The organism is Paenibacillus konkukensis, assembly GCF_023523925.1.
Taxonomy (GTDB): domain Bacteria; phylum Bacillota; class Bacilli; order Paenibacillales; family NBRC-103111; genus Paenibacillus_S; species Paenibacillus_S doosanensis.
In genome coordinates, this window is the sequence record NZ_CP027059.1 from 3,603,357 (window position 1) to 4,064,729 (window position 461,373).

Genomic DNA, 461,373 nt, shown 5'->3' on the forward strand with positions numbered 1-461,373 from the left:
AGGCGGTAAAAGATGCCTTTGCCCGCGTATTTGACGAAGGCAAGCAGGTACTGCAGTACGGCTTGACCGAGGGCTTTACCCCGCTTCGCGAGGATATCGCCAAACACCTGGAACGCAAAAATATCCGCGTCGGTATCGACGAAATGCTGCTTACAACCGGTTCCCAGCAAGCGATCGATCTGCTCACACGCGTCTATATCGACCCGGGCGACATTATTCTCGTGGAGCGGCCAACCTATCTGGCGGCGATTCAAATTTTCCAATCCCGCAAAGCGAACATCATTTCCGTAGACTGCGATGACGAGGGCATGATTTTATCCGATCTGGAAGCCAAAATCAAGCGGCATAACCCGAAGATGATCTATGTCATTCCGACCTTCTCCAACCCGTCGGGCAAAGTATGGAGCCTGGAGCGGCGCCAAGGGACGCTGGAGCTGTGCAAGCGCAGCAATGTGCTTATCCTCGAGGACGATCCTTACGGCGAGCTGCGTTTCGGCGGAGGAGAAGCGATGCCGTCGCTCTTCTCGCTGGACGAGCATCCGGGCGGCTGCGTCGTCTATACGAGCACCTTCTCCAAAATCGTCGCACCCGCATTGCGCACGGGCTGGATCATCGGAGACCCGCAGCTCATCGTGCATATGACACGCGCCAAGCAAGCGGCCGATCTGCACTCCAGTTCGATGGATCAGCAGGCGCTGCATCAGCTGTTCCTGCACTTCGATCTTTACGGTCATATTGATCTGGTTCGCAGAGAATACGAAGGCCGGATGCGGCAGATGGTCGAGCTGCTGAAGCAGCAGGATTGGCCGGATACCCGCTGGATTGAGCCTAAGGGCGGCATGTTCATCTGGCTGGAGATGCCGGAGCGCATCAATACTGAAGAGCTGCTGAAGCTGGCTGTACAAGAAGGCGTCGCTTTCGTGCCCGGCGTCAGCTTCTTCGCAACAGAGCCGCAGTATAATACGATGCGGCTCAATTTCACTCATACCGACAGCCAACAAATGATTGAGGGCATCGAACGTTTGAATCGGGCTATTCGCAAAGTGCTGTAGCTTTTAGGAGACCGCGTCGTTCACGGAAATCCCCGAGTATAGGAAAAGAGCAGCCTCCAGACGGAGACTGCTCTTTTTTTTGCTGGTATGGTTACAAGAACGAGATCTCATGGCCGTCGTCTTCGCTCTGTTAGATCCAAGCTCTGGAGACGATTACCAACAAAATGAACAGAACCAGAATAACGCCCGTGCTAGTAAACACGCCGCCACAACTGCAGCCAACTCCTCCTAATCCGTATCCCATAGATCTCATCCTCCCTTCTTAAAGGATATGATGTATGGTATGTGGTTAGGGATCGTAACGAGTGGGCTCTCCAAGGAATAGGGCGTTTCCCCAGATCTTCCATTAGCCGATACCCTATTGGCCGAACCTCGATAGATGACCCGCCCTAGCCGCCTCGCCTCTCACCCGATGCGCACGAAAAACGCCTCTCCGCCATGCTCGAAGGCATGGTCAGGGAGGCGTTCCTCTTGCCGCAGCGGTTAGATCAGCATTACGCTGCCGCGGCAGATTCGCGCGGGGAACCTGCCCATCTGAGGCAGGCGGTTACCGCATCGATATTACTTCTTGATCCAGTGCATCATTTCACGCAACTGGGAACCTACTTGCTCAAGCGGATGCTCGGATTCCAGACGGCGAGTCGCGGTCAAGAAAGCGCGGCCGGATTGGTTTTCCAAGATAAAGTCGCGAGCGAATTTACCTTGTTGGATATCGGAAAGCACTTCTTTCATCGCTTTCTTCGTTTCTTCCGTAATGATGCGAGGACCTGTTACATAGTCGCCGTATTCAGCCGTGTTGGAGATGGAATGTCTCATCGTAGCCAATCCGCCTTCATACATCAGGTCAACGATCAATTTCAGCTCGTGCAAGCACTCGAAGTAAGCCATTTCCGGAGCGTAGCCGGCTTCAACCAAAGTTTCGAAGCCTGCTTTAACCAATGCGGATGCGCCGCCGCAAAGAACGGCTTGCTCGCCGAACAAGTCGGTTTCGGTTTCTTCGCGGAAGGACGTTTCGATAACGCCTGCGCGTGTGCAGCCGATCCCTTTAGCATAAGCCAAGCCGATTTCTTGCGCTTTGCCAGTCGCATTTTGGTGAATCGCGATCAGACCAGGCACGCCGAAGCCTTCTACGTATACGCGGCGAACCATGTGGCCCGGGGATTTAGGAGCTACCAGCAAAACGTCTTTGTCTGCGGACGGGTTGATTTGACCGAAATGAACGTTGAAACCGTGGGAGAACATGATCGTTGCGCCTTGTTTCAGGTTCGGTTCGATTTCGTTATGGTATACGCTGGCTTGCGTTTCATCCGGCATAAGGATTTGTACCACATCAGCCAATTTTGTAGCTTCTGCAACGGAGAATACTTCGAAACCGTCGTTTTTCGCTTGCTCAAAGGATTTACCTTGGCGAAGACCGACGATTACTTTCAGACCGCTGTCACGCAAGTTTTGCGCTTGTGCGTGGCCTTGGCTTCCGTAACCGATGATTGCGATTGTTTTTCCTCTTAATACGTTGAGATCAGCATCTTTTTCATAAAAAGTAGTAACTGCCATGGATAATAGCTCCTCCTTTAATTTAAAAACCCTGTGAGTGGGCGATGCAGCGGACGGCCGGGCTGACGCGATATCGGCGAGCTCGGGGGACCGCCGGCAGCTATCTTGCTTCGCGATCCGTTCCATCCCCCACTCACAGAGTAGTTTTAACCGATTAATATTCATTCATGTAAAGCAATAAAGTGCGAAACTATTTCACTGAACCCCGAATCATTGCGGTAACGCCGGTTCTCGACAGCTCGCGGATGCCGTAAGGCTTCAGCAGCTCGACCATCGCGTCGATTTTCTCGGAATCGCCGACAACCTGCACGATCAGCGAGGAAGGCCCGATGTCCACGATCGCGGCGCGGAACGTCTCGACAACGCCGAGAATCTCAGGACGCGCGCTTGGCTCGGCGCTCACTTTGATCAGGGCCAGCTCGCGCGCCACCATCGGGTTGGAGCTGAGGTCGACGACCTTAATGACGTCGATCAGCTTGTACAGCTGCTTGGATACTTGCTCCAGCGTTTTCTCGTCGCCCGTCGTGACGATGACCATCCGGGACAAGCCCGATTCCTCGGACTCGCCGACCGTAATGCTCTCGATATTGAAGCCCCTGCGTCCGAACAAGCCGGATACGCGCTGCAGAACGCCGGGCTGATTATTCACTAATACGGAAATGGTATGTTTGTAAGTCATTCCGAATCCCCCATTATCATTTCATCTACCGTCGAGCCTTGTGTAACCATCGGATACACATTCTCTCCTTTGCGAACCACGAATTCGACGAGTACCGGACCTGGGGTGTCCAGCGCTTCCTGCCATGCGCGGCGGGCTTCCTCCTTGTTCGTCGCTCTGAGGCCCTTGACGCCGTAGGCTTCCGCCAATTTCACAAAATCCGGGCTGCCGGCCAGGTCGATATGGCTGTAACGGTTGTCATAGATGATTTCCTGCCATTGACGCACCATGCCCAGCACCTGGTTATTGATGACGGCAATTTTTACAGGAATGTTGTTAATGGCGCAGATCGCAAGCTCCTGCGAACACATCTGCATGCCGCCGTCTCCGTTGATCGATACGACCAAGCGGTCCGGATGCGCCACCTGCGCTCCGATCGCGGACGGGAAGCCGAAGCCCATCGTGCCGAGCCCGCCGGAGGTGATAAACGAACGCGGATGGTTGAATTTGTAATACTGCGCCGCCCACATCTGATGCTGGCCTACGTCCGTCGATACGATCGCTTCGCCTTTCGTCGTTTCATGGATCATTTCAATGACGTATTGCGGCTTCAACTCGGTCTCGGAATCTTTATAGCGAAGCGGATGATTCCGCTTGTTCTCTTGAACGAGCTTGATCCATTCTTCGGATTGAGCCGGTTTCGCTTTTTGCAGCGCCTGCTGCAGCACCGCTTTGACATCGCCGACGCAAGGAATCGTCGCTTCGATAATTTTGCCGATTTCGGCCGGATCGACATCGATGTGTACGATCTTCTTCGCTTTCGGCGCGAAGCCGTCGACCTTCATCGTCACCCGATCGTCGAAACGGGCGCCGATGCTGATCAGCAAATCGCAGCTTTGCAGCGCTTTGTTAGCCGTGTAGGCGCCGTGCATCCCCGGCATGCCGATCCACAGTTCATGCGCGCTCGGGAATCCGCCCAGACCGAGAAGCGTCGTCGTAACCGGGATGCGCGTCTTTTCTGCAAAAGCCAGCAGCTCGTCGGCTGCGTTCGAGTATACGACGCCGCCCCCGGCCAGAATGAGCGGGCGCTCCGATTCGGCGATAGCTTCGAGCATCCGGTCCACCTGCAGCTTGTTCGGCTGAACGGTCGGATTGTAGCCGCGAATTTCGACTTTCTCCGGATAGTAATAAGGCGCTTTGTCGTTCGATACGTCCTTCGGAATATCGATTAATACCGGTCCTTTGCGTCCGGTCGAAGCGATATGGAACGCCTCCTTGATGATGCGCGGCAAGTCGTTTACGTCGCGAACCAGATAGCTGTGCTTCGTAATCGGCATCGTAATTCCCGTAATGTCCGCTTCTTGGAACGCATCGGTTCCGATCACCGATGTCGCTACGTTCCCTGTGATGACAACGAGAGGCACCGAGTCCATATAAGCCGTGGCAATACCCGTTACTAAGTTGGTCGCTCCAGGTCCGGAAGTCGCGATACAGACGCCAACCTTCCCTGTGGAACGCGCGTAGCCGTCCGCCGCATGGATAGCTCCTTGCTCGTGACGAGTCAGGAGATGCTTGAAATCCGGATTGCCGTGCATCGCATCGTAAATATATAAAACCGCTCCGCCCGGATAACCGAAGACGCAATCCACATCCTCCAGCAACAAGCTGCGCAGAAGCATTTCCGACCCTGTGATAATATCCGGCTGCAGCAGTTCATTATGCAATTGTTCTTTTGACTTTTGTGTGGTTTGTACGATCATGATTTGTCCTCCTCTCGAAAAATGGGAACTACGTTAAATAACCAAAAAACCCCTTTCGCCCCAAACGCAACCAAATGCGTCTGAAGGGACGAAAGGGGTCTAATCCTCCGTGGTACCACCCAGAATTTGTCATCTGCCTCACGGCAAATAACCTTAGCAGGTAAGATGCAGCATATGCAAAATTACCTTCAGCACGGTAACGTGTGCTATTCCGATTCCCCCTACTAGCTACATCCGTCATTGCGACGTACTTTTCAGGAAAACAGCTCCGAGGTGAGCTCGTACATAAGGGATTAAGGCATCGGTTGCAGCTTATCCTTTGCTCTCTGAACATAAGAGCCCTTATAACTTCGTCCTCATCATTGCCGTTATCAGCAAGTTGTACTTTTCAATAATTATATGCCGAATTGGGGGAAGAGTCAAGCGTAATTCAATGGGCAATACTGCCACTCATTTCGATTTACTTAATTTTTTTTATCTATGATATAATGTTGCTCGGAGAATCTCCAATGCCTTTCTCCCTCATCTCAACGTAAAGGAAATCACAGTATGAAGGCATTACAAAAAGGCATATCCTGGTTCATGTTTTTTTTAGTTTTCGCGGTAGAATTCGCCCTGGGGTATTATATGGCGATCTGCCTTGGATTCATCCATTCCGATGCGCTGAGCCGGGTAGCTAATGCTTTTTTCGTTCTATACAGCCGTCAGCCGCATCTGGGTGCAATCGGGTTCATCTGGAATCCACTCCCCAGCTTTTTGGAGGTTATCGTACTTACCTTATATCCTATATTCAAAACTCTGGCCACCCATGGCTTGGCGGGTGTTATTGTAAGCAGCTTCTTTGCCGGACTTTCCGCAAAACTGATTTACGATGCCGGCACCCACTTCAAATTATCGACTTTTCTAAAAATTGTCCTTGTTTTGTTATATTGCTTCAATCCTTTTATTTTACTGTTCGGTGCTGATGGTATGAGCGACATTCCGTTCATTTACTTTATCATGTACGCCACCGTACATTTCACGATCTGGCTTCGGGAATACGGCCCTGGGAGCTTGATTAAGTGTGCTTTCGCTCTTGCGCTCGCTTTTTGGGTTCGTTACGAAGCCGCTATGGTGGGTGGGGCTATAGCCGTATGTATCCTGCTGATTATGTGGAACAAACGAAGCAACGATCAGCTCACCTTCAAAGAGCGGTACTTTAAAACCGAGGCCAGCTCCATCATTGCCTTAACCCCCCTTGCCTTTTCGGGAATACTGTGGGTCTTCTTCAATTATATCATCATGGGCAATCCGTTATATTTTTTAAATTCGGAATATTCCAATACCGCTCAGTCTCAAACATTGGCAGAAACCAGTGCCCAAATCCAAAACGTTCGGTCAAGTTTATTTACGATAATGTATTATATCGGCAAAAAAATGGCTTGGTTCTCCGCGCCTTACTTAACGCTGATAATTATTCACCTTATTAACGGGAAGCTGTTTAGTAAAGATACGATTAGAGCGACAGCGTTGTTTCTGTGTATTCCCAGCTTGCAGGTGCTGCTGCTTTTCAAAGGCTCCTCCATGGTGTTCTTCCGATATTTTATGTATATCTTCCCTCTCATGGTGGCCTTGATGCCTTATACTTTATTTAGAGCTGCTTGGAAAAAACTATCCGCCTTGCTCTGTATCGCCAGCTTAATAGTTACTGGAGTCATGCTCAGCTATGCCTTATCCAAACCTAATTTAGCTGGAGATGAGTATAACGTGCTGCTCGGTTTCCAGCGACAAGGTTATTATTATCAAAGACAAGTGGATGACAGAGCTATCTCCGCTTGGATCGACGAGCATCTACCCAATAATTCCATCATTACCGATTCCAGCTCGTCCTATGGCTTTATACTGAGCAGCAGCAATCCGAAAAAATATATAATAAACAGCGACAACGCATTATTCAACGCTTTCCTGGACAATCCGTCGCCGGATACAGCCGAATATGCTCTTGTTCCCAATAATTTGCTGAGCAATAATTTGCCGAGCAAGCTAAACGACAAATACTTCAAGTTGTATAATGAAGGTATGCCTTGGGCAGAGTTGTACCATGATTTTAACAATGAATGGCGCCTCTATAAGATCATAAAGCCTCAAAATGTGGAATCTAGCCAGCAAAAAAATTTTCATGATCAGCAATAATTTTCAATGATAGAAAGGTCGGTTACAGATGAGGGTAGGAATCATCGGTTTTGGAAAAATGGGTATGCTTCATGGCGCCTTGCTGCATTCTATAGAGAACGTCGAGCTAGTCGCGATTACGGATACGTCAAAATTTGTGTTAAACGGTTTTAAATCCTTATTTCCGAATATTCGGGTATTTACTTCTTACGAAAAAATGATCGACTCCTGCGACCTCCATGCCGTCATTATCGCCACGCCTTCGTTTAATCACGTTTCTATTGCCAAGTACGCACTGGAGCGCGGGCTGGATCTCTTTATCGAGAAACCTTTAAGCAATACGCTGAAGGACTGCAAGGAATTGCTTCAATTGGCGCAAAACCGCAATGCCGTTGTAATGATAGGCTTCTGCATGAGATACAACCCGATGTTTGCGAAGGGTAAAGAGATTGTTGACTCCAGAATAGTAGGGGATATCATCAAGGCGGATGCTTATATATATTGTTCTGACGTCCTGTCTCAGCAAAGCGGCTGGAGATTCGATCCCGCAATATCCGGCGGAGGCGTCCTGATTGATTTTGCAGTCCATATGGTTGACCTGCTGTATCATTATTTCGGCAATGCCTCTGCTGTAAGCGGCAATATCTCCAGCGTATACTCTAGACAAGTAGAGGATGAAACTACCGCAGAGCTTTACTTTCAGAGCGGGTTACAAGCGACTTTGCACGCTTCATGGAGCAAGCCCGAATACCGAAAGCCGTTTTACAAAATCGAAATTGCTGGATCGTTGGGTTCATTATCGATAACGGATCAGGATATTCAGTTAAACGTTGGCGGAATAGAGAAAATCTATTATCCTGAGCATTACGAAGGATATTATATCGATATAGGCGGCCCCCATTTTTCCAAACAGATGGAGTCGTTCGTCAAGAGCGTTCAAACCAGACAGGAACCTAAAGCTAACTTAACGGCAGGATTGCACACTCAGAATATTATTAATGCGATATATACTTCCGCAGCCACAGGTAAGAGACAAGCTGTAAGTGAGGACGATACACTATGACAATCGACATTGATTCCATTATACTCGGCGATAATCAGTTTTTCGGCGTAAACCATATGTCACATGAACGGGGAAATGTGACTCAAGAGCATTTTAAGAATATTGAGGAAATTAAAAAGGTTCTCTTCTATGCCATCGACAACGGCGTGTCCGGAATCATGTTCTCTACGCACCCCGCTATTTATCAAATTACCGATATGATTCGGGCGGATCACGCTTTACGGGACCACTTCAATATTTATGTCAACGTCCCTTATGTTACAAAATACATCAGCATGATTAATACAATGGGACTCTTCGGCACAATTCAAAAAATGCTTGAAGGTAAATCGTATTTGGATAAAGCCGGTTATGTATTAAAAAGCTTAATGAATGTAGGCACCAAGAATTACTTGCAAATAGCCAACCGGTTAATTGACGCAGAGCTCAACCCGTTCTATGATTTGAAAGTAAAATCGATTTTTCTGCACAACGCGCTGACTGATCTTGCTTTAGGCTATAAAATGGAGAATGTCATTACAAGTTATGACAGTTATATCAAAAAGCAATACGGGGCTATTCCAGCGTACGGTACGTTGAATTACCCCCGTTTCAGTCAATTTCTAAACGATGCAGGCATTTCCCAGTCACTCGTCATGACCGCCGTGAACAAGAAAGGCTTCCTCATGAATCCTGGCCGCGAAGCCGTCGAAGCGGAAATAACGAAAGGCTCCCACACCGTTCTGGCTATGGCTACGTTGGCCTCCGGAAGCATCTCTCCCGAAGAAGCCTATGATTATGTGTTTTCCTTGGGACACATCAAGCATGTCGTCGTAGGGCTCTCTTCCAAACATCATGCCGATGAAACCTTCCGAATTTTGAGAAGATATTTACGATAGAGGAGCGAATTACTTTGTTTCTTAAGATGCTTCTATTAGTGGCAGCTTCATGCTCGCTCAATGCGACTGGCAATACGCTGTGGAAATTGGAATTTTCAAAAAAACCGTTAGACTTCTCTTCATTCTCAACCTTATTGAGCACTTTTTGGTCATGGAAGATTCTTCTGGGGATGCTTTCCTATTTCTGCTCCATGCTGTTGTTCTTTTATTTGCTGTCTAAGTTCAAACTGTCCTTAATCATTCCCTTAACTTCATTAACATACATTTTGAACCTAGGGGCAGCTTTCTTCCTATTCAAGGAGAAAATCTCCATGCTGCAATTGCTGGGAACCCTTATTATTATCGCAGGAATTTTGGTGCTCATGCGCGCCAATCCTGTTGAAAGTTAAAAAATGCACCGCTCCATTTGGCAGGGACTCCTCCATCTCCCGTACCATATGTGACGGTGCATTTTTTCATTATGAAACACTATGCCGATCCATCTGACTTTCAGCTTGGCCGGATGGTATCGTATAACTTGTACGTTCATTAACCAAATAATTGGGACGACGCTTAAGCTCGTTAAAGATTTGAGCCATATAGACTCCTAAGAGTCCTATGCTAAACATCAACACGCTACCTATAAATAACAATAGGATGATTACTGTCGTAAAACCGTCCAGTGCGTCTCCTAAAAGCTTTAATACCAAAGAATAAATCCCAAGCACAACACTGACAATGAAAGTGACGACCCGAGAACGGTCACTATTTGCAGGGGAGCCGAAGAGAAAGCCGTCAAAGCGGTGACCGATAATCGAAACAATCGAAATACGGACCAACGCGTCCCGCCGCCCTTTCGTTCCGGAACAACAAAAGGAATTTGCGCCGTCGGGTATCCCATCCACTGAATTAAACCTCTAAAGAAACGGTTTTTTTCATTTAAGTTCAGGTAAGCTCGAACCACTTTGGCATCAAGCAATTTGAAATCACAACGGTCCTTCAGATCAATGCCGGACAGTTTGCCGAACAGCTGGTAAAATAAGCTGGCCATCCGTTTATAAGAGCGAGTCTCCACTCCACGATCGATTTTCACAGCCTCCACGACGTCAATCCCGCTCTGCCAAAGTTTGACCATGCTCTCTACCAATTCAGGAGGATGCTGCAGATCGCAATCCATAACAACAATCGCATCTGCAGCGTTTGCTTGGACCAGACCGGCTTCAATAGCCCCTTCCTTGCCAAAGTTCCGCGTAAGGCTTATGAGTTCACACCCGTAGGTATGACGGCAAAAGTCCCGAACAAGACTAGGAGTCAAGTCCCTGGAACCATCGTCCACGCATATAAACGCGAAGGATACCTTCAATGTTTTTTCATAGGAACGCAGCATTTGCGTTATTTGAGTCAGATTCTCTATAATACCGATCTCTTCATTATACATTGGAATGACAACGGCTACCGATTTGAGTTTGGTTAATGGTTTATTATCCATGCAGGCTACCCTCGCTATCAGACGTGAACATCGTTGTTATTAGAAGCTGGAGGCTGTTTAGTAAGACCATGGGTTGTTTTTTCCCAATAAAATGGTTTGGTTATTAATTGCCAGGCTGCCTTCACAGCAGCCAAACTCATGAGAAACCAGTAAACTGGCGTTAGCAATGCAGATCTTACAAGAGAATAGGAAAAGACACGTTGATTCTTATATTCCAGATCCCGGATAATCCAATACATACCTGCCACATTACTGTACACGAACAAAAAGTTGCCTATAAAAAACTCAGCCGCCGCCAAATAATAAATAAATCCCGGGAAAAACTGCGGTATCCAGGCCGCCTTCCAGCCGTACCAAAGCACGATCATAAACCAGAAGACCGGATTTAAAAGCGGCAGCATCGGCGTCGCCAGCACCATCACCTGAAAGCCCATAAACCCTTTAAAGCCCAGCTCCTTATACAATCTGAACGGATTGCGCATATGGACGAGCCAGGTTTGCATATAGCCTTTAATCCAGCGGGAGCGTTGGCGAATCCAGTTCCCGACGCGGCTGTTGGCTTCTTCCCAAGTACGCGAATCGACAATCGCGGTCGAATATCCCGCTTTGTAGAGCCGAATCCCGAGATCGGCGTCCTCGGTCACGTTGTACGGGTCCCAGGCGTTAATTTCCTTGAGCGCCGACATTTTGAAGTGATTGGACGTGCCGCCGAGCGGAATCGGAATATCGAGCTGCATGACGCCCGGCAGCAGCAGTTCGAACCACATGCTGTATTCATGCGTGAACCAGCGCGTCAGCAAGTTCTGCTCGCTGTTGAAGTAATTCAGCTTCGCTTGAATGCATACGCAGTGATCCGGGCTTCTTAAGAATGCCGCGTGCACCTTCTTGAGCTGGTCCGGGTCCGGACGGTCCTCGGCGTCATAGATGACGACATATTCGCCCCGGGCGCGAATGAGCCCGTAGTTACAAGCCTTCGGCTTGGTCTTCGGCAAGCTGTGCGGCACGACGATCGTCGTGTAATACGCCGGCAGATTCATGCTCTGGAGAATTTCCTGAGCTTCGATGTCATCCTGTTCGATCAAGAGCCTCACGTCCAGCTTGGCCTTAGGGTAGTCGATTTGTTCGATATTATCCAGCAAATGCGGAATGACCTGGCTTTCCTTATACATGGGAACCAGAATCGTATAGACCGGCAGCTTCCGCTCGTCGATCGCGTCGATCTCTTCCTTCGTAAACCGGATCTGCGCGAAGTCGCGGGTGCCATACATAACGATCAGAAACTTGAACAATGTCATCAAAAAGTAGAAAAGCTGAACCGCTACGTTAGCTACGATCAGCGTATGAAACCAGTCCAAGCCTAAGCTGACCAGCAGCAGGAAAAGCATAATTCCCACCACGCCGAGCTGAGGCCTTGTGAACGTAATGTGAGCCGAGTTCTGCGGCTGCTCGACCACCAGCTTCTGCGTACTTTCGTGCAGCAGCTCGGACTGGTAAACTTCCTTCCAGAAAAACTCCATTTCCTCCCGCGTCGCCAGCACCTGTTCGATCGGCAGGCCGAGCAAGCTTTCGATGGAGCGAATGGCCTCCTCTTTCAGCGGGCTGCCGACGGCAACCAAATACCGGTTCAGGTCCCTGTTGATGACAACGGCATCGTACTGCCTTGCCATATACTCCGGAAGCTTGTTTTCTTCTTCGAACGAGTATTCGGAGCCGATGCGTCCCAGATTGTTTTGCGTCGCGATATGGCGGTACAGCTTCTCCGGCTCGATAAACCGCAGCGACATGAGAATATCTCCGAGCAGCCCGCCGCTCTTGTTTTGAAACTCCAGCGCTTTCTGCAGCTGCTCCTGCGAAATCGCACCGGTTTCGACCAGCATTTCGCCAAGGCGGCCCTTCTGCGCTTGACGGTTCATAATGGCCCCGATGCGAGCCCGGTCCGTAAACCCCATTTCGGCTATAATATCGCCGAGCCGACCGCCGTACTTGCGCTGCCGCTCCATGGCTTCCTGGAGCTGCTCCTCGCTGACGAGCCCTTCGTTCACCAGAAGATCGCCGAGCCGCGGCTGCATTTGGGGCTTCTGCTCCAGCGGCGGATCGTCCAGCATCGGAACGAAGCCGTCGCGGTCCATGATTTCCAGCTTATGCGCAATCAGTTGATCGACAAGCCGGTCTTTATGCTCCAGCTCACGCTTTAGCTGTTTTACCGTCTCTGCCAGCTGTTCCAGCTGCTGCTGCTGCTCGCGCTGTTCGCGCTGCACAAATTGCTTGTAATCCCGGCAGCGTTTCTCTAGCGCCTCAATCTCCCGGTCGGTCGACTTTTTGCGGAGCCCGGACCATGAAGTTCCGAACGGTCTTACCGGCTTTCGTTTTGCGTTATCCATCGCTTTAAGCTCGTCTCCAGTTGATCCAGCTCAGCCAAGTTTTTGCGAAGGTCCTCGATTTCACTCAGCAGCTCCGCTTGCGCCAGTTGAAACGATTCCTTCCCTTCCTGCTGCTGTTGATTCAGGAGCAGCATTTCCGTTTCCAGCAAAGAAACATATCGCCGCACTTTTTTGGCATTATAACCAAGCAGCGCTTTTCTCTCTCTCACGGCAGCTCACCCTCTTGTAAGTCATATTTCTGTCATTCTCACGATTTCGATTAGCTCCGCAGGCGCCAGCGCTCTCAAGCGGGCACGATCGCCATGTTCGAGCGTGATCTGCATGCCGGGCGAAGAAGCAGCTTCTTCGCCGTTGACGGTTAAACCAAGCAAGCCCTGCAGTACGGTCAAGGAGATCGTTTTCCGCCCTTTATCCGCTTCCGCGAGCGCCTCAACCTCCATTTGCTCCCCGGTTTCAAGTCGAAGCTTGCTTGTCGTTACGACACTTCCGTCGGCAAAAGCGGATTGATCCAGCAGCTGCCGCTGCACCCGGACGGATTCGCCCCGTTTAGGCTGCTTCCCCTCCATCATTTGATGCCATGCATGCTTTAACTGCGCGCTCTCTTCTTTATGTGCAACCAGAATTCCTTCGTCGCTCGCGGCCACCACCACATCCGATAACCCGAGGACGAGAATCGGCATCTTCAGTTCATTGACGATATGAACATTGCGGCAGCCGTCCGCAATAAAGCCTTCCCCCGTCACAGGCCCGCTCATCTCTTCGGTCAAAGTAGACCAGGTTCCGAGGTCTTTCCACGGCCCGTCATACATCACTCCGGCCAGGCTTCGTTCCTTCTCCAACACGGCATAATCGAAGCTTCGGCATTCCAGGCCGTCGTATTGAGACAATAGCCGCTCATAAGACGAAGGCAAACCAAGCTCGTTTAATTTATCCAGCAAAAACCCCACACGAAAGCAAAAGACCCCGCAATTCCACAGACCGCCGAGTTCTATGTACCGCGCCGCACGGTCCGCCGAAGGCTTTTCGTAAAATTGCCGCACGGTAAAAACGTCCCCTTCACAGCGGTCAGGGATCAAGTACCCGTATTTCTCCGATGGAAACGCCGGCCGCACTCCCATTAAAGCCACTTGGGCGCCGGTCCGCTCCAACGCAGCCGGCAGCTTGTCCAGAGCATCGTAGAACGAATCCGTCACCTGCCCGTCTACCGGCATTACGGCCACATATTCGTCCCGCGGCACGCCCCGTACAGAGTGCAAGTAACTCACCGACAACGCGATGGCCGGAAACGTGTCCCGCTTGGACGGCTCCAGCACCAGCTCGGCCTCTTCCCCCAACTGCTCTCTCAGCAAATGACACTGACCGGCCGAAGCGGCTATGACAGCCGAGCGGCGCATCCCCCGCCGTTCCAGCTGCTTCCACACCCTTTGCAGCATGGAGACCGGTCTTGCCCGTTCATCTTTAAAAAGGGGCAGAAATTGCTTGGAACGCTGCTCATTGGATAGCGGCCATAACCTTACCCCCGAGCCGCCGGACAATAGTATCATTTTCAATATCCATCACCCTATCCTTAAGCAGAGTACATTAGGTACATAATAGAAAGCATTGTAAAACGAGGCATGTGCGGCGAAGGTCCTGTTTGATCTCAATGCGAAAGTAAAAAAATGCGAATTTTGGTAAAAATAAGCACAAAGTCCCATGTGCATTGTGTAATTGTATGATACCATAAAATTTTTGTAAAATAATTAAGAAAATATTAGCTGTTGGTTAAGAAGTCAGAACAAATCCCCCAAAAGCCATCCATGCCGCTACGCGGCACCACAGACAATGGAAATGGGGTACCAAGAGTAATTTCCAGGGTAGTGACGTGATGCTCTGAAGCTTATTCCGTCCGCATCCAGCTTCGGCTGGATCGGCGTCTAACCAATCCGCCGGGATCGTTCTATGGTTAGACATTACTTTCGGGGAACCCCCGGATATCCACAGGAAATTGCTGCGCATCATTTCCTAAACAATAAAAAAAGATCACCTACCGCCGAATTCACATTCAGGGTACGTGATCTTTATTGTTTTAGTTACGCATTTACTTTTTGTTTGGCTGCTGTAGCCAGGTCGTTGAACGCGTTGATGTCGTTTACGGCCAGATCGGCGAGGATCTTACGGTTTACTTCAATGCCGGACAATTTCAAGCCGTGCATGAATTTGCTGTAGGACAAGCCGTTCATGCGAGCCGCTGCGTTGATACGAGTGATCCACAATTTGCGGAAATCGCGTTTCTTTTGACGGCGGTCACGGTATGCGTACAACAAGGACTTCATCACTTGCGCATTTGCTGTTTTAAATAAACGGTGTTTGGAACCGAAGTAGCCTTTAGCCAATTTCAAAATCTTTTTATGACGACGACGAGTTACGAACCCGCCCTTTACTCTTGCCATGATTCATTACCTCCAAAGTTTAAGTAGAATAATGTGCTTATGAGAATTAACCTTTGATGTTAGCCAGTTGCTGTTTCAAGCGTCTTACGTCGCCCGCAGCCATAACCGGATTCGAAGCCAGCACGCGCTTTTGACGAGCGGATTTGCCGGACAACAAGTGGTTTCTGTAAGCTTTGTATCTTTTCACTTTGCCGGTACCTGTAATCTTGAAACGGCCTTTCAAGCTGCTATGTGTTTTCATTTTTGGCATGACGTGTAGTCCTCCTTATAAATTATGCTTGCTGTTTCGGCGATAAAATCATGATCATGCTGCGGCCTTCCAGCTTCGGTCTGCGCTCAACGATGCACAGCTCCTCCACTTCCGTGGCCATCCGCTCAAGCACCTTTTGTCCGATGCTCGCATGGGCGATCTCACGACCGCGGAAACGCACACTGAGTTTCACCTTGTCGCCGTCATTCAAAAACTTCACGACGTTGCGCTGCTTCGTTTGGAAGTCGTGCTCATCGATCGTGGCGCTCAGGCGAACTTCTTTAATTTCGATGACTTTTTGGTTTTTACGGGCTTCTTTTTCTTTCTTCTGCATTTCATAGCGGTATTTCCCGTAATCCATAATCCGGCACACCGGCGGCTTCGCCGTTGGGGCAACATTGACCAAGTCCAAGCTTGCGTCCGCAGCGATTTGCAGCGCTTCGCGGATCGGCTTAATGCCGAGCTGTTCTCCATCTGCACCGATCAGACGAACTTCCTTCGCCCGAATCTCATCGTTAATTAAATGTTCTGTACTAATAACCTGCCACCTCCAAAATGGATTGTGAGAATGTGTGTGAAACACGTCGGGTACGACGCCTTCCAAGAGCGACCGCTTGGGCGGAAGTTTTATCGCTAATAGGAACCCGGCCGGCCGCGGTTGCAACTCAAGCCGACTTTGAAGCTCCTATGCGCTAAAATAAGAAAGACGCGGGCACAAGCGCCCACGTCCGGTAAAGTTTCAAGTGATTGAATTCCATTCCCTATTCACTCTAGCTTATAACCAGCCAACCCAAGGTCGGTCAGGTGAGAAGCGGACGCTTCTTCTTTTGCACCAAAGTATCATACCATAATGCGAACCGATAAGTCAACTGCCGGCCTATATCGACCGCGAGAATCAGCTAACCTGCTTGCTTTGCACGTCCTCCAGACGAATAACCCGCGTATGCTCAGTGTGGCTCCACTGCTTGTTATTTTGCGTGAAGAACGCATAGACGGTAATCGGCCACCAGGATAGCATGAATACCGGGAAGGTAATCAGGTAAAGCCAAGTTTTCCAAGATGCCTTCTCGATGATGAGCGCCAGCGGAAACTGAATGTAGCTCAAGATCCCGACGACCATGAACAAGTTCGGCGCGTAATCGAACAAAGAGCGCAAGGAATGCATGCCCGGCATCATCATATCGATCCACAAAGCGAGCGTAACGACGGAACCGATCAGCACGACGTACACGTTCAGCGCGTAGACGGCGGTGTCGATCTTCGCCCAGCTTCCTTCCTTCAGCCCTTTCAGAAACAGCGGGAAGAAGTAACGGCGCGCCACGTCGAAATGGCCTTGCATCCATCTCAGACGCTGTCTTGCCGAAGCTTTGAAGGTGAGCGGCTTCTCGTCGTACACCTTGGCATCGTAATTGAACGTAGGATTAATTCCGCGCTGCACGCAGCGCATTGTAAACTCCAAATCCTCGACGAGGCTCGTCGCGCCCCAGCCGATCTCCTTCAGCAGACCGGTTTCAAAGCACATGCCCGTTCCGCCCAGGAAGTTGGCCAAGCCGAGGTTTTCGCGGGGCAGCTGCCACAGACGGTTGCAATACCAATAAGTGACCGCATAAGCCGCGGTAATCCAGGAGTCGTTCGGATTCTTCGTATCCAGATAAGCTTGGATGACCTTGGAGCCGTTGCACAAATCGTTGTTCATATGCTTCAAATAATCCGGGTTGACCAGATTGTCCGCGTCGAACATGACGACCGCATCGTAGCTGCGGGGCATCTTCCAAAGCTCCTTCAGCATCCACTCGATCGCATAACCTTTCCCTCTCAACTTAGGATTGTTGCGCTCGCAGGCGTATACTCCCATGCTGCGGGAAATTTGCGCGGTTTGGTCCGAGCAATTATCGCAAATCACGAAAATATCGTACATTTCTTTCGGATAATCCAGGTTTTTCAAATTGTCGATCAGCGCTCCGACGACTTGCTCTTCGTTATGGGCCGCAACCAGTATGGCAAACGATTTTTGCGGCGCATGCTGCGCTTTGTCCTTGCGGCGGAACCAGCCGAAGCATGTCAAAAACAGCTGATATCCTCCTACGAGGGCCAAGACAATCTGAATCGCCAGTAAAACATTGTCCAGCATCATAAATCCCCCTTTTGTATGTACCCCAAAGTCTTCTATCTCTCTCTACTCTATAGTTATCAACTTCGATGGTCTCTTTTGGATTTGTGTGGGTAGCCGAATATGATTTTCCTCTCTTTACCCCGTTTTGTCAAAAGCTGCTGTAAGCCCCTTTAAGTCAGATCTCTGAAATATACGGTGAAAATCAGGGCAATTGGGGCAAAGCTCTTTGCCAACCAACCGTTTACGACTTATTTTCATCGATTATCAGCGTTTTTATATTTTTCATTGCGTTGTATGGCGAACGCACTCATTCTCTACGACGCGTCCTGATTGCACAGCACCTCCCTACCGTAATGTACGGTCTCTCTAAGAGACGAAATCTCACGACTGCTCCATGCTGTATAACGGCCGTTTACCGGCCGCCGGGAACGGTATCCCCCACTATGATACAACAATTCCACAGTGTGTACAAATTCGGAAGAATCTGCCGATTGCCATGCGAATCCGCTGCTGCCGCAGGACTTTCCCGGTTTCTCGCGTTCCGCCCTCACCGCTCGGGCCCTTAAGAAAGAGCGTTCCCGAAACTCGTCGAATGCGGCGAATACCCGCTCGCGCTGCTGCAATTCCCTGCTAGCTTCCTATACGGCTCCTCCCATGAAAACAGGGCGAAATACCCATCGGGCTTCGCCGCAATTCCTCTTCATTCGGGCCGGGTCGACAGCGGTCTTTCGTTAATGCCTTAAGCCGATCGGCGCAGAGGCCGGGTCAGGGATAGCTGCCGGGGATTCCGGATATAATAAAAGGAAATTATATGAAAAAGCCTCTGTCCGAGCCGATCAAAGATGAGCGAACGCGTCCTGTGGTGCAGCAGATTTAGTATTCATTTGATATTCCATTAACAATTGCGGATTACAATATGTATATGCGTTACAAGGACAGCTTATCCCATTTTTCTTGAAGGAGGCCTACGTTCATGAGCCGGGTTTTCTCATGGCTGCAGCAGCGCGAGCGACGCGTGTTTTATTGGATGAACCGCCGGCTCCGGCATTCCGCGCTGAACGTTTTGTTTCATGCCGCAACCCATCTAGGCGGTGCCGCGTTTACGATCGCCGCCGCTCTTTCCTTAAGCTTGTTCGGTTCGGGCAGCCTGCAGTGGATCGGCCTGCATTGCTGCGCAACGCTTGCGCTCAGTCACATTCCGGTAGCCGTTATGAAACGGGTCTACCCGCGGCTTCGCCCTTATCTTGATCTTCCCGGCATTCATACATGCAAAAATCCGCTGACCGATCATTCTTTCCCGTCGGGCCATACGACGGCCTGCTTCGCCATTGCGCTTCCTATTGCTTACGCGCTGCCGTGGCTTAGTCCTATTTTACTTCCTGTTGCATTCTTTGTTGGCTTGTCGCGTATATATTTAGGACTGCACTATCCATCCGACTGCTTGGCGGGCCTGTTCATCGCCGCAGCCGCGGCTTGGGCCACCGCTCCTTTTATCGGCTGACAGCCTTGCGGTCCGGTTTGATCCGGGGATAGCGGCGGCAATGCGTTATTTGTTGGAAAATCCATTGTCACAAGGTATGGTGAAGCGCTATGCGTAAAAAAAGGGTCTTGCTATTATCCGAAGGCTTCGGAGCCGGACATACTCAAGCCGCTCACGCCCTTTCCCGAGGCCTTCGCATGCTGTCGCCCGATATCCAGACGCGAGTTTTGGAGCTCGGCTCTTTTCTCCATCCAACGCTGGCTCCCTGGATTTTTACCGCTTACCGCAAGACCGTTACATCGCAGCCCAAGCTGTACGGAATGATGTACCGATACAAACATAAGAAATCTTTAAACCGCTTCACCCGGCTCGCGCTGCACCGGATTTTCTATGCTCATGCGGCCGAAGTCATCGCGCAGCTGCGTCCCGATACGGTCGTCTGCACACACCCGTTCCCAAGTGCCGTCATCTCCCGGCTGAAGCGAACCGGTCTGAACGTCCCTTTGTGCACCGTCATTACCGATTATGATGCTCACGGTACCTGGGTTAGTCCGGAAGTGAACAAATATCTGGTATCGACTCCCGATGTGAAGCGGCAGCTGCTCGCACGCGGCGTCGCGGCCGACAGTGTGGAGGTGACGGGAATCCCCGTCCACCCCAACTTCTGGGAGCCGCATAACCGCGAGGAGCTGCGGACGCGCTTCCGGCTGAAGGCAATGCCAACCGTGCTGATAATGGGGGGCGGCTGGGGGCTTATGGACAGCGAGCCGTTTCTGCAGCATTTTACGCGTTGGCGGGATCGCATTCAACTGATCCTCTGCCTCGGGAACAACGAGAAGGCGCTGCAGGCGCTGTCCGAAGACGAGCGCTTCCGGCACGAAAACATTCGGCTGCTGGGGTTCACCAAAGAAGTCGACAAATGGATGGACGTGTCGGATCTGCTCATTACCAAGCCCGGCGGAATGACTTGTACGGAAGCGCTGGCCAAAGGGATTCCCATGCTGTTCTACAAGCCTATTCCGGGGCAGGAGGAAGAAAATCTGCAGTATTTCACCGAACACGGATTCGGCGAGCAGATCCGATCGGAGGAAACGATCGAATATTGGTTCAAGCTGCTGATCAGCCGTTATCCCGATATGCAAAAACGCCGCATTCGCTTAAATCCGCAAACGAGCGGCTACAATCCGATGAACTCGATCCACGCGATTATGGATATTTTGCAGCGCTCCAGAGGGTTCATCGAGTCTTCCAAACCGGCAAGCATCGAGCTGCAGACCAGCTTGGAGCTGCAAAGCAAATAAGCAAGCCGGGCCGGCTGTAGGCCTGGCTTGCTTTGCTGCAAGCTTCCACATTATGTTTAATCTTCCGGAGTCTCTTTTTTAAGCTCTTCGCTGTCGCGCTTCTCCTGCAGCTCCAGTTGATGCAGATGCGTGTTCAGCGCATTCTGCCCGATCACGACTTCGACGCGGTAAATGTTCATTCCCTTTTCGTGAAACTTCGTTTCATATTCCGTCATGACCAGATCGGTGCGGGGACCGTCAGCATGAAGATCGAGCGAAATATTGCGCATTCGAAGACCCATATCGGCAAAAGAATTCAACGAGAATTCAAAGAGCGATCTGGAATCCGTCTTAAAGTGGATTTGCCCGTCATCGTTCAAAATATCGATATATTTGCGAACGAAGCCGAAATGAGTCAGCCGGCGGCGCGCATGGCGTTTCTTGGGCCACGGATCGCTGAAGTTCAAATAAACGCGTTCGAGCTCGTTGGAGTCGAAAATCTCTTCAATTTTTTCAATATTAAACAAGGCAAGCTTCAAATTGTCCAGGGAGCCGCCGTTTTCCTCGCGGGAGTGCTGCGCTTTCTCCGCCGCTCTGCGCATCAGTTCATCATACATATCCACGCCTATGTAGTTAATATCGGGATTCAAGGAGCTAAGCTGGCTAATAAAGCGTCCTTTCCCCATACCAAGTTCGACATGAATCGGCCTGTCATTGCCGAACAATTCCTTCCATTTGCCTTTATAAGCAGCTGGATTTAATATGATAAGATCCGGCTGTGCCTCTAATGCTTCCCTGATACCTTTCCGGCCACGTAAACGCATAGTCATCCTCCAAAACAACTGCATGATCGTTATAGTTCAGTGACGATTATACTCTGAATCGCTCCTAAAGAAAAGGTCGGCCCGGGCAATAATCTGCCTGCAAGCCGACTTTTTCCGACATCATGACAAGTTGTTACACTTCAATCAGCCGGCCATTCAAGCTTTGCGAGCTCCGGCTGCCAAATGCGGCTGCTGCAAACCCGATTAACGCTCGTCGACTTCGCGGCGGTTATTGCTGCGCAATCCGGCAAGACCGATCAGACCGAGCAAGCCCAGCCAGCCCCAGCCGGAGCCGGTTCTTGTCGTCGTATCGGCATTGGCGCGATAACTGTACGTATCGTAGTTACCGCCGTAGCCGTACGGTTTGTACGTATTATTATCATACGTATTGCCGTACGTATTCATCCGGTTCAGCAGGTTGTTGCCGTAATTGCGTGTCGTCGTATCGGTTGTTGTCGTTCCGTTGGTTCCGTAAGTGGAAGTCGTCCCGGTTGTTCCGGTTGTTCCGGTTGTTCCGGTTGTACCCGTTGTTCCGGTCCCGGTGGAAGTCATGCCTGTCGTGTTGGTAGTATCGACATTATAAGTGCCGTAGTTACCTGCAGTTTGCGTTGTCGTACCGGTGCCGTACGTCCCCGTACCGGTTGTGCCGTAAGTTCCCGTGCCAGTCGTGCCGTAGGAGGAAGAAGTTGTCGTTCCGGATTCGGCAAATGCTTGTGCGCCGCCAAATCCCAACGAAGCCGTCAAAGCCAGAGCCAACACGGTTTTGCTAAACTTGTTCATGGTTTAGTGATCTCCCTTCGCTGCTTGTAATGTTGGTGCACTTATAGCATGGTCGTCGGCGACGTCAAATATCCTTCGCTTCGAATAGGAGCTTTTGTCAAGGAAAAATTCGCAAAGGGCCGGTTTTTACGTTAAAATAAAGGTGGGGAAACCGCGGGCCAAGCCGCTTTCACCCATTCATTCTTGAATTCGGCGGTAAATAATTGAAGCTAAAAAGGAGTCTTATATAGATGAAGCAAGTCGAACATGCTCCTATGCCGTCCTCATGGGGAGATAAACGTTTTCATACATGGAATGCAGAAATGCGCCGCCAATTCGGCACCAAGGTTTTCAAGGTCATGCTGGACGCCGGATTTACTTGCCCGAACCGCGACGGATCGATAGCGGCCGGAGGCTGTACGTTCTGCAGCGCCCGCGGCTCGGGCGATTTCGCGGGCAGCCGCCGCGACGATCTGGTAACCCAATTCAATACGATCCGCGATCTGCAGCATAAGAAATGGCCCGATGCGAAATATATCGGTTATTTCCAGGCTTACACCAATACGTACGCTCCCGTCGAGGAATTGAGGGAATATTATGAAGTCATTTTGCAGCAGCCCGGCGTGGTCGGCCTATCCATCGCTACGCGCCCGGATTGCTTGCCCGACGATGTCGTCGAATATTTGGACGAATTGAACGAAAGAACGTATTTATGGGTGGAAATGGGATTGCAGACGATCCACGAATCGACGTCGCAATTGATCAACCGGGCTCACGATACCCAATGCTATCTGGATGCGGTGGCCAAGCTTCGCAAGCATAACATTAGAACCTGCGCCCATATTATTTACGGTTTGCCTGGGGAAACGCATGAGATGATGCTGGAAACCGGCCGCGCCGTCTCCAAGATGGACGTGCAGGGAATTAAAATTCATCTGCTTCACCTGATGCGCAAAACGCCTATGGTCAAGCAGTATGAAGCCGGTCTGCTGCAGTTTCTGGAAAAGGACGAGTACGTCAAGCTCGTGGTCGACACGCTGGAAACACTGCCTCCCGAGATGATCGTCCATCGTTTGACCGGGGACGCTCCGAGGGATCTGCTCATCGGTCCTATGTGGAGTCTAAAAAAATGGGAAGTCCTGAACGCTTTCGATCAGGAGCTCCGGCTGCGCGATACGTGGCAAGGGAAGAAGTGGAGTCCGGCCTAACCCGAACCGGAAGGAGTGAACCTTCTATGAAAAAGAGGAGAAGAACGTCATCCTGGATGGCGGCGCTGCTCGCGCTGGCCATGCTCTCGGGCTGCGGCGAGGAATCGCCGCCGCAAAACAGCCCTGCGCCCGCGACGCCCGAGGCGGGCGGGCTGCTCACACCGCCGCAGGCGGGCGCGGACACGGACGCGGAGGCGAAGCCGTCCGATACCGGGACCGCCCCTGGCGGTGGAGACGCCGCCGGCGCGCCGGCGGCGAGCGAGCCCGCGGCGGCGCCGGGGAGCGCCGAGGCGAAGGGCGGCGTCTCAGCGGCTTCGGCCGCGCCGCAAGCGGAATCGGCGGGCGAGGCGAATACGCCCGCGCCGACAGCGACGCCGAAGCCGACGCCATCGCCGGCGCCGCAGAAGCAGCTGCCTGCGTCGACGCTGCCGCAACCGTCGGCGCCCGCGAAGGCGCCGGAGCCGACCGCACCTGCGGCGCCCGCGAAGCCGCAGACGGGCATGCAGGAGCCGGCGAAGGCGCCGGAAGACCCCGCCAAGGCAAGCGGCGGGGACAAGCCTTCGTCGCCGGCTCCAGCCGTGCAAGACCCTTTCACGCCGCCCAAGTTCGGCGGCGGTTAATCACTAGCTGTTAGCAACGGAGGCAATCATTGTATGGGTTTCTTATCCATTTTAAGCTTCGCTCATAAACTGATTCAGGAACGTGTCGCCCCGGGAGAAACCGTCGTAGACGCTACGGCGGGCAACGGGGTGGACACGGTTTTTTTAGCTAAATGTGTAGGAGCTGCCGGCAGCGTGCATGTCTTCGATATTCAGGAGCACGCTCTGGAGCAGACAAGGCGAAGACTGGCCAAAGAGCTGACCGGCCCCGCTCCCGTTCATTTTCATCTGTGCAGCCATGCGATGCTGAAAACACAGCTGCCGGAATCGGCGCACGGACAAGTCGGCGCTGTCATGTTTAATCTCGGGTATTTGCCAGGAGCGGACGAATCCACCATAACGACGCCGGAATCGACGCTCCCCGCTCTCGACTCGGCGCTGGAGCTGTTGCGGCAAGGCGGCATTTTGACTATCGCATTGTATACGGGACACGAAGGCGGAGAGCATGAAGCTGCGGCAGTCCAGCTCTGGGCGCAGCAGCTGCCGCAGCAGCAATTTCAGGCGCTTGAATATCGGTTTATTAACCGGGACAATCACCCGCCTTATTTGATAGCGGTAGAAAAAAAACGGCTGCATTGATATAATGACCTAATTAAACTGGCCGGACAAGCGTATCCGCGGCGCATTCGTACTGGCGAAGCGCTTGCCGGCAAAATGAATAACAGGAAGGCAGGAACAACGCTTGAAACCGTATCCTTTATTATTTCAACCGGAAATGAAAGAACGCGTCTGGGGAGGCCGGGCGCTGGAGCAGTTCGGACTTGAGCTTCCTGACGGCCCGATCGGGGAAGGCTGGATGATCGGCGATCACCCTAACGGCACGACCAAAGTCGCAAATGGAGAATGGGCCGGTCTCGGGCTCGATCAAATTCGGGAGCAATACGGCCGCGAAATTTTCGGCAGCAAAGGCTTCTCCGAGAAGAACGGCCGCTTTCCGCTGCTGATCAAGCTGCTCGATTGTCAGGACGATCTGTCCGTTCAAGTACATCCGAACGACCACTATGAGCGGCTGCCTGAAGGCGAGCTCGGCAAGACGGAGATGTGGTACGTGCTGGACGCCAAGCCGGGCGCCAAAATCATCTATGGATTGAATGAAGGCGTTACGCGCGAGCAGCTCGCCGAGGCGATCGCTCAAAACCGCGTATTGGACTGCCTGCGCGAAATTTCGGTCGAGCCGGGAGATTCCTTCTATATCCCGGCAGGAACGGTGCACGCCTTGGGAGCCGGCATCCTCGTAGCCGAAATTCAGCAAAACTCCGACAGTACGTACCGTCTGTACGACTATAACCGGATGGGACTTGACGGCAAGCCGCGAGAGCTGCATATCGAAGACTCCCTGAATGTCATTGCCTATGAAGGCTCCGGCGCGACGTATATGAAAACCGATCTGGCGGCCGCTAATCAATGGCTGGCTTTGGCCGAATCGCCGTTCTTCATTACCGAGAAAGGTCAAGTCGATCGGCCGTGGAAGCTGCATACGAACGGAGACAGCTTCGTCATTCATATTATTTGCGACGGTACGGGCGAGCTGTCCTGGGCGGACGGCACGATCGCCGTCAAGCGCGGAGAATGCTATCTCATTCCCGCCAATCTGGGGCAATATACGCTGTCCGGCTCGATGACCGTGCTGCGCAGCTATTTGCCTTAAGCCGAGCGAGCCCGTACGCCGGTGAACATCTGAAGTCAGCCGTTCCTTTATTAAAGGAGCGGCTGTTTTTTTATGAACATTCGCAAACTAACAGAAAAAGCCCGCTTCCTCCGCCAAAAACCGGCGAAAGGAGACGAGCCTGATATAACTTTAGCCCCATTTGGTACGACCATCCTGAGCCTAACGGGCCATAGGCGCTGCGGCCTCCGTCGTATAATATTGCGGCTTTCCCGAAGCATCCGGCGGAAAATACATAATGAGAAGCTGTTCTTCCCCGATCATTTCCCCTGTGGCCAAATATTGATCGAGACGGAACGGAAGCCGTTCTATCATCACATGCTTGTGCAAATCCTTCTCACCGATGCGGAGCCGCGCAAAGCCTTCGGAAACCAGCTCCGGACGCTCCGCCAGCTGGCGGAAATAAGCGTTCTGCTCCGCCTTGTCCAACTTGTACTCCCACCATATTTTGCGCGGCTTGTATTTGTGACCAAGGAAATAATCCAGCTTCATCAAGCCCTCGATCCTCTCCATCCCCTCGGTTCCGCGATGTATAAGGAACGAATGCAATCGGGTGAACAGATCTTCAAGCTGATGCCCAATCTTCTGCCACCCCCGCGACTCCCAATAATCGCCGAATTCCTGAAAGAAGTCGAACGCCGAAACGAATTGCTCGCGTATCAAATACGAGACGGTATGATCCATCCGGTGTGCGTTCCAGTATTTCTCCAGCACGTCCTCGACCCGCTTAATTCGGACCAGATCGGAAAATGGCAATATATTGTTGCCCAATATCTCATAAGGCGCGTGATCCATATACAGGTAGCCGTATTTTTCCGCATCGGCTCTCATCCCGGTGCCCCGCAGCATTTTGAGAAAGCCGAGCTGCAATTCCTCGGGTCCCAGCTCGAACACATCGTTGAACGTTTTGCGGAACGACCCGTAATCTTCCTCGGGCAAGCCGGCGATCAAATCAAGATGCTGATCGATCTTGCCGCTCTCCTTCACCTTGGTTACGGTACGGGTCAGCTTGGCGAAGTTTTGCCTCCGTTTGACGAGATTATTCGTCATATCATTGGTCGACTGCACGCCGATCTCGAAGCGGAAGATGCCCGGCGGCGCATGCTCCGCTAAGTAATCGAGCACTTCCGGACGCATGATGTCGGCCGTAATTTCGAATTGAAATACGCAGCCCCGGTGGTTATTGATCAGAAATTCGAATATTTCCATCGCGTAATCGCGCTTAATATTGAAGGTTCTGTCTACAAACTTAATCAGCTTCGCACCCGAATCGATTAAATAGGTCAGATCACTTTTGGTCCGTTCCATATCGAAATAGCGGACTCCGACTTCAATCGAAGACAAGCAAAACTGGCAGCTGAACGGGCATCCCCGGCTCGTCTCGAAGTAAACGACGCGGTTCGCCAGACTCGGCACATCCTCGGCAAAGCGGTGCGGCGAAGGAATATCGTCCATCTTCAGCTTCGGACGCGGAGGATTGATAATGACTTTTCCTCCCTTGCGGTAAGCGGCGCCGAATACGCTGTACAGCTTGGCGTCGCCGGTAATTTCCGTCAGCAGGTGGTGGAAGGTCTCTTCCCCTTCTCCCATCACGATAAAATCGACCTCGGGCAGCCGATTCATCCAATACTCGGTATCGTAGGAGACTTCGGGACCTCCGAGCACGACGAGCAGCTGCGGATTAATTTTTTTCAGCATGCTGACGACCGTGATTGTCTCTTCGATGTTCCAGATATAACAGGAAAATCCGACGACATCGGGCCGTTTTTGGTACAAATCGGAGACGATGTTCATCACCGGGTCCTTGATCGTATATTCCGCGATATCGATATCGAAATCTTTTTCGCTGAACGCTTTCAAATAACGGAGCGCCAAAGAAGTATGAATATACTTGGCATTCAGTGTGGACAGCACAACTTTCATTACGAAACCCTCATTTGCTTAGCTTTTATAACTTTATTTTACACGTAAACCGATTTGAACACAAAAAAAAGAAAATGGAACGGTGCGAAATATCCATTCCATTTTCCCGCTATGACCATGTTGATTGCTGTTCCATCTGATCCGCATCCGCTATAAGCGCTCCCGGCACCCATTCATCATGCCGCGTATCCGACCACATATTGGCGAGCGAGGTCAGCTGTTCTTCCACTTGAGCTTTTTGCGAAATGAGCTGTTCTCTGTCCCCTGCCGATTGCCGAATCGTTCTTTGCAGCTGCTGGCGCTGCTCCAGCCGTTTGGCCAATTCATATAAAATCATTATTCTCTTCCTCTCTGTCGTTTCGTTCTTATCCTTATCGTACCGCCCAAACATTAAGACAAGATTAGCGGAACATAAACGGACCGTTAAAAAAAGGTTACAATTTTGTTATCCACTCCTCATTCTTCCCTTATGCGTTGAAATATATGTAAAAGGATGGCGTCTTATGCAAAAAAATAGAGCATCCGCCGGCGGACACTCCTTGTTGTCGAAATAATGCTTGATTCCATCGAACGAGCCTGTCTTCCCTCGCAATACAAACCCTCGCTTGCCGGGGATTCATTTCTTTCCTATGCCCGCTCATGATATAGTAATAGCAGAATAAGAACCAAGGAATCGGAGCGAAGCCTGTTCATGAATAACCGGAATGGAAAACCCTTTAACACTGCCAAGAAGCCTTACCCTGGAAAAAACACCTCGGCCGGACGCCCTGTACACGCCGCCGGAAGCGGCGAAGACGTCAAATCCGGAGACCGGATTATTGTTACGATCAAGCGGATCGGCATTAACGGAGAAGGCGTTGGATATTACAAAAAAAAGGCGGTCTTTGTCGATGGCGCCCTTCCCGGCGAAGTTGTCAAAGCCCATGTGCTGAAGACAGAAACCAGCTATATGACCGCCAAACTGATCGAAATCGAAAAGCGGTCTCCCGACCGGCAAAAGCCGCCCTGTTCTCTGTTCGAGGAATGCGGGGGCTGCCAGCTTCAGCATATGACGTATCCCGCGCAGCTTCGCGCGAAGGAAGAGCTTGTCCGCGAAGCGTTTCAGCGTTACGCGCGGATCACAGAGCTGCCCTTGCGCCCGATCATCGGCATGGAAAACCCGTGGGGCTACCGCAATAAAGCGCAGCTGCAGGCCGGTTGGCAGCGCGAGCAATTCGTTACGGGCCTGTACGCGTCCGGCAGCCGCCGTCTGGTCGATATTTCCGGCTGTCCGATTCAGCACCCCGCTTTAAATGAAGTCACGAATAAGGTGAAGGCGATTCTCACCGAGCTGAACATTATGCCGTACCAGGAACGAACGCGCAAAGGCACCGTCCGCACGATTGTGACGCGCGTCGGCAAGCAGTCCGGTCAAGTGCAGCTGACGCTGATTACCGCGACCCCTTGGCTGCCGAGCCAAAGCAAGCTGATCGAACGAATCCGCAAACAGCTGCCGATGGTCGCGACGATCGCCCATAACGTGAACGATACGGATACGCCGCTTGTCTTCGGTGACGAAACCCGGATCTTATGGGGCGACGAGCGGCTGGACGAGCAGCTCGGCGAGCTGCGGTTCTCGCTATCGCCGCGCGCCTTCTTCCAGCTTAATCCGGAGCAGACGGTCAAGCTCTACGACGCCGTACGGGAAGCCGCGGCGCTTAGCGGCAAGGAGCTCGTCGTCGACGCCTACTGCGGCACCGGGACGATCGGGCTCTGGCTGGCGCCCCAAGCCAGAGAAGTGCGCGGCATCGAGCTCATCCCCGAGGCGGTGGAGGATGCTCGCCGCAATGCGCGTTTGAGCGGAGCGAACAATGCGGAGTTTATCGTCGGGCATGCGGAGAAGCTGCTGCCCGAATGGGTGAACCGCGGCGTCCGCCCCGACGTGATCGTCGTCGACCCGCCGCGCACCGGCTGCGACCGCGCGCTGCTCGGCGCAATCGCAGCCGCCAGGCCCGCACGACTCGTCTATGTGTCGTGCAATCCGTCCACCCTGGCCAAGGATTGCCAGGTGCTGCTCCAAAGCGGCTTCCGGCTGGAATGGATTCAGCCGGTGGATATGTTTCCGCAAACGTCACATGTGGAGTGCTGCACGCTGTTAGTGCGGGAAGACAATTAAATCGGAGATGTATTGGCGGAAAAAGTAAAGAGGGACTGAACGTCCCTCTTTTGACATCAAAAAGCGTTTATATACTGAACATCAACCGCTTGGTTGGGAGAATAAGCAGTGATGAAATGAAAAATGGAGGTAGTATGAATACACGAGCCCGAATTCAAACAGTCTTTTTATATGGTGCTTTCCTATGTTACCTACTTTTTTCATTTAAATTATTGCTCTTATCAAGAGTTTCACTTGCGGATTTGCTAGATAGTCATAACGCTGTAGATAGGTCAATCAATCTCATTCCCTTCCATAGTATAAAGGAATATATATTTGGCAGCTCTGTCACTATAAAAAATTTCGCCTTTGCCAACGTGGGCGGCAATATAATTATCTTTATCCCTCTTGGCACCTATGTGTCATTATTCAAAAACAATAAAAGAGTATTAACCAATCTGTTATTTATTTTCCTAGTGAGTTTGTTGATCGAAATCATTCAGGGGATTTTAGGCATTGGAGCATCAGACATTGATGACATAATTTTAAATGGTTTGGGTGGATTAATTGGTATTTTAGGGTATAAGTTTTTATTATTTGTATTACGAAATGAGAAAAAAGTAAGTACTGCAATCACAATACTGTCTGCTATCGGATTACCTGTTATATTATATTTATTATTTACTCAAGTTTCGCAGCTCAAATTTGGCATTAAAGCCTTGATGTAGCTGGGTAAACCTGAAATCCATTGCTGGACTTGACTTAAAATGGCCGACTTCCCCTGTTTGGTCTTCGTTTGAGTAAGCTCAATGAAAAAGCTGACGATTTGTTGTAACGCGGCTTTCAAATCCAGATCACGGACTTCATCCGAAAACAGAAAAAACAACCCGCCCAAAGAACGTTGATCCTGATGCTCGCGTCGCTCCCATTCCATCACCAGGTAACGAGTGAAAACAAGGGTGGTGTGGCTGATCAACATGTCAAAAGAGCGACCCTGGAACTCGGTTCCCAGCTTCAAATAAGATTTGGTGAACTTGAAGAAAGTTTCAATGCTCCAGCGGATGCCATAAATACGGACAATTTCGGCATCTGCGAGTTCGATATCTGTGCTCAAAATAGTGAGCCATTCTCTACGGCAATTCCGGTTTTGGACGAAAACTAACTTGATAGGCAACCCACAATCGGTTCGGGTAAGAACCGATCCCAAGATCTCCGTTTTGGAGGATCGTGAAAGCTTCACATAGAGTTCTTTCAGAGTCATTCGCTTGTCGTCTAATCGGTAGCGCTGCTTCATGTCTTTGATCATCCCAATGACGTGCAAGCCTTTAGCCATCAAGCTGCGTAGCAAGGGAGCTTGGGTGAACCAGCTATCCATCAAGACGAAATCGGCTGCAAAGCCAGCCTGAATCGCACGGTCCAGCATAGCTACGACCGCATCGGGCTTGCGAGAAAACGCCTCAAGACGCCGCTTGTAGCCTTGCGTACGTTTGGACAACGATTCCTTCATTTCGCAGAAACGGTTGGCTATTTTAGCTGAACTGAGCATGACAAAATCGATGGGAGCAAAACTAAAACCATCCGACCAGCCGAGAGTCAGCATGTTGTACCCGCGTACGAAACGACCTGTCGTGTGGTCATGAACCCGTGCCAACAGTTCAGCCTTTTTACAACGATTCCGCTTCAGGACGGAGTCGTCAACGATGAACGCACGAACTCGTGAAGAGGAAGTAAGGGATTCAAAGTGTTCAATGATTTTCAGGCTAAAGCTATGAAAGAACCGTCTCCAAGCAAAACCGGGATGATTCAAAAAACGATAGACAACATCTTTACCCGGCAGTGAAGAACGGTTGCTTTGGAGTAAACGGGACCAACTTCGTTGCTGGAAAATTAACGTAAAGATAAGCTGGAAGACAGTAAAAGCCGGAAAGCCAAACGATTTACGAATGCCAGCTTGACGGAGAAAGTGTCCTACTTTCAAAGTGGAAAACAGGGCAGAAAAACGTTCTTCACCCTTTTCAGACTGGGAGTTGTGGTGTAACATAAGGTTACGCACCCTTCGGTTTGGAATGGTTATCTGGACAATTTCCATTTTACCAAACATGAAGGGTGTTTTTCTGTCAAGCTTGCTAATTTTTCAAAAGATTTTCAGTAGCAGCAGTATCTAAGCGTGTTTTTCAAGGTGCGAAACTTGAGTTATTTATGGTGAGATTGCACCTCTAAATATTTTTAACGCATAGGCAAGAAGTTCCCCTCAAACTTTACTTTCTCGGGAAATGGCTTGCCCGAGTGCCCAGTCCCAAGGCTCGTTCTTCTTGGCGATACAGATTGATATGTGTATATAATGCTTTGCTTAGCCAACTACCAGAAATGTTTTTAAAATGCATTCACTTTTAAATATATGCGTACTTTTTGTTTAAAAAAAATCAATTCATTACGGAATTATTTCACAATAAACGTATACACTTATTATTACATGGGTACATTTTTTTGCAAAAAGGAGGTGTTGTTTTGCCTAACATGGAAGATATAGATTCTCATTATATAAAACAAGTGTTGTTGAATGCATTCAACCAAGCTGGTCTACGCGAAGAAGATTTTTTCAACCTGGTTCGTCGGAATCCCAATATCAATAAGCTTGACGATCTTATAGCAGCTATTACAGCTGAAGACAAAAGTAAAAAAAATGAGACGATAATCTATCCGGATGTCATAGAGGTTTTTAAAAAATATAATGGGATTGTCACTGCAACCATTCTTAAAAAAAATCATATTAATTACTATCAGCTCAACAAGCTTGAGGAAATGGGTATGATTATCAAACTTAAACGCGGGCTTTACGCTCTTAAAGATATACGTTACATTATTGACGAAATAGTGGAAGCAGCTCTTTTTGTACCTAAAGGCGTCCTTTGCCTATATTCAGCCCTTGCCCATCATGAACTAACTACCTACACTCCAAGTGAATACAATTTTGCAATATCCCGAAAAGAGCGAAAACCTTCACTGCCAGATTACCCACCCATACGGCTATTTTCTTATGATGATGACACCTTTGATATGGGAATTGAAACGATTGATAAGGAAGGGCATGTTATAAGAATATACGATCTGGAGCGAACCATTTGTGATATAGTAAAATATAGAAATAAACTTGACGCAAATGTCGTTAAGGAGAGCTTGAATAATTACTCGTCCAGCAGGAAAAGGAATTATGCCAAGCTGCTTAAATATGCAGGTAAGATGAGAGTAAAGTCTATCCTAACTAATTATCTCGAGGTGCTATAATTGGTCACAAATGTTGCTGCCTCAGTCATCCATAGACTAAAAAACGTTGCTAGAGAGAATAACAAAGCGTTCAACACCATCTCCATCCTTTATTTTCAAGAACGCTTCTTAAAACGCTTATCGATGTCTAATTATAAGGATAATTTCGTCCTCAAGGGTGGATTGTACTTATATTCCGTAACACAATTCAAATCCAGACCAACAAGAGATATGGATTTCTCAGGTTATAAAATCAATAAAGATGCCGCTGTATTGGTCAATATCGTTAGTGCAATATGCCAGTTGCTACCTGATGATGTTGAGGATGGAGTTGTTTTCCACACGGATCGAATCGTTTCTGAAATCATTAAAGAAGATGCAGATTATGAAGGCGTACGGATCAAGATACCTTGCTCACTTGGCCCTATGAGGGAAACATTACAACTCGATATTGGTTTTGGTGATGTGATAGTACCTAGCCCGCAAACCATAGACTTCCCCGTTCTTTTACCTAACATGGTGAGGCCAGAAATATTGGTATACACGAATGATTCTGTTATTGCAGAAAAGCTCGAAGCGATGATATCGCTTTCCGTAGTGAACAGTCGAATGAAAGACTTTTTTGATATCTACACTTTGGCTCGTACCAGCCCGTTTGAAGGGCTTCGCTTGTACGAAGCTGTATCTGCGACATTTAGACAAAGGAACACGCATATTGAAAGAGATCATGTCGTTTTCACAGATGAGTTTTATAAGGATAGACGCAGAATTGTTATGTGGGATGCATTTATTAGGAATTTACAACCGGATTATTCGCCAACTTTCCAAGAAGTTATGGAACTCATTCATACCTTTCTCAAACCGATTTACGATCATGTGCTGGATGAAAATGAGTATTTTGGCAACTGGGATCATCACTCTTTAAGTTGGAATAATCGCCAAACTGCTGCAGCCAGCAAAGGGTGAAGAACTCCCCATTCGATCTGATTCAAGGGAGGACAGCCAATCTTGCGCCCCCAAGGAATTGCAGAACCAGCCGCTCTTCCCAAAGAAGTGCGGCTGGTTTTCCGTCAATCGTATCATAACATTTCATTGATTTAAGTAACCGCTAAGAAAGCCTCTCAGATCTCCCCGCCTTGAGCAGGAACTTATAAGTAATCACCCAATATCTCTGCATGCAAGCCGCGGTTCCCGGTAAAAATCGAGTCACCTTCAAATGTTCGTACGGGACTGCCTCCCATAGACGTTGTCACGGCCTTCACTTCATCCAGGATGACCAGACCAGCCGCTTAATCCCACGGAGAAAGGCGTAAGCAAATAAAACCGTCAAGCCGGCCGCAGGCAACGGCAGCCATTTCCAGAGCGGCCGATCCAATAATTCTCGTGCCCCGTAAATCCCGAATTAAAGAGTGGAACTTCGTGTAATCGCAATATTCGTTCGGAATGAGCCAGAGGCTGTTGATCCCGATCAGCGAATGCTTGACTGACGTATCCTCAAGCGGCTTCAGCTCAGCATCGTTTAAATAAGCGCCTTGTCCCTTAAGGGCATGGAACAGCTCGTCTTTGATCGGATCGTAGATTACGCCTATGACAGGCTGCCCTTTTTCATAGACGGCTACCGACACCGCGAAATTTTCCTTTTGGTGAACGAAGCTTGTCGTTCCATCGATAGGGTCGATTAATCACACGATCTCGTCAGCGGGATGATACGGCGATTCGGCTAACATGCCTTCTTCGCCGATGATGCGGTGATGAGGATACGTTTCTTTTATGTTGCGGATAAAAAATTGTTCGATTTCCCGATCTTTCTCCGTCACCAGATCGGCTTCCGACGTTTTATAATCCACATGCAGCTGCTGTCCCAGGCTGTCGCGCAAATTCCTGCCCGCTTCGAGCGCCCATTCCTTGGCGCTTTCGTACACTGCCTTAAAGTGATCCATACTGAAGCCCCCCGTTTAAAAATACTTATCGATTTCGATCTTCTCAAGGCTGCTGTACACGACATCGGCGCAGGTCAAATTTCGTTCCTCTCCTATTCCGACAGCCAGCATTCCGGCTGATTTGGCCGCTTCCAGCCCCGCCGCGGAATCTTCAAACACGATGCATACGTTATAAGGCAGGTTGAGTCCGTCCGCTCCAAGCATAAATACTTCGGGGTCAGGCTTGGCCTTCGATACGCTGTTGCCGTCGATTACGACGTCAAAATAGGAGGAAATTCCGGTCCGATCCAGGATCATCGGCGCATTTTTGCTTGCTGAGCCAAGAGCAATTTTAATCCCCATCTGTTTCAATTCGCGCAGCAGCTCCAGGGCCCCTGCGAGCAGCTGCGAAGGGTCCATTTTGCTAATATAAGCGGTATACCTCGCATTTTTCTCGGTGGCCATCTCTTCTTTCTCGGACACAGTGAAGCGGTCTTTCATTTGCCCTACTTCCAGCAAAATATCCAGGGAATCCATCCTCGATACGCCCTTAAGTCTTTCGTTGTGCTCCTCCGTAAAGGTAAAGCCCAATTGATCGGCCAGCTCTTTCCATGCCAAGTAGTGATATTTGGCCGTATCGACCAAAACACCGTCCAAATCAAAGATCGCACATTGATATTTCATCCTTTATTGCCTCCATTACTTCAATTCAACCAGAAGCCGGTCCTTCAACAAGCGGTTCTCGCCGTAAATATAAATTTCTTTTTCCGCGCCCTGCAGCAAGATCACCTCAAACGCTTCCCGCTTGACATTGACTTGAATAAGACTATTTTCATAACGCATTTTAAAATCGTAGCTTTCCCAGGCTTCAGGCAATACCGGTGCAAGGAATAGCCCCTTCTCCTTCACGCGCAAGCCGCCGAATCCGTAGACGATCGACATGAAAGTACCGCCCAGATTGGCCGCGTGTATGCCGTCCTTAGTATTTTTATTCGTATTGAAAAGGTCCAGCTTGGACGATTCTCCGAAATATTCGTACGCCTTGTCGCGAAGCCCCAGTTTGGAGGCCATGATGCTGAAAATGCAAGTAGAAAGCGAAGAATCGTGAGTCGTCACTTTCTCGTAGTAATCGAAGGAATTGCGGATCGTGCTCAGCTCCTGAGCATCCTCCAGTATAAAATGCGCGAGCACCGTATCCGGCTGCTTGCACACCTGATACCGGGGCAGCCTCGCCGCAAATGCCTAAGAGCGGGAATTGACTCAAAGAATGCTATTGACAGGTATTATTTGGAAGTGATATGCTGATCCAAATTCAAATACGTTAAGCGCAATGATTGGGAGTACTAAGGAAACCTATTGTTCAGAGAACTGTCGTTTCGGTGCGAGACAGCCAATAGCTTCCCCAACTCACCCATGAGCGGTAAGGCTGAATCCAGTAGGCCTTAACGGTTAACCTCCGTAATCAGGTTCTAAGACGGTTCGTTTCTGTACTGAAGACGACGAATCAAGAAGAGTGGTACCGCGAAGGAAAACCTATCGCCTCTTTGCAGGCAATAGGCTTTTTTTATTTCATTTTGGACAAAAAATTATACTAAGGCAGGTGTTATCGGATGGAAAACGTAATCGATTACTACTCCCGTTTTGACGAGTGGGGCCGGCTGGATAGGGAACCGCTGGAGTTCATCATTAACTGGCATTACATGAAACAATACTTACCTCCCCATGGTCATGTACTGGATAATGGAGCAGGACCGGGCAAATATTCAATGGAATTGGCGAAACTGGGATTTCACGTGACTCTTTCTGATTTAACGCCTAGACTGGTTGAAATGGCCAAGGAAAAAGCAGCCGAACTAGGCTTGGCGGAACGCTTTAACGGCTTTCATACATTAAATGCTGTGCGTTTGGAGGGATTGCCCGCCGAGGCGTTCGATGCTTCTTTGATGCTGGGCCCTCTTTACCACTTGCAAAAAGAAGAAGAACGGATCAATGCAGTAAAAGAATTGTTCCGCGTTACCAAAAAGGGAGGTATTATTTTTGCCTCCTTCCAAAGCAGGATGAGAATGACCGTTACTTCTCTGCAATACCCGCGGCATTGGAAGCCCCATGACACTATGGATTCGATTAAAGCATTCCGCGATACTGGGGTTTTTAACCATGTAGATCAGGGGCGGTTTACAGGAGCCTATTACTTCAATATCCATGATATTAAGCCTTTTATGGAATGTAACGGATTTGAAACGGTGGATTTGATCGGTTCTTCTAGCATCGGCGGGTTGATAAGTCATGAACAGAGGCAGTATTGGGAAGAAAAAGGTGAATCTCAGCAGATGACGAGCTTGCTTATTGAACTCGCTAAGGACCCTTCCGTCTTGGGGATATCCTCTCACTTGTTGTATATCGGCAGAAGGATATAAAGGCTGTACAAATCATACTCAACGATTTTAGGAGGAACGTAGCGATGAGCGATCTTCTGCAAGTAAGAGTAACCGGGGTATTGGTTGAAAACAACAGCATTTTATTGGTCAAACAGAACGTATCGTCCGACCGCAAATGGTCCTTGCCAGGAGGAAGAGTAGAACAAGGCGAGACGCTCGAAGAAGCGATTGTAAGAGAAATCGAAGAAGAAACGGGGCTTGCCGTTTCAGTGTCCAAATTATTGTACCTATGCGACAAACCCGATGCTTCGCCTTCACTACTGCATATAACCTTCTTACTCGAAAGAACAGGCGGGGAACTGCGCCTCCCCTCGAACGAATTCGACCGTAACCCTATAAGCGATGTAGCTATGGTTCCGATTCATGACCTTGTAGCCTACGGATTTTCCGAGACATTCATGACGATAGTCCAGAACGGCTTTCCTGAGTTGGGAAGCTACAAAGGCTTAAAGAGCAGCATCGGCTTGTAACCTCGGTGGTGAAATCATCGGGACAGCTTGAAGAAATACCGTCCGTCTGTCCCCCGCCGCGTATAAATAGATGAGAAAAAAGCAGCCCATCCTTGGTCGAGGATAGGCTGCTGCTTCATTTACGATTATTCTTCCCCGCTTCCCTGTCTTCCCGCATAATGAGGCTCGCCCGGATCGAGATCGATGACGACGCGCCGCGGGGCAGCCAGAGCATATTGATGCTCGCAGCGCCAGCGCATATCCTCGGTAAAGCCGATCGTCTCCCCATCGCTGATCACATCGCCTTGGTTAAACAAGTAATACCCGATATCCGTCAAAACCCCGGCCACTTCGTTCGGTGCAAGGTCGTAGAAATGGCACTGAACGTCCGGAATGCCGAGAGCGGCTAGCCCGATCGTATCCATCAAGCCTTCATGGCGGTCGCTTCCCGTTCCTTTTACATTGTAGAAGCGAACGTTCATGGCTCCATACAAGCCGGCTCCCTGTTCAATAGCGGCTAGGTATGCCCCGGGCTCGACCAGCTTATCGCTTTCACGGAAATAGAGCGCATCGCACGGAGCGGTCTCCAATATGGCCCGCAGCGCGCCGGTAAACAGCTCCAGCCTCGATTTCGGCTCGAGTCCGGATGCCATCATATCGATGAGCAGCAGCGAGTGGCGGCATTCCTGCAGCGTCTGCTCCGCTTCCCCCCAATGCCATGCTTGCTGAATGGCCGTCGCATATTCCGAAACCGGGCGATGCTCCATATCCGTCAAGCTGGTTTGGGCGGGCATGTCCCCTTCCTGGTAATGGACATTGTAGTTTAGATGAAAGAAATGCAGCAAATCCTTGCCCGCTTCTTCATTCGCTTCCCATACGGCGAGCTTCGCTTCAGACTCCTGTCTCCCCGGCTGCTCCAGTTTGCCTGTGTAACGTTCCATGTTCGCATACAGCAGCTCCCGATCCAGCCGAGGCCGCTCCTTATATTTCAGTTCAACCGAATAAACCCTTGCAAACCCGAACTCTTTTTCCTCGTCAAGCAGTTCCTGCGTATCCAGCGCTCTCTCCTCCATTCATGCGTTTTCTTTTGTCAGCTTGAATATAACGAACAATAGGTACGGTCAAAACGTCCGGCCAGCAAGTCCTCCTTGCGGATAAAAAAATGAAGCACGCCGGCGTCCCACCAGCAAAACCCGATCTCGTTATCCGACTCGACTTCAAGAAGCATTAAAGTATCCTCGATTTCCCGCTTCGCTCGGCGCTCGTCGCCGCCCAGCTGAGCGGTGATTCGCTCAAGCGCCCGCGCTTTGCTGTAATCGTAATGCTGGCCTGTCAGCAGCATGAGGGCCGCTTGATATTCGCTGTCGTCATGCTGTCCGTCCGGATAACCGAATAACCGGGCGACATCCCCGCTTCGGCTTTCCGTAATCGCCCAGCCCAGCTCTTCGTAATCCCCGTAATCCGCCGTTTCGCTTTCGACCTGCTCGTAATCGACATAAGCGTAATTGGGCGGCTCCAGCGTAGCTCTCGGCTCTACCCAGTACCCGGAGTAAGTCTCCTCAAGCGCAGTCGTCTCCGGAGAGCGGCGGCAGGCAGCCGAAGCCAGCTCTTCTTCCGCGGAAAAGAGCACGCGATGCTCAATGTCATATGCCGGCTCGTCCACGCCCACGAAAAAATACAGCATCCCGCTTGCCGGCAGCAGCGAGGCTTCATCGGCCTTGGCGAGCTCCTGCAAATTCAGCTGCGCTATAAAAGTCATCGGTACGCCGTCTTTGGTCAGCGGCCACTCCGCCTCGGGAGGAAGATCGGGATCTCCCCCGATCCTTGAAGCGCATAGCTGCGCCTCGCCGGCCCGTCCGGCTTTGGAGCAGCGGATTCCTTGCCGCGTGTGCTCCAGCAAGTACGGCAAAGCATGCTCGAATTGATGCTCCCGGATCAGCTGCTCCAAGCGATGACGTTGATGTTCGTTCAAATTCATCCTGCTCCCCCTAACGGCTATGAAAGTTTTCCACATATCGGACAATACGTTTATCATACTATGCGCTTTCGCGGCGCTTCCATAGTATCATGTGCCTATAGCTTTTATAGGATAAATATACTAATTCAGCTCAAAATAGTAAGGAATGTCACTAAAGCGCCCGGTTGTACCGGAATTAACGGCAGTAAGAAATTGAGGCTCTGCCACCGAATACCGAGCATCGTTTACCCAACGTTGAACGCTGTTGAAATAGGTCGATTTTACATATTGGCGATTTCGTTATACTATATTTAGGGATAAAAATGCGGGCGGAGCCGTTGGCTCATTTTTGCAAGACATTGGGATATACTAACTTTCATGATGATGTAACCCGTCACTCCTATGAGGATGGGGCTTTTACCTGCTCAGAAAGGATGAGAAAATTTTGGACAAGCATCTGAGCGCAAAAGATCAGAAAATGCTGTTGAATGCTTTGGGAAAATTGAAAGAAACACAGGAAATCGCGGAAGCCAAGGAAGAAGAAAAGCGCTGGAGCCCCATTGAGGTTCCGCTTCGTTTGGCCGACCATCTGGCGACGCTGACCAAGGCGGATCTTACCGCCATTCGGGTCAATCTGGACATTAAAGGCGCCAGCTCGCTGAAGAAACAGGATTTGTGCGACAAGCTGTCCGAGCAGATTCCGGCTCTGCTGCCAAATCCGCTTGCCGCATGGGACGAGACGCGTCATCAAGTGATGCAGTATCTTGCCGCCAATGATGGCCGCGCTTACCTGCCGCTTGGAACGAAACAGCTTCAATATTTCAAGGAACGGGGTCTTATTTTCACGGGAACCTGGAACGGAGAAAAGACGCTGGTCATGCCGCAGGAAGTGCTGGAGGCGTATCGCGCGCTCGAGCTTTCCTCTTACCGGGAGGCCAGCCGCAGAAATACGGAATGGATCAAGCTGACTCAGGGTCTGCTGTTTTACTACGGTACGCTGGATCTCGGCAGCTTGGAGAAGCTGCTTGAGGAGCATACCGGAGAGTTGCCGCGGCTGAAGGAATATTTGGACGTTATTTTCGATTCGATCTCATTTTATGAAGAAATTAAGCAAGGAGCCGAGGGCTTCTCCAATATTCGCGTCTTCGATCCGGCCAAGGTGAAGGAAGAGCATGCTCTTCGCAGCGAGGTGCCCTTCCGTCCGTTCACCAAAGACGAGCTGATCGCCGCAGGTGAGCCCAACTTTGTCGATGCCAATCCCAGCTATCAAGCGTTCGTAGAACTAATCGACCGCTGTTACTCGATGTCGCGGGAGGAAGCCGCGCACTTGATCGACGAATGCGTCTATGCAATCCGGATCGGCCAAACGCCGAACCAGCTGTTTAACTTTTTGCAGCACCAGCTGGAAATAAAGGACCTGGAAATGGTCAAAGCGATTATGGACCATATCGTCAGACTGCACAATCACACGAGACAATGGGCGCTTAAAGGGTATTATCCGACGGAGCTGTCCGCCCAGCAGAGAGTTCCCGCAGCGAGCGGCCCGGCCGGCAAAGCGGATGTGATCAGCTTCGCAACCCGCAAAAAAGTCGGCCGCAACGATCCTTGTCCGTGCGGCAGCGGCAAAAAATACAAAAAATGCTGCGGAAGCTAGCCGCATGCTTATTTATCCTCTCGGCTCGAAAACCCGTCATTCGGCGGGTTTTCGCCTTTTATCCCCCGAATGCTTCAATTCGAACTCATCCAGCTTCCTGCCGTCGATATCATAGGCTCGGTACGTCAGCGTATCGCCTTGAATGCGGATGCCGGCGAACATTTGCCTTTCATTCTGAAAATGAACCTGATGATAGAAGCGGTCCTCCTTTTTCTTATTCAATTTGGGCCCGGCCGTATTCGGCACGACATAGACCGTCCCTTCGCCCGGCTGAACAATGGCGTCGCCCTTCAATGGGTAAGAACGGGAATATTCATGATTATGTCCCTGCAGCACGAGATCGACCCCGAATTCGTCAAAAACAGGCACCCAGCGCTTCACAATCGCTTCATCCTGATTGCCGCCGTAAGGACCGCGGTGCAAAGCGACGATAAGCCATTCCTTGTTAGTACCCCGCAAATCGGCGCGCAGCCATTCGGCCTGCGCCTTCACATTCGACTCCGTGTTCATGACGGCGATATGAACAGGCCCGTAATCGAACGAATACGTCGTGCCTGGAATCGAGCCTTCGGCGCCGTTGTCCGGCACGTTAAAATGCTGCACGAACGCATCCGCATTCTTATCGATTTCATCATGATTGCCCGTTACCGGCATCAACGGGATACGGCCAAGCCATGCTTGCGCCTTGCCGAAGAAGGCATCCCATGCCCCCGCATCCTCGGGCTGCTCCGTCAAATCCCCGTTATGGACGATAAAACGGGCATCGCCAAATAATTCGAACGCTTTGTCCAGCGTCTGTCCCCAAACGGCGAAATCTTCCTCCGTCTCTCCCTGTGAGTCGGCCACATCGAGGAATGTCACTTCATCGGCATCGGCCGGCGCCGTCCGGAACACAGCCGGGTCGCTCCAGCCTCCCGATTCTCCGCTGCCCACGCGATACGTATATTCCGTATCCGGTTCGAGTCCGGTGATATTCGCTTTGTGCACGCCTTGCTTCTCTCCGCTCCCGTTTCGGACCGTGTCCGTCGTGCCTTTAACCGCAGTAACATCTTTGCCCTCAAAAGTAACATCGGCCTTGCCGCCCTTCACCCATTGGACGACGGACGCAGCCTGACTGTCCTTGGTTTGCCAAGTGATCGCGCGGCTCGTTGCCGCATCGGTTTTGAACGTTGTGACGATCGCTTTCGGCTCCAGCGGAGAACCGGCCGCCGCTCCCTGGCTTCCTCCTCTCGCTTTCCACAGCTCCAACCCTCCGAACACGGCTACGCATACGATCAGCAGCCCCCACAGCAGGCAGCTTTTTTTATCCGGCATATCTCGTACCTCCTTGCCCTCCATCCTGCCCTTTTCCGTTGTTAACCAGCTTAGCCATTCGGCTTGTAAAAGTCAAAATTCAGCGGGCGGCTCGTCCGCTTACGGCGCTTGCAAACTTTCAGCGCTCATTCAGTGTCCGCTAAGGGAACGTTTAGGTACGTATTGTAAAGTAATTGTAAAGATCGATCAAGCAACAAGAAAGCGAGGTGCTCCCTATGATACCGAATTTAAAATTCAGACATGAGTTGAAATATTACGTTAATTATCACCAATACAATGTGCTGCGGCTGCGGTTCAGACATCTGCTGAAGCAGGACAAACATAGCGGTGAAACCGGCGAATACCATATTCGCAGCTTGTATTTCGACGATATCGACAACAAAGCGCTCCACGAGAAGCTAGGCGGCGTCCGGGACCGCGAGAAATACCGGATACGGATTTACAATTTTTCCGACAAAATCATTCACATGGAGAAGAAGATCAAATTCAACGATTACATCTCCAAGCTGAAGGAGCCTCTGACCCGGGAAATGGCCGATGCGATTGTGGCGGGCCGTTACGAGCCGCTGAACATTCCGGAGAAGCCTCTCCTGCACGAAGTGTACCGGGAAATGAAACAGAAGCTGCTGCGTCCCAAAGTGATCGTCGATTATGTACGGGAAGCGTACGTCGCCGAGTCGGGCAATGTCAGACTCACCTTCGACAAGCAGCTCAAGACGGGGCTTCATTCCGTCGATCTGTTTAATCCCGAGCTCGCGACGGTCAACGCCTTCGATCAGCCGATCATCGTATTCGAGGTCAAGTATGACGAATATTTGCCCGAGTACATTCGCACCGCGATCCAAAATGAAGGCTTGATCCGGCAGTCCAATTCCAAATACGTCATCTGCCGTAAATTTTTAAAATCCAACTCCTGGGAGGATCAATAATATGGATCAATCCACTGCAAATGCAACCGCTACTACGTTTTCCGACATTATTAAAAAATCGGTGCTCAGCAATTTTACGTCCGATATCAGCACAGCCAAAATTTTGCTCACCCTGGCCATCGCCTTTTTGATCGGATTGTTCATCTATACGCTGTATAAGCGCGTGTTCAGCGGGGTGCTGTACTCCAAAAGCTTCAACGTTTCCTTAATCGGGATGACGCTCATTACCGCGCTCGTCATTATCGCCATTAATTCCAATCTCGTGTTATCGCTCGGGATGGTCGGCGCGCTCAGTATCGTCCGTTTCCGGACTCCGATTAAAGACCCTACCGATTTGATCTTCCTGTTCTGGGCGGCCGTAGCCGGCATCGTAACGGGAGCCGGATTTTACTCCTTGGCCGTTATCGGGTCCGTCGTCGTCGGTTTGGTACTGTTTATTTTCATCAAGCAAGCTTCTTTCGAAACGCCGTATCTTCTTGTCGTCAACTGCGATTCCGATGAATCGGAGAAGGCGATCCACGAGAAGCTTGGCAGCTTGGTCAAACGGTTTAATGTGAAGCAAAAAACGATTACGAGCGACAACATCGAAATGACGGTCGAAGTCCGACTGAACGAGAACGAGCCGCGATTCGTCAACGAAATTAAAGCATTGGACGGCGTGCGCAATGCCGTGCTGATCAGCTATAGCGGCGATTACGTATCCCAGTAACAGGTGGTGGCGAAGATGAAATTGAAACCGAAATCGAGATGGCCCCTTATAGCCTGCCTGTGCGCAGCTTTGCTGACCGCCGGGATCTCCGGCTCAATCGTCGCCCAAACTTCCGGGAGCTCGGCCAGCAAGGCCGGCTCCTCCAGCGCTTCGGCGCAGACGGCTGCTCTGGACAGCGAAGTTTTTCCCAAGGACAAGGTCGTCGATGTCAAAATAACAATCAACGAGGACGACTTCCAAAATATGCTGGATAATGCGTCCGCGGAAGAAATGAAGACGGCTTCCGTCGATTATAACGGCGAGCATTTCGATAATGTCGGCATACGGACCAAAGGCAATCTTACCTTAAGAAGCGTAGTCAATATGGACGATTCCGACCGCTACAGCTTCAAGCTCTCTTTCGATGAATATGTGTCCAGCCAAACGCTCCGCGGCATCAGCAAAATTAACCTGAACAACAATTACAGCGACGCGTCGTATATGAGGGAGTTTCTGACCTATGAGCTCGCCGAGGAAATGGGCCTGCCTACGCCTAAATATTCATTTGTCAATGTGTATGTGAACGGCAAGCTGTGGGGATTTTATTTGGCCGTAGAGCAAATCGGCGACGCTTATCTCGAACGCAATTTCGGCAATTCGTACGGAGCGCTGTACAAAGGGGAAAACGGCAACGGCAGCGATCTGAAGTGGATCGACGACAGCCTCTCTTCCTACTCCGGTCTCGTACAGAAGTCCAAGTCTTCGAATAAAAAAGTGCTGATCGATATGCTCGACGAGCTGAATAACGGCACCGATTACGCCAAAGTGCTCAATGTCGAGGAAGCTTTGAAATATATTGCGCTCAATGTCGTGACGGTGAATACGGACAGCTACTTGGGCGGGAATAAACAAAATTATTATTTGTACGAAAACAACGGCATCTTCTCCGTGCTGCCTTGGGACTATAATATGGCCTTCGGCGGATTAGGCAGATCCTCTCTTCTGATCGACGAACCGACGCAGGGAGCGGTGGCCGAACGGCCGCTGATCGCCAAACTGCTCGGTGTCGACGAGTATAAGCAGATGTATCACGATATCATCCAAAAGGCCGTACAAGGCTATCTCGCCCCGGATACGTTCAAAGCGAGAGTTCAGCAGGTCGATGCGATGATCTCCGCCTACGTCAAGCAGGACCCAAGCTCCTTCTACACTTATGAACAGTACGAGAGCGGTGTTGAGCAATTGATTTCAACCAATACGAGTCAAGTGGACAATATATCGCAGCAGCTTGCCGGAACGATCGCCTCTTCGAACGACGGCAACGGCAGCGGCGGAGGCTTCGGGGGCGGAGGACCGGGCGGCCAAGGCGGTATGAACGGTCAGATGCCGGAAGGCGCGGGCTTCCCGGCCGAAGGCGGCAAAGGCAATACCGTTGCGGCCATGGCCTTCAACGGGCCGGACAACGCCCAGGGAGGCCAGCAGGGCCCCCAAGCCCAAGGCAATGCTCAGGGCAATCAAGAGAGCCCTCAAGCCCAAGGCAACGCTCAGGGCAATCAGCAGCAGGGGCAGGGCAACGGCCAAGGCTGGCAAAACCGTCAAGGCGGACCGGGCGGCGGTCAAGGAGGCGGAGGCTTCGGCGGACCGCCAGGAGGTCAAGGACCCGGCCAAGGGCCGAACAGCGCCGCTACGCAAGGCAATACGAGCGAGGCTGTCGCTACAGGCGTTTCGATCATCGTGCTCGGTCTGGCCTGCTTGTTCGTCACGCTGTATAAGCGCAAACGCATCTGAGAAACGAATGGTCACCCGCTCCACTTGCCGATAAACAGGAACAAATCCCCCAAAAGTGACGTGATGCTCTGAAGCTTATTCCGTCCGCATCCAGCCTAGGCTGGATCGGCGTCTAACCCTTCCTCCGGGATCGTTCTATGGTAGACTTTCCTTTCGGGGGAGACCCCCGATATCCACAGGATATTGCTGCGCATCATTTCCTAAACAGCAAAAAAAGCTTATCCTTAGCCGCTCAAGGCTTTGGATAAGCTTTTTTTTTACTCCATTTCAGCGCAGCAAAGAAGCGGCGCTTTCCCGTTTACCAGAAACCGCCGTAAAAGCCGCCGCCGTACGGGCCAAAACCGCCATAGCCGTAACCGCCGTATGGATACCCGCCGTATAAGCCTGCATATGGAGCCGTTCCGATAGCAAGCAGGTCGAACAGCACCAACGGAGCCAAAGCCGACGTTTTTACTTGCTTGCCCTTTTGCGGAGCCAGAATCAACTTGTTGCCGCTAATACGGACAAGCTTGCCGCTGACTTGGGTGCCGTCTTTCTTAAGGGCATAAACGGTTTTGCCGATTAACTTCTGAACATCCTGTTTGCGAACCGCTTTTTGCACGTATGTCCACCTCCATCAATCTCCCTAATGCCTTTGGCATTACGCAATATTGTACGGAGATGAACGAAGGATTGCTTGTTCGGATGCCCCTATTCTCTTAAAGATAGGATAGCGGCCCGGGGGCTTGCGCTTGCGCGTTCTACTTGCGCAGACGCCCGAGTTCCGTCGTAATGGCTTCAATCTCGCTGATGCTGAAATTAGCCTTGCCGGACACCATTTCATAAATATCTCTCAAATCCTCGTACTGCTCATCATTCATCGCCGTTGCCTTCAATGCGGCTCCCGAAGCCATACGAAGCTTCTTTTTTATTTCCTCAATCATAAAATCGGCATTCTCCAACGTATTCGCCGTCAAATCCATTCGCTTTCTCATCCTTTCTACTGCCCGGGCTAGTGCAGCATATACTGATCTAACCCATTGTACCATGTTTTGTAGAGACGCGCGCGCTGTCGTATAATACCAGCATGAAAGATACTTAATCGAAAAGGAGGCGCTTGCATGATTCACACACTTACATTGCAAACGAACCGGCGCGACGAAATGACCGATATAACCGGTCTGATAGGAGAGCTCGTGAAGGAACAACAAACCGAGGAAGGGATGGCGGTCATTTATTGTCCGCATACTACCGCAGGCATTGCCATTAATGAAAACGCCGATCCCGACGTCAAACGCGACGTGCTGATGCGATTAGATGAAGTATATCCGTGGGAGCATCCCAAGTACAGACATGCCGAGGGAAACACAGCCGCGCATTTGAAGGTTATGACCGTGGGCACCTCGCAAACGGTGTTCATTGAGAACGGCCGGCTTGTGCTGGGCCGCTGGCAGGGCATCTACTTCTGCGAATTCGACGGTCCCCGCCGGCGCACGGTGCTGGTCAAACTGTTGCGTGGGTAAGCTGAGGCGCCGGCTGCAGAGCTTGGCATAAGTATTTGACATGCTGGTCGGCCAGCTTCTTCACATCTTCATAAGATTGACGATAGCGGATATTATAAGAAATAAAGCCGTGCATGGACATGAACAAGCTCCAAGGAATGCTGTACATTTTGTGTTCATTGCCCGGCTGTCTGGCGATAACCGCCCGGACGACCGTAGCGAACAGTTCAAGACATTGCGCCTGCTCGGTTCTTGCATAAATTTGCAAATCCGAGTCGTTGATCATAAACATAATCTCATAATGATAAGGGTTCTCCAGACCGAACCGGATAAATTCGAGCATCAGCTTCTCCAGTTGGCCGATGTCGCCCATACGTGTACGGGTGAGCATCTCCTTCTGTCGTTGTAGAAGCATATGGAAATCCTGGTTGACGAGCGCATAGAAAAGTTCGGCTTTTTCTTTAAAATGATAGTATAACGCGCCGTGACTGTACCCCATCGCTTTGGCGATGCTGCGCATCGTTAAAGCATGATACCCGTGTTCGGCGAAAAGCTGCCTCGCTTCCTCCAGTATCCGTTCGCGGCTCAGCTCCTGCGCCACTGCTTTTCTGGCCAACGCGATTCAACTCGCTTTCCTATTTAAATATCTTTCTTACTTCAATAGTTTATCACTTTATTGCTGCAAAGCAAGAGAAAATATGAATTTAATCTTATTGGAATAATATGACAATGGATTTATTTTGTCAGACCGCCCTGGCGACATATATTAGCGCAAAAAAATAGCCATGCCTTTTAAAAGGATGGCGAAAAACGCTGAATGCGCATGCGAAAGCATCTTCCGATCGCTCTTGTCCCCGGATTTCTTGAATGGTTAACCCGTGATACGGTTGAAATCCGCGGACAAAGGCGAACGCTTACGCTGTTCCCGCTTTCTATCGACTATTCGGCCACTTGTTCACCACGCTTCTACTAAAAGCTTGGCTGCTTCGTATGTTCGATATACCGGGACTCTCCGGGAAGGATGACGGCCTGCCCCTGAGTTATATCCGTCATCCAGGCGATGAACCGCTCCGCTTCTCCGTCCAGCGGCAGACAAGTCAGCGTCACCTTATCGGTGAACATCGTCTCTCCCATCAGCATCTCTCGGCCCCGCAGTTCGTTCTCCACTTTGCCGTGCCAGGTGTAATCGATCTCGATAAACACTTCCCGGTGCAGCACCTGGAACACCGGCTCCGCAGCCGCCAATCCGGCTACGGCTCCGTCCGTATAAGCCCGGATCAAGCCCCCGGCCCCGAGCATAATGCCGCCGAAATACCGGGTGACGACAACCGCTACATTTTTAAGCCCCTGGTTTTTGATAACCTCCAGAATCGGTTTGCCGGCCGTACCGCTCGGTTCCCCGTCATCGGATTGCTTCTGAATTTCGTCCCGCTCCCCGATCATATAAGCGGAACAATTGTGGGTAGCCGACCAATGCTCCTTCTTGATGCTCTCGATAAACTGAACCGCTTCCTCTTCGGTAGCTACGGGCCGCGCGTGTCCGATAAACCGCGATTTCTTGATCACAATTTCCGCGACGCCGAATTGCTTCACCGTCTTGTATTGAGCCAGCATGAGCATCCTCCCTTCTGTCCGATTTAGGAAAAAAAGCGGTTCACCCTTAGCGGGTGAACCGCTTTTTCGATCATGCTTATTTCTCCAGTCTTGCTTCCAGCTCCGCTTTTTCTTTCTCGTAGCCCGGCTTGCCGAGCAAAGCGAACATGTTTTTCTTGTAAGCCTCGACGCCCGGCTGGTCGAACGGATTTACGCCCAGCAGGTAACCGCTGATGCCGCATGCTTTTTCAAAGAAATATACCATATACCCGAACGTATAAGCGCTTGTATCCGGCAGTGTCACGATCAGATTAGGCACCCCGCCGTCCGTATGAGCGAGCATCGTGCCTTCGAACGCCTTCTTGTTCACGAAGTCCATCGTCTTGCCGCTCAAGAAGTTCAGCCCGTCCAAATCGTCGGCATCCGTGCCGATCGTAATATGCTCGGCGACCTCCGCCACTTGAATGACCGTTTCGAACAAAGTGCGGTTGCCTTCCTGAATGAACTGGCCCATCGAGTGAAGATCGGTGGAGAAATCGACGGAAGCCGGGTAAATGCCTTTGTTGTCTTTGCCTTCGCTCTCTCCGAACAGCTGTTTCCACCATTCCGAAACGAAATGCAAAGACGGCTCGTAATTGACGAGGATTTCCGTCGTTTTGCCTTTGCGGTACAGAGCGTTGCGGACAGCCGCATATTGGTAGCTCGGATTTTCGGCCAGATTCGGGCTGGAGAACGCCTCTCTGGCATCCGCAGCGCCGCGCATCATCGCTTCGATATCGATGCCGGCCGTAGCGATCGGCAGCAGCCCTACCGCCGTAAGCACGGAATAACGGCCGCCTACGTCGTCCGGAATGACGAAGGTCTCGTAGCCTTCTTCTGTCGCCAGCTTCTTCAGAGCGCCTCTGGCTTGGTCGGTCGTCGCATAAATCCGTTTGCGAGCTTCTTCCTTGCCGTATTTTTTCTCCAGCAGCTCGCGGAAAATACGGAAGGCGATCGCCGGCTCCGTCGTTGTCCCCGATTTGGAGATCACATTGACGGAAATGTCCTTGCCTTCCAGCAGCTGCAGCAAATGCGTCACATACGTCGAGCTGATGTTATTGCCGACGAAGTAAACTTCCGGCGTCTTGCGCTTGCCCTTAGGCAGCAAATTGTAGAAGGAATGGGACAGCATCTCGATCGCTGCGCGCGCTCCCAGGTAAGATCCGCCGATCCCGATAACGACCAAAGCGTCGGAATCCGACTGAATCTTCTTAGCCGCTTGTCCGATGCGCTCGAACTCGGCTTTATCGTAATCGACCGGCAGGTCGATCCATCCCAAATAATCGGAACCTGCGCCGGTTTTATTATGTAATTGCTCATGAGCAAGCCGAATCGGCTCGGCAAGATAGTCAACCTCGTGCTGTTGAATGAAAGATAGTGCTTTACTATAATCAAACGATAATTTTGCGCTCATTTTTCATCCTCCTTAGGGTATTTGAACTTTACGAAACTAGAATACTTTACTTCACAGCATAAAAGCAAGTACGTCATTCACACCGTTTTGGCAAAATGCTACAATAAGACAGAGGTGATTGGATGAAAAAGGTAGGATTTATCGGATTAGGGACCATGGGCAAACCTATGGCCGCCAATCTGTTGAACCAAGGATACGATGTCGTTTTATATAATCGAAGCGTGGAAAAAGCCGCCGAGTTGGTTAAGCTGGGCGCCCGGACGGCAGCAACCCCCATGGAGGCGGCCGAAGGAGCCGACGTCGTCATGACGATGCTGAGTAACGATGCCGTCGTCCTGGAGGCCGTGCTCGGCGAGTATGGCGTCATTCACGGGCTGCGCGCAGGGAAAACCGTCATCGATTGCAGCACGGTATCCCCGGACACCAGCAAACGAATCCATCACGAGCTGCTCGGCCGCGCCGTCGATTTCCTCGACGCTCCCGTTACAGGCAGCAAGCCTGCGGCGGAGAGCGGCACACTTGTGTTTATGGTCGGCGGCGAACAGGCTGCCCTGGAGCGCGAACGCGACATCTTCGAGGCTCTCGGCAGCAAAATCGTCTACATGGGCCCCTCCGGCTCGGGCTCTTACGCCAAGCTCGCCAACAATACGATCGTCGGCATTAATGCGCTGGGCTTGATCGAAGGCTTGTCCATCGCCGCCAAAGCGGGACTCGACGCCGAGCAATTTCTGCAAATCGTGCTGGCGGGCAGCGCGAACAGCAAGCAGGCGGAGCTTAGAGGCGGCCAACTGATCAACCGCGACTTCAGCAGTCAATTCTCGCTGCAGCTGATGTTGAAGGATTTGCTTCTCGCCGGCGACGTAACGAACCGGCTCCAAATGCCTTCTCCGATGCTCAAAGCGGCGGCCGGGCTATTCCAGATGGGACTCGGCAAAGGTCTGGGGGAAGCCGATCTGTGCGCCGTAGCGCAGTGCTATGAGGAATGGATGCATATGCCCATCGGCAAATCCGCCAGCGTCGAGGAGCGCCGTAGGACGGCCCGTCTGCAGCTTCGCGTTCCGATCCATCTCTCCGTGCATCAATGGGAGCAGGAAGGCGCCTTCACAGGCCAGACGATCCCCGGCACGCTGTACGATTTGTCCGGGAACGGACTTCAGCTCATATCCGAATTCCCGCTTGCCGAAGATATGTTCGTCGTCATTCACTTCGCTCAGGAGGCTAAGCTGCCGCCGATTACCGGCAGAGTCATCCGGATCGAAAGCGACAACAGCGGTTCGTTCCGTTACGGCTGCCTGCTGTCGGGTCTGGCTCCCTACGACCGTCTGCAGCTGGAGAACTATATCGCCAGCCATCAACAAGATCAAACCGGCTAGAAGGCGGTGAAACACGCCGACGGAGCATGCGGGACATCGTCTTTCGTTCGTCGTTGTCCCGTAGCCCCTGTAACCTAAAGCTGCCGGTCACTTAAGTCAAATACCCTGCCAAGAAGCATGAATGTGCTTGCCCGGCAGGGTATTTTTCCATCGTTCTTCGTCTGTTTTCTAAGTATCAGGCTCGGATTACTCTGCAATGTAGGAGCAGCAGTAGTCGGTAGGTGTTTTCACCTGCAGCTTGAACTTCGATTTCGCGGGAACGGTAAATTCGCCTGTGCCGTTAATATGAATCCACTCGCTGGAATCGGGAAGCAGCACGTCCAGCTCTCCAGCCTGGATTTCCATAATTTCCTTCGCATCCGTTCCGAATTCATATTCTCCCGGAAGCATAACGCCCAGCGTTTTCTTGGTGCCGTCCGCGAAAATGACGGTGCGGCTGGTTACTTTGCCGTCGAAATAAAAGTTCGCTTTTTTCAATACGGTTACTTGCTCGAATTGGGACATCGCGCTCTGTTCTCCTTTGGAATAGAGGCCGAACCGTCAAGCGGCCCGGCCTTCTTAAGATCATTTATTTCAGCAGCTGCTTCACGCGGGCAACTACATTTTCTACCGTAAAGCCGTACTCTTTAATGACAACCGGACCCGGAGCGGATGCGCCGAAGCGATCGATGCCGAGCACGCTGCCTTGTTCGCCGACATAACGTTCCCAGCCGAAGGAATGACCCATTTCCACGGCAAGACGCGCTTTAACGTCAGGGAGGATAACGGAATCTTTGTACTCCTGCGATTGTTTGTCGAACAGCTCCCAGCTAGGCATGCTGATGACGCGAACTTGCACGCCTTCTTCCGCCAATTGCTTTTGCGCCGCAACCGCCAGCTGTACTTCCGTACCAGTCGCGATGATTTGCGCCTGCGCTTTGCCGCTTGGAGCATCGGACAGAACATAAGCGCCGCGCGCGAGGCTTGCTTTCGCCTGCTCTGTGCCTTCCAGCTTAGGAGCCGCTTGACGCGAGAAGATCAAGGCGACAGGGCCTTTTTTGTTCTCCGCCGCATAGCGCCAAGCCGCAGCCGTTTCGTCGCCGTCCGCAGGACGGATGACCGTTACGCCCGGAATGACTCGCAGGGCGGCCAATTGCTCGATCGGCTCATGCGTAGGACCGTCTTCGCCGACGCCGATGCTGTCGTGCGTAAAGACATAGATCGCAGGCACGCCCATGATCGAAGCCAGACGAATCGCCGGACGCAAGTAGTCGGAGAAGACGAAGAACGTGCCGCCGAATACTTTCAGACCGCCGTGCAGCAGCATCCCGTTGACGGCAGCGCCCATACCGAATTCGCGCACGCCGAAATAGATGTTTTGACCGCTGTAATCTTTGGCCGTCATCACGCCGAGATCCTTCATATGCGTCATCGTGGAGGACTCGAGGTCAGCCGAGCCGCCTACGAGCGAAGGCACGTTTTTGGCAATGGCGTTCAGCACGATGCCGGATGCCGTACGGGTTCCTTTTTCCGCAGGGGCCGCTTCCGGAATGTCTTTATCCCAGCCTTCGGGCAAATCGCCGTTAACGGCCGTTTCGAACTGCTTCGCAAGCTCGGGATATGCCTTCGCATACTCGGCGAACATTTGCTGCCAAGCCGCGTTAGCCTCGATGCCTTTTTGCTTCACAGCAGCGAAGTGAGCGCGCACTTCTTCAGGCACATAGAAATGCTGATCTTCAGGCCAGCCGTAAGCTTTCTTGGTCAAAGCCACTTCGTCCGTGCCGAGCGGAGATCCGTGAGGACCGGCATGTCCGCCTTTGCCCGCTTTGTTCGGGCTGCCGAAGCCGATAATCGTCTTCACTTCGATCAGCGTCGGACGATCGTCGTTCTTCGCTTCGGCAATCGCGCTCTCGATCGCGTTCAGATCGTTGCCGTCCTCAACGCGCAGCACTTGCCAGCCGTAGCCTTCGAACCGGCGAACAGCCGACTCGGAGAAGGACAGGTTGAGCTCGCCGTCCAGGGAAATGTCGTTGGAATCGTACAATACGACCAGCTTGCCGAGCTTCATGTGGCCCGCCAGCGATGCCGCCTCGGAGGAAATTCCCTCCATCAGGTCGCCGTCGCCGCAAATCACGTACGTATAGTGGTCGATAACGTTAAATTGATCTTTATTGTAAACGGAAGCCAAATGCGCTTCCGCCATAGCCATACCGACGCCCATACCGAAGCCTTGTCCCAGAGGACCTGTCGTAGCGTCTACGCCGGCCGTATGGCCCACTTCCGGATGGCCCGGCGTTTTGCTTCCCCACATACGGAATTGCTTGAGCTCCTCCATAGGAAGATCGTATCCGCTCAAGTGAAGCAGGCTGTACAGCAGCATCGAGCCGTGGCCTGCGGAAAGCACGAAGCGGTCGCGGTTAATCCAAGTCGGATTATCCGGATTATGGTTCATCGTTTTGGCGAACAGCTCGTAACCCATCGGCGCAGCGCCCATAGGCATACCCGGATGACCCGATTTCGCCTTCTCGATGGCATCAATGGACAAAGTGCGAATCGTGTCGATGGACAATTGCTCGATCGCTTTATTCAATACTGTCATGAAAAACCCTCCTATAATGTTAGTGAAGCTGCATCTCCCGCCCACGCGGCCTAAAGCCTATAAAATGCGGGAATAAACGGCGTTGTTAACGTGTGCATAACCATTGGCACATAAACTCACTTGCACCATTTTACCATTGTCCGTTTCAGTTTGCCAACCTAAACCTAACGGAAGATTAAAAAAAACGTTTGGAAATGACAAGCAGCCTCGAAGGAATTTCCCGCGTTTTGGCGAATATGTAGTATTTGTCGATCACCGAATCCTGTTCATTTGGAGTGGTAAGAGCCGATTATGAATCATCTGTTGTTAGAGCTGGCCAACATGCGTCAAACGTATCGGAAAATGCTGAATCTATACTGGATCACGATTGTCCTTACCGTTGCACTGGAATATTGCATTCATCAAATGGAAGGCAAGCCGGGGGAAGCCGGACTGCTCGGCACTCTGCTTCTGCAAGCCGTAGGCTTGGCCGCGATAACGGGGATAACGGAGATGCTGTACCGCTATCGCAAAGTTCAAAGCGACGACCTGATGATTATTACGGGCATCCTCTACGCCTCATCCATTATCTACGTCAATCCGACCATCGGCATCGTACCTGCAATATACATCTTTCCCATCCTAACCTCCGTTCTTTCGTTCAACAAGAAACGCATTCTGGCCGCTTTTTCACTTACCTTGGTCTGCTTTGCCGTCATGTATGCGGTCACTCCCGAGCTTCGCGCGTCGATGCAGCCGATTCATGTGATCGGCACGCTGTTTCTGTACGTCGGTACGACGATCATCTCGCTCAATATATCCGTCAGCGGCATCGAGCTGCTCAACAATCTGCGAATCGCCACCGAAGCGAAGCAGGAGCTGCTGGTCAAAAACGTCATCATGGACAAGCTCTCCAAGATGGACGCCCTTACGGATTTATACAATCACAAGACGTTTCACGAATATTTGGAAAAACTCGTCGAGCAGCACGAGCGCAATCACCTGGCTCTACAGCTGGCCATTTTGGACATCGACAACTTCAAAAAAATTAACGACACCTACGGCCACTGGGTAGGCGACATCGTCCTCCAGCGGGTAGCGAACATCATCAAAGAAACGGTGACCCCGAACGATTTTGTCGTCCGCTACGGAGGGGAGGAGTTCGCCGTTATTTTTACGGAAAAAACGATCGAGCAAGCGCTCCGCATCACCGAACAAATCCGCCAAAAGCTGTCGGTTACGATCCATCCCGAGCTCGATTCGCAAGCCGTCACGATCAGCATCGGCCTGCACGAGTATGTGAGAGGCGAAGGCAAAGAAGCGCTGTTCAAAGGAGCCGACGCTTCGCTCTATTCGGCCAAACGAACCGGCAAAAACAAGACCGTCGTGCAAAGCCGACGCGGCAACGACCCCAAGGGAGTCTAACCCTTGCATCTGAACCTGCCTAAGACCGGAATCCTTAGCCCTTCAGGAATTCGGTCTGTTTCGGCATGCCCGCCCGGGTTCCGCCGCATATAAAAAAACGGACCCGTACGCGGGCTTGTCCGCCCGGCTTCCGTACGAATCCGTTTCTTATTTTCTACATGTCGGATTAGCTAAATACGACCGTTTTGTTGCCGTGCACGATGACGCGGTCTTCCACATGCCACGCCACGGCGCGCGCCAGCACCGTACGTTCGATATGGCGGCCGATCCGCTTCAGATCGTCGACATTGTCGCGGTGGCTGACTCGCTGCACGTCCTGCTCGATAATCGGTCCGCCGTCCAGCTCTTCCGTAACGTAGTGCGCGGTGGCGCCGATGATTTTCACGCCGCGGTTATACGCCTGAGCGTAAGGCTTGCCGCCGACGAACGCCGGAAGGAACGAGTGGTGAATATTGATGATCCGGTTCGGGAAATGCTCGATAAATTTCGGCGTAATAATCTGCATATAACGGGCCAATACGACCGCGTCGACCTTCCCGAGCACAAGCTCAAGCTGCCGGCGCTCCGCTTCCGCCTTCGTCTCCGCCGTTACCGGAATAAGATGGTACGGAATGTCGAACGATTCGACCAAAGCTCGCATATCGTTGTGATTGCTGATCACCATCGCGATGTCCGCTTCAAGATCTCCCGCCTGCCACTGCCACAGCAGCTCCAGCAGAGCATGGTCTTCCTTCGAGACGAAAATCGCCAGACGCTTCTTGCGGCTCGCCCGGTTGATGCTCCATTTCATTTGGAACTGCTCGGCCACGACGGAGAAATCCGCCTTCAACTGCTCGCGGCGATCGTCCAGATTTTCGAGGTCGAACTCAATACGTATAAAGAACAAGCCGCCTTCCGGGTCCATCGTATATTGGTCGGATTGGACGATATTGGCTCCATGCTCGTATAGAAAACGGGAAACCGCGGCGACGATGCCCGGCTGATCCGGACAAGAAACAAGCATTCTTGCACGGTTTTTCAAATTGTCCCGCTGGTTTTTAGGCATTACGTTCGGTGTCATAACGCTAACTACTCCTTCATCGATTCAAAATCATTGCCGCTGGACTACAGTTGGAACACTTTTTGGCCTGCCAGCCAGGCCGTCAAACGGTGGTTAATTTGCTCTTCGGACAGCTCCGTGAATACCCGGTGCTCCGCGACCATATCGTACAGCCGTTCCATCGGCTCGCGGCCGTCTTCTTTGCGCTTCTTGGCATCGCTCTTCAGCATCTCCCACGTTTGCAGCACATAATCGCGGTGGTTGACGTCCTGCTTGCCGAAGAAATGCGCCAGTCGCTCGACGTCCTCCATGAAGTTGGAGCCGAATCGCTGCTCTACCGTTCCGCTGAGCAGGGCGATCTCCGCCTCGTACATCGGACGCTGCAGCTTGTCCTCCTTGCCGATCCATGGAGTTTCCAATATGAGCGGAAGATGCGCCAGCTTCTCGTGATGCACGACATTATTCATCGCTTCGAAGCCGATCCATCCTGCGCCTACCGGGGCATGGCGGTCTTTGCTCGCTCCCTTCGGATTTTTGCTGTCGTTCAAGTGAACGACGGCGATCCGGTCCAAGCCGACGATGTTATCGAAATGCTCCAGCACGCCGTCCAGATCATTGATAATATCATACCCGGCGTCATGAACGTGACAGGTATCGAAGCAGACGGATAAACGCCCGTTATCCTCCACCTTATCGATAATCGCCGCCAGCTCTTCGAAGCTGCGTCCCATCTCCGTGCCTTTGCCCGCCATCGTCTCCAAAGCGATATTCACGTTCGTGTCCTTCACGCCGGACAATACTTCGTTAAGTCCTTGGGAAATTCTTGCCAAGCCATACTCGGCGTCCTTTTCCGTATAAGCGCCCGGATGAAGCACGATCTGCTTCACGCCCAAATAGTCGGTGCGGCGAATCTCTTCTTGCAAAAAGCGGACGGCTAACTCATACGTGTCGTCTTTATAGGAACCGAGATTTATAATGTACGGAGCATGAACGATGATTTCGCCAATGCCGTGCTGCTCCATCAACGCTCTGCCTTCCTCGATGAATTGCGATTCTATCGGCTTGCGGCGCGTATTTTGCGGCGCCCCCGTGTATATCATAAATGTAGAAGACCCGTAAGATACTGCTTCTTCCGCAGCGTTCAACAGCCCTTTATCCGAAAACGATACGTGAGAACCGATTTTGACCATCGTATTCCTCATCTCCTTTTTTTCGCACTCTCTCTATTCTACTAGGATTCCCCCTTGTCCACAAGGTGACTTTTGCTTTTGGAACTCTCCAAAGTAAGGTATAATAAGGATGAGGTGACAATAATCATGAATTCCTGGTTTATGTGGTTTATCTTGTTTTGGGTGTTTGTGCTCATTTCCTTCATGTCGATCGGCGGCTACTTTATGTTCCGCAAATTTTTCAAGGTGCTGCCCATGGCGGACGGCAAAAGCAAGCTCGATTGGCAAAACTATTATGTCGAATCCTCCCGTCATCTATGGACCGACGAGGCCAAGGCGTTTCTCGACGTGCTGGTCGATCCCGTGCCTGCGCCGTTCCGCGATATCGCCCGTCATTCCATAGCGGCCAAGATCGGTCAAGTCGCGCTGGAGAGCAAGGCCGACAGCATTACCGAGCAGCACTGCATCGAAGGATATATTTTGGCCACACCCAAAAGAGATTATAAAAGCCTGATTTCGTATTTGGACAAAAAGCAGATCGACTACAGCGCGTTCAAGCATTTGCTCCAATAATCGGCTTTCCGAACGGCATCGGCCAAAACATACAGGGCTTCCGCGATATCCGATCGCCGGAAGCCCTTTGTCATGCGTTTATTTTTTCTTCCCCGGTTTGGAGGTGTCCGGCTTGTCGACGCTAAGCTTAACCGTAAGCGTCGCCGTCGTCCCTCCGACTCTCATCGGATTCGGATTGCGCTGCAGCGTGCGGAAGCCTACCAGCTTGATCCCGTCCAGTTCTATCGTCTTGGGCAGCTCCTCCTGCTTTAAGAAAGCGATCTTCCCGTCCAGAATCAAATACAGATCGACCTTGTCCTGCGATTGCAGATCGACGGTTAAGTACCGGTTCTCCTTGGGCAGCACCGCCGCTTCGATTTCCCCGTTCTGCAGATTTTTCGTTAAAACTCCTTTATCATCGAAATAATCCGTCACATTAACGATCGAATCGTTGGACCAGCTGCCGGATATATCGCCTCCCGTATCCTGCCAGTCCGGATAGTAGGAGGACGTATCGGGATTGTAAACGCCCGAAGATCCGGAACCGCCGCCGCCGCTCCCCGCTGAACCTCCGGAGCTGCCGGCCCCCGTTTGATCCAGCTGAATCGTCGTATAATCTCCGAGCCAGTAATTTTTGCTCAAATAATTGTAGATACGGTTTAAAATCGTCACCGCCTCCGCGCGTGTCACCTTGTCCAAAGGCCGGAAATAACCGAGCTCGTTCGCCGTCATAATGCCCGATGCCTGAAGGCTGGCGAGGCTGCTCGCCTGCGCGTTGGAGAAAGCATCCGTGCCGAAGGAGCAGTCGCTTTTGCCCGTGCCCAGAAACAAGACCGGCAGCACTTCCCCCGCCAACGTCGCTGCGGAGCCCGCCGCGTCGTAACGGCCGTCCGTTTTGGCGGCGTCCTCATATTGATTTTTATTGCCGTACATTGTATACGGAATATCTTTGAAGTCCGACACCACCGAACAGATATCGTTCGGACTCATCCGCCGGTCGATCAGCCGCGTATCGAAAAACGAATACAGCATGTCGGCCAGCTGCAGCCGCGTGAGCTGCATATCCGGACGGAACGTCAGCTGCCCCATATTGGACAGGCCGTACACGCCCCAATTGAACGAGTGGCTGTATATTTCCGATATCGGCTTATAGGCCCAATGCTCCGGCGACACGTCGGCGAAGCCGTCGATTTTTTGCAGCCCCGTCGCATATAAGTTAGGTCGGTATTTGTCGAACAAACGATAGATCATTGCAGTCCATTCGGCTTTGCTGATCGTTTGATTCGGGCGGAACGTTCCGTCCGGATATCCGGTCAGCACTTGCTTTTGCGCCATCAAGTAAATGGAACCGACCGCCCAGCTGTTTTTTTGCGGATCGACATCGCTGAATTCTGCGTCGGCCCGGGCCGGCAGCGCGGGCAATGCAAGCCCTATCATAACCAGCCACATCAGCCATACGCCCTTGATGCGTCGTGTTTTATTCTTCACCGGCATCCCCTCCCATCCACTATATTATATCGGATTCCGCCGGACGATTTGTTAATTCATTCCTTATTTTTTCCTGCCCGCAATGAGGAAGACCGCTGTAAAAATAAGCGCCATCAGCACGGCGCCGATCGCGTCGACCCCTACGTCGATGGCATGACCGGTACGTCCGGCGACAAACGATTGATGCCATTCGTCCGAGGCGGCGTACAGCACCGAGAATACCGTACCGGCGAGGACCGCCGTCACTCTGCCTGCGGGCTTAGCGAGCAGCGTCATGACGCTTAAGAAGCACAGCACCAAATACTCCGTCACATGTCCGCCCTTGCGAATGAAAAACTCGATAAAATCGTACGGCTGGGTCGATGTTACCAATCCGTGATCGTAATAAAATTCGATATGCGGCAGCCATTTCATCAGCAGGTCGTAAGGAAGCCACTCCGCCAGCAGCGGCCGGATATCCTGCTCCGAATAGGTTTGAGCCGATTTTACAAAGATAAGCACGAGCCATGCGCAGGTCAGCGCGAGCCACAACAGAAACTTCCATTTTTTTCGCCGCATCGTAACAAACCGCCTCCATGGGGCATATTAACAAGACGGACGCCGTTCTCCGGCTGCCGCCGCCCGGATTTTTTTGATTATGCAACTCGGAACGGAGACCCTTCGTCCATCCTTTTATAGCGACCGCTGACGATGTTCCGACTCCTTATCGGCTTTCCGGTCACTTTTCCTTCCATCAGTTCAAACAACAAAAAAATCCCTTGTGTCCAAGGGATTGTAGGTTCGTTGGATAAATGCGGTTGAGAGGACTCGAACCTCCACGGGCGTAAGCCCACCACCCCCTCAAGATGGCGTGTCTGCCATTCCACCACAACCGCAAGCTAATATATAATGAGGGAAAAAAACATGAGCCATGAAGGACTCGAACCTTCGACACCCTGATTAAAAGTCAGGTGCTCTACCAACTGAGCTAATGGCTCTTATCAGAGCATGAATTCCGATGAGCCATTCGGTCCCGAAACACATAAATGGTGACCCGTAGGGGATTCGAACCCCTGTTACCTCCGTGAAAGGGAGGTGTCTTAACCCCTTGACCAACGGGCCTTGCCGTACAATTTTCCGTCGTCCTTTTTGACGACAAGTGTTATTATAGCCGAATGCTTTTCGATTGACAAGCCCTTTTTTCAAAAAAATTTTAGCGTTCCCTTTGATGAAACTATGGTATATTGTGACCAATGAGGTGAACCGTCCCAATGATCGTACGAAATCTCGAAACCAATCAAGTGACGGAGCAAGAAATTCGGCTGCCTTCCGCTCAGGAGATCGTCTGGATTCATCTGCTCCGCCCGACTCCATCCGAGGTGCAGCAGGTTGTCGGCGACCTGTTCGGCTGTCATCCCCTGGTCGTGGAGGACTGCACCAAGCTCAACCAGAGGCCCAAGATGGACCGTTACAAGGATCATATTTTCCTCACCTTTTTTGCCGTTGTGGACAAAAAGCTGACGCACGTGGAAATAGGCATCGTGATCGGCGCCAATTTTCTCATTACGATCACCAAGCAGCCGCTCGGCTTCATAGACGATCTGCGGCGGGAACTGCTGGCCGTAACGGAACGAACGGAGCATCCCGGACTTATGCTGCACCGTCTGCTGGACCATTGCGTCGACGGATATACGGATGTGACCGACCATATCGAGGATCTGGTCGATCAGCTCGAGCGCCGCGTATTCCATAATCCGTATCTTCACGTGTCCAAGGATGTGTTTCAGCACAAACGGGCCATTCATAAACTGAGGCGCATTATCGCCGAGGAAAAAACGATCATCGGATCGATTACCCATCACACGTTTCCGTATACGAGAGCTGAAACGGACGTTTATTTCATCGACGTCTACGACCATCTCTCGCGGGTTGTCGATTCGCTGGATACGTTCAGAGAATCGTTCAGCGGTCTGCTCGAGCTCCAAATGAATATGAAGTCGGACCGGATGAACGAGATCATGAAGACTTTAACGATTATCAGTTCCATCTTTCTCCCGCTGACCTTTGTCGTGGGCTTGTACGGCATGAATTTCAAAGACATTCCCGAGCTGAACTGGAGCTTCGGATATGCATACGTCTGGGTCGTGTTAATTGCCGTGAGCGTCGTCATGTGGCTTATTTTTAAGTGGAAAAAATGGATCTAGGTGAATTTATGCAAACATTTCTTTACCTTCTGTTCGGTTACCTGGACGTTATGGCTATTCTGGCCCTGATGTTCAAAACGTTCCGGTGGCCGTTCTGGGAGTTCGGAGCCAAGCTTTCTCTCATCGCCGTGACGTTATCGGTGGCGTCCTATCTGATTCGGATGGTGTGGGATATTCCCAGCTACGACTTGGCCGTTCAGTTTATTTTGTATGTCGTTTTGCTGCGGTATTTGATCAAGGTCAGCCTGTTTCACGCTGTCGATGTGACGGCCGTCGGCTGCCTGGCCTTTAACGTGATTCAATTTATCGTCTATTTCTCGCTGCTGGCGGCGGGCATTGTCTCGGCCGAGGAAGCGCAGCAGCCCGCGGGAACGGGAATCTTCATCATCCAGGTTTCCTGTGAATTATGCTCCTTCGGCATTGCCTACCTGCTGTACCGGTTTCATTACGGGTTTTCGTTCCTGATGAAGCCGCCGCTCGACCTATATATGAGCCGTAAAAGCAGCGGAGGCCAACTGGCCAAAACCGTGATCAATACGATTGGCATCCTGGCTATTTCCAGCTCGGTGTACTGGCTGCTAAATTATCAGGAGTATTTGCTGATTTTATTGATGGTGATCCTCGGAGCGCTAGCCATTCTCGTTTATTTGTACTATAAAAAAGATCTTCAGGATTAGAGGCATGGTGGAAAACGCCCGCTGCGCATGCGAAAGCATCCTCCGATCGCTCCCGTGAAACGGGTGAAATCCGGGAACAAAGGCGAACGCTTCGCTTCTCCAGATGGCTCTCGCTTGATTCGTCGCTTTTTCACCGGGCTTCTAAGCAGCCTGCAGGCCTATCCAGTAGCAGGCGCCGCCGGAAGCGGCCGCGAGCGGTTTCCGGGAACAGCAAAAAACCGCCTTACGGCGGTTTCTTCGTCTACGGAGAGAGAGGGATTCGAACCCTCGCACCACTTACGCAGTCTAACCCCTTAGCAGAGGGTCCCCTTATAGCCACTTGGGTATCTCTCCAAAGTAGTGGCTCCCCGAACAGGACTCGAACCTGTGACAACTCGATTAACAGTCGAGTGCTCTACCAACTGAGCTATCAGGGAATAACAATTTTTAATTTATCATGAATGTTTTTGAATGTCAAGAGTATACAGTTTCAGCTTCCCACGGCATTTGCCGCATGCATATTTGTTCGGGTCGAGCTTTCTTTTACGCAAATATTCCATCCGGCAGTTCGTACATATCAGCTTGTACCGGTAAGGCTCTTTGCGCTTGACCGTCGGCAGCGACCGGCAAAACCGCGTGCCTCCGACCTGCTTCAGCAGCGTTTTGAAATCGGCGTCGCGATGCTGGTACCCCCGGTTCATGAGATGCAGATGATAATGGCACAGCTCGTGCTTAATAATTTTCTCGACATCCTCTGCGCCGAACTGCTCCAGTTGATGCCAGCTGATTTCGATATCATGCGTCTTCGTAAAATAACGCCCTCCCGTCGAGGTTAATCTGCGGTTGAAACGAGCCTTGTGCAAAAACGGACGCCCGAACGAGGTTATCGATATTTGTTCCACCCAATGCTGCAGCTGACGGTCATCCACGGCTTCTCTTCCCTTCGAATCTTTCGTTTTTGTTACTTGAATTGTAACCGCATCATAGGCTAAACTGTCAAGTATACAGGAACGGATGAGAGGAGTAACATGACATGTCCAAAATGAAATACGGCGTACTGCAGCTCGGCGAGCACATTGAATTTGTCGAGCTGCCTGCAACCCATCTCTATCAATTGACCGCCCTTAATCAACGTCTGCACAAAGAACTGGACAAGCTGACCGCCTCCAACGTGCCGTCTCTTCCCAAGGTGATCGCCGAATGCGATAACCTGGAAATCGTCCATCCGCAGTACAAGCTCCATCACGGACTAGAGTACATCAATCAGTTGGAGCAGGCCTTCTCCGCCATTAACGAGAAAGCTTATCCGCTCGTTTCGCTGCTTACGGAAATCCGCGCTCTGCAGGCGCAGCTGGAGCAGTGGTACGAGGAAGAGGAAGAACTGTCTAACTAGGACCTGCACCCATTCGCCCACCCAGCCATATGCTGTATTATGAGACCTTTGATGTAGCCTTTCAAGGAGCAGCGTCCCAGGGTTTGTTAGAACATGAAGCTCCGCTGAAGAGCGGCTCCCTGGATCAACCCCGCTTCGCAGGCACGGCAGGTTTAACAGCATAATGGCAGGAGGGAAGGGGCTGATCGGTTTGCCACAATGGCTTTGCAATCAACTAATGCGAGCGTTCCATAATAAAAACCGCAGACAAATCCGGTTGCTCAACGATTGCTGGTTTTTCTACCGTACGCGCAGAACCGATACGGAGGAATCCTCGTCGTCGCAGCTTTAACATGACCAATAGAGCCTCTAGCGCAGCCCGAGCTGCGTTAGAGGCTCTATTTTCGTCACTCTATTTAATTGAACGCCTATGCGGCATGGAGGGGAGAGCTCGGCTGACGCCGGCTCACGGCTTTTTCATCGTCAGGCTGACGCGGCCCTTCTTGAGATCGACGCTCAGCACCCATACCGTCACCGTATCGCCAACGGAGACAACGTCCATCGGATGCTTCACGTAGGAATCGCTCAGCTGGGAAATATGCACGAGCCCGTCGTTTTTGATCCCGATATCGACGAATGCGCCGAAGTCGATTACGTTGCGCACCGTCCCCTGCAGCTCCATGCCCGGGACCAAATCCTCGATCTGCAGCACGTCCGTGCGGAAGATCGGCGCCGGCAGCTCGTCGCGCGGGTCGCGTCCCGGACGCTGCAGGCTGTCCAGAATATCGCGCAGCGTCGGCACGCCGACGCCCAGCTTCACAGCCAGCTCCGCGGGCTCCAGATGCTGCAGCATCTCCTTCAGCTGCTGCGTGCCGAGCTGCGACAGCTCCAGCTTCAGCTCGCGGAACAGCTTGTCCACCACGTCGTAGGACTCCGGATGGATCGGCGTGTTGTCGAGCGGGTTCTTGCCGTCGCTGATGCGCAGAAATCCGGCGCATTGCTCGTACGCTTTCGCGCCGAGCCGCGGCACCTTCTGCAGCTGCGTACGGCTTACGAATTTGCCGTTATCCTCGCGGAACTTGACGATATTTTTCGCCAGCGTGCTGTTAATGCCGGATACATAAGAGAGCAGCGACGGCGAAGCGGTGTTGACGTCGACGCCCACATGGTTGACCGCGGATTCCACCACAAAGGTCAGACTCTCGTCGAGCCGCTTCTGCGTCACATCATGCTGGTATTGGCCTACGCCGATCGCTTTGGGCTCAATCTTGACGAGCTCCGCCAGCGGGTCCTGAATCCTGCGCGCAATCGAGATAGCGCTGCGCTCCGCAACGTCCAGGTCGGGAAATTCGGATTGCGCCAGCTTGGAAGCCGAGTAGACGCTCGCTCCCGCTTCATTGACGATCAAATACTGCAGCTTCCGCTGTTTGATCTCGCCGATCAAATCGGCTACGAACTGCTCCGTCTCCCGCGAGGCGGTGCCGTTGCCGATAACGATCAGCTCGACGCCGTAGGTTTCGATCAGCTTGCGAAACTTGGCCTTCGCTTCCGCTACTTTATTGTTGGGCGGCGTCGGATAGGTTACGGCGATCTCCAGCATTTTGCCCGTTTCGTCCACGACCGCGAGCTTACAGCCTGTCCGGTACGCCGGATCGACGCCCAGCACGACCTTCCCTTTGACAGGGGCTTGCAGCAGCAGATTGCGCAGGTTTTCGGCGAACACTTCGATCGCCTTCTCTTCCGCCTTCTCCGTCATCTCGCCGCGCACCTCGCGCTCAATCGACGGGGCCAGCAGCCGCTTGTACGCATCCTCGATCACCGCTATCAGCGTATTCTTCGTCACCGAAGCCCCCTTGATCATCTGGCGGCCGATATATTCGTGGATACGATCGTTCTGAACATCGAGCGCCACCTTCAGCACATCCTCGCGCTCGCCGCGATTAATCGCAAGAATCCGGTGCGGAGGCAGCTTGCGAACAGGCTCCTGATAGCTGTAATACATTTCGTAAACCGACTCCTGCTCCGCATCCTTCGCTTCAGTCCGCACAATGCCTTGATCGTATGTATATTTACGCACCCACGCCCTGATTTTGGCGTCGTCGGCGATTTGTTCCGCGATAATATCCATAGCCCCTTGAACCGCTTCCTCTGCGGTCTTGACGGCCTTCTCCTCGCTTACGTAGCGCCCTGCTTCGGCATGTAAGTCGCCTTGTCTCGGCTGAGAGAGTATCCACTCGGCCAGCGGCTCGAGTCCCTTCTCCTTCGCTACGCTCGCGCGCGTCTTCCGCTTCTGGCGGTACGGGCGGTACAGATCTTCCAGCTCCTGCAGCTTGACCGATTGCTCGATCCCCGCTTTCAGCTCCGACGTCAGCTTGCCCTGCTCGTCAATCAGCCGGAGCACCTCCAGCTTCCTCGATTCCAGATTCCGCAAGTACGTCAGACGCTCCTCAATATCCCGCAGCTGATTTTCATCCAGCTCGCCGGTCATCTCTTTACGATATCGCGCGATGAAAGGGATCGTATTGCCCTCGTCCAGCAGCCCGACGGTAGTGCGCACCTTGCCCGCCGCGAGCTGCAGCTCTCCGGCGATCTGCTTCAAAATCCGCTCTTGGATCGCGGCCTTCGCCTCTTCGGTCAACTCGGTCCCCGTTTTCTTATCTTCCAGTTGAAGCACTTCTTCTTTCGACATCGACATGAATAGTTGTCCTCCTCCGCTTTAAGAAACCCTAGTCCCCCGCAAAGGGAGTCATGCTCGTATGCAGCCTCCGCTTGCGCCTTCGCTTAAGATCGATCATCCTGCCAGCCTCCCCCGTATTTAGAGGCGATTCGCCGCCATGCAGCTGCCGGCCGTTCTTAAGTCCCCATACAGATACTTCCATTATAATGCACAAACCGGACTACGCCAAAAATAACGGCCGGAACGAGCCTCATCCATAACGGCCGCGCTGCGGAACCTTGCTCCCCTCAAGCTGAGTTCATCACAAGATGAGCGGGCCTTGAACCAATCCCCAAAAGTGATGTGCTCCTCTAAAGGGTGGGTGCCCTTCGGTCGATAGAGGCTTCCACTCGCTAATTGTAACCCTCTGCAATACCCGCAGGAAATGGCAGCCTCATTTTCCAAGCAAAATAAAAACGAGGAACCTTAAGCTCGGTCCCTCGCTTCAATCCGCGAATGCTTTAAAACTCAATCAAACCCACGCTTACTTGCAATGCGTCGTCGACCTTACGCATCGTCTCCTCGTCCAGGTGAGTGATTTTGTCGGTCAGACGCTGTTTATCAATGGTGCGAATTTGCTCCAGCAATATGACAGAATCTCTGTCAAAGCCGTGGGATTCCGCATCAATTTCCACATGCGTGGGCAGCTTAGCCTTTTGAATTTGAGCGGTAATCGCCGCCACGATAACCGTAGGACTGAAGCGATTGCCAATATCATTTTGAATAATGAGTACGGGCCGAATTCCACCCTGCTCCGAACCTACGACCGGTGAAAGATCTGCAAAAAACACATCGCCTCTTTTGACAATCAATAGTTACACCCCGCTTACTAAACGGTCCAGTGTGTTATCCGCTTCTTCCTCCGCCTGAAATGCCTCCGAGGCCATGTGTAAATTAATTTTCGCCATTTCCATATAGCCGCGCTGCATGGATTCCCTCAGGTGACGTTTCTTCCGTTCCACCAAGTACAGCTTCATCGCCTGGCGAATGAATTCGCTGCGATTGGAGTTTTCCTTCTCCACGATGCCGTCCACTTCCTGCAGCAAATAGTCCGGCAAGCTGATCATAATTCGTTTCGTGTTCTGCGCGTTGGACACCAAGCATGCACCCCCAAAAACATACAAGCAATATTACCATTATGGCGAATATACAGCAAAATTATACAAGATGAGTATATGCAGCAGGTATAGCAATTATGTTATACCTCTTCTTATTATCGTCAATGATCTAACCGCCCGCCGTCCGCTTAAGAACGCTCGGGCCTTTCTCCGTCATATATGCAATCAGGCCGCATCCCCTTGCTATCAGAATCTCAAGTCCTTAAGAATCCACAGAAGTATGTACAGTACATATTCGCGGTTCAACCCGAAAATCCTCCGCACTATTCGCAAAAAGATGACTGGAAAATTCCCCCTTGCCGTCCTTACCCGCGGGCGTTCCAGCCCTGCCGCATCAAAGGATTGACCGTAGAGACGACGGCCCCGTCCCGTATATATACGCGGGGAACGCGATGAGATATCATGCATGTAATCTCATAATTAACCGTACCGAGCCATGCCGCATGATCCTCCGCCGTAATGCGCTCTTCGCCTTGTTTTCCCAAAATGACGACTTCTTCGCCGTTATGAATATCGTCAAGCCCGGTAACGTTCATCATGCATTGATCCATGCAGATTCGCCCGACGATCGGCTTCTTATGCCCCTTGACCAGCGCATAGGCTTTGCCTGTCAGCATTCGCGAGAAACCGTCCGCATACCCGATCGGCAGGGTAGCTATCGTTTCCTCACCCGCCGTATGGTAGACCGTACCGTAGCTGATACCGGCTCCCTCGGGTAATTGCTTCACCATAACGACGCCCGTTTTGATGCTCAGCACGGGTTCCAGCTCGATCGCCTGACGGTTTACCTCGTCAGACGGGTACAAGCCGTACATACTGATGCCGAGACGAACCATGTTGTAGGTCAAATCCGGAGAATCGATTGCCGCCGCACTGTTGCCTGCATGCACATAATCGAACGCGACGCCTTGAGCGGCAAAATGCTGTACAATCCGGTCGAAACGCCGGTACTGCTCCAGCGTATACGACTTATCCTCTTCATCCGCGCAGGCATAATGAGTGAACAGTCCCTCGACATGAAGGCCCGGAATGTGCAGCGCCCGCTCAATAAAGGCAATCGCCTCCGTCTCCGTGGTCAGACCGAGACGGTTCATCCCCGAGTCGATCTTCACATGAACATGAAGCGGCTTCTCCCGCGCCTGCAGACGCTCAAACGCATCCAATACCTCATTGCTGTACACATTGATCGTAATGTCGTGCTCCCAGGCCATCTCCAGCCCCTCCGGCGGCGTATAACCCAGCACCAGAATCGGAGCCGTAATTCCCGCCTGCCTTAGCTCCAGTCCCTCATCCAAAAAAGCAACCGCAATGTATTCCACACCGCAGCGCAGCGCTTCGCGGCTCACCTCCACCGCTCCGTGCCCGTAAGCATCCGCTTTGACCACTGCCATCATTTTCACGTGGGCGGGCAGCACCTTCCGAAATCTCTGCAGATTGCCGCGCAATGCATCCAGAGAAATCTCCACCCGCGTAGGCCGGTAAAACGAATCCATCAAGTCCACCTTCTTCTGCCAAAATCAAGGGAAGCTCCCTGAAACAGGGAACTTCCCCCTCGACAATCCTCGTGTCTTTTAATAAACCTATGTTAATCGGTTTCTCCCCCGGGTGTCAATGAACAATATCTTGAACATCCGGGCGTCAGGATGCCGTCAGTTTTTGGCAGTACCGCCTACGGAAATCATGCTAATCTCCGGATTTTCCTGTCAAGTTACGGGAAAACGCACTCCTTCAGACGCAGCTCGTAATCGGATCGCACGCTCTCCGAAAGCCGACTAGGTGGAATTATTAAATAGTTATTCCAACAATTACTTGCCGCTCTGATCCTGGATAGACTGCGCCACCTTGATCATTTCCGTCTGGGTCAAATCGGCCGTGGATAGTCTAAACTCGACGCCATCGTACGTCCAGGTCAATGTTTTCTTCTCGTCGCCGGTTACAACCGCCAATGTGTAGCCCAAGTCCACAATATCTCCCGGAAGCGCCGACATCGTCTGCGAGTCAGGCCGCGATTCCACGAGCGTGAAATTGAACTGTCCGGAATAGCGCAGCATAACCGCTTTCTCCTCACCCAGCTTGATCTCGCTCATATCCTGCTTCTTCACGCCGCTCGGCAAATACCCGGGCTCAATGACACCGAATTGCTGCTCCGTTTTCTGCTTGCCTGCGTCCCCGGCAGCTCCGGCCGCCGTTCCGGTGGCTCCAGCTCCTGTTGTCCCGCTTGCTCCAGCGGTTCCGGAAGCCGTTCCGGCCTTGGTGCCTGTCGTCCCGCTACCGTTAGCCGTTCCAGAGCCCGTCTGGGCGCCGTTGGCGCTGCCTGCTGCGCTTCCCGTCGTTACTGTCGCCGGAGTCTTAGAAGAGCCTGCTGCGGCCTCCTTCGAGCCGCTCGCGCCTTTGCCCGCATCAGCGGCCGCTCCGTTGTCCGCGCTGCCTACAGGGGCCGTTGCCGCCGCCGTCGGCATATTCGTAACATTCCAGCTTGTCATATTCCGCTGCATGTCGAAGGAATCCTTATCGAATTTTTTGCCAAATTCAAATTGATTAAAGTCCACGATCACCATCACATTCGCATTCGAATCGGATACCTCCACATGCTGCGGCGCATAGCTCTTTTTATCCAGCCAAATCTTCTGCCGCGCAAGCGAGCCGTTCTGGTAATTGGCCAATACATCGAAGATGTAAGCTTTGTCATCCGAAGTGAAATGACGATCATTATCCATCAGAATACTTTGGACAAGCGATTGGTACAAATACACCTGGCCTTGATTTTCCGGCCAATCGCTTTGGAAACGGAAACTTTTGTTCAGATGCGGTGTCAGCACGAATACCCCGTCATCATTGCGCAATACGATCTGAGTGATGTCCTTCTTCGCATTCGTCAGCGAAATCCGATAGTAGTGGGGGTTCTGATACCATACCTCCACTTGATACTCCTGCGGTTCCTGCCCGGTATGCAGCACCATTCGTCCGCTGCCCTGATAGCTCTGCAGCTTGTTCACCATCGAATCCAAATCCTTTACCACCGAGCCTGAATCCTTTTTGCCGCAGCCCGCCAATACCAGACTGAAACTCAACACCAAGGCAATCACCCAAGTGAATCGCCGCATTCAAATCCCCTCCACCGCTAGAGTAAAATCAACTGATAACATGTCTATGTGGGGACTTGGACAATTATGCAGACAAGGTTGGAGCAGGAAATAAAAACTCCTATAACCGGATGGTTATAGGAGTTGGTGGTAGGTGCTGATTCAAAACTGAATATAAATGGAAATTAGGGCAGTTCGCTAAACGCTTGGTCAAGCCACACATATCGTTTCTGCAGCCAGTCCTTCAAATATTGAACCTCGGAGTCGTAAGTTGTACGTTCTTCCCATCCGCTCGCATTCGGCCATACATAAGTGCCGAGAATCGGCCATCTGGAGAAATTCGTCTGCTCCGAAGCTTGCAGCTGAGTGCTTGTTTGGTCAATCCGATTGAACAAATCCGGTATTTGTTTCTGCTTCATTTGCTCCCAACGCGCTCTTACTTTCTGTACAAAAGCCGGATCTTCGAAAAACCTCGAAATCCACACGGCGTTTTTAATATAGAAGCCTGTCGGGTCATCGTTGCCGTTATAATCAATATTTCCCGCTCCAATATCAAAGTCCCATACCGGCCCCATGCTGATCTTTCCGTTTTTATCCTTATAAAGGTATACGCTGGTTCCAAATGCGGCATCCACATTTTTATAAAGCTCGTTGACCATATACCAGTCTATGATCGAGTCTACATCGAAATAGTTACTGTATCCCGTCTCCGGATCGGTAAAATGATCGCTGTACAAGGCATTTTCCGCTTCTTGAAAATAATTCGTAATATACTTGAGCTGTTCCTGGTTCAGCTTGCTGGATTTCGGATCTTTAATGTTGAACACGTCGAAGCCCGCTATTTTATCCGTGTTGAAATATATATCGTCCGGATCTAAACGGTCCAACCAGTCTTTTTCTATTAAATATCCACCAGTAATCGCGTCCCCGGACTTATCCTTCGAGCTCATCTTATTAATCGGAACGCGGTCCGGAGCAATTTTAATTTTTTCCCCCAACAAGTAATTGCCAAGATATTCGCCATCCAGGAATAGCTCCACATACCGCATCCGAGGACTGTAAGCCATATTCAAATCCCGCGCCAGCTCATACGCCGTGTAATTGCGCATCAGCGACTTATCCGCGTAATTAGCGATGAGAACGAAATCATCGTCTGCCGGCATATCCAGCAGCGGGGTAGACTTGTCCATCGAAATGGCGTAAGATTTCTTCGGCATCCCCCAGGAGCTGTTTCCTCTGCCCTTAATTTGAATATCTCCATTATACAGCCCTGTTCCATACGAATAGACACTGCCGTCGATTAACTGCATCGTTCCTTTGCTTTTCACTTCTTTTTGGATAGGCTCGCGATTGTATGTGCTGATGACCACCGTCGCTAAGCCTGTCTCCACCTTATGAACGTTCAGGCGATAAGTCCGCGAATCGTACGCATCCGTTTCAACGGTCAAATTTTGACTAGCTTCCAGATGAACCGCTTGACCGCTAGTAATCACTGAATCTCCCAGTTTCATGCCGCTTCCGGTAAACGCAACTTCCAGCTTCACCTTATCCATATCGGTAGAGCTGGGGACATAAACGGTTACTTCGTTGGCGTTATCATGAATTTCCCCTTTGAAGCCGTCAGCCGTTAAAGCATTTAAGCTTTTGTCCTGCCTTGCCTTGATCACCACTGGAAATGCTTTTGTATCCTGAGTGCTTCCTTTACGCAAAGTAGCCGTTAATGTGACCGCTGCATCCGGTTGTCCGGTATCCGGTCTCATAATTTTTCCATAGACGGTACCCGTTACCGTGCTGCCGATCTGCAGAACATTCTCGTTGTCCGACTGCCAAGTAATCGGAGTGCTGTTGGCTCCTAAATTCGGTAAGTCGATTTTATCCGCAATCAGAGCGGAAGTATCCCCCAACGTCAAAAGCTGCTTGGCCAGAGCGACGCTCTCCGCATCCGCATCGGCTGCATTTGTTCTTTTGCCGCCGCCACCTCCACCGCCAAATACAGGCGTTGTCGGGCTCTGAGTATTTGCCGTAACGGGACTGTTGGCTATAGTCGCAGTTATTCCTGCGGCTACTTTCACTTGATCAGGCCATTTGGCCAAAGATACGTCATTATAATTAATCGTCGCCTCTTGAATGTCGCCATCGCCGACGATCTCAACCGCAGCATTAGCGATCAAGCTGTTAATGGTCGCTCCGGCCTCGATTTGAAGCTTCGACTTCAAAGGCGCCGCATCATTGGCAATTTCCAAGCTTGCGATCATTCCCTGCTTTACATTTATGCTAGCTTGAGAGGATATACGAACATTAGAAAATTGACCCTGCAGAATGACAGGTTGATCCGCGTTGGAAGGCGTCACGTTCACATTCCCCCAACTGCCTGAAGAACCCTCCGCCTGCTCCAATATCGCTCCAGAACGAAGCTCAACGTACCTCATCGCCGTCTGGCCATCGGTGCTAATTCTAATCTTCCCGTCCGATTTGGCAACGACAACGTTCCCCGCGAACGTCGAATCTTTGATCGTAACCGTATGCTCCCCGCCGCCTTTGATAAAGGTAGCCCCCTGAACATGGACATGATCCAGCGTAACATTGCCTTGCCCTATTCCTTCCGTTAAGTACAAATTGCCGGATATCGTTACATTCTGCAGCGTGACTCCTCCGGTATTCACGATCACATTCCCGTCGTAAGGGCCGTTGTATGCCTGCTCATGATTCAAAACAGCCCCCGAGAGGTGGTCGAGCATCGTTAATGTCTCCGCTAAAGTCACATTGTTTTTAGGCTTAATCGTTTGATCGGGATATCCTGTAATCACCCCTTTGGCGATTAGCGACTGCACGTAAGACTTAGCATAGTCGGAAATGTCCGACACATCGATAAAGTTGCTTTTGGGGACGTCTATGGGGCCGGAGCTTTCCTGGGTAGTAAAAACCCTGCAAAGAATCGTCGCCGCATCCTGCCGGCTTATATACGCTTCAGCTCGTGCTTCCAACTCTCCCTTAGCATTCTCCACGCCCTCGATGTAGCCCGCCGCGGCGGCCTTAGCCACCTCTTCTTTATACCATGCGTCTTCGGGAACGTCGACAAACATCTGTTCTTTGGTCTCCGTATAATGGAACACCCTGTTCACTAATGCAATAAACTGCCCTCGGGTAATGTCCTCATCAGGATTATTGAACCTTTCTTCATACGGCTCGAGCAGCCCTCCGTCGGTCCATTTCTGAAACACTGCAGCTGACCAGTGCTCCTTTTCGTCAGCATGAGCAGGTACCGTATTCATGTTCAAACCAAACGGCATCATCAATGCAACGCATAAAACCATGTTGACTAGTCTAAGAAGTTTCATTTCTCCTCCAATGATTGTGTTATGTATATTACAGCATACGACAAATTATAGCATAATTTGTGGTTTTTGTGTGGTTTTAGACCTATATCTAAGGTATGAATATAGGTCTCATCTGTTTGAAACTGGTGGTGAACATGAGCAAAAACCCCCAAAATCCTAAGATTAAGGGGGGGGGGGTAAAAGGAACTATTTAATAGCTGTTTCTTCCGATTTTAGCCGCGGCATCAAGTTAGCTTGAATCATTAAATCCGACATGTCCAGACGCTTGCGGGCTTCTTCGGCATTTGCCGAGCACGCGCTATTCGGTTGCAGCTGATCTGTACTTAGATCATAGCATTGCCCGTCCTGAATAGAACCGCTTAGCGTAAGGAAATAATGAGACTGGTCAGCGTAAGAACCGTTCCGGAACACAACTAATCTGGACGGATCATTCTCGAACAAATCATTCCCCATAAAAAGATGGTTCTCTTCAGAAATACCAAGCAAGTGCAATATACTCGGCGTCAAGTCCAAATGTCCGGCAACGGTACTGCTAGTTGCATTTTTAGTGTAGCCCGGAATATGAATAATCAGCGGTACCTTATCCAATTTGGATGCATCGATCGGTTCCGTTCCGGTTTGTACAACCGTTGAAATGTCCTTGATGTCAATGGCGCTATCGTGATCACCATAGATAGCCAGTACCGTATTATCGTACAGCCCTTTACTTTTCAGCTCATCTATAAATGCTCCGATAGCCATATCCGTATAATGGGCGGTATTCAAATACCTGTCCAGCATGCTCCCTTCTTTCTCATCAAACACCTTATACTGGGCTGGTAACGCATCATAAGGGTGATGATTGGAAAGCGTAATTAAGAACGAGAAAAACGGCTGCTGGAGCGTTGCAATTTTTTGAACAGATTGGCTCAAAAAGTCCTTATCTGACAACCCCCATCCTATGTTCTCTCCAGGAGCGAAATCAGAGCCAAACATACTTGTATCAATGCCTAGATGCTGGTGCATCGTTTTACGATTCCAGAACTGACCATCGTATGCATGAGCAGAAAATGTTGTATAGCCGTTATCCTTCAAAGCATAAGGCAATGAATCATAGTTTTGCTGAGGATAAGAGAAATATACAGATCCTTCATTCAAAGGATACAAAGATGTCAAGGATGTAAATTCTCCATCTGACGTTCTGCCCTGATTCGTTTGATCAAAATAATTTTCGTAATACATGCTGTCTTTAATGAGCTTATTAAGGTTAGGAGTTACCTCCTGCCCATTGACTTTAAGACCAATTACAAACTGCTGGAGCGCTTCAACCTGCAGAACGATGACATTCTTTCCTTTAGCGACTCCGTAATCGGCATTTTTATCATTGGTATAATGGCCTTTAAACCACTCGCTCATCGCGGCCAATTGGTCCGTAGTTACTTTTGGTTTATTAAAGCTAGCGCTAACAAACTTATAGGCATCGAATAGGTGATAATTCATCACGCCTACACTTTCGACAATCTTGCTATTGCTGAATCTTTGAACGAATATGCCCGGATTTTCTTTACTAATGGTTTTAATGTTTAAAAACAATAATGCCGTACAGGCGACAAACAACGCTCCCGTCAAAGCCTTTTTATTTATTGATTTTCCAACCATTCTCAATTCAGGGAAATAAATTTTTTGTGGCAAGAGCAGTAAAACTACTCCTATGATTAGGTCTGCCAAAACATATAACTGATTGTAGTGCAGCAGCTGCATAATACTTCCTTTGACGGATGCAGCCTGGCCCATATACAAAAGGACAGGAATCGAAAGCACGTTATCAAAGTATTCCAAATAAACTAAATCACCTAAAATGGTTAGCGATATGATTAAATTAATAACAGAAACAATCGCCACACGACGTTTTCGATGCTTCATTAAATTGAATAGAAGGCCTATTAATAAAGCAAATAAAAACGAAACCTTTTTGGCATCGGGTGTTAAAACGATGTGAGTCAGGTCTGAGAAATAAAGCATTTTGATATAGACAGCGATAGTAAACCAAATCAAATCAAACTTTGCCCACAGCATTTTTGGAATCTTTCTAATATAGGTAGGAACTTTTATAATCTTCTTTCGATCCAAAATATAGGCTAATACAGCTGCAAAAACCACAATCAGTATAATGACTGTCATAAATAAAGAATAGCTGACTACATTTAATTTGTATGTGACACTGTTGTTTGGATTTTTTTCCGAAAACCAAGTCACATTTTCTTGAACCATATCCCATTGAATTTGGTATGAGCCTGGTTGTTCTGGGGCTTGTACCTTAGCTGTTACATCTACACTCTCTCCAGGCTCAACATCCTGCGGAAGATTACTTCGTAGACCGTCGTGAAGAACCATGTTCCCTTGATCATCTAGCAAGTGATAAGATAAATGAATTTGCTTATCATCTGACCATGTAGTATTACCGGTATTTTTGAGATGAACTTTCACCTCTTTTGTGCTGTTGTCAAATAAATTACCGATATTCCCCCCAGATATCTCTACTCCATACGTTGGTTCTGCCGCTAAAACTGGGAGGGAATGAAGAAACAATAATGAGACTGTACATAGCGTAAGAAAGAAACTAATTACCTTTTTCACATCTACTCTCCTTAATTATTCTAGTCTTTTAACAATATCTTAACAGAAAGAATGGTATGAGCAACACTCATACTTTCATCCATAAAATGAAGATTGTGAGGGGGTGAATTACTTTTTGGAAATTTTCTGAATTCTAAAGAAATGTATCACTTAAATGTTACTTTTCTTTTACAAAGAATTAAATCCACTATTTTAAGCCTTTCCCCACTTAAGCTTTACAATTTAAAGAAGGAATATCTCCCACTATAAATTAACCTGAATTTCGAAAGCGCATAAGAATGCGGTGGCGATCATCCAGGAGCGGATCAACAACTGTGAATAAGTGGGAGTGGGACCAGCGAAATTTTGAAACCAATATCCACATGGGGATAACTCCCCCCTCCCCAGAAAAGGGGCATTGTTGTTTTCCATGTGAAATGTTGGAAGCCGTCACTCCAATTGAACCACTTTGGCTTCGATTCGTTTCCATGCATGACGACCGTCGAAATCCTTGATCAGCTTGAGCACGACCGCGCGACTATGCCGAACAAGCGTCGCCGCGCAATGAAAGAACTCCAGTCGGAATCTTGCAATCGTATAACCCTGATGCATCGGTTCGCAACAATCGCGCTTAAAGCGTTCGAACAAATTGTAGGCCAGCAACTTGATCAGCAGATCGACTTCATTCGCTTCAAAATCACTGGTCGCGATCCGGTCCATGGAAAAACCGTCTTTCGCCTCTTTGATGTAATTTTCCATGCAGCAACGCTGGTTGTAAAAGCGCCATAGGTCAATTGGTTCCCACTCCAGGTTGGTTACAATCGCTTCATACTGCCAGTCCTCGTCGAATACGATGCGGCCTTGACCGTCTTCGCAGACTTGCGTCTTACGAATGACCGCTACGCGACGGGGCTTTTTCCAGGACGTAGCTTTGTAAATCAAAGTGATGCCCTCGATGATCCAGTCCTCGTCGACATAGCGCGTCCAGTAGCGACAAGCCGCCACGTCGCTTGCGAGGCGTTTGGTCCATTTCATTTTGCCGACGTAACCGATCTTGCGGCCTTCCCACAGTTGGTAGAAATCCTCGCCGCCAAAGCCTTTGTCGAACCGGGCGTACGCCACTTGGCGCTCGCCGAGCAGTGCGAAGGTTTGCTGCAAAAAGTCGATTGCGTCGGTTGAAGAATGCGTGTTGCCGGGGCGAAGCCTCGCATTCAGATTCAAGTGGGTTTGCCCTTCAAAAGCCAGCAACGGATGGTAGCTGTTTCGTCCGGGCTTATGCGGATTGGTGCCTTTGGCCGCGCCGGCCTGCTCCCCGTATACCGTCTCCACCGAGGAGTCCAGATCAAGGATTGGCTTGGACGGCAAGCAGAGATGAATGATTTCCATATTCAGCTTGCGCAGTTCCGTCGGGAGCTGCGGGCAGGATCTGCCCAGACGCGCGAGCTCCTTGTACAGCAAACTGTGATGCGGCAGACGGCCTCCCAGAAAACGACAAAGCAACACATCGTGCTGTAACTTGCGGAAATGAAAAATACGCCCGCAGCCCAGCATCCAGCCAACCATTAGATAGAGCAGGATGCGATGAACAGGAAAAATGGCGTTGTGCGCTTTGCCGCCGGAAAGGCGCTGCATGGCCTCGGCGAGCTTGATTTTTTCGAGATAGGCCAAAAAGATTTTGACGCCGCCGAAACTCGTGGCGTTCTGCAGCGAAAATTCGCTCTTGATTTTGCTGACCGGTGTGGTAGACTTCACCTAAAAGGTGCTCCTCTCTTTGGGTGATGTTGTCCTGGACAAACACCATTCTACCAAAGATTTGGAGCCCTTTTTATGTTTTTAATGCGCAGTACTTTCGAAATTCAGGATTAATATTTTCTTTCATTTGCTCCCGTTTTCTTAGGATTTTAACATCGACTATCATAAGAGATGGAAATGCCATGATTGTATGACATTTTTTTCTGAAGGGGCCGGCGGCGGGAATAGAGCTTGGAACTCTTTTTCCAATCTGTGGATGCTTTCATATGATCGCACCGTGGATATCCACACCATTCCCTCGACGGTTTACCCTCCCATGTCACACTGGGTCTAAGCCCTCACATTCCTTCGTTCTACCTCTCAAGGGGTGGAGCCGCTTCTTGCTCCTTTACGGGGTCGTTGCCCTTATGGATGATGATCTGCGGCTGCTCCGTGCTTCAGTTGTCGTTGTTAAAGCCTTAGCGTTAAATGAAGCAAATGGCTTGAAGTTATTTTAAGCAGCCATCTGAAGCTGGGACTGGCGTACCGGCCCTAAAACAGCAGTTGCATTGTAACGAATACGTTTTGTCCCCAAAGTATGAAGTACGCGAATGAGCTTTCCACACAGGGCTACGATAGATTGTTTCTTTTTAAGTGGATTGTGATTACGTTTCGTGTAATAGTGATGTAGCGCTTTAAACTCAGCGTTTTTAGCTACCATCGGAAGTGCAGCCCGGAATAACAGCACTCGAAGCCTTGACCGTCCACGTTTGGTAATTGTGGACTTGCCTTTCTTCTTGCCAGAGTTGTTCTCCTTCAGATTAAACCCTGCAAGCCGTATGATCTGCTGTCCATGTTCATACCCTTGTAAATCACCAACTTCGGCTAGAAATCCAGCCAGTGTGACGATGCCAATTCCAGGGACGGTTACCATTTCTTCTGTTCCTGGGACTTGCCCCAGCAATTGTTCCACTTCTGTCATAATCGCTTCGATTTGACGGCTTAACAGCTCATATTGCTCAAGCAATGCCTTCAACTCGATCTTAGCTGCCGTTAGCCCCCCTTTTAGACCAACAGAGGTTTGAGCGGCTTGAACCAGCTTCTCTGCTCGTTTCATGTCAACGGCCCGCTTTACGTCCTGTTTCCACCGTTTCAGAATTTCAAATGCGCCCAGTGCTACGACCTCTTGGGGCGTTGGAAATTCGGCAAGCGCGATGAGAGAAGCCTTTCCTTCCCAATCTTTGAATACCTGCTCAAATTCGGGAAAGAAACGATCCAGCCAATTTTGTAACCTGCCCGAAGCCCAACATGACCTTCTCTCGGAGATTCATGAGGATACGCAAATCTGCATAGACTCCCTTCGGAAGATGGGGATGCGTGTACTTGCCGTTTCGAACAAGATCCGCGATGACTTTAGCATCCTTGTAGTCGTTTTTCGTCGGTTAATTGTCCTCAAGCTCTTTACTGTTAACGTGATGAGGATTGACGATGACGAGTTTAATCCCCTCGTTCTCCAGGAACTCCGCCAGTGTAAACCAGTAGTGTCCGGTCGGTTCGATGGCGAAGATGACGTCCGTCTTAGCATGTTGCCGTTTAAGCTCCTTCATCCACGAAACTAGTTTTAACAGCCCTGCTTGATCATTGTTAAACACACAATCTTTGCCGAGTTCGAGGCCTCGAAAGTCGACTCCTCGTGCAACGTGCGTTTCCTTGGCTATGTCGGCACCGACAACAAGGGTAGATTCGGTAATTTGTTCAATACGTTGATTTGTTTTCTGTTTTTGCTTATACTTCATAGTGAGCGTCCTCCTTTTAATTAGGGCTTGCTGAACGAAACTTTACAGAGCAAATTTAATGTAGCCGATACGATTCAGCATAATGTTGAACATGAAGACGAAAAGAAGCCGCAAGCGGCGCTCTAGGTTCATCACGAGGAACTGCAGGGCGATGACGGCCCCGCTCGTTTGCTCGAGTCGCGCCCGGATTCGATTCAACCCATATTTTCGTTTTCCTTCGCCAAACTTGCCTTCGATCGCATTGCGCTCGCCTGCATCCAGCTTGGCGATTCGTTTCATCTCCGCCGTGTCCGCCTGCTTCGAAGGTCGGCCGAGCGGAGGTCCGCTGAGCCGTACGCCGCGCTCCTTACAGTACGCGCGGTTCTCCCGGTTTCGGTAGATCTGATCGGCCATCACTTCTTTCGGGTACACGCCGAACCGAGCTTTGTACGTCTCTACCGATTCGATCAAGGTGACGCCTTCATTGAAGTTGTCCCATTGGCGGCGTTCCAAGAAGGCGAACCCCTGCACCATGCTGACGGACACCTTCGCCCCGAATTCGACTTTCGCTTTTGCTTTCCCGCGAACGATCGGACGAATATGCGGTTGATGAATGCTGACGATGCGATCTTCCACATGATGGACTCGCTTCGTATACATCAGTCGTTGCTGTCGATACAACTCCTGAATGACAAGCAGCTGCTTGTATTGCCGTCTGCTCAGCGCTGTGAGCGACGTGATCTTCGCTAATTCTTCAATGATGCGAAGGTCGCGTTTGATGAAGGCGAGTTGCTTACCGATCCCACGGCGCAGCGCCCGATAGCCGATTCGGCGCTGCTTGGCGAGTGCGAGATACGAGCGGCGCGCTTTTTCCCGATACGTGCGCGGTTTCGGACGTTGTCCCACATGCGGGGCATGTAACACGTCGATGATTGTCTCCAGCTTGTCGCGGGCCTCGTTCAGTAGCGTGATATCCGTCGGGTACGCGATGTCGGCGGGCGCACAGGTCGCATCAAGCAGCAGCGTTCCTTGGTTAGGGTCCGCCTTCGAGCGTTTGCACTTTCCGCCTCGACCGCCGGAAGCCGAGGGCTTCATGTCGTCGTCATCATCTTGCTGTTCTGCCTTCACAGCTTCTACAGCGATCCATTCGTTCACTTCCGCGATCACTTTTTCGCCGAGGCGCTTACGGAAATGAGTCATCAGCGAATGATGAAACGGCGGCCGATCCTGATAGCCCGCCAAGCCGAGGAAGTATTGGAGATACGGGTTCTCGATGATCGTCTCGACCGTCTCTCGATCGGACTGTTGCAGTCTTTCCTGGATGATCAAGGCACCCAGCGCCATCCGAACCGAAATCGCCTTTTGGCCGCGGAACGATTTCTTGAATGACATTGCATACTTGTGCTCCACCTGCGCCCACGGGATCATCTGTGCGAGCTTGATCCAGCGATTATCCGGATTTAGACGGCCACCGAATGGCAAGAAAAACTCGCTCGGCAGCAACAACTGGTTTTCCTCATGGGCGTACGGTTGGTACATGATCGTCATCCTCCATGTGCACGGTTTTTCATCGTTTTGAAACGATTTCCTTGCATATGAATTCGACGAAATGCGCATCAAACCCTTGTCGTTACTGGATTTTTTGGTCGTTCAGCAAGCCCTAATTAGGGCATGAATGTGATCGCATTCCAGACCCAGCATACAGGAGGCGCTTTTTCATTTCAAACCTCAAATTATTTCATTACAGGAATGGCTCCTCAATTCTAAGAATAGAGGCTATCACACTGATCAAACTGAAGAATAGGATAGGTAGCCGGACAGAACGTTCAAGAATTAGAGACAATGATCCCGTTACACAAACTGTTCGTCCCCTACTTGTTGAAGCATGTTTGATCTGGTTAAGACATGGATCTCGAATGACAAGCGAAGCTATGAGCGACAAGAAGGATTGGGGCTACCGGTATGAATTAAAAGGAGAGGATGACGATGAACCCTATAATTGGCCTGGACGTGTCAAAAGGTGAAAACCATGACCAAGCCTTCTTTGATAAAAACAAGCCGTTCAACAAAACATTTCGATTTACTCATACAACGGAGGGGTTGCTTACTCTTTTGGATGTACTGAAATCGTTAGAAGTGGAAAGTGGTCTTCGTCCTGCAATTATTCAAGAGGCTACTGTTCATTACCATCTTTCCGCTAGTGGAATTAGCTGAGAACACAATGATAGGCTTTACCTACTGAAATCCATTAACTTCACAGCGGACAAAAAAATCCCACCTTAGAAGGTCAAAACAGACTCAGCGGATGCCTTTCATTTAGGTGACTTATAACTATCGAGAAGAGCTTGAAATCCATATTAAAAGAGGCAGGGCACTCCTTGATTTAAGGAATCTAACTCGTCAACATGAGTCACTCACTTCAATGTACGTTCAAACAAAGTTGCATCCAAGCTATTTTGGATCAAGTTTTTCCTGAGTACGTTAGTATCTTTGGTGATCTGTATGCGGGTGTGTCTCTGCGGCTTCTTCAAGAATATCCGACTCCTCAAAAAGTAAAGGAAACTGAGTTAGAAAAGCTGGCGAAGACAATCGAAACACTAGCGACTCATTCAAGATCGGCAACTTGGGACCGGAACAAAGCAACCAAACTCATAGCAGCGGCGCAGGTATGTCCTATATCGCAAACCTCATTTAAGAGTCACACTATCAGTCTGTAAGTGCTACTTAGCTTACTTCTTCAATACCAAGAACATTTGGCATAAGTTAAAGAGCAGATCAGGCCTGTTGATTTAACCAGAATATGTAACTTAAAGGGATCCGCAGCGGAGATTCACCATACGATCTATGCGAATCGACCATTCGACCGGCAATTCGCCTAAAAGCAGCAACCGAGCAAAGCGGACAAAAGAGAGAATAGCATGACGAGGAAACGCTAGTTTTGCTCCATCAAAAAGCCATTTGAGCAGCACAAAGACGATTAGTGCGGAGAACAACTGACCATAGATGGCATTTTCGGTCGTACCAAATAGGGTTGGAACGTTTACGTGTTGTTTGATCCAACGAAAGAATACTTCTATTTGCCAGCGAGCTTTATAGATCAGGGCGATTTGTTCAGCGGTGACACCCAGTAAATCGGTGACAATGCGAATCTCTCTTCCTTCAAAATCACGAAAAATGACGACACGATGACGCTGCTTTGAACGGCACTGTGGTGTTCCCAGTTGGCAAGTGAAATCCCGAACAATCTGAGAATCTGCAGCAACTGCCGCCGCAATGCATAAGGTTTTTCGAAATGAACATTGTCGCGAAGCCGAATGACAAAGGATTGCCCGTCTTGTTTGTAGCGATCCAATCGCTCCAGTTTGCCGTAAGCACGGTCCATGACCATAATAAAGTCCTGAGTTCTCCAACGTTTCACATACGGGCCCATCGTGTCTTGCGCCAATCGTTTCGGTGACGCCAAGTGGCTGTCCGTTTTGTGCCCGCAAAGCAACGTGCAGTTTAACCGCGGCCCGTTCTCCGTGGTAGGGAGCCCATGGCAAACGGCTTTTCCCAACCGTCATGGTCGCCGAGTCAATCAGTAGCAGTTCTTTAGGAAAAGCTAACTTTCGTCTCGTTTCCCGATTACATTTGCGGACAAGGAGCTGAAACAGTTCTTTAAATACAGCAAACGGCACGCGCTGGTTTCCTTTGGCTAAGTTTCTACAACATAAAGGAATGAAAGTGGTCGTGGTTAACCCGCTTCATGTGAACAAAAGTAAAGAATTAGAGGACAACTCACAAATAAAGAACGATTATAAAGTTGCCAAAGTGATCGCTGAACTGGAAGTACAGCAAATCTGAAATTACCAATGAATGCTTATGACGATCTTCGGATTCTGATGAACCTTCGAGAGAATATCATGATAAACCTTGGACAAATTAAACGCCGCCTACTGAACTGGCTAGATCACTTCTTTCAGGAGTTTACAAATAGTATTTAATACTTGGAGAACAAGCTCCCCTGTTTATGCTGAACGAACTCCCAACACTAAGTAAAGTAGTAGTGTTAGGCGCTGACGCTATTACACATCGCTAGAAGGCAGACCGCCAAACCCATTTTTTGCACAAACGAGCAGTGAAATGTTGGAAGTGGTACAAGAGTTAAACGAGCTCTGACAGAGGCGAAAATTGAGTTAAGACGCTTCTTGGACAGTACGGGATGCTCATTAAGCAACTTGAGGACATTATGATGGTGGTGAAGCGTGTGTTAACTTGGATTCCTAAAACAAAGGAAAGTTGAAGATCCTAGGTGGTTATCTTGACGATCGTCGGTTTCCTAACCAAAGTCGAGGATTTCCATGGTACCAGCCATGGCCGGCTGATTATTCGGTTTGCTGGTTTTATTTTAATAGAGAACAGTTCCTGCAAGAAAAAGAAAAAAAACGATTACCAAGCACGGCAGAACTAGATTATGGGGATCGTTATTTTCGAAAAGTAATGCCAATGGTGGAGATAAACACCAAGTTTAAAATGTTGCATCAGAAATCCCCAAAACGCAGCCATAACCCCCTGAGGAATCAGCAATGCAATGTAGTACTAGCCACAGCAGCTTTGTTTACAATGTGTCAATCTTATTCTACTTTAAAGTGGTTCGTCTCCGGGAAAAAAACGATATACATTTTTTTGCAGTGGTGGTTTTTGCCACTCCTTAATAATGGGGACTATCTTATTTGGTAGCGTCCTAAATTAGGATAAGGAACAGATAACCCCTTTTTATTGAATAGTATGTTTATGCTTAATCATTTTTGTCTGGTTTGTTTTTCAAAGAAATTCCACTTAACATTCGTTCCCATGCGTCATCATCCCCCTGCCACCTATCTGATGGGGACGGTATTTCAACAACACAGACATCTTCGATTCCCCAATTACATTCAATAATTTTATGATCAATTGTATAATTCACAGCAAGAATTTTAAACTTTGCTTTAGTATGAATCTTAAGAATCATTCTTAACATCCAAAGTTCATCAATAGAATAGGCCTGAGTTCTCACAAATAATATAGTTTCCGCTTCTTTCAATATATCAAAAAAACGCTGGATTCTACGATCAAGTTTCTCTTTAAAATTTTCATATGATTTCTCAAAACCTATTTCTTTTGAAAAATCATGGACAGAAAGCATGTCATTCAATGTATCATGCATTTTAAGCTTTCCCTCATGCTCGCCCTCGTATTTGAGAGAACCCTTGTCCATAATACATATAAATTTATCCAAAAGTGCCAGATTAAGTTTATGTAATGAATTGGTAACAAGCCAATCAATTGGACCTGAGATCGTTCTAAGGCCGTTTCTTTGCAATTGATATGTTGTTTGACATGCAGCTCCTAGACTTATTACATAATCATACTTTCCCTTTAAATCATCGAGTTTCATTTTAAACCTCCAGGTGGAAAAATATTAATATACACGATACTTAATAATTACTTTAGCAAAACAATTCAATTTTCTTTTTTTATTTGAATCAGTTCAGACATAAAGTCTTTAAATAACAAAGTAAAAATGATGCAATTTAAATATACTATCCACATAACCTTCGACGGTTCAACCCCGGTATAATTAACGGCAAGTAAGTTAAAAAATACAGCTAAAGTCATAAGTAGTACTTCTTTGACAAATTTTTTTTCTAAAATAAGCAGAAATAATAAGAAGACTAGTGCTGGTATGCTGTAACGCTCATGTATCTCTGTGGGTAGCATAAAAAAAGAGAAATTTAGCAAAACACTTAATTTCAATAAAATTATCAAGTCTATTTTCCTACTAAAAAGTATGTAAATACAAACTAATATTGCTACCATCGCTAGTAGGCAAAAACCTAGCAGTTTAATAGTAACTCCAGACATAATTTCGATATTATCACTGGTATCTGGGTTAGTTCCGACTAAATAGAACCAAATATTGAAAGCATTCATTGATACATTCGGATAGAAACCAACAGCAGAGAAGTAAGCATTTTTAACCATCTTAATAAATGTACCTTCTAGTGTAAAAAATATAAATACTATGATACAAGGAAATAAAAATCCAACTATAAATTTAATTGCATGCTTGTAATCTTTTTCCACAAGGAAGCCTTTCCGCAACAAAAATACTAAAATAATTGGGAAGATTACTATCGATTGAAACTTAGTTGCAAGAGCTAAGGAATAAATTATGCCTGCTGCCATAGGGGCATCTACGATCAATAAAATAGTTAAAACCATCAATAGACTATGCAAAATATCAACTTGTCCCCATACGGCGCTGTCAAATATCAAGGCAGGATTCAAGGCAAAAAATATAAATACAAACCAATTAACTGTGTGCTTTTGATACTTATGTACTAATAAGAATACTATGATGCTAATTATATCAAATAATATCATAGGTAATTTGACAATCCCTCCCCCACTAACAGGCACTATATAGAGTAAATCCAATATTTTTTTATACCAATACAAAATAAACACAAACATTGGGGGATAATTTAATTCATTGTCATTTAAATAAGCCGCTCTAATCCCTAAATTCTCAGTTAATTGCATCCATCTAATCCAAAACCCCTGATCATTAACGAATCCTTCAAGATTAATAGCAAAAATAATCCTTATTATTATAGAAAGATATATAACTCCTAAAATAAACAAAGCACTTTGACTCAAATTCTTATTCGTATTCAACAATAAATTTGTCTTCATAAAATAATCTCCAATTTATATTATCAATGGGAAACCATGACTCCAAAAAACCATAAAAAAACCCTGCAATAACAAAAAAACCATTTTCAAATTGTTTTCGACAAAAGGCTTTCTTGAATACAAAGATAAAATAAGATAGATAGGAAAAATCACCAATGTATATCTGGCCATACTATCTAATCCAGTGCAGAGGGGAATAAATATAGAATAAAAACCCAATAAGATGTATGAAAAATTGATTTTTCTTATAGAGATTATTAATAAAATTACTGAGAATAACGTTGCACTAGAAAGAATAAAATGATAAGGATCCTTTGCAAAAAAGCCATAAAATAAGTAATTAAGAGGGTTCGCAAAACTTCTCGCCCAAGCACTTTGTATATGAACAAATGCTAAGAAGTCTCTAGTTAAATAATAATTGTACAGGCCCCATAAGATAGTACCTACAGGAATAAAGAGTAGAAAGATGACATTGTATGATATGTTAATAATTTTGTAATCTTTTGATCTTAAATATTCAAATAGCATTGGGAAGATTATAAATACGCCAATATTCCTTGTTAAAGCCAAAAGTAACCCAAAAATTCCGACTAGAAACCACTTCTGTTTTTTGGCATAATAAAAACAAAGTAGCGTTATAGAAAGGTACAATGATTCGGTCAATAAAGCAGACAATAGAAAGCTGGTAGGAAAATAAATTAGAAGCTTTACAGAGCTATATGCGATATTATTTCCGTAATTTTCATTAACAATTATCTTATATAAAAGTGCTAGTGATACTATAGCAGAAAAATTAGAAATTAAAAGTCCAGAAATAAAATAGTCGTTGATAATTAAATTAACTAATTTAATAAGTAGTGGGTAGAAGGGGAAAAAGGCATAGTTATCTTGATGATTAGCATAAGGATTAAAGGAAGGGTCGAATTTATACCAATTTTGGGCTATTTTTAAATACCAAGCCGAATCCCATTGCCCCCACAAAGCTATAAAGTTACTGTTATCTGTTAGCTTCTTGAATTCATGAATGGATTTTAAATAGTAATTGGATACAACGCCAATGAATGTAAGGAAAATTCTTGATGTTATGAAGATTAAAATTAATTTAATTATTACGATATTGTTATTTATAGTGTTTCGAATATAGATCATTCTACTTCTCCTGAAATCTTATTTCTTTAAAGTTAACGCCTAATCTTCTAATGTCGTTACTTCCAGATAACTTTTTTGGAGATTCCGCGTAAGCATATTTAAAAATAAAGGTATTTTTTTCCAGTGCCAGATTAGAAGGAATTTCTAACGAGTATTCCCTATATTGTCCATTTATCAACTCTATCTCCCCTATTTTTCTATCATTCATCGTTATTTCAACCTTTTGTATTTTACCTTTAATAGGAAATGGTTGCATAGTAAATATCATTTCATATTTTTGATTTTTCTTCAATGGAAAAACAATTTTTGATTTCATTCCATCAGTCCATCTCCATGAATTATTCTCTGGGAAAGAGAAACCATAAAGTATATATTGATTATATTTCTCATCACCAAATTCTATTTTATTTATTGGAACATTAGGAATAGCATCAATTTGCTTTTTTGATAATGTTGAAACTAAAAAAACCGTGCAGATAAATGCAATTAGGTAGATCAAAACTATAACTGAAATCCTGAAAGTATTTTTGGATAACACTATATCACCTATTGAAAGTAAATTTTTTATTGGCTACAAAACCAATCAATGTATAAATTACATTTGTTAATAAGATTGAAAAGTTTATTTCGTAGCTTTCGTTATATTTCAACAGATACCCTTTAAAAAACTCAAAAGATAACTTTGCAAATAATTTACCACAGTAATATGAAATGCAAAAAGATCCTATAAAAACAATTAAAAATTTCGCAAAAGAACGTAGGCTATCATCTTTACTTTCAAAAGTAAATCGTTTATTAAGAATAAAACTATTAATTAAACCAATTACATATCCAAATATATTAGAAATTAAGATATTGACATGAAATACATTTACCAAGATAAATACGACACACAAAGTAAGCAATGTATTAATCATACCGACTAGTACATATCTTGTAAATTGACTATTTAAGTGTAACTTTTTCATATTCATACGTAGCACTAAACTCATCTTCCTGTTGATTATTCAAAACATAAAGCGGCCGATTTCTTGTTTCATCGTAGATTCTACCAATATATTCACCAATTATTCCAAGTATAAACAGCTGCATTCCTCCTAAAAATAGTATGACTATCATCAATGAAGACCATCCTGGAATTGTTACATTTAATAATTTCAAAACAATTGAATAAGCTATCCCAAAAAAACCTATTGCAGCAGAGCTCAAACCTAGGAAGCCAGCTATTTTTAAAGGTACGAACGAAAAGGAAGTTATAGCATCTATTGAAAATTTAATCATCTTTTTAAGAGGGTACTTGGTTTCTCCTGCAAATCTCTCTGCTCTATCGTATTCAATACCAATTTGTTTAAAACCTACCCATGACACTAGTCCTCTGATAAATCTATGCTTTTCCTTAAGCTGTTTAAGTACATGAACCACTTTTTTATCCATCAATCTAAAATCGCCAGTATTTAAAGGTATATCAATATCGACCACTTTTTTTAATGTTTTATAAAATAAAGAAGCTGTGGCTTTTTTAAACCATGTTTCTCCCTTTCTACTTTTTCTTACTGCATATACAACATCGAATCCTCGCTTCCATTTATCAATAAAATCAATAATCATCTCTGGTGGGTCCTGTAAATCTGCATCAATAAGAATTACAGCATCACCGTTAGAAAAATCAATCCCGGCTGATACTGCAATCTGATGTCCAAAATTTCTAGAAAGCTCCACAACCTTAACATTATTATTTTGGGATTGTATTGCTCTCAGAATTTCTAATGTCTTATCTTTCGATCCGTCATTTATAAAAATTAATTCATTTCTATATTCATTTGATATACTGTTCATTACTTTATTTAGCCTAAAAAAAGTTTCTGCAATAACTTCTTCTTCATTGTAACAAGGAATAACGACCGAAATTAGATTACTAGGCACTTTTAACACCTCTTATATGAATTCTAATTAAAAACTTTAATTTGATTAACAATATCAACTAAATACAATTCAAATTCCTTACTTAAATCTTTTCTTTTCAAAGCAAATTGTATAGTTGCTTTAAGATATTCTAGTTTATCACCTACATCAAAGCGTTCACCTAAAAATGGATAAGCAATTACAGTCTCTAATTTGGATAATTGGTTTAATGCGTCTGTAAGTTGTATTTCTGCTCCGTTACCGGGTTCTAATCTCTCAAGCAATGGAAATATTTCAGGAGTAAGTATATATCTTCCCATAACTGCTAAATTTGACGGGAAGATATCTTTTGGTTTCTCTACCATTCCTTCTATTTCTATAAACTTATCCCCAAACTTAATCTTTGGATCAATCACTCCATATTTATGCAAATTTATAGTATCTATTTCTTTTACTCCAATAACTGATTTCCCAGTCTGACTATATACATTCATAAGCTGTTTAATACAGGGGGTCTCGCTTGTAATGATATCATCACCTAAAAGAACCGCGAAAGGCTCGTCCCTAATAAATTTTCTTGCACATAGTACTGCATGTCCTAAACCAAGCGGCTCCTTTTGACGTATATAATGGATATTCGCCAGATTTGAAATGTCCTGAACACTCTTCAGCAATTCATCGTTTCCTTTCTGACTTAATGCAAACTCTAACTCAACAGATCTGTCAAAATGATCCTCTATAGCCCTTTTATTTCTTCCACTTATAATTAAGATATCTTCAATCCCAGAATTTACAGCCTCTTCAACAATATATTGAATAGTTGGTTTATCTACAATAGGAAGCATCTCTTTAGGCTGAGCCTTTGTTGCAGGTAAAAATCTAGTACCTAATCCACCAGCTGGGATAATTGCTTTTTTAATCTTCATTATATCACCAACCATCTAATAAGAATTTAGTTTATTAACAATGGGTATTTCTAATCTAAAGCTAACATTTTTCTCAGTTCCCTACTCAATTCCATTGCTACAGATTCCCAGGTATAACTTTTAACTACCTTTTCTCTTCCTGATTCCCCAAGGCATTTCGAAAAACTGGTATCAGTTAATATTTTATTTATGTTTAAACTTAGATTATCCTTAGTAGAAATAATCCCGTCGACATTATCCTGAACCAATTCAACAAACGCAGCACATTTTTCATTAACAATAACCGGTTTTCCCTGCATCCAAGCTTCAAGGATAACAATTCCAAAACTCTCACTTTCACTCATTGTTACCAAACAAGAGCAATGCTTAAGTGCCGAGATAACTACCGGTCTTTCTAACTCATTAAAATAAAATGCTTCATCTGGATGTATTGGTTCAAAATCTTCATCTCTTCCTATTAATACCAAGTTGCATTTCTTTTCATTTTTATTCACTTTTTTAACAGCCTCAATAACCCATTTGTAGTTCTTAGCACCTGTTTTTCTTCCAAGCACGAGTACATATGGTAGTTTTGAAGCATATAGAGTAAAAAAGCTTGAATCGTTATCTACTACATACTCTGGTGGATTAACTGCACCACCTGGCAAAGATAATGTATTATTAGCATTTATTTTATTGTAAAACCACTGAATTGCTTTATTTGGAAATGCGACTATTTTATCAGCTTGCCTTAAAATATCATAATAAGATTTCCAATGGTAAAATTCATCTTCCATATGAAAATGAGGAATTACAACATAAGGCTTAGTAAATTTTTTAGCATATTGCGCCGCTACAACTGAGGTATTAAATGGAATACTGTGCCCAACGATTACGTCATATTGATGTGCATTATTTTCAAGCCATTTTTCTAATTCACTAGACACAGGACCCCTAGTTCTTTGAAATAAAGCCTCTAATTTCCCTTCGCGTCCTTCTGCAATTTTTATCAAACTCTCAATATACCGCTCAGGATAATAGCTCTTCATGAATTCTTTATAATCTTCAATCAGAGGTAACTCTTTGATCGTCGATTCATCCATATATTCTATGGTTTTAAGAATAAATCCAAACGTTCTAGGGTCAGCCCCATCTGTATGTGTATCTGTCTCAATACTAATCACATCTCGATTAAATGGTCCTTCTAATAATATTTCAAAGTTGCCATAAATGGTTTTATTAAAGATATTTGAATTGCTATTCAGAATAACACTAATTTTTTTCCTTTTTGGACTAATACCTTTCAATATGAGTTTCTCTGCCTCATTAATAAAAATCAAGGCTTTCCCAGATGACCAAACAGAATATTTATCATTGTCCTTTTCTGGGTAATACCAACCACCCAGTAACATATTTTTATCATACTTATCTAAGTGGTCTAGAGATATAGTAAGAGACTCCTCCATCCAAGAATTATATAACATTCTGCTATTTTCAATCAGCATATTGTCTGAAAGTTTATCAGATTGAAAATAATGCAATATAGTATCTTGAAAAAGCCCGATGTTCTTCTCATTCTTTAAGTTTGATCCGTCAATAGCAAAATGGTATTTGTTATATAAATCTTTTAAGTTAACTGAAGCGATGTCAATGGAAAAATCACCAATTGTATCTAACTGCTCAACTAAGTTTAGCATATATGCTTCGGCTCCACCAAGAGGTGGATTTGTAAAGCGATACGTAACAATAAGCATTTTTTTCTTTTGACTATTACCTCTAAAAATTTCTTGCTTTATAATCCCGTCTAATTTGGAGGCTAAAATTCCCCAATCTAGCTCACTTGTCACATAATTAAATGCATTTGTTGCAAGTTTACTTTTTAATTCTAAATCATCTATTAATTTACTAATTTGTTTTTTGGTCTCAAATAAATCACAAATTAATGCTTCTTTTTCATGCTGTATTGAAAATCCACGAGCTCCAAATTTTGTGGTTACAACAGGAAGTTTATGAGAAAAGTATTCGGCAATTTTCAGATTTGAACCCGAACCACTAGCCATTGGATTTATTGCAATATCGGATATTTTCAGCAGTGCATTTTTATAGTCTTCATCTAGCTTACCAAACAATAGAACATTATCAGGAGCAATATCAGTAATTGCATCACATACAGATCCTATTATAATAAAATAGCAATTTGCTAATTCATTTGCTAACTGGTTCACAATAAAATTTGCTGCATCTACATTTGGCTGATGAGAGCTACCGATAAATAAAACAATAGGGTGAGAACCAAAAATTCTTTTCACCTTTATTAAGTCTAAATTTTCACTACTGTGTGCAATTTCCACTCCATTTTGTATAGTATATACTTTTTTACTTGAGGATATTAAACTATTTAGTCCTTCATGATCATTATCAGAAACGCTAATAACAAATTTACTTAATTGCATAGCTTTAGTTTCAGCAATTGTCACTTTATTAATTAAGAATTCATATTTAGGGTGACCCTTTAGTAATTTCATTTTTAAATCAGTTTCAAAATTATGGCTTTCATAAACCACTGGTTTTTCAATATTTATATTTAAAGCATCTACCATATATGGATGAGAGAGAATAATTAAATCAGAAATATGTGCACAGTTATGAGTAATATTCGTTAAAAACTCATTTTTTGAAACCATATAAGAAGTAACAATATCCGTAGCACTTATCCAGTGCTGCTTATTAATCGAAATTTCTTCATCAATATGTTTGCTGGTTTTTGGAACTGATATTTCAATAAAACTTTTATTTATATTCGTCAATTTAATTTTATCTGAACCATTAAGACAAAGTAGAATTACTTTATTATTATTAGACAAATGTGAGTACAATTGATTAATTCGTACTTCCCCACCTGAAACTGGCGAAGAACATTCAAAATCATTAAGTACAAAAATGATCTTCTTATCAGCAATAGCTTGTAATTTATTTATTTTTGAATTAATATTTACTGCAATACTTTCCCATGAAAAGTGCGAGTTGATGAAGTCCCTTCCCTTCTTAGAGATAGACTCCATTAATATTTCATCATCCAACAATTCAATAATTTTAGCTGCAAAATCAGTCTTACTTGCTAAAAGAAAATGATCGCGATTTACCAAATTAATTCCACGAACACCACAATCCGTTGATATGAGTGGAATACCTGCTGATAGATACTCTAATGTTTTGAGATTAGTCCCTGCTCCTGAAAACATGGGGTTTATTGCAACATCTGTATTAACAAATACATCTTCCTTTGTCTTCTCATCTATTCGACCTAATAATTTAATGTTGTTTCCAAATTTTTTATTCTTAAATGGGTCGCAGCAGTTACCTGCTATAATAAATTCGATATTGGGACATTTTGGGGCTATATTATTAATAATAAATTCAGTTGCTTCTATATTCGGAGGGTGGGCACTTCCAATAAATAATGCTTTTTTCACATTTTTGTTTTTCTCTCTCAAAAGCCGCTTTAATAAACCATCTACCTCCCACTCCTTCGGATTAATTCCATTTGGAGCTAAATGAATTTTTTCAGCACTTGCACCAAACTCCCTAATGAAACTTATCTTCTCTTCTTCGGAAGTAGTAAATACTATCTCTGATCCAAGAACGAGTCTGCGTTCTAATGAATTTATATAGTTTAAAAATTTTGGGGCATTTGGTCCCTTCCAGATTTGTTTTACCAAAAAGGATTCATAATTATGACTGTTGTATATTCTTGGTTTATTATCAACACCAAAAAATAGATCATATTCTAGCATATACGGGAAGTCATGAATAATTATATCCGACTGTTGATATAATTTATTGTAGTATTCATGATATTTATTTGGTGTTTTTGAACTCAAAGCACAAACAAGTGCAGAAATTTCCTGTCCTATCTCTTCCTTATCGATTTCCATATGAAGTTGGTTATGAATATCTTCTTTTGGAATCCTATATTCTCTAAAAGATTCAGAAAAATTAATGCATTCAAGTTTATGGTCACAATAGGTGGGCGATAATAAAGTAATATTATGTTCCTTGCTAAGATGGTAATATATATTAAAATATCTTAATTCACCGCCACTAGTTGGCGGTTGAAATGCAGGAAAAAAATTCATGACTAAAATATTCATTTTTTTTCACTCCAAATTTATGCTTTATACGCTATAATGGAAAAGTCTTGTTCCATATTAAACTTATAAATTATTTCATCAACATATTTTTGCCCAGTATATTCTGGTTCTTCACGCTTATGAAGTCGTACTATTTTAGGTTTAATATATCCCCTCTGTTCAACCAAAAATTTAACCGTATCTGGAACAAGAGGATTTATATGCGTAGGGTCACCCCTAAATGTAAACGCACCTACCCAAATACTTTCAGGATTAGGTGTTTCAAAGATAATCATTCCACCAGGTTTTAAAACTCGAAGCGCTTCATCAAATAATGTTATTAATTTATTTAGCGGTAAGTGCTCAATAATATGAAAACCAGTTATAACAGAAGTGCTCCCTTTCTTTTGAGATCGCAAATACTCTATTGCATCACACAAATTAGCATTAAGCCCCAATTCAACACAGCTATCCACCATGACCTTATTCATATCTACGCCTATTGCTTTGAAATCGTTATTTTCTAATAACTCAAGCCATTCACCACGTCCACAACCTATGTCTATTACGGAGTTATCTCCTGTTCTTTCTCTTACCTTATCTACATAAGGTAAGTAAACTTCTAATCTTACCTTTATATCTTCTCTAGTTCCTCTAAATTGATCTTCAAAACTTACATACATAGCATCACTAAAATGTGCTTCATTATCAACTAAGGTTTTCATCTGTGCCTCATCCAATGGAGCTGGCAACCTTTTTCTAGTTTCCTCCAAAAAGAAATTGAGTCTTCTTTGCAATTCAATAATATTTAATTTATGATCCTTTATTTGTTTATTTATAGAATTAATAATTAGGTAGTTTTCATTGATTCTTTCGATAGAAGACTGAATTTCTTTGATTTCCTCAAAAGTTGAAATTTTAAAATCATTAATATCTTGTTGCAATTTTTCATTTTCAAACACTAATTTGGTGTATTTTTCACTCACTTTTTCATTAGTAGATTCTATATCTATAAATTTAGTCCTAAAACCCTCAATATCCCCCAAGTAATTCTTAATTTCATTTAGTTGTTTTAATTCCTCATTCATTTCGTCAATCTGATGCATTTTTTGTGTTATTTCATCAATATCATATCGATTGCCGTTTAATTGGCTAGTATCAACTTGAAAATTTGCAATTGAATTATTAATTTTAATGAAATACTGTTCAATTTCTTGAGTTAGTGTATCTAGCACTTTTGTTTGTTCTGTATAACGACAGTTCATAAACATTTCATACTGATTTATATTTTTGATTATTTTTGGAAGTTTAATTACACTCACTATCAACCTCAAAAAATAACCCAAAATTGGAATTTTATAAAAGCTATTAAATAAAAAAGGTAAGGTAAGCCCCTTAACTTTAATATTGTTTCTTCTAGCTTCTTTTGAAAACTTTATTCTTCCTAGAATTTCAATTTTATTCAATGTCCCCGATCTTAATTGTCCTAAATAATATTCCATGCCTTGGGGTTCTGGGTTTCTTTTCAATAATCCTCTATACACATTTCTAACAAAATCCTCATCATGATAATTTAGAAAATCAGAAAGATGATACTCATCTTTTGGTTGCAAAAAATTAACATTATTAAACTTCGGAAGATTTATATTCCATTCTGATATATCAAAAAGCTCCTCAGTCTTATTTAAGCTTTTATTAATCGCACGCAATACTTCAGTTACTTCTATTTTAGGTAACATGAAAATGTCTCCTTACAATATTATTTAAGGACTTTATTATATATATCGAATGTTTGAAATGCTGTTAAGCTCCATGAAAATTTACCTGCTTGTTGTAAACTTTGTTCAGAAAGTCTAGTACGCAAGTTAGCATCCTGCGATAACATAGCAATTGCTCCTGCTATTGATAGTGTATCAAATGGATTTACAAGTAAAGCGGCAGCTCCAGCAACTTCAGGCATTGAAGATAAATTTGAAGTGATTACTGGCAACCCCGATTGCATAGCTTCTAGAATCGGCAGACCAAAACCTTCATACAATGAAACATATATAAAAACATCTGCTATATTATAAATCAACGGTAAATCATTCTCTTCAACATATCCAGCAATAATTACTTGATCTAACAAATTCAATTCATTTATTTTCTGAAGAATTTTTTCAAATTCAATCCCTTTACTTCCAACTAATACAAGCTTCTGATCGAATTCAAAATCTTTCCTAGCTAAATCAAAAGCCTCAATTAACCGTAATATATTTTTTCGTGGTTCAATTGTCCCTACGTATAAGAAAAAAGAGTCTGGTAATTTATATTTGCTCTTAATTTTCGAAAGCTCTTCTTTCGAATTTCTTTGAAAAAAACGTCCTGATGCAGCTAGTGGAGTACATGCTATCTTTTCAGGATTATAATTAAAGTGGTCTATTATCTCTTGTCTAACACTTTGTGAAACGGTTATAACAAAATCAGAATTGTATAGTGAATGGATTGCCCATTTTTTATGGTGTTTTACTATTTCTTTAGGCATTAGTTCTGGGTATTTAATGAATGCGAGATCATGAAAAGTTACTATTTTTTTAGCACTTAATGTTGGCCAAACATGGAAGTTAACTCCATGAAAAATATCAAAATTACTAGCAGCATATTCCACTTTCAATAAATTATAAATTCTGGAGTGTACGTTCATACTTCTCAGTTTATCATAGGGTAATAATATTTTACTAATATCGCCTAGATCAGTGGGAATGGAATGAGATGGCCTCACTCCATTTATCGCTAGATTTAATTTTATTTGCTTGTACATAGCCAAGTGTTGTACTAAATTTAATGTATAATATCCTATTCCTGTTTTTCGAGAAACTAATGGAGATGCATCCATTATTATTTTCATTGTATTATCCATTCATGCTTCAATTTACAAATACCAACATCATGAACATTCGATTTAACTTGGAAACTATACTTACCCACTTGATAATCATAAGCTGTACCATCTAATTTGTGAACTGCTATATCTATTAAGTAAGAACCTTCAATTAAATTCAAACTATCGATATCGATATATACTGTTCCCTTAGATGAAAGCTTCTCGACCTTTATATTGTCTATTTCAGTATTTGTTCCATAGCATTTAATGCCGTCAATTGTATTAATCGCTATACCAAATACAACATCTTCATTATTTTTATGCATAAGATAATTGATTTTGAAACGCACTTTCTCTCCTGAAGTAAAATAATAGATTTCCTGCGCTTTATCGTTGTATAGTTTTAAATTAGTTAATTCAATCTCCCTATTTCCCCATCTATTTTTTTCTTCTTCATTCGAAAGTTGAACTTCATCATTTTCTATTTCTGATTCATCGTTTTGTTGTTGCTTTTGATTATTTAAGCGAATTCCATCCTCTTCTGCCATAAAATCCAAATATTCATTAATAACAACCTTAGAGTTTCCTGATTTAACTATTTTCCCTTTATTTAACCAAATCACCTCATCGCATAATATCTCCATTGTATGATTATCATGGGATACAATCACAATAGTTTTGCCTTGTCGTTTCAACTCTTTGAGTTTATTAATGCATTTTTTTTGAAAGGAGGTATCTCCAACCGAAAGAACCTCATCTATAAGCAAAATATCAGGATTTACATTGATAGCAACAGAAAAGGCTAGTCTCATATACATACCTGAAGAATAACTTCGTAGAGGGTTATTTATGAACTCTTCTAATTCAGAGAATTCTATGATTGACTGCAATTTTTGGTCAATTTCTTTTTTCGTTAAGCCAAGAATCGAAGCATTCATGTAGATATTTTCCATTCCAGTAAAATCAGTATGAAATCCCGCACCTAACTCCAATAGACTGGAAACTCGACCTTGAATTTTTATTGAACCATTTGTAGGATACATAATTCGGGTCATAAGTTTAAGCAGTGTGCTTTTTCCAGAACCATTTTTACCAATTAATCCAACAGTTTTTCCAGCTTCTATTTGACAACTTACGTCTTTTAAAGCCCAAAATTCCTCTGATTTCTCTTTTCCACGATATATCAATTTTTCTTTTAGCGTTACATTTTTTTCCTTTTTCAACACGAATTTTTTGGTAACATTTTTCACATCGATCAGTACCATATTCATTACCTCTTTTATATTTCTTCTGCAAAACTTTTTTGAAGTTTGTTAAATATTGCCCAACCAATAACTAATACAATTAAGGAATAAAGAAGATAAAGAAATAAATGAGAAAAGTCAGGCATCACACCGTAATAAAAAATGTTTCTATAAGCTTGGATTATTTCAGTCATTGGATTTAATAAAAAATAGAACTGGAACTCTTTGGGAACCATACTAATAGGAAAAATAATAGGAGTTATATAAAAAGCTGCTTGTAGTACAATTGCAATAATATGTTCCAAGTCTCTAAAATAAACATTCATTGCGCTGACTATTAAACTTATTCCAAGAACAAGCAAGGTTTGGACAAATAAAATAAGAGGAAATGCAACCAGAGATATATTAATGTGGATCCCTGTTAGCAACAGAGATGGAATTAATATCACCAAACCAAAAAAATAATTAATGACACCTGCTATTATTACTGATAAAGGAAGTATCTCTCTTGGGAAATATATTTTTTTAACCAAATTACTATTTCTTAAAATAATACCAGAACAGCTTTGTATGCATGACGAAAAAAAAGTCCAAGGTAAAATAGCACAAAATAAAAACATAGGATAGTTCTCAATATTCTGTCTCATGATAAATGAGAATACAACAGAATAAATTGCAAGGAGTAATAGCGGATTTAGGAATGTCCATAAAAATCCCATTACAGATCCTTTGTATCTAGTTCGTAAATCTGTAAGTACTAAACTCTTTAGCATTTGTCTGTAACTATAAAGCTCACTAATTCTCCTAATCATTTAATTAATCTCCTTACAGTTGCTATTCAAATAATTTAAAGATATTTATCCAATTTGTGCTCTCTTAACTCTTTAATTATCGATTTAATCTCCTGAGCCCGATCTTTCGCGCAGATTAAAGTAACATCTTCTGTATCAATAATAATCAAATTCTCAATGCCTAGCGTTGCAATCAACTTCCCATTGCTCTCAATAATAGAATCTTTCGTATCAATACTTAAAATATTGCCCTTAATAACATTACCATTACTATCTTTATCATTAATTCTTTCGAGCGCTGTCCAGCTGCCTACATCATCCCATCCAAAAATACATGGAATGACAAAAATCTTCTCCGCCTTTTCCATAATTCCATAGTCGATAGATTGATCGGGCATTTTAGGAAATTCAGACCTAATAACCTGGTTTATATTATTAGACTTAAAAGCGACCTTCATTGTTTCAAGTAAATCATTCATTTCAGGCATAAATTTTTTAATATAACGCCTAATAGTATTAATCTTCCAAATAAAAATACCGCTGTTCCAATAATAGTTTCCTGCCGCAAGGTACTCTTTCGCTTTTTCCAAGTTAGGTTTTTCAACAAATTGGTTAACCTGGAAAACATTCATATCATTAATATTCAAGCGATTTTGAGTACTCTCAATATAACCATAACCTGTTTCGGGGTAATTCGGAGTAATTCCAAGAGTAACAAGAGAGTCTGAATCATGCTCGCAAACCATTGCCGCGGTATTGAGTATATTAACAAAACGTTCCTCATTTTCTACAATGTGATCAGAAGGTAACACAATCATTGTGCTGTCGGGAAATTTTTCTTCTATAATAATTGAGGCTACCCCAACACAGGGTGCAGTATTTCTTCCTATAGGCTCAATAATAATGTTATCCAAAGGTAAATTTGGAATTTGAGCATGAATTAACTCAGCATATAATTCGTTGGTTACTACAAAAATCTGTTCGATAGAGATAAGTTTTTCTAATCTTGATACTGTTTGTTGTATCATAGATTTGTTACCTGATATATTCAGGAATTGTTTGGGTAAGTTTGTTCGACTTTTAGGCCAAAACCGTTCTCCTTTTCCTCCTGCCATGATCACAGCTGTAAGTGTCATATGGTTTCCTCCAAATATCGACAAAGATTTCTAATGTTTTATACTAATTGAGTTAATCTTATTCATTATAACTGATTAAATAAAAACAAAGCAATGAAAAGTGCCAATTTATTACATCCTTTCCGGTTACTTTTTATCCAAATTCCAACAATTTCTAATGCACTATTTTTCAAATGCTATACTGGTAATATATATTCTTGCTTTTTCTGCAAGTTTCGCAATACAATTGATTCAAAAGAAAATAATAATGGAGGGTTTGTAAGGTGAGTTATCCATTTGCCACCAAAACATCCAATAATATGCTTCCGACATTAGAATTAAATAGAAAACTTGAAAATAGAAAAAATATGGCTTTAATTATGGCTTTCTGCTTTATGATCATCGAAATTGCTTCATTTACAACTCTTTATTTCATTTTATATGAATACCGAATTTCACAGGAATTTGGTGAATCAATCAATTTATTCACCACTAATTTCCCAAGATTTATGAATTACATTATATTTTTCGCTATTTCGTCATTGCTTTATTTATTTTTTATTTTTAGATACAAGATTTATCACTTTCGTTCAAATTCGGGTTTAGCAGATGAATTGTTTAAAATGGCCAAATCTTATTCTTTTGCAGTTATAATAACCATTGGCATTAGTTTTTTAATGAAATACACTGATTTTTCGCGATTAGTCGTAATTGCATACTGGTTTTCTGCTATTGTTTTGTCCGCAGTACTGCGAATATTAAAAAGGTTACTGTACTTCAGATTAGCTAATAATGATCTTGTTTGTAAAAATGTCATTATTGTAGGAGCCGGAAAAGTTGGAAAGTCGTTAATGGATGAGCTTACACATAATAAATCGTTTGGTTATAAAGTAGTCGGCTTTGTGGATGACCATGATAAAGATGATTTTCTTGATATTCAAAATTTAGGTCAAACTTCCGAGTTAAACTTATTACTTCAGAAATATATTGTAGATGAAATCATTATTACTATTCCTTCTGAAAGAGAATTGGTAAATCAGATTATTAAAGATTTCAGAAAGCTTGATATCAAAATTAAAATTATACCGGATCTATTTAACTTAGTAATGAGCACAGTTCAAATAGGTAACATTAATGCATTACCCGTTGTAACATTAGTAAAAACACCTATGCGAGGACTTGGCCTTATAGCAAAAAGAATTTTTGATATTCTCACTGCTTCGGTATTACTGTTAATGATTAGCCCAGTTTTTCTTATTACGTCACTTGCTATTAAATTAGATTCTGAGGGAAGTATTTTCTATAAACAAACCCGCCTTGGAAAAAATGGCAAGCAGTTTGGTATGCTGAAATTTAGGTCAATGATTACTAATGCAGAAGCTATGCTAAAAAGTCTGGAAAATCAAAATGAAATGGATAATATTGTTTTCAAAATGAAGGATGATCCTCGCGTTACAAAGGTTGGTCGTTTTATTCGTAAATATTCTATAGATGAACTACCACAGCTCATAAATGTTATTAAGGGTGATATGAGTCTTGTCGGCCCTCGTCCTCCTCTTCCAAAAGAAGTTCAATGCTATGGCGACTGGGAATGGAGGAGACTAGAAGTATTACCAGGAATAACAGGACTTTGGCAGGTTAGCGGACGCAGTGACCTTTCCTTCAATCAATGGATGAATCTTGACGTTTATTACATCGAGAATTGGAGCTTAGGGCTTGATCTAAAAATTCTAATTAAAACTATTCCAGTAGTACTAAAAGGAGAAGGAGCGTATTAATTTGCATGTATATTTAGATGCCCAGCCTTTGCTGGGCGCGCGTTCCGGCGTTTCCAATTATGTTCGTAATCTGTATGAGAATTTATTGGACTTACATCTGGATGTAGATTTATTTTTTAATCGAATTGCAAAAAATATTCATGTTAACGAACTACCCTTAAAAGTTCATCAAGAAAAAATATCCCTTACCAATAGTCGTTACCCTTACAAAGTAATTCGAAGGCTTATGAAACCAAATTTTTTATATGAATATCCTTTTGATTTTTATAATCAGACATTCGAAACAATTTTTCATGGGACTAATTTCACTCATACTCCAATTAAAGGAAATAAAACAGTTATTACTATTCATGATTTAGCCTATATGATCTATCCTGAAACAACCAGTGAAAAAATATACAAACATCATACAAAATGGGTCCCTTATAGCGCCGAGCGTGCAACAAAAATTATCGCTGTATCTCAACATACAAAAAAGGATATTATGCGGTTACTTGGAATATCCGAGGATAAAATCGAAGTCATTCATCTAGCTGCAGATCCTTGCTACAAACCTCTCGATAAGGAATTCGTTCAAGCCGCAGTAAACAAATATAACTTACCAGAAAATTATATACTATTTGTCGGTACACTTGAGCCTAGGAAGAACCTCATGGGTCTTCTCAAGGCTTTTCAATATTTATTGCAAAATTACGAATGCGATCATCACCTTGTCATTGTTGGAGCCAAAGGTTGGAAATACACTCCTCTCTTTGATTTTCTCCAAAGTAACCGCTTGGAATCCAAAGTTATATTTACTGGATTTATTGAGGATGAGGATCTCGCGGCTATTTATAATGGCGCCAAAATTTTTGTTATGCCTTCTATTTATGAAGGCTTTGGGATTCCCATCATAGAGGCAATGAATTGTGGGGTACCCGTGATTGCTTCTAACGTCTCTTCTATACCTGAAATTGTAGATAAACATGGGATATTATTACCTCCAGATGAACATGAACTATGGGCTACAGAAATCTATGGATTACTAAATAATGAATCCAAGCATGCCTATTATAAACAGCTTTCAATGGAAAGAGCCTCTCATTTCAGCTGGAGGAAGACTGCTTTGGAAACCAAATTGGTATATGATAAAATATTGAACATGTGATGAGAAAGGAGCCCTTGCATGAAAATCGCACTTGTTCATGATTATCTGAACCAATATGGGGGAGCGGAGCGTGTTCTGGAATGTTTCATGGACATGTTCCCCGATGCTCCCGTCTACACGATTATTTCCGATTTGGACCGTATGCCTCGCAGATTCAAGCAGGCCAATATTATAAATTCATTTGTACAGAATGTCCCTTTTTCCAAAAAACATTATAAAAAAATGTTAAGCCTTCTTCCTCACGCCGTGGAAAGCTTCGACTTGCGCGGCTATGATGTGATTTTAAGCAGCTCAAGCGCGTTTGCTAAAGGCATTATAACAAACCCTTCGCAGATTCATATTTGTTACTGCCATACTCCCATGAGATATGTATGGGACTTGTATCATCAATATTTAGCCGAGATCCATAATCCAATTTATAAAAACGTACTCCCTTTTATTTTGCACAAAATACGCAACTGGGACTATGTAAATTCGCAGCGAGTGGATTATTATATCGCGAATTCCGAAAATGTTTCCCGGAGAATTAGAAAATATTATAATCTTCCAAGTGAGGTCATTCACCCTCCGGTTGCCTTTGATCGTTTTGGCGCGCCGACGGAAAGCGGAGATTATTTTTTAATCGTTTCAAGGTTGATTCCTTATAAAAGGATTGATCTCGTTATAGAGGCCTTTAATCGGCTCCAACTGCCGCTTGTTATCATCGGCGACGGGTACGATCGCAGCAGGCTGCAAAAGCTTGCCGGGCCGACGGTTCAGCTCCTGGGCTATCAATCCGATGAAGTCATCTCGCAATATTATGCCGGCTGCAAAGCTTTCATTTTAGCTGGAGAGGAGGACTTTGGCATCACGCCTCTCGAAGCACAAGCCAATGGGAAACCTGTCATAGCCTATGGTAAAGGCGGTGCGCTTGAAACTGTAGCCGAAGGGACAAGCGGCGTGTTTTTCCGCGAGCCTTCTGCAGATAGCTTAATTCAGTCGCTGAAGCACTTCAACACCTTGAGCTTTGATTCGCAAATTATTCGGCAGCATGCAGATCAGTTTAACGAGACAAGGTTTAAAAACCAAATTTCATCATTTATCGACAATGCAATTAAACAGAAGGAGCAGCCTCATGTATAAGAAAAATAAGCAAATAGTGAGTGAAGAGAAAACATCCATTTTATTTTGGATATTGACGGCCTTTGTCGTTCTTTTTATGTTCTGGGCCCCGTTTCAAAAAGGTTTATTTAACGGAAATACTTTTGACTTTGAACGTCCGATTTACAGTTCGTTGGTATGGGGCTTCATCATCATGTTTCTTGCCTCTTTGTACTTGCTTTTTAACTGGAAACTGCAGGACCACCGCGACTGGCTTAGCTTATTCGTTTGGCTTTTACCCTTTACGTATTTATTAGCGAGAATTCACGAAGCTTCCCGTTATTATTCCACGAATATGCTGTATATACAGATGCTTTATTCGATCTTTTTCATTCTCGGACTGTATCTATGCAGGAGCTCTCTTGGAAACCGAATCATTACATACTGCATTATGGTTTCAGGTTATGTAGTTGTTTGGTTCGGGATGATAAATTGGCTTGGTTATAAATCGCTTTCCGCTTCATTGGTGCAATGGTTCGCCATTATACAGAACAATGAATATAAAGATGCCGTTATGATGGCGGATAATCAGCTGCGTCTAACTTCCATTTTCCAGTACGCAAACTCTTATGCCGCTTATCTGATCGCCCTACTGCTTGCCGCGGCCTATCTGATTGTAAAAACACGTAAGCCTGCATCGATACTAATACACGCTTTCATGCTGGTTCCTATGCTAGTTTCGCTGCTGCTCACGCTTTCGAGGGGCGGACTTGTCATATTGCCCGTTGTTCTTTTATTGGTACTGCCGTTTATGAAAATTACAAAGCAAATATTTGTTTTCATTCATTTTGGCATTGCCGGATTAATCTCGATGCTTATTTTAAACAAAATTACTTTGGTCGGAGAGCAGTTTTATCTTCACCAGGATCTGTCCACAGCATCGACGGGACTTTGGATCTTACTCGGTTCCTCCGTCGGCTGTGCAGTAATCATCTGGCTGCTTCAGCGATTTGTTTATCCCATTTTGGAAAATTATTTTGAAGCTAAAATTAAAAACCGGTTCGCCAATATTTTGCTGCCTGCCGCTGCATTAATTGTCGGTTGTCTAGGTATATTTATTGTCTTTGGCAATACGGGCGCTTTGAATCTATTTCCCGACTATATTAAGCAGCGTATCGAAAATATCAACTTTGAACAACACAGTGTACTGGAGAGAGGCACTTTTTATAAAGACTCCATCAAGCTGCTCAACGATTATCCTCTGACAGGTGCCGGAGGCGGCGCTTGGGCAGCCCTATATGAGAAATATCAAAACAACCCTTATGTAAGCAGACAAGCACATAATTTCTTTATTCAATATCTAGTAGAAACGGGCATAATCGGAATCCTGATTCTTCTTGCTTTCTTAATCTATATTTTTTACTTGTATATACATCGTCAATTGAAAGCTCCGCAAAGCAACGAGAACCACCATGTATTTTTTATTTTTACAATAGCGTTGCTTGTTCACAGTATCATTGACTTCGATTTGAGCTTTGTATTTCTTGGAGTTCTTGTCTTCTTATGCTTGGGAGCCATGATCTCCCATATTGATACGAGCGCAACGGCCAAGTTCATCAAACCAAACGCTTTGCCTTATATTAACAAGGGCGTACCGGCGGTTTTACTGGTATTATCAATAGTAATGTTCTTTATTTCGACTCAAAACCTTAATGCAAATAGCTTGTTCAGCTCAGCGGTTGCTAATGCTTCGGGCAACAAGCCCATTAACGAAGTATTCAATACCGTGGATAAAGCTTTAAAAATACATCCTAATCAGCCCGATTACTCCATCTATAAAATTAATATTTTAATGCAAGGCTATCAACAAACGAAAGACGAACAGTACTACACTTTGTTAATGGACCAAATTAACCAGTTGAAACAAACGGAGCCTCATAACCGCTATCTCATCGATCAAGAGCTTCAGGCCTATCTTTTAAAGGATCAATTAACGCAAGCGCACGATTTAGCGAGATCCCAAATTAGCAATTTTCCGTGGGATATTACTTTGTATGAAAAAGTCATTTCCTATGATTTAGGTCTTAGCGAACAGGCTAGAGCTCAGCACAACGAAGCATTGATGACCCAATATTGGAACGATGCCTTCGACATTCACAACATGGTTCTTGCCAAAATGAAAGATCTTGAAAGCTTGCCGAAAGCCCAGGTACAAGGACGAGAGTTTGATGTCACCAAAACGATGGCGTTCAATTTGGGACAAATCGAATATATTCGCGGTCAATACGCTTCCGCCACTGAATATTTGAAGATGTATGTAAACGATCAGTTCAATGATGAAATGGAGCAGGACATTGCAAGATGGTATCTCGCCTCGCTTCAAAAACAAAATAAAAACGATCAAGCGCTGTACGATAAGTTAATTGCCAAACATCCTGATGAAAAGGATGAAATTAACAAGCTGGCAAACGCAACTTTTTCCGTTAAATAACGTTCTATTATTTGGGAAACATTTTTTTCTTCAAGATGCTACCAAAATTAGCGAACAGATGTTAGAATAGGCTCTATGTGTTTGAATAACAAAGGCTGTGCCTTATGTTATAGAAGCCCCCATGGAAAGGAGGTGAAAAGAGATAATGGCGAATAGAAATAACCTAAATGGATCAAACAGAGAAAGAAATAGGAGGAGAAACCTGGTGTTGAATCGCAATTTTGTTAAGAAGACTTCTGCAATGCTATCTTTAATGCTTGTTATCGCTATGATGGTTCCTGTACTGGCTTTCGCCGCAACCGGTTTTTCTAATTTGACTTATAAATACGGTTCGGTTTCCGGCAGCGTTTATTCCGATGTTTATCTGGACGCAAGTAAAAATGATGCCGTATATGTGAATGTGTATAGCCCTGGCACTAATGGTCAATTTTTGGGAACTGCACAAGCTGTTTACAATAATGTATATGACCCTGCCAAGGATGGTTCTACACAATCGGAAGCTTGGATGTAGGTAATACTTACACTTCCTTGACAGTAAATACGACGGTTTACAAAGACGGCGTTGTGTCCGTTAACGATTCCGTGTACTCTACTGTTAGCAACACCACACCGACCAACAATAACCGTGGTGGTGGCGGCGGTGGCGGTGGCGGCGGAATTTCCACTGGTAACGGAACGATCTCCGTTAGCAGCGACGGTTCCGTAGACGCATCTACACTGTCCAGTGCTTTGTCTAACAATGACACTGTTACGTTGAATCTCTCCGGAGATATTGCTCTTCTTCCTGCTTCTGCTTTGGTAGACGCAGTAAAAGCCGGCAAAACGATCGTGCTTGTTAACAGCAATGGTACTTTGACTCTTCCGCTTTCCGTATTGAAACTGGATGATCTTGCAACAACTCTCGGAATTAAAGTAGAGGACATGAAGATCAAAGTATCCATCGCGAAAGTAACCGGCGCAACAGCCGATGATCTTAAAGCAGCTGCAACAGCATTGGGCGCTACTCAAGTGGCTAACGCTGTAGACTTCGACGTCGTAGCAGTAGATAACGGCAGCAAAACAGCAGCAGTTGACTTCGGTAACACTTATGTATCTCGTTCCATCAACGTTTCGAAAGCTGTTGATTCCAGTAAGGCAACGGGTGTTCTGTTCAATGACACTACGAAAAAGCTGAGCTTCGTTCCATCCACCTTCTCCACTGAGGATGATCAAACGATCGCAACGCTGAAACGTAACGGAAGCAGCATCTATACGGTTGTTGAAAACAGCAAAAGCTTTGCTGACGTAGCTTCCCACTGGTCCAAAACAGACGTTGAGCTTCTGGCTAACAAATTGGTTGTCGACGGTGTAACTGACACTCAATTCCAACCAGACCGCAACATCACCCGCGCTGAGTTTGCAGCTTTGGTTGTTCGTGCTCTTGGCTTGACTCCACAAACTGGAGCTGGCAAGTTCAAAGACGTAAGCTCCGATGCTTGGTATGCAAGCACTGTAGCAACAGCATCTTACGCTGGTATCATCGATGGTTATGAAGACAACACATTCCGTCCTGACGCGCAAATCACTCGTGAAGAATTGGCGGCTATGGTTGTTCGTGCCATGAACTATGTTGATATCGCGACGAATGTATCCGATCCTCAAAGCGTTTTGAGCAAGTACAAAGACGCTGATCAAATTGTATGGGCTCAAAAAGAAATCGCTGCTGCGATCAACGCTGGTTTGATTAACGGTATGACTGATGATACTATCGGTTCCGCAAGCCAAGCTACTCGCGCACAATCGGCTACTATGCTGAAACGTTTCTTGAGCACAGCTCGCTTCATCAACTAATTACGGAAAAGACCTGATACTTCGGTATCGGGTCTTTTTTTGTTCTCCTTTCCGGACAAACAGTGGCCGGAGGACGTTTTCGCGTAACAGCCGTCTTTTTCATCAGACTATTATCTGACGAACGCGTTTTAAAGGTGCTAAACGCCTGTATAAGCCTCTATTTGTAAAATACATACAACGGACAAGGATATCTATTAATGAAGCTACAGACAAGCTCTTGCGCTTGTCACAGCGCGATTGCTGCACGGGGCGTCACAGTATCGACTGCTGCTTGATTCCCAAGCCTTCATCCATTCTCATCATGTAAGCTTCAAGCGGAAGCAGTCTGTAGAAGCGCGGTCGCGGCCGCCTTTGTCCCCTCGATTCGACCAACCTTCACGGGCCAGCAGTTCAATAAATCGGGGAAAGGCAGCGGTCGGAAGGCATTTTTGCTTGTGCAGTCAGCGTTTTTCCCGAATAACAAAAAAGGCTTCTCACAAGTTCGAAATCGAACCTATGAGAAACCTTTTTGATTTATTCATAACGATGGTTCTTCCGCAGAAGAACCACGGATGCTACGGGCTGTTCTGCCCGTATTTCCGCCTTGATCGCGTTTGGCTCAACTGGTAATCCAATCGGCCGCTTCATCGCGGTCGTTCCTCCTCGAATGGCTTCGATGAGGTTTTGATTACATCATTCCACCCATACCGCCCATGCCGCCCATATCAGGCATAGCTGGTTTGTCTTTCTCCGGTTTGTCGGCGATAACCGCTTCGGTAGTCAAGAACATAGCCGCAACGGAAGCTGCGTTTTGCAGAGCGGAACGAGTTACTTTAGCAGGGTCAACGATACCGGATTCGAACATATTCACCCATTCGCCGGTAGCTGCGTTGTAGCCGATGCCTACTGCTTCTTTCTTCAGACGCTCAACGATAACGGAGCCTTCTTGGCCAGCGTTAGCTGAGATCGTGCGTACAGGCTCTTCCAGAGCGCGCAGGACGATGTTTACGCCGGTTTGCTCGTCGCCGGACGATTGTACAGCTGCAACCGCGCTGTATACGTTAACCAGAGCCGTACCACCGCCGGATACGATGCCTTCTTCTACTGCAGCGCGAGTAGCGTTCAGAGCGTCTTCGATGCGAAGCTTGCGCTCTTTCAACTCGGTTTCGGTGGCTGCGCCGACTTTGATTACCGCTACGCCGCCGGCCAATTTAGCCAGACGCTCTTGCAGCTTCTCTTTGTCGAAGTCGGAAGTCGTTTCTTCCAGTTGAGCGCGGATTTGGGAAATGCGAGCGCCGATGTCTTTTTTGTCGCCAGCGCCGTCCACGATAATCGTGTTTTCTTTCGTTACGCGAACTTGACGAGCCGTACCCAGTTGGTCCGGACGAGTGGATTTCAGATCCAAGCCAAGATCTTCCGTGATTACTTGTCCGCCAGTCAAGGCAGCGATATCTTGCAGCATGGCTTTGCGGCGGTCGCCGAAGCCAGGAGCTTTTACCGCTACGCAAGTGAACGTGCCGCGCAGTCTGTTCATGATCAAGGTAGCCAATGCTTCGCCCTCTACGTCTTCGGCGATAAGCAGAAGCGGTTTGCCTTGTTGTACGATTTTCTCAAGCACAGGCAGGATCTCTTGGATGTTGGAGATTTTTTTGTCTGTGATCAAGATGTATGGGTTTTCCAATACAGCTTCCATTTTATCCGTATCGGTGATCATGTAAGGAGAGATGTAGCCGCGGTCGAATTGCATACCTTCAACCACTTCCAGCTCCGTAGCGAAGCCTTTGGACTCTTCAACGGTGATAACGCCGTCTTTGCCCACTTTTTCCATAGCTTCGGCGATCAGTTCGCCTACTTCTTCGTCAGCAGCGGAGATAGCCGCAACTTGCGCGATGGATTGTTTGCCTTCGATTGCTTTGGAGATGTTTTTCAATTCTTCTACAGCCGCTTTAACCGCTTTGTCGATCCCTTTGCGGATTACCATAGGGTTAGCGCCTGCCGTTACGTTTTTCAAGCCTTCGCGGATCATCGCTTGAGCCAGAACGGTTGCAGTTGTTGTACCGTCGCCGGCAACATCGTTCGTTTTGGTCGCTACTTCTTTAACGAGCTGAGCGCCCATGTTCTCGAACGCGTCTTCCAATTCGATTTCTTTGGCAATGGTCACGCCGTCGTTAGTGATCAGCGGGCTGCCGAACTTTTTCTCCAAAACGACGTTGCGGCCTTTTGGACCCAAAGTGACTTTAACGGCATTTGCCAGCGCGTCAACACCACGAAGCATTGCGCGGCGAGCGTCTTCACTGAATTTAATTTCTTTTGCCATGAGTGATACCCTCCCGAAAAATATTGATTTTTATTTTAAGTCGTACCATTATTTGCATCATAAGTAGAAGCTGTTTCGCTCATAAAGCTGCAGCTGTTAGGCTAACTTAAGTAAGAACGCTCTAAATTAGGCAAGAACGGCAAGAATGTCGCTTTCCCGCATAATCAGAAGCTCGCGGCCATCGTACTTCACTTCAGTGCCAGCGTATTTGGAGAAAATAATGCGGTCGCCTTCTTTCACTTCAAGCGGAATACGCTCTCCGTCTTTCAGAGTGCCGCTGCCAACTGCTACGATTTTGCCTTCTTGCGGCTTCTCTTTGGCAGTGTCCGGCAACACGATACCGCTTGCTGTGGTTTCCTCCTTAGCAATGGCTTCAATGACTACGCGATCACCCAACGGTTTGATCATGAGAAAATAGCCTCCTTTAGATTATGGTTGTTCATTTTTCCGTTAGCACTCGAATTGACTAAGTGCTAACAACACTTATTATGATAATCAGTTTGCGTGAATTTTGCAAGTGGTTTTACCGATTTTTCACACCCCATTCATTGTATCCAGACGAAAATAATTTATACGAGCCGTCAACGGAAGAAAAAAGCCTGCCCCAAGCCGTGCCGAAACGGTGGAGCAGACTTTATTTGGCGCCGTATTCCTCTTCCCACGCCCGGTCTTTGAGCAGCTGCTTGCGGTAGACGAGCCCCGACAAAAACACGCTGAACTCGTACAGTATGATCATCGGAACCGACACGACGATAGCAGAAACCGCATCGGGAGGCGTGATCATCGCGGCGATAATAACGAGAATCAAATACGCGTAGCGGCGAATCTTGTGCAGTCTCTTCGGGTTCAGGATGCGAAGCTGCGTTAAAAACATAATGACGATCGGCAGCTCGAACAGCAGAGAAATCGGAATGAGAATATTGAACATAAACGAAAAATATTGCGAAGCCCCGTACGTCTCTTCGAGCCCGAGCTTTGCCGTAATACCAGACGTAAACAAAAAGGCCATTTTAAATACAACGAAATAAGCAAATGCCAAGCCTATCAGGAACAATAAGAAAGCAAAGGGCACGAATTTCAAAGACGCCCGCTGCTCCTCCTCCCGCAAACCTGGCTTTAAAAAAGCCCACAGATGATATAAAGCGACAGGGATCGTAATAATGAGTCCGGTCACCAAAGCGAAGCTCATATACATGCGAATCGCATCCCACGGTGAAAAGACATGCCACGGAATATCCTTCGCAGGAGATACGCTTTTCAAATACATAATGAGCGGTTGTGCCACGATGATGCCGATGACCATTCCAAGAATAAGAACGACCAGCACCCATATAATGCGCTTGCGCAGCTCGCCGAGGTGCTCGACCAGTGACATCCCTTCATCGAGATCCATATCTATTCACCTTTCCTGGTTGTAAAATGGAATGACGGCCGTTAATCGGGCAATCTGCGGGTATCAGACGCAGCCGGCTTCTCTTGCTGGGCAGCGGCAGCCGGCGCATCGGACGATGAGCTGGCAGGCGCCGTAGAACCCGTTGAAGACGAGGACGGGGTCACGTCCTTGCGCGAGGGCTGCGGCTGCGAATCCGTCTCTTGAAGGTCGCCCATCAAATCGTTGGCCGTTTTCTTGAATTCACGCATCGTTTTGCCCAGAGCTCTCCCCAGCTCCGGCAGCTTGTTCGGCCCGAACAAAACCAAAGCGACGATAGCGATAAGCAGCAAGTGAGAAATACTCAACTGCCGGACCTCCTTTATATATCATGCTTTAAATGGGTGGTGATTTCGTCGTGGCCTGCGGTCGATAGAGGTTTCACTCGCTGTTGCAGCCGGATTCTCTCATTTTTAACCCCTCACGCGGGGAAAGTCCGTCTACTAAGGCGACCGCTTACGCTGTTCCAGCTCTCTACCGACTCTCCGCCCACTTTTTCACCAGGCTTTTAAACAATCCCGCGGATCGCGGGCAAACAAACGGCAGCAGCTTGCGGCCGCACTAGCAGCCAAGCAAGCCGCCGTAGCCCATCTCGGTAATATCCTCGCGCACGATCGTCTCCCCAGCGCAAATGCGCGGCAGCAGCACGTCGAACGATGTATAAGGATCATGCATGACGCATCCGGGCAGCCCCATAATCGGCACCTCGCCCAAATATCCCATCAGCAGCATCGATCCCGGAAGCATCGGCGTGCCGTAGCTGACGATCGTCGCCCCCGCTTGTTTGATCGCTCCAGGCGTACGGTCGTCCGGGTCCACCGACATGCCGCCGGTCACAAGAATCAAATCCGCCTTCCGCTCGTCCAAGAAATAGCGGATTTCGCGCACGATAGCATCGCTCTCGTCAGGCGCAAGACGCTGCTCGATCACCTCGGAGCCGAGCGCGGCCACCTTCTCTTTCACGACGGAGCCGAATTTATCCTGTATGCGGCCTTTGTACACTTCGCTTCCGGTTGTAATTAATCCTACGCGAAGCGGACGAAACGGTTTCACTTCGACGAGCGGCATCGTTATCCTCTGCTCCACCATGCGGATCTTCTCATCCTCAATAATGAGCGGAACGACCCGGGTGCCGATCAGTGCCTGTCCGGGACGGACAACCGTATTCGTCTTGATCGTGGACATCACGATTTGATCGATGGCATTCACCGCGTCGACCAGCGGCTTGCGAACCGAGGCTAGTCCGTGTATGGTTGACCTAAGCGTTATTTTTCCTTCATGAGGCGCGCCCAGCTCCACATTCGATCCTGCCGCGGCATGAGCCATCCGCAGCGCCGCTTCGTCTTCATGCAGCCATCCCCGCTCCAGAGCCATGACGTAAATATGCTCCTTGCCGATGCTGAGCAGCGCAGGGATATCGCTTTCTTCGATGACATGTCCTTTTTTAAACAACCGGCCTTTGAACTGCCCCGGAATAATCTGCGTCAAATCATGCGCCAGCCGCATCCCGACGGCTTCCTCCACCTTCACCTCGCGAAGCATGGCATCAGGCTTCATATCCGTGATCTCCTTCACGCTCGGTCAATATCCCCAACGCATGAGGCAGCTGATCCATAATGGCGGCCAGATTTTCCGATACGCCCTTCGGACTGCCCGGAAGATTAATAATCAGCGTTCTGCCGCGAATGCCCGATACGGCTCGGGAGAGCATCGCTCGGGGCGTCTTTTGCATCGAGATCATCCGCATCGCTTCGGCAAAGCCGGGTGCCAGGCGGTCGATGACTCCCAGAGTAGCTTCCGGCGTCACATCGCGGGGGCAAGTCCGGTTCCGCCCGTCGTCAGTATGAGATCGACCTTGAAATAATCGGTCATTTCGATCAGCGCAGCCATAATCTCGTCCTTCTCGTCGGGAACGACACGGTACTCGATGATTTCCCCGTTGATCTCCTCTTCGATCAGCTCCCGAATCACTTGGGCGCTCGTATCCTCTCGCTCTCCCCGGGATCCTCGGTCGCTTGCCGTTAAAATCGCCACTTTCCAACGCATAAGCTTACTCCTCTCCATGGGCTTATTGTACCGTAAAGTGATTACTTACCGGTATCGTTTCTATAGAAATCTCCGCTTTTCCCCCCGGTTTTTCTGACGAGATGCGTAGGGCCGATCTCCATTGCTTTCTCGGCCGCCTTGCACATGTCGTAGACGGTCAGCGCGGCTGCGGATACGGCCGTTAGCGCCTCCATCTCGACACCGGTCTGACCTTTTGTTTTCACTGTCGCTTCAATATAAAGCTCATTGCGCCCGTTATCGGAGAAGCGCACGTCGACGCCGGTGAGCGACAGCGGATGGCACATCGGAATCCAGTCCGATGTTTTTTTGGCGGCCATGATCGCGGCCACTTGAGCGACCGCCAGCACATCCCCTTTGCCGATCCGTCCTTCCTTGATCAGAGCGAGCGTCGAAGGCTGCATGGCGACCGTCGTCCGCGCCGTCGCGCTGCGGCTTGTCTCCTGCTTCTCCGAAATGTCGACCATCCGCGCCCGGCCTTCTTCATTAAAATGCGTGAATGGATTGGAATCCGTCATCCGTTCTTCAAGCCTCCTGTTTGAGCCGCGCGAATCGTTCTCGCTTCCGTAATCAGCTCGTCCAGCCGGAAATCGAACAAGCCCATGGGAACTTCCTTGATCATTTGCAGATCGAAGGCGGCCGCGATAATATAAGGCTTGTCCCATCCGGCACGGACATACTGCTGCATGAACCGGTCGTAGAAGCCTCCTCCGTAGCCGAGCCTGCCGAGCTGCGTATCAAACGCCAGACCCGGAACGAGAATAACATCGATCTCCCTGACTTGGCGAAACTCCGGGGCGCCGGCCTTAGGCTCCGGAATGTTCCATGCGCCCTTCTCCAGATCATCGTAGGAGCTGATTTCGAACAGCTTAAGCTGCTTCGGATCATGCTGCACCTTCGGAACCAGAACGCGGTAGTTCTTAGCCCAGCATGCTTCCGTTACTGCGCTCACATCGACCTCGGACTTCACCGGAACATACGTAAATAAAGTCGGCCGATGCCCCGGCTTGGCGCAGGAATCCAAAATTTCGCCGATCCGCTTGTTTAAAGCTTCATTAATTTGTTGTGATTTTACGCTGTGCTGGGACGGGGAGAGTGCGTTTCTCTCGGCCTCCGCCTTCCGCCGCAGCTCAATTTTCCATTCTTTGATATTCATGTAACGGCCTCTCTTTGATGGGGTCGGAAACGTGAAGGAATTGCTCCGTAACGAAAAACATTATTTTCATTCAGTTTACAACAATTATCCGGTAAAAAAAAGCAAGGAAGGCATTTGTTCGCACTTCTTTTTCATTTTACTCCCATTTCACTCTATCCGCTTCGTCATGACATAGGGAAAACCGCCTCCGGACATTAGCGTTTCCGGCTTGGCGGGCCAAGCTTTCCCGGCATGGATCATACGGAATCGATACCCGAACCGGTCCCGATGCATGATAATGTTTAAAATAGTATTCCTTATATGGTCTAATGGATGCGTTCCGTTCAAGCATATTAATCGAGCAGCCGCGAGAACGAAATCTGATGAAGCACCGGAATATGATCGGACGCCTGCGTAGGCTCCGTCCAGGCGAAGCCGTCGCAGCTGTCGGCAAAGCTTGTGAAAATATGATCAATCTCTCCACCGTGCATAACCGTCGCTTGCGGACGATTCAGAGACACTTTATGCAGCCGCCTGTTCAGTTCCTTCATTAAAGGATCGTTATCCGGCATATTCAGATCGCCCATCAAAATAATCGGCGTACGGATGCTCTGCAATACGCGCAGCAGCTGCGGCATCTGCCTCGCCCTGTCCGATCCCGACACGCCCAAATGAGTCGTCACTATCGTGACGGACTCTTCCGGTCTCCCGCTCCCCGGTTGCCCTGCACCCCGCACTTTCATTTCCGCCGTCAGCACGACCCTCGGCTCCTTGTCGCCAGGCAGCGGGTAGGTCCGGACATGAGAGAGCGGATACCGGCTGAGCAGAGCGATTCCGTATTGTGAGACCCCTCTGCGCATAGCGGGTGCGAACGCATAAGCAAGCCCCAGCGATCGGGCCAACGATCGGGCCTGATCCTGCATGCCGCTGCGCCACTGGAACCGGTCTACCTCCTGAAGAGCGATTAGATCGGCTTTCCCCTGCTCGATTTGGCTTCGGATGGCGGCTAGCTGAACCTTTCCGTCCAAGCCTTTAGCATGACGAATATTAAAGGTCATAAAACATATCGAATCCGGTATGCCCACAGCCTGTTCCTTAGCGGATACCGCTATCGTATCGGGACGCAGATCAGCGGCCGATACCGCGAATATCAACAGCGCCAAAACAAGCAGCAATCCGCGTCCCGCCCGCTTCGGCAGCGCCGGTCCGGCTCCTTGGTTCAACTGAGGCTGCATACCCTCACCCGCTCTCCCTAAAAATATGTAACCTCCGATAACTTCGTAGAGGATTCCACTATACTTCCGAGCATACGATAACCCTTTTTGATTTGTATACTAGGAAACGGATGGCAAATTTCGCTCAGTTCACTTTCAGCTAACATTAATCTCCAGTTAAGCTAAGCTTCATAGCTTTTTCATATATTGGGCTTATACTCTTTAAGTGTAAGGCCATTTCATAATGAAGGTGGAGGAACGAATGAAGACGATCGGTAAAAAAATACTTACAGGTACGATTGCCGCAGGGTTTTTAATCGGCGGCGGATTGACCGCATTGCTTACCCAAGCTCAAGCACAAGATACTGACAGTTCCACTGTCCAGAACAATACAGATACCAATGGTACCAAACATAAAGCCGACTTTGGAAAAAAAGGCTTCGAGGGCCGCGGCGCCTTCGGAGGCGGATTCGGATTCGGCGGCACTAATGTCATCAAAGAGACGGCAACCATTCTCGGCGTGGAGCAAAGCGTCGTGACCGATGAATTGAAGCAGGGCAAGTCCCTCGCGGAAATCGCTCAAGATAAAGCCGGCCTTAGCGAAGACGACTACTTAAGCAAGCTGACCGCGGCGGAGACGACAGCTATTGATGACGCCGTCACTTCAGGCAAGCTGAAACAAGAGCAAGCAGATAAGCAGAAAGCGAATTTGGCCGACCGCCTGAAGAAAGAAGTGGAACGGAAAGGCACAGCTAAAGAAACCGGAGATAAGCCAAAATTCGGCGGTAACTTCGGCGGCGGCATGGTCATGAGAGGCGGAGATCTCTTGAAACAGGCGGCAACCGTGCTAGGCGTAGAACAAAGCGTCATCACGGACGAGCTGAAGCAGGGCAAATCGCTCGCCCAGATCGCCCAAGATAAAGCCGGCCTCAGCGAAGACGACTTCCTGAGCAAATTGACCGCGGCGGAAACGGCCGACATTGATGCGGCTGTCGCTTCGGGCAAACTGACGCAAGAGCAAGCGGATAAGCAAAAAGCGAACTTGGCCGATCGTCTGAAAAAAGAAGTGGAGAACACTATGAAATTCGGCCAGTTTTCCGGAAAAGGCAAACAGCAGCATTTCGGATCGCTGGCTGATCCCGACAAGTTAGCGCAAATCATCGGGGTTACTAAAGAAGAGCTGACCGCCGACCTGCAAGCAGGCAAATCGCTCGCGGAAATCGCCGAAGCCAAAGGCATTAGCGAAGATCAGCTGATCAGCGGCTTGAAAGACAGCTTGACGGATACTTTGAAAACCTTCGTCGAAAGCAAAAGACAGCATAAAGAGAAAGCCTCCGGCTCCGCCTCTTCCGATGCTGCGGCTTCCGGCAGCGAACAATAAAATCCGGCCGGCATCACTCAAGGATAGCGGCAGAGGAATTGTCCCGCCCGCCAATCACCGCCGAGCTATAAGCTGAAAAAGAGCTGATCGTCACGTCAGCTCTTCTTGCGGCGCTTACAGATGAAAGAAGGAACGAATTACGGAAGGATGGAGTCATACGTGAAATACAAACAGCTATTAGGCGCATGTGCGGTCATCGCGGTCTTGTTAAGCGGTTGCGGCACGCAGTCGGACGGCAAGGCGGCCGCTTCGGCCAACGCGGCGGGCGCAACCGCTTCGGCGTCGCAGAATAAAGATCAGGCGCAGGATCAAAAGCAAGGCCAGCAGGACAAGCAGCAGAGAGGCGCGATGACCGAGGGGCAGCGCGAAATGATGATGACATTCTCCTCGCTCATCCGTATGGATAAAGCCGACGGGCTTGCCATTACTAAGGAGCAGGCCGAGCAAATGCTGCCTGTCGTGCAGGACAGCATCTCCAAAGGAGAGGTCAGCGCCGACACTAAAACGAAGCTGACGGAGAAACTGACCGCCGAGCAAAAGAAATTTCTCGACGATCAGGCGGCGAACGCTTCTCAGGTGCGGCCGGGCGGCAATAAGGGCGACAATGCCAATAAGCCGGAGCTGACGGATGAGCAGAAGCAAAAAATGGAAGAAGCGCGGCAAAAACGCGAGCAGCAAAAGACGGACGCAAGCGGCGCTTCGGGGGCGAATGCCGATTCCGGCGCGAACGCAAATGGAGGCGATCAATACGGTAAGGACAAGCAGCCGCGTAACGGCGGCGGCTTCAATCCGGGCGGCGGGAAAAATATCGGGGACCAGCTGGTCGAGCTGCTGCAATCCAAAACGAAATAAAACGACGCCGTACACGGCAATTGGACTCGCCTTCATGGAAAGGCGAGTTTTTTTGCATTCACCGTTAGAACTCGCCGCGTGCTTCCGCCATCTCCAACTACGGCGAAAGGGCCCGGCTGCAGCGCAGCGGGCCCTTTTGTCCATCCTTTAAATATAGTTAGCTTACGATAACATAAACAGTCGTTTTCTTCTTGCCGTACGTTATCGTCACCGTAGCCTTGCCTTTGCCCGTCGCCTTGATGATGCCGTCCTTGACGTCGGCGACACGGATATTGCTCGAAGTCCACAGTGCCGGAATCGTTACATCCTCTTCCGTCAAATCCTCATAGGTAGCAGTCGCTTTAACCTCTCCCGTCGATCCGGCCTTCAGTTCCAAAATGACGTTGTCGGTCTTCAAATATTTCAGCTTGTCAATTTCGACCGGAATCGCGAGGCTCTTGCCTCCGAACGAGGCGGTGATCGTCGCGTTGCCTGCCGATACGCCGGTCACCAGACCGTCGGTGACATCGGCAATTTTGTAGTTGCTCGATTTCCACTGAGCGCTCGTTGTAACCTCTTTTTTCGTGCCGTCGGCAAGCGTCGCCGTCAAGACAAGCTGCGCCGTAGAACCGCTCTTCGTCGAAACAAACCGTTTGTCCACGTCCAAAGCGGAGATAACGCCGATCTCGACCGAGATGGAAATCGTCTTGCCGCCGTATTTCGCCGTCACCGTCGCTTTGCCGCGAGCAACAGGCGTCAGAGCCCCTTTGTCTACGGTCACCAGAGCCGGATTGCTTGAGGTCCATTCCGCATCCGCGGTAACATCCTTGGCGATGCCGTCGGAATCGGTCGCGCTCAGCGTAATCGTACGGATATCGCCCAAGTCAAAGCTGACGGACGCGGGGCTGGCCGTTAGCTTGTCGGCCATATCCACCTTCACGGTGAAGGTGACCGACTTGGTTTCGAACGATGCGGTGATCGATACTTCGCCGGAGGCGAGCGCCGTAATAACGCCCTCGTCAACCGTCGCTATCTTCTCGCTGGAGCTCACCCAAGTCGCATCCTGCAGCACGTCCTTCGTCGTGCCGTCCGTATAAGTAGCCGTCAGGTCGAGCTTCTGCGTCGCTCCCTTATTCATGGAAATGCTCGTCAGGCTTTTGGTCGTCAAACTCTTCAATACGCCTACGGACACTTGCACCGTCGCCGATCTCGTGCCGTATTTGGCCGTAATCGTAGCAGCTCCTGTGCCTACTCCGCTAATCAACCCTTTGCGAACCTCGGCGATCGCCGGAGCGCTGGAAGACCATTCCGCTTTTTCCGTAATGTCTTCGGTCTTGCCGTCGCTGTAAATCGCGCTCAATGTAATCTGCTCGTAGCTTCCCGTCTGGAAACTGACGGTTTTCTTGCTCGGCTTGATGATCGTCGGAATATCCACCGACACTTGAATCGTAACGCTTTTCTCACCGTAGGTGGCCGTAACCGTCGCTTCGCCGGCCTTGTAGGCCGTAACCTTGCCGTTAAGCACATAGGCGATAGCTTCGTTATCGACCGACCATTTGGCTTGGGTCGTCACATCCTCGCGCGTACCGTCCGCATAAGTGGCCCATAGCGTAATCGTATCGCTGCCTCCGGTTTGCAGATCGACGGCGTCCTTCTCGGGCTCCAATCTTCTAGGCACATCGACGTCGACGATGACGCTGGCCGTTTTCTCGCCGTATTTGGCGGTAACCGTCACTTCGCCGGAAGCGTTGGCGAACAGCTTGCCCTTCACGACGCTGACGATCGAATCGTCGCTGGAGCTCCACTCGGCGCGATCGGTAATCTCCTCCGGATTGCCCTCGGCGTAGCTGGCCATCAGCTTCAGCTGCTCGGTGCCGTTTTTCTTCATCAGTACGGTCTCCGTACCGAGATCCAGCTTAATGGCGTTGTCCACTTCGACTTTAATCGTCGTCTTCTTGGTGCCGTAAGCCGCAGTAATCGTAGCCTGTCCCGGACCGTAGCCGGTAATCTTCCCTTTGATCACATCCGCAATATCCGGATTGTCCGACTCCCACTCCGCACGGTCCGATACATCCTCGGAGCTGCCGTCCGGGTAAGTCGCGAACAGCTTGATCGTTTCGGAATCGTTCAATAAGAGCGACAGTTTCGATTTCTCGGGATCGACCCGTTTGACGATTTCGATATTGACGGGAATCGACACCGTTTGGCTGTTGTAGGATGCAGAGACGATCGCCGTCCCCGAGCTTTGTCCCGTAACCAAACCGTTCACGACGGTAGCTACCTGGCCGTTGTCGATGTTCCATTCGGCTTTGGTCGTTACATCTTCCGTCGTTCCGTCGTCATAATAAGCGGTGAGAGTCACCTGCTCGGAATTTCCTTTGCGCAAATCGATCGTTTGCTTATCTTTGATGAGCGAGCGAACATGCTTGCTTACAGTCACGTTCACGATGACGGTTTTCCCCAGGTAAGTCGCCGTAATGACGGCTTTGCCTTCCTTCTTCGCCGTTACCGCTCCCGCATAAACCGAAGCTACGTCGGACGCTCCCGAGTTCCAGTCCGTCTTGACGGTAACATTCTCGGTCGTTCCGGTATCGTACACAGCCGTTGCCGTTAGCGATGCGGTCCCTCCGACCTCCAGCGTGAGCTCGTTTTTATTCAGCACCAGACTGGAAATTTCCGCCGCCATCGCGCTCATTGCGCCGAAGCCGCTTGAAACGATAGTCAAAACAAGCAGCCATACCATAAGCTTTGTTGCCCGCAAACCCATTGTTCCATCTCCCTAAATCTTTTTTTGTTGCTCCTCCGAATGTGGGCGGTTCAACTCAGAACCATACTTATCTTATATCGACAAATTCCCGCAAAAAGTTTAGGTTTTCAACCTGAAAATACGCTGAAAACGGAACATTTTCTACGGGGTTTCGGGCCTCGCCGGCAGCCCGGAACCTGCAGCGGAGTCAAGCCATGTGGATAACTTCGCCTGTGGATATGTGCATACCCTCATGCCGATCTGTACACAATCTGCGTTTTTGGTTTGTTAATTTGTGTATAAATCTGTGTATAATTCAATGGTCATCGTTTTTTTCCGGATTTCGAAGCTGAAAAACAGCCCGGAACATGATACACTGAAGGGTATGAAAACATTGCGGTTTTTTGAAAAAACGCGCAACTTATGTTTAGGGGGCTTATCATGCTGCTGCAAGTATCGGGAATAACCAAAAGCTACGGAATCAACACCGTGCTTTCGAATATATCGCTGCAAATCGAAGCAAAGGAGCGGATCGGCCTCGTCGGCGTCAACGGCGCGGGCAAATCGACGCTGCTGCAGATTATCGCCGGGGAGATGTCTTACGATTCCGGGGATATTTTCAAAGCCAAAGAAACGAAGATCGGCTATTTGAAGCAAAATAGCGGGCTCCAGTCGGACAAATCGATCTGGGAGGAAATGCGCAGCGTCTTCGCCCATCTGGATGAGGCGGAACAGGAGCTGCGCAAGCTGGAGTCGATGATGTCCGCCCCCGAGGTGCTGGCGGACGAGAAGCTGACCGAAGATACGATGAAGCGTTACGCTTCCTTATCGGAATGGTTCAAGGAACGGGGCGGCTACGAGGCGGAGGCCCGCATCCGCGGCATCCTGCACGGCATGGGCTTCGGCGGCTTTGCTCCGGAGACGCTGGTAAACACGCTGAGCGGAGGGCAAAAAACGCGTCTCGCCTTGGCCAAAATGCTGCTGCAGGCGCCGGACCTGCTGCTCCTCGACGAGCCGACCAACCATCTGGACATTCAAACGCTGACTTGGCTTGAAGGCTATTTGCGTTCGTATTCCGGTTCCATTCTCGTCGTCTCGCATGACCGGTATTTTCTCGATGCGCTCGTTACGGCCATTTACGAAATCGAGCGGACGACCTCGAAGCGTTACACCGGCAACTACACCCGTTATGTCGAAACCAAGCAGGCCGAATATGAGATTCAGTTGAAGCAGTTCGAAAAGCAGCAGGAAGAAATCGCCAAGATGGAGGAATTCGTGCAGCGCAATCTGGTGCGCGCTTCCACGACCAAGCGGGCGCAAAGCCGCCGCAAAGCGCTGGAGAAAATGGATCGTCTGGACAAGCCGCTCGGCGAATTGAAACGGGCTCACTTCGCCTTCGAGGTGGAGCAGACGTCAGGCAAGGAAGTGCTGCAGGTCAGCGATGTCTCCGTCTCTTATGACGGCCGGCAGCCGCTGCTGCGCGACGTGTCGTTCCAACTGCGCCGCGGCGATACCGCCGCCTTGATCGGCCCGAACGGAATCGGCAAAACGACCCTGCTGAAGACGCTCATCGGCGCGCAGCAGCCTGACAATGGCGACGTTCGCTGGGGAACCAACGTCCGTATCGGTTATTACGACCAGGAGCAAAAAGGGCTGAACCCGAACAACACGATTTTGGACGAGGTGTGGAATGCGTTCCCGAATCTGGAAGAGGCGCGCATACGCACCGTGCTCGGCAGCTTTTTGTTCAGCGGCGAGGATGTGTTCAAAAAAATCGCCGCGCTCAGCGGCGGCGAAAAAGCCCGCGTCTCGCTGGCCAAGCTGATGCTGGAGAAAGCCAACGTGCTGATTCTCGACGAGCCTACCAACCATCTGGATTTGTTCAGCAAGGAGGTACTGGAATCGGCGCTGATCGACTATGAAGGTACGCTGCTCTTCATTTCCCATGACCGCTATTTCCTGAACAAAATGGCCGAATCGATGCTCGAATTAAGCCGTGACGGCGTGACCTCCTATTTGGGCAACTATGACGACTATGTGGAAAAAAAGCAGGAGCTTGCCGAGATCGAGCAGCAGCGGCTCGCCGCCGAAGCGGCAAAAAGCAAAGGCGGCGCAAACGCGGGCAAATCGTCCGCCGCACCCCAGCCGGCCGCCGAGAATAACTATGAGGCCAACAAACAGGCCAAGCGGGAGGAACGCTCCAAGCAGCGCAAGCTGGAACAGCTCGAGCAGGAGATCGCCAAGCTGGAGGAGGAAATCTCCGCGCTGGAGACCGAGCTCGCCAGTCCGGAAGTGTATAACGATTATGTCCGTGTCCAACAAACGAATGAAGCGATCGAAGATCGCAAGAACCGGCTTGCCGGCTGCTATGAGCAGTGGGAACAGCTGGCGGAATAAACCGAAGGCGCCTGAGCGAATCAGGCGCCTTCTAATTTGAGCAGCAGGAGCGGCACGCTGCCGTATACAATCATCGTCGCCGCGGCGACGATGCCGGAATCGTTGAGCAGGAGCGCCGCGATCGCTCCGATGGCGTTGGCTGCGCACCCGTGCATCAGGTACGGGTAAGCCCGCTGCCAGCGGCGTACGCGGCCGCGGGGCCGCAGCACCAGCACGGCCATGACGGCCAGGCTGGTGAGCAGCACCTTGCTCCAGGCCGAGACCGCGAGCAGGTGCGCATTCATCTGCAGCTTGCGCAGGATGATCGCGCCGATCACGTCGAGCCGCCCCTGGAGCAGCGTCTCGAAGGCGCGGCCGATATGGCTCTGCCGATCGGCCGCGCCGCCTGTGGCTGCCCCGGCGTTCAGCAGCCACAGGCCCGCGAGCGCTGCGCCGAGCAGCAGCGCAAGCGCCGGCGCGGCGCGCAGCCAGCGCCGCCCGCCCGCAAGGCGCGTGCCGAGCGCGCCGAAGCCGGCCGCGGCGGACAGCGCTCCGCCCGCGTTGGTGCCGAGCGCCGGCGCCGCGAGGTACGCCGCGACGACGGCGCCCGCGGCCGCTGCCGGCCAGGCGCGCCACGCGGCCCGCAGCCGCACCGCGAGGCGGCGGCGCAAGCGTCGCGGCAGCGCGGGCACGGCCAGCGCCGCGGCGGCGCGATGCCCCGGCGCGAGCATGCCGGCCGGCGGCGGCAGGCGCCAGGCCGCGAGGCCCGCAGGCGCTGCCGCCGGCCGAGGCGCGCTCGCGCCGCCGGGCGAGGCCGCCTTGGGCGGCGCAGCGGCAGCCGCCGCCGGGCCTGTGCCGCTGCCAGCGGCGCGGCGGGTGCGGCGCAGCATCTGCTGCAGCGCCGTGAGGCCGAGCAGCGCGGCGCCGAGCAGCACGCCCATATATTCGTTGCCCATGCCGTAGTAGCGCGCCCCGATCATCGGGTCGTAGCCGAGCACCGACCGCTGCATCGCCCTGGCGCCCTGCATGCCGTCGTACAGCAGCAGCAGCGTTACGAGCAGTCCCGCTCCGGCCAAGGCGGCGGCCAGTCCCCCCGGCGTCCGGGCTCCCGCGGCGCAGGCGAGACTCGCGGCGAAGATGGCCGCCAGGGCAAGCGCAACCGCCGCGAAGGCCGGCTCCTGCGGCATCCATCCCATCGACAGCAAGCCTGCCGGAGCAAGCAGCAGCGAGAACAAGGCGGCGCGGCAGAGCAGCTTCCCCCTCCTTCCCAGCTTATCGGCTGCAACCAGCGCAAGCAGCAGCACCGCCAGCATAACGGCGATTTCGTATATGGCCAGTCCATACAGCAGCGGCGGGCGCAGCCGGTATATATGCTGCAGCTCGCTTACCGTGCCGAGCAATACCGTCAGGGCGCCTGCTTGCGCGCCGCCTATCGTCTGCATGGGCAAGCCGATCATATCGGGCGGGACGGCAATACCATACCTCGCAAGCAGCGTCGGCGCCAAATCGATCAGCGACACGATCCCTTCTCGGCGCGTCGTCGCCGAAGTCAGCAAGCTGCTTCCACCTGGTTGGGAAGCGGCGGGAGCATAGATCAAAAGCGGAGCCAAGTATGCCTTCTCCTTGGCGGCGTCCGCGTTCACCTTGGGGCTGAACAGCCACAGCTCCTCGTTCTGCGCATTCGCTCCTTCCGCCATGTAGCGTTTCAGCTCCAGCACAAAACGGTCCAGCTCCGCCAGTACCCGACGCTTCGCCTCGGCGAAGGCCGCCTGGGAATAGGCCGCTTTCTCATCGTACAACCGCTCCAGATCGCCGATCTCAAGCAGCGTCACGGAAGTCGCCGGCTGCTCGCGCCAGCGCCTTAACATCCACGAATAATCCGTGCGGATGCCCGCCGGATAAGCCGCGTCATGAAGCAGCCCTTTATCGCTGACATCGCCGTCCCGAAGCGTACCCGCCGTATCCATCAGCATCAGCGGCGCATAGCGCCGGTAAGACTTGCCCGCTTCCGTCTTGAAGCCGGTCAGCCTCTCGCCGGCAATCACCCTGTCGGCATTGCCCCACACGCTGACCGGGATTCCGGCCGCTCTCAGCCGCTCTCCCAGCAGTCCGGGAAGCGCGTGATAATAATTGACCGCATTGGCCCGGCGCAGCGCCTCCAACTCCCGGATCACGATAACCGGTTCGCGATCGGCGCCGCCATAGCGGGCGTACTGCTCAAACGCCGTTTCCCCGTTGATCCGCTCCTTCGCCTGCAAGCCCTGCACTCCCGGGCCTCCCTCGGCAAAATGCCCCGCTCCCATCGATAAGTATGCATCCTCCAGTCCCCGCCCCGGCGTGCGTATGTTCATCGCCCCCCAGGCCGCCCCCGCCTGAAGCCCGGCCAGACCGGGAAGCGCCGGAAGCCAAGAAGGCTGCAGTTCCAGAAAGGACAGCCCCGGGACGGATACGAGAACGATTTTTTTAGCCGGCGCAAGTGCAGACGCATTAGCGGCTGCACTCGCCTGTTCCGCCGATCCGGGTGCGGCGGCCGCCGAACGGCAAGCAGGCAAGGGAAAGGCGAGCATAAGCGTCAGCAAAAAAGGAACCGTCCGCTTTAGCTTCATGGCGCCTCCTATTCCGTCTGAACCACAGACAAACTTTTAGATCTACTGTCCCCCAAATTTCCCCACTCTATCCATCCTGTGTATAGGATGACATACTTCCTTATCCACAAGGTTATCCCCAACGAAATTTGTCTTTTCCCCTAGAAAAATCGCCTTTTTTTCGATAATCCACAAAGATATGCACACTATCCACAGTTTTACCGTGAAAATCTTATCCACTCGCTGCTGCTTTCTTCAGGTTCAACGAATGCCGATATACCGCCTTTTTATAAGGTTATACACATTATCCACAAGGGTTGTGGATAACTTTTGTCCACAGCCTTCCACCCCATAGACAGCCAGGAACGGCAAACGGCAGCTATGGATTAACCCGCCAGATGCCATCGCCCCGTTCGTTTTCCCCTTGCTTCACGACCTCGATGATCCCGCCCCGTCCGTAATCGGCCGGAAAACCGAGGACATAATCCGGTTGCCCGGCATAATCATCGTACAAACGCAGTTCAAATAAGTAAGTACGCTCGTCGACCCGACGTTTTCCTGACAATTCGAACGTCATATGATGTGGACTCGAGGTGCCGCGGAAGTAGGCGTCAAGCTCAAGCGGCTCTTGTCGGGCTTTCCATTCGTCGGTCACCCACTTCAAACCGCTGTTCGGGTCGCGATGTGCCCACGCTGCCGCAAATTCGTTGGCCGCTTGCAGCGCAAACAAATAGTCCCGGGTAATTTGCAGAGGAGGAAGTACATCTGCCGAATCGTCGGAGGGCTTCACCTGCTCCAGCGGTATTAGCGATGCGATAACGTACAGCAATTGCTCTTTATCGAACGGTTTCGCCGTGACAATAGACAAATACGTCGATCCTAGACGGACATACCATTCGCCCCCTCCTTCCGCCGGTTCGATCCACTCCGCCGTAAATTCAGGGAAATACCGTTTTTCACCGGAAATGGGCTTCCCCCCGTCATGAGGCCGCAAATCCGTTTTGGACTCGTATACGGAGAAGTGAGGATAGCTCAATTGGAGAACCCCTTCCCGATCTGTCGTCGATCGGGCCTCAACCGAGTAATCGGTAGCAATCCCTTGCCGTGGCACGTACGGATCGAAGATGCGCTGCCGGTCGGCCTGTTCGCGAACTCGTTTCACGTCGTCTGACGTATACGGAATCGTGACGAAGCGGTCGGATTCGAATTCCTCCCTTGAATATATGGCAAAGTTTAGCAGACCTTCTGCTTTAAGCCAATACAGCTTTACTCGCTCTTGGCCAAAATACGCTGCTACCGCTCCTTCTTCGGTCATAACGACGGCATCGGCCTGCAACGCCTCGTTCAACTGGCATCGCTCGATACGTCCGTCCTTCAGCCGGTAAACGGAGAGGCTCGGAATCGTACCGGAGCTGGCAATTACTTCTTCTTGTCCGTCATGATCGACATCGTATTCCGAAGCGTGCCCTTCGTCAATGAGCAGCAGCGGTTTCGGCACCCCGTCTTCTATATCGATGTAGCGCGTCATCGAGGCGGCCGCACCGACCGCTCCCTGTATTTTGATCACTTCTTTGCGGAAAAGGAAAATATCTTGAATCTGCACCTGTTCGTCCGAAAGTGCGGCGACCGCTCCCAAGTCGTATGCGGTGTCGTCTTTTACAAGAGCCGCATGAACGTATATGGAATCGTCTGTACGCTCATAGAGAATGACTTTTATTTTACCGGAACTTGTTCCTGTAATAAGAGATACTTCTTTGACGATGCGGTCATCCTGCCCCAGTCCATCCTTCATAACGCGAAGCTCTTCTCCGCTCGTATATGTGCGCCACTGCAGCTCCTGCACATTGTCCTCGGATTCGGCTACCGGAAGATCGGCTGTTAAAGCCGATTGCGCCTTCTCCACGAGAATCGTGTCATTCGTAGCGTTCGTAGCGGCAGACGATACGCCGGTCCTTGAATAGCTTCCGCAAACGCAAGTCAAAATCAGTGCGGCAGCCGCGGCTGACAGCAGCTTCACTCTCATTTCGATCACTCCAGTTCGCATTTATTCAAAATATGGACGTGATTGCCGTATGAAAGGTTCAAAGTTTTTTTGATATAAGGGTTGCAGCCAAAAAAAGCCCCGGCGTCTCCTTGAAGGAAACACCGAAGCTTGGTAAACCGAACCTATTAACCTTCGCTGCCGAAAAACGCGTAGCGAAGCACGATCAGAACCGCCAGCACCCACATCAGCCAATGCACTTTGTGCTCGCTCTTTCCACCCATGCGAGAGAACGTCGCCAAAATGACATAAGTGACAATACCGAATGAAATGCCGTTGGCGATATTGTATGTGAACGGAATGAACGCAATGACGAAAAACGCCGGAATCGCCACAACGAAATCTTGGAAATTAATTTCCTTGATCGACTGCATCATCAGCACGCCGACAATGATTAAAGCGGCGGCCGTAGCCGATCCCGGAATCAGAGCCGCGATAGGCGCCAAGAACAAAGCGAGCAGGAAGCATACGCCCGTTGTGACCGAGGTAAGTCCCGTGCGTCCGCCTTGCGCTACGCCGGCCGCGCTTTCAACAAATGCCGTCACGGTACTTGTGCCGACCAAGGCGCCGCCGCTGACCGCAATCGCGTCGACCATCATCGCTTTGCCGACTTTTTTGTTGCCTTCTTCTTTATTTTTCATAAACCCGGCGCGATTGGCCGTACCGACCAGCGTGCCGAACGTGTCGAACAATTCTACAAATGTAAAGGTCGCAATGACCGAAATAATTCCTGTGTGGATCAAGCCTGGGAAGTCGAACTGGGCGAACGCCAGCTTGGTCAAATCAGGCACCCAAGTCGTTTTGGCATCGGTTAACGTACCCAAATTCACTTGACCCATAAGCAAGCCTACGACCGTCGTCAGCAAAATGCCAAACAGTATCGCGCCGCGAACATTGAGCACCATCAATATCGCGATGAGCACTATCCCGATAATGCAGAGCACGACGTTGGGATCTTTCAGGCTTCCCATATGAATGACCGTCTCGTAAGAGAGCAAATCGGTAAACTGATGCGCCTTCACATCGTTGTCGGTTTCGATGGCAATCGTCATCAAACCGCTGTTTTTCAAGCCGACGATCGTAATGAATAAGCCGATCCCGACCGTAATCGCATGCTTCAGGCTGTCAGGCACCGCTACAAGCAGCAGCTGGCGCACCTTCGTCACCGTCAGCACGATGAAAATCAAGCCGGAAATAAAGACAGCCGTAAGTCCCATCTGGAACGTAAACTTGCCCTGCGAAGCTAAAATCACCGTTGCGAAGTAAGCATTGAGTCCCATCCCTGGCGCCAAAGCGACAGGAAAGTTAACAAACAACCCCATAGCAATGGTCATCACGCCTGCGGCAATCGCTGTAGCCAAAAATACGGCCGTCCAGTCCATGCCAGTAGCCCCGGAGCCAAAGTTGCTGAGAATGTTCGGATTTACGGCAAGAATATACGCCATCGTCATGAATGTGGTTAAGCCCGCCATGACCTCCGTGCGTATCGTGGTGCCGTTTTCCCTCAGCTTAAACAATCGATCCATTCCCCAAATCCCTCCATTGGTTTTTGGAACAACGAAAAAATCCGACTTTGATCCCTGATCAAAGGCCGGATTCACAATCAAAGCGTTCCGATCGCACAGCTTCCCGGTAAACGCAAGAAAAAGGCTCTTTTAAGCCATCACGCGCACATGGAAAACCGTTCCATCGAATGCTTTGTTTGTTCGTAGCCAGATCATTTACGGTGATCTCGTAGAAACTCCCGGGCCAATTCCTGGGATTATACGAAACTGTTATTCCCTACTTGTTCTCCACTTATTCTAAAAGTGATGACGAATCTTGTCAATCTGTTTTTCCGAACGTTTACAATCATTTTCCCATTCATGTTCGTTATTGTTGAAATGCCTAAGTATAAAAGGAACACGCATGTATGTAACATCATTTTTCTTGCAATAATTTACCATCTTTTACGAATTAATCGAAAACTCAACTGAAAAATACGCAGGCATTATGCTATACCACCATTATCATAGATTAAATGAAAATCGTGCCTACATCTAAGAGTTAATGATTTTTGAGTATACAGTTAGTGTGTAGTCACTTCCTGTTTTGTTATCGTTTAAGTTTGATTCGTCCGTTTTGATAATTGTAATACCATCGAACTGTGCTTTCTCATAATATTGAATCAGGACGTGCTGTATGTTATTTACCTTGTTCAAGATACAGCTAAAGGGTAATTCTAAACCCTTGTGAAAGGAAACAACCGACAATCTAATCGCTGGTATCTGGTAGTCCCCCCAAACATAAAACAGAAAAGATTTCCTCCTAAAATGCCTACTCAAATACGACGACCATGAGTTTTCAATAAAGATGAAAACCTGTTCTAACTCTCCAATTGAAACAGTGTTTTTTTAATCAATTTGTTTAGTTTCTGAATCGTGTAAAGATTATGGCTCGCTTCCGCATTGTATTGACCAATATCATCGGAGAATAAGAGATTTGGTTGTTCTGCTATGTCAATAATTTCGTTATATGCTTTAATTCCCTTATTTCTTAGAAAATCAATCATAAAAACATCACTACTTTCACAAAAAGAAGTCTTTCTTTCATCATCTTATTATTGTAATTGCATTATACCGCATTTTGGAATTTTTATGTTGTCGGAGCGCTTCACATTCTACTCATAGTCGCTGGCTAGATATGCAAGCCCCTTAACCTTTCCCACCCGCGTAATCGAAACATGCAAAATTTCCTTGAGATCATCAATCAGTTCCTTGGTTTTGGTCATAAAAAATACTCCCTTCTATTTGCTAAACAACGCAAATAAAAGAGAGTACTCTATTGTTATATATGAACTCGAACTTTCAACAATGTCATCGCTGGAAACCCTTATGCAGCAAGGCTCCCAAGCGATTAACACCATTAATTACTCCAATTCTATTCCCACTCGATCGTAGCCGGCGGCTTGGACGTCACGTCGTACACGATCCGATTGACATTGTCCACTTCGTTGACAATGCGGACGGAGATCTTCTCCAGCACGTCCCAAGGGATACGCGCCCAGTCGGCGGTCATGCCGTCGATGGACGTTACCGCGCGGATACCTACGGTGTAGGAATACGTACGTGCGTCACCCATAACGCCGACGCTCTTCATGTTAGGAAGCGCCGTGAAGTACTGCCAAATCTCACGGTCGAGACCGGCTTTGGCGATTTCATCGCGCAAAATGGCGTCGGATTCCCGAACGATCGCGAGCTTCTCTTCCGTAACTTCGCCGAGAACGCGGATCGCAAGACCCGGGCCCGGGAACGGCTGACGCCATACGATTTCGGCAGGCAGGCCGCATTCTTCGCCTACTTTGCGCACTTCGTCCTTGAACAAAGCCTTCAGCGGCTCGACAAGCTCGAATTTCATATCTTCCGGCAATCCGCCTACGTTATGATGCGATTTGATCGTATGAGCCGTAGCCGTCCCGCTCTCTACGATATCGGTGTACAGCGTTCCCTGCGCCAGGAAGGCGAAATCGTCGAAACGGGCCGATTCCTCTTCGAACACGCGGATGAACTCGTTGCCGATAATTTTCCGCTTTTGCTCCGGATCGTCTACGCCGGCCAGCTTGCCCAGGAACCGCTCGCGAGCGTCGATTTTAACCACTTTCATGTCGAATTTGCCGACAAAGGTTTCCATCACGCCCTCCGCTTCGCCTTTGCGCAGCAAACCGTGGTCGATAAACATACAAGTCAGCTGATCTCCGATCGCTTTATGAATCAGCATAGCGACAACCGAAGAGTCTACTCCGCCGCTCAGCGCGCACAGCACCTTTTTATCGCCGACTTGCGCGCGAATGTCGCGGATGGTGTCTTCGATGAAGCTTTCCATGCTCCATGTGCCTTCACAGCCGCACACTTCATACAGGAAGTTGCGGATCATATCGTTTCCGTATACGGAATGACGCACTTCCGGATGGAATTGGACGGCGAACATCCTCTTCTCCGGATGGCTCATTGCCGCTATCGGAGCATGCTCTGTGCTGGCGTCTACGACGAAGCCGGCAGGCGGCTCCACGACGTGGTCGCCGTGGCTCATCCAAACCGTTTGTTTTTTATCCAGGTTGCGCACCAGACTGCAGTGATCGGCAAAATCCACTTCCGCTTTTCCGTACTCGCGCTTGGAGGCTCTCTCCACTTTTCCTTGCAGCTGATGCGCCATCAACTGCATGCCGTAGCAAATGCCGAGAATCGGCACGTTCAAATCGTATACTCCCGGATCGACGAGCGGGGAATCTTCACCGTACACGCTCGCAGGCCCGCCGGAAAAAACAATCCCTTTCGGCTGCAACTGCTTCAGCTTTTCGACCGATGTGTTATAAGGGAGCAATTCGCTGTATACGCCCAAATCCCTGATACGGCGGGCGATCAACTGGTTGTACTGTCCTCCGAAGTCCAGTACGACGATAATTTCATTTGGCTTGTCCATAATTACCTCCTAAGAGTTTTCGAAGAAACGATTGAGCTGTGATTCCGCGGGCGGCGAAACCGTTTCGCACGCAAGCACCAGCCGGTCAAACTAGAACTGACCGATTCTCTGCTCTAAATCAATAGACATTATTATAAGCTTCCGTGAAAGAAAGGGCAATGCCTCTGTAGAAAAAGCGCGGATCGCCTCCAGAACGCGCTCTGTTCGTATAGTATTTCCCATTGTTTTATGCATGACGCGAGTCACATTCATGAGCTATACAGACGCGGCAAAAAGCCTGCGGCCGCCAAAAGCGGCTTACAGGCTTTTTTGAACATCGCGCCACGCTTCGCGCAGTTGGCGCCTTGTTACAGGAGGCGTCCCCGCACGGTACTTCATCTCCTCCAGCAGTCGGACGAAACGGAGCAGCGAGCTGCGCTGCGCATCGTTTGCGAACTGGCGCGAGAGCAAATATTCGCGCAGCGTCTGCGTAGGCTCGGCCCGTCCAAGCCGCCGCTGCAGCTTGCGCCATAATCGCTCCGCCTGCCGCATCGCCGCATACGCCCGGAAGCGGCGGCGATAGGACGAAGCCGCGCCCGAACGATTCACCTGGCGTCCGCGGACCGGAGCGGCAGCTGCACTGCGCCGTCGCGCTATCCACATGTGGATGATGGAAACAAGCAAGCACGCTCCGATTATCCACAAGGATAAAGGAAGCCACGGCTCTATCCACATCATGATCCGCTGGATTACCGCCAGCCCTCTATCACTCGCAGTGGATAAAGCGGCGCTGAAGCCTCCCAAACTGCGGGTAAATCCGGATAACTGCGACGCATAGTTCGCCAGACGGCGGATAACCGAGCCGGCTCCACTGTCTTCCTTGAGGGAGGAGGCAGGCGCTGAAGCCGTCTGAACCTTAGGACCGCGGGGTACATCCCCTCCGTAACCGGGGGTCGGGTCGAAGGTCAGCCAGTCACCGGAAGGCATATACGCTTCCACCCAAGAGTGAGCGTCCTTATTGCGCACCTGAACGGTATAGAGCAGCGTTCCGTCCGATAGCGTATCGGTGGAGGTCACTTCCCCCGGGGCGAATCCTTTGACCCATCGGGCGGGAATGCCGACGGACCGCAGCAATACGACCATAGCGGAAGAAAAATGATCGCAATATCCTGCTTTTTGTTCGAATAGAAACTGATCGACCAGATCCTGCCCCGCAGCCGGAGGCTTTGTGTTTTGCAGCGAATAGGGATACGTTCGGAGCAAATAACGCTCGATGGCTTTGGCTTTATCATAGGGCGTGCTTGCTTCCCTGGTTATTTCCGAAGCCAGCTCCCTCACCCTGGCCGGCAGCGAGTCGGGCAGTTGGACATAAGCATCCCCGGCATTGCGTGAAGCAGCCGCCTTATCGGCGGCATCCCGCTCCGATACGGGCGATTCCGGCGGGACGCTGACCTCCACGCTGTACGAGGAGAGAGGGTCAGCCAGCGCCGGCAAAAAATATTTATCGCTTCGCTTATCCTGCCAAAGCCATTCGGGAGATATCGGCTGACCCGCTTCCGATACGAGAGAGTCCACTTTCGCTAAAGCGCCGCCGAGAAACAGCTGGCGCTGCAAACCCTTCTCCTTTATAAACACTTGCTGACGTACCGGTACGCTGTCCGAAGCCGTTTTCAGGTCCGCCGCGGCTGCCTCTGCAGCCGAATCCTTGTCCGGATCAGCAGGCGGCGATCCGGCTTCCGGAACCAGCGGGACAGGCTCCGTCTCCGCCTGATACCAGCCGCGCCCGGTATAGACGGCTTTGGCTTCGCCGCGCCAGTAAGTCAGACGCGTCGTCTTCGCTATGAAGGCGACGGTATCGTCCTGGCTAAGCGGCGAGCCGAGCCGCGAATCGTCGGGACCGTAGCCGGTTTGACCTGCGGCCAGGGAAGCCGGCACGGCTCCGCCGCCCAGCTGCGGGCCGGTCAAAAACGGCAGCCGGTCCTCCCACTTGGAAAGCGGCTCCGACCAGTCGATCGGCCGCCCCTTGGGATCGTGCTGCAGCGCGCCAAGCCAGGCTCCGAGCAGGCATAGGCCCGTCAGCACGGCGCTCGCGGCAACGGGAGTCCACAGCCCCGCAGGGCGCTCCTCCGGCTGCCGGGCCGGCTCATCCTCAAGGCGGGAGCTATAGTGCGCGGCGCTTTGCCGCTTCCAGCGCGTCCACCGCTCCGCCTGCAGCCAACCTTGCAGCAGCAGGCCTGCGCCCGCGGCTCCCAGCAGTCCCGCCGACGTATCCGTATCGAAAACGAGCTGCAATGCAATCAAATAAACTAATGTCATCGCGACAAACCACAGCAGCTGCTGTCTATCGGCGACAAATGACTGCAGCACCCAAATAAAAAAGCCCCATCCGGCCAAAAACAGCATCGTTCGCGTAGCCGGGGAAATATAAGAAAACCGTCCCTGCGCCATATGCAGCGCATCCTCGGTAAGCTCGCGCAGCCATGACTGCCACCAGTCCACGCCCGGCAGCCATTGTCCGCTGTGCAGCACGGCGGTAGCCGCCAGCACAATTGCCGCCTTTAGCGGCCAAGCCGCCGCTTGCGGCATGCGCAGCGTGTCGATGACGAGAAACAGAGCAAAGGCGACCAAAAAAGGCGTAATCCGATACACCTCGGTATAATCGGACAACTGCTGCAGCGGCACGAGCCAAGCCCGAATCAGCCAAAACAGCAGCAGCGCATACCCGACGCGCAGCGCCCAGGAGCCGGAGGGCTCGGCTGATTGTTCAAGCCCCGGCCGCGGCTGCGGTTTGACCCGCTTCAGCGCCATAGCCCTCACCTCCTTCGGCGGCGTACCGGGAATCCGCCGTTACCGCCGTAAACCGGCAGCCGACAGCTTCCGCCTGCCGCTTCCACTGCTGCACGGCCGCAGGGTCAGAGCCGCGCCCGTGCACGTAGACCAGATGTACCGCGCGCTCCCGCAGGCGGTACGCCAGCTTCAGCAGCTGCTCATCCGGCTGCGCCGTGACGATGGCGACCCCGGCCCACGGGCCGGCGTGCAGCGCCTCCCGCTGCACGCTGGCCGCGAAGGGCCTGTCGCCGTCGCACGGCACGAGCGCGAGCAGCTCCAGCAGTTCCGCGAGGCGCTCGCGCCCTCGCGCCTCCGCCGTCCGCCCTTGCCGGTCGGTGACGGCAAGGCGCACGGTCAAGCCCAGCTGCAGTCCGCGCTGGGCAAGCCCTGCCGCGGCCCGGACGGCCGTTCCGAACGCTTCCGCGTTCGGGACGCCCATGGCCGCGTCGAGGCAGACAAGCAGCCGGTCGGCGCCGGGCTGCTCCGATTCCTTCGCGCGCAAAGCCCCTGCGCGCGCGGTGGAGCGCCAGTGGACCCGGTTCAGGGGGTCCCCCGGCGCATAGGGCCGCGTCCCGTAAACAAGCGGGGACGCGGCCTGCCGCTGCAGCTGCGGCTTGAGGCGCGGGTGCTCTTCTCCCGCGCCTTCGGCGGCCGCTGGCAGCGGCAGCGGCTTCGGCAGCACGAGCAGCTGCTGCCGCCCGGCCTTGATGCGGCGGCGAATCCGCAGCAGGCCGAACACGTCGCTCGCCGTGACGCTCGACGCCTCCAGCACATACAAGCCGCGCGGCAGGGAAGGAACGCGCAGCCGCGCTTCGGCAGAGCCTGAAAAAACCGGCGTCACAATATCGCGCAGCCACAGCGGCTCGCCCGTCCCTGTATGCGTCCAGCGCTGCTCCACGAGCAGCCAGCCGAGCGGAAGAACGCGCCCGCCGAAACGAAGCCGGACGGGCAATTCGACAGGGTCGCCGCTCCAGCAGCGAAGCTGCTGCTGGAGTCGCTCGACCCGAACCGGACGGCTCCAGCCGATACAGCCTAGCGTGATATAGAGCAGCAGCGTGCTCATCCCATAGAAGCAAATCCAGGCCGAGCGGCCGCCGTAGGCCGCCGCCCAATACCAGCAGCCCGCCCAGCAGCCCAGCATCCATAATAACTTGAATACATTCGCCATGTCCGCCCCTCCTACAGAGCCGGAGCGTAATGCCGGGAAGGGATCGGCGTTGCAGCGGTGATCGTTTCTATTAAAACCTCGCCCTGCGCTCCCGCCATCGCTGCTTCCGGCGTGAGCAGAAGCCGGTGAGCCAGTACCGCCACGGCCATCTGCTTCACGTCATCGGGAATGCAGAAGCTGCGGCCGGAGAGAAAGGCCCTCCCTTGAGCCGCTTTCATCAGCGCTATCGAGGCGCGGGGACTCGCTCCAAGCGCGATCTCCGGATGACGCCTCGTCGCTGCGGCCAGCTGCACGATATAGCTTTTCACCGTATCATCGACATGGACGCGGCTCGTCTCCTTTTGCAGTGCGGCGAATTCTTCGGGCAGCAGCAGCGGGCGCAGCTGGCCGAGCGGATGACGCTCCTCCACGCGGCTAAGCAGCTCCACTTCTTCCTCAGCTTGCGGGTATCCGAGCTTCAGCTTCATCAGAAACCGATCCAGCTGCGCCTCCGGCAGCTGGAAGGTGCCCTCGAAGTCAAACGGATTTTGCGTCGCGAGCAGAAAGAACGGCTCGGGCAGCGAATGCGTCTCGCCGTCTACGCTGATCTTCCTCTCCTCCATCGCCTCCAGCAGCGCCGATTGGGTGCGCGGCGTTGCGCGGTTCAGCTCGTCGGCCAACACCAGGTTAGCCATAAGCGGACCGGGGCGAAATTCAAACTGCATCGACTGCTGATGAAAAATGCTGCTCCCTGTCAAATCCGACGGCAGCAAATCCGGCGTACACTGCACTCGCTTGAAGCTGCAGTCCAGCGTTCGCGCGAGCGCCCGCACCATCATCGTCTTGCCTACGCCGGGGACGTCCTCCAGCAGTACATGACCGCCGCACAGCAAGGCGATGAGCAGCTTCTCTATAACCTCTCTTTTACCGATAATGACTTTTTCCATTTGATAGATAATACGTTCCAGCACGGCCTGCGGCGGATCGAAAAAAGATGAATGCACCTGCATAATAGACAGCCTCCTCTAAATCGATTGGATTCTATAATTCTAGTATTTCCAATCTATAGAGCGTTTAGACTGCGCCTTTTTCGGAGCGGCCTTGCGTTACGGACAGAGCGGTGACATGGGCCGATGAAGCCTGCCAGAACTGGCAAGCCGCTGTAGAACCCCGTCGCTCGGGGGTTTGGACGCCTTCGGACGAAAAAAACCCGTCGATCTTAACCGAACGTTTACATTTTCTCCAAATGCTAACGGTACCTTATGGCGGAACAAACGACATACTCCCGCTCGTCGGCGATGCGGATAAAGTATGCTTTGGCATTCGCCGGAATAACCGCTCGAATCTCGCGAGCCTCTTCCAAGATACGCGCATCGGCCGTTAGCCACTGCACGGCAAACCAATCGGAGGTATCTACGGCATACCGAAGCTCGGCTTTCTTGACCGCGCTCCCCTGCGCGTAGCGGACGACTGTCTCGCTTCCTTCCTCGACCGGATCATCCGTATGGATTAAGGGCTCGGCTCCCTTGGTCATTTGATCGGCGAAAGCGTAAATCTCCTGAGGCTTCCACCCCATAACATGGGAATGCCCTAATCCGAACTGGATGCTGAGCAGCGATTCCTTCCTGCGGCTGCGCATCTTTTCATACGATCGGCTGAACAAATCGAGCGAAAAATGCTGGTCCTGATCTCCGTTTACCCACAGCATAGGCTTCGTCGCCCGCGGCAAATAAACCGAAGGGTCCCACAACCGCTTGATCCGTTCCGCATCCTCCTGCGGCATTCTCCTGAAGGCTTCCCCGAACCGATTCATCGATTCGTATAAATAACCGCAACCGTACACCGGAATCGAGAACATGAAGCGGTCGTCCACCCCAGATACGATGCCGGTGACGATCCCTCCCCAGGAAAAGCCGTTAATGCCGATCCGGCCGCGGTCTACTTGTTCTATCGAACGGATGAAAGAATGCGCCCGGATGACGGCCGCTACCGCATGATACATCCACTGCTCCTCCACGGGCAGCGCATAGTCGCCGAATTCGCCTTGGCGGGCAGGACCGCTCCAATCATGCTGCGGCCGTCTCCCCTCGCTGTCTTTGGCCAGCGGCAGATGCCCCTCCAAGTCCATCGCGATCGCCGCATAGCCTCTCTGTCTCCACAGCTCGACCCATTCCTTGAAGGCGGTCCCGCCACCTCCGTGCACCAAAACCATGGCGGGAACAAGCCCGCCTTCCTCCGAAGCGGCATCGGGCAGCGCGTAGTACGCGAAGACGCGGGTCGGTTTTCCCCCGTAAGGCATACCATCGTAATAAATCGCTTTCACATTTCCTTCGTCAAACTCCGGGGCGGGGTACACCTGAGGCGCCTGCTCGAGCTCCTCCCAATTCCACGGATGCGGCTGACGCTGTTCATTTGAACCGGACATTGCTTTCTCCTCCTCGCAAATCATGAATTATAGAGAATTATAACAGCGGCTCCCGCGTTTATCTATGTTAACGTGAACAAAACCGGCCGACCGGTTCGACGGGAGACTTCGTTCTGGCGACATAAACCGTGCTGCGATACGTTCTTTATCGACATAAAACAAGGTAAAAACCTCCGCTGAGGCTTTTACCTTGTGTCCCTGCTTATTCCCTTCCGTACGCGGAGCTTATGCAGTCGTTTGATGCGCCAGCGTCACCTTCAGCCGTACGGGCACTCCCGCTTCCAGCTGCACGCCGCGGATATAATTTCCTTCCGCCGTCCCGCCTTCGGCGGCTTCAATCGGCCTCGCAAACTGCAGGCTGACGCTCTGAGAGCGGTGCAAGGACAAGAGCTCCGCCAGGACGGTACCGGCGTCCTGATCCCACTCGATACGCACCTCGACCGCTCCGCGGGCGAGCAGAGGGCCGGCCTTGCCTTTTCTCCATTTGGACGGGAGCGCCGGAAGAATGCGGATCGTTCCGTTCAGGGAGAACAGCAGCATCTCCTGCACGGCGGCGCTCCAGCCCATGTTGGCATCGATCTGGAACGGAGCCCAGTGGGCGTCGACGCCGATGCCCATGCTGCGCCAATCGTTATGGAACGTGTAGAAATTGTTGATGACGCAGGTGCGGCTCAATAAATCCAGACATTCCAGAGCCAAATCCCCTTCTCCCATGCGTGCGTAATGATTGGACATATGGGCGAGCGACCAGCCGGTCTGCTCCTTGAGTCCGATCACCAGCCGTTTTTTGGCTGCGGTGACGAATGCTTCGAACAGCTCGGGATCGTTCTCCCGAGTCACCTCTGTGCCGGGGAATACCGGGTAAATATGCGATTGATGCCGGTGATGGTAGTTATCCTTATAATCCGGGTGCATCCATTCGCTTACCGCTCCGTCTTCATTGATCCGGTACGGCGGAATCCGCTTCAGCATCTCCTTCCATTTGCCGATTTCATCCGAATATACGTCCGCAAGCTCCGCGCCCTCCACCAAATGCGTCAACACTTCCTTGGCAATCGCGAAATCCATCGTCGAGTTGACGGCCGTTTCGGTAAGCGGCTTCTGGCCGGGGCCGGGAATATAGTTGCCCGGAGCGTTCTCCGGCGAATTGGAAGGGCAGCTGACGTAATACCCGTTGTCGTCCAATATAAAGAAGTCTTCATAAAACAGCGCGGTTTCTCTAAGAAAAGGCAGCGCACGCTCCCTTAAAAATTGCATGTCGCCCGTGTATAAGTAGTAATCGTAATAATGCTGGGCAATCCAGCCCGCCGCTCCGGTCCAATGGATAATATGAGGGGCCTTATGCTTCAGCAGCCCGGAATCCGGGGACGTCGGGGCCGGAATATAAATTCCCCGGCAGCCGTACAGCCGCTTCGCATTCGTCCGAAAATCGCCGATCAGCCGGTCGAAGTAGTCGAACATCGCCAGCAGCAGCTCCGGCATATTGCCGGACAGCGCCTGCCAATAGATCATCTGGATATTTTCGTTGGACATGTTGAACGCCCACATGCCCTCGTATTCGCCGCACCATAGTCCGTACAGATGGCATGGCTGGCCGCCGTCGCGGGAGCTGGAGACGAGCAGGTATCTGCCGTAGGCCCACATCTTCTCCGTCATCTCCAGCGACGCTTCTCCCTGATAGGCGTCCAGCAGCAGCTCCTCGTTGGAGCGCTCGTAACTCTCCGCCCGAGCTCCATCGTCACGGCGCCGAACAGCCGTCCGTGCTCCCGCGCATGAGGCCCGAGCAGCTCGGCGTAGCTTGGGGTCGCCTGCGCCAAGGCTCGGCGTCCCCGCTCCCATGCGGCGGCGCGCTCGTCCCGGACGAACGGCTGCACCATCACCAGCACGCTTCGCGCCCCGTCGACCTTCAGCCTGCCGTTATCCGACTCGATCGTCCCCCCTAGCGGGATGACTCTCGCCACGGCGCCGAAGTCGGACCGATCGTCATTCTCGGCGGCGTAGAACAAGTACTCGCCTTCGCTGCGCAGCTCGGCCTTCTCGGGCAGCGTAGCCGCCCGGCGGATGTCCTTCGGATCGTGCAGCTCCATGTACAGCTGCGCATGAATCGGGTCCGGGCCGTCCGCGCGGATTTCATAGACGATCCAGTCGTCCGGACGCGATACGAACAACGCGCGCTCATAGCGGGTCGCTCCGTCGCGCCAGGACACCGTCACTTCTCCCGTCTCCATGTTCAGCTCTCGCCCATAAGCTTTAAAGCCGTGCGGAGAAGGCATGATGACCTTGAAATCGGCCAGGGGCAGCGGCCACGCCATCTTCGGCTTGTAGCCCCGCTCCTCCAGCGCGTCCGCCATAATGCGGTTAGCCTTCGGAGCGTCGCCGGCGAGCAGCAAGGCTCGCACTTCGGGCAGCTTGTCGCTGACATCCGGCAGCTCCGGCGTCTGGCTGCCGCGCCACAGCTCCTCATGCGTCAGCAAAATCGTCTCCTCGTACACGCCGCCGTAGACGGCGGCGCCGATCTTCCCGTTGCCGGAAGGCAGCGCCTCGCGCCATTTGGCCCCCCACCAGGATGAGGGGTACTTCAAGCTAAGCTTATGTTTATGTCCGAAAGTCACTTTGTCCAGCGGTCGCATATTCATCTTCCTCTCTGTCAGGTTCGCTACTGCTGCTTGTTTTGATCTTCAATCGCCTTGTTGATCAGCTCTTCGGCTTCACGCAGCGCCGTGTTGACATCCTCTTGCCCTGTCGCCACTTTTTTAAACTGCTGGCGCATGATCGTAAAGGCGGCCCCGTCGTATTTGGTAATGGACGGAAACGGCTTGGCGTTTTTGTTTTTAATGAACGCTTCGCGGTTTTTGCCCTTTAACACTTCAATGTCGAGCCCGAAATCCTGGTTGATCGACGTATCGGTCAGCACCGAAGCGTTGCCGTTGCGCGCAATGACCTTCTGAGCCTCCGGCGTCAGCATCGCGCTCAGCGCCATGAACGCCTGGTCCTTATGCTTGGAGGTGGTCGTTATCATCCGCGCGCCCCCTTCGACTTGAACTCCCGTATTGGGCGCTTCGGGAAAGCTCGGCAGGCTGACCACGTCATAGTTCAAGCCGTTCTTGACCGCCTCGGGCATCGAGGAGAAAAACGAGCTTGTCGAGTACATCGCCAGCGTCTTGTCCTTGGAGAAAGCATTTAGTCCCTTGCCGTAGCCGTTCGCGTCCACCTCGTTGCCCGTGATCGTGTAGAAACGGGCCCAGTTCTCGAACAGCTTTTTCCATTCGGCATTGTTCACGATCGCTTTGTTCGTCTTCTCGTCGATGACGGGAACCGAGAGCTGATTGTATTGAATTTGGAACAAATCCTGGAAGTCGTACCCGCGGTAAGCGACGCCTCCGTCGGTTCTCGTTACTTTTTTGGCGACCTCATAGACTTGATCCCAGGTCATTCCGTCCTGCGGATACGGCACGCCGAACCGGTCGAATATATCTTTGTTGTAATATAGGGTGACGACATTGGCGGATACCGGCAGCGCGTACAGCTTGCCTTCCCCGGAATTTTTGCGGACCGTATCGACCACTACGGGGTCAACGGCGCTCAAGTCAAGGTTAAACGCTTTCACATACGGCGTCAAATCCTCCAGCAAATCCAGATTCTCATATTTCGCAATGGCCGATATATTATCGCCGAGAATATCCGGCACCTCGCCGGAGGCAATTAAATCCTCGATTTTGTTGGTCATCGGGACGAGCGTCAGATCGATATTCGGATATTTTAGTTTAACCGGGGCGACGACCAGCTTTTGGAACAATTCCTCGGACATATTGCCGTAAAACGTAAGCGTCACCGGGTCCGTATTGATTTTCGCCGCCGGCGCCGCCTCTCCCGGCTTCTCTGCGCTTTGTCCAGAGCAGCCTGGAGCCAGCGCCGCGAGCATCGTCACAGCTGTCAGTAAGATGAACTTCGTATTTTTCTTTTTCATTCGCCTATCCCCTTTGATCGTCAAATTGATGGGCAAGAAGGGGCGCGGCTGCCGCGCCCTGCCGCCGCTTAAGCCGGCTTATTCCGGCCGCTTGAATTGATACAATTGATCCCGCAGCAGCGCCTTATCCTTGTTCTCGCTGTACCATTTGGCATACCAGTCGTCGACCTGCTTGCCGCCCGCTCTCTCCCATAGGCTCTTCGCCTCGGCCAAGGCCTGATCCGGCGTGTACGCCGCTCCGCTGACGATCGCCTTGATCCAGATGTCGTCGATCGGCTTCTTGACGCTCGTATCGATGAGCTGAATATCGTCCGGCGCAATCGGCATATGCTCCCCGTGCGTAATATCGGCGATCGGCCGCTCCGGCGACAAGTAGTACTCGCCCGCCTGCTTCATCATCGTATAAAATTCTTTTTCCTGCGGATGGTCCAGATTCAGCGTCTCCTCATATCTGCCGCATTTGCCCTCCAGCGCCGGGGAGAACAGCATCCGGTAATCGCCCGCATAAGACAGCTGCTTCTCCTTCTCCTTGTCGATGAAGATCGGACAGCCGTTCGGCCCTTGCTTATAATGCGTGCCTTCGATTCCGTATTTCAGCGTTTTGCCCGCCTCATCGGAGGAGATGAAATCGATATATTTCATAATCGCTTCCGGGTTTTTGGCTTGGCTGTTCACGATGGCCGTAATTTGCACCGGGTTCTGGATCGTCGGGCTGAATTGGCCGTACGGGCTGCGGGGCAGCGGTATGACGATCACCTCGGCCGAAGGATTGTTCTTCTTCAGCGATTCGTAAATTTGCAGCCATGCGGCGCCGGTTATTTGTCCGCCCCACATGCCGATTTTCCCGTTCACCCAGTCCTGCTGCGCCTTCTGGCCGCTCCTGTCGGTCAAATAATCCGGATCCACCAGCCCTTCGTCGTACAAACGCTTCTTAAACGCCGCAGCCGCTTTGGCCCGCTCCCAGTCGTGAATCAGCTTGCCGTCCTCCACGACCCATTTCACATTCTGGAACATCGCGTTCACGATCTGGTTCGTAATATAGGCGAGCGAGGTACCGTACGTGTCCTTTTGGCGATTGCCGTCGGGGTCCTGCTCGGTGAAGGCTTTCATCACCTGGTACAGCTCCTCCGTCGTCTTGGGCGTCTCCAGGTTCAGCTTGTTCAGCCAATCCGCGCGGATGAAGAGCGCATGGTTCGCCTGCAGCCCGTTGATCACGCCGAACCCGTACATCTTGCCGTCCGGCATCGACGCCGCCGTCCTGAGCACCGGGTATTTCTCCAGAAGCTGCTTGTACGTCGTGCTGTATTTGGCGATCATATCGTCGACCGGCATCATTTGCTTCTGCGTGTACAGCTGCCCGCGCAGCACGTTGGAATAATCGAAGATCAGCTCGGGCGCGGTGCCGGAAGCGAATAAGGCCGTCAATTTGGCCGTCGCGTCATTGCGGGGAATGGGCGTAAACTTCACATGAACCGGACCGTTCCGATCGATCCATTCGGTCCAGCGGTTTTGCTCGATCGTCCCCTCTTCCTGCGGAACCAGTCCGCGGTCGTACACCGTCGCGCTGATTTCCGGCTTTTGCCCGCCCGCGTTCCGGCCCGCCCGCCCTTCCTGATCGGAGCCTGAGCAGCCTGCAAGCAACGCCGATACCGCAAGAACGGCCGCGGCGCCAAGGCGCATCCTGTTCGTCAGCCTGTTTCTTTTTCTTTTCATCATCTAGCACTCCCCCAAAGCCGGACGGCCGCAGGCCTCCTCCCGCGCCGAGACGCACAGGGGCCGACTGGAACGCTTCATGGCTTTGCCTCCCTTATGCTTCACATGCGGTGAGTCCAATGTAGCCCATGAGCTTCTCCGCTGACAATGGACAATATTCCGCGAGGTCACCGTTTTCCATTTCAGCCGGTAACGGCGCGTTTTTCCGGCCTGCCGCCGCTTTTTACGCCACCGTTCCAATATCCGAAGCGCAGCGGCAAACAGGCCGCCCGGCGGCGCCGGACGGCCCTATATACAGGGAGCCGGGACTTACCCGGCCTCCTTCTTACGGTACTCTCCGGGCGTAAGCCCGGTCAGCTTCTTGAACACGCGCATAAACGACCTGACGTTCGGATACCCGGACTTCTCGCCGACCTCCTGGACGGATTCGCTCGTCTCCATAAGCAGCTTCTTCGCCTGCATAATGCGGACGTCCGCCAAATAGTCCAGGAAGTTGACCCCGAACTCTTCCTTGAACATTTGGCTGACATACTTCGGATTCAGATCGAACTCTCCGCTAAGATGCGTTAGCGATAAATCCGGATTGGCATACTGCTCGTTAATATATTGCTTGACCCGCAGCATCAGCGGATGCTGGCTGCGGGCGTTCCGCAGCTCCTCCATCCGGCGAAAGCCTTCCTTCAGAATCACAGTCATTTCCCGCTCCAGATCGAGGATCGTATCGAGGCGCTCCAATGCCCCGTTCAGCCGCGGAAGCGCCTCTTCGTTCCAAACCGTCTGGAGTTCCCCGGGAAGCTCCGTAATCTCCCGCTGCATATGGTAGATCAAGTAATGGAGCGTCGCGGCAATATCGTCGCTTGCGAACAAGCCGTCCGCCAGATCGCGGAACAGCTCCTCCAGCTCCAGCTCCCAGTCCCGGTCCCCGAGCCGGTATTTCTGGCCGAGCGAGCGCATGACATGCAGATGCTCGTAGACCTCTCCCTGCGATTTGGAGGCGATCTCCCTGTGCTCGATGATCCGGTCGCCGCCGAGCGCGGACTTGTATTTCAAAGCCTCCAGCGCCTCTTCATACGAGCCTGGAACCTCCGCCAAAGACGCCGCCGCTTCTCCGATGCCGACCGTTACGGTAAAATCGAGATGCTGGCTTCCCCACTGTCTCACTTTATCGAACAGCCGCAAGGCGCGTTCCGTCGTCTTCTCCGTCTCCGGCAAATGGGCCAGCACGCTGAGCCGCTGGCTTGAGGTCCATTCCATCCAGACGGCTGCGCCCTCGTTCTGGGCGATCTCGTTCACGACGCTGCTTAATGCGAACTTAAGCAGGTACTGGTCCCTCGTATTGTAACGCGATGCGAAATCCGCGTATTTGTCGATTTCGACGACAGCCATGACGGTCCGCTCCACATGCTCCCGCAGTCCGTACAGCCGCATCTCTTCCTCGAACTCTTCCCGCGCAATCGGCCTGCTCCCTTCGATCACTTCGTTAAAAAAGCTCCGTTTGCGAAAAATAAGGTCTTCCTCGCGCTGCTTCTGGAACGTCATCGTCCGTTCGACCAAATCGTCCAGCGCCGTTTCGATGAAACGGAACTCATCCTGCCCGGACGCGCCGGAAAGCGCGCTGCTTCTTTGTGCGGCGTAAGCGTCGATGCGGGCTAAAATCGACTCGATCGGCTGATAGTTGCGGCGCGTCACATAAACGATCCAGACGATGCCGATGACGACCATCAAGAGGTTCAGCGCGAGCCATACCGATGAGTAGGAGAAAACGAATAGCGGAAGATTATCGCGCAGCAGCCCGCTTTGAACGCGCCATCCGGTATAGTCCGAGGTCACGTCGGACAATACCTCGCCGTCTGCTTTGCTGTCCAGTATCGGCTGGCCTCCGCGGTCGGTCAGACGAATAAAATTAACGTCGGAATCGGTCATATCTTTAACGAGATTTTGAATGGCCGCCGTCTGTACATTGATCGCGATAATGCCCTGCCGGCCTCCCAGCAGCGGCACGTTCTTGACCAGCGTGACCACCGCTGCCGGCTGTCTCTGATCGTCGAATTCCTTGTAGCTTCTCACATCGGTCCATTTGTAGGAACCGCCTTGCCCGAGAGCCTGCCGAATGAAATCCCGGTCCCCGAACTCGCCCACCGAAGCCATCAGATTATTGCTAAGCACGATCTGATCGGAGGAACGAACCAAATAGATCGAATCGATCATCGGCGTATTAATCATGAGCTCTCTTAGCTTATACGAGACATCGTAGAGCGTCATCGCAGGGTTGCCAGTGTAATACTGGGCAAAAAACTGGCTGATCTGCTCGTTCGTCTGCACTTCCTTGATCATTTGCTGGTCGATCGTTCTCATCGTGTGATCGATCATCTGCATAACGTGCTCCGCGAACACGCCGTTGGCGCGGACCGCCTCTTTCTTGGACAGCTCGCTTGCCGAAATCGCCGACAGCGCAATGAGGGCCAGCGCAATGAAGAAAAAAACCGGCAAATAAGACAACAGCATTCGTTTAAACCAATGTTTTTTCATGCTTTCCTCCGGGCGAAGACTATCATCTTGCACTATTATAGCGCAAATCCCCGCGCGCGCTGAGGTTTATTTAGTAGAGAGGACTGACGACAAACCCGCCGCTCATCGATGCCCGAACCAGCATATGTCCGTTCTCCTCAGAGCTATCGGCAATACGGCAGCCGAGCGATAGCAGCGTTGCCTGCAAAGGAACGTAAACGGTTCCATCGATCAGCTCCATTTGCGGCAAATGCACGGCAGTCAGGCTGCCTCCCGCCCGGAGACGCAGCTCATGCCGGGAGAAGTCGTATTCCGCCGCATAGCCGCCGTACCGGACGACCGCCGTTCGCTCGCTACCGTCCCAATGAATCTGCCCGCCCATCGCCTCGATCAGCGGCCTCAGTGGCACCTCTTCTAAACCGTGGACCATTCTGTACTGCTCCGCGTCAAGCTGCAGCTGCCGCTCCCCAAGGCGCAGCTCAAGAGGCAGCAGCGGCTCGTCTTTGGCCTTGCCCGCTCCCTTCGGTACGATAGCGAGCGAAGCTCCTTCCTCCTCGCCCGCCGCAGATGCCGTCTTCGTTAGCCCTGCCGCTTCAAGCCCGCGCATATGCTCTCCCGCCTCGGCCAGCAGCTGCTCATGCCCGACTTCCGTGAGCGAGCGCGACCATTTGATTTTACCGCTGGAGAAATGAATCGGCTGCACTTCAGTAGTCAACGAGGCGAAAGCGTAGCCCTTCTCCTTAAACAGCCGGATCACCTCAGGCAGCGCCTTCACACTCTGATCGTGACCGGTTCCGTCATGCATAAGCACTACTGTTTCATTCTTGAACGGCCCCTTCTTGACCGTCTGTATAATTTCGCTCGCAGGCACCCCCGGCCTTGCCGAGTCGCCGCTGTCGATATTCCAATCGTAAACTTCGTAGCCCGCTTGGTCGAGATAATAGAAATAGAAGGCATCGAAATTGCCGAAGGTCCCTCCGGGCGCCCGGATGAGCCTGGGCCTGATCCCCGCCGCGTCGGCTATAATATCCTCCGTCTGCTGCAGCTGATCCCAGAACGTTTGCGCCCCGGAATAAAGCTCTTTATACACATGATTATACGTATGATTACCGATCGCATGGCCTTCCTCCAGCGCCCGCCGCACGAGCTCCGGATGGGATTTCACTTGCTCGCCCAGCACAAAAAACGTCGCCTTGACATCCTCTTCCTTCAGGATATCGAGCACCTTGGCCGTCAGCGGGCTCGGCCCGTCGTCAAAGGTTAAATACACGGTCGGCTGCTCGGGGGCTTTGTACTGCTTATCTTTCCAAAGCCTCTGCCCCGATTTCAGCTCGTTATAGGTCGTATGCGCGTCCGCGGCGCTTTCGCCTGCAGCGGCCTGCGCGCCTGCCAAGGGACCCGGAATGGAAAGCCAAGAGAATGTCAAAATCAGGGCCATACATACGCCCACCCGCTTCATAAGCTGGGCCCGGAACAAGTTGAACATGAAGGATCCCTCCGCATAATCTATTAATTGCCGACTTACTAGATTATATGGGAGAAAGCTTGATCCTATGCCTTCAACCACGCCGCTCCGGCAAAAAAAAGAGCAGGTCCGGTCCCAAGGACCGAAACTGCTCTCGGATCATCGACATTGTGCATGAAACTGGTTCGCAAGAAACCGGCTTTTGCAGCTTCGTCCGCTCTACTTAAGCAGCTCCTGCAAATACCGCAGAACGTCCTCGGCATGGTCTTTGACCCGTACCTTGCGCCATTCCTTCAGCAGGATTCCTTCCGGGTCAACGAGAAAGGTCGAACGTTCCACGCCCATATATTGTTTGCCGTACAACGTTTTCAGCTGCCAAACGCCATATCGTTCCGCAGCCTGGTGGTCCTCATCGGCCAGAAGCATGAACGGCAAGCCGTACTTCTCAATGAATTTGACATGCCGCTTGACAGGATCGACGCTGATTCCGACAATCACGGCGTTCGACGCCTTGAACAGATCGGCACGATCGCGGAAATCGCAGGCTTCCGTCGTACAAGCCGGGGTCATGTCCTTGGGATAAAAATAAATAATGACGTATTTGCCGCGCAAATCGGATAAGTGAACCGGATGCCCGCCGGAGGCGGGAAGCTCGAAATCCGGCGCTTGTTGGCCAACTTGGGTAGTCATAAGTCGCACGCCTCTCCTTTAGCAGTAGATGTTACGAACGAGTATACCGCTAAATGGGCGATTGTACAAACCGGCTATTCCGCTTTGTCCGAGACGGCTTTGAAAGCTTGCAGCGACGATCTCAATCTTGCTGCGCCTATTTCATTGACAGACAGCGGACGGTCCGCCTTGACCGCAAGCGCCGCTTTCACCATCATCCGCTCAGGCATAATATCGTCATGCTCATTGTTTGCGGTCATCGCCATCACCAGGTTCAGATCCGGTACGACAAAAATCCGCTGTCCCCCCGAGCCCGCGGCATAAAACGCTTGGCGATGCCACGTACGGTTCGTCTCGCTGACGATCGGCTTCAGCCACCACAAATAGCCGAACCCGCCCTCCGTGCCGTCGTCGTACAACTGCGTCCCCTGCAGCTGAACCGATTCCTCGACCCACTCCGGCCGCAGCAGCTGATAATTTTCCCAGCGGCCTCTGTGCAAATATAGGAATCCGAGCTTGGCCATATCGCGAGGCGTCAGCTTCAATCCCCAAGAGCCGATTAAGTGTCCTTGCGGGTCCTGGTTCCAGATCACGCTTGTGATGCCGAGCGGGTCGAATAAATTGAGTTTGGCGAATGCGCTAAGCGGAAAGCCGAAAGCCCGCTGCGTCAATATCGATAACAAATGCGCGTCGCCGTTGCTGTATTTGAACGCGGTGCCCGGCTCGTGAGCCATAGGGCGGCTCCATATATATTCCCCCCAGTTCGGGGCTTCCGTCATTTCCAGAGAGGAGCGTTCGCCGGTATTGTCCCAATCGATCCCTGAAATCATCGACAGCAACTCGCTGACCTTGATCCTCGCTTTGCGGGAGTCGCCGACGATCTCCGGGATGAAATCTTTCATCGGTTGATTCAAATCCCGAATGACATTCTGCTCCAGCGCCATACCGACGAGAGCCGAAGTAAAGCTCTTGGTGACGGAAAACATCGGATGCAGCTTCCCCGCATCCCAATCCTTATTGTAGCCTTCGGCGACCAGATACCCGTCGCGGATCAGCACGAAGCTGTGGACGTTATGATGCTTGAGCTGATCGACCAGGTCCGCAATGACTGCGGAATCCATACCGCGTTCTTCGGGAGAAGCGGTTCGCCAGCCTTCCGTAGGCCAATAATCGGGGGGATTAATCCGAGACAATGACCGGACCATTCGGGAGTCGGAATATTCCAGAACCGTTCCGGCCGCCCGTTCCTCCATCATCACCGCCGTCTGCGCAGTTGTACTGCCGGGCGTCACCGCTTGAAGAGTTTTCATCATCAGAGGACCGTTGCGCAGCAGGCTTTCTCCCCCAACGGCTTGAATTTTAAGCGCGGAAGCTTGAACTGATTTTTTCTTTTTTCTTTTAGTCATCGTTCTTCCTCCTCCAATATAGTTTCCCGCTTCGAAGCGCAGCATAGCCACCCCTTATTCATGGGCGGCTGTGCCTTGTTCGTACGATTATTTATGATGAATGAAGTCCTGGATCGAAGAAGCCATATCCTCTTGCAGCTTGGAGGTCAACTGCTCGTCGTTTATTCCTTTTTCCGCGGCGATATCGGACAAGCTCTTGCCGCCTTCTAGCTCCTTCTTCAGCTCGCTTTTAGTTATCCCCAGCAGCTTGGCCAGCGATTCGGCTTGGGGTTTATATTGAAATTGCAACAGGTGTTTCTTGGCTTCCCCGGTCGTTTTTGCCTTATCTTGATAGCCGGTTTTATTGATCCGATTCTCAATCTGCTCTCTCGCTTTTTGAGACAATGTATTCGCCTCGTCCTGCGTAATCTGGTTGGCGCCGAGCGCTTCGTCAATAATCCTCTGCGTATCGCCGATCAGCTTGGTAGCCAGCGCATCGCTTGGCATCCCTTGATCGATAGACACGCTGGCCAGCGACTTGCCGCTTTGCAGCGCGTCCTGCAAATCTTCGTAGTCCATGTCGAGAATTCCCGAAGCTTTGATCACCAGCTGATCCAGCCCCAAATCAACCCGTTTCGACAACGGAATCGAAGTATTCACCGCAGTTGTAATCGCCGCATCGCCGTCGTCATCGTCCGCATACGCGGAATGCGTAAGCACCCCGCCGAAGCCTCCGATCAATAAAGCCGCCGCTACCGTTCCAGCCATCATTTTTTGTTTGACAGATTTCATGGCTCTCTCCACCTTATCCGTTAATAATTCCTATTTTTGCGGGAGCGCCGCTCCCTTCTACAAGTCAAAGTATAGGCGCCAATTATGAATAAATTTTTACGCGAACATGAGCGCAGACTAAATGTTAGCTTAAAATTGGCTTAAAATTTTTACGTCTGTGCGGCGGGCAAATTTCTGTTGCCTTCGTTCCATTATCTGGTTATAATAGGTAATTAATATCCAATAGCAACGATGGGAAAGAGTAGTTGGAACGCATTCTTTCGAACAGAGAGCTCCGGCGGCTGAGAAGGAGCAAAGAATGGTCCGATGAATATGGTCCCAGAGCTGTGCACCGAACCCGGCGGAAGCCTCCGCGGAAGTAGGCTGCATCGGTCGCGCCCGTTACCGCGCTAGGGTATAACCGCCGAAGCTTCGGCGCCGTACCCGAAGAGAACCGCCCTGTGAAGTGCGGTTAAATTCAAGGTGGTACCGCGTGAGCCAGACTCTCGTCCTTTTACAAGGACGGGAGTTTTTTGTTTTTCCCACTCCCATTTGGTGTATGAAAGGATGAGGACAATGACAATTTTTATCGGAGGAGCATGGCCTTATGCGAACGGCTCGCTTCACTTGGGGCGTGTCGCATCGCTTCTTGCCGGAGACATTCTGGCGCGTTATTTCCGGGCGAAGGGCGAGGACGTGCTGTATGTGTCGGGCAGCGATTGCCACGGCACGCCTATTTCCGTTAGGGCGGATCAGGAAGGCGTGGAGCCGGGCGTGATTGCGGATCGGTATCACGACGAATTCGTGCAGTGCTTTCGGAAGCTCGGCTTCTCGTACGATCTCTACACCCGCACGGACGATCCGTTCCACCATCGCGTCGTTCAGGAGCTGTTCGTCAAGCTGCTGGATACCGGCTGGCTGTACGAGAAGGACGTCCGGCAAATGTACTGCGGAGAATGCCGCCGCTTCCTGCCTGACCGCTATGTCGAAGGCTGCTGTCCCCACTGCGGCCATACCGCTCGCGGCGATCAATGCGACGCTTGTTCTTCGCTGCTCGATCCTTCGGAGCTTCTCGAGCCGAAGTGCAAGCTGTGCGGGGATCATCCGGAAACTCGCGGCACGGAGCATTATTTTCTGGCGCTGTCCCGCTTCCAGCAGTCATTGGAGCAGTACGCTCGCGATCAAGCCGCCGGCTGGAGAGACAATGCCAAAGAGCTTACGCAAAGATATTTGAACGAAGGGCTTCATGACCGGGCGGCCACTCGGGATTTGTCTTGGGGAGTCGATGTTCCTTTGGAAGGCTGGGAAGGGAAAAAAATATACGTATGGATCGAAGCGGTCAGCGGGTATTTGTCCGCAAGCATGAAGTGGGCTGCCGATAACGCAGCGGACTGGCGGCCCTATTGGTCGGAACAGGCGACCTCCTACTTTGTGCACGGCAAAGATAATATCCCGTTCCATACGCTTATTCTTCCGGCGCTGCTAATGGGGGCGGGAGAACTGCATCTGCCGGATCGGATTTTATCCAGCGAATATTTGACCCTCGAAGGACGCAAATTTTCGACCAGCAGCAACTGGGCCGTGTGGCTTCCCTACATGCTGGAAAAGTACGCTCCGGATTCGTTGCGCTATTTTCTGATTGCTAACGGTCCGGAGCAGCGCGATACCGATTTTTCGTGGAGAGAGTTCATTTACAGCCATAATGGAGAACTGCTGGGCGCCTTCGGCAACTTTGTAAACCGCAATTTGCAATTTATCGTAAAGGCTTTTCAGGGCTTAGTACCCGGCGGCCGGATGGATACGGAGATAGCCGAGCGCCTTCGGCGGCTGTATCCGCATATTGGCGCAGCGTTGGAAGCGGGCAGATGCAAGGAAGCGCTGGAGGAAATTTTCGCGTTTATCCGCAGCGGGAACAAATATTTCGACGGCCGTCAGCCGTGGCGGCAGGTGAAGGAAGCGCCGGAGGAAGGCGCGGATACGCTGTTTACCTGCGTCCAGATCATCGCCAATTTATCGAACCTGCTCTCCCCTTTTCTTCCGTTTGCCTGCGATTCCATTCGCTCGTTCCTCGGTCTGGCACAGAAGCCGGGCTGGAGCTATATCGAAGTCCCGCCGCATAGCGCGCTTCATGCGCCCGCGCCTTTATTCGAACGGCTCGATACGGGGTTGATCGAAGAGGAGACGGCGAGGCTGAAAGCGGCAGCGAGCCGTTAACCGCTCCGTTTGGCAATCGCTAACGTGAGAGAACCGTCTATCGGGTTCTTTTCAGAAACGCGCGATCGCGGTAGTCGGAAGTTTTTTACCGCCAATAGGAAAAATAGCCGCCCCCTGCTTCCTCCGCCCGTTCCCCCGTCTTTACGGGAGATGCGGTACGAAGAGCAGAAGGCGGCAGCCTTTGCGTACTTTCATGTGAAGTAGATTAGGAGCCGGCGCCGCGGTAGCGTTTAACCCCAAAGTTCCACACCAGGAGCGCCACCGTCAGGAATACGATCCCGACGACCGGGGTGAGCAGAGCGAACGTCCCCCAGTTTTGCCGGTCCAGGAAGTACGCTGCGGGATAAAATCCGACGAAGCCGAACGGCAGCACCCACGTCAGCAGCACGCCGATAAGCTTGTTGTAGATCGTCATCGGGTAGCGGCCGTAGTTTTGCAAATTCCACAGCAGCGGCAGGATTCCGGTCGGCGAATCGGAGAAAAACGACAACGCCGTGAAGAAAATATATACTCCGCCGTAAATCATAATGGAGCCGGCCACCAGCAGCACGAACACGAACGGATCGTACCAGGTTAACCCCAGCCCGAGCTGCGACCAGGAAAACACCATAATAACAAAGCCGGTCAAGGCGCTGAACAGCGACGACGGGTCGATATTTTCCAACATCAGCTGAATCAGATTGTACGCCGGACGCGTTAAAATCCGGTCCATTTCCCCTTTGACGATGTACCTCTCGCTAAAATTCCACAGATTAAAAAAGGTAATAAAAATACCGTAAGGAACCATAAAGTATCCATAGATGAACATAACCTGCTGCTCGTTCCACGATCCGATTTGCTGCGTATGCTGAAATACGACGAGGATGAAAAATAAGTTTAACCCGTTAAACAGCAGATCGGATAACACTTCGATCCAAAAGTCGGAGCGGTATTCCATTCTCGTTTTCATATAATTTTTCAAATAATCGATAAACAGCCCGGCATAAAACATCGTTCTTTACCCTCCCTGCACAAACAGCCGCTTCCGCGCGCTGCGCCACAATAAGAACAACGGGATGATCAGCAGCGCGAACCAGAGCAGCTGTACGCCGAGCACTTCGTATACCGCCCCGCCCGCTACTTTGCCCGTAAACACGGCGCTCGGCAAATAGGTAATCGCCTGAAACGGCAGCAGCTTCAGCAGCCCTTCGGCCCAGCCGGGGAAAAACGACATCGGGATGACGAGCCCGGAGAACAGATCGACGGCAACCCGCTTCATGCGCATCATGCCTTCATTATTTTCAAGAAAAAACGCGAACAAACCCGTAATGATGTTAATCTGAGAATTGATCAGGAAGCTAAACAGCAGCATGACCAGGAAAACGCCCCATACTCCGGGGTCCGTAGGCAGCTTGACCGGGAACAAAAACGATACGATGACCATGCCCGGCGTAGAAAACAGCAGGAGGCGGAAGATGCCTTCGCCGAAGCCCTGCATCATTTTGACAATGATATAGTTGTAAGGCCTTATGAATTGCACGGCTACGCTGCCGTCCTTGATCTCGTTCGCAATTTCGCGGTCCAGATTGTTGAAGTAAAACGCCCGAGCCATCCAGGAGACGGCGACATAGGTCGTCATCTGGCCTACGGTCATGCCGCCCAGCTCTTCGCTCGCGCCGTAGATCGCCTTCCACAGAAAATAATACGCTCCGATATTCAGAGCATAAATAATAATGCCGCTGTAGTAATTGACCCGGTAAGCGAGCATCATCAAAAACCGGATGCGGATCATGTCGACATAAGCGCTAAGCATGACGGTGCACTTCCTCTTCCTGCGCCGCAGCCGCTTCTCTCGCCTGCTTCGTCTCAGCCGAGCCGGATTGGTAAATTTCTCTGACAATGTCGTCCGTGTTCGTTTCGACAATCTTGATGTCTTCGATCGACGTGACGCTCACTACGCGGCTCAGCACCTCCGATACGTTGGCGCGCTGCTGCGGAATCCAAACCTTGGCCGTCAGCTCGTTATCCAGCGACCACTGGACTTCGAGACCTTGCGTCAGCTCCCGCAGCCGCTCGATCGATACGGCTTCGGCGAACTGCAGGATCACTTCCTTGCCCTTACCCCACTTGGCCTTAAGCTCCTCCAAGCCGCCGTCATAAATGATGCGGCCGTCATCGAGCATAATGACGCGGGAGCACAGAGCCTCGATATCCTGCAAGTCGTGGGTGGTAAGCAAAATCGTCGTTTCGTACCGCTGATTCATCTGTTTCAGAAATTCGCGGATTTCCGTCTTCACCACGATATCGAGACCGATCGTCGGCTCATCGAGGAATACGATTTGCGGATTGTGCAGCAGCGAGGCCGCGAGCTCACAGCGCATCCGCTGTCCTAAGCTGAGCTTCCGGACCGGACGGGCCAATAGCTCCGATAATTGCAGCCGCTCGACCAGCTCGTCCAGCCGTTTCTTGAAATCGGCCTCCGGTACGCGGTAAACCTTTTTCAGCAGCTGGAACGATTCGATCACTCCGATATCCCACCATAGCTGGCTGCGCTGACCGAACACGACGCCGATGCCGCGGACGAACTTCTCGCGCTCCTGAAACGGAATGTAGCCGTTGACGCGGATATCGCCGGATGTAGGCACCAGAATACCGGTAAGCATTTTGATCGTAGTCGATTTGCCCGCTCCGTTCTCGCCGATATAACCGCATATTTCCCCTTTGGGAATTTGGAAGCTAATGTCTTTAACCGCCCGCACTTGGTTATACTCACGTCTAAACAGGTCTTGGACGGCACCTTTAAGACCTTCGCGGTTTTTCTGCACTCTGAATTCCTTGCGAAGGTTGCGCACTTCGATAGCTTGCATGATTCCCTCCTGCTTATACAATTAGATGTTTGTAGCGATGCTTGTTTGTCAGAACATGGCGAAACTTGCTATAAGGAAACAGATCAAATTATAATGAAAGTAGCGCTTCCCGAATCATTTCGGGTTTATGCGGCCAATGAAGTTCGACTGCCAGCCCCAATCTTTTACATATTGCGACGGGGATTCCACTCTTTCCTAGATCAACCATGCATGTTCCTGCAGCATCTTCAAAACCTATACACGTTATCATACACGAACCGTTTGCAAAGGGAAAGCGACTGACAACTTCAAGGAAAGGATCGGATGAGATGGTCAAAAAAATCAAATGGACGCTGTTCGCGGCGCTGCTCCTGCTGCTGGTAGGAACCGGGTATTATACATACGCTTTTTTGCATTTCGCCAATAACATTCAGTCCAAACCCGAGAATACCAAGCTGTTTAGCGGGGTTACGGCCCAAAACACGACGAAAGTATCCGAAACCTATACGCCGCCCAAATGGGAAGGCAAACAGCGCGTCAATGTCCTGCTTCTGGGAGGGGATTCCCGCGGACTGAAAAAAAATGAAATTCCCCGATCGGACACGCTAATGGTCGCTTCTATCGATCCGATAACGAAAAAAGCGTATCTGTTCTCTATTCTTCGCGACACGTATGTCAAAATTCCGGGTCAAGGGGAAGACCGCATCAATGCGGCTTTAGCGTTAGGCGGACCGAACCTGGCGATGAAGACGGTCAGCGATCTGCTCGGCATTCCTATTCAATATTATGTATATACCGATTTTAAAGGCTTTATCGCTTTAGTGGATGCCATCGGAGGGATCGATATCGACGTCGAGAAGGATATGAAATATTCCGACTCCGAGGACGGCCACGAATACGATATTAATTTAAAAAAAGGGATGCAGCATCTGAACGGCAATACGGCGCTGCAATATGTCCGGTTCCGCCACGATGCGTTGAGCGATTTCGCCCGAACGGAACGGCAGCGTAAATTCATACAAGCGGTCGTGGATAAAATGCAGTCGACGGCGTCGTTAATCAGACTGCCCAAAGTTTTGAACAGCATCGATCCTTATATCGAAACGAATTTGTCAATGACCGATATGCTGAAGCTCGGTACGCTCGGCTATGAAGCCAAGACGGAAGGCATGGCCAGCGAACAAATTCCTCCGTCCGGGCTGCTGCTCGAAAAGCGCGTCGGCGGCGCGGAAGTGCTGTCCGTCAATAAAGATAAACTGCAGGCTTACATCCGCAACTTGTTTGACGAGCAAAACTCGGACGAAACGAGTCCCGTTCCCGCTTCCAAGGAGAAGCCGAAGAGCGGTCCTACGACCAGTAAAAGCAGCGGATCGGCCATCTTGTCAAGTACTCCCAGCGGTTCCGTCTACCGGTAGCCGCTGGGCAAGCAGCCGCATATTCGCTTAGAGGAACCTTGAGATGCGATCCAAGCTCAGGTTCCTTTTTCCTTCATTTTCAGAAAACGGGCATTTACAATATAATAGAGAGAAGCACTTTGTCGGCCATCGCTTAAGGAACTGCATCTTAATTTGAAGGAGATGTTCGGAATGATTCCTATTTATACGGTTGATGCCTTTACCTCCTCCCCTTTTTCAGGAAACCCCGCGGCGGTATGCGTGGTACAGGAATTCCCTCCCGACGATAAATGGCTTAGGAAGGTTGCGGCCGAGATGAACTTGTCCGAGACCGCCTTTCTATGTCCGATGGATCAAGTCGGCAACTACCGTTTGCGTTGGTTTACTCCGGCGGGAGAAGTGGATTTATGCGGGCACGCGACCTTGGCCAGCGCTCAGGTGCTGTGGGAAAGCGGCGTTGCCTACCGGATCGAGCAGCTTCGCTTCCATACGCGCAGCGGCCTGCTGACCGCCAAGAGAGTCGACGGCGGCATCGAGCTGAATTTCCCGGCGGAACCCGTATCTCCTTGCGAGGCCCCGCCGCAGTTAGCGGAAGCGATAGGTTTCGAACCGAGGGCCGTATACAAGAACCGGATGGATTATTTGATCGAGCTTCCAAGCGAGCAGGCGGTGCGGGAGTTTCGGCCGGATTTCAGAGCGCTTAAGGAGCTGCCCGGAAGAGGCCTGATCGTAACAAGCCCGGCGGACGATCCGGAGGTCGATTTCGTCTCCCGCTGCTTCTTCCCGGCCCTCGGCATCGATGAGGACCCGGTCACCGGATCGGCTCACTGCGCGCTGGCTCCGTACTGGAAGGAGAAGCTCGGCAAAACCCAGTTCAAAGCCAGACAGCTCTCGTCCCGGACCGGCGAGCTGAAGCTCAGGCTGTCGGGAGAACGCGTGCTTATCCAAGGCCAAGCGGTCATTATCGTCAAAGGGCTGCTGCTGCATTAAGAGCAGTCCCTGGCTGCAAGGCCCATGCCTTTGAGGAAACCGTCTTTCGACGTCCTTTTCAAAGAGGCGCGACCGCTTCTTAGCGGAAATTTTTATCGCCAATCCAACCGGAGTTCATACGCGATTTGTCGCTGTAAATATCTTAAACATTCTGATGCGGTAAGAAAAGGAGTCCTTATTTATGACATCGCCATCCATACAAACAAAAAACCGGCCTCGTTCGGAGGCACTTTATAAAGAAGCGCTGCAGCATATCGTCGGCGGGGTGAACAGCCCCTCCCGTTCCTTCAAGGCCGTCGGAGGAGGCGCGCCCGTCTTCATGAAGCGCGGGCAGGGCGCTTACTTCTGGGATGAGGACGGCAACCGCTATATCGATTATTTAGCGGCCTACGGCCCGATCATCCTGGGTCACGGCCATCCGCAAGTGACCGCCGCAATATGCCGCGCCGCCGAAAACGGCACGCTGTACGGCACGCCGACGGAGCTTGAAATCGAGTTCGCTCGCATGATCAAATCGGCGATTCCGTCGCTCGATAAAGTGCGCTTCGTCAACTCCGGCACCGAGGCCGTCATGACGACGATCCGGGTGGCCCGAGCTTATACCGGACGCAACAAGATCATCAAATTTGCCGGCTGCTACCACGGCCATTCCGATCTGGTGCTTGTCGCCGCGGGGTCGGGCCCGTCGACCCTCGGCATCCCGGACAGCGCCGGCATTCCGATGAGTATCGCCAGCGAGGTCATCACGGTGCCGTTCAACAACCTCGAAGCGCTGCACGCGGCGCTTGAGCGTTGGGGCGAAGACGTCGCGGCGGTGATGGTCGAGCCCATCGTCGGCAACTTCGGCATGGTCATGCCGAAGCCCGGCTTCCTCGAAGGGCTGTGCGCCGCCGCCCGCAGCCACGGCTCCCTCGTCATCTACGACGAGGTGATCACTGCGTTCCGCTTCCATTACGGAGCGGCGCAAACGTTCGATGGCCTTCAGGCGCCGAGCCTCGCGGCCATCGAGCCCGACTTGACGGCCCTCGGCAAAATCATCGGCGGCGGGCTGCCGATCGGGGCCTATGGGGGCCGCAAGGACATCATGGAGCAGGTAGCGCCCTTGGGCCCGGCTTATCAAGCCGGAACGATGGCGGGCAACCCTGCTTCGATCTCCGCAGGCATCGCGTGCTTGCAGGCGCTCGCCGAGCCGGGAGTGTACGACCGGCTCGATCAGCTGGCCGCCCGGCTCGAGGCCGGCCTGGCCGAAGCCGCGCGCGAGCACGGCATCGCGCTGACGATCAACCGTATTCGCGGCGCTCTCTCCACCCATTTCTGCGATCATCCGGTGACCGATTATGATGAAGCGCAGAATACGGACGGCGAGCAATTCGCCCGCTTTTTCCGGCTCATGCTGGAGCAGGGCATCTGCCTCGCTCCGTCCAAGTATGAGGCATGGTTCATGACGACGGCTCATACCGAAGCCGATATCGCCGAGACGATCGAAGCGGCCGGACGAGCGTTCTCAGTGATGTCCGCCGCCGGCAGCGGGGCGCACAAGTAGCCCGAGGCCGGACACGGCCGGAACAAACCGAATAGAAAAAATAATGCAATGAATCGCCGCTTCCCGCGGCGGTTCTTTTTTTAACACCACCGTCTTAAATGAAATGTCCGCCGCCGGGATAAGAACGATGTGTGCGGCCGCAGCATAATCTAATAAAGCAGCGCCCACGCAACCGCAGCGGACCGATGTAACATTTGAGGACATAGAACAATTGGGGAGATTCTTTTTTCCGCAATCGGTTCATCTTCGCAGTCGTGGGCGGACGTCCTATTGGGCGAATCTGCACTCGGCTCCGTTATTTTCAGAGTTTTTTTCTCCAAAGATGATTTTTTCAGTAAATAATGGTTATTTTTAAATGGTAAAAATATTTACAACATACTGGTACCAAATATGCTGATATTTCCCATGTCAGCTTTTTTCAAATAAAAAACGAACTTTCGCCTTGTCCATGTAATGTTTTGTTCGCTTTTATAAACATGCCATAAATGTGAGTTTTTTGCCTTTATTCACCAATTATGCAAAATAGACAGCGCTTACAGGGCCCGTTTCCATTCAAAGTTCTATTGTGCAACCAGCAATTTCGTGATATTCTATAAATACTTTATTTGTAATAAAATCGGCTAATTCATAAGGTTTTTGGCATGTTGGCCGTATCGATATGCGCTCATTTTGACGAGGTGGGCACATTTTATTTTTTTGTTGCCTCGCACACCAACGCTTTACAGCGCCTACGACAAGCAGCAGCGGAGCCTAATTATGCAGAAAAAATGAATTTTTATACATTACATGCAATGTAATGTATTGGATGAATTGAGTCTGCTTTGTTATCGCCGCAAGAACATGAACAAACCTTGCTTAAGACGATTTAGACCCGCATACTTTTTATGGGAGGTGACGGTCAGCCTGCTGACCACAAAAATGAATGAAATAATGCGTAACGAAGGCCGTTTTCAGAATTTGTTAGGTACTGAGCACGACAGCTGCGGTATCATCTGCATCGTAGAGAAGGACGGTTTCCCATCTCGCGATAATATTCAGAAAACGATTGATGCCCTTGTCAAAATGGAACATCGTTCGGGCTTTATTAACGGCGAAGGCGACGGATGCGGTATTTTGACCGACATTCCAAGAGCGCTTTGGGAGAAAAAATTGACGGATGCCGGTCTGGACGGCAAACTCGCTTATGACGAGCGTTTCTCTGTCGCCCATATCTTCGTTCCTCGCAAACTGGATATTTCGGTGGCCGACATGCAGCAAGGCATTCGCGAGCTGTTCGCCCAATTCGAGGTTTCCATTATAATGGAACAAGAAAATCAGGTCGACAGCAGCGTGCTTGGCGAGAACGGCCGCAACGACGAGCCTACCTTCTGGCAAATCGCCGCGATCTGTGACAAGAAAGAAGTTGTAGTGGCGGACCATCTGTTCGAGCTTCACGTAGCTATCGAAAACCGCTGTACCGTGCACGTAGCTACCCTCAGCAACGTAACCGCCGCTTACAAAGTGATGGGCGCCGCCAGCATTCTTCCTAAATACTACAACGATACCCGCGATCCGTTGTTTGCTGCTCAAGTCACCATCGGTCACAACCGTTATTCCACCAACACGCAATCCAGCTTCTTCCGTGTACAGCCGTTCTCGTTGCTCGGCCATAACGGAGAAATCAATACGGTGAAGAAAATGCGCCTTGAGGCGGACATGGTCGGCGTCCAGCTCGTTGAGAGCGGCAGCGACTCCCAAGACATGAACCGCACGATCGAGACCTTCATTCACCGCTTCGGCATCAGTCTGTTTGAAGCTATGGAAGTCGTATTCCCTCCTATTATCAACGAAATGAAACAATTCCGTCCTGAGTTGCAAGACCTTTATGTATATTATCGTCAAATTTGGGGCCATTACGCTCAAGGCCCGGCCGGTATCGTATCCCGCTACGGCAACGAATGTATTTTCAGCGTCGATGCGCTCGGTCTTCGTCCGGTATGGATGGTAGAGAGCGAAACATCGCTGTACTTCTCCTCCGAGCAAGGCGTCATTACGGTTGACGAGATGGTAGCCGATCCGAAACCGATCGCTCCGGGCGAAAAAGTCGGCGTCATTCTTACGCCGGGCGAGCACGTCCAAGTCATTCCGTATTCCGCCGTGCAAGATCTGGTGTACGAGCGTGCCAGCAAACGAATTCAGTTCCAAGGCATGCGCAAGCATCTGAAGGATGAATTGCCTGCAATCGAAGCGGCCGCTCAGGAAGATGTTGTCGTTACCGATGCGCTGTACAGCTCATTTGGCTGGGACCGCGAAGGCATCCAAATGATCGAAACGATGTCCGAAACCGGTGCAGAACCGATTCGTTCCTTAGGCCATGACGGACCGCATGCATGTATTAACTGGGAGCGCCAGAATATTCCCGACTTCATCAAAGAGAGCGTAGCCGTCGTAACGAACCCTGCGATTGACCGCGACCGCGAAATGGAGCATTTCTCCACCCGCGTCGTTGTCGGTCCTCGTCCGAAAGTATACGGACAGCCGGACTCCCGCCTCCGCGTCGAGCTGCTGACGCCGCTTGTATTGGAAGGCAGCAACGGCATCGACTCCTTGGCAGAGATCGGGCAACCAAGCTTTGAGCAGCTGCGCGCTTTGTTCACAGCGCAAGGCGAGCAAGCCGTAACGACGCTGTCGCTTACGTTCGCCCGCGGAACATCCTTGAAGGACGCTTTGGACCAACTGGCCGCCGATGCTATCGCTGCGGTGAAGAACGGTTCCGTGCTGCTCATTCTGGACGACGCCGGTACGCATCAAAACGACCGTCTGTTCATGGACCCGCATCTGGCCGTTTCCAAAGTCGACATCGCACTTCGCGCGGAAAAATTGTCGCTCGGCGACAACCTGCGCCGTCAAACGACCGTTGTGCTGCGCACGGGCGCTATCCGCAATCTGCATGATATCGCGGTTGCCTGCGGTCTTGGCGTCGATATCGTATCTCCGTACTTGCTGTTTGCTACAGCCGCAAACAAGAACGGTGCTCCGGCCGCACGCAAAGTGTACGCCGCTTTGACCAAAGGCTTGGAGAAAGTGATCTCAACCATCGGTACGCACGAGCTGCGCGGTTACACCCGCTTCTTCTCGTCGATCGGCCTGAAGCCGGAAGTATCCGATGTGCTGGATATCGTCAACTACTTGGGCAGCGATAACGCAGGTACCGGCTTTGCCGAGCTGGAGAAGGACGCGGAAGCCCGTCATATGGACTTCTCGAATCCGAAAGCCAAAGCGGCCCGCAATTTCCACTTTTTCCAACGGATGTGGAAGGCTCTGGGCGAGGCGGCTGCAGGAACGGCGCCTTACAGCGACTACCGCGATAAGCTGCGCGAAGAAGAAAAACGCAATCCGATTTCCATCCGTCACGTTGCCGACTTCAACTTTGACAAGTCGCATCAGGAAGGCCGCAAGCCTCTGGACCCTGCTCAAGTCGATATCGGTATCGGCGGTCACGATTTGCCAATGCTGATCTCCTCCATGTCGTTCGGTTCCCAGAACGAAACCGCGTTCCGCGCTTATGCGGAAGCCGGCGAGCGTCTGAACATGGTCACCATGAACGGCGAAGGCGGAGAGATTAAAGATATGCTCGGCCGTTACAAAAGAACGCGCGGCGCGCAAGTCGCATCCGGACGTTTCGGCATCAACGTGGAATTGGCTAATGCCGTAGCCTTCCTTGAAATCAAAATCGGCCAAGGCGCTAAACCGGGCGAAGGCGGTCACTTGCCGGGTTCCAAGGTTACTGCTAAAATCGCTGCCGCACGTAATGCGACCATCGGTTCCGATTTGATCTCGCCATCCAACAACCACGATATTTACTCTATCGAGGATTTGGCGCAAATCATCTCCGAGCTGAAAGAAGCAAGCGGCCGCAAAGCCAAAATCAATGTTAAAGTTCCTGTCGTTCCGGGTATCGGTACGATTGCCGTAGGTGTTGCCAAAGCGGGTGCAGACGTCATTACGCTGTCCGGCTTCGACGGCGGTACCGGTGCGGCTCGTATCCACTCCTTGACGCATGTAGGCCTGCCTACCGAAATCGGTACGAAATTGGCTCACGTCGCTTTGATCGAAGCAGGACTTCGTCACAAAGTCGAGCTGTGGTCCGACGGCGGCTTGAAATCCGGCGCAGACGTGGTCAAAATGATGATGCTCGGCGCCAACCGCTGCGGATTCGGCAGTATTTCCATGCAGGCTATCGGCTGCACCACATGCCGCGGCTGCCATCTGGACACTTGCCACGTCGGTATCGCAACGCAAATCGACTCGATGGAGGAAGCCGAAGAAAAAGGTCTTCGCCGCTTCGTGCCGCGCGTCTTTGAAACGGCGGTCGATTCCCTCGTTCGCCTGTACGGAGGCATGGGTCAAGAAATCCGCGAGATCGTCGCTCAACTCGGCTTCTCCAGCGCGCAAGAGCTTGTCGGCCGTTCCGACCTGCTGCAGCAAATTAGCTGCCTGGATAAAATCGACTTGTCCGACATCCTGCGTCCGGCTCCGCTTTCCTTCGCTGCCGCTCAAGATGCTCAGCTGGAAGCAGCGGCTGCGGTATCCTCCGATATCCGTATCGCAGCCGGTGCCGAAGGTCAAGAATTTTTCCCGGATTCCTTGTCCTTCGACGCTCCAATCAGCCGCAGATGGTCCAAAGTGGACGCGGAATCCCGCATTTTGGGAAGCCGCTATGCCAGCCATCGCGTCAGAGACCGTTTCGACGGAAGCTATGACGAATTGCCTCCGGTATCGCTCACATTGACGGACGGTTCCGTTCCCGGTAACGGCCTCGGCGCATTTAATGCCCGCGGCGTCGACATTACCGTTCACGGCGGTGCCGAAGACGGCGTCGGCAAAATGGCATTCGGCGGTAAAGTGGCGATTCTGAAATCGCCTGGCACTCACGGCCAGTTCATCAACGGTTCCGTAGGTAAGTCGTTCGGATACGGAGCGCAAAAGGGCTTGTTCCTGATCCAGGGCAATGCGGATACTCGCGCCTGCATCCGCTTCTCCGGTGCGGACGTTGTCTTCGGCGGCGAAATTACGTCCCCTCTCGAAGATGAGCTCGGCGGTCTTGCTGCCCGCGCGAATCTGAAAGGCTTCGCGTTCGAGTACATGACCAACGGCCGCGCCGTCGTACTGGGCGATCCGGGTCCATGGATTTGCGCAGGGATGACCGGCGGCGTCATTTACCAACGCCTGAACCCTGAAATGGGTATGGACATTGCGGCTATCGAACGCCGTATCGCCAAAGGCGCGAAAGTGAAAATCGAGCCGGTCGGTCCGCAAAGCATCAAGGATCTGAACGAACTGCTCGGCGCCTACCACCAAGAGCTGCTGGCTTCCGGTCAAACCGAAGCCGCCGAGAATACAGCTTACTTGCTGGCGAACCTTGAAACCAGCTTCGTGCGCATCGCGCCGGTTAACCTGCAAGCCGACCAATCGGTCGCTACCGAATAAGTTCATTGGCTTAAATTAAAAATCCCACAGGAGCCTTCGCGTTCCTGCGGGATTTTTTGTTATGCGTACGGCGAGGTGCAAAGGACTTCCTTATGCATTTTCATTTTCATTGCCGTTCCCGTCACACACATTCGTTCAGCGATTAATGCCCTTACGTTTCGTGCAGCCTCTAGGATCATTGAACCCTTCGCCGGCGGCGCCCATATACTATGGAGGAAACAGCTGACGGAGGAGTGAACAAGTATGACTTATCCTTGCTATTCAAATCCTTATCCGGTTATGTATTCGCCCTATCCCGCTTGGTATACAAGGGTTCCTATGCCGACAACGGACCCGGGCAATGTGGAACAATTTCAATACGCGGCTAAGCAGCTGCTTACGCCTGCCGCCGAAATGCATCAATTCATGAACAGCGTCGCTTTCAATCCCGGGTTCGCCAAACAAATAAAAGAAGCCGCCGCCCAAAATAAAATTCAGGACGTGAACCGTCTTATCCATACGGCAGGAATCCGGACCCCCTATACGGTCGGGTTTAATCCCAACGGGATTACCTTACAATTCCAGCCTCCCGGGCCGTCGCCATGCTTTAGCATCCGCCTGGCTCTTTGCTGGTAGTTTGTGTCTGACCGCGAGCCGACCCAACGCGCGCATTGCGCCGCTGCGCGGTGGTCGGTCGAACCCCGGCAGCCGGTCAGCATGTACATACCGAATCATGAAAGAGCATCTAATTCGAAGCGTTCCACATCCGAGTGGAATCTTGCCTTCGATCAACTTCGATCGCTCCATTAAGCTATACTTTCGGGGAAACTTCAATTAACAGCTCAAAAGGCCACCGTCTACTATGACGGTGGCCTTCTTTTTTTAAAGCGCCGCTATTATTGCTTAGCCGCGCGATACGCTTCGATATATTGAGCCGCTTTCTTTGCTACAAGGCTGTAGTTGCGCTCTTTGACCGCCTCGGTCGTCAAATCGGAACCGATCCCTACCGCCACGGCGCCGGCTTTCACCCACTCGGCCAAGTTGCTGAGCGACACGCCGCCTGTCGGCATGATGTTCGCCTGCGGCATAGGGCCTTTGATCGCCTTGATCGTCGCCGGCGAATACAGGTTGCCCGGGAACAGCTTGACGATGTCCACGCCGAGCTCCAGCGCCTGCTGGATCTCATGGACCGTCATCACCCCGGGCATGACAGGCACGCGGTACCGGTTGCACAGCGTTACCGTAGCCGGGTTCAGCGAAGGTCCTACGACGAACTCGGACCCGCTCAAAATCGCAGCACGCGCCGTCTCCGGGTCCAGTACCGTGCCTACGCCGATGATGGCGTATTTGGACGGGTCCTGCGTCGTGCTGGAATATTTCTTCGCAAGCTTCTCGATCGCTTGCAATGCGAACGGCACGGTCATCGTCACTTCGATGACCTTAATGCCGCCCTCGATGGCTTGCTCCGCCATCTCGACGACTTCCTCCGGCGTCTCGCCGCGGAGCACCGCTACGACGCCCTCGGTTGTCATTTGCTGAAGCAATTGCAATTTTTTCATCTGGCTTCTCTCCGTTCCTTCGCTTATCGTTCCACGTGCTTCACATTGTTCAGCACCGCTTCAACCTGCTCCCAGGTCGGGATGCCCTCCCAGTCGCCTTCCATCTGCACGACCATGCAGCCGATCAGATTGCCGAGGCGAACGGCTTCGGTATGGCTGTAGCCCTTCAGCAGCCCGACGATAAATCCGGCGCAGAAGCCGTCTCCGGCGCCAACCGTATCCACTACCTGCTCCGCCTTGAAGTAAGGCACGGAGCTGACTTCGCCCTTCTCGACGACATACGTGACGTCGTCTCCGCCTTTGACGATGCTGACGGCGTCAAGCTCGCTCAGATGCTTCACGATCTCCTCGAAGCTCTCGGTTTGATAGAGCAGCTTCAATTCGTCCAGACCCGGCAGGAAGTAATCGGCTTCCTTGGCCATATCGAGCAGCACCCCGCGCGCTTCCTCGATGGACCACAGCTTCAGACGAAGGTTCGGGTCGAAGCATACTTTGACGCCGTGCTTGCGCGCCAGGCGCATCGCTTCTATAGCGGCGGCGCGGCATGATTCGCTGAGCGCCGGCGTAATGCCGGTCACATGCAAATATTTCGCCTGCTTGATATACTCCTCATCGAGATGCTCCGGCTTCAGCGTACTGGCCGCCGAATTTTTGCGATAATAGTAGACCGACGTTTTGCCGGAGACCACTTCTCTAAGCATCATGCCGGTCGGAGCTTCCGTGGTCAGCTCTACGCGGGAGACGTCGACGCCTTCGCCGCGGATTTTCTTCAGAATCATCCGGCCGAAAGGGTCTTTGCCGAGGCGGCTGAACCAGCCTACGCGGTGACCGAGACGAGCGACGCCGATCGCCACATTGCTCTCCGCACCGCCGAACAAGCCTTGAAATTGAGACGAATATTCAATGCCTTTGGAGCCGGCCGGCATCATGAGCGCCATCGTTTCCCCAAAGGTAATAATCTCCGGCTGAAACATTTGAGCGGAACCCTGTTGTGCGGCCATTAGCGGTTCATCCACCCGCCGTCAACGCAGAGCACGTGACCGTTCATATAATCGGATGCGGAGGAAGCCAGGAATACCGCCGGTCCTTGCAAATCTTCCGTAGTCCCCCAACGGCCGGCAGGGATACGCACCAGAATCTGCGAGCTGCGCTCTTCGTCCGCGCGCAAAGCTGCGGTGTTGTCGGTAGCCATATACCCCGGAGCGATCGCATTGACTTGAACTCCCTTGCTGGCCCATTCATTCGCCAACGCTTTGGTAATACCTGCGACAGCATGCTTAGATGCCGTATAGCCGGGAACATTAATGCCGCCTTGAAAGCTCAGCATGGAAGCGATGTTGATGATTTTACCGGAGCCTTGCTTGATCATTTCGCGGCCGACCAGCTGACACAGGAAGAACGTAGCGTTCAGGTTCAGGTTGATCACGTCATGCCAGTCTTGAGCGGGATGCTCGGCAGCCGGCGTACGGCGAATAATGCCCGCATTGTTAACCAAAATATCGATTTTTCCGAAGACGGACAGCGTTTCGCTGACGACGCGCGGCAGCTCCTTCTCGTCGGACAAGTTCGCTACGATCGTATGAACTTTACGCCCCAGAGCCTCGATCTTTTGTTGTGTTTCTCTATTGCGGTCATTGCTTGTAACGATAACAATATCGGCGCCCGCTTGCGCTAACCCCAGAGAGATTCCGCCGCCAAGACCTACAGCACCGCCTGTCACGATGGCCACTTTACCGGTCAAATCAAAAAAATTCATCTCTACACCTCGTTTAAACGTTTAATATAAGCTATTAACCCCTATTGCCTGAGGTTGTCCACCCTTATTATTATAAGTGAAGTACAACCAATGTGCCAGAGCGCACCTCAAAAAATCACAACCGTACCTAACTTCCCGCCGTCGGCGCCGCAACGTCCGGATCTGCGCGGCAAGCCCTGAGACATCCCCTATCAATCATTTGTCAATTCCCTTGATCGCCGCTAATACCGATGGCACGCGCTACAGCGCGCACAGCTCGACTTCGAAGCCCAAGTCTTCGATCATCCGATGGTCCTCCGTTGCTTCCTGTCCCGCAGTCGTCAAGTAATCCCCGACAAAAACCGAGTTGGCCGCATACAGACCGAGCGCTTGCAAAGCGCCCAGATTGACCTCGCGACCTCCCGCTATCCGGATTTCCTTCGAAGGGTTGATAAGCCGCATCAGTGCGAGCACCTTGAGACAATACCGCGGATTCAAGTCTCTGTAACTCTCCAGCGGGGTTCCGGCAATCGGATTCAAAAAATTAACGGGAATCGAATCGGCGTCCAGCTCACGCAGTGCAAACGCCATTTCAACGACCTCGCGGCTCGTCTCACCCATCCCGATAATACAGCCCGAACAGGGCGACATGCCGGAGGCTTTGGCTTGCCGTACCGTTTCTACCCGGTCGTCGTACGTATGAGTCGTTGTAATCCGGGGAAAATTCGCTCTGCTCGTGTTGAGATTATGATTGTAGCGATCGACTCCCGCCTCCTGCAGACGCATCGCCTGTTCATCGGATAAGATACCGAGGCATGCGCATATTTTCATAGGCATCGCCTGTTTTATCTCCCTCACCGCTTCGATAACCTGGTTCAACTCCCGGTTGGTCGGCCCTCTGCCGCTGGCCACAATGCAGTAAGTGCCAACCTTCAGTTCCATCGCCCTGCGAGCTCCGTCGATCAGCGTGGCCTTGTCGAGCAGCGGATATTTATCGATCGGCGCCGCTGAAACTATCGATTGCGAGCAGTAGCCGCAGTCTTCGGGGCATAAACCGCTCTTGGCGTTAATGATCAGATTCAGCTTCACCTTGTTGCCGTAATAATGCCTCCTCACCCGATAAGCGGCGTGCAGGATCGCCAGCACCTCTTCGTCTACCGCTTCCAGCACGGATAATCCTTCTTCCATCGAAAGCAGCTGTCCGTCTATCGCTTTTTTTGCGAGCGCATTCCAATCCGTATGTACTTGCAGCACCATGATTCTCCTCCATCCCGCCGCAGCATCCCCGGGTCCGTCCGTAACCGGCTCTATTCGGAGGCTGCAGCACAAGTTCCTTTTCACACATGAATTACCATCATTATCATGGCAATTAGACATAATTGTCAACCTAAATATTTTATAATAAGTTGACAATCGAGGTCTTCGGGACTAAAAATACGAACGAAAACGGGAACAAATGAACCTGCAGCAGGTTTGCCTTTTGGCCGCCGTCAGGTGGAAGCTGAATAGGACTGTCGCCTTATTTTCCGGAAAAAAAGTGAATAAATAAGCGCATTTCGCTGATCTTTTTCATAGAATCGAAGATTTCCTTCTTGCATTCAAGGATGGAAGAGATTAGAATAATACGCAAACAAATACGAACACTTGTTCTTATTCAAAGCTATGTGTTTGCATTCACGACGTCGGCTGCCGCCTTGTATTGTCGGGAGTCGAAACTATGGGAAAGGGGTTGTTTTGTTTGCATGACAGGCCGCAGTCCGATTCCGGTGCAACGTCGCTGCACATGTTTGACCGGCATGGCGAAGATCCGCCCGCTTCCACTTTCAAGCCCTGGAACCGATTCAAGAAGAAAATGACCGCAAAAAAAAGAGACCGACAGCGCCAACTGTCCGTCTCTTCCCGCGGCCTTCCTGATGTAACCGGCGCTCCGTGAAGAACCTCTCATTCATCCGGAGCCTTTCCGCCGCTCAGATCGCGTTAGATCCGGGATTCGCTCATCCCGCCCCAAGGGGAGGATTTCGCGTCTCCTCCTTCGATTATAGCACATGGCTCTCCTGCTAAAACAAGTCTTTCCTTGCTTTTAGCGCATATTTATCGTTCTCACTATATACGGAGGTGTTTGTTTTATGGGAAAAATGAAACTCGACCGGTTCAAGGATCAACGGAAATACACCGATAAATACGCCCTTATCGATGCCAAAGGCATCGCTCTGCTGCTTCGCGACGGACATCGCATCCGGGAGCGGACTTATTATGCCGGCGATTATGCCGGCGTCGATATATTAACCGATTTGAACACGGCTATGCAGCGCGCCGCTCTCACCCCCCGCCAGGCCGAAACGATCGCCTTGGTATACGGACTTGACATAACCCTCGATGCGGCGGGAACCCGGCTTGGCATTACCAAGCAGGCGGTTAAGCACGCCGTGACGACCGCTACGGAGAAAATCGCCTCCGTCTTCAGACAGTGGAACGTCAGCGAACGGGAATCCGGCGCACGGAAGGAGGGCGAGGCGCTTGGAGCCTGATAACAAGCTTGAACTCGACTCCCTCGTGGAGAGGATCGTCAGCCGCGGCATTACGGACCGAGCCGTCCGCATCCGGGTCATCCGGGCTTTCCTCGATTCATATCTCGAAACGGGCGGCGAACGGCCCGCCGCCGCTCAGCTGGAGTGCCTGGCCGACTATATATTGCAGGAAGAGCTGAAAGACCCCGATCCCTACAAAATGTCGCACAATGAAGCCCCGATTATGAGCGCCTATCAGTACGATTTGCGCACGCGAAGGGAAACCTCGCTCAAAATCGCCGAAGAAATAGGCTCCGACGGCAAGCGATATGCGGCTCCCAAGCGCCGTCGTCGCTCCGGCTCGGAAATGCTGCTTGTCGACGAGCAAGCTAAAATCCGCAATGAGCAGCGCGCCGCCAAATACCTTCAGGATACGAAGCCGGGTCCGGTCGTCACGTACAATCTGCGCAATACCGGCGGAGCCTTTACGGATACGTTTCTCTCCAGCCAAAACCTCCGAACCAAAAAATAATTGGCACTCCCCTTTACTTTCGTTTCACCTCAAACCTATACGTTATGGAACGGTTGATCATTCAACCGGATCGGGGAAGTCCCCGTTGAAACCGACGATGATGTTTACGGCCGCCGCGCCGGCAGTCATAAGGATCGCATACATGCCGTTCACCCGCCGAACGTAGGGAACGGCTGCGGCTCATCTCCCGGCTGCCGGACAGGCCGCTCATCGCAGTAACAACTGACAAAGGAGGTTGCGCCTATCATTTGGATCAAACAGCACCGAAAGCGCCGTCGCCCGGCGAAGCCAAGCCGGGGAGATCCGGCCTTCTCGTATCCGGCCGTCGGCATGAAGCAAGGCAAAGGAGTGATAGCATGTCGCTCATAACCGAAATTGGCTCGATCGAAGCTTTCCTGCAGGCGAAATTTCCGGCGGCGATCATAGTGAAGCATACGGAGCCGGCCGAACCGGCCGGCAGCACGTTCCTGCTCCGCCTCGTAAGCGACACGCGGAAATCGGAAACGAATCTGCTCGTTCGAACCGAGCGAACGTATCAAATCATGTACTGGGCGGACGATGCGAATTCTGCGCTCGAGACCATGGACACGCTAAGCGCCGCCCTGTATCAGACGCAGCTAATCCCAGTAACCAGGGCCTCGCGGTTTATCCGGGTCGTCTCGTTCTCGTTCGCCCAACCGGCCCTGGCGGACAACGGCTTATACGTCTGCACGGGAACGTTGCTGACGGAAGCTCGTCAAGCAAGATCGCAGGAGTCGTACGAAAAGATCCAACACGTGTATGCACAGCAGATTACGATCTGATACTGGCGCATTTGACATACAACCATTTCATTCGGGAGGTTTTACTATGGCTGGAGGCAGTTGGGATATGACATCTTTACCGGTTCGTCCGGGCTTGTACATTAATTTCAAGGAAGCGGCGGCAGCGCAAATTTCCGGCGGAGCCCGCGGCATTGTTGCCCTTCCTCTTAAAACGTATACCGGAGGCACAGCGGCGGCCAAAACCTTTTACACCGTCAGCACGGAGTCGGATGCGATCAAGCTGTTCGGCGCCGCCAACATCCAATCCATCAAATTCGCGCTGCAGGGCGGAGCGAAAGAAGTTCTCGTCTACACCCTCCCCGCTTCGGCAGCAGCGGCCGATTATGCGGCTATGCGCACAGCCTTCGATACGCGGCCTTTCAACGTCTTCGTCTTCGACGGAGAATTCAGCGCTTCGGAGCAAGCCGCAGTCAAAACCTGGGTTGCGGCCAGTCGCGACGAAGGCAAACACTTCATGGCCGTCATCGGCGGCGACGCGGCGTCGGATGCGGATTCCGCACAAGGCAACGCACGATCGGCGCTTAACAGCGATATGTACATCGTCAACCTGATCAGCGGCGTTATCGCTGACGGAACGTCATACACTTCATCGCAATTCGCGCCGTACATCGCCGGCCTTATCGCGGGAACGACAATCAACCGCTCCATCACCTATGCTCCGGTCGGCGTCACCGACGTAACGAAACGCCTGACCAATTCGCAGGTGAAGGACGCGTTGCAAGCGGGCTCCCTCGTTCTCGTTCACGACGGCGAGAAAGTTAAGGTCGAGCAGGGCTTGACCGCAAGCAAGCAAAAAATCCGCTCCATCCGCGCAAGGCAAGCGGTCAGCACCGATATTACGAAAACGGCCAGCGATGCCTATATCGGCAAAATCGACAACAACGAAGACGGCCAAGCCGCCTTGATCAGCGCAGTCAAAGCGTACCTTGAGACGCTTGTCGCCGCAGGCGCTCTGGCGGATGTCAGCGTATCGCTGGACCCTCAGCATGCCAGCACCGGAGATTCGGTGTATCTCCTGATCAGCTATAGGGAGATCGACTCGATGGAGCGAATCTTCTTGACGGTAACTATTTAACATCTTAATCATTTATCTCGTAAAGGACGGTGTACCTATGGGTATGTTAGATGCGACAAGAACGATTCAAGGCAGCTTCGGGGAAATTTGGTGCGACGGCGAATGGCTGTCCAATTTCTATTCGGGCGAAGCGACCGCCGATATTTCCTATGAAAAAATCAAGCGGGCCGGCACCCGCAAAACCGGCAACAAGGCGGGCACGATCGAGCTGTCCGGCACGATCAAAGGCTATAAAGTAACGTCCGAGCTGGCACGGAACGTTGCGCGGGTTATGAACGACGGCGTCGGCGCTCTCGTCACCCAGCTTACGATGAAGCTGGCCGATCCGGAAGCTTACGGCTATGAGAGGATCTTACTGAAAGGCGTTCAATTTACCAAAATCGATATTATGAAATTCGAGCACGGCAGCATCGTCGAGACCGAATGGCCGTTTGTGTTCGACGATTTCGAATGGCTGAATGCCATTCCCAAGAGCCGCTAATCGTCAAGGAATCTAACGCGGGCTCTGCGTTAGATTCCTTTATTTGTATAGACCTTTACTTTTTCATTAACGAAAGGATGAATTCCATGGACGCATTACAAGCTTTTTTAACCGCCGATTTACATATTGAAAAGGATATTCCTCTGCAGCGGCTGCGCACGGCATTGCGCGTCCAAGCGATCGATTCCGCCACGCTGGATCGGGCCCGGGAGCAGGCGACCTTTGTCGTCAATACGGGACGCAAACGGGAACGCGAATGCGATAACGAAAAATTCAAAGCCATTCTCATTACCCACATGGTCGTCAACGTCGATTTCGGCAACCCGGACCTGCTGCAGAAATATAACGCCTCAGACAAGGTCGATTGCGTGCGCAAAGCGCTTCTCCCCGGCGAGATCGAGCGGATCGTGGACGCCGGCTTAACCCTCTCCGGCTTCGGCGATACGGATGAAACCGTAGATGAGCTAAAAAACTGATCCGGTCGGGCGGTGTGCCGTTTCTGGCTCATGTTATTTTTCAGCGTCACCATATACCGCCTGACGAATTTTACGCCAAGCCTTATGAAGCGCGAATGGCCATGCTCGTTTCCATGATGGTTCAGTTGGAAGACGAGGAACGAGAAGTGAACAGAGGAGGTGGAACCTGAGTGGAATCCGCCAAAGTAACGATCACGCTCAATGACAATTTCAGCAAAAACTTTACGCGCATTTCTAACGATCTGGTCGGCCTGCCTAAGGTCATCGGCAAAGCGTCCAAAGCCATCGATGATCTGATCGCCAAAACCGAGAAGGCTTCCGATTCGTTTAAGACTATGAAGATTAGTATCACCAAAACCTTTTCCGAAATCAACCAGCGATCGTTATCCGATACGACGAACCGCATTACGAATCTGACCAATCACATGAAGGATTTGATAGCCGAAGCCAACAAGGCCGCCGCAGCGATTCATAACGTCTCTACTGCCGGAAATTCCGGCAATACCGGCAGCTCCGGTTCAAATTCGAACGAAAAAAAGCCAAGTACGTTAAAAAAGCTGGGCAAAGCTGCGCTTTCCACCGTATCCTGGGTCGGGAGCACGGCCATCGACGCCGCAAAGTTCGCGTATGCACAAAGCATCCCCGGGCTCAAGCTTTCTTCAACGACAGAGCAGGAAAATGTCGCCTTCGAAGCGATGCTCGGCAGCGCCGACAAAGCCAAAAGCTTTAATCGGGAGCTTGTCGATTTTACTAATAATACGCCCTTCGAGCTTACAGATATCCGCACGGCAGCCAAGCAGCTGCTGGGTGCCCATATGTCCGCCGAATCGGTCGTTCCTAACCTGACGTCCATAGGTAATACCGTTACCGGATTAGGAACCGGAAGCCAGGGCTTCCTGGATATTACCGGCGCCATTAGCCGTATGCAGACCGACGGCATTGCTTCCGAGAAAGAAATGCAGAATCTGGTCGCCGCCGGCATTCCTGCTTGGGACATGCTGTCCAAGAAGTTGAACAAAACGACGGAGCAGCTCCGCAGCATGACCAAGAACGGCACCTTGCCTGCCGATAAAGCGATCAAAGAACTGATTTCAGGCATGAACGATATGTCTTCGGATGCGATGGCAAAGCAAGGCCAAACTTTGGCGGGCTTGTTCTCCGTGATACAGAATACCTTTAATTACAGCCTGCTTGAGCGTTGGGGCGACGGCATTGCCCAAGCGCTTCAGCCTCGCCTCCTGCAGCTCGCGAACTGGATTAGCAATAATGGCGCTACTATCGCACGCTGGGGCCAAAAGATCCAGGACACGGCCTTCGCCGTAACGGACAAGCTTGCTACGATGTTTGAAGGAGCGTTCAACTATATTCAAACGAGATATTTGAATAATCCTAAGTTTATGAAGCTTTCGCGAAAAGGCAAAATTGATTTTATTTTCACCGATATAAAAAAAACGTTTGATGCATGGTATACCGCTGGAGGCAACAAGCAAATAAGCGATGCAACCGCCTCTTTAATTACTTTTATTAGCGATGCACTTTCGGGCTCTTCAGAACAACTTAGAAGTATCGGTACCGATTTGGGACTATCAATAGGTTCAGGTTTAGCAGAGGGTATAGCACAGTTTGCAAAAGATCACCCATTGCTAGCTGCCGTACTCACATTTGCAGCAATTCCTGGGGGGCCGGTTGTAAAAGCTGTTGCAGCTGGCGGGGTACTTGCTGCTTCCGTAGTGGGCAAGGCAGTAGAAGCCTCAGACAAACGAAAGGAAGATTTAGGTAAGTACCTCCTCAATCCTACTCCCCTTTCAGGCCCTACTGAATTAACAGCAGATAATAGATCATTCTTAGATAAAACTTCTGATTGGTTTAAAAACCAATATTACAGCCTTTATGGGTATGACGGCTCCAACGCCGGAGGCCTCGACCGCGTCCCTTACAACGGCTACCGCGCTATCCTCCATAAGGACGAACGCGTCCAAACCAAAGCGGAAGCCGACGCATGGCGCAGCGGCGCATCCGGCAAATCCCCGGTTCAATTCAACCTCCATTATCATGGGGAACGATTGGGCGAAGACGAGATCGATAACATCATGGGCATTTTTGTACGGAAATTGGAGGCGGTATCGCCATGAGCAACTTGTCCATCTGGCTAAAATTCAACAACGAAGAAGAAACGATGCAGCTTCCCGTGAACCCGGAGAGCATTCGCGTATCGACTACGCGTGGCTATGACGATGTGGAGCTGACCCAGCTTGGCGAAACGACATTTTTCGGGAACGAGAAGCTGCGCGAATACACCCTTTCTTCCTTTTTCCCAAGTGAATATAACCTATCCTACACCGAATACAACGACAAGTCCCGCAACCGAACGCCATGGGATATCGTCCGCCTGATTGAAAAATGGATGGCCAGCCGGAAGCCGATTCGGTTCACCGTAACGAGCTTATCCCCTGATCCGAACGATATGGCGTATCTTCCTTTGAGCACCGTCTCATCCGACGTAATTAATACTCCGGTCACAATCCGCTCCTTCAATTACGAAGAGCGAGCAGGTCACGTGGGGGATTTATTCTACGAACTGACCTTGAAGGAATACCGTTTCATCGAGTTTAAGAGACTGACCAAGCCTTCGAGTGACGACGACAGTGTCTTGCTGGCAGAGGATAGCCCGCGACCTGACGATAGGTCCGTCCCCGACACCTATGAAGTTCAGCAGGGCGACACGCTCTGGCACATTGCCAAGCGACTGCTTGGCACCGGAGACCGCTGGCAGGAGCTGTACGAGATGAATCAATCGGTCATCGGCCCGAATCCTAGCCTTATTTATCCGGGACAAGTGCTGGTGATACGCGAATGAACATGGAGCTTCTGTACGATAACGAATTTTATCTCGACCCTCTCGTTAACTCCATTACTTGGTCCGGCGATATTACGCAAGCTTTTCGCAAGCTGGAAGTTTCGATAACGAATACGATCGACGGTACCGAGCAGGCGGTCGATATCGAGCTTGGGCGGGAGCTTCGGCTTCTATCGGACGGTACCGAGCTGTTTCGCGGCATTATTTTTCAGCATAACATCGATGCCCGCGGCAAAATGAAGTTGACGGCCTATGACGAAAACATTTACTTGACCAAAAATACCGACACCAAAAAATTCATCCATATGACCGCTTCGGCGATCATTCGAGAGCTGTGCGCGGATTTTGGCATTGCCGTCGGCGACATTGCGGATACGGAGTACGTCATACCGAAACTCATTTTGCGGGACAAAACGCTTTGGGACATGATGGTAACGGCGCTGACCGAAACGCGAAAGCAGACGGGACAGCGCTTTTGGCTGTCCGCCCGCGAAGGAGCCGTCTACTTGACCAAACGGGGAGATAAAGTGACCGATTGGGTCCTTGAAGATACGACCAATCTGACTGGAGCCTCTTATTCTCAATCCATTGAAAACCTAAGAACCCAGGTTAAAGTCATCGGCAGCAACGAAAGTAAGCAGCCCTTGGAGAGGCTGGCAAAGAATCCGGATTTGATCGAGCGGTTCGGCGTCATGCAGCATTTGGAACGCGTCGATTCCGAGATGAATCTCTCGCAAATGGAACAGCAGGCAAAACAATTGATCGAAGACTTGGGAAAGATCAAAGACGAAGCCTCCGTGGAGGCTGTCGGAAATGTGGAAGTAACGGCTGGCAGCGCTGTTTATGTACGCGATTCCTTGACCCGAATTGTCGGCGCCTTTTACGTAATTACCGATTCCCATACTTTCGAAAACGGCGCGCACCGGATGAGCTTGACCATCTCCGGAGACGAAAGCCTTCCGCGAATGGAATATGAAGCTCCGCCAGATGATGCTGGATGAAGCTTAGCCTCCTAAAGCAAGATCATACTTTTACGCTCAAAGGAGCAGTGCGTCATGATAGAAGGATCTAACGTTAGCAAGTTCGCGCAATTAATCAGAAACATCGGCTTTAACGACTATGACCAATTTGAGCTGGCGACGGTCGTTTCCCCTCCTCCCTCTCTGCGCATTCAGATCGATAATATGAAGGTCGGCCTCGATGCCACGGATGTCGTAGTGGCCGAGCATTTAACGGATCATGAACGAGTGGTTTCGCTAAAAGATGGCCCTGATACCGCCGGGACAAGCGGTGAATCGTCTGGCCCGTCATATCTTGAGAATGCGCTGCTCGCCATCAAATCGCCATTGCAAGCCGGAGATCGCGTCATTGTCGCATCGGCCAATAATGGCCAAACTTATGTCATCTTGGACAAGGCGGTGAAATACAGTGGCTCTTAGTCCTCTCTCCAAGCCGGAAGAGCGGGCGGTGAGAATTGCCAAAAAGTCCAAACCGTCCAAAACCTATTCGCTCGATTTCGATAACGGAACGATCGGCGGATTGATCGACGGAACAGGCGCCGTTCGGCAGTTCATCCGCAAAGCTCTCGCTACGCCGCGTTACCGTTATTTGATCTATGACGGCCAGTACGGCTGCGAAATGGAAAGCTTGATTGCACAAACTGTGCCCGCGCCGCTTCTTCAATCCGAAATACCGCGGATCATTAAGGAAGCCCTCATCTACGACGATCGTATCAAAGACGTGAACAGCTTCCAGATTCGCCGCGAAAATGATGCATTATTTGTATCTTTCGCCGTGTCGACAACGGCCGGCATCATTCATGAGGAGGTGACCTTATAATGGCGTACGAAGCGCAAACGCAATCCGCCATCTTACAACGAATGCTCGCCGCCTCCCCGGCGGATATCGATAAACGGCAAGGCAGCGTCACCTATGACCTGCTTTCCCCGGCTTCCATCGAATTGGCTTTAGCTTACATCGAGCTTGACCAGGTGCTCAAGCTGGGCTTTGCCGACACGACGTATGGCCCTTATCTGGATCTCCGCTGCAGCGAGATCGGCATAGAACGCAAGCCCGCCGTTCAGGCATCCGGACGGCTTACCTTTACAGGAGCCAACGGAACGCTCATTCCCAAAGGAACCGAAGTCTCTACAGGCGGCAATACGCCGGTTTATTTCATAACCGTGGAGGAATGTTCGATCAGCGGAGGGACGGCTGCAGCAGCAGCGATAGCCAAACTGGGCGGCGTTAGCGGCAATGTTCCGGCCGGCGCAGTGCAGCTAATCTTCGGCCCTTTGAGCGGCGTAGTGAAAGTGAGCAATCCGGCCGCATTTAACGGCGGCGTCGATACGGAAACGGATGCCGATCTGCTGGTGCGGTATACCGAACGTCTTCGCAGACCGGCAACATCCGGTAATGCCAATCAGTACCGCCAATGGGCCATGGAGCTTGCAGGCATTTCCGACGCCAAGGTGTACCCGGTCTGGAACGGCAACGGCACCGTCAAAGTAGTGCTGCTGGACGCTCAGAAGCGAGCCCCCTCTCCGTCTAAGGTTGCGGAGGTCGCAAGCTACATTGAAGCCGTCCGGCCGGTAGGCGCGCAGGTTACCGTCGCTCCCGCAACGGAGATTGCCATCAACGTAAACGGAACCTACACGCTCAAACCCGGTTCTACCCTCGCAGAAGCCCGTACCCAAATTGCCTCAGGTCTTGCTGAATATTTAAAAACACTAGCTTTCTCCGATCCCATTGTGCGGTATTCCCAGATTGCCAACGTCGTACTGAATACCGACGCCGTCGCGGACTACGCCAGCCTGACGTTAAATGGCGGCACGACGAATATCACGGTGGCTGACGGCAGCGTGGCCGTGCCCGGAACAATTACGTAAAGGAGCGAGAATATGGCCTATAATGACGTCAATATAATCAAAGACGCGTCACAACAGCCGGTACCGCAATACTTAAACGGAGTAGGTTCGGCGTATGAACCGGTACTCGGCGCTAACGGCGCCACGAGAACAATGATTTACGATGCCAGCGGCAATCCGTTGTTTACCGGTGCTAATCCGGGGTTGGTGCAATTGGCGGGAGGTTATGTCGGATACTCCACTTCACCTAAACCTTCAATAATAAATCCGGTTGCAGGAGTGGTATATTCGTTTCTCGAGCTAGATACCAAGAACGTTTACATTTTTGACGGTGAACGCTGGGTGGTGATCTAAGGTGGATGCAGTAACATATGCATTAGCAAAAAGCTATACAAAAGAAAGATTCGACAATGTTAGTATTGACATTAAGTCTTATGGCGCTGTCGGAGACGGAATTACGAATGATACAACCGCCATAAACCTAGCAATTGCAGCCCTCAAAGAGGCCATTCAAATCAATGGGAGAGCTTCCTTATTTGTACCAATGGGAACGTTTATGGTGGACGGAATTATAATTCAGGGATTAAACAACTTTAAAATTTACGGTAACGGTTGCCTTAAGCTAAATCGTGCCAGACCAGATTATCCGCTCGTAAATACAAATAATGTATTAACTATGCTAAATTGCACCAATTTTGATGTATCTGGACTTGAGGTGGTCGGTAATCGGCATACAGATATTAATTGGCGAGTAGACAATACAGACGGTGCGCCTGTAACGCAATACCTGACTGCTGACGCTGAATCAGGTCAAGCTTATATCACAGTGCAGGACGGATCAAAATTTGTAATCGGTGAACGAGTATGGGTTATGGGTGGCTTAACAGTTAATAATGGCAATGAAAGAGACGTTAGAGAGGATGATCATAGAGGGCTTGAGATTATTGAGATCAATGGAAATGTGATTAAACTTGAAAATAATCTCTCTCACACATACACGAGTACTGGTCAGGTTGGCGGTGCATATATTACTACTTATCAGACCGCAGACAATAATCAAATAGGGGGTTGGACACTAGGAAATGAAGATCAACAAAACGGAATTCATCTAATTAATTGTCATTATTTTGCTATTCATAACTGTTATGTTCATGACCTCTGGGAGTCCCCAATCAAATTAGGGGTTGGTTTTGCTGCAGAATATACTATTAATTCGGTATGTAGTCATGGAATTATTTCTAACAATCGCTGTCTTCGAGGCTATGATCAAGGAATATCTATTTGGAATAGCCAGAATATCAACGTGATTGGAAACATATGCGAGGATGTAGGTTGGGGAGGGATTGTCGCAACAGGTTCAGATGATATCCTTATTACGGATAATATTTCGACGAACAACTATTACCGTATTCCTCATGACAACAGCTCTGGTCATGGTATAGTCAATGAAGGCGGCACCAGGGTATCTATTTTAAACAACCAGGTATCTTTAAATTATGCTCATGGAATTTTAATGTCCCCATCGCCTATGTCATTTGGTGTAGACAATGCAAGCCTTAATGACAACATGGATTGGAGAGCTACTGTCTTAAAGCTGACGTCAAACGCTGGTTTCTTGCTGGGAGCCAATTATATGGTACGCGATGGCTCTAAGTCGGAATCATTCAAGGTCGTAAGTATCGATGGGAATGGCGGCAAAGAAGTGAATGTAGCCCCTACATCGAGATTTTTCCATAAGAAAGGTAGAATTGTAGGCAAACGTGCTGCAGAAGACAGCCGGATTGAGGGCAATATAGTATCCTATCAAGTTAACGGAGACGGTATCTGCATTACATCTGGCATAAGAATAACTATTAACAATAATCATGTTGAACGTAACGCGACAAATGGTATCAGGATCGTCCCCGAAAATGGCTTTGAATCGAGCGCTATAATCATTAATGGGAACTATTTAACCGGGAACTCTAACAACTTAGGCTGGAATGCAGAAATTTATGTGCATAATTGTGATGATGTCCATGTAGTAAATAATAGACTATTTGGGTCCTTTAATTCCAAAGGCATCCAATTCAGAGGCGTGCGAAACTCTCGCATATCCGGGAATGAAGTGAATGACTGTCAATCTGAAGGTATTTTTCTAGAGTGGGCGGATGGCGTGACCTGCGACAAGATCACTATTTGTGATAACGACGTAAAACAGTGTGACGGCATCGGAATCAAGGTGGACATTGGATTTAATCTCCTAGTCGAGGGGAACAGCTTGTGGTCAAATGCTGGCGATGGAGGTCTAGTACTTGGCGGAGTTGCTTATAGTACCATTCAAGGTAACAGGTGCATCGGCAACAATGTTAATGGTATCCTACTGAGGGATAACGGCAATGCATGTAAATATAATATTGTCCAGGGGAATATAGTCAGAGACGATGGATCGAGTGTTAAGGGGTCTGACGGATCGAAGATGACACAAGGGACATCCATTAAACTGCAGGATAATGAAGATCATAACATTATTAAAAATAACATCGTCGACGTTGCGGTATCAACTGTTGGGACAAACACTGTAGTCTCTGATAATATCTTGATTTCTCCATCTTAAATCAGCGACTGCCGTGCAGGGGATAATCACTTGTGATCTGATACTAATGCATTAGGATTATAGCTTTAAAAGACAGGACGCTTGCAGAGGCGTCCTTTTTCGATCTTTAAAGGAGGAATAGACATATGCCTGACTTAACGCCGAAATTGGGTATTCAAAAACCGCTTGGCAACGAAACAGTCACCCGCGCCGGATGGAATGCAAATTGGGACATCATTGACGCGGCCGCCCAAAAAGAAATCGCCAAATCAACGTCATCTCCTGCTTCTCCGAAGACGGACGATTTGTGGATTGATACGAGCATAACGCCACACACATTGAAGCGTTATACCGGGTCGGTGTGGCGTGATGTGGGTATTCCTGCGACGTCTATTCAGAACGCGATAGACAACGCACGAAAAGATTCGACAAAAGAGTTTGTCTTGGAAGTCCGTACGTCGGACCCGGCATCACCGGCCATTGGTCGGATGTGGCTGCGAAGCGATTTATAGGGTGGTGGATATAGATGGATCAAGTAACATTAAATGCAAATAAAGCTGTGCATTACACTGTATGGGTCGACAATCCGTATAATCCAAATCCCTTCATGTATGCTGACACGAATCTTATACCGATTGCATTTCAATATGACAGTGATGGCAGCACTATTACGGAAGCTTTAATTAATTTTGATATGTCTAGCCTACCTACAGGATCTACAATAAATGGTGCAGTATTAAAACTTTTCACGGATAGTAGATATTCGAGCAATACTAATCCTGATTATCTTCGTATTCGCCGGTTAACATCAAACTGGAATGAGGTAAACGGGGCACAACAAACAAGACCCTCGTATACTGACACAAATGCCGTAATCACTGATTGGTTCGGTAATTAGGGCTTGCTGAACGAAACTTTACAGAGCAAATCTAATGTAGCCGATACGATTCAGCATAATGTTGAACATGAAGACGAAAAGAAGCCGCAAGCGGCGCTCTAGGTTCATCACGAGGAACTGCAGGGCGATGACGGCCCCGCTCGTTTGCTCGAGTCGCGCCCGGATTCGATTCAACCCATATTTTCGTTTTCCTTCGCCAAACTTGCCTTCGATCGCATTGCGCTCGCCTGCATCCAGCTTGGCGATTCGTTTCATCTCCGCCGTGTCCGCCTGCTTCGAAGGTCGGCCGAGCGGAGGTCCGCTGAGCCGTACGCCGCGCTCCTTACAGTACGCGCGGTTCTCCCGGTTTCGGTAGATCTGATCGGCCATCACTTCTTTCGGGTACACGCCGAACCGAGCTTTGTACGTCTCTACCGATTCGATCAAGGTGACGCCTTCATTGAAGTTGTCCCATTGGCGGCGTTCCAAGAAGGCGAACCCCTGCACCATGCTGACGGACACCTTCGCCCGAATTCGACTTTCGCTTTTGCTTTCCCGCGAACGATCGGACGAATATGCGGTTGATGAATGCTGACGATGCGATCTTCCACATGATGGACTCGCTTCGTATACATCAGTCGTTGCTGTCGATACAACTCCTGAATGACAAGCAGCTGCTTGTATTGCCGTCTGCTCAGCGCTGTGAGCGACGTGATCTTCGCTAATTCTTCAATGATGCGAAGGTCGCGTTTGATGAAGGCGAGTTGCTTACCGATTCCACGGCGCAGCGCCCGATAGCCGATTCGGCGCTGCTTGGCGAGTGCGAGATACGAGCGGCGCGCTTTTTCCCGATACGTGCGCGGTTTCGGACGTTGTCCCACATGCGGGGCATGTAACACGTCGATGATTGTCTCCAGCTTGTCGCGGGCCTCGTTCAGTAGCGTGATATCCGTCGGGTACGCGATGTCGGCGGGCGCACAGGTCGCATCAAGCAGCAGCGTTCCTTGGTTAGGGTCCGCCTTCGAGCGTTTGCACTTTCCGCCTCGACCGCCGGAAGCCGAGGGCTTCATGTCGTCGTCATCATCTTGCTGTTCTGCCTTCGCAGCTTCTACAGCGATCCATTCGTTCACTTCCGCGATCACTTTTTCGCCGAGGCGCTTACGGAAATGAGTCATCAGTGAATGATGAAACGGCGGCCGATCCTGATAGCCCGCCAAGCCGAGGAAGTATTGGAGATACGGGTTCTCGATGATCGTCTCGACCGTCTCTCGATCGGACTGTTGCAGTCTTTCCTGGATGATCAAGGCACCCAGCGCCATCCGAACCGAAATCGCCTTTTGGCCGCGGAACGATTTCTTGAATGACATTGCATACTTGTGCTCCACCTGCGCCCACGGGATCATCTGTGCGAGCTTGATCCAGCGATTATCCGGATTTAGACGGCCACCGAATGGCAAGAAAAACTCGCTCGGCAGCAACAACTGGTTTTCCTCATGGGCGTACGGTTGGTACATGATCGTCATCCTCCATGTGCACGGTTTTTCATCGTTTTGAAACGATTTCCTTGCATATGAATTCGACGAAATGCGCATCAAACCCTTGTCGTTACTGGATTTTTTGGTCGTTCAGCAAGCCCTAATTACGTAGTAGGTGTATATAAAGAAATTGATGTGACTCAACTTATACGAGACATGGGAGGAAATAGATACGGATTATATTTAGATAACACGAATAAGGGTGGAGGGTACATCTATTTCCAAGGTAGAGCAAACTCCAATCCTCCCCAACTAGTCATCGACTATACGTTACCTAATAACGCTCCCAACGCTCCATCCCTCGGCTTTTCTGACGGTCAAGTATTAAATACAAGAACGCCGACAATTACATGGACATTCAGCGATCCGGACGGCAACGCGCAAGGCGGATATTTTGTCGAAGTTATAAATGGCGCTTATTCTGCTTCTCTGTGGAATAGCGGTTGGATTAACGATGCGAACGCCCGGAGCTATACGCTGCCTTCAGGCGCTATCCCAACCGACGGCCAGATTTACATCCGCATGAGGGTTAAAGATAGCAACGGCGCGATAAACACGAATAACGGTAATGGACCGGACACTTCGTTTGGAAATAGGCGGCTTATCATCGATACGACAGCTCCGATAGTGTCCAGCATATCGACAGAGAAAACCCCGGTTTCCGTTCCGGCAAATGGAACTTTCCGTATGTGGGCCCGTGGTGTATCTGATAACGTATCAGGCGTTTCATCGGTCAAATTTCCGACCCGGCTTACAGGTCAATCAACTTGGGTGTGGGTAGATGGCGTAAAAAGCGGTAGCGACTGGTATTGCGATTATCCGATCAGTAATTTTAGTAATGTCGAGACTACCTACGTGACTAACGTTTATGCGTACGATGCTGCTGGAAATAACGCTATGGTGGGGGAAATCCGGACGGTTGTAGACCGTACGCCTCCTACGTTTACAGTTGACGGAACGTCCTATAAAAGCGTTCAGCCAGGCGGCACCTTCCGCGTTTCCGCCTATAGCCTAGCGGATAACCTTGCAGGTATCCAAAATGTCCGTTTTGCTGTATGGACAGAAGTTAACGGTCAGGACGATTTGGTGTGGTATGACGGGGCAAATGCCGGTGGAGGTACATGGTATAAAGATGTCCCTATTTCCGAGCACGGTAACGCTGAAGGCCACTATATCACGCATGTTTATGCTTATGATAATGCCGGAAACAACTCTTCTAAAGGCGTTGATACCTACGTCGACCGAACGGCTCCGACGATTTCAAGCGTACAAGGCTACGGATACACAAATCAAACGACGGGAACACGGCGGGTTTGGTTTTATGGGGTAACCGATGGAATTAGCGGTATCGGCACAACCTACGCATCCTACAACAAACCTGGCGGCGGTAATTCAGGGCTCACTGCTTATGCGTCCGGGAGCGACTATTACGTTGATGTTCCGTTAGGACCCGAGGGCGAGTATACGGTTTATTTTCAAGCGGTTGATCGCGCCAATAACGCAAGTACGACGGTAAATTCGAAGTTTTTCGTTGACTCTCAACGTGCAAATGATCCAAAACCGTCTGTCGTTTGGGGCACGACTACGGCTGCGTTTACCTGGTTTCCGTTCAATGATCCCACACCGTCTTCCGGCCTAGATCGAACGGTTCTCCACGTAGACCGATGGACAGGTTCCGAATGGGTATTTGACGTTGATATCAATAACGACGGCAGCCCTGATCTATGGTACATTCTCCCGGATAAAAACCAGGTAGAACATACTGTTACGACGTTAACGCCGGGAACACGCTATCGGTACACAGTTAAACATTTCGACATGGCACAAAACGAGAGCGCGTATTCGTACTATGAGTTCGTAACCAAAAAGAAAATCGGGGAATATCGCATCGCCGGAAAAAATGGCACGGTTTCGTTGCCAGTCTACGATCCGTCTTCGGGCGTTTTGGGCAGCAAAGCGCTGCGCGTCGGCCTTAGCTCCGGAATCGGATGCTTCGAATTGGTTTCCATATCGGACACAAACGCAAGTCCGGTGCGTGTGCAAACACCACAAGGCGCCCGATCAATCTCTAAGTAAAGGAGGTCGAACACCATCCGCTCAACGCAGTATACATTTCTCAGTCCGACGCAGCATATCCCGAGTGAGATCGTTACCTACACGCCAATCGACGGCGAACCCCGAAACCTTCCTACCATCCGTCGCGACATGGGCGATTACCTTCCGCTTTATTACCGCGATTCAGTCGCCGCCAACGGCATCTTAACCGCCGAGTCCGCTGAGTTAGCAGATCTGAACGCCGAAATTTCGGACGTGCTCGCGCAGTATTTCGTTGACACAGCAACGTGGGGCCTCGCGCATTGGGAACGCATTTGTGGCATCGCTACGGACAAAGCCAAGCCGCCTGAACAGAGGCGCTCCGTTATTAAATCGAAGCTGCGCGGAATCGGCACCGTCACCGTATCGCTCATTAAAAATGTGGCCGAAGCCTATGTGAACGGCGAAGTCGGCGTAACGGAGGATAACGCTAATTATTCGCTTACGATAACGTTCATCTCCAGCCGCGGCATTCCTCCGAACCTAGACGACATTCAATCGGTCCTACGAGAGACCATTCCGGCACACCTAGGGTTGACGTTTAAGTTTACCTATCTGATCTGGAGCGAGCTGGATGCGCTGGGATGGACATGGGACATGCTAGAAAACAAAGCCCTCACTTACGATCAACTCGAAGTATATAAACCGTAAAGGAGATGGGACGCCCTGTGGATTTGGACATACTTAAATATTTTCTTACGCAAGGTCCGTTCGCTGTCCTTTTTGCTTGGCTCCTGATCTCTTCCCGGAAGGAATCGCGTGAACGCGAGAAATCTCTAATAGCAGAAAATCGGAAGCGCGAAGGAAGACTCCACGACATCCTAGATAAGTTTAGCGAAAAATATGACGTCATCATAACGGAAATCCGCGACATCCAATCGCGCTTCAAGGAGTGATTCGAATGGAGAACGATATTTTAACGCTTGCCGCTCTCGTTGCTGCTTACGTTGGCGTGGCGAAAGGCTTCGGCATAGCGGAAAAATGGACGCATCTTGTCGCGTTAGTTTTCGCTACCGTTTTCGTCGTCGTGCCGGAAACGGCGCAGGCTGCCGTAATAAAGATCAGCGTAATCGGCTTGACGGCTTCCGGCGCTTACCAATACGTGAAGAAACGAAGTGATGAAGGCAATGACGGTAAAAGGATTTGATTGCGCTGCGCCTCTGTCCGCAGACAAAGCGGCCGCATTTTACGCGGACGGGTACGAGTTTGTCGCGCGTTATTTGGTACCGACCGGCTGGAAGCGGCTAACTGCCGAAGAAGCGGCCGCAATTTCTGGCACAGGGCTGCAGATCGTTTCCGTGTTCGAAACGTCGGCGGATCGAGCCCTTGGCGGATACGAAGCCGGTCTTGCCGACGGTAAGTCAGCGCTGGCAGCCGCGAAGGCAATCGGCCAACCTGCTGGGAGCGTCATCTATTTCGCGGTCGACTTCAATGTGACTTCCACTCAGATGGAGACGGTAATCAGCTATATTCGCGCAGCGGGTGAAGCGACACCCGGGTACAACACCGGGGTGTACGGTTCCTATTCCGTAGTTGAAGCTGTACTCGCAGCGGGCGCTTGTTCAAGTGCTTGGCAGACATACGCTTGGAGCGGCAGGAAACGCTCGCCGAAAGCGAACATCTATCAATATCAGAACGACATTACAGTGAACGGCATAGGCGTAGATTTAGACGAAGCATACGGCGCTTATGGCGGATGGAGCATGAGTAAGATAGAAAACCAGGGGGTTAGCAATAATATGCCGATGAAACTGGAAGATTGGCAATGGGACATGATCTACGAAGTGCTGGGCAAAGCCTACAATGATGGCAAGCTAATGTGGGGCTGGATGCAGAAGGTCGTCGATAAATCGATGACGGCAACGGAGCTCGCCTTCTTAAACACGGTGCTCGACGGCCGCATTGACCGTAAGATCGAAGTGTAACAATAACAGCTTCACCGGCAAATTTTAAAAATGGATGAAAGGAGCCTGCTAGCTTCTGCTTGGCTAGTAGGCTCCTTCTACACTCTCTCCGCTTCTTTCTTCTGTTTTTGATTCAGAATACTATCAAAATGATAAACAAATGAACCATTCTCTGCAACCCGCAGAGTAGCATAGCCTTTTCTCTTCAGTTGATCCAGCAGTTCACCTGCTTCGTCTAAAGTTAAATTCGTGGTCATCGCGATATCTACAGCTGTCACATAACCTTCATTTTGAACAGCTATTTTTAATACGGTTCTTTCCATTTCTTCAAACTTGATGTGTTTCTGCTGCTCAAGATCTTTTTCACGCAGTTTCATTTCATGTTTGTTTTTAGCGACATTGTAAATGATCCAAGCCACCCCGACAATGATAGTAAACAATAAGATAATTTTCCATCCGCCGCCAGTAAACCATTCGGCGACAATTTGTAAAAGCCCTAAAATAAGCAGCCAAGTAAAGCAGCCTCCCCAACCACTTCTATTACTCATTCCTTCTCCCCACCAACCCAGAACGATAATTATTTCCAATAACCGTAATATACAACAAACAGTATGGAATTGCTATGCTCTTTTGTGTAAATCATTTCTTGATGAAGATGCACAACCTGTCTAAGGATGTCTTTTTATAAAGAAGCAATCGCCTTTACGGTGATTATATGAAAATAAAAAAAGCCGCCTTCAATGAAGAAAGCAGCACTTTGTATGCGTAAATGGCGTCCCAGAAGGGATTCGAACCCCTGACCGACGGCTTAGAAGGCCGTTGCTCTATCCAGCTGAGCTACTGGAACATAATATTGGAGCGGGTGATGGGAATCGAACCCACGCTACCAGCTTGGAAGGCTGGAGTTCTACCATTGAACTACACCCGCTCGCTATAAAATTAAATGGTCGGGACGACACGATTCGAACATGCGACCCCCTGGTCCCAAACCAGGTGCTCTACCAAGCTGAGCTACGTCCCGAAAATTATGGTGCCGGTAGAGGGACTTGAACCCCCACGGTTTCCCTCACGATTTTGAGTCGCGCGCGTCTGCCAATTCCGCCATACCGGCTTTCTGGAGCGGAAGACGGGAATCGAACCCGCGACCCTCGCCTTGGCAAGGCGATGCTCTACCGCTGAGCCACTTCCGCACAATTCAGAAAGAACAAGATTTAATATATCATAACGATTTCGATAATGCAATAACTTTTACAAAGTTATTTTTGGAGCGGAAGACGGGAATCGAACCCGCGACCCTCGCCTTGGCAAGGCGATGCTCTACCGCTGAGCCACTTCCGCATAAAAGTGCGCGTAGAGGGACTTGAACCCCCACGGTCTCCCGCTAGATCCTAAGTCTAGTGCGTCTGCCAATTCCGCCATACGCGCGCAAGAGTTAAACGTGAGCCATGTAGGACTCGAACCTACGACACCCTGATTAAAAGTCAGGTGCTCTACCAACTGAGCTAATGGCTCATATTAAAACTGGGGATCTAGGATTCGAACCTAGGCATGACGGAGTCAAAGTCCGTTGCCTTACCGCTTGGCTAATCCCCATCGTTTTCGTGTAGAATGGGGCGATCGATGGGACTTGAACCCACGAATGCCGGAGCCACAATCCGGTGCGTTAACCCCTTCGCCACGACCGCCATACAAATGTGATTAAATTGAATATGGTGCCGTCGAGAGGACTTGAACCCCCAACCTACTGATTACGATTCAGTTGCTCTACCAATTGAGCTACGACGGCAAGCGCTATTAATTAAACCAATAACAATAAAACGGCTGAAAGCAAAAATGGCGGAGCCGACGGGATTCGAACCCGCGGTCTCCTGCGTGACAGGCAGGCATGTTAGGCCTCTACACCACGGCTCCACACTAAGGTATTTTGGTTGCGGGGGCAGGATTTGAACCTGCGGCCTTCGGGTTATGAGCCCGACGAGCTACCGGGCTGCTCCACCCCGCGTCGTTAAAGTTTATATGGTGGAGGCTGAGGGGATCGAACCCCCGACCCTCTGCTTGTAAGGCAGATGCTCTCCCAGCTGAGCTAAGCCTCCATATGTACCTTTATGATGCCCTTACAAAGCAAAGCAGATTCACTTTGTAAATAATAATGGTGACCCGTAGGGGATTCGAACCCCTGTTACCTCCGTGAAAGGGAGGTGTCTTAACCCCTTGACCAACGGGCCTTACTAAAATATGGCGGAGAGAGAGGGATTCGAACCCTCGAGACGCTTGTGACGCCTACACGATTTCCAATCGTGCTCCTTCGGCCAACTCGGACACCTCTCCATTTGTTTCGATCTAAAGGATATTAATCCTGTATATTTAATAAAGAATGGCTCCCCGAACAGGACTCGAACCTGTGACAACTCGATTAACAGTCGAGTGCTCTACCAACTGAGCTATCAGGGAATGTACCGCTTGGCGACGTTCTACTCTCCCGGAACCCTTCGGTTCAAGTACCATCGACGCTGGAGGGCTTAACGGTCGTGTTCGAGATGGGAACGCGTGGTTCCCCTCCGCCATCATCACCAAACGGTATAGCTTGTTCAAGGCTTGTACCTTGAAAACTAGATACGAAACTCGTGCGCGTTTGTGAGCAATGCTTGAATGTTTCTTAGGGGCTCCCCGCAAAGTAATCGGCATAAGCTACAACGCTTCGCTTCACTTTGTGGGGCTTATTTGGTTAAGCCCTCGACCGATTAGTATTCGTCAGCTCCACACGTTGCCGTGCTTCCACCCCGAACCTATCTACCTCGTCGTCTTCAAGGGGTCTTACTTACTGGGAAATCTCATCTTGAGGGGGGCTTCACGCTTAGATGCTTTCAGCGCTTATCCCGTCCGTACGTAGCTATCCAGCCATGCTCCTGGCGGAACAACTGGTACACCAGCGGTACGTCCATCCCGGTCCTCTCGTACTAAGGACAGCTCCTCTCAAATTTCCTACGCCCACGACAGATAGGGACCGAACTGTCTCACGACGTTCTGAACCCAGCTCGCGTACCGCTTTAATGGGCGAACAGCCCAACCCTTGGGACCTACTTCAGCCCCAGGATGCGATGAGCCGACATCGAGGTGCCAAACCTCCCCGTCGATGTGGACTCTTGGGGGAGATAAGCCTGTTATCCCCAGGGTAGCTTTTATCCGTTGAGCGATGGCCCTTCCATTCGGTACCACCGGATCACTAAGCCCGACTTTCGTCCCTGCTCGACCTGTTTGTCTCGCAGTCAAGCTCCCTTCTGCCTTTGCACTCTTCGAATGATTTCCAACCATTCTGAGGGAACCTTGGGGCGCCTCCGTTACGCTTTAGGAGGCGACCGCCCCAGTCAAACTGCCCACCTGACACTGTCCCCATACCGGATCTACGGTACCAGGTTAGAACTCCGATACGATCAGGGTGGTATCCCAACGTCGCCTCCACACAAGCTGGCGCTCATGCTTCTCAGGCTCCCACCTATCCTGTACAGATCGTACCAAAGTCCAATATCAAGCTGCAGTAAAGCTCCATGGGGTCTTTCCGTCTTGTCGCGGGTAACCTGCATCTTCACAGGTATTAAAATTTCACCGGATCTCTCGTTGAGACAGCGCCCAAGTCGTTACGCCATTCGTGCGGGTCAGAATTTACCTGACAAGGAATTTCGCTACCTTAGGACCGTTATAGTTACGGCCGCCGTTTACTGGGGCTTCGGTTCATAGCTTCGGGATTGCTCCCTAACCACTCCCCTTAACCTTCCAGCACCGGGCAGGCGTCAGCCCGTATACTTCGCCTTGCGGCTTCGCACAGACCTGTGTTTTTGCTAAACAGTCGCTTGGGCCTTTTCACTGCGGCCCCCTCGGGCTATTCACCCTACCGAGGCACCCCTTCTCCCGAAGTTACGGGGTCATTTTGCCGAGTTCCTTAACGAGAGTTCTTCCGCGCGCCTTAGCATGCTCTGCTCGCCTACCTGTGTCGGTTTGCGGTACGGGCACCTTCTCCCTGGCTAGAGGCTTTTCTTGGCAGCCTGAACTCATGACCTTCGCTACTGCAATTTTCGCTCCCCATCACAGACCAGCCTTATGATGTGCGGATTTGCCTACACATCAGCCTCTCTGCTTGGACGGGCATCCATCAGCCCGCGTCACTATCCTTCTGCGTCACCCCATTGCTCATAACGGTTCACGGTGGTACAGGAATTTCAACCTGTTGTCCTTCGACTACGCCTTTCGGCCTCGCCTTAGGTCCCGACTTACCCTGAGCGGACGAGCCTTCCTCAGGAACCCTTAGGCTTTCGGCGGATCAGATTCTCACTGATCTTTTCGTTACTCATACCGGCATTCTCACTTGTGTACTGTCCAGCGCTCCTTACGGTACACCTTCAACCTATACACAACGCTCCCCTACCAGAGCGCAAATCTTGTTTGCGCAATCCATAGCTTCGGTGGTGTGTTTAGCCCCGTTACATTTTCGGCGCAGAGTCACTCGACCAGTGAGCTATTACGCACTCTTTCAATGGTGGCTGCTTCTAAGCCAACATCCTGGTTGTCTGCGCAACTCCACATCCTTTCCCACTTAACACACACTGGGGGACCTTAGCTGATGGTCTGGGCTGTTTCCCTCTTGACAATGGATCTTAGCACTCACTGTCTGACTCCCGGGATAAAGTATGTGGCATTCAGAGTTTGACTGGACTTGGTAACCCTTGGCGGGCCCCGCACCCAATCAGTGCTTTACCTCCACTACTCATCTCCCGAGGCTAGCCCTAAAGCTATTTCGGGGAGAACCAGCTATCTCCGAGTTCGATTGGAATTTCTCCGCTACCCCCACCTCATCCCCGAATTTTTCAACATTCGTGGGTTCGGGCCTCCAGTGCGTGTTACCGCACCTTCACCCTGGACAGGGGTAGATCACACGGTTTCGGGTCTACGCCCACGTACTTCGTCGCCCTATTCAGACTCGCTTTCGCTGCGGCTTCGGCTCTTCACCTTAACCTTGCACGGGAACGTAACTCGCCGGTTCATTCTACAAAAGGCACGCCATCACTCATTAACGAGCTCTGACTTCTTGTAAGCACACGGTTTCAGGTTCTATTTCACTCCGCTCCCGCGGTTCTTTTCACCTTTCCCTCACGGTACTGCTTCACTATCGGTCGCTAGGGAGTATTTAGCCTTGGCAGATGGTCCTGCCTGCTTCCCACGAGGTTTCGCGTGTCTCGCGGTACTCGGGATCCGTCTAAGGTGTTCGCAGAATTTCAACTACAGGGCTTTTACCTTCTATGGCCGGCCTTTCCAGACCGCTTCGTCTACCCTGCTGCACCTATGTTGACGTCCCACAACCCCAGAGAGCAAGCCCTCTGGTTTGGGCTGTTCCGCTTTCGCTCGCCGCTACTGACGGAATCACTTTTGTTTTCTTCTCCTGAGGGTACTTAGATGTTTCAGTTCCCCTCGTATGCCTCTGCACACCCTATGTATTCAGATGTGAGTAACTGAGAATTACCTCAGCTGGGTTTCCCCATTCGGATATCCCCGGATCAAAGCCTGCTTACGGCTCCCCGAGGCAATTTCGTCGTTCGCCACGTCCTTCTTCGGCTCCTAGCGCCTAGGCATCCTCCGTGTGCTCTTATTAGCTTAACCATGCTAATACACGTTGTATTGCTCTACGCATTTCGTTTCGTTATCTAGTTTTCAAGGAACAATCGTATTGATGTTGAGATACACATCGACTTCCCTTTCGGGGCGTCTTTGTCCTCTCAAAACTGAGCAACGAGTGAGTGGCGTTGCAACTGTTACATCGAGTTCGTCGATGTCCGTTGTCAACTATTGTGCAACTGTTAGTTGCTTATGTCCGATGACCTACAGTCATCATGGACTCCATAGAAAGGAGGTGATCCAGCCGCACCTTCCGATACGGCTACCTTGTTACGACTTCACCCCAATCATCTACCCCACCTTCGGCGGCTGGCTCCTTGCGGTTACCCCACCGACTTCGGGTGTTGTAAACTCTCGTGGTGTGACGGGCGGTGTGTACAAGACCCGGGAACGTATTCACCGCGGCATGCTGATCCGCGATTACTAGCAATTCCGACTTCATGCAGGCGAGTTGCAGCCTGCAATCCGAACTGAGACCGGCTTCTAAAGATTCGCTCCACCTCGCAGCTTCGCTTCCCGTTGTACCGGCCATTGTAGTACGTGTGTAGCCCAGGTCATAAGGGGCATGATGATTTGACGTCATCCCCGCCTTCCTCCGGTTTGTCACCGGCAGTCACTCTAGAGTGCCCATCCGAAATGCTGGCAACTAAAGTCAAGGGTTGCGCTCGTTGCGGGACTTAACCCAACATCTCACGACACGAGCTGACGACAACCATGCACCACCTGTCTCCAATGCTCCGAAGAGGGCACCTATCTCTAGGTGTTTCATCGGGATGTCAAGACCTGGTAAGGTTCTTCGCGTTGCTTCGAATTAAACCACATACTCCACTGCTTGTGCGGGTCCCCGTCAATTCCTTTGAGTTTCACTCTTGCGAGCGTACTCCCCAGGCGGAGTGCTTACTGTGTTGACTTCGGCACCAAGGGTATCGAAACCCCTAACACCTAGCACTCATCGTTTACGGCGTGGACTACCAGGGTATCTAATCCTGTTTGCTCCCCACGCTTTCGCGCCTCAGCGTCAGTTACGGTCCAGAAAGTCGCCTTCGCCACTGGTGTTCCTCCACATCTCTACGCATTTCACCGCTACACGTGGAATTCCACTTTCCTCTCCCGCACTCAAGTCACCCAGTTTTCAGTGCGATCCGGGGTTGAGCCCCGGGCTTAAACACCAAACTTAAATGACCGCCTGCGCGCGCTTTACGCCCAATAATTCCGGACAACGCTTGCCCCCTACGTATTACCGCGGCTGCTGGCACGTAGTTAGCCGGGGCTTTCTTCTCAGGTACCGTCACCCTTAGAGCAGTTACTCTCTAAGGCGTTCTTCCCTGGCAACAGAGCTTTACGATCCGAAAACCTTCATCACTCACGCGGCGTTGCTCCGTCAGACTTGCGTCCATTGCGGAAGATTCCCTACTGCTGCCTCCCGTAGGAGTCTGGGCCGTGTCTCAGTCCCAGTGTGGCCGATCACCCTCTCAGGTCGGCTACGCATCGTCGCCTTGGTAGGCCGTTACCCTACCAACTAGCTAATGCGCCGCAGGCCCATCCGTAAGCCACAGGTTACCCCGTGTTTCATGATCCCCTCATGCGAGAAGACCAGCTATCCGGTCTTAGCTATCGTTTCCGATAGTTATCCCGATCTTACAGGCAGGTTGCCTACGTGTTACTCACCCGTCCGCCGCTAACTGTTCCCGAAGGAACAGTCCGCTCGACTTGCATGTATTAGGCACGCCGCCAGCGTTCGTCCTGAGCCAGGATCAAACTCTCCAATAAAATGTTCCCCAGAAAGTGAAGAGAAGCTGCCGAAGCATATTCCGATTACTTTCCGTGGGCCCCACGAACCAAATCATGAGGCATTATCAGAGCTTGTCTTAAGCTCAAAATTCAATGCTAGCGAGAATTTGCATTCTCTATTTAACACTCACTCGTTGTTCAGTTTTCAAAGGACAATTGTTCATTTCCCTGCGCCCTTCTCAGCAGCGCGGGATTCAATATATCACATTTCAATCGACGATGCAAGCTTTTTTGAAAATTTCTTTTCGTCGGCTTGTCCGCCTGCCAGCCTCTTTTGGCCGGAAGACCAATATAGCATGATTAAAACACATTTGCAAGCACTAAATTTCATTTTTGTAGTATACCCGTATTGAACAAAATAATAACAGCCCCAAGATTAGCCGCGTTCCGGCTTTCTTAAGGCTGCTTTTTTGATGAAGCGCGGTGAACAGGCGGCTGGAGTGCCGATAGGAAGATGGACCAATGTCAACGGTCGCCTTTGTAAACGGATGTTCTCGTCGCCACGAGTCCCCTATCGAAACAGGCCGCGTATCAATCGGCACGCTTTCATATAAAGAATTTGTTACAGCGCTCCTGCTCCGATGGCTTGGGCAGCAGCAAGCTCCTGCTGAAATTGCTGATGGATTAATCCATTGGAAGCAAGCACATTCCGTACTTCCAGGGAATAAGGGTTCCCGAACGTGTCCGTGACCGTCCCCCCGGATTCGGCAATCAGTAAGGAACCTGCCGCGACATCCCAGGCATTCAGTCCGATCTCCCAGAATCCGCTCAATCTTCCTGCGGCAACATAAGCCAGATGCAAAGCAGCCGATCCCGCTACCCGGATATTACGGACTTTTGGGGTAAGCGCTTGAATCCCCTGCAGATTAATAGGCAGCGCATAATCGCGATCCGCCGGGAACCCCGTTGCAATCAAGCTGTCTGACAGCTTATCCTCCGCCGATGTTCTCATTCTTCTCCCGCGCACATAGGCACCCTTACCCTTCTCGGCTACGAAAAGCTCGTCGCGAATGGGGTCGTAGACGACGCCGACGATCACTTCTCCTTTGTGAGCCAAGGCGATGGATACGCTAAAGAAGGGAAAGCCGTGGACAAAATTCGTCGTTCCGTCCAAAGGATCGACGATCCACAGATATTCGGCCTCCTTGGCTTCCTGCAGTGCTTTCGTCGAAGCCGCCGGCCCCGGTTCCACACCTTCTTCTCCCAGTATAGAGTGCTGCGGAAAATGGGTCTGAATAAGGTTGCGGATCATCGTTTCCGCCCCCTTGTCCACTTCCGTTACAAGATCATGAGGGGAATATTTCATATGTAAGCTGTTGAAATCTCCCAATTTGCTTTGGATCCATTCGCCAGCTTTGGATGCGGTATTGATGGCCACTGCAGTAAAATTCTTACTTCCCACAATAAAAGAGGAATTGCTTTCATTAGCCATTTCAATCAGTCCTTTTCTTTCCCATAAAAATAATGGTTGCAATTACACTCAGTATAGTTAATATACGATTCAAAAGCTACAGCGTTTCACCCAAATAATACTAGCGTTTATGACAAATCAACAAACATCCACGGGAAGAGATAAACCATCCGGACAAAGGTAACCAGGCCTTTTTCCGCTCCCTGCTTTTCAAAAGAGCGGGTCTATAATTCAAAGCTGAATTTTTTCCCGATTCGCACACAGCGCTCGAAAACCATCCTTCATGCGACCGTCTTCCTCATCAAGCACGCTTTTAAGATGAACGCCAAAAAAGCCCTTTGCAATATGCAAAAGAGCTTTAAATTGAATAATAAAATATAATTATACCCCTACGATATGATAGCCGTTATCTACATAAATCACTTCGCCTGTAATTCCCCGCGACAGATGGCTCATGAGGAACATGGCGGTGTCTCCGACCTCGGCGACTTCCGTCGTACGGCGCAGCGGAGCTTTCTCTTCCACGGTTCTGAGAATGGAATTGAAATCCTTGATTCCCTTGGCGGCCAGCGTACGGATAGGTCCGGCGGAGATCGCGTTCACACGCACGTTGTATTGGCCCAAGTCGTTAGCCAAGTAGCGTACGCTTGCTTCCAACGCAGCTTTGGCTACGCCCATTACATTGTAGTTTTTCATTGCGCGTTCAGCGCCGAGGTATGTCATTGTCATGATGCTGCCGCCTTCGGTCATGAGCGGATACAAGCGCTGGGCCACTGCGACCAAAGAATAAGCGCTAATATCGTGAGCCAGTGCAAAGCCGTCGCGGGAAGTGCCGACGAATAAACCTTCGAGCTCTTCCGTTTTGGCAAATGCGATACTATGTACGAGTCCGTGCAGCACGCCGAAGTGCTCTTGTACCGCAGCAGCCAAAGTTTCAATCTCGGCGTCCACCGTTACGTTGCAGGGCAGAACGACCGAGCCCGGAATCGTGTCGGCCAGTTTGCGCACTCTCTCTTGCACGCGTTCGCTCTCATAAGTAAAAGCCAGGCGCGCCCCTTGAGCAGCCAAGGACTGGGCAATCGCCCAAGCGATGCTGCGATCGTTGGCAACACCCATTACCAATATATTCTTACCGTTCAGCAGTTGAGTCATGAACTTAAGTCCCCTCTCCAAAGTAAAATGAGGCTTGGCCAACTATGCTCCCTAACTCAAGGTACCCCATTTTTACAAATAATTCAAGAGAGAAAACATCGGACGAAATCCGCTGCAGCAGGTGACTTCAACATTCCTATCAGGCATATGATACAACGGGCAAAATCAACACGCGTTACGACGCGAAGCCGAAGCTCGGCCTGCCGGACTCTCCGTTCATGACTCCGCTCATTCATTGATGTACGCGAGAGGTGCGCTATGCAAAAAAGCCTTGGCCTAAGCTCCTTCAGTCACGCGATTAATCTCAAAGCTCAGCTCGCCTCCCTGCACATCAGAGCTCGAAGGAAGCTTGGCTGAGCACCGTCGCACCGTCAAATTTGCGCACATCGTCCATGAGCTGCAGCAGCGCTTCGTCTTTCCGCTTGGCCTCAATCATAATATCCAAACGCGGAGTTATCGGCGCAATGGCCCGCAGAAAGCGAAAAAGCGGCGGCGCTTCGATAAAATCGGCATGGCTTCGGGGATCGGATGCGCTTTTCGGACTGGACACGTGAATCTTCGGTGGAAGCGGCTCAACCGCACCCTGCGCGCTCTCTCCCGACCATGTCTGCATAATCCGAGGCCACAGCTCCTCAGCCGCTTCCCCATCTCCCGAACGGTTGACCTCGTGATGATGAATATCCAGCACCATTGGAGCCCCGACCTGCTCGCAGATGTCCAGCGTCTCCGCAGCCGTGAAGGTTTTGTCGTCGTTTTCCAGCGTCATTCTCCGGCGAATCCGCTCGGGCAGCCCCTTGAACCTCTCGATGAACCTGGCCGCAGCCGCAGGTTTGTCCCCATAGGTGCCGCCGACGTGAATATTGCATTTGGCCGACTCATCCAGCCCCATCGCTTCCAGCATCGTCACATGCCTGTCCAAATCGCCTAAGGAATTGCGCAGCACTTCCTCCCTGGGAGTGCTCAGCACGGTGAAATGGTCGGGATGAAAGCTCAGACGCATGCCGTGCTCCAATGCATAGCCGCCGAGCTCGGCGAACGGTTCCCGAAGCGTCGGCATCGGGTCCCAGTCTTCTAGGAGTCTGTCCGACGGAGTTACTTTTGTAGGTCCCTTCGGAGTAAGACTCGGTTTTCAAATGATTTTTCATCACGATTTGAGTATAATCACTGTGTCTTTCTTTGCCTTTGTGGGAGTTACGCCGCTTTTTTACGTTTTTGGGCAGACCTCTCCCGTTTATACACCGTGGATGGTTTGGGATATTTGGCAGAATGAAGCTTTCTTAAATTATAGCTTAAAGCCAAAAGGACGAACTCACCCTCAACCTTATCTTCGCCACGGAGGTGAAACTGACGAAAGCCCTGACATTCTTTCATTTGCCCCCACGCGGGTTCCACGATGGCTTTACGTAACCGGTAAATGTCTTTACCGGCATCGCTTTGCACTTTGGTTCTCATGGCTTCTCGGATCGGATCGCCTTCATTGCGTTTGACCCTTCGTTTACCGGATCCGGACTTAACGCAGTCCTTTTGAAACGGGCAGGTCAGGCAGGCATCGCTCATATACACCCATTGAGTCGCTTTTTGAGGATCCTTTTCATAGTATGTGTACTTGTGGATCAGCGTTTGTCCCGCTGGGCACACATAGGTATCCGTTTCCGGGATATACGTAAAGTTGGTTTTATCGTACGGATTCCCGTGCTGCTTGTTTTCACGGGTTGCCGCGATGTAGGCGTCGGTCTCGGCCTTCGTCGCCGCCTGAATGTTGTCCGCACTAAAGTACCCTGCGTCCGCACTCACTTTCTCGGGCACCTTTCCCGTTATGTTGCGGATGGAACCGAGCACCGGCTGGAATTGGTGTTGGTCGCTGCTGCTAGGGTTCATCTGCAGTCCGACGATGAATCCCTGATCCGCATCTACGGCAATTTGCGGATTATATCCTTGGATGACGCCTTGGGTTTTCGTATCCATGATTTGGGAATCTGGATCGGTAAAGTTAAATTGATCTTTGTCCGGTGTCTTCGATTCCTCTACCGGTTTGCGAGCTTCCAACTGTCTGAGCGCCTCTCTGATTTTTTCAAGTCGGGATTGGCGATTGGTCACCGATTCCGGCAACAGCGAAAGGGGCTCTTCGTTCTCTTGGTCGTCTATCTGGCCGGCTTGCTCGAGAGCTTCGCGGATTTCCTTTTCCAGACGCTCGATTTCCTGGTTCATCCGATCTCGCGACATCGACTTATGCTTCGATGCATGGGCTTTCAGCTTCGAACCATCGATGCTGACATGACCGAGGGACACGTACCCTAGCTGTATGGCGATGTGTACCACTTGTTTGAAAAGTCCCGGTAATGATTCGAGGTGATCCTTTCGAAAATCGCTGAGCGTACGGAAATCCGGTCGATGGCCGCCACATAGCCAACGAAAAGGAATATTTTCATCCATAGCCTGACGAAGGGTCCGGGAGGTGAACACACCCGTAGCATAGCCATAGAACCATAACTTCAAAAGCATGGCGGGGTGATAGGCTTCTTCTCCGCGATGGGAATACCGATTTGTCATGACCGTGAGATCTAACTGATCCACGATGTCGCTAACAAGCCGCACTAAATGATCTTCAGGGATCCAATCGCTCAAATACATCGGAAACAATTCACCTTGTTCCGTGGAGTAAGATTTAAATTTTGCCATAAACCACACACCCTTTTTTACCAGATAAACAGATTACAGTTAAGTTTCGCGACGAAACTATGCTTTTCCTGTTTCGTCGGACAGACTCCTAGGGCGGGATGCCCGAGAAGCGGGATGAGCTTGGACGAACAGCGGTACATTTCGATATCGTACGCCCGGTTGTGCTTTAAAAGGCGCAGCGTATTATGAATATTCTTGGCGGCGATGCGCTCCAGCTTACGAATGCCCGCTTCACGGTCCGCAAGCTTGTTAAAGCTTGTGGCGGTCATCGTTTTGGAAGGGGAAGCGCCCGACACCAGCATCGACATCGCGACATAGCCTAAGCGGACGATCATATTGCGATCACTCTCCTGACTAAACAAACGGTAATGGAATAACTGCTGCTAGGATGCCCCGTCCGATCCGCCGCAATGCTATATCCGCAATTAGCGGCCCCCAGTGAGAAAAAAGCGCCATACAGATACATGCCCGAGAATCCGGCCGCTGCAAAACAAGCTTCTTCATTCCAGACGAACATTCTTTCCTCCTAACCGGGCGAACCGTCGCGACGCAAAGAAAAAAACATCCTCCCGTCATCGGAAAGATGTTTATCCCGTTAATTATCATTATGGCTGATGTTTTAAGCCGAAAAACATTTCATGCGCCAAGTCGGTCTGAACCCGCGCTTCTTCTTCCGTAAGCCTGCGAACCAGCTCCATCTCCACCTGGGTGACTTCCTCGCCTTGAAAGTTGATCTCCGCTATGGAAGCGACGATTTTGACGATAGCTATCGCTTTGTTGTCCGGCGTGTACGCAATGACCATCTGCCCGGTCGGAAATACGCGAAATCCGTTTTTCACCATTTTGCCGCGGCCGTATTCCAACAGCTCATACAGCTCTTGCTCGGATTTGAACTTGCAGACAGAATTGAATTCAGTTTGAAATCCCATACGCAGTCCTCCTTTTCAAGGCTCAAGGCTCTTTGTTTATAAGCATACGTGAAGCGTGTGAACTAATCAAGCGAGTCGAACGATTACGGAATTTATAATGAAAAAGGCCATTACACGTCAAAGGAATATTGCAGTTTTTGTTTCTCGGCATGACGCTGCAGAGCCAAGGCGATCAGATCGTCCAGCAGCTCGCGGTAGGGCTTGCCCGACTCGTTCCAGAGCAAAGGATACATGCTGAACGGAGTAAAGCCCGGCATCGTATTGATCTCGTTCAGGAAGACGGCGTTGTCTTCTTTTCTCAGGAAGAAATCGACGCGGGACAACCCTGACCCGTCAACGGCCTGAAACGCGCGGATCGCCAGCTCGCGGATTTGATCGGACAGCTCCTGCGGGATTTGCGCCGGAATAATCATCGACGATTTGCCGTCCACATATTTGGCTTTATAATCGTAAAATTCATTGGACGACACGATTTCCCCGACGACCGACGCGCGGGGTTCATCGTTGCCCAATACGGCCACCTCGACCTCGCGGGCGTCGATATTTTCCTCGATAATGACTTTGCGGTCGAATTGGAAGGCGGTTTGGATCGCCGAGATCAGCTCGTCGCGGTTGCGCGCTTTGCTGATGCCGACGCTGGAGCCCAAATTAGCCGGCTTGACAAAGCACGGGTAGCCTATGGAAATCTCGATTTCCATCAGGAAATACGGCTGATCCTTCTCCCACTGGGTGCGCGTAAAATGCCGGAATACGCATTGGGGAAGGCCTTCTTGAGCGAAAACTTTCTTCATCATAATTTTGTCCATACCGACCGCCGAAGCGAGCACGCCCGCCCCTGCGTAAGCGATATTGGCCATTTCCAGCAAGCCTTGGATCGTTCCGTCTTCGCCGAAGGTGCCGTGCAGAAGCGGCAGCACGACGTCCAGATGGGCCTGAGCGCCTTCCCGAGGAGCCAAAGAGGCGTCTTGAACGGCGCTGACGGCTACTTCCGCCTTGCTCGCCGTATCCAGAGTGCCGAAGAACGGCTGCAGAGCGAAGGAAGCTTGCGAGCCGTCTCCATTACTGAAAGTCAGAGCGGACACGTGCTCTACGGGCGATTGCAGCTGCGGCCCCGAACGCCATTCTCCTTGCTTCGTTATGTAAAACGGGTAAATTTCATATTTGTTCATATCGAACGCTTTAATTACGGCCAGCGCCGTCTGCAGAGAAACCTCATGCTCCCCCGACTTGCCTCCGTAAATTAAACCGACGCGAATTTTGTCGCTCATAATAACCTCCGAATGGATATGTCGTTCAATGCATAGGACTATCGTTAATCTCGTAAGCTAAGGAGACTTACGGACTACATGAGATCCGCAATATGCAGAAACCGGTACTTGGTTTTCTCCGTCCAGGCCACAGAATCCCTGTAGCTCCAATAGCGGTGAAAGCTCTCCGTCGTATGGGCGTTCACAAGGGGCATTCCGCCCGCATCCTTGGCCGTTACGATGGTGCTGTGCTGAAAGCGTCCGTTGCCGTCCCAGTCGTAGCTGATAACGTCCCCCAGGTCCAGCATAGAGGCTTCGGGCACCTCTTCGGCGCACAGTCCGACGCGGCCCGCAGTCAAAAAGCGCTGCAGGCTGTGGGCGACGGCCCAGCTATAGCTCCACTGCTCCTGTCCGTTATACCGTCCTTTGTACCACCAGCCGGAATCTCTTTTCCCAGTATAGTTCATTGGCGCCCCGCCTGCAAAGAGGCACTGGGATATAAAATTGCTGCAATCCACTTCAAAATGAATATAATCCGGATTCGCCTTATCCCACCAGGTGTCCGCATACTCGGCCGCCTTGATCCGGTTATATACGGCCTTGCGGCCCCCGGTCTCCAGGTACGGGAGCACATTGTAATTGAGGAACGGCGTCGAAGGAGACGGCGTCGTACGGTAAGGCAAGGAATCCCGTTCCTCCCCTTCGTGCAGACTTCCCGGGACGGTCTGTTGAATCGGAAGCGCCCGCTCTGCGTCCGTCGGCTCGACCCGTACGATATACCATTTGCCGTCCGTTTCCGTCAACGTGACACGCTCGGTTTCGACGCGCTTCTCCTCATGCTCTCTCGTGCCGATGGTTCCGACCGAGGTTCGGCGAAGCCGTACTTCTGCGATCACTTGACCGTGCTGCTCCGCAGCGCGAAGAATGGACAAGCGCGTCTCGTTCTTAACGGGAAAAAAGTGCCGGTCTTGATCGGAATGCGCCGTACGCGCCAATCGTTTGATCTGGGACTGCAAAAAGGACGTATCGGTGACAAAAGGCAGCAAAGGCTCAACGGAATAGTCCATGTCCATTTGATTTTTGTGGTGAACGTAATCGTAGAGCGCCGTTTTCCATGACATGCGGGCTACCTCCATTTGTAGTTGAATGGCTGGCTTGAAACTTGAGAGAATGGGGATTTTCGGGCATACTTATCACTGCATTATATGAGGAAACAGAGCCAAAAATGATTGAAATTGACCTTTACGCGAAGCCCTTCAGCATGTATACTTAGGGTATGGCAATTATGAAATCCGGTTTCATCTTGTGAAACATTTACGGGTTCAGCTTATCATTCTTAAGGAGGAACGACACACATGGCTAAAAAAGACCATTACTCGGTCCGCAAAGCGCTTGATGTAAAAGGTAAAACATACCAATATTACAGCTTGCCAGGACTTGAAGAGCAAGGCCTTGGCAACATCTCCGCACTTCCTTTTTCCATTAAAGTATTGCTCGAAGCCGCTGTCCGTCAATTCGACGGAAGAGCGATTACTCCGGAGCATGTGAAACAAATCGCCAACTGGGCGAACGGACGCGAAGAGAAGGAAATTCCTTTCATTCCTGCGCGTATCGTTCTGCAAGACTTCACAGGCGTACCTGTCGTCGTTGACTTGGCGGCAATGAGAGACACGATGAAAAAAGCAGGCGGAGACCCTAAACGGATCAACCCTCTCGTTCCGGTTGACCTCGTTATCGACCACTCCGTCATGGTAGATGCCTTCGGCTCTCCTACCGCTTTGGATACGAACATTAACATCGAATTCGAGCGCAACGAAGAACGTTACCGTTTCCTCCGCTGGGCGCAAACCGCATTCGACAATTTCCGTGCCGTTCCTCCGTCAACCGGTATCGTGCACCAAGTTAACTTGGAGTACCTGGCTTCCGTAGCCGCTACGAAAGTCGTTGACGGCGAAACCGAAGTATATCCTGACTCTCTCGTAGGTACGGACTCTCATACGACGATGATCAACGGTCTTGGTATCGTTGGCTGGGGCGTAGGCGGTATCGAGGCGGAAGCAGGCATGCTCGGTCAGCCTCTGTACTTCGTTACACCGGAAGTTATCGGCTTCAAATTGACGGGCACCTTGCCTGAAGGCGCTACGGCGACAGACCTCGCGCTGACGGTTACGCAAATGCTTCGTAAAAAAGGCGTTGTCGGTAAATTCGTCGAGTTCTACGGTCCTGGTCTGAGCAACATCAGCTTGGCCGACCGCGCGACGGTTGCCAACATGGCTCCGGAATACGGCGCAACGATCGGTTTCTTCCCTGTCGACTCCGAGTCCCTCAACTATTTGAGAGGCACAGGCCGCGAAGAAGATCAAATCGCTCTCGTTGAAGCTTACTATAAAGCGCAAGGCATGTTCCGTACCGATGAAACTCCGGACCCTGTATTTTCGGATAAAATCGAGCTTGACCTCTCCACTGTCGTACCGAGCTTGGCCGGTCCTAAGCGTCCTCAAGACCGCGTAGAGCTGACGGCAATGAAAGAATCGTTCAACTCGATCGTCCGCACGCCGATCGACAAAGGCGGATACGGCCTGAGTGAAGAGAAAATCGCCGAAACCGTTGAAGTGAAGCATCCAAACGGCGAAGTGACCAAAATGGGCACCGGCGCTGTCGTGATCGCAGCTATTACCAGCTGTACGAACACGTCCAACCCAAGCGTTATGCTCGGCGCAGGTCTCGTAGCGAAAAAAGCGGTAGCTCGCGGCTTGAAAAAACCTGCTTACGTAAAAAGCAGCTTGACTCCAGGCTCCCTGGTCGTTACCGAATACCTGAAAAACGCAAACCTGCTGGAATCCCTTGAAGCTCTCGGCTTCTACGTGGCAGGCTACGGCTGCGCAACCTGTATCGGCAACTCCGGTCCTTTACCTGACGAAGTAAGCCAAGCAATCGCCGATAACGATATGACGGTAGCGGCTGTGCTGTCCGGTAACCGTAACTTCGAAGGCCGCGTTCACGCTCAAGTTAAAGCGAACTACCTGGCTTCTCCGCCGCTGGTTGTCGCTTACGCTTTGGCAGGAACGGTCAATATCGACCTGGCTAACGATCCGATCGGCTACGATCAAGCGGATCAGCCGGTTTACTTGAAAGACATCTGGCCTACGAAAGACGAAATTCAAGAAGCTATCAACACGGCTATGGGCCCTGAGCTGTACCGCGAGAAATACGCGAACGTCTTCCGCGCCAACGAGCGTTGGAATGCGATCGACGTGCCGGAAGGCGAGCTGTACGAGTGGGATGAAAAATCCACTTATATCGCGAACCCTCCGTTCTTCGAAAACCTGGGCGCAGGCATTTCCGATATTGCGGATATTCGCAGCGCAAGAACACTTGCCTTGCTGGGCGATTCCGTTACTACGGACCATATCTCTCCGGCGGGTAACATTAAAGCCGACAGCCCTGCTGGCAAATACTTGATCGAGCACGGCGTGAAGAAGGAAGACTTCAACTCTTACGGCTCCCGCCGCGGCAACCATGATGTCATGATGCGCGGTACGTTCGCGAATATCCGTATTCGCAACCAAGTCGCTCCCGGAACCGAAGGCGGCGTAACGACTTACCTGCCTACCGGCCAAGTGGAATCCATCTACGATGCTTCCATGAAGTATCAGGATCAAGGCACGAACCTGGTCGTTATCGCAGGCAAAGAGTACGGTACGGGAAGCTCCCGCGACTGGGCTGCCAAAGGTACGTTCCTGCTCGGCGTCAAAGCCGTTATCGCAGAAAGCTTCGAACGTATCCATCGCTCGAACCTTGTGGGCATGGGCGTGCTGCCTCTGCAATTCCAAGGCGGCCAAAGCTGGAAAACGCTCGGCATTACCGGTACGGAAACCTTTGATATCACAGGCCTGAGCAACGACGTACAGCCTGGTCAAAGCGTAACGGTAACGGCTACGCGCGAAGACGGAAGCAGCTTCAGCTTTGAAGCGAGCGTTCGTCTGGACAGCATGGTGGACGTGGATTACTACCGTAACGGCGGTATTCTGCAAACCGTATTGCGTCAAATTATGGCTTAATAAGCTTGCATAAATGAACCGAAGCCCCTCTCCGTCGTGGTCGTGGAGAGGGGCTTTTTGGTTAGGCGGCCATCCGCTAAAAAAGGCGTAGAGCATTATGCCGGGAAGCCGTATATTATTTTTCGGAAAAAGAATAGATCGATTTGGCCGAGAACGTCTGCGTAAACGAACCGCCGGTCAGCGCCGATTCCGCCATATTATTCAGGTTGTCGGTCGCGCTCGTCTTAAGCTTGGAGACTGCCGCCGAAGATGACGAGAAGCCGCTTACCGTGGCTGTAATATCCGAAGAAGACGTGTTGACGACGACAAGCTGCGCTTTGCCGGACGAATTGATTTTGGTCGCCGCGAAGAGCAGTGAAGGATCGCTCGATACGGCGTCGATCCGCTGATACCCGGGTCTCATCACCCGGCTGAAATTGCCCAGCGCTACAGCACTTTGCTGACCGAATACGTTCCGTTGGCCGTATCTAAGTTGATCAGCTGCTGGGCCAAGCTTTCGTTCTTGCCGACGCTCCACCAATACAAATAGCCGCGGGCCGCGTTGGCGCCTCCGGTTGTAAGCGCCCGGTGAATGTCGGCCGCCAGCTCGATGGCCTGCTCGTTATCGTACGCCGTGTCCGCCGGATTCCATAAAGAACGGGATTCGTCCTTGAAATTGTATTCCGTCATCAGCTTCGGCTTGCTTTCATTGTACAGCGCCCCGTTGGCATTGCCGTAACGATGATAAGCGATATAATCCAATGGAGACGATAACGACCCAGGACATGAAATGCGGGATGTAGACGATCGTCTGAATCGTTCGCTTGAACAGCTCCAGGCGCAGCTCGTTCAGCATCAAGGCGATGGCGATAGGCAGCGGGAAAAAGAAGACGATGTTATAGATCGCCAGCAAAAACGTATTTTTGAACAATCTCCAAAAGAGCGAATCGCCAAAAAAACGGTTAAAATGCTTCATCCCCACCCATTCGCTATCCCAAAAGCCGAGAAACGGCTGATAATTTTTGAAAGCGATTAAGACTCCGTACATCGAAACGTACTTAAAGATAAGAAAATAGAGGATGCCGGGCAGCAGCATCAGATAAAGCCAGCGGTTTTTCGCCATGCGCCGGATGCGCTGCTTGCGGTATGTTGCGCTCCCGGGAGCCCGGACGGCCGCCGCGGCGGATTCCATATTCATAACGCCTCTTCCTTTCATGCGAGTAAGTTGTCGTGCGGCCATGCGGCGCCGGTGTCATCCGGCCGGGCCGTCACCTCTGCATCATAGGGGCATCCGTCTATTGCCGTCCATAGTCATTCCCGTACGTAAAAAGGGCCGGACCGGGGAAAGCGCGTCATATCGCCGCTCGCCGCGGCAGAATTGTCATTAAGCGAAGGGGAATAGTCATTGTTCGACCTGAAGCTTCAGGAAAAAAGCGGACGGCACGGCTGCCTAAGGGGGGACGAGCGCAAGCGGAAAAGCCCCCGTCTTCCCGAGAAGAGGAAGACCGGAGGCCGAGGAGGGTAGCTCCGTCTGACGAATGCGGACGGATGACGATTGGCCCCCGCAGCTCATGCCTGCGAATGACCGGGAGCTGAAGGGGCGTTCACGCCGTCCATGGTGACAGCAAACTGCTCAGGCCTGCAGCTGTGAAGCTTGAGGACAGGCACTGTGCCAGGCTGGGCGAGAATAGGAACAAATCCCCCAAAAGTGACGTGATGCTCTGAAGCTTATTCCGTCCGCATCCAGCCTAAGCTGGATCGGCGTCTAACCCTTCCTCTGGGATCGTTCTATGGGTAGACTTTCCTTTCGGGGGAGCCCCCGGATTTCCTCAGGATATTGCTGCGCATCATTTCCTAAACAACGAAAAAGCAGCATATCCCCTGACCGTCGGCTTCTGTAGCCTTTCAGGGACATGCTGCTTTTTATTTAATCATTTTGCCCATGCGGCGCGCCGCTTCCATCAGCACCGGCGCATGCTCCATCATCTTCTCCAGCGTGAGCCGGTTGGAGGGGCCGCTTACCGCCAGCGCCGCGACGAGCCGGTGCGCGCGGTTCAAGATCGGCACCGCAACCGCCGCGGCGCCGGGCTCGCGCTCCTCGACGCTCGTCGCGAAGCCGAGCGACTTCGCCTCCGCCAGCTGCTGCCGGAAGCTGGCCTTATCCAGCCCGGCAGGCCATGCCGGACTGGCGAGCAGGGACTGCTGCACCTCCGGCTCGGCGAAGGCGACCAAAATCTTGCTGGATGCGCCGACATGCAGCGGCATCCTCGCTCCGATCGGCGCCACGCGGCGGATCGCCTGATTGCTCTGCACGGCCTGCACGCGGACGCGCTCCAGACCGTCGCTGACGTACAGGCTGATCGTCTCGTCGAGCTGATCGCGCAGCCGCTCCATCTCGGGCAGCAGAATGAGCGCCGGATCGTCGCTATGCGTCATATTCGCCGACAGCTCCCAGATTCGGAAGCCGAGACGGTACTTATCCGAAGAAGCGTCGCGGATGACGAAGCCCTTGCCCTCCAGGGAGGCAAGCAAGCGATGCACCGTGCTCTTGTGAAGCGAGACGCGGGAGGCGATCTCCGTCAAGCTGAGGTCCGACGAATCGGTAAAACAAAGCAATATATCTAAAGCGCGCTCAACGGCGCGCACGGTAAGCTTACCATCTTCCATCCGATATCACCTGACTTTCGGTTTCACTTAATGAAACCTTGTTACGTATAGTATAACTCATCTTCGGCTTTATCGCAAAGTATATTATTGTCTTCTGAAAGAAATTTCAGGCAGCCCTTCGCTTGATCCGCCGTTTACGTTATCGATCCTCCATCGCGCGGCCTGCTCGTCCGCTCCCTTATATGCACAGAGACGCATCCAATCCCGCTTGCATAGCAGGCCCGGATGCGTCTCTGTGCCTCGCGCCGGATGCCTCCTCCTGCCGGCCATCCGGCCGGAGCGCATCGCCCTCATGCCCTGCGAACGGATTAACCGCCCGCGGAGCGCATGTTCCTTGCTTTCCTCCCCTTCCGCTCCGGGCGATCTTCGCCGGCTTCGGAAGCTCTAAGCAGCCCCATAGAGAGCGCGAACATCACGCACACGACAACGATGCCGAGAACGATTTCGCCATGAAGCTCCAAATAAAGCACCAGCGGTATGCAAGCCATCAGCAGGCCGTACAAAATGATTTCCGCCCGTTTTGCTCTGATTCGCGACATGATCAGAGTCCCCCTTCCCTTGCTGAAGACTGTTAATATTGTATTCTCCTCAGACAGGCTTTAGACTTTTTGGGCGTTTTTGCCTCTTTATGTTACATCCATATTACAGCCAGTTTACATTTTTCGCGGGCCGTTGACGGGATACAGGCCTTCATCTTACTATAATAATAACAGTAACTAAACCATTCGATTGTCCCATCGATTTTCTCCATACAGGGAACAAAAGTCGTCCGCCGTTTAAGTCATCTAAGTCTACAAAGGAGGGATTCCGATGGAACCGAACTCTGTAACTCCCGTCTCTTTAAACGCCACACAAATTGAAACCGCTGTCAACGTGCCCTCCATCGCCAGGCGCAGACTCAAAACTTTCCTCATCGCCCTATTGTCCGTCATCCTTCTTTTGGTCAGTTTGGTCATGGCCTTTCACGCTTATATCGCCTGGACGCTGGCGAAGCCGCATATCGATCCGCTCCGTTCGAATCCGGCTCTAGCCTTCGGCGCAGCCTATCAAGATATCCAGTTTCCGAGTCTGAACGACAGCACGCTGTTGAACGGCTGGTATATTCCCGCGGCGCAGGCTGCCGCAAGCAAAAAAACCGTCGTCTTCTCTCACGGCTACGGAGGCAACCGCGAGGAAATTTGGGTGCCTTTATACGATCTGGCCCAAGAGCTGCATAAGCAGAACTATAACGTCCTGATGTTCGATTACGGCTTCGTTCAGCCGAAGGAGAGCGTCACCGGCGGCATCCGCGAATCCCAGGAGCTGCTCGGAGCCGTCAAATACGCAAGGGAGCAAGGAGCCGAGCAGGTGTTTGTCTGGGGCTTCTCGATGGGAGCCGGAACCGCTCTGCAAGCCGCACTGCTCAGCGATGACATCGACGGTATGATTCTCGACAGCACCTTCATTCTGGACCCTGACACGCTCTACCACAATATGAAGCAGGTAGCCGATCTGCCGCGATATCCTACGCTGCCGCTCGTTTACTTGTTCTTCCCGCTCATCAACGGCGTGAGCTTGAACCAGGTGCCTTATAATCAAGTGAAGGAAACGAAATATAATATTCCGATCTTCTTTATTCACGGCGAGCAAGATATGAAAGCCCCGTTCGAGATGGCGCAAGAGCTGTTCAGAAACCAACCCGCCAACTCCGGCTCCCAGCTGTGGCTGCTGCCTAACGACAGCCATGAGTTGATCTATCGGGCTCATCCTCAAACATACCTGGAGCTGACCATGGGCTTTCTTCGGGGTCTGTCGACTCCGCTGTCAGGCCAATAAGATCGCTCGTCCGCATCCAGCCTAAGCTGGATCGGCGTCTAACCCTTCCTCTGGGATCGTTCTATGGGTAGACTTTCCTTTCGGGGGAGCCCCCGGATATCCACAGGATATTGCTGCGCTTCATTTCCCTAGAGTAAAGGGCAGAGAAATCTGCCCCTCCTCATCAAACCGTACGTGAGGTTTTCCCTCATACGGCTTTCCGATGTTCGTCATTCATGTGCATGCAGATTACAAGAGCGTTTTAAGTCCATATTGACTACTTAGGAACCTCACTTCTTGTAGCGAACTCATCCATCTTGCGCGTTGCCTCTTCTTGGCATACCATCTCGTGAGCCTCTGCAAAATGTACCAGTCCAACTTTGCCAGCTTTAATTGGCTGTAAGCCGTGTAGTCATAGTTCCTCCACCCCTGAATCTTAGGATTTAGCCATTCCACATGTTCGAGAAATGATTTATGCCTCATGTTCGGCGGGGCCAGACGTTCTTTTACGACCTCCCGGATGCGTTCTTCCGCTTTCCGGGCCAACCATTGTTGGGTTGTATAGTACACCTTCCCTTGAGAAGTTTCCGCTTTCGTTTTGCGATGGTGCATGCCAAGAAAATCAAAGCCTTCTTCTCCTGTCCAAAGTCCGACGATGCGTGTTTTGGTCGGGTGTAACGTCAATTCAAGACGATCCATAATGGCACGAATACGTTCGTATGCCCGGTCTGCGTCTTTCTTCGTCTTACACACGATCACGAGATCATCCGCATAACGCGTCAATTCCCCGAATTCGCTACCATATCGTTCCCACAGGATATCGAAGTAGTTCAGATCGATGTTCGCTAAAAGTGGAGAGATGACTCCCCCCTGCGGCGTTCCTAAATCCGAACGTCGAACCGTTCCTTCTTCCATGACCCCTGCATTTAGCCACTTCCGTGCCAGTTTCAAGATACGTCTGTCACTGATTCGCATCTCCAGCAGTTTCATCAGCTTTTCCTGATTGATGTTGTCGAAGTAACCTTGGATATCGACGTCGACCACCCCATTGCCTTTGCGGTTACATGCTTTTCGGATTCGGTCCAGCGCTTGCTTGGCGCTTCGCTTCGGTCTGAATCCAAACGAGGATTCTTGAAAATCCGCTTCAAAGATCGGTTCCAATACCAGTTTCGTCGCCATCTGTATGACGCGGTCTCGGATGGTGGGAATGCCTAGCGGCCTTTGCTTTCCATCTTTCTTCGGAATGTAGTGCCGTCTTACGGGCTGGGGATGATACTTGCCTTCTTTGAGGATTTGATGGCATTCATACAAGAAAAGATACTCCCCTTGCTTTTCGATGTCCGCCAGTGTCTCTCCGTCGATTCCAGCCGACCCTTTATTTGCTCGTACTCTCTTCCATGCTTCCCACAGAGTATCCATCCGGTAGATCTTGTCATAAAGCGCATGGAATCTACGCCTCTTGTTTTCCTTGGCCGCATGACCTAGTTTCTCTTGGAGTTGTTGAACGTTTTCCTTTGGTGTTGTTAGCCTCTCGGCATTCACTGACTCGTACCTCCTTAAGAAACATGAACAAAGCAGGACCCCTTCCCTCCCGCAGGTTGTGTTGTCCTGCGTTCCTCGGTAGTATGAGCCCCTCGGACTCCCTTCCTGCAGACCGTTCATTTCACCTGCTGGGCTTATAGAACGTCTCGTTACGAAAAAAAAAATTTCGTGCAGGGGAGGGTCTCCCCAGTTCACTGCATCTTCTTTCATACCATACCGATCCCCGTACGCCGGAGGATTCTTCGCTGCCGCTCCAAGTTCCCAGCAGCTTCCTTGGTCTTCACCCATATCCACGAGGTTCGACTTCCTCTCTCCCCTCTTGCGAGGCCTTTTTGACGACGCGGCAGGATTCACTTCATGTTACGGCCTGGTATCTTGCTCGCCCTATCTCTGACAGGTACTTTCGTCGACGCGCTTCTACGCACAGATTTCGCCGTACGCAGGCATCCTAGCTACGCGGGGGCTTGGCCCCTCCCGCGACCGGATTTTCACCGGCTAGAAGATGCGTGCCTCTGGGCACGCTAAACAATAAAAAATCCCCCTTCGGCCGGCTATCCGATCGCAAGGGGGATTCTCCATTTATTTTATTGCTTCAACAAAGATAAGAACTCGGCTCGGGAAGCCGGGTCTTTGCGGAACAAGCCGCGCACGGCCGACGTCACCGTCTTGCTGCCGGGCTTCTTCACTCCGCGGGCGCACATGCACAGATGCTCGCCCTCCACTACGACCATGCAGCCGTGCGGCTTCAGCTCCTCCTCGATGATGTCGGCGATTTCCGATGTAATCCGCTCCTGCACCTGCAATCTGCGGGTTACCGCCTCTACGAGTCGGGCGAACTTGCTGAGTCCGGCAATGCGTCCGCTCGGAACGTAGCCGATATGAATTTTGCCGAAGAAAGGCGCCATATGGTGTTCGCATTGGCTGTAATAGACGATGTCTTTGACAATGACAAGCTCTTCATGCTTCTCGTCGAACGCTACGCCCAGAATATCTTTGTAATCGGCTTCATACCCGGCGAAAATTTCCTCGTACATCCGGGTTACGCGGGCTGGAGTATCGAGCAATCCTTCCCGGTCGACATCTTCACCGATCAAACGCAATATTTCGCGGATATGACCTTCTACCAACGCCCGATTTTCCGCGACTCGGGTGTTTTTATACTCTTTGGCCGGCATGCTTGTTACCCTCCTCATACGCCTCGCCCTCATGCGAAGCTACTCTGCCATTACCTTGCATGAATCTGTCGGTCGCTCATGTATGCTGGATAAAATAAAATACGCAACATCATTGCATGGCCCCGCTTACGGGGCCGTTTGATTATCTTTTTCCGGTCTTGCGCGCGAAGTTTTGGTTTTTCATCATTTGCTGCGCTTTTTGCAATTGCTGCTTGTTCATGTTGTACCCCATTTTTTTAGCCATTTCCTGCAGCATTTCCGGGTTGTTCTGCATGCTCTCAAGCTGCTTGCGCAAATAATAAACACCGGCGAAGAAGCCGCCCACCGCTCCCGCAATTAAAGTGATAATCGGAATGATATAGTTCCACATCGCTGCTTGTTCACCTCGTTAAGGAAGTTATCATTGTATCATAATAGCAAATACTAAGCTTACATACAAATAGGTTTTTCTAGCATTCCTTCTAGCTAAACGATCACATTGTCGATAAAGACCGTCGTATGCTGAGCTAGATCGATTTCCTTCACGTCCAAGTCCCGTTCGGACCAGTCCGATTGGATGACGCGGACGACGGGGCGTCCCGGAAGTCCCCTGTGCTGGCCGACGACGACGGCCGTTTCCCGGGTCGACAATCTGACCGAAGCTCCTGTAGGGTAGACGGACACCGTACGCAAAAAGTGGATCACGATGTCCCGGTCAAGCTGGCTGCCGGCCAGCGCCATAATATGCTCGCAAGCCTCGTGCGGCTGCATCCGGCGTCCCGTGGACAAATTAAACAGCAGATTGTCATACCGATCGGCTACTGCCGTGATTTTGGCGTAAAGATGAATCTGCTCGCCGGGAATGCGTCTCGGCAGCCCCTCGCCGTCGATTCGCTCGTGATGTTGAAGCGCTACGTGCGCGATGAGCAGGCTCAGCTCGCGCTTATTTTTGAGCAGTTCGAATCCGCGCCACGTATGATGCTTGCGCAGATCGTCCGATTCATCGTCGACGAGCGCATCGATTTTGCCGATGTCGTGCAGCAGCGCGCCGATCGCAAGCTCTCTGAGCTGATTCATGGGCAGTCCCATATGAATGCCGACCATGACCGACATCATGCAAACGTTCATAGCGTGGACGTACATCTCGTTGTCTTCCGTCCGTATATCCGATAGCTGGACGAGCACTTCCTTATTCTTCATGATCTCTTCCAGCAAATTGTCGATACTGCCGTTAATGCTGCGCGTATTAAGCTCCTTGCCCGAACGAATCGTCTCGAACGTCTCGCCCATCCGCTGCATGACGGCCCGTTTCGTCTCTTCGGGCACGACGTCGGCGATTTCCACGTCTTCAAACTGCGGATCTTTAATATAAATCATCGTAACGCCGATTCGTTTGAGCGTCGTAATCATATAGACGGTCAACTGCACGTTCTCGGAGAGCAGAATCGCCCCTTTACCGGAAAAAATCGTCCGTCCCAAAAATTGCCCCGGCTCGACGTTATCAATATGAATATGTCTCACATGCGCCCTCCGCCCTATTCAAATCATTATGCTGCCTTCAAGCCGCAGTAAAAAGGTCTTGACGTCAAGTCCGCCGCCATAACCGACCATCGCTCCGTCCGCTCCGATCACGCGGTGGCACGGTACGATCACCGGAACCGGGTTGCGGTTATTCGCGCCGCCGACAGCGCGCACCGCCTTCTCGGACCCGATGGCTCGGCCTATGTCTTTGTACGAGCATATGCCCCCGTAAGGAATGTCCGTCAGCGCATGCCATACTTTCGTCTGGAAGGGTGTGCCCCGCAGATCGAGCAGCAGATCGAAGACTTGGCGTTCGCCTCGGAAATACTCCGTTAACTGCGCTTCGGCCGCCGCGAGCGCCTCCCGGCCGGGAACCCACTCCCGCGTGCCGAGCCAGCGCTCCGACCATTCACGCAGTCCAGCCTTCGCATCCGCCCAACGGCCGAATTCGACCCGGCATAAGCCTTCCGCGGTAGCGCCGAGCACTAACGGCCCGATCGGCGATTCCATCTCAATGTACTTTATCGTCCTCTCTTGCATAAGCCTTCTCCAGCTCCTTCCTGACTACGGCGTCGAGCTCGCGGTCTCTCGCCGCCTCTATCGCTTCCAGCGCCTGCGGGCCTCCGATGCGCCCCAGCGCCCATGCCGCGGCGGCGCGGATCTCCGGCCGCTCGTCCCGCGCCAGCAGCCGTGAAAGCTGAGGCACCGCGTCCTTGTCCTTGAAATGCCCCAGCGCCAGTATGGCGTTGCGCTGAATCGGCTTCTTGCCGCGCCAGGAGGCGGCGCTGGAGCCGAACCGCTCTTTGAACTCGCGGTTGCTCAGTTCAAGCAGCGGCAGCAGAAGCGGCTTGGCCTGCTCGGGATCGGGCTGAAGCTCCGGCTGATGCGTCCAGTTCTTGCCTCTATTTTTCGGGCACACAATCTGGCACGTATCGCATCCGTACAGACGGTTGCCGATCTTCTCCTTCATCGTATCGTCCTCGATATGCCCCTTCGTCTGCGTAATGAACGAAATGCAGAGCTGCGCGTTCAGTTGCCCCGGACCGACCAGCGCGCCGGTCGGACAAGCGTCGATGCAGATCGTGCAATCGCCGCAGCTTTCGGTCACCGGCGTATCCGGCGGCAGCGGGAGGTTCGTAATCATCTCCCCGAGATACACCCAGGAGCCGAACTCGGGCGTAATTATGGAGCAGTTTTTCCCGCTCCAGCCGATCCCCGACCGTTCGGCGACCGCCCTATCGACAAGCACTCCCGTGTCGACCATGCTCTCCATCCGCGCTTCCGGCACCCGATGCCTGATCCATTCCTCCAGCCGCTGCAGCCTGTCGCGCAGCACATGATGGTAATCCATGCCCCATGCGGATCGGGACAATATGCCCCGGTACGCTCCCGGCTCGGAGCGCGGCGAATAAGGAAGCTTCGACGGATACGCCACCGCGATGGAAATAATCGAACGCGGCCCTGCGAAGCTGAGCGACGGATCGGTTCGTTTATCGATATCCGGCTCCTCGAATCCCGACTCGTAGCCTTTCTCGCGATGCTTCAGCAAAATATGTTTAAGCTCGGTAAAAGGCTCCGCACTCGCTATTCCGATCTTGTCGATGCCAAGCTCCGCGGCCGCTTCCTTCATATCCGCCTTAAGCTGTAGCCAATCGATTCCGCCGCATTCTACCGCGCCGCTGTGCATCTGTCTCACCTGCCTTATTTTTGACCCCTAAGCCACATTAACCGTCCTGCGCTTTATAATGCTCGCCACTTGGAGATAGGCCACACGATCCATTCCGCGCGGCCTTCCAGCTTATCGACGGAGACGGTGCCGAAGCTGCGGCTGTCGTAGCTGGCATGACGATGGCGATTATCCCCCATCACGAACACATGCCCGGGCTCCACCGTATAGGGCTCGAACCGTCCGTCTTCTATCGGCGAATCCGTATAGCTTTCATGGCTTTCTTCCCCGTTCACATACAGCTTGCCCTGACGAATATAAACCTCGTCTCCGGCCAAGGCGACGACCCGCTTCACGAGATAAGGCGAGTCATTGTCGCTCCCCGCCGGTTCCTTGACGACAACGACGTCTCCCCTTCGCGGACCTCCGAGCACCCGGAACGTCTTATTAATGAACAGCCACTCCCCCTCCACGATCGTCGGCTGCATGGAGGAGCCTTTCACCATGGACAGATGGAAGCCGTACTGATGAAGCAGCAGGACGATGAAGAGCGCGATAACGACCGATTTCATCCAATCCCACACTTCGGCCAAAAAGCTTGTGGAGCTGTCGGCGTCCACCGGCTCCCCGGCCAGCCCACGGCTCAGCTTCTTCTGAGAGAACAAACCCATCCTACGCCTCCGTTCCCTGACCTTTCCACTTTTCCCAATGGCGGTAATAATCATGCACCCATTCGTCGTGAAACGGCGCCTTCCCCCGTTCGATCCGCTGAAGCAAATCGCTTAATCCCTGTTTGACTTTGGCATCCACGATGGACGAGTAATGGTAACAAATCTTATGCCTTTCGTACTCCTCCTGATCGACGACATGCACGGAGCCGCCGGGCATCCGGATCACGTCCAGATCGTAATCGATATACGTAATGACCCTCCCGTTCACATAAGGGGGAGATGCCACGTTGCAGTAGTAACGCACGCCGGACTCTTCCAGCAGCGCGACTACGTTAAACCATTGCTTCGGTATAAAAAAAGAGACTCCCGGAATCCGGCTTACCCATTCCTTCCCGTCCGCTTCGATAATCTTCGTTTGGCTGTTGATCAGAACCATCATCGCTTCGGCTTTATGCACCTCTTGCAGCAGCGGTTCGGGCACCATGCCGTTCTCCATCCATGTGCGGTGCAGATGTCCGTCATGCTTGAAGCTTTTTATGATATAGGAAGTAAACGTCATCGCCATGAAGTCCAAACCCTTCTATAATAACGTACGGTCGGCCGATGCCCGGCCATTCGGACGGCGCATCGGATGTTCGCCATAAAAGCAATCTTTTTCTTAGCATAAACTTATGTTCGGCCGCTTTCAAGAGCATTCCCCCGAAAAACGGCAAAATGTTCGACGATTCGCCCGTTTTGGGCGCCACGCTCGAAATGGTACAAAAAAAGCATAGCCTGCGCTTTTCGCAAAATGGCTATGCCGGTTCATTGCTTTCAAATGATAATCGATGTGGCTTCTCCGTTAGCGGTCAGCCGTTGACGATGCTTAAGCGATGCGTGGTTCGAAAGAAATCCTCGGCTTGATAGCCCGCCGATTCGTACACCGGTAAAATCGTTTCATTATGTACGTCTACCGTAATCATAATACGACGCACTTTTCTTTGAACGAACCGCTGCCTCATGGATTCAATCAAAGATTTGCCGATGCCTCTTCGCTGATATTCCGAACTGACGGCGATACGGTAATAATATCCGTTGTGATTGTCAATGGTTCCTACGATAACTCCAACGATTTGGTCATTCTCGACGGCGACAAGCACCAATTCGCTATCCCATGAAAGCTGTCTTGCAAAAGCTTCCATAGTTTCCTCATAACAGGCTTCTGTCAAAACATCTTCGAACAGCTTGGTAACGGAAACGTAATCGGACAATTGAAAGGAACGAACAAGCATCTTTGAACTCTCCCCGCGGCTTGGATTGGTAAATTATAAAATACGACAAATCTTGCGGAAATCCTGCTAATTTTCGAAAAAAACTCAAAAAAACTTCATAAAATATTAAAATATGAGTGAAAGCGCTATTTTTTAAGCGTTTTCATAGCAATTGCTCTCATTTTGTCGTTCCTTTCCGCGGTTTTTCCGTACGTTATTCTATTGACACGGAAGGCAAGAATGAGTAGAATCATTGAGAATGATTTTCATTATCCGGGATAACTAAGGGGAGATTACTTTTGTCGTTCGATCACTTTTTCAGCCTAAAAAAACCTTCGGCTCTGCTGCTTGCTCTGATCGCTGCGCTTGTGTTCATGATGTCCGGCTGCGGCCAAAGCGCAAGTCAAAATAATGCCGCAGGCAGCGCGCCGCAGCAATCGACCGGACAACCGGAGAAAGCCGGCGAAGCGTACACGGTGAAGCACGCCATGGGAGAAACCAAAATTACCGGCAAGCCGGCGAGAGTCGTCGTGCTTACCAATGAAGGCACCGAAGTGCTGTTGTCGCTTGGCATTAAGCCCGTCGGCGCCGTGAAATCCTGGTCCGGGACTCCTTTCTACGATCATCTGAAAAAAGACCTGGAAGGCGTAACGGTTGTCGGCGACGAGAACCAGCCTAACCTGGAGGCGATCGCGGGATTAAAACCCGACTTGATCATCGGCAACAAGCTGCGTCAGGAGAAGGTGTACGATCAATTGTCCGCCATCGCTCCAACCGTATTTTCCGAAAAAATCAACGCCGACTGGCAAAAGAATTTCAAGCTGTACGCGGAAGCGCTGGGCAAACAAGCCGAGGGCGACGCCCTGCTAAGCAAGTTTGACTCGCGCGTCGCCGAGTTCAAAACGAAGGCCGGCGACAAGCTGAATATGAAAGTTTCTCTAGTCCGCTTTATCCCCGGCAAAACGCGCATCTACTTTAACGATACTTTCGCCGGATTTATGATGAAGAAGATCGGCTTCCAGCGCCCTCAAGCGCAAGATAAAGAAACGTTCGCCGATGAAATCAACAAAGAGCGCATTCCGGATATGGAAGGCGATATTCTATTCTACTATACCTGGGATAACGATAAGAAAGAAGCCAGCCAGGTGGAGCAGGACTGGACGAACGATCCGCTGTGGAAAAACTTGAACGTCGTCAAAAACGGCAATGTGCATAAAGTAAGCGACGATATTTGGAACTCTTCCGGCAGCATTATTTCCGCCAATCTGATGCTTGACGATTTGGAGAAAATCGTTCTTAAGAAGTAAGCGAAGCTCGAAGCTTCTATAATAAAGAATTGCCGTTCAAGAGGGCCGTGCGCCCTCTTTTTTCTTTTGCGCTCCTGCAGCGGACAGACATACCGGAGCACAGCAAAAAGACACCCGCCGCCGCAAAAACGGGAGGGTGTCTCAAGCGGACTACATAGAAAAGGGAAAAACAATTAAAGGTCTGATTTAGCGAACGCCGAGCAAAATTTCCATCGTCAGTTGATCCAGTCTTTCGTAGTTGATGCCTTCGGCACCGACTGTCGCGCGATCGATCTGGTAGCCTTTCAACGCTTGGATGCTTTCTGCCGAGAATTTGAAGTCGAAGCCCGGCAGCTCGAGCTTCTTGCCGTTAATTTCTTGAAGCAGCGCCTGAATTTCCTTGTCTTCGTTGAAGCGTTTGACTTTGTCCTTCAGGATCAGGTAAGTTCTCATGTTGCCTTTGGCAAATTCGATAACGCCATTGCGGTCTTCGGTACGCAGCGCATGCGCGTCGAAGTGCAGCATGCCTTGATAGTTATAGTCTTCCAGCAGCTTGACGAGGAAGAACGCTTCCTTGACGCCGTCGGAGCCGAAGCGCAAGTCTTGATCGAAGCGGCCCATCTTCTGGTCGTTCAAGTCGATGTGGAACAGCTTGCCGGCATCCAGCGCCTGCGCTACCGCATGATAGAAATTCAAGCCGGCCATCCGTTCGTGAGCAACCTCGGGGTTCACCCCTACCATCTCGGGATGTTCGAGAGTCGAGATCAAGCCGAGCATCGCTCCGGTCGTCGGCATATAAATATCGGCGCGCGGCTCGTTCGGCTTCGCCTCCAGCGCGAACCGGAAGCCGTATTTTTGCGAAATGTTATATTCGCACAAGAAGTTGATCGCTTCTCTGTAACGCTTGGTCGCTTCGACCGCATCTTTCCCCGCGTCGACCTCGGAGCCCTCGCGGCCGCCCCACAGCACGAAGGTTTGCGCTCCGAGCTCGGCGCCAAGATCCATCGCCTGGATCGTCTTCTGAATCGCGTAAGCGCGTACACGAGGATCGTTCGATGTGAACCCGCCGTCTTTGAAAACCGGATCGGTGAACAAGCTGACTGTCACCATCGGCACCTTCAGTCCCGTCTCGTTCAACGCGCCGCGGAATTCGTTTACAATCCGCTCTCTTTCCGCTGCCGTCGCATCGATCGGCACCAGGTCGTTATCATGCAGGGTGACGCCGTATGCGCCTAACTCAGCAAGCATGTGAACGGATTCAACCGGGGCGAACCCTTCGCGAACCGGCAAGCCGAACGGGTCGCGGCCCGGGTTGCCTACGGTCCACAGTCCGAATGTAAAACGATCTTCTTTTTTAGGAATAAATGAATTGCTCATCAAGACACCTCCGCATATACTTTGTTTATTCGATAAACTATGTATCTGAGAATTAGTTTATCACTGATCGCGCAAAAATAAAAGACCTTCTCGGATCATTTCCGCGCATTTTTTTGAGCTTTCTCGCGGACTGTCCTCTCCCGGCCGAAGCGCCCCTCCTGCCCGCCGGCATCCACGTACCGCGAAGCCAACGACGCCCCGGATGCTATGTCCGATGGCTGCGCATAAAATCCATCCCCCCGAGAAATGATAATGCAGGAAAAAATATCAACCGGAGAAAGGAGGAGCGCCATGCCAAGTCAGGAGGTCCGCAGGATTCACGAGCTGAACGATATTAAAGCCGAAGCTTGGACGGAAGAAGAGCTGCATTACCATCAACGTGTCATGAGCGATTTGTCCCCTTGGCTGAATGCCCAGGGAACGGCGATGCTGAGCCAAATTATTCAGGAAATTCAGCGGCGCGATTAAAACGCACACTTTTTATACATACATGTTGATTTTATTTCGAAAATAGAGGATAATAAGTACTGGAATTCGAAATTACATATTCTTAGGAGGTATTTACGAATGGCACATCAATTACCAGCACTGCCTTATGCAAACAACGCGTTGGAACCGCATATCGATGAAACTACGATGATGATTCACCACGATCGTCACCACAACACTTACGTAACCAACTTGAACGCAGCGTTGGAAGGTCATGCCGATCTTCAAGCCAAATCCCTTGAAGACCTGATCGCTAACCTGGACAGTGTACCTGAAGCCATCCGTACGGCTGTTCGCAACAATGGCGGCGGACATGCCAACCACTCCCTGTTCTGGGAAATTATCGGGCCTAACGGCGGCGGCGCTCCTACAGGCAAACTGGCTGACGCTATCAACAGCGAGCTGGGCGGCTTCGATAAATTCAAAGAAGACTTCGCTAAAGCGGCTACTACCCGTTTCGGCAGCGGCTGGGCTTGGCTCTCCGTAACTCCACAAGGCAAATTGGTTGTCAGCAGCACTCCTAACCAAGACAGCCCGATCATGGAAGGCAACACTCCCATCCTTGGCTTGGACGTTTGGGAGCATGCTTACTACTTGAAATATCAAAACAAACGCCCTGACTACATCGGCGCGTTCTGGAACGTTGTGAACTGGGCTGAAGTAGGCAAACGCTACGAAGCTGCAGCAAAATAAGAGCCGTTATCTGCGGAGGGGAGCCTGATCGGGCTCCTCTCTTTTTCATGGCTAGGGTCCCGGTATGCCTGATGACAATTTGTTCAATTTTGGTAAACTTTCGTAGCATTTTTTAAATAGATATGAAATAATAAAAACCAAACCGATTGTCGATGCATTAAGCCCCGCCAGGCCTTAACGGTCAAGCTCGCAACCGAGCCCGCGAATCTACTAACCGAATATAGAGGTGGTATAAAGGTCGATGAGACTACTCCCTATCTCCATGGTGCAGCCCGGCATGCGGATCGGTAAATCCATTGTGTCCGAAGAGGGGCAAACGATGCTCCGCTACCACTCCGAGCTTACCCAGCCTGATATTCGCAAATTAAAGCTTATGGGCTACCAGCATTTGTTCATTGAGGATGAACGGACCGAAGATATCCGAATCGCTGACGCTCTGAACGAAGATACCATAACGGCCGTCCGGCTCCATCTGATGCCCGCGTTCCAGCGGCTTCAGCAATCGGGCGATTGGAACAGCGGCGATATGCGCTCCTTATCGAAAGCCGCCCTGAAGAGCATGGAGCTGATCCTTGACGATCTGTCCGAGCAGTACCGGCATTCGCCCGAGGAAGATACGATTCTGCTGATGCATATGAACCGAAGCAGCTTATCGGTCGTTGACCAGTTGTGCCGCAACGCCTTGAACGTCTGCGTCTACGCGACCCGTATCGGCCTTCTGGAGGGTTACGGACAAGAGCAGCTTTACGCGCTCGGTCTCGGCGCCATGCTGCATGATATCGGCAATACGCAAGTATCCCCGAAGCTGCTGCTCAAAACAGGCCCCCTTACACCGCTCGAATATGAAGAAATTCAAAAACATACGGAGTACGGCTATAAAATCGTCAAGGATGCTCCGGGCATTCCGCTCTTATCCGCACATTGCGCTCTGCAGCATCACGAAAAAATCAACGGCAGCGGCTATCCGGCCGGACTCACCGAAGCAGGCATTCATCCGTTCGCCCAATGGGTCGGGCTGCTGGACGCTTACGATGCGATGACCAATCCGCGTCCTTACCGTCCTGCCTTCCCGCCGGATCATGCTCTGGAAAATCTTTTCACAAGAGCGGGAACGCTGTATGATAGAGATAAGGTGGACTTTTTCCGCGACAAAGTGGCTATATACCCTGTCGGGCTAAGCGTCCGCCTGAGCACGGGACAGATCGGCATTGTGGCGAAGCACAATCCCGGGTTCAAGCAAAGGCCGGTCGTTCGCATTTTGACCAATGAGCAGGGTGACGATTTGAGCGAGTCCGTCGAACTCGACTTATCCCGTCATCTAAGCATCATGATCTACCGTATAGGGGAAGACGCATTGGTACATTAGGATTAAGAAAAGAGATGAGCAACAGATGCAGAATATTGTTCTTTTATTGAAAGAAGTACCTATATTTGAGCATTTATCCGCAAGCGAGCTGGAATCGATTGCTCCTCTTTTTGCGGAGCGGCATTATAAGAAAAATACGGTTTTATTCCATGAGGGCGATTCGGGCAACGAATTTTTCATCATTGAAACCGGCGTCGTCAAAATTTACCGGATGGACTATACGAAGGAAGTCATTTTAAGTTTGTTCCGGGAAGGCGATTATTTCGGGGAAATGTCGCTTCTGGAGACGGGGATGACCCGCTCCGCTACCGTGGAAACATTGGCCTCGACGACCATGTACACGCTCAAGCGATCCGATTTCATCGAATTTCTCGAAAAGTCGCCCAAACTGAGCCTCAAGCTGCTGCAGGTCACTATGGAGCGGCTGCGCAAAGCCAACGAGCAAATCTACGATCTGACCTTCCTTGACGTGCGCACGCGCACGATTAAGGTGATTGCCCGGCTGGCGGAGGAGCATGGCGTGTCCAAACAGAGCGGAGTGACGATCGCCATGAAGCTGACGCATCAGCAGCTCGCCAATATGGCCGGAACGGTGCGGGAATCCGTCACCAAGGTGCTGCAGGAGCTTCAAGAAGACGGAATCATTACCATCGATAAGAAAATGATTAATATCAAGAGCATGAGCGCTCTGAAGGAACGGATTATTTAAATGCCGAAAAAAGAAGCCCGGTTCTCCGTCCAACCGATCGTTGGCGCCAAGAAAACCGGGCTGTTTGGTGTGCCGAGGAAGAGCTGCAGGCTAGTTAAAAGTAATGCTGCTGATACTGCCTCCGGCCTTCGACCAAGCGGTATGGTTGAACCCCGCGCTGACCGTACTTACAGAAATATACACTTTCCCGGTGAATGGCGCGGAGAGAGAATGAGTCGGGGCTGTAATATTACCTAACCTTGTACCGCTTATGTTTCGTTCATATCGGATTGGGTTGTCAAGGTTGACTGTCAGCCGGCCTGAATCGTTATTGTCCGCATCGTCGGACGGGGTATCCCATGTGGCATCCAATATGTAATCCCCGGAACCGTCCGGATTTCTCAGGTAAATGCTTAAGGAGACGGTGTGCCAATCGCCCATATCGTCATAGCAGCTAGTATAAAAATCGTAATCGAATGAAATGGAACTGACATTTTGAACATCAATGACCGTGTCCGAGCTGGAGGCGCCGTAAAAGCTGTTGTCATACTGCCCGTTCGTGGTGAAGCCGACCTCGGTCCAACCGTCGCTTACGCTGGCGTACCCATAAGGCTCATCTGCCCACGCACTATTATTCCAAACAATAGGGCCGACCATTGGACCGCTCGCAAAGGCGGATTGAACCGTTACCAGAAAGAAGCATAAAACCAGAAACACGCTTACTGTTTTTTTGAATTTCACAAAGCCTTCCTCCTCAATCATAGTGAATAAAAGCTAGATTCATGATACGGCTGGCCAGCCATTTCACATTATCACACAAAGATTTATGGAAGAATATAGGTCATATGATCCCAAATTTTTCAATAAAATCCACAAAGAGGTCAGCTCCATTCCAAACATAAAACGGCAAAATGCCCCAGTCCGAAATTGCGAACTATGGCCTTTTGCCGTTTGTATTTTAAAGAAATTATAAGGAGAAGTATCGCTTCAAAATTTTAAGGAATACGTTCGGAAAAGCATACTGCTCCATCGTATCCCGGTTCACCCATTGGTAATGGGAAGGCAGCAGCATACCCGTGCCGGACGGAACAACCGATGGCTCCAGACTACAGGTTACGACCTGCATATCCCAATGAATGTGACTGAACGTATGCTCGGCATGCATAAAACCTTGTCCTGGCCGAATGCCGATCGTCTCCAGCGCGAGCTGCTCCGTCAGCACGGAGATCGAAGCAGGCACACCGGACGCATCCGCATAGCCGAACGGCACCTCCACATGCGGCAGCTCCCACATCCGGGCAAGCAAGCCTTCCTGCGGACGCTGCCGGATCAAGATATGGCCTTCCTGCGGCCCGCTTCCTTCGATCAGCGCGGCGATCCGGTATTCCGGGCGCGGAGGCTTGGCCTTCTTCTTCACCGGCAGCTCCTCCTCCATCCCCATCTCCCTCGCGGCACAATGCTCCATCACCGGACAGGTCAGGCAATGCGGGGAACGCGGCGTACAGACCATCGCCCCGAGCTCCATCAAGCCTTGATTGAAGTCGCCTGCCGCCCCTTCGGGAATCAGCTCCTTGGCGAGCTTTTCCATGATCCCTCTTGTGCCGATCTTCATAATATCTTCTTCGATCAGAAAATAACGCGACAGCACCCGCATCACATTGCCGTCCACCGCGGGCTCCGGCTTATTATACGCGATGCTCAGCACGGCTCCGGCCGTATAGGGGCCGACGCCCTTGAGCGTCGAAATCTCCTTCAGCGTGTCCGGCACAACTCCGCCGTAGCGCTCCTGCACTTCCCTTACCGCCCCCTGCAGGTTGCGGGCTCTCGAATAATAGCCTAGCCCTTCCCACAGCTTCAGCACTTCTTCCTCCGGTGCGTTAGCCAGCGCTTCCATCGTCGGAAAACGCTCGGTGAACCGGTGAAAGTACGGGATGACCGTATCGACCCGCGTTTGCTGGAGCATAACTTCCGAAATCCATATATGATAAGGGTTGCGGCTGCGGCGCCACGGCAAATCGCGGCGGTGCTTGCGGTACCAGGCAAGTAAATGCTCGGAAAAAAACTGTTTTTTCTCGTTTGTATCCATGAGGTCTCCTTCTAGTAAAGAACGATATGATATAATGAATGGCGATTGAATCCATCGGAGGAGTGAAAAATATGTTAACTCCCGGTGAATTGGCGGCACGACTGAACAAGCTGGTCATCTCCATTCTTCTTGTCGGCCATCAAAAATGCAGCCCCGAGTGGCATCAGCTGCCTCGATCGATCCGGCACAATTCGGTCTGGCTCATCATCAAAGGCAAGGGCTCGTTCACCATTAACGGGAAGCACTATCCGGCGGAGCCCGGAAAGCTGTTCTGCTTCAGCCCCGGCATGATCGTCGAGCGGACGACCGATCCCGAACAGCCGCTAGAGTACTACTTCCTCCGTTTTCATTATACGGAAACTTACGAAGAGAAGGAACAGTGGATTTATCGCAATGCTGCGGAAACCGCCTTCCCGCTCGAAGGGATGTACACGGTCAACAATACGCCGCAGCTGATCTATTTGTTCGAGCAGCTCGACATTTTGTGGAAGCGCAGAGGGCATATGACCGCCATGCGGCGCAAAATACTGCTCCTGGAGCTGTTCCTTACGCTGATTCAAGACTTCCGCGCCCAGAAAATCGCGGGGGATACGACGGCCGCCATCGAGCTGACGCAAGATTATATGATCGGCCATTACCAGGAGCCGCTAACCTTGGAAAGCCTGGCGCAGATGGCCGGGCTCAGCGTGAGCCATTATTCCCGCTTATTCAAGAAATATATCGGGTACAGCCCTATCGACTATTTGACCCATCTGCGCGTCGACCGCGCCAAGGAGCTGCTCGTGCTGTCCGATTACCGGCTGAAGCTGATCGCCAGCAGCGTCGGCTATACGGACGAATTTTATTTCAGCCGCATTTTCAAAAAGGTAACCGGGGTCTCTCCCCGCGATTACGCCAAAAAACACCGGTTCTCCCCTTTGATGGACTGTTAGGAGCCCGTTGTCGGATTTCAATCCGTTCGGCGATGGGAGCCGTCCGAGACGACGCTCCAACCGCGGTTTTGCAAAGTTTGACAACATTCGGCGAAAAGTGTACGCTACCCCTGAATGAAGAATGACACGGATGACATAGGGGAGGATTTCGGATGAACATGCTTTATAAAGGACTCGGCTGGGCTTCCGTACTGCTGCTGGCAGGGGCGATCGCCGGATGCGGAGGAGCCGCCAAACAGAGCGGCGAGCCCTTCGGCGGCGCCGGCAAAAATGCCTCATCCGCGCAAGGGGATCAACTGGCAAGCGCGCCGGAGCAGGCGCAGGCGCTATATAAACAAAACTGCATGTCTTGTCACGGCAACAATCTGGAAGGGAAAGTCGGCCCCGATTCCAATCTGCAAAAAATCGGCGCCAAGCTGACCAAGGAACAGATCACCAGCCAAATTTTGAACGGCGGCGGCGGTATGCCCGCTCTCAGCTCCAAGGTCAAACCGGAGGAAGCGCAAGTTTTGGCCGAATGGCTTGCCGGAAAAAAATAACGCTCCCCCTTGCCCGCCCAATTCCCGCGGCTTTCTTGCCGCAGCGGATATATGACCCGATGCAAACGGCATAACGAAGATGCACTGCTCATGATCCAACGGAATTTTAAAAATTCCGTTCTTTTTTTTGCAACATTTATCCAAGCATCTTCGTTTGTAAGGGTGGAAACAACAATTTGGGAATCGGGGGAATATCATGAAATCCACTGTAAAAAGCAAGATTATCGTCGGAGTCGCTGCAGTCACTTTGCTTACCGGATTGACCTACTTTACAACCGCATACCCGTCAGGAGTCGCTCCGGCCTACGCCGCCCAGGAAGACGCGAGAAACAGCATTTCCGTCAGCGGTCAAGGCGAGATCAAGATTACGCCGGACGTAGCCTACATCAGCCTCGGTGTAGTAACCAAAGCCGATACGGCCAACGAAGCGCAAGCGAAAAATGCGGAAAGCTTCCAGAAGCTGACGTCCATGCTGTTCGATACGTATAAGCTTGACCAGAAGGACGTGAAGACCTCCTCGTTCCAGGTGCAGCCGGTATACAACTACACCGATAAAGAACCGGTCATTACCGGCTATTCCGCATCGCAAACCGTTCAGGTCACTTACCGGGATATCGATAAAATCGGCACCTTCCTCGACGCCGCATCGGGTGCAGGCGCAAATCAAATTAACGGCATCCAATTCGATACGGAGAAGCGGCAGGATTATGAAATTCAAGCGATCGACTCCGCTATGAAGAATGCCGAAGTGAAAGCCAAAGCGATTGCCAAGACGGCCGGCAAAGAGCTCAAAGGCATTATGAATGTCGCCGAAGGCGGCACATCGGGCTGGCCGGTGGTTCGTCAGTACAGCCCGATGATGATGAAGGCGGATATGGCTTCTTCCGCAGCCGGAACGAGCATCTCCCCCGGAGAACTGACGATTACGACCAGCGTTACGGTCCAATACGAGTTTTAATCGGGCTTGCAATAAGTAGTAAGCGGTAATCGACAGGATGCGAAAAAGGAATCTTCCGCGGTTTTAGCCTACCGCATGAAGATTCCTTTTTTTCTTGCCGTCCTGACGGCTCCTGCATCTTTTACCCAAGGCCGTATCGTTCCTGAAGCACGCTGCGATGATGCAGCTCATGACCGGCAATAATACAAGCCAGCGCCCGCACGGACAGCACGCTGTTATTGGCCACGCCTTGCCGCGACCAGGCTTCCTCGGTCAAACCGCGAAGCAGCGTTAACGTCGCTTGGCGAACCGCCGTCAGATCTTCCAGAAGATCGGTCAAAGAACGCCGGTCGAAGAACGATTCGCGAACGAACGGTTCCTGGTCGTACCCAGCCAAAGTTCCCGTGTCTCCCCGGGCAATGCGGAGCAGGCGGTAAGCCATAATGCGCTCGTTATCGGAGATGTGGCCGATGACTTCCTTAATGCTCCATTTGTCCGATTCGTACCGATAGCCTGCCTGCTCCTCCGTGAGCGGCTGCAGCAGCGCCAATGTCGTCTGCAGTTGCTCCTTCAAAATATCGCTCAAGCCGCCCTCCGGCACCAAACGGATATAGGTGTCGTAATAAGGTGCGTACTCCCTGCTGTCAGGACGCTGCTTCATCTCTTATCCCCGCCTTTATCGTTATCGGTTGCACGCTGTGTTCTACTCCCAAGGAAACTTCGTCGTCAAATGGCCGGAAAATTGCAGGCTCTCTTCCCTGCGGTTTCTCCGCATTTCCGCGCGGCGAGTGGCCGTTTCGTTCAACCTGCGCTCCTCTTCGGTCTCGGGAACAACTCTCGGTACCGTAACAGGGCGCTTATTCTCGTCCAAGGCTACGAACGTCAGAAACGAAGTCGCCGCAATCGTTCTCTCCCCGCTCTTCAAGTCTTCGGTAATCACCTTCACGAACACTTCCATGGAGCTTTTGCCCGTCCATGTCACGAACGATTCCAAGCAGACGGAATCGGTGGGACGGATCGGCGACAGAAAGTCGACAGAGTCCGTGGACGCCGTGACGACGGATCTGCGGCAGTGCTTGGAGGCCGAGATGGAAGCGATATCATCGATATAAGCCATTAATTTGCCGCCGAATAACGTATTGTGATTGTTCACATCTGTCGGGAACACTCTCGATGTTTTATAAGTTCTCGATTCTTTCACGTACCGCTGTTCCATCGCAAAGTTCCCCCTATGTGCTAGTTCCCTACTTATTGCTTGGTTCGGCTCTTCGTTCGGCGATCGCATAAGCCATAGCCGCCGTGTCCGTATGAGTAATGCTGAGATGAATGACCGCAGCTCCCGCTTCCATGCCGAGCCGGAGCCAAGCTTCCTCCGACAGACGGCACAGCGGCTTGCCGGCATCGTCAGGCAGCACCTCTATGTCCTGCAGCGATACCAGCTTGCCAATGCCGCAGCCGAGCGCCTTGCTGACGGCCTCCTTGGCCGCGAACCGGCCGGCGACGAATTCGGCGAGGCGCCCTTTGCGGGCATCGGCCAAATCCCGTTCCGCCGGCGTCAGCACGCGTTCGATAAACCGTTGTCCGGAAGAGCCGTCCACTATGTTTTTTACCCGGCCAATGTCCAGGAGATCCGTTCCGATTCCGATGATCATGAGAAACGTCCTTTTCTTCAAAACGTAAATTTAAATGCCGGGGATCGGCGCGCGCTTGTGCTCCGTCTTCAAATACTGCTTCTCGAGCTTTTCCTTGGCGGCCGGATCGATTTCCTTGCCTTCCAGGTAAGCGCTGTTCGCTTCGTAAGTAATGCCGAGCTCGTTCTCGTCGGTCTGCCCTTCCCACAAGCCAGCGGTAGGAGCCTTATCGAGCACGCTTTGCGGAACGCCCAGCTTGGCGGCAAGCTGTCTTACTTGACGCTTGTTGAGCGAGCTCATCGGCGTAATATCGACGGCTCCGTCACCGTACTTCGTGTAGAAGCCGGTTATCGCCTCCGAGGCGTGGTCGGTGCCGACAACAAGCAGGTTCAGCTCGAACGCGAGCGCATACTGCATGACCATGCGCGTTCTGGCTTTCACATTGCCTTTGCCGCCGCGGCTCAAATGACGATGCTCGCCGATCGATTTCAATCCGTGCTCGGCCTCCAGCGCGATCTCGTTGACCGCTTCCTCGATGTTCGTTTCAATCCGGTATTTAAGCTGGAACGCTTCGGCTACGGCATAGCTGTCGGAAATATCGCTCTGCTCGCCGTAAGGCTGAAATACGCCTACCGTCTTGTACTCTTTGCCAGTTTCCTGAGTCAATTCATCCGTCGCACGGACGCATAGACCGGTGACGACCGCGCTGTCGATGCCTCCGCTGATCGCGATCAAAAGTCCTCTCGCTCCCGCGCCCAGTACGTATTGCTTCAGAAAATCGACCCGCTTGCGAATTTCTTCATCCACATGAATTTCCGGCTTCACGCCGAGCTTGGCGATAATATCCTGTTGCAGGCTCATCGTCTACATACACCTCTTCTACTCTCTTTTGACTATAGAAAACTCCCGATCGGCGCATAGATGCCGTCAGGAGCTTTAATGTACATAATATTACTTGCAGAACTCTTCGAAAGCGCCGACCAGGTCGCCTGCGATCATTTCCGCCGAGCGATCTTCGATCTGATGGCGTTGAATGAAATGGACGAGCTCGCCGTCTTTGAACAATGCGATGGAAGGCGAAGAAGGCGGATACGGCGCCAAGTACTCGCGGGCTTTGGCCGTCGCTTCCTTATCTTGGCCTGCGAAGACGGTGAACAGATGGTCCGGCTTTACTTCGTGCTGAAGCGCTTTGGCCACGCCCGGACGGCATTGTCCGGCGGCACAGCCGCACACGGAGTTAATAACGAGCAGCGCGGTGCCTTTAGCGCTTTCCAGCTTCTCGACGACCTCTTCCGGCGTACGCAGCTCCGTAATCCCGATGCGGGTCAAATCATCTCTCATCGGTTGAACCATATCTCTCATGTATGACTCAAATGACATGGACATGTACAATTCACTCCTTTTACCTACATAAGGATTTACAAACTTTCGTTTGTCTTATTATACATCGGCTGTCAAGGAAAGCAAAGCATCTGTTTACTCCCCGCGCCAAATAGGCCGTCTCACGCGTCAGAGCCATGAGACAGCCTAAGCATTGCCGATGCGGCTATTTACTGCCGGAAAAACCGTTCTCCGTGCCGCGCTCGTTCGCCGGTTCCTCGCCTTCATTATCGCTGTACGCCTGATAAGCGACGTTTTTGTCCGCGTGCATAAAGCCGCCGGTTTGAGGGACGATGCCCTTCTCGAAGTAATCCTTATTTTCGGGAGAATGAAAACCTACGTCTTTGAACGGATGCACCCATTCGTCTCCCGACATCACCGCCGGATCAACGTCTTCGGACCAATTTTCCAACGGAGACTGCTCCGATTCGTACTCATGATCGCCGATCACGACGCCATGGGAGTTCACGAACGGTTCTCGAGGCCCTCTCCCCTCCAAAAATTGAGGCAGAAAGTTAATTTCAAACGGATCGAGCTCGCTCTGCTCCTTGGCCTGCTTAGAAGTCTGACGCAGCGATTGACCGCCGCTTTCCTTACGCTCCATATGTCTCCCTCCTTCATGCGTTATCCGCTCCTGCGGCTTGAGCGCTCGAGGCTTCCGCCGCAGATAACCTTCTTCCGCCTGCCTATTCGTGTGATGCCGCAGCCCGTTCTATACGGAAGGACGGTTCGGGCCGTCCAGCTTTTTATCGTGCACAGCTTTTCCTGCGGATGTTTGTTTATTTTGAAGAGCCTGTTTTTCTTGTTCCTTGGAATTTTGCGTGTTAGCCATATTCGTTTGCCACTCCCTTCACCGTTATTATGCGTAGCCTAAGGAAAATCACTCAAAGCTTCAAAAATTGGCACGGCTTAATGTGTAAGAACCGCTCGGTTTGCATTAAGGAAGAAAAAGCGTACAATTATCGTATCTATTTATACCTTGAGGAGCTTCTACATTTATGTCATACGATGTCATTGTCATCGGAGGCGGTCCTTCCGGCCTTATGGCCTGTATAGCGGCGGCTTCCCATGGAGCCAAAGTGCTGCTCGTCGACAAAGGAGACAAGCTCGGGCGCAAGCTCGGCATTTCCGGGGGTGGACGCTGCAACGTTACCAATGCGAAAGAGCTGGACGAGCTGATCCGGCATATTCCCGGCAACGGGCGATTTCTGCACAGCGCCTTGGCGCAATTCAGCAATAAAGATATTGTCGCGTTCTTCGAAGGCTTGGGCATACGGCTGAAAGAAGAAGACCGGGGGCGGATGTTCCCCGTATCGGACAAAGCAAAGACGGTAGTCGACGCGCTGGTCGGCAAGGTGCGTGAACTCGGCGTCGACATCCGCGTCAACAGCCCTGTCCGCCGCGTGCTGTATCGTTCGGAGAGAGTCGCAGGCGTGGAACTGCAGGGCGGCAAGCGGATCGAAGCCGCGGGCGTCATTATCGCCGCCGGCGGCAAGTCGGTGCCGCATACCGGCTCTACAGGCGACGGCTACGCTTGGGCCGAGGAAGCGGGGCATACGATCACGGAGCTGTACCCGACGGAAGTGCCTATAACCTCCGGGGAGCCGTTCATCCGCAGCAAGGAGCTGCAAGGGCTGTCGCTGCGCGATATTACTCTGTCGGTATGGAATCCGAAGGGCAAGAAGCTGATCGAGCATGAGGGCGACATGATCTTCACCCATTTCGGCATATCCGGTCCCGCGGCGCTGCGCTGCAGCCAGTTTGTCGTGAAGGCTCTTAAGCAGTCCGGCGTATCCCGGATTCGGATGACGATCGACCTGTTCCCCGAACGGAGTGTCGATGAAGTGTATAACTACACGCTGTCCTTAGCCAAGGCCGATCCGAAGAAGCAAATCAAGAACGTGCTGAAGAGCGCAATTTCCGAACGGCTGCTCCCACTCGTACTGGACAAAGCCGGACTCTCCGGCGAGATTACGTACGATAATATTCCGAAGCAGCCGTGGATGGAGCTGGCCAAGCTGCTGAAGGCGTTCCCGGTAGATGTGAACGGCACGCTTTCGATAGAAGAAGCTTTTGTCACCGGCGGCGGCATCCACCTGAAACAAATCGACCCGAAGACAATGCAGTCGAAGCGGATGCCAGGCTTATTCTTCTGCGGCGAAATTCTCGACATTCACGGCTACACCGGCGGCTACAATATTACCGCAGCGTTTACGACCGGCTATACGGCCGGGAAAAGCGCGGCGGAAACCGTATAAAAGCGGTCGAAGAAGCACTGGCGACCCGCGCCTTGAGCCGCAAAACGATAATACTGCCGTCGGCATTGTTTAATAGAGAAAGGCCTTGATCCTCTACATCCGTAGAATATCAAGGCTTTCTTATGTTTATATTATCCCTGCTTCGGCATCCGATTCGCCGCTGCAAAATATTCCGGGCTCGTCCCGTCGGCGAAGCGAACCGCGGTCTTCGCCTGCGCGAAGTCGTTGCCTGCCACGAATAATTCCTCGGCGTCAACGTTCTCCAGCGAGAGGAACGCCTCCGTGCCGCGCTCGGCTTTGCAGCCTTCTACGGATATGCCGGACACGCTCTTCAGCGCGACGGCATTCTCCCCTTCCTTGGCGGCACGGCCGCGGAAGCCGCGCAGCGACAGCCGCTCGATATGCTCGCCGTACATAGCATTGGACCAGTTCGTATTCGGTTCTCCCTGCCATACGACCTCCACATCGTCCAGCGACACGTTTTTGGCATGACGGCAAAATACCGCCGGGACATGATGCGGGAACACGCCTCGAGCAGACGGCTGCGTATCGAACAGTCCGCCGGGATAGCCGCTTTTGACCCGCATGGCGAGCTTCAGGCCGCGGACGGAAATATTTTCGATCACGCTGTCCTCGGAGCCTTCCAAGTAAACCCCGCCTTCAGCCTCCACCGAAATATGATCGAAGCGGATGTTGCGGATGATGCCGGGAGCCTGCGCCGAATCTTTGCGCCGCTCCGCCGTAATGAAGATCGGCTCGCCTTTCCCCCACCAGCGCAGCTCTCTGCTCGTCTCCTCGGCATCGCTGAACAGCCGCGTCTCGATAATAATATTCGAGAACAAAATATTTTCAACCGTGGCGCCGTCCCGCACCCACAGGCCGAGACCGCGGTTGGAGTTGCGGATGACGCAGTTGGATACGACGATATTGCGGATGTCCGCGTGCGTTTCCGTTCCGATCTTCACCGCCGAGTCATGCGTCACCAGCGTGCAGTTCGTTACGGTAATATTTTCGCAGGAGCCGTAGCGCTCGGCGCCGGTTTTCGTCGTTTTGACCACGATGCAGTCATCGCCGGTTTCAATGTGGCAATCCGAAATATGGACGTCCTTGCAGCAATCCGGATCGATCCCGTCGTTGTTCGGCCCGCGCTGCTGCCCCAATATTTTGATTCCGTGAATGTTGACGCGGCTGCAACCCGTCATATGAAGCCCCCAAGACGAAGCCCGGTATAGCGTCACATCGCGGAACAGCACGTCCGTGCAGCCCTCGAAGTCGATCAGCTTCGGACGGAAGCCGCCGAGCGGCAGCAGCACATAGTCGCTTACGCCATCCTCCGGTTCGAGAAAATGTTCCCCTCTGCCGTCGATTGTTCCCGGCCCGGTAATCGACACCCGTTCGGCATGCCGGGCGCAAATCAGCGCATTCTTCCCTTGGCCTTCGCTGTAAAACAGCTGCTCGCTTCCCGACGACTGCGGGGCTGCGAAGTCTTGTTCTTCCATGCTGCTGACGATCCGCGCAGCCGCCTCGAGATGCAGGTTCACATTCGATTGGATCAGCAGCGTGCCGGACAAGTATTGTCCCTGCGGCACGACGACGGTGCCTCCTCCTTGACGATGGCAATCGTCGATCGCCGCTTGAATGGCGGCCGTGTCTTTTACTCTCCCGTCTCCTACTGCTCCGTAATCGCGTACGTTCACTCTCATATCGATTCTATCTCCTTTATATGCGCTCATTATGTTCATCCCCGCAGTACATCGCAAAAATCGGCTCTATATGCTTGAAATACAGATGCCCGTCCTCCCATGCCTGGAAGTGCAGATCCATTCGCGAATCGTTCCAGTTTTCCGGCGTGCCGTTAGTCGCCAGTTTCCGCGGAAGCACCGGCTCTTCGACAACCTTCGGAAACTCCTGATAGCCGAACAGCAGGTTTTCGTGCATCGCAATAATCTCGTACTTATCCCCGAGAAAAGCCCGTTCCTCCTGCAGCTGATAATGATAATAGATGTAGCTGGCCATCATCTCGGGTTTCAGATGAGCTACGCGCCCCGCCCTGCGCTCGACGGGCTGCTTGCGAATCCAGTGCTCATAACTCGCCGGCTCGTTGAAATGAAACACGTCGATCATCGGAATCCACTGCCGCACGGCGGCCTGGCCTGGCCAATCTTCAAGCATAGGCGCAGCCGTTTCGAACAGCTCGTCCGGATGAATATCCCGATCTATGCATTCATAGTAGGCAAACACATGCTGCTGCCAGCGGAAGCCCGCAATCGTCATGATACCGCCCTCATCCACCCATCGGCGCGCAACCGGAGAGCCCGCCAGCTGCCGCAGCGCCGCTTCTTCCTGTCCTTCTCTCATTTGCGCGCGATAAATCATTCTTTTCACCGTTCATCGGCCCCATTCGTCTTCGTCGTTATTCGTCCCTGCTTTATTGATACTACGTTTGGTTCTTTCCTTCAAGAGGACTTTTATGCAGAAGCCGCTTCGGGAGGTTATCTTTTTTTGCTCTATTGTTCTTATTTTGCAAACAAAAGAAAGCCGCAAGCTTCTTCGCGAAGCCTGCAGCTTGGTCCTTCGAATCGCCGTACGGCGCAAGCCGTCCCGACCCGATATCTCTTTTAACGATTAACGGCATACGGCTCCACATGAACATGCACATTATCGATGTGATGTTTGGTATGCATACGTCTTTCGATTTCGTCGCTAATATGATGGCTCTGCTCAACGCTGAGCTCCGCGCTGACTTCCACGACGACATCCAACAGCACGCTGCTGCCGTGAATGCGGGCGCGAATATCTTTAATCCGCTTGACGCCCGGAGTGTCTCCCACCGTCTGCCGGAATACCATCAGCTTCTCCTCATCGAAACCGTCGGTGAGCGCATGAGTCGCTTCGGCAAAAATATCCCATGCCGTCTTGCAAATAACGATGCCTACGGTGAACGCGGCAACCGCGTCCAGAATCGGAAACCCGAGGCGCGATCCGATGATGCCGATTGCCGCGCCAATACTCACCAAGGCGTCCGAACGATTATCGTAGGCGGCGGCCATCAGCGATTGGTTATTAATTTTGCGAGCCAGCCGGCTGTTGTATAAGTACACGCCCCACATGCAGGCGGCGCAGATTAGAGCGACCCAAGCGGCCAGCATATCCGGCGCCTGCCCGTCGTCATGAAGCAAACCTTTCCCCGCTTGCACGAGCACCTGAAGACCCGCCGCGAACATAATGAAAGAAGCGACCATGGATGCGATCGTTTCCGCTCGCATATGACCGTACGGGTGGTCCTGATCGGGCGGCTTGCGCGAAATTCGGAGCCCTATCAATACGGCAAGCGATACGATAATATCGGTCGTATTGTTGATTCCGTCCGCCGTCAACGCCTCCGAAGAGGTGATATATCCCATGCCGATTTTGAAAACAGATAAAATCACGTAAGCGGCAATGCTGACCCATGCGCCTCTTTCGCCCTGTTTTAAATTATCGTACGTGTCCACCCTAGCTCTCCCCCAACTCCATGCTACCATACATGCTTGATTTTAAACCGAACCTCATCATAACAAACGAAACTTGTGTGGGTCTAGAGAAACAGTTTTTTCCCGGCAACGAAAAATAGGGGAGCTGCAACTTTGTTTTCCGGGGCAAATCTTTTTCACCGGGGGAATCAAAGCGCAGAAAAAAGAAACAGCGGCCCGCATGCTACGGAACACCGCTGCTTCCTGGTCTGCCTGGCTACGGGACGTCTTCACAGCCTGACGCCGGCATCAAAATAGTTATAATCGTCGTCGGAAGGATCGAACACCTCGGCTCCGTTGCCGGAGTCCGATTCGCCCGCTCCCAGACTTTGGGACATACCGATTTCATCCTTTGCGTCCAAATCTTCGTTCACCAGATGAGCGGGAATCGGGATATAATCCGTTTCATTATAGGCCGCCGCATAAGCGTCGCTCTCCGCTAAGGCCCCGTATGTATCCTTCAACAGCCCTCCATGCGCCTGCGCGATTTCGAGCGCCGAGGTCAAATCATTCCTCTCTACATGAATGTGCAGCGTCGGGTGCTGCATTTCGTTATGCCATCCTGTCCGGTAACCGAGCTCCTCCAGCGTTTCTCTGGCAAGGGCAGCGGACTGTTCGTTTTCGAATTCGAAAAAAATCGGTACGCCTGTCAAAATATATCATTCCTTTCGTCAAGAACCTTCTTATAACTAGATTGCCCTTGACGACGCCAGATTATTCCTTCCCCCCGCTGCCAAAGCAGACATACGCGGGTCAAGCGCCGCATAAATTGGTTACAAGTCAAGAACCGCCGCTATTTTTCAAGAAAGGGGTGAATCCCGTGTCTTATCATAACGATGAGCAAGACCCTTCCTTCTCTCCGGGAAAGGATGCGCTGACGGCGGAGCCGGCCGACATTCAACAAAATAAATGGATCGCCGCCGCCGCATATATTCTCTTCTTTCTGCCCTTGCTGGCCGCAAGACAATCCCGCTTCGCTATGTATCACGGCAATCAAGGGCTGGTGCTCCTGCTGCTGAACATCGTCTGCAACATCGTGCTTGGATGGATTCCGTTCATCGGCTTGTTTCTTGTGCCGCTGGCCAATCTCGCCACGCTGGTACTCGCCGTCATCGGCATCGTCCAGGCTACCGGCGGGCAGCTGAAGCCGCTGCCGATCATCGGTACGATTTCCATCCTGAAAGTGCCTTAGTATGCCGTATGCGGCACGTCGGCAAGCCGGAGCTAACTGAACCTGTCAGAAGCTCCGGCTCCGCACGCGCCCATCTGTCTTATGGCCGCGCAAAAGTTATTTCGCCCCCGCCGCAGCATTCCGGGCAGATTCCTCCTGCAGCGGCATCGTCAAGCAAGCCTGCAGTTTGCCTTCCTTGAATATGCAGCGATACTCGCTTGGCTCCGCTCCTGCCAGCATCGGAGGCAGAAAATGCCGGACATGCCCGGCGATTCCCTGATTGTCCGGCTGAACGACCCAATCGACCGCCTTCCAAGCAAGAATGCCTTCTTCCGACTCTGCCGGTGAAGCAAACGCATCCTTATATTCCTCCGGCAAGTCCGCTGTATACACATACATTCCCCCGGCAAACCGGCCATCGGTCTCCCAAGTCACGATCCCGCCGAACCGGGCTGACCGCAGCCCTATGCCCGTTTCCTCCCAAGCCTCTCGGATCACACTGTCGTAGGGAGTCTCTCCGGGTTCCAGCTTGCCCCCTACGCCATTCCACATCCCCTTGAGCGGAGCATGATGCCGATTGATCATCAGCACCCGGTCCTCTTTTCGAATAAAGCATAAATTATAGTTTAACATGACGCAATCTTCTCCCCCTGATCACCGTTTTTATAAATTCATGTACACTCATGATAACAAATTGCGGATTTTCAAAAAAACATTAAAAAAGCCCCGTTCCAGCGGAACGGAGCTTCGTTAGTTGCACAAATTCGTCAGTATAGACCCGGTGGGGGTCGAACCCACAACCTACCGGTTAAGAGCCGGTTGCTCTGCCATTGAGCTACGGACCTGCGAACAAGCATCATTATAGCATAAGCTCATATCGAGATCAACTCATTGTTTGCTGCCCTCGCCATCCTCCTTTTTCTGCTGCAATACGCTGACATGCTGGCGAACAAGCTCAGAGGAATGAAAGCAGCGAAATTTTAACATATTATGTTTGTCAATCGGAATTTGTTTTGGTATGATGATTGACAAAGTACTTAATGATGTGTAATGATAGGGTTAGTGAAAATTACTTTACCGCTTAAAAGCCATAAAGCTTAAAAGCTGCAAAGTGCAATCGGACAACGTAACGCCCGCTATACGCTTTCTTTGCCGGGCTGCACGCCGCACAATGGGAAAAGGAGCAACGATTATGACAAGAAATACAAATCACAAAATTTTGGATTGCACGATTCGTGACGGAGGTCTCGTCAACAACTGGGATTTTAGCGTTAAAATGGTACAAGACATGTATGCGGGCTTGAGCGAAGCCGGCGTGGAATATATGGAAATCGGTTATAAAAACTCAGCCAAGCTTTTGAAGGGTGCCGATGCGGGCCCGTGGCGTTTTTTGAACGAAGATTTTTTGAAGGAAGTCATTCATACCAAAACCGACACGAAGCTGTCCGCTCTCGTAGATATCGGCCGTGTGGACGAGAACGACATTTTGCCGCGCGAGCAAAGCCAGCTTGACCTGATCCGTGTAGCGACCTACATCAAGGATGTAGACAAAGCGCTGGAGCTTGTCCGCAAGTTCAATAGCTACGGCTACGAAACAAGCGTCAACATTATGGCGCTGTCCCATGTTATGGAAAACGAGCTGACCGAAGCTTTCGAGGAGATCAACAAATCTCCGGTCGACGTCGTCTACATCGTTGACTCCTACGGCAGCATGGATTACAGCGACATCGATTATTTGGCTGCGAAATTCCAGCGCTTGCTTCCTGAAAAGAAGCTTGGCTTGCATATGCATAACAATATGCAGTTGGCCTTCTCCAATACGATCATGGGCGCTAGCAAAGGTGTCGAATTTCTCGACGCATCCGTATTCGGCATGGGCCGCGCGGCCGGCAACTGCCCTACTGAGCTGCTCGTAAGCCATTTGAAAAACCCTAGATATGAAGTGCGTCCTGTTCTCGACCTGATCGAGAAGCATATGATTCCTATGCGCGAGAAAGTGGAATGGGGCTACATCGTTCCTTACATGATCGCAGGCGTGTTGAACGAGCATCCTCGTGCGGCTATGGCGCTTCGCGCAAGCAGCGATAAAGATAAATACGTTGAATTTTACGACAAGCTGACTTCCCCGGAAGCGATGCCTACCAATCATCATTCCGACTAATCCCGGAAGTACAAAAAAGACGGTTGCCCTTGCGGCGCATCCGTCTTTTTTTTGAATGTTACTTGATAACCCGGCGAGCCGTTTGATAGTGGTTGTTCCACCAGCCCGAATTCAGATTGGAAATCTTGACTCCGCCTTCGCCGTACGTATGCAAAATTTTGCCGTTGCCGATATAAATCGCCACGTGATGCACCGGGGAGTAGAAGAATACCAGATCTCCCGCTTTCAAGTTTTTACGCGCAACGAAGGTGCCGGCTTTCGACTGTTCTTTCGAAGTGCGCGGCAGCGAAATGCCGATCTTCTTGTACACATATTGAGTGAAAGAAGAGCAATCGAACGATTTCGTGCTGCCCGCCGTAGCGCCATATTTGTATGGAACTCCTAAATACTTTTTCCCGATCGAGATGACGCTTTGCGCTTTGGATGAAGCCGTTGCCGATGCGGCCTCTACGGAATGCGTAGGCAGTACGGCCGCGGTAGTTGCGAACATGGTAAGGCTAAGGCCGATACACAGCAACGATTTGCTGAGATTTTTTTTCATGGATGTCATGACTTATTCCCCCTGGATCGTGTTATTAGGCGTATCACCTGTAACTACCATATCACATCAAAAAATGGGGTTATTTACTAGAAACCTCGCAAAACCTTGCCGCTCTTGGCCCGAAACGCTATTATGAGAAATCCATGAGAATTTTTTAAAGAAATCTTTCTTGACAAAGAAAGGGGTTTCACTTTCATTGGCTTCCTGCTTTTCCACAGCTCTGCTCTTGACTTATCCGTTCATCATTGCCCGCTAATGCCTGATTTCCCCCCGCAAACGTAAGCTCTCAAACCGGAATCCTGTTTTTTCCTTGGCCAAATTGCCGTTTTCCCTGTTTGCTCCCAAATTTTGTGGATATGCTAAAACTAGCAAGATAAACAATTCCATGAAGCAGGAGGCATTCAAGATGAAACATCTCGCATGGTTAGCCGCTTTTATTCTGCTGGTCGTCGAAGGGGTTATGATCGGCCCTATTCAAACGTCGGCCCAATCCGCGGCAAACGGTTTGGCGGCTTCGGCTTGGCAGCAAACCCCGGAAGCGGACGAGCTGAGCGCATATGAAGAAGAGCAGGCGGAGCTGCAAAAGCAGGCCAAAATCTCCAAGGATCAAAGCATCGCGATCGCCAAGCAAAAGGTTGCGGGCACCGTGCAGGAAGTCGAGCTTGACACCGAGGACGGCACGGTTATTTACAACGTCGTGATCGAGGACAACAAGGATCAGGTCATGGAAGTCAAGGTCGATGCCGCAACCGGAAATATTATTACCGTGGAAGCGTCCGACGACGAGATCGAAGCGGCCGAGGATATGGAATAATCGCCAAGCGCCGCTGCCGCAGGCCTTTCCAGCCTTCTGTCGCATAGGACAGAGGGCTCTTCTTTCTGCAGCGGAACTCGGATGCACAATTAAGCCCTTCGCTCGTGCGGGGGCCAGCCGTGGTGGTGAATATGCGCATGAAGCTAGTCCGGTTTCGCTGGGCCCAGCTGCCGATTCTGTGGAGATTGACGCTCTGGTCGTCTCTTCTGCTGTGCTGCCTTTTTATCGCCTATACGGTGGTACAGTACATCGTGATCAACCAATGGATGATGAGCCAGGAAGAGAAAGCAATCCGCAAAAATATGGATGAAATCATCGGTTATTTTCAAGAAAAAAACGCCGCCGGCACGGAGCAGATTCAAGCCGGTTCCAGCTTTTTGCGCAAAATTATTCAAACGAACCAGCTCATTCGGGTATTGGACGGCGACGGAACGATTGTGGTCAGCTTGTCGAATAAATTGCCGGAGGATTGGGTCGTTCCCTTTCCCGTCAAGCAGCCGCAGCTCACGAGCATTTGGCATGTGGAGAATCATCTGCTCATTATGCGCCAGCCTCTATCGACCCAGGGCTTCTCCGGAAGCGTGGAAATCGCCAATAATCTGGAGCATTTCGATATGCTGAACAATATGATCCTGCTCGTAATGGTAGCCGGCGGTTTCGGAGCCGTACTGCTCAGCGGGATCGGCGGCATGCTGATTGCCAGGCAGCTGCTGAAGCCGGTGCAATCGGTGACGGAAACGATGCGCAGAATAAAGCAAAAGGGGATTCACGAGCGAGTCGCCTCGCCCAACAATCATGATGAAATATCGATGCTGGCCAAGCTGTTCAACGACATGATGGACCAGGTAGAGACCTCGTTTCAGAAGCAAAAGCAGTTCGTGGAGGATGCTTCTCATGAGCTTAGAACACCGATTGCGATTATCGAAGGCCATCTGTCGCTCCTGGACCGTTGGGGCAAGAACGATCCCGCTCTGGTCGACGAATCGCTGACGGCGTCGCTTCAGGAGCTTCAGCGGTTAAAAGGGATCGTCAGAGAGCTGCTGGAGCTGACCCGAGCGGATTCGCAGCATCAGGCGGGTCAAACGGAGCAAGTGAAGCTCGCCAAAAAAGTATTGCACACGGTGAAAAATGTATCCGTTCTTCACCCGCAATTTACGTTTCATTCCGACCTGCATGCCCTCTCCGGGGCTGTTATCCGCATCGCTCCCCAGCATCTGGAGCAAATACTGCTCATCCTGCTGGATAATGCCGTAAAATATTCGCGGGACCGGCGCGAGATCCGGATCACCGGGGCTCTGCGGGACCGGATGGTCTGTCTCGACATCGCCGATTACGGCATCGGCATTCCCGAAGCCGATCTGCCTTATGTATTCGACCGCTTCTATCGGGTGGACAAAGCCCGAAGCCGGGAAAGAGGCGGGACCGGGCTGGGGCTGGCCATTTGCAAGAAGCTCGTGGAGCGCTATGGCGGCGAAATCGGCCTCACGAGCAAGGAAAACGCCGGCACTCGCGTCACCCTCCGTTTCCCGGCCGAGCCCTCGCCGTAAAACAAGCCTCATTCCTAAGCGATTGCGAAGCGCGGCGCTTCCCCTCCTCCCTCTCATCTATGGTACTATTAGTTTAAGTTCTTACTATTCGGCATCGTATGTGGCCGACAGGAGGTGAATGACGGGATGCAGCCGAACCTTACCCGCAAAACGCCCAAGCAGCTGCTCAATCCGGCCAGCGGCTATTTGACCGGGTACAGTCACACATTGAATCCGTATGCAGGCTGTGCCTTCGCCTGCTCGTACTGCTATGTCCGCGAGATGCCCGTAGCCAAGTTCCGGCGGGAGCCGTGGGGCTCGTGGATCGACGTCAAGGAGGGCGCCGCTGCCATCCTGCTCAAGGAACTGGCGAAAGCGAAGCGCAAAGGGCCGGTGACAATCTTCATGTCGTCGAGCACCGACCCGTATCAGCCGGCCGAGCACCGCGAGCGGCTTACCCGCTCCCTGCTGGAGGCGATGACTGACGAGCCGCCGGATTTCGTGCTCGTACAGACGCGCAGCCCGCTGGTGACGCGGGATATCGACCTGCTGCAGCAGCTCGGCGGGCGCGTCCGCGTCAGTATGACCGTCGAGACCGACCTTGAGCCGGTCCGCCGGGCGTTCACTCCGGCCGCTCCGCCGATAGCGGCGCGCCTCTCGGCCTTGAAGCGGCTAGCCGCCGCAGGGATCGACGCACAGGCGGCGGTCTCGCCGGTGCTGCCCTCCTCGGAGCGGTTCGCCGAAAGGCTGGCCGAAGCCGTCGGCCGCGTATGCATCGACGACTTCTTCATGGGCGACGGCAGCGGCGGCAAGCGCACCGAGCGGCTCGGCATCCGCCGCATCTACGAGGAGCTGGAGCTAACCGATTGGTACGACCGGACGGCTTACCTGAAGGTGCTCTCCGCATTGTACGGCGTCTTCGGCGAAGAGCGCGTCTATGTGAGCCAGGCCGGATTTTTGCCCTGACGGCAAGATGGGACGGCGTGCGAATCGTTTGTCCCAGGCTGATAACGCAATAAACGCCTCTGCAAGGCTGCCGGCACGGCGCCGGCTTACAGGGGCGTTTTTCGTCTTCACTTTTTTCCATTGCAGCGCGGGCATTATCCTTTCACGGAACCGACCAACGCGCCTTTGGCGAAATATTTTTGCAGGAAAGGATACACGATGAGAATCGGGAGGGTCGACACCACGATAACGGCCATCTTGATCGTCTGCTCGGGCGGCTTGATGAAATCGCTGTTCGTATCCGCAGCCATACCGCTCGCCGCGATAACGATTTGCCGCAGCAATACCTGAACCGGCCATTTCGACGCATCGTTAATATACATAATGGCGCTGAAGTAGGAATTCCAATAGTTTACCGCGTAGAACAAGGAAATCGTCGCCAAGGAAGGCAGAGACAGCGGCAACACGATTTTGAACAAAATCCCGAAATCTCCGCAGCCGTCGATCTTCGCGGATTCCTCAAGCCCGTCCGGAAGCCCCTGGAAGAAGCTGCGCAGAATGATCAGGTTGAACGCGCTGATCGCGCTCGGCAAAATCATGGCGAAATAGCTGTCCACCAGGCCCATGCTTTTCACTACGAGGAAGGAAGGAATTAAACCGCCGCTGAACAGCATGGTGAATACGATCATCAGATTCACCGTCTTGCGTCCGTCGAGATCCCGTCTTGTCAGCCCGTAAGCCATCAGCGACGTCAAAAACATACTGATCAGCGTGCCGCCGACCGTCACCCCTATGGATACCGCCAACGCTTTAAACAACGTTCCCGTCGACAAAATGTATTCGTACGCATTCAAAGTAAATACCGTCGGAATCAGGACGAACGGCTTGCGCGCCATCTCTTCGGCCGTCGTGAACGATCCCATGACCACGTGAAGGAACGGCAGCAGCATCAGCAGCGCTACGATGGTCAGAAGCAAAATATTGAAAAAATCGAATATACGGCTGGCGATTGTTTTATCTTGAACCATGTTTGGATGCCTCCTTTGAAGTAAATGGCTTGGGCCTAGTAGATGCCTTCCTCGCCGAATTTCTTGGCCAGCCAGTTGGAGAACAACACCAGGATCAGGCCGATGACCGATTTGAACAAACCTACGGCTGTACTAAAGCTGAACTGCCCTTGTTTCAAACCTGCCGTGTAGACGAATGTATCGAGAATTTCCGCCACGTTTTTGTTCATGGAGTTAAGCAGCAAATAAATATGCTCGAAGCTGGTATCCAGCACGCTGCCCACCTTCAGGATCAGCAGAACGATGACGACGCTGCGGATGCTTGGCAGTGTAATATGCCAGATTTGCCGGAAACGCCCGGCTCCGTCCATCCGCGCCGCTTCGTACAAGCCCGGATCGATAGCAGCCATGGCCGCCAAGTAAACGATCGTTCCCCAGCCCGCTTCCCGCCAAATTACTTGCAGAACGTAAATCGGATTGAACCATTCCTCACTCATAAGGAAGTTGACCGGCTGTCCGCCGAAAAATGTAATCAGTTCGTTAATAAGCCCGCCGTCCATCGTCAAAAGCACGAAGGAGATGGATACGACGATAACCCAGGACAAAAAGTGAGGAACGTACACGATCGTCTGTACGACGCGTTTGAAATACGAGTTCGTCACCTCGTTGAGCATAAGCGACAGTACAATCGGCACCGGAAAATAAAACACGATATTGACGAGAAACACGACCAGCGTGTTCTTGAATATGTTCCAAAACTCCGAATCGGTAAACAGTCTTTGGAAATGCTCCAGCCCTACCCATTCGCTGCCCATGATCCCTTTGTACGGCTGGTAATCTTGAAACGAGATGATAAGCCCGAACATCGGAACGTATTTGAATATAAGGAAATACAAAAATCCCGGTAAAATCATCAAGTAAATATAACGGTTGCGGACAACCCGTTTCAAAAGACTGCTTTTGGGCTTGGGCACTATTACTGCGGAAGACTGTGCAGCCGTATTATTCATCACGTTCATTCCTTTCTATCGTTAAACAATCCTAAGATGCGAACCGATATCGGATAAGACAAGGCTGCCGATCTGCTCAGCAGCCTTTGCCCTTGAATCACCTCTTATGGAGACCGCTTATTTGCCGACGTTGCTTTTATATTGCTCGTTAAATTCGTCGATGATTTTTTGTCCGCCGTCATTTTGCCATTTCTTCACGGCAGCTTGATATCCCGCTTCGTCAATCTTGCCCATAATGAATTGATACGTAGCGTCTTTAATTTGATCCTGCAGTCTTGCGCCCTTCTCGTTGTACGTTTTGGAGTCGAGGGAAACCGACGGATCGGTCACCATGAATTTCACTGCCGCATTGGATAAATTGTTCGCTTTCTCGGCAACCGGCAGCGTGTAGAAGGAAGGCGTTACGTTAGTCGTTTCGTATAGAGCCATGTTCAGGTACGGTCTGACTTCCTTCTCAACCAGCTTGCTGTCTGTCGAAGGCAGCACCTTGCCGTCTTTCTTCGTGTAATGCTCGCCTTCTACGCCGTATTTCAGCAGATCGGCGATTTCCGGAGAGTAGAACTTATCCATCACGTTCAAAATCGCTTTCAGGTCTTTCTCCGTCTTCACGGAAGATTTAGGGAACAGAACGACGGTGCCGTAGCCGGAAAGACCCCAAGTCACGTTTTTGCCGCTGCCGTCTTTAATGTCGTTAAGCACATCGTATTTCGCTTCCGGCAAGTTCTTTTCCGTCTTTTCCTGCATCGTTTTGACATCGCCCATCGTACCGATGTAAACACCCGCTCTGCCTGTATACATCAGGTTTTGCTGGTCCGTTTTGCTCGTAACCGGGAAGTCCTGGTTGATCAAGCCTTCGTCGCGCAGCTTCTTGTAAAATTTAAGCGTATCCATATATCCGTTGGTCATGAAGTCCGGTATTAGCTTGCCGTCTTGAACGCCCCAGCCGTTCGGCGTGCCGAAATACATCGAAATTGTTTTGAAGGAGCCGTAGATCAAGTCGTTGCGGTCTGCAAGCGGAATCGTTTTATTGCCGCCGGCCAAGTCAGCTTCTTTAAATTTCTTCAGCATGTTGTAAATATCGTCCACTGTCTGCGGAGCCGGGATGCCGAGCTTGTCCGCCCAGTCCTTGCGGTAGATCAGACCGGAACGGGCCGGCTGTCTTTCCTGATACAACGTATAAATTTTGCCGCCGACTTCCGTGTTTTTCAGTACATTTTGATCCAAGCCCTTCAGGTTCGGGTAGTCTTTCAAATAAGGCCCGATTTCCCAGAACTGCCCGTTCTTGATGGCATCCCGCATTAAGACGAAGGACGCCTGATTTTTCAAATAAACGACTTGAGGCAGCGAGCCCGTTGCGAAGGCGGCTTGGAACTTCTCATCGTAAGAGCCGTCCGGAACCCATTGAATCTCAAGCTCGGAGTTCGTTTTTTGCTCCAATATTTTCTCGATTTTATCCGACGGCACCTCTGTGGTCTGCAAATCGGCCATAATCGTAATTTTCACCGGCTGTTGACTGGTCTCGGCGGAATCTGCCGCAGCGCCGCCCGTATCCGTCGCTTTGCTGCCGCTGCTGCATCCGGCCATCACGGAACCGGCAAGAGCGAGTGTGCAAATAGCGCTGATCCATTTCAAATCTTTTGAAGATTTTCTCATTTTCTCTTCCTCCCAATTTCATAACTGTATTCATAAAAGGAACTTGCTCTGCTTCTAGTAGCTGTGTCTTTCATCTGTCGAGTACTAATGTACCCGCTCGGAAAGATTTCGTACATTATCCCTGACTCACATCTTAGAAACCCAGTAATGACGCGGGTTTGAGCATTTCCTATATGCAGAAATTAACCTGCTGAAGCGCCTGCACACCGCTTTTGTAACGGCGCTGAACGCCCTGATCGGGCTTATGGATAGCTCCGGCAATCGGACCAAAAGAACAAATCCCCCAAAAGTGACGTGATGCTCTGAAGCTTATTCCAATTACTTTCGGGGAGCCCCCGGATATCCACAGGAAATTGGTGCGCATCATTTCCTAAACAACGAAAAAACCGCCAAGCGATTCTTGGCGGTTGTGCTATCGGATTATGCATTTATTACGGAGAAGCCGAGCGGCTTTTGCTGTACGCTTCTTCGTACTCTTTGACGATTTGGGAGCCGCCCTTATTTTTCCAGGACTCGATTTCGCTGCGGAAGCCCGCGGCATCGATTTTGCCCAAAATATAATTATAGGTCGCATTGGTCATAATCGAGGCCAATTCCGTACCGTGGGCATCAAAAGTCAGTGAGGACAACCCTACGGTCGGATCGTGAATCAGCATGCCCTCATTATCCGCAACAAGCCGGTTCACCTGCTGCAGGATCGGCTCCTGCCCTTGCTCGCTCTGCTTGAATAGATTGGGATTGCTTATATTTGCGATCATAAGAGACAGCAGCGGACGGACTTCCGCATTCATGCGCTGAAACATATCGGCAGGAACCGCCACTTCCCCGTTCTGAAGCACATAATGTTTGCCTTCCTGCCCGTACAGCATCAGATTGCTAACGTCTTTATTCATTGACTTATCAAAAAATGTCAATATCGCCTTCAACTCTTCTTGCGTTTTGATCGCCTTCTTGGAGAAAAGAAACAGCCCGCTGTAATCGGGAATCGACCATACTCCGTAGCCCTTCGGCCCCTGAATGCGGTTGACGAGCGTCAAATCGGCGGCGGCGTTCACCTGCTTCATTTCCTCCAGCATCCGAGGGGCGTCGGACAGACTGCCGACATAGACTCCCGCCTTGCCGCTGATCAGCATGTAACGCTGCAGCTGCTTGCTGGCTACGGGAAAATCTTTGTTCATAATATTCTCGTTGTACAGCTTTTTCATAAAATTCATCGTGTCCATATATTCCGGCGTCTCGAAGTCGGGAATAAACGCGCCGTTCGACAGCAGCCAATTGTTCGGCGTGCCGAAATAGGAGCTTAGCGTCTTGAATGCGCCGTAGACCAGATCATTGCGGTCAGTCAAGCCGATCGTATCCTGTTTGCCGTTACCGTCCGGATCGTTCAGAGTAAACGCTTTGATAACCTGATACAGCTCGTCGATCGTCTCCGGCGCCTTCATATTTAGCCGCTCAAGCCAATCTTTGCGGATCAGGATGCCCTGCCGGGAGGCCGGGCGTTCATTGTACAAACCGTAATATTTGCCGTCCAGCTTCGTTTCGTCCAGCGTATGTTTGCTTAGCGTTTTCAAATTCGGGTAATAGTCCAAGTAAGGGCCGATGTCCCAGAACATGCCGGAACGGATAGCGTTTTTTACCAAATTGTAGTCAATTTGCCTTACATAGGTAACCTGCTTTAATGTATTCGTTTCCAGCGCATTCATCATTTTATTCGTATAAATATCGTCGGGAATCCACTGTACGTTCAATACGGCCCCGGTTTTGGCGTTCAGTTCGTTCATAAGCTCGTCCGAAGGAGGTTGAGGCTGAAACAACGGCACCATCATACTGATCGGCGTCGGCGCTTCCTCCGGCTTCGCATCGTCCGTCCGGGCATCCCGTTTTCCATAAGAACAAGAGCTCAGGATCAGGATAGCCGCGGCGGTAAGCGCAATCAACCGGACCCGTCGCGCATCATAACTGCGTTTCATCTGCATTCCTCCTTCCTTCTGCTTTCCCTTTCATTCTAACATGACATTGTACACGAAAAAAGTCGAAAAAAACTGGCTTATCGTGACGAAAGTTTGTTATATTTGTCATGAATGCGATTGATCTAACAACTTTGAACTTGATACAATGAAGTGACGAGCTTCTGCAGACCAGCGCCTAAGGGAGGGGATACCGATGAGAAAATACAGCTTTTTGACCAAAATGACGCTTTTCGGCTGTATTTTGTGTACGCTTCCCGTGATCTTTATAGGCTTTTTCTCCTATATGAAATTTTCCAAGGAAATTCAGAAGCAGGTCAACTCGGAGCAGCTGCAAATATTGACTCAAATGAACTCCAACGTCGAGCAGACGCTGCAGACGGTGAATCACGCTCTGGATCAGCTGAACAATTCGACCGTCATGTCCGAGGTGCTGCGACGGCCTTTTACCGAACAAGATTTCATTTTATATAAAGATTTGCGCAAGGAAATCAGCAATACCCAGTCATTTTACACGAATCTGGAAGATGTCGTCATCGTCAATCTGAAGCAGAACTGGATGCTGAAAAATTCCGGCTTTTACCGCTTGGACGAATATCTTCATCATTCGCAAATTTCTAACCAGATGATGCTCCCGAACGCCACGTCGTGGGTTTTGAATCCAAGCTTGTGGTTTTACAGCGAGGAGAAAGCCAATGCCAGCACCTGCCCCTATACGATCAGTCTCGTTCAGAAGCTCCCTACCCAGGATTTGGACAAGTACGGGCTCGCCATCGCCAACATCTCTTCATGCAATATGCCGGGCATTCTCGATTATACGCCGCGGGAGTCGGAAACCGTGATGATTTTGGACGATCAGGACCGGATCATCTACCATAACGATCCTTCCATGATCGGCAGATATGCCATCAATACGGGTTTTATTAAAAATCCGGCCATATTCGACAAGCCCTCCGACCAGTTCCAAACGGAAGTAGACGGCAAAAAATATACGGCTACTTATTTGCGTTCCTCCTATAACAATTGGATTTATATGTCGATCATTTCGATCGACAGCCTGACCAAGGAATCGGTTAAAATCCGCAATTCGACCATCCTTGTCAGCATCATTATTGTGCTGCTGTTCATGACTGTCGCCTGGATCTCATCCAGACGGATGTACACGCCGATCCGCCGGATGATCAAGCAAATTCCCGTCAAGGATGATAGCTTCGGCGGGGCCCGGCAGAACGAATTCGATCTGATCGGCAGCATTATGCAGGACTTGTCGTTATCCAAAAGCAGGCTGGAACAGGAGACCCACCGCCATTTCCAGCAAGCGCGCGACTTCTTCCTCATGAAGCTCTTCCAGGGAACGATGCGGCGCAAGGACTTGACGGAGAAAACGGAGCAGCTCGGCTTCAGCGACAAACTGGACGGCTGGAAGGTCATGTCGGTCATTACCGTGCAAATCGATACGCTCGAAGACACGTCTTACGAAAAGGACGATCTGGACCTGCTGCTCTTCGCCATCAGCAATATCGCCGAAGAAACGATTCCTGCCGGCTTCCGTCTGCCTCCTGTCTCGATTGATCAGACGCTCGTCATTCTGGTCGGTCAAGAGGAGCGGCATTCGGAGGAATATACCCGCTGGATCTACTCGCTTACGGAATCTTTGCAGCAGATGATTCAGAACATTTTGAAGCTGAAGATCAGCATCGGCATCAGCCTGCCGTTCAACGACTTGAAGCATACGTCCATCGCTTATCGCGAAGGGCTGGAGGCGCTCAAGCATCGCATTCATCTGGGCGTCGGCGTCATTATCCATTACGCCAATATGAACGCGGGCAAGCATCAGCTCAATCTGGATTATCCGTGGCTGACGGAGAGCGAGATGTTCGACGCCATCCGGCTGGCCGACGAAGCGAAGGCGGTCGAGTCGTTCGAGCATTTGATGCATACGATTTTCAAGCACGAAATGTCGCCGCAGGAATATCAGGTGCCTATGATGAGGCTGCTTAACAATCTGCTCATTATGATCCAGGAGGCCGGCATTCGCCTCAATCAGCTTAATCCGGGCGGCGAGTCGTACTATGAGGAGCTGAACAAGCTTCATCTTGGCAAAGAGATCGAGGAATGGTTCCTTTCCCGGCTGATCCTGCCTCTGCTGCAAATTTTCCGCGAGCGGCTCGACTCGCAGTATCAGAGCATTTCCGAGACGGTGCTCGACCGCATTCACAAGGAGTTCGACACCGAGCTGACCATCGAGCAATGCGCGGCGGATTTGCATTATAACGCCAATTATTTAAGCAGCGTGTTCCGCAAGGAAACCGGCCAAACGTTCAGCGATTATTTGACCTCCTTCCGCATGACGATGGCTAAAAAATGGCTGATCGAGACGGATATGCCGATCAAAGATATCGCTCAGCGGCTGCAGTATCAACCGCAAAACTTCAACCGCTTTTTCCGCAAGCATGTCAGCATGACTCCGGGCCAATACCGCGAGAGCTTCCGGAAAAATCAATCCTGACCGGCGGCGTGCGCGAAATTAGCGGGCCGAAGGTGCGGTAAACCAAAGCAGGCTTCCCGGGTGGGAGGCCGCTTTGGTTTTTTTCGTTGTACCGGACTCCTGCTAAGAGCCCGCGATCAAGCAGGCTTCGCTATGCGGGAGTAGTCTGAAGAAGCCGATGGCGCTCGCGTTCGGGAAATGGCACTCGCAACGGCACAGCGGCCGTTATATCAACCCAATCGACCATTTTCGATTTCTAACGGACGCAGATGCAGCTATTGGTCGCCATAGCCGCCTTAGAAAGCCATTCGGAGCTATTTAAGCGCGCTGATGACCGTTTACGTTTAAAAAACGTCTGTTTGCGACGAATTTAGCTCGCTGGCGTCCGTTAACCTTTGAAACGGTTCGATGCCCGGCTCAGGGGCTGCCCCGCTGCAGTTCCCTTCTAAGCCGTTCGAGCGCTTGCCCGTTCCTGAGAAATAGGCTTGGGCGAGCGGTGTTTGCAGCCAAGCCATTGTCTAAACGGATACGTTGGACGCCACGGCTTGTTGTTCACCACGCTTCTAGGAGTCTGTCCGACGAAACAGGAAAAGCATAGTTTCGTCGCGAAACTTAACTGTAATCTGTTTATCTGGTAAAAAAGGGTGTGTGGTTTATGGCAAAATTTAAATCTTACTCCACGGAACAAGGTGAATTGTTTCCGATGTATTTGAGCGATTGGATCCCTGAAGATCATTTAGTGCGGCTTGTTAGCGACATCGTGGATCAGTTGGATCTCACGGTCATGACAAATCGGTATTCCCATCGCGGAGAAGAAGCCTATCACCCCGCCATGCTTTTGAAGTTATGGTTCTATGGCTATGCTACGGGTGTGTTCACCTCCCGGACCCTTCGTCAGGCTATGGATGAAAATATTCCTTTTCGTTGGCTATGTGGCGGCCATCGACCGGATTTCCGTACGCTCAGCGATTTTCGAAAGGATCACCTCGAATCATTACCGGGACTTTTCAAACAAGTGGTACACATCGCCATACAGCTAGGGTACGTGTCCCTCGGTCATGTCAGCATCGATGGTTCGAAGCTGAAAGCCCATGCATCGAAGCATAAGTCGATGTCGCGAGATCGGATGAACCAGGAAATCGAGCGTCTGGAAAAGGAAATCCGCGAAGCTCTCGAGCAAGCCGGCCAGATAGACGACCAAGAGAACGAAGAGCCCCTTTCGCTGTTGCCGGAATCGGTGACCAATCGCCAATCCCGACTTGAAAAAATCAGAGAGGCGCTCAGACAGTTGGAAACTCGCAAACCGGTAGAGGAATCGAAGACACCGGACAAAGATCAATTCAACTTTACCGATCCAGATTCCCAAATCATGGATACGAAAACCCAAGGCGTCATCCAAGGATATAATCCGCAAATTGCCGTAGATGCGGATCAGGGATTCATCGTCGGACTGCAGATGAACCCTAGCAGCAGCGACCAACACCAATTCCAGCCGGTGCTCGGTTCCATCCGCAACATAACGGGAAAGGTGCCCGAGAAAGTGAGTGCGGACGCAGGGTACTTTAGTGCGGACAACATTCAGGCGGCGACGAAGGCCGAGACCGACGCCTACATCGCGGCAACCCGTGAAAACAAGCAGCACGGGAATCCGTACGATAAAACCAACTTTACGTATATCCCGGAAACGGATACCTATGTGTGCCCAGCGGGACAAACGCTGATCCACAAGTACACATACTATGAAAAGGATCCTCAAAAAGCGACTCAATGGGTGTATATGAGCGATGCCTGCCTGACCTGCCCGTTTCAAAAGGACTGCGTTAAGTCCGGATCCGGTAAACGAAGGGTCAAACGCAATGAAGGCGATCCGATCCGAGAAGCCATGAGAACCAAAGTGCAAAGCGATGCCGGTAAAGACATTTACCGGTTACGTAAAGCCATCGTGGAACCCGCGTGGGGGCAAATGAAAGAATGTCAGGGCTTTCGTCAGTTTCACCTCCGTGGCGAAGATAAGGTTGAGGGTGAGTTCGTCCTTTTGGCTTTAAGCTATAATTTAAGAAAGCTTCATTCTGCCAGATATCCCAAACCATCCACGGTGTATAAACGGGAGAGGTCTGCCCAAAAACGTAAAAAAGCGGCGTAACTCCCACAAAGGCAAAGAAAGACACAGTGATTATACTCAAATCGTGATGAAAAATCATTTGAAAACCGAGTCTTACTCCGAAGGGACCTACAAAAGTAACTCCGTCGGACAGACTCCTAGGGCTCGATCCGCAAAAAATAGACGGGATCGCCTGTTTTGCCGATTCGGTATTCGCTGGGCGTCGTTCCGACAAAGGAGCGGAATACTTTGATAAAGTAATTCGTATATTCGAATCCCGTTTCCCTGCCGACCGATTCCACCGTCATATCCGTATGCCTGAGCAGCCAAGCCGCCTGTTCAATGCGGATTTTGCGCAAATACTGGTTCGGCGTAAGGCCGGTTTTCTTCGAAAACTGGCGGCAGAAATGATATTTGCTCAGCCCCGCCGCTGCCGCCATATCCTCCACGGACAAATCGGCGGCAAACCGCGACTTCATCAGCTTGATCGCGGCGCGAACGGAATCCGGCATCTCTTCGGGCGTGCGCACGATATCCCTGCCTTCGGCCAGCCGGTGCAGCGACATGAGCAGCTCGTACAAGCGCGCGGAAATCGTATACTTGTCCAGCTCGGGGTCCCGGTACACCTCCGCATACAGGCGGCTCAACACCGCCAGCGGCTCCCGATGCTCCCGGAACGAGACAACCGGGCCGAGCTTCTTGATCAGCGTCGTGAAGTGGCTGAGCGCATCCGCCCCGTTCACGACGATATAGAGAAACTCCCACTCCTCGCCCCCCTCCGGAAAATAGTACTCCTGATCGCCCGGCACGACGGTCATAAAACCGGTATCCTTAGGCAACGCGTATAACCGCTCCCCGTCCCGCAGCATCCCCTTGCCGGCCAGCGTATACTGGAACACGATCAAACCTCCTCCGCGCTCCATGCCGTTCCAGCGGTATGACGCCGCGGCGACCCGGTCCCATCCGATATTGATCAGACGAATCGGCAGCTCTGCCGGGCTGATATATTTGAAGCCGAAGCTCGTACGTGCGCATGCCTCATGAGGGATGAGCAATATAGTATCATCCTTTCGAAAATATGTTATCATTGTAAGCCTTTTCCTTATCGCTTATTATGAAACTGTCCGATTCGGAAGTCAACGGTCGCGTGCTTACTGATTATATATTTTTCGAGCGAAAGGGGAATTGGTTCGATGTTGAACATTGCAATGATCGGTGCGGGGAGTATCGGCTTCACCCGCAGGCTGGTTATGGACATCCTGGCGGTGGAGGAATTCCGCGATGCGCAATTCCGTTTCATGGATATTAACGAGGAAAGTCTCGACATGGCAGCGAGCCTGTGCCGGCATATGATCGAGAAGAACGGGCTTCCGGCCGTCATCCATGCGACGACTGATCAGAGGGAAGCTGTCGCCGGTGCCGACTATGTGTTCTGCACCGCCAGAGTCGGCGGGCTGGAAGCGTTCCGCCACGATATCGAAATCCCGCTGAAGTACGGCGTCGATCAATGCGTCGGCGATACGCTCGGACCGGGAGGCGTGTTCTTCGCGCTCCGCACGATTCCGGTGCTGCTCGATCTGGCCCGCGACATGCGCGAGCTCGCTCCGGGCGCCCTGCTGCTCAACTATTCCAACCCGATGGCGATGAATACTTGGGCGGTCCGCCGGGCCGGCGGCGTCCCGGTGATCGGGTTGTGCCACGGCGTGCAGCACAGCCACTCGCTCATCGCCAAGGCGCTCGGCCTGCCGAAGGAAGAGGTCGATTATACGGCGGCCGGCATCAATCACCAAACTTGGTTTATCGAGGTGTCCCACCAGGGCAGCAGCAGACTCGGGGATATTCTCCCGGCGATGGAGAAGCATTCCCAAATCGCCGCTCAGGAGCCGTGCCGCATTGATGTGCTCCGCCGCTTCGGGTATTTCTCCACCGAGTCGAACGGGCATTTAAGCGAGTACTTGCCTTGGTACCGCAAACGCCCGGAAGAAGTCTCCCGCTGGATTTATCCGGATACATGGATCGGCGGTCAAACCGGCGGTTATTTGAACCATTGCCTGAGCCGGGGAGACGAGTATAAAGAAAACTATCCGAAGTGGCTTAGCGGCGAATTGGAATCGATACGTCTGGGCGACCGCTCCGAAGAACACGGCTCCTATATTCTCGAAGCGCTCGAAACCGGGCGCGTCTACCGTGGTCATTTCAATATCGAAAACCGCGGCCTCATTACGAACTTGCCGGACGGCAGTACGATCGAGATTCCTTGCTACGTAGACCGCAACGGCATTCAGCCGACCTATATCGGCGCGCTGCCGCTGGCCTGCGCCGCCACCTGCCGCGTCAGCATCGGCGTCCAAGAGATGGCCGTCGAGGCCGCGCTGACAGGCGACCGCGAGCTTGTGAAGCAGGCGGTGCTGCATGATCCGCTGACCGCCGCGGTGTGCACCCCGGACGAAGTATGGCGCATGTGCGACGACATGTTCGAGGCGCTGGCCCCGTGGCTGCCGCAGTTCAACGGCGAGCGGCGCACATGGAAGGACATCCCTCAGCCCGGCGGAGGAAAGCTGTCCTTTATCCGCTAACCGACGTTCTCAAGCTCCAGCCGCTTCACCCCAAATAGGGCCCGGCAGTAAGCGCGCGCCGCCGATTTCTCGGCAGCCCGCTTCTCGCCGGGCCCAACTGATTACATCCTATGGATTAGCGTGTCCTCCTCCGCCTGCTTAAGGCCTAAGACAGACGCTGCGGCGTAAAACCGCCTCTCAGCGCAGCCAATGCGTCAAGCCGATCATCGTCAGCAAACCGACGATGAATGCGAACGTAGCCGGCCGCTCGTGCCCGTCTCCATGGCTTTCGGGAATCAGCTCCTTGTACACGACAAAGAGCATTGCCCCGGCCGCAAAGGCCAGTCCATAGGGTACAATATTATGAATTCGCGAAGTAAAATGATAGCCCGCAAAGCAGGCGCCCAGTTCGATCAGCGAGGTCCCGGCGGAATAAACCATCGTTCGCAGCTTGCCTACCTGCTGGGAGATGAGAAACAATGCAATCAGGAATCCTTCCGGCACGTTCTGCAATCCGATCGCAAACGAAACGAGCGGTCCCAAATCTTGATGCTCGCTCGCAAAACTGACGCCGACCGATAAACCTTCCGGTAAATTATGCAGCCCCATAGCAATAAGAAAAAACAGCGATTTGCCGTTCACCGCTTCTCTCTTAAATGAATGCTTCGGTTCGGTATGGGGAATCCACTTCTCCATCAAAGTCAGCGCCAGCGTCCCTCCGAGGATTCCGACGGTCAGCACCAGCATATTGGATAGCTTCAAAGCGGACGGGATCAAGCTGTATGTCGAAGCAGCCACCATAATTCCGGCCGTATACGCCAGCAGGCTGTCTCTGCCGCGATGAGACACGTGCTGGAGCAGCAATGCCGGAATTGCGCCGAGCACCGTGCACAAGGAAGCTATCGTCCCGCTAAGCGCCATCTCATCCATACCAAACCTCCGCATCTTATTTTGACATCTCCGCCTTTATCATGATATGTACAAGCACGAAAAAAAGAACAAGGAACTCGTCCCTTGTTCTTCGCGATGATTCGTTGGTCGCGGCTTTCGCCCGCTTCGGGGCAGCACCGTCTCTTAGCGGAAATCCGGCGGAATCCGGCGGGCGACTCCCGTGCTGATAGCCGCTTCAATAACAGCATGGCGCACATTCGCTACGACATGCTCGTTGAAAATACTCGGAATGATATACAGCTCATTGACTTCCGCGTCGCTGACGACCGAGGCGATAGCGCGGGCGGCGGCAAGCTTCATCTCCTCGTTGATGCGGCGGGCGCGGCAATCGAGCGCTCCGCGGAAAATACCCGGGAAGCAGAGCACATTGTTGATCTGGTTCGGATAATCGCTTCGGCCGGTCGCCATAACCCGCACATACGGCTGCGCCACTTCAGGCTCGATCTCCGGATGCGGGTTGGCCATAGCGAATACGATAGGGTCTTTGGCCATCGATTGCAGGTGATGGACCTTCAGCAAACCTGCGCGCGATACGCCGATGAACACATCCGCTCCTTGGATGACGTCATCCAGACTGCCTGGCTCCGCCTCCACCTGCGGCTGCTCGGCAAGCCATTGCCACATCGGCTGCTCATACGACCCGCCGCGTACGATAGCGCCGTCGCGATCGACCGGCACGAGGTGGTTCAATCCTGCGGCGAGCAGCATCTTGCACACGGATACGCCCGCTGCGCCGATGCCGTTGACGACAACGCGGATCGATTCGATCGGCTTGCCGACCACTTTAAGGGAATTGAGCAGCCCGGCCATCACGACGACCGCAGTACCGTGCTGATCGTCGTGGAATACCGGAATGTCCAGCTCCTGCTCAAGCCGCGACTCGATCTCGAAGCAGCGGGGAGAGCTGATATCCTCCAGATTGATTCCCCCGAAAATCGGGCTCATCGCCTTCACCGTACGAATAATTTCTTCCGTATCCTTCGTATCGAGGCAGATCGGGAACGCATCGACGCCGGCCAGCTGCTTGAACAGCATCGCTTTTCCTTCCATGACGGGAGCCGCAGCTGCGGGGCCAATGTCGCCGAGGCCCAGTACGGCCGTGCCGTCCGTCACGACGGCAACCGTGTTGCGTTTGATCGTCAGCGAGTACGCTTTATTGGGATTCTCATGAATCGCCGTGCAGACGCGGGCTACTCCCGGCGTATACACGCGCGACAAGTCATCGCGGTTTTTGATCGGCATGTTCGGGCTCATCGATATTTTACCGCCCAGATGCGCTAGAAACGTCCTGTCCGATACGTTAATCAGCGTAATTCCGGATAATTCCTTAATGGCGCTAACAACCTGCGCTTCCGCCGAATCCTGTACGTCCACCGTAATATCCCGTACGGAAGATTCCTTGCCGATGCGGATTACGTCAATAGAGGTGACATCGCCTCCGGCATGGCTGATCGCAGCCGCCACATCGCCAAAAGTGACCTGACCGTGAGTCAATTCTACCCGAAGAATAATACTTGTATTAGCCATTGACTAAAGCCCTCCTCGAAAAGTTCATCATTATGAACAATATTCATAATGATGAACTATAATGTATATCACATCATATCACGCTTGCCCTTGAATGCGCAATATGATTTTGTTTCGCTTTCATAGCAGGGGCATTATGCCGTTCGGCATTTACCGGACTGCTTTTTTAAGCATATCCTCGTCCATCGCTCCTTGATGCTTTTTGCGAATGATTCCCTGTTCATCTAACACATAAGTGGCCGGATACGCGGATATTTGATAGGTTTTCCCTACTTGGCCTTCCACATCCAACACCAGCGGAAAAGTCAGCCCCCAATGGCTCTTGAACGCCTCGACGGGAGCCTGGCTTACTTCGGTATGTCTGGCATCCACAGACAAGATGACGACGTCGCGGTCTTTGTACTCGCTATAAAACTTCTGCATAACGGGCATCTCGATCCGGCACGGCGGACACCAGGTCGCCCAAAAGTTGAGCAGCACTTTTTTTCCCCGGAAATCGGACAGCTTTACGGCTTGACCTTCCAACGTAAAAAGCTCAAAGTCCGGCGCCCGCTGACCGATGCCGAGCCCTTCCGCCGCATCCTCCGCAGCCTGAACGCCGAACCCTCCCGACTTCTCCCAAGTATTCGCAGCGACTGTGCTGATCAGCGCATGGAGTATGACGAAAGAAACGAACAGCGTCGATACGCCCCTGCTCCCCGCCTGCGGCCGTACTTTCCGCCAAGCTGCCAGCAAAACGATGCCGAGAACCGATATGACGGCATTAGTGGAAGCATTTCCCTCTAAAAATAAGACCGCCAAAATCCGATACAAAGTGTACCCCACCAAAATGGAGACAAGCCACGAATCTATATAAATGGTTCTGTTAGGGGATTTATGGTCCCGAAACCACACATAGCCTAACGTTATAAACGTTGCCAGCCAAATGCCTCGCATACCGCCGCTGCTATACAGCAGGTCCGCGGGATTTTCCAGCAAGCTTATCGGCTGAAACAGCAGCGCGCTCAACTTCCATAAGACAAGCCAAAGCAAAGCCGCATCCCAGGCCCTATCATAGCGGGCTTCCGGGGGCAGTAGACGGCGAAGCCGCGCTCGCAGCGTTATATACCCTGCCACCGCCGCAGAGGCCGCAATCACAATTTGGCTAGATAAGACCAACGGGCCAAGCGTCCACACGTTCAAATCCGCTACCTCCTGCTCCTAGTCCTTAATTCCAAACGGATTGTTGTCAGCGATATCGCGTTCTTATTTTTATTGTGTATCGGATGCTTGGTCATGTCAAACTCAAGTCTTTTTGCACTCCAATAGAACAATCTTATAGGCCCCTATACGAGGCAAACCTTTGCCTGCCGCTTTGATAAAAGGCGCCGGCAATTTACATAAAAAGGTTTGGAAACTACATCTTAGAACAACTGGAGGTAATTCAAAACATGAAGAAACAACTTGCCGCTCTACTGCTAGCCACAACTCTTACAGCCGGAATAGGCCTGGTCGCCCCTCATGAAGCTCACGCCGCATCGGCGCAAATCGTCAGCGGAGTCAATTTTAGAGACACGCCCAGCACTTCGTCCAAGGTGATCCGTATGCTGAAGAAGGGCGAATCCGTCAATATTGTTTCCAAGGTGAATAATTACTGGTACCAGGTTCGCGATGCCAATGGCAAAGTCGGCTACGTGTCCACAGACAGCAAATATATTAAATCTTCCTCATCCGGAAACAGCAGCTCCGGCAATAGCGGAAACAGCGGCAGCGGCTCTTCCAACAACAACACCAGCACCAATACCAGCGCTACGGTCACTAAAATTATTAACGCCGGTAAAAAATATCTCGGTACCCCGTACGAGTTCGGCTCCAGCCGTTCGAATACCAAAACGTTCGACTGCTCCGATTTCGTCCGCCAGGCGTTCAAAGACGGCGCAGGCATCACTCTGCCGAGCGATTCGCGTCAGCAAGCCGATTATGTGAAAAAACTCGGGAATACGACGACGAATTGGCATAATCTGAAGCCGGGCGATCTGATGTTCTTCATGGATTACAAAGGGACAAGCAAGTCCGCTTATCCGACGAATAAATCCAATCAGCGAATTTCCCATGTAGCGATCTACTTGGGCAACGGACAAGTTCTTCATACGTATTCCAAAGATTCCGGCGGCGTTCGCATAGACAGCATCGAAGGCAAGCATTGGGAATACCGCTTTGTGTTCGGCGGAAGCGCACTGAAGTAACTTCGGGCGCTTCATGGCGGCGATGCTGCGCCAACCGTTAAACCGGCAGCCTGCGACCATCTGCGTCGCGCTGCCGGTTTTTTTGTCTTGTCTGCTACCCCCGCAGCTCCTGCAAATCCATACTTATCTTATGCAATATGCTGCTGTTTTCCTTGGACGCTCCTGCAAAAAGCGCCGGGCATCCGCTGATCCTTTCATACAAAATCAGCCCCCGTTTTTCAAAAAGCAAGTCATCAGGCTGTCACGGCGGACTGGGATATTCTATACCCGTGTATGGTATAATGATTATTAAGCATTAGAAAACAATACATTTTGTGGAGGTTTATAACTAATGAACCTGCGGCTAGTTCCATTATCGGGGATGTTAGCGCTATCGATCTTGCTGACCGCTTGCGGCTCTTCTGTCGGCAAGTCTGCCGACGCCGGAGCATCGCATGCTCCCCACCAGCAGCATGCTGCAAACGGCGACTTGCAAGAAACGACCTCAAGTCTGGCGAAGCTGCCGACTTTTCTTGACAAGCAGCGCCCGGAAATCAAACAAGCTTATCAGATCGCGGCAGGCACGCTGGATGTGCTGAAGTGGATTCCCTGTTACTGCGGATGCGGCGAAAGCGCCGGACATACAAGCAATCAGAACTGCTTCGTCAAAGAAGTAAAGCAGGACGGCAGCGTCGTCTGGGACGATCACGGCACGCGCTGCGGCGTCTGTCTCGAAATCGCGGTAACGGCCGCCAGAATGAAGCAGGATGGCCGCACGGTCAAGGAAATCCGCACCTTCATCGATCAAAAATATGAAAAGGGCTACGCCAAGCCTACGGCTACGGAAATGCCGGCTTAGGGCTTAAGTAAGGACGCAAGAGGTCTTAAAGCAGGCTGATATGCAGAGTGCGCTTAAGAACAAGGCAGCGTTCCTCAACTGATGCTCGGCAGGATGACCGTCATCATCGTGCCTTCTCCTTCTTTACTCTCCACCTGAATAGCTCCTTTATGGAGAGACACGATGTTGTGGACGATGGCCAGACCAAGGCCGCTGCCCCCGGTAGTCCCTGTGCGGGAGCGATCGGCTTTGTAAAATTGCTGAAATATTTTATTCCGCTCCCCTTCGGGGATACCGATTCCCGTATCGGCAAAGCTTACCTTCACCCGGCTGACTTCGGATTCGGAGCGAATCCGGATGCTGCCTCCTTCCGGCGTAAACTTGATGCTGTTGCCGAGCAAATTCATCCACACCTGATTAAGCAGGTCCGCATCGCCGGCAATCATCGTCTTCGGCAGAGTCAGCTCCAGCCGTATATGCTTGGCGCTCCACAGCGGCTCGCAAACGACCGCTACGTGGCGAAGCTGCTCGTCCAGCCGGAATGTCGTTCTCCGAAACGGATGATGCTTCGATTCCAGCGAAGCGAGCTTCAGCAGATTGTCGCTCAGGCGCGACAATCGCTCGCTTTCCGATTGAATAATATCCAAATAATTGATCCTCTCCGCCTCCGGGATCGTGCTGCTGCGCAGCGCCTTCGCAAACCCGATGATCGACGTCAGCGGCGATTGAATTTCGTGAGATACATTGGATACGAAATCCTGCCGCATTTGCTCCAATTGCCCCAGCTCGAGCGCCATTTCATTGAAGCTCTGGGTCAGCACCCCGATTTCGTCGTTGCGCGTATAATCCAGCCGGACATTGAAATTGCCCTTCGCCAGCTTGCGCGTCGCTCTGGTCAGCATATTGAGCGGCTTGACCAAATAGCGGGCCGCCACGGCCATCACCGCCCCGCCGACAACCAGTACGATCAGCAAATTCAACTGGATCGTTCTGCGGATACCGACGCTGAAGACCGAATAGTCGGGCTGTACGAACAGGGCGAAGCTTGTTCCGCCAAGCTGTATCGGAAACCCCATCAGCCAGGCCGGAAGGCCGTCGTTATGCGGTTCGATGAATTGCTGGTAACGCTCGCCGCCAATAACCCGCAATATATCGCCGGACACCACCTTCGGCGAATCGGCCGAGCCCGCTACCCGTCCGCCTGCCGCATCGTATAACCCGATGTAAGACGATTTCATCTCCGCAAGCTGCGGCAGAATCGTGCTCCACTTCCCGGGATCGCTTTCCTTCAGCAGCGCCGCGATATGCTCGCCGGATTGCTCCGTATCCGTCTTCATCCATTCCTGCAGCTGTTGATCGAACAAGTGATTGGATACGATCAGCGAGACGACCAGGCCGACGATGACCGCCGCGACGAATACGGCCACGAGGCGAATATACAGCGACTTGATCATTCCAATACCTCCAGTCGGTATCCTAGCCCTCGCACCGTGCTGATTCGGAACCTTGCCGTCTCCTCCCTGAAGCGTTCTCTCAGCCTTTTCACATGGACGTCCACCGTTCTTTCGTCGCCTTCATAATCGATGCCCCATATTTGCTGAATGAGCTGGTCCCTCGTGAAGATTTGCCCCGGATAGCTGGCCAGCTTGAACAACAGCTCAAATTCCTTGAGCGGCAGCGTACTCTCTTCTTCATCGGCTATCCGCACTCGATGCGACGATTGGTCCAGCATGCAGCTGCCGACCTGCACAAGATGCGAAGTAGCGATTTTGTAACGTTTAAGCAAAGCGCGTACCCTTGCGACAAGCTCCAGCGGATCGAACGGCTTGACCAAATAATCGTCGGTACCGAGCTCGAAGCCTTTAATTTTTTGCCCCGTCTCTCCTTGGGCCGTTACCATCAGCACCGGAATATCGTAATGTTCTTTAATTTGCCGGCATAAATCCCATCCGTCCATCTCCGGCATCATAATATCGAGAATGACCAGATCGACCTTGCCTGCCTCAAGCTGCTGCAATGCCTCGCGGCCATGATAGGCCTCCAGCGCAATAAACCCTTCCCGCTGCAAAAATAACGTGATCAAGCGTACGATATGCCTATCGTCGTCCACTACCAACACATTGGCCATACGGCATAATCCCCCTGAATTGGCTGTTCTGTTCCTTAGTATAACCATGACACTAAGAAACCATTGTTGCCGCAAAAAGACTCAAAGAGCTGCCGATTTTATAAAAGCTTCGTTAAAAAGTGTAGTGAAAAACAAACGGCCTGCGGTCGATAGAAGTTTCCACTCGCGGTTGTAGCCGGATTTTTTAATTTTTCACCTCCGGAAAGGAGAAAATCCGGGAGCAAAGGCGAACGCTTCGCTTCTACAGATTCAGGGCTGTCAAAGCTAAGAACAAATCCCCCAAAAGCCATCCATGCCGCCGACGCGGCACCACAGACAATGGAAATGGGGTACCAAGAGTAATTTCCAGGGTAGTGACGTGACAACAAAAAAAACAGACTCCGTAACGGAATCTGTTTCTGAAGGGTATAGCTCACTCTATAGTCCCAATATGGCGTCAATCATCGGCTTCGTATCCCCGCCCGGATACATGACGTACAGCAGAACGTAGACGACGACGCCGGTCGGAGCGGTAAGCAGCCAAATAACGGCCGTCCAGCGGCCGATTTTCTTATGCTTCGCAAACCGTTTGTTGAACGCATGCAGTAAGGTAATAACGCCGAATACGGCTGCAACCGTAGCTAAGGTAATATGAAAAAATAAAAATAGATGATACGGCAGCTTCAAAGATTCCGGTCCGCCGAAGGTTGTATTTCCTACGAAGATGGTCCGTGAGACGTAGATGATGAAAAAGGCGAGGGCAAAGCCGGCTCCCCACAGCATCAATTTCTGGTGAGTATCCCGGTTCCCCTTCACAATCTGCGCCCATCCGAAGGCTACAAAAATAGCACTGATCACGATGAAGCTGGTGCTAATCGTAGGCAATATATGCATTGTTGCTTCCACCTCATTATCGATAGTCAGGCCCGGTTAGCATTGACCGGAGAATGGACGAACGACTCATTCTGCAAATCTTCTTCCTCTTCCTGCCGACGCTCTCTCCGATACCAGCGGAAGAACGTATATGCAAGCGCAATGCCGTAGACGATTTCTTGAATGATTTTCATAATGACGCCGCCTAGCTGCTGATCGTTCAGAACGGACATAAATAAATACTGCTCGGAGACGTTTTTAAAATTCGCATACATCGGCTCGCTCGCAAAGATGATTAAAGCGCAGGCCGGCGTCAATAAAATGCCGTTGACAAAAATATACGCCATCTTCCACAATTCCGACATCTTGTTATATTCTGGCAGCGGGCAAAACACAGGGAACCACATTTGGAACGCCGCCAGCAGGAATACCGTATTGTACACGTCATGGAGCACCGAATTGGCCATAAGCGCGTCCATAATCATCGGGATATGGTAAAAGGAGAACACCATGTTAAACACGAATAACGACCCGAGCGGCGCGGTTAACAATTGCATAGCACGCTGTGCTCCCCTGCTTTTGAGCAGCGGCCGCAGCATCCATCCCGGAAGGCCGAGCAAAATAAACGGAGGCATAATCAGGTACAATATCGATTGCTGCAGCATATGCGCGCTGAAGCTGTAATGATGCCCGTAAAAGCTAAGAGGGCTTCCCTCCGCCAAATAATATAACAACAGCCCGATATAGAAAAATACTTGATGTTTGACCGCCACCGGCTCCGACTCTGCGAACCGATGACGCCACCGATTGACAGCCATTCCATATAACCAGCCGATGATAATCACGACAAGCAGCACACCAGGCCCCCACAGCGTCGCAAAGCCGGAGATCGCGCCTGCGCCTTCATGACCGCTATGACTCAAAAGACTCGCATTCATGTCCAACTCTCTCCTTTCCGGATTCCTAGGCATAACAAGAAAAAAAGAGGGGCTTTCATCTTCTAAAAGCCACCCCTTACGCTAATTACCACCAAGTCCAGAAAACGCCCGCAGCTACGGCCGTCAAAGCAACGATAGCTCCAAAAATCAAACCCACGATCGGGAAGAGATGGCCTCTATCCTTCATGTGCATCCAATACGCCAACTGGAATAAAACTTGAACGACGCCAAGGCCGCTTAAAAACCAGAGCAGAAACGCCCGGTCCAGACCGCCGTACAGCACGGCTGCAAAAGCGATCATGGTTAACAGTATCGATACGATATAGGACAAGTAATGATTCTTAGGGCCTTCCAACTTATGCCGGTTTCCGGCAGATGAAGTATGCTGTTGGCTGCTCATTTACGGTCCCACCTTCCCCATCAAATACACTACGGTGAAGATAAATACCCATACTACGTCGATAAAGTGCCAGTACAAGCCGGCAACATAAAACTTAGGCGCCGTAACAACGGTAAGTCCCTTTTTCAAGGAAGACAAGATGAGAAGCGTAATCCACAATACGCCGAACGCAACGTGGGCTCCGTGGAAGCCGACCAGCGTGTAGAACGATGTGGCGAAGGCGCTCTTGGAGAACACATGGCCTTCATGCACATATTCGGTAAACTCATATACTTCAAGGCCTAAGAAGCAGAGGCCCAACAATACGGTAATACCCATCCACAACAAAAGCTTGCTTAATTGATTGCGATGTAAAGCCATCGTTGCAAATACGCTGGTAAGGGAGCTCGTCAACAAGATGAATGTCGATAAAGCTACCGTACCTAATTGGAAAATTTCTTGTCCCGTAGGACCGTCAGGAACCTGGTTTCGCAAAGCGATGAACGAAGCGAACAACGTACCGAACAATACGCACTCTCCGCCAAGGAAGAGCCAGAATCCCATTACTTTATTTTTTCCTTCCAGTGTTGCCGTTTCCGCGTGAGGTGGCAGGGCACCGCCTACTCCATGATGCGCACTCATGCCTTAACCCCCTTATCGTTGAGCTCTTCCGGTTCAATATGATACCCGTGATCGTCGTAAACCGATCTTAACAACATACAGAGCAGCATAATGGCGATACCGATAACGGATACCACGTAAGTATGGTACATAAAGCCGAAACCGGCAATAAAGAATCCGATCGAGAAAATCAACGGCAAAATCGACGGAGACGGCATATGAATCGAACCGATAGGCTCTGCCGGAGTCATCTCTTTGTTGCCGGCCATCTTCTCTTTCCACAATGGGTCCAATCCGCGCACAAGCGGAGTTTGCTTGAAGTTATACTCTGGCGGAGGCGAAGGAATCGCCCACTCCAATGTACGGCCGTCCCATGGGTCCGCAGGAGCGTTCTTCGGCAGACGAGCCGTCGAAATCGTATTGATCAAGAACACAATCGTACCGATACCCATCAAGAAGGCGCCGATCGTACTGATAAAGTTACCTTCTTCCAAACCAACGCCGGGCTGATATGTAAATACGCGGCGAGGCATCCCCATGAGCCCTAAGAAGTGCTGAGGGAAGAAAGTCATATGGAAACCGATAAAGAATGTCCAGAAATGAATTTTACCAAGCGTTTCGTTCAGCATACGGCCGAACATTTTTGGCCACCAGTAGTAAGCACCGGCGAACAAACCAAGAACCAAACCGCCGACGATAACGTAGTGGAAGTGAGCTACGACGAAGTATGTATCGTGATACTGGAAGTCAGCGGCAGGAACCGCAAGCATAACCCCTGTCGTACCGCCCATAACGAACGTCGGAATAAACGCAGTGGCAAAGATGTTCGCTGTCGTGAAACGGATTTGTCCGCCCCACAGCGTGAACAGCCAGTTAAAGATCTTAACCCCGGTAGGAACGGCGATAGCCATCGTTGCGATGGAGAAGATCGCGTTACCGACAGGTCCGATACCGGTTGTAAACATGTGGTGAACCCAAACCATGAAGCCCAGGAACCCGATCAGCGCTGTAGCGAATACCATCGAGCTGTAACCGAACAAGCGCTTTTTGGAGAACGTACTGACGATTTCGGAAATGATACCGAATGCCGGGAGAATCAGGATATATACTTCGGGGTGACCGAAGATCCAGAACAAATGCTCCCAGAGTACTGCATTACCGCCTTTGGCAACATCGAAGAACGCGCCGCCGAACAAGCGGTCGAACATCAGTTCAACCAAACCTACGGTAATCGCAGGGAAAGCGAACAAGATCAAAGCGGAAGTGATGAATGCTGTCCAAGTAAAGAGCGGCATTCTCATATAAGTCATACCGGGAGCGCGCATGTTGATAATCGTTACAAGGAAGTTTATCCCCCCGATTAACGTACCCAAACCGGCAATCTGTAAGCCGAGCACATAGAAGTCAACGCCATGGTAGCTAATGGTAGGATCGACAATGCTTGCAAGCGGCGAATAAGCCGTCCAGCCTGCCGCAGGCGCTCCGCCCAAGAACCAGCTGGTATTGAGCATGACTCCACCGAAGAAGAAAAGCCAGAAGCCCAGCGCATTCACAAATGGGAATGCTACGTCGCGAGCTCCGATTTGAAGCGGTACAACCGCATTCATAAAAGCAAAGATAATCGGCATCGCCGCAAAGAAGATCATCGTCGTACCGTGCATCGTCGTAAGTGCGTTGAACGTGTCGCCGATAAAAATCTTTTGGTCAGGATACAACAGCTGAATCCGAATCAGAATCGCTTCCACACCGCCCATGAGGAAGAACAATCCTCCAGCAATCAAGTACAAAATACCGATCTTTTTATGGTCAACGGTTGTAAGCCAATCCATTAATCCGGTGTAATGTTTTGCCTTGTGAGAATGAGCCAACGTATTTACCTCCTTTTTTCCAAGATGTTCATCATTTCAATGAATCTAAGTATTTGACCAAATCGTTGATTTGGTTGTCCTGCAATGGGATTTGAGGCATTTTGTTGCCCGGTTTCACCGATTGAGGATCTTTAATCCATTTCTTAATGCTCTCGTCGTCGTGAGGCAGAATACCTGCAACCATTTCACGAGAAGCGAATCCGTTCAAGTTAGGTCCAAAGCCAAGGCCTTGTGCATTGACCGCGTGACAGGACAAGCAATTGTCTTTAAATATTTGCTCCCCGTTCTTAGCGTCGGCTGGGATTGTTGCCGGGGTTTTCATTTTCTCTACCCATTTGTTGAAATCGGCTTCCGTTTTGGAAACGACCTTAAAGTCCATCAAGGCATGGGACGCACCACAGAGTTCCGCACATTTACCCATAAAGGTATCGGCGTCGTCCGCTTCAAGATAGAATACGTTGGTCATCCCTACGTTCGTGTCCTGTTTGCCGCCCAAGGAAGGAATCCAGAAGGCGTGAAGCACGTCCGCGGATGTAATTTCAAACGCAATTTTTTTGCCTGCAGGAATAACCAGATCTTGCGCGGTAGCAATACCAAGCTCCGGATATTCAAACTGCCACCAGAATTGATGCGCTGTCACTTTGACATGAACCGCATCCTTGTCGTTGATATGGTTTTCCGACAACTTGACCGTATAGCTCACCGTAGGCACAGCCAGAATGAGCAGCAGAAGAATCGGAACGACCGTCCAAATAATTTCCAGTGTGTGGCTGCCTTCCACTTGCTTCGGAATGATGTCTTTATCGCCCTTTTTCTTCCGAAAGCGAATGAGAACGTAAACATAGATAGCGAATACAACCACGACAACCAAGATCATGATGCCAAGGCTCAGCTTCATTAGAAACAGCTGGTCTCTGGCGACAGGACCCCTAGGCTTCAAGGCTGAAATCGTATCGTGTCCACACCCTGTCAGAAGCATCATCATCAACCCGAAAAGAGGGATGAAGCGCCACAGATTTTGCCATCGATTCATCTTATCAATCCCACCTCTAAAGCTAATATTTTTCAAACAAAAGGTCATATATTGTCAATGAACCTAATCACCATATTAACTATAAATTCGTACCACTTTTTTGTCAATGAATCTGAAGAAGTTCACAAATTGTTCTCAAACGGGCATTTTCATAGTATTTTCATTCGGTTTTCTCCTTTGCCTCTCTTGTTTTATTTCCAAAATCCAGGGCTTTTATGCACGAAATGTCGAATAATCGCAGCGCATAATAATCCCGATTTGTTGGATTCTAATATTGAAGAGCTTATCCCTTATTTAGAATCAGTTTTCTCAAAAGCACCCGAAAGTTATGCCTGCCGAACTGTTTTTTCTTCACCGAGGGCCGGCCGGGATTAACGACATTGTGAGGAGGTAATAAGCTATGCACGGTTTACGGCTTTCTTGGGCAGCGTTGTGCGCAGGCATCCTTGTAACGCTCGCCGGATGCTACCCGACGTACGATTACAACAGCGCCAACAATTACGGCAGCAGGCGGGATGCACCCAATCAAGATACGACAAGAGCCTATCAGACGCAGCAGCAGTACGCGATCGTATCGCATAAGCATTCGAATCTGGAGATGAACCAATTTCTATCCGATCAAGTCGCCGCCATGGACGGGGTGAACAGCGCCATCGTCATGCTCGCCGACAATACCGCTTATGTGGCCATTACGATCGACAAGACGGCGACGGGAACGCGCAGCGGAATCGGGCCGCAGGAGACGAATAACGCCGGCACGGTCCGCGGTCTCTATAATACGTACACCCCGTTCAACGACTATGCCCACCCGGACAAGCTCGCCACCGGAACCAACTCGTACGAAACGGTGTGGGACCATAATTATTTATCCCATCTGTTTAAGCAGAAAATTGCCGAAAAAATTCGTTCCTTGCAGCCTACTGTGGTCGACGTTTATATTTCGGCCAACCGTACCTATATTAATGAATTAAACCGGATAGCCCAGGAGGCTTGGCACGGGCGCGATCTGAAGCCTTATTTGCCTCATTTCGACGCTCTGTCGGAGCAAATCTTCGGCACCCAGCCGACCCAGCCTACAAGCACGGAACGGTAAGTCTTTATCCCCCCGAGTATCGCTTCATATTATATATGAAGAAACTCGGTTTTTTTTATGCCGCGATCCGGTTTCTTTTTGCCTTCGCTTCCTGTAGAATGCATGTATACGCCGGACAGCCGAACAAGCTGTTATTATCGGAAGATGAATGAACCGGAAGATAAGGAGACAATCTATAATGAAATCAAATTTTGCCACATTAGGCATTAGCGAACAAATAGCGGAAGCCTTGAAAAACCAAGGGTATACGGAGCCCACCCCCGTTCAGCAGGAAGCGATTCCCGTCGTGCTCGCCGGGGACGATGTCATTGCCCAGGCGCAAACCGGCACAGGGAAAACGTTAGCTTTCGTTCTGCCGATTCTCGAGCGCATCGATCCGCGCAAAAACTACACGCAAGCGCTCATCGTCACGCCTACCCGCGAGCTTGCGATCCAGATCGCCGGAGAAGTTCAGAAATGGGCGCCGATCAAGGGCGTCCGCGTTCTCGCCGCCTACGGCGGGCAAGATGTCGAGCGCCAATTAAAAAAACTCGAAGGCACCGTACATATGATCATTGCGACGCCTGGCCGCTTGCTCGACCATCTGCGGAGAGAGACGGTTCAACTGCAGCGCTTGTCTACCCTGGTGTTGGATGAAGCCGATCAGATGCTGCATATGGGCTTTTTGAACGAAGTGGAAGAAATTATTGTGCAAACGTCGCCCAAACGGCAGACGCTGCTGTTCTCCGCCACCATGCCCGGGCCTATACGCAATCTGGCTAAAAGCTATATGAGAACGCCTCAGGAAATTAAGGTCAAATCCAAGCAGATTACGTTGACGGAAATCGAGCAAATCGCCGTCAAAACGACCGACCGCGGCAAGCAGGACGCCTTATGCCGGCTTATCGACGAATATCGTCCCTATTTGGCGATGATCTTCTGCCGTACTAAGCTTCGCGCCGGCAAACTGAACGAAGCGCTGCAGGATCTCGGGTATGCATCGGACGAGCTGCACGGCGATTTGACGCAGGCGAAACGCGAGCAGGTCATGAAGCGGTTCAGAGAAGCGAAGATCCAATTGCTCGTGGCAACGGATATCGCCGCAAGAGGGCTCGATGTCGAGGGCATTACGCATGTGTTCAATTACGACATCCCCCATGACGTGGAGAGCTACATTCATCGCATCGGCCGGACCGGCCGGGCAGGACAGCGCGGGATGGCGGTGACGATGGTCGCGCAGCGGGATCAAGGCGCGCTGGAAGCGATCGAACGCGGCATTCATATGGAGCTGCCGCGGCGCACTGTGAAGGCGGACGGCGAGCTTAGCGAAGCGCGGACGAGCGGGCGCGGTGGACGCAGCGGCGACTACGCCGACAAGGAGCTTGTGCGGACGCCGGGAGGACGGCGCGGAGCCGGGCAGCAAGCGCGCGGGCGCGCGGGCACGGCGGCTGATTCCGGCGGGCGCGGGCGGCAGGACCGCTCGGCTGCTCGCTCCAGCGAGCGCGGCGGGATGCAGCAAGCTCGCGGACGGGCGGACGCTGCCGCCGACTCCGGCGGACGCGGATGGCAAGACCGCTCGGCTGCTCGCTCCAGCGAGCGCGGCGGGATGCAGCAAGCTCGCGGGCGCGCGGGCGCTGCCGCCGACTCCGGCGGGCGCGGATGGCAAGACCGCTCGGCCGCTCGCTCCAACGAGCGCGGCGGGATGCAGCAAGCTCGCGGGCGCGCGGGCGCTGCTGCTGCTGACTCCGGCGGACGCGGATGGCAAGACCGCTCGGCAGCTCGCTCCAGCGAGCGCGGCGGGATGCAGCAAGCTCGCGGGCGCGCGGGCGCTGCCGCCGACTCCAGTGGACGCGGATGGCAAGACCGCTCGGCCGCTCGCTCCAGCGAGCGCGGCGGGATGCAGCAAGCTCGCGGGCGCGCGGGCGCTGCCGCCGACTCCGGCGGGCGCGGATGGCAAGACCGCTCGGCCGCTCGCTCCAGCGAGCGCGGCGGGATGCAGCAAGCGCGCGGGCGGGCAGGGCAGCCGGACGCTAAGCGCGGCAAACGCGGCGACGCGGGAAGCCGCGGACGGCGCGGGCGATAAACCCGCGTCGCAGCGGGCTTCGCCGCCTCAAAGGGCAGCTGCAGCGGGGGGCTCCTCTCCGATTTCCCCCTGGCTTCGATACGTAAGCCTTTACCTGAGCGCGGAAAACAGGTAAAATAAGGTATACGCAATCGGCAAGGAACTTCTAAAACCAAGGAGGGGTTTCCATGTACGAACTAAGGGATAAAGACTTCATCTTCATTTTTACCGGACCAAACGGTGCCGGACGTAAAACCGTCGCCCAAATGTCCGGTGAAACACTCGGAATGAAACAAGTGATATCGTACACGACGCGAGCACCCCGGTCTGCGGAATTCAACGGCCAAGATTACCATTTTGTCTCCAGAGACGTATTTACGGAAGCCGAGCGTAATAACGAATTTATTGAAGTTATCGAAATCGACGGCAACCGCTACGGGGTAAAGGAACGAGACGTAGCTCAAATGATTGAGAAGCACGGAGCTATTTATTTGGTGCTGAACCGTTTCGGCGCCGAAGCGCTCAAAAAGCTGTACGGCAATAAAGCCGTGCGAATATTCATCTATGCGGACCTGAAGACAATTGTTAAACGCGAAGAAGACCGTGGAGACACTCCGGAATTAATTCAGCGTTACACTTCCCATTACGATGAAGAAATGGCTTACAAGGATCAATGCGAGCACATCTTCGAAAACCTGGATCTGGCACACACCGTATTCGACTTGACCAAAACGTTGGACGACAACTATTTGCACCGCAATTTGGTGGATAAAGACTAAGGGCGGTGCATTTCAGCTAATGAGTGCGTCCTATATTATAACAAACCCCTGTATGAACAAGCCCGGCTGCGTCCTAGCCGGGCTTGTTTGTTCAGAATGCGAAAGGCGCCCGATAAACTGCAGCTCCCCGGACGGATCGCGGCCGGCGGGCTCCCTTCCCCGATCGTCAGCCTCTGTCGCATCATCGTTCGAAATAAGGTAAACTGAACATAGTACGATAAAAAAGTAACTTCGGAGGGAATCCTTATGAAGCTTATTTCTATAGAACCTACGCCCAGTCCTAACTCCATGAAACTCAATGTGGATGAATCGCTGCCGAGAGGCATCCGCCAAACGTTCAAAGCGGATCAGGCTGCCCAAGCTCCCGAACCGCTGAAAAGTCTTCTTGCGATCCAGGGAGTGCGCAGCTTGTTCCGAACGGCCGACTTTATCGCGCTGGACCGCGTTCCCGGGGCGGATTGGGCAGCCGTGCTTGCCGCCGCCCGCGAGCTGATGCAAGCAGAAGCCGGAGCCGGAGAGGCCCGGGATACGGGCCCTGCCGCAAGCTACGGAGAAGCTCAAGTGTTAGTCCAAATGTACCGCGGCATTCCAATGCAAGTACGGGTACGCTCGGGAGACCGAGAGGTGCGCTCGGCGCTGCCGCCTCTGTTCGGCGAAGCGGTACAGAAAGCCGCCGGATCGTCCATGATCCGGGAGCGCAAGCTGGAGGAGTTCGGTGTCCGTTACGGAGAACTGGAAGAAATCGCCGAAGAAATTGTAAGCGAGCTGGAGGCTTCCTATCCCGAAGAGCGGCTCCATGAGCTGATCCGGCTCGCGCAGGAGCAGGGAACTCCGGAGCCCGGGGAAGCGCCGCCGCAAAGCGTCAGACCGAGCCCGTTATCGCTGGCGGAGGTAGAGGAACAGTTCCAATCCGACGATTGGAAGCTGCGTTACGCGGCGCTCGAACGGTTCGAGCCTTCGATCGAGGCGTTGCCTCTATTGGCCAAAGCGATCACCGATGAAAATACCTCGATCCGCCGTCTGGCCGTCGTCTATCTCGGCGACCTGCGACGCGCCGAAGCGCTGCCTTATTTATTCCAGGCGCTCAAGGATTCTACCGCCGCCGTGCGTCGCACTGCCGGGGATACGCTGTCCGATCTCGGCGATCCGGCCGCTGTCGGACCAATGATTGAAGCGATTCGCGATAAAAACAAGCTCGTCCGCTGGCGCGCCGCCCGCTTCCTGTACGAAGCCGGCGACGAAACCGCCGTCGAAGCGCTTCGCGAAGCTTCGAACGACCCCGAGTTCGAGGTACAATTGCAAGCGAAGATCGCGCTGGAGCGCATCGAACGCGGCGAAGAAGCCGCCGGATCGGTCTGGCAGCAAATGACCGAAAGCCGCAAGGACGGCAAAGCGTAAGCCTGCTCCGGCAAAGCCGCTTGCCTGCAAGAAAAGCGGCGCGGAACCAATCCCCCAAAAGCCATCCATGCCGCTACGCGGCACCACAGACAATGGAAATGGGGTACCAAGAGTAATTTCCAGGGTAGTGACGTGATGCTCTGAAGCTTATTCCGTCCGCATCCGGCCTAAGCTGGATCGGCGTCTAACCATTCCGCTGGGATCGTTCTATGGTTAGACATTACTTTCGGGAGAGCCCCCGGATATCCACAGGATATTGCTGCGCATCATTTCCTAAACAACAAAAAATCCCCTGGCGCGGCTAAGCCAATGTCTGCCAGGGGATTTGCTATGCAATCGATAGCCTCTCGCCGGTGGCCGAGGCTATACGAGCGTTTCGCCGAGCTGCAGAACCCGCAGCGCCTGTTCGGGCAGCTGCCGCCTCCGCCAATCGGCGAGCAGCCGATCGAGCGCTTCGCGCGGCGTATCGTCGGCCAGGCGGAACGCGCCGTAGTGCATCGGGATGAACACATCCCCCTGCACGTCCAGGAACGCTTGTACCGCCTCCTCCGGGGTAACATGCTGCGCGGACATAAACCACTCCGGCTCGTACGCGCCGATCGGCATCAAAGCATACCGGATCGCGAACCGTTCGCCGATCCGCCGGAAGCCGGGGAAGTAGCCGCTATCCCCGGCAAAATACACCGCCCCGCGCGCCTCGCCAAGCTGCGCGGGCTGGATGACCCAACCGCCCCAGTGGGAGCGGTTGGTGTCCAAGAGCGTCCGGCGTGTCCAATGCTGCGCCGGGACAAAATGCAGCTCGAGCCCGCCGAGCTGCGCCTGCTCCCACCAGCTGAGCTCGGTGACGCTGACGAAGCCTTTGGCCCGCAGCTTGGGCCCGAGCCCTGCGGGCACGAACAGCTGCGCGGATTTCCATGCGCGCAGCGTGCGCATGTCCATATGGTCGTAATGGCTGTGGGAGAGCAGCACCGCATCGATCGGCGGCAGCTCGTCTAGGCGCAGCCCGGGCGGGGACAAGCGCCGGGCGAAGCCCATCCGTTCGGCCCAGACCGGATCGGTCAGCAGGTTCACACCGCCCATCTGAATCAGGAAGGAAGAATGGCCGATCCATGTAATCGATGTCTGCTCCCGGTTGCTCCGCAAAAAATCCACGGCTTTCCGTTCGCAGGTCGGCACTGTGAAGGATAGATCCTTAATCTTCGTCCGGCGCTCCTTCTGCCATTGCCGAAGTTCTTTAAAGCTTTTTAACGTGTTGACCCCATCCATATTCTCAAATCGTTTGCCCGCCAACACCATGCCCTCCTCCCGCCTCAGAAGACGTTTTTCTATATTTTAACTATACCTTCTTCATCGACATCGTGCAAAACAGGTCCGGGAGGCTGCTGTTCGCAGGCCTTATACCCCGCTCCCCGCAATATGCCGGAACAGGTTGAGCGTCATATGCATAAACCCTTCGTCATTCGGATGCAAATAAGCATCTCCGAACATAGCAGGCATCTGCGGGATGAGCCTCTGTCCGTCAATAACGCGAATATCGGGATAGTCGGCGCATATTTCGCGGATCGTATCGGCCAAAGCTTCGATCGTCCCGATGCTCCTCGGTTGATCTTGGTCCGCACGCCACAGCGGCGTCACGACGAAGATCGGGATTCCCTCATACAACCGGGCCGCCTTGGCGAAAAAAGCGGCGCATTGCTGCCTGAATTCCTCCATCGCACCATATCGCCCCCAGTCGTTCGTCCCGTAGGCGACTGTGATCAGATCGGGCCGGTACGGCAGTTCCTCATCGAGGCTGTCCGCATCGAATATATATCCGCCGACTCCTTGATTGAGCACATTCATGCCGAGCGCCCGCGAAAGCTGCACCGGATACGTCGATGAAGGCTTCTGCGCATCCATTCCTTGCGTAATCGAATCGCCAAGACAGAGCAAATTCCGCTTATACGGAGCGGCCGGCTCGGCAGACGCTCCGTCGGACAGTGTTAAAGACAGGACCGTCAGCACGACGCTGTGCGGGAAATAAATCGTCCATCTTCGTTTCTGTCCAGTTTTCTCCGCAGCATCGAGTGTATAGGTCAGCCTTCCCAGGTCTTCGCCTACGGTTGGAGAACCGATGCTGCCCTTCATCACCCCGTCTAGCCAAATATCGAAATAAAGCCAGTTGCGCACCGAGCCTTCCACCAGATAAGCCAGCTCCACCGACTCGGTATCCGATATAAAATCCAAACACACGCCGGCAGGGCAGCCGCTGCGGATGCGGTAGTTGTCCTGCTTCGCATACAGCTGCATTTGGCGTTCGGTAAAGCGCAGCGGCTTTACGCCTGCCGTCGTCCGCTCGATGCGCAGCGCATTGGCAAACAAGCTGCCGTCAATAACGGAATTCTCTTCTTCTCTCATCATGAAAAGCTCCTCCGGATAAGATGAATTGCACACGTTAAACTTATCATAGGAACCGAAGCGCTGTATACAGTTGTTCATGCCGGATTTATCCGGATGTATATGCTACAATATAGGCTGCGAAATGAAACAGGGAAAGGGATGTCTAGCGAATGACTCGTGTTGTTATTTTTTCTGGGGGAAGCCTCGGCCCTTGGGCGCTGCGGCTAATTCAGCCCGGCGATCTGCTCGTTGGGGCCGACAAAGGAGCATTGTTCTTATTGCGTCACGGCCGGCGGCCGGATGTAGCGCTCGGCGATTTCGATTCGGTCAACGCGGAGGAGAAAGCGTATATTGCGGAAAATAGCGGCCGGTTTATCAGCTGCGATCCGGTGATGAAGGATTTGACCGATACGGAAATGGCCTTCAACTGGGCTCTGGAGAAGCAGCCGGACGAAATTGTGCTGTGCGGAGCGCTCGGCACTCGCTGGGACCACGCTTTAGCCAACGTGCATTTGCTGCGCAAAGGACTCGAAGCCGGTCTTCGCTGCCGGATCATCGATGCTTATAACGAGATCGCCGTCATGGACCAGCATCTTCCGTTGACGCTTCAGCGAAGCCGCTTTTCCCATGTCTCGCTGCTCCCGCTCAGCCTCGACGTGGAAGGCATCGAACTGCAAGGCTTCCAATACCCTCTGCATAACGCCAAACTGACGATCGGACAATCCCTCGGAATCAGCAACTGTCTTGCGGAGCCGGAAGGAACGATTGCGATTACGGCGGGCATGCTGCTGGTTATTCAAAGCAGCGATCAGGCGGCGGAGTAACGCTTTGCCGACCGCCGGTGCCGCAGACTATCGTCCGCTCCAGCCAACCGCCGCCGATTCGCTCATCCTCCTGTCCACCAGAGAGTGACGGCATGTATCACAGGCACCGCCAAGGCAGCAATCAACAAAGACGGCAGCAGGTTAGCGACATTGATTTTGCGCAGCTCAAGCAAATTGATGCCGATTCCCATAATTAACACCCCGCCGACCGCCGTAATTTGGGTAATGATCTCATTTAACATATCTTCGCGGATCAGCGAAGCGATACCGGAGGCAGCCAGCGCGATAGCTCCTTGATAGATAAAGACCGCCAGCGCCGAGAACAAGACGCCGACGCCCATGGTAGAGGCAAAAATAATCGCCGTAAATCCGTCCAGCATCGCTTTGGTATACAATATATCGTGCTGACCGCGCAGCCCGCCGTCCAATGCGCCCAGTATCGCCATCGCTCCTACGCAATAGATCAGCGTCGTATTGACGAACCCGAACGCAATTCCCTGCTTGCCGCCTTTTCCCGGCACAGAGCTGTCTTCGGCGGAATTGTCTTTGGTCCGGCCTCTGCGCTTTAATTCGGATAAAGCTCCTACTCCCCGTTCCAGCCATTGTCCCAAGCGTTCCAGCCCGCGCTCCACCTGAAGCAGCTCGCCGGCGATTCCTCCCAGCACCAAGCTCGCCACGATCAGCAAAAAGTTGCTCGATTTCAGCGTCATCGACAAACCTAGCGCGACCAGCGCCATACCGATGCCCTGCATCACCGTGCTACGAATGCCTTGACTCATTTTGTGCAGCACAAGTCCCAGCAGCCCTCCTATGACGATAGCTGCCGCATTGACGATTGTTCCCCATAAAGCCATATCCCAACGAACCTCTCATTTCCCTATGCAGTTTCTAGTTGCTTGGATGTGTGTTTCTTCTATTAATTAGGCATCTATGATCATATCATATAAAAGTGTGGTGAAAAAGTCCGCTGCGATGCCCATTTGGTCTTCCAATCGCTGATGAAAACGGATTTTGGTTTTTTTCCTTTTATCTATGGAGAAAATCCGCTTTCAAAGGCGACCGCTTACGCTTTTCCAGATTCAAACGGCCCCTCCGCTCTTTTTTCGCCATGCTTATAAAACCAGAAAGAAAAACAGGACCCGTCCTTACAGCGGACAGATCCTGTTACCGTACTCGAACTGCTCAATACATCCGCTTATTTACGGAGTATATCCATAGGAGCCCGGCGCAAAGGTAGACGGATCATACCATTTGTACCCCGCTGCTGGAGCGGACCACGGCTCGGGCTGCGGCTCTACGCTTTGCTGCGGAATTTCGTTCTCCGGCCCGGTTGTAACGATAGGCGTCACCGGATCAAGCTGAAGCTGCTGCACTTGCCCCAAGTTTTTATAAGACTCGGACTTAGCCAGCCAATTGATAATGTTGACCAAAAGCACCCCGTCGTCGCCTTCTTTGAAGCCGTCGTAGGTTGTCTTGGCCTTGCCCGTATCCTCGCGCATATATTTCGGCGTAGCGTCTTCCACCGGAGACGAGTCGCCGATGAAAGCGGCCTTGCCTAGGCCCGCCTTCGAAATCGCTACGAACGGCCCCTCGGCGGCTCCTCCTCCGGCATATACCCCTTTATCGACCGCATTGGCCCATTTGACCGTCGTTTGCGGCATGAATACGATCCCCTTGGCTTTCAAAGGATCGGTGATCAGAAGAGTTCCTCCGGCATGCATTTCCACTTGACTCACGCCGCTTGTAATGCCGAACGATTGTACCGGGCTTACAATATCCGTGTTAGTCGCTTCAATATCGCCGAGCGCATTATAGCGGAATTTAACCCCGAAATTTTGACTGAGCCACTCGGAGCTTACGACACCCTGCATCGCAGTAGACATCCGCTCGTCCGCATTCATTCCTTTGGCCGGATCGTTCCAGGCGCCGCGGCGGTATCCGTTCATAACCTCCGAGGCATCCCAGCGGTTCACGTTCCGGTCTGCGTTATAATGGTCGGCGATGAAGAAGATACTCCCGCCCTTCTGCACATATTCCGTCATCGCAGCCTGTTCGGATACTTTATAAGGAATATTGGCTTCGCCGATGACGAGTACGGCATAGTCTTTCAAATCTTCATAGGTGATCGGAGTCGTTTTCCGCAGTTCCTGCACGTAGTAACCTTCCTTGGCTATCGCGTCGGCAAAATCCGAGAAGCCTCCGTCGATAACCCAGTCCGCCGCGCCGGCCGTCTGTCCGTGAGTATTGTCGAACAGCACCTTTTTTCCGTTGGGCGTGCCTGTCGGCTGGATATACGGAGCGGGATCGTTAGCCCCTTCCGCCCATACGGAAGGCAATGCGGCTATATTCAGCGCCACGACTCCCGCCATCACGGCAGGGAGCGTACGGCGCATAAGTTGACGCCAAGTTTTCAAAAAGAGTTCCTCCTATTCAATTATGGATTCGTTGAAATAGTCACATCATCGATAATGGCCTCAGACTTGCTGCTATCCCCTGCGGCAAGAACCGAGAAAATAATGACATAATCTCCGCTGGATTTGGCAATGAAATCATAATCATAGAGAGCCCACGCCGATGACAACTCTTTATAGTCCCCATATGTATCATAGGCTAGGGAAGACCCTACCAGCGCGTTGCTATTTCTTAATTTAGCCGATCCTTTGGCCCAATACTTTATATAATAATGCTGATCTTTGACCAATGATATGGTCTGAGTTGTAAAACGCACATGGTTTTTGCTATCCTCGTTAATTAACTGAACTGCATAAGAGCCCGTATGCGCATCCGTCGTTTGCGATACTTTATTCGGTTTGATATTCGTACCGCTGCCCATCCACGCATCCGGCATTCCGTCCGTCCCCCATACCTCGAAGCCTCCGTTCGCGATGGTTACCGGACCGGCAGTCTCGCTCACCGTCACATTTGCGCTTGGGGATGCCGTGACGCCCGCGATCTGTACGGTCAGCTTATGCGGGCCGGCTTGGTCCAACGTCAGCGACACCGAAGCGGAGCCGTTGGCGAACGTAACCGGACCGGAATACACCTTGCCGTATACGCTGCTGGTTACGCTGATCTCAATGCTTCCGTTCAGAGCTTTGCCGTCCTGGCCCTTAGCGTTCAAAATATCCAGCGCGAAGGATTGACCGGAAGCCGGTTTGTTCGTAGACACCGAAAGCGATGCTCCGGACAGGTCCGTGCCGAGCTGCTCGGTCACAAGCATATAGACAGGATCGGTGCCGGTTGCGGAAATCTCCAGCAAAGCGCCTGCGGCCTGCGGAGCGATCTCCACGGAGAAATCTCCTGTTGATGCGTCCGCCGCCGCACTGCCGAGGGTTGCGCCCGCTGCGCTTACGGTTACGGTCGCTCCCGCTTTGGCGGTTCCCGTTACGGTGGTATCTCGAACAGTAACCGGGTTGACCGTAGGCTGTTCTTTCATCGCTTCAACGGTAATGGTGAACGGCTTAAGCGCCGACTGATCGCCGCGCGAGATGATAGCTTTTAGCGTCACCTGCGTATCGGCAGCCAAAGCCGCTCGGGTTACCGCGCCTGTGGCGACATTCACGATAGAAGACTGCGAAGCGTCCGCCAGCTGCCAAGCTACTTTCGTGCCGTCCACTCCGCGATCGGTAAGAACGACACCCGCTTCAACGCCGTCGTAGAACACGTACAGCACGGCCGCTTCATTCGCTACCGCTCGAGCGTCGGATACCGCTTGAGCTTTGATTGTAATCTCGAATGATCTGGTTGCCAAATTTCCGTTCAAGTTCAGATTGGCCGTCAACGTCACCTGCCGATCCGGCTGCCCGAAGGCAGGCTGATTCACCTGACCTGCCGCAGACACGATACCGGCATCGCTCGTAGTCCATGTGATGACGGAACCGTTGCTGCCTGCCGCCGGCAAATCGAGATCGGCGTACACGGCCGATATGTCGCCCAAGTCCAATGCGTTCTTATCAAGCTGAACCTTATCTGCATCGGATACTTTCCCCTGCTTCACCACATCGTCGGCGCTGCGGGGATAGATCTCGACCGTAGTATTGAACATGACGGAAATTCCCGTTACATCGACGATATCGCCGTTGGCGATGGCTCCGCCGTAATTGACCGCATATTTTTGGCCGTAAACTTTGATAACATTTCCATCCAGATCCGTTGCGTCAAAATTACTGCCGGACAAATTCGAAACGATCAAATGCTTCACCGCTACCAATTGTCCTCCTTTGGACGGAACATCCGCTGCAGGAATCACCTGCGCCGCAGGTACATCGGTCTGACCGGTGACAGTAAATACCGCGCCCGTCAGCTCGATTTCGCCGTTATACGTCGTTTTCACGCCGGAAGATATCGATACCTGATCTCCTGGATTCACCGCCGTTTTGGTCGCAGGCGAGTAGACGAGAATACCGCCCGTTGCATCCTGCATATAGAACGTATTCACCTTATCGCTTTTGGTTGTGACTACACCCGAGGTCGCAACGGTCGCGCTGTCCGCCTGCCCTCTAACTTCGGCGAGAGTCAAACCGGACGCCGACTGAGCTTTGACGGTGACGTCAAACGTACGGCTGGCAGAAACCGCATTGCTTGTGACCGTAGCGGTCAAAACCGCCTTGGCGTCCGGTTGCCCGATCGCAGGACGCGTCACTGCGCCTGCTGCCGTAACCACTGATGCATCGCTGGTTGCCCAAGTAATGGCAGAACCGTTAACTCCGGTCTCTGGCAAGGTCAGATTCGCCGTAACGGCGGACAGATCGCCCAGGTTCAGCGCTTCCTTGTCGGCTTGCGCTTTTTGTTCATCGGTCATGCCGGTTTGCCCGGGCAAGCCTTTGATCGTAAAGGTAAAGCTGATTTCCCGGACCGCTTGGCCTACGGTGATTTTGACTGCAAGCGTCACAGTCGTGTCTTCGGTACCGCGCGTCACTTTGACATGAACGCCGTCGACGATGCTCAAGGCATCCGAGCCGCTCATCCACTGCAGCGCCGCTTCCGTTCCGGACAGGGCGGGAAGATCGAAGTCGCCGGTCAGCTCCGCAGACGATAGCTTGTTTTGGAGCTCGCCAGCCGCTTGCGCCGCGCCGTTCAAATCGGAGAGCAGCTTGACCAGCGTTTCTTGGGCCGAGGCATCGGTTGTGGTGATCGATACTCCGCTGTCATCAGACACGAGAACTTGACTGAAGTCGCCGTTCAGGATCACGTCGCCCGACAGGTTCAATACCCCCACGCCGCTTCCCGTCCCCAATTGCAAAGTGGTGCCGGCCGCCGGCCGGTTCACGGTGACGCTGCCGATCGTGCCTGTGCTAAACAAATCCAATATAGCCGGAGTGAGAATATTCAAGGCTCCGATAGAGGAACCGCCTTCGGTTACCACATGGACCGGATTGGCCTGTTCCGCCGTATCGATACGGAGAACATGAGGGACGATAACGTTCATCAGATGAATCGAATTCGCCGCGCCGGATTTAATCTCGATATTCTCAGCCGTTATATTTCTCAGGGTGATTTCACCCTCAGGGCCCGGGTCTAACGTCAGCGTGCCGTTAATCACAGTCTCTCCGTCTGCCGGTCCGTATGTACCGCTGGAAGTAAGGGTATAATCGGAATTATAAGTTCCTGCAACCGCGAACGGATCGGAAGGCTTGGAAGAGCCGATCGAGCCTCTTGAGGTTCTGGTGGTTACTCCTGTCGCTTGCAGCCCGGTTGCTTTGCCTTTGTAGGTCAGGCGATATACTTGCCCGCTCGTTTGAGCGCTTGTCGTCAGTTGAACGACGTTCGGCATGCTTGTTTTGACCGCAGCCCCCGAAACGGTAAGACCGTTATCGAATTGAAAATCCGCAGCAGCCGCGGCTTCCACCTTATCTTGGAATACGACTTCCATGCTCGTATTCGTCGTAGCAATCAGATCCTTAACGGCAGAGACTGTATCCTCTGCGGCGTTCTGTCCGTCCGTCGAACCGGTCGAACCCGTTGAGCCTTCGCCGGCGGCAGATTTCAGCAGCTCATCCGCTTTGTTCAAATACTTTGTTTTATTGAATTTAAACTCGTAGCCTAAGCGAGCCAGTGCTTGGCGCTCAGCCGTATCCTTCGGCTGAAACTTCACACCGCCTTTGCCATCCTCCAAGCCTCCGATGAAGCCGATGTTAAAAGCAAACGCTACATCGCCCTTAGCCCAGTCCGACACCGAGCCGAAGTCGCTGAGCTTCGCCTCCTTACCATTTTTAGCCGCTTGCGGCTCCAAGCCGAACGACCGGATGAAGAAGGCTGCAAGCTCTTCACGGGTAACCGTTTGGTCGGGCGAGAACTTATCTGCGGCAGTGCCTTCGGTTACTCCGGATTCGACCAGAGCCCCTACGAAGCCGCGGTACCATGCGTCATCCGGCACGTCCTTGAAGACGGCGGCAGCGGATGCCTTCTCCTGAAGTCCCATCGACATGACCAAAATTTTGGCCATCTGAGCACGGGTCACCGCGTCATGCGGCTTGAACAATCCCCCGTCAAAGCCGGACAAAATACCGGCGTCGGACAAAGCCTGAATCTCTTTGACCGCATAAGAATCTCCAAGATCCTTGTATCCGCTCGCCGCGGCATTCGAGTCCTGGGCCATCGCAGCCGTTCCCCAGCCGAAAAACGACGAACATAGCATACATGCCGTAATGCTCCGGGCCGTCAATTTTTCATTTTGTTTTTAATCAAAAATAATCTCCTCTCTGATGTGGGATACGAGCATTATACAGCATTTTTTCCGACCATCGTATAAATAAAATGTAAATTTGAAAATTAATGCTGGAAAGGGACCCGGCCTTGTTATTTGTAAACAATATCCATTTATTTTTGCACAAGGAGAGCAAGTGGGGAACGGGAACGGAGTCGCCTCTTGATCTGCGAAAAGAACAACGCCTGCCCCGAAGCATAGCGCTTCGGCGACAGGCGTTGTTCTCATCATTCTTTCTCGTTATATGACGCGGAAGCTCAATGCGGCGAACCGCCGGAGAGACCGACTCGCTCGATCATACTCCGGCTTTCCGGATTGAGACCCGTGAGGGTCACTTTTTTCCCGAGTCCGGCGTATTTCTGAGTCGCTTTGGAAATGGCGGTCACCGCGGAGATGTCCCAAACATGGGAAGCGCTCAGATCGATGACGACATGATCGGGGTCCGACGAGTAATCGAACAATTCGACAAAATGCATCATCGTCCCGAAAAACAGCTGCCCCGAAACTTCGTACACTTTATGCCCCTCGTCGTTCAGACGCGTTTCGCAGCGCAGCCGGGCCATCTTCCAGCCGAAGTTCAACGCGCTCAGCACGACGCCGGCGACAACGCCGATCGCCAGATCGGAAGTCGCTACGACGATCGCGACCGTCAGCACCATGACGATGGCGTCGCCGCGCGGAATTTTGCCGATCGTCCGCACGGAATTCCAGTCGAAGGTACCGATCGATACCATGAACATAACGCCGACCAGGGCGGCCATCGGAATTTGCTTCACGACGTCTCCGAGCACGATAATCAGGAACAGCAGGAACACCCCGGCCACCAGCGTAGACAAGCGGGTGCGACCGCCCGATTTGACGTTGATCACCGTCTGTCCGATCATGGCGCAGCCGGCCATCCCGCCGAAAAATCCGGTAATGATGTTCGCGATGCCTTGGCCGCGGATTTCCCGGTTTTTATTGCTCTTCGTTTCGGTCATTTCATCGACGATCGTCGAAGTCAGCAGCGTCTCCGTCATGCCTACGACCGCCAAAGCAAGCGAATAAGGCAGCAAGGCGAACAAGGTGCCCCAAGACAAGCTGATCTCGGGAATATGGAAAAACGGAAGCGCCTGGCGAATTTCGCCCATGTCGCCGACCGTGCGCACATCGGCTCCCGTCGCTACCGAGACGATCGTCATAATAATGATCGCCGCAAGCGCCGACGGGAACGCCTTCGTCAAACGCGGCAGCAAATAAATAATCGCCAGCGTTCCCGCCACCATAGCGTACATGACCCAGGTCGCCCCTGCGAAGTTGGGCAGCTGCGCCATGAAAATAATAATCGCCAAGGCGTTCACAAAGCCGGTAATGACCGACTGCGGGACGAACGTTATAAATCTGCCGACCTTCAAAGCTCCGAGAATCCACTGCAGTATCCCCGTCAGTACCGTTACCGCAAACAAATAATCCAAGCCGTACTTGGCGATGATCGGCCCCATCAGCGAAGCCATCGCTCCCGTCGCCGCCGAGATCATGCCGGGACGACCTCCGAAAAACGAGATGCTCACGGCGATCGTAAACGATGCGTACAGGCCGACCATCGGGTCCACGCCCGCCATAATCGAGAAGGCGATCGCCTCGGGAATGAGCGCGAAGGCCACCGTCAAACCGGATAAAAAGTCGTTGCGGACATTGCCAAAGAAACCTTGTTTCAGCCGTTCAAAAAACAAGAAAAATCCTCTCCTATTCCGTTGTTTATCTAGTTGGCGCTCCACTCTCAGGATTGCCGGGGCCGATATTCACTGCCCTAGATTATAAACGGTAAGAGATGATCTTTCACGCCATTAGACAAGCAGGAGAGGCGGAAATCGGGCGTTTCTCTTAGCAAACTTTCCATTTTCGCCTCATTCCGCATTATTTCTTGCACAGGCGACTCAGTATTGCGCTTTATGCATTCCGTCTGCCTCAACGGCCTGCAGCCCCGTAGACTATTTCCGCCCGTAATCGGCCTTAATTTCCCCCCATGCCTTCGTATCCCACTTGACGATCTTGTTCGTGTACGTATTGCTGCGCAGCCACTCCAAGGCCCGATCTACGAGCGTCCATATTTCTTCCGTCGACGCGTCCCGCGGCAAATTCGTCGCCACTTCCTTCTTGCGCACCCAGCTCATCGCCGTTACCGAATCGCTGTAGATGGTCATTGAGCTGTCCTTCTGCTTCAAATAAGCCAGAGCATGAACGATTGCCAGAAATTCGCCGAGATTGTTCGTTCCCTTCGCAATCGGCGGATGCTGAAACACGACCTCGCCGGTCTTCGTATACACTCCCTTATATTCGACAATGCCGGGGTTGCCCCGGCTGCCGACATCGACGGACAGGCTGTCCAGCTCGGCCTCCCCGGCGGCCTTCCCGCTCCCTGCGGAGGACTTGCGCCCCGAGCCGGAGGAAGCGGACGAACCGCTCTTGACGCCCGCCATCGCGAACGAGGCTTTCCAGCCGCGGGCCAAGGCGGCCTTGGCCTCCGCTTCGCTTTCATAGGCTTTAAAGCGCGCCTGCGGGTAGCCGTTTGTCTGCGTCTGGCATTCCGCCCACGTTTTATAGATCCCGGGCACTTTTCCTTCCCACACGACGTAATACTTTTGCTTGGCCACTACGCTACGCACCTTCTATCCGTTAAGATTTTTGAAAAATTCGATGAAATAGGCCCCGTATTTAAAAAATTTCGCTTCCCCGACGCCTTTGATCTTCAGCATCGCCGCCGGGTTCGTCGGCTTGACGCCGCACATCTCCCTAAGGGTGCTGTCCGGAAAGATGATGTACGGCGGAATCCCTTCGCGACGCGCAATCTCCAGCCGCAAGCCGCGCAGCTGGTCGAACAGCTCGGATTCGACGTCACGGACGACCGGCTCGGTACGAATGCGCATTTTCTGCACGACCCGCTCTTCCCCGGACAGTACCGACTGGGCTTTCGGCGCAAGCCGCAGCACCGGGTATTTCCCCTCGGTGATGATCAAGTATCCTTCGGCTACGAGCAATTGGATGAGATCGACGATCTCCTTCTCCGTCCGGTCCTTGAGCAGCCCATAGGTAGTTAGCTCATGGAAGCCCAGCTCGATCACCTTTTTGCTGCGCGAGCCTTTGAGCACCGCGGCAACGGTCGTCGCCCCGAAGCGCTCTCTCATTCGGCGCACGCAGGAGAAAATTTTTTGCGACTCGACGGTAATATCCGTCAGCTGCCGTTCGGTGCTGCAGCTGCTGCAGCGGCCGCAATCCTCGCAATCGTCGCCGAAATAGCGGACGATATAGCGCTGCAGACATTGCGACGTATGGCAATAATCCGCCATCTGCTGCACCCTGCGGTATTCCTGTGCTTGCCGCGCAGGATCGGCGATCGACTGCTCGATCAGAAACTTCTGGATATGAATGTCCTGCGGGCTGAACAGCAGCATGCACTCGCTGGGCTCTCCGTCACGGCCCGCCCGGCCCGCTTCCTGATAATAAGCTTCCATGTTTTTCGGCATATTATAATGAATGACATAGCGGACGTTCGATTTATCGATCCCCATGCCGAAGGCGTTGCTCGCTACGATCACTCGCACCTCGTCGTACAGAAACTGCTCCTGCGCCTCGGCCCGCTCTTTATCACTTAAGCCCGCATGATACTTGCCCACAGGCACCTTATTTTTGCGCAGCAGCTCATACAGGTTGTCCACTTCCTTGCGCGTCGCCGCGTACACGATGCCGACTTCCTCCGAGTGCTCGCGGATATAATCGAGCATCACATCGCGCTTATTCTCTCCTTTGATAACGGAGAAGGCGAGATTCTCGCGCGCGAAGCCGGTCACATGCATCTCCGGCTCCTGCAGCTGCAGATGCTTGACAATATCTTCGCGTACTTGATCCGTCGCCGTTGCCGTGAAGGCAGTTACGATCGGCCGCTGCGGCAGACGCTCGACGAGCCGGCTGATCGCCAGGTAGCTGGGGCGGAAGTCATGCCCCCACTGCGATACGCAGTGGGCCTCGTCCACCGCTACCATCGGCACCTCGACCTCGCTCATCAGATCGATGAACCGCTCCGATTCGAGCCGCTCCGGCGCCACATAGAGCAGCTTGTACTCGCCGCGGGCCGCCTTGCGGATTCTGAGCTCCACCTGCGCGTAGGTCAATGAGCTGTTAATATAGGTGGCGGGAATGCCGATGCTGTCCAGCCCGTCCACCTGATCCTTCATGAGAGAAATCAGCGGCGAAATGACAATGGTCGTCCCCTGCATTAGCATGGCCGGCACCTGATAACAAATCGATTTGCCGCCGCCTGTCGGCATAATGCCGAGCGTATCCTTTTTATCGAGAACGCTTCGAATCACTTTCTTCTGTCCGTCCCGAAACGTCGCGTAGCCGTAATATGATTTGAGCACTCTTTCGGCCCGCTCCATCATGCCTGCCAAACGATGTCTCCCCCTTCCTATGTGAACACTTGCTCCATCTGCTTTCTCACCAGATTTTTCTCCGGCCGCCGTTACGCCGGGCTTTTAAAGCTTGGCTCGTCTGGAGACGAACGGTTCCCCGTCCCACAGCACCTCCGTAGCCGCCCGCCGCGACTGCATCTCCGGTTCTTCCAGCAGCAGGAAGAAATTTTTGGTCGGCAGCTCGCCTAGCCCGTGCTTGGCGGACAATCGATCCAGATAAGGGCGCATATCCTCATGCACGCCCGACAGATTGCCTCCTTGCTGCGAGAAAGCGTACAAGGCGCTTGCTACCGGCACCCGCTTCACCTTCCCATGCGCGGATGCGCGCAGGAAGAAATCCCAATCCCAATAATGGTACATCTGCTCGTCGAACCATCCGATCCGGTCGTGGAGATCCTTACGGTACAAACAGCCCGAAGAGACGAAGGTCGAGAACCGCCGCATGGCCGCTTCGTCGTGCTCATAGGCGAATACGAACCGACTTGTCGCCCTGCGAGTCCGTCCGACCCATTCATAATCGAATATTTCCACATCCGAATATACCAAATCCGCATCGGCCGCTTCCTTGAGCATCCGCTCCACATGAGTCGGCAGCAGCAGATCATCGTCATCACATAGCATAACATACTCGCCGCGCGCATGCTCCAGACCGCAGTTTCTCGCTCGCACATGCCTGACGTTGCTTTCCAAATCGACGATGGTCATATCCAGCTCCGGATACAGCCAGCGTATCTCGTCAACCGGCTCGCCCGCATCGTTGACGATGATGATTTGCAAATGGCGATACGTTTGTCTCCATAGAGACTCAACCAGCTCGCTCACGCTATCCGGACGATTGTACGTCGGAATGATAACCGATACCAAAGGCTGATTCATAGGCCGTCTCCCTCCGCATGTTCACCAAGTTCCTCATGTCCTGTTTTCAAAACCCGCTATTGTCAAGATACCAAAAAAAAGCCCGAAGGGAAACAACTGCAAGCAACCTTTTATCTGTCCGAACGTACTTAACTTATAGGGATGTGCGATTTTGGACGCTTTTGGCAAGAGGAATTCCGGCTCTTTTGTTGAACAAGTATTAGATGAGCGTGCGTATGCCTGCCGGTACGGAGGCCGCGCGGCATAGTTTCTTGGCCTGCCGAAGACGCTCGTTACAGCTGGGCCGGCGCCTATTTCCCGGATAACTCGCCACAAAACGATCCCGCCGCCCGAAACCATATAGAAGTTTTTACCTCACACCCTAGAGTCAGGAGGAATGTTCCGCATGCCGTGGTTAAGAAAAATTCGCTTGCCGCAGCTCGCCTTATTCGTATCCATGCTTCTCCCGTTCGATCTTCCGGTGCATGCCAGCGCTCAGGATGCCGTGCAAATATATTTGTTTCAGCAAAAAGTGCAGTGGGAGCAACAGCCGTATATCGAGCAGGGCAATACGATGGTGCCCATGCGCAGCCTCTTCGAGAAGCTGGGCTTTACCGTAGAATGGGACCCGGGCACTCAGACCGCGACGGCGACCAAAGGAGATTTGACGCTTTCCTTAACCGTCAGCAAAGCAACGGCAGCGGTCAATCAGACCCAATATAATCTGGAGGTTGCGCCGCAGATCAAGGACGGAAGCACCTTCATTCCTCTTCGCTTTGTCAGCGAAGCTTCCGGCTCGGTCGTAAGCTGGGACGAAGCGGCCCGAACCGTTCATATCGATACGCCGGCCGACGATCCGAAGCAAAAGATTCATAATCTGATCGATAATATTACCCAGAGCAGCAGCTTCACGCAAATGGTTCTGGCCATTACGGAAGGCGACGGCATTAAGAAAAATGAAGTGAATATAACCGATGTCGCTCTGAGCAGCGACGGTCTTACGGCCAAAGCCAAGTTCCAGGTCGGCTTTACGGTCTCCCAAGCGGTTAAGAAAGGCAACGGGGTGACGATTTCCCCATCGGAAACCGCGTTGTACGAATTTACCTGCGACGTCTACAAGGACAAGGCCGGCCAATGGCTGCTCAGCTCGCCTCCCGCTTCCATGAAATATGAACTGGTTGAGAAAAAACCGTTTATGGACGCATCCTAAGAGTCTGTCCGATGAATCGCGTAGACAGTATCTATGCAAAATGACAGTCATTATACAGCGTAGCGGCAACATATACCGTCATGATTCAATCGCTGTGCACAAAATCGGACGGATTCCTAACCGAATACAAACCGGCAGCAGGCTCCTTGCTTTTAAGCAGGGGGCTTGTTTTATTCGCAGAAAACTTGGCCTTTGATTACATCTCTTATTTTATAAGGAATCCGTTACAAACCCTGTAATAACAGTCTATAAGCAGGAGACAATATAGTTAAAAGGACCGCTCACTTTCAGAGCAGTCCCTCTTCCGTTCGATCTGATTTTACAACGGCAGCAGCCGCACCTGTTCGAGCTGCTTTAATTGTGCCACCATATCGTACCAAGCCTGCGGCTTGTTCGGCAGCACGGCGTAATACCGCTCCAGGAAGGCGGCGATCAGCGAGGCGTGAATCGCCTCCAGGCTGTCCGCATCGTCTCCGAACGGCATGAAGCCGAGGTCCAGCTCCTGCACCGCGGCGCCGTCGTTATGCCACGACGGATGAACATAGCCAAGATCGAGCTTGCGGTAGCCGATATGGGCCAGCACCTCGCGGCGGACGAACGGGTCCATCGGCTTGACGCCGCCGAAGCTGTGATCCTGCGCCAAGTAAGGGTTGTAGATTTCGGCGAACATCCCGAGCAGACTGCCGCCGGTGGCGCCCACCAGCGACAGAAGGTCGCTTGTCCGCTGCTTAACCAGGAACGGCCCGATGCCGAGCCCTTCGCGTCCGATAATCGTAAAATCGGTCATCGCGACCTGCATATCTTCGTAGTAGCGGTACTCGGTAGCGCCCACTACCTGCCCTTCGTGAACGGCTACGAACACGCGAATGCCCGGGTCCTGCAGGGGCTCGGCCCATAGCTCATACTCCAGCACTTCCTCCGGCGGGAAGACGGTTTGCATCAGCTCATGCATTTGTTTAAAATACGGATCGGCTATATTCGTAATACGATGGTAATCCATGTTCTCCCACTCTCCTCATCTTAACATAAAGCTAGTATAGCAAGGGTTAAGCTCCAATCCAAATTTGAACCGGCGGCATACCAAAAGAGCCTTCCGTACCCATGCATCCGGCGGAAGGCCCTTCTAAATATTCCTATTCCTTATCCATCAACAACGGCACCACTTGACCGCGATTCACGTCGATCAAGCCGAAGTCGGTAATCTTTAGCGCAGGGCTGACCGGCAAAGAATGGGTACTGATCGACATGATCGGATTGTAATGATTGTATCCGAGCGCCTCCATCGCCTCGCGCAGCCGCTGTACTTCGGCGGCAGTCTGCTCCAGCGGCTCTTCCGTGAGGATGCCGCCTACCGGAAGCCGCAGGCTCGCCAGCACCCGCCCGTCTTCTACGACGCAGAACCCGCCCTGGCCGGCGATCACTTCATTGGCCGCCAGCATCATATCGGCGGCGCTGTGGCCGACAACCAGCAGATTGTGGTTGTCGTGAGAATACGTCGTGGCGATCGCACCGCGGCGGATCGTATCGCCGCCGATCAGGCCGTATGCGCGGCTGCCGGTTTTGCCGTATCGCTCGAACGTCGCGATCAGGCCGTAAGGGCTCTCCTGCCAGCAGACTTCCCCGCCGCGAACTTCGACCTCGCCGTGGGCTTCCTCGGTGAAGGTCGAGCCGTTCTTCACCGTCATCACGCGGCCGAGATATTGCCCGTCCTGCTTCTCCGTACGGATCGCAAAATCCTGCTCCGTCAATAACGGAAGTTGGACGCTATGGTAGAAATAGGAAGGGAAGGCGTAGCGACGCTCCGTACATTTGTACTCTTCCTGCGCATCATACACTTTACTTCCCCGCTTATACACTTGTCCAATGGTCAATTTATTAAGATCGGAGAGCAGCGAGAAGTCGGCAATCTTGCCGGGAGCGATCGCGCCGCGGTCCAGCAGCTTCATCCGCCGCGCGGGGGTGAACGTCGCCGCATAGATCGCTTTCTCCGGCGTCATCCCCATGCCGATTGCCTTGCGCACAATATGGTTCAAATGCCCGCGGCGCTGGAGGGAATCCGGCATCACATCGTCGGTGACGAAGCAGAAATGCTCGGACACCTCGTGCTCGATCAAATAGCCGACCACTTCCTCGGTCATCGACTTCTCCTGAATCTCGATGAACATGCCCGCGGCAATCCGCTCCTCCATCCCTTCGATCGATTGATGCGTGTGATCGGAGTCGATGCCGGCATATATGATTCGCTGCAGGTCTAGATCGAGCAGCTTCGGCACATGGCCCTCGATAATCAGGCTCGGGTAGTTGGCGCGAATATGCTGCAAGATCCGGTTCGTCTTGCAGTCCGGATCGTTGATCACATCGACGTAGTTCATAATCTCGCCGAGACAAGCGATCGTCTCCGACTGCAGCAGCGCGTCCATATGCTCGATCTCGATCGATCCCCCCGACGTCTCCATCGATGTCGCAGGGACCGAGCTCGGAATGGCATAGAACATATCGGCGACGCAGTGCTCGCTGGCCCGGATCATCTCGGTCACGCCGGGAAGCCCGAAGACGTTGGCCATTTCATGAGGCTCCGGCACGATCGTCGTGACGCCGTTGCGGATCAGCCCGTAGGAGAACGTTTCCGGCGTCACCATTGTGCTCTCGATGTGCAGATGGATGTCGACGAGGCCCGGAATCATCCAGCGCCCCTCCGCATCGACCACCTTGTCCGCCTCGAAGCTGTCCTCTCCCCTCGGACCGATGTACAGAAATCTTCCGTCCAGCACAGCGGCGTTGCCCTGCGTGAACGTTTTGAAATAACTGTTATAAATCATTGCATTCTTGATGAATAAATCGACTCGCATGCCCGTACCTCCCACATACCGCACTACTCCACCAAAACCAATTTTTCACCGGGGAACTGCAATCTGACCTCCCGGCCGTTCAAATAAGGCAATTCCATCTCTTTATTGACGGTAAAATCGCCGAGCGCCGTTTCCACGACATATTGGTAGCTTCTGCCGAGGAAGGTGCTTACCTTCACGCGGCCCGGCAAACTGTTGCCGCCGGCCGGCAGCTCCTCCGGCGTCCCCATCACCACATCGTCGGGACGGATGGCGCCTTTCTTGCTTCCGTTCGCATTCGCCGAATTTTTGACCACGCGAAATACGATGTCCCCGGTCTTCAGCTCGATGTCATCGCCCGCCTCGCGGCGGTCGTCGAAATGGATGAAGTTGTTGAAGCCGATAAAGCGGGCCACGAACTCCGTCTTCGGATATTTGAAGATCGTGGACGGGCTATCGAGCTGCTCGATAATCCCTTTATTCATAATCGCCACCTGATCGGAGATAGAAAAGCATTCCTCCTGATCATGGGATACGTACACCGTCGTAATGCCGAGCTCCTGCTGGATACGGCGGATTTCCACCCGCATGTTCACCCGCAAATTCGCATCCAGATTGCTCAGCGGCTCGTCGAAGAGCAGCAGATCCGGCTCGATCACGAGCGCCCGGGCGATGGCGACGCGCTGTTTTTGCCCGCCGGACAACGCTTTGGGGAACCGCTTCTCGAAACCGGCCAAGCTGACCACGTCCAGAATGTGATGCACGCGCTTGCTGATCTCGGCTTCGTTGACTTTTCTCAGGCGCAATCCGAACGCCACGTTGTCATACACGGACAGATGGGGGAACAGCGCATAGCTCTGGAAGACAAAGCCGAAATTGCGCTTGTTGACCGGCACCCGCGTATAATCTTTGCCGTTCAGCATAAACTTGCCGTCCCGCGCCTCCAGAAACCCGGCGATCAGCCGCAGCGTCGTCGTCTTGCCGCAGCCGCTCGGCCCGAGCAGCGAGATGAGCTTGCCCTTTTCAATGTTCAGGTTAAAATCTTTCAGTATATAGTTTTGCTCGTAAGCAACCGATACGTTTTCCAGGGATAGCAATGCCATGGACGAATCCTCCGTTATCGTTTTGTAAAGTAGGACAATCCCATAATTCTTTCAATAATGAACATCAGCACCGCGGTAAAAATCATCAGCAGCACCGAGATCGCGGCGATCGTCGCATCGAAATGATTCTCCACATACGTCAGCATCTGGATCGGCAAGGTGCTGATCCCGGGTCCGGTCATAAAGACGGAAATGTCCACGTTGTTGAACGACTCCAGGAAGGCGATAAGCACCGCGGCGATAATCCCGGACTTGATGTTCGGCAGCACGACCTTAAAGAACGTCTGCAGGTGACCCGCTCCCAAGCTCAGCGCCGCTTCCTCGATGGAGAAGTCGAAATTCGACAAGCTGGAGGCGATAACGCGGATGATGAACGGCAGCATAATGACCGTATGGCCGAACAGCAGCGACAAATAGATCGGCAGATGATATGTTATGATCAAATATTTGAGCATCGTAAAGCCGAGCACGATCCCCGGGATCAGCACCGGCGAAATGAATACGGCGTTCAGCGCATCCTTGCCTTTGAATTGAAACCGGCTCAGCGCATACGCGGCGGGCACCCCGAGAATCAAGGCGAACACATTGCCCAGCAGCGATACGACGATGGACGTCTGGAACGTTTCCATAAACATTTTGACTTTAAAAATATTGGCGTACCATTTCAGCGAAAAGCCTTGCGGCGGAAATTTGAGAACCGTCCCCGGATCGAACGACGCGGCGGCGATAATGATAAGAGGCCCCAGCAAAAAGATATAGACCAGAAGCGTAAACAGGCTTAAGCCTCGATTTTTTTCCTGCATACGATTCTACTCCTTCGGGTTGAATTTGTTGGCCAGTTTGTTCATAATTCCGATAATGATGAAGGTGATGGCGATCATAATCGTCGCTATGACCGACGCCAAATACCAGTCGTTGAGCGTAATCGCATTTTGATACAGGAAGGTCGAAATGACCCTCTGCTTGCCCCCGAGCAGCGCCGGCGTCGTATAAGCGGTCAAGCTGCCGACGAACACGAGAATGCTGCCGATGATCAGCCCCGGAATACTGAGCGGCACGATCACCTTGCGGAAGGCGGTAAACCGCGGCGCCCCGAGGCTCTCCGCCGCCTTGATCAAATCGGGATCGATATTTTCCATCACGCCGACCAGCGTAATAATGATGAGCGGCAGAAACAGATGAATCAGACCGATCATCATCGCCGCAGGCGTGTACAAAATATCGAGCGGCTCCTTAATGAGCCCGATCGCCGCCAGCGTATTGTTGAGCAGTCCCTTCTTCCCGAGAATGATCATCCAGCTGAACGACCGCACGACCGAGCTCGTCAGCAGCGGGAAGATGGCCAGCGCCAGCAGCACGCCCTTCTTCTTCATGCTTTGCTTGGAAATATAGTAGGCTACGGGAAATCCGACCGCGATACAGATCAGCGTCGTGACGATACTGACTTCCAGCGTCGTCCCCAATATTTTCAGAAAGTACGGATCTTTGAAAAAATGAAGATATCCTTCGAACGTAAAGCGGCCTTCCTGAAAAAAGGTGGAGCCTATCGTCAGCACGATCGGGATCAGCATAAATACGCACAAAAACAGAAATCCCGGCAGCAATAATAGATAGTAATAGGTTTTCTTCATCCAGCTATAGCTCCTGTTCTCGTATGGCTAAGTTTGCAGCGTGCGCCCCCGTCATTGCAAGCCCCCTGCCCGATATGCTTTTGTTGAGAAAAAGGAGGGTACATGCCATTGGTCATGTCATATACCCTTCGCGTTCAACCGATATACGGCCGGATTATTGAGTTACTTCTTTATTGAAACGATCGATCCATTTTTTCAAATTGGCATTGACGAATTTCATGTCCAGCTTGCGCAGCTTGGCTACGACGTCGGCGCCGTAAGTAATGCCCTGCGCTTCTTCGGCCGTCAGCTGCAGCGTCTTGTTAACCGGGGAATCGATATGAGCCTTCGCGGATTTCTCCTGAGCTTCCTTGCTCAAATGCCAGTTGATGAAATCTTCGGCCAACTGCTTGTTCTTGCTGCCCTTAACGACGTTGATCGTGTTCATGATCGCATAGCCGCCTTCGGACGGCGTAATGAATTTCACGGTCGGCACGGCCGCTTTCAAGTCTTTCACATACATTTCCATGATCGGGCCGCCGGCAATTTCGCCTTGAGCCAGCATGTTCACATACTCGGAGGTTTGGCCGTAATATTTCACGACCGATTTGTTCAGATCCTTCAGCTTCGCGAACGCTTGGTCTTCATTGAACGAGCTGCTTCCCGCAACGACCGACGCGGCATCCACCATCATCGGGCCGCTGGTCGACGTAATGTTCGGCATCGTCAGCTTCTTGGCGAATTCCGGACTCCACAGATCCGCCCAAGACTTGATCTCTTTGCCGCCAAGCGCTTTCGTATCATAGGCGATGCCAAGCTGGCCGACCGTGTAGGCAGGGCCGTAATCTTCGCCGAGCGGCGCCTTCGCCACATCATAAATATCGTTCAGGTTCGGGATACGGCTGCGGTCGATCTTCTCGAACAGGCCCGCTTCGATCCCCTGCTGTGCATAATAGTCGGATAAATAAATCAGGTCGACATTGGAGCTGCCCTGCTTCACTTTGTTCAGACGCTCGGCGTTGTTGCCGATTTCCAGCACGATTTTAACATTATGCTCTTTCTCGAACGGCTCATAAATTTCTTTGCGGAAAAAGTCCTCCGAGAACCCCCAAGTGGAGATAACGAGCTGTGTCGGCTCGCCTTTGCCCGCCGATTTGTTCGTGTCCGCCGCCGCTCCTCCTTGCTCCTTCGGCACGCCGCAGCCGGTAAGAGCCAGTCCCAATACGGAAAGCGAAAGAATACCTTGAACCCATCTGTTTTTCATCGTCTTTGTCCTCCAATATCTTTTCTTTGTCGTTGCCCAGAACCGGGCGGGCGAAACGCCGGACGGGTCCGTCTCCTGTCAAGTCATTGCCTGGCCTGCATGCCGGCCGCTTCGCAAGCGGATTACTGCCTGAAACGGCTTCGATGCAGGTCTTTAGGTTTTTTCTCTAGTATTTTACAACCCCGGCAATCTATGCATTCTCCGGTACCGCCGTCGCACTCCCGGCCGGTTCCCCCTTTTCCTTCTTGCTTATAAACCTATAAAAAAAAGAAAGCGCCCTTGGTAGAATAAAAAGCTTCTAACAAGAGCGCTTTCCATTGTAAACAATGTCCAGCGGCATCCGTTTCGTCGTTGGTTCGGTTTCCTCTTAAGATAAATCAAAAGAGAAACAGCCGATGTTATTCGGTTGTGCTTTCGCGCAAAATGACATTAGTAATGGCCCACTGCGTCGGCGGATCGTAGTCTCGCAGGACGGCTTCAATCGCAAGCCCCATCTCTTGTTCGAGTTTCTCCCGGATTCGCTTCTTATAGATCGACGACATGTAGAAATCAACCTCGTACTTCAGCGTAGGCGCTTCGCCCTCCAAAGCGGTAGACCGCGGCGAGCGGCGGTGCCTGGCCTGGTACGTGATGATATTATGATCGATCGAAGCCTTCAGCAGCGTGGTACCGAATCCGAACAATTCCTTGGATACCTCGTTGTAGATGTGACACAGCTGCTTTTTGATTTCGTTAGAATCAGTTAGGGGCATATGTTCACCTTCTAGAACCGTCGTCGGATTCATATAATTTCATCATACTGAAAAACGGGCTATTTTTCAAGGGATCGTTCGGATTTCTTTCTGCAAAAAGTCATTCAAACCTAATTTTTAACAAAAATCAGGGAATTTTCCGAATGAAAACAAGTCATTCTCATGAAGACATCCTATGATTTGCGCCAATTACCGGTTCATAATATCCCGATACAGCTTGTCTCTCTCCCCCTGCTGCCCTTCGTAAATGTTCAAATAATCAAACAGCGCAAACGAAAAATCGACAAAGGCCCGTCCTTGAGCCGTTATAATATGTCCGCTCCGAACGACGCGCCGGTTCACATAGCTGCGCCTCGGAAAAGGGTCCTGTACGCCCAGAGCTTGAATCCGCTCCGGCGAGCAGGAGGTCGTAAAGTCCGTGCCGTCCAGCACGCCCGCCCGGCCCAAATATTGCGGTCCGTTGCAAATGGCGGCCAGCAGCGTCCGCTCCTCGTCCAGCTTGCGGATCAGAGCGGTCAGCTCCTCCCTCTGCTCCCGGATCGGGCCGCCGGGGATGATCAGCGCTTCGATATCGTCAAGCCGCAGCGCATCCTGTACGGTCCGATCGGGCATATAGAACAGCCCCGACTCGCTGACGACAGGCTGAAGCTCGTATCCGGCCGTCATAACGGTTCTGCGGCCTACGTTCTTAATCTTATGCAGCGCCAGCGTAATTTCGAAATCGGCGAATTCCTCGGAAATAAAGCATACTATCGTTCCCATGACGACACCCCCGTCTATTGTCTCCAACCCGGCCGGACGATACCGGCAAAGCGGCGGTTCCATCCAACCTTCATCCCAAGAAAGCTGTTGTCGATGGTGACAACAGCTTTGTTAATTATTGCTTTCGTACGGCTTCAAAAGTAATGATTTGGCCTGCATTCGACGGCTGACTCTTGTAAATATAATCGGCAGAGCATGTAATATCCGAGAAACCGATGCTCTCTAAAACAAGCCTGAATTCCTCAATTCCATACCAGCGCAATGCAAATCGTTGCAGCTCGGTTTGAATCAGTTTTCCCTGGCGCCATTTCTCATATTTTATATAAGATACAGTACATTGCTGGAGCCAATCCATTTCAATCGATTTGCTTTCCAGCGTAATCCCCTCCCCATTAGGCAGAGGATACGCGGAAGTAGCGATCTTTCCGGTTTTCCAGTCGTGAGGCAATAGCAGATCGACAATAAGCCGCCCGCCCGGGGCCAGATGCCGATAAAAGCATTGCAATGCGCCCAGAGACTCCTCCCGCTTTTCAATCAAGCCAAAGGAACCTGCAGGAATAATAATCGCCTCATACTGGAAGGGCAATGAAAAATCCTGCAATTGACCTTCATATAAACGAGGGCTTAGTCCTCTTTCTTCGCAACGTTTACGACAAGACTCCAGCATTTCAGGAGAATAATCAATTCCATCGACGATATATCCGGCCTCAAGAAGCGGAATCAAAAACCGTCCTGAGCCGACCGCCGCTTCCAGAATACGTCCCTGACAAGTTTGCAGTCTTTCTTGGTAATATTCAATATCGCCGTTTAAAGAAAACCCTACAGGCTTCGTCAAATCGTAGAGCTCGGTACAAAGCGCACTGTAATAACTAAACATAGATCATTTTCCTCCGTTTTTTAGTGCACGGAAGGCTTTAATAAAAGAACTTTCTAAAGTTATCTCTTCCGTACCTCGAATTGAATAGATGAGTGTAAGGATCTGACTGTCATGGGAAATCACTCGCTTTCCATACAATTTAATCACATTATACAGTAATTTCTCATACTTGATAAACGGCCCAGCTCGAATATTTTTTTCATTTGATAAAAAAACGAAGGGATCGATTCATGCGGATCGTCTTGTATAGCAACCAAAAAATTTAGAGGAGATGAAGCAAGTGAATACAAAAGCTTGGGTTCGTATCGCAGTATCTTTATTAGCGCTGTTATTAATCGCTTATGTCGTTATGCAGTACGGCTTGTCCGACCCGAAGAAAGCGGGACTGATCGTCCAAAAGCTTCGCGAGCCAAATTTTCATTACTTCCCCTGGATCGTGTTGCTTTACGGACATATTGTAACGGCCTGTCTCGCCGTCATTCTCGGCCCGCTCCAGCTGTTTATCCGAGTGCAGGGAACCTGGGTCCGCTACCACCGCATGCTGGGGTATCTGTATGTGGCGGCGATCACGTTCAGCGGTTTGATCAGCATCTACTTGTCGCTGTTTGCGACGGGGGGCTGGAAAGCGGGTCTCGGCTTTTTCACTCTGGACGTCCTGTGGGTAACGACGACCTGGATCGGCGTGAAGCGCGCCGTAAACCGGCAGATAACGGCTCACAAGCAGTGGATGATCCGCAGCTATGCGCTCACGCTCGCCGCGGTCAGCTTCCGCGTATGGCTTATGGTCTTTTCCATGCTGACCGGATGGTTCGTCCAATCTTACCAGCTTTCCGCATGGGCTTGCTGGATCGGCAATTTGATCGTCGCCGAGCTGATTATCCTCTATGCCTGGAAGAAGACCCGGACAGCCGTCAGAGCCGGCCGTACGTACTAGGTTCCCTGGCGGCGGTCGCGCCTACGGAGCCGGCTTCGGCTTGCGCGTGAACGGATCGACCGTAAGCCCTTGCTCCGATGCCGCGATCAGCGCGTTTAGCCGCTTCATCCGGGTTTCTTCCTTCTTGGCGCTGACGATCCAATGGATCGATGTTTTCCGGTACGACGCGGACCGGCTTTGGAAAAACTCCCATGCTTTGGCGTTAGCACGGAATATCGCTTCATAGTCGCCTCCAAGCTCGGCAGGGATTTTCTGCTCATGAGAGTAGATTCCGGTCTTGTCCTCTCTGCGCTTTTCGAACGCGTGCAAGCCCGCCGGGCGCATCCGCCCGAGCTCGGTCAGCTCGGCGACCCGCTTTACATTCACTGTGCTCCATATGCTGCTCGGCTTGCGCGGGGTGAAACGGATCATATAGCTTTCGCTATCGATTCCTTTGCGCACCCCGTCGATCCAGCCGTAGCACAACGCTTCGTCCACCGATTCGGGCCAGGTCATGCTGGGCCGGCCTGTGCCTTTCTTATAGTAGCCGACCAGCAAGGCGTCGGCCTGCTCATGATGCTCTTCCAGCCAGGCGCGGAATTGCGCAGGGTCGGCAAAAAACAACGGCTCCATCACAGTCGCCCTCCTTGATTCTCCGGTCCGGCCGCTTTTGCGCCGATTTTCCGGTTCCTTGTTATACGCCATTTTCTGTAGGAAACCCGGGCCGGGCTGAACATGACCTGGACCGGTCGGTGTGGACCTTGGGCTGAACGGGACCGCCCCGCCCGGGCTGCAGCCAGCGCCCGATAATAATCGTGCGCCGCTTCCCTCATACGTATTCCATCATCCGAACGTCATGCCCCGCCCATTGAAGATCGGCCTCCAAATTCGCTACGATAAATAGCATCGGGCACGCCGCAAAAAACGGACGGCCGCCTATACAGCGAACCGGGAGGAATTAGCATTGAAACGACTAACCCAGCAGCTGAAGCGGAAGCGGATATGGATCGCGCTCGCTCTGCTCGCCTTCATCTATTTTAATAACTGCTCTTGGCTGAGCGATCCGCCGCAAGGCAGCCCGTTTCTTCTCGCCCACCGCGGCATGTCCCAGACGTTCCCCATGGAAGGGATTATGAACGACACCTGTACCGCGGAGCGCATCTACGAACCCGAGCATCCTTATTTGGAAAATACGATCGCCTCCATGGACGCCGCCTTCAAGGAAGGAGCCGCTGTTGTCGAATTCGACGTGCAGCCGACGCTCGACGGCCGGTTTGTCGTATTTCACGATTGGACGCTCGATTGCCGGACGAACGGCTCCGGCGTGACGAGAGAGCATACGGTATCGGAGATGCAGGCGCTCGATATCGGCTATGGATATACCGCGGACGGAGGGAAGACGCACCCGTTTCGGGGCAAAGGGATCGGCATGATGCCGACGCTCGACGAAGTGCTGAGCACGTTCCCGGATCACGAATTCCTTATTCATATGAAAAGCGACGATCCCGCCGAAGGACTGCTGCTCGCTCAATATTTGCGAAAGCTTCCGTCTTCCAGACTGCAGCAGCTTACCGTATACGGCGGCGACAATCCGGTCGCGTCGGCTAAAGCGTCCATTCCCGAGCTGCGCGCCATGTCCAAATCGACGATGATCCGCTTTGTTCTGACCTATGCCGCCATCGGCTGGACCGGTTACGTTCCCGACTCGCTCCGGCACAGCCAGGTCCATATTCCGGAGAAGATAGCACCGTGGCTGTGGGGCTGGCCCAACCGCTTTATGACACGGATGACCGACGCCGATGTCCGCGTCATTATGGTCGGCGGCGACGGCACCGAATTTTCCAGCGGCTTCGATACGCCCGAAGATGTTCGGCAACGAATTCCGGCAGCCTATACCGGGGGCATATGGACCAACCGGATCGATCGGATCGCTCCTTTATTCCCGAAGGAAGCACCCTGAAACCAACGCGGAAGGATGCGTCCCGCCCCTGCTGCTACCGGCTGCACCCGTCCTTGCATACAGAAATGAGATCGTTATATTTCGGTGATTTCCCCGCGGGCCAATCTGTGCTTTAATGGAGGAAGAACACATCATTAAAGACCGGATAGGAGCAAGCTTCTGTGGGAACTGCAAACCGATGGATTTATGTTGTATTGGCCTTTGTCGTCGCATCGTGGGGACTGAATATCGTCATGGTGAAATATTTGACCGAAACCGCGCCTCCGTTCCTCGTAGCCGCCGTTAGAATGCCGCTCGCCGGACTGGCGCTGCTGCCGTTCGTGCTGCGCAAATACGGCTGGTACCGACCGAGCCGCAAGCAGTGGGGGCTGCTCTGCCTGATCGGACTGACGTCGATCTTCTTTCACCAGCTGTTTCTCGCTTCGGGCGTCGTGACGACGACGGCGACGAACGCTTCGCTCATTCTCGGCCTGAATCCGCTGACGACCGCTTTGCTCGCCGCCGTATTCGTAGGCGAGAAGATGAACGCGCGGCTCGCGCTAGGTATCGCGGCAGGCTTCTCCGGCGTCGTCATCGTCGTGCTGAGCGGCTCGGCGGATGCGTCCGTCGAAGTATCCGGATGGGGCGACTTGATCATGGTGCTGTCCATGCTCGGCTACGTGGCAGGCGGCCTGCTGATCAAGACGATTGCCTCTACGGGAATGCCGACCTTGGTTACGACGGCCTACTCCACGCTGATCGGCGGCATTCTGCTCAATATCGGCGCTTTCGCGCAGCTCGGCCCCGGCGCTTACGGCTTGGTTCATTTCGACGGCACGGGCTGGCTCGTCATGCTCGCCTCCGCCTGGATCGCTTCCTCGCTTGGCACGCTCGGCTGGAATCACGGCATCAAGCTGCTCGGGGCGAATAAAACGGCAATGTTCATCAACGGCATGCCGTTTGCCAGCATGGTCGGCGCCGTGCTTTTTCTGGGCGAGCATATCCGCTGGATTCACGTCCTCGCCTTCGTGCTGACGACGCTGGGCATCGTGATCGGCACCTACCAGCCGCGCGGCTTCGCGCCCCGGAAGCCGCCCGCTGCGGCAGGCTCCGGAAAGTTGAACGGATAGCGCCGCCCCGCTTCGGGATACTCCCCGGCATTTCGGGGCTCCCCGCAAAGTACCTGAATCAGCTTCGAAGCCAAGACCCCACTTTGCGGGGTTATTTTACAATAAATTGGAAGTTTATTTTCAGCTAATCTTAAGCTTAGGGTAATAATAATTTCATATCGCCCTCCTATACTTGGTTCTTGTACACAAGATCAAGGAGGGGATCGTCCATAGGGTAGCGAAGCCGGCCTCGGCCAAAGATCAGTTGAACATCATTTATATCGTTCGAGCATTAGCCATACTTGGCGTCATCTTCGTTCACGTCACATCGATTCCGGTCGGGGAAATTGTCGACAAAAGCTCTTCGATGTTTTTCTATTTTAACTTTTTGAACGTATTCAATAAATTCGGTACGCCGACCTTTATTTTTCTTAGCGCGCTTGTACTGTTTTACAGTTATTTCGATCGTCCGCTGAACGGAAAATTAATCGCGCGGTTTTATCAGCGCCGATTTTTATATATTTTAACGCCTTATCTGATTTTTTCGGCTTTTTATTATGTGATCCAAATTTATTACTCGTTCGGAGAAACATGGGGGCAGTTCGCTCAGCATGCGTCGTTCGCCGATTTTTTCACGATGGTGCTATACGGCAAAACCTTCTATCATCTGTACTTTGTCTTCATCAGCGCGCAGCTGTACGTATTGTTCCCGCTGCTGCTGTGGTTTTTGCAGCGCTATCCGCGGGTGACGAAGCATCTGATCTGGATCGGACTGGCACTGCAATGGGCCTTTGTCCTCTACAATCATTTCAGCCTGCATTACGCGGATAAAGGCCAGCTTGCCATCAGCTATATTTCGTATTATTTGATGGGCGCTTTCTGCGGCATCTATTATCCGGCCGTCAAGGATTGGATGATCGTGACTTGGAGTAAGCTGTTTTCGGCTAAAGCGCTGCTCTGGATTCCGCTTTGGGCGTTATGGATCTTCTCCAGCTTCGGCGACGTTAACTTGTGGTATCAGACCCGCGTCAACGACTTCAGTGCGAGTGCGCTGCTGTACGAATGCTACTGGTTTTTCCATACGTTCACATCGCCGTTGATCCTGCTGCAAATCTCCTATTTGTTGTATCGCAATCTGAACGCCAAAGTCGTCAATACGATCATTCATCTCGGAGTCGCTTCATTCGGTGTGTACATTATCCATGCGGCCGTGCTGTTCTATTATTTCCGGCTTCCGGTCAGTTACACGCCGGCTACGTATTACTTGTACATCGCATCGGGATATGCCGTCACCCTGCTCATCTCTTGGACTATTGTCGGCCTGGCGCAAAAATACGTCAAAAGCTCTTGGATGCTTTTCGGCTCCAAGCCGAAAGTGCTGCCTTACGTGCAATCGCGTCCGGTCGCAGCCAGGCATACGACCGCTTGATGCCGCAAGAAGCTGCCCGAAAGCGATCCTGTCCGCAGTTGCTTGCGACGCGTTCCTTATTGCAAGCATTCTCTTATAAAAATGCCGAAGGACCCTCTAGCTCGCAAACTGCGGAGATGGGGTCCTTTTGACGTTGACTGGCGCCCGGCTGCGTCCGTTTGACCTCCCAATTCGTCGGATGAGTCTATTTAAGCTCTACCCATTTCTTCCCCTGCTCAACCGGAACATAACGAAGCAGACGTTCGACGAGAAGGGCGGGATCGGACTCGACGACGAGCAGCCCGAGATTTTCCTCGCGCATGAAGCCTTCCTTCGCCGTATGCTCCAGCATCGCGATAAGCGGATTGTAGAACCCGCGTACGTTCAGCAGCCCGATGGGCTTCTTGTGAATCCCGATTTGCGACCAGCACGCCGCTTCGAACAGCTCTTCATAGGTTCCGAGTCCGCCTGGCATCCTGATAAATGCATCGGACAGATCGGCCATCAGCTGCTTTCTCTCATGCATCGTCTTCACTTCATGGAATTCGGACAAACCGGTATGGGCGATTTCGCCGCGGAACAGCCCCGTCGGCATAACCCCGATCGCCTGTCTCCCCATCGACAGCACCTTATCCGCGACGCGTCCCATCAAGCCTACGCTCGCCCCTCCGTACACCAAGTCGATGCCATGGACGGCAAGCGCTTCTCCGAGGCGAAGCGCCGCGTCCTCATAATCGGAATGATTGCCCGGATTGGAGCCGGAAAAGACGCAAATGCGCCGGATATCGTTCATCATGGACTGAAACCTCCTGCGTTAGACCAAATATTCACTTAGTATACGGGAAAACGGCCGTTCCGGCTAGACCGGGACCGAAGCGAAGCAAACCGGGCGAGGCGGCTCCGGTAATCGCTTCGAAGCCGCCTACGCCAGCCGAGTAACGCCGACAACGGCTGGTTACACTAATCCGGTGCGCAGCCAAAACGCTTGCCATCCCATTTTCCAAGGAGATCATGCTGATATGAACGTTCTTGTCATAGCGGTTCACCCCCATATGGAGCAATCCCGCATCAATAAACGATGGCTTGAAGAACTGAAGCAGCACCGCACGGTGACGATTCACGATTTGTACGCCGCTTATCCCGATGAACGCATTGATGTCGGCCAAGAACAGGCACGGCTGGAAGCTTGCGACCGCATCGTGCTCCAATTCCCGTTTTATTGGTACAGTTCTCCCCCTTTGCTAAAAAAATGGTTGGACGACGTGCTGACCTACGGCTGGGCTTACGGCTCTTCCGGGGATAAGCTGCACGGCAAACAGTTCGCTCTGGCTGTATCCACCGGAAGTCCTGAGGAAGCCTATCAGGCGGGAGGCCGCAACCAATTCTCGATGAGCGAGCTGCTCAAACCGTTTCAGGCGACAAGCAACCTGATAGGAACGGTCTTCATTCCCCCGTTCGTTCTGCACGGTATTCATGCGTTATCCGAGGAAGAGCTAAGTTTGAACGCCAAACGCTATGCGGATTATGTCCTCCAGCCGATGTAGAGAACCCCTGGCTGCGTGCGGCCAGGTTCAGCCAAAACTGATTTTTCCAGCTTTATTCCTCTTGCCATATGAAAGCCGCTTTGTTACGATGTAATAAGAACATATGTTCCTATTACATTCGAAGGCAGTGAATGCTATGGATCGTCCCCGACGGATACAATACGAACCGCTGCAAGCCAAAACCATTCTCAATTCGGTCAAAGCGCCCTCCATGCCCTTTGATTGGTCGATCAACCCTTATCGCGGCTGCCAGCACGGCTGCAGCTTCTGCTATGCCCGCTCTACGCATTCCTTTCTCGGCGTGGAAGCGGACGATACGTTTCAGCGGCATATCTTCATCAAAGAAGGCGCTGCGGACATTTTGCGCGAGCAGCTGCGCAAACGGCTGCGCGGCAAGCATCCCTCGGAGCTCGGCCAAGTAGCCATCGGCACGGCGACCGATCCGTACCAACAGATCGAAGCCAAGTCCAAGGTGACGCGAGGATGTCTGGAGGTGCTGGCCGAATACCAGGTGCCGGTAACCATTACGACGCGTTCTCCGCTTATTTTACGGGACATGGACTTGCTCCTGCAGCTTCCGCTCGCCTCCGTAAACATCAGCCTCAGCACGCTGGACCCGCTTGTGTGGCGGCAGTTCGAGCCATCCACTCCGGCACCCGCCCAGCGGCTGAGAACCGTGCGCAAGCTGGCCGAATCCGGCATTCCAGTCGGCATTTTTGCCGCTCCGATACTCCCTTATTTGACCGATAGCGAGACGGATCTCCGCTCTCTTCTTGCAGCCTCTGCAGAGGCCGGCGCCGGGTTCGTCATGCCGTCTTACTTGCGTCTCAGCACGCCGGAGGTGAAGGTTTGGTTCTTTCAGACGCTGCGGCAGCATTATCCGCAGCTTGCGGCGCCGTATGCCCGGCTGTATCAGGCTTCGTCATCGCTTCCCCCCGAATATAAGACGCCGAAGATGCAGATGATTAACCGGCTGCTTGAACTGTATCCGCAATTAAGACATACCTTGCGGTCTCCTTACAACCCGCAAGCTGTCCCCGTTCATGAACGGACGGCCGCAAAGGACGATGGCCGGGAGCAGGAGCCCGTTCAATTAACCTTATTCTGAAAAAGACAAAAGAGCTGACCCGAGAAGCGTTCTGCTCTAGGATCAGCTCTTCCGGCTGTCTGCGCTTGCCGTAACGATAAGGAAGACGGCCGCAGCCTTCCGCCCTTAAAGGAGCGGCTGCATCCCTTGCTCGATCCAGTCCTCGCGGGTAGGTCCGTAAATATCCGGCGTACGAAGTCCGGCCTGTCTCATCAGCACAGTCATCTGTCCGCGGTGATGCACCTCATGCTGGATCAGCACATGCAGCGTCAGCCCGTTAGCCCATGCTTCGCCGCCGTACATCTCGCTGGTCCGAAGCAGGTCGGCGTCGGTCCACTGGGATTGGACCGCCTCAAGCAGTTTCTTGCTCATACTGCCGTACGTTTCGGCGATCGCTTGAGCCGAGTTCGGAGCCGGAGTATGCTCATCTCCGGGAAGCGGCGGAAGCTGGAGTCCCGTGCGGGCGAGCATCTCATACCCCGATGTCGCCACATGCCATGCCAGCTGGCCCAGAGTGCGCAGCTCGGGACCGACGGATTGACGCAGCGACGCATCGGTCAACGCGTTCATTACGCGTTGGGTGGCCGCGGTCTCATTGCTCCAGCCGGCCGCAAAGGATTGAACGGATGTAAACATAACTTAACAACCTCCTCGATTCATTAGCGGTTACATTTCATACATCCAATATACAGCAGCAATACTGACAGCATTATGTCAAGGTTTTCTCGCGGGCGTGTACATTTCCACGATTTTTTGCGCAATCTCCCGAATGGATTGGGCCACGCTATCCGGCTCGATAATTTTCACATCCGTTCCGCTGCTCAGCAGCATGTTGTACAGCCACGGCTCGTCCGGCTGCTCCGTCGTTACCAGCAGCGTGCCGTCCGGCTGCGTAACGATGTCCGCATCCCTGTAATAATCCTGCACTCTCGGCTTCATACGCGGTTGAAACTGCAGCACCAGACGGATCTTGGCGGTATCCGGAGACCGGTTCCACCCGTAACCCAGCTGCTCCAGCGTCTTCGGACGGCGGACGAACGTTTCGCTTAGCACATGCAGTTCTTCGATTCGCGATAGCCTGAACACCCGATAATCCTCTCTCAAACGGCAATAGCCGTATAAGTACCACACGTATCCTTTCAACACGACGCTCATCGGCTCGCAACGCCGCTCGGAAGATTCCCCCTGCGAATCCGTATAAGAAAACCGGATCAATTTCGTACTCCGCGCGGCCTCGCGAAGGATACCGAGCTTCTCCTTGTCGGCCTTGCCCCCGTGCCAAGGATTCATATCGATAATCATTTGCTGGCTCATCTGAGCCAAGGCGCCTTGTTCCGTACGCGACAGCAGCGCGCCCACCTTATCCAGCAAGCCCCCGATCTCCTGCTCATCGAGCGACGAACGGACGCCCTTCAGTCCGATGACAATCGATTGCAGCTCCTCCAGGGATAAAAACTGCCTGTCCAGCCGGTATTGATCCATAATTTCGTAACCTCCGGACGCTCCGGCATAAGATACGATCGGGATGCCCGCCTGGTTTAGCGTCTCCAAATCCCGATAAACCGTTCTAAGCGATACCTCGAAGCGTTCAGCTAGCTCTTGGGCTCCTACCCGTTTGCGGTTAAGCAGCAGCATCGTAATAGCCAGCAGTCGGTCGAGCTTCAACTTTCATCCCTCCAGCAACTATTTGGTTAGCTACCTACTTCGATTCCGTCCCCTTTATTTCCTGTTCTACCCATGTAAATGGATGAGTCCTGGAAGAACAAATCCCCCAAAAGCGACGTGATGCTCTGAAGCTTATTGCGTCCGCATCCAGCCTAAGCTGGATCGGCGTCTAACCCTTCCTCTGGGATCGTTCTATGGGTAGACTTTCCTTTCGGGGGAGCCCCCCGATATCCACAGGATATGGCTGCGCATCATTTCCTAAACAATAAGAAAAAGACAACCTCATGAAAGGCTGCCTTTTCCATATTCGTTGCGGCGGAAACCGTTTATACCGGGTTCAGCTCCATTTGATCTTCTTCATCGCGATTGAACGATTCGCGGTCGAACTCGCCTTCCGAGTTCGCTACCAGCAAAGTGCATACTGTTGTGCCCGTAGCGTTAACGGCCGTACGGCCCATATCCACTACCGCGTCGATTGCAAGCACAAGACCCAAACCTTCCACAGGCAAGCCCAGCGCGGTCAATACCACTGTCGTGGAAATTGCTGCAGGTCCGGGAACGCCGGCAACGCCGATAGAAGAAATCATGCTGACCAGAACGATCAGAATATATTCGGAAATGCCCAGCGGAACATTATAGACACGCGCTACGAAAATGGCGACCACTGCCGGCCACACGCCGCCGCAGCCGTTCATGTTCATCGTCGCGCCAAGCGGAGCCACAAAGCTTGCGATCTTAGGAGATACGCGCAACCGCTTCGTGATGACTTCCAGATTTACCGGCAGCGTAACGTAACTGCTGCGGGTCGTAAAGGCTACGGCGATCGTCGGATACGCCTTGCGGAAAAACTTGAACGGATTGACCTTGGCTACAAAAGTAACCAGACCGCCGAAAGTAAGAATGAAGTGCAGCAGCAGCGCCGTATACGTAGCGAGAATCACTTTGATCAGCGGGGCCAATGTCTCAAGACCGTACTTGGCGGCCATCGCGCCGATCAGGGCATAGACGCCGAACGGAGTCAGACGAATGATATATTTGGTCACTTGATGCATAATTTGCGCAAACGATTCAATGAAATGTTTGACAGGCTGAACGGCTTCCGGCTTTTTCGAGCCGACATGCACCATAGCGATAGCGACGAAAATGGAAAAGATCAGTACCGGTACGACTTTGCCGCCGGCCATATCGCTGATCGGATTACTCGGAACCAAATCGAGAATAACTTGCGAGAACGTCGGAATGTCCCGCGGCTTGAACGTTTTGGGAATTTCCTGTGCGATGCCGGAGCCCGGATCGAAGGCCAGAGCGACCAGCAACCCGATCAAGGCGGCGATCCCCGTCGTGATCAAGAATAAAGAAATCGTCTTGATGCCGATTTTACGCAGATGACCCAGATTGGAAATCGAGGTAATACTGTTGATAACCAGCACGACGACCAGCGGTATAACGAGCATTTTCACCAGGTTAACATAAATGGAACCGATTGTGCTGACGCTTGTGGCGTCGAATTTAAACTTGTTGAAGAAAATACCGGCGATCAGCCCGAGCCCAAGCGCAATAAGCACGCGGCTGCCGAAGCCGACCCGTTTTCTACCCAAGAAGTAAAGCACCCCAATAATAACCAAAGAAATAACCAAGCTTACCCAGTTAGATTGGAATGCATGAATCAAGTTGTTGTTCAAGCTACTCATCCCCTCTATACCCCACCATTTTAGTAGGGATTATGCACTACGAGAATCATACTTCCAACCATTGAAGCTGTCAAGAATATTTTTTCGCTAAACTATTTACCAAAAAAGGGAATCTGGGTCTCCACTATCATCTTACCGGCCCGGAGGAAAAATAAGAACCGCCGCCGGCAAGTTTCCCAGTAGACCGTTTTAGGAAGCTTCCTGTGCCGGCAAGGCTTCGATTTCTCGTCAAGCAAGGCGTATAATAAGCACTAAGTTAGTGTAATCGCTAATCCTTGGAGGAGGGGATCATCATGAAATCATTCGACGTGCTGCTTGAGCAGTATGCCGAGCTGGCGCTTAGAGTAGGATTGAACGTTCGCGAGGGACAGACTCTGGTCGTATCCGCGCCGATTGCCGCAGTGGACTTTGTGCGCCAAATCGCCCGCAAAGCTTATGAGGCCGGGGTGTGGCAAGTTATCGTCGATTGGGACGACGAGGAGCTGCGCCGGATCAAGCTGCTGCATGCCGGCGACGAAGCGCTGCGGCAGTTTCCGCGCTGGAAAGCGGACGGCTATGCCGAAATGGCCCGCGACGACGCTGCCTTCCTGACGGTATACGCCCCGAATCCGGAGCTGCTGGAAGGTATCGATTCCGGTAAAATCGCCTTGGCGGCGCGCACGCAAATGAACGCAATGAAAGAACATCGCGCCAATCTGCAAAGCGGTAAAGTCAGTTGGTCCATCGTCTCCGTGCCGACGCCGTCATGGGCGACTAAGGTATTTCCGGAGCTGACGGCGGACGAGGCGGTTCAAAAGCTGTGGGGGTACATTTTCCGCGCGACCCGTCTGGACCAGGACAATCCGGTGAAGGCATGGGAAGATCATATCCGCCGGCTGCAGGAGCGCGTGAAGCTGCTGAACGGCAAGCGGTACCGCAAGCTGCATTATGAAGCGCCTGGCACACAGCTGACCGTAGAACTTCCCGAGGAGCATCTATGGGTGGCCGGCGGCATTTATAACGAGCGCGGCACGTTCTTCGTGCCGAATTTGCCGACGGAAGAAGTATTCACGCTGCCGCACAAACACGGAATCAACGGCAAAGTGACGAGCACCATGCCGCTCAATTACAACGGCAATTTGATCGACCGGTTTACTTTGACCTTTGAACGGGGACGTATCGTCGATTTCTCGGCGGAGCAGGGATACGAAGCGCTCAAGCAATTGATCGAGACGGACGAGGGGTCGCATTTTTTGGGAGAAGTCGCTCTGGTTCCGCACGGTTCGCCGATATCGGCAATGAACGTTATCTTTTATAACACAGGCTTTGACGAGAACGCCTCCGCCCATCTGGCTATCGGCAGCGCCTATCCTTTGTGCGTCGTAAACGGCACGAAGATGAGCAAGGAGCAGCTGGCCGCGGCCGGCGCCAACAGCAGCATGACGCATGTCGACTTTATGATCGGCTCCGCCGAGCTGAACATCGACGGGGAGACGGCCGGCGGCGCCAGGGAGCCGCTGTTCCGCAGCGGCAAATGGGCTTAGCCGGGCATCCGCCGTATCCGTGCGGGGACGGTGCCGACGGTGCCGCGGGTCGCCTTGCAGCGAGACTGCCTCCCGCGCCGCAGTTAACGATTCGCGGCCAAAGAGAAGCTCACTCCGTCAGCGTGCCGACGGAAGCGGCTGATGGGGATTTGCGCTCCATCAGCCTTTTTATTTTGATTTCGGTAGTGGACTCCGGCGCAGGCGTGTAGATGCCGCAGCGCAAATCCGCGCTGCCCTGCACTTGCAGGCTCGTTAAGTGAAACAGCATTTTGCCGGCCTTCGCGTGGCGGAATTCGAGCAGCACCTCGGGGGCGGAGCTCACTCTGCTCTGCTCCCAAAGCTGATGAAAATCGGGATGAAGGGCTGTCATTTCCTCCAGAAACCGCTCGTACCATTCATCTTCTACATATTGTCCGTAGTAAGCGCGGAACATCGACAGAAAGCCGCTGACGAAATGTTCCCAATTGACCGCGAGACTGCGGAACTCTTTGCGGGTGAACAGCAGCCGGATCATGTTTCGTTCTTCCTCGGGGACTTGCTCGAAATCGAGGAATACATGGGAAGCGGCCTGATTCCATCCGACAATCTGACATCTCCTATCAGAAATAATCGTGGGGCAATTGCGCAGTTCCTGCAAAATCGTCTGTAAAGACGGGCTGATCTTGGGCTTCTCTTCCTTGAGCAGATTGCCGCCGCTCCCCGTTTCCAGCGCCAGGGAAAACAAATATTTTCTCTCGTCGACCGTAAGCCGCAAAGCCCCCGCCACGCAGTCGAGGACGGAAGCCGATACTTGAATATCACGGCCCTGCTCCAGCCACGTATACCAAGTCGGACTGACGCCCGCCAGCTGGGCTACCTCCTCCCGCCGCAGCCCCGGCGTCCTCCGTCGGCTGCCGGCCGGAAATCCGGCCGATTCCGGGGACACTTTGGCCCGCTGCGCCTTCAAGAAAGCTGACAAGGCTTGCAGTCTTGCTTGTCGGTTCATCTTCTTCCCCTCCTATCTATCATCCTGTCTTAGCCGAGCTTTATTATCGTAGTAGTCATTATACTATAATAAACTACAACTTGTAATAGGATAAACGCTATGACATGATAAGCTCATCCAATACGCACCGAAGGGAAGGATGGACGATGGAACGTGTAGTTATTACAGGGATGGGCGTCATTTCACCGCTCGGCAGCGAGGTTGACGTCTTTTGGAGCCGGCTCAAAGAGGGGAAATCCGGCATTACGGAGATCGATACGTTCGACTGTTCCAAACAGAAAACCCGAATCGCCGGCTTGGTGCGCGATTTTGACGCCGAAGCGCGCTTCGGACGCAAGGAAGCCCGCCGGATGGACCGCTTCTGCCAATTTGCGGCGGCGGCGGCGGAACAAGCGGTTGCCGATTCCGGGCTGCGGCTGGAGCAGATCGACCGCGAACGCGCGGCGGTCTATGTCGGCTCCGGTATCGGCGGTATCCAAACCTTGCTTGAACAGGATCGCCTGCTGCGGGAGCGGGGGCCCGACAGGATCAGCCCGACGCTGGTGCCGATGATGATCGCCAACATGGCCGCGGCGATGATCAGCATCAGGCTCGGCATTTTGGGCCCGACGCTCGCTCCCGTTACCGCCTGCTCCATCGGCAATACTGCCATCGGGGAAGCGATGAGGCTTATTCGCAGCGGCGCGGCCGACGTCGCGCTGGCCGGGGGAGCGGAAGCCGCCATAACGGACATTTCGCTGGCGAGCTTCGCCAATGCGACGGCGGTATCGACCCGCAACGACGAGCCTTCGCGGGCCAGCAGGCCGTTCGACGCTGGGCGCGACGGCTTCGTTATGGCCGAGGGGGCCGGCATCCTCGTTATGGAGTCGCTTTCCCATGCGTTACGCAGAAATGCCCGCATTTATGCCGAGGTGACCGGCTACGGAGCCAGCTCCGACGCCTATCATATCGTCGCGACCCCGCCGGAAGGAACGGGCGCCTACCGAGCGATGAAGGCGGCGCTGAAGGAAGCCGGCCTGCAGCCGGAACAAGTGGATGTGATCAGCGCCCATGCCACAAGCACCGAAGTGGGCGACCGCTCGGAGACGCTGGCCATCAAGCGCTTGTTCGGAGAGCATGCCTACCAAGTTCCCGTAACCGCAAATAAATCGATGCTCGGTCATATGCTCGGAGCCGCCGGAGGCGCGGAAGCCATCGCCTTGGTCAAAAGCTTACAGGAAGGGATCATCCCGCCGACGATCAATTTGGAACAACCAGATCCGGATTGCGACCTGGACTATGTGCCGAATGCGGCGCGTCCAGCTGAGATGAAGATAGGCATGTCGAATTCGTTCGGCTTCGGCGGCCATAATGCGGTTATTGTTTTACAGAAATACATGGAATAGCTGTCCCTCCCGCTTCTCCGGATAGAAGACGCCTCCGAATCCCGGTTTACCCAACTGGGGAGGAGGCGTCTTCGGTTATATGGATCACTGTGTATTTCTCACCTGGAAGAAACGGCCGGCGGACGCTTGTCAGGAACTTATTTCAATCATAAAGCTATTACAGGGTGGGCAAATTGAAACTATGTGACGGAGAGGCTCGCTTTGAAGTACCGATCCGGCATAAAAAAAGAACAGCAAAGGACGATCAGACCTTATGGCTACTTTACTTCATATTATCGCGCATCCGAACAACGAAACCCAATCCTTCAGCATGGCCGTGGGCAAGGCATTTGTCGAGGCCTACCGCGAAGCCCATCCGGGTGACGAAGTGGTTCGCCTGGACTTGTACAAAGCCCACATTCCCCATATCGATGCCGACGTGTTCAGCGGCTGGGGGAAGCTTCGCTCCGGCAGCGCAATGGATCAGCTATCGGCCGAGGAGAAATCGAAGGTAACGCGATTGAACGAGCTTACCGACCAATTCGTCGCCGCCGATAAATACGTCTTTGTAACGCCGATGTGGAACTTTTCCTATCCGCCGATCATGAAAGCTTATATCGATTCGATCTGTACGGCGGGCAAAACGTTCAAATATACCCCAGAAGGTCCTGTCGGCCTATTGCCGAATAAAAAAGCTCTGCATATCCAAGCCCGGGGCGGACTTTATTCCGAAGGTCCGATGGCGGAGCTGGAAGCAGGACACCGGCATTTAACCGCTATTATGAAATTTTTCGGACTTCCGGGGCTGGAAGGCTTGTTCATCGAAGGACATAACCAATTCCCGGACCGGGCCGAATCGATCAAACAAGAAGCAATTCAAAAAGCCGTCGCACTTGCAAAAACATTTTAAACGCGTATAGCGCGGATTCCTCATAAATGGAGAATCCGCGCTTTTTACAGACATTGCCCCAGAGACACTGCGCCTCGGCTTTCGGCAATCGGCTCCGTTAATCCGCCCTTCCGGTTTCAATCGATTCCGGGAGTATAATCGACAACTTTATCTTCGCTGATGTGCAGCCGATCCTCCAGCTGTTTCTCACGGGCCGCATTGGCTTGGCCGCGGGCCGCACGGTCCGCCGCCTCCCGCTCAGCTTGACTCGAAACGGCAGCTTGAGCATCAACGGATCGGTTCTTAGTCAAGGTTCGGCACTCCTTTCCAAACGACATACGTTCTATCGATAATATGAGCTTGCTAACGTTTAAATATGCCGGTTTAAACAAATACGAAAACAAATCAAACGGATACGGAATCCTCTACTAGGTTTAGAAGCTTTCGCGAATGACTTGATGCTCCAGAGGAAGACGGTCTGTAGGCCGGCCTGGAGCCGCTGCCTTGCCGATAGGGACGATCATAACCGGAACGTAACGCTCCGGAATGCTCAATTCCTTCACGAGGGCATTGCTGTCATACCCGCCCATTGGAACGGTGTCGTACCCTTTTGCTTTGGCTGCCAGCATCAACTGCATAGCCGCCAGGGATGCATTGCGGATCGCTTCGTCTCTGGCTAAGCCTGGGTTGCTTGCATAAGCGCCGTTAACCTGCCCGATCATCATCTCGCGAATTTCAGGCGCCGCTTTTTCATACACGGTGGCTGCGACCTGATTTGCTTCCAAATCGCCGAGCACGATCACAACGACCGAAGCGTCCACCGTTTGTTGTTGATTGTAAGTAATCGGCAGCAATCTTTCTTTATTCGCCTGCTCGCTAACGACAAGAAAACGCCAATGCTGCAAGTTCCATGAGGACGGCGCGCTCGATGCCAACGTCAATATTTCATTCAGTTCCTCCTCAGGAATCGTCACTCCCGGCTGGTACTTTCGCACGGAGTGCCGGGAACGTATCGTTTCTTCGGCCGATACGACTTTTTGTTCGACTGAGCTCATAGTTTTACACTCCTATCTAATGCCTCATCTGCTACGCCTTTAGAATCGCCCCGGAAACGCCGGGTTATGTAGCCCTCACGGCGCAAAATCATGGATACCGCAGGCGCTTCGTATATTACGCGCGATTACGCGCGATATTGAATAACGAGCCCGTGCAGCTTTTCGGAAATCCCGGACAATGTTGTCGCCGAAGAAGTGATTTCCTGAATGGAAGCAAGCTGCTCCTCGGTCGTAGCGGCCACCGTCTGCGCCAGGCTGGCCGTCTGCTCGGCGATGTATCCCATATTGCTCACCGTTGCTGCGACTTCCTCGGTGCTGGCGGACATCTGCTCCGCAGCCGCTGCCGCCTCTTGGATTCGCCTTGATACTTCCGCCGCGGACAGGACAATCAGCCCGAACGTGTTCTCGGCTTGGCCGACCGCGTCCAATCCGCCCTGCAGCTCAGCCAGCCCTTCGTCCATCGACCGGGCGGCCTGAACCGTGCTCAGACGCACCCCTTCGATCACGCGATTAATTTCCTGAATCGATTCGGCGGTTTGCGCCGACAGCTTGCGTATTTCATCCGCCACCACCGCGAAGCCGCGGCCGTGTTCGCCCGCGCGCGCCGCCTCAATCGCCGCATTGAGCGACAGCAGGCTCGTCTGTGTCGCAATCTCGCCTATAAACTCGGATATACGGTTAATGTTATGGGAATGTTCCTCCATCCCCCGGATCGTTTCGCCGGCCTTGCCGACCGCAGAGCTGATTGAATGAATTTTGGCCGAAGCCTGCTGGATCGCTTCCGCTCCCTGTTCCGCTTTCTCCGAAGCCGTCTGGGACAGCTCCGACACTTCCGATGTCGTCTCCGCTATCCGCTGGATGCCCGCCGACATCTCGTCCATCGCCCGGCTGCATTCCGCGGCGCTCTGCGCCTGATTCTCGGAACCGCCCGCCACCTCCTGAATGGAGAGGGTCACGCTTTCGGAAGCGGCGGCATTCTGCTCCGAACTGGCCGACAACTGCTCGGCCGAAGCGGCCACAAGCTGGGAAGCTTGCTGAATTTGCATTACCGAGTCTCGGAGCGAGCCGGACAATGTATTGACAGCGGCAATCAGCGTGCCGATCTCATCCTTGGACGTATGGCGGATCGGCCCTCCCGTCAAATCTCCGTGCGAAATGCGGTTCAACGCTTCCGACGCCAAAGAAACGGGCCTGGAGATCAGTCTGACAAGCAGGAAGCCGATCGCGATAACAACGGCGAACGCCCCGACGAGCAGCAGCCAAAACTCGGTCAAGCTTGCCTGATACAGATCATCGCTATCCTGCTCCGCCTGCTGAGCCCCTTTATGATTGTAATCGATCATTGCGGCGATGCTGCCCTCTACGTCCGCAAACGCTTTGGATAATTCATCGGAAGCGGCGCTCGACCCTTTTCCGGACGCTTTCTGCCGATTGTTCGCTTCAATGAAGGCGTTCCAGTGCTGCTTGAGCCGCTGTAAATTTTCCGCATCCTGCTCGTCGGCCACGCTAGACTCGTACCGGATCAACTGCTGCCCGATGTCGGTGAACGTATCGTCCATTTGTTTGTTGATCGCTTCTTTCTTGGCCGGGTCCGGCTCCATCTGAAGCTGGTAATATAATGTGAGCACATGCTCCTTGGCATAGCTGACATGGTTGGCTACCTCGGTGCCGATAAGCCAGTTATGCGCGATCTCCCTCGTATTGTTCTGAAGCCCTTTCATATTTTCCAAATCCATAAAGCCCATAATCCCCATCATCAGCAAAATGATGAAATACGTTAATACAAGCTTTTTCCCGACCGTCATGACCATGGCAAAGACCCTCCAGTATTGTCTTGATGTTTTCCGCTACTATCATAGGGGGTAATTGTATGGAATTTTACATAGAACTTTATTTACTTTGTATGAATTTCGCTAATAATTGTCTAACATTTGCTATAATCGATAACGATAAGGCAGAACGCTGAGATAGACATTATACAAGCAAGGAGAGGTTTCCCATGGCAATATGGAACCGTCGTAAAGAAAAGCCTGCCGCGGAGCCCGGACAGGAACCTTCGGAACGCGCTCACATTCCGCTTCCCGCCGAAACGTTCGAGGATACGGAGGTCTCGCTGTCCATCCACCGGCAGATGCAGCATTGGGCGGACGAGGCGTATCAGGATTTCGTGAAAAAGGGCGGCTTGGAGCATTTGCCGGGAATCGGCAAACCGCTTGTCGTTCCCGAAGGCGACGTATTTGCGTCCATCATGAAAAACGCCAAGGTGAAGCATCCCTGGATCATGCTGCGCCAGGAAATTCAGCAGCTGATGGAACAAACCATCGAGCTTATGGAGGAACAAGTGCCGCCGGAGCTAATCGAGGAACAGTTGCGCATCATCAACGACTACATAAAGGAGCTTAACCTTCAGGCTCCCGGCTTGTCCTTGCACCGCAAGAGAGTGACTGTAAACAATATTCGGGAGGAGTACCGTAAAACCTATGTAGAGCCCTCCCGAAAATGAAGAGCACAGGCCGCTTTACAGCAAGCCGGGCGTCATGCTACTGTAAAGTTCACATAGATGGTTCGAGGAGGAACGACGAATGAGGATATTGAAATGGGACGGCCATACTCACACCCGCTATTGCTATCACGGAAGCGGCGCGCCGGAAGAGCAATATATCGACCGCGCCGTCCAGCTCGGCTTCGAGCGCTATACGTTAAGCGAGCATCCGCCGCTGCCCCAAGGATGGGTCGCCGACAGCGACTTGTTCCGGGAACTGGCTATGCCGGAGAGCGAGCTTCCGGCGTACATCGAATACGCTCGGCAGATGAAACGGCTGTATGAAGGCAAAATTGAGATTACCGTCGGCCTGGAGCTCGATCATTTGCCCGGGCAGCATTCCTATACAGAACGGTTAGTCGACGAGTGGCAGAACACGCTGGAGGACGTCGTCTATTCCGTGCATTATTTGCCCGGTATCGGCGGCATACGCTGCATCGACTTCACCTCGGACGATTTTCAAACCGGCCTTTTGGCTTATTACGGATCGATGGAGACGGTCATCGAGGAATATTACAATCAGGTCGAGGAAGCCATCGAGTGGGCCACCAGACTGCCGATGCGCAAGCGCCTCGGCCATATCAACCTGATCGAGAAATTCCGGCAGGCGCTGCCCGAATTCGACGACAGCTTGATGGAGCGGCGGCTTCGGGGGATCATTCCCAAGCTGTCCCGCAGCGGCTTCAGCATCGACGTGAATACGGCGGGCACGCGCGTCGCGACCTGCGGCAAGCCTTACGTTCCCGAATGGTTTCTTAGCGAATGTCTCAAGCAGGGCATCCCTTGCGTTTACGGCTCGGATGCGCACAAGCCTGAGCATGTGGGAACAGGCTGGGACTGGTTTGAAGCCCAGCTCTCGGCCTCCCGGTAAACACTCAGAAGTAGATGCCGGTGCGCCCTCCTATTGCGGCGACCACTTGCCCCGGCCCCGCCAAGGCCGATGTCGGCCTGGAAGCCGGAGGCTCGCCGGTTGTCGTCAGCTTATATAAATAGGCGAAATCAGGGTGGGTCACTTCGTCCATCAAATAAGCCGACACAGTGCTTCCTTCGATCCGAAGCCTGTTGAGCTTAGCGATAATCCGTTCCCCGGTCGTGATGCCGATCCCGTGGCCATAGTACAGATCAGGTGCCAGTCTCACCACGTTCTCTCCCTGCCATTCGATCCACTCCGGATTGACGTCGGGATTTTTGAAATACTGGACATCGCCTCCGAACGCCTCAGCGCCGTTGAACTGCGTCACCAGCCTTAAGTCGCGGTCGTAGTTCCATGAATAGAGGTACAGATTCGCAAACAGTTTATCGAATAAAGCGTCTCCGATTACATCGAGAACTCCCTTATACAGCACAATAATAATAGCGGTGGCGCATTCGAAGGCATATTTTTTCCCGTTCAGGTAAATATCGCGCACGGCATCGCTCGACCGGACGTCCGGATTCAATAAAAATCCCCCGTTGTCCTTGCGCGTCCAATACGCTTCGTTGCAGCGGGATTTTTTGAAGGAGGCGAAAGAAACGTCGCTTCGCTCCAAATCCTCCGCGGCCGTAATAATGGATGCGCGCAGCCGCAGCTCGAAGAAGAACGCATCCCAAGACGGATACGTAAACTTAGTAGGGCTGGCATCCATTTCTCTATAAATCGCCCGCTCCAAATCGGTCAGCGCCATTGCGCCCTGCGGGGGGCCTCCCCCGGAAATGACGATCATGACAATCCACCTGCCTTTCATGCGCGATTCATCCGTAACGAACATGCGCAGACCTTTTCCCTTTTAAGGGATCATAACCATTCTATGTTCGGCAGCGCGCCGGCATCCCAATATTTTGGTCAAAACGAAGAAAAAACGCGCCTTGCGCCCGATTTGCCGTACCGGCATTTGTTGATTCGCCCGATTCCATATATAATGAAAAAAATTCGTTCGTTACTATCCTTATCGCGGGAGGCGCCGCCATGCAATCGGAGAACAATCAAACGGAACGATTCGAGAAAGCCCTATGGACCAGCGTCCGCAAGCTGGGTCCGGAATTGACGGCTCATTTGAGCGTTCCTTTGACCAAACAACAATTTTTCATGCTGTACTTTATCTCGAATAAGGGCGTCTGCAAAGTGAGCGAGCTCGCCGAGCAAATGGAAGTGAAGCCGAGCGCGATCACCGTCATGATCGACCGCCTGATCAAGCACGGCGTAGCCGAACGCCGTCATGACGATAAGGACCGCCGCGTCGTCTGGATTGAGCTGACGGATAAGGGCCGGGAAGTGCTGGAAGAAATCAAGATCGTCCGCAAGCAAACGATAGGACGGTATTTGGCCGATATCGAGCCGCAGCGTCTGGAGCTGTTTCTGGACGTATTCGAACAAATCAGCGAAACTATCGCCAAGCTCCATGCCGGAAATACCGGAGAATAAAGCGGGTCATTTCCTATAAATTCGTTTTCAACATGAAATTTATGTGATACAATGAATTTGTTGGTATATTTTGCGCATTTCATTCACATATTAGAAAGGGTTATCACTAAAGCCATAGGGGTACTCTTTCTAATGTGTGAATTTTTTTATTCATGCAAATTTAAGGAACAATTATTGGAGGGTTTTAAGAAGATGGAAACAGGAACAGTGAAATGGTTTAATGCGGAAAAAGGGTTTGGCTTCATCGAAGTAGAAGGCGGCAAAGACGTATTCGTACACTTTAGCGCCATTACAGGAGAAGGGTACAAATCCCTTGACGAAGGACAGCGCGTGCAGTTCAACGTTGTCCAAGGAAACCGCGGACCACAAGCTGAGAACGTAGTAAAGCTTTAAAATTTCACCGGCTGAGGAGGGAACTGCTCGGATGAGAGCAGTTCTTTTTCCAGTGATTGCGGCGCCGAGGGCTTGTACTTTCGCTACGGCTTTCACGGCGCCCCAATACCGGAGAATCTCCTCTGCGGAAGGCGAAGCCGGCTGCTCTTAGGTTCAAGGCCATCTGTCATTCACATGTAGGTATTTTTTGCAGCGCACTAACCAAAGGAGGGGTTACCTTGTATTTCTCAAAGAAAACCATGGAACCGATTCAAGAAGAACAGACACCGGTGTGGATGTGCAGTAATGAAGGATGCTCTTGCTGGATGAGAGAAAATTTCGCTTTGGAAGAAACGCCTGCTTGTCCTCTTTGTCAATCCGAGATGGTGAAGAACACCAAGATGCTGCCCGCCTTGGTCAACTATCATAAGTCCTATTAAGGAACATACATAGCGACGTTGTTCGGGTGAATCGTCCCGTTCGGCTCCGCACGGCGAAAACAAGCCTGGGTCACATGGCTGATACATACCATAACCCGAACAATGACAAAGCACTAACCGCGCTGCGGTTAGTGCTTTGCCGTTTATTTATGAGCTTTTCCCGCCCGTGCCGGAACCGGAGCCTTCGGCGGCAGGAATCGCGAATTCTTCGTTATAATTCGGCAGCGCTTGTTTGGTCAAATACTCCTGATCGATATATTTGGCCAAGTACTGCTTGCCGAACAACTGGTCATACTGCAGGTCGCGGTATTGATTTACCGTTGCCTGTATATCTTCGGGAACGCTCTGATGCAGCCCGCCGTCCGCATCGACGACAAGGTTGCGAAGCAAGCCCGGCGCCTCTTGCAGCAGCTTATCGTTCAGCGCAAGCGAAGCCGGCTTCTCCATGCCCAGCTTGTTCAGCACATACGTGCCGAGGAACGAGTCGCTCAGCGTAGGCTTCTGCTCTTGCGGCAGATCGACGTTCGACCACATGACAAACGGCACGCTGTGCATTTTCTTCGTTTCCTCCAGCGACCAGCTGCCGGTGCCGATCAAGCCTCCCTGCTTGTAAACGTCGTAGTCCAAGCCGAGCATCGGGAGATGGTCGCCGTAAAATACGATGACCGTAGGCTCATCGGACTGCTGGAAATGATCGATTAGCATCTTCAGGCTTTGATCCGCATCATGCGCGCCCTGCGTGTAAGTCTCCAGAATGCTGCGGGCATCGTCGGTCAGATTGCCATTAGCTTTAATCTCAGTTTCCCCATAGCGATTATCGTCATAAGGTCCGTGATTTTGCATCGTGACGGCGTAAATAAACATCGGTCTGTCCGTCTCATCCACCTGCTTAATAATGTTCCGCGACACTTCGTCGTCCGAAATAAACAGACCTTTATATTCCGGGTTTTCGAATTGGTCCTTGCTCATAAAGCTTTCGAAGCCGAGCTCTTTATACACGCTTTCGCGGTTCCAGAACCAGCCCTCGTACGAGTGAATCCCCATGCTTTTATAACCCTGCGTTTCGAAATAACTGGCCAAGCTCGGAACCGGCTTGCTAATATACTGCTGGTACGGCACGGACCCGTCCGGCAAAAAGCTCATGGATTGCCCGGTCAGCACCTCATATTCCACATTGCTGGTACCCCCGCCGAACTGCGGAGACAATAAATATCCGGAGGTCGATTCCTTCTGCAGCTTATGAATCGTCGGCACCGGGTCTTCGCTGTATTGGACGTTCGGAAGCAGTGTCGGGTCCCAAAAAGCTTCGTTCATAATAAAAATGACATTCGGCTGCTTGCCTTGGAACGGATCGCCCTGCTTGCTGACCGATGCGGTCTGCACCATGTTATCACTGGCCAAATCCTGCGCAAGCGAAGCCATAGCCGGCTCGCTGTAGCCTTCCGGTTTAGAAATAATCGAGTTTTTAACGTTCATCGTGAACGCCAGCGCCATGCCGTTGTTGCTGTAGTTTTGCTTTTGATCCCAGACGATCTCGCTGACGCCCGCGCGGTCAAACAGATGAGCCGCCCAAGTCGTCCTGACCCCCAGCGAATAAAGCGCGACCAGTGCGAGAATCCCCAAAACGGCGCGGCCTCCGATGTGCATTTTGAGCCGCGGCCAGACGAAATGCATCGCGACCAACACGACGACCAGCAAGCCGAGGGCGGCCAGCCGCTTAATTGCCGCAGGTCCCGTCACAAGCGGAATGATGTTCATGCCTTCTTTTTTCAGAAAAATATCCCATGGAAAAAACGGTTCGCCGATCAATTTGGTCTTAAAATAACAGACTAGAGCCATAATAGACAGTAATAAAGACGCCAAGGTGACTCCCGTCATCATTGAACCGAATAAACTATAGAAAAATACAAGAACGCATAAATCGATGATTGCATTAACCGCAAACAGCTTCTGATTTTGCATCATCCAGGCCCAAGTTTCCGGGAATGAGCCTCGTTGAATGAATTCGACCCCAAACACCAGCAATAGCGGAACTACCGCGAGCATAATAACGATTAGGCCGTATTTTAAAGCCCGGTTTCGTTCGATCGGAGCCGTTCGGCGCTTATGCCGAGCTTTTCGTTGCAGCTTCATCTTCTCACACTCCTTTGTTAATAATATCCTTCTCGGTTCGTTTCGATCCACATGGATGCATTCATTATATACACAAAAACTTAATATTAGCTGAAAATGAGGCCGAATGGGGAAAATTGGTGCAAAAAAAATGTGTAAAAGGTATGAACTCTATCATTTCCGTCCATTCTATTTAGTAGAACTCATAGATTTCGTTATGAATGGAAGGGAAGGATTGTACGATGAAACGAAAATGGATCGCTTATGCGCTATGTTTCCTTATCGCCGCCGGCTGTGCGGCAGGAGCTTGGGCCGCCCGCGTCAATGCCGGCCGTTCGGCGGCTTCAAGCCTCGAATTGCTGCTTCCTTTATCCCAGCAAATAATGTCCTCCGACAAGAGCATTGTTATTAAACATGCCGATACCTACCAAAACTACTCGGATGAAAAACAATTTTTGGACACGGGGCGAATGCTCGGAAGACTGTTCGAACTTCCCGAGGACGGAAAGCTTAGCCGCGAGGAAGATCATATCCTTTATCGCACGGCAACGACCGATTCGCACGGCGCCGATTTGACGATGCTCTGGGTCGGATTCTTCGATCATACGTCCGAGCTGATTCTTACCGGAGGCAGCGGGCCGGATACTTCTCCCGCCGATATGATAGAACTTCAGCGGAAGCTTACGGACAAGCTGCAGTCTATCGGCATTAAGCCGCAATGGAATGTAATGATCCAAGGAGTGCTTGCGGGTGATGACGTGGCCTCTTCTCCCTCCCCGACCGATTGGCTCGTGGCCAAGCTTCAAGCGAAGCAAGTGGAACAGTACGAGGACAACGGCAGCACAAGCATCACGTATTATTCCCCTTTCATCAGCGAGCATATTTCTAACGGCAAGCAAGCGATGAACTTGCAGGTTGCCGTTCACCGCAATTCCATTACCCAAGAGAAGCGCGTCACTATAGGAACACCTGCCATTACAATAGAATATTAATACGCCGTCTTTAACGAACAATTGTTCTTTTTCTTCTTTTATTGTAAACTGACCGAAGAGTTCTTTATGATAAAAGGTGATAACATGACTAACCCTACATCTTATAACGTCCCTTACGGCGCTTCGATAAAACGGATTCCGCAGGCCGCTATTGCGCCCGCGAAAACAAGCAAGGACCTGGTGTCCGATCATGAATCGGATGCCTTTTATTTTCGTTCGCTGGAGAATTCCGGCATCGCCTTGAACGCCCGGCAGATCGAAGCGGTGCGCCACGATCAAGGCCCGCTACTGACGCTGGCCGGCGCCGGTTCCGGCAAAACGTCGGTGCTTGTCGCCCGCGCAGGCTATCTGATGAACGTTCTCGGCGTCCATCCTTCGCATATTTTGCTCGTTACCTTCTCCAGCAAAGCCGCCGCGGAAATGAAGCAGCGTATCGCCGCTCTTCCCGGCATAACAAGCGGAATGGCCCGCGAAGTGCAGGCGCGGACGTTTCATTCCTTCTTCCTGCTGCTGCTCCGAAGGCAAGGATATACGCAGGACATTTTCAGCGAAACCCGCTATCAGCACATCGTTCTGAAACGAATTCTGCGCGAGCGCGGACTCCAGGACGATTACGAGCCGGAGACGCTGCTATCCGTCCTCTCTTCGTGCAAAATGAACATGACCGATCTAAACGGGCTGCCCGAGCGTTCCATGGACGAGAGGAACATCAAACGCATTTTGCGGCAATACGAGCAGTGGAAAGCGGATCAGCGCAAAATGGATTTCGACGATATTCTCGTCTTCGCCCACAAGCTGCTGCTCAGCGAGCCTTCGCTGCTGGCTTCTTTGCAGCAACGGTTCCGTTACGTCATGAACGACGAGTTTCAGGACACGAACAAGCTGCAGTACGAGCTTGTCCGCATGATCGCCGAGCCGCAGAACAATCTGATGGTCGTAGGAGACGACGATCAGACCATCTATACGTTTCAGGGCGCCAGCCACGAATTCATCCTGCAGTTTCACCGGCAATACCCGAAGGCCCGAACGGTCACGCTGGATATCAACTACCGTTCCACTTCCAGCATCGTCGGGCTAGGCAATGAAATCATACGGCATAATATGCGCCGTAAGCAAAAGACGCTGCAAGCGACCAAGGAAAGCCCCGCAGCGCCCCGGTATTACAGGCCCGGCGATACGGACGACGAAGCCGCAACGGTCCTTGCCGAAATCCGCAGCGAGGTGGAGCAAGGCCGGCGTTCCTACAGCGACTACGCGGTACTGTACCGCACGGCAAGCAGCAGCCGGGCCATGCTGGAGGAACTGGTCATTCAGAACATACCGTTCGTGCATGACGGCAATACCGATCTGTTCTACGAGCAGTGGATCGTCAAGCCGATCATCGACCATCTGCGGCTTGCCATGGACCGTCGCAGCTTTGCAGCGATTGAAGGGATTTTGCAGACTTTATACGTGAGCCGGGAGAAAGGGATGGAATTTATTTACGCTCAGGAGAAGCTGCGGCCGAAGAAAGGGCCGCTCGTGCATCTCCTATCCTTGCCGGACTTGAAGGAATTTCAGAAGGAGAAGGTAAAGGAGCGCATCGAGCTTGTCAGCATGATCCGCGATATGAAGCCGGCCGACGCGATTCGCCATATGCGCCGCAGCTTCTACGACGTCTTCATGGAAACGGCGGACGGGCGCAGCTTCACGCAGCATAAGGAAATGCTGAAGGAAACGCTCGACGAGCTGGAATCGTCGGCCAAGCGCTTCGACTCGATCGAAGCGTTCCTCGGCCATATCGGACATATGCTTCAGATGCACCAGGCCATGGAGCAGCTGCGCAGCGATCCGAACGCCGATACGGTGAGTTTGATGACCATTCACAAAGCGAAGGGCCTGGAATTTCCCGTCGTCTTCGTCATCGGCTTTTCCGAAGGCATACTGCCTCACAGCTCTGCGCTCGACGCCGGAGAAGACTCCTCCGCCAAAGGGGATAAGCGCCCGAAGACCGTCGTTCAAGCGGACAACGGCCAGAAGGACGCCTACGCCGCGCTTGAGGAAGAGCGGCGGCTCGCTTATGTAGCCGTTACACGGGCGAAGGAGGAGCTGATCGTCTGTTCGCCGGCTTACTATCGCGGCAAGAAAGCGAACGTCTCGCGCTTTCTTACCGCCGTGTTCAGCGCGCCCAAGCCTGCTGCCGCGGCGAACACGGCCGCCCCGCGGGCACAGGCGGGCCCCGGCCCGGCCGCTGCGGCTGCCAAGCCCGGCGGCGCGGGCTACCGCTCGGCGCCCGGCAGCGGCACCGGCGGCATCGGGGGAAGCGCCACGGCAAGCGGCGCGCCCAAGAAGCTGCACACCGTGCCGGCGTGGCTCTGCACGAGCGGCAGCTGCCCCGCATGGGCGCGGATCAGCAGCGCCCAAGAGAGCAAGCGGGCGAGCAAGGCGTGCCCGCTGTGCCAGGCCCCGATGCGCCGCGGCAGCAAGGAAGTGCCGGTGTAACCGGGGGGCGGTCCGTCCCCCTCGCACCGGCCGCAGCCGCCGCTCTGCCGCGCTAATGAAGGCAGGCGGCGCAGCAGGCCTGCACTTACGCATTACCGGGAATTCTTGCGGCAATTCACGATCCGTTCTATAATCCTAACCATTCAGATTTCATAAGAAATGGAAACCGATATGGATAAGGATGAGGGATCAAACTATGCTGCAAATTCGTCGTTACCTGCTTATCGCGGCAGGCACCTTCGCCGTCGCCCTGGCCTTCAACTGGTTTGCCGGCCCGAACCACATCGCAGCGGGCGGAATGTCCGGGACCGCCCTTCTGATCGGCTCGCTGCTGCATATCGAGCCGTCGGTGCCGCTGTGGATCGGCAGCCTGCTCATTCTCGCGGTCAGCGTCTATTTTCTGGGGCTGCGCTCGCTTGCCGTCTCCGCAGCCGGCTCCGTGCTGCTGCCGCTGTTTGTCTACGCGACGCGCCACTGGCCGCCGCTGACGGACAACCCGCTGCTGGCCGCCATCTACGGCGGCCTTATGACCGGGGCCGGGCTCGGGCTCGTCTTCCGCGCCCACGGCAACACCGGGGGCTTCACGCTTATCGCCCAGCTGCTCCACCGCTGGCTCGGCGTCAAGCACAGCCAAGCCATCATGGCGATGGATTCGGCCGTCGTATTGTCCGCCGGCCTCCTGTTCTCGCCGGAGCAAGCGCTGTACGCACTGATCGGCGTATTCGCGACGAGAAAATCGATGGACCTTGTACTCAAGCTGCAGCGGGCTTCCAAGGTCGCTTATATTATTTCCTCCGCCCGCTGCGAAGAGGCACTCAGCCGAGCGGTGCTTCACGACCTGGACCGCGGCCTGACGAAAATAGCCGGGACCGGAGGCTATACCGACGACCTCCGCGTCATCCTGATGATCGTCCTGGCCGCTAGCGAGGCCCGCAGGCTGAAGCTGCTCGTCCAATCGATCGATCCGCAAGCGTTTATGATTGTCTGCGACGCGGACGATGTCGCCGGGGAAGGCTTCCCGGAGCATCCTGTCATACGCAGGAGCAGGAAGCGGCGGCAGCTTACGGTGTAGCCCGCCCCGGCTGAGTGAGCCCTGCGATGCGGGACGCTCCCGGGGGCAAGCCGCGGCTCGCCAAAAAGCCCCCCGTCTTCACCCGGGAAGGGGGAAACGGGGGGGCTGACGCAAGCCTCGTCTATCTTTCATTCAAGCTTAATCGAAATAGCGGATGCTCATCGCTTCGCGAACCTCCAGCATCGTCTCTTTGGCGATAGCTCGGGCCTTGTCGGTGCCGGAGACAAGCAGTTCGTCGATCCGTTTCGGCTGGCCCTCATACTGCCGCCGGCGCTCCCTGATCGGCTCTAGCAGCTCGTTCATCGCGCCGGTTGCCAGCTTCTTGCAGTCCGCGCAGCCGATCCGCCCGCGACTGCACTGCTCGTAAATGTCCTGCTTGCTCTCCGGGCGAAACGCGCAATGATACCCGTATATCGGACAGATGTCCGGATGGCCGGGGTCGTGCTTATGAATGCGGCTCGGGTCCGTCTTCGCTTTCTTGATTTTCTCCTCGACCTCGCCGGGAGACGAATCGAGATAGATCGCATTGCCCATGCTTTTGCTCATCTTGCTGTTGCCGTCCAGCCCCTCCAGCCGCTCTCCGACCAAAGCCCGCGGCTCGACCAGCACCGGCGCATACAGGTCGTTAAACCTGCGCACGATTTTCCGCGTCTGCTCGATATGCGGAATTTGGTCCTCGCCTACGGGAATGAGCGTAGCCTTGCAGAAGGCGATATCCGCCGATTGGCTGACCGGATACCCCAAAAAGCCGTAATACATTTCCTTGTATCCCCGCTCCTTCGCCTCCGTCTTGATCGTCGGATTGTGGCGAAGCGAATTGACCGTCACGAACATGGAGAAGTACACGGTCAATTCCGCGATCTCGGGAATCATCGATTGGACAAACAGCGTAGATTGATCCGGGTCGATCCCGACGGCCAAATAATCGAGCGCGACCTTTCTCAAGTTATCTTTAATCAGCTGCGGCTGATCGAAATGCGTCGTGAGCGCCTGCACATCGGCCAGCATAATGAAGCTTTCATACCGCTGCTGCAGCTCTACCCGATTTTTCAAGCTTCCGACGTAATGACCAAGGTGAAGTTTTCCGGTAATGCGATCTCCGGTTAAGACACGTTCCTTCATGGAACATCCTCCTCTGATTTGATTTTAGCAAACGATCCGTCCTGCGCCACCACCAGCCATCATCCATGGTCATCACCTCTTTTCATATATAAAAATCGAAAGCGCGCCGAATCCGCCCCGGGTGCCGGACTGCCGCCGTCAGCCACGGGCTGCGCGCCCGCCTCAATCGTATGGAACAAGAACAAATCCTCCAAAAGTGACGTGATGCTCTGAAGCTTATTCCGTCCGCATCCAGCCTAAGCCGGATCGGCGTCTAACCATTCCTCTGGGATCGTTCTATGGGTAGACTTTCCTTTCGGGGAAGAACCCCGATATCCACAGGATATGGCTGCGCATCATTTCCTAAACAATAAAAAAACTCCGCCCTTGGTTAAAGGACGAAGTTGGATTCGCGGTACCACCTTTGATTAGCCTTCCTCCCGGAAGACTCGCTCTGCAGGTACGGATGCTCAAGGTCTCCCAGCGAGCCTTGTGATCGATACCCTGTCTTTTGTAACGGTAAGACATCCGCCTCTCCTACCCAGCTCCGGCAATCATGCCCGAAGCTTTCGGATCGGCACTCCGAAGCCCATTCAACGCGCAGCTGACACGGATTCGCACCACCCATCCGCTCTCTGAAGCCATCCGATACGCCTACTCTTCTTCATCAACGTGCACTATTTATTTTTATCAGTATATCATATGTTCCGCTTTTGTAAACCCGGCCATTCGCCGCTGCCTCATTCCTGACCGGCCAAGCCTATTGCAAAATATCCTCGATAGCCGCCAGCTCTTCCGCGCTGAATTCGAGGTTGCCGAGCCCCGCTACCGCATCCTCGATCTGGCTCACCTTGCTCGCGCCGATTAGCGCCGAAGTGACGCGGCCGCCGCGCAGCACCCAAGCTACCGCCATCTGCGACAGCTTCTGTCCGCGCTGCCGGGCCAGCTCGTCCAAGCGGCGCACTTTGCCGAGCACTTCCTCTGTCAGCTCCTCCGGCTTCAGAAATACACTCGAACCGGCTGCCCGCGAATCCTGCGGAATCCCGCCGAGGTAACGGTTCGTCAAGATGCCTTTATGCAGCGGCGAATAAGCGATGCTGCCGACGCCCGCTTCATCCAACACATCGAGCAGCCCGTCCTCTACCCAGCGGTCCATCATCGAATATCTCGGCTGATGGATCACGACCGGCGTACCCAAGCGGCGCAAAATGTCCAGAGCTTCCTTCGCCCGGTCGGCCTTGTAGTTGGACAAGCCGACATACAGCGCCTTGCCTTGGCGCACGATCAGGTCGAGCGCTCCCATCGTTTCTTCCAGCGGCGTGTTCGGATCGGGACGGTGATGATAAAAAATATCCACATAGTCCAAATCCATCCGCTTCAAGCTTTGATCCAGACTCGCCACCAAATATTTCTTCGACCCGAAATCGCCGTAAGGCCCCGGCCACATCAAATATCCGGCTTTGGTGGAGATGATCATCTCGTCCCGATACCCTGCGAAATCGGCATTCAGAATGCGTCCGAAATTCTCCTCGGCGCTGCCCGGAGGCGGCCCGTAATTGTTGGCCAGGTCAAAATGCGTAATGCCCAGATCAAATGCGCGGCGCACCATCGCGCGGCCGTTCTCATAAAGATCGTTCCCGCCGAAATTATGCCACAGCCCGAGCGACACGGCCGGCAGCTTCAAGCCGGTGCGTCCGCACCGGTTATAGACCATGGAATCGTAGCGTTCCTTGCTTGGAATATAGCTCATCGTTATTCCTCCCCGGAGTTTATAACTTAAATTTTTTCCCTCAATACTTCATAATTTCGGTCGTCCGCCTTCATTCTAGCGCTTTCCTTGGACAAACCATATGTCAGCATGTATGCTATATATGGCATCATGTCTCTCATTGCCTTAATACGTCCATTGACCGGAGGCCTATATGACCTTATTGGATTACCGTTATACATCGGACGCGTCGGCGCCTTCCATTGAACTCAAACTGTATTATTGCGGCTATGAGCGCTGCGCTCCCGGCCATTCCTGGGGGCCTGCGCTGAAAGATCATTATAAAATTTTGTATATTCACGGCGGCAAAGGCATTTATCGTACCGGAGACCGGATCTACGAGCTCGGCGAAGGACAAGGCTTTCTGCTATGTCCCGACGTCATCGCTTCCTACCGGGCGGATGACGAAGACCCGTGGACTTATTCCTGGGTCGCCTTCAACGGCCTTAGCGCCGAGCTATATTTGCGCCGCGCCCAGTTGTCTCCCGCCAATCCCGTATTCCGCTGCACCGACGCCCGGTCTATGGATCAATGCTTCTTGCAGGTGTACGAAGCGAGCAAATCCAAAGGCAGCAGCGATACGCGGCTGCTTAGCGCGTTATATGGATTTTTGTCGATGCTGATTGAAGAAGCGCAATCTCACTGCCCTTCGGCCAAGCCGGACAACCTGCGGGATCTCTATGTCCAGAAAGCGGTCGAGTTTATTCAAATGAACTATTCGCAGCCGGTCGCCATCGCCGACATGGCCGACTGGATCGGCCTCGAACGCAAATATTTGTCCAAGCTGTTCAAATCCGGCACCGGCATGTCGCCGCAAGATTTCCTGATTCATTTCCGGGTAAGCAAAGCATGCGAGCTAATGAAAAACCCCGCGCTCTCCATAGGGGAAATCGCAGGCTCCGTCGGCTACAAAGATCAGCTGCTCTTCTCGAAAATGTTCCGTAAGGTGAAAGGCATGCCGCCGAGCGTGTACCGGAGGACCAGCACCACCTGATCCCTGCGCTTCCGCTGTCCGACCCGGTACCGCAGCTTACCGGCAGCTCCCTGCTGCGAACGACAAATAGGAGAGGACAAACGAGTCCTCTCCTTGTTATTGTATCGTCAGCCGTCAGGCCAGCTCTGAGACGGTTCATTCCGCCGCTTTCCCCGCGGCAAGCCCGCGGCTCCTTCGCAGCCCTAGCCTAAGCTCTGGCACGGGCCAGCAAGTACAGGAAGTAAGGCGCCCCGATCACCGCCACGACAATGCCCGCGGGAATTTCCTCGGGCTGCATAATGGACCGCCCGATCGTGTCCGCCACGATCAGCAGCAGCCCGCCCGTCAGCGCCGACGCCGGCAGCAGATGCTGATGCTTCGGCCCGATCAGCCGTCGCGCCAAATGCGGCCCGATCAAGCCGACGAAGCCGATGCCGCCTCCGACGGCGACGCAGGAGCCGGCAAGCCCTACGGCCGCGGCGATCAGACCGAGCCGCTCCTTCTCCACCGGCGCTCCGAGCCCTGTAGCGGTCTGCTCGCCCAGGTTTAGCACATTCAACACGCGCGCCTTATAGAAAGCATAAGGAAGCAGAACGATCAGCCACGGCAGCAGCGCAAGCACGAATTTCCAGTTCGAGCCCCACACGCTGCCCGCCAGCCATACCGCGACGAATTGATAGTTTTGCGGGTCCAGTCGGAGCGTCAGCACGATCATCGCCGCGCTGATTCCGGCCGCAACGGCGATACCCGTCAGAACCAGCCTCGTCGGCGACAGCCCTTCATGCCGTTTGTAAGCGAGCACGTAAATGATCGTGGCGGTTAGGCCAGCGCCGATCAGCGCTAGAAACGGCAGCACAAATACCGGTGCGGCCGTTGTCGTCGGATAAAAGGAAATGAACAAAATGACCATCAGCCCGGCGCCCGCATTAATGCCGAGCATACCCGGATCGGCTAGCGCATTGCGCGAAATTCCTTGCAAAATGCAGCCCGATACCGCAAGCCCGGCGCCGACCAGCATCGTAATGACGATGCGGGGCAATCTGAATTCGAATAGGATAAGATGCTGCTTGGCGGTACCCGCTCCGAAAAACGTCCGGAACACATCAAGCGGTCCGAGCCGTATGTACCCTGTATTCATGCTGATCAGAAGCATCAGCAGCAGCAAAACTGCGAGAGCGGCCAATACGAGAACGGCGCGAGCGACTCTTTTGCGTTCTCCCGCCGAAGATGAGACGAAAGCCATTACAGCTCCCTCCTTTCCTTACGTACCAGGTAGAGGAAGAACGGTACCCCGATCAGCGCGATGAGCGCCCCGATCGGCGTCTCGTAAGGAGGGTGGATCATTCTCGCGCAAATATCGGCGATCACCATCAGCAAGCCGCCCATCACGGCGGAGCAAGGAATAATCCAGCGGTAATCGACGCCGACCAGCGCGCGCACGATATGCGGGATCACCAGACCAATGAACCCTACGGCCCCGACGGCGGATACGGCCGCGCCCGCCAACACGAGCACCAGCACCATCGCCATGAGCTTCACGCGCCCCGTACGTTGGCCCAAGCCTTGCGCCAGCTCTTCGCCAAGGCTCAGCACCGTGATCGAACGGGACAGCATCAGCGAGCCGACCAGCGCCGCGGCGACCCAAGGGAACATAATTTTCAGCTGCAGCCACTTCGTGCCAGCCACGCCGCCCGCATACCAGAACGCCAGATCCTGACCGATGCGGAAATAGAGGGCGATCCCTTCGCTTAAAGCGACCAGCAGCGCGCCGACTGCAGCTCCGGACAACGCGAGGCGCACCGGCGTCATCCCGTTTTTGGTGAGCGAGCCGATGCCGTACACCATTCCGGCTCCGATCGCCGCCCCGATAAAGGAGTACATGATCAAATATAAGAAAGGAAGACCCGGCAGCAAGGCAAAGCATACTGCAAGCGCAAAGCCGGCTCCGGCGTTAATGCCGAGCAGCCCGGAATCGGCGAGCGGATTTCTCGTAATCCCCTGCATAATCGCCCCCGCTACGGCAAAACAGGCGCCGACCATCGCCCCCGCCAATGCTCTGGGCAGCCGCAGCTCCTGAATAATCTGATGCTGCGTCAAATCCGGATTGAAATGAAATACCGCCTGCCAGACCGTCAGAAACCGGATATCGGCGGCCCCCAGGGAGATCGACGTCACTAGCCCTACAATTAAAGCAGCCAACCCGCCGATAAGCACCAAAGTCGCCGCCAGCGGCCGCGTCCGCAAAGGCGTTTTGGAGGGGTTCTCTAAGCGCGCCGCTTCTTCAGTATGCAACATATGCGAAAACCATCCTTTGTCCCAAAAATATACACGTGATAATGAGAATCAGTATCACCATCAAGTCACTATATTAGCATAATAGCCTGAGAATGGATAGTAACGGCCTTATATTTTTTTCAAAAAGGAACTATTTTCTCGCCCTTTACCGGGGGCATCCATACCCGCTTTCACGAAGTATTTCTATCTCATGCTACTATTTTTATCATAAACAAATCGTATAAAGACGGAGGATCAGGACAGAATGGACAATGAATAAAGCGAAGGGGTGTTAGATCAATGGAAGCTAATATGAGTATCGTCGATGTCGCAAAGCAAATTCAACAGCTGAAGCATAGCGGGGAGACTATGAGCAAGAAAAAAATCAAGCAGTCTCATCCGGAGCTTCTGCAAAATGCGCTGTATTACTTCCCAAGCTGGGAGCATGCGATCCAAAGCTCCGAATCCCTTTAATGATGAACGTGACGGAATAGTTGTAAAGACGGGGGCCTGAAGCAGGCCCCTCTTTCATCGTGAGCCGGCAGGCCGTCATAACCACTTACAAAGGAACAAATCCCCCAAAAGCCATCCATGCCGCCGACGCGGCACCACAGACAATGGAAATGGGGTACCAAGAGTAATTTCCAGGGTAGTGACGTGATGCTCTGAAGCTTATTCCGTCCGCATCCAGCCTAAGCTGGATCGGCGTCTAACCCTTCCTCTGGGATCGCTCTATGGGTAGAGACATTACTTTTGGGAGAGCATCCGGATATCCACAGGAAATGGCTGCGCATCATTTCCTAAACAACAAAAAAAGACCCGGCGGAAAACCCGCTCAGGTCCTTGACACGAAGTATGGGCGTTGTTGCGAAAAAGAACTCGGGCTGCAAAGACATTATGTTCATTAGCCGAAAACGGCGGTTATTTCTTGGCGTTGGCCTTCGGGCCCTCCACCTGCCTCGCCGTCTCCTCCCGGAAATCCCTCCGAGCCGTTCCTCCTAACCGCATGTTTCCCGCTTCTTCGCAGGCTTACTGTAAATGCAGCTTGATCAATCCGATCAGCTCCTCGTATTCCTGCTCGCTCAGCTGCTTGTTCGGCGCGGGATTCATCTCGAACATTTTGCCCCACGTGTACTCGTTCTCGTATTTCGGAACGATGTGGAAATGCACGTGCGGCATCGTATCGCCGAAAGCGCCGTAATTAATTTTGCCCGGAGCAAATGCCCGTTCAATCGCTTGCGCCACCTGAGCGACGTCCCGCATATACGCGTCCTGCTTCTCCTGCGACAAATGGAAAAACTCCGTCTGATGCTCGTTCAGCGCCACGATGCAGCGGCCCCGGTACGTCTGTTCCTTGAACAAGTACAACGTGGACACGCGCAGCTTGCCGATTTCGATCATAATGTTATCCAGCCGCTCGTCCTGAGCGCAATAAATACAGCTTTGAGTCATGGCTGCTCCCCTGCCTTCGGGTGAATTTGACCTGCTTCGGTTTAATACTACGCCCCCGCCCTTTGTTTGTCCATGTTCTTTTTTGCACGGTTTCCACCGGTTAGACCCGCACATGCTTCAGCTCCGGCGCATGGCTGTACGAGGATACGCGTACCAGCATGGTAATAAGCTCGCGGATCGTGCCGCTGCCGATTTCGCCGCTTAAATATTCGCTCAAGCTGCGGCTGCGGATCGCATGGGTATCGACCTTGCGCAGCCCGCGGTAAAACCGCAGCAGCTCCATCTTCTCTGCCCAGCTCAAGGCCGAGCCGAGAAATAAATGGGCCATCGGCACGGTCCGCTCGCTCTCTTTGTCCCCTCCGAACACGAGCTGCCCGCTAAGCCTGGGCTTCCCTCCCGAAGGGGCGACGCCAAGCTCGCGCAGTACGGACATCCCCTTGCCGTGCTGATACAGCGCATGCGGCCCGAGGTTGAACACGCCGCCGTCGCGCACGCTCGATATCGCCCGCCCGCCGGGTGCGGTTCCTTTTTCCAGAAGCAGCACTCGAAGCCCCCTGCGGGCCAAATAGACCGAAGCGGCCAATCCGGCCAGCCCTCCCCCGATAACGATCGTATCCCAAACTTCGGAATCGCCGCTTCTATTCATAGCGTTTACCGGCATTGTCATCGTCGTTCGCCACCTTATCGTCAGTTATCGTCTTCTAATCCCTACGACGATTTACCCTGCAGCATTGTGACCCCGAGACAATATCCGATCCGCTAAAAAAAATGTCTTCCCGCTCTCCTCCCGTCCGATACAGTTCCATTCGATACCGTTCCCCGGATGCGGCTTCCGCCATCCGCCCTTCGCGCGGCATTGCCTTTCTACAGCAAACGGATCGTAACGGTTTTATCGAATGGCGTAACCCAGTTCATATGCACGTACCGGCAGCCCGCAGGATGGCTGTCTTCGCGAACCTCCGTCACGAAGTGCTCGCAGCACCCCGGCGCAAGCTCAAGCGCATGCCCGCCCGACGCGTACCGGGCCGTGCCATGCTTCAGCATATACCGCCCTTCGCCGACAGGCTCCAGCCCCTCGCCCGCAAGCTCGCCTTCTGGCCCGAGAATAAAGGTCAGCTGGGTCAGCACGTCCTCCCGCTCGTCGGAGACAACCCGCAGCGTCCATTCCGATGCGCCGGGCGTCAGCTCGGCCGTCAGCCGATGCGTCTGCACATGCGTTGACGGACGGTGCTGATGCGGCAGCAAATACCACGGACTCATTCGCTCCCGCCCCTCGGGCAGCAGCGACCTCGGTATCGGTCCGGTGTAGCCCTTCTCCATCGTAACGCTCAGCGTATAACCGTGCTCGCGGGCCTCCAGCTCCTCGAATTTCACAACGCCGGGGGAGAACGACGTCGACAGCTTCACCCCGAGTAGCCGGACCCCGCCGTGACGCAGCGAGAAGAACGAAGGCGTTCTTGCCATAACCGTCGCGCTGGTCTCCCGGTCGCGAATCCGGACGAGCGGAGCCCCGAACGCCGGGTGCATGCTGCTGTGCCGGATTTGCATATGATGGCCTACGGAATGAGCTGCCTCCAGATGCTCCCGGACCGGGTGCGAGCCGTTGATTACCTGCACATACCGGTCCGGCAGCGGGGCCCGCTCCAGACCGTCTATATTCGTCTCCTCCGGGTAGAGCAGGAGCTGCAGAAGCGCATTGTTGTTCACGCCCTCCGGCCCGCGGATGCGGGAGCCCGCGCTGTCGGCCATCGCGGCAAACAGCGGGTCCCGGTCATGGGCCGCCATAAACCGGTAAGAGAGGAAGTACGTCGCCAGATCATAAGAGTGGCCGAAATCTTGACGGCCGGAATAATCGGTAACGATCTCGCCGGACGGATGCACCAAATATACCATCATGCGCAGGTTGCGGCGCACGGCCTCAAGCAGCTCGGGCCGGTTCAGCACCCGGCCCGTATGGTAGAGCGCAATGTCGCTGACGGCGTTGTAGATGCCGTTGCTGCGCTCGGTCCACTCGCCGTCCTCCGTGATGTCGAGCCCTTCGGCGAGCCATTCCTCGGCTCTCGCCGCAAGCTCCGGCAGCTTGAAGATTTCGTACAGCAGCGACAATGCCGCCGTAAGCACCCAGCGATGGTTCGGCGTGTGGCAGCCGCCGGTCAGCATGGCGGGAATCGTGCGCTCAAGAAAAAGCCTGAGCTTGCCTGCAGCCGGCTCGCTATCCGCCCAGCCGTGCCCGAGCAGCAGCCGGTACATCTGGGTCACTCCTCCGACGACGAAGCCCGTGTCCGGCGGCGAATTGAAATTGGTCGAGCCGAGCGACACCGTCCCGTCGGCATGCTGGCGGTTCAGCATGAAATCGGCCGCCAGCTCGAAGGCTGCAAGCAGCTCCGGGTCGTGATAATACCGCGAGTCCGAATTGACCAGCGCGCACGCCCAGCAGGCCATGAAGCTCGGCGTACCGCCGTGGTTCGGCCTCGGAATGCCCGAGGCGTCCATAATCCCGCCCGCATATTTGCTCGAAGCGTCCTTCACCTGCTTGCTCAGCGTAGACTGCGTGACTTCGTCGTATAACTGAACCAGTCTTTTATAAGTCGGTTCCATAGGCTCATCTCCTCGTTTCGCTTACGCTTCGTACTTCAAAAGCGAGCGCTCGGTCCAATGGCGGATCACCTGTCGTTTCCAGCTTGGATTTTACCGGTAATCAGCCGGTGGCTCTGATGGATGTCGTCCGGCCGGCAGGCGGCCTTCAGCTCATAGACCTTCACCCTGGCCTGCTCGATAGCGCCCAGAAACCGGTCGAAGCCGCGCGGGTCGCCGCTGTGCACATACGGGCACCAATGATCGGACAGCTCCGGCGTTTCATGGATATGCACGCCGTAAATATAAGGCTTCACCCGCTCCAGCTCGGCGTCGTTATCGTACAATCCCATCCGTTCCATCATCGTCGCATGGCCGATATCGTACCACAGATAGACCGGGGCGCCCTGCAGATGGTCGCAGATCGCCTTCGCCTCCGCCAGCGTCGGCATCTGGTAGCAGCGCGAGCGCGTCTCGATGCCGATCGCGACATTCCAGCCCCGCCTTGCGGCATGCTCGCTCGCCTGCTCCAGACTGTCCTGAATCCGCTTCGTGTAGCTCGGGCCGAGCCGCTCCCTCCGCTCCAGCATTTTCGCCCATAGCGCGCGATAGGCGGCGGAATCCTTGCCCTCCTCGCGGTACAGCTTCTTCAGCTCCGCGTCGATATTGTACTCGAAGGGCACCTCGCCCGGATGCACGACGACGGCCCGGGCCCCGCAGCGGTCGGCGTATTCCATCGAGCGGATCAATAGCTCTACGGACCGCCGCCGCTTCGCCTCGTCATCGAAGCCGAGCATCACCGAATCGGTATCGTAGTCCTTGTCGCCGATGAACGGAAACACATTATGCACGCTGGAGACGGCGATCTCCCCTTGCTCGATCATCGGTTGTATCGTACGCAGATGCTCCTCCGTCACATTGTAATTCAATTCGACATAACGGAAGCCGAGACTGCGAATTTCCTCCATCATGTCTTTGCCGACCGCATGTCGTTTCACATTCCAGCAGGTCGAGAACGAATACTCCCCTTTATCCGGCATTCTTGCTCCTCCTTTAACGATACGCCCGCCCTATCCTTTGACCGAACCCAGCATAATCCCCGATACGAAATACCGCTGCAGCCACGGATAGACGATCAGAATAGGCAGCGTAGCGACGACGATGCTGGCCGCCTTCAAGCTTTCCGGCAAAATTTGTACGATCTGCGCGCCTTCCATCTGCATCTGATCGGTCATCATGCTGTTCATAATCATCTGATACAGCTTCAGCTGAAGCGGATACAGATTCGGATCGGTAATGTAAAACAGCGAGTCCATAAAGCCGTTCCAGCGGTTGACCGCATAGAACAGGCTGAGCGTAGCGATCGCCGGCATCGACAGCGGCAAAATGATGCGGATCAATGTGCCGAAATGCGAGCTGCCGTCCAGCTCCGCCGATTCCTCCAGACTCTTCGGAATGCCGTTAAAAAACGTAATCAGAATGATCAGATAGAACGGATTGACCAGCAGCGGCAAAATTAGCGACCAGATCGTGTTAACCAGATGCAATTGTTTAACCAATATATATTCGGGAATGATTCCCCCGCTGAAAAACATCGTAAAAACGATCAAATACATAAACACCTTGCGCCCTTTAAGCTCCGTCTTGGTCAGCGGATAAGCGGCGCATATCGTCATGACCATACACAGCGCGGTGAACAGCACGGTCAGGCCGACGGACAAGCCCAATGAACGGATCATCGCCGAGTCGGCAAGCACCCGGTTGTAAGCCTCCCAGCTCAACTCAATCGGAAAAATCGTCACGTCCCCCGACATAATCGGCTTGTTGGAGCTGAGCGAGATCGACACGATATGGAGAAACGGAGCCAGGCACAGAACCAGCGCGACCAGCAGCAGTATCGTATTGACTCCGTCGAACCAACGATTGCCTGTTTTGACGTTCATAAGCGTACTCCTTTCATAGGGAGAGTAAGGCTACAAAATCCCTTCGTCGGTCGTTTTCTTGGAGATATAGTTGGATGTCAGAATAAACACCAGCCCGACGACAGCCTGGAAGAAGCCGACAGCCGTAGCGACGGAATATTCCCCGGTCTGCATCCCCATTTTGTAGACGAACGTGCTAAGCACCTGCGAAAACTCCGCCACCGTCACATTGCCGATCACGAAAGGGCGGTCGAAGCCGATTTGCACCATTTCTCCCAGCTTTAAAATCAGCAGCACGATAATCGTCGAACGGATGCCGGGAAGCGTAATGTTCCATATTTTTGCAAAACGCCCCGCGCCGTCGACATCCGCCGCTTCGTACAGCTCTTTGTTGATCGCGGTCAGAGCGGCCAAATAGATGATCGTGCCCCAGCCCGCGCTCTGCCATATGCCTGTGCCTAAATAGGTGATAAGCCAATAATATTTATCCGATAGGAACGGAATCGGGCCGATTCCGATATTTCCGAGAAGATGGTTGACCACGCCGGAGTTCGTGGAAAACGCCTGGTACACGATACCCCCGATAATGACCCACGATATGAAATGCGGCAAATATAAAATCGTCTGACTGAGCTTCTTGAACCAGACGGCGCTCAGCTCGTTCAGCATTAACGCCAGCAAAATCGGCGCGGGAAACGAGAAGATCAGGTCGAGAATATTGAGCATGAACGTATTGCGCAGCGCTACGTAGAACGCATCCATTTTGAAAATTTGGCGAAACGTATCGAAGCCGATCCATGGGCTCTTATTAATCCCTTGAAACAAGTTAAAATCCTTGAAAGCAATCGTCACCCCATACATCGGGCCGTACTTGAACACAAGGAAATATGCGATAGGCAATAACAGCATGGCGTACAGCTGCCAATATCGATTCAGGTACACTCCTGCGCCTCTCATTCCTATAAGCCTCCTCCTATCTCGTCTCTGTGCGCAGCCTGCGGCCGATAGAGGGCTCCGCTCGCTGCGGGAAGCTCCCTATCGACTCTCCGGCCGCCTGTCCGCCGCGCTCATAGGACGCGGAGAACGTTATTTTTTCATATTTTTGTAAGCTTCCGTCCGCTCCTTCTTGATCTCGTCCCCGCCGCTCGACATGTAATCCTTCATCATCGCATCGTACACTTTATCAAATTCGTCGGGTTTAGCCATCATGCACTTGACGAGCATTTCCTCGTATTTATCCAGCAGCACCTTGCCGTACTTCACCTCGGCCTGGATCGGACGATCGAAGCGAAGCGGCGCAATGCCGTCGGCGAGCCCGTTCTGGTACGAGATTGCCGCATCCGCGCGGAATGCCTCCGGCACGGCCAGCGCCATCGCTTTCAAGTTTTTCGCATTGTCGCCAAGATCCAGCCCGTTCGATACGAGCCTCATGTCGCCGGAGTTATACAGCAAATTTTTGGTCGCCTCGTCGTCCTTCACAATCGGAATGCCATCCTGGAGCGTGTAGTTTTTGCCTTCTTCGCCGTTGGTCAGACGGTTCAGCACATCCTTCTGAGCCATCCAGTTCAAATATTTCATCGCGGCTTCGCCGTTCTTGCTCGTCTTGGGAATCATGACGTACATCCCAGCCGGCTGATAGGCGGGCTTCGTATGCTTGCCTTCCTCGTTGGTATACGGATCGATAGGCGTAATTTTGGCTCCCTGCACGTTCTTCTGCAAAATGCCGACGACTTCCGGCGCCGTGCCGTAGCTTTGCCCCGCATCCTCGGCGTACATGCCGACCTTGCCCGTCATAACGTCCTGCTGCAGCTTCTTCTTGTCTTTGTCCAAAGCGAAGTCCGGCGAAATCAGCCCTTCATTGTACAGCTTGTTGAGAAATTTGACGCCTTCCTTATGCCCCGGCATCAAGGTCGGCTTGTCGCCGGACCCGAGCAGCTGCATAAGCGTATACCGTTCTTCTTCCGTCGTTTTCTTAATAAACGGCCATATGATCGGCTCATAGGAAGCCGGAGCAAGCGAGAAGCCCAGCGGGATCGTGCCGCTGCCGCCCGGATTTTTCTCTTTGAACGCCTTGAGCGTGTTATACACTTCCTCCGTCGTTTTCGGAACCGGCAGCCCGAGCTTGTCGAGCCAGTCTTGACGGATCATAGAAGAATATTTGCCGAGATAGACGCGCTTGGCCGGAATCGCGTACTGCTTGCCGTCGAACTTGCCGTAGTTCAGCGTATCTTCGCCGAGGTAGCTCTTCAGGTTGGCGCCGCCTGCGGCGAGCAGCTCGCCCAAATCCATCAACCCGCCCTGCTGGACGTATTTGTACACGAGATTCGGGTCGTACGTAAAGACGATATCCGGAGCGTCTCCGCTCGCCATCAGGACGTTCAGCTTATCGACCTCCTGCGCTCGGGGAACCGGAACGAATTCCAGTTTAATATGATTGGGGTCGCCGAACGTCTCCTGGACCCACTTGGTCACGAGATTGTTCGTCACCGTCATGCCCGCCGGCGAATTTCCGCGGTCGAACACTTCCACCTTCAAGGTCACTTGTTCTTTGGAACCGCCGCCTGCCGCCGCTCCCGTCTCTGTTTGCTCCCCTTGGCTGGTACAACCGATCAATAAACCGAATGCCGCAGCTGCCGTTATTACCGATGCCGCGTTTCTTTTAAGCGCTTTCTTTTTCAAGGTGATTCATCTCCTCTACTTCATTGACTTCGGTACCCTCGCCTCGCGCCCTCGCTCTTGCTGTGCATGCTGCTGTAACTGCCGTACCGGTGGAGGACCGGCGGGATGTAATTTAAGTTATACAGGGCGCGTCGGAGAAGGGTCAACCAACATGATTCTTTGCGGCAAACCAATTCTCCGAACAAGCCCGTCCCGAGCCGACCAACCGTTTTCCGCGGGCCAACCGTTTTCCTTATCGGCTGCGCAAACCGCCTGGCGACGCGGCTTAACGGCTTTTGCAAGCCTCTGCGCAGCCCAGTCGTCAATGCGGTCATAGCCTGCTGCAGGAGGAGCATTGCTAACCATATAGAAGCGGCAAGAAGGCGCCTCGTGCGCGCACGGGAGCCTTCCGCTTCACCCTTATTCGGCTTGCATATATTTGCGGTAATCGCCGGGCGTGACGCCGACGACTTTCTTGAAGGTACGGCCGAACGAGATCGAATGCGTATATCCGACCTTCTCGGAAATGTCCTGCAGCGGCAGCTCCGTTTGCAGCAGCAGCCTTTTGGCCTGCTCCATCCGCAAATTCATAAGAAAATCGACGAATTTCATGCCGTAAGCCTCTTTGAACAGCTGGCTGGAATATTTGGCGTTGACGTTAAACTGATCCGAGATCAGATTCAGCGATAAGTCCGGATTGGCGTAGTTGTCTTCAATATAGCGGCGAATCTCGTTCACCAGATGATGATGATTTTTGGCGTCCCTTACGGATACGTAATGGCTATGCAGCTGCTTTAGCGAAGAGGCGGCCGTCGGCAGCAGCTCTTCTAATGTTTCGGCCGTTTCCAGCGCTTCCGTCAGCCGCGGCGCGACCGTCTCATGCCAATAATCGGCGACTTCTCCCGACAACCCGTCCAGCGTCCGCTCCAGCAGCCGAGCCCAGTATTGCAGAAGATGGACGATCTCCGCCCCCTTCAGCACGTCCTGCTCCAAGCATTCCGCGAATTGATCGACCTGAAGCTGCCAGCCGGAATCGGCGATTCGGAAGTCCTGGCTCATCGCATCCATCATCTGGAAATATTTATGCGTATCCCCTTGTCCGGCGGCGGCAATCTCTTCATACCGGATCACCTGGTTGTTGCCGAGCGACATCTTATATTGCAGCGCGGCCGCCGCTTCCTCGAAGGAATTGCAAACCTCGGACAGCCGGACGGTGCTTCGCCCGGCGCCGATCGTCAGCGAGAACTTCAAGTTCACCGCCACCCAGGTGCGGAACCGGTCGAGCAGATCGTTCACCTCATCGGAGCGGTCTTTTCCCGGCGTATCCAGCATCAGCAAGATCGAGAGCCGCTTATCGGAAATCCACTCCGCCCAAATCGTCAGCCACTCGGGATCGGACAGCTCCTGCACGACGTTTGTGAGCGCGAATTTAAGCAAATTTTGATCGGTTAGACTGTAGCTTCGCTGGAAGGCCGCAAACCCGTCAATTTCGGCGATGCAGACATTGAGCTCCGTATACCGGTCGGGCAGCTTGAAACGATTCATATGCGCAGCCCATTCGGCCTCGTCCATCGGCGTTCGGCCCCCTAGCCAATCGAGAAAAAACTGCTTGCGCCGGACGATCAAATCCTCCTGGTACTGCTTCTCGTAGCGGCTCGTCTGATCCATCAGATTCTCCAGCACTTTACCGATGAAGGCGAACTCGTCGCTGCCTTTTCCTTTTAATGGATTGCGGCTTTGGTATTTGTTGATTTGCTGCATGATGCCTTCGATCGGCTTGTAATTGCGGCGCGTCACGTATAGCGTATATACGACGCTGAACAGCACCGTCAATATGCCAATCCCCAGCCATATATGGGAGATTGCCGATACCCAGCTGAACATGCGCCCGCCCTTGATCCCGCTGACGAAATTCCAGCCGACGACGCCGGAATGAATATCCGTCACGACGCTTCCCTGATCGGCCAGCGATTTGCGGTCGAGACGCTGCCCCGCCCTCTCGACCGGGTACACCTGCTGTCCGCCCGCATCGATAATATCCATAAAAGTGATCCTGAATTTCGAAAGTACTGCGCATTAAAAACATAAAAAGGGCTCCAAATCTTTGGTAGAATGGTGTTTGTCCAGGACAACATCACCCAAAGAGAGGAGCACCTTTTAGGTGAAGTCTACCACACCGGTCAGCAAAATCAAGAGCGAATTTTCGCTGCAGAACGCCACGAGTTTCGGCGGCGTCAAAATCTTTTTGGCCTATCTCGAAAAAATCAAGCTCGCCGAGGCCATGCAGCGCCTTTCCGGCGGCAAAGCGCACAACGCCATTTTTCCTGTTCATCGCATCCTGCTCTATCTAATGGTTGGCTGGATGCTGGGCTGCGGGCGTATTTTTCATTTCCGCAAGTTACAGCACGATGTGTTGCTTTGTCGTTTTCTGGGAGGCCGTCTGCCGCATCACAGTTTGCTGTACAAGGAGCTCGCGCGTCTGGGCAGATCCTGCCCGCAGCTCCCGACGGAACTGCGCAAGCTGAATATGGAAATCATTCATCTCTGCTTGCCGTCCAAGCCAATCCTTGATCTGGACTCCTCGGTGGAGACGGTATACGGGGAGCAGGCCGGCGCGGCCAAAGGCACCAATCCGCATAAGCCCGGACGAAACAGCTACCATCCGTTGCTGGCTTTTGAAGGGCAAACCCACTTGAATCTGAATGCGAGGCTTCGCCCCGGCAACACGCATTCTTCAACCGACGCAATCGACTTTTTGCAGCAAACCTTCGCACTGCTCGGCGAGCGCCAAGTGGCGTACGCCCGGTTCGACAAAGGCTTTGGCGGCGAGGATTTCTACCAACTGTGGGAAGGCCGCAAGATCGGTTACGTCGGCAAAATGAAATGGACCAAACGCCTCGCAAGCGACGTGGCGGCTTGTCGCTACTGGACGCGCTATGTCGACGAGGACTGGATCATCGAGGGCATCACTTTGATTTACAAAGCTACGTCCTGGAAAAAGCCCCGTCGCGTAGCGGTCATTCGTAAGACGCAAGTCTGCGAAGACGGTCAAGGCCGCATCGTATTCGACGAGGACTGGCAGTATGAAGCGATTGTAACCAACCTGGAGTGGGAACCAATTGACCTATGGCGCTTTTACAACCAGCGTTGCTGCATGGAAAATTACATCAAAGAGGCGAAAGACGGTTTTTCCATGGACCGGATCGCGACCAGTGATTTTGAAGCGAATGAAGTCGATCTGCTGATCAAGTTGCTGGCCTACAATTTGTTCGAACGCTTTAAGCGCGATTGTTGCGAACCGATGCATCAGGGTTATACGATTGCAAGATTCCGACTGGAGTTCTTTCATTGCGCGGCGACGCTTGTTCGGCATAGTCGCGCGGTCGTGCTCAAGCTGATCAAGGATTTCGACGGTCGTCATGCATGGAAACGAATCGAAGCCAAAGTGGTTCAATTGGAGTGACGGCTTCCAACATTTCACATGGAAAACAACAATGCCCCTTTTCTGGGGAGGGGGGAGTTATCCCCATGTGGATATTGGTTTCAAAATTTCGCTGGTCCCACTCCCACTTATTCACAGTTGTTGATCCGCTCCTGGATGATCGCCACCGCATTCTTATGCGCTTTCGAAATTCAGGGTGATATCTCCGTTGATCATCTCGTCCACAATGCGCAAGAGCGAATCGACTCTGACGTTCACGACGATGATCCCCTGATTGCCGAAGGGGAGCAGCGCTTTTTTGCTCATCGAAATCACTTTCTCTTTGGATTGCAGGCTCAGATCCGAATACATCCGCACCTCGGACCAGCCCGTATTGCTCGGCTTGCTCAGCGCCTGCTCGACGAACGGTTTATCCTCAAAGCCGTCCAGCTTCTGAATGGAGTTCGTTGTCAGCACCAGCTGATCGCGCGCCCTGTACAAATAAATCGACTGGATCATCGGATTGTCGTCCATGATTTTATGCAGTTCTTTGGATGTCTCGTAGTGAAGCATTCCCGCATCGGAGCCGTTTTTCGGTTCAAAAAATTCGTACAGCACATCGCTGTTCCCGGCTTCCTCCAAAATGACGCGCTCGACCGATTTCAGTGAGGTTTCGATAAAATCGATGACATATTTGGCAAATATCCGGTTAGCCTTCTCCGTCTCTTTAATCGAAAACTCGCTTATCATGGAAACGGATACAAAAATAATGATGCTGACGGTGATGAATAAGATCGGAAAATACGACATCAGCAATCGATTATACCAAGTCTTTTCCATACGCCTATATGCTCCTTAAACAATGAATTGTCCTATGCAAAATAATAAAATCAGCTTCGGCCCGCCGCCTGAGCAGGGTTGGCCGGACGACTCGCGCCGCCAGTGCTGTCATTATACAGCGGAGCCGCCGGCAGCGACAAGCTTCGCTTCGTTCTGTTTCCTCCTTGTTCGATAGCATCCGTCCGTGATGAGCTTCTATTCTTTGTACCTTAATCGCGGCATTCCGGCAACCAACTCTTTTCCGATCGACCAACATTTTTCCGGCGGGACCGCCGAGGGCACGGACTATTCACGGAAGCTTGCGTGCAGACAAGCTATGCAACACAAATAACGCACAGGCTTGACCGCCCATGCGCTATTTTGCCGCCGAGTTATTTCCTCTTATTCGTCCGTCTCTGCGAAATGGCAGTCTTCCGGACTCAGCACCTTCGTCTTATATTTCCATTTATATCCTAACCAAATCGCCAAAAATAGCGGAATGCCGATATAGGAGGCGAATAAATAAGCCCAATCGATGCGGCCGTCGGCAATCGCCTCCATGCATTGCCCGATAATGACGACGACGCAAAGCACCGCCGCCAAAATCGGACCGAACGGAAACCACTTGGCCCGGTAAGGCAAATCCTTCAGCGACTTGCCATGAGCCAAATACGCTTGGCGAAAACGGTAATGGCTGACGGCAATGCCGAGCCAGGCGATGAAACCGGACATCCCGGACGCGTTCAGCAGCCATGTGTAGACGAGGCCGTCGCCGTAGAAAGACGACAAGAACGCGAACATGCCGAGAATCGCGGTCGCCAGCAGCGCAAAGACGGGAACTCCGCGGCGCGACAGCTTGGCCAAGAAGCGCGGCGCCTTGCCTTCCTCCGCCAGCACCCACAGCATCCGGGTCGACGCGTACATGCCCGAGTTGCCCGCCGACAGAACGGATGTCAAAATGACGGCATTCATAACCGACGCAGCCATGCTGAGGCCGGCCTTCTCGAACACAATCGTGAACGGGCTCTGCGTGATGGCGTCGCTCGACAGACTTTCGTTCGTATAAGGGATAAGCAGACCGATTACGAGGATCGCCAGCAAGTAGAACAGCAGTATGCGCCAAAATACCGTTCGGATCGCCCGCGGCACATTTTCCCGCGGATTCTCGCTCTCGCCCGCCGCTACGCCGACCAGCTCCGTCCCCTGGAAGGAAAAGCCGGCCGCCATAAAGACGCTGAGCGCCGCGAGAAAGCCGCCGTGGAACGGCGCGTCGCCGATCGTCCAGTTATGGAACCCCGCCGCTTGCGGCTGCGACCAGATGCCGATGATCATTAGCAGGCCGACCGCGATAAAGATAATGACCGTAATGACTTTAATTAGCGCAAACCAAAATTCCGTCTCCCCGTAGCCTTTGACCGACAGCAGGTTCAACGCGGTCATCAGCGCCAAAAACAATGCGCTCCATACAAAAGACGGGCTGTCCGGAAACCAAAATTTCATAATTAGCGTTGCGGCCGACAGCTCGGCGGCAATCGTAATCGCCCAATTGTACCAGTAGTTCCACCCCAGCGCGAAGCCGAAGGCCGGATCGACGAATCGGGTCGCATACGTGCTGAACGTGCCGGATACAGGCATGTATGTAGCCATTTCTCCCAAGCTCGTAACGAGAAAATAAACCATAATGCCGATGGTCAAGTAAGCAAGCAAAGCTCCTCCCGGGCCTGCCGTATAAATAGCGCCGCCGCTTGCCAGAAACAAGCCGGTTCCTATCGATCCCCCCAGCGAGATCATCGTCATATGCCGGGCTTTCAGCCCTCTATGCAGCTTCTCCTGCTTCAAAAAAGAACACTCCCTATCTTCCTTCGTTCGCCTCTCGTCCCAGTGCCCTTTTCTTGGAAAATAAACATAGCCCGCTCCGCACAATGAAACGGGCGAGTCTGCGATATCTCCATATAATATACAGCATATAGCATAATCGGGCGGCGCCGCTAATTCAACTACAAAATATGACAATGGTCAATTAATTTTTAAAAAAATTAAAACCTTCTATATTTTGCTTCTTCAGGAAGCATTCCATTCCTTGCGCCGCGGCGGACGCCGGAAAAGCGGCAAGCCGGTTCAGGGGGCCGTTGCCCTCCCGAACCGGCTTGCGCCAAGCTTCGTTACAAATATTGCGCTGCCTTCAGCAGCCGGTACAGCATCGCCGCAGCCTCGGCACGGGTTGCCGATTGACCCGGATGAAACATCCGCTGCTGATCTCCTTCGATGATACCGGCCCGTGCAGCCTGCTCCACGGACGCTTTAGCCCAATCCGCGATCAGCGGCTCATCGGCAAAGGCCGATTTCTCCTGGCCTGCCGGTTTCATCCCGATATAGGCCATCGCCCGCGTCATCATGACCGCCAGCTCTTCGCGAGTCACGGTTCGATCCGGACGGAACGAGCCGTCCTCGTAACCGTCAATTAGCTTCGCCTGGTAGGCGGTGTTTACCGCCGCGGCAAACCATTGGCCGTCGACATCGGTAAACGGCGCTTTCTCCCGGGCATCGCCTAGGCCAAGCGCTCTGACCAGCAGCGCCGCCCATTCGGCGCGCGTCACGGTGCCGTCAGGATCGAAGCTGCCCTCGGAGCGGCCTTGGACAATCAGCTTCGACGCGAGGATTTGGACCGTCTCCCGGGCCCAATGGCCGCTTAAATCACCGAACTTCACAGGCGTGTCCAGCACCGCATAGATGCCTGTGCCTGGGCTTTGAAGGTTCAGCTTGGCAGCGGAATTGCCGCCAAACGGCTCGAACGCGGCAGGCGCGAACCGAAGCTGCTGCGCCGCCGAGTCCCAACGGACTCCGGCAGCCGTATTCGAGTTCACCGCATCCGTCAATAGAAGCATCCGAATGATGACGCCGGTTAAACCTGTCGCATCCGTTTCATTGCCTTTTCCATCGACTTCGCGAACGGAGAAGACAAGCGGCTTAGCCAGCTCCGTGCTCCCGAGCGCGCTTATCGCTCCGGCAAGTCGTCCCTTCGTCTGGGCATCCGGCTCGCCGATCCCGATACGGATCTTGAGCCCGTCCGCATCGCCGGTTCCAAGCTGGCCGGCCAGCCGTTGCGGGTCTATCTCCTTCAGCGGGAGCTCGATGACGCCCGCTGCCGTCTGGAAGACGATTTTGAGATCGGCATTTCTCGATAGCATGTCCCGGATGACATCCGCCGTCAGCTCAGCGGTTCCCGAAGCTCCCGCCGTTTGCAGCAGAACTGCGCCGCTGCTTATTTCATCCGCGGAAATCATGACCGTTTGCACCGTTCCGTCCCCCGGCGTAATGTTCACCGGATACTCCGAGTCCGTCTCCGGCGTTGCCGCACCGGAAGACGAGGACGGACGGCGCGAGCCGCTGTTGGCGGATACGACGACCAGCGCAGCTTCGGCCGACTGCCCTCCGTAGGTCGCCGTGATCACCGTGTCGCCCGGAAGCAAGCCGGTGATCAGCCCGCCGCTGCCGATCTTCGCAATAGCCGCATCCCGCACCGTATACGTTGCCAGATCGCTTATATCCAGCACGCTGTTATCCGACAGCTTCGCCGTCACCGCAGCGTACTGCTGCTGTCCCGCGCGCAGAGCGTACGAGGCTGCGCCGAAATGCAGCTCCTCAATCCGTACGCCGCCGCCGATGACATGAACGACGGCCTGAGCCGTCAGCGTCTCGCCGAGGTAACTATATGTTGCGCTCAGTACTGTCGCCCCAGGGCCGACTCCGAACACCTTACCGCCGGCATCAACGGTCGCAATCTTCAGGTCTTCCGTCCGGAAATGAACGCCTTGCGTCAACGGATACATGCGGCCTTCATACGTTGCGGAGACGACCGTAGTCAGAGCTTGCCCGGCCTGCATCTCATAGGATGGTTGCCCGAAGGCGATCGTCATGCCGCCGGAAGGCTCCGGCTCCGCTTCAACAACGACGGCCGCCGTGGCCGTCTGCCCGCCGAAACCGGCCGATAATACGGCCTCTCCCGCGCGCAGTCCCTTCAATACCCCTTGCCCGTCCATCCGGGCGATATCCGGTTTGTCGAAGGAATAGATCGCCGCGTCCGTCACATCTTTCAGCTCGCCGTCGGAATAATGCGCCGTCACTTGAACGGCTTGAGTCTGACCCGCTCCGAGCCGATATGACGGCTGCGACAAGGTCAGCCGTTCCAGCTCGGAACCGACGCGAATTTCCGTTGCCGCCGTTTGATTGCCGTACACGGCCTGCAATACTGTCGTTCCCCTCTTCAATCCGGTAACGGCCCCCGAGCCGTTAACTGCGGCGATCGACGAATCGGCGATCCGATACGTCACACCGTCGGCGATTTCTTGGGTTAACGTATCCGAATATTTCCCGTTCAGCACCGTTTGCTGCTGCTGTCCGGCTTTCACCGTATAACCCGATGTTTCGAAGAATATCGCCGGATCGATTCGAATCGTCGCGCTGCGGCTTGCCGCCGCTCCGCTGCCGTCGGTTACTTTCACCGTGAAGCCGGATGTTCCCGCTTCGACGGGCACGCCGTAGACGGCGGCGTTAACCGATCCGTTCGCCGTCCCGAACGTAAGTCCCTGCGGCAAATCGCCTTCCGCCGACCAGTTGTAGACGCCGCTGCCGCCCTCCGCCGACAAGGTCCATTGCGGATAAGGCTGCCCTACCGTACCGTCCGGCGCCGCCAAAGCTTCAACGGATAACGGCGGATGAATCTTTAAGCTTAACGCTTGGGATGCCGTCGCGCCGTTGCCGTCGGTCACGCGAATCGTGAAGCTGCTGTCGGCGGCCTTGACCGGCGTTCCGTAAACCGCTCCAGCCACCGTGCCTCCGCTTACTTCCGTACCGAACGAAAGTCCCTCCGGCAGCGTTCCGTCCAGCGACCATGTATAAGCGCCGTTGCCGCCCTCCGCAGTGAACAACCGCTTCGGATAAGCTGCGTTCGCCGTGCCTTCCGGCAGAGGCGACGCAACTAGCTGCAGCCTAGGATTGACCTTCAGCGTCATATTCTGCTCGGCGACCGCTCCGTTGCCGTCGGTCACGCGGATCGTAAAGCTTGCCGTGCCCTCCGCTACCGGCGTCCCTTCGATCGCCTGTGTGGAGGCGCCGAAGACGAGACCGTCCGGCAGCGTACCTGTCAAGGACCATGTATAGACGCCGCTGCCGCCTTGCGCGCGGAATGCCGCGGCCGGATACGGCACGCCAGCCGTGCCTTCCGGCAATACGGGGGATGCCAAGATCAGCGCCGGGGCGATTTGAATTGTGAATGCTTTCGTTTTGACGACACGGTTGCCGTCCTCCACTTGCAGCGTGAACGTAAAGGCGCCTTCCTTGGCCGGTATCCCGCTAATTTCCGATCCGGCAAGCGTCAGACCGTCCGGCAGGCTGCCTGCGGCAACCGACCATGAGTACGTGCCGTCTCCGCTGCCGCCCTCCGCTTCCAAAGCTTGCGCATACGCCGCGGATAAAGTTCCTTCCTTCAGCGCCGCCGTTCGGATAGCAAGCCCCGGATTCACCTTCAGCGTGTAATCCCGGGTTGCGGCCGCGCCGTTGCCGTCGGTCACCTTGACAGTGAAGCTGCCGGTTCCCGCAGCGGCCGGCGTTCCGCTGACCTTCGCCGTGGCCGGATCGAAGCTGAGACCCGCAGGCAAATCGCCGGCAATGGACCAAGTGTAGACTCCGTTACCGCCAGCCGCGCTGAACGTCTGCTCCGGATAAGCCTCGCCGACCGTCCCCTCCGGCAAGCTCGTCGCGTTCAGCATCAGCTCCGGATTCACCTTCAGCATCAGCGCTTGCAGCGCCGTTACGCCGCTTCCGTCCGTTACTTTCACGGTGATAGGGAACGTGCCGTCAGCTCCAGGCGTTCCCGCAAGCTCGCCGGTCGCTCCGTCGAGCGTCAAACCGGCAGGAAGCGATCCGGTCGTCACCGACCAGGTATACGTTCCGCTGCCGCCCGCCGCGCGGAGCGTCTGCGAATACGCCGTCCGAACCGTTGCTTCCGGCAAAGAAGCCGTTTCAATCGTCAACGGCGGATGAATGAGCAACGTCAGCTCCTTCACGGCTTTCACTCCGTTCGCGTCCTCCGCCTGTACCGTGAACGCGAACGTACCGCTTGCCGTCGGCGTTCCGCCGAGCTGTCCGGTGGAGCCGTCCAGCGTAAATCCGGCAGGAAGCGATCCGGAAGCGATCGACCACTGATAAGCCCCTTCTCCTCCGGCTGCGGCAAGCTGTACGGGAGCGTATGCAATGCCTACGGTTCCTGCGTGCAAGCTTGGATCGTCAATGACCGGCTTCGCTTTCACCGCCGTCGTGTCTTCAGCAGCGCTGTTGGCCGTATTGTACTCCCCTCCGCCGGATACGCTCACCGCGTTAACGAGGCTCGGCGGCGCATCCTCCGCTACGTTCACGGTAACAAGGATCGGCGGGTAGCCGGCTCCCGGCGCAAGCGCGTCCGACCTTGTGCAGCTTGCGCCGCTGCAGGTCCAGTCCGGCCCGCTCATGGTTGCGAGCGTCATGCCGGCAGGAAGCGTCTCGCTGACCGTCACCGTTCCGATCGTGGCGCCGCCGCCGGCATTGCTCACCGTAAGCACATATCCGGCGCCGATCTGGCCTTGCGTGAAGCTGCCGGCATGCGCGACGCTGATCGTGAGATCGGCTGCCGGAGCTATTATTGTCGGATCGGCTGCGTTGTTATCCGCAGGGCTGGTATCGCCTCCGCCGGACACAGCCGCCGTATTGATAACGATCGGCGCCGCGTTAACAGCGACATCGACCGTCACCGTGATATCCGGGTACGCGGCCCCCGGCGCAAGCGCGTCCGATCGGGTGCAGCTTGCGCCGTCGCAGGTCCAACCGGTTCCGCTCATCGCGCTTAGCGTAAGCCCCACAGGCAGCGTATCCGTTACAGTTACAACGCCAGCCGCGGCTCCGTGCCCTTCATTCTTCACCGCGATAGTATACGCGGCGCCTCTCTGGCCCTGAACGAAGCCGCCCGCATGCGACTTGGCGATCTTAAGATTCGGCACCCCGATAATAACGGTAGGGTCCTCCGCCGTATCGTTCCCGGGATTTGCATCCCCGGCAGTCGACACCGAGGCGGTGTTCACCACATTCGCCGGTGCGTCGGCCGCCGCTTGCACAGCTACCGTAATCGCAGGATAGCTGGCTCCCGGGTTCAATATATCGGCACGGGTGCAGCTCTTCGCCGCAGTATCGCAAGTCCAGCCGCTGCCGCTTAGCCCCGCCAAGGTTAACCCCGCAGGCAGCGCATCCGTCACCGTCACGGCTCCGGCGGTCGGACCTTGTCCCTCATTAGTGACGGTCAGGGTATAAAGCCCCGGCAATCCTTGCGTGAAGGAGCCCGTATGCGACTTCGCAATCGATAAATCCGGAGGGGCCACGACCGTCAGCGTGAACGAAGCGCTCACCGACTGCGGCTTGCCCGACGCCAGACTGTCCATCTGCACCGTAATGACGGCGTTTCCGCCCTTGTCCGCCGCAGGCGTCACCGTGATCGTACGCGAAGCCCCGCTCCCCGTTACCGTAATGCTTCCCGCAGGAAGCAGCGCGGAAACCGGGGAGGCTGCCGTCACGTTGGCCACCTGCGCTTCGTCTCCGAGCGTCAGCGGGATCTGAAGCGTCGTCCCCTGAGGAATCGATTGATCGGGCAGTCCTTCGACGGCTCCAATATCGACACGGCTGCCCGTTTTCCTCGGGAACCCTCGCTGATCGAACAGCTCCGCTTTCGCGTTATTTCCGGCTCCTCTGGCCGGACTGGCCGCGGTCAGCGCATGAGTTTCGCCGATGCCTCCGCTCGCTGCGAGCGGCAGCAGCCCCGGTTCGCTCACATCGATCTGATTGCCGTTCACACCGGACTGCAATCCGCCCGATCCTCCGAGACCGAACAGATTGGAGCTGCTGGACGAGTCGAACGAGCCGCTTCCCCCGACATTCCCGGGATTGCCTCCCGCCGCCAAGTTCCCCGCAACGATCGAATTATCGATAACGGAGGCACCTTGCTCCAAGTCAATTCCGCCGCCTGCTCCGTCCGCCTGATTGTTATAGACCGTAGCATGCCGGATCGTTGTCGTCCCCGAATAATGCAGCACGAGCAGGCCTGCGCCGTTGCGCTTGGCGGTATTGCCGCTGATCGTCGTATTTGTGATCGCCGCGGGCCGGTTCAAATAAATCCCGCCCCCGCCGCTGTTCGCGGAATCCTTTCCATCAGCCTGGTTGCGTGAAATGGTACTGCTGTCGATCTTCACGCTCCCCAGCGCAGCAGCCGTCGGAACGAGAGCCAGACCGCCGCCCAAGCCGTTCTTCGCTATGTTTCCGTCGATGAAGGAGCGGCTGATATCCACATCGAAGTCGCCCTCGAGAAACATCCCGCCGCCTTTAAGATCGGCCTGGTTATTCCTGACAACCGTATTGCGAATCGTCAGCTTGCCCCCGGGCTCGCCCGCTATGTTCATTCCGCCGCCGTACAAATCATTGCCCGTCGCCGTATTGCCGCTAATGATGCAATTATCGATGGTGATGCGGCCGGAGGAAGCGATATAACCCGAGATGCCCGCGCCTCCGTACGAATCCCCGTTCGCATAAGACGCGGCGCCGCCGCTGATCGTCAAAGCGTTTAGCGTCACGTCGTACACACCGCTTGCCGAAGCGTTGATATCGATGATTTTCTTAGCCGTCGTCCCTGCCTTCGGCTTGATCACCGTACTGTTCGGGTCGCCCTGGGGATCGCCGCCCGCCCCGATGATCGTCACGCTGCTGTCGATCAGCAGCGGCCCCGATTCCAGCTCATACGTGCCGGCAGGCAGGACAATCGTGTTCGCGCCGCCCGCGGCGTTGCTTTTGGCAACGGCCGCCCTGACCGTACATTGATTCGGCGTATCGCAATTACCCGCGGAATCGGAGTAATTATTGACTTCTATCGGAGCCGCCGAAGCATAAGCGGGCGCAATTAATGAAGATAACAGAAGCACGAGGACGATGCCCAAGCAAAGGGCCAGCCCCCGGAAAAACCCAGTGAAGAAGCGCCTGTCATCCGATGTTCGACTTGAAACGTCATCCATCCGGTTTCCTTCTTTCTAAAGTATTGGTTCGCCTGCTCATCAGCCTCGAGGAGGAAACACTCCCTGTAAAGCAATGATGTAGTTAAGCCCCAAATAAGGCTGCATATTATTATGCGGCTGATTGCCTCCCGCCGGAAGCAGCGCTTCATGGCTCATGGCCGGCTTGTTGTCTCCCGTTCCGTAAGCTTGTCCTGTAACCCGCCCGGGCGTGGCGGCCCACAGTGAGCCTTCGACCGGATTGTTATCGGCGGGCGGCCCGTAATAAACCTCATGGTTATGCGCGGGCAGTTGGCTGTTAAGCAAGGTTACCGTCTGGCTTCCCCCGGATTCCCCAGGGCTCCGGAGCGTTAGGCCCGGTCCTTGGCGGGGGTGCATCGGTGCCCTTCCCATCAGATTGGGCAAAGCGAAGGTTGATTTCCCGTCCCCTCCGTATGTGGTGCCCAGCAGGGAAAACAAGGCGGTGTTTTGCGCAATCGATAACAGCTGCCCGTTGCACAAAGCCCAGCCTTTGGGCGCAAAATCACCTGCAAATATGCGAATTTCCGCAACAAACGGGTCCATTCGTCATCCTCCGTTCCTAGGTTCTTGAAGGAAAAATTCCTTGAAGCGCAATGCAAAAGTTCAAAGTCAAATAAGGCTGCATATTTTCGTGCGCCTGGCTTCCGCCGGCCGTTTTGACGGCAGCCGCGCTCATTCGCGCGTTATAAGTCGTGTGGTAGGAGCTGACGGCCGTTTTGGCCCATAGATTGTTTTGCGGTGTTTTGGAAGTGGCCGTATCGCCGCTCGCGGTAACGGCATGCGTGTGCGTCGGCATTTCGCCGATCGTCAAGGTATGAGACGCCTCCCCTGCCGCCATGCCCAGAGTAATAGTGCTTTCCCCAGGCACTTCCCTTGTATGGATCGGTACCCTCCCCTGCAGGTTCGGAAGGGCGAACGTCCTGACGCCGTCCCCGCCGTAGACCGTTCCCAAGATGGAGAACAAAGCGGTATTTTGCGAAATCTGCAGCAATTGCCCGTTACACAGTGCCCAGCCTTTGGGCGGGAACGGGAACGAAAACAAGGCGATTTGCCCTAAAAACGGTTCCGACATCAAGCTCAGCCTCCTGTTCTTTTCTAATCGTGAATCGATCTATACTTCAGCCCTGACTCGGATATATGCCATACAATGAAATAATAAAATTCACGCATAAATAAGGCATAAGATTGTCATGCGGCATGTTATTTCCCGACAAACCGAGCGCTTGGGGATGCATCGTTCCCGCCGGCGAGCCGCCTCCGAACTGATCGAGGGTGGAATTGGCCCATATCGCGCCGTCAGGCATATTCGTCGTTCCCTGCTCGGTCCAAACTGCAGCGTCATGGCCGTGCGCAGGCATTTGGGACGATACCAGCGTCACCTGCTCTACTCCCGCCTTCTGTCCGAGCACGTACGTATTCCCTGCGTTGTTTCCCTGATGAACGGGAATTCTCCCTCTCAAATCCGGAAGGGCGAATGTCGTTCGGCCGTCCCCTCCGTACGTCGTCCCGATTAAATAATATAACATTTCATATTCGCTAATGGATAGCAGCTGACCCTCGCAAAACATCCATTCTGCCGGGGCGAAGCTACCTGCAAACATCCGGATTTCCCCCACATACGGCTGACCCATGATCTATCCTCCCTGCCTTGCGGCCGCTAATTATCCCGTAACAAGCCGGTTGAACACAATTTCGTACAAAAATCCGTCCTTTCCCTTGCCGACGGGAACCATGAACAGGTCCAGCTCGCCCAGTTGTTCATGGTTCATTCGATACATCTGCTGCGGCAAAAACGGCGCTTCCGGCCCTTTAAGCAGCAGAGAAAACTGCTCCGCTTGAGGGGAGGCCTGCTTCACCTCGACCTCGGTCAATTTCAACTCAACCGGCCCCGAATCGCTCTCCGCTTGAAATCGGCTGTATAACACGCTTTGAAAATCGGCTAGCGAATCTTTGCTCAACACCCGTTGCCTCCTTACCTTTTATGAAAATGCTTCCATTGCATTTCATCATATACGCCTTCGGCCTTCGTCGTCCGGAACCCCAGCCGTTCATACAGCGATTTCGCCCGGCTCGCGCTCTGCACGTGCAGCAGGATCGGCCTTCCGGATGCCTGCGCTTCCTCCTGCAGCAGTTGCAGCAGCGCCGTCCCGGTTCCCCGGTTTTGCGCATCCGGCAGCAAGGCGATATCGACCAGAACGATGAAGCCCGTCTCCCTCGCTACCAGCAAAACGCCGATTCTCCGGCCGTCCTGCATGACAAGCTGCGGCTTCGCCTCCGCATAGCGGGATGCATACGACTTCTGCCGAAACTGAAATTGCATGGCCAGAAAAGCATGAATTTCCTCCGTCCCCCACCCCCAGCCGCTGACTTCTTCACTTCGCGTGCTGACGTACAATTCTAGTAAAAAGGTCTCATCGTGTACAGCGGCTTCTACTAATTGCAGCATGGCGGCTCCCCGTTACTTATGTATTCCAGTGAAAATGATGTCCGTTTTTTCGCTGTTAGCAAACTTAACATATCACAATTGGGCATCACCGTGAAGTGCTGAAACGCCCAGTCTAGGCTAAAGATTTTATCAAATTTTTAAACAAGCGGCTCCCCCATTCCATGTAAAAACAATTTATGCTATTTTTAAACTATTATCATCGAATCTATTGATTCGCGTCTATCGATTCGCACTCGCAAATGTAAGGAAAATTTGATTATGCATACATAAGGAGCGACCCATGAGCGAAAAAAAACCGATTTCCCGCCGAACCTTCCTCGCCTATCTCGGCACCGGCGCCGCCGCTATCGTAGCCGCCTCCTCCGGCTTGGGCGCTTTTCAGGGCAAAGCCTTTGCCGCGGATGCGTTATTTTCATTGCAAACGAATAAAATTACCGACGCCTTCCAGCCTATCGAGCCGGCCGCAAACGGCGAGCTGCTTCTGCCGAAGGGCTTCAAAGCCCACGTCTTGGCGGCATACGGGGATTCGATCAATCCGAAAGGGGATGTGTTCGGGTACGGCAGCTCGTTTACCCGCTTTTTTCCCATCGACGGATCTAATGTGAAAGGTTTGTTATGGGTCAACCACGCGTCGGACCATCACGGGCCGCACAACGGCAGACGGACGGACGGGCAGCTCAGCTTGGCGCAGATAAAAGCGACGCTTGCCAACCAAGGTGCTTCCATTATCGAAATTTATCGCGATCAGGACGGCGATTGGAAGATGGACACGGAATCCGCCAATGCCCGCAGAATCACCGGCTATGATCCGTTCGAGCTGACGGGGCCTGCCAGAGGCTCCCAATCGGTTCACGGCGCCGCCACAGTGCAGGGAACGGTCGTGTGCGGATCGGGAGTGCAGACGTTGTGGGGCACCGTTCTCTGCGGAGAAGGACGGTTCGGGGCGATCGGCCGCGATACCGGGCTCGACCAGACGCATTACGGCTGGATATGGGAGGGCCATCCAGGCGATCGCTCGTTCCAGCTGCGCAAGCATACGGCGCTCGGACGCTTTCAGCACGGCGGGGCGGCCATGACCTTAAGCAAGAACGGCCGCGTGGTCGTCTATATGGGCGGATCGGCAGCGCATGAGTGCATCTACAAATTTGTCAGCAAAGGAACCTACGCCGCCTCCGCGGGGAAAGCGAACGCAGAGCTGCTGACCGAAGGCAAGCTGTACGCCGCCGACTTGGAGAAAGGCCAATGGATTGAGCTGACTATCGAAGCCGTACGCCGGACGCTCGACGACAGCGACTTCCGGGTGCCGAGCCCGCTGAATAAACGAAAAGAAACACTGACGGACCTATTCCGGGAGCAAGCCGACGTGCTCACGCATGCCCATGAGGCCGCAGTCATTCTGGGAGCCACTCCTACCGACCGCCCTGCCGGACTGGCGCTCCATCCGTCCGACGGCAGTCTATACGTATCCCATACGAGCCACGCCCGCCACGGCAATATTCACGGCTATATGAACCGCGTGATCGAGAAGAACGGCGATCCGGGAGCGGACAGCTTCGATTTCGACGTCGCTTCCGCCGGAGGAAGCTCAAGCGGCTACAGCTGCCCGGAATCCATGTCGTTCGACAGCAACGGCAATCTGTGGACGGCTTCCGACATGCCTGCGGACAAGCTGAATCAAGGCACGATAGCCGCGTTCAAAAACAACGGGCTGTATCTTCTTCCCGCGTCAAAGAAACAGGGCGGCTCTGCGCTTCAGTTCGCTTCCGCACCGGGCAGCGCACATTTTGCCGGCCAAAGCTTCGCTCCGGATGAGAGGACGCTGTTCTTGTCCGTGCAGCAGCCGGAGCCAGGGGAATCCGCGCCATCATCCGGAGCTTGGCCGAATCGGCCGGGCGACCGCGCTCCGCTGCCCGCCGTCGTCGCGATTAGCGGCTTCCATGCCTAGCTTCCCTGAACGGCGGAACCGGCTCTGCGGCACCTGTCGCCGATAGAGGTTCCGCCGTATGTTTCCGGAACAAATCCCCCAAAAGCCATCCATGCCGCCGACGCGGCACCACAGACAATGGAAATGGGGTACCAAGAGTAATTTCCAGGGTAGTGACGTGATGCTCTGAAGCTTATTCCGTCCGCATCCAGCCTAAGCTGGATCGGCGTCTAACCATTCCTCTGGGATCGTTCTATGGGTAGACTTTCCTTTCGGGGGAGCCCACGGATATCCACAGGAAATTGCTGCGCATCATTTCCTAAACAACAAAAAAGCGCCGTTCTCCCGGCTTTGCGCATCAGCTACACAGCTTGATGCGCTAGGCTCCGGGGAACGGCGCTTTTGAGCATGACGCCCCGTCGCGCATGCCTTGCGTCTATTTCGCTGCGGCCGACGCAGCAGCTCCTGTATCGCGGAAGGTATGAACCGCGTTCAGCAGCTTGCGCATCGTGCCGCTGACCTGCGATTCGCGGCGCCGGATGAAGACGGTCGTGATGCGGCTGTACTCCTCGGGAATTTCGAAGCAGCGAATGTTTCCGGCCGCTTCCAGCCGAGCCGCCGCCCATCTCGGCACCAGCGAAATGCCGAGCCCCGAAGAAACCATGGCAAGGATCGTTTCGAGCGTACCGAACTCCATCACCCGGGAAGGAGCGACGCCCTGCTCCGCAAGCCACAGCATCAATCTCGCGCGGTAGCCGCAGCCGTTGCGGAACACGAGCAGCGTCTTGTCGACGCACTGCTCCAGCGCGGCAAACTCCTCGTCGTCTCTGGCGATCAGCACGAGTTCGTCCTCGACCAGCTGATCCTGCTCCAGATCCGGGTGGCGGATCGGTCCGGTGACGAACGCCCCGTCGAGCTGATACTGCAGCACCTCGCTCATCAGATGCTCCGTCACGCCCGTAACCAGCGACAGATCGACGCGCGGGTACCGCTTGCAGTAGCCGGACAGCAGCTCTGGCAGGCTGGACACCGTCTCGACCGTCCCGATGAGGAGCGGGCCCGACGGGTCTTCCGAGTCGTGGAACGACTGCTTCATTTCCTCCATCAGCCGCAAAATTTTTTGCGTATATTCCTGCAGCTTGCGCCCCTCCGAGCTTAACGCCACGCCTTTGCGGTGGCGGTGAAACAGCGTCGCTCCGAGCTCCTGCTCCAGATGCTGAATACGCGCCGTCACATTGGACTGCACATAGCTCAGCTCTTTTGCCGCTTTGCTGACGCTGCCGTGATCGGCCACCGTCTGAAATATTTTCAAATCGTTGATGTCCACAATCCCGCTCCCTTTCTGCCACTCCATTTATATCAATAGTAATGATGTTACTCATCATTTTCAATCATTTTACATGATATAAATTTGGCAATATGATAAACATCGTGTGATTCGCATCAAAATGGAAGAAAGTAGGATGACTGCAATGAGTAAAGACCGCGTCATGAAGGGCGCCTTCATGTGCCTGTTAGCCAGCGTAGCGTGGGGAGCGATGTTTCCCGTAGCCGAGAGCGCGTTTACGCGACTTGATCCTTTTTACTTTACATTAATTCGCTATTCCTCGGTTTCTGTTATTTTGCTCATTCTGCTGTGGGTGAAGGAGGGCCGCAAAGCGCTGAGCTTCGAAGGCAAAGCCAAACAGCTGTGGTTCTTCGGCACCATGGCCTTTACCGTCTATAATCTATTGATCTTTTGGGGACAAAATCAACTGGGGACCTCGGGCGTCATTCTGGCTTCGGTCATGGAGGCGCTCATGCCGATCTTATCGGTACTGGTGCTCTGGATATATAAACAGCGCAGGCCCGAAGCGCCGACCATTCTCTGTATTGTCGTCGCGCTGATCGGATGCTTTATGGTTATTACCAAAGGGGATCTCGGGGCTTTCTTCGTACAAGGCGGCGCCTTTCCGGTCATGCTCATCTTTGCAGCCGTACTCGGCTGGGTTATCTATACGATCGGCGGCGGCCAGTTCAAAGACTGGTCGGTGCTGCGGTACTCTACGCTGACCTGCGTCCTGGGCACGGCCACGTCGGCCGTTATCGTTCTTACGCTGACGGCGTTCGGCGTGCTGCACGCTCCTTCGGCGCAAACGATAATGTCCACGGGCTACGAGCTCAGCTTCATGATTATTGTCGCCGGTCTGATGGCGCTGATCAGCTGGAATGCCGGAATCAAGCTGCTGACGCCGATTAACGGCATCCTGTTTATCAACTTCGTCCCGGTGACGACGTTTATCATTACGCTGCTGCAAGGACACCAGATGACGGTGTACGACGTCGGCGGAACGCTGCTTATTATCGCCGCGCTGATCGGCAACAACTTGTACCAGCGGCGCAGAGGAAGCCTGGCCGCCGCCGCGGGGGCTGCGCATTGATCATAATTAAGAACTCAGCGAAAAACCACCGATAAGGAGCCAACCTAATCACGGTGGTTTTTTCGCTTGTTCAGCCAAGCATAAAGACGGCCCCGCTCGAATAGCCGGGACCGTCCCATATGCGATTATTTGGAAGAGTTGTAGCGATCGTACACGGTTTGATAAATCTTCATCATTTTATCCAATCCCATGTCGTTAAGCTTCTTCACGTAGTCGTCCCATTCCTGGTCGATGCCGCCCGACATCATCCATTTGGCTGCCATCTTGCCGACATAACCGTCGATATCGGTCAAATATCTGGCGATTTGATCATTTTCTTCGGCCGTAAAGTACGTTTTCGGGAAACCGTTGCTTACGAGAAACGGAGCGTAAGTGTTATCCACATCGACTTTGGAGCGCTTGCCGGTAGGCGTAGTGACCTTCATATCGAACACTTGGTTCGTCAAGCCCCATACCGAATAGGCGGTCGGAGGCACTTGTTTGAACTCTTCCTCGTTGGCTCCGGCAGGAAGCGGAATTTCATCGTACTTGCCGTCCGTGCGTTCCTTCAGACTGTCGCCGCCGATGACGCCGCTGTTAAATTGCAGCGAAATCTTCGGATCGAACGAGTAGTCGATCCAGCGGATCGTCGCCTCCGGATTTTTGTTCACGTTCGTAATGGCGAAGGAGCCTCTGAACAGAATGCCCGCAGGATAGTCGGCCCAGATCGGCTGCCCGCCAGGTCCCTTCAGCGGCGGCATCGACACATAGTCCTGATTGCTCGGATTCCAGTCCATTGCAACGCCGACGATACCTTTGCTCGTCTTCGCATTGAACACCTTGGCATCCTGCGTAAAGCTCTCCTGATCGGCCAAGCCTTCGGAGAACAGCTTGTTGACGAACTTGATCGCTTCCTTGTACTGCGGCTGCACCGCCGTGTATACGACTTTATTGTTGTCGATGGACAGGTGGTTGTGCCCGACTTTGTGAATGTCGCGGTCGAGGATGCCGAACGCTCCGAAGAACGAGTTGATGTCGGTGTTGCTGCCGTTATTTTGAACGAACGAAAGCGGAATTTGGTCCTTCTTGTTGTTGCCGCCAAGGTCGTTTTCCTTGAACGCCTTCAGCGTCGTATACAGCTCGTCGATCGTGGTCGGCATCGGCAGGTTGAGCTGATCGAGCCATTTTTTATTAATAAACATCGTCGATTTGGTTCTCGCGTACGTCTCGTTGATCGTAGGCAAGGAATAAATATGTCCGTCGGGAGCCGTCAGCTGCTTGCGGTACGTCGGATTGTCGTCCAGCAGCTTCTTAATGTTAGGCGCGTACTTGTCGATCAGCCCTTCCAGCGGGATCAAAATGCCCTGCGAGCCGTATTTGACAATATCCGTATCCTCGCTCAAAATGCCGTGTCCGTAAAATGCGTCCGGCAGCTCTCCCCCGGCGAACAGCAGGTTTTTCTTGTCTGCCCAGCTGCTGCCCGGTGTCAGGTTCCAGTTGATATGGATATTCGTCTTCGCCTCAATGTCCTGGAACAGCTTATAATCGTTCAAATCCTTGCCTGAAGGCGGCTTGAAGCCCGCAAAATTCAGCGTCAGCTTCTCCTTGGCAATCGGAAAATCCGCCGCATTGATATTGCTCGGCAATTCCCCGGTTTTCTTGTCCCCATTGTCCGCGGCGCTTTTGTCTCCTCCGCAGCCCGTCAGTCCGACTGCAACCGATAACGTTAATGCCGTCAAAGCTACTGGCCATTTTTTACTCATCGACATGTCCCCCTTGTTTATCGTATACAATATATAAGTTAGCCGGGCCAACGGGGAAGCGGCTTCACCCGTTCGCGATCGGCGATAAATAGCTGTCTGCCATGCGCATATACCCGCAGTTTACCCTTTCAGCGAGCCTACCAGCGCCCCTTTGACAAAATAACGCTGCAAGAACGGATACAGCACGAGCACCGGCAAGCTGGATACGATAATAATACTGTATTTCATCAGTTCCATCCGCTTCTGCTGCTCCTGCGAGCCGTCGATCATATCCTGCAGGTCGGAGCCTTCGTTCATAATCAGTATGTTGCGCAAAATAACCTGAAGCGGCTGCATGCTGTTGTTTTTCAAATAAATGAGCGCCTGGAAGTAGGAATTCCAATGCCCTACCGCATAGAACAGCACCATGACGGCCACGATCGGCAGCGCCAGCGGAATCGCGATTTTGAAGAAAAACTTCATATTCGTGCAGCCGTCGAGCATCGCCGACTCCAGCACTTCGCCGGGAATATTCGACTGGAAGAAGGTGCGGGTAATGATTACGTTAAAGACCGAAACCGCGTTCGGAATGACCATCGCCCAAACCGTGTTAAGCAGACCCAAATCTTTGACCAGCAGGTAGGTCGGAATTAGCCCCCCGCCGAAGAACATGGTGAATACGATGATAAACATAAATACGTTGCGGCCCACCAGGTCGGTTCTCGACAAGGCGTAGCCTGCCGACACGGTCAGCACCACGTTAATGGCCGTGCCGAGAACGGTATACACCACCGAGTTGCGGAAGCCTACCCAGATGGAAGCCTCCGACAGCAGCCGCTGATACCCGTCAAAGGTCAGCTGGTCCGGGAAAAAGAACAGCTTGCCGGAATAGATCAAATCCGGGTCGGTCACCGACGCCATGATGACGAAATAGAGCGGGTAGATGACCATAAGAAGCAAAATCGAGATCAATGTATAATTGCACACGTCGAAGGCGATGTCGGCCTTGGTTTTTGCCAGCTTCATCTTATCTTGTCACTCCTCTACCATAGGCTCGTCTGCTTAAGCGACTTGGCGATTTTATTGACCGAAATCAGCAGAATGAAATTGATCACGTTGTTGAACAAGCCGATAGCCGCGGCATAGCTGTACTGCGCCTGGACAAGACCCGCTTTGTACACATAGGTCTGGATCGTCTCGGAGGCGTCGACGTTCAGCTGGTTCTGCATCAAATACACTTTTTCGAAGCCTACGCCCATCATATTGCCCACATTCATGATCAGCATGATAATGACGGTCGGCATAATCGACGGAATGTCGATATGCAGGACGCGCTGGAGCTTCGTCGCTCCGTCAACGACGGCCGCTTCGTGCAAATCCGGGTTCACCGCGGTCAGCGCGGCCAAATAAATGATCGTCCCCCAGCCTACGCTCTGCCAAATGCCGGAGAACACGAACACGGTTTTGAACCAGACGGCCTCCCCCATGAAAAAGATCGGGTTGATTCCGAACAGTCCGAGAAAGGTGTTCACCGCCCCTGTCTTAGGCGACAGAAGCAAATATACGATCCCTACGACGACGACCGTCGAAATAAAGTGGGGCGCGTACGTAACCGTTTGCACGACTTTCTTAAAACGTTCGCTCGTCAGCTGATTAATCATCAGCGCCAAAATAATCGGCGCCGGGAAAGCAACTAGCAGCTCGTACAAGCTGATCCCGATCGTGTTCTTAATGATCGTGCCGAATTGATACGATTGAAAAAAACGGTCGAAATTGTCGAAGCCCACCCACGGGCTGCCGCTATATCCTTTGATCGGATTGAAGTTTTGGAACGCAATTTGCAGGCCGTACATCGGAACATAATGAAAAATAATAAAATAAGCGAGCGTCGGCAGCAGGAGCAAATACAAATCGTAATTGCGGATGATGAATTGAAGCTTTTTCACCAGTCCGGATTTGGACGCCTGCCCTCTGCCCGGCTTGATCATAACGCCTGTGCCGGCCGTATCGTTTGGTTGAGCCATCGTTGAACGTTCACCTCCACTTGATGTCGTTGCATGCGTTGTGAAATCGCTTGCTTTGCATGATTTTATTTAACACCGGAGGCGCGGCGGCTGTATATAAGCGAGATCCATCCGGCGGCTATGCGAAAATTGACCTTGGCGCGCTTTTTAGGCGAATCGGCCATAATTGACCTCGCATATGTCGCTTTTGTCGCCGGAAACGGCAAACCCCGCTCTACAGTCGGGACAGGCATCGGCAGCCTGACTCGGAACTATAGGCGGGGCAGAACATGCAGCTTTAGCGAATCGCTATACGCGCTGCTGCTTGCGGTATTCGCCGGGGGTTACCCCAACCGACTGTTTGAACTTGCGGATGAAGCTCGACACATCGTAGTAGCCTACCTGCTGCACGATATCCTTCACGGACCGGTCGTTCGTGCGCAAGAGCAGCTTGGCCTGGTCGATGCGGATTTCGTTCAAGTAATCCATAACCGTCCGTCCGGTCTGTTCCTTGAAATAACGGCTCAAGTACGATAAGGACAAAGAAAAATGATCGGCGATCTTCTGCACCGAGAAGTCGTACTCATTATAATGGTTCAAAATGTACTCGGTGATTTGCTCGATCAATGCCGCCGATGAGGCGGGCTTGCGTTCCTGCAGCGAATTGCATAAAGTAGCGCAGGCAGTCGTGAACACGCCGGCGATTTCGTCCAAGGTCGTGACGTCGGTCAGCGCCATCACATCGGGAAAGCTGTCGCTGGAGCTGCCTGGCCGCTTCTTCTCGATGAAAGCGATGAACTTGTGGATCATGTCGTAGCAAAGCTCTCTGGCAATGAACAGCGTCAGCCCGCTTTGTTTCATTCGGACGGCGATCTGCTGCACGCCTCGGTAATTCGCTCCGCGCTTCCGTGCTGTAGCACCAAATCGAGCTCATTGAGCACACGTCGCGGATTGAATACATCCTCCCGGTCGTGAGCCGGCAGTTCATCGAAGAAGATCGCCCGCTGATTGCCTTTGATCAGCTTATAATCGATCGCCGTAGAAGCTTCCAGATACGAGCGCCCGACCTGCGTCACTTCCTCGTACAGATTGCCGACTCCCATCGTGATCGGCGCCGCGAACACGGCGGTCAGATGCTCTCGCAGCGATTCAAGCCACCGCTTCCATTCGTCTCCCGAGCTTTGCACCGACATGATGAAGAGCGTCCGCCGATCCTCCAGACTGTCCTTGAAATAGCCGGTCTCTGCTTCGCCGAAGCGCCGCTCCACTTCCTCGATCAGCTGCTTCTTCTGCGGCACCAGGCTCGCCGGATGCTCCAGAATGAGCACCGCCGTCTGCGGATGCGGAAATACAACCCCGACTTCGCCGCCCCGTTCGTTCACTTCTTGAAGCGTTTTCATCTCTCCTTTAAGCAGGGAGCCGAGCAAATGGTCCTTTACGGCCGAACGGTTCTCTTCCAGCTTTCGTCCGAGCTGCCGGTTGGAGTCGGCCATATCGTGGATGACGCTGCCGATAGCCTCGAACTCGTTGGCCTTGCGTATCGAATGGCCGCGGACCGCCTCGACCAGAGAGGCCAGACGCTTCACGGGCTTGTAGTTGAACAGCATGACCAAATAAACGAACAGGCCGCCGACGAAGAAAATAATGAGCAGGCTGTTGATCCATTGGAAAATAACCTGGTTCACCGGCGCAACGACCGTCGCCTGCGGCTGCAGCGTCGCATAGATGAGCCCGCTGCGCGGCGATTTCTGGTATGAGACGGCATACGGCTTATGCTGAATGTCGAGCTGAACGTGGCCCTTCTCCTTCGTCAGCTGCTTGTAGAAATCCGAATCCTTCAAGTAGTCTTCCTGCTTATAGGCGGACAGAACGCGCCCCTGCTGATCGAAGACGACCGCATTGCCCTTGGGCAGCGTCAGCTCGGGGTTCATTCCTTTCAGCATCATATCCTCTTTCAAAATAAAAAGCACCGTGCCGTAAGGGCGCTGACTGTTGATCGGGATCGGCACCATATACGTAACCAGCCGCTGGGACGGCAGCCCGTCGATCTTCACGTCCTCGGCGGGCCGCAGCAGCGGGCTGGTGAGCCGGTTCAGATCCTCTGGGAACTGCTCCGGCGTCCAATCGGCATAATGATAGATGTCCGCTACGAAATCATGTACTTTATAAACGCTGAGCGAAGAGTACAAATAGTCCGAGCCCCGGATATGAACCAGAACCTCCCGGATGCTGTCGTCGACGACCTTGCTCTCCAGCACCTTCTTGGCCTCGTACATGCTGACCGAATCATGGGTCAGCACATACGGAGACAGCTCCGGCGTCTGCGTAATTTGCCCGGCGATTTTATTCATCTGAATCAGCTTCTGATCGACCTCGTCCTGAAGCTTGTCGAGCAGCGCCTGATTGTTTCTCTCCACTTCGTTGCCGACAATATCGGCCAAACGCAAATACCCCGTCGTCCCCAAAAAAAGCAGCGGCAGCAAGAGCAATAAGATATAGGACAAAAGGTACCGGTAAAACACCGGAAGCCGGTTAATCGCTGTTTTCATCCGATCGCCCCCCCCTTGCTTGTTTGTGATGTGATCTATGTCAGTGAAGCCCAAGTTCACAGGCTCTTCTCAAGCCTGCATTCCATAGGCATGGCGTCCTTGCAGGTCCACTCGACGACGGTGCGGTCATCCGCATGGCTGACGATCCTTACGGCGTCTCCCGCATCCGAAGCTTTCCGGCTCCAGCGTCCTTTCAGCGTCAGCCGAAGCGTATGCTCCTTGCTCTCGGCATGCACCCACCTACGCGAGTAGAGGCTGACTTCGATCCGATTGCCATGCTCGTCGTACTGATCCTCTTCGACGCCCTCGTACAGCCGCAGATCGGGATCGACGGCGCTGACGATCAGGCCGCCGCTCTCCGGCTCCTCGCGAATCATGACCATTGAAGGCGTATCCACTGCAGCCACATGCCCAATGTCGACGCTTTCATTTGCTTCAAAGAACGCATAGGCCGTCGTCCGGCTGGCCCGGTCCTCGACGATATGGGCAAGGCGGTCCTTGTTCAGCACCCGATATGCGGCCTCGTCCGGCGAGCGCATCGCTTCGCAGAAGCGGACGAGCTGCTCGGCACCCACGCCCACGAGGATCGCATACTCGTAGCCCTCGCCGTCAGGAGCGGTCCCGTGATCGAGCCAGGCCGCGGCAAAATTGCCTTCCGTGTCGGCATCCGTCGATTGATGCTTGGAATGCTGCGTCGCTTTGGACACCGACAAGCGTTGTCCCCTTGGAATATAGTATCCGTTCCCCTTATTATCCAATATCGACGCCGGGTTGTCTAATTCCATTTTTCGAGAATACGGGAATTCGTCAACCGGCGGTTCTCCGTTCAGGCGAATCGCTTCGTTTCCTCCGGCAAGATGGTTCTGGAACAACGTCGTCTCCGTCGCATACCGGCTCTCGGCATTCTCGATATCGCTGCCCAAACAAACGATCCGGTTATCGAAGAAAAAGTACGATTTGCGCGCCCGGTGCGTTCCCTCATATTTCGGATGCTCGTGCAGCTTCATCGCGAACATGCCGTTGCGTCCTTCCAGATGCAGTCCGCCCGCGTAGCTCTCGTCGGAGATCAGCATTTCTTCGAAGCCGCTGAACGTATCGACGTTGCGCACGTCGGAACGCAGCTCGGCGATCGGCTTATGCACCGTCGTCGTACCCGGCCACCGGTTCCAATCCCAGCCGTCGTGGGAATAGCCGCTTGCTTCGTTGGTCACCGGATCGCCTTGGCTCATAATTTGCAGATGGCCGTGCGATATGTAGCGGCCGTACAAGTTTGCGCTCACATACGTCTCGTTCGCCCATAAATACCGGCTGTGGCCGCGCACGCCCGCCAGCCAGGAGTCTCTGCGGTGCAGCGCCAGCGCCGCATAGTTCATCGCCCAATGGCCGCTCGGGTCCGCTTCCGGCCGGATGCCCGCGGCCATAAGCCGGCGGACCGTATCGCTGCTCTCTCCTGAAGCGGGCGCGGCGAGCCGGAGATAGGCGGCGGCGACTTCCTCGTCGATGTCCCGGGTTCCGTCCGGCGTTCCGGCAAGCGCCATATACGCGAACGGCTCCGGATCAAGCGCCCACTTGCCCGTCGGATGGCGCGCCGACAGGCTGACCAGCCACTCGTATTTGTTCGAATACAGCCGCATGGCCAGCAGCGCCCGGCGCGCCGTCTTATGCGCCTCCTCGGTTACGCGGTACGGCGTTCCGCCCAGGAAGTACATGACCGGAGTAACGCCTTGAAACCCGCCGACGGCATAGGCCGGATAATGATTCACATGATGGTAGGCCGAACCGTCGATCTTGTACGCAGCGCGAAGCCCGCGGGCCGGCAGCAGCGACTGGCTCAGCCAGAGGCGGAAGGCGGACAGCTCGCGCACTTTATAAGGCGTTTCGTCCAGCATAAGCAGGCTGGCCAGCATCCCGTGCAGCGTCGTGTTGAAGATGTCGATGTTGCCTTCCACTTCCGCAAGCGGCGTATGGATGCGCCCGGTCCCGCTGTACCAGTACATCGTCCGCCGGCTTAGCTCCAGCCGCCCGTGCTCCTTCAGCACCTCCCGCATCAGGAAAACGGCCGGGTAATACTCGCGGAAGCTATAGCCGAAATGATGCACGGTGCCCTGCGAGCTGCCGTAAGCCCAGCCTTGGTCCTCCAAATGATCGACCAGATCGATGAACATGCCGGCCAGCTTGCGCTTCCAATCTTCCCGGTCGGCGGAGCGGTAGACGTCGGCGATTCGCCTCATCAGCTTCGTATACTCGATCAGCTGCACGCTGTTTGCAAGCGCCTTCAACCGCTCCTTATCGGCAGCCGGAAAATGGTCGAAGAACGGGAGCTCGACCGGCCGTCCCGTGATCGCATCCCCCCGGCGCGATATGCCGTAAGCCGCAAAATCGTGCTCCAGCCGCTCGATATCGTCCGGCGCAACATTCCGCTTGCGGAAGAAGAACACTTCGTACCTCTCGTTCATCTTCAAGTGAGCGGCGGATTGCTCCGGCGTAACTTCATCCGGCAGCGGGAGGCAGCGCTCCAGCCGCTCGAAGGCGTACAAGCTGAGCCAGTGTGCGTTAGCGGCGTTGTCCGCTCGCAAGTTAACCGCGGGAGCTTGAAAGTCGCGCGTATGAAACCGGGGATCGATCGGCGTGCACAGCAGCAGCTGATCGATATACAGCGTGCCTTCTCCGGCGCTTTGCGGCCCGTGAATCGTCAAAGTATCCATATCGGGATGCGGGGTTCCGTCCATATCTCTTTCGTAGGCGGCCCATACCGTTCTCCATCCCCGGAAGTCCAGATGGAAGTCGAACCGGCAATCGGCTTGCCCGCGGCCGCTGCGGCCGAATTCAAAAGTCAGCTTATCCTGCAGCGGGCGCGGATTGTATATCCACACGGCGAAAGAATCTCTTGCCTGGCTGACGGAGCCTTCCTGAAACGGGCGGAAGCCAATGGGACCGCTTACGGTAAGACGCGGCCGTTCCTTGTAATCCCAGCGCAAGCTATGCGCGCCGTCTTTATAACGGTCGCCGCTGATCGATAATCGGGATTGGCCGTCGCTCGACCAGCCCGCCGGCACTTCCTGTTCAAAGCTGTATATGTACATGCTGCATATCCCCCTTGTAATCCTTCTTGTCGCCTTAGTACAATACAAGGCTTAAACCGGCCGCGAACGTGCGAAGCGGCATCCGTCCCCGCAGTCCGCCGACCGGCCGCTGCGACCTCACCGCCGTTCCTCCTCCAGCGCGAACACGCGCAGGTTGGCGTACTCGCCGACCAGCGGAGCCATCTGGCGCAGCCCGATCTTGCCGCCGCCCAGCAGCGGGCCGTAGGTCTCGCCGTCGTCCTCCCAGCGGAACACCGTCAGTCCGTTAATCGAGAACGTTACGACGGGACCGTTCTTTATCAGCTGCATCCGGTAAGGGCAATCGGCATCGTCCGCATCCGGAATCGGATCGGCTCCTTGGCAGACCAGATGCCCGCCGAAGCTTTTGCGCAGATTGCACGTATGGAACGCCCTCTCTTCCGGATAGCGCCGGCGGAAATAAGAGACGTGCAGCGCGTCGATATCGCCGCTATGATAATGATCGTATTGACCCGTGCGCGGCTTCAGCCGCTCCGAGAATAAATCCTCTCCGCCGCGGCCCGCCGCCGAGAAAAACAGCATGCAGAGCCCAGGCTCCTTCACCGGCCAAAAATCCCACGTCACGGCAATGTCCGCCGGAAACGTCTCGGGACACCAGAAGACGAAGTTGGAAGCCTGCCCGATCGACGGGTCCAACGCGTTCTCCATGCGCATTCTGCCGTTTGGAAACGAAATCTTCGCTTCTCCTTCCATCCGAAACCCGGCGATATCCTGCCCGCAAGCGAGCGGGTTATCATAAATAAGCCGCTGCGGCAGCTCCTCCAACAACATCGCAGCTCCTCCTTGTATTTCGCCATTCATTTATTCTTTAAATAATGGTTTAGTTTAAAGAACCGACCCGCCCTTTGTACATAAGCCGTTTCGATACCGAATATGCGAGATTTGCACAAACCCTGTAAAATCAAGGCCTCCGAGGAACAAATCCCCCAAAAGTGACGTGATGCTCTGAAGCTTATTCCGTCCGCATCCAGCCTAAGCTGGATCGGCGTCTAACCATTCCTCTGGGATCGTTCTATGGTTAGACATTACTTTCGGGAGAGCCCCCCGGATATCCACAGGAAATTGCTGCGCATCATTTCCTAAACAACGACAAAGCCGCCCCTCCGCAGCAAGCGGAAGGGCGGCTGAAAGCTTCTTTCTCGTAAAGTCGGCCGACCGCAAGATTTTCCGTATAGGGCGGGAAAGGCCGACGGCTTGCGACGCGCATTCGTAATATGCGGCTATATTTATACGGCCCTGCGGATCGGCCGGGCCGATCCGCTAAGGCAATTCGGATGCGTACCTGGTCGGATGCGGGGACATCCCCTCTAAAGCGCCCGGCGTGACCGGCGGCCTCAGCGAACGAGGCACGGCCGTTTCGGATCGAACGACCAGCCGGGGATCAAATACTGCATCGCCCGGGCATCGTCCCGCGCTCCAAGGCTCATCTGCCCGTACAGCTTATGCGCCTGCTCGATCTGCTCCATATCGGGCTCTATGCCGAGCCCCGGCTTATCCGGCACCTGCACCAGCCCGCCGGCGATCCGCAGCGGCTCCTTGGTCAGGCGCTGGCCGTCCTGCCAAATCCAGTGCGTGTCGATAGCCGTAATCTTGCCCGGCGCCGCCGCGGCCACATGCGTAAACATCGCCAGCGAAATATCGAAATGATTGTTGGAATGCGAGCCCCACGTAAGCCCCCATTCGCTGCACATTTGAGCGACGCGGACCGAGCCCTGCATCGTCCAGAAATGCGGGTCCGCGAGCGGAATATCGACGGAGCGCAGCTGCACGGCATGCCCCATCTCCCGCCAGTCGCAGGCGATCATATTCGTCGCCGTCGGCAGCCCGGTCGCGCGCCGGAACTCCGCCATCACCTCGCGTCCGCTGTACCCGTGCTCCGCCCCGCAAGGGTCCTCCGCATAGGCGAGAACGTCCCGCTTGCCGCGGCACAGGCGGATCGCCTCGTCCAGCGACCACGCTCCGTTCGGGTCCAGCGTAATCCGCGCCTCCGGAAACCGGCGGGCCAGCATCTCCACGGCTTCCATCTCCTCCTCGCCGGGCAGCACGCCGCCCTTCAGCTTGAAGTCGTTGAAGCCGTAACGGGCATGGGCCGCCTCAGCGAGCCGTACAATCGCTTCTCCCGAAAGCGCTTCCTCATGACGCAGACGAAGCCAGTCGTCCTTGGCGTCAGGCTCGCTCGCATAAGGCAGATCGGTCTTCCGGCGATCCCCGACGTAGAACAAATAGCCCAGCATTTCTACGGATTCCCGCTGCTGCCCGTCTCCGAGCAAGGCCGCAACGGGCATGCCGAGGAATTGTCCGAGCAGATCGAGCAGCCCCGCTTCCAAAGCCGTGACGGCATGGATGGCAGTGCGCAAATCGAAGGTTTGCTTGCCTCTTCCTCCGGCATCCCGGTCTGCGAACCGCTCTTTCACTTCCTTCAGCACATTGCGGAAGCGGCCGACGGAACTGCCGACGACCAGCTCCTTCGCCTCCTCCAGCGTTTGACGGATACGATCGCCTCCCGGCACTTCCCCTACGCCCGTGTGACCGGCGCTATCCTTGAGAATCACGATATTGCGGGTGAAGAACGGGGCGTGAGCCCCGCTCAAATTCAGCAGCATACTGTCACGTCCCGCTACCGGAATGACCCGCATGTCGGTAACGACCGGCGAAGATGCCGGGCTTGATGGTTCGAGCTTCATATTGACGCCTCCTCGCTACGATTTGACGAATACGGTTTTGACGGCGGTAAAAAACTCAATGGCCGCGCGCCCCTGCTCGCGCGAATGGGAGCTCGACTGCTTCATGCCTCCGAACGGAGCCTGAAGCTCCACCCCGGCGCTCTCCGCGTTAATTCGCACGAGACCCGCGTCCATCTCTTGAATGAAGCCGAGCATAGCCCCGATATTCGTTGTAAAGATGGAAGCGCTCAGGCCGAATTCGGCATCGTTAGCCAGCGCAAGCGCCTGCTCCATGGACTCCGCCTTCATCAGGGCCAGCACCGGACCGAAGATTTCTTCCCGCGCTATCGTCATCTCGGGAGTCACCTCCTCGAACACGGTCGGTTCCACGTAGTAACCGTCGGCATAGCCGCTTCCTTGAGGCTGCTCGCCTCCGCACAACAGACGGGCCCCTTCCTCCTTGCCCTTACGGATATAGGCCAGCACCGTCCGATGCTGCTTTTCGTTGGCGCACGGCCCCATCCATACATTTCGCTCCATACCGTCGCCGATCTTAAGTTCGCCGATCCGCTCAAGCAGCAGCCGCTTGAACGGCTCGTACACATCCTGATGCACGATGACCCGGCTCGTCGCCGTGCATTTTTGCCCCGTCGAGCGCAGTCCTCCGCTGATCGTCGCTTCCACGGCAAGGCTCAGATCGGCGTCCGCGGCGACGACGACGGGATTTTTACCGCCCATCTCCAGCTGGTACTTGGCTCCCCGCGCAAGCGCCGCCTGACCGATCGTTTTGCCGACAGCGTTCGAGCCTGTGAAGGTGATTGCCTGAATGCCCGGATGCTCCGCAATGCCCCGGCCTATGACGCTGCCATCCCCGGTAACCATGTTGACCACGCCGGCAGGCAGCCCAGCCTCCTCGAAGCATTCCATCAGCAAAGCGCAGGTTACGCCGGTCTCCGACGCGGGCTTGATGACCACCGTATTGCCGTAGATAAGTGCCGGAGCCATCTTCCACAGCGGAATGGCCACCGGGAAATTCCACGGCGTAATAACGCCTACGACGCCGAGCGGCACGCGGGTGGTGAACATCAGCGCCTCGCTGTCCGTTGAAGGAATCACATCGCCTACGGAGCGCATCCCTTCGCCCGCGTAATAGCGCAGGATGGCGACGCCGCGGGCGGTCTCGCCCTTGGCTTCGGGGAGCGTCTTACCCATCTCCCGGGTCATGGCAGTTGCTACTTCATCCAGCCTTTTCTCCAAAATAGCCGCCGCTTTGTACAAATAATCGCCTCTGACGCTGCCGGCGAGCCGTTTCCACGCCTTATGCGCAGCGCTGGCCGCCTGCACCGCTCCATCCAAATCCGGCAGCGCCGAATTTTGGATATATCCTACGACATCGTTCCGGTTCGCCGGATTGATGCTGGCTTCGATTTCCCCCGTATGCGAAGGCACCCATGTTCCGCCGATATAATTGAGATAAGTCCGACTCTCGCTCTTGACCGTCATATTCGGGCGCTCCCTTCCTTCGGCGCTGCGGCCGGTTTGGGGAACCGTTCGAACGCTTCCTTGATAATGAGCTCAAGCTTGCGGTAATGCTCTTCCTCAACGGGGATGAGCGGCGGCCGCACCTCGGTTCCTACCGGATGGCCGACAATTTGCATGCCCGCCTTGATCAGCGCCACGGCGTAGCCTTTTCTTTGGCGGCGGATTGCATTGATCGGCAGTATGACATGCCGGTACAGCTCGCCGAGCAGCGCTTCGTCGCCGCTTAGCAGCGCATTGTAAAACAAGCGGGAAATATGCGGAATATAATTCGATATCGCCGACGAATATGCCTTGAAGCCCAAATTGACATAAGCGGGCATCGTTACTTCGGCCATCGGCATCCCGTTCAGCCAGGAAAGTCTGCCGCCGATCGTCTGCGTCAGCTCGATATTCAAATCCATATTGCCGAGCCCGTCCTTCAAGCCGACAAGCTGAGGAAGCGCAAGCAGCCGCTCCAGCGTATGCAGCGTCAGCACGCAGTTATCCCGCTGATAGACGACCGCATTCAAATCGGTGCTCCCGATAATTGCGCTCAAATAACGGTACAACCCTTCCTGCTCGGCATCGATCAGGTACGGCGGAAGGATCAAATAGCCCTCCGCCCCCAGCTCCGCAGAAATCCGGGCCAGCTCCAGCGCCTGAGAAATATTGCCGCCGACGCCGGTATATACGGGCACCTTCCCTCCGGCGACCGATAAAGCCGTTTCGACCATGCTCCTGTAATCCTGAGGAGACAGCGCATGAAATTCGCCGGAACCGCAAGCGACGAATATAGCCTCCAGTCCTTCCGTAACGAGAAACCGCACATTATGTTCAAAAGCATTCACATCCAACCGTCCGTCGCGATCCATAGGAGCTACAGGGAATCCCAGTATGCCTCCCGGCGCCGTTCTTGAACCGATGTTAGCCGTCATTCGTTATTCCGCCCTTCGTATCGATAATAGCCCTTCGCCGCAGGCGCGGGCAGGCAGCGAGAGTAATCCGCCGCCGCGTTTTAGGTGTAACTCCTGCTTCTTCTTCAGTATAGAAGCTGCGGACCTGAGCTGTCTTTTCAAAATCACGCCTTATTTTTGCACTTTTTCATGCTATAATGGGGCCGTTGAGTCAAGTCTGACGCAAATCCGCTTTTCCTGCGCGGAAGGGCCCAGTCAAGATGACCGGGTGAAGACGACTTTGAAAAAAACACCGGCAGCCCGGACAAGCGGCGCCTGTCCGAGTTAGCCATCATTTTCGTTCAGCGGATTAAAAGGAGGGCAGCACATGGTCCCCACCATAGCGGCATGTCAAAAAAGCAGCCTGTACTTAAACGAGCATGTCACCCGACTGCATGGGCCTCCCGCTTCCTTCTTCATTCATTATTGGGGAGGCAAGCCGAGACATCGCGGCAATACACCCCATGCGCATTCGTTCTTCGAGATTTGCTACGTAGCCGATGGAGCCGGAACTTATATTCATAACGGCATTACGTACCCTCTCCGCCAAGGAACGCTGTACTGCTCCAAGCCTAACAGCTCCCACCATATCGAGAGCGAGACCGGCATGCTGCTGCTGTTCGTCGCCTTCGACGTAATCCAGGAAACTTCCGACCCGGAGGTCGTGCAGACATTCGAACGATTGAACCGGTTTCATCATCTGTTCATCGCCGATGCGGAGCAAAGCGCCGCGGTACTGACTTGGAAGGCTCTTATCGCCTATTGCTCGGAAGAGACGGTCGACTATCCGCTGGCCGCGGAGAAGCTGGCTCATTCGCTGCTGCTGACTTGTATATCGACGTTTGCCCGGCACGGCGGCTCCGTTACGGCGGAACACGCGTCCGAGCCCGTGTATTCGGAAGCTTTGAAAGATGCCAAAGATTATATTATGAACAATTTGTCCCATAAATTGACGCTCAAGGAGCTGGCCCAGGCAATCCACTTGTCGGAACGCCAGCTCTCCCGCCTTCTGTCGGAGCAGCTCGGGCTGACGTTTCCGTCCTGGGTCCGCAATGAACGCATTAAGCGGGCAGCCTATCTTCTCGCTTATACCGACATTAACATTGAAGAGATTTCCGCTGAAGTCGGCTTCGAAACGGTGCATTATTTCAGCAAAGTGTTCTCCGATCTGATGAACATCACGCCTGCCAAATTCCGCAGGGCCGTGCGCGGCAGCGAGCTTGATTTCTCTTTGCTGCACCGCTACTTGCAGGCCGCGGTCAACCGCAGCTTGCCTTAAAGCGGACATGCCGGCTCGGGCCGAGCCCGCGGTCATGTTCCGAGGCTGATTGCCTTAGTCGGCCTCCGCACTCATTCACAAATGAACTATCCGTATGCAGCTCAAAGAAGCAGAAGCCGCCATGGCGTCTGCTTCTTTAATCCGGCTGCCGCAAAAGATGCACCGGGTTAGCGTTGACTTACATCCTGATAACTTCCGGGACGTTCGCCGCTTCTGCGGGCGTTTCCGCCCGGCGGCGTCTTCTGGGTTCAGCGCGCTCCCGGACCTGCAACCGGCTCGGGCCGCCTTAAGTGTCCGGCTGCTCCTTTTGCAATTTGGACGGGTTGTTGATCTTGTACGGTACCGGGTGTTTGGTCAGCTTCTTGGCTATCACCTTCGCTTCGAAGGTGAGCTTGTCCCCTACCTCCAGCTCCAGCTTCTTCAGCGTGGCGCTGTAGCTCGACCAGGCGTCCCCGATAACGGTCTCGGGCTCCACGATAGACACCTCTTCATAGATGACGACTTCATCGTCATTGTCGGAGAAATGATTCGGCACCGTCGCAAATTCTTTCACGGTCGCGATCATCTTCACCTTGTCTTCGGGCAGCTCCGGCTTGGGCAATTTCTTGGCCTTGCCCTTCGCAGGCTCCTTCGGAGCCGGAGCCTGCGCCGGTTCCGTCGCGGCATGCTCCTCCGCCAGAGTTATCGGCTGTTCGGCCGCCGAATCTGCGGAAGGCTCCGCATCCGCCTTGGATGCCGCCTCCGAAGCCCGCTCCTCTTCCGCAACAGAATCGGCCTCCTGTGCGAGCGTGGTCTCGGCCGCTTCTTTGTCCGCTTGAGCAGCCTCAGTTTCAGCTTCAGCCGCCGCTCCGCCCTGTTCCGCCGCTTCCTCCGAAGAAGCCGGAATCTTCTGGGCATAGCTGGATGCTTGCATTTCCTTCAGGTAGGAGGGATGAATGCAATGCTTCTCCCCGCTGTCAAACTCGATGACCGCCGTCAGATGATCGACAAAGCCGACGATGCTGCAAGGCAGATTCATTCCGTTTCCTTTGTAATAAAACGTCTTCGCCTTGGATGCTTTCCCCGATAACAAGCCCCACTCCTTGCACTTATCCACCTGGGCCGCCTCGTCCTCGAAGGTGGTATAGATACCGGGCTCAATGATGAACGCATATGCCATGAGCTTCTCCGCCTTTCTGTTTATACCCCATCATTGTACCATTACCGGGCAGTTATTTTCACCGTTTCCCGATCAGTTCAAAATGCGGACTGCGCAAGCGCGCGCAGCTTAATTTTTGCTGAATATTGTAACTTCTTGGCCATTTTTACGTTATACAATTGAACTGTGATTTCGCTATGCCGCCAGGCAAACCGCCGCTTCCGCACGGCTTTCGTCTATCGGATCTTCGCAGGGACAAGCTTTCTGGAAACATTTTATCAAAGGATTTCCGCCGGGACCGCCGAAATCCATGTAAGCATCTGTTTGTACTCATCCAAACTTGCAGAAGGAGGAAATTTTATGCATGTTATAACCAAACCCGTCTCCAAATATGCGGCGCTGCTTGCCATGGCGCTTCTCATATGGTGCGCCGGCCTGGCGCTGCCCGCGCAGCACGCGCTTGCGTTCAAATACGGCTATCAGGGAACGCCGAGCGATACGATCGGGGTCACGCGTCCGACGCTGACCTTTTATTTCAAAACCGATTCGAACGACCTTCCCGTTGCGTACGCGATGTTTTTGAACGGCCAGAGCGTGCCCGTTACGTACGATAAAGAGCAGGGCGCCTTCCACTATACGCCCGAACAGGATTTGACGCCCGGCGATTATACGGCTCGCATGTCCATCACGTTCAAAGGGTATCAGCCGATCGAGGAATCGTGGACGTTCACCGTCGCGCAGGATGCGCTCAAGGAGCTTCCCGCGGCCGGTCCGGATCAGCTCGACGCTTTCGCCGCGCTGAACGATTACCGGGTGCTGTACGGCTTGCCCCAGGTCAAGCTGAACACGCGTCTGAACGCGAGCGCTACGGCGCACGCCACTTACCTGAACGCTAACGAAGTGAAGCAGACGAGCGACAGCAAGGAGAGCCTGCACACGGAAGAGAAGGGCAAACCGAAGTTTATCGGAGCGCTTCCGCTCGACAGGGCCGCCTACTTCGGCTATACGTCAAAGGTCGGCGAAGACGCCGCCTACTCCAGCGGCACGACGAAGGAAGCGATCGATCTGCTGTTCGACGCCCCTTATCACCGCAATCCGTTCCTGGACCCGAACGTAAGCGAGATCGGCATCGGTAAAGTCGGCGATTATACGATTATCGAGTTCGGCTACGCCTCGACGACGACAACGCAGCTGGTCGTATCGCCGGCCCCCGGAGACCGCTATGTGCCGACGACGTTCGAGGGCAACGAAGATCCCGATCCGCTGCGGATTCATACCGATGCGGCCTATCCGGTAGGCAACCCGATTATGGCGCAATATTACGGCGCCGGAGAAGATCAAGCCAAGCTCGTCAGCGCCGAGCTGACCGACGGCAGCAAGCAGAAGGTCGATGTGCTGGTGAACACGCCGGATAACGACGACAAGCTGGACAATGCGTTCATCATTATGCCGCGCAAGCCGCTGGAAGCCAACACGACCTATCGCGTGAAGCTGAACCTTCAAATCACGAAGAGCGACGGAACCTCGTCTAACGAAACCAAGGAATGGGATTTCACGACCGAGCCGACGCCCGGCATCGGCAAGACGAAGCTGCACCAGGACGCGGCCAAATATAAGCGTTCTTCCGTTACGGTAGCTCCGTTCCAGCGGGTAGCCACCTTCGGCCTCGACGATACAAGCTATCAAGTCGACGGCATCGGCTTCCCGATGAAAAGACAGCCTGCCATCGACGAAGGCTTCTCGTATTTGTACATCCGCGACCTTGCATCGGCGCTAGGCGCCAGCGTCGATTGGGATAATACCCGCAGAGCCGCTATCTACACGAAGGGCAGCCAGAAGGTCACCTTATTTACCGACCAAAGCGCCTATGAAGTCAACGGCGTGCGGAAAGAGACTGACACCCCTGCGCGGCTGATCGGAGAAAACACGATGGTACCCGTTCGGCTGCTGGCCGAGGTGCTCGGCGCCAAAGTCGATTATGACGACGCCACGCGTACCGTGAAGCTCACCTATTGAAGCTGAATATTGCCGGAAAGCGAGCCCGAGCCCGGCGGACTGATGTACAAGTCCGCCGGGCTCGTTTTTTTCCCTCGCCGAATGCCTAATCTCGTTTTCAACCCGGGCGAGGCGCCCGCAGCGCGGCTACTGCGCCTTCCGCCCGCACAGCTCCGCAAGCTCGTACTGCTTCGCTTCGCCGGCTTCATGCCCGCAGCCCCCGGTAATAACGGTCGTTTGCGAGATTCGCACCTGCGCTTCGTACATTCCCTGCTCCGCGCCGTCCGAAGATCGGTACTCGATCATGACCCTGGCGGAACGGTCATCCGTTTTGTCCACGGCTACGCGCTTCTCGTAGCCGATCCAGCTCCAGCCTTCGCGCACGAACGCGGCGCGCTCGGCAACCTGCTCGAAGGCGCCGATGCCGCCCGCCCCCCGGTAATGACGGGCGAGCCGCTCGACATCTCCGTTGCGGCGGATCAGCGTATCCAGAAGCTCCGGACGCAGCTGCGCCCAGTAGCGCCCTTCCGGGAAATCGATTAACGTCGGCGCGTGGCGATGCCCGCCGAAGTGACTGGTGCGCCATACTCTGAGCGGCAGATCCTCGCGACCGGCGTACCGCTCTTCGATCTCCTTGTACAACGGATATCCGAACTTGCCGCAGCACACGTCATGGCTGCCGTGCGTACAAACGAACAAATCGCGGGTCCCTTCCGCCGGTTCCGCTGCGCAGTCTTCGAAAGCGGATAGTTCTCCGCCTGCGAGAAGCGCCTCCGCCACAGCGGCCACCTGCCGCTCGGGAGCCACATATTCCTTTCTCCCGAACAGCGCTAACGACGGCCCCTCCCTGCTGAATCGGATTATCCTTCTGCAGCCTGCGGGAGAGGCAATCCGGTCGGAGGCGAATGCCAGGAACCTGAACTTGCGCCCCCGCCCGGCCGCTTGCTGCAAAACCTCATTCAAGCCGGCCGGGAAATGAACCGATCGCTCCACCTCATGCTGCCAAGGAAGCGGCACTTCCGCCAATAAATAAACAAGATGGCCAGGCGCCGAACCGATCGGGTCCTCATGATGCATCGCCGATACTTGGGCGCAGTACCGCTTGGACAACGACCCGGCCGCGCAGCCTACCTCAACGGTCTCGAACATGCGGCGATCCTCCTTCATGCCGTTATTGAACAAGCTTCTTCACGGCATCGTCCAGCATCTTCTCGTTGGCGATCGGACCGAAGCCCTGGAACCACAGATCGTAATCGACTTTATAGACATGTCCGTTCTTGACCGCGTTCAGCTGCTTCCACAAGCTCAGCTGCTCAATCTCCGTCACCTTATCCTGATTTTCCACCAATAAGAAAATATGATCCGGATTAATTTCCGGCAGCTTTTCAATCGACAGCGCTTCATACGATTTGGACGAATCCGGTATGGACGGCGGCGGCGTCAGCGCCAAATCGCTGTATAACACCTCGAACAGCGCCGGGCTGTAATAGCGAAGATCCTTATCCGTTACCCGTAAAAACATGACGGTCTGGTTGCCGATCTTTTGCTTCACCTGCTCCTTCGCCTGCTTGGCATGCTCATCATACCCAGCGATCGCCTGTTTGGCTTGCGCTTCCTTGTTCAGCATTTGAGCGAAAGCGAGGAACGTTTCCCTCATCTTCCGATTTCCTTTGTCGTCCTTAAGCGGCTCGATGGCGATCGTAGGCGCAATTTGCGACAGCTGGCCGTACACCTTCTCGTGATTTTGATTCGCTACAATCAGGTCCGGCTCGGCGGCCAGTACCGATTCGAGATTCACCTGCGGTATTTGCCAGCCGATGTTTTTAGTTGCCGTCAGCTTATCCTCAAGATACCAGGAAAATTTGTTGCTGTTCGGCCCCGAGCTCGGAGCAGCCACAGGCGTCAAGCCCATTGACAGCATAAAATCCGTCAGCCAAGGATGCAGCGATACGATTTTGGACGGCTCGCCCTTAATTACGGTTTCGCCCAGCAAATGCTTGACCGTCCGCTCTTGCGCGGTCGGCTCCTGCTTGGGCGCCGCGCCCGTGTCGCCGGATGCGTTTGGCTTGCCCGCGCAGCCAGCCGCAATCCCTATCATAAACGTCATCAGCAATAAAGGAACGATCCATTTCATTCGGTGTTGTCGATACATTCGCTATTCCCCCACTATGTCTAATTGATAGTAATTCTCATTATCATCAATAGATTATAGGAGAGGGCCAGGAAACATTCAATGCACATAATCTTGCAATTGTATGGATAAAATCTTGGCCGCCCGAGCTTGCCTGCCATCCCCGAAGGATGGCAGGCAGCTCGCGTGACCGCCGATTAGCGCGAGGCCCCTTTCAACAAATGGCTCAGCGCGATATCGATGGACAAGCTGTGCTGAATCGGCGCGTGCCCGTTGAGCCAGCTCTGCACCTCGTAGACATTGCCTTTGCGAACCGCCGAGAGCCGGTGCCAAGCATCGCTCTCCAACAGCTCGCGCACCTGCGCCCGATTCAAGTTGGAATTGGTCGTCGCCAAAAAAATATGATCGGGATCGAACCGGATAAGCTGTTCCGGGGTTACGCAAGTGTAATGATCCTGCAGCGTAATCCCTCTGGGGGGAAGCAATCCGAGCTCCCGGTACAAAATTTCTCCCAGCTGCCTTCGGCCTCCGTACACTCTAAGCTCGTTTGCGGAAGCGATCAATACCATAACGGTCTCCTCTCGCCTTAACTCCTTGGACAACCTTCTTCGCGCCCCGGCCGCCTTTTGTTCAAAATGCCGTATCCAACGGGTATACTGGGCTTTTCGGTCCAGCAGCGCGGACAGCTCGAACAATAAGCTCCGCCAGTCGTCCTTCAGCGGCACGTTAACGGTCGGAGCTATGTTACTCAGCGGGGAGAGGCGCGCTCTGCCGCCTCCGTCCGAACCGAGGATCATTCTCGGATTGGCTCGAATAAGCGCTTCCCAATCCTGCGGCCTCTCTCCAATAATCCGGATGTCCTTCAGCTTGTCTGCAATATAAGGCAGCAGCCCGTCCAACTGGTCATTACCGGCATAAGGCAGCGTCGCGAACGGTTGAAGCTCCAGCGCCAACAAATAATCGTTCACATGGGGAGAAAGCGTTACGATATGTTCTCTGTCGAGGTTTTTGCGGTAGACGGACGGAGAAACGCCTATCGTTTTTTTGAAAATGCGGCTGAAATACAGGGGATCGCGGTACCCGACCTGCCGGGCGACCTCTTCCATTCGCAGAGGCTGAAGCAGCCGCGCTTTCGCATGGTTCATCCGCAGCCGCGTCAAATAATCGATCGGCCTTACGCCGACATACTTTTTGAAGATGCCGGAGAAGTTGCTCCAGCTGATACCATAAGACTCGGCCAGCGCTTGCAGAGACAAGTCCTCCTGCATATAATGCTCATCCAGATAGGCGACAAGCCGGCGAATCGCCTCGCGCATCCCGCCGTGAGCCCGAGCCCCGCTTCGCGCTTCGCCGGCCATGGCAAAGAAAAGCTGCTGTAGTAGCATATTCCTCCTCCATTGCCCCATATCGTCCCGCTCTTCTGCGGCCGCCTCCAACTGCCGGAGCAGCTTCATGACTGGCGCGCCGTAGGCCTGCAGCCCGCGGGAACGGCTACCGAATAAAGAAGCACTCTCCGCGTCGGCCGCCGGCTCTTCGGCTGCGCCACGCTTCGTATTCCCGGCATTGGCGCGGGCCGGCGCCTCATAATAGGCGAACGCCAGCAATACGATTTCCGGCGTCTCCGCCGATACGGCCCTTGCTTCCACGACATCTCCCGGAACGAGCAGCGCATATTTCCCCGCTTCCATTGTCAGCCATGCCCCGTTCCAATTCAGCTCCAAGGACCCGCCCGCGACAAAAAGCAAATAATGCCGGTTGATCGCCCTTCTTCTTAAGCCCCAGCGCGGCGGACATTGTTTTTTCAGCATAAAATCCAATAGAAACAGCACGTGCTTCATGCGATCTATATGATAAGAAAAGGCACTCATGGCGATTGCGACTCCTCCTTGCTGCTGTCCGGAAATTGAGAATCGTTCTCATAGATATCCGGTTTCATTGTAGTCTAAAAGGTCTGATAAGAAAAGAGACGCCCACCATGAATCAATCAGGGAATATATACCATTATGTATAATTATGCATGAACCCAATAATGAAATCTTTCAGCCAAGAAACTCAACAAGCATCAAGCCTAGCCGCTAAGCAGCGGGAGCTTGACCGTAACCTCCGTTCCTTCATTCAACTCGCTTTGCACCTTGATGCTGCCGCCAAAATGGTCTACGAGCTTTTTGACCATGAACAGGCCGATACCTTGGCCGCTCTGCTCGTGATTCATTTTCTCATATTTGCGAAACAGCTTCTCAAGCTGCTCCGGACTCATTCCGATGCCTTCGTCCTTAATAATAAGTTCAAGGACACCCCGGGCATGACAGGCCCGAAACCAGATCCGCCCGCCCTCCAGGCTATATTTAATCGCATTGCTGAGCAGGTTGGAGACGATCAGCTTCAAGCCCATAACGTTGCTCAGCATCATTTCATTTTGCAGCTCCACCTGCGGATACAGCTTCATATTCTGCGTCCGCGATTTGGTCAGCATCACCGGCAGCACTTCCTCGATGTTAGGCCGAACGGGGATGATTGTTTTCGTCCAAAGAGATTCGGTGGAAAGCATTTGCTCGGTATTGATGATATGGGTGATTTCATTATCGATCACATCGACGTAATCTATGATCGCCTTCAGCTTGCCTACCGCCTCTGCGTCTTCCACTTGGGACTGCAGCATCGTCGCGTATGCTCTAATGACGGTTAAAGGATTTCTCACTTCATGGGAGACCACATGGGCGAACTCCAGCTTATGCTTGTACAAGTCGACTTCCGATTGCAGCTGGCTGTGTACCGACAGCGAAGGGAAATGAACGGTCCGTTCTTCGTCATGATAAAATTGGGATTTGACCAGGCTGGTATCGGTCATCATATACTCATGGCTTTTCAACAATTCGTTCTGAACGCTCGAAGAAATTCTCCGAGCGTCATAGCAGCATACGCCCACTATGCCGAGCTCGCTCATCGATTCGTCGGACAGGCGCTCGTACTCGTCCAACAGCTTGAAAATATGCTGCTGGTTTTCCCAATATACATGCCCCCATGATCGCACCGTTATTTTCTTTTCCAGGAATGAGTTGAACAGTCCCTCCAAATTGTCCATTATGTTTTTTACATGAAAACCGTGATGGCAATAATAAAATTCACGGTTATCGACATAATATATTTTGTCATAATCGGAACGGACCAGCTTTCCTCCCAGCCGCTCCATAATTTGCTTATAAATATTGCGGTCGTCGATGAACACGATATGATGTCCCAGCCGCAGCCCGGTCAGAATAAAAGCCATCGCGTTCTGAATATAGCCTTCCGCAGAATCGTATAAATAAAGAATATGTGCCCCGTTGGTAATATCAATTTGGTCCGTTAGCGATATCGTCGTATTCGTCATGTTCTCCACTCCTCATGTCATGAAAGGACATCATCTTCAGAATGCTGCGAAACCCCTCTGCCATTGGATCACCAATTCTAATTGGAACCCGCATTCCTTCCGGATTTGAAACGGCCTCCCGCCCGGTGTTCGCCGGACTGACACGCCGCTTTCTCTACTGTATTACGTCATCCCTCCCGTTTAATCTTGTGCCATTATACTACCATTCCCCCTTAACGTGAAAGCCCTTACTCTATCGGATTCTTTTGTGCTTTGCACCCATTTTGCCGCAGCGGCCCCTCAGTGTTCCCGATAAGCTTATCCGGAGTTAAATCCCCGGCACATGTGGATATGTTGTATTGTGGATATGTTGATAGAAGTTCAAAAACTTATACACATCCTATTGTAACCGTCTGTGGACTATGTGCACAACTATGTGGATAATTAATTTTCCCCTTTTCCGTGAAAACTCGCTTGACGACGTCCTTGAAAAAATCCTGCATGGCGATGCGTCCTTCTCATGGTTCGGAAGTATGGGCAATGGATATCCGACCGCGCTTATCCGTCTACGGCAAAAAGCCCAAAGCCTCTGTTCGGGCTTTGAGCTAAGCGGAGCATCTGTATATGGTTTGCCGTTCGATTCAGCCTAAGAAGGGGATTGTCCCGTACGAAGCCGGGCAAGCTGCTCTTGAATCAGCGCCTCGCGGGATGCCGCCGCCGCGGCCTGCATGGAGCTGGCCAGCTCCGCCTGAGCTTCCTTCTGCAAAATCGTCTCTTCAATGCGCTGGAAGCCTCGGGACGCCGCCCCTCCCTCCAGACCGTATCCGAAGCCGGGCGCCGCAATGCGCGCTTGGCTCTCCACCTTACGGGCGCGCGCAGCCAGCTCATCCCGCTTCGCCTGCATGCCGGCATACTCGGCCTTCGCTTGATTTAACCGGTATTCAAGCTCCGCGGAGAGCCGCTTGGATTCCTCGTACGCCTCCGAATATTGCGCCGCCTTCTCCAAATAATTGAGCTTCGCCTCTACCGCTTGGCGCGCTTCGGCGTCGCAGTGAGCCGCAACCGCCTCTGCCGCCTTCTTCTCGAAGCTTTCGGCGAGCCGCCCGCTTTCGGCGATTTGCTGCTCCAGTCGCCTCTCCGACGCCGCTTGTCTGACAAGAGCCTGCCGGATCGAATGAATTTCTTCCTCCATGTCGCGCAAATACTGGTTAAGCATCATTACCGGCTTCTCTACTTTATTCAGCGCTTCGTGAGCCGTCGCCTTCGATAAATCGACCAATCTTTTAAGTACTCCCATTTGTCATTTCCTCCTTATTAATATATAACCGTGTATAAGCCTTCGTAAAATCCAGCGAATAACCCGTTCTTATTGGCGATATTTACCTAAACATAATGCATATAAGACTGCTTAGGAATAAACAAGCTGGCGATGAAGTAGATCAGCACCGTAGTTCCAAAGCTGCAAAAGGCGGCAATAACCGTTATCAGACGAAGCAGCGTCGGGCTGATGCCCAAATATTCGCCCAAGCCTCCGCATAAACCGGTTAAACGTCTGTTCGATGTGGATCTGTACAATTTGTTCATCATCATTTCTTCCTTTCGTTCTATGCGTATTCGAGTATGCTCTCGTCGTTCATTGCATCTGTTCTTGATGTCTTAATTGTAGTACGGACGCAGCGGCCGCGAAATGGACCCGCGGCGGTTTCGGTACCTGGCCTTAAGTCGGGGATACGCTCTGACTTTGGGCGGAAGCGGCACCTGAAGAACAAATCCCCGGAAACGAAGGCTCTCCCTTCCCCACGATCACCCGCCGGAACCGGCCATACACGGCTCTCTAAACAGAACCAATCCCCAAAAGTGACGTGAAGCTCTGAAGCTTATTCCGTCCGCATCCAGCCTAAGCTGGATCGGCGTCTAACCCTTCCTCTGGGATCGTTCTATGGGTAGACATTCCTTTCGGGGAAGACCACGGATATCCACAGGAAATTGCTGCACATCATTTCCTAAACAACAAAAAAAGAGACCCCTTCTCCGAAGGAATCTCCGTTAAACCATTGACAGATGAACCGGGCGAACGTCAGGCGAGCCGCAGGACAGCTCCGCCTATGGCTGCGACGTTAGTGAATGTTCCGGCTCCTGCCGGCCAGCGCCCGCAGCATACTCCGCAGTGCATCGCCGTTCTCGAAGCAAAAAGACAAGAGGCGGTCTCTGCGCAGCTCCAGCAGCACGGTGCGGCTGCCGGCAATGCAGTCGGCGGGGCAGCGGCCGCCTGCGATCAGCGCCGTCTCGCCGAACCAGTCGCCGGCTTCGAGCGTGGCGATGTTATCTGCGCCCCGATGCACCCGGACGCTCCCCTCCATGATGCCGAACATGGAGCAGCCGTAATCGCCCGCCCGGCAAATGACTTGACCGGGCTCGAACGTCGTCGCATCGGCCTCCTGGGCCAAGCGCATGAATTCGTCCGGCGACAGGTGCGCAAGCAGCGGGGCCTGCCGCAGTACAGCAGCCCGCTCGCCGGGTGCGGCGCCGGTTCCGCCGTATAGCGAATCTCGGTCGGCACCCTCTGCCTCCCGAGCCGCGGCCGCCTCGGCAAATCCGCCGCTTACCGCCGGACCCTCCCAGGCAGCGGGACAGCGGCGGGAGAGGAAGCTCATCATCTCCGCCGCAATCGCCGGCCGCTCCAGCATCAAGTCATAGAGGGAGTCCGCGTCCAGCTCCCACATGGCCGTTAACTCGTCGGCGCGAACCGTAGCCGTCTGTACTTCCCCGGTCAGTACGGCCATCTCGCCGAACCATTGCCCCTGTCTTAATTCTCCGGCCTTCTGGCCGTCCTTATAGACGCCCAAACGGCCGATGCGGACCATATAGAGGGAAGCGCCTCTCTCCCCTTCCCGAATGACGGTGTTGCCGCCGAGGCGGTCGAACTTTTGCAGCCGCATCGCGATCATGGCCAATTCCCGGCTTGGCAGACGCTCGAATAGAACGGCCCGGCGAAGCGATTCGACGCGTTCGGCCTTCTCGCGCAGCGTGCGGCGAATTCGCCGCTCTTCCTCATCCATCCCCGCTGTAGCCGCAGCGGCTGAAGCGGCGGCCAATCGATCCAGCATAAACAGCCGAATCCGCTCGCTCAGCCACGGGTCCCCTTGATCGGAAAGCCATCTCAAATGCTCCTCCATGCCTTCCTCTGCGCCACGCAAGCCGACAATATTGCGGGAAGACGTCATTAGACGGACCAGCTCCGTCCGCAACGAGCCTTGTACCGTCATCTCCAGCGTTTCCGCAGCGCTTGCCTGCTGCCGCGAATCGCCGGCCGTCCAGTTGGCATAGACCGTTTCCATCGTTCCGGCGTCGTACAACAAGCCCAGCAGCACGAATATACGGCGGCAGACGCACTCCCGCAGCTGCCGGACGATATCTACGATGTCGGAGCCGCCCTCGGCTTTGGCCACCGCGGCGGCGTGCTTCCCGTATTGCTCATGCAGCCGCAGCTCTTCATGGATCAAAGCCTCGATTTCCGCCCGCTCGGCCAAAGGCTCATTTCGGTGCATTCGCGCAAGCGATACGACATACGCATCCCGCCTATCCGGCGAAGCCGAACGATACAACGATAGCAGCCCGTCGAACGCCTGCTGTGTCCCTATCCGCTCGCATACTTTAGGCCAATGCAGCGAGAACTCGCCTTCCGCCAAATAAAATTCCAAAGAAGACAAGCGATCGTCTCCGTAAGCCGCCAGCGCGTCGACGGCATGGCATCGCGTCGCAGCGCCCCGCAATAAAGGCGCGATGACAGGAATCAGCGCGGGCACGCGGAGAACAGCCGCCGATTCGAGCGCTCGTATTCTTACCCGGACGCTGCTGTCTTCCAGCAGAGCAATAAGCGGCCTGTAGAAGCTGCTCGTTCCGACTTGGCCGATGAGAACCGCTGCGGCCGCTCGCCTGTCTTCATCGCCGCTGTCGATCCATTGCTGCAGCTTACCTACAGCCCGGAACATGCCTTCGACGCCGTAATGCTTCACCAGACCTGCCGCAGCGGCAGTCTGTACGTAGGCGTTGCGATCCTCAAGACATAACGTAATGTCCTCCAGGCAAGACTCTTTCGCATAAGCCGATAGCGCCAGCACAGCCTTTCCTTTCAGCTCTCCGTCCAGCGAATCGAGCATTTCCTTCAAAAACGAATCCGCCCCTTCCGGAACAACCGCCTCTACATACACAAGCGCTTCCTTCGCTACCTCCGGGGAAGAATGCCCGAGCAGCCCGGGCAGCAGACGGGACAGATCGAGCCCCGCTAAGCCTCGCGCAATGCGGAGCGCATGGACAAGCTGCCGTTCATCCGAACCGCCCAAAGCGTCCTCCACCACGCTGCGACTATCCGGGTCCTCCCAGCCGCCCCCGGCTTTCTGCAGCTCTCCTTCTCCGTCTCGCAGCGCAGTCCTCAGCGCCTGCCGGTAAGACTGCCTTATCGGAAATACTGCCGCAATAGCGATGCCTAGCAGCAAAATAACGACGTAGCCGAGCTGCGCAGGAGAGAGAACGCTCGCTAACGCAAGCAATAGCACGGCGGCAATCGCCTTGATGCCGTTGCCGGCGGCTCCTTCCAGCAGCCTCCGCGCCTGACCGCGCCACTGCGGCGGCACAGGCAGAAGAAGCCGGCTTGCCGCGGAATGGGCCGTATCCTCCAGCGCATGGCCGCCGGCTTTCACCACGACCACCATGGCGATGCCGGGGAAGATCAGCAAACCCGCGCTTCCTGCGAGCAGCACGACAGGGACGGCCAGAAGCGCCGCCGTGGCTCCGAAGCGGGATAAGACGCGATCGTCTATGAACATCCGGGCTAGCAAAGCGAGCAAGCCCGCCCAGCCGTAGAAGCCTCCGATAAATCCCGCCAAATCGTCGTTTTGCAAGCTCCCGCTCACAATCGTCTTAAATTGAAAATCGATGAATGGAAGAGAGAGCGCCAACGCTGCCGATGCGACCGCCGCATATTTCACATACGGGACGCTTCTGCAGAGCCGAACCCCCGCCAGGATCGCCTGCAGCGGTCCCGAACCCGGGGCCTCCTCGCCCGGATCGGCCGCAGCCATAATCCGCCGGCTTGGCCCCGCGTCTTCGGCGAACGCGGACCCGCGCGGCAGCAGCAAGCCTGCCGCCAGCCCCAGAAGAGGCAATCCCGCATAGATCCAGATCAGATCGGCCGTTCCCGTCCAAGCGACGAGCGCCTCCGCTCCGAACCCGCCCGCTATGCCGCCTGCTAGCCCCCCGATTGCTACGATCCCAAGCATCCGCCGTGCTTTCCTTGACTCCATCACGGATGCGGCGAACCGCCAAAAGCAGACGATCATCAAAAGGCCGGCAACCTCATACTCGACGTAGATGACCGGAAATATCCAGCGCAGCTCCGCGCCCGCAGCAAGCCGCGAAAGGACGGCGAGCAGCGACAGCAGCGGGATAAGCCTTCCCGCCAGCCGGTCGATGCGAATCCGGCTCCCGTACTTTTGGAATAGCAACCCAGCCGCTATGATGGCGACCGCCTGCGGCGCGTACATCCAGGAAAGGGATGCCGCGTCGAATCGGCTTAGAAACAGCGCGTCCGCCGCAGTCCGCCCCACCGTCAGAGCGGCAGCGACGCAAAATAACATGATCGAAAGCAGCAGCGTCTTCCGCCGTTCGCCCTGTTCTTCGTTCCATAACAATAAGGCGTTCCGTATGGACTCGCCCGTTACAAAGCCTTTCATCCTTCAATACCCCATTCGTCAACTATAGTTTCTTATTCCGGCAATGCGGCTTCTCCGCGCCCTGCCGCCCAAAGGCAGCTAGCCCTTATCAGTCTCCTGACTTGCGGATGCGCCAAAGAATTCGCGTTATGTCCCGGCATCAGGCACACCACGCGCCCAGCTTCCACCCGCCTCACCCATGCGGCGGGATAACTTGCGCCTTCCAATCTGTACTCAAGTATCGCGGCAAGCTCCGCTCCCTCCGCAAAAGCATACCGGTACGGCTCATCCTCCGATTCGAACGGCGCTATATCCTGCACGATCGGATGCCTCTCTCCCGCCTCCCCGCTTACCGGCTCGAAAGCCGGCGGTTGATAAGGAGGATGTCCCGTGAAGCGGGCGCCGATCATCTCGAACAACCGGTCGTGAGCGCTTAATGAAACGCCCGCATGCAAGACGACCAAGCCTCCTCCCTCTCTCACAATAGCGGATAAGGCCTTCCGCTTGTTCGTCCGTAACCGGGATGCAGTGCCAGCAGTAAATAAACTCTCTATTTGTATTCCTCATCCGCGCGGCGAAACCCTTTTAATACCAATCGAAAATCGTATCGAGGGAAGACGCGCGACCCCGGACATATACGGAAAACGACGGCATATGTTAAGAAAATGAGCTTAACGATATAGGAGATACGAGGAGTGAATGCGATGAAAAGAGTGCATCCGCATCGTACGGAAAACGTTCAGATGCCTCAGCCCATACGGGATGACGGCACAGGAGCGGTCGATCTGGGGCCAAGGGACATTATGCGCGATCTTGAAAACCCCGATATGCTCGTCCCGCCGCCCACGGACTCCGGCACGGTCCCCAATATGAGATTTTCATTCTCCGATACGCACATGCGGCTGGAACACGGCGGCTGGGCGAGAGAGGTAACGGTACGGGAGCTTCCGATAGCCACTACCCTGGCGGGGGTCAATATGAGTCTGACGCCGGGCGGCGTAAGAGAGCTGCACTGGCACCAGCAAGTGGAATGGTCGTACATGCTGCTCGGTAGAGCCCGAATTACGGCCGTCGATCAGAACGGGCGCAACATGATTGCCGACGTAAGCGCAGGCGATTTGTGGTACTTTCCGCCGGGCATCCCCCATTCGATTCAAGGTTTGGACGAAGGCTGCGAGTTTCTGCTCGTCTTCGACGACGGCACCTTCTCCGACAATAACACCCTTAGCATTACCGACTGGTTCGCTCATACGCCGAAGGACGTATTGGCCGCCAATTTCGGAGTCCCGCAAAGCGCGTTCGCCCATATTCCTTCCAAGCAAAGATACATATTCCAGAGCAGCGTCCCCGGCGCGCTGGCAAGCTCGGAAGTACAGGACCCGCAGGGCGCCGTTCCGCTAAGCTTCACTCACCGCTTGCTCGCGCAAGAACCGATCAGAACCCCCGGCGGCACCGTGCGCATCGTCGATTCCACCAACTTCCCCATCTCCACCCAGATTGCCGCCGCTCTGGTAGAGATCGAACCGGGAGGCATGCGAGAGATGCATTGGCATCCGAATAACGACGAATGGCAATATTATCTGACCGGCAAAGGGCGCATGACCGTCTTTGCGGCCAACGGCAACGCCCGCACGTTTGACGTTCGGGCCGGCGACGTCGGCTATGTGCCTTTTGCCCTCGGACACTATATCCAGAACACCGGGGATCAGAGCTTATGGTTTCTGGAAATGTTCAAGAGCAGCCGCTTCGCCGACGTTTCGTTAAACCAATGGATGGCTTTGACTCCGCATGAGCTCGTCCGCAATACGCTCCATGTCGGGCCGGAATTGATGAATGCGCTGCGCAAGGAAAAATGGCCGGTCGTCAAATATAAACGTTAACTTCTTAACGGGGGTTTCCTGTGAGGAACGGCGGCGCGAAGCCGCTGTTCCCAGTCCGGCCGGACTTGCCCCGCACAGCCGTAGACGCCGTATCGCTATGCGGATACGAAACGGCCTCTTACTTTAGGCTCTGCCGTTATTTTCCTCAGGCGAAGAATAAATGAGCACATAAGACATGAAGTTACCCTATTGAGAGACAACCGGATACAGTGTAAGATCAACCCATGTTATGGAAACATTCTTTAATTCTGAAAGGCAGTGATTCAATTGATGAAAGATCAAGGACAAGTCGCGGATATCGTCCTCGAGCATCCATCGCTGGTCCGGGAAATCGGCCTGCCGGCAGTGCTCCGGCCGGGGGCGGCATGGCCCGCGCTTCGCATTCATACCCCGGCCCGCGCAACAATTTCCGCCGAGTTGAGGCTTGTCTCCGGCCGCACGCCGGCAATCCGGCGCCTGGTGGTAACGATGGAGGCCGGAGAAGAGCGTAAGCTTTCGTTCGAAGGCAGCGCTTCCGGCGGCGGCGGCGTGTACGAAATCGGCGTTCAACTGAATGCGGACGGCTCCCCTGCCTGCTATGACCGGTTCGCCTTTGCCGTAGCCGACGAGGCGGGCATACCGCCGGAGCAAAGCTCCATCGCTTACTTGGACCGCGACGGCTCCATGACGTATGTTCCCGATTATAAAGGGAACCGCATTGCCGATTTCTCTCATTGCGGTTACCAAGGAGGCGGCGTCAGGCTGCCGGATGTGCCGGCTCGTCTGGAGCTTGAACCGGCCGAGGCGGGCAGCGAAGCAGACGATACCCGCCGCATTCAACAGGCCATCGACGAGCTGTCTCTGCTTCCGCCCGGGGAGGACGGCTTCCGCGGCGCGCTGCTGCTAAAGCGCGGCGTTTACCGCATCGCCGGAACGCTGACGATCCGCGAGAGCGGCATTGTGCTGCGGGGAGAAGGACAAGGAGAGGACGGTACGATCCTCCATGGGACCGGCGCCGTAAGAAGAGATTTGCTGCAAGTACGGGGAAGCGCAGCCCCTGTCCTGCTGGAAAATACCGCGACGGAAATTACGGATCTGTACGTGCCTTCCGGCGCCCGCTCCTTCCATGTGGCGGACGCTTCCCGCTATACGGTCGGCGACGCCGTCGCCGTCATCCGGCATGGGAACGCCGAATGGATCGGCGCCATCGGTATGGATACGATCGTGCCTAGGCCGAAGGTCGGCGGCACCAAGCAATGGGAGGCGTTCGATCTGGCGTTCGAACGCATCGTTACCGCCGTCGAGGGCGATCTGATCACCGTAGACGCCCCGGTGGCGAGCGCGATCGAACGGCGCTGGGGCGGCGGCAGGCTTGTTCGCTGCGACGACGCCGGACGGATCGAACAAGTCGGTATCGAGAACTTGCGGATCGATTCCGACTTCAATCCGGACATTACCGATTGTCAGGTCGACGGCAAACCCGGGTTAACGTCCTATTGCGCGGATGAGTCGCATGTCGCGAACTTCGTTGTGCTGGATCGGGTAAAAAACGCCTGGGTACGCGATGTTACCGGCTATCATCTGGAGCATTCGCTGGTCACCATTGACCGGCACGCCAAATGGGTTACGGTGCAGGATTGCACGGTCCGCGACATGGTCAGCATCATTACGGGAGGCCGCAGATACGCCTTTCACGTGACCGGGCAGCTGTCGCTCGTGCAGCGCTGCGATACGGAGACGGCGCGCCACGCCTTCGTCTTCGACGCCCGCGTATGCGGCCCGAACGTCTTCCTCGACTGCGAGTCCCGCATCGATTATAACGCCAGCGAGCCGCATCACCGCTGGTCGGTGGGCGGTCTCTACGACAACGTCCGCGCTCCGCTCTTCATTCGCGACCGCGGCTGGATGGGAAGCGGGCACGGCTGGGCCGGAGCCAATTACGTGACCTGGAACGCCGAAGGCCCGCTGACCTTGCAGCAGCCCCCGACGGCGCAAAACTATGCGGTCGGCCATATCGGCGAGCAGAAGCCGCCGTTCCTCCCGAACGAGCACGACCCTAGGCCCCGCCGAGACGGGTTCTGGGACCGGCACGGGCGGCATGTCGAGCCGCGCAGCCTGTATTTGCGGCAGCTCGCCGAGCGGCTCGGCGAGCAAGCGGTCCGGTCCGTCTCTGCGGTTTCAAACGACTGCGGGCCGCAGCCCGGGCGTTAATATCCAACGTCGCCGCCGCTAACACGGATGCGTCTGCTCTGCCCTATAACCCCGCACGTGCCAAAAGACGCTTCTACCCCCTACGCGGGTTAAGAAGCGTCTTTGCTTATGAACTTATGAATAGACAATCGGGCGTTGCTCCTGGAGAGTGAGCTTATTTGGCCCTCAGCGGCCGCTGCAAAGCGGCGGTTTTATTCCGCAGCGGCGTCGCTCGCGCCGGCTGCATCGTCAGCAGGAGCCTGTTCCGGCTTCTGATGCTTCGCTTCCACGAATTGCTTCAGCGTGTCCGTCAAGCCGTCCTTCAGCTTGGCAATCAGATCGTCCTCGCCGATGCCTTGCGCCGCGGCGATCTCCGCAATTGTCTTGCCCGCCTCCTGCTCCGTTCTGAGCTCATCCTGCGTAATGCCGAGGATGGACGTCAACAGCTCCGAATTGCCCAGCAGCCCCGGTCCGCCCATCGGCATGCCGCCGCGTCCCGGTCCGCCGTTCTCTTGTCCTGGCTGACCTTGCTCGCCTTGCGGACCGCCTGCAGGTCCTGTGTTCTCGATCTTCGACTTCAACCGGTCGGATAGGCCGGAGATCTGTTTGTCCGCCTGATCCTGCGTCAGCTTGCCCGCCGTCACCTGGGCGTTAATCTCCTCGGTTTGCGCCGCGACCAGCTTAGCCAAATAATCTGCTTCGCTCAGCCCGCTATTTTGCGCAATTTCTGCCAGCGTCTTACCTTCCTTAAGCGCCGCCTGAATGGTGCTCTCTTCGACACCGAGCAGCGTCGCCGTTTGCTTGGTCAGATTGGCGCCGTGAAAGCCGCCGCCTCTTTGCATGCCGCGCTCGCCGCCAAATCCTCCGGGGCCTTGCTTGCCCGCGCCCTTCGCCGCAGTGGCCGCCGTGCCGTCGCTCGCCGCCGCCGCTTGAGCTTGATTATGCAATCCCGCGAAGCCAGCTCCCAGAACGAATGTTGCTGCGATTGTACCTGCGATTAGTTTTTGACCGATTGTCTTCATTTTCTTCATCCACCTTTATGAGTTATTTTGTTTACAAGACCAAGTATAGGCCCCTTAACTGAATTGCTTCTGAGGGTGGGCTGAAGAAACAATGAGCATCGGCTGAGAGTTGCCTGAAGAAATGTTTGCCAACGGGTCGGGATAGGCAAACGATATCTCATGATTGCAGCAGCGAGCCGGGTATGTAAGAATCCCCGATTTGAAAGACTTTTCCAACTCCCTACCGTCTCTTCGGCTAACCGCCTTCAAACGATATCGAGCGGCAGCTTGCGAACCGGCTTCGGAAACTGCCCGTCCAATGCGGCCAGCTCCTCGTCCGTCAGCTCCACTAAAACGGCTTCGGCATTCTCGATCACATGGCGTTCCGTCGCCGCCTTCGGTATCGCCAGCACATGGTCTTCCCTAATGCACCAGGCCAGCAGCAGCTGCAAGGGGCTAATTCGGCGCTTCGCCGCGATATCCGCAACCGCCTTATTGTGAATCAACCCTTTGCGAAGCGCGCCCGCCTGCGCGAGAGGCGAGTAGGCCATCATCGGCATCCCGCGTTCCCGCTGCCAGGGCAGCAAATCGTACTCGATTCCCCGGGACCCGAGATGATAAAGAACCTGATTGATCGCGCAATGCGTCCCGCGAGCGAGCCGGGTCAGCTCCAGCATATCGTCCTTATCGAAATTGGAGACGCCCCAACGCCGAATTTTACCCGCCTCGACAAGCCGCTCCATCCCTTCTATCGTCTCTTCGAGCGGAATGCTTCCTCTCCAATGCAGGAGGTACAGATCAAGCCGGTCGGTCTTAAGCCGCTTCAAGCTTTGCTCGCAGCTGCGGGCGATCCGGTCTCGTCCGGCATTATGCGGATATACCTTGGACACGAGAAAGACGCTGTCCCTGATTCCTTCGACCGCCTCCCCGACCAAAGCTTCGGATTTGCCGTCCCCATACATCTCCGCAGTATCGATTAGGTTCATACCCAGCTCAACCCCGAGCCTCAGCGCCCGGATTTCCTCGTTTCTGCGCGCCGGGTCGTCGCCGATACGCCATGTTCCCTGCCCCAATACCGGCAGCTCGGCCCCGCCCGGCAGCCGCAGCTTGCGCTTTGCCAAAGCGCCGCGGATTTGCTCCATTCGTTCCTCGCCAATAGCTGACATCATCGCTCATCTCCTTCTAAGCTTTAAAAAGATGGTGAAAAACGCCCACTGCGCATGCGAAAGCGTCTTCCGATCGCTCCTGTTCCCGGATTTCTTGAATAGGTAAGCCCGTGAACCGGGTGAAATCCGGGAACAAAGGCGAACGCTTCGCTTCTCCTGATGGCTCTCGCTTAGCGAAGCCGGCTTTTTCACCGTTCTTCCGGAAGATACACGTAGCGCTCATTGACTCACGATTATGGCCGCAGGGCTTCTCGCGCCCGCACCCGTTCTGATAAACTATAAAACAGGATTACCGTCTACAATCAGCTTATTACCTAAAAGCCTGGTGAAAAAGAGCGGAGGGGCCATTTGAATCTGGAAAAGCGTAAGCGTTCGCCTTTGAAAACGGATTCTCTCCGCAGAAAAACGAAAAACAATCCAAAGAATCCGATTTCAACAGCGTTTGGAGGATCAAATGGACGCCGCAGCGGACTTTTTCACCACCCTTCTAAATATGACATAAAAAAAGGAGTGTCTTCCATGATCATTGTCGCAGCAGACGGCAGCGGTAATTTTTGCACCGTTCAGGAAGCCGTCGATCATATTCCCGACAACAATAAGGAACGCGTCGTCATTTCGATTAAAAACGGCGTGTACAAAGAGAAGCTGCACATTGAAAAACCGCTGATCAGCCTCATCGGCGAAAGCGCCGAGCACACCATTATTACGTTCGACGATTATGCCAAGAAGACCTTCCCTAACGGAGAAGTTTACGAAACCTTTCATTCGTATTCCGTATTTATCGGAGCGGACGACTTCACCGCCGAACGGCTCACCTTCAGCAATTCGGCCGGACGCGGCGAGCTTGTCGGCCAAGCGGTGGCCGCCTATGTCGACGCCGATCGGGTTTCGTTCGCCGACTGCCGGTTTCTCGGTTATCAAGATACGTTATTTACGGGGCCTCTGCCTCCGGCTCCTATGAAGCGAGGCAGGTTCGGCGGGCCGCGCGAAGGAATGCCGCGAAGGCACGGAAGACATTATTATCGCCGATGCTATATTGAAGGAGATGTCGATTTTATTTTCGGTTCGGCGACCGCGGTCTTTCACGATTGCGAAATTTTTTCCAAAGGCCGCCGATTCGGGGGAGAAGACGCCTCCGGCGAATTTCCGTCCAACCGGATTCACGGCTGGCTGACCGCACCGTCAACCCCGGAGGACGTTCACTACGGCTACGTGTTCCACGGATGCCGTCTGACCGGCGATGCGCCGCCGCGATCCGTATACCTGAGCCGCCCTTGGAGGAACTACGCCAAGGCGGCGTTCCTAAACTGCTGGATGGGAGAACATATCGCAGCCGCTGGCTGGGACAACTGGAATAAGCCGGAGAGCGAAGCGACGACGGTCTTCTGCGAATACGATAACCGCGGTCCTGGAGCCGCGGCGCAAGAGCGCGCGGCTTGGTCCTCCCTTCTGACGGCCGAAGAGGCCGAAGCGTACGCAATCTCGAAGGTACTGGCGGGAAGCGACGGGTGGGACCCCGCCGTTTCGTAGAATGCCGGCCTCGACGCAAGGCTGTTTTTGCCGATAATTATCAATGTCCCTAACTATTTTCACCGTTAAATAAGACAGTGTGCCTGCAGCCGCTGTCTTATTTCGTTTGTCCGGCGGAAGCATGTTTACGAATTCTTTATATCCAGATAACACTCCAATAACTCTCCGGCGATAAACTTGTTCTCAGAAGCCGAGATGCCTCCCCTCGCGGATGAACAGCCTTCGCTGTCCCGATGACAGCGGTCCGTATTCGGAACCATGTCGACGAAGAGAGTCCTGCTTGCCTCAACAATTTCATAACCAAAACGATTGGGTGGAGACTTTGAGAAAACCCGAAAGTAAACCGGTTCCGCACGCCCGTGCCGATCTCCGCCGTTTGCTTTTGGTTTTGCAAAGTCTTGTTTTATTATGGCGAGAACCGCTCGTCCTCCGACAGACATACGAAAGGGGTTAAACCGAATTGAATCATGTACAAGCCTGGGCGATGACCGCCGGCGCCAGCCTTCCCCGGCGCAGGAACAAAGCGGTGCGAGCCATCGTCCGCCACTGGCAGCTCTACCTGCTCATAACGCCGGTTCTGCTCTACTTCTTCGTATTTCATTACTGGCCGATGTACGGCGTGCAGATCGCCTTCAAAGACTTTATCGCCACCAAAGGCATCTGGGGCAGTCCCTGGGCCGGCCTCAAGCATTTCAAGCGTTTTTTTGAAAGCTACTTTTTTTGGCGGCTGCTCAAAAATACGCTCGGCATCAGCCTGTACGAGCTGGCGGTCGGCTTTCCCGTGCCGATTGTGCTCGCGCTCATGATTAATGAAGTGCGTCATAAAGGATACAAAAAATTCGTGCAGACCGTAACGTATGCGCCGCATTTTTTGTCCACGGTCGTCCTTGTCGGCATTGTCATTATGTTCTTGTCTCCGACGAGCGGCATCGCCAATACGATCATCAAAGCGCTGGGCGGCGAGCCGATCGGCTTCATGACGAAGCCGGAATGGTTCAAAACGGTCTACGTATTATCCGGCGTCTGGCAGCAGATGGGGTGGAGCTCGATCATTTACTTGGCTGCGCTGGCCGGCATTGACCCGGGGCTGCACGAAGCGGCCAAGGTCGACGGAGCTACCCGGCTGCAGCGAATATGGCATATCAACTTGCCCGGCATTATGCCGACGGTCGTCATATTGCTCATTCTGAACATCGGCAGTCTGATGGGCGTCGGCTTCGAGAAGGTGTTTTTGATGCAAAACTCGCTGAATACCGAAAGCTCCGACGTCATCTCCACCTACGTGTACCGCAGCGGCCTGTTAGGGGCGCAGTACAGCTTCGCGGCGGCGGTCGGCCTGTTCAACTCGGTCGTCAATCTGATCCTGCTGCTGACGGTCAACCGGATCGCCAAAGCGGTAGGTCAAGCCAACCTATGGTAAGGAAAGGAAGTGGCTTTATGGAAACCCGCAGCTTCGAGAACCGCTGCTTCGAGGCGATCGTCTATACGCTGCTTACCGTGGTCGCCGTGCTGGTGCTGTACCCGCTCGTCTTCGTGCTCAGCGCCTCCGTCAGCGATCCGGCGGCCGTGCTTAACGGAGAGATGTGGCTGTGGCCCAAAGACCTCAGCTTCGTCGGATACAAAAAAGTGCTGGAAAACCACGACCTGCTGCGCAGCTATACGAACACGATCGTGTACACCGTTATCGGCACCGCCATCAATTTGGTCATGACGGTCATGGCCGCCTACCCGTTGTCGCAGAAAAGCTTCTACGGGCGCAATGTCATTACCGCTTTCATGGTGTTTACGATGTTTTTCAGCGGCGGGCTCGTTCCCGCCTATATGCTGGTCAAGCAGCTCGGCATGCTGAATTCGATGTGGGCGCTCCTGATTCCCGGATCGGTGTCCGTCTGGAATATCGTCATCATGCGCACTTTTTTCCAGAACAGCATTCCTTCCGAGATGCAGGAGGCCGCAGCGATCGACGGATGCTCCGACTGGAAGGCGCTGTGGCGGATCGTGCTGCCGCTATCGATGCCGATTTTGGCCGTGATGGTGCTGTTTTATGCGGTCGGCCATTGGAATGCGTACTTTAGCGCGCTTATATATTTGACCGACCGGGAGCTTTACCCGCTGCAGCTTCTATTGAGGGAATTTCTCGTGCAGGGGGAGATGGAGCATATGGTCAATGTGGGCGACAGCTCGCACGCCAAGACGATTATGGATCAGGAAGCGGTCAAATACGCCGTCGTCGTCGTGGCCAATTTGCCCATTTTGCTGCTGTATCCGTTTCTTCAGCAATATTTCGTCAAAGGCATTATGATCGGCGCCCTCAAAGGCTGAGCCATAGGCCGTACGACAGCTTGCATGTGAAACCGGCCGGCCGGCGCGCCCTCTCTTGGCAGTGCGTAACATCGGCATCAGCGCAGGAACCACCGTCCCGCTTCGGGGCGCAAAACGATAATCCAGGGAGGAACACAGCAATGAATTGGAGCAAATTAACGGCGTTAACCTTATCTTCGGTCATGGCCGTAAGCTTGGCCGCAGGCTGCAGCAGCAGCGCGAAGCCGGAGGGCGGCGCGGGACAAGCCGCGGGCAAGGAAGCCGCAGACGTTAACGTGAACAAAGCAGGGATGCCGATCGTCAAGCAGCCGATCGAGCTGACATTCCTGACGGGGCTTGCCGACACGAACGGCAGCAACAGCTTTGAAGACCGGCTGGTATGGAAGGAATACGCCAAAATGGCAAACGTCAAAGTCAATTTCCAATTCGTTCCCTTCAGCAGTTTGACGGAGAAACGCAATTTGGCGCTGGCGAACGGCGACTACCCCGACGCCCTCTACTCGGCCCGAGTGCCGGCTTCCGATCTGATGAAATACGGCAGCCAGGGCGTGTTCGTGAAGCTGAACGACTACATTGACGAGTATGCGCCGAACTTGAAGAAGCTGATGGATAAGTATCCCGATCTGCGCAAGGCGCTGACGATGCCGGACGGCAACATTTATTCGTTCCCTTCCTTCTACAGCCCCGAATTTTTGCCGATGCTCATCGGCACGCCGCTATGGGTCAAGCAGGATTGGCTGGACAAGCTGAACATGAAGGAGCCGCAGACGACCGAGGAGCTGTATGCCTATTTGAAGGCCGTCAAGACGACCGATTTGAACGGCAACGGCCAAGCCGACGAAATTCCTTACAGCGGCACCGGCATCGGCCCTCTGATCGATCAAATCAAAGGAGCCTGGGGCGTCGGCAACCGCGGGCTCGGCCACAAATTCGTCGATGTCGACCCGCAGAGCGGCAAGCTGCGCTTTTTCCGGCTGACCCAAAACTATAAGGAAGTGCTGCAGTACGTCAATAAGCTGTATACGGAAGGCTTGATCGATAAAGATATTTTTACGCAAAACGGCAACGCGCTGTACGCCAAAGGAGCCAAGGACGTCCTGGGGGCTACGATCAACCCGAATCCGAAAACGCAGTTCAACGGCGAAGGCTACTTCGGGCTCGGCGCGCTGAAAGGGCCCCACGGCGATCAGATGTATACGCATATTAAAGTGCCTATGGTATGGCCCGGCGCGTTCGTCATTACCGATAAAAATAAAAACATCGAAGCGACGATCCGCTGGATGGACTATTTCTTCAGCGACGAAGGCGCGCAGTTTTACTTCATGGGCGTGGAAGGAACCAGCTACGCGAAAACGGCGGACGGCAAGCTCGAATACGTCGACGAGATTAAGAAAAATCCGGCCGGACTTACGATGGATCAGGCGCTGACCAAGTATGTGACGTGGATGGGCGGAAGCTATCCGGGCTACGTGCAGGAGAAATATTTCAAAGGCTCGGAGACGCTGCCGGAGTCGGTCGAAGCCGGTAAAAAAGCGCAGCCTTACGCGCTCAAGGAGCTGTGGTACAATTTCAACTTCACGGACGCCGAGACGGAATATATGAGCGCCCAAGGCTCGGATATTCAAACGTATATCGGCGAAATGGAGTCGAAGTTCATTACCGGCGCCGCATCCTTCGACGAATGGGATAAATACGTCTCCACCGTTCAAGGCATGGGCGTCGACCAATACATGAAAACGTATCAAAGCGCCTACGACCGTTACAGCAAAAGCAAATAACTCTCCTTCGGCAGGATCTTCAGGTTCGGCCGGGCCGGGCAAAAAGAATGCACCTTTTGGGCGGATCGGTAATACGATGAAACTAGGCTAGCAAGATCATCCGTCACAGAAAGGTGTGTTCTTATGTCCGGGACCATTACGAATTTCTATGCAGGCGGCAATACGGCCCGCGGCTTCGCCAATTTGTTCGAGTCCTCGCTGCAAGGATTGGATCGCGTCTACATTCTTAAGGGGGGACCTGGCACCGGCAAATCGACCTTGATCCGTTCCATCGGCAGCGAGCTGGCCGCCGGCGGCTACGATATTTGGTTCATTCACTGCGCCTCCGACAACAATTCCCTGGACGGCGTCGTCGTTCCCGAGCTGAAGCTGGGCATCGTCGACGGCACGGCTCCGCATGTTATCGAGCCGCGGCTGCCCGGAGCGGTAGAGCAATATGTCAATCTCGGCACGGCATGGGATGCGCGGCAGCTCAGCGGGCGCAGGGAAGACATCGCCGAGCTGAACGGCCGCATCGCGCAAACGTACGAATCCGCTTATGCCTGCTTCGCAGAAGCGCTGCGGATTCACGACGAATGGGAAAAAATATATGTCGATAATATGGATTTTCAAGCCGCCGACGAGCTGACAAACGAGTATACGGATATTTTGTTCCGGGACCTGAAGCTGGACAAGGAAAGCCGGATCGACCACCGGTTTCTGGGAGCGGCTACGCCCAAAGGGGCCGTCGATTTCGTTCCTAATCTGACCGAAGGCTTGGCCAAACGTTATTTCGTTAAAGGCCGGCCCGGCTCCGGCAAGTCGACGATGCTGAAGAAGCTGGCAGCAGCAGCCACCCAGCGCGGCTTCGATGTCGAAATCTATCACTGCGGCTTCGATCCGAACAGCCTCGATATGGTCATTGTGCGGGAGCTCGGCTTCGCGATCTTCGATAGCACTGCGCCCCACGAATATTTCCCCGAACGCGCAGGCGACTCGGTGATCGATATGTACGCCCACTGCATCAAGCCCGGCACCGACGAGGAACACGCAGAAGCGCTAAGCGGCATCAAGCAGCGGTACTCCGCCAAGATGAGCGAAGCGATGCAGTTTCTGGCGCAGGGCAAGGCGCTGCGCGACAAGCTGGAGCAGATTTATATTCAATCCATCGATTTCAGAATCGTCGATCGGATTCGCGATGAAATCTGGCAGGAAATTACCGACAAGACGGTCGCAGCGGACTGATTGCAGCCCTTAGCGGCGCGAAACTCGGGGTTCGCTTCTATGTGATTTCTGTTCGTCAGACCGAGGGTTTGCCTCCGGCTTCCTTCAGATTCGGCCTCGCGGCCGACACCCTTGCCTTCAGCTAACAGTTCCTACTACCTAGCCTGTAGTGGACTTTCACCGCCTAGTTATCGCCCATGCGGGCGCACCTGAAAAGAGCGCGGCTCTCCTTCTGGAGGGCCGTGTTTTTTGCATACCATTCGGATCGGTTTAGATTTATAATAAGAGGGCAAGCCATAATCCAGCCATATCTTAAGGAGATGACTCATTCATGGAACAAACGCGTATCGGCAAGACGGATTTGTATGTGAATCGTATCGGGCTTGGAGCCAATGCTGTCGGCGGGCATAATCTGTTTCCCAATCTGAGCGACGAGATTGGAAAAGACGTCGTCCGGACGGCGCTGGCGCATGGCATTAATTTTATCGACACCGCGTTCATTTACGGCCCGGAACGCTCCGAGGAGCTGATCGGGGAAGTGCTGAAGGAAACGGGCCGCCGCAGCGGCACCGTCATCGCGACGAAAGCGGCGCATAAATTCGTCGACGGGCAAACATTGAAGGATAATTCCCCCGCCTTCCTCGTCGAGTCGGTTCATGCCAGCTTGAAGCGGCTGCAAACCGATTACATCGATTTATTTTACATACACTTTCCGGATGAGAGCACTCCTAAGGATGAAGCGGTGGGAGCGCTGCATAAGCTGAAGGCCGAAGGGCTCATCCGCGCAATCGGCGTCTCCAACTTTTCCATCGACCAATTGAAGGAAGCCAACAAGGACGGATACGTCGATGTGCTGCAATCCGAATATAACTTGCTGCGCCGCGGCGTCGAGGAGGCGATCCTCCCTTATACGGAGGAGCAGAACATCTCTTTCGTGCCTTACTTCCCGCTGGCTTCCGGGCTTTTGGGCGGCGCCTACACCAAAGATTCGACCTTTCAGGACGGCCGGGCCAAAAATCCGCTGTTCCAGGGCGAAGCGTTCCTGCGCAATCTCGGCAAGGTAGAGCAGGTCCGCGAGATCGCCGCCGCTAAGCAGGCGGAGGTCGCCCACGTCGTTCTGGCCTGGTACTTGACCCGCCCTTCCATCGACGCCCTCATTCCCGGAGCGAAGCGCCCCGAACAGGTGATCAACAACTTAAAAGCGCTGGAAGTTAAGCTGACGCCGGAGGAAATCGGAGCGATCGACCGGATTTTCCAAGCGTAACGGCGGTTTGCCGGGGAGCGGCCGGTTCCGGTTGGTCATCTGCATCTACAAGCAAAGCAAACAAGCATCGGCTGTCGAAGCCGATGCTTGTTTGGGGTACGGACGGGCCGCCGCCCCGGGACCGCTCCCCCGACGGTTTAATCTCCCCGGTCCAGTTCCAGCCGTTCAACAATGTCGCTGGCTTGGGTCCAATACGGCTGAACGGCGTCAGGCCGCCGAAATTGCTGCACGTCGATCCACAAGACCGGACGCCGGTCATCTTGGTATACGCACAGCAAAGCCGGCTCGCTGAGGCCGCCCATGCATACTTTAACGGCAAGCCTGTCGCTTCTGTCTCTAAGCGAATCCACCTTTTTCATTACAAAGCTGTTAAAATACGTTATGCGCTCCCGGTCCTCGGCCAGCGTAAACACGTCGCCGCAGCAGGCGCAGGCGAGCTCGACCGCATGAACGGTTCCGCCCGCCTTCCCCGGATTCCGGCAATGTCTGAACTGAAACTCCTCCTGACATAAGCTGCATTTCAGCACGGCGCGGCATGCTTCGCGAAAAAGCGCTATCCCCTCCGCGATAAACGTATTCCGCACTTCTTCCGTCTCTCCGGCCGTCAGCCTGCGCATGAATCCGACTTGGCTTCGAAACACTTGGAACATCCGTCCGTTCTTGATCTTCTTCTTTAATATCTCCATATATACCGCGGTCTGCACGCTATCCTGCCGGTCAGGAGCTCCACCAACCATACCGTCACTCCCTGTCTCTCTTTCGGTTCCATCCGCTTCCGTCAGCCGTCGTTCTGAACCCAAACTCCAATCCGCTCTCCGCCCGCAATGAAACTCCGTCTATTATATATTCAATCAGATCGGTCTGAACAAAAAATGAACAACCGGAACAAATCGCAATAAAAAAGCAGCCTCCCCCGCAGGGAAAGCTGCTTGTACTTTACGGTGATAACTAGAAATGAGGTGAAAAACGAGCGGAGGGGCCATTTTGAATCTGGAAAAGCGATAGCGTTCGCCTCTGAAAGCGACAGCGCCTGCGGAAACGTCTTCTTACAGCTGGGCGCTCTGCGACTTCCATTCCGTGTACCACTGCGAAATGCTCTCATTCGGAGCGACGTCCAGTTCCTCCAGAACAAGGCTTAACAGCCTGTGCTGCTCTTCTACCCCTGCGCGGTCCTTAAACCAGGCATGAAGCTTCATTAGCGCCAAATAACTGCCTTCATAGTAAGGATACTGCTGCTGCATTCGCAAAAAAACTGCAATAGCCTCGCTCGGCCGCTCATGCTGAACGTAATAGTCGCCGAGCCGCTGGGCGTGCTGCAGCCAGAGCATTCGGAGACGCTGCCGTTCGTTTTCGGCCCACAAGTAGTCGTTATCGGCCATATAATCTCCCGCATACAGATCCATCACCCGCTGATGCTCATAAACATTAGCCGCAGACAGCGGCTCCAGCCGCCGCAGCTCCTGCTCCCATTCGTCGGCATCGATACGCACCCTGCTCGCATCCAGAACATAGCTTTCCTTGATGCTCAAGCTTCGTATCTCGATATTTACGCCCATCCGCTTCAAATCCTGCCGAACCTGATAGATCGTTGTATACAGATGCGTCGTCGCCTTGGGAATATCGAAATCGGGCCACAGCAAGTCGAGCAGCGCCCCTTTGCGGACGAGCTGGCCGCGATGGTGCAGCAGGTAAGCGAACAGCTCCTGCGCTTTGGAAGTGCGCCATTTGACCGTCTCCGGACCGAGTCCCGGCAGCTCGATTTGCATCGTCTGCAAGCACCGGATCAGCGCGACGCGGCTGGCCGGCGGCGCTTTGGGGTGATCTCCCGCGTGCTGGAGCAGTCTCTGCACCGTTCTTGTCAGACGCTCCCGCCGCACGGGCTTCAGCACATAATCGAGGGCATTTAATTCAAATGCCTGAACGGCGTAATCGTCATAAGCGGTGACGAATACGATCTCGATGTCAGGACAAATCTCCTGCAGCATCTCCGCCGCCTTGAGACCGTAGATTTCCGGCATATGAATATCCAAGAATACGACATCCGGCGCATCCGCCTTGGCCGCTTCAATCGCTGCCATAGCATCTTGATAGGCGCCGGTCACTTCTATGCCGTCGATCTCCTTCAGCATCTTGCGAAGCTGCAGCAAAGCGAGGTTCTCATCGTCAACCAACATGGCTTTCATCGCTGTATCACCACTCCACGCATAACCGGTTTTATATTTGTATCGGCAGCCCCGGAGCATCTTGTTAGGTGCTTTTCGGGTTTGTTCAGAAATTGTTTAGGTACTATTACCATAGCGTATAATTCGAGGCAGGACAAGCATCTGCATACATTTTTACAATAAATGTCCTTCTTCCGTCATAAGCTCTCTTCTTTCTGGAAAAATAAAGTTTGATAACCTGATATCCCCTTTTCTTTGGCAAACTACTTATTGTCAATCGCAAAGCCAGTTGCTATACTACTAAAACGCGAATGAGAATCATTATCGCAGATTGGATAAACCCGCTATATTATAAGGAAGGTGAAGCCGCATGTACGCCCGACAATCCATCGAGCCTCCGCTAACTCATGAGGAGAAGAAGGAAGAGTTCATGATCATGCTTAAGGAAATCGAGCCGGTCAAAGGCGCCGGCGGGTGGGAGATGGAGCCGCGATTTACGGAATCGCAGGTCCTCGTCGCCGTCGCGTCCGGACAAGGCCGGCTGCTCATAGGCAATCGCTCCTGCCTGCTGCGCCAGGATCGCGTGTATGCGGTTCCTCCGGGAGAAACTTACGGGGCCTCGGCGGACCCGGCCGAAGGGCTCGGGCTGTTCCTGCTGCGCTTCGACGTCTATCGGCCCGATCCCGCGAGCGGTGAGGTTTTGCGGGTAGAGCCGGGCGATTCGCTGCTGCTGGGCAGAGGAGAAATTCCTTTCTCATCGGCGGCGGGCTCCGCTGCGCTGTGCCAAACGATTCATTCGCTCTGGCAAAGCGCGGATCGGCTGGAACGGTTCCGGGCGCAAATGCTGTTCCAGGAATTGCTGTATACGACGATGAAAGCGAGCGGCCGAACGGAAGAGGATTCGCTGTCGGCCCTCGAACGGGCCAGGGACTATATGAAAACCCACTACCAGCACAATCTTTCCATCGAACAACTGACACGTCTAGCCGATATAAGCCCTAAGTATTTTGTCGATCTGTTTAAAAAATTGATGAAACGCTCTTTCTGTTAACCGGAAATCGTCCATCCTAAATCAGGATTTCGTATATGGTGGCGGACTAAGCGTTCCTCTATAATGAACGTTGAGAATGATTATCAATAGCATAAGGGGAGAACATACGAAAATGAGAAAAGGACTACGAACGTTCTGCATCGCCGCACTCGTGCTGGCGTTAACCGCATGCGGCAAGAGCCCTGCGCCTGCGGCTGGAGATTCCGGAGCGGGCCAGCAGACGCAAGGAAGCGCAGCGCAGGAGAAGACAGCTTCGCCAAGCAAGCAATCGATCAGTTACTTGGGCACATCCTACACGGTCAATGCGCCTAGCGGCTCCATCGTCATCACAGGCGCGCTGGAGGCTATGGAAGACGCGCTCGTGCTGGGAGTGCAGCCGACGGGAGCCATTACTACCGGCGGCAAGTTCCCGGATATGTTCAAGCCGATTACGGGCTCGACGCAATCGATCGGCGAAAAAATGCAGCCGAATATGGAGACGATTCTTAAGCTGAAGCCCGACGTCATCCTCAGCTCGACCAAATTCCCTGCCGACGTAGGAGAGAAATTGTCCAAGATCGCTACGACGATCCCCGTCTCCCATATTGCGACAAACTGGGAAGAAAATTTGCGCCTGCTGGGCAAGTTAACCGGCAAGGAAGCAAAAGCCGAAGAGGTGCTGAAGCAGTATAAAGAGGACGTTGCGGCGGCCAAGGCTAAGCTGGGCGACAAATGGAAGGATAAAAAGGTCGTCACGGTGCGAGTTCGCAGCAACTCCCTCAATATTTATCCTGCGGATGTATTCTTTAATCCGACGCTGTACAGCGAGCTGGGATTTGCCGTTCCGGACGAAATTAAAGCGGCCAAAGCGCAGCAGACGATCTCGATGGAGCAATTCAGCGCGATGAATCCCGACGCAATCTTCGTGCAGTTCTCTGAAGACGAGAACAAAGACAAGCCTAAAGTGCTCGAAGAGATTCAGAACAACCCGCTCTGGAAAAGCACGAATGCAGCCAAAAACAACAAGGTATTCGTCAATGTCGTCGACCCTCTGGCGCAAGGCGGCGCTTCCTGGAGTAAATTCCAGTTCCTGAAGGCAGCCGTAGACAAACTGTCCAACTGATGCACTGCGGCTTGCGCCGCCTATAACTGAAAAAAGAAGCAGGCTCACCCGGGGCCGTATGTCTTAAATACGGTTCCGCGCTGCATGGGCTGACTTCGTCATGCCCTTTTTATAATGATAATGATTATCTCTATCAATTATATACACGCATACATCGACGATGATTCAGGAGGAATGTTTCATGCGAATACGAACGCATCACTTATCTGCAGCTGTACTCAGCCTCACTATGACGGCTATGCTCGCCGCCCCTACTCTCGGATGGGCCGACTCTGCCCGCTCTGTCGAACGGCCGGACGCGGCGAAAGCATTCGAGACGCTAAAGCAAAAAGGGGTGCTTGAAGGCTACGAAGACGGCTCCGCAGGACTCGACCGTCCTATGACGCGGGCCGAATTTGCCGCCGTGCTTGTCCGCCTCTTAAAGCTGCAGCCGAAAACCGGCCCCCTGTCCTACACGGATACCGGAGGTCATTGGGCTCAACAGCAGGGATACATCGAAGCGGTCACGGCCGCCAAAATGATGGAAGGCACGAGCGACCGGACGTTCGATCCCGAAGGCAAGGTAACCCTGGAGCAGCTCGCAGCCACCCTGGTTCGCGGTCTCGGCTTGATGCCTGCGGCCGAAGCGGACGCCTCCGCCGTAGGCCCAACTTCCGAGTGGGCGGCGGGCTATGTCGCCACAGCCTTGCAAGAGAAGCTGCTCGGCCCCTATCCTGACTATACCGGGGTGGCAACACGGGAAGCGCTCACCTTGTCGCTTGCCGCCGCGGACGATAAGCTCGCCGCCCTCGCAGCCGCGAACTCGGGTCCGCTGTCGATTACAGAATTTAAGGCTACCGGAGCCAAAAAGCTGCATGCGCAATGGACTCGGCCCGCAGAGCCGGATAAGATTTCCTTCGTGGTGAAGCGTTCCGGAACGCCGGTAGAAGGAAAAGCGACGGTTCAAGACAACGGACAAGGCGCGGACATCGTATTCAATGCGCCGCTCCCGGCCGGAAATTATTCCGTCGAGCTGAAGGGACTTGACCCGGCGGACGCAGGCAAGACGACAGCCGAAGCTGCCGTTGAACAGGAGAAGCTCGTCTCCATCGATTTTGCGACGGCGGGCGATACGCTGCCGCGTGCACGCAATGCGTATGTGGCGTTTCGCGCCCTGAACCAATACGGGGAAGCCGCTTCCTTCTCTTCCGGCCAATTCGAGATTAACACGGGGCGGACTTCTTATACCGCCGTGCCCGGCGAACAGGCGATCAAGCTCGATCTGACGGATCAAGAAACCAACGACCGCGTTGCCGTCAGCATTCTTCACTCCGGCACCGGCTTGTCCGCCCAAAAAACGTTCACGGTCGGAGACCTCCCTCTCGTCACCCGCATTGAAGCGGGCGAAATACGGTTCCCGGGCTCCGTCCAGAAGCTGATCTCAGGTTCGTCGGCTTATTTGCAAATCCGCGCTTTCGACCAGTACGGCATACCGGTCATGGCCGTCGACGAAACCGATAAGGACGGCAAAGCCTACGGGCTGAACACCCCGAGCGGGGTCCATGTGACCGCCAAAGACAGCTCCATCCTGACGATCGAAGACAACCCTTGGTTTGACGAAGACGGAGACGGCTTTCCCGAGCTGAAGATCGGCGGCGGCATCGACGCGGACCAAGCCAGAGAATCGGAAATTACGCTCTATGCTCTCGGCTCCAGCCAGTCGGTGACGAAGAAGCTGGCCTTATCCGTCGTCAAATCGCCTTTCTCGGTGCAATTCGCCGATTTCAGCAAGACAGTCGCCGTCGGCGATAAGAACGTCGTGCTTCCTCTCATCGTGAAGGACGATCAAGGCGCAGCGTTAACCTCCAACGAGATCGCTCTGGGAGCCGATCAGCTGGACGTGTACGATACGTTCGGCAGCGGCGCGGACGTGCGGCTCGACTCGCAAGGCAAGCTCATCATCAGCGGCTTGAAGGAGGGCAGCGGAACCGTGACGGTTCGGCTGCAAGGCACGGATAAGCAAGCTACTCTGAACTTAAACGTGCAAAAGGAACGTTATCCCGCCCAGTTCATGCTGAAGACCGACCTGGCGCCCATCTACGTGCAGGATGCCGAGGAAAGCCTCGTCGTCCTGATCAAGGATCAGTACGGCGACTTGATTCGCGACGCCAGCAACGAGTATATCGCCGCCCTCGCGGACGATACCGATGCGACCAAGGTGCGCAAGGATGCCGAGTACAAGCTTCACGCCAGCTTTACGAATACCGGCAAGCCTGCAGATAACGGCGCCTTTTATCCGACGGCCGGGCCGCTGAAAACCGCGCTGGACGCCCTTCGCAAAAGCAACCCGTCCCCGGACGGCGAACGGGAGCGCGAGCTGATCGACGAGACGTTCCAGCAGCCGGAAGCCGGCAATACGTACGGCCTCAACATCGGCAATATTTACAACAGCAAACTGACCTTCAGAGCCGACGCCAACAAAACGGGCACGTACCAGCTTACGCTGACGCTCGTCAAAGTCGAGAACGACAAGGGCTCTTCCAAGGTCGAGGAATTGGCCCGCCTCACCCGGACCGTCGAAGTCATCGACGGCACCCAATCCGATATCGCGTATGACGTCAAACTGGATACGGCCGTCAACAATACGCTGTTTGCAGCGGTTGACGCTTACCGCGAAAAACGGATCGACGACGCTACCGTGACCGTCAGCGCTTATGGCGTAGCCCAGGACCGGATCAAGCTGGCCAAGGAAGTCGTGCTTTCCGCCAAAAAAGGCGGACAAGCCGTACAGCTTCCTTCCTATTGGCTGAACAGCGCGGCAGGAGCCATCACGTCCTCCAATCCGTCGGTAGCTAGTGCCGTCTATGTCAATTCGGGAACGCCGGCCGTGCCGAATTACAAATATTTCGTAATCGGCGATAAAGAAGGCTCGGCGACGATCACCACCATCTTCCGTACCGCCGGCGGCTCCAAGACGGCCCGCCTGGATATGAAGACGAGCGAGCAGCCGCTGGACATCGCCAAAACGTCGGTGCCGAAAGCCTATGCCGAAACTAGCTACGCCAAGCTGACCGGCAAGAAAATATGGGATTACTCGCTCATGGGCGAAGTCTCCGTCATCGACCAATACGGCTCGGCCTATAAGAATGACGCTATGGCGACGCATGTGAAAGCGTTGAACCTTATGTTCTACGTAAAAGACATCGTGTATAAAACGGCCGACGGCAACGATACCGTCAGCGTCGATCCGCATACAGGCGTTCTTGCTTATACCGGAGACGGCGACATGGCGGGCTTCACCGTCGTCATTGAAGCGCCGAACGGCAAACAGCTGCAAACGATCGTCCAGCTCAAATAAACCGGAGGAAACGGCAAGAAAAGAAGCCTTTCCGGCTCCGCTCCCGCTGCGGCGCCGAAAGGCTTCTTTGATTTGATCCATTAGGACGTTGGTTTAAATCCGATAAATCGTCGTCGTACCAGCCCCCGCCGGTTATGCTTAGCTTTGCGGAACCGCTCCGTCGAACGCCGACTGGTAAATGGCGCGGATGTCCTCCTTATGAAGCGGCAGCGGGCTGCGCGCCAGCAGTCGCTTCTGCTGAACGCCGTCCTCCGTCAAGCTGTCTATCGCGCTTTGCGGAATGTTGAAGCCCTGCAGCGTGCTCGGAATTCCTACGTCCTTAACGAGCCGCTCCAGCTCCTCGACGCATTTGCGGGAAGCTTCCTCTTCGGACATGTAGCTGGCATAGCCGCCCATCGCTTGCAAAATGTCGGCCATCCGCTTCGTGCAGCTGCTGCGGATATATCCCATGACGTAAGGCAGCAGCACGGCGTTCGATTCCCCATGCGATATATGGAACTGTCCGCCGAGCGGGTAAGCGAGCGCGTGCACGCCGGCAACCCCCGCATTGAAGAAAGCGATTCCGGCCATATTGCTGCCGTAGCTCATATCCGTCCTCGCCTGCCTGTCCTGCCCGTCGGCTACGGCCCGGCGGAGCGAACGGCTGATGAGACGGATCGCCTGCAGCGCCAGGCCGTCGGTCGTCGGACTCGCATTCACCGAGACGTAAGCTTCGATAGCGTGCGTAAGCGCATCCACTCCGGTTGCGGCCGTTACGCGCGGCGGAACCGAGAGGGTCAGCTGCGGGTCGACGATCGCCACGTCGGCCATTAAATAGTCGTGCGTGACCACGTCCTTCGTCGTCTCCAGAGACAGCACGGAGATGTTCGTGACTTCCGAGCCGGTGCCCGAGGTAGTCGGAATGAGTATTTTCGGCAGTCCTTTATGCTCCAGCTTTTTCGTTCCGGTCAGATTCAAATAATCGGCAACCGAGCCTTCATGGGTGCCCAGCGCTGCGGCCAGCTTCGCCAGGTCCATCGCGCTGCCTCCTCCGATGCCGATTACCAGATCGAATTTTCCTTCGCGGGTGTAGGCGACGAGCTTTTCCCCGATTTCGAGAGGCGGCTCGGGAACGACATCGGTGTAAATTTGCACGTCGCAGCCTTCCTGCCTCAGCCGGGCGGCAATCGGATCGATCATTCCCATTTTCTCAAGAAACGCATCGGTTACCAGCAAAATCCGCGACGGATCGAACTTGGCCGCTTCAGGCCACAGCTGCTCCAAGGCGCCCCAGCCCACATAGCTGACCGGCGTGCAGACCAATTTGGACACGGTCATGATGAAAGCCTCCTTATTCTTATTCGTAGTATCCTTCGGTGGATTTGCGGAATTGTTTGAACTGATCGGCATCGTGGCCGAACCATACCTGGGAATTCGTTCGCGTTGCCAGCGTACGGATTTTCTCCACCGCGTTCCGGTAACCGAGGGAATCGTATATAATGCCCGGCGGCTTGACCGGAGGGCCGTAGCTTTCCGCCGTATAGATGGCGTCGGAAGCGAGGATGATCCCGCCCGTTTCCGGCATTTCGATATGCAGGCCCAACATGCCCCAGGCATGGCCGCTGCCGAAGTTAACGACTTTGATGCCCTCGGCCAGCTCCAGATTGTCCTCGCTGCGTTTGACCGTTTTCCACTGCAGATGGTTTTTGATCCAGGCGTCGATGTCCGCCCAAATATAAGCGCCTTCTTTTTCGTTGCGGGCGTACGTTTGCAGCGTGCCGTTCAACTCATCCTCATGGACGATAATCGTAGCGTTCGTGAACATCTCCAAGCACCCGGCATGATCCAGATGCAAATGGGAGGCGATGACGTACTTGATGTCCTCGGGTCTTACATTCAGCTGCTCCAACCGGTTATGCAAATAGCATTCCTCGCTCGCCACCCACGGGAACGTCTGCTGGGTCGATTCGGCCCAGCGCCCTTCGATCCCCATCGAATTCGGGTTGCAGGACGTGTCGAACAAAATTTTCCCTTCGGGATGATCGATCAATACCGTATAGATCGGAAATTCCACGAACTGCGTCGGCGCATTCGGATTGTTGATCGTAGCCGGGTTGTGCATTGCAATCATCCAGTTTTTATCCATGCTCATACGGCCGTTATCCATAACGTACAGCTTAGGGCGGGCTTTAATAATATTCGACATGTTCATTTCCTCCTATAATGTGGTTTTCATCGTAACGAACTTTAATTCGGTCATCTCCTGCACCGCATACTTGATGCCTTCGCGTCCGTAGCCGCTTTCCTTGACGCCGCCGTACGGCATATGATCGACCCGGAACGTCGGAATGTCGTTAATGATTACGCCGCCGGCTTGAATGTCGCGGGCCGCTTGGAATGCGTTCGTCAGGTTGCGGGTGTATATGCCTACGTTGAGCCCGTATACGGAATCGTTGACCATCGCGATAGCCTCGCTCAGCTCGCGGTACGGCACGATCGATACGACCGGAGCGAACACTTCCTTGCAGGACACCGCCATATCCGGCTTCACATCCAGCATGACCGTCGGCAAGTAGACCGACTGCTCCCGGCGGCCGCCGCACCCGATGCTCGCCCCGGCCCGTACCGCATCCTGCACCCATTCGTCGATGCGGGCCAGCTCGCGCTCATGAATCATCGCGCTCAGATCGGTTTGCTCGTCCAGCGGATCTCCGATCCGAAGCTGTCCGGTCCGCCGGATGAACTGCTCCGCAAATTCGGCGTAGATCGATTCATGAACATAAATGCGCTGCAGCGAGATGCACACCTGTCCGGCAAAAGCGAAGGCGCCTTCCACGCATCGCGGAACGATCGTCTCGACTGGTACATCCGGCTCGACGATCAGGCCGGAGTTGGAGCCAAGCTCCAGCGTTACTTTGCGCAGCCCCGCTTTGGCCTTGATCTGCTTGCCGACCTCCGAGCTGCCGGTAAACGTAATTTTCTTGACCCTCTCGTCCAGCACGAGCGCGTCGCCGAGCTCCCGCCCGCTTCCTGTAACGACCTGCAGCGCGCCGTCCGGCAGCCCGGCCTTCTGGAACAGCTCCGCAATGAACAGCGAGCTGAGCGGCGTCTGCTCCGCCGGCTTGAGCACGACCGTATTGCCTGCGGCAATGGCCGGGCCCAGCTTATGAGCCACCAGGTTAAACGGGAAGTTGAACGGGCAGATCGCCACCACCGTGCCGATCGGTTCGCGCCAAGTGAAGCCAAGCCGGTCTTCCCCTCCGGGAGCCGCATCCATCGGAATCGTCTCGCCGTAGATGCGCTTAGCCTCTTCCGCGGCAAATTGATAGGTCGCAATCGTGCGGCCGATTTCCGCTCTTGCCGTGCGAATCGGTTTGCCCGCCTCCAGCGCCAGCAGCCGCGCCGCCTCTTCCTTCCGCTCCTCAAGCTGCCGTACGACCTTGAACAAAATGTCGGCGCGCTGATGAGCAGGCATCTTCCGCATCTCCCCGAAGGCGCGGTGCGCCCCGCTATCGCCGTCTCCACATCGGCGGCGTCCGCTTTGCTGATATGGGCCAGCAGCCTTCCGTCGTAAGGAGCATGCAAAGGATAGCTGCGCGGCTTCACCTCCCATCTGCCGTTGACGAATATCCCTTTTGTTATCGCTTCCAATGGTCGTTCCTCCTTTGTTGTTCCTTACAATAATGTATAAGCAAAAAACGTGCCAACCTCTAAAAGGGTGGTGAAAAAGTCCGCTGGGGCGTCCATTTGATCCCCCAATCGCTGTTGAAATCGGATTTCTTTGGATCATTTTTTCGTTTTTATGTGGAGAGAATCCGCTTTCAAAGGCGAACGCTTACGCTTTTCCAGATTCAAATGGCCCCTCCGCTTTTTTTTCACCAGGCTTCTGCATCAGCCGTTTGAGCCGCTTTGGCGGGAAGCGGCATCTGATAGATCGGTGAATTAATTCACCGTATTGGATGGATGCGCCATGATCCATAAGACCTCCGGCAATCTTTCGAGCCGGGTACCTGCGAATCAGCCCAGCGCCTCCTGACATGCTCCTGCCTCGCCGCATACGACGAAGAGAGTGATGAATTATTTCACCACCCTCGGAAGAAATTCACCGCCTTCGGCCACCGGCTTACTGGCCGTTATCCCATCGCTGCAATTTTTTCACCAAGGTCGAATGATCGATCCCGAGATGCTCCGCCGCTTTCCGCAGCGAGCCGTACTTGTCCAGCGCTTCGCCGATCATTCTCCGCTCAAATTGCTTTACCTTCTCCTTCAAGGTCGAAGCCGTATCGATCCGGCTCTGGTCATGAATGTGAAGCGGCAGATGCGCGGGCTCAATCATATTCGAAGGCACCGACACGATCATGTTCTCGATCAGGTTGCGCAGCTCCCGCACATTGCCGGGCCAATGATACCCCTCCAGAATTCGCTTCGTCTCCTCCGCGATCTGCTTGTCGATCCGGTACTGCCGGCAAAAATAGTGAAAATAATGATCCAGCAGCGGCACGATATCTTCCCGCCGCTCCGCCAGCGGCGGAATCGAAATTTCCACGACGGCCAGCCGGTAATACAGGTCCTCCCGAAACTTGCCGCCACGAATCAGCTGCCGCAAATCCTGATTCGTCGCGGCGACGATCCGAATATTCAGCGGTCTCGGCTTGGTGCCTCCCAATCGCTGAATTTGCCTCTCCTGCAGCACCCGCAGCAGCTTCACCTGCAGCGACAGCGGAATTTCCGCTATCTCGTCGAGCATGACCGTGCCCTGATCGGCCAGCTCCAGCAAACCGATCTTGCCGTTGCGGCTTGCCCCCGTGAACGCTCCCGCTTCATAACCGAACAGCTCCGATTCGAGCAGCTGCTCGGGGATCGCGCCGCAATTAATTTTGATAAAAGGCTTCTCCCGCCGGTCGCTCAGATCGTGGATCAGATTGGCCATCACTTCTTTCCCCGTGCCGGAAGGGCCGTATAACAAAATGCTGGTCGGATACGGGGCCACCTGCGAGATTTGCTCGTACACCTTCTTGATCTGGGGGCTGCGGAACACGATATGCTGCTCGGTCTCGCCGCTTTTCAGCGTATACCGGTTATTCTGGATGCGCGAGAACGTATGCGCTTTCTCCAGCTCCTTGCGCAGCTCGTTCAAATGCGTAATATCGCGCACGCTGGTGACGATCATCTCCAGATTCCCCTGCTCGTCGAACACCGGATTGCCGGTTACGATGACGTCCTTCTTGCCCCCGATCCGCTGAATGATGGAGATGCGCCGCTTTCTTTCGAGCACGAGCAAGGACACCGATTGATCGAAGTAGCCTTCCGACATCAAATCCGCCATCCGGCGGCCGATCAATTCTTCGCGCCGGAAGCCGGTAATTTCCTCGTAGGCGGTATTCACCTGCATCGTAACGCCTTCCTTGTCCACCACATACAAGCCGTCGGTAGAAAACTCGATAATCGACTCCATCTGCTTCAGCAGCTTGCGGTAATGATGCATCTCCGATAAATCTTGGATAACCGCAATCGCGCCGACTCTGCTGCCGTTCTCGAAGAGCGGCGTTCGGTTGACCATGCAGACGCGTCCGCCGATCACCATCTCCCCGCCGATCGAGCTCTCTCCCCCGTCCAGCACTTCATGCATCCGGGAATGGGGAATCAGCTTCTTGATAGGCTGTCCCTTCCAATCATCGCTCCCTACATTAAGCAGCTTTTGCGCCGCTTCGTTCATCAGTGCGATCTCGTTATCCGAGTTGACGACGATGACGCTGTTATGCATGGATGAAATAATATTGCCCCACAACGGAACGGATACGGATTCATCGATCATGATCTGCTTCCTCCTCGCTACAAACTGTTCGGCGGCTTTAAGAAATGTGGCGTTTCAGTCGTGACCTGCGGTCGAGCGGCGTTTCCACTCGCTGTTCCAACTCTTTGTCGGCCGTCGTCTCCGGCTACCAGCGTATCCGGCCGATCAGCTCCGTCATAGCCGCCCGATGCTCCGCCGCTGCCGGCCATCCGGCTATTTCCTCCTTAATTCGCGCCAGGTTCGTATATCCCTTGGCCAATCCGTTCAAGCGGGCCGCCAAGGTCGATTGCTGAAGCTCCTGCGGCGTATACAAAGTGCCGAGCTTATCCATCGCATCGGGAAACCGCTTCAAATAATATTTCTGGTGCCTGTCTTCCGCGGGGTAAAATTCCCTGAGCGGCGCCAGCTCGGTATCCGGTTCGGCCATTCCCCGCTCCTTCCTGACCGCCGCAACGCGCAGCGCGGCCGCTTCCTGCTCCTTATCGCGGCAAAGCACAAGCGAACGGTACTGGCGTCCTTTATAATCATTGATATTGACCGGGTTATGATGGTTCCAGAACAGTTCCAGCAAGTCTTCCAGCGATATAAGTGCAGGGCTGAAATCGACCTCGACCGTTTCCGAATGATCGCCCATCTGCCGGTAGGTCGGCTGGTCCGTCGTTCCGCCGGCATAGCCGACGCGGGTGCTCACGACGCCCGGCAAATGTCCGAAGAGCGCCTCCGGACTCCAGAAGCAGCCCATACCGAGCGTCACGGTCTGAGTATGCGATTCGAAATAAGGGGGAATCTTCTTCTTCCCCGATTCTGTATACCGGCTCATGCTAACGCCTCTTCCTTTCCTTGTATGAGCTTTTCCAAGTCTGCCGCTTACTCCTTATGTCCACTATACCATAGGAGAACGCAAAAAGAGCATCCTTACGGATGCTCTCCTCTATCGTCAGCCTATGTCGAACTATTGCGCCAACCCCGGCTTCATCGCCGCCATCGACGCCGCGCTGCCACCATTGCTTCCGCTGCTATTTCAAACTGATGTTCAAGAAAGCTCTCGTCCGTTCGTGTTGAGGGTTCGTGAACAACGGCTCCGGATGACCGGCTTCCACGATTTCTCCTTTGTCCATAAACATCACCCGGCTCGCCACTTCACGCGCAAAGCCCATTTCGTGAGTGACGACCATCATCGTCATATGCTCTTCGGCAAGACGCTTCATCACCTGCAGCACTTCCCCCGTAAGTTCGGGGTCCAGCGCCGACGTAGGCTCGTCGAACAGCAAAATCTCGGGGTTCATCATCAGCGCCCGGGCGATGGCGACGCGCTGCTTCTGCCCTCCCGACAATCTCGCCGGATATTCCGACGCGCGGCTTGCCAAGCCTACTTTGTCCAGCAGCTCGGCGCTGCGCCGCGCAATATCGGCGGACGACTCCCCTTTGACGATTTTCGGGGCCAACTCGAGGTTTTGTTTTACCGTCAGATGCGGAAACAGGTTGAAGTGCTGGAACACCATGCCCATCTTGGAGGTGATCCGCTTTATCTCCTGCGGCTTGGAATACACTCCGTCCTTCACGAGAGCTTCGCCGTCCACGCTGATGCCGCCCCCGTCAATGGTCTCCAGATGGACGAGACTGCGCAGCATCGTGCTCTTCCCGGAGCCGGAAGGGCCGATGACGGCCACGACGTCTCCTTTTTCCACATGGAAGGTCATATTCTTCAGCACATCCAAAGTGCCGTATGATTTGCTGAGGTTCGAAACTTCAATAATAGCCACGTTAGCCAGTCCTTTTATTCAAATTTAAATCTGCGTTCCAGCCATTTGAACAGCAAGGTTAACAAGAGCGTCATGATCAAATAAATGACCCCGGCGATAAAGAACGGCACGATCGTAAAATCGCGGTTTACCGCCGTCTGCGCAAAATGCAGCAGCTCCGGAACGGCCACGGCATACAAGAGAGCCGTATCTTTAATGAGGGTAATCGACTCGTTGGATACCGCCGGCAGCACGACACGGAACATTTGGGGCATGATGATGCGCGTCATCGTCTGCCGCTTGCTGAAGCCGAGCACCTGAGAGGCCTCGTATTGGCCTTTGTCGATAGCCAGCAAGCCCCCGCGGAAAATCTCGGCGAAATACGCCGCATAGTTCAGAATGAAGCCCAGGCAGGCAGCCGTAAACCGGTCCAGGACCAAATATTCGCCGACGCCGGGAATCATAGGCAGCCCGAAGCAGATCACGAGCAGCTGCAGCAATAAAGGCGTGCCTCGCATGACATAAATATAAGCGTGAGCCAGCCCCGACAACGCTCTGCTGCCGCTTTTGACAGCCAAAGTAATCACAAAGCCGAGCGGGACCGACACGATAATTGCAATGATAAACAAGAGGACCGTCATTCGGGCTCCCTTGAGCATCGGGATGACCATAGAGGTCATGATATCTGCGGACATACACTTATTCCTCCAAAAGCAAAACGGGATTTCCCATAGAAGAAATCCGGTTCGCCTGATCCATATTCGATTCGTTATTTCAGAACTTTATTTTCGCCGAACCACTTCTCGGAAATTTTGGCGGCGGTGCCGTCTTGGTTCATATCGTCCAGCGCCTTTTGCAGCTTTTGCAGCAGCGCTTCATTTCCCTTCTTCACTCCAACCCCGTATTCTTCCGGCGCAAGAGACTCGTCCAGCAGCTTGAAAGTACCCTTTTCTTTGGACATATAGTAGTCGATCACCACTTCGTCAATGACGACCGCATCGACGCGGCCGATCTTCAGATCGCTTAAGGCAAGCACGTTATCTGCATATTCGGTTACCGTCTTGATCTTCGATTTTACGGGATTGTCGTTCAATGCGTCCGCCGCCGAGGACAAAGATTGCAGCCCCACGACTTTACCCGTCAGATCGTCGAGCTTGGTCAAATTCGATTTGGCCAGAGTGACGACCACCTGCGCGTTTTTCAAATACGGCTTGGTGAACAAGACTTTGCCTTTACGCTCATCCGTAATCGTGTAACCGTTCCAGATCAGATCGATCCGGCCGCTGTTCAGCTCGGATTCTTTGGTTTGCCAGTCGATAGGTTGAAATTCCGCCGTCTTGCCCATCTTCTCGGCAGCGGATCTGGCATAATCGATATCGAAGCCGACGATTTCGTTCTTATCGTCGCGGAAGCCCAGCGGAGCGAATTTGTCGTCGATGCCGATGACCAGTTTAGTAGATTCAGCCCCGCCGCTCTTCGAGCCGGAGCATCCTGTAAATAGGGAAATTGCCGCCGTGACGACCAAAGCCATAGCTGCCAAACGTTTCATAAAAAATAAACCACCCTTGCTTCATAAGTATTGTTGCATTCGCTTTACTACGTTACCACTTTATCAAGAATTACATGATAACATAGATTCGCAAAAGGTGTCGATAGGTTCAAAGGAAGTAATTTTTTCCCTTTCAACATCGATAGATTCCTATTATAAAGGGGATCATCATTTCTTATAATTGACCATGAATCTATTAATGAATGCAAAAAAGCACCGATCCGTACGATCGGCGCCGTGAGAAGCGCGGTGAAAATATCATTTGCGCACTGCGCTGCGGTACATCAGCATCAGCAGATAGGGCGTCCCCAGCAAGGCGACGATGATGCCAGCGGGAATTTCCTTCGGCGCGATGACCGTCTTGCCGATGAAGTCGGCTGCGACGAGCAAGACGGCGCCGAACAGCGCGGAGAGCACGACCGATCTGCGGTGATGGTGACCGACCAGCAGGCGGACCGCATGCGGCGCAAGCAGTCCGATAAAGCCGATGGCGCCGACGCTTGAGGCCGCCGTCGCAGCCAGCGCAACGCCGATGACGGTTGCGATCAGCCGCGTACGCTGAAGCTTCAGCCCGAGTCCGAGCGATACTTGATCGCCGAAGGCCAGCAGATCGATTCTGCGGCCGAGCCACCAGGCGACCGGCGCCAGCAGCACCATGGCAACGGCCAAGCGCAGCCATTCGTCATAACCGCGGGCATACGTGCTGCCGGCAAGCCAGGCTAGAGCCGGAGCCGCGGCAATACCGGAGCGGATGACGAAAAACTGAATGCCTGCCGTTCCGATAGCGGAGACACCGATCCCAACCAGAATTAACGAGACGGGATGAAAGCCTTTCTTCCACGTGAACGCATAGACGCATATCGCGGCGGCGGCAGCCCCCGCGATCGCCCCTAGCGGGAGTGCTGCGGCAGGCGCCTGCGGCCACAGCACCAGCACGGCCAGCGCTCCGCAGCCCGCCCCGGAAGTCACCCCTAGGACGGACGGGTCGGCGAGCGGATTCCGCAGCGCTCCCTGCATCATCGATCCGGCTATCGCCAGCGCGCCGCCGGCGAATGCCGCAACCAGTATGCGCGGCAGCCGCAAGTCGACAACGATGTTCCGAGCAAATTCCTCGCCGCTCCCGATGAGGGCGAGCCATACTTCATGGACCGACAAGCGCATCGTTCCGGACATCAGACCGGCTATCATCAGAACGATCAATACCGTCAACAGGCCGGCAGCAAGCGCAGGGTAAGGAATGCGTTTACCCATGGCTCCGACGCTCATCGACGCTCCGGCCTCCTGGGACTGCCTTCCTTTCATCGTTTTCACGACGAGCCAAATCAGCCACGGCGCACCGATCGCCGCCGTAACTGCCCCGGCCGGCAGCTCGCCGAGCGAGCTGCGGAACATGCGGGCGATCGTATCCGCGCCGACCAGAATGACCGCGCCCCATAAGGCGCTTGCCGGCAGCAAGGTCACATGGCGGCGCAGCCCCATCAGGCGCATCAGATGCGGCGCTATCAGCCCGACGAAGCCGATCGGGCCGACGACGCTGACGGTGACGCCGGCCAGCAGCACGGCCGCCGCCATGCCGGAGAAGCGCGTCAGCTCGACCTTCTGCCCGAGCGAGCGGGCCGTATCTTCCCCGAGCTCCAGCATATCGAACGCGCGGGCGAAAATCAGCGCATAGGCGATGCCGATCGCAATCCACGGCCACGCATACTGAACGCCGCTCCAGTCGTTCTGCACGAGCGATCCGGCTCCCCAAGCGAGCAGCTGCGAAGCCTGGGTCTCAAACAGCAGCTGCAGCGCGCTGGTGAACGCGGCAAGCACAAGACCCACAATCATCCCGGCGACGGCCATCCGCACCGGCGTGCTCCTCCTGCCTCCGGCGATCCAGTACGTCATGGCCGCAGCGCCCAGAGCTCCCGCCAGTCCAAGCAGCAGCGGCGCGCTGGCTTTCAGGGCCGGGAAAAATATCGCCGCCGCCATAATGACGAAGTATGCCCCCGAGTTCAGGCCGAAGGTCGATGCGGATGCAAGCGGGTTGCGCGTCACCGTCTGCAGCAGCGCGCCGCATACGGCAAGCGCCGCTCCGGCGAGCAAGCCCATGACCGCCCTCGGCAGACGAATGCCGCGAACCATATGATGAGCCGCGGTATCCTCGGGATGCGTGATCGCTCCGATCACTTGCCCGAGCGTAATCTCCGCTTCCCCGTAGGTCAAGCTGACAAACAGCAGGGCGGCCAGCAAAACCAAGCCGCCCCCAAATACGAACAAACTCTTCCATCCCTTAGACCGGACCGCATCGCCGGTGACGGTGTTCATCGTCATGCCCGTCATTTGGCTAGAGCGTTCGTCAGGAGGTCGACGATCGTTTTAGCCGATAACGGACCGCCGAACGTCCATGTGTTGCCCGGCAGCTTGTACGTACGGTTTTCCTTCACGAAGGCCAGTCCGTTCCACACCGCATTATCCTTCAATTGCTTCTCGAAAATATTATCGTTATCCTGCACGATGTAGATGAAATTCGCGTTTTGCACGGCAGGAAGCGCCTCGACGCTGGTCGTTGCGAAGCCGTTCGGCTCAAACTTCGCCGATTTAAAAGCATTTTTCAGACCGATCCGGTTCATGATCTGGATGATCATCGAATTGTCGGTGAACATGCGAAGCACAGCGGCGTTTTGCTGCGAGAAGGCTTGAGTTACGGCGATTTCCGCCCCTTCCTTGCCTTTCTCCTTCAGCTTGGCTTTGGCTTCGTCGAACGATTTCTGCAAATCGCTCATCACTTTCTCGCCCTCGGCCTTTTTGCCGACCAAATCCGCTACGGTCAAAAACGTTTTCTCCATCTCATCGTACTGGTCACCCGCTCCTTCGGCAGGATACGGATTGAACGCCACCGTCGGCGCAATTTTGCTCAAAGCCTCATAGCTCGATTTGATCCGGAAGTCGGGCGCGACGATCAGATCCGGCTTGAGCGCGGCAATGGCTTCCAGGCTCGGCTCCGTGCGTACGCCTACATCGACGACGCTCGCGTCAAGCTGCGTAGGAATGTTCACCCATGTTTTGTAGCCTTTAATGTCGGCGACGCCCGCAGGCTGCACGCCTACCGCCAGTAAAAATTCGACGTACGACCAATCGAGCGCGACGACGCGCTTGGCCGTCCCCTTAATCTCCGTTGTGCCGAGCGCATGCTTAATCGACTTGCTGCCTCCGGAAGCGTCCTGGCTCGCTCCTGCAGCCGGTGCCGCATTGTCCTTAGCCGGTTCGCTCTTCGCGCCGCAAGCGGCCGCCAGAAGCATCAGCATCAGCGACAGCATAATGACGAGCGGTTTTCTCATCTTGTTCATTCGGTTAATCCCCCTAAATGATGTATAATAACAAATGATGCTTAATAAACTAGCTTCTCGCCGAATCGTGATAATGATTATCATTATCTAGGTGAAAATATTAATCGTTGCTCTGTAGTTTGTCAATACTTTTCCAGAAGGTTCGCCGTTTTCGGAAAAACGCAAAAAACGCCTGCCCTAGGGCGGCGTTTTCAAATATACATATTCATCCGGCCTGTATTACCCAAATTGGGGACAGCTGCCGCCTCCCTCTACCGCTGCAGCTCAGTCCAATACAATACCGCTGCGACAACCAGCACGCAAAACAAGGTAAACAGCGCAATCTTCCACGGGCTGCGCGGTACGCGGCCGGTTACGCTTCCCGTCTCCCCGTTGACCATATAACGGTACGTTTTGCTTTTGTACATATAGGTTGCATTCCACACAGGAAGCAGAACATGCTTATACGTCCGGTCAAAATATCTCGTGCGAATATCCAGATTGCGGATTTCGTCGCCGCCGATTTTCCTCCGGATTTCGCCGCTCAGCCTGTCGTCCACGCGGGACTGAGCGTCGGCCCAGCCCTGCCGCAGCGAGACCGTATAACGCTCCGCGATAAATCCGCTCAAGTATTCCGGCTTATACGGCACCAGTTGATGCAGCTTAAAATCGTTGAGCTTGTTCAGCAGTTCGCCGTCGTATTGTCCGGAGGCCGGGACGAGCACATCGTCGTAAAATTTCCGGTAGGTGCCGCTCGTCCAATGCCATACCGTATAGCGAACTCTTTCCGTATAAGTTTCGGTCTTACCGTTAACGACGCGGGTGCGCGTCTCCTGCCGGTAATGGTACACGCCGACCTCCGCTTTGTAAGACGAATCCGTATCGGTGTCGAACGTCCAGAACGGCACATAGATTCCGTTCAGATTAGAGCTGACGGACCGTTTTTTAAATTCATTCGGGATAAACCACCTTCGTTTGCGCCATGCGTTGAAGGCTTGCGCCGCTTGCTCCCGGGAAATATGGAAAGGGATGACCGATTCCGGGCGAATGCTGCCCGGATTTCCTTGCGGAAGCACCTTGGGCGACCCGCAGAACACGCATACGGCAGCGGTCTGGCTGGCAGGCATCAGCATTTCTCCGCCGCAATTGCCGCATTTGATCACCTGCTGCTCCGTTCCCCAATCCATTAAGGAAGCGTCGTCTTCGTCCGCAAAATCAAGATCGTGCTCCTCGGGCGCTCCCTCGCTCTCGTTTTCGATCGGCTTCTCGCTGCCGCAATAACGGCATTTCAGCGTTTGGCTGGCCGTGTCGAACTGCATTTGGCCGCCGCAGCCGGGGCATGGAAAGGTCGCCGTCCGGTCCTGCACCGTTATCTGCTCGTTAGCTCCCATAATCGAATCATCCTTTACAATTTAGTGCCGCAGCTCGAGCAGAACTTGGCTCCCGGTACTGCCGCACTGCCGCACTCGGGGCAAAAACGGCGTTCGGGGCGAGGCGTCCCGCACTCGGGGCAAAATTTGTCGGTTGCCTTAAGCGAATGGCCGCAGCCGCCGCACGGCTCAGTTCCGCCTTCCGGCTCGGAAGCTGCGCCGCCTTGAGGCGGATTCGGCTTCGGATTCCCGCCGGCCGCGGCAGGCTCGGCCGCCGGAGGCTGCTGTCCGGCCCCTGACATCATCTGATTGATCATTTGCCCCATGGCCATTCCGGCTCCAAGCCCCGCGCCTGCCCCGGCCAAACCGCCTCCCGGGTTGGAGGCCGCTTCCCGGATCGATTCGGCCGTCTGGTATTTCATATATTGATCGAGGTTGCCGGCGATATTCATCGACGACCTGCGATCGATCATCTTCTCGACTTCTTCCGGCAGCGAAATATTTTCGATAACGAATCCGGTCAGCGATAGCCCGACCGCCGCGAAATTCGGCTGCAGCTTAGCTCCCGCCTGCGAGCTGAGTTCATCGTAATGCGTAGCCAGATCGATGACCGGAATGCCCGATTCCGCCAACAAATCGCTCACGCCCGATACGATCATCGTTTTGAAAAAGCCGGCTATTTGACCCGGGTTGAAATCCTCGTGCGAACCGAAAATCTCCCTCATAAAGACGGCCGGTTCCTTCACCTTGAACGAGTAATTCCCGAAGCCTCTGACGCGCACTACTCCGAACTCCTTATCGCGCATCATCACCGGATTCGTCGTGCCCCACTTTTGATCGGTAATATTGGTTGTATTGACGAAATACACGTCGGCTTTGAACGGAGAGTTGAAGGCATACTTCCACGATTTGAGCGCGGTGAGCAGCGGCATGTTGTGCGTGCTCAGCTCGTATTTACCCGGACCGAACACGTCGGCGATCTGCCCTTCGTTCACGAAGATGGCCGCCTGTCCTTCCCTCACCGTAAGCTGCGCTCCCATCTTAATGGCGTTATCATACACGGGGAAACGATACACGATCGAATCGGTATCTTCAATCCACTCGATTACTTCAATAAACTGGCCTCTAAGAAATGAAAACAGTCCCATACTTCATCCTCCAATCAAATCCCTTTTCCCAAACGGCATTGCCGTTCGCTTTAGCAGCACTGATTCCTATTATACGGTAAACCGCCGAACGGGGTAACCCATTCCCTTCCATATCTTCGGATATAAACCATTAAAACCGCAGGAGAGGCACTTTTACCGTCTTATGCCGATGAAAAAGCAGTCTGTCGTCGACAGCAATCGACAATAATCCCCTTTTTTTCCTATTGTTTCTATTAATATACGATCCGAACTGCAGGCAGGTTTCTTCATCGGAGGTCCCGACTTGCGCATATGCAAAAAAAGAAGCCGAAACCCCGATTAAGGGGCGCAGCTCCTTATGTTCATTGATCAGGCATTCCGTTGTCCGAAGGTCTCCGCCTGCGTTACGGACCGGTCTGCACGTCCGATTGCTTCGTCCGGGGTTTCTCCTCCGTCCACTCGTCCGAGAAGGTCCTAAGGCGCCGGAGCGCCGGAAATAAATACATCCATAACGCGGCGACCGCTATCGTTCCGACACCGCCGATGAAGGTAGCCGGAACCGCTCCGAAAAATCCGGCCATCATGCCCGATTCGAATTCGCCCAGTTGGTTGGAGGTGCCGACGAACAGCGAATTGACCGCATTCACCCTCCCCCTCATTTCATCGGGGGTATGCAGCTGAACCAGCGTCGAGCGGATCACAACGCTGATCACATCCGAGGCGCCGAGCAGAAACAAAGCGGTCAGCGACAGGATTAAGCTGGTCGACAAAGCAAAGAGAATGGTCGCCGCCCCGAACACGGCCAACGCTCCGAACAGTATCGGCCCGAGCGCGCGCTTCAGCGGAACATGGGCGAGCACAAGCGACATCAGCAAGGCCCCGATCGCAGGTGCCGACCGCAAGAGCCCCAGCCCCCAAGGGCCCGTATGCAAAATGTCCTGCGCGAATATCGGCAATAACGCCGTAGCGCCGCCGAGCAGAACGGCGAAGAGATCGAGCGAGATCGTACCCAGAATGATCTTATGACGGAAAACGAACACAAGTCCCGTGAACAGGGAGCGAACGGCCAGCGGTTCGACTTTGCGGACGCTCCGCTTCTTGCGAATCCAGTAGATGAGCGCGGCCGAAGATAACAGCGCAACCGCCGACGTCACATAGACCAGCGACGGACCGGCCGAAAACAGCAGGCCGCCTAAGGAAGGCCCCAGGATTTGGGCCGTTTGTCCGGCTGAGGCGGACCAGGCGGATGCTTGCGGAAGCAGCTCCTTCGGTACTAGCTCCGGCACTAGCGCGGCCAGCGTGGGACCTTCGAACGCGCGGCAGGCTCCGATGACGGCGGCAGCCAGCAGAATCTGCTCGCGGCCGAGCCAGCCGGCGTGGTTCCCGAAGGCCAGGAACACGGCGACGACGCCTTCGAACAGCTGGCACAGAAAGACGATTTTGCGGCGATCGAACCGGTCCGCTACATGGCCCACAAGCAAGGTCAGCAGCATCATCGGCACAAACTGGGCTAGTCCTACCAAGCCTAGACTAAATGCGTCATTGGTCAGCTCGTACATCTGCCAGCCGATGGCCACGGAGAGCATCTGGAAGGAAGTCGTTGACAAAATTCGGGCAACCCAGGATTTCGCATAAGAAGGCTGCCGAAGAACGGATGGACTGGATTGCGGCAAACGGTTCACGACCTTTCGAGGAGCTGCGGAGGGCCTCCTCCGTTCATAATGTTTACAGGCAGGATCAACTGCGGTTTGGACGGGAAACAAATCCCCCAAAAGCCATCCATGCCGCCGACGCGGCACCACAGACAATGGAAATGGGGTACCAAGAGTAATTTCCAGGGTAGTGACGTGATGCTCTGAAGCTTATTCCGTCCGCATCCAGCCTAAGCTGGATCGGCGTCTAACCCTTCCTCTGGGATCGTTCTATGGGTAGACTTTCCTTTCGGGGGAGCCCACGGATTTCCGCAGGATTTTGCTGCGCATCATTTCCTAAACAATAGAATAACCCCACAAAGTAGTGGGGCCTTGGCTTCGAAGCCGATTCAGGTACTTTGCGGGGAGCCCCGAAATTTATAAATAGCGGCGCCCGATTAGCCGCGGACAGCCTGCTTCTCGGAAGCCGGTTCGATCAGACGATGCTGATACCATTTCTCCCCTTTAAACCGCCATAGAAAGACAAGTCCCCTTACTCCCCATTCGCAGTTCATGGCGAGCCATACGCCGACAATGCCGAAGTGGAAAACGATGCCCAGGATATAACCCAGCACGATTCTAAACAGCCACATCGACAGCATCGAAGTCATCGAAGTGAATTTGGAGTCCCCGGCCGCACGAAGCGCGGAAGGCAGCAGGAAGCTAATCGACCATAGCGGGATTTGGGCCAACGCATTAATCAGCGTCACGGTGAAAATATCATCTACAATATCGGCCGGAGGATGGAACAGCCCGACCAGCGGCCGAAACATTGGCAGAATGATCAGCGCCATCAGCACAAAAGAAAACGAAGACAGCCATATGAACGATTTCGTCAATTTTCTCGCATCCGCGACATTTCGTCGTCCCATACATTGGCCGACCACCGTTATGGCCGCAAGCGACAACGCGTTGGAAGGAATTTGCAGCACGACAGCAAGCGTCGAGCAAATCGCGTTGGTCGCCATGGCGTACGTTCCGAGGCTGACAATGAACATTTGGGTGACGATCTTGCCGCCGTTAAAAAACATTTGCTCGGCCGCAAACGGCAGACCGACGAACATAATCTTCTTGATCATCGCCAGCTCGAATTGAAACAAATCCCGAAGCCGAAAGGAAAGACTCGCGTTCGCCACAATTTTGGCCAAAAAGAACAGCGCGATGATCGCCGCCGAATACCGCGACACATTGGCCGCTATAGTCATCCCCAGAACGCCCATGTGCATAAAGTTGATAAAAATGACGTTCAACACGACATACGACAAATTCATAATTAAGGAAAGAATAAGCGAAGCTCTTGTTCTCCCTATTCCTCTCAGCGCCCCGCATACCGCCTCCTGAACGGCGATACCGACATAGGAGACGCTGCTGCCGACCAAATAGACGTGGGCATTGTCCAGCACATCCGCTGAAGCGCCGCCGAACAGCAGGTTCATCACCGGATTGTGGAACAAGCCGATCAGCAAGCTGATGCCCAGAGCGAACAAAAACACAGTGGACACGGTGCTGGCCGCCGACTTGGAAACCATCGGCTCGTTCCCGCTCCCCTTATACTGCGCTACGACCACCGTTCCCCCCGTAGATACGGCGATAAAAGTGCTGATCAGGAACATATTGATCGAATCGATCATGTTCACCGCACTGATCGCCGCCACGCCCGAGGAACTGATCATAACGGTGTTTACGAGACTCAAACAAACGAGAAATGCCTGATCGATCAAAATCGGCGTATACAAAGAAATGATCTGACGGTAATTGACAGACTCTCCGGAAAAATATTTTTCCAAAAAGGCGTGCTTTCTGCTTCGCAAACTCATTGGGGTCACATCACATTCTTTTGGTCAAATTGAGAAAACCCTCAAGCGAGGTCTTACAAAAATAGAAACTGCGCTCGGCGGGCGGTAATTTGGATCGTCAACAGGCAAAATTCTTTACTGCACTGACGCTTTAACAAACTCAAATACTGCTATGTGTTAAAAAAACTCTTCCAATTTCAGAAGAGCTTGCCGGCTTATAAACAACGATTTAAACGATCGCGGCCCACAGCGGAAACCGCAAGATCATGATTTGCTTTGATGATACTATCACCGGGGGCTTCAGTCTGTCAACGTCCATTATCTCCCCTCACAGCCCCTATAGGGCCAATGCGGCCCTGAAATCGCCTTCAGAAGGCTTCGGGCGTATGGGACCCGCTCGAATCCATTTCCATCCATAATATTATTTTGTTTAGAATAATCCACCTTTCTTAAAATATTAGAATTATCAAAAGGCCTCCCGAGCCATTATGATAAACCCGACAAGAACTTTATTATGAAATGGAGCGGCGAATGGATGAAAATCAACGTTTTGGGGGCAGTAGCCATAAGCTGTATGATGCTGGCTGGATGTACGGGAGACGGAGGAACCGGAGGAGGGGAACAGGAGCAGGCGGCTTCAACCGCGCAGTCATCTTCAGCGGTGCAAGGCCATTCACCTTCCAATGAGAACGAACTGCTTATTTACACGGTATGGCCTCAATACTATATCAAGGAAGATGTGTGGCAGCAGCAGGTGGGCCAATATCTTACCAAGAAATTTCCCGGCGTCGTCTTTAAGCATATTCAATGGGATAATCCGGGAAGGCAATTTAAAGACTTGATTGCGGCGGGAACGATCCCCGATATTATCATTGACGATTCCGCCCGCAACACGTACAGGGAAATTCGCAGATACGGTCTGGAATACGACATGAGCGAGCTGGTGAAAAAGTACAACTTCGATACCGGCACATTGAATCCGGGTATGCTACAGCAGTCCGTTACCTCCTCGGACGGAAAACTGTATTCTCTGCCCTACAGCTCTGCCGAGTGGGTTTTGGTGTACAACAAGGATATTTTCGATAAATTCGGCGTCGAATACCCCAAACCGGGTTTAACCTGGGATGAAGCCTATGAGCTGGCCAAGAAGCTGACGCGGCAGGACGGAGAAGTCACTTATAAAGGCTTCCAAGTGAATCCTTCCCACTATATGATGTGGAACCAGCTGTCGGAGCCTTCGCTTGACCCGAACGAAGACAAAGCCACACTTACCTCCGACAATTGGACGAAGATTACTAATAATATTAGACGGTTTTACGAAATTCCCGGCAATCAGCTGGTCAAAACGAACGCCTTCTCCCGAGGCAGCATCGCTATGGCTATCGATACGATCGATACCGCGGCCAAATGGGCGAACGAGAACAAAAATTTGAATTGGGACTTCAGCTCGGTTCCTGTGTTTCCGGAAGCGCCCGGCAAGAAATTTCAGCCTCAATCGACCGCGATGTTTATTACGAATCAATCGAAGAACAAAGACCTTGCCTTCCAGGTCATCTCGTATATATTATCGCCGGAAATGCAGCTGCACCTCTCGCGCCAGGGAGTGATGACCGCCTCGACAGACGCTGCCGTTCAACAGGCATTCGGCCAGGATTTACCGGAATTTCGAGGCAAGAACACGCAATCGCTCTATGCGCTGGAAAGCGCCTTGCCGCCTACCCGCAAGCCCGGCTTGACCTACATATTCACGCATAATCAAATCGACTATGTTTGGAAACCGCTCATTCATGCGGAATCCAAAGAAACCGTCACGGCCCTGCGAATGGCTAACGAGCTTGCGAATAAGGCGATTCAAAACACGAAAGCGGCGGAAGCGCAAGGCGTATACAGCGAGGACCAATAGAATTTGCTGGCGCAGGACCGGTTCAGGTATAGCCAGGCCGACTGTGTGGTTACCTCGCCTCTGTTTATTCAACCGTCCCTTAAAAGCGTGGTGAAAAAGTCCGCTGCGGCGTCCATTTGATCCTCCAATCGCTGTTGAAAACGGATTCTTTGGATTGTTTTTTCGTTTTTCTGTGGAGAGAATCCGTTTTCAAAGGCGACCGCTTACGCTTTTCCAGATTCAAATGGCCCCTCCGCTCTTTTTTCACCACCCTTTTAAATTTACGTAACAAAGTGCAAGCTTCTACTATCCGTTAGCCGAATCACTTTACTCTTGTGCGGCAGCAGCCGGGCTTCAAAGCTTTCCCGCTTGCTTTCAAAATCGCGCGTCCACTGATACATCCTGTTCAGCATCTTCAGATCGGATTTATAATGACACGGTTCGATTCCTATTTTTTGTTTGAGAAACCTGGTAAAAATTCTTAGTTTCCGCTTCCATAAGGGAGTGTCGAGAAATATAATCGTGTCGGCCATTTCCAATAAACATCGATACGATTCCCGGTCTGTTCCTTCAAATATCCAAGATCCGTTCATATCGATGTTGTTAATAACCTCCATCTGCTCCTCTGCCGTCCGTTTGTATCGCCCTGCGGCGGTTTGATGATGAACGATGCAATCCAGCTCGTACCAAGGCACCTTTATTTTTTCGGATAAACGCTTGGCCAGTGTGGTCTTCCCGCTGGCTACAATGCCGATGATAAACACTTTTTCCATACGCTGCTCAGCTCCGTATTCATTCGATTCCCGGCGGCGGCCGCCTATCATATTCCATTCGCGCGCCAGGCATCGTTTTCCTCTATACGGCACGGGGCCATCAACTTCGCAACTTACCGAAAGAACCCCGCGGTCGAGCCAACGATACACTTTTACTTCGCTGCATCATAACAGGTATTTCGTCCAAGTGTGTCGTTCGTACCCAGAGGCATACCGAGCATTGAATAATTTCCTTTGTTCATTACCATACTGAGGGAGGAAAATGCATCCATTCGGTAGAAGATTTGAAGTGTTAATAAAAATTTGGAGGTGCAGGGATTTATGGGTAAAGTGGTCCACTTTGAAATTCATGTAGATGACATGGAACGAGCGAAAACATTTTACGGAGAAGTGTTCGGATGGAAATTTGAAGATTGGAGCAGCTACGCCGGCATGCCCTATTTCGGTGCTGTAACCGGCGAAGCCGGCGAGCTTGGAATTAACGGAGCCTTGATGCAGCGGCAAGGCGCTTCTCCAGCACCGGGCCAGGCTTTGAACGGCTATGCATGTACTATAGGCGTCGGCGATTACGATGCAACGGAAGCCCATATTCTTCACCATGGCGGCAAGATCGCTTTACCTAAATATGCTTTGCCCGGCATGGCGTGGCAGGGGTATTATATCGATACGGAAGGGAATTTGTTCGGGATTCATCAGCCGGATAAGGATGCGAAGTAAGATTGGGTTTCGATACTTTGAACCAAGTCATCAACGAGTGCTACGATACACTGAAGAGGTTTAAGGATCGATAGGACTATGTTCTTCGAGATGGTCGAATCATCAATATTCCTTTTATCATAATCGGTTAATCGGAACTTTCCATCCATCTGGAATTTATAGTATGATAAACCATATGAAAGGAGATGAACTCATGTCTAAACAATTGATCATCGGCGACGCAATGCGTGAACTGGCCGCTACGCGCCGCGTATTGGAACGCTTACCCGAGGAGCATATGTCGTGGAAGCCGCACGAAAAATCGATGGCGCTCGGCGGGCTGGCTACGCACCTGATCAACCTGCTGAACTGGCAAATCGCGATTTTTCAGTATCCGGAGCTCGATCTCTCAACCGTACCCCAGCGGCGGGAGGCTTTGCAAAAACGCGCTGACATTCTGGAAGAGTTCGACGGGAATGTCGACAAGTTGGACAAGCTGCTTGCCGAATGCGACGATAAAGCGCTCGGTGAGGAATGGACGCTGCGTCACGGCGACCATGTCATCCTCCGCGAGCCGCGGGCGATCGCGTTACGCACCTTCGGATTGAGCCACATGATCCATCACCGGGCGCAGCTCGGAGTATATTTGCGGCTTCTCGATATTCCGGTGCCGGGCGTCTACGGTCCCTCGGCCGACGATGAAGCCTAGTAAACTGAGTTTCACGACCCGCTTCGCGTAAAAAGGCAAAGCGTCTGTGTTGTCTCGCAAGCAGATGACAGCGATCAAGGGAAAATGAACAGCCAGCTGCCAGAAGGGAACGCAAGTGACCGTCGTTGTTTAAAACAATATTTTGAAGCCCGAAAAGAGGGGGAAAAGTGAGGGAACCGCTGCAAGCGAATTTCTTCAGTTCCCCTTATGACGTTTCGAATCTTCATAAATCCATAGTTCGCGAGATTATCTCGACAACCTGATAAAGACACCCTATCGGGTGTCTTTTATTAAATGAAACTCTTCTAAAGCTACAGCCGCTTCAGGATTTTCCTCTGACAGTTTGATTTTGAATTGCTCAAGCAGTTTGGCGAGCTCATCGCCTGATTCACTATTGGTTTCCTTCAGCTTAAGGTACGTAATGATACTGTGCCCAATCACCTCAGGGTTATTGGTCAAAATCGCGGATATATTTTCCAAATATTCTTTATTTGTTGCAAGCAGTTCGGCATGAATAAAATCTTCCAAGCACTCCGTCCACTTTTCCATTCTTTTATAAACATATGCCCTGTTTGAGTACAACACCGCGTGTTCTAGATACGATATTGCTTTATTGAAATCCAATAAGGCTTTCCCATAGAGATTTAATCGTTCATTTTTCTTGCTTTCCCTATCTCCGATTTCCTCTAGCACAAGACCTCTGTTGTTAAAATCGTGAACATCCAGTTCATCCTCATTTTCTTTTATTATGTAGCGGTTATAATAACTCAAAGCATCGTGGTAAAGGCTTTTGTTACCTTCCCTCGCAGCAAAAAAATAAGCATTAGCCAGTCCACGATAATGTTTTGTGGTTATATAATAGTTTCCTGCGCCCTCCAAACCCTCTCGAAAGAAATAAATCGCGTCTGCAAACTTACCTTTATTATAAAATGCATTCGCGACGGTAAAATAATGCTGGTAATCGATTTCTTTGTAAGCCGCCAGCTTAGACTTAAACTCTTCGATCTCTGCATTTGAAATCTGTTCTTGTTGATTAATGTGGTCAATAAATTGCTGAAATAATAATCGGATCGGCTCTTCCTCATCCAGCTCGGGAATTAAATTCACCATGCCATCTTCCGAAATAATCACAATGATACATTTGGTTTGATCAAGTTTGTGCAGGTAACGGTAAGCTGAGTTATATCTTGCCCCTCTGCTTGAATCCCCTATGTTGGGTTCGGCAATCCCGTCCAATATTACACCGACAGCATGACAAACGCCTGTATTGTCAAAATATACGGCTCCATCAATGGGCGTTAAGTATTGTACAACATCAGGATTGACCGCGGTGGGCTCGATAATGATGGATTGTTTCTTCAATCGTTCGACTTCTTGTCCAGCCGTTTCTTCATCCGTAATGACTACCATGGTGCCGTGTTTTTGCTCTCTCGCTTTTCTAACAACTCTCTCGAGAGTATCAATTTCTCTAATATTCTCTTCTTCCCTATTTTCAAAGAATTGCGCTTTCATCATTCGTTTGAATTTTCGGGTCGTAAAGCCTTCTTCTCCTAAAACCGGGCTTTTGAAAGAAACCTGCAGCAGATTTTTAAAGACGATTTCCAAATTACGTTCCGTTTTATAAATCTTTTTATCATTCTCATTGAATAGTTTTCCAAAGCGGGATTCGGTATGCACTGTTGTTAGGAGCTGCAGATTATATTTCGATAATCCTTTAAACACCACCCGAAATAGTAAATGATTGCCTACTTCATTCCAGTTGATGTGACCAATACCATAAATGTATTTTTCGTCAGAGATTAGATATATATCTTTGTCGTGATCTGTCATTTCCAACAGCTTGCGGATTAACTTGGAGTCGTCCAACAAGATCTCATTTTCCCTAAATCGAATGATATACTTAATTATACCTCGAGATGGATGCAGCAAAGCTTGATCGGCAAATAGCATACATCCGAACGGGTTACTGCCCTCGTAGGTTCGCGTGGAAATATCGTCTATTTTCTCAAGCAAAATATTAATATAATATTGGCTGCTTTCTTCATTGGAAAGCAGAGGAGATGCAACGTCTTTCATTGTATACAAGCCTTGTAGCAAAGTTTGGATCTTGCCCATGAATAACCGAGTCATTCTTCTGGAAAATTGGATAGCATCTTCGTTGTACTTTTTACCAACTTCACTCTCACCGTCCAGCTTTAGAACATTCTTATCGCGAATAAAGTAATCTTGGAAATAATAATCCAGGACCATTCTTATAAAAGACAGCTCTGGATAGTTATAAAATATATCTTGAAGCTGCGAATCGACGTTATGTATGACAACCATCACTTTTAACTTGCGCTCTAGCCCTTCCGTGTTGATAGCAAAATCATTTGCATAGATAATATTGGTTTTAAACTGCTCTTGATTCGGCTTCTCAACATCAACGATACCTGTTTTATTTTGCTCGTTTGTTTTATCCGCAGGGAGAGACATTAGCTTGGATTGTATGATTTCTTTTAACATCGTGTCCTTCATCAACTCTCGGATTTCATTATTTTCCGAGTGAACCGGATTTGACATATCGAGCTCGCGGAACACTCGGATCAATTCTTTTAGCGGCTCTTGATTGATCACGATCTTTTTGCCGCCTTGGTCGGAAAGCGCCCTTCTTACTCTAACCACATTCTCAATATTCGGATAGTCATTATTGTCTAGCGTGAAAGTATACAGCTTTAAGTCGAATTTCTTATTCAGTCTTTTTAAGATATCTTCCAGATTCCCAAACACGACTTCGTTTATCCACTCTAATGATGACACCTTGATCGCCCCTTAAATTCCCCAGGTAAAAAGATAACCTTCTTGTGTAAAATTTACCATATACCATTATTCTATAACAAATTACAGTAGATGCAACCAAGGACCTACATTATATTAGACTGAATCCGAATATTAATTCCTAGACTACCACCGTTTCATTCTCCTCCCGAGACGGTCATCAGCCGTCGCCAAGATTCACCGTTTTAAGATCTCGGTATCTTATAAGTTCTATTGCGGTAAAGAAAGAGCACCGATTCGAATCGAATCGGTGCTCTCTACCTTTACGGAGACGAACCGCGGACAGGCAAATTTACAATGATCTCCCAATCCCACCGCGTAGCCAAATTACTTCAAATGAGCCGGATCAGAGAGCACAAACATCTTGGACTCCAGCGCCGGGCGCTCGGCCAAAACGCCGAAGTCCGACGCAGGCAGCAGGCTCAGCACGGTAACCCAGCCAACAACAGCAAGTTCCGGGGCTTGCTCATCGAATGTCATTCATTCATATCGTCTTATACCCCTTTCGGGAATCCATTCATTTCAGCTTCGGCCGCTTGGCGGCGTATCCTCATAGCAGGAAACGGGTTATTGCAGGTCACGAGGGTAACCCCGCAGCCGAGCGAGTAATACATTTGACGATCGTCATCCGGGCAGTAGGACCAGACGAGCAGGCCCATCTGCCGATAGTCGTCTACCTTTTGCGGGGAAAGCAGCTTCATGCTCATGGCCACTGCCCACATCTTGGAATAGGTGCCTTCGGGACCCGGTACGAAATTACGCATTTCTTCCTGCGGAAAGCCTTGCGTCTTCAGCCCGTAAGTATCGTGAAGGTAAGCGATAATGCTTGCATCAAAGCAAGTAAATACGCAGCGGGGCAAATAACCGTATTCTTTTAACAACGCAACCGCTTGGTCGGCGGTCTGCACGGCATCGGGACTCGATTTGATTTCCACGTTGAGCAGAACCTCCGGGTACGCCCGAAGGAGCTCCAGAAGCTCCGCGAACGCCAGAATCTTCAGCCCTTCGAAAGAAGGGCCGAACCAGCCTCCCGCATCAAGCCGCTTGAGCTCGGCGAGCGTCAGGTCACCTACCTTGCCCGTACCGTTCGTCGTGCGATCGACGGTTTCATCGTGAATGACCATGACCTTCCCGTCCTTGGAACGGCGCAGGTCGAATTCAATCATGTCGACGCCCGCTTCCAGCGCCTTCTGAAAAGCAAGCAGCGTATTCTCGGGATAATCGCATTTCAGTCCGCGATGCGCCGCCACCACGAGGGAGTCGTCGCTTTGCAATCGTTCTATCATATGCCTGCATTCCTTTCTGGATTCCGCATATAGTAATGTTGCGTAATTACTGCTTCAGAATTCTTTCCGTTTCTTTCTTGAAGTTGTCGAGCGTCGCTTGAATATCCTTGTTGTCATACATGATGGCTTCGATCGCCTTATTGAACTCCTGATTTACCTGCGTCCAGGCTACGTGCTTATTCGTGTCCACGGCGTACTGCAGCTGCTCGTAAGCGACCTTGCGCGCAGGCTCCTTCGCCCACAGGTCCTTGATCTCCTGCGACTCCACCATCTTCTTCGTAAACGGCAAGTAACCGGAGTTAATGACGAACTGCTGCCCGCCCTTCGGATTGGTCATGACCCAGCGCAGGAATTCCCAAGCGGCGTCCTTGCTCTTGGAATCATCCATCATCGCGAGGTTCGCGCCGCCCGTCGGGGTCGCATACACCTGATCCATAGGCATAAACGCCGTCACATATTCGAATTTGGCGTTAGCGCTCAGGCTGCCGATGACCCCGGTCGATTGGAACATCATGCCGATCTTGCCGCTCGTGAACATGTTGTTGACGATATTGCCCGAGTCCTTGGCCGGAGGATAGAACAAGGCTCCTGTGCCCTGTAGGTCCTTCAAATAGCTGAACGTTTTGACGCCTTCGCCGTTCTCGAAACCGATCGAGGTGCCGGCATCGTTGAAGAACTTGCCTTTGGCTTGCGTGATCATCGCTATTGGGTACCACGTGTCGAACGGCATGCTGAGCCCGTACCGCGTATATTCGTTCCCTTCCTTAACGACAAGCGCGTTAGCGACTTTCTTCAGGTCGTCCCATGTTTTCGGAATGGCGAGGCCTTTCTCGTCCAGCATCGCCTTGTTGATATGAAGAATCGGCGTGGAACGGTTAAACGGCAGCGAAACGAGCTTCTTGTCGAAGGTGGAGTGTCCCATCAGGCCGGGAACAAAATCGTCAACGCTCATGCCGGAATTTTTCAAATAAGGATTCATATCCGCCAGTACGTCCGAATCGGCGAACATTTGAATGTAAGCACGCTCGAGCATGGCCACGTCCGGAGCGGTCTTCGCCGCTACCGCCTGCTGCAGCTTGGTTACCATCTCGTCGTAAGAGCCCTGGAAGGTGCCGACGACCTCAATCTTATTCTGCGATTCGTTAAAGCTCTTGATCATCGAATCGAAATATTCGCCGTTTTTGCCGCCGAGGGAATGCCAGAACTGAAGCGTCGTTTTACCGCCGGAGCCGCCGGACGTCGCAGCTGCGGTCGAAGCGTTCGGGGTTGTCGACGATGAACCCGGGGTGCCGCCGCCGGCTTGCTGAGATTGACCGCCGCAGCCGGCCAGAACGCCGGACAGCATAGCTGTAGCCATAAGTACCGTAGAAAGCTTTCTCTTCATTGAAAGTAACCTCCATGTGGGATGATTTTTATTTGGGATGAAAAAATTACTACTTGATACCTGAGTACACGAACGCTTTCACAATTTGCTTGGACGCAAACATATACACGATCAGAATCGGCAGCACGAGCACGACGTTGCCCGCCATAATGACATGCCAGTTAGTGATGCCTTCGGTTTCCCGCAGCATGGCGATCCCCATCGGCAGCGGCCGTACGGCGGACGAATCGGTCATCACGAGCGGCCAGAAATAATCGTTCCAGTGGCTGACGAAGCTGAACAGGGCGATCGTCGCCAGCGCGGGCATCGACATCGGGAGCATGATCCGGGTAATGATTTTGAACTCGCTCGCGTTATCCAGCCGGGCCGACTCGATAATCTCCTGCGGAATTTGCATGAAATATTGGCGCAGCAGGAAGATGCCGAAGGCGTTGGACATGAACGGGATAATTTGCGGCAGCAGCGTTTTGATAACGCCCCAATCCGCCAGCATCAGGTAAACGGGAATGAAGGTCACCTGTCCGGGAATCATGAACGTCAGCAGCACCAGGGAAAAGAAAAACTCCTTACCCGCAAACCGGTACTTCGCAAATGCGTAAGCGGCCGGGATCATCACCACCATCTGCAGGACGATAACCGATACGGTAATAATGACCGAGTTCTGGAAATAGGTCAGGAACGGTCCCGCGCTCATGGCATGAACGAAGTTGATCCACTGCGGCAGCGCCGGAAGAATCGTAGGCGGAAACCTCAGCGTCTCCTCCAGCGTTTGCAGCGAGGTAGAGATCATCCACAGAAACGGAAACACGAAGATTAGAAGTACGATCGCTTTTAAAATAAACTGGATCGTCAGGCTTACATAGTTCGTGCCGGATGTCGCCTGAGCGGTTGGACCGGCATACTTGACTTCAGCTGCCACTTGGATATACGCCCCCCCTTTTGTTAAAGCGGATTTTGGCATCTTACTGGTAGTGCACTTTCTTAGACAACAACCGGAAGTAAACGAAGGTCAGCAGGGCGATAATCGCCATCAGGACAACCCCGGTAGCGGAAGCGTAACCGATACTGTTGGTTCTGAATTCATAAATGTAATAGACGAGCGTTGTCGTTGCGCCGTTCGGGCCGCCTCCGGTCATAATCCTGACGGTATCGAACACCTTGAAGGAGCCGATCGTCATAATAATCAGGATGAAAAAGAGCTGGGGTGAAATCATAGGCAGCGTGATTTTGAAAAACATCTTGGACCTGCTGGCGTTATCGAGCGCGGCCGCCTCGTAAATGGTCGGCGGAATGCTCTGCAGCGCCGCCACGATGATTAACGTATAATAGCCGATATTGTGCCAGACCGATACGATGATGATCGACATCATCGCCGACCGCGAGCTTTGCAGCCACTGGGAAGTCGGCAGGCCGAACGTCTTCAGCATGAAATTCAGCATGCCGTGATTCGGTTCCATCAGCCACATCCAGACCAGGGCGATCGAGACGATCGAGATGATATGCGGCGTGAAGATCCCGGCCTGCACGATGGCGTTGAAGCGGCTGCTCCTGCTCAGCCACACCGCTATGATCAAGGAAATGACGAGCGTAAGAACAACGACGGCCACCGTGTAGACGACCGTATTGCCCAGCGCCTGGTAAAAGTCGTCGCGGGCGAGCACTTGCTTGAAGTTGTCTGCACCGACAAACTTGCTTTTATCCGGGTTCATCAAATTGTATTTATAGAAGCTCAGCCTGATCAAATAAAACACCGGATAAATGACGAAGATCGCGATGCCCGCCATGGCAGGCAAAATCATCAAATACGGACGGAGCCTCTCCCATAACCGTTTCTTATCCATGGCTTTGCCCTCTAAGATGATTCATGTAGCCGTCATACCGCCAGTCCTCTCGACCTACCCGTCCCTCGTCCACGCCAAAGAAGTAAATTCGGTCCGCCTCCACGCCGACATGCACCGTATCGTCCACCGAGAACGAATCCTCGATGCACTTGATCATAAAGGAATGACGGTCCGTGCGAACTTGATATATCGTTTCGGAGCCAAGCATCTCCCGGGTGATCACCTTGCCGCGGACCGAGAAAAAGCCGCCTTCCCGTGCCGATGACAGCTGCGCGCTCTCCGGCCGGAAGCCGAACTTCGCTCCATCCGCGCCCAGCTCGCCGATGTTCATCGGCGGAACGCCGATAAATTGGGCCGCGAACAAGTTGCTCGGCTGGCGGTAGATGACCTCCGGGGATGCCTCCTGCTGGATGCAGCCGCGGTTCATCAGCACGATGGTGTCCGCCATCGACATGGCCTCTACCTGGTCGTGCGTCACGTATACGAAGGTGGTACCCAGCTTCTTATGCATTTCAATCAGCTCGATGCGCATCTGCACCCGAAGCTTGGCGTCGAGGTTAGACAGCGGCTCGTCCATCAGAAACACCGACGGCTTCTTGACCATCGCCCGGGCCAGCGCGACGCGCTGCCGCTGTCCGCCGGACAAGGTGGAGGGCTTGCGGTCGAGATATTCGCGCAGCCCGACTGTTTCGCTGATGCTTTCGATAAGGCGGGTTCTTTCCTCCTTGCCGACCTTATTGTTCTTTAGGCCGAACTCGATGTTCTCGCGCACGGACATTGTCGGATAAATAGCGTAGTTCTGAAATACCATAGCAACCCCGCGCTGTCCCGGAGCAATGCGCGTCACATCTTTGCCATCGATGAGCACCGCGCCCGCAGTTTGCGGATCGAGCCCAGCGATCATGCGCAGCAGCGTCGTTTTGCCGCAGCCGGACGGCCCGACCAAGACGGTAAATTTGCCGTCGTCAATTTTCAAATTCAAATTTTGTATGATCGTGTTTTGGTCAAATGATTTCGAAACCTGTACCAATTCAATGGAAGCCATGAGCGAACCCCCTTCATTTAGACATACCTCTGTGCCGGATTTATACGGTGTGCACCTTCATGCCCCAGTCTCTAAACGGCTTGAGATCAAATTCCTCCGCTTCTTTGCCCGTGATGAGCGTGTGAAGCGAGCTCTTTGGAGCAATCGTGTGGAGCGACAGTTTCCCTATTTTCGTATGATCCGCAACCACGATGATTTCCCTCGCCGCCTTGATCATGGATTGCTTGGCAGGGACCAGCCGGGCTTCCGGATGCATGAGTCCATACTGCGGATGAAGAGCCGGCGTGCCGATAAATGCTTTCTCCACATGAAGCGAGCCCAGCGTATGTTCGGTAAACATCCCGTTCAACATATAGCTGGACGGGTATAGCTCTCCTCCGGTCAAGATCACCTTCACACGCGGAGCATCCCGAAGCTCCGCGGCAACGTTCATATCGTTGGTAACAACCGTTATATTGGACCGGTGAACAAGATTTTTGGCGATATGCAAAGTCGTTGTTCCGGAATCAATGATGATGTTCTCTCCATCCTCCACCAAGCTCGCGGCCATTTGTCCAATGCGCATTTTCTGATCCAGACATTGTGTCGTTCTTTCGTTAAAAGAAGGCTCGTCGCGAGTCCACTGCTCGATGATGGCCCCTCCATGCGTCCGTTTCAGAAGGCCCTCTTGTTCAATTTCGTTAAGATCCCGCCGGATCGTCGCCTCGTGCACGTTGAATTCCTTGGCCAGCGCCGCAATGCTCGCCGTTCGATACTGCCTGACATACTCGACAATTCTTATTTTTCTTTGAACCGGCAGCAAATCATCCTCTCCTTCGCTCAATTATGTTCGGAACTGCGAAGTCGTGTATATATTTGTTCATTTCCATATGTTTGATAGTAAAGGATAAGTATCAAGAGAGTGTTATGCTTATTTGAAGAAAAAGTAAATCTGTCTGACGGGCTTCTCTCGAAGACTGCGATGAAACAGCGCCTCACTCACCTGAAATAACGTCCAAACCAATAACGAACTCATCGATCTTATCAACCATAAAGCCCTCCTTTTTACGTAAAACGAGGCGCCATCCGCACCCTTTTGTTCGTTTTTGCTCATTTCTAGTATATAAACGGATTATCATGTCATAATTAAATGGAAGTTAAGAAAAGGTAAAGGCATTTTTGCCGCGAGGCATGGAAAACAAAAAAATCCCCGGGAGCTTCTCCCGAGGATCTGACATGCGGTTCATCGCGCTTATTATTTGGTTTGCGATTGAACGTATTTATTAATTTCATCTTCGGCTTCGCGAAGCGCCGTATTTACGTCTTTTTCGCCGTCAACATATTGTCTGAAGTGATTCTCCAGAATGCCGGCAGCTTTGGAGTAGTAGATGGATAACCTCGGCGCAGGCGCAGGCTTGCTCTTGAAGATGCCTTCCAGATGTTTTCCTTTCAAAATCGCCATATCCGCACCGTATGCTTGCTGGAATTTCGGATCACTTAGCAGTGAAATACGCCCGGTCTTTTCCGTAGCGATCTCCTGCACTTCGTCCGAAAACAGCACTTCGAGCACTTTCATCGCTTCTTCTTTATGTTGGCTTGTTTTGCTGATCGACATGATGTGCAAGTCGTACATCCCGGCAACATTAGGCTTATCCTTGTAGCTCGGATACTGGACAACATCCCAACTGAACTCGGGAGCTTGCGCGATGTAGGGGAACATATTGACGGTCGCCGTCATGGCAACGGTTTTATCTTTGATAAAGGAGTCATTTGTGCTCGTCCCCCATTTAGGCGGTTTGTTCTCCGGTAAAGCGTATACATCTTTGCCCAATTCAAACAGCTTTTTAAACGTATCATAGTTATCGCTGATAGTTGTTTTATGGGTAGCGGCATCAACGATGTTTAAGGACAAAGGAAAACTCAATCTTTGGATGCTTTCCGGGTCCAGTCCGCGATAAGCGACGCCATCTACCGTCCTCGTTAATTTTTTGGACAGCTGAATTACATCTTCCCACGTCATGCCGTCCTGCGGATACTCGACTCCGAATTTATCAAAAATATCCTTATTGTAATAAAGAGCGTTAAACTGTCTGTTATAAGGCAGGCCGTACAGCTTCCCGTCGTCGGAAATGTTTTTGATGGTTTCCAGCGCTTGCTGATCGAACCGGCCCAAGTCAAAACCATCCGCCTTAGCCAAAGGAGTCAGATCCTCGAATACGTCCAGGTCCATTGCCGCGGACATACTGCCGTTCCAGGTTGTGATCAGATCCAATTGGCCTCCTGCGGCCACATGATTTTCCAAATTATTTTTGGTCCTGTCTATCACCTGTACGGTAATATAAGGATATTTTCGATGCAGCGGTTCATTAATCATAAGCTCCAGGTCTTCCGGTGTGATCATTTGGCCCGGGTGCAGCATTAACGTCACAGGCTCGTGATGCTCTTCCGCTTTCTCGTTAGCGGCGGCCGAAGAAGTGCCCGAATCCGAACCGCCTGAACTGCAACCCGCCAATAAGCTAGTGAAAAGAACAACAGATAGTGCAGCTCTCATTTTCAACTTCACTTTCATTTGCTTCAGTCCCTTCATTCAAGATTTATGAATAACCTTAACAAAGTGGATAAAATTGCAGTTAAATTCGAATATTTCCATATATGTATTGCCTTATATAAGTTGAATATTATAATAGTTTTAAATGGACCTCAATGGTAATGAATTATCACAAAAAGGGTAAAAAATTGTAAGGGGATGCGCTATGGGTGCTTACGGTTTTCAATTCAAAGACGGCCCTTCTACGCCATTTGCCGAAATCGTTTATGTAGGCTGGGAAAAGCGGAATGGCAATTACCATTGGGACGGGCTGCATAGGGCGACAAGCAATCAATGCATTTTCCAATATACGCTTGCCGGAAGGGGAGAGATTCGCATCGGAACTCAAACCTATCCGCTCGAACCGAATTCCGCCTTTCTAGTCGTAACGGGAACCGACCACCGATATTACCTTCCGCAAGACAGCGAATTATGGGAATTTATATTTATCACCTTGATGGGGCCGGAAGCTTTGGCGTGCTGGTCCGCGGTCCATAATCATTCGGGTCCCATCGTTCGATTCGCCCCCGACTCGCCGGTCATTCGCACACTGGAACACATTTTTCTGGAAGCGAGCAAAAAGTCCATCACCAACGGCTACAAAGCCTCGGGGCTGGCCGCACAGTTTGTTATGGAGGTTTACCAATCCCTTAAATATAATCAGGCTTCTCCGGATACTTGGCCCGAAGTGGTTGTCACCGCATTAAAGCTGATTCATGAGAATTACGCAGCCATTAACAGCATCGAGGAGCTGTGCCGGTCGCTTGGCATTTCCAAGTACAAATTTTCGAGATTGTTTCACACCACCTGCGGCATGACCGCCATGCAGTATCTGACCAAAACCCGTATGGAAAAAGCGATGGAGCTGCTCCGCCGCACCAAGCTCAATTTGGGTGAAATTGCACGGCTGACGGGGTACTCGGACGAGAACTACTTTAATAAAGTGTTTCGCAAGTCAACGGGGATAGCGCCGGGGAGATTTCGCTCAAGCAAACAAACGATACGCGTGGATCATATTTCGTTTAATTAGGTGCTGCCTATAATGAAAAAAACTCCCAGTCGGAGTTAATTGTCCAATAACAATTCGATTGTATACTTTACATATCACATCACACCACACTCATCAATAGAGAGGAAACGATACTATGGGGATTCATACGTATTTTCAATCGCTAACCGACTTAGAGCGAATTATCCGTTGTCCGGGTAAATTCAGACAACTACGGGAAGGCAAGGACGATTCCGTTGAAGGAAAAATACTCGAGGTCGCCGATAAGCTCGATCAGATCTATGAGGCCTTTACGGAGCTGCAGCTCGGGAATACCGAGAAAGAATTCGTCGTTATGTATCGCAACGCCCTTATCAAAATAAAGGGGATTAAGCTCCATTGCGTGGACTATTTTCTTCAGCATATTTTGCCTGATATCGTTAACGAAGGATCACGATCCCCAATCGATATTGAAAAGATCACGAACGAAGCCTTAGCCTCCTAGGAGCTCCGGCTTCAGTTCATTTGGAGGTGTTGAAATGTCATCTCCTAGTAACAGCAAATCCATCCGCGGCGGCTCCGATAACTGCTCCATTATGATCCGCAGCCCTGATAACTACATCTTGAATATAGCCGTTCTCCTTATTCACCTTATCCAGGCCCACACATTTCTGAACCGATGTTACTTCGATTTGAATTTGTCTTTTGAAGAAATTGATATACGTGTCGTAGCATTTAATAATCTTCCCGCTTTCACGCTTGGTTCTGCAGTTTTGAAAACGGCATTCCTCGACATAAAGAGACATGCCTTTTATTTTGTCATTTGTATGTCCTGCTAACAAGAAGCTTTCGTTTAATTCAGCGCCGTTAAAAATACATTTTTTCACTGTGCTAGGACCATACTCATTGCCTTTGGCTCTATAAAAAGACAAGCATGCTGACAAAAAACGCGAGTCCGTATACTTCATATTATAAAATTCGCAGTACTCAACATTTACATTTCCGGTATAAGCTGATTTGATCAAACTATTCATGCACTTCACAAATTGACAGTGAGAAATATTGGTGTTATCGCAAGCTATGACCGATTCGCATTCTTCAAAAATGCAATGAACGATATTACCTTCTTTTTTATAAAATTCGTTGTCGATGACTTGCACGCATTGGTTAAATTTGCAATGCGATATCGTTCCTGCATCACGAATGCAGCCATTCGCATTTTCAAACGTGCAATTCATGTAACTTGCATATTCCATATCCAAGATATAGTTGTTTTTTTTGAAATAACCCTCTTCATCCTTTACATTCATCAAGTGATTACCATTTACGACGACCTCACGAACGGTTGCATAGTCAGTCTTGCTCCAATGCGAACTGTAAAATATGCTATCGTAATTATCGTCATCCTCGTTTAACGGTTTAGTAAATGTTATTAGACAGTTGCTAATACTGACTTCATCCACATCGTTCAAATCTAAAAAACGAATATATGGATCGATGATCTCGCAGCCTTGCAGAACAAAGCTGCCCCCCTCTCCATTGTATTTTTCAATAAAATAACTGCAATCTTCAAACACGCTGTCCTGAATAATGACACTGGTCGCCCCATCATCTTTGAACAATGGATTCTCATTCGGATTTTCGCATAATACCCTGCAGTTCTTAATATGTAATGTAGAACCTTCTTCTAAAGTAATTTGACATGATGTACCGGGGATTGCGTTGTAGTGGATCTCACAATTCTCAAATACTATAGCTCCAGCACAAGCAATGTCCGCATTCACATAGACAATCTTATTTTTATATTCTTGGACTTCCTTCTCTGCGATATGGATACCGTTCGAAATGGTCATCTCCGTTAATTCAACCTTCAGGTTATCATATGCGCCCATAACAGCTAACCCCCCATAATGTCATGTGAAGCAGAGCTTTCAAGACGGCAAAAGCCCCAATCAGACCTGATCTTTGTCAGGTTACTGGCCAGGGCGCCGTCTTCTGTGCATTGTATCCGTCTTTCAAGGACTTTCTACTTAATAGCCGATGAGGCACTTTCTGTATACTTAACCGTTTTTACTACTGACGTCGATTTGCCGTAGCTATTGACAGCCCTGATTTCAAAGCTGTTATCGCCTTCGGTTAACGATACGTTTTTGGAAAAACTGCCGCCGGAAATACTTACTTCCTGATCATTAATGTACAGTTTCACCTTGCTGTCGTTGCTTTTAACGTATCCTTGCAATGAAATACTCTTTTGATTCGTTGCTTCAGGGGAATTCGTCAGGGTTATCTCTGGTGCGGATACAGTAAAGTTGATCGTTTTTTCCACCGTCGCTGACTTCCCTAGCTTGTTGGTCGCAACGATCGTGAATTTATTCTCGCCTTCGACTAAACTTACGGATTTTTCGAATTGACCGCCGTACACCGAGACATTCTCACCGTTAATCGTCACGACAGGGCTGCTGTCGTTGCTATCCTTTACATTTCCTTTGATGGTTGCGGTACCGAGTTCCGAGCTCGATGGAGATTGCGTGATGGTCAGCACAGGTGCGCCGACGTTAAAGCTTATCGTTTTCTCCACCGTCGTGGACTTCCCTAGATTGTTGGTCGCAACGATCGTGAATTTGTTCTCGCCTTCGACTAACTTTACGGATTTTTCAAATTGACCGCCGTACACCGAGACATCCTGGCCGTTAATCGTCACGACAGGGCTGCTGTCGTTGTTATCCTTTACCGTTCCTTTGATCGTTGCGGTGCTGAGTTCCGAACTCGATGGAGATTGCGTAATGGTCAGCACAGGTGCGCCGACTCCAAAGTTTATCGTTTTCTCCACCGTCGTGGACTTCCCTAGATTGTTGGTCGCAACGATCGTGAATTTGTTCTCACCTTCGACTAACTTTACGGATTTTTCGAATTGACCGCCGTATACGGAGACATCCTGGCCGTTAATCGTCACGACAGGGCTGCTGTCGTTGCTATCCTTTACCGTTCCTTTGATGGTTGCGGTACTAAGTTCCGAGCTCGATGGAGATTGCGTGATGGTCAGCACAGGCGCGCCGACTCCAAAGTTTATCGTTTTCTCAACCGTCGTGGACTTCCCTAGATTGTTGGTCGCAACGATCGTGAATTTATTTCCGCCTTCGACTAACTTTACGGATTTTTCGAATTGACCGCCGTACACCGAGACATCCTGCCCATTAATCGTTACGACAGGGCTGCTGTCGTTGCTATCCTTTACCGTTCCTTTGATCGTTGCGGTGCTGAGTTCCGAACTCGATGGAGACTGCGTGATGGTTAGCACCGGCGCGCCGACTCCAAAGTTTATCGTTTTCTCAACTGTCGTCGACTTCCCTAGATTGTTGGTCGCAACGATCGTGAATTTATTTTCGCCTTCGGTTAAATTTACAGATTTTTCAAATTGACCGCCGTACACCGAGACATCCTGGCCGTTAATCGTCACGACAGGGCTGCTGTCGTTGCTATCCTTTACCGTTCCTTTGATGGTTGCGGTGCTGAGTTCCGAGCTCGATGGAGATTGCGTGATGGTCAGCACAGGCGCGCCGATTTGGTAATTAGCAACCTCTTCCCAAGACTTTTTCTTTGCACCTTTTACAGCTTCAATTTTAAACGTTTTGGTCCCTTCCTCTTTAAACGTATACAGGGACATGCCTCCAACGTACCCGCCGCCCATTTTGTCCATCCTTACCGCTTGACCGTCAACTGTAACCTTCGTCCCTTCCTCCGCTTTAATGGAGAGGGTGACTTCAGCAGGATTTTCTCCCGTAATAATAGAAGCGGATACTTCCAGCTCTTCTGAAGCCGTTGATACAGCTTGTTTGGTAGCTCTGTTTAACAGTACCACGCATTCGGCTCGCGTAATACTTTTAGTCGGACGGAAGGTGCCATCTCCGAAGCCATTGATCAAACCGCGTTCCGCCGCGGCGCTTACATACTTTAACAATCCGGGTGTAATCTCTCCGGCATCCTTAAAAGCATACTGAGCATAATTGGGATTGTCCACATCTTTGTCAGTCAACCCCATCATCCTAATTAACGCAACCGCGATATCCTCACGAGTTGCCGCTTCTTCCGGATGGAAAGTCATCTTACCGCCAAACGGATTAACAAATCCCGTTAAAAAGTCTTTGCTTACTTCGATATAAGGATAAGACCATTTTTCCTTTGGGACATCGGAAAAAGTCGGTTCTGAAGGATTAGTCAAAGGCGCGTTGAAGGTCAGTACCAGCATTTTGGTAAATTGCTCTCTTGTAACCAT

The 461,373-nt window shown here is 52.5% G+C and carries 373 protein-coding genes, 23 tRNA genes, 3 rRNA genes, 9 pseudogenes, 1 riboswitch and 4 other annotated features (2 of these 413 running past the window's edge); of the genes and pseudogenes, 134 read left to right on the plus strand and 274 right to left on the minus strand.

Going from position 1 to position 461,373, the window contains the following annotated elements:
- Positions 1-1,052: the 3' portion of an aminotransferase-like domain-containing protein gene (locus tag SK3146_RS15365; RefSeq protein WP_249865849.1), read on the plus strand. The gene continues 133 nt to the left of window position 1, outside the view; only the last 1,052 of its 1,185 coding nucleotides appear in the window; its start codon lies beyond the left edge, outside the window; the stop codon is at positions 1,050-1,052.
- 130 nt (positions 1,053-1,182) lie between these two features.
- On the opposite strand, the gene SK3146_RS15370 is transcribed toward SK3146_RS15365, so the two are convergent.
- The 4 genes from SK3146_RS15370 to ilvB all read right to left on the minus strand — a co-directional run bounded on the left by SK3146_RS15370 (position 1,183) and on the right by ilvB (position 5,024).
- Positions 1,183-1,296 carry a YjcZ family sporulation protein gene (locus tag SK3146_RS15370; protein ID WP_249865850.1) on the minus strand — a complete coding sequence of 38 codons (114 nt, stop codon included), beginning with the start codon at positions 1,294-1,296 and terminating at the stop codon, positions 1,183-1,185.
- Between the two features lie 317 nt (positions 1,297-1,613).
- Positions 1,614-2,606, minus strand: coding sequence for a ketol-acid reductoisomerase (ilvC, locus tag SK3146_RS15375; protein WP_249866312.1), 993 nt, complete (start codon positions 2,604-2,606; stop codon positions 1,614-1,616).
- Between the two features lie 190 nt (positions 2,607-2,796).
- Positions 2,797-3,285: an acetolactate synthase small subunit gene (ilvN, locus tag SK3146_RS15380; protein ID WP_249865851.1), complete on the minus strand. Its 489-nt coding sequence runs from the start codon at positions 3,283-3,285 to the stop codon at positions 2,797-2,799.
- Complete coding sequence (ilvB, locus tag SK3146_RS15385) at positions 3,282-5,024, minus strand: biosynthetic-type acetolactate synthase large subunit (RefSeq protein ID WP_249865852.1); 1,743 nt, start codon at positions 5,022-5,024, stop codon at positions 3,282-3,284. The genes ilvN and ilvB overlap by 4 nt, the downstream gene beginning before the upstream one ends.
- A gap of 549 nt (positions 5,025-5,573) precedes the next feature.
- On the opposite strand from ilvB, the gene SK3146_RS15390 reads away from it, so the two are divergent.
- The 4 genes from SK3146_RS15390 to SK3146_RS15405 are packed head-to-tail and all read left to right on the plus strand — an operon-like array spanning position 5,574 to position 9,505.
- On the plus strand, positions 5,574-7,196 hold the full coding sequence (locus tag SK3146_RS15390; protein ID WP_249865853.1) for a hypothetical protein: 1,623 nt from the start codon (positions 5,574-5,576) through the stop codon (positions 7,194-7,196).
- Between the two features lie 28 nt (positions 7,197-7,224).
- On the plus strand, positions 7,225-8,238 hold the full coding sequence (locus tag SK3146_RS15395; protein ID WP_249865854.1) for a Gfo/Idh/MocA family protein: 1,014 nt from the start codon (positions 7,225-7,227) through the stop codon (positions 8,236-8,238).
- Positions 8,235-9,116 carry an aldo-keto reductase family protein gene (locus SK3146_RS15400; RefSeq protein WP_249865855.1) on the plus strand — a complete coding sequence of 294 codons (882 nt, stop codon included), beginning with the start codon at positions 8,235-8,237 and terminating at the stop codon, positions 9,114-9,116. Before SK3146_RS15395 ends, SK3146_RS15400 begins: the two co-directional genes overlap by 4 nt.
- A 26-nt stretch (positions 9,117-9,142) precedes the next feature.
- Positions 9,143-9,505: an EamA family transporter gene (locus SK3146_RS15405; RefSeq protein WP_249865856.1), complete on the plus strand. Its 363-nt coding sequence runs from the start codon at positions 9,143-9,145 to the stop codon at positions 9,503-9,505.
- A 290-nt stretch (positions 9,506-9,795) separates the two neighbouring features.
- Here SK3146_RS15405 and SK3146_RS15410 read toward each other — a convergent pair whose 3' ends face one another.
- The 8 genes from SK3146_RS15410 to SK3146_RS15445 form a co-directional block, all read right to left on the minus strand.
- The gene (locus tag SK3146_RS15410) at positions 9,796-10,584 is read right to left on the minus strand and encodes a glycosyltransferase family 2 protein (protein ID WP_249865857.1); all 789 of its coding nucleotides are present in this window, start codon (positions 10,582-10,584) and stop codon (positions 9,796-9,798) included.
- Positions 10,585-10,601: 17 nt separating this feature from the next.
- Positions 10,602-12,689, minus strand: coding sequence for a cyclic di-GMP-binding domain-containing protein, MshE-related (locus SK3146_RS15415; protein ID WP_375295545.1), 2,088 nt, complete (start codon positions 12,687-12,689; stop codon positions 10,602-10,604).
- Between the two features lie 248 nt (positions 12,690-12,937).
- On the minus strand, positions 12,938-13,174 hold the full coding sequence (locus SK3146_RS15420; protein WP_249865859.1) for a hypothetical protein: 237 nt from the start codon (positions 13,172-13,174) through the stop codon (positions 12,938-12,940).
- 21 nt (positions 13,175-13,195) lie between these two features.
- Positions 13,196-14,509: a sugar phosphate nucleotidyltransferase gene (locus SK3146_RS15425; protein ID WP_249866313.1), complete on the minus strand. Its 1,314-nt coding sequence runs from the start codon at positions 14,507-14,509 to the stop codon at positions 13,196-13,198.
- A 528-nt stretch (positions 14,510-15,037) separates the two neighbouring features.
- Entirely contained in the window at positions 15,038-15,397 is a 360-nt protein-coding gene (gene rplT, locus SK3146_RS15430) for a 50S ribosomal protein L20 (protein ID WP_028551438.1), read from the minus strand.
- 46 nt (positions 15,398-15,443) lie between these two features.
- Complete coding sequence (gene rpmI, locus SK3146_RS15435; RefSeq protein WP_249865860.1) at positions 15,444-15,647, minus strand: 50S ribosomal protein L35; 204 nt, start codon at positions 15,645-15,647, stop codon at positions 15,444-15,446.
- Positions 15,648-15,669: 22 nt separating this feature from the next.
- Positions 15,670-16,230 carry a translation initiation factor IF-3 gene (gene infC / locus SK3146_RS15440; RefSeq protein WP_249865861.1) on the minus strand — a complete coding sequence of 187 codons (561 nt, stop codon included), beginning with the start codon at positions 16,228-16,230 and terminating at the stop codon, positions 15,670-15,672.
- Positions 16,231-16,339: 109 nt separating this feature from the next.
- Positions 16,340-16,480, minus strand: a sequence feature (ribosomal protein L20 leader region).
- A gap of 62 nt (positions 16,481-16,542) precedes the next feature.
- On the minus strand, positions 16,543-17,778 hold the full coding sequence (locus tag SK3146_RS15445; RefSeq protein WP_249866314.1) for a glycosyltransferase family 2 protein: 1,236 nt from the start codon (positions 17,776-17,778) through the stop codon (positions 16,543-16,545).
- Positions 17,779-18,733: 955 nt separating this feature from the next.
- Between SK3146_RS15445 and SK3146_RS15450 the strand changes: the two genes are divergently transcribed.
- Together SK3146_RS15450 and SK3146_RS15455 are read left to right on the plus strand one after the other, a co-directional pair.
- A complete protein-coding gene (locus SK3146_RS15450) occupies positions 18,734-19,261 on the plus strand; it encodes a phosphatase PAP2 family protein (protein ID WP_249865862.1) in 528 nt (175 codons plus the stop codon).
- An 89-nt stretch (positions 19,262-19,350) separates the two neighbouring features.
- A complete protein-coding gene (locus tag SK3146_RS15455) occupies positions 19,351-20,541 on the plus strand; it encodes an MGDG synthase family glycosyltransferase (RefSeq protein WP_249865863.1) in 1,191 nt (396 codons plus the stop codon).
- A gap of 56 nt (positions 20,542-20,597) precedes the next feature.
- Here the strand turns inward: SK3146_RS15455 and trmB are convergent, their stop codons facing one another.
- Positions 20,598-21,344, minus strand: a complete 747-nt coding sequence (gene trmB, locus SK3146_RS15460) for a tRNA (guanosine(46)-N7)-methyltransferase TrmB (RefSeq protein ID WP_249865864.1) — start codon at positions 21,342-21,344, stop codon at positions 20,598-20,600.
- Positions 21,345-21,548: 204 nt separating this feature from the next.
- Complete coding sequence (locus SK3146_RS15465; protein ID WP_249865865.1) at positions 21,549-22,124, minus strand: WGxxGxxG-CTERM domain-containing protein; 576 nt, start codon at positions 22,122-22,124, stop codon at positions 21,549-21,551.
- Between the two features lie 230 nt (positions 22,125-22,354).
- Here SK3146_RS15465 and SK3146_RS15470 point away from each other — a divergent pair, with 230 nt between their 5' ends.
- From SK3146_RS15470 to SK3146_RS15485, 4 genes are all read left to right on the plus strand, one after another.
- A complete protein-coding gene (locus tag SK3146_RS15470; RefSeq protein WP_249865866.1) occupies positions 22,355-23,311 on the plus strand; it encodes a tRNA modification radical SAM protein MnmL/YtqA in 957 nt (318 codons plus the stop codon).
- Positions 23,312-23,337: 26 nt separating this feature from the next.
- On the plus strand, positions 23,338-23,931 hold the full coding sequence (locus tag SK3146_RS15475; protein WP_249865867.1) for a hypothetical protein: 594 nt from the start codon (positions 23,338-23,340) through the stop codon (positions 23,929-23,931).
- 33 nt (positions 23,932-23,964) lie between these two features.
- On the plus strand, positions 23,965-24,549 hold the full coding sequence (locus tag SK3146_RS15480; protein WP_249865868.1) for a tRNA 5-(aminomethyl)-2-thiouridylate-methyltransferase MnmM: 585 nt from the start codon (positions 23,965-23,967) through the stop codon (positions 24,547-24,549).
- Positions 24,550-24,685: 136 nt separating this feature from the next.
- Complete coding sequence (locus SK3146_RS15485) at positions 24,686-25,618, plus strand: type I phosphomannose isomerase catalytic subunit (protein ID WP_249865869.1); 933 nt, start codon at positions 24,686-24,688, stop codon at positions 25,616-25,618.
- A 180-nt stretch (positions 25,619-25,798) separates the two neighbouring features.
- On the opposite strand, the gene SK3146_RS15490 is transcribed toward SK3146_RS15485, so the two are convergent.
- The gene (locus tag SK3146_RS15490; protein ID WP_249865870.1) at positions 25,799-27,559 is read right to left on the minus strand and encodes a B12-binding domain-containing radical SAM protein; all 1,761 of its coding nucleotides are present in this window, start codon (positions 27,557-27,559) and stop codon (positions 25,799-25,801) included.
- A 109-nt stretch (positions 27,560-27,668) separates the two neighbouring features.
- Positions 27,669-27,896, minus strand: a complete 228-nt coding sequence (locus SK3146_RS15495) for a hypothetical protein (RefSeq protein ID WP_249865871.1) — start codon at positions 27,894-27,896, stop codon at positions 27,669-27,671.
- Positions 27,897-28,250: 354 nt separating this feature from the next.
- On the opposite strand from SK3146_RS15495, the gene rlmD reads away from it, so the two are divergent.
- Positions 28,251-29,714: a 23S rRNA (uracil(1939)-C(5))-methyltransferase RlmD gene (gene rlmD / locus SK3146_RS15500; protein ID WP_249865872.1), complete on the plus strand. Its 1,464-nt coding sequence runs from the start codon at positions 28,251-28,253 to the stop codon at positions 29,712-29,714.
- Positions 29,636-30,421: a VanZ family protein gene (locus SK3146_RS15505; RefSeq protein WP_249865873.1), complete on the plus strand. Its 786-nt coding sequence runs from the start codon at positions 29,636-29,638 to the stop codon at positions 30,419-30,421. The genes rlmD and SK3146_RS15505 overlap by 79 nt, the downstream gene beginning before the upstream one ends.
- Here SK3146_RS15505 and SK3146_RS15510 read toward each other — a convergent pair.
- On the minus strand, positions 30,379-31,734 hold the full coding sequence (locus SK3146_RS15510) for an IS4 family transposase (protein ID WP_249866315.1): 1,356 nt from the start codon (positions 31,732-31,734) through the stop codon (positions 30,379-30,381). The two genes, SK3146_RS15505 and SK3146_RS15510, sit on opposite strands and share 43 nt — an antisense overlap.
- 467 nt (positions 31,735-32,201) lie before the next feature.
- Between SK3146_RS15510 and SK3146_RS15515 the strand changes: the two genes are divergently transcribed.
- Positions 32,202-32,978: a type IV toxin-antitoxin system AbiEi family antitoxin domain-containing protein gene (locus SK3146_RS15515; RefSeq protein WP_249865874.1), complete on the plus strand. Its 777-nt coding sequence runs from the start codon at positions 32,202-32,204 to the stop codon at positions 32,976-32,978.
- Complete coding sequence (locus tag SK3146_RS15520; RefSeq protein WP_249865875.1) at positions 32,979-33,923, plus strand: nucleotidyl transferase AbiEii/AbiGii toxin family protein; 945 nt, start codon at positions 32,979-32,981, stop codon at positions 33,921-33,923. It begins immediately after the preceding gene.
- Between the two features lie 323 nt (positions 33,924-34,246).
- Here the strand turns inward: SK3146_RS15520 and SK3146_RS15525 are convergent.
- The 3 genes and pseudogenes from SK3146_RS15525 to SK3146_RS15535 all read right to left on the minus strand — a co-directional run.
- Positions 34,247-34,897, minus strand: a pseudogene (locus SK3146_RS15525) (inositol monophosphatase family protein).
- 15 nt (positions 34,898-34,912) lie between these two features.
- A complete protein-coding gene (gene pgmB / locus SK3146_RS15530) occupies positions 34,913-35,560 on the minus strand; it encodes a beta-phosphoglucomutase (RefSeq protein ID WP_249865876.1) in 648 nt (215 codons plus the stop codon).
- Positions 35,561-35,575: 15 nt separating this feature from the next.
- A pseudogene (locus SK3146_RS15535) lies at positions 35,576-36,097 on the minus strand (glycosyl hydrolase family 65 protein); the annotation flags it as partial.
- A 100-nt stretch (positions 36,098-36,197) separates the two neighbouring features.
- Positions 36,198-36,423, plus strand: a binding site (T-box leader).
- A gap of 63 nt (positions 36,424-36,486) precedes the next feature.
- Between SK3146_RS15535 and SK3146_RS15540 the strand changes: the two are divergent.
- Positions 36,487-37,293, plus strand: a complete 807-nt coding sequence (locus SK3146_RS15540) for a class I SAM-dependent methyltransferase (protein WP_249865877.1) — start codon at positions 36,487-36,489, stop codon at positions 37,291-37,293.
- A gap of 44 nt (positions 37,294-37,337) precedes the next feature.
- Positions 37,338-37,784: an NUDIX hydrolase gene (locus tag SK3146_RS15545; protein WP_249865878.1), complete on the plus strand. Its 447-nt coding sequence runs from the start codon at positions 37,338-37,340 to the stop codon at positions 37,782-37,784.
- Positions 37,785-37,909: 125 nt separating this feature from the next.
- On the opposite strand, the gene SK3146_RS15550 is transcribed toward SK3146_RS15545, so the two are convergent.
- Entirely contained in the window at positions 37,910-38,836 is a 927-nt protein-coding gene (locus SK3146_RS15550; RefSeq protein WP_249865879.1) for a DUF4261 domain-containing protein, read from the minus strand.
- A gap of 17 nt (positions 38,837-38,853) precedes the next feature.
- Positions 38,854-39,741: a YwqG family protein gene (locus SK3146_RS15555; RefSeq protein ID WP_249865880.1), complete on the minus strand. Its 888-nt coding sequence runs from the start codon at positions 39,739-39,741 to the stop codon at positions 38,854-38,856.
- Between the two features lie 424 nt (positions 39,742-40,165).
- On the opposite strand from SK3146_RS15555, the gene SK3146_RS15560 reads away from it, so the two are divergent.
- Entirely contained in the window at positions 40,166-41,374 is a 1,209-nt protein-coding gene (locus SK3146_RS15560; protein ID WP_249865881.1) for a YecA family protein, read from the plus strand.
- A gap of 36 nt (positions 41,375-41,410) precedes the next feature.
- Here SK3146_RS15560 and SK3146_RS15565 read toward each other — a convergent pair whose 3' ends face one another.
- Entirely contained in the window at positions 41,411-42,688 is a 1,278-nt protein-coding gene (locus SK3146_RS15565) for a purple acid phosphatase family protein (protein WP_249865882.1), read from the minus strand.
- A gap of 215 nt (positions 42,689-42,903) precedes the next feature.
- Here SK3146_RS15565 and SK3146_RS15570 point away from each other — a divergent pair, with 215 nt between their 5' ends.
- From SK3146_RS15570 to SK3146_RS15580, 3 genes are read left to right on the plus strand one after another with little or no spacing between them, the layout of a single operon-like run.
- Positions 42,904-43,617 (plus strand): polyphosphate polymerase domain-containing protein, encoded by a 714-nt coding sequence (locus SK3146_RS15570; RefSeq protein ID WP_249865883.1) that lies wholly within the window; start codon positions 42,904-42,906, stop codon positions 43,615-43,617.
- 1 nt (position 43,618) lies between these two features.
- Positions 43,619-44,326: a DUF4956 domain-containing protein gene (locus tag SK3146_RS15575; RefSeq protein ID WP_249865884.1), complete on the plus strand. Its 708-nt coding sequence runs from the start codon at positions 43,619-43,621 to the stop codon at positions 44,324-44,326.
- A 15-nt stretch (positions 44,327-44,341) separates the two neighbouring features.
- Positions 44,342-46,093: a CotH kinase family protein gene (locus SK3146_RS15580; RefSeq protein WP_249865885.1), complete on the plus strand. Its 1,752-nt coding sequence runs from the start codon at positions 44,342-44,344 to the stop codon at positions 46,091-46,093.
- A 298-nt stretch (positions 46,094-46,391) separates the two neighbouring features.
- On the opposite strand, the gene SK3146_RS15585 is transcribed toward SK3146_RS15580, so the two are convergent.
- The gene (locus SK3146_RS15585) at positions 46,392-46,694 is read right to left on the minus strand and encodes a hypothetical protein (protein WP_249865886.1); all 303 of its coding nucleotides are present in this window, start codon (positions 46,692-46,694) and stop codon (positions 46,392-46,394) included.
- A 139-nt stretch (positions 46,695-46,833) separates the two neighbouring features.
- Positions 46,834-47,055 (minus strand): DUF1128 domain-containing protein, encoded by a 222-nt coding sequence (locus SK3146_RS15590; RefSeq protein ID WP_249865887.1) that lies wholly within the window; start codon positions 47,053-47,055, stop codon positions 46,834-46,836.
- A 138-nt stretch (positions 47,056-47,193) separates the two neighbouring features.
- On the opposite strand from SK3146_RS15590, the gene SK3146_RS15595 reads away from it, so the two are divergent.
- Positions 47,194-47,595, plus strand: coding sequence for a secondary thiamine-phosphate synthase enzyme YjbQ (locus tag SK3146_RS15595; RefSeq protein WP_249865888.1), 402 nt, complete (start codon positions 47,194-47,196; stop codon positions 47,593-47,595).
- Here SK3146_RS15595 and SK3146_RS15600 read toward each other — a convergent pair.
- From SK3146_RS15600 to SK3146_RS15610, 3 genes are all read right to left on the minus strand, one after another.
- Positions 47,576-48,190, minus strand: a complete 615-nt coding sequence (locus SK3146_RS15600) for a TetR/AcrR family transcriptional regulator (RefSeq protein WP_249865889.1) — start codon at positions 48,188-48,190, stop codon at positions 47,576-47,578. The genes SK3146_RS15595 and SK3146_RS15600 overlap by 20 nt on opposite strands.
- Before the next feature lie 353 nt (positions 48,191-48,543).
- On the minus strand, positions 48,544-49,188 hold the full coding sequence (locus SK3146_RS15605) for a YigZ family protein (RefSeq protein ID WP_249865890.1): 645 nt from the start codon (positions 49,186-49,188) through the stop codon (positions 48,544-48,546).
- A gap of 76 nt (positions 49,189-49,264) precedes the next feature.
- Complete coding sequence (locus SK3146_RS15610; protein ID WP_249865891.1) at positions 49,265-50,620, minus strand: glucose-6-phosphate isomerase; 1,356 nt, start codon at positions 50,618-50,620, stop codon at positions 49,265-49,267.
- Positions 50,621-50,742: 122 nt separating this feature from the next.
- Here SK3146_RS15610 and SK3146_RS15615 point away from each other — a divergent pair, with 122 nt between their 5' ends.
- Entirely contained in the window at positions 50,743-51,993 is a 1,251-nt protein-coding gene (locus tag SK3146_RS15615) for an NAD(P)-binding domain-containing protein (protein ID WP_349655209.1), read from the plus strand.
- Between the two features lie 186 nt (positions 51,994-52,179).
- On the opposite strand, the gene SK3146_RS15625 is transcribed toward SK3146_RS15615, so the two are convergent.
- Both SK3146_RS15625 and tkt read right to left on the minus strand, forming a co-directional pair.
- Positions 52,180-52,497 (minus strand): pyrimidine/purine nucleoside phosphorylase, encoded by a 318-nt coding sequence (locus SK3146_RS15625; protein ID WP_249865892.1) that lies wholly within the window; start codon positions 52,495-52,497, stop codon positions 52,180-52,182.
- Positions 52,498-52,561: 64 nt separating this feature from the next.
- Entirely contained in the window at positions 52,562-54,571 is a 2,010-nt protein-coding gene (gene tkt / locus SK3146_RS15630; protein ID WP_249865893.1) for a transketolase, read from the minus strand.
- Positions 54,572-54,892: 321 nt separating this feature from the next.
- Between tkt and SK3146_RS15635 the strand changes: the two genes are divergently transcribed.
- Positions 54,893-55,975, plus strand: coding sequence for a GGDEF domain-containing protein (locus tag SK3146_RS15635; protein ID WP_249865894.1), 1,083 nt, complete (start codon positions 54,893-54,895; stop codon positions 55,973-55,975).
- A gap of 166 nt (positions 55,976-56,141) precedes the next feature.
- On the opposite strand, the gene purU is transcribed toward SK3146_RS15635, so the two are convergent.
- Complete coding sequence (gene purU, locus SK3146_RS15640) at positions 56,142-57,035, minus strand: formyltetrahydrofolate deformylase (RefSeq protein WP_249865895.1); 894 nt, start codon at positions 57,033-57,035, stop codon at positions 56,142-56,144.
- 44 nt (positions 57,036-57,079) lie between these two features.
- Positions 57,080-58,204 (minus strand): deoxyribonuclease IV, encoded by a 1,125-nt coding sequence (locus SK3146_RS15645; RefSeq protein ID WP_249865896.1) that lies wholly within the window; start codon positions 58,202-58,204, stop codon positions 57,080-57,082.
- Positions 58,205-58,330: 126 nt separating this feature from the next.
- Between SK3146_RS15645 and SK3146_RS15650 the strand changes: the two genes are divergently transcribed.
- Complete coding sequence (locus tag SK3146_RS15650; protein WP_283942826.1) at positions 58,331-58,756, plus strand: DUF2621 domain-containing protein; 426 nt, start codon at positions 58,331-58,333, stop codon at positions 58,754-58,756.
- Between the two features lie 78 nt (positions 58,757-58,834).
- On the opposite strand, the gene SK3146_RS15655 is transcribed toward SK3146_RS15650, so the two are convergent.
- The 5 genes from SK3146_RS15655 to SK3146_RS15675 all read right to left on the minus strand — a co-directional run bounded on the left by SK3146_RS15655 (position 58,835) and on the right by SK3146_RS15675 (position 61,324).
- Complete coding sequence (locus tag SK3146_RS15655) at positions 58,835-60,223, minus strand: S-layer homology domain-containing protein (RefSeq protein WP_249865897.1); 1,389 nt, start codon at positions 60,221-60,223, stop codon at positions 58,835-58,837.
- Between the two features lie 63 nt (positions 60,224-60,286).
- Positions 60,287-60,781, minus strand: coding sequence for a VanZ family protein (locus tag SK3146_RS15660; RefSeq protein ID WP_249865898.1), 495 nt, complete (start codon positions 60,779-60,781; stop codon positions 60,287-60,289).
- Between the two features lie 234 nt (positions 60,782-61,015).
- Positions 61,016-61,098, minus strand: a tRNA-Leu gene (locus SK3146_RS15665).
- A 29-nt stretch (positions 61,099-61,127) separates the two neighbouring features.
- Positions 61,128-61,200: transfer RNA gene (locus SK3146_RS15670), tRNA-Lys, on the minus strand.
- Positions 61,201-61,249: 49 nt separating this feature from the next.
- Positions 61,250-61,324, minus strand: a tRNA-Glu gene (locus tag SK3146_RS15675).
- 149 nt (positions 61,325-61,473) lie between these two features.
- On the opposite strand from SK3146_RS15675, the gene corA reads away from it, so the two are divergent.
- Both corA and SK3146_RS15685 read left to right on the plus strand, forming a co-directional pair.
- Positions 61,474-62,406: a magnesium/cobalt transporter CorA gene (gene corA, locus SK3146_RS15680; protein ID WP_249865899.1), complete on the plus strand. Its 933-nt coding sequence runs from the start codon at positions 61,474-61,476 to the stop codon at positions 62,404-62,406.
- Between the two features lie 50 nt (positions 62,407-62,456).
- Positions 62,457-63,083: a hypothetical protein gene (locus tag SK3146_RS15685; protein WP_249865900.1), complete on the plus strand. Its 627-nt coding sequence runs from the start codon at positions 62,457-62,459 to the stop codon at positions 63,081-63,083.
- Positions 63,084-63,327: 244 nt separating this feature from the next.
- On the opposite strand, the gene SK3146_RS15690 is transcribed toward SK3146_RS15685, so the two are convergent.
- From SK3146_RS15690 to SK3146_RS15700, 3 genes are all read right to left on the minus strand, one after another.
- Positions 63,328-63,416, minus strand: a tRNA-Ser gene (locus SK3146_RS15690).
- Positions 63,417-63,423: 7 nt separating this feature from the next.
- A tRNA-Asn gene (locus SK3146_RS15695) sits at positions 63,424-63,499 on the minus strand.
- A gap of 18 nt (positions 63,500-63,517) precedes the next feature.
- Complete coding sequence (locus SK3146_RS15700) at positions 63,518-63,991, minus strand: SprT family protein (protein WP_249865901.1); 474 nt, start codon at positions 63,989-63,991, stop codon at positions 63,518-63,520.
- 104 nt (positions 63,992-64,095) lie between these two features.
- Here SK3146_RS15700 and SK3146_RS15705 point away from each other — a divergent pair, with 104 nt between their 5' ends.
- Positions 64,096-64,455 carry a hydrolase/acyltransferase gene (locus tag SK3146_RS15705; RefSeq protein WP_249865902.1) on the plus strand — a complete coding sequence of 120 codons (360 nt, stop codon included), beginning with the start codon at positions 64,096-64,098 and terminating at the stop codon, positions 64,453-64,455.
- A 190-nt stretch (positions 64,456-64,645) separates the two neighbouring features.
- Complete coding sequence (gene cmpA / locus SK3146_RS15710; RefSeq protein WP_249865903.1) at positions 64,646-64,786, plus strand: cortex morphogenetic protein CmpA; 141 nt, start codon at positions 64,646-64,648, stop codon at positions 64,784-64,786.
- A 114-nt stretch (positions 64,787-64,900) separates the two neighbouring features.
- Here the strand turns inward: cmpA and SK3146_RS15715 are convergent, their stop codons facing one another.
- The 11 genes and pseudogenes from SK3146_RS15715 to SK3146_RS15765 all read right to left on the minus strand — a co-directional run bounded on the left by SK3146_RS15715 (position 64,901) and on the right by SK3146_RS15765 (position 82,329).
- Positions 64,901-67,129, minus strand: a complete 2,229-nt coding sequence (locus tag SK3146_RS15715) for a Tex family protein (protein ID WP_434006876.1) — start codon at positions 67,127-67,129, stop codon at positions 64,901-64,903.
- Positions 67,130-67,160: 31 nt separating this feature from the next.
- A complete protein-coding gene (locus tag SK3146_RS15720; RefSeq protein WP_249865904.1) occupies positions 67,161-67,313 on the minus strand; it encodes a hypothetical protein in 153 nt (50 codons plus the stop codon).
- Between the two features lie 298 nt (positions 67,314-67,611).
- Positions 67,612-67,962, minus strand: a complete 351-nt coding sequence (locus SK3146_RS15725; protein WP_028553083.1) for a type II toxin-antitoxin system PemK/MazF family toxin — start codon at positions 67,960-67,962, stop codon at positions 67,612-67,614.
- A gap of 3 nt (positions 67,963-67,965) precedes the next feature.
- Positions 67,966-68,247 carry a CopG family ribbon-helix-helix protein gene (locus SK3146_RS15730; protein WP_028553084.1) on the minus strand — a complete coding sequence of 94 codons (282 nt, stop codon included), beginning with the start codon at positions 68,245-68,247 and terminating at the stop codon, positions 67,966-67,968.
- Between the two features lie 326 nt (positions 68,248-68,573).
- Positions 68,574-69,761, minus strand: a complete 1,188-nt coding sequence (gene alr, locus SK3146_RS15735) for an alanine racemase (protein ID WP_249865905.1) — start codon at positions 69,759-69,761, stop codon at positions 68,574-68,576.
- Between the two features lie 312 nt (positions 69,762-70,073).
- Complete coding sequence (locus tag SK3146_RS15740; protein WP_249865906.1) at positions 70,074-71,372, minus strand: outer membrane lipoprotein-sorting protein; 1,299 nt, start codon at positions 71,370-71,372, stop codon at positions 70,074-70,076.
- A 164-nt stretch (positions 71,373-71,536) separates the two neighbouring features.
- Positions 71,537-74,572, minus strand: coding sequence for a CotH kinase family protein (locus tag SK3146_RS15745; RefSeq protein WP_249865907.1), 3,036 nt, complete (start codon positions 74,570-74,572; stop codon positions 71,537-71,539).
- A 303-nt stretch (positions 74,573-74,875) separates the two neighbouring features.
- A complete protein-coding gene (locus SK3146_RS15750; RefSeq protein ID WP_249865908.1) occupies positions 74,876-77,305 on the minus strand; it encodes a sulfatase-like hydrolase/transferase in 2,430 nt (809 codons plus the stop codon).
- A gap of 429 nt (positions 77,306-77,734) precedes the next feature.
- Positions 77,735-79,036, minus strand: coding sequence for an IS1380 family transposase (locus SK3146_RS15755; RefSeq protein WP_024982794.1), 1,302 nt, complete (start codon positions 79,034-79,036; stop codon positions 77,735-77,737).
- 493 nt (positions 79,037-79,529) lie between these two features.
- Positions 79,530-80,811 (minus strand): annotated as a pseudogene (locus tag SK3146_RS15760) (IS110 family transposase).
- Between the two features lie 42 nt (positions 80,812-80,853).
- The gene (locus SK3146_RS15765; protein ID WP_249865909.1) at positions 80,854-82,329 is read right to left on the minus strand and encodes an IS5 family transposase; all 1,476 of its coding nucleotides are present in this window, start codon (positions 82,327-82,329) and stop codon (positions 80,854-80,856) included.
- A gap of 447 nt (positions 82,330-82,776) precedes the next feature.
- On the opposite strand from SK3146_RS15765, the gene SK3146_RS15770 reads away from it, so the two are divergent.
- On the plus strand, positions 82,777-83,004 hold the full coding sequence (locus SK3146_RS15770) for a hypothetical protein (protein ID WP_249865910.1): 228 nt from the start codon (positions 82,777-82,779) through the stop codon (positions 83,002-83,004).
- A gap of 593 nt (positions 83,005-83,597) precedes the next feature.
- Here the strand turns inward: SK3146_RS15770 and SK3146_RS15775 are convergent.
- Complete coding sequence (locus SK3146_RS15775) at positions 83,598-84,467, minus strand: transposase (RefSeq protein WP_249865911.1); 870 nt, start codon at positions 84,465-84,467, stop codon at positions 83,598-83,600.
- A 40-nt stretch (positions 84,468-84,507) separates the two neighbouring features.
- Between SK3146_RS15775 and SK3146_RS15780 the strand changes: the two genes are divergently transcribed.
- Positions 84,508-84,633, plus strand: coding sequence for a hypothetical protein (locus SK3146_RS15780; RefSeq protein ID WP_434006877.1), 126 nt, complete (start codon positions 84,508-84,510; stop codon positions 84,631-84,633).
- Positions 84,634-85,567: 934 nt separating this feature from the next.
- Here the strand turns inward: SK3146_RS15780 and SK3146_RS15785 are convergent.
- The 13 genes from SK3146_RS15785 to SK3146_RS15840 all read right to left on the minus strand — a co-directional run bounded on the left by SK3146_RS15785 (position 85,568) and on the right by SK3146_RS15840 (position 101,627).
- Positions 85,568-86,206 carry a DUF1796 family putative cysteine peptidase gene (locus SK3146_RS15785; RefSeq protein WP_249865912.1) on the minus strand — a complete coding sequence of 213 codons (639 nt, stop codon included), beginning with the start codon at positions 86,204-86,206 and terminating at the stop codon, positions 85,568-85,570.
- 65 nt (positions 86,207-86,271) lie between these two features.
- Positions 86,272-87,507: a hypothetical protein gene (locus SK3146_RS15790; RefSeq protein WP_249865913.1), complete on the minus strand. Its 1,236-nt coding sequence runs from the start codon at positions 87,505-87,507 to the stop codon at positions 86,272-86,274.
- Positions 87,508-87,522: 15 nt separating this feature from the next.
- Complete coding sequence (locus SK3146_RS15795) at positions 87,523-88,656, minus strand: hypothetical protein (protein ID WP_249865914.1); 1,134 nt, start codon at positions 88,654-88,656, stop codon at positions 87,523-87,525.
- 1 nt (position 88,657) lies between these two features.
- A complete protein-coding gene (locus SK3146_RS15800; RefSeq protein ID WP_249865915.1) occupies positions 88,658-89,194 on the minus strand; it encodes a hypothetical protein in 537 nt (178 codons plus the stop codon).
- Between the two features lie 4 nt (positions 89,195-89,198).
- Entirely contained in the window at positions 89,199-89,648 is a 450-nt protein-coding gene (locus SK3146_RS35285; protein WP_434006878.1) for a GtrA family protein, read from the minus strand.
- Positions 89,602-90,579, minus strand: coding sequence for a glycosyltransferase family 2 protein (locus tag SK3146_RS15805; RefSeq protein WP_249865916.1), 978 nt, complete (start codon positions 90,577-90,579; stop codon positions 89,602-89,604). Before SK3146_RS15805 ends, SK3146_RS35285 begins: the two co-directional genes overlap by 47 nt.
- Before the next feature lie 23 nt (positions 90,580-90,602).
- On the minus strand, positions 90,603-91,484 hold the full coding sequence (galU, locus tag SK3146_RS15810; protein WP_283942839.1) for a UTP--glucose-1-phosphate uridylyltransferase GalU: 882 nt from the start codon (positions 91,482-91,484) through the stop codon (positions 90,603-90,605).
- Between the two features lie 50 nt (positions 91,485-91,534).
- Positions 91,535-95,614 carry a glycosyltransferase family 4 protein gene (locus SK3146_RS15815; protein ID WP_249865917.1) on the minus strand — a complete coding sequence of 1,360 codons (4,080 nt, stop codon included), beginning with the start codon at positions 95,612-95,614 and terminating at the stop codon, positions 91,535-91,537.
- Between the two features lie 17 nt (positions 95,615-95,631).
- Complete coding sequence (locus SK3146_RS15820) at positions 95,632-97,332, minus strand: methyltransferase domain-containing protein (RefSeq protein ID WP_249865918.1); 1,701 nt, start codon at positions 97,330-97,332, stop codon at positions 95,632-95,634.
- A 20-nt stretch (positions 97,333-97,352) separates the two neighbouring features.
- Positions 97,353-98,492 carry a glycosyltransferase family 4 protein gene (locus SK3146_RS15825; protein ID WP_249865919.1) on the minus strand — a complete coding sequence of 380 codons (1,140 nt, stop codon included), beginning with the start codon at positions 98,490-98,492 and terminating at the stop codon, positions 97,353-97,355.
- Positions 98,477-99,721 carry an ABC transporter ATP-binding protein gene (locus tag SK3146_RS15830; protein WP_249865920.1) on the minus strand — a complete coding sequence of 415 codons (1,245 nt, stop codon included), beginning with the start codon at positions 99,719-99,721 and terminating at the stop codon, positions 98,477-98,479. Before SK3146_RS15830 ends, SK3146_RS15825 begins: the two co-directional genes overlap by 16 nt.
- Before the next feature lie 14 nt (positions 99,722-99,735).
- Entirely contained in the window at positions 99,736-100,512 is a 777-nt protein-coding gene (locus SK3146_RS15835) for an ABC transporter permease (protein WP_249865921.1), read from the minus strand.
- A gap of 35 nt (positions 100,513-100,547) precedes the next feature.
- A complete protein-coding gene (locus SK3146_RS15840) occupies positions 100,548-101,627 on the minus strand; it encodes a mannose-1-phosphate guanylyltransferase (protein ID WP_249865922.1) in 1,080 nt (359 codons plus the stop codon).
- A gap of 263 nt (positions 101,628-101,890) precedes the next feature.
- Here SK3146_RS15840 and SK3146_RS15845 point away from each other — a divergent pair, with 263 nt between their 5' ends.
- The 6 genes from SK3146_RS15845 to SK3146_RS15870 all read left to right on the plus strand — a co-directional run bounded on the left by SK3146_RS15845 (position 101,891) and on the right by SK3146_RS15870 (position 109,932).
- On the plus strand, positions 101,891-103,384 hold the full coding sequence (locus SK3146_RS15845) for a sugar transferase (protein WP_249865923.1): 1,494 nt from the start codon (positions 101,891-101,893) through the stop codon (positions 103,382-103,384).
- A gap of 1 nt (position 103,385) precedes the next feature.
- Complete coding sequence (locus SK3146_RS15850; protein ID WP_249865924.1) at positions 103,386-104,531, plus strand: glycosyltransferase family 4 protein; 1,146 nt, start codon at positions 103,386-103,388, stop codon at positions 104,529-104,531.
- An 18-nt stretch (positions 104,532-104,549) separates the two neighbouring features.
- The gene (locus SK3146_RS15855; protein WP_249865925.1) at positions 104,550-105,653 is read left to right on the plus strand and encodes a glycosyltransferase; all 1,104 of its coding nucleotides are present in this window, start codon (positions 104,550-104,552) and stop codon (positions 105,651-105,653) included.
- Positions 105,646-108,102, plus strand: a complete 2,457-nt coding sequence (locus tag SK3146_RS15860; protein ID WP_249865926.1) for an O-antigen ligase family protein — start codon at positions 105,646-105,648, stop codon at positions 108,100-108,102. Before SK3146_RS15855 ends, SK3146_RS15860 begins: the two co-directional genes overlap by 8 nt.
- Before the next feature lie 205 nt (positions 108,103-108,307).
- Positions 108,308-108,613, plus strand: coding sequence for a hypothetical protein (locus tag SK3146_RS15865; RefSeq protein WP_249865927.1), 306 nt, complete (start codon positions 108,308-108,310; stop codon positions 108,611-108,613).
- Positions 108,604-109,932: an S-layer homology domain-containing protein gene (locus tag SK3146_RS15870; protein ID WP_249865928.1), complete on the plus strand. Its 1,329-nt coding sequence runs from the start codon at positions 108,604-108,606 to the stop codon at positions 109,930-109,932. The genes SK3146_RS15865 and SK3146_RS15870 overlap by 10 nt, the downstream gene beginning before the upstream one ends.
- A gap of 667 nt (positions 109,933-110,599) precedes the next feature.
- Here the strand turns inward: SK3146_RS15870 and groL are convergent.
- From groL to SK3146_RS15915, 9 genes and pseudogenes are all read right to left on the minus strand, one after another.
- Entirely contained in the window at positions 110,600-112,228 is a 1,629-nt protein-coding gene (gene groL, locus SK3146_RS15875; RefSeq protein ID WP_249865929.1) for a chaperonin GroEL, read from the minus strand.
- Positions 112,229-112,354: 126 nt separating this feature from the next.
- Complete coding sequence (groES, locus tag SK3146_RS15880) at positions 112,355-112,636, minus strand: co-chaperone GroES (RefSeq protein ID WP_249865930.1); 282 nt, start codon at positions 112,634-112,636, stop codon at positions 112,355-112,357.
- A gap of 226 nt (positions 112,637-112,862) precedes the next feature.
- Positions 112,863-113,621 carry a twin-arginine translocase subunit TatC gene (gene tatC, locus SK3146_RS15885; protein WP_249865931.1) on the minus strand — a complete coding sequence of 253 codons (759 nt, stop codon included), beginning with the start codon at positions 113,619-113,621 and terminating at the stop codon, positions 112,863-112,865.
- Between the two features lie 41 nt (positions 113,622-113,662).
- Complete coding sequence (locus SK3146_RS35015; protein ID WP_283942827.1) at positions 113,663-113,965, minus strand: Sec-independent protein translocase subunit TatA/TatB; 303 nt, start codon at positions 113,963-113,965, stop codon at positions 113,663-113,665.
- A gap of 253 nt (positions 113,966-114,218) precedes the next feature.
- Positions 114,219-115,214, minus strand: a complete 996-nt coding sequence (locus SK3146_RS15895) for a molybdopterin-binding protein (RefSeq protein ID WP_249865932.1) — start codon at positions 115,212-115,214, stop codon at positions 114,219-114,221.
- Positions 115,204-115,703 (minus strand): annotated as a pseudogene (mog, locus tag SK3146_RS15900) (molybdopterin adenylyltransferase). The gene SK3146_RS15895 and the pseudogene mog overlap by 11 nt, the downstream one beginning before the upstream one ends.
- Positions 115,704-115,744: 41 nt before the next feature.
- Positions 115,745-116,239: a cyclic pyranopterin monophosphate synthase MoaC gene (gene moaC / locus SK3146_RS15905; protein ID WP_249865933.1), complete on the minus strand. Its 495-nt coding sequence runs from the start codon at positions 116,237-116,239 to the stop codon at positions 115,745-115,747.
- Positions 116,236-116,877: a 5-formyltetrahydrofolate cyclo-ligase gene (locus SK3146_RS15910; protein WP_249865934.1), complete on the minus strand. Its 642-nt coding sequence runs from the start codon at positions 116,875-116,877 to the stop codon at positions 116,236-116,238. The genes moaC and SK3146_RS15910 overlap by 4 nt, the downstream gene beginning before the upstream one ends.
- Before the next feature lie 332 nt (positions 116,878-117,209).
- A complete protein-coding gene (locus SK3146_RS15915; protein WP_249865935.1) occupies positions 117,210-118,091 on the minus strand; it encodes an endonuclease/exonuclease/phosphatase family protein in 882 nt (293 codons plus the stop codon).
- A 241-nt stretch (positions 118,092-118,332) separates the two neighbouring features.
- Here SK3146_RS15915 and SK3146_RS15920 point away from each other — a divergent pair, with 241 nt between their 5' ends.
- Together SK3146_RS15920 and SK3146_RS15925 are read left to right on the plus strand one after the other, a co-directional pair.
- The gene (locus SK3146_RS15920; RefSeq protein WP_249865936.1) at positions 118,333-119,451 is read left to right on the plus strand and encodes a hypothetical protein; all 1,119 of its coding nucleotides are present in this window, start codon (positions 118,333-118,335) and stop codon (positions 119,449-119,451) included.
- A 159-nt stretch (positions 119,452-119,610) separates the two neighbouring features.
- Positions 119,611-120,303, plus strand: coding sequence for a hypothetical protein (locus tag SK3146_RS15925; protein WP_249865937.1), 693 nt, complete (start codon positions 119,611-119,613; stop codon positions 120,301-120,303).
- Between the two features lie 157 nt (positions 120,304-120,460).
- On the opposite strand, the gene SK3146_RS15930 is transcribed toward SK3146_RS15925, so the two are convergent.
- Complete coding sequence (locus SK3146_RS15930) at positions 120,461-123,049, minus strand: Ig-like domain-containing protein (RefSeq protein ID WP_249865938.1); 2,589 nt, start codon at positions 123,047-123,049, stop codon at positions 120,461-120,463.
- Between the two features lie 420 nt (positions 123,050-123,469).
- On the opposite strand from SK3146_RS15930, the gene SK3146_RS15935 reads away from it, so the two are divergent.
- Complete coding sequence (locus tag SK3146_RS15935) at positions 123,470-125,425, plus strand: ABC transporter ATP-binding protein (protein WP_249865939.1); 1,956 nt, start codon at positions 123,470-123,472, stop codon at positions 125,423-125,425.
- A 20-nt stretch (positions 125,426-125,445) separates the two neighbouring features.
- Here the strand turns inward: SK3146_RS15935 and SK3146_RS15940 are convergent, their stop codons facing one another.
- From SK3146_RS15940 to SK3146_RS16020, 17 genes are all read right to left on the minus strand, one after another.
- Positions 125,446-128,010, minus strand: a complete 2,565-nt coding sequence (locus tag SK3146_RS15940; protein WP_249865940.1) for a hypothetical protein — start codon at positions 128,008-128,010, stop codon at positions 125,446-125,448.
- Between the two features lie 358 nt (positions 128,011-128,368).
- Positions 128,369-130,012 carry a hypothetical protein gene (locus SK3146_RS15945; protein ID WP_249865941.1) on the minus strand — a complete coding sequence of 548 codons (1,644 nt, stop codon included), beginning with the start codon at positions 130,010-130,012 and terminating at the stop codon, positions 128,369-128,371.
- Between the two features lie 146 nt (positions 130,013-130,158).
- Entirely contained in the window at positions 130,159-131,556 is a 1,398-nt protein-coding gene (locus SK3146_RS15950; RefSeq protein WP_249865942.1) for an NCS2 family permease, read from the minus strand.
- Between the two features lie 163 nt (positions 131,557-131,719).
- Positions 131,720-131,820, minus strand: a riboswitch (purine riboswitch).
- 1,129 nt (positions 131,821-132,949) lie between these two features.
- Entirely contained in the window at positions 132,950-134,488 is a 1,539-nt protein-coding gene (gene guaA, locus SK3146_RS15955) for a glutamine-hydrolyzing GMP synthase (protein WP_249865943.1), read from the minus strand.
- Positions 134,489-134,785: 297 nt separating this feature from the next.
- Positions 134,786-137,275, minus strand: a complete 2,490-nt coding sequence (locus SK3146_RS15960) for a transglutaminase-like domain-containing protein (RefSeq protein WP_249865944.1) — start codon at positions 137,273-137,275, stop codon at positions 134,786-134,788.
- Positions 137,232-138,464 (minus strand): DUF58 domain-containing protein, encoded by a 1,233-nt coding sequence (locus SK3146_RS15965; protein ID WP_249865945.1) that lies wholly within the window; start codon positions 138,462-138,464, stop codon positions 137,232-137,234. Before SK3146_RS15965 ends, SK3146_RS15960 begins: the two co-directional genes overlap by 44 nt.
- Before the next feature lie 11 nt (positions 138,465-138,475).
- Positions 138,476-139,453, minus strand: a complete 978-nt coding sequence (locus SK3146_RS15970) for an AAA family ATPase (protein ID WP_249865946.1) — start codon at positions 139,451-139,453, stop codon at positions 138,476-138,478.
- 239 nt (positions 139,454-139,692) lie between these two features.
- On the minus strand, positions 139,693-140,868 hold the full coding sequence (locus SK3146_RS15975) for an alpha/beta hydrolase family protein (RefSeq protein ID WP_249865947.1): 1,176 nt from the start codon (positions 140,866-140,868) through the stop codon (positions 139,693-139,695).
- Between the two features lie 225 nt (positions 140,869-141,093).
- Positions 141,094-142,524 (minus strand): glycosyl hydrolase family 95 catalytic domain-containing protein, encoded by a 1,431-nt coding sequence (locus SK3146_RS15980; RefSeq protein WP_249865948.1) that lies wholly within the window; start codon positions 142,522-142,524, stop codon positions 141,094-141,096.
- Positions 142,521-143,504 (minus strand): glycoside hydrolase family 95 protein, encoded by a 984-nt coding sequence (locus SK3146_RS15985; RefSeq protein ID WP_249865949.1) that lies wholly within the window; start codon positions 143,502-143,504, stop codon positions 142,521-142,523. The genes SK3146_RS15980 and SK3146_RS15985 overlap by 4 nt, the downstream gene beginning before the upstream one ends.
- A 20-nt stretch (positions 143,505-143,524) precedes the next feature.
- On the minus strand, positions 143,525-144,835 hold the full coding sequence (locus SK3146_RS15990; RefSeq protein WP_249865950.1) for an ABC transporter substrate-binding protein: 1,311 nt from the start codon (positions 144,833-144,835) through the stop codon (positions 143,525-143,527).
- A gap of 78 nt (positions 144,836-144,913) precedes the next feature.
- Positions 144,914-146,551, minus strand: a complete 1,638-nt coding sequence (locus tag SK3146_RS15995) for an extracellular solute-binding protein (RefSeq protein WP_249865951.1) — start codon at positions 146,549-146,551, stop codon at positions 144,914-144,916.
- Positions 146,552-146,857: 306 nt separating this feature from the next.
- Positions 146,858-149,077: a helix-turn-helix domain-containing protein gene (locus SK3146_RS16000; protein WP_249865952.1), complete on the minus strand. Its 2,220-nt coding sequence runs from the start codon at positions 149,075-149,077 to the stop codon at positions 146,858-146,860.
- A gap of 70 nt (positions 149,078-149,147) precedes the next feature.
- Positions 149,148-150,542 carry a polysaccharide deacetylase family protein gene (locus SK3146_RS16005; RefSeq protein ID WP_249865953.1) on the minus strand — a complete coding sequence of 465 codons (1,395 nt, stop codon included), beginning with the start codon at positions 150,540-150,542 and terminating at the stop codon, positions 149,148-149,150.
- A 198-nt stretch (positions 150,543-150,740) separates the two neighbouring features.
- Positions 150,741-151,211 carry a thioredoxin-dependent thiol peroxidase gene (gene bcp / locus SK3146_RS16010; RefSeq protein WP_249865954.1) on the minus strand — a complete coding sequence of 157 codons (471 nt, stop codon included), beginning with the start codon at positions 151,209-151,211 and terminating at the stop codon, positions 150,741-150,743.
- A gap of 74 nt (positions 151,212-151,285) precedes the next feature.
- Complete coding sequence (locus tag SK3146_RS16015; RefSeq protein WP_249865955.1) at positions 151,286-152,596, minus strand: serine hydrolase domain-containing protein; 1,311 nt, start codon at positions 152,594-152,596, stop codon at positions 151,286-151,288.
- An 87-nt stretch (positions 152,597-152,683) separates the two neighbouring features.
- Positions 152,684-153,367, minus strand: a complete 684-nt coding sequence (locus SK3146_RS16020; protein ID WP_249865956.1) for a hypothetical protein — start codon at positions 153,365-153,367, stop codon at positions 152,684-152,686.
- A 219-nt stretch (positions 153,368-153,586) separates the two neighbouring features.
- Positions 153,587-153,863 (plus strand) — a binding site (T-box leader).
- A 59-nt stretch (positions 153,864-153,922) separates the two neighbouring features.
- Between SK3146_RS16020 and metG the strand changes: the two genes are divergently transcribed.
- Positions 153,923-155,560 (plus strand): methionine--tRNA ligase, encoded by a 1,638-nt coding sequence (gene metG / locus SK3146_RS16025; RefSeq protein WP_249865957.1) that lies wholly within the window; start codon positions 153,923-153,925, stop codon positions 155,558-155,560.
- A 205-nt stretch (positions 155,561-155,765) separates the two neighbouring features.
- On the opposite strand, the gene SK3146_RS16030 is transcribed toward metG, so the two are convergent.
- The 3 genes from SK3146_RS16030 to SK3146_RS16040 are packed head-to-tail and all read right to left on the minus strand — an operon-like array spanning position 155,766 to position 158,406.
- Entirely contained in the window at positions 155,766-156,551 is a 786-nt protein-coding gene (locus tag SK3146_RS16030; RefSeq protein WP_249865958.1) for an ABC transporter permease, read from the minus strand.
- Between the two features lie 6 nt (positions 156,552-156,557).
- Positions 156,558-157,352, minus strand: coding sequence for an ABC transporter permease (locus SK3146_RS16035; RefSeq protein WP_249865959.1), 795 nt, complete (start codon positions 157,350-157,352; stop codon positions 156,558-156,560).
- Positions 157,345-158,406: an ABC transporter ATP-binding protein gene (locus tag SK3146_RS16040; protein WP_249865960.1), complete on the minus strand. Its 1,062-nt coding sequence runs from the start codon at positions 158,404-158,406 to the stop codon at positions 157,345-157,347. The genes SK3146_RS16035 and SK3146_RS16040 overlap by 8 nt, the downstream gene beginning before the upstream one ends.
- 308 nt (positions 158,407-158,714) lie before the next feature.
- On the opposite strand from SK3146_RS16040, the gene SK3146_RS16045 reads away from it, so the two are divergent.
- From SK3146_RS16045 to SK3146_RS16065, 5 genes are all read left to right on the plus strand, one after another.
- Complete coding sequence (locus SK3146_RS16045; RefSeq protein ID WP_249865961.1) at positions 158,715-159,800, plus strand: LCP family protein; 1,086 nt, start codon at positions 158,715-158,717, stop codon at positions 159,798-159,800.
- Positions 159,801-159,971: 171 nt separating this feature from the next.
- Positions 159,972-160,769, plus strand: a complete 798-nt coding sequence (locus SK3146_RS16050; RefSeq protein ID WP_249865962.1) for a PhzF family phenazine biosynthesis protein — start codon at positions 159,972-159,974, stop codon at positions 160,767-160,769.
- A gap of 181 nt (positions 160,770-160,950) precedes the next feature.
- Positions 160,951-162,312 carry a glutamate-1-semialdehyde 2,1-aminomutase gene (locus SK3146_RS16055; RefSeq protein ID WP_249865963.1) on the plus strand — a complete coding sequence of 454 codons (1,362 nt, stop codon included), beginning with the start codon at positions 160,951-160,953 and terminating at the stop codon, positions 162,310-162,312.
- Between the two features lie 930 nt (positions 162,313-163,242).
- Positions 163,243-167,781: a glutamate synthase-related protein gene (locus SK3146_RS16060; RefSeq protein WP_249866320.1), complete on the plus strand. Its 4,539-nt coding sequence runs from the start codon at positions 163,243-163,245 to the stop codon at positions 167,779-167,781.
- Between the two features lie 318 nt (positions 167,782-168,099).
- Positions 168,100-168,396, plus strand: a complete 297-nt coding sequence (locus tag SK3146_RS16065; protein WP_249865964.1) for a YuzC family spore coat inner layer protein — start codon at positions 168,100-168,102, stop codon at positions 168,394-168,396.
- Between the two features lie 260 nt (positions 168,397-168,656).
- Here SK3146_RS16065 and SK3146_RS16070 read toward each other — a convergent pair whose 3' ends face one another.
- The 4 genes from SK3146_RS16070 to bioB form a co-directional block, all read right to left on the minus strand.
- Complete coding sequence (locus SK3146_RS16070) at positions 168,657-169,319, minus strand: bifunctional 2-keto-4-hydroxyglutarate aldolase/2-keto-3-deoxy-6-phosphogluconate aldolase (protein ID WP_249865965.1); 663 nt, start codon at positions 169,317-169,319, stop codon at positions 168,657-168,659.
- A 23-nt stretch (positions 169,320-169,342) separates the two neighbouring features.
- Positions 169,343-170,320: a sugar kinase gene (locus tag SK3146_RS16075; protein ID WP_249865966.1), complete on the minus strand. Its 978-nt coding sequence runs from the start codon at positions 170,318-170,320 to the stop codon at positions 169,343-169,345.
- Complete coding sequence (gene kduD / locus SK3146_RS16080; protein ID WP_249865967.1) at positions 170,320-171,075, minus strand: 2-dehydro-3-deoxy-D-gluconate 5-dehydrogenase KduD; 756 nt, start codon at positions 171,073-171,075, stop codon at positions 170,320-170,322. Before kduD ends, SK3146_RS16075 begins: the two co-directional genes overlap by 1 nt.
- A 240-nt stretch (positions 171,076-171,315) precedes the next feature.
- Positions 171,316-172,311 (minus strand): biotin synthase BioB, encoded by a 996-nt coding sequence (gene bioB, locus SK3146_RS16085; protein WP_249865968.1) that lies wholly within the window; start codon positions 172,309-172,311, stop codon positions 171,316-171,318.
- Positions 172,312-173,180: 869 nt separating this feature from the next.
- Here bioB and SK3146_RS16090 point away from each other — a divergent pair.
- From SK3146_RS16090 to SK3146_RS16165, 16 genes are all read left to right on the plus strand, one after another.
- Positions 173,181-173,582 carry a sigma factor-like helix-turn-helix DNA-binding protein gene (locus SK3146_RS16090; protein ID WP_249865969.1) on the plus strand — a complete coding sequence of 134 codons (402 nt, stop codon included), beginning with the start codon at positions 173,181-173,183 and terminating at the stop codon, positions 173,580-173,582.
- Positions 173,572-174,093 (plus strand): hypothetical protein, encoded by a 522-nt coding sequence (locus tag SK3146_RS16095; RefSeq protein WP_249865970.1) that lies wholly within the window; start codon positions 173,572-173,574, stop codon positions 174,091-174,093. Before SK3146_RS16090 ends, SK3146_RS16095 begins: the two co-directional genes overlap by 11 nt.
- Before the next feature lie 356 nt (positions 174,094-174,449).
- On the plus strand, positions 174,450-174,896 hold the full coding sequence (locus SK3146_RS16100; RefSeq protein ID WP_249865971.1) for a hypothetical protein: 447 nt from the start codon (positions 174,450-174,452) through the stop codon (positions 174,894-174,896).
- A 67-nt stretch (positions 174,897-174,963) separates the two neighbouring features.
- A complete protein-coding gene (locus SK3146_RS16105) occupies positions 174,964-175,992 on the plus strand; it encodes a phage tail sheath subtilisin-like domain-containing protein (RefSeq protein ID WP_349655210.1) in 1,029 nt (342 codons plus the stop codon).
- 37 nt (positions 175,993-176,029) lie between these two features.
- Positions 176,030-176,473 carry a phage tail tube protein gene (locus SK3146_RS16110; RefSeq protein WP_249865973.1) on the plus strand — a complete coding sequence of 148 codons (444 nt, stop codon included), beginning with the start codon at positions 176,030-176,032 and terminating at the stop codon, positions 176,471-176,473.
- A gap of 86 nt (positions 176,474-176,559) precedes the next feature.
- On the plus strand, positions 176,560-176,949 hold the full coding sequence (locus SK3146_RS16115; protein ID WP_249865974.1) for a phage tail assembly chaperone: 390 nt from the start codon (positions 176,560-176,562) through the stop codon (positions 176,947-176,949).
- A gap of 170 nt (positions 176,950-177,119) precedes the next feature.
- Positions 177,120-179,081: a tape measure protein gene (locus SK3146_RS16120; protein WP_249865975.1), complete on the plus strand. Its 1,962-nt coding sequence runs from the start codon at positions 177,120-177,122 to the stop codon at positions 179,079-179,081.
- Positions 179,078-179,806 (plus strand): LysM peptidoglycan-binding domain-containing protein, encoded by a 729-nt coding sequence (locus tag SK3146_RS16125; RefSeq protein ID WP_249865976.1) that lies wholly within the window; start codon positions 179,078-179,080, stop codon positions 179,804-179,806. The genes SK3146_RS16120 and SK3146_RS16125 overlap by 4 nt, the downstream gene beginning before the upstream one ends.
- Positions 179,803-180,807 (plus strand): XkdQ/YqbQ family protein, encoded by a 1,005-nt coding sequence (locus SK3146_RS16130; RefSeq protein WP_249865977.1) that lies wholly within the window; start codon positions 179,803-179,805, stop codon positions 180,805-180,807. Before SK3146_RS16125 ends, SK3146_RS16130 begins: the two co-directional genes overlap by 4 nt.
- Positions 180,808-180,861: 54 nt before the next feature.
- Positions 180,862-181,245, plus strand: a complete 384-nt coding sequence (locus SK3146_RS16135) for a DUF2577 domain-containing protein (protein ID WP_249865978.1) — start codon at positions 180,862-180,864, stop codon at positions 181,243-181,245.
- On the plus strand, positions 181,235-181,645 hold the full coding sequence (locus SK3146_RS16140) for a DUF2634 domain-containing protein (protein WP_249865979.1): 411 nt from the start codon (positions 181,235-181,237) through the stop codon (positions 181,643-181,645). Before SK3146_RS16135 ends, SK3146_RS16140 begins: the two co-directional genes overlap by 11 nt.
- Entirely contained in the window at positions 181,645-182,694 is a 1,050-nt protein-coding gene (locus SK3146_RS16145) for a baseplate J/gp47 family protein (protein ID WP_249865980.1), read from the plus strand. The genes SK3146_RS16140 and SK3146_RS16145 overlap by 1 nt, the downstream gene beginning before the upstream one ends.
- Positions 182,695-182,706: 12 nt before the next feature.
- Positions 182,707-183,027, plus strand: a complete 321-nt coding sequence (locus SK3146_RS16150) for a hypothetical protein (RefSeq protein WP_249865981.1) — start codon at positions 182,707-182,709, stop codon at positions 183,025-183,027.
- Between the two features lies 1 nt (position 183,028).
- The gene (locus SK3146_RS16155) at positions 183,029-185,269 is read left to right on the plus strand and encodes a right-handed parallel beta-helix repeat-containing protein (protein ID WP_249865982.1); all 2,241 of its coding nucleotides are present in this window, start codon (positions 183,029-183,031) and stop codon (positions 185,267-185,269) included.
- Between the two features lie 125 nt (positions 185,270-185,394).
- Complete coding sequence (locus SK3146_RS16160; RefSeq protein ID WP_249865983.1) at positions 185,395-185,760, plus strand: hypothetical protein; 366 nt, start codon at positions 185,395-185,397, stop codon at positions 185,758-185,760.
- Between the two features lie 14 nt (positions 185,761-185,774).
- Complete coding sequence (locus tag SK3146_RS16165; RefSeq protein WP_249865984.1) at positions 185,775-186,146, plus strand: DNRLRE domain-containing protein; 372 nt, start codon at positions 185,775-185,777, stop codon at positions 186,144-186,146.
- 18 nt (positions 186,147-186,164) lie between these two features.
- On the opposite strand, the gene SK3146_RS16170 is transcribed toward SK3146_RS16165, so the two are convergent.
- Positions 186,165-187,639, minus strand: a protein-coding gene (locus SK3146_RS16170) for an IS5 family transposase (protein ID WP_434006879.1) whose coding sequence is annotated in 2 segments (ribosomal slippage) — positions 186,165-186,652 and positions 186,652-187,639 — 1,476 coding nt in all. Because the reading frame shifts where the segments join, the coding sequence is not laid out codon by codon here.
- Between the two features lie 177 nt (positions 187,640-187,816).
- On the opposite strand from SK3146_RS16170, the gene SK3146_RS16175 reads away from it, so the two are divergent.
- From SK3146_RS16175 to SK3146_RS16195, 5 genes are all read left to right on the plus strand, one after another.
- The gene (locus SK3146_RS16175) at positions 187,817-189,736 is read left to right on the plus strand and encodes a GBS Bsp-like repeat-containing protein (RefSeq protein WP_249865985.1); all 1,920 of its coding nucleotides are present in this window, start codon (positions 187,817-187,819) and stop codon (positions 189,734-189,736) included.
- Positions 189,737-189,865: 129 nt separating this feature from the next.
- Complete coding sequence (locus SK3146_RS16180) at positions 189,866-190,405, plus strand: YmfQ family protein (RefSeq protein WP_249865986.1); 540 nt, start codon at positions 189,866-189,868, stop codon at positions 190,403-190,405.
- 5 nt (positions 190,406-190,410) lie between these two features.
- Positions 190,411-190,650: a BhlA/UviB family holin-like peptide gene (locus tag SK3146_RS16185; protein WP_249865987.1), complete on the plus strand. Its 240-nt coding sequence runs from the start codon at positions 190,411-190,413 to the stop codon at positions 190,648-190,650.
- A 5-nt stretch (positions 190,651-190,655) separates the two neighbouring features.
- On the plus strand, positions 190,656-190,901 hold the full coding sequence (locus SK3146_RS16190) for a hypothetical protein (RefSeq protein WP_249865988.1): 246 nt from the start codon (positions 190,656-190,658) through the stop codon (positions 190,899-190,901).
- Entirely contained in the window at positions 190,882-191,679 is a 798-nt protein-coding gene (locus tag SK3146_RS16195; RefSeq protein WP_249865989.1) for a DUF1906 domain-containing protein, read from the plus strand. The genes SK3146_RS16190 and SK3146_RS16195 overlap by 20 nt, the downstream gene beginning before the upstream one ends.
- A 77-nt stretch (positions 191,680-191,756) precedes the next feature.
- Here SK3146_RS16195 and SK3146_RS16200 read toward each other — a convergent pair whose 3' ends face one another.
- From SK3146_RS16200 to SK3146_RS16340, 29 genes and pseudogenes are all read right to left on the minus strand, one after another.
- Entirely contained in the window at positions 191,757-192,206 is a 450-nt protein-coding gene (locus SK3146_RS16200; RefSeq protein WP_249865990.1) for a hypothetical protein, read from the minus strand.
- Positions 192,207-192,428: 222 nt separating this feature from the next.
- Positions 192,429-192,505 (minus strand) — tRNA-Arg (locus SK3146_RS16205).
- 7 nt (positions 192,506-192,512) lie between these two features.
- Positions 192,513-192,586: transfer RNA gene (locus SK3146_RS16210), tRNA-Gly, on the minus strand.
- A gap of 16 nt (positions 192,587-192,602) precedes the next feature.
- Positions 192,603-192,679 (minus strand) — tRNA-Pro (locus SK3146_RS16215).
- Between the two features lie 7 nt (positions 192,680-192,686).
- Positions 192,687-192,769: transfer RNA gene (locus SK3146_RS16220), tRNA-Leu, on the minus strand.
- Positions 192,770-192,773: 4 nt separating this feature from the next.
- Positions 192,774-192,848 (minus strand) — tRNA-Gly (locus SK3146_RS16225).
- 73 nt (positions 192,849-192,921) lie between these two features.
- Positions 192,922-192,996 (minus strand) — tRNA-Gly (locus SK3146_RS16230).
- 7 nt (positions 192,997-193,003) lie between these two features.
- A tRNA-Leu gene (locus tag SK3146_RS16235) sits at positions 193,004-193,083 on the minus strand.
- A 14-nt stretch (positions 193,084-193,097) separates the two neighbouring features.
- Positions 193,098-193,170: transfer RNA gene (locus tag SK3146_RS16240), tRNA-Lys, on the minus strand.
- A gap of 9 nt (positions 193,171-193,179) precedes the next feature.
- Positions 193,180-193,251: transfer RNA gene (locus SK3146_RS16245), tRNA-Gln, on the minus strand.
- Between the two features lie 16 nt (positions 193,252-193,267).
- A tRNA-His gene (locus tag SK3146_RS16250) sits at positions 193,268-193,343 on the minus strand.
- Between the two features lie 25 nt (positions 193,344-193,368).
- Positions 193,369-193,444 (minus strand) — tRNA-Thr (locus SK3146_RS16255).
- A 48-nt stretch (positions 193,445-193,492) separates the two neighbouring features.
- Positions 193,493-193,569: transfer RNA gene (locus SK3146_RS16260), tRNA-Asp, on the minus strand.
- A gap of 14 nt (positions 193,570-193,583) precedes the next feature.
- A tRNA-Met gene (locus SK3146_RS16265) sits at positions 193,584-193,660 on the minus strand.
- 15 nt (positions 193,661-193,675) lie between these two features.
- A tRNA-Val gene (locus SK3146_RS16270) sits at positions 193,676-193,751 on the minus strand.
- Positions 193,752-193,808: 57 nt separating this feature from the next.
- Positions 193,809-193,883: transfer RNA gene (locus SK3146_RS16275), tRNA-Glu, on the minus strand.
- Between the two features lie 11 nt (positions 193,884-193,894).
- Positions 193,895-193,986: transfer RNA gene (locus SK3146_RS16280), tRNA-Ser, on the minus strand.
- A gap of 47 nt (positions 193,987-194,033) precedes the next feature.
- Positions 194,034-194,109, minus strand: a tRNA-Asn gene (locus tag SK3146_RS16285).
- Between the two features lie 7 nt (positions 194,110-194,116).
- Positions 194,117-194,233 (minus strand): 5S ribosomal RNA (rrf, locus tag SK3146_RS16290).
- A gap of 146 nt (positions 194,234-194,379) precedes the next feature.
- Positions 194,380-197,307: ribosomal RNA gene (locus SK3146_RS16295) — 23S ribosomal RNA — on the minus strand.
- A gap of 243 nt (positions 197,308-197,550) precedes the next feature.
- Positions 197,551-199,092 (minus strand): 16S ribosomal RNA (locus tag SK3146_RS16300).
- Together the 16S, 23S and 5S rRNA genes with 17 tRNA genes alongside form the textbook arrangement of a ribosomal RNA operon.
- Before the next feature lie 583 nt (positions 199,093-199,675).
- Positions 199,676-200,545: an inositol monophosphatase family protein gene (locus SK3146_RS16305; RefSeq protein ID WP_249865991.1), complete on the minus strand. Its 870-nt coding sequence runs from the start codon at positions 200,543-200,545 to the stop codon at positions 199,676-199,678.
- A 360-nt stretch (positions 200,546-200,905) separates the two neighbouring features.
- Complete coding sequence (fabI, locus tag SK3146_RS16310; protein ID WP_249865992.1) at positions 200,906-201,676, minus strand: enoyl-ACP reductase FabI; 771 nt, start codon at positions 201,674-201,676, stop codon at positions 200,906-200,908.
- Positions 201,677-202,007: 331 nt separating this feature from the next.
- Positions 202,008-202,751: pseudogene (gene uvsE, locus SK3146_RS16315) on the minus strand (UV DNA damage repair endonuclease UvsE); the annotation flags it as partial.
- Positions 202,752-202,867: 116 nt separating this feature from the next.
- A complete protein-coding gene (locus tag SK3146_RS16320; RefSeq protein WP_249860275.1) occupies positions 202,868-204,355 on the minus strand; it encodes an IS1182 family transposase in 1,488 nt (495 codons plus the stop codon).
- 89 nt (positions 204,356-204,444) lie between these two features.
- Positions 204,445-204,690, minus strand: a pseudogene (locus tag SK3146_RS16325) (UV DNA damage repair endonuclease UvsE); the annotation flags it as partial.
- 270 nt (positions 204,691-204,960) lie between these two features.
- On the minus strand, positions 204,961-205,284 hold the full coding sequence (locus tag SK3146_RS16330) for a hypothetical protein (RefSeq protein ID WP_249865993.1): 324 nt from the start codon (positions 205,282-205,284) through the stop codon (positions 204,961-204,963).
- A 110-nt stretch (positions 205,285-205,394) separates the two neighbouring features.
- Positions 205,395-206,552 carry a D-alanine--D-alanine ligase gene (locus SK3146_RS16335; protein WP_249865994.1) on the minus strand — a complete coding sequence of 386 codons (1,158 nt, stop codon included), beginning with the start codon at positions 206,550-206,552 and terminating at the stop codon, positions 205,395-205,397.
- Between the two features lie 74 nt (positions 206,553-206,626).
- Positions 206,627-207,652 carry an amidase domain-containing protein gene (locus SK3146_RS16340; protein WP_249865995.1) on the minus strand — a complete coding sequence of 342 codons (1,026 nt, stop codon included), beginning with the start codon at positions 207,650-207,652 and terminating at the stop codon, positions 206,627-206,629.
- A 234-nt stretch (positions 207,653-207,886) separates the two neighbouring features.
- Here SK3146_RS16340 and acnA point away from each other — a divergent pair, with 234 nt between their 5' ends.
- Complete coding sequence (gene acnA, locus SK3146_RS16345) at positions 207,887-210,592, plus strand: aconitate hydratase AcnA (RefSeq protein ID WP_249865996.1); 2,706 nt, start codon at positions 207,887-207,889, stop codon at positions 210,590-210,592.
- A 115-nt stretch (positions 210,593-210,707) separates the two neighbouring features.
- Here the strand turns inward: acnA and SK3146_RS16350 are convergent, their stop codons facing one another.
- The 5 genes and pseudogenes from SK3146_RS16350 to SK3146_RS16370 form a co-directional block, all read right to left on the minus strand.
- Positions 210,708-210,998, minus strand: a complete 291-nt coding sequence (locus tag SK3146_RS16350) for a hypothetical protein (protein ID WP_249865997.1) — start codon at positions 210,996-210,998, stop codon at positions 210,708-210,710.
- Between the two features lie 20 nt (positions 210,999-211,018).
- Positions 211,019-211,333, minus strand: coding sequence for a hypothetical protein (locus SK3146_RS16355; protein WP_249866545.1), 315 nt, complete (start codon positions 211,331-211,333; stop codon positions 211,019-211,021).
- Positions 211,332-211,694: pseudogene (locus tag SK3146_RS16360) on the minus strand (sugar ABC transporter permease); the annotation flags it as partial. The gene SK3146_RS16355 and the pseudogene SK3146_RS16360, both read right to left, overlap by 2 nt.
- Before the next feature lie 800 nt (positions 211,695-212,494).
- Positions 212,495-213,238, minus strand: a complete 744-nt coding sequence (locus SK3146_RS16365; protein ID WP_249865998.1) for an IclR family transcriptional regulator — start codon at positions 213,236-213,238, stop codon at positions 212,495-212,497.
- A 308-nt stretch (positions 213,239-213,546) separates the two neighbouring features.
- On the minus strand, positions 213,547-213,777 hold the full coding sequence (locus SK3146_RS16370; protein WP_249865999.1) for a hypothetical protein: 231 nt from the start codon (positions 213,775-213,777) through the stop codon (positions 213,547-213,549).
- Positions 213,778-214,048: 271 nt separating this feature from the next.
- On the opposite strand from SK3146_RS16370, the gene SK3146_RS16375 reads away from it, so the two are divergent.
- Positions 214,049-215,053, plus strand: a complete 1,005-nt coding sequence (locus tag SK3146_RS16375; protein WP_249866000.1) for an alpha/beta hydrolase — start codon at positions 214,049-214,051, stop codon at positions 215,051-215,053.
- Between the two features lie 228 nt (positions 215,054-215,281).
- Here the strand turns inward: SK3146_RS16375 and ltrA are convergent, their stop codons facing one another.
- The 9 genes from ltrA to SK3146_RS16420 form a co-directional block, all read right to left on the minus strand.
- Entirely contained in the window at positions 215,282-216,574 is a 1,293-nt protein-coding gene (gene ltrA / locus SK3146_RS16380; protein WP_249866001.1) for a group II intron reverse transcriptase/maturase, read from the minus strand.
- Between the two features lie 584 nt (positions 216,575-217,158).
- Positions 217,159-217,749: a GTP cyclohydrolase I FolE gene (gene folE / locus SK3146_RS16385; protein WP_249866002.1), complete on the minus strand. Its 591-nt coding sequence runs from the start codon at positions 217,747-217,749 to the stop codon at positions 217,159-217,161.
- A gap of 142 nt (positions 217,750-217,891) precedes the next feature.
- Positions 217,892-218,119: a YneF family protein gene (locus tag SK3146_RS16390; protein WP_249866003.1), complete on the minus strand. Its 228-nt coding sequence runs from the start codon at positions 218,117-218,119 to the stop codon at positions 217,892-217,894.
- Between the two features lie 95 nt (positions 218,120-218,214).
- Positions 218,215-219,249, minus strand: coding sequence for an HD-GYP domain-containing protein (locus SK3146_RS16395; RefSeq protein ID WP_249866004.1), 1,035 nt, complete (start codon positions 219,247-219,249; stop codon positions 218,215-218,217).
- A gap of 18 nt (positions 219,250-219,267) precedes the next feature.
- Positions 219,268-219,759 carry a methylated-DNA--[protein]-cysteine S-methyltransferase gene (locus SK3146_RS16400; protein ID WP_249866005.1) on the minus strand — a complete coding sequence of 164 codons (492 nt, stop codon included), beginning with the start codon at positions 219,757-219,759 and terminating at the stop codon, positions 219,268-219,270.
- Position 219,760: 1 nt separating this feature from the next.
- The gene (gene queG, locus SK3146_RS16405; protein ID WP_249866321.1) at positions 219,761-220,936 is read right to left on the minus strand and encodes a tRNA epoxyqueuosine(34) reductase QueG; all 1,176 of its coding nucleotides are present in this window, start codon (positions 220,934-220,936) and stop codon (positions 219,761-219,763) included.
- A 53-nt stretch (positions 220,937-220,989) separates the two neighbouring features.
- Positions 220,990-221,586, minus strand: a complete 597-nt coding sequence (lepB, locus tag SK3146_RS16410; protein WP_249866006.1) for a signal peptidase I — start codon at positions 221,584-221,586, stop codon at positions 220,990-220,992.
- 1 nt (position 221,587) lies between these two features.
- Positions 221,588-222,151, minus strand: coding sequence for a DUF402 domain-containing protein (locus SK3146_RS16415; RefSeq protein ID WP_249866007.1), 564 nt, complete (start codon positions 222,149-222,151; stop codon positions 221,588-221,590).
- A 283-nt stretch (positions 222,152-222,434) separates the two neighbouring features.
- A complete protein-coding gene (locus SK3146_RS16420) occupies positions 222,435-222,857 on the minus strand; it encodes a GNAT family N-acetyltransferase (protein WP_249866008.1) in 423 nt (140 codons plus the stop codon).
- A gap of 353 nt (positions 222,858-223,210) precedes the next feature.
- On the opposite strand from SK3146_RS16420, the gene SK3146_RS16425 reads away from it, so the two are divergent.
- A complete protein-coding gene (locus SK3146_RS16425) occupies positions 223,211-224,143 on the plus strand; it encodes an ABC transporter substrate-binding protein (RefSeq protein WP_249866322.1) in 933 nt (310 codons plus the stop codon).
- 186 nt (positions 224,144-224,329) lie between these two features.
- Here the strand turns inward: SK3146_RS16425 and xylA are convergent, their stop codons facing one another.
- Positions 224,330-225,499, minus strand: a complete 1,170-nt coding sequence (gene xylA, locus SK3146_RS16430) for a xylose isomerase (protein WP_249866009.1) — start codon at positions 225,497-225,499, stop codon at positions 224,330-224,332.
- A gap of 291 nt (positions 225,500-225,790) precedes the next feature.
- On the opposite strand from xylA, the gene SK3146_RS16435 reads away from it, so the two are divergent.
- The 4 genes from SK3146_RS16435 (at position 225,791) to SK3146_RS16450 (ending at position 228,756) form a co-directional block, all read left to right on the plus strand.
- A complete protein-coding gene (locus SK3146_RS16435; RefSeq protein ID WP_249866010.1) occupies positions 225,791-225,967 on the plus strand; it encodes a hypothetical protein in 177 nt (58 codons plus the stop codon).
- A gap of 99 nt (positions 225,968-226,066) precedes the next feature.
- Positions 226,067-226,681: a superoxide dismutase gene (locus SK3146_RS16440; protein WP_249866011.1), complete on the plus strand. Its 615-nt coding sequence runs from the start codon at positions 226,067-226,069 to the stop codon at positions 226,679-226,681.
- 241 nt (positions 226,682-226,922) lie between these two features.
- Positions 226,923-228,047 carry an HD-GYP domain-containing protein gene (locus tag SK3146_RS16445; protein ID WP_249866012.1) on the plus strand — a complete coding sequence of 375 codons (1,125 nt, stop codon included), beginning with the start codon at positions 226,923-226,925 and terminating at the stop codon, positions 228,045-228,047.
- Positions 228,048-228,093: 46 nt separating this feature from the next.
- Positions 228,094-228,756, plus strand: coding sequence for a Crp/Fnr family transcriptional regulator (locus SK3146_RS16450; RefSeq protein ID WP_249866013.1), 663 nt, complete (start codon positions 228,094-228,096; stop codon positions 228,754-228,756).
- A gap of 90 nt (positions 228,757-228,846) precedes the next feature.
- Here SK3146_RS16450 and SK3146_RS16455 read toward each other — a convergent pair whose 3' ends face one another.
- Entirely contained in the window at positions 228,847-229,476 is a 630-nt protein-coding gene (locus SK3146_RS16455) for a hypothetical protein (RefSeq protein WP_249866014.1), read from the minus strand.
- Between the two features lie 226 nt (positions 229,477-229,702).
- Positions 229,703-230,821 carry an A/G-specific adenine glycosylase gene (gene mutY, locus SK3146_RS16460; protein ID WP_249866015.1) on the minus strand — a complete coding sequence of 373 codons (1,119 nt, stop codon included), beginning with the start codon at positions 230,819-230,821 and terminating at the stop codon, positions 229,703-229,705.
- A gap of 71 nt (positions 230,822-230,892) precedes the next feature.
- On the opposite strand from mutY, the gene SK3146_RS16465 reads away from it, so the two are divergent.
- The 3 genes from SK3146_RS16465 (at position 230,893) to SK3146_RS16475 (ending at position 233,250) form a co-directional block, all read left to right on the plus strand.
- Entirely contained in the window at positions 230,893-231,753 is an 861-nt protein-coding gene (locus SK3146_RS16465; protein ID WP_249866016.1) for an AraC family transcriptional regulator, read from the plus strand.
- A 152-nt stretch (positions 231,754-231,905) separates the two neighbouring features.
- Positions 231,906-232,292, plus strand: a complete 387-nt coding sequence (locus SK3146_RS16470) for a c-type cytochrome (RefSeq protein ID WP_249866017.1) — start codon at positions 231,906-231,908, stop codon at positions 232,290-232,292.
- Between the two features lie 196 nt (positions 232,293-232,488).
- Entirely contained in the window at positions 232,489-233,250 is a 762-nt protein-coding gene (locus SK3146_RS16475) for an SIMPL domain-containing protein (protein WP_249866018.1), read from the plus strand.
- A gap of 121 nt (positions 233,251-233,371) precedes the next feature.
- On the opposite strand, the gene SK3146_RS16480 is transcribed toward SK3146_RS16475, so the two are convergent.
- From SK3146_RS16480 to SK3146_RS16505, 6 genes are all read right to left on the minus strand, one after another.
- Positions 233,372-233,890 carry a DinB family protein gene (locus SK3146_RS16480; RefSeq protein ID WP_249866019.1) on the minus strand — a complete coding sequence of 173 codons (519 nt, stop codon included), beginning with the start codon at positions 233,888-233,890 and terminating at the stop codon, positions 233,372-233,374.
- Between the two features lie 42 nt (positions 233,891-233,932).
- On the minus strand, positions 233,933-234,445 hold the full coding sequence (locus tag SK3146_RS16485) for an acyl-CoA thioesterase (RefSeq protein ID WP_249866020.1): 513 nt from the start codon (positions 234,443-234,445) through the stop codon (positions 233,933-233,935).
- 28 nt (positions 234,446-234,473) lie between these two features.
- Positions 234,474-234,881: a holo-ACP synthase gene (gene acpS / locus SK3146_RS16490; RefSeq protein WP_249866021.1), complete on the minus strand. Its 408-nt coding sequence runs from the start codon at positions 234,879-234,881 to the stop codon at positions 234,474-234,476.
- 30 nt (positions 234,882-234,911) lie between these two features.
- Complete coding sequence (nadE, locus tag SK3146_RS16495; protein ID WP_249866022.1) at positions 234,912-235,721, minus strand: ammonia-dependent NAD(+) synthetase; 810 nt, start codon at positions 235,719-235,721, stop codon at positions 234,912-234,914.
- Positions 235,722-235,811: 90 nt separating this feature from the next.
- Positions 235,812-236,246 (minus strand): BrxA/BrxB family bacilliredoxin, encoded by a 435-nt coding sequence (locus tag SK3146_RS16500; protein WP_249866023.1) that lies wholly within the window; start codon positions 236,244-236,246, stop codon positions 235,812-235,814.
- A 160-nt stretch (positions 236,247-236,406) separates the two neighbouring features.
- Positions 236,407-236,844 (minus strand): DUF3905 domain-containing protein, encoded by a 438-nt coding sequence (locus tag SK3146_RS16505; protein WP_249866024.1) that lies wholly within the window; start codon positions 236,842-236,844, stop codon positions 236,407-236,409.
- 394 nt (positions 236,845-237,238) lie between these two features.
- On the opposite strand from SK3146_RS16505, the gene SK3146_RS16510 reads away from it, so the two are divergent.
- Complete coding sequence (locus tag SK3146_RS16510; protein ID WP_249866025.1) at positions 237,239-238,498, plus strand: BaiN/RdsA family NAD(P)/FAD-dependent oxidoreductase; 1,260 nt, start codon at positions 237,239-237,241, stop codon at positions 238,496-238,498.
- Between the two features lie 131 nt (positions 238,499-238,629).
- On the opposite strand, the gene SK3146_RS16515 is transcribed toward SK3146_RS16510, so the two are convergent.
- The 4 genes from SK3146_RS16515 to SK3146_RS16530 all read right to left on the minus strand — a co-directional run bounded on the left by SK3146_RS16515 (position 238,630) and on the right by SK3146_RS16530 (position 242,663).
- A complete protein-coding gene (locus SK3146_RS16515) occupies positions 238,630-240,201 on the minus strand; it encodes a glycoside hydrolase family 28 protein (RefSeq protein WP_249866026.1) in 1,572 nt (523 codons plus the stop codon).
- A gap of 16 nt (positions 240,202-240,217) precedes the next feature.
- On the minus strand, positions 240,218-240,856 hold the full coding sequence (locus SK3146_RS16520) for a hypothetical protein (protein ID WP_249866027.1): 639 nt from the start codon (positions 240,854-240,856) through the stop codon (positions 240,218-240,220).
- Between the two features lie 260 nt (positions 240,857-241,116).
- Positions 241,117-242,022 carry a cation diffusion facilitator family transporter gene (locus tag SK3146_RS16525; protein ID WP_283942828.1) on the minus strand — a complete coding sequence of 302 codons (906 nt, stop codon included), beginning with the start codon at positions 242,020-242,022 and terminating at the stop codon, positions 241,117-241,119.
- A 218-nt stretch (positions 242,023-242,240) separates the two neighbouring features.
- Positions 242,241-242,663, minus strand: a complete 423-nt coding sequence (locus SK3146_RS16530; RefSeq protein WP_249866028.1) for a hypothetical protein — start codon at positions 242,661-242,663, stop codon at positions 242,241-242,243.
- A 167-nt stretch (positions 242,664-242,830) separates the two neighbouring features.
- On the opposite strand from SK3146_RS16530, the gene SK3146_RS16535 reads away from it, so the two are divergent.
- Positions 242,831-243,202, plus strand: a complete 372-nt coding sequence (locus SK3146_RS16535) for a DUF4870 domain-containing protein (protein ID WP_375295437.1) — start codon at positions 242,831-242,833, stop codon at positions 243,200-243,202.
- A 96-nt stretch (positions 243,203-243,298) separates the two neighbouring features.
- Here SK3146_RS16535 and SK3146_RS16540 read toward each other — a convergent pair whose 3' ends face one another.
- Positions 243,299-243,814, minus strand: a complete 516-nt coding sequence (locus tag SK3146_RS16540; protein ID WP_249866029.1) for an NUDIX hydrolase — start codon at positions 243,812-243,814, stop codon at positions 243,299-243,301.
- A 140-nt stretch (positions 243,815-243,954) separates the two neighbouring features.
- Positions 243,955-244,026: transfer RNA gene (locus SK3146_RS16545), tRNA-Lys, on the minus strand.
- Positions 244,027-244,373: 347 nt separating this feature from the next.
- Between SK3146_RS16545 and SK3146_RS16550 the strand changes: the two genes are divergently transcribed.
- A complete protein-coding gene (locus SK3146_RS16550; protein WP_249866030.1) occupies positions 244,374-245,342 on the plus strand; it encodes an aldolase catalytic domain-containing protein in 969 nt (322 codons plus the stop codon).
- 58 nt (positions 245,343-245,400) lie between these two features.
- On the opposite strand, the gene SK3146_RS16555 is transcribed toward SK3146_RS16550, so the two are convergent.
- The gene (locus SK3146_RS16555; RefSeq protein WP_249866325.1) at positions 245,401-245,832 is read right to left on the minus strand and encodes a C40 family peptidase; all 432 of its coding nucleotides are present in this window, start codon (positions 245,830-245,832) and stop codon (positions 245,401-245,403) included.
- 457 nt (positions 245,833-246,289) lie between these two features.
- Between SK3146_RS16555 and SK3146_RS16560 the strand changes: the two genes are divergently transcribed.
- The 3 genes from SK3146_RS16560 to SK3146_RS16570 all read left to right on the plus strand — a co-directional run bounded on the left by SK3146_RS16560 (position 246,290) and on the right by SK3146_RS16570 (position 249,189).
- Positions 246,290-246,697, plus strand: a complete 408-nt coding sequence (locus SK3146_RS16560) for a PepSY domain-containing protein (protein WP_249866031.1) — start codon at positions 246,290-246,292, stop codon at positions 246,695-246,697.
- Positions 246,698-246,828: 131 nt separating this feature from the next.
- Positions 246,829-248,244 (plus strand): HAMP domain-containing sensor histidine kinase, encoded by a 1,416-nt coding sequence (locus tag SK3146_RS16565; protein WP_310942999.1) that lies wholly within the window; start codon positions 246,829-246,831, stop codon positions 248,242-248,244.
- A 126-nt stretch (positions 248,245-248,370) separates the two neighbouring features.
- On the plus strand, positions 248,371-249,189 hold the full coding sequence (locus SK3146_RS16570; RefSeq protein WP_249866032.1) for an SPL family radical SAM protein: 819 nt from the start codon (positions 248,371-248,373) through the stop codon (positions 249,187-249,189).
- A 134-nt stretch (positions 249,190-249,323) separates the two neighbouring features.
- On the opposite strand, the gene SK3146_RS16575 is transcribed toward SK3146_RS16570, so the two are convergent.
- The 4 genes from SK3146_RS16575 to SK3146_RS16590 form a co-directional block, all read right to left on the minus strand.
- On the minus strand, positions 249,324-250,196 hold the full coding sequence (locus tag SK3146_RS16575; RefSeq protein ID WP_249866033.1) for a carbohydrate ABC transporter permease: 873 nt from the start codon (positions 250,194-250,196) through the stop codon (positions 249,324-249,326).
- 35 nt (positions 250,197-250,231) lie between these two features.
- The gene (locus SK3146_RS16580; protein WP_249866034.1) at positions 250,232-251,185 is read right to left on the minus strand and encodes an ABC transporter permease; all 954 of its coding nucleotides are present in this window, start codon (positions 251,183-251,185) and stop codon (positions 250,232-250,234) included.
- 117 nt (positions 251,186-251,302) lie between these two features.
- Positions 251,303-252,838, minus strand: coding sequence for an extracellular solute-binding protein (locus SK3146_RS16585; RefSeq protein WP_249866035.1), 1,536 nt, complete (start codon positions 252,836-252,838; stop codon positions 251,303-251,305).
- A gap of 431 nt (positions 252,839-253,269) precedes the next feature.
- A complete protein-coding gene (locus tag SK3146_RS16590) occupies positions 253,270-254,808 on the minus strand; it encodes an extracellular solute-binding protein (RefSeq protein ID WP_249866036.1) in 1,539 nt (512 codons plus the stop codon).
- Positions 254,809-255,001: 193 nt separating this feature from the next.
- On the opposite strand from SK3146_RS16590, the gene SK3146_RS16595 reads away from it, so the two are divergent.
- Both SK3146_RS16595 and SK3146_RS16600 read left to right on the plus strand, forming a co-directional pair.
- Positions 255,002-257,314 carry a helix-turn-helix domain-containing protein gene (locus SK3146_RS16595; protein WP_249866037.1) on the plus strand — a complete coding sequence of 771 codons (2,313 nt, stop codon included), beginning with the start codon at positions 255,002-255,004 and terminating at the stop codon, positions 257,312-257,314.
- Between the two features lie 634 nt (positions 257,315-257,948).
- Complete coding sequence (locus tag SK3146_RS16600; RefSeq protein ID WP_249861330.1) at positions 257,949-259,436, plus strand: IS1182 family transposase; 1,488 nt, start codon at positions 257,949-257,951, stop codon at positions 259,434-259,436.
- 116 nt (positions 259,437-259,552) lie between these two features.
- On the opposite strand, the gene SK3146_RS16605 is transcribed toward SK3146_RS16600, so the two are convergent.
- Positions 259,553-260,449 (minus strand): AraC family transcriptional regulator, encoded by an 897-nt coding sequence (locus SK3146_RS16605; protein ID WP_249866038.1) that lies wholly within the window; start codon positions 260,447-260,449, stop codon positions 259,553-259,555.
- Positions 260,450-260,587: 138 nt separating this feature from the next.
- On the opposite strand from SK3146_RS16605, the gene SK3146_RS16610 reads away from it, so the two are divergent.
- Positions 260,588-261,970, plus strand: coding sequence for an alpha-glucosidase/alpha-galactosidase (locus tag SK3146_RS16610; protein ID WP_249866039.1), 1,383 nt, complete (start codon positions 260,588-260,590; stop codon positions 261,968-261,970).
- A 177-nt stretch (positions 261,971-262,147) separates the two neighbouring features.
- Here the strand turns inward: SK3146_RS16610 and SK3146_RS16615 are convergent, their stop codons facing one another.
- The 3 genes from SK3146_RS16615 to SK3146_RS16625 all read right to left on the minus strand — a co-directional run bounded on the left by SK3146_RS16615 (position 262,148) and on the right by SK3146_RS16625 (position 265,603).
- Positions 262,148-262,879: a ZIP family metal transporter gene (locus SK3146_RS16615; RefSeq protein WP_249866040.1), complete on the minus strand. Its 732-nt coding sequence runs from the start codon at positions 262,877-262,879 to the stop codon at positions 262,148-262,150.
- 144 nt (positions 262,880-263,023) lie between these two features.
- Positions 263,024-264,427, minus strand: coding sequence for an NAD-dependent malic enzyme (locus SK3146_RS16620; RefSeq protein ID WP_249866041.1), 1,404 nt, complete (start codon positions 264,425-264,427; stop codon positions 263,024-263,026).
- A 150-nt stretch (positions 264,428-264,577) separates the two neighbouring features.
- Positions 264,578-265,603, minus strand: coding sequence for a redoxin domain-containing protein (locus SK3146_RS16625; protein ID WP_249866327.1), 1,026 nt, complete (start codon positions 265,601-265,603; stop codon positions 264,578-264,580).
- A gap of 254 nt (positions 265,604-265,857) precedes the next feature.
- Here SK3146_RS16625 and SK3146_RS16630 point away from each other — a divergent pair, with 254 nt between their 5' ends.
- Both SK3146_RS16630 and SK3146_RS16635 read left to right on the plus strand, forming a co-directional pair.
- Positions 265,858-266,652 carry a C40 family peptidase gene (locus SK3146_RS16630; protein WP_249866042.1) on the plus strand — a complete coding sequence of 265 codons (795 nt, stop codon included), beginning with the start codon at positions 265,858-265,860 and terminating at the stop codon, positions 266,650-266,652.
- A 331-nt stretch (positions 266,653-266,983) separates the two neighbouring features.
- Positions 266,984-267,490, plus strand: a complete 507-nt coding sequence (locus SK3146_RS16635) for a PCYCGC domain-containing protein (RefSeq protein ID WP_249866043.1) — start codon at positions 266,984-266,986, stop codon at positions 267,488-267,490.
- Between the two features lie 74 nt (positions 267,491-267,564).
- Here SK3146_RS16635 and SK3146_RS16640 read toward each other — a convergent pair whose 3' ends face one another.
- The 8 genes from SK3146_RS16640 to coxB all read right to left on the minus strand — a co-directional run bounded on the left by SK3146_RS16640 (position 267,565) and on the right by coxB (position 275,288).
- Positions 267,565-268,923 (minus strand): sensor histidine kinase, encoded by a 1,359-nt coding sequence (locus SK3146_RS16640; RefSeq protein ID WP_249866044.1) that lies wholly within the window; start codon positions 268,921-268,923, stop codon positions 267,565-267,567.
- The gene (locus SK3146_RS16645) at positions 268,920-269,597 is read right to left on the minus strand and encodes a response regulator transcription factor (protein ID WP_249866045.1); all 678 of its coding nucleotides are present in this window, start codon (positions 269,595-269,597) and stop codon (positions 268,920-268,922) included. The genes SK3146_RS16640 and SK3146_RS16645 overlap by 4 nt, the downstream gene beginning before the upstream one ends.
- A gap of 417 nt (positions 269,598-270,014) precedes the next feature.
- The gene (locus SK3146_RS16650; protein ID WP_249866046.1) at positions 270,015-270,470 is read right to left on the minus strand and encodes a DUF420 domain-containing protein; all 456 of its coding nucleotides are present in this window, start codon (positions 270,468-270,470) and stop codon (positions 270,015-270,017) included.
- A gap of 26 nt (positions 270,471-270,496) precedes the next feature.
- Positions 270,497-271,387 carry a cytochrome c oxidase assembly protein gene (locus SK3146_RS16655; protein WP_249866047.1) on the minus strand — a complete coding sequence of 297 codons (891 nt, stop codon included), beginning with the start codon at positions 271,385-271,387 and terminating at the stop codon, positions 270,497-270,499.
- A gap of 85 nt (positions 271,388-271,472) precedes the next feature.
- The gene (locus SK3146_RS16660) at positions 271,473-271,787 is read right to left on the minus strand and encodes a cytochrome C oxidase subunit IV family protein (protein ID WP_249866048.1); all 315 of its coding nucleotides are present in this window, start codon (positions 271,785-271,787) and stop codon (positions 271,473-271,475) included.
- Positions 271,788-272,408: a cytochrome (ubi)quinol oxidase subunit III gene (locus tag SK3146_RS16665; protein WP_249866049.1), complete on the minus strand. Its 621-nt coding sequence runs from the start codon at positions 272,406-272,408 to the stop codon at positions 271,788-271,790.
- Complete coding sequence (gene ctaD, locus SK3146_RS16670) at positions 272,405-274,216, minus strand: cytochrome c oxidase subunit I (protein WP_249866328.1); 1,812 nt, start codon at positions 274,214-274,216, stop codon at positions 272,405-272,407. The genes SK3146_RS16665 and ctaD overlap by 4 nt, the downstream gene beginning before the upstream one ends.
- 70 nt (positions 274,217-274,286) lie before the next feature.
- Positions 274,287-275,288, minus strand: coding sequence for a cytochrome c oxidase subunit II (coxB, locus tag SK3146_RS16675; protein WP_249866050.1), 1,002 nt, complete (start codon positions 275,286-275,288; stop codon positions 274,287-274,289).
- Positions 275,289-275,688: 400 nt separating this feature from the next.
- Here coxB and SK3146_RS16680 point away from each other — a divergent pair, with 400 nt between their 5' ends.
- From SK3146_RS16680 to SK3146_RS16695, 4 genes are all read left to right on the plus strand, one after another.
- Positions 275,689-276,381 carry a YhcN/YlaJ family sporulation lipoprotein gene (locus SK3146_RS16680; RefSeq protein ID WP_249866051.1) on the plus strand — a complete coding sequence of 231 codons (693 nt, stop codon included), beginning with the start codon at positions 275,689-275,691 and terminating at the stop codon, positions 276,379-276,381.
- Between the two features lie 178 nt (positions 276,382-276,559).
- Positions 276,560-278,443 (plus strand): DEAD/DEAH box helicase, encoded by a 1,884-nt coding sequence (locus tag SK3146_RS16685; RefSeq protein ID WP_249866052.1) that lies wholly within the window; start codon positions 276,560-276,562, stop codon positions 278,441-278,443.
- 167 nt (positions 278,444-278,610) lie between these two features.
- Positions 278,611-279,201 (plus strand): guanylate kinase, encoded by a 591-nt coding sequence (locus SK3146_RS16690; protein WP_249866053.1) that lies wholly within the window; start codon positions 278,611-278,613, stop codon positions 279,199-279,201.
- 246 nt (positions 279,202-279,447) lie between these two features.
- Positions 279,448-280,599: a virulence factor gene (locus SK3146_RS16695; protein WP_249866054.1), complete on the plus strand. Its 1,152-nt coding sequence runs from the start codon at positions 279,448-279,450 to the stop codon at positions 280,597-280,599.
- Between the two features lie 363 nt (positions 280,600-280,962).
- On the opposite strand, the gene SK3146_RS16700 is transcribed toward SK3146_RS16695, so the two are convergent.
- Both SK3146_RS16700 and SK3146_RS16705 read right to left on the minus strand, forming a co-directional pair.
- On the minus strand, positions 280,963-281,895 hold the full coding sequence (locus tag SK3146_RS16700; protein WP_249866055.1) for an MBL fold metallo-hydrolase: 933 nt from the start codon (positions 281,893-281,895) through the stop codon (positions 280,963-280,965).
- Between the two features lie 99 nt (positions 281,896-281,994).
- The gene (locus SK3146_RS16705; protein WP_249866056.1) at positions 281,995-282,999 is read right to left on the minus strand and encodes an SGNH/GDSL hydrolase family protein; all 1,005 of its coding nucleotides are present in this window, start codon (positions 282,997-282,999) and stop codon (positions 281,995-281,997) included.
- 149 nt (positions 283,000-283,148) lie between these two features.
- Here SK3146_RS16705 and SK3146_RS16710 point away from each other — a divergent pair, with 149 nt between their 5' ends.
- Positions 283,149-283,802 (plus strand): thiamine diphosphokinase, encoded by a 654-nt coding sequence (locus SK3146_RS16710; RefSeq protein WP_249866057.1) that lies wholly within the window; start codon positions 283,149-283,151, stop codon positions 283,800-283,802.
- 62 nt (positions 283,803-283,864) lie between these two features.
- On the opposite strand, the gene SK3146_RS16715 is transcribed toward SK3146_RS16710, so the two are convergent.
- The 7 genes and pseudogenes from SK3146_RS16715 to SK3146_RS16745 all read right to left on the minus strand — a co-directional run bounded on the left by SK3146_RS16715 (position 283,865) and on the right by SK3146_RS16745 (position 295,832).
- Positions 283,865-284,656 (minus strand): DUF554 domain-containing protein, encoded by a 792-nt coding sequence (locus SK3146_RS16715; protein WP_249866058.1) that lies wholly within the window; start codon positions 284,654-284,656, stop codon positions 283,865-283,867.
- A gap of 357 nt (positions 284,657-285,013) precedes the next feature.
- Positions 285,014-286,171 (minus strand): annotated as a pseudogene (locus SK3146_RS16720) (DNA-binding protein); the annotation flags it as partial.
- A gap of 65 nt (positions 286,172-286,236) precedes the next feature.
- Positions 286,237-290,466 (minus strand): immunoglobulin-like domain-containing protein, encoded by a 4,230-nt coding sequence (locus SK3146_RS16725; protein ID WP_249866059.1) that lies wholly within the window; start codon positions 290,464-290,466, stop codon positions 286,237-286,239.
- A gap of 299 nt (positions 290,467-290,765) precedes the next feature.
- Complete coding sequence (locus SK3146_RS16730; RefSeq protein ID WP_249866060.1) at positions 290,766-292,220, minus strand: SulP family inorganic anion transporter; 1,455 nt, start codon at positions 292,218-292,220, stop codon at positions 290,766-290,768.
- Positions 292,221-292,478: 258 nt separating this feature from the next.
- The gene (gene rnhA / locus SK3146_RS16735; RefSeq protein WP_249866061.1) at positions 292,479-293,141 is read right to left on the minus strand and encodes a ribonuclease H; all 663 of its coding nucleotides are present in this window, start codon (positions 293,139-293,141) and stop codon (positions 292,479-292,481) included.
- 15 nt (positions 293,142-293,156) lie between these two features.
- Positions 293,157-294,926: a DNA helicase RecQ gene (gene recQ / locus SK3146_RS16740; RefSeq protein ID WP_249866329.1), complete on the minus strand. Its 1,770-nt coding sequence runs from the start codon at positions 294,924-294,926 to the stop codon at positions 293,157-293,159.
- A gap of 93 nt (positions 294,927-295,019) precedes the next feature.
- Complete coding sequence (locus SK3146_RS16745) at positions 295,020-295,832, minus strand: glycosyltransferase family 2 protein (protein ID WP_249866062.1); 813 nt, start codon at positions 295,830-295,832, stop codon at positions 295,020-295,022.
- A 385-nt stretch (positions 295,833-296,217) separates the two neighbouring features.
- Between SK3146_RS16745 and SK3146_RS16750 the strand changes: the two genes are divergently transcribed.
- On the plus strand, positions 296,218-297,021 hold the full coding sequence (locus SK3146_RS16750; protein ID WP_249866063.1) for a copper amine oxidase N-terminal domain-containing protein: 804 nt from the start codon (positions 296,218-296,220) through the stop codon (positions 297,019-297,021).
- A gap of 319 nt (positions 297,022-297,340) precedes the next feature.
- Here SK3146_RS16750 and SK3146_RS16755 read toward each other — a convergent pair whose 3' ends face one another.
- From SK3146_RS16755 to SK3146_RS16795, 9 genes are all read right to left on the minus strand, one after another.
- Positions 297,341-298,021 carry a GNAT family N-acetyltransferase gene (locus SK3146_RS16755; protein ID WP_249866064.1) on the minus strand — a complete coding sequence of 227 codons (681 nt, stop codon included), beginning with the start codon at positions 298,019-298,021 and terminating at the stop codon, positions 297,341-297,343.
- Positions 298,022-298,154: 133 nt separating this feature from the next.
- Positions 298,155-299,870, minus strand: a complete 1,716-nt coding sequence (locus tag SK3146_RS16760; protein ID WP_249866065.1) for an adenine deaminase — start codon at positions 299,868-299,870, stop codon at positions 298,155-298,157.
- A gap of 23 nt (positions 299,871-299,893) precedes the next feature.
- Positions 299,894-300,952, minus strand: a complete 1,059-nt coding sequence (locus SK3146_RS16765) for an ABC transporter ATP-binding protein (protein WP_249866066.1) — start codon at positions 300,950-300,952, stop codon at positions 299,894-299,896.
- 14 nt (positions 300,953-300,966) lie between these two features.
- A complete protein-coding gene (locus tag SK3146_RS16770; protein ID WP_249866067.1) occupies positions 300,967-301,755 on the minus strand; it encodes an ABC transporter permease in 789 nt (262 codons plus the stop codon).
- 6 nt (positions 301,756-301,761) lie between these two features.
- Positions 301,762-302,583: an ABC transporter permease gene (locus tag SK3146_RS16775; RefSeq protein ID WP_249866068.1), complete on the minus strand. Its 822-nt coding sequence runs from the start codon at positions 302,581-302,583 to the stop codon at positions 301,762-301,764.
- A 154-nt stretch (positions 302,584-302,737) separates the two neighbouring features.
- Entirely contained in the window at positions 302,738-303,826 is a 1,089-nt protein-coding gene (locus SK3146_RS16780; RefSeq protein WP_249866069.1) for an ABC transporter substrate-binding protein, read from the minus strand.
- A 398-nt stretch (positions 303,827-304,224) separates the two neighbouring features.
- Entirely contained in the window at positions 304,225-304,578 is a 354-nt protein-coding gene (locus SK3146_RS16785) for a DUF2294 domain-containing protein (RefSeq protein ID WP_249866070.1), read from the minus strand.
- A gap of 189 nt (positions 304,579-304,767) precedes the next feature.
- Positions 304,768-305,340: a DJ-1/PfpI family protein gene (locus SK3146_RS16790; RefSeq protein WP_249866071.1), complete on the minus strand. Its 573-nt coding sequence runs from the start codon at positions 305,338-305,340 to the stop codon at positions 304,768-304,770.
- A gap of 115 nt (positions 305,341-305,455) precedes the next feature.
- The gene (locus SK3146_RS16795; protein ID WP_249866072.1) at positions 305,456-306,217 is read right to left on the minus strand and encodes a class I SAM-dependent methyltransferase; all 762 of its coding nucleotides are present in this window, start codon (positions 306,215-306,217) and stop codon (positions 305,456-305,458) included.
- Between the two features lie 280 nt (positions 306,218-306,497).
- Here SK3146_RS16795 and SK3146_RS16800 point away from each other — a divergent pair, with 280 nt between their 5' ends.
- A complete protein-coding gene (locus SK3146_RS16800; RefSeq protein WP_249866073.1) occupies positions 306,498-307,151 on the plus strand; it encodes a DUF2306 domain-containing protein in 654 nt (217 codons plus the stop codon).
- 21 nt (positions 307,152-307,172) lie between these two features.
- Here SK3146_RS16800 and SK3146_RS16805 read toward each other — a convergent pair whose 3' ends face one another.
- Entirely contained in the window at positions 307,173-307,763 is a 591-nt protein-coding gene (locus SK3146_RS16805; protein WP_249866074.1) for a YdeI/OmpD-associated family protein, read from the minus strand.
- Positions 307,764-308,094: 331 nt separating this feature from the next.
- Here SK3146_RS16805 and SK3146_RS16810 point away from each other — a divergent pair, with 331 nt between their 5' ends.
- The 3 genes from SK3146_RS16810 (at position 308,095) to SK3146_RS16820 (ending at position 311,607) form a co-directional block, all read left to right on the plus strand.
- A complete protein-coding gene (locus SK3146_RS16810) occupies positions 308,095-309,090 on the plus strand; it encodes a glycerophosphodiester phosphodiesterase family protein (protein ID WP_249866075.1) in 996 nt (331 codons plus the stop codon).
- A 161-nt stretch (positions 309,091-309,251) separates the two neighbouring features.
- Positions 309,252-310,199: a DMT family transporter gene (locus SK3146_RS16815; protein WP_249866076.1), complete on the plus strand. Its 948-nt coding sequence runs from the start codon at positions 309,252-309,254 to the stop codon at positions 310,197-310,199.
- A 172-nt stretch (positions 310,200-310,371) separates the two neighbouring features.
- Complete coding sequence (locus SK3146_RS16820) at positions 310,372-311,607, plus strand: acyltransferase (protein WP_249866077.1); 1,236 nt, start codon at positions 310,372-310,374, stop codon at positions 311,605-311,607.
- Positions 311,608-311,791: 184 nt separating this feature from the next.
- Here SK3146_RS16820 and SK3146_RS16825 read toward each other — a convergent pair whose 3' ends face one another.
- Positions 311,792-312,370 (minus strand): LOG family protein, encoded by a 579-nt coding sequence (locus tag SK3146_RS16825; protein ID WP_249866330.1) that lies wholly within the window; start codon positions 312,368-312,370, stop codon positions 311,792-311,794.
- 235 nt (positions 312,371-312,605) lie between these two features.
- Here SK3146_RS16825 and SK3146_RS16830 point away from each other — a divergent pair, with 235 nt between their 5' ends.
- Both SK3146_RS16830 and SK3146_RS16835 read left to right on the plus strand, forming a co-directional pair.
- Complete coding sequence (locus tag SK3146_RS16830; RefSeq protein WP_249866078.1) at positions 312,606-313,130, plus strand: NAD(P)H-dependent oxidoreductase; 525 nt, start codon at positions 312,606-312,608, stop codon at positions 313,128-313,130.
- A 136-nt stretch (positions 313,131-313,266) separates the two neighbouring features.
- Complete coding sequence (locus tag SK3146_RS16835; RefSeq protein ID WP_249866079.1) at positions 313,267-314,238, plus strand: SPL family radical SAM protein; 972 nt, start codon at positions 313,267-313,269, stop codon at positions 314,236-314,238.
- Positions 314,239-314,343: 105 nt separating this feature from the next.
- Here SK3146_RS16835 and SK3146_RS16840 read toward each other — a convergent pair whose 3' ends face one another.
- From SK3146_RS16840 to SK3146_RS16850, 3 genes are all read right to left on the minus strand, one after another.
- Positions 314,344-314,853 carry a DinB family protein gene (locus SK3146_RS16840; protein ID WP_249866080.1) on the minus strand — a complete coding sequence of 170 codons (510 nt, stop codon included), beginning with the start codon at positions 314,851-314,853 and terminating at the stop codon, positions 314,344-314,346.
- Between the two features lie 78 nt (positions 314,854-314,931).
- Entirely contained in the window at positions 314,932-315,882 is a 951-nt protein-coding gene (locus tag SK3146_RS16845; RefSeq protein ID WP_249866081.1) for a helix-turn-helix transcriptional regulator, read from the minus strand.
- A gap of 326 nt (positions 315,883-316,208) precedes the next feature.
- Entirely contained in the window at positions 316,209-317,564 is a 1,356-nt protein-coding gene (locus tag SK3146_RS16850; protein WP_249866082.1) for a dicarboxylate/amino acid:cation symporter, read from the minus strand.
- A gap of 302 nt (positions 317,565-317,866) precedes the next feature.
- Between SK3146_RS16850 and SK3146_RS16855 the strand changes: the two genes are divergently transcribed.
- Positions 317,867-319,096, plus strand: a complete 1,230-nt coding sequence (locus tag SK3146_RS16855; RefSeq protein WP_249866083.1) for an aminopeptidase — start codon at positions 317,867-317,869, stop codon at positions 319,094-319,096.
- Positions 319,097-319,205: 109 nt separating this feature from the next.
- Here the strand turns inward: SK3146_RS16855 and SK3146_RS16860 are convergent, their stop codons facing one another.
- Entirely contained in the window at positions 319,206-320,081 is an 876-nt protein-coding gene (locus tag SK3146_RS16860; RefSeq protein WP_249866084.1) for a helix-turn-helix transcriptional regulator, read from the minus strand.
- 146 nt (positions 320,082-320,227) lie between these two features.
- Between SK3146_RS16860 and fabF the strand changes: the two genes are divergently transcribed.
- Together fabF and SK3146_RS16870 are read left to right on the plus strand one after the other, a co-directional pair.
- Positions 320,228-321,466 carry a beta-ketoacyl-ACP synthase II gene (gene fabF, locus SK3146_RS16865; protein WP_249866085.1) on the plus strand — a complete coding sequence of 413 codons (1,239 nt, stop codon included), beginning with the start codon at positions 320,228-320,230 and terminating at the stop codon, positions 321,464-321,466.
- A 253-nt stretch (positions 321,467-321,719) separates the two neighbouring features.
- Positions 321,720-322,355 (plus strand): FMN-dependent NADH-azoreductase, encoded by a 636-nt coding sequence (locus tag SK3146_RS16870; protein WP_249866086.1) that lies wholly within the window; start codon positions 321,720-321,722, stop codon positions 322,353-322,355.
- A 116-nt stretch (positions 322,356-322,471) separates the two neighbouring features.
- Here the strand turns inward: SK3146_RS16870 and SK3146_RS16875 are convergent, their stop codons facing one another.
- From SK3146_RS16875 to SK3146_RS16885, 3 genes are all read right to left on the minus strand, one after another.
- Positions 322,472-322,645 (minus strand): hypothetical protein, encoded by a 174-nt coding sequence (locus SK3146_RS16875; protein ID WP_249866087.1) that lies wholly within the window; start codon positions 322,643-322,645, stop codon positions 322,472-322,474.
- Positions 322,646-322,768: 123 nt separating this feature from the next.
- Complete coding sequence (locus tag SK3146_RS16880; protein WP_249866088.1) at positions 322,769-323,389, minus strand: nitroreductase family protein; 621 nt, start codon at positions 323,387-323,389, stop codon at positions 322,769-322,771.
- Positions 323,390-323,514: 125 nt separating this feature from the next.
- Positions 323,515-325,200: a methyl-accepting chemotaxis protein gene (locus tag SK3146_RS16885; protein ID WP_249866089.1), complete on the minus strand. Its 1,686-nt coding sequence runs from the start codon at positions 325,198-325,200 to the stop codon at positions 323,515-323,517.
- A gap of 188 nt (positions 325,201-325,388) precedes the next feature.
- Between SK3146_RS16885 and SK3146_RS16890 the strand changes: the two genes are divergently transcribed.
- Together SK3146_RS16890 and hisJ are read left to right on the plus strand one after the other, a co-directional pair.
- Positions 325,389-325,892, plus strand: a complete 504-nt coding sequence (locus SK3146_RS16890; RefSeq protein ID WP_249866090.1) for a DnaJ family domain-containing protein — start codon at positions 325,389-325,391, stop codon at positions 325,890-325,892.
- Between the two features lie 79 nt (positions 325,893-325,971).
- Positions 325,972-326,802, plus strand: coding sequence for a histidinol-phosphatase HisJ (gene hisJ, locus SK3146_RS16895; protein ID WP_249866091.1), 831 nt, complete (start codon positions 325,972-325,974; stop codon positions 326,800-326,802).
- A gap of 4 nt (positions 326,803-326,806) precedes the next feature.
- Here the strand turns inward: hisJ and SK3146_RS16900 are convergent, their stop codons facing one another.
- Complete coding sequence (locus SK3146_RS16900; protein WP_249866092.1) at positions 326,807-327,655, minus strand: protein-glutamine gamma-glutamyltransferase; 849 nt, start codon at positions 327,653-327,655, stop codon at positions 326,807-326,809.
- Between the two features lie 221 nt (positions 327,656-327,876).
- On the opposite strand from SK3146_RS16900, the gene SK3146_RS16905 reads away from it, so the two are divergent.
- The 3 genes from SK3146_RS16905 to SK3146_RS16915 all read left to right on the plus strand — a co-directional run bounded on the left by SK3146_RS16905 (position 327,877) and on the right by SK3146_RS16915 (position 329,144).
- Positions 327,877-328,332 (plus strand): MarR family winged helix-turn-helix transcriptional regulator, encoded by a 456-nt coding sequence (locus tag SK3146_RS16905; RefSeq protein WP_249866093.1) that lies wholly within the window; start codon positions 327,877-327,879, stop codon positions 328,330-328,332.
- A 192-nt stretch (positions 328,333-328,524) separates the two neighbouring features.
- Positions 328,525-328,725 carry a cold-shock protein gene (locus SK3146_RS16910; RefSeq protein WP_249866094.1) on the plus strand — a complete coding sequence of 67 codons (201 nt, stop codon included), beginning with the start codon at positions 328,525-328,527 and terminating at the stop codon, positions 328,723-328,725.
- Positions 328,726-328,964: 239 nt separating this feature from the next.
- A complete protein-coding gene (locus SK3146_RS16915) occupies positions 328,965-329,144 on the plus strand; it encodes a cold-shock protein (RefSeq protein ID WP_434006880.1) in 180 nt (59 codons plus the stop codon).
- A 147-nt stretch (positions 329,145-329,291) separates the two neighbouring features.
- Here SK3146_RS16915 and SK3146_RS16920 read toward each other — a convergent pair whose 3' ends face one another.
- Entirely contained in the window at positions 329,292-331,277 is a 1,986-nt protein-coding gene (locus SK3146_RS16920) for an LTA synthase family protein (protein ID WP_249866096.1), read from the minus strand.
- A 221-nt stretch (positions 331,278-331,498) separates the two neighbouring features.
- Between SK3146_RS16920 and SK3146_RS16925 the strand changes: the two genes are divergently transcribed.
- The 3 genes from SK3146_RS16925 to SK3146_RS16935 all read left to right on the plus strand — a co-directional run bounded on the left by SK3146_RS16925 (position 331,499) and on the right by SK3146_RS16935 (position 335,801).
- Positions 331,499-332,248 (plus strand): YwmB family TATA-box binding protein, encoded by a 750-nt coding sequence (locus SK3146_RS16925; RefSeq protein WP_249866097.1) that lies wholly within the window; start codon positions 331,499-331,501, stop codon positions 332,246-332,248.
- Positions 332,249-332,332: 84 nt separating this feature from the next.
- Positions 332,333-334,729: a UvrD-helicase domain-containing protein gene (locus SK3146_RS16930; protein WP_249866098.1), complete on the plus strand. Its 2,397-nt coding sequence runs from the start codon at positions 332,333-332,335 to the stop codon at positions 334,727-334,729.
- Positions 334,730-334,910: 181 nt separating this feature from the next.
- Positions 334,911-335,801 carry a YitT family protein gene (locus tag SK3146_RS16935; protein ID WP_249866099.1) on the plus strand — a complete coding sequence of 297 codons (891 nt, stop codon included), beginning with the start codon at positions 334,911-334,913 and terminating at the stop codon, positions 335,799-335,801.
- A gap of 138 nt (positions 335,802-335,939) precedes the next feature.
- Here the strand turns inward: SK3146_RS16935 and trpS are convergent, their stop codons facing one another.
- Both trpS and mgrA read right to left on the minus strand, forming a co-directional pair.
- Positions 335,940-336,923, minus strand: a complete 984-nt coding sequence (gene trpS / locus SK3146_RS16940) for a tryptophan--tRNA ligase (protein ID WP_249866100.1) — start codon at positions 336,921-336,923, stop codon at positions 335,940-335,942.
- Between the two features lie 370 nt (positions 336,924-337,293).
- Positions 337,294-337,582: a binding site (T-box leader), on the minus strand.
- An 80-nt stretch (positions 337,583-337,662) separates the two neighbouring features.
- Positions 337,663-338,652, minus strand: coding sequence for an L-glyceraldehyde 3-phosphate reductase (mgrA, locus tag SK3146_RS16945; RefSeq protein WP_249866101.1), 990 nt, complete (start codon positions 338,650-338,652; stop codon positions 337,663-337,665).
- Between the two features lie 172 nt (positions 338,653-338,824).
- Here mgrA and SK3146_RS16950 point away from each other — a divergent pair, with 172 nt between their 5' ends.
- On the plus strand, positions 338,825-339,664 hold the full coding sequence (locus SK3146_RS16950; RefSeq protein WP_249866102.1) for an AraC family transcriptional regulator: 840 nt from the start codon (positions 338,825-338,827) through the stop codon (positions 339,662-339,664).
- 187 nt (positions 339,665-339,851) lie between these two features.
- On the opposite strand, the gene SK3146_RS16955 is transcribed toward SK3146_RS16950, so the two are convergent.
- Together SK3146_RS16955 and SK3146_RS16960 are read right to left on the minus strand one after the other, a co-directional pair.
- Positions 339,852-340,886, minus strand: coding sequence for a FecCD family ABC transporter permease (locus SK3146_RS16955; RefSeq protein ID WP_249866103.1), 1,035 nt, complete (start codon positions 340,884-340,886; stop codon positions 339,852-339,854).
- Positions 340,886-341,938 (minus strand): FecCD family ABC transporter permease, encoded by a 1,053-nt coding sequence (locus SK3146_RS16960; RefSeq protein WP_249866104.1) that lies wholly within the window; start codon positions 341,936-341,938, stop codon positions 340,886-340,888. The genes SK3146_RS16955 and SK3146_RS16960 overlap by 1 nt, the downstream gene beginning before the upstream one ends.
- A 279-nt stretch (positions 341,939-342,217) precedes the next feature.
- Between SK3146_RS16960 and SK3146_RS16965 the strand changes: the two genes are divergently transcribed.
- Positions 342,218-342,391, plus strand: coding sequence for a hypothetical protein (locus SK3146_RS16965; RefSeq protein WP_249866105.1), 174 nt, complete (start codon positions 342,218-342,220; stop codon positions 342,389-342,391).
- 555 nt (positions 342,392-342,946) lie between these two features.
- Here SK3146_RS16965 and SK3146_RS16970 read toward each other — a convergent pair.
- The 8 genes from SK3146_RS16970 to SK3146_RS17005 all read right to left on the minus strand — a co-directional run bounded on the left by SK3146_RS16970 (position 342,947) and on the right by SK3146_RS17005 (position 352,566).
- Positions 342,947-343,369, minus strand: coding sequence for an HIT family protein (locus SK3146_RS16970; RefSeq protein ID WP_249866106.1), 423 nt, complete (start codon positions 343,367-343,369; stop codon positions 342,947-342,949).
- A gap of 100 nt (positions 343,370-343,469) precedes the next feature.
- Positions 343,470-344,015, minus strand: coding sequence for an FAD-dependent oxidoreductase (locus SK3146_RS16975; protein ID WP_249866107.1), 546 nt, complete (start codon positions 344,013-344,015; stop codon positions 343,470-343,472).
- Between the two features lie 218 nt (positions 344,016-344,233).
- Positions 344,234-345,967, minus strand: a complete 1,734-nt coding sequence (locus tag SK3146_RS16980; RefSeq protein WP_249866108.1) for a hypothetical protein — start codon at positions 345,965-345,967, stop codon at positions 344,234-344,236.
- Between the two features lie 65 nt (positions 345,968-346,032).
- Positions 346,033-346,983 carry a sugar phosphate isomerase/epimerase family protein gene (locus tag SK3146_RS16985; protein WP_249866109.1) on the minus strand — a complete coding sequence of 317 codons (951 nt, stop codon included), beginning with the start codon at positions 346,981-346,983 and terminating at the stop codon, positions 346,033-346,035.
- 30 nt (positions 346,984-347,013) lie between these two features.
- On the minus strand, positions 347,014-347,886 hold the full coding sequence (locus SK3146_RS16990) for a carbohydrate ABC transporter permease (RefSeq protein ID WP_249866110.1): 873 nt from the start codon (positions 347,884-347,886) through the stop codon (positions 347,014-347,016).
- 30 nt (positions 347,887-347,916) lie between these two features.
- Positions 347,917-348,822, minus strand: coding sequence for an ABC transporter permease (locus SK3146_RS16995; protein WP_249866111.1), 906 nt, complete (start codon positions 348,820-348,822; stop codon positions 347,917-347,919).
- A gap of 129 nt (positions 348,823-348,951) precedes the next feature.
- A complete protein-coding gene (locus SK3146_RS17000) occupies positions 348,952-350,544 on the minus strand; it encodes an extracellular solute-binding protein (protein ID WP_249866112.1) in 1,593 nt (530 codons plus the stop codon).
- Positions 350,545-350,943: 399 nt separating this feature from the next.
- On the minus strand, positions 350,944-352,566 hold the full coding sequence (locus SK3146_RS17005) for a helix-turn-helix transcriptional regulator (protein ID WP_249866113.1): 1,623 nt from the start codon (positions 352,564-352,566) through the stop codon (positions 350,944-350,946).
- A 118-nt stretch (positions 352,567-352,684) separates the two neighbouring features.
- Between SK3146_RS17005 and SK3146_RS17010 the strand changes: the two genes are divergently transcribed.
- Positions 352,685-353,986 carry an IS1380 family transposase gene (locus SK3146_RS17010; protein ID WP_024982794.1) on the plus strand — a complete coding sequence of 434 codons (1,302 nt, stop codon included), beginning with the start codon at positions 352,685-352,687 and terminating at the stop codon, positions 353,984-353,986.
- A gap of 153 nt (positions 353,987-354,139) precedes the next feature.
- Here the strand turns inward: SK3146_RS17010 and SK3146_RS17015 are convergent, their stop codons facing one another.
- From SK3146_RS17015 to SK3146_RS17050, 8 genes are all read right to left on the minus strand, one after another.
- Complete coding sequence (locus tag SK3146_RS17015) at positions 354,140-354,784, minus strand: hypothetical protein (RefSeq protein WP_249866114.1); 645 nt, start codon at positions 354,782-354,784, stop codon at positions 354,140-354,142.
- Positions 354,785-355,165: 381 nt separating this feature from the next.
- Positions 355,166-356,560, minus strand: coding sequence for an amino acid permease (locus SK3146_RS17020; RefSeq protein WP_249866331.1), 1,395 nt, complete (start codon positions 356,558-356,560; stop codon positions 355,166-355,168).
- Between the two features lie 365 nt (positions 356,561-356,925).
- The gene (locus SK3146_RS17025) at positions 356,926-363,846 is read right to left on the minus strand and encodes a putative Ig domain-containing protein (RefSeq protein WP_249866115.1); all 6,921 of its coding nucleotides are present in this window, start codon (positions 363,844-363,846) and stop codon (positions 356,926-356,928) included.
- Positions 363,847-363,885: 39 nt separating this feature from the next.
- On the minus strand, positions 363,886-364,407 hold the full coding sequence (locus SK3146_RS17030) for a phage tail protein (protein WP_249866116.1): 522 nt from the start codon (positions 364,405-364,407) through the stop codon (positions 363,886-363,888).
- Positions 364,408-364,423: 16 nt separating this feature from the next.
- Positions 364,424-364,936: a phage tail protein gene (locus tag SK3146_RS17035; protein ID WP_249866117.1), complete on the minus strand. Its 513-nt coding sequence runs from the start codon at positions 364,934-364,936 to the stop codon at positions 364,424-364,426.
- A 46-nt stretch (positions 364,937-364,982) separates the two neighbouring features.
- Positions 364,983-365,495 (minus strand): phage tail protein, encoded by a 513-nt coding sequence (locus SK3146_RS17040; RefSeq protein WP_249866118.1) that lies wholly within the window; start codon positions 365,493-365,495, stop codon positions 364,983-364,985.
- 30 nt (positions 365,496-365,525) lie between these two features.
- Complete coding sequence (locus SK3146_RS17045; protein WP_249866119.1) at positions 365,526-365,825, minus strand: DUF6916 family protein; 300 nt, start codon at positions 365,823-365,825, stop codon at positions 365,526-365,528.
- A gap of 11 nt (positions 365,826-365,836) precedes the next feature.
- Positions 365,837-366,310, minus strand: coding sequence for a GNAT family N-acetyltransferase (locus SK3146_RS17050; RefSeq protein WP_249866120.1), 474 nt, complete (start codon positions 366,308-366,310; stop codon positions 365,837-365,839).
- A 280-nt stretch (positions 366,311-366,590) separates the two neighbouring features.
- Between SK3146_RS17050 and SK3146_RS17055 the strand changes: the two genes are divergently transcribed.
- Positions 366,591-368,255, plus strand: a complete 1,665-nt coding sequence (locus SK3146_RS17055; RefSeq protein WP_249866121.1) for a PhoX family protein — start codon at positions 366,591-366,593, stop codon at positions 368,253-368,255.
- A 415-nt stretch (positions 368,256-368,670) separates the two neighbouring features.
- Here the strand turns inward: SK3146_RS17055 and SK3146_RS17060 are convergent, their stop codons facing one another.
- Positions 368,671-369,561 carry a LysR family transcriptional regulator gene (locus tag SK3146_RS17060; protein ID WP_249866332.1) on the minus strand — a complete coding sequence of 297 codons (891 nt, stop codon included), beginning with the start codon at positions 369,559-369,561 and terminating at the stop codon, positions 368,671-368,673.
- 145 nt (positions 369,562-369,706) lie between these two features.
- On the opposite strand from SK3146_RS17060, the gene SK3146_RS17065 reads away from it, so the two are divergent.
- Complete coding sequence (locus SK3146_RS17065) at positions 369,707-370,654, plus strand: DMT family transporter (RefSeq protein ID WP_249866122.1); 948 nt, start codon at positions 369,707-369,709, stop codon at positions 370,652-370,654.
- Positions 370,655-370,779: 125 nt separating this feature from the next.
- On the opposite strand, the gene SK3146_RS17070 is transcribed toward SK3146_RS17065, so the two are convergent.
- The 10 genes from SK3146_RS17070 to kdgD all read right to left on the minus strand — a co-directional run bounded on the left by SK3146_RS17070 (position 370,780) and on the right by kdgD (position 385,168).
- Positions 370,780-372,396 carry a type 2 periplasmic-binding domain-containing protein gene (locus tag SK3146_RS17070; protein ID WP_249866123.1) on the minus strand — a complete coding sequence of 539 codons (1,617 nt, stop codon included), beginning with the start codon at positions 372,394-372,396 and terminating at the stop codon, positions 370,780-370,782.
- 120 nt (positions 372,397-372,516) lie between these two features.
- Entirely contained in the window at positions 372,517-373,401 is an 885-nt protein-coding gene (locus tag SK3146_RS17075; protein ID WP_249866124.1) for a carbohydrate ABC transporter permease, read from the minus strand.
- Positions 373,402-373,418: 17 nt separating this feature from the next.
- On the minus strand, positions 373,419-374,399 hold the full coding sequence (locus SK3146_RS17080) for an ABC transporter permease (RefSeq protein WP_249866125.1): 981 nt from the start codon (positions 374,397-374,399) through the stop codon (positions 373,419-373,421).
- Between the two features lie 288 nt (positions 374,400-374,687).
- Positions 374,688-375,239, minus strand: coding sequence for a helix-turn-helix domain-containing protein (locus SK3146_RS17085; RefSeq protein ID WP_249866126.1), 552 nt, complete (start codon positions 375,237-375,239; stop codon positions 374,688-374,690).
- On the minus strand, positions 375,236-376,927 hold the full coding sequence (locus SK3146_RS17090; protein WP_249866127.1) for a PDC sensor domain-containing protein: 1,692 nt from the start codon (positions 376,925-376,927) through the stop codon (positions 375,236-375,238). The genes SK3146_RS17085 and SK3146_RS17090 overlap by 4 nt, the downstream gene beginning before the upstream one ends.
- 56 nt (positions 376,928-376,983) lie before the next feature.
- On the minus strand, positions 376,984-380,010 hold the full coding sequence (locus SK3146_RS17095; protein ID WP_249866128.1) for a chondroitinase family polysaccharide lyase: 3,027 nt from the start codon (positions 380,008-380,010) through the stop codon (positions 376,984-376,986).
- Between the two features lie 117 nt (positions 380,011-380,127).
- The gene (locus SK3146_RS17100) at positions 380,128-380,820 is read right to left on the minus strand and encodes a DUF1961 family protein (RefSeq protein WP_249866129.1); all 693 of its coding nucleotides are present in this window, start codon (positions 380,818-380,820) and stop codon (positions 380,128-380,130) included.
- Between the two features lie 563 nt (positions 380,821-381,383).
- Complete coding sequence (gene gudD / locus SK3146_RS17105; protein ID WP_249859984.1) at positions 381,384-382,733, minus strand: glucarate dehydratase; 1,350 nt, start codon at positions 382,731-382,733, stop codon at positions 381,384-381,386.
- 15 nt (positions 382,734-382,748) lie between these two features.
- Positions 382,749-384,215, minus strand: coding sequence for an alpha-ketoglutaric semialdehyde dehydrogenase GucD (gucD, locus tag SK3146_RS17110; RefSeq protein WP_249859985.1), 1,467 nt, complete (start codon positions 384,213-384,215; stop codon positions 382,749-382,751).
- Complete coding sequence (gene kdgD, locus SK3146_RS17115) at positions 384,212-385,168, minus strand: 5-dehydro-4-deoxyglucarate dehydratase (protein ID WP_249859986.1); 957 nt, start codon at positions 385,166-385,168, stop codon at positions 384,212-384,214. Before kdgD ends, gucD begins: the two co-directional genes overlap by 4 nt.
- A gap of 346 nt (positions 385,169-385,514) precedes the next feature.
- Between kdgD and SK3146_RS17120 the strand changes: the two genes are divergently transcribed.
- A complete protein-coding gene (locus SK3146_RS17120) occupies positions 385,515-386,465 on the plus strand; it encodes an AraC family transcriptional regulator (protein WP_249859987.1) in 951 nt (316 codons plus the stop codon).
- A 286-nt stretch (positions 386,466-386,751) separates the two neighbouring features.
- Here SK3146_RS17120 and SK3146_RS17125 read toward each other — a convergent pair whose 3' ends face one another.
- Positions 386,752-387,624: a hypothetical protein gene (locus SK3146_RS17125; RefSeq protein ID WP_249859988.1), complete on the minus strand. Its 873-nt coding sequence runs from the start codon at positions 387,622-387,624 to the stop codon at positions 386,752-386,754.
- Between the two features lie 339 nt (positions 387,625-387,963).
- Between SK3146_RS17125 and SK3146_RS17130 the strand changes: the two genes are divergently transcribed.
- Entirely contained in the window at positions 387,964-389,619 is a 1,656-nt protein-coding gene (locus SK3146_RS17130) for a stalk domain-containing protein (RefSeq protein ID WP_249859989.1), read from the plus strand.
- Positions 389,620-389,745: 126 nt separating this feature from the next.
- Here the strand turns inward: SK3146_RS17130 and SK3146_RS17135 are convergent, their stop codons facing one another.
- The 8 genes from SK3146_RS17135 to SK3146_RS17170 form a co-directional block, all read right to left on the minus strand.
- Positions 389,746-390,747, minus strand: a complete 1,002-nt coding sequence (locus tag SK3146_RS17135) for a ferredoxin family protein (protein WP_249859990.1) — start codon at positions 390,745-390,747, stop codon at positions 389,746-389,748.
- A gap of 22 nt (positions 390,748-390,769) precedes the next feature.
- Positions 390,770-391,750 (minus strand): ABC transporter substrate-binding protein, encoded by a 981-nt coding sequence (locus SK3146_RS17140; RefSeq protein WP_249859991.1) that lies wholly within the window; start codon positions 391,748-391,750, stop codon positions 390,770-390,772.
- A 176-nt stretch (positions 391,751-391,926) separates the two neighbouring features.
- Positions 391,927-393,597, minus strand: a complete 1,671-nt coding sequence (locus SK3146_RS17145; protein ID WP_249859992.1) for a helix-turn-helix domain-containing protein — start codon at positions 393,595-393,597, stop codon at positions 391,927-391,929.
- A gap of 200 nt (positions 393,598-393,797) precedes the next feature.
- A complete protein-coding gene (locus SK3146_RS17150; RefSeq protein WP_249859993.1) occupies positions 393,798-395,099 on the minus strand; it encodes an ATP-binding protein in 1,302 nt (433 codons plus the stop codon).
- A gap of 625 nt (positions 395,100-395,724) precedes the next feature.
- Positions 395,725-396,375, minus strand: coding sequence for a PspA/IM30 family protein (locus SK3146_RS17155; protein ID WP_249859994.1), 651 nt, complete (start codon positions 396,373-396,375; stop codon positions 395,725-395,727).
- Between the two features lie 86 nt (positions 396,376-396,461).
- Positions 396,462-396,662, minus strand: coding sequence for a PspC domain-containing protein (locus SK3146_RS17160; protein ID WP_249866333.1), 201 nt, complete (start codon positions 396,660-396,662; stop codon positions 396,462-396,464).
- A gap of 533 nt (positions 396,663-397,195) precedes the next feature.
- On the minus strand, positions 397,196-400,768 hold the full coding sequence (locus SK3146_RS17165; protein ID WP_249859995.1) for a cyclic nucleotide-binding domain-containing protein: 3,573 nt from the start codon (positions 400,766-400,768) through the stop codon (positions 397,196-397,198).
- A 74-nt stretch (positions 400,769-400,842) separates the two neighbouring features.
- Positions 400,843-401,271 (minus strand): ThuA domain-containing protein, encoded by a 429-nt coding sequence (locus SK3146_RS17170; protein ID WP_249859996.1) that lies wholly within the window; start codon positions 401,269-401,271, stop codon positions 400,843-400,845.
- A 222-nt stretch (positions 401,272-401,493) separates the two neighbouring features.
- Here SK3146_RS17170 and SK3146_RS17175 point away from each other — a divergent pair, with 222 nt between their 5' ends.
- Positions 401,494-402,669 (plus strand): oxalate decarboxylase family bicupin, encoded by a 1,176-nt coding sequence (locus SK3146_RS17175; RefSeq protein WP_249859997.1) that lies wholly within the window; start codon positions 401,494-401,496, stop codon positions 402,667-402,669.
- Between the two features lie 270 nt (positions 402,670-402,939).
- Positions 402,940-404,859 carry a hypothetical protein gene (locus tag SK3146_RS17180; protein ID WP_249859998.1) on the plus strand — a complete coding sequence of 640 codons (1,920 nt, stop codon included), beginning with the start codon at positions 402,940-402,942 and terminating at the stop codon, positions 404,857-404,859.
- Positions 404,860-405,050: 191 nt separating this feature from the next.
- Here SK3146_RS17180 and SK3146_RS17185 read toward each other — a convergent pair whose 3' ends face one another.
- Both SK3146_RS17185 and SK3146_RS17190 read right to left on the minus strand, forming a co-directional pair.
- Positions 405,051-405,860: a hypothetical protein gene (locus tag SK3146_RS17185; protein ID WP_249859999.1), complete on the minus strand. Its 810-nt coding sequence runs from the start codon at positions 405,858-405,860 to the stop codon at positions 405,051-405,053.
- 245 nt (positions 405,861-406,105) lie between these two features.
- Complete coding sequence (locus tag SK3146_RS17190; RefSeq protein WP_283942841.1) at positions 406,106-407,005, minus strand: aldo/keto reductase; 900 nt, start codon at positions 407,003-407,005, stop codon at positions 406,106-406,108.
- Positions 407,006-407,524: 519 nt separating this feature from the next.
- Here SK3146_RS17190 and SK3146_RS17195 point away from each other — a divergent pair.
- The 6 genes from SK3146_RS17195 to SK3146_RS17220 all read left to right on the plus strand — a co-directional run bounded on the left by SK3146_RS17195 (position 407,525) and on the right by SK3146_RS17220 (position 415,102).
- Complete coding sequence (locus SK3146_RS17195; protein WP_249860000.1) at positions 407,525-408,535, plus strand: pectinesterase family protein; 1,011 nt, start codon at positions 407,525-407,527, stop codon at positions 408,533-408,535.
- Positions 408,536-409,019: 484 nt separating this feature from the next.
- Positions 409,020-409,955: an ABC transporter permease gene (locus tag SK3146_RS17200; RefSeq protein WP_249866335.1), complete on the plus strand. Its 936-nt coding sequence runs from the start codon at positions 409,020-409,022 to the stop codon at positions 409,953-409,955.
- A gap of 17 nt (positions 409,956-409,972) precedes the next feature.
- Entirely contained in the window at positions 409,973-410,857 is an 885-nt protein-coding gene (locus SK3146_RS17205) for a carbohydrate ABC transporter permease (protein ID WP_249860001.1), read from the plus strand.
- 140 nt (positions 410,858-410,997) lie between these two features.
- Positions 410,998-412,635 carry a type 2 periplasmic-binding domain-containing protein gene (locus SK3146_RS17210; protein ID WP_249860002.1) on the plus strand — a complete coding sequence of 546 codons (1,638 nt, stop codon included), beginning with the start codon at positions 410,998-411,000 and terminating at the stop codon, positions 412,633-412,635.
- Positions 412,636-412,758: 123 nt separating this feature from the next.
- Positions 412,759-413,859, plus strand: a complete 1,101-nt coding sequence (locus SK3146_RS17215; protein WP_249860003.1) for a PRK06851 family protein — start codon at positions 412,759-412,761, stop codon at positions 413,857-413,859.
- 310 nt (positions 413,860-414,169) lie between these two features.
- The gene (locus SK3146_RS17220; protein WP_249860004.1) at positions 414,170-415,102 is read left to right on the plus strand and encodes an aldo/keto reductase; all 933 of its coding nucleotides are present in this window, start codon (positions 414,170-414,172) and stop codon (positions 415,100-415,102) included.
- 137 nt (positions 415,103-415,239) lie between these two features.
- On the opposite strand, the gene SK3146_RS17225 is transcribed toward SK3146_RS17220, so the two are convergent.
- Together SK3146_RS17225 and SK3146_RS17230 are read right to left on the minus strand one after the other, a co-directional pair.
- Positions 415,240-415,788 carry a hypothetical protein gene (locus SK3146_RS17225; protein WP_249860005.1) on the minus strand — a complete coding sequence of 183 codons (549 nt, stop codon included), beginning with the start codon at positions 415,786-415,788 and terminating at the stop codon, positions 415,240-415,242.
- 360 nt (positions 415,789-416,148) lie between these two features.
- Positions 416,149-417,285 (minus strand): response regulator, encoded by a 1,137-nt coding sequence (locus tag SK3146_RS17230; RefSeq protein WP_249860006.1) that lies wholly within the window; start codon positions 417,283-417,285, stop codon positions 416,149-416,151.
- A gap of 349 nt (positions 417,286-417,634) precedes the next feature.
- Here SK3146_RS17230 and SK3146_RS17235 point away from each other — a divergent pair, with 349 nt between their 5' ends.
- The 3 genes from SK3146_RS17235 (at position 417,635) to SK3146_RS17245 (ending at position 422,754) form a co-directional block, all read left to right on the plus strand.
- Positions 417,635-418,315, plus strand: coding sequence for an AraC family transcriptional regulator (locus SK3146_RS17235; protein WP_249860007.1), 681 nt, complete (start codon positions 417,635-417,637; stop codon positions 418,313-418,315).
- A 112-nt stretch (positions 418,316-418,427) separates the two neighbouring features.
- Positions 418,428-419,417, plus strand: a complete 990-nt coding sequence (locus tag SK3146_RS17240) for an ABC transporter substrate-binding protein (protein ID WP_249860008.1) — start codon at positions 418,428-418,430, stop codon at positions 419,415-419,417.
- Between the two features lie 181 nt (positions 419,418-419,598).
- Positions 419,599-422,754 (plus strand): S-layer homology domain-containing protein, encoded by a 3,156-nt coding sequence (locus tag SK3146_RS17245; protein WP_249860009.1) that lies wholly within the window; start codon positions 419,599-419,601, stop codon positions 422,752-422,754.
- Positions 422,755-422,892: 138 nt separating this feature from the next.
- Here the strand turns inward: SK3146_RS17245 and SK3146_RS17250 are convergent, their stop codons facing one another.
- The 14 genes and pseudogenes from SK3146_RS17250 to SK3146_RS17315 all read right to left on the minus strand — a co-directional run bounded on the left by SK3146_RS17250 (position 422,893) and on the right by SK3146_RS17315 (position 441,134).
- Positions 422,893-424,071 carry an iron-containing alcohol dehydrogenase gene (locus SK3146_RS17250; protein WP_249860010.1) on the minus strand — a complete coding sequence of 393 codons (1,179 nt, stop codon included), beginning with the start codon at positions 424,069-424,071 and terminating at the stop codon, positions 422,893-422,895.
- Between the two features lie 19 nt (positions 424,072-424,090).
- Complete coding sequence (gene ahlS, locus SK3146_RS17255) at positions 424,091-424,939, minus strand: AhlS family quorum-quenching N-acyl homoserine lactonase (RefSeq protein WP_249860011.1); 849 nt, start codon at positions 424,937-424,939, stop codon at positions 424,091-424,093.
- A 12-nt stretch (positions 424,940-424,951) separates the two neighbouring features.
- Positions 424,952-426,384: pseudogene (locus SK3146_RS17260) on the minus strand (aldehyde dehydrogenase family protein).
- 472 nt (positions 426,385-426,856) lie between these two features.
- The gene (locus SK3146_RS17265) at positions 426,857-428,548 is read right to left on the minus strand and encodes a sigma 54-interacting transcriptional regulator (RefSeq protein WP_249860012.1); all 1,692 of its coding nucleotides are present in this window, start codon (positions 428,546-428,548) and stop codon (positions 426,857-426,859) included.
- A 124-nt stretch (positions 428,549-428,672) separates the two neighbouring features.
- The gene (gene msrA, locus SK3146_RS17270; RefSeq protein ID WP_249860013.1) at positions 428,673-429,347 is read right to left on the minus strand and encodes a peptide-methionine (S)-S-oxide reductase MsrA; all 675 of its coding nucleotides are present in this window, start codon (positions 429,345-429,347) and stop codon (positions 428,673-428,675) included.
- Between the two features lie 196 nt (positions 429,348-429,543).
- A complete protein-coding gene (locus tag SK3146_RS17275) occupies positions 429,544-430,290 on the minus strand; it encodes an amino acid ABC transporter ATP-binding protein (protein ID WP_283942763.1) in 747 nt (248 codons plus the stop codon).
- Positions 430,291-430,304: 14 nt separating this feature from the next.
- A complete protein-coding gene (locus SK3146_RS17280) occupies positions 430,305-430,964 on the minus strand; it encodes an amino acid ABC transporter permease (protein WP_249860014.1) in 660 nt (219 codons plus the stop codon).
- A 74-nt stretch (positions 430,965-431,038) separates the two neighbouring features.
- Positions 431,039-431,818: an amino acid ABC transporter substrate-binding protein gene (locus SK3146_RS17285; protein WP_249860015.1), complete on the minus strand. Its 780-nt coding sequence runs from the start codon at positions 431,816-431,818 to the stop codon at positions 431,039-431,041.
- A gap of 258 nt (positions 431,819-432,076) precedes the next feature.
- Positions 432,077-434,143 carry an iron ABC transporter permease gene (locus tag SK3146_RS17290; RefSeq protein ID WP_283942764.1) on the minus strand — a complete coding sequence of 689 codons (2,067 nt, stop codon included), beginning with the start codon at positions 434,141-434,143 and terminating at the stop codon, positions 432,077-432,079.
- Positions 434,140-435,150 carry an ABC transporter substrate-binding protein gene (locus SK3146_RS17295; RefSeq protein WP_249860016.1) on the minus strand — a complete coding sequence of 337 codons (1,011 nt, stop codon included), beginning with the start codon at positions 435,148-435,150 and terminating at the stop codon, positions 434,140-434,142. The genes SK3146_RS17290 and SK3146_RS17295 overlap by 4 nt, the downstream gene beginning before the upstream one ends.
- A gap of 251 nt (positions 435,151-435,401) precedes the next feature.
- On the minus strand, positions 435,402-436,520 hold the full coding sequence (locus tag SK3146_RS17300; RefSeq protein WP_249860017.1) for a TFIIB-type zinc ribbon-containing protein: 1,119 nt from the start codon (positions 436,518-436,520) through the stop codon (positions 435,402-435,404).
- Between the two features lie 14 nt (positions 436,521-436,534).
- Positions 436,535-437,647: an SPFH domain-containing protein gene (locus SK3146_RS17305; protein WP_249860018.1), complete on the minus strand. Its 1,113-nt coding sequence runs from the start codon at positions 437,645-437,647 to the stop codon at positions 436,535-436,537.
- Between the two features lie 383 nt (positions 437,648-438,030).
- Positions 438,031-439,308 (minus strand): MFS transporter, encoded by a 1,278-nt coding sequence (locus tag SK3146_RS17310; protein ID WP_249860019.1) that lies wholly within the window; start codon positions 439,306-439,308, stop codon positions 438,031-438,033.
- 407 nt (positions 439,309-439,715) lie between these two features.
- Positions 439,716-441,134 (minus strand): MATE family efflux transporter, encoded by a 1,419-nt coding sequence (locus SK3146_RS17315; RefSeq protein WP_434006797.1) that lies wholly within the window; start codon positions 441,132-441,134, stop codon positions 439,716-439,718.
- Between the two features lie 553 nt (positions 441,135-441,687).
- Between SK3146_RS17315 and SK3146_RS17320 the strand changes: the two genes are divergently transcribed.
- Positions 441,688-443,016: an ABC transporter substrate-binding protein gene (locus SK3146_RS17320; RefSeq protein ID WP_249860021.1), complete on the plus strand. Its 1,329-nt coding sequence runs from the start codon at positions 441,688-441,690 to the stop codon at positions 443,014-443,016.
- 260 nt (positions 443,017-443,276) lie between these two features.
- Here SK3146_RS17320 and SK3146_RS17325 read toward each other — a convergent pair whose 3' ends face one another.
- On the minus strand, positions 443,277-443,819 hold the full coding sequence (locus SK3146_RS17325) for a P-loop NTPase family protein (protein ID WP_249860022.1): 543 nt from the start codon (positions 443,817-443,819) through the stop codon (positions 443,277-443,279).
- A gap of 270 nt (positions 443,820-444,089) precedes the next feature.
- On the opposite strand from SK3146_RS17325, the gene SK3146_RS17330 reads away from it, so the two are divergent.
- On the plus strand, positions 444,090-444,485 hold the full coding sequence (locus SK3146_RS17330; RefSeq protein WP_249860023.1) for a VOC family protein: 396 nt from the start codon (positions 444,090-444,092) through the stop codon (positions 444,483-444,485).
- A 193-nt stretch (positions 444,486-444,678) separates the two neighbouring features.
- Complete coding sequence (locus SK3146_RS17335; protein ID WP_249860024.1) at positions 444,679-445,173, plus strand: DinB family protein; 495 nt, start codon at positions 444,679-444,681, stop codon at positions 445,171-445,173.
- 273 nt (positions 445,174-445,446) lie between these two features.
- Here SK3146_RS17335 and SK3146_RS17340 read toward each other — a convergent pair whose 3' ends face one another.
- From SK3146_RS17340 to SK3146_RS17380, 9 genes are all read right to left on the minus strand, one after another.
- Positions 445,447-447,972, minus strand: coding sequence for a tetratricopeptide repeat protein (locus tag SK3146_RS17340; protein ID WP_249860025.1), 2,526 nt, complete (start codon positions 447,970-447,972; stop codon positions 445,447-445,449).
- 345 nt (positions 447,973-448,317) lie between these two features.
- Positions 448,318-448,470, minus strand: a complete 153-nt coding sequence (locus tag SK3146_RS17345) for a hypothetical protein (protein WP_249860026.1) — start codon at positions 448,468-448,470, stop codon at positions 448,318-448,320.
- A gap of 14 nt (positions 448,471-448,484) precedes the next feature.
- The gene (locus SK3146_RS17350) at positions 448,485-449,276 is read right to left on the minus strand and encodes a glycerophosphodiester phosphodiesterase family protein (RefSeq protein ID WP_249860027.1); all 792 of its coding nucleotides are present in this window, start codon (positions 449,274-449,276) and stop codon (positions 448,485-448,487) included.
- Between the two features lie 46 nt (positions 449,277-449,322).
- Positions 449,323-450,660, minus strand: coding sequence for an ABC transporter substrate-binding protein (locus SK3146_RS17355; RefSeq protein WP_249860028.1), 1,338 nt, complete (start codon positions 450,658-450,660; stop codon positions 449,323-449,325).
- A gap of 49 nt (positions 450,661-450,709) precedes the next feature.
- Positions 450,710-451,450 (minus strand): carbohydrate ABC transporter permease, encoded by a 741-nt coding sequence (locus SK3146_RS17360; RefSeq protein ID WP_249866338.1) that lies wholly within the window; start codon positions 451,448-451,450, stop codon positions 450,710-450,712.
- 172 nt (positions 451,451-451,622) lie between these two features.
- Positions 451,623-452,501: a carbohydrate ABC transporter permease gene (locus tag SK3146_RS17365; RefSeq protein ID WP_249860029.1), complete on the minus strand. Its 879-nt coding sequence runs from the start codon at positions 452,499-452,501 to the stop codon at positions 451,623-451,625.
- The gene (locus tag SK3146_RS17370) at positions 452,494-453,546 is read right to left on the minus strand and encodes an ABC transporter ATP-binding protein (protein WP_249860030.1); all 1,053 of its coding nucleotides are present in this window, start codon (positions 453,544-453,546) and stop codon (positions 452,494-452,496) included. The genes SK3146_RS17365 and SK3146_RS17370 overlap by 8 nt, the downstream gene beginning before the upstream one ends.
- A gap of 40 nt (positions 453,547-453,586) precedes the next feature.
- Positions 453,587-454,348, minus strand: a complete 762-nt coding sequence (locus SK3146_RS17375) for a DeoR/GlpR family DNA-binding transcription regulator (protein ID WP_249866339.1) — start codon at positions 454,346-454,348, stop codon at positions 453,587-453,589.
- A gap of 432 nt (positions 454,349-454,780) precedes the next feature.
- Positions 454,781-456,037, minus strand: a complete 1,257-nt coding sequence (locus tag SK3146_RS17380) for an ABC transporter substrate-binding protein (RefSeq protein ID WP_249860031.1) — start codon at positions 456,035-456,037, stop codon at positions 454,781-454,783.
- Between the two features lie 241 nt (positions 456,038-456,278).
- Between SK3146_RS17380 and SK3146_RS17385 the strand changes: the two genes are divergently transcribed.
- Positions 456,279-457,142, plus strand: coding sequence for a helix-turn-helix domain-containing protein (locus SK3146_RS17385; RefSeq protein WP_249860032.1), 864 nt, complete (start codon positions 456,279-456,281; stop codon positions 457,140-457,142).
- 115 nt (positions 457,143-457,257) lie between these two features.
- Positions 457,258-457,605, plus strand: a complete 348-nt coding sequence (locus SK3146_RS17390) for an HD domain-containing protein (RefSeq protein ID WP_249860033.1) — start codon at positions 457,258-457,260, stop codon at positions 457,603-457,605.
- A gap of 37 nt (positions 457,606-457,642) precedes the next feature.
- Here SK3146_RS17390 and SK3146_RS17395 read toward each other — a convergent pair whose 3' ends face one another.
- Together SK3146_RS17395 and SK3146_RS17400 are read right to left on the minus strand one after the other, a co-directional pair.
- Entirely contained in the window at positions 457,643-458,992 is a 1,350-nt protein-coding gene (locus SK3146_RS17395; protein ID WP_249860034.1) for a hypothetical protein, read from the minus strand.
- A gap of 134 nt (positions 458,993-459,126) precedes the next feature.
- Positions 459,127-461,373 carry the 3' portion of an S-layer homology domain-containing protein gene (locus tag SK3146_RS17400; RefSeq protein ID WP_249860035.1) on the minus strand. It continues 237 nt past the right edge of the window, so 2,247 of the gene's 2,484 nt are visible here — the last part of the coding sequence; the start codon falls outside the window, past its right edge; it ends in the stop codon at positions 459,127-459,129.

Excerpts from the sequence above, each read along its gene's own strand:
- SK3146_RS16710 (WP_249866057.1), top strand. The coding sequence starts at position 283,149 with ATGACTCGTGTTGTTATTTTTTCTGGGGGAAGCCTCGGCCCTTGGGCG.
- SK3146_RS16695 (WP_249866054.1), top strand. The coding sequence starts at position 279,448 with ATGAAGCTTATTTCTATAGAACCTACGCCCAGTCCTAACTCCATGAAA.
- SK3146_RS16565 (WP_310942999.1), top strand. The coding sequence starts at position 246,829 with ATGCGCATGAAGCTAGTCCGGTTTCGCTGGGCCCAGCTGCCGATTCTG.
- SK3146_RS15575 (WP_249865884.1), top strand. The coding sequence starts at position 43,619 with ATGGATCAATCCACTGCAAATGCAACCGCTACTACGTTTTCCGACATT.
- SK3146_RS15580 (WP_249865885.1), top strand. The coding sequence starts at position 44,342 with ATGAAATTGAAACCGAAATCGAGATGGCCCCTTATAGCCTGCCTGTGC.
- SK3146_RS16685 (WP_249866052.1), top strand. The coding sequence starts at position 276,560 with ATGAAATCAAATTTTGCCACATTAGGCATTAGCGAACAAATAGCGGAA.
- SK3146_RS15705 (WP_249865902.1), top strand. The coding sequence starts at position 64,096 with ATGTCCAAAATGAAATACGGCGTACTGCAGCTCGGCGAGCACATTGAA.
- SK3146_RS15970 (WP_249865946.1), bottom strand. The coding sequence starts at position 139,453 with ATGCAGGTGCATTCATCTTTTTTCGATCCGCCGCAGGCCGTGCTGGAA.
- SK3146_RS16760 (WP_249866065.1), bottom strand. The coding sequence starts at position 299,870 with ATGCGAGTCGATTTATTCATCAAGAATGCAATGATTTATAACAGTTAT.
- SK3146_RS15555 (WP_249865880.1), bottom strand. The coding sequence starts at position 39,741 with ATGAATTTGAACGAACATCAACGTCATCGCTTGGAGCAGCTGATCCGG.
- SK3146_RS16415 (WP_249866007.1), bottom strand. The coding sequence starts at position 222,151 with ATGGCGATGACGTTTACTTCCTATATCATAAAAAGCTTCAAGCATGAC.
- SK3146_RS15635 (WP_249865894.1), top strand. The coding sequence starts at position 54,893 with ATGCGTCAAACGTATCGGAAAATGCTGAATCTATACTGGATCACGATT.
- SK3146_RS16435 (WP_249866010.1), top strand. The coding sequence starts at position 225,791 with ATGCCAAGTCAGGAGGTCCGCAGGATTCACGAGCTGAACGATATTAAA.
- SK3146_RS16150 (WP_249865981.1), top strand. The coding sequence starts at position 182,707 with ATGGCCTATAATGACGTCAATATAATCAAAGACGCGTCACAACAGCCG.
- SK3146_RS16985 (WP_249866109.1), bottom strand. The coding sequence starts at position 346,983 with ATGCCGGATAAAGGGGAGTATTCGTTCTCGACCTGCTGGAATGTGAAA.
- SK3146_RS15715 (WP_434006876.1), bottom strand. The coding sequence starts at position 67,129 with ATGTCGATGTCGAAAGAAGAAGTGCTTCAACTGGAAGATAAGAAAACG.
- SK3146_RS16540 (WP_249866029.1), bottom strand. The coding sequence starts at position 243,814 with ATGTTAAACTATAATTTATGCTTTATTCGAAAAGAGGACCGGGTGCTG.
- SK3146_RS16975 (WP_249866107.1), bottom strand. The coding sequence starts at position 344,015 with ATGAATAGAAGCGGCGATTCCGAAGTTTGGGATACGATCGTTATCGGG.
- SK3146_RS17205 (WP_249860001.1), top strand. The coding sequence starts at position 409,973 with ATGGAAACCCGCAGCTTCGAGAACCGCTGCTTCGAGGCGATCGTCTAT.
- SK3146_RS15490 (WP_249865870.1), bottom strand. The coding sequence starts at position 27,559 with ATGAAAGTTGTGCTGTCCACACTGAATGCCAAGTATATTCATACTTCT.
- SK3146_RS15370 (WP_249865850.1), bottom strand. The coding sequence starts at position 1,296 with ATGGGATACGGATTAGGAGGAGTTGGCTGCAGTTGTGGCGGCGTGTTT.
- SK3146_RS17370 (WP_249860030.1), bottom strand. The coding sequence starts at position 453,546 with ATGGCTTCCATTGAATTGGTACAGGTTTCGAAATCATTTGACCAAAAC.
- SK3146_RS16160 (WP_249865983.1), top strand. The coding sequence starts at position 185,395 with ATGCCTGACTTAACGCCGAAATTGGGTATTCAAAAACCGCTTGGCAAC.
- SK3146_RS17120 (WP_249859987.1), top strand. The coding sequence starts at position 385,515 with ATGGTCCCCACCATAGCGGCATGTCAAAAAAGCAGCCTGTACTTAAAC.
- SK3146_RS15545 (WP_249865878.1), top strand. The coding sequence starts at position 37,338 with ATGAGCGATCTTCTGCAAGTAAGAGTAACCGGGGTATTGGTTGAAAAC.
- recQ (WP_249866329.1), bottom strand. The coding sequence starts at position 294,926 with ATGATGGAGCGGGCCGAAAGAGTGCTCAAATCATATTACGGCTACGCG.
- SK3146_RS16090 (WP_249865969.1), top strand. The coding sequence starts at position 173,181 with ATGGGAAAAATGAAACTCGACCGGTTCAAGGATCAACGGAAATACACC.
- SK3146_RS17195 (WP_249860000.1), top strand. The coding sequence starts at position 407,525 with ATGATCATTGTCGCAGCAGACGGCAGCGGTAATTTTTGCACCGTTCAG.
- SK3146_RS16715 (WP_249866058.1), bottom strand. The coding sequence starts at position 284,656 with ATGGCTTTATGGGGAACAATCGTCAATGCGGCAGCTATCGTCATAGGA.
- SK3146_RS16505 (WP_249866024.1), bottom strand. The coding sequence starts at position 236,844 with ATGGAGCGTAAGGAAAGCGGCGGTCAATCGCTGCGTCAGACTTCTAAG.
- SK3146_RS16015 (WP_249865955.1), bottom strand. The coding sequence starts at position 152,596 with ATGACTAAAAGAAAAAAGAAAAAATCAGTTCAAGCTTCCGCGCTTAAA.
- SK3146_RS16175 (WP_249865985.1), top strand. The coding sequence starts at position 187,817 with ATGGGAGGAAATAGATACGGATTATATTTAGATAACACGAATAAGGGT.
- SK3146_RS15980 (WP_249865948.1), bottom strand. The coding sequence starts at position 142,524 with ATGACGGAGAAGATGTGGGCCTACGGCAGATACCTGCTCGTCTCCAGC.
- SK3146_RS16005 (WP_249865953.1), bottom strand. The coding sequence starts at position 150,542 with ATGTTCAACTTGTTCCGGGCCCAGCTTATGAAGCGGGTGGGCGTATGT.
- SK3146_RS17360 (WP_249866338.1), bottom strand. The coding sequence starts at position 451,450 with ATGATCTCTACCTCGCTGCAAACGCTGGAGGAGACGCTGAGGTTTCCG.
- SK3146_RS17230 (WP_249860006.1), bottom strand. The coding sequence starts at position 417,285 with ATGAAAGCCATGTTGGTTGACGATGAGAACCTCGCTTTGCTGCAGCTT.
- SK3146_RS15860 (WP_249865926.1), top strand. The coding sequence starts at position 105,646 with ATGTATAAGAAAAATAAGCAAATAGTGAGTGAAGAGAAAACATCCATT.
- SK3146_RS16105 (WP_349655210.1), top strand. The coding sequence starts at position 174,964 with ATGACATCTTTACCGGTTCGTCCGGGCTTGTACATTAATTTCAAGGAA.
- SK3146_RS17185 (WP_249859999.1), bottom strand. The coding sequence starts at position 405,860 with ATGAAGACAATCGGTCAAAAACTAATCGCAGGTACAATCGCAGCAACA.
- SK3146_RS16885 (WP_249866089.1), bottom strand. The coding sequence starts at position 325,200 with ATGGTCATGACGGTCGGGAAAAAGCTTGTATTAACGTATTTCATCATT.
- rpmI (WP_249865860.1), bottom strand. The coding sequence starts at position 15,647 with ATGCCAAAAATGAAAACACATAGCAGCTTGAAAGGCCGTTTCAAGATT.
- SK3146_RS15570 (WP_249865883.1), top strand. The coding sequence starts at position 42,904 with ATGATACCGAATTTAAAATTCAGACATGAGTTGAAATATTACGTTAAT.
- SK3146_RS15835 (WP_249865921.1), bottom strand. The coding sequence starts at position 100,512 with ATGATTAGGAGAATTAGTGAGCTTTATAGTTACAGACAAATGCTAAAG.
- SK3146_RS16920 (WP_249866096.1), bottom strand. The coding sequence starts at position 331,277 with ATGAAGCTGCAACGAAAAGCTCGGCATAAGCGCCGAACGGCTCCGATC.
- SK3146_RS16145 (WP_249865980.1), top strand. The coding sequence starts at position 181,645 with ATGGCGTACGAAGCGCAAACGCAATCCGCCATCTTACAACGAATGCTC.
- SK3146_RS16615 (WP_249866040.1), bottom strand. The coding sequence starts at position 262,879 with ATGGATGAGATGGCGCTTAGCGGGACGATAGCTTCCTTGTGCACGGTG.
- SK3146_RS16905 (WP_249866093.1), top strand. The coding sequence starts at position 327,877 with ATGCAATCGGAGAACAATCAAACGGAACGATTCGAGAAAGCCCTATGG.
- SK3146_RS17020 (WP_249866331.1), bottom strand. The coding sequence starts at position 356,560 with ATGACGATGATCTCGCTGGGGGGATCGATAGGAACCGGCTTGTTTCTG.
- SK3146_RS17385 (WP_249860032.1), top strand. The coding sequence starts at position 456,279 with ATGGGTGCTTACGGTTTTCAATTCAAAGACGGCCCTTCTACGCCATTT.
- SK3146_RS16520 (WP_249866027.1), bottom strand. The coding sequence starts at position 240,856 with ATGAGAGAAGGACAGGAAGAAGCGGCGCTGCGGCAGCTGGCGGGCTCT.
- mutY (WP_249866015.1), bottom strand. The coding sequence starts at position 230,821 with ATGGATACAAACGAGAAAAAACAGTTTTTTTCCGAGCATTTACTTGCC.
- SK3146_RS15550 (WP_249865879.1), bottom strand. The coding sequence starts at position 38,836 with ATGGAGGAGAGAGCGCTGGATACGCAGGAACTGCTTGACGAGGAAAAA.
- SK3146_RS16805 (WP_249866074.1), bottom strand. The coding sequence starts at position 307,763 with ATGGAGCCGTTGTTTTTTGCCGACCCTGCGCAATTCCGCGCCTGGCTG.
- SK3146_RS15895 (WP_249865932.1), bottom strand. The coding sequence starts at position 115,214 with ATGAAGCCTGATGCCATGCTTCGCGAGGTGAAGGTGGAGGAAGCCGTC.
- SK3146_RS16560 (WP_249866031.1), top strand. The coding sequence starts at position 246,290 with ATGAAACATCTCGCATGGTTAGCCGCTTTTATTCTGCTGGTCGTCGAA.
- SK3146_RS16765 (WP_249866066.1), bottom strand. The coding sequence starts at position 300,952 with ATGGCATTGCTATCCCTGGAAAACGTATCGGTTGCTTACGAGCAAAAC.
- gudD (WP_249859984.1), bottom strand. The coding sequence starts at position 382,733 with ATGAAGCTCGAACCATCAAGCCCGGCATCTTCGCCGGTCGTTACCGAC.
- nadE (WP_249866022.1), bottom strand. The coding sequence starts at position 235,721 with ATGAGCCTGCAACAGGATATTATCGCCAAGCTCGGCGTGAAGCCGGAA.
- SK3146_RS16190 (WP_249865988.1), top strand. The coding sequence starts at position 190,656 with ATGGAGAACGATATTTTAACGCTTGCCGCTCTCGTTGCTGCTTACGTT.
- SK3146_RS16575 (WP_249866033.1), bottom strand. The coding sequence starts at position 250,196 with ATGGTTCAAGATAAAACAATCGCCAGCCGTATATTCGATTTTTTCAAT.
- SK3146_RS15625 (WP_249865892.1), bottom strand. The coding sequence starts at position 52,497 with ATGTCCCAATTCGAGCAAGTAACCGTATTGAAAAAAGCGAACTTTTAT.
- SK3146_RS16630 (WP_249866042.1), top strand. The coding sequence starts at position 265,858 with ATGAAGAAACAACTTGCCGCTCTACTGCTAGCCACAACTCTTACAGCC.
- SK3146_RS15650 (WP_283942826.1), top strand. The coding sequence starts at position 58,331 with ATGAATTCCTGGTTTATGTGGTTTATCTTGTTTTGGGTGTTTGTGCTC.
- groL (WP_249865929.1), bottom strand. The coding sequence starts at position 112,228 with ATGGCAAAAGAAATTAAATTCAGTGAAGACGCTCGCCGCGCAATGCTT.
- SK3146_RS16555 (WP_249866325.1), bottom strand. The coding sequence starts at position 245,832 with ATGTTCGCAACTACCGCGGCCGTACTGCCTACGCATTCCGTAGAGGCC.
- lepB (WP_249866006.1), bottom strand. The coding sequence starts at position 221,586 with ATGGGTTTGTTCTCTCAGAAGAAGCTGAGCCGTGGGCTGGCCGGGGAG.
- SK3146_RS15765 (WP_249865909.1), bottom strand. The coding sequence starts at position 82,329 with ATGTACCAACCGTACGCCCATGAGGAAAACCAGTTGTTGCTGCCGAGC.
- SK3146_RS17245 (WP_249860009.1), top strand. The coding sequence starts at position 419,599 with ATGCGAATACGAACGCATCACTTATCTGCAGCTGTACTCAGCCTCACT.
- SK3146_RS15505 (WP_249865873.1), top strand. The coding sequence starts at position 29,636 with ATGGATTCAGCCGGTGGATATGTTTCCGCAAACGTCACATGTGGAGTG.
- SK3146_RS17355 (WP_249860028.1), bottom strand. The coding sequence starts at position 450,660 with ATGAAGAGAAAGCTTTCTACGGTACTTATGGCTACAGCTATGCTGTCC.
- SK3146_RS15720 (WP_249865904.1), bottom strand. The coding sequence starts at position 67,313 with ATGGAAGTATCTGTATGGGGACTTAAGAACGGCCGGCAGCTGCATGGC.
- SK3146_RS16610 (WP_249866039.1), top strand. The coding sequence starts at position 260,588 with ATGTTGAACATTGCAATGATCGGTGCGGGGAGTATCGGCTTCACCCGC.
- purU (WP_249865895.1), bottom strand. The coding sequence starts at position 57,035 with ATGACACCGAACGTAATGCCTAAAAACCAGCGGGACAATTTGAAAAAC.
- SK3146_RS15945 (WP_249865941.1), bottom strand. The coding sequence starts at position 130,012 with ATGAGAGTGAAGCTGCTGTCAGCCGCGGCTGCCGCACTGATTTTGACT.
- SK3146_RS15645 (WP_249865896.1), bottom strand. The coding sequence starts at position 58,204 with ATGGTCAAAATCGGTTCTCACGTATCGTTTTCGGATAAAGGGCTGTTG.
- SK3146_RS17295 (WP_249860016.1), bottom strand. The coding sequence starts at position 435,150 with ATGAACAAGATGAGAAAACCGCTCGTCATTATGCTGTCGCTGATGCTG.
- SK3146_RS16665 (WP_249866049.1), bottom strand. The coding sequence starts at position 272,408 with ATGAGTGCGCATCATGGAGTAGGCGGTGCCCTGCCACCTCACGCGGAA.
- SK3146_RS17075 (WP_249866124.1), bottom strand. The coding sequence starts at position 373,401 with ATGAAGCTGGCAAAAACCAAGGCCGACATCGCCTTCGACGTGTGCAAT.
- SK3146_RS16480 (WP_249866019.1), bottom strand. The coding sequence starts at position 233,890 with ATGAAGCAGCGTCCTGACAGCAGGGAGTACGCACCTTATTACGACACC.
- SK3146_RS16655 (WP_249866047.1), bottom strand. The coding sequence starts at position 271,387 with ATGAATGCGAGTCTTTTGAGTCATAGCGGTCATGAAGGCGCAGGCGCG.
- SK3146_RS17190 (WP_283942841.1), bottom strand. The coding sequence starts at position 407,005 with ATGTCAGCTATTGGCGAGGAACGAATGGAGCAAATCCGCGGCGCTTTG.
- SK3146_RS16775 (WP_249866068.1), bottom strand. The coding sequence starts at position 302,583 with ATGAAGAAAACCTATTACTATCTATTATTGCTGCCGGGATTTCTGTTT.
- SK3146_RS17280 (WP_249860014.1), bottom strand. The coding sequence starts at position 430,964 with ATGTCCGCAGATATCATGACCTCTATGGTCATCCCGATGCTCAAGGGA.
- SK3146_RS15840 (WP_249865922.1), bottom strand. The coding sequence starts at position 101,627 with ATGACACTTACAGCTGTGATCATGGCAGGAGGAAAAGGAGAACGGTTT.
- SK3146_RS17100 (WP_249866129.1), bottom strand. The coding sequence starts at position 380,820 with ATGTTGTTGGAGGAGCTGCCGCAGCGGCTTATTTATGATAACCCGCTC.
- SK3146_RS16585 (WP_249866035.1), bottom strand. The coding sequence starts at position 252,838 with ATGAGAAAATCTTCAAAAGATTTGAAATGGATCAGCGCTATTTGCACA.
- SK3146_RS16365 (WP_249865998.1), bottom strand. The coding sequence starts at position 213,238 with ATGGAAGATGGTAAGCTTACCGTGCGCGCCGTTGAGCGCGCTTTAGAT.
- SK3146_RS17350 (WP_249860027.1), bottom strand. The coding sequence starts at position 449,276 with ATGATAGAACGATTGCAAAGCGACGACTCCCTCGTGGTGGCGGCGCAT.
- SK3146_RS16135 (WP_249865978.1), top strand. The coding sequence starts at position 180,862 with ATGATAGAAGGATCTAACGTTAGCAAGTTCGCGCAATTAATCAGAAAC.
- SK3146_RS17050 (WP_249866120.1), bottom strand. The coding sequence starts at position 366,310 with ATGCTGCAATTAGTAGAAGCCGCTGTACACGATGAGACCTTTTTACTA.
- tatC (WP_249865931.1), bottom strand. The coding sequence starts at position 113,621 with ATGGATCTCGATGAAGGGATGTCACTGGTCGAGCACCTCGGCGAGCTG.
- SK3146_RS15540 (WP_249865877.1), top strand. The coding sequence starts at position 36,487 with ATGGAAAACGTAATCGATTACTACTCCCGTTTTGACGAGTGGGGCCGG.
- SK3146_RS16040 (WP_249865960.1), bottom strand. The coding sequence starts at position 158,406 with ATGCAAGCTATCGAAGTGCGCAACCTTCGCAAGGAATTCAGAGTGCAG.
- SK3146_RS16050 (WP_249865962.1), top strand. The coding sequence starts at position 159,972 with ATGATTCCTATTTATACGGTTGATGCCTTTACCTCCTCCCCTTTTTCA.
- acpS (WP_249866021.1), bottom strand. The coding sequence starts at position 234,881 with ATGATCATCGGAATCGGAACGGATCTCCTGGACATTGGCCGGGTAAAA.
- SK3146_RS15825 (WP_249865919.1), bottom strand. The coding sequence starts at position 98,492 with ATGGATAATACAATGAAAATAATAATGGATGCATCTCCATTAGTTTCT.
- SK3146_RS16320 (WP_249860275.1), bottom strand. The coding sequence starts at position 204,355 with ATGGCAAAATTTAAATCTTACTCCACGGAACAAGGTGAATTGTTTCCG.
- SK3146_RS17320 (WP_249860021.1), top strand. The coding sequence starts at position 441,688 with ATGATGCTGGCTGGATGTACGGGAGACGGAGGAACCGGAGGAGGGGAA.
- SK3146_RS16390 (WP_249866003.1), bottom strand. The coding sequence starts at position 218,119 with ATGTGGAACTATATCATTCCGATTATCACTTTAATTGCGGGAGCGGTG.
- SK3146_RS16635 (WP_249866043.1), top strand. The coding sequence starts at position 266,984 with ATGAACCTGCGGCTAGTTCCATTATCGGGGATGTTAGCGCTATCGATC.
- SK3146_RS16445 (WP_249866012.1), top strand. The coding sequence starts at position 226,923 with ATGAGACTACTCCCTATCTCCATGGTGCAGCCCGGCATGCGGATCGGT.
- SK3146_RS17365 (WP_249860029.1), bottom strand. The coding sequence starts at position 452,501 with ATGGATAAGAAACGGTTATGGGAGAGGCTCCGTCCGTATTTGATGATT.
- SK3146_RS15615 (WP_349655209.1), top strand. The coding sequence starts at position 50,743 with ATGAAAAAGGTAGGATTTATCGGATTAGGGACCATGGGCAAACCTATG.
- SK3146_RS15395 (WP_249865854.1), top strand. The coding sequence starts at position 7,225 with ATGAGGGTAGGAATCATCGGTTTTGGAAAAATGGGTATGCTTCATGGC.
- SK3146_RS15390 (WP_249865853.1), top strand. The coding sequence starts at position 5,574 with ATGAAGGCATTACAAAAAGGCATATCCTGGTTCATGTTTTTTTTAGTT.
- SK3146_RS15415 (WP_375295545.1), bottom strand. The coding sequence starts at position 12,689 with ATGCTGGACGATCCGCCGCTGGAGCAGAAGCCCCAAATGCAGCCGCGG.
- SK3146_RS15940 (WP_249865940.1), bottom strand. The coding sequence starts at position 128,010 with ATGAAGCTAAAGCGGACGGTTCCTTTTTTGCTGACGCTTATGCTCGCC.
- trmB (WP_249865864.1), bottom strand. The coding sequence starts at position 21,344 with ATGCGTTTACGTGGCCGGAAAGGTATCAGGGAAGCATTAGAGGCACAG.
- SK3146_RS15930 (WP_249865938.1), bottom strand. The coding sequence starts at position 123,049 with ATGGGTTTGCGGGCAACAAAGCTTATGGTATGGCTGCTTGTTTTGACT.
- SK3146_RS15770 (WP_249865910.1), top strand. The coding sequence starts at position 82,777 with ATGAACCCTATAATTGGCCTGGACGTGTCAAAAGGTGAAAACCATGAC.
- SK3146_RS17345 (WP_249860026.1), bottom strand. The coding sequence starts at position 448,470 with ATGACATTCGATGAGCAAGCCCCGGAACTTGCTGTTGTTGGCTGGGTT.
- SK3146_RS15990 (WP_249865950.1), bottom strand. The coding sequence starts at position 144,835 with ATGAAAAAGAAAAATACGAAGTTCATCTTACTGACAGCTGTGACGATG.
- SK3146_RS15425 (WP_249866313.1), bottom strand. The coding sequence starts at position 14,509 with ATGATACTATTGTCCGGCGGCTCGGGGGTAAGGTTATGGCCGCTATCC.
- ctaD (WP_249866328.1), bottom strand. The coding sequence starts at position 274,216 with ATGGATTGGCTTACAACCGTTGACCATAAAAAGATCGGTATTTTGTAC.
- ilvC (WP_249866312.1), bottom strand. The coding sequence starts at position 2,606 with ATGGCAGTTACTACTTTTTATGAAAAAGATGCTGATCTCAACGTATTA.
- SK3146_RS16420 (WP_249866008.1), bottom strand. The coding sequence starts at position 222,857 with ATGCTTGTTCGTTCCTTTCAATTGTCCGATTACGTTTCCGTTACCAAG.
- metG (WP_249865957.1), top strand. The coding sequence starts at position 153,923 with ATGACAATTTTTATCGGAGGAGCATGGCCTTATGCGAACGGCTCGCTT.
- SK3146_RS17235 (WP_249860007.1), top strand. The coding sequence starts at position 417,635 with ATGTACGCCCGACAATCCATCGAGCCTCCGCTAACTCATGAGGAGAAG.
- SK3146_RS17025 (WP_249866115.1), bottom strand. The coding sequence starts at position 363,846 with ATGGATGACGTTTCAAGTCGAACATCGGATGACAGGCGCTTCTTCACT.
- SK3146_RS16115 (WP_249865974.1), top strand. The coding sequence starts at position 176,560 with ATGGACGCATTACAAGCTTTTTTAACCGCCGATTTACATATTGAAAAG.
- SK3146_RS16425 (WP_249866322.1), top strand. The coding sequence starts at position 223,211 with ATGATGTCCGGCTGCGGCCAAAGCGCAAGTCAAAATAATGCCGCAGGC.
- SK3146_RS16330 (WP_249865993.1), bottom strand. The coding sequence starts at position 205,284 with ATGGGATTTCAAACTGAATTCAATTCTGTCTGCAAGTTCAAATCCGAG.
- SK3146_RS17150 (WP_249859993.1), bottom strand. The coding sequence starts at position 395,099 with ATGACGAATACGACGATATCGCTAACGGACCAAATTGATATTACCAAC.
- SK3146_RS16375 (WP_249866000.1), top strand. The coding sequence starts at position 214,049 with ATGGAACCGAACTCTGTAACTCCCGTCTCTTTAAACGCCACACAAATT.
- SK3146_RS17005 (WP_249866113.1), bottom strand. The coding sequence starts at position 352,566 with ATGGATATTATCGATGCGGGCGGACAGCAGGTGTACCCGGTCGAGAGG.
- SK3146_RS17085 (WP_249866126.1), bottom strand. The coding sequence starts at position 375,239 with ATGAAACAAAGCGGGCTGACGCTGTTCATTGCCAGAGAGCTTTGCTAC.
- SK3146_RS16070 (WP_249865965.1), bottom strand. The coding sequence starts at position 169,319 with ATGAAAAAATTGCAATTGCTTCAGCAAATGACAACCGAGGGCGTCGTA.
- ilvB (WP_249865852.1), bottom strand. The coding sequence starts at position 5,024 with ATGATCGTACAAACCACACAAAAGTCAAAAGAACAATTGCATAATGAA.
- coxB (WP_249866050.1), bottom strand. The coding sequence starts at position 275,288 with ATGAATCGATGGCAAAATCTGTGGCGCTTCATCCCTCTTTTCGGGTTG.
- tkt (WP_249865893.1), bottom strand. The coding sequence starts at position 54,571 with ATGACAGTATTGAATAAAGCGATCGAGCAATTGTCCATCGACACGATT.
- SK3146_RS15685 (WP_249865900.1), top strand. The coding sequence starts at position 62,457 with ATGGCTATTCTGGCCCTGATGTTCAAAACGTTCCGGTGGCCGTTCTGG.
- SK3146_RS16515 (WP_249866026.1), bottom strand. The coding sequence starts at position 240,201 with ATGAGAGTGAACGTACGCGATTACGGAGCAGTAGGAGACGGGAGAGTA.
- SK3146_RS16595 (WP_249866037.1), top strand. The coding sequence starts at position 255,002 with ATGAGAAAATACAGCTTTTTGACCAAAATGACGCTTTTCGGCTGTATT.
- SK3146_RS15610 (WP_249865891.1), bottom strand. The coding sequence starts at position 50,620 with ATGAGCGCAAAATTATCGTTTGATTATAGTAAAGCACTATCTTTCATT.
- xylA (WP_249866009.1), bottom strand. The coding sequence starts at position 225,499 with ATGAGCAATTCATTTATTCCTAAAAAAGAAGATCGTTTTACATTCGGA.
- SK3146_RS16855 (WP_249866083.1), top strand. The coding sequence starts at position 317,867 with ATGAAATCATTCGACGTGCTGCTTGAGCAGTATGCCGAGCTGGCGCTT.
- SK3146_RS16915 (WP_434006880.1), top strand. The coding sequence starts at position 328,965 with ATGGAACCGATTCAAGAAGAACAGACACCGGTGTGGATGTGCAGTAAT.
- SK3146_RS15915 (WP_249865935.1), bottom strand. The coding sequence starts at position 118,091 with ATGCAGCCTCAGTTGAACCAAGGAGCCGGACCGGCGCTGCCGAAGCGG.
- SK3146_RS16900 (WP_249866092.1), bottom strand. The coding sequence starts at position 327,655 with ATGAAAGGCAGGTGGATTGTCATGATCGTCATTTCCGGGGGAGGCCCC.
- SK3146_RS15660 (WP_249865898.1), bottom strand. The coding sequence starts at position 60,781 with ATGCGGCGAAAAAAATGGAAGTTTCTGTTGTGGCTCGCGCTGACCTGC.
- SK3146_RS15410 (WP_249865857.1), bottom strand. The coding sequence starts at position 10,584 with ATGGATAATAAACCATTAACCAAACTCAAATCGGTAGCCGTTGTCATT.
- queG (WP_249866321.1), bottom strand. The coding sequence starts at position 220,936 with ATGCACAGCGGCGCGGTAGAATGCGGCGGAATCGATTGGCTACAGCTT.
- SK3146_RS16165 (WP_249865984.1), top strand. The coding sequence starts at position 185,775 with ATGGATCAAGTAACATTAAATGCAAATAAAGCTGTGCATTACACTGTA.
- SK3146_RS15975 (WP_249865947.1), bottom strand. The coding sequence starts at position 140,868 with ATGTCCGGTTCAAATGAACAGCGTCAGCCGCATCCGTGGAATTGGGAG.
- SK3146_RS15470 (WP_249865866.1), top strand. The coding sequence starts at position 22,355 with ATGAAGCAAGTCGAACATGCTCCTATGCCGTCCTCATGGGGAGATAAA.
- SK3146_RS16995 (WP_249866111.1), bottom strand. The coding sequence starts at position 348,822 with ATGAGAGGCGCAGGAGTGTACCTGAATCGATATTGGCAGCTGTACGCC.
- SK3146_RS17160 (WP_249866333.1), bottom strand. The coding sequence starts at position 396,662 with ATGAACAAATTGTACAGATCCACATCGAACAGACGTTTAACCGGTTTA.
- SK3146_RS16195 (WP_249865989.1), top strand. The coding sequence starts at position 190,882 with ATGACGGTAAAAGGATTTGATTGCGCTGCGCCTCTGTCCGCAGACAAA.
- SK3146_RS15405 (WP_249865856.1), top strand. The coding sequence starts at position 9,143 with ATGCTTCTATTAGTGGCAGCTTCATGCTCGCTCAATGCGACTGGCAAT.
- corA (WP_249865899.1), top strand. The coding sequence starts at position 61,474 with ATGATCGTACGAAATCTCGAAACCAATCAAGTGACGGAGCAAGAAATT.
- SK3146_RS16870 (WP_249866086.1), top strand. The coding sequence starts at position 321,720 with ATGGCTACTTTACTTCATATTATCGCGCATCCGAACAACGAAACCCAA.
- SK3146_RS17070 (WP_249866123.1), bottom strand. The coding sequence starts at position 372,396 with ATGAGTAAAAAATGGCCAGTAGCTTTGACGGCATTAACGTTATCGGTT.
- SK3146_RS15450 (WP_249865862.1), top strand. The coding sequence starts at position 18,734 with ATGAGCCGGGTTTTCTCATGGCTGCAGCAGCGCGAGCGACGCGTGTTT.
- SK3146_RS16690 (WP_249866053.1), top strand. The coding sequence starts at position 278,611 with ATGTACGAACTAAGGGATAAAGACTTCATCTTCATTTTTACCGGACCA.
- SK3146_RS15565 (WP_249865882.1), bottom strand. The coding sequence starts at position 42,688 with ATGCCGGATAAAAAAAGCTGCCTGCTGTGGGGGCTGCTGATCGTATGC.
- msrA (WP_249860013.1), bottom strand. The coding sequence starts at position 429,347 with ATGAGCCGGTATACAGAATCGGGGAAGAAGAAGATTCCCCCTTATTTC.
- rlmD (WP_249865872.1), top strand. The coding sequence starts at position 28,251 with ATGAATAACCGGAATGGAAAACCCTTTAACACTGCCAAGAAGCCTTAC.
- SK3146_RS16830 (WP_249866078.1), top strand. The coding sequence starts at position 312,606 with ATGAACGTTCTTGTCATAGCGGTTCACCCCCATATGGAGCAATCCCGC.
- SK3146_RS17395 (WP_249860034.1), bottom strand. The coding sequence starts at position 458,992 with ATGGGCGCATATGATAACCTGAAGGTTGAATTAACGGAGATGACCATT.
- SK3146_RS17130 (WP_249859989.1), top strand. The coding sequence starts at position 387,964 with ATGCATGTTATAACCAAACCCGTCTCCAAATATGCGGCGCTGCTTGCC.
- SK3146_RS15510 (WP_249866315.1), bottom strand. The coding sequence starts at position 31,734 with ATGTTACACCACAACTCCCAGTCTGAAAAGGGTGAAGAACGTTTTTCT.
- kdgD (WP_249859986.1), bottom strand. The coding sequence starts at position 385,168 with ATGACGGCTAACATCGGTTCAAGAACGGCGCCGGGAGGCATACTGGGA.
- SK3146_RS16030 (WP_249865958.1), bottom strand. The coding sequence starts at position 156,551 with ATGTTTTATGCCGGGCTGTTTATCGATTATTTGAAAAATTATATGAAA.
- SK3146_RS16400 (WP_249866005.1), bottom strand. The coding sequence starts at position 219,759 with ATGGAATCGCCGATCGGGCCGTTAGTGCTCGGCGCTACCGCGGAAGGC.
- SK3146_RS17300 (WP_249860017.1), bottom strand. The coding sequence starts at position 436,520 with ATGGGAGCTAACGAGCAGATAACGGTGCAGGACCGGACGGCGACCTTT.
- SK3146_RS16045 (WP_249865961.1), top strand. The coding sequence starts at position 158,715 with ATGGTCAAAAAAATCAAATGGACGCTGTTCGCGGCGCTGCTCCTGCTG.
- SK3146_RS17015 (WP_249866114.1), bottom strand. The coding sequence starts at position 354,784 with ATGGAAAAGACTTGGTATAATCGATTGCTGATGTCGTATTTTCCGATC.
- SK3146_RS16470 (WP_249866017.1), top strand. The coding sequence starts at position 231,906 with ATGAACATGCTTTATAAAGGACTCGGCTGGGCTTCCGTACTGCTGCTG.
- SK3146_RS16955 (WP_249866103.1), bottom strand. The coding sequence starts at position 340,886 with ATGGCTTTCGTCTCATCTTCGGCGGGAGAACGCAAAAGAGTCGCTCGC.
- SK3146_RS16055 (WP_249865963.1), top strand. The coding sequence starts at position 160,951 with ATGACATCGCCATCCATACAAACAAAAAACCGGCCTCGTTCGGAGGCA.
- SK3146_RS16785 (WP_249866070.1), bottom strand. The coding sequence starts at position 304,578 with ATGCCCCTAACTGATTCTAACGAAATCAAAAAGCAGCTGTGTCACATC.
- guaA (WP_249865943.1), bottom strand. The coding sequence starts at position 134,488 with ATGGACAAGCCAAATGAAATTATCGTCGTACTGGACTTCGGAGGACAG.
- SK3146_RS17290 (WP_283942764.1), bottom strand. The coding sequence starts at position 434,143 with ATGACGGGCATGACGATGAACACCGTCACCGGCGATGCGGTCCGGTCT.
- SK3146_RS16640 (WP_249866044.1), bottom strand. The coding sequence starts at position 268,923 with ATGATCAAGTCGCTGTATATTCGCCTCGTGGCCGTATTCGTCGCGGCG.
- moaC (WP_249865933.1), bottom strand. The coding sequence starts at position 116,239 with ATGACGGATTCCAATCCATTCACGCATTTTAATGAAGAAGGCCGGGCG.
- folE (WP_249866002.1), bottom strand. The coding sequence starts at position 217,749 with ATGCCGGCCAAAGAGTATAAAAACACCCGAGTCGCGGAAAATCGGGCG.
- SK3146_RS15495 (WP_249865871.1), bottom strand. The coding sequence starts at position 27,896 with ATGATTTTATATGAATTGGCCAAACGGCTGGAGCAGCGCCAGCAGCTG.
- SK3146_RS15475 (WP_249865867.1), top strand. The coding sequence starts at position 23,338 with ATGAAAAAGAGGAGAAGAACGTCATCCTGGATGGCGGCGCTGCTCGCG.
- SK3146_RS15480 (WP_249865868.1), top strand. The coding sequence starts at position 23,965 with ATGGGTTTCTTATCCATTTTAAGCTTCGCTCATAAACTGATTCAGGAA.
- SK3146_RS16185 (WP_249865987.1), top strand. The coding sequence starts at position 190,411 with ATGGGACGCCCTGTGGATTTGGACATACTTAAATATTTTCTTACGCAA.
- SK3146_RS17215 (WP_249860003.1), top strand. The coding sequence starts at position 412,759 with ATGTCCGGGACCATTACGAATTTCTATGCAGGCGGCAATACGGCCCGC.
- SK3146_RS15920 (WP_249865936.1), top strand. The coding sequence starts at position 118,333 with ATGAAGACGATCGGTAAAAAAATACTTACAGGTACGATTGCCGCAGGG.
- SK3146_RS16020 (WP_249865956.1), bottom strand. The coding sequence starts at position 153,367 with ATGAAATCTGTCAAACAAAAAATGATGGCTGGAACGGTAGCGGCGGCT.
- SK3146_RS17090 (WP_249866127.1), bottom strand. The coding sequence starts at position 376,927 with ATGAAAACAGCGATTAACCGGCTTCCGGTGTTTTACCGGTACCTTTTG.
- SK3146_RS16180 (WP_249865986.1), top strand. The coding sequence starts at position 189,866 with ATGGGCGATTACCTTCCGCTTTATTACCGCGATTCAGTCGCCGCCAAC.
- SK3146_RS16065 (WP_249865964.1), top strand. The coding sequence starts at position 168,100 with ATGCCGACAACGGACCCGGGCAATGTGGAACAATTTCAATACGCGGCT.
- SK3146_RS15465 (WP_249865865.1), bottom strand. The coding sequence starts at position 22,124 with ATGAACAAGTTTAGCAAAACCGTGTTGGCTCTGGCTTTGACGGCTTCG.
- SK3146_RS15485 (WP_249865869.1), top strand. The coding sequence starts at position 24,686 with ATGAAAGAACGCGTCTGGGGAGGCCGGGCGCTGGAGCAGTTCGGACTT.
- SK3146_RS16790 (WP_249866071.1), bottom strand. The coding sequence starts at position 305,340 with ATGGGAACGATAGTATGCTTTATTTCCGAGGAATTCGCCGATTTCGAA.
- SK3146_RS16960 (WP_249866104.1), bottom strand. The coding sequence starts at position 341,938 with ATGTTGCATACTGAAGAAGCGGCGCGCTTAGAGAACCCCTCCAAAACG.
- SK3146_RS17125 (WP_249859988.1), bottom strand. The coding sequence starts at position 387,624 with ATGGCATATGCGTTCATCATTGAGCCCGGTATCTATACCACCTTCGAG.
- SK3146_RS16980 (WP_249866108.1), bottom strand. The coding sequence starts at position 345,967 with ATGGAACCGACTTATAAAAGACTGGTTCAGTTATACGACGAAGTCACG.
- SK3146_RS17315 (WP_434006797.1), bottom strand. The coding sequence starts at position 441,134 with ATGAGTTTGCGAAGCAGAAAGCACGCCTTTTTGGAAAAATATTTTTCC.
- SK3146_RS15960 (WP_249865944.1), bottom strand. The coding sequence starts at position 137,275 with ATGGCGCTGAAGCGGGTCAAACCGCAGCCGCGGCCGGGGCTTGAACAA.
- SK3146_RS15790 (WP_249865913.1), bottom strand. The coding sequence starts at position 87,507 with ATGAAGACAAATTTATTGTTGAATACGAATAAGAATTTGAGTCAAAGT.
- galU (WP_283942839.1), bottom strand. The coding sequence starts at position 91,484 with ATGAAGATTAAAAAAGCAATTATCCCAGCTGGTGGATTAGGTACTAGA.
- SK3146_RS16000 (WP_249865952.1), bottom strand. The coding sequence starts at position 149,077 with ATGAAAAAACATTGGTTTAAACGAATGCTGTTGTCTTATTTGCCGGTT.
- SK3146_RS17055 (WP_249866121.1), top strand. The coding sequence starts at position 366,591 with ATGAGCGAAAAAAAACCGATTTCCCGCCGAACCTTCCTCGCCTATCTC.
- SK3146_RS16620 (WP_249866041.1), bottom strand. The coding sequence starts at position 264,427 with ATGGCTAATACAAGTATTATTCTTCGGGTAGAATTGACTCACGGTCAG.
- SK3146_RS16755 (WP_249866064.1), bottom strand. The coding sequence starts at position 298,021 with ATGGATTACCATCGTATTACGAATATAGCCGATCCGTATTTTAAACAA.
- fabI (WP_249865992.1), bottom strand. The coding sequence starts at position 201,676 with ATGACTCAACTGCTGAACGGTAAGAATATATTGGTAATGGGTGTTGCC.
- SK3146_RS16910 (WP_249866094.1), top strand. The coding sequence starts at position 328,525 with ATGGAAACAGGAACAGTGAAATGGTTTAATGCGGAAAAAGGGTTTGGC.
- SK3146_RS16335 (WP_249865994.1), bottom strand. The coding sequence starts at position 206,552 with ATGAGCGACAAAATTCGCGTCGGTTTAATTTACGGAGGCAAGTCGGGG.
- SK3146_RS16645 (WP_249866045.1), bottom strand. The coding sequence starts at position 269,597 with ATGGCCAATGTGTTGGTAGTGGACGACGATAGGCATATCGTACGCTTG.
- SK3146_RS16550 (WP_249866030.1), top strand. The coding sequence starts at position 244,374 with ATGACAAGAAATACAAATCACAAAATTTTGGATTGCACGATTCGTGAC.
- SK3146_RS16525 (WP_283942828.1), bottom strand. The coding sequence starts at position 242,022 with ATGGTAGCATGGAGTTGGGGGAGAGCTAGGGTGGACACGTACGATAAT.
- SK3146_RS15855 (WP_249865925.1), top strand. The coding sequence starts at position 104,550 with ATGAAAATCGCACTTGTTCATGATTATCTGAACCAATATGGGGGAGCG.
- SK3146_RS16580 (WP_249866034.1), bottom strand. The coding sequence starts at position 251,185 with ATGAATAATACGGCTGCACAGTCTTCCGCAGTAATAGTGCCCAAGCCC.
- SK3146_RS15740 (WP_249865906.1), bottom strand. The coding sequence starts at position 71,372 with ATGCGGCGATTCACTTGGGTGATTGCCTTGGTGTTGAGTTTCAGTCTG.
- SK3146_RS16660 (WP_249866048.1), bottom strand. The coding sequence starts at position 271,787 with ATGAGCAGCCAACAGCATACTTCATCTGCCGGAAACCGGCATAAGTTG.
- SK3146_RS15785 (WP_249865912.1), bottom strand. The coding sequence starts at position 86,206 with ATGAAACTCGATGATTTAAAGGGAAAGTATGATTATGTAATAAGTCTA.
- SK3146_RS16100 (WP_249865971.1), top strand. The coding sequence starts at position 174,450 with ATGTCGCTCATAACCGAAATTGGCTCGATCGAAGCTTTCCTGCAGGCG.
- SK3146_RS17155 (WP_249859994.1), bottom strand. The coding sequence starts at position 396,375 with ATGGGAGTACTTAAAAGATTGGTCGATTTATCGAAGGCGACGGCTCAC.
- SK3146_RS17390 (WP_249860033.1), top strand. The coding sequence starts at position 457,258 with ATGGGGATTCATACGTATTTTCAATCGCTAACCGACTTAGAGCGAATT.
- SK3146_RS16880 (WP_249866088.1), bottom strand. The coding sequence starts at position 323,389 with ATGAGCTCAGTCGAACAAAAAGTCGTATCGGCCGAAGAAACGATACGT.
- SK3146_RS16510 (WP_249866025.1), top strand. The coding sequence starts at position 237,239 with ATGTCATACGATGTCATTGTCATCGGAGGCGGTCCTTCCGGCCTTATG.
- SK3146_RS17030 (WP_249866116.1), bottom strand. The coding sequence starts at position 364,407 with ATGGACCCGTTTGTTGCGGAAATTCGCATATTTGCAGGTGATTTTGCG.
- SK3146_RS15595 (WP_249865888.1), top strand. The coding sequence starts at position 47,194 with ATGATTCACACACTTACATTGCAAACGAACCGGCGCGACGAAATGACC.
- ahlS (WP_249860011.1), bottom strand. The coding sequence starts at position 424,939 with ATGTCGAATATTATTAAAGCCCGCCCTAAGCTGTACGTTATGGATAAC.
- SK3146_RS16680 (WP_249866051.1), top strand. The coding sequence starts at position 275,689 with ATGCACGGTTTACGGCTTTCTTGGGCAGCGTTGTGCGCAGGCATCCTT.
- SK3146_RS15910 (WP_249865934.1), bottom strand. The coding sequence starts at position 116,877 with ATGAATATCAAAGAATGGAAAATTGAGCTGCGGCGGAAGGCGGAGGCC.
- SK3146_RS16035 (WP_249865959.1), bottom strand. The coding sequence starts at position 157,352 with ATGCTTAGCGCTTATGTCGACATGATCCGCATCCGGTTTTTGATGATG.
- SK3146_RS16795 (WP_249866072.1), bottom strand. The coding sequence starts at position 306,217 with ATGTTTAGTTATTACAGTGCGCTTTGTACCGAGCTCTACGATTTGACG.
- SK3146_RS16835 (WP_249866079.1), top strand. The coding sequence starts at position 313,267 with ATGGATCGTCCCCGACGGATACAATACGAACCGCTGCAAGCCAAAACC.
- SK3146_RS17225 (WP_249860005.1), bottom strand. The coding sequence starts at position 415,788 with ATGGAGATATTAAAGAAGAAGATCAAGAACGGACGGATGTTCCAAGTG.
- SK3146_RS17250 (WP_249860010.1), bottom strand. The coding sequence starts at position 424,071 with ATGACCGTGTCCAAATTGGTCTGCACGCCGGTCAGCTATGTGGGCTGG.
- SK3146_RS17080 (WP_249866125.1), bottom strand. The coding sequence starts at position 374,399 with ATGGCTCAACCAAACGATACGGCCGGCACAGGCGTTATGATCAAGCCG.
- SK3146_RS16890 (WP_249866090.1), top strand. The coding sequence starts at position 325,389 with ATGGCAATATGGAACCGTCGTAAAGAAAAGCCTGCCGCGGAGCCCGGA.
- SK3146_RS16970 (WP_249866106.1), bottom strand. The coding sequence starts at position 343,369 with ATGACTCAAAGCTGTATTTATTGCGCTCAGGACGAGCGGCTGGATAAC.
- SK3146_RS16990 (WP_249866110.1), bottom strand. The coding sequence starts at position 347,886 with ATGAACGTCAAAACAGGCAATCGTTGGTTCGACGGAGTCAATACGATA.
- SK3146_RS16465 (WP_249866016.1), top strand. The coding sequence starts at position 230,893 with ATGTTAACTCCCGGTGAATTGGCGGCACGACTGAACAAGCTGGTCATC.
- SK3146_RS16745 (WP_249866062.1), bottom strand. The coding sequence starts at position 295,832 with ATGAATCAGCCTTTGGTATCGGTTATCATTCCGACGTACAATCGTCCG.
- SK3146_RS16060 (WP_249866320.1), top strand. The coding sequence starts at position 163,243 with ATGCGTAACGAAGGCCGTTTTCAGAATTTGTTAGGTACTGAGCACGAC.
- SK3146_RS16305 (WP_249865991.1), bottom strand. The coding sequence starts at position 200,545 with ATGGCTAATGAAAGCAATTCCTCTTTTATTGTGGGAAGTAAGAATTTT.
- SK3146_RS17145 (WP_249859992.1), bottom strand. The coding sequence starts at position 393,597 with ATGAGTGCCTTTTCTTATCATATAGATCGCATGAAGCACGTGCTGTTT.
- SK3146_RS16840 (WP_249866080.1), bottom strand. The coding sequence starts at position 314,853 with ATGTTTACATCCGTTCAATCCTTTGCGGCCGGCTGGAGCAATGAGACC.
- SK3146_RS16770 (WP_249866067.1), bottom strand. The coding sequence starts at position 301,755 with ATGCAGGAAAAAAATCGAGGCTTAAGCCTGTTTACGCTTCTGGTCTAT.
- SK3146_RS17140 (WP_249859991.1), bottom strand. The coding sequence starts at position 391,750 with ATGTATCGACAACACCGAATGAAATGGATCGTTCCTTTATTGCTGATG.
- acnA (WP_249865996.1), top strand. The coding sequence starts at position 207,887 with ATGGCTAAAAAAGACCATTACTCGGTCCGCAAAGCGCTTGATGTAAAA.
- SK3146_RS15985 (WP_249865949.1), bottom strand. The coding sequence starts at position 143,504 with ATGAATATGCGACCGCTGGACAAAGTGACTTTCGGACATAAACATAAG.
- SK3146_RS17065 (WP_249866122.1), top strand. The coding sequence starts at position 369,707 with ATGAGTAAAGACCGCGTCATGAAGGGCGCCTTCATGTGCCTGTTAGCC.
- SK3146_RS16925 (WP_249866097.1), top strand. The coding sequence starts at position 331,499 with ATGAAACGAAAATGGATCGCTTATGCGCTATGTTTCCTTATCGCCGCC.
- SK3146_RS17200 (WP_249866335.1), top strand. The coding sequence starts at position 409,020 with ATGACCGCCGGCGCCAGCCTTCCCCGGCGCAGGAACAAAGCGGTGCGA.
- SK3146_RS16475 (WP_249866018.1), top strand. The coding sequence starts at position 232,489 with ATGAAATCCACTGTAAAAAGCAAGATTATCGTCGGAGTCGCTGCAGTC.
- alr (WP_249865905.1), bottom strand. The coding sequence starts at position 69,761 with ATGGATTCGTTTTACCGGCCTACGCGGGTGGAGATTTCTCTGGATGCA.
- SK3146_RS17325 (WP_249860022.1), bottom strand. The coding sequence starts at position 443,819 with ATGATAGGCGGCCGCCGCCGGGAATCGAATGAATACGGAGCTGAGCAG.
- SK3146_RS15950 (WP_249865942.1), bottom strand. The coding sequence starts at position 131,556 with ATGGATCGATTGTTTAAGCTGAGGGAAAACGGCACCACGATACGCACG.
- ilvN (WP_249865851.1), bottom strand. The coding sequence starts at position 3,285 with ATGACTTACAAACATACCATTTCCGTATTAGTGAATAATCAGCCCGGC.
- SK3146_RS16860 (WP_249866084.1), bottom strand. The coding sequence starts at position 320,081 with ATGAACCGACAAGCAAGACTGCAAGCCTTGTCAGCTTTCTTGAAGGCG.
- SK3146_RS17220 (WP_249860004.1), top strand. The coding sequence starts at position 414,170 with ATGGAACAAACGCGTATCGGCAAGACGGATTTGTATGTGAATCGTATC.
- SK3146_RS16590 (WP_249866036.1), bottom strand. The coding sequence starts at position 254,808 with ATGAAACGCAGTTATGATGCGCGACGGGTCCGGTTGATTGCGCTTACC.
- SK3146_RS15830 (WP_249865920.1), bottom strand. The coding sequence starts at position 99,721 with ATGGTACTGATCGATGTGAAAAATGTTACCAAAAAATTCGTGTTGAAA.
- SK3146_RS16485 (WP_249866020.1), bottom strand. The coding sequence starts at position 234,445 with ATGGAACAGCGGTACGTGAAAGAATCGAGAACTTATAAAACATCGAGA.
- SK3146_RS17285 (WP_249860015.1), bottom strand. The coding sequence starts at position 431,818 with ATGAAACGTTTGGCAGCTATGGCTTTGGTCGTCACGGCGGCAATTTCC.
- SK3146_RS16650 (WP_249866046.1), bottom strand. The coding sequence starts at position 270,470 with ATGCATATATTGCCTACGATTAGCACCAGCTTCATCGTGATCAGTGCT.
- SK3146_RS35285 (WP_434006878.1), bottom strand. The coding sequence starts at position 89,648 with ATGAGTTTAGTGCTACGTATGAATATGAAAAAGTTACACTTAAATAGT.
- SK3146_RS15605 (WP_249865890.1), bottom strand. The coding sequence starts at position 49,188 with ATGCTGGCTCAATACAAGACGGTGAAGCAATTCGGCGTCGCGGAAATT.
- trpS (WP_249866100.1), bottom strand. The coding sequence starts at position 336,923 with ATGAAGGAACGTGTCTTAACCGGAGATCGCATTACCGGAAAACTTCAC.
- SK3146_RS16570 (WP_249866032.1), top strand. The coding sequence starts at position 248,371 with ATGCAGCCGAACCTTACCCGCAAAACGCCCAAGCAGCTGCTCAATCCG.
- SK3146_RS17135 (WP_249859990.1), bottom strand. The coding sequence starts at position 390,747 with ATGTTCGAGACCGTTGAGGTAGGCTGCGCGGCCGGGTCGTTGTCCAAG.
- rplT (WP_028551438.1), bottom strand. The coding sequence starts at position 15,397 with ATGGCAAGAGTAAAGGGCGGGTTCGTAACTCGTCGTCGTCATAAAAAG.
- bioB (WP_249865968.1), bottom strand. The coding sequence starts at position 172,311 with ATGGTGCTGCAAGTACATACGGATTGGAATGCGCTCGCAAAAAAAGCG.
- SK3146_RS15795 (WP_249865914.1), bottom strand. The coding sequence starts at position 88,656 with ATGATCTATATTCGAAACACTATAAATAACAATATCGTAATAATTAAA.
- SK3146_RS16700 (WP_249866055.1), bottom strand. The coding sequence starts at position 281,895 with ATGGTGTTGGCGGGCAAACGATTTGAGAATATGGATGGGGTCAACACG.
- SK3146_RS17095 (WP_249866128.1), bottom strand. The coding sequence starts at position 380,010 with ATGTACATATACAGCTTTGAACAGGAAGTGCCGGCGGGCTGGTCGAGC.
- SK3146_RS15995 (WP_249865951.1), bottom strand. The coding sequence starts at position 146,551 with ATGATGAAAAGAAAAAGAAACAGGCTGACGAACAGGATGCGCCTTGGC.
- SK3146_RS16440 (WP_249866011.1), top strand. The coding sequence starts at position 226,067 with ATGGCACATCAATTACCAGCACTGCCTTATGCAAACAACGCGTTGGAA.
- SK3146_RS15400 (WP_249865855.1), top strand. The coding sequence starts at position 8,235 with ATGACAATCGACATTGATTCCATTATACTCGGCGATAATCAGTTTTTC.
- fabF (WP_249866085.1), top strand. The coding sequence starts at position 320,228 with ATGGAACGTGTAGTTATTACAGGGATGGGCGTCATTTCACCGCTCGGC.
- SK3146_RS15815 (WP_249865917.1), bottom strand. The coding sequence starts at position 95,614 with ATGAATATTTTAGTCATGAATTTTTTTCCTGCATTTCAACCGCCAACT.
- SK3146_RS16075 (WP_249865966.1), bottom strand. The coding sequence starts at position 170,320 with ATGGCCGCACAACAGGGTTCCGCTCAAATGTTTCAGCCGGAGATTATT.
- SK3146_RS16110 (WP_249865973.1), top strand. The coding sequence starts at position 176,030 with ATGGGTATGTTAGATGCGACAAGAACGATTCAAGGCAGCTTCGGGGAA.
- SK3146_RS16750 (WP_249866063.1), top strand. The coding sequence starts at position 296,218 with ATGCCGTGGTTAAGAAAAATTCGCTTGCCGCAGCTCGCCTTATTCGTA.
- SK3146_RS17330 (WP_249860023.1), top strand. The coding sequence starts at position 444,090 with ATGGGTAAAGTGGTCCACTTTGAAATTCATGTAGATGACATGGAACGA.
- SK3146_RS15590 (WP_249865887.1), bottom strand. The coding sequence starts at position 47,055 with ATGGATTTGACGGCGAATACGTTGGAGAATGCCGATTTTATGATTGAG.
- groES (WP_249865930.1), bottom strand. The coding sequence starts at position 112,636 with ATGATCAAACCGTTGGGTGATCGCGTAGTCATTGAAGCCATTGCTAAG.
- bcp (WP_249865954.1), bottom strand. The coding sequence starts at position 151,211 with ATGACTACCCAAGTTGGCCAACAAGCGCCGGATTTCGAGCTTCCCGCC.
- SK3146_RS17035 (WP_249866117.1), bottom strand. The coding sequence starts at position 364,936 with ATGTCGGAACCGTTTTTAGGGCAAATCGCCTTGTTTTCGTTCCCGTTC.
- SK3146_RS15965 (WP_249865945.1), bottom strand. The coding sequence starts at position 138,464 with ATGGCGAATGTATTCAAGTTATTATGGATGCTGGGCTGCTGGGCGGGC.
- SK3146_RS17240 (WP_249860008.1), top strand. The coding sequence starts at position 418,428 with ATGAGAAAAGGACTACGAACGTTCTGCATCGCCGCACTCGTGCTGGCG.
- SK3146_RS17175 (WP_249859997.1), top strand. The coding sequence starts at position 401,494 with ATGAAAAGAGTGCATCCGCATCGTACGGAAAACGTTCAGATGCCTCAG.
- gucD (WP_249859985.1), bottom strand. The coding sequence starts at position 384,215 with ATGACGGTCAAGAGCGAGAGTCGGACTTATCTCAATTATATCGGCGGA.
- SK3146_RS15455 (WP_249865863.1), top strand. The coding sequence starts at position 19,351 with ATGCGTAAAAAAAGGGTCTTGCTATTATCCGAAGGCTTCGGAGCCGGA.
- SK3146_RS16935 (WP_249866099.1), top strand. The coding sequence starts at position 334,911 with ATGAGGGATCAAACTATGCTGCAAATTCGTCGTTACCTGCTTATCGCG.
- SK3146_RS17210 (WP_249860002.1), top strand. The coding sequence starts at position 410,998 with ATGAATTGGAGCAAATTAACGGCGTTAACCTTATCTTCGGTCATGGCC.
- SK3146_RS17265 (WP_249860012.1), bottom strand. The coding sequence starts at position 428,548 with ATGATCGATGAATCCGTATCCGTTCCGTTGTGGGGCAATATTATTTCA.
- SK3146_RS15820 (WP_249865918.1), bottom strand. The coding sequence starts at position 97,332 with ATGTTACCTAAAATAGAAGTAACTGAAGTATTGCGTGCGATTAATAAA.
- SK3146_RS16500 (WP_249866023.1), bottom strand. The coding sequence starts at position 236,246 with ATGTCCATGTCATTTGAGTCATACATGAGAGATATGGTTCAACCGATG.
- SK3146_RS16965 (WP_249866105.1), top strand. The coding sequence starts at position 342,218 with ATGGAAGCTAATATGAGTATCGTCGATGTCGCAAAGCAAATTCAACAG.
- SK3146_RS16780 (WP_249866069.1), bottom strand. The coding sequence starts at position 303,826 with ATGAAAAACAGATGGGTTCAAGGTATTCTTTCGCTTTCCGTATTGGGA.
- SK3146_RS16705 (WP_249866056.1), bottom strand. The coding sequence starts at position 282,999 with ATGATGAGAGAAGAAGAGAATTCCGTTATTGACGGCAGCTTGTTTGCC.
- SK3146_RS16340 (WP_249865995.1), bottom strand. The coding sequence starts at position 207,652 with ATGTCATGGAAAACGGCGCTCTACGATTACGTTCACCACAAAAATCAA.
- hisJ (WP_249866091.1), top strand. The coding sequence starts at position 325,972 with ATGAGGATATTGAAATGGGACGGCCATACTCACACCCGCTATTGCTAT.
- SK3146_RS16200 (WP_249865990.1), bottom strand. The coding sequence starts at position 192,206 with ATGAGTAATAGAAGTGGTTGGGGAGGCTGCTTTACTTGGCTGCTTATT.
- SK3146_RS17180 (WP_249859998.1), top strand. The coding sequence starts at position 402,940 with ATGAAAGATCAAGGACAAGTCGCGGATATCGTCCTCGAGCATCCATCG.
- SK3146_RS17335 (WP_249860024.1), top strand. The coding sequence starts at position 444,679 with ATGTCTAAACAATTGATCATCGGCGACGCAATGCGTGAACTGGCCGCT.
- SK3146_RS16950 (WP_249866102.1), top strand. The coding sequence starts at position 338,825 with ATGACCTTATTGGATTACCGTTATACATCGGACGCGTCGGCGCCTTCC.
- SK3146_RS15935 (WP_249865939.1), top strand. The coding sequence starts at position 123,470 with ATGCTGCTGCAAGTATCGGGAATAACCAAAAGCTACGGAATCAACACC.
- SK3146_RS17305 (WP_249860018.1), bottom strand. The coding sequence starts at position 437,647 with ATGGGACTGTTTTCATTTCTTAGAGGCCAGTTTATTGAAGTAATCGAG.
- pgmB (WP_249865876.1), bottom strand. The coding sequence starts at position 35,560 with ATGAAATATCAATGTGCGATCTTTGATTTGGACGGTGTTTTGGTCGAT.
- SK3146_RS15445 (WP_249866314.1), bottom strand. The coding sequence starts at position 17,778 with ATGCTGGACAATGTTTTACTGGCGATTCAGATTGTCTTGGCCCTCGTA.
- SK3146_RS17040 (WP_249866118.1), bottom strand. The coding sequence starts at position 365,495 with ATGGGTCAGCCGTATGTGGGGGAAATCCGGATGTTTGCAGGTAGCTTC.
- SK3146_RS15780 (WP_434006877.1), top strand. The coding sequence starts at position 84,508 with ATGAAAGTGGTCGTGGTTAACCCGCTTCATGTGAACAAAAGTAAAGAA.
- kduD (WP_249865967.1), bottom strand. The coding sequence starts at position 171,075 with ATGAATTTTTTTGATTTGACCGGTAAAGTGGCCATCGTGACAGGCGGT.
- SK3146_RS16600 (WP_249861330.1), top strand. The coding sequence starts at position 257,949 with ATGGCAAAATTTAAATCTTACTCCACGGAACAAGGTGAATTGTTTCCG.
- SK3146_RS16930 (WP_249866098.1), top strand. The coding sequence starts at position 332,333 with ATGACTAACCCTACATCTTATAACGTCCCTTACGGCGCTTCGATAAAA.
- SK3146_RS16370 (WP_249865999.1), bottom strand. The coding sequence starts at position 213,777 with ATGTCGCGAATCAGAGCAAAACGGGCGGAAATCATTTTGTACGGCCTG.
- SK3146_RS16125 (WP_249865976.1), top strand. The coding sequence starts at position 179,078 with ATGAGCAACTTGTCCATCTGGCTAAAATTCAACAACGAAGAAGAAACG.
- mgrA (WP_249866101.1), bottom strand. The coding sequence starts at position 338,652 with ATGAGCTATATTCCAAGCAAGGAACGCTACGATTCCATGGTCTATAAC.
- SK3146_RS16130 (WP_249865977.1), top strand. The coding sequence starts at position 179,803 with ATGAACATGGAGCTTCTGTACGATAACGAATTTTATCTCGACCCTCTC.